Here is a 461,373-nt window from a genome sequence, read left to right as displayed (position 1 = left end):
CAGCAGGCCGTTATCCTTCTCGAACACCGGCAGCACCGCCTTGCGCGAGGCCGATGTCCAGCAGCCGAAGACCGCCGCCACGCGGTCGTTTTCCAGCAGCTTCTTGGCCTTTTCGGCGAAGGTCGGCCAGTCGCTGGCACCGTCTTCCTGGATGATCTTGATCTTGCGGCCGAGGATGCCGCCCATCGCATTGATCTGATCGATGGCCAGGCGCTCGGCCTGGATCGAACCGGTCTCGCTGATGGCCATGGTGCCGGTGGCCGAGTGCAGCTGGCCAACCGTCACTTCGGTATCGGTGATGGCCAGCTTGGTGGTGTTGACCTTGGCGGTCGGATACTGCTGGGCCGAGGCCATGCCCGGCAGGGCCGCTGCTGCTGCCCCGGCGGCCAGGCCCATCAGGATCTTGCGGCGCGGGAGCGAGGGAGGATTGGAAGACGAGGAATGCGACATGCGGTACTCCTTTCGGGCGTTGTTGTTGGACTCGGTCTGGGCCATCGTGGCGTCATGCAAGCAATAAAACGAAGACCGGACAACGCACTGCCCCGGCAGCGGCGCAGCCCGGGGAACCCCTTGCAACACACGGGTCCGGCGCTTCGTTCTGAGGCGCAGAATAGGGTTGCCGATGCAGCGCAACAATACGTTGTTTGACGTAAGCCCCCTGCTGGTGCGGCCCGGCGGCCTGCACAGCTTTTGACCATGGCTTGCCTGCTGTTGGTGCGCACTTTGCGTGCGTGGCGTCGGGATGCGGCGGCGGCATCCACGCAGCCTGCCATTTGTTGGTGAATTCTCATGGTGTGCAGACAGGCATCTACGTCATTTGACGTATGCCCTCCTACCCGGAATGGTTTGAAAATTGCTTGGACATAAACACGAGCGAACCTGATCGTGTGCGCTGCAACGAGCCTGACAAGACACTGACGACGACAACCCTCCGGATCCCTGACCTCACCAAGAGCCACCGTGACCCATCCCGCCACTCAACGCATCGTCAAGGTCCGGCGCGACTACAACACCTGGGTCGCCAACGAGACGCTGGAAGACTACGCGCTGCGCTACACGCCGCTGTCGTTTCGCCGCTGGTCGGAATTCCGCCTGGCCAATACGGCGCTGGGGGCCACCTCTTTCCTGGCGCTGGAAGCCATCAGCGGTGCCATCACCCTGAGCTATGGCTTCACCAATGCCTTCTGGGCCATCGTCTGCGTGATGGTGCTGTTCTTCGCCACCGGCCTGCCCATCAGCTATTACGCGGCACGCTACGGGGTGGACATGGACCTGCTCACGCGCGGTGCCGGCTTCGGCTACATCGGCTCGACCATCACCTCGCTGATCTATGCCAGCTTCACCTTCATCTTCTTCGCGCTGGAAGCGGCCATCATGGCGCAGGCCATCGAGATCTATTTCGGCCTGCCGCTGGTGTATGGCTACGTGCTCTGTTCGTTGATCATCATCCCCATGGTGGCCTACGGCATCACCCTCATCAACCGGCTGCAGATGTGGACCCAGCCACTGTGGCTGGTGCTGCTGGTGCTGCCCTATGCCTGCGTGCTGTACAAGGAGCCGGAAGCGCTGTCGAACCTGATGAGCTTCGCCGGCCGTGCAGAGGAAGGCAGTTCCTTCAACCTCACGCTCTTCGGGGCCGCTGCCACGGTGGCCTTCTCGCTCATTGCGCAGGTGGGCGAACAGGTGGACTTCCTGCGCTTCCTGCCGCAGAAAACCGCTGCCAATCGCGGTCGCTGGTGGAGCGCCCTGCTGCTGGCCGGTCCCGGCTGGATCCTGCTGGGCGGGGCCAAGATGCTGGGCGGCACGCTGCTGGCCTTCCTCGCCATCCAGCATGAAGTGCCCATGGCGCGCGCCGTGGAGCCGACCCAGATGTACCTGATCGGCTACCAGTACGTGTTCGGCAATCCGGCCTTTGCGCTGGGGGCGGTGGTGCTCTTCGTGGTGGTCTCGCAGATCAAGATCAACGTCACCAATGCCTATGCCGGTTCGCTGGCCTGGTCCAACTTCTTTGCGCGCCTCACGCACAGCCATCCGGGGCGCGTGGTGTGGCTGGTGTTCAATGTGCTGATCGCAGTCCTGCTCATGGAGCTGGGCGTGTTCAATGCACTGGAACACGTGCTGGCGCTCTACAGCCTGGTGGCCATCTCCTGGATCGGCGCCGTGGTGGCCGATCTCGTCATCAACAAGCCGCTGCGGCTGAGCCCGGCGCACATTGAATTCAAGCGCGCCCACCTGTATGACGTGAACCCGGTCGGCGTGGGTTCGATGGCCATTGCCACCCTGCTCTCCACGCTGGCCATGTCGGGCGTGATGGGCAAGACGATCGCCGCGATGGCTCCCTTCATCGCACTGGGCACGGCGCTGGTGACGGCGCCCCTGATCGCGCTGGCCACCGGCAGCCGCTACTACATCGCGCGGCGCGATACGCTGTCCGAACAGAACTATCGTCCGGTCTCGCCGGGCCAAGCGCATTCGGTGCTGGACTGCGTGATCTGTGGCAACGCGTTCGAGACGCCGGACATGGCGCACTGTCCTGCCTACCAGGGGGCCATCTGTTCGCTGTGCTGTTCACTGGATGCGCGCTGCAAGGATCGCTGCAAGACGCCCCGCGCGCGCCTGCCCAACCAGATCCTGCATACCCTGCACCAGTTGATCCCGGCGCGCTTTGCGCTCAAGCTCAATACGCGCATCGGGCATTACCTGAGCGTCTTCGGCCTGCTCGCCGGCGGGCTGGCCATCGTGCTGTGGATGCTGTATTTCCAGCAGATGGCCGATCTCTCCGGGCTCAGCTTGTCTGCACCGGATTCATTGCGGGGCGTCTTCATCAAGCTGTTCTGCCTGCTTCTGGTGGTGGTCGGTGTCGGCGCATGGTGGTTGGTGCTGACCAATGAAAGCCGCGCCGTGGCCCAGGAAGAATCGGAGCGCCAGACCAACCTGCTGCTGCAGGAAATCGAGGCCCACAAGCAGACCGATGCCGAACTGCAACGCGCCAAGGAAGCCGCCGAATCGGCCAACCTGGCCAAGAGCCGCTTCGTGGCCGGGATGAGCCACGAATTGCGCACGCCCTTGAACAGCATGCTCGGCTACGCACAAATCCTGCACGTCGATGCCACCATCCCGCCGGCCCGCAAGGAAGCCATCGCGATCATCCGCCGCAGTGGCGAACACCTGTTGAGTCTCATCGATGGCCTGCTCGACATCGCCAAGATCGAAGCCGGCAAGATGCGCCTGGCCTCGGACGAACTGGCACTGGAAGCCTTCCTGGAACAGATCGTGGGCATGTTCGCGCCACAGGCCGAGCAGAAGGGCCTGCACTTCCGCTTCGAGAAATCGGGCCGCCTGCCGCAGATCGTGCACGCCGACCAGAAACGGCTGCGCCAGATCCTGATCAACCTGCTGGGCAATGCCGTCAAATTCACCGACCACGGTGGCGTCACGCTCAAGCTGCGCTACGCCCGCGAGATCGCCTATTTCGATGTGATCGACACCGGTATCGGCATTGCCGACGAGGACCTGGAACGCATCTTCCTGCCCTTCGAGCGCAGCAGCGCCGCCAATCTGCGGGAAGACATCGGCACCGGCCTGGGGCTGGCCATCAGCCGCATGCTGGTGCACATCATGGGCGGTGAACTGAGCGTGCAGAGCCGGGTCGGCCAGGGCAGCAGTTTCCATCTCAAGATCTACCTGCCTGAAGTCCACGTGCCGCGCCCGCGCCTGAAGCTGGAAGACCAGATGTCGGGCTACGCCGGGCCTTCGCGCCATATCCTGGTGGTGGACGACCAGGCCTCGCAGCGCCGGCTGCTCAGGGACATGCTCATGCCCCTGGGATTCGTGGTGAGCGAAGCCGACAGCGGACTGGCCTGCATGGAACGATTGGGACGCGAAGTCCCGGACCTGATCCTGCTGGATATCGCCATGCCGCAGATGGATGGCTGGACGGTCGCCCGTGCCATCCGCGCACGCGGGCTGGCGCACTTGCCCATCCTGCTGGTCTCGGCCAATGCCTTCGAGAACCTGCACGAGCGCAACGAGCCACCGCTGGTCAATGACTTCGTGGTCAAGCCGGTCTCGTACAACGAATTGCTCGCCAAGATCCGGCAGCACCTGAAACTGGACTGGGTAGCCCAGGCGACACCGGAGGTACCGCCGTCGCTTGTGCCGGCGAATGCGCAAGCGACGGCGCAACCGCTGATGCTGGTGCCGCCGCATGACAAGCTGGCCACCCTGCTGGAACTGGGCAGCATCGGCTACGCCAAGGAAATCCTGCGCCAGCTCGACGCCATGGAGCGCCAGCAGTCGGCCTACCTGCCCTTCACCACCGAGTTGCGGCAGCTGGTCAAGCAATTCCGATTGAATGAATATGTCACCCGCATCAAGGAGCTGATCCGACATGATCTCAACGACGTTCGATAGACACGTGGTGCTGATCGTCGATGACATGCCCGACAACCTGGCCATGTTGTCCGACGCGCTCGATGAAAGCGGCCATATCGTGCTGGTCGCCACCGACGGCCTGGCGGCGCTGCAGCGGCTGGACCACATCACGCCGGACCTGATCCTGCTGGATGCGATGATGCCCGGCATCGACGGTTTCGAGACCTGCCGCCGCATCAAGCAGGTCAAGCGGGTGGCGCATGTGCCGGTGGTGTTCATGACCGGCTTGTCGGAGACCGAACACGTGGTGCGCGGCTTCGAGGTCGGCGGCATCGACTACGTGACCAAGCCGATCCGTCCTCAGGAAGTGGTGGCACGCATCGGTGCGCATATCCGCACCGCGCGCATGATGACGCAAACGCGCGGGATGCTGGAACATGCGGCGCATGCAGTGATCGTGCTGGGCGGCAATGGCTTGCCGATGTGGCAGACCAGCAAGGCCTCACAGTGGCTGGAAAAATACTATGGTCCGGCGGCACCGGCCAGCCACAAGCTGCCGGGGCCCTTGCAGGTCTGGCTCAACGAGCAGCTGGTACGGCAGCGCCAGGGCGAGGGCCTGGATCACGTGCCGCCGTTGATCGTGCGCCAGCAACAGGACGAACTGCACATCACGCTCTCCGGTCCGGGCCAGGGGCATGGCGTGAGCCTGGTGCTGGAGGAGAAGATCGCGGGCGCGTCACCTCGCGGCGAAGAAGCCATGACCCTGCCGGCCACCCTGGAAGGCGCGCGCCTGACGCCGCGCGAAAGCGACGTCCTGCTCTGGCTGGGCAAGGGCAAGACCAACCGCGACATCGCCGAAATCCTCGGCATGAGCCCGCGCACGGTCAACAAGCACCTGGAACATATCTTCGTGAAGCTGGGGGTGGAGACGCGTTCTGCGGCGGCGGTGCTGGCCAGCAGCCTGGCGGCGGCCAGCGTTGCCAGCAGCGGCAGCCAGTTGCTGCAATGAACCCTGCCCAATAAAAGCGCGCACGCATGGCCGGTTTGGCCTATCCTTGCACAGGGCACTCACGCCCATCATCACCGAAGCAAAGGAGTCAACATGCCCAAGAAAGAGAAACTGGACCCGGAAACCGAAGCCCTGATCCAATGGTGTACCGAAGTCGAGCAGTTCCTGGTCAAGGGCGGTGCCACGCTGGACCAGGCACAAGAGCACATCGAGGAACAGGTCGAATGGTTCACTGACCTCTACTACGATGGCCTCACCCCGGAAGAAGCCGCCAAGGAAGCCCTGGCCTGATTCCCATCCGCCACTCCCCCAACCGCATCCCGGCCCGCAAGGCCGGGATTTTCTTTGGTGTCACGCCGTATTACTTCGGCGCAAACCGCGTCGGCACCCGCTGCAAGGCCTCATACAAAGGCCGGCAGGATTGGGCCAGCCGCTCCAGGCTGGCCTCGCGCAGCGCATCCAGGTCCACCGGCTCCGTTCCCGCCAGTCCTGCCCAGGTCAGCAGCGCGCCAAAGGCTTGCGGCGTATCGAACATGCCGTGCAGGTAGCTGCCCAATATCTGCCCATCCTCAGATTGCGCTCCCTCGCCGCGCCCGTCGATGACGAACGCAGGACGCTCCAGTGCCGGGCCGGAGGAGACGCCCATATGGATTTCATAACCGCTCACCGTGGCAGCCACCTCACCGAAGGCGCATTGGCCGGCGACCTGCAGCAGTTTCTTCTCACGCGTCAATTCGGTACGCATCGGCAGCAAACCGAGGCCGACACTGCTGCCGGGCGCACCTTCCACGCCGTGCGGATCATCCACGCTCTCTCCCAGCATCTGGAAGCCGCCACAGATGCCGATGAGCTTGCCGCCATAGCGCAGGTGCCGCGCGATGGCCGTGTCCCAGCCATGTTCGCGCAGCCAGCGCAGGTCACCGCGCGTGTTCTTGCTGCCGGGCAGGATGATGAGATCGGCGGGTGGCACCGGTTGCCCTGGCCCGATGAAACGCAGGTCCACACCGGGATGGGCGCGCAGCGCATCGAAGTCGGTGTGGTTGCTGATGCGCGGGAAGACCGGCACCACGATGCGGAAATCGCCCTTGGTCTCCTGCGTGGCCGCCACCGCATCCTCGGCATCCAGATGCAAGCCATGCAGGTACGGCAGCACCGCCAGCACAGGCTTGCCGGTGCGCGCTTCGAGCCAATCAAGACCCCCCTGCAAGAGACTGATGTCGCCCCGAAACCGATTGATGACGAAGCCGATCACGCGTTCGCGCTCACTCTCCGAAAGACAGTCGAGGGTGCCGGTCAGATGGGCGAAGACGCCGCCGCGGTCGATGTCGGCCACGATGATGACCGGGCAATCGACCGCTTCCGCAAAGCCCATGTTGGCGATGTCGCGCGCACGCAGGTTGATCTCGGCCGGACTGCCCGCGCCCTCCACGATCACGCAGGCATACTGCGCACGCAGGCGCTCATAGGATTGCAGCACCGCCTGCATGGCCTCGGTCTTGTAGCGGTGGTAGTCGCGGGCGTTCATGTCGGCACGCACCTTGCCATGCACGATGACCTGGGCGCCGGTATCGCTGGAGGGTTTCAGCAGTACCGGGTTCATATCGGTGTGAGGCGCGATGCCTGCGGCCTGGGCCTGCAGGGCCTGGGCCCGGCCGATCTCGCCGCCATCGCTGGTGACGGCGCTGTTCAAGGCCATGTTCTGCGGCTTGAAGGGAGCGACACCGATGCCATCCTTCTTCAGCAGGCGGCACAGTGCAGCGGCCAGGGTGCTCTTGCCGGCATCCGACGTGGTGCCCTGGATCATCAATGTATGGAAGGGAAACTCAGCCACGTTGGCTCCATGTGTTCAAGGCCTCTTGCAGCCGCGACCAGCCCGCCTCATCCGGCGGCAGGCCCAGACGGATGCCTCCGGCGCCGCGCGTGAAGAGGCGCACCCAGATGCCGGCACGGGCCATCGCTGCATGAAACGCCTGCGCCTCGGGCTCGGGCCACCACTGGAACAGTGCCGTTCCGCTGGCACGAATGCCGTGCTGTGCCAGCAGCGCTTGCAGGCGCGCTCCTTCCGCCAGCAAGGTCTGCAGCGTGGCGGCCTGCCACGGACGATCACCCAGTGCGGCGCTGCCGATCTGTTGCGCCGGGCCACTGATGGACCAGGGACCGAGCCAGTCGGCCAGTGCATCCAGCACGGCGGGCGCTGCGCCCACGAAACCCAGCCGCAACCCGGCCAGCCCGAAAAACTTGCCGACCGAGCGCAGTACGATCAGGCCCGGCTGGTCGCAGTGGGCGGCCACGCTGTGGGCCTGCACGGTATCGCCAAAGGCTTCATCGACCACCAGCCAGCCACCGCGTCGCGCCAGCAGCGATGCCCAGCGCAATACATCCTCCGGTGCCACCATGGCACCGGTCGGGTTGTTGGGATTGCACAGGACCAGCACCTCGCAGTGCGATCCACGGACCGCCTCATCCAGGTCGTCATACGGCACTTCACGCAGGTCATGCCCGGCGCGCCGCCAGCAGTGGGCGTGTTCGGCATAGATGGGGGCCGCGACCACCACCTGTGACGGACGGCCTTGTTGTTGCAGGCGCAGTTGCGGCAATGCCTGTATCGCCGCCTGCGTCCCCGCCACGGCCAGCAGGCGCGGGGCGCCGTAATACGCGCAGGCCGCCTGTTGCAGCGCGTGCGAGGGCTCGGGCAGGCGATGCCATGCATCGGGCGAAGGCACGGGGGCCGGATAAGGACGCGGATTGATGCCGGTGGAGAGGTCCAGCCACTCACTGCGCGGGCGGCCGTAATGGCGCGCCGCCTCGTTGAGATTGCCGCCGTGTTCAAGCATGAGGCGCTCCCGCTCCGATGGCCAGGCCCAGCAGCGCCACCGCGCAGACGACCGCCAGCCACAGTGCCGTGCTCATCGCTACCAGGCGCCAGGCCCGCACGATGTCCGGCCCTTGCGCAGGCAGGCCACGGCCCAGCGGCGGGCGCTCTTCCACTTCACCGTCGTAGATGGCAGGGCCGCCCAAGGCCAGGCCCAATGCACCGGCGCCGGCAGCCATCACGGGGCCGGCGTTGGGACTGCTCCACGCGGGCGCCTGCGCCTTCCAGCAGTCCAGGGCTTGGCGGCGCTGGCCCAGCCACGCATAGGAATAGGCGGTCAGGCGGGCGGGCAACCAGTTGAGGACATCATCGATGCGGGCCGCAGACCAGCCGAAATACAGGAAACGCGCATTGCGATAGCCCCACATCGCATCCAGCGTATTGGCCAGCCGGAACAGCAAGGCCCCGGGACCACCGGCCACCAGGAACCAGAACAGGGTGCCGAAGACGGCATCGTTGCCATTCTCCAGCAGGGATTCAACACCCGCCTTGGCGAGCTCGCCCTCACTGGACTCACGGGTATCCCGGCTGACGATGTACGAGGTCAGCCGCCGCGCCAATGGCAGATCGCCTTGCGCCAGCGCCCGGGCAATCGGCAGGGTATGCTCGCGCAGGCTGCGCAGGCCGATGCAGAAATACAGCAATGCCGCGTGCACCAGCGCGCCCAGCCATCCAGGCAACAGCGCGATCAGCCAGGCGCAGGCCAGCACCGGCGGCACTACCGCCAGGCACCAGGCCAGCACCCCGCGCAGGCGTAGCGCAGCAGCGTGATTGAGTGCACCCTCGATACGCTTGGCCAGGTTGCCGAAGCCCACCAGCGGATGCCAGCGCCGCGCCTCGCCCAGCAGCAGGTCCAGGGCGATGCCCAGTGCCATCAGCACGGCCAGCGAGGGCCACGACAGTCCGCTCAACATGGGTTGTCCTTGAAGGTCAGCGGCAGGCCGGCCGCGACCCATTGCACGCGTTCGCACAGCGCCGCCACAGCCTGGTTCAGGCGCCCTGCCTCATCGACGAACCAGCGCGAGACCGCCCCTTGCGGCACGATGCCCATGCCCACTTCATTGGAGACCAGGATCACGGTGCCCTGCACTTCCTGCAAGGCCAGCAGGAAGTCCACGCGCTGCTGCGTGAAGGCCAGCGGCGGCGTGATCGGCCCCATCTCCGGATAATCCACGCCCTCGGCAAACAGCAGGTTGGCCAGCCAGACGGTGAGGCAATCGACCAGCACCACGGACCCGGGCCGGCACAGGCTGCGCAGCGCCTGTCCCAGTGCCAGCGGTTCTTCCACGGTGCTCCAGTGACCACCCAGCGCGCGGCGGCGCTGCTGGTGATGGGCAATGCGTTCCTGCATCTCGGCATCGTCGCGGCTGGCGGCGCGATTGGCGGTGGCCAGATAGACGATCTCGTGAGGACCGGACTGCGCTGCTGCCAGCGCCAGGCGTTCCGCGTGGGCGCTCTTGCCGCTGCGGGCGCCGCCGAAGATGAGGCTGCGATGCCGGGATGAGATTGGGGAAGTCATGCTTGTGATGCTCCTTGCGCGGGCCAGCGGTCTTCAAAGACCAGGTCTTGCAAACATTGGCGGGGCGCCCATTGCTCCTGCTCCAGCATGGGCTTGTCATAGAAAGCGGGCACGTGGCCCAGGCACAGTACGGCCACCGGTTCGGCGCCCTGCGGCAAGTGCAGCAATGGGGCCAGCGCGGCCGGATCGAACAGCGACACCCAGCCCATCCCCAGCCCTTCGGCACGGGCGGCCAGCCACATGTTCTGCAACGCGCAGGACAACGAGGCCAGGTCCATCTGCGGCAAGGTGCGGCGGCCGAAGACGTGGGCCTCGCGCCGGTCCATCAGGGCGGCCACCAGCAGCTCGCCACACTCGCGAATGCCTTCCACCTTCAGGCGCATGAATTCGTCCTCGCGCTGATCCAGTGCGCGAGCGGTGGCGATGCGCTCCTGTTCCACCAGGGCATGGATCTGCTGACGCAAGGCATCGCTGCGGATGCGAATGAAGCGCCAGGGTTGCATGAAGCCCACGCTGGGGCCTTGATGGGCCGCCTGCAGCAGGCGTTCCAGCAGTGCCGGCGCGACCGGGTCGGGCAGGAAATGGCGCATGTCGCGCCGCTCGCCAATGACGCGGTAGACCGCGTCGACCTGTTCCTGCGGATAACGATGAGGGGAAGAAGTACTCATGCCCTTGCCCCTCCGAAGAGCGCCGCCACCGTGCGCGGCGCCGAGCGGAAATACGCGTGCAGGTAACTGGCCGTGACCTGGCCACGGCGATAGACCACCTCCCCTTCGGACGAATCGAACAGACGCTCGCCACGCGCGATGAACTCCGCCCCGACCACCGCACGCGAATAGTGGAAGGTGTGGCAGCGCAGATGCTCGCCGACTGCGCCGGGCAGGTTCAGTTTCAGCGTCTGGTAACCCAATCCCTGCAGGCGCGGCTGCACCGTGGCCTGGCCGGGCAGGATGCCGCACAGCTGGCCGCTGCTGCCGTCGCCGGCAATCACCGTCTCCAGCAGGAACAGCATGCCGCCACATTCGGCATAGAGCGGCTTGCCCGCCTCGGCATGGGCACGCAGGCTGGACCGGGTTCGCTGCGCCGCTTGCAGCGCAGGCAGGTGCAACTCGGGATAGCCGCCGGGCAGCCAGACGGCATCGCACTCCGGCAAGGGCTCATCGGCCAGTGGCGAGAAGAAGGCGACGGCAGCCCCCATCTGCGCCAGCAGGTCGAGGTTGGCGGTGTAAATGAAGGAAAACGCCAGGTCCCGCGCCACGGCAATGGTCTTGCCTTCCAACAGGCGCGGGAACGCGCGTTCCGGCGGGGGCGTGCCGAAGTCCACCTGGGCCGGCAAATTGGCCAGTGAAGTCGATGACATTCTCTCGGCCACGGCATCCAGGCGCGCGTCCAGGTCGGCAATCTCGGGCGCGGCTACCAGGCCGAGATGGCGCTCCGGCAAGGCAAATTGCATGTCGCGTTGCAGGCCGGTCAGAAGCGGTACCGAGGGCCGCGCATTCTGCAAGCCCTGGCGCAGCATCTGCGCGTGACGCGGACTGGCCACGCCGTTGGCGAGCACACCGGCAAATTGCAGCTCGGGACGGTAGGCCAGCATGCCTTGCGCGAGCGCGCCGATGGTCTGCCCCATGCCGCGCGCATTGATGACGGCCACGATGGGAATGCCCAGCAACTGCGCCAGATCGGCGCTGCTGGGTTCCCCATCGAAGAGGCCCATCACGCCTTCGACCAGCAGCACGTCCGATTCGGCGGCCGCCAGCGCCACCTGGCGGCGGCAATGATCCTCGCCGCCCAGCCACAAGTCGAGGTTGACTACCGGCTGGCCGCTGGCCTGCTCCAGCACCATGGGATCGAGGAAATCGGGGCCGGTCTTGAACACGCGCACCCGCTTGCCCTGGCGCCGGTACAGGCGCGCCAGGGCCGCGGTAATGGTGGTCTTGCCGTGGCCGGAAGCAGGTGCCGAGATGAACAGGGCGGGACAGCGGTGATCCTGGGATGACATCAGAACTCCACGCCCTTCTGCGCCTTCACGCCCTGCTCCTTGTAGGGATGTTTCAGGGGCCGCATCTCGCTGACCAGGTCGGCCTGTTCGATCAAGGCCTCCGGCGCATGGCGGCCGGTGACGACGATGTGCAGCATCTCGCGGCGTGCCGCAAAGACCCGCAGCACTTCCTCCAGGTCGAGGTACTGGTATTTCAGGACGATGTTGAGTTCATCGAGGATCACCATGTCGTAGCTCGGATCCTCGATCATGCGCACGGCCTCTGCCCAGCCGCGTGCGGCGGTACGCATGTCGGCGTCACGGTCCTGGGTATCCCAGGTGTAGCCTGCGCCGACGACGTGGAAGTCGCAGTTGGCATGTCCGCCCAGGAAGTCCCGCTCGGCGCTGTAGAGCGCGCCCTTGATGAACTGCACCACCCCCAGCTTCATGCCGTGGCCGAGGATGCGCATGCCCATGCCGAAGGCGGCACTGGATTTGCCCTTGCCGGTACCGGTGTTGACGATCAAGAGTCCCTTTTCTTTCTGGGCGGCGGCCTTCTTCTTCTCGAAGCCCTCCTTGTGACGCTGGGTCATGCGCTTGTGCGATTCGGGATCGGTTTTCATGGTGAGGTAGTTTCCTGATACTGCAAAAAATCAAATCCAGTCGGTGCCGGTCAACGACGACAGCAACTGCGCCACACGCGCACGACTGGGGTGGTAGCCGATGAAGACCAGTTCCGACCGTCCTGCGCTCGTGCCGCCCTGCGCACCGGCCACGACGGCACGCGCACGCACGGCTTGCAGCAATTGCGTGCTGCCCTCGCCGGTGGCGATGAAACCCTTGGTCCGCAGGATCGGCTGGTCCAGCGCCACGGCCACGACGGCACGGCGCAGGGCCTCGGGCTCTTGCGCTGTCTGGCTGCGCAGCGTGAAGGATTGCCAGCCGGGGTCCTGCTCGTGGAAATGCTTGTGGGTGGACATGCCGTGGCTGTGCGCCCCCAGCCCGGAGTGCGCATGCCCATTGAAGCGCCACTGGTCCGCTGCCACGGTGGCGCGTTCGCCCGGCATGGCCACCGGCGTGTAATGGTGATGCACCGTGCTGCCCGCCTGGTGCAGGCGCAGGCCCAGTGCGAGGCGGATGTCCAGCCTCGCCCCATAGGCCAGCTCCAGGAAGCGCACATTGGGGGCCAGCGCGCGCACGGTTTCTTCGGCCTGCAGCAGCGGCGCTTCTTCCATGCCATCGATCTTGTTCAACACCACCACGTCGGCGCACTCGAGCTGCTGGCGGAACAGCTGTGCCGTCGCGTCGCGCACGGCGTCCCCGCTGGCGAAGGCTTCCTCCAGCAGCAGCGGCGTATCGACCACGGCCAGCGTGGCGTCCAATACGAAATGCGGGGCCAGTTCCGGCGATTGCAGTACTTCCATGACGGCGCTGGGCAAGGCCAGGCCTGAGGTCTCGATGAGCACATGATCGATCTGCGCCCGCCGCGCGGCCAGGGCCAGCATGGCCGGCACGAAATGTTCATCGTCACCGTAGGCGATGAGGCCATGGGCGAAATCCTGGATCTGCACGTGGCCCTGCGCATCCCCTTCGGCACGCAGCAGGTCGCCATCGATGGCGACCTCGCCGAATTCATTGATGAGCAAAGCCAGGCGGCGCGACTGGCGACGCTGGACCAGGCCGCGCAGCAAGGTCGTCTTGCCGGCACCGAGGAAACCGGTCACCACCGTGACCGGTATCGGCGGCAAGGGCGGCGGCAGGGAGGGTGCGACGCTGGCCATGCTCAGCCCCCGGCCAGTGCCGCCAGTTGCGCCTGCAGGGCCGGCACGTCATGGGCCACCTGCGGATAGGCCAGTACTGGCCGGCGCACCGTCAACAGCGGGATGCCCAGGGCGCGCGCCGCCTCTACCTTGGCCCGATAGCCACCCGCCTCGCCCGAATCCTTGGTGACCACGCAGTCGATGCCCCAATCCCGCCACAGCGCTTCGTTGAAGGCCTGCGAGAACGGTCCCTGCATGGCGCACAGGTGCGCGCGCGGCAAGCCCAGCTCCAGTGCGCGCTGGATGAAATCGGGATCAGCGGTGACGCGTGCGAACCATTGCCTGCCCCCTGCACCGGGTGCCTGCAGGAAGCTGCCCAGGTCCTTGGAGCCGGTGGCCAGGAAGATGCGGCGGCCCATGGCGATGGCGCGCGTGGCGGCGTCTTCCATGTCGGCGCAGGCGTGCGGATCATCGGCAGCCAGGTCGCTCGGACGTTCGTAGCGCAGATACGGAATCGCCAACTCTTTGGCCAGCATCATGAGCTGCTGCGACATCTGCACCGCAAACGGATGCGTGGCATCCACCAGCACGCGCGCCTGGCTCTCGCGCAGGGCCTGGCGACGCGCTTCCACGCCTTGGCGGCCGGACCAGACATGGGCACCCGGGCAATCCTGACTGGCCAGTTCGCCGCCATAGGCGGTCGCCGTGGAGATCACCACCTGCTCACCTTGCGTGGCCAGCTCACGTGCCACCCGATTGCCATCGCTGGTGCCGGCAAAGACCCACACTGCCTGTCGCGGCAGTTGCACCGCTTCGGCGGCTTGCGATTCCTCGCTCCAGTCGTTGTAGCCGCGCGGCGTAAAGATCCAGTCGCGCTTGCGCTGGGTAAACCGGTTGCCGATGACGATCGAGGTCAGCATGTCGAACTGCAGGCCCGGCAATTCGTCCAGGCGATGGATGGACACCTGCTGGCCCGGCCGATAGGCGTTGCGCACCACGCCGCACAGGGTGTGGGGAGCCTTGTGCTGCAGCATCAGCTGCAGGATGCGGTAGACGCCCTCCTGCCGGCCGGCGCTTTGCACGTTGTAGAGCACACAGGCCAGGTCGGCCTGGGCGATGTGGCTGGCGCGCTGCTCGATCCATGACCACGGGCACAGCAGGTTCGACAGCGACAGCGTGGCGAAGTCATGCGACAGCGGCGACCCCAACAGTGAAGCGCAGGCATTGGCCGAGGTCACGCCGGGAATGACGTTGACCTCATAGGTATCGTCCTCGCGCATGTCGTCGAAGGCCAGCGCGGCCATGGCGTAGATGCCGATGTCGCCGCTGGAGATGAGCGCCACACGGCGCCCGGCGCGGGCCTGCTCGATGGCCAGCAAGGCGCGCTCGCGTTCTTGCGTCAGCGGCGGCGTGTGGATTTCCTTGCCCTCGATGTGCGAGGCGATCCAGCGCAGGTACAACTCGTAGGCGACGATGACCTCGCTATCGCGCAAGGCCTCGATGGCGCGCGGGATGATCATTTCTTCGAAACCGGGTCCGACCGAGACCAGGTTCAATACGCCTTTTTTCTTGACGGCTTCCATCTGCATACTTTCCATGTTTTACTGCTTGTCTTTGAATATCCGCCAGGCATCGGCATCGTCCACCACGGCCACGGTCACCCCATCCAGTGCCGTCTTGCCCAGCAACAGCCGGCCACGCGGGCTGGCGATCAAGGCCGCCGGTTCGCAGACGCCATCCACGCCGACATTCTGGCGCACCCACGCCGAGGGCTTGCCGACCCAGGCACGCTGGGCGATCTGCTCGCGGGCAATCACGCGCAGCGGCAGATCGTGGGTGGCGCAAAACGCCAGCAGGCCCGGCTCTTGCGCCTTGATGTCGATGGTGGCTACTTCCCGCACCTTTGCCAGTGACGTGCCGGGGCACAGGTCCAGCGCCTGTGTCACCGCATGGGAGATCTGCTGCGCCGAGGCCAGCTTGCGGCATCCGATGCCCAGCACCAGCGGCTTGACCGCTTCAGTGGCGGTCGTCACCACCGGCTGCGCCCCGCTCACCTGCGCCACGCGATAGGCCAGGCCGTTGGCCCCGCCCTCATGACCGGCCAGCAAGGCGATGGCAAAGCGCGCCGCCTCATCGACCACCACCAGCGCCGGATCGCTGTGCTTGTCCTGCGGCAGGCCGTCCAGGAAGCGCACGGCGATGCCGGTGGCGCCGATCATGATCCATTGACGATGACGGCGATAGGCCAGCGCAAACTGCTGGCGCTGCGACAACCCGCCCTCGGCCTGCAGCCACGGCTGATACAGCTCGCCGCCCAGCTTGTCCTGCAGGTGCAGGGCCAGCGCCGCCGCCTCGGCGCGCACCGGCCACAGGCCAAGTTCAGCCGGGCCGACGGGCGGGTTCATGCGGCGTCCTTGTTCTTCTTGACCACGCGGAAGAGGTGCGTGAAGTCCTTGGAATAAAGACTGGACTCGGCGACCTGCTCCTTGTCCAGGGCGGCACCGACCAGCATCATGGTGGTCAGGTTCCACTCACCACGCTTGTTCTCTTCCAGCACCTTGTCGAGCGAGCCCTGGTAAATGCGCTGCTCCGGCCATGTGGCGCGGTAGACCAATGTCACGGGCGTGTCCGGCGGATAGTGCAGCAGCAGGTCGTTGACGATCTTCTTCAAGTGCGGGCCGGAGAGGAAGATGCACATGGTGGCGCGATGCGCCGCCAGCGAGGCGATCGATTCCGATTCCGGCACCGCCGACGCTCGTCCCGACACCCGCGTCAGGATCACGCTCTGCGACACTTCGGGCTTGGTCAGTTCGGCCGAGACTGCCGCTGCCGCAGCGGTGAAGGAGGATACGCCCGGCACCACTTCATAGGCAATGCCCAGTGCATCGAGCCGGCGCATCTGTTCGGCTGTCGCGCCGTAGATGGCCGGGTCGCCCGAATGCAGGCGCACCACGTCGATGCCCTGCTCCTGCGCACGGACGTAGCAGGCTTGCTGCTGCTCCAGATCGAGCGCCGCCGTATCGATGATCTCGGCCTCGGGGTGGCAATGTTCCAGCAAGGCGGTCGGCACCAGCGAGCCGGCATACAGCACCATGCGCACCTGGCCCAGCAGGCGCGCACCGCGCAGGGTGATGAGGTCGGCCGCACCGGGGCCGGCACCGACGAAATAAACTTTCATGCATTTCCTTTCGAATTCTCGTGGGGCGCGCGGTGGCGCTGCGCCTGGGCCGTCTTGCGGATCAGCAGCACGGCCAGGTAGCCACTGGCTCCTGCCGCATCCAATGCGGTCAGGTCACTGGCCAGCACTTCGCCTTCCAGCCCGATGCGGCGCGCAAAGCCGCAGTGCTGCGCAATGCCCATCTCCCGCAGCAAGGCCAGCACCCAGGGCAGGCGCGCGCCGACCTTCATCAATACGACGATGTCATGCCCTTCGATCTCGGCGCGCAGCGTGGCGGCGTCTTCGGGACAGGGCAGGATCAGCGTGCGCTCCTTGCCCACGCCCAGCGGCCATTCCAGGGCGGCGGCCGCAGCGGCGTAGCTGGTGATGCCGGGCAGCGTCACGCAGTCGCACTCGGGATACAGGTCACGCACGGCCGCCAGCACATAGCCGTAGGTCGAATAGGTCAGCGCATCACCGATGGTGAGATACACCACCTGCAGGCCTTCACGCAATTGCGCCGCCAACTGCTGGCCCAGTTGCGCGTAATGTTCCTGCAGGACCTGGCGGTCCGGGTCCATGTTGAACTCGATCTCGCACAGGCGGCTGCGATCGAACTCCACGCCCTCCAGGCATTGCAGGGCCACCGACAGCTCGGCGCCGCGCGCACGCGGAATGTAGATCACATCGGCCGAGCGCAGCGCAGCCAGCGCCGCCAGCGGCAGGTAGCCGGCCGGACCGGGGCCTACGCCGATGCCCGTGAGACGCCCGCTCATGCGCCCTCTCCCAGCTGCTGTCCGTCCAGGTCGAACAAGCGTACTGCAATGCGTTGGACCGCCGGCACGCGCGCATGGGTGAGCGCCGCAATGCGGGCTTCGATCTCGCACCAGAGGCGGCGCGACAACGCGGCATCCTGCTGGCGCACCAGTTCTATGATTGCTTCCACCGTATTGGCTTCCTTCATCTGCTGCAGCAGGGCGGCGTCAAACAAGACGCCCTGCCCTGTCGCGTTCATTTCTTCGGCCACGCGGGCCACGCCCTGCATGGCCATGTTGCTCTTGCTGGAGTGCGTATCCCACACCCCATCCAGCACCTTGGCCAGTTTGCCCGGATGCCCCGCCAGCCACAGCAGCGGCAGCGTGCGGGCTTCCTCGGCCAGTGCCTGTTGCGTGAAGTCCAGCGCATCCCCGAGGAAATTGGCGATCTGCACGCTGCGCTTGTCGGGCAGGCCTAGCGTCTGTGCCACGAACACGCGGCCGATCTTGCCCGGCAGGTAGGCCACCGCATCGCCCGGCGCACAGGCCGCCAGGGCCACGCGGATGTAGACCTCGATGGAGGCGATCCAGGACGCCATCGACATCGGCTCCACAATGCCCGAGGTCCCCAGGATGGAAATGCCGCCGACGATGCCCAGCTTGGGGTTGAAGGTCTTGGGCGCGATGGCGAGGCCTTCACGACAACCGATGGTGAGGTCGAATCCACCAGCGCTTGCCTCCGCCTGCACCTCCGCCAGCACCTCAGCCACGGCCGCCCGCATCATGGCGCGCGGCACCGGGTTGATGGCCGGCTCGCCAACCGCTACGCGCAGGCCCGGCATGGTGGCCGTACCGACGCCCTCGCCAGCGAAGAAGCGGATCTCGCCTGCTCCATTGCGCCGCACCTGCGCAAAGATCGTGGCGCCATGCGTGTTGTCGGGATCATCGCCGCCGTCCTTGAGCACTTCCGCCTGTGCGGTCTCGGCATCGATCATGCTCACCGACTGGATCGGCACGCTCAGGTAATGCAAGCCATCCGGCAGGCTCACTTCGGTCTGCTGCACCGTCATGCCCGCCAGCAAACGATACAAGGCCGCACGCACCGCAGCCGTGGCGCAACTGCCGGTACTGCGTCCGCGCCGCAGGCCATTGGGCGCAAGCACGGACAGGTCGTACTCGGCACGCCGCAGCTCGCCGCCGGTCTCCATCACGGCACGCCTTCGCTCTGCGCTTCCTGCGCGACCAGCCAGGCGATGGCATCGATCATCAGTGCATTGACCACGCTGGCCGCCCAGGGCGACCCGCCGCGCGTGCCGCTGTTGGTGATGCGCGGCACCTGCAGGCAGCGGCGCAGTTCGTCCTTGCTCTCGCGCGTACCGACAAAACCGACCGGCAAGCCGATCACCAACTGCGGCCGCCAGCCATGTTCGCGGATCAGGCGTACCGCCTCGGTGATGGCCGTTGGCGCATCACCGATGGCCAGCACCATGTCATTGCCGAACTTCTGCCAGGCGCGGCGGATACCGGCGGCCGAACGCGTCATGCCCAGGTTCTGCGCCATCAGGTGCGATTCGGGATCGTGCACGCCGCACCAGGTCTCCACACCCAGCTGTTCCAGAACCGCGCGCTTGAGGCCGGTCTGTACCATGGTCACATCCGTGACTACCCGCTTGGTACGCAGCAAGGCCTTCATGCCGGCCTGCACGGCACCGGCAGAAAAATAGATTTCATCGGCCACGGCGAAGTCGCCGCTGGTATGGACCAGGCGCTGCAGGACCGTCAGGTGTTCGGGCGGGAAGCTGCTCCAGTCGCGTCCGGCCTGGATGATCTCCATGCTTTCGGCTTCGATGGGATGGGGCACGTAAGGCGCCGTGCCTGCCGTGGCCGGCGCCAGCTGCTCGCGCGCGGAAAGATCGCGCACCTGCAGGTGGTGCGCACGCTGTGGCTCGCCGACCTGCTGTTCGAAACCGACGATCTGCACGCGGTACTTGCAGAGCGTGCAGTTCATGGCGGCACGGCCTTCAGCGGCATCGCGCGCGCGCTCCAGCATCACGTCGGCTACGTGCGCATGCACGCCCAGATAGGCGGCTTTCAGCACTTCCACGCCCGGCTCGCGCTGGGCCAGTTCATCGGCAGCGGCGTAGATGCGCTTGACCAGCACGCCATCGAAGAGGAAGAACGGCAACACCACCAGGCGCTGCCAGCCTTCGCCTGCGGCCTGGGACAAGCCGTCCCGCACCAGCGGCGTGGCCGTGCCCGAGAAGCACACCTTGACGCCGCCAAAGCCCATGCCCTCCTGCACCATGCGTGCCAGCTTGGCGATCTCGCCATTGGCGTCCGGGTCGGTGGTGCCACGGCCGACCAGCACCAGGCAGGCATCCTGGCGATGGATGATTTCTTCGGAGCCCGCCTCGGCTTCCACCACGCGCTGCTGCACCAGTTGCAGCAGCAGCGGGTGCAGGTCCATGGGCGCGCCGAAATGGAAATCGACCTGCGGATAATCGCGGGCCAGTGCCAGCAGTTCGGCCGGCATGTCGTTCTTGGCGTGGCGCGCGCCCAGCAGCACTCCGGGCACGACCGCCACTTCGGTGGCGCCATCGGCCACGCAGGCAGCGGCCGCTTCCGAAATCGTGGGCGCCGCGAATTCCAGGTAGCCATGGCGCACGATGCGGCCTTGGGCGCGTTCCCGCACCAGCGCGACCAGTGCCTCGAATTCCCGCAGGGCATCGGGATCGCGGCTGCCATGGCCGGCGATCACGACGGCCGATTGGCGCGTGGCGCTCATGCCGGGGCTCCCGCTGCCAGCTTCTCCGGCGGCGGTTCGATCTGGCTGTCCATGGGCGTCAAGGTGCGGATGAGCATGATGCTCATGTCGCTGAATTCCTTGTCGGCACAATCGGAGAGCTTGCCGTGCCACTCGGCTTCGCCCCGGGTCAGGTTTTCCCAGACTTCGGTGGGGTGGTCCGGATTGACGCCCTGCTGCAGCAGGTAAGTCGCAATGTGGCGGGGCATGAAGGAGCGCGCCGCATCCCACGGACAAGGGATGACGATGGCATTGCGCCCATCGTTCAACACGTTCACCAGGTGGCGCTTGAAAGGCTCCAGGTCGCCGCGCCGGTGGAAGGTGATGAAGGTAGTTTCATCAAAGCACACCCGCGCCTTGGACGCGAGGATCTGCGCCGAGGAAATGCCCGGCAGGGTTTCCACGCGATGGCCGCAGGCGCGCTCCACGCGCTCCAGGTACTGGAAGCCGCTGAAGTGGATATCGCCCATGAAGACCACCACGCAGCGCTTGCCTGCGTGATGCAGGGCGGCGACTTCGTCGAGCTTGGCGACCTGGTCGCGGTAACCCATCAGCACGACCTGGGCGCTGGCGGGGATGAGGTCCCTGACCACATCGACCACAGCGTTGAAGCCGGCCACGACGTCGGCATTGCGGATCAAGTCCGCGCCGCGCAGGGTCAGGTAGGAATGGTCGCCGGGTCCGGCACCGATGCAGATGATCATGTGTGTTCCTTGTTCAGCGCGCGCCCAGTTGCGCACGCACCGTCAACGCCAGGGCGTCGCCGGTCAGTTGTTCGAGGGTCAGGCAAGGCGCACCCAGCGCCTCGGCCAATTGGGCTGCACGGCCCAGCCGCAGGTAGCCGGCTTCGGTGTCCAGCACCAGGGCCGGCACGCCCTGTGCGGCCAGCGCCTGTGCGGCTTGCAGGGTTTCGCTCCAGGGGTCGCCGCTGCTGCCGGGCAGGCTGACGTTGGCCTTGCCGTCGGAGAGGATCACCAGCAGCGGCGGTGCTTGCTGCGCAGTGTGTTGCGCCGCCTGTTGCAGCACTTGCGCTGCCAGTTGCAGGGCGTGCGGCAAGGGCGTGCGGCCGCCGGTCGGCAGTTCGCGCAAGCCCTGCTCGGCCAGGTCGGCGCTGCGCGTGGGAGCCAGCAGCAATTGCGCCTGCTCGCCACGGAAGGCGATCACGGCCAGTTGATCACGGCGCTGATAAGCATCGGTCAGCAGCGCGAGCACCGCGCCCTTGACCGCTTCCATACGCCGTTGCGCGGCCATGGAGCCGGAGGCATCGACCACGAAGACGATCAGGTTGGCACCGCGCCCGCTGCGGACCTGGCGGTGCAGGTCATCGCGCGTAACCGTCAGTGGCCCGCCAGCCTCACCCGCAAGCGCGCCACGCACGGCGGCACTGCGCAGGGTGGCACCGATGGCCAAGCGGTCGGGATTCACGTCGGGGACGGCACGCACGGCGCTGCCCCGGTTGGCATCAGCGACTGCACTGCGGCGGCCGCTGGCGGTATTGGGCGCAGACTGCGGCGTGGCGGCCACGCTGATTGCGCGGGCCGTTCCTGATGCCGCAACGGCGAAGGTCTGTTGCCCGCCCTCACCTTCCTGTTCGTGCTCCTGCTCTTGCTCCTGCTGAGGCTCATCGGAAGCTGGCGACCCTGTGGCTTGCTCACCCGGGGCGTCGTCGTGCGCGTCTTGCGGCTGCGGCGGCTCTGGCTGGCGCGCCTGGTCAACCAGATCGTCCAGCTTGTCCTCGTCCATGCCGGCCTGCTCGAAGGGCTTGCGTCGGCGGCGGTGTGGCAGCACCAGCAAGGCCGCTTCGCGCACATCATCCGGCGTGACCTGCGTGCGCGCCTGCAAGGCGGCGATGGCGCGCGCGGTCTTGTGCATGACGATGTCGGCACGCAGGCTGGCTACCTCGAACTCGCAGCAGAGATGGCTGATCAGCTCCAGCATGGCATCGTCCAGCACCACCTCCGGCAGCAGGCGCTGGGCCTCGGCCACCTGCGCGCGCAAGGCATCCTGTTGCGGCTGCCAGCGCTGCCCGAAGGCGGCAGGATCGGTCTCGAAGGCGATACGGCGACGGACCACCTCGGCGCGCACGGTCTTGTCGGTTGGTGCGCTCACTTCCACCATGAGACCGAAGCGGTCCAGCAATTGCGGCCGCAGATCGCCCTCTTCCAGGTTCATGGTGCCGATCAGCGTGAAGCGCGCGGGATGGCTGATGGAGATGCCCTCGCGCTGGACCGAGTTCACGCCCATGGCGGCCACGTCCAGCAGCACATCGACCAGGTGGTCAGCCAGCAGGTTGACCTCATCGATGTAGAGGATGCCGCGATGCGCCGCTGCCAGCAGGCCCGGCTGGAACGCGCGCTGGCCGCCTTGCAGCGCCTGCTGCAGGTCGAGCGAACCGAGTACGCGATCTTCGGTAGCGCCCAGTGGCAAGGTCACGAAGGGGACGGTGTCCTGGCGCTGTACCGGATCTGTATTGCAAACTGTACAGGCAGTGGCCGGGTGGCCTGGGGCGCAATGGAAAGCGCAGCCCTCGCTCACGGCAATTGGCGGCAGTACCTGGGTCAGGCCACGGGCGGCGGTGCTCTTGGCCGTGCCCTTGTCGCCACGCACCAGCACGCCGCCGATGCCGGGATCGACTGCACACAGCAGCAGCGCCTGCTTCAGCAGCGGCTGGCCGACGATGGCCGCGAAGGGATAGGCATGGAGCGCCGTCATTGCATGTCCTTGGTATGTTCACTGCCGCGCACGGTTTCACCGCGCGCTTCCAGCAGGGCTTCACTGTGCAGGTACAGTGAGCGCAACTGTTCGATGGTCTGTACTGCAGGTGTCTGCCACATGCCCCGGCTGGCGGCTTCCAGCAGGCGCTCGGCGATGGCGTTCTGGGCCCAGGGGTTGGCCTGTTCCAGGAACTCGCGCATGGCCGGATCGAAACCGTAGGTTTCGGCCAATTGCTGGTACATCCAGTCTTCCATCACTTGCGCGGTGGCATCGTAGCCGAACAGGTAATCGACGGTGGCCGTCAGTTCCAGGCCGCCCTTGTAGCCGTGGCGGCGGATGCTGGCCAGCCACTTGGGATTGACCACGCGGGCGCGGAAGACGCGCAGGGTTTCTTCCTTCAGGTCGCGCACGGCGGCGCGCTGCGGGTCGTGGCTGTCGCCGAAATAATGGCGCGGCTGCTGGCCCGACAAGGCGCGAATGGTGGCGATCATGCCGCCGTGATACTGCAGGTAGTCATCGCTGTCGAAGATGTCGTGTTCGCGGTTGTCCTGGTTGTGCAAGGCCACCTGCACGCCCGAGAGACGCTGGCGGAAGGCCTCGCGCTGGTCCGCACCCTGCACCTTGCGGCCGTAGGCATAGCCGCCCCAGTTGATGTAGGCCTCGGCGAAGTCGGCCTGGTCCTGCCAGTTCTTTTCCTGGATCAGGGGCAGGATGCCTGCGCCATAGCTGCCCGGCTTGGCGCCGAAGACGCGATAAGACGCCTGTGCAGCCGCCTCGGCCTGGCCCAGTCCGCCCTGCATGGCCTGCTGCAGATCGCGCAGGTAGTGCTTGCGTACGAAGTTCAGGTGTTCGGGCTCATCCGCGGCGATGGCAAGCTGGACGGCATCGTCGATGAGTTCGATCAACTGCGGGAAGGCATCGCGGAAGAAGCCGCTGATGCGCGTGGTCACGTCGATGCGCGGACGCTGCAGCTGATCCAGCGGGATCAGCTCGACCCCGGCCACCTGCCGGTTGCCCTCGCGCCAGACCGGCTGCGCGCCCATCAATGACAGGATCTGCGCCACATCGTCGCCATGGGTACGCATGGCGCTGGTGCCCCAGATGCTGATCGCCACGCTCTCGGGATAGTCGCCGCTCTCGCGGTGATGGCGCTCCAGCACTTCGCGCGCCAGTTGCTGGCCCACGCGCCAGGCCGATTGCGAGGGTACGCTGCGCGGATCGACCGAGTAGAAATTGCGGCCCGTCGGCAGGATGTGGGCCATGCCGCGTGTGGGCGATCCGCTGGGTCCGGCCGGAATGTAGCCACCGCGCAGGCCGTTGAGCAGGTTGCTGATTTCCTCCTCGGTACGCTGCAGGCGCGGCACCAGCTGCTCGCAGGCGAAGGCCAGGATGCGGCGCACGGCGCTGGTGTCGGTGGCCTTGATGGCAGCAGCTGGTACTGCGCGCTTGAGCGGTGCGGCCGGTCGCGCCATGGCGCGCATGCCACCCAGAACGCTGCCTGCGCTTTTTTGCTGGGTCGGTTGCAGGCGCGGCTTTTCTTCGGCGGGGGTACTGAACAGCGGGGCGAACATGGCCTGGATGACTGGCTCGATGGCCTGCACCGCGAAGTCGTGCTGCTGCAGGGCCTGCAGCAGCGACAGGCACAGCGCATCGATGGCTTCCAGCGCATCGGCGCGGGTGACGATGGCGCGTCCGGCCGTGCGGGACAGCGCATCGTCGATGTTGAGGCGGCGGCCCTTGTGCTCCAGCAGCATGTCCAGCGACAGGCCGAAGAGCCGCGCCACTTCCTCCTGCAGGCCGGGCAGGTCCTGGTTGGGCAGGCGCGTCAGGGCCACCAGCATGTCCGGCAGCTGCTGCGCATCGGGCATGCGGCCGAGGATGTGCAGGCCATCGCGGATCTGGGCCGCGCCCAGTTCGCACAGGTAGCCGTCGAGATCCTCGATCAGGTGGGCCACACCGGCACCATCCAGTTCGCTCAGGGCGTGCGGCAGCGCGCCGTCGTCGTGCGCGTGGTCATGGTCGTGACCGTGATGATGATGGCCATGGTCATCGTGGTGATGTCCGTGATGATGGTGATGCGCGTGGTCGTGACCGTGACCGTGCCCATGGTCATGATCGTGGTCATGATGCAGCAGCTTGTATTGCAGGTCCGTATCCAGATTGGTCTGCCGCACCAGCTCCCAGATCTGCTGCTGCAACAGCGGCAGCTTGGCGGGATCGAGCACCTCGACCTGGTAATACTCGTCCACCAGTTGCGTCAGCTGGGCCAGCGCGCCGTAGCTGTCGGCGGTGGTCATGGGCGGCGTCAGGTGGTCCACCACCACGGCATGGGCGCGGCGCTTGGCCTGCGAGCCTTCGCCGGGATCGTTGATGATGAAGGGATAGAACAGCGGCACGTCGCCCAGCAAGGCATCCGGGAAGCATTCTTCAGACAGGCCCACGCCCTTGCCCGGCAGCCACTCCAGGGTGCCGTGCTTGCCGACGTGGACGATGGCATCCGCGCCCCATTCTTCATCCAGCCAGCGGTACAGCGCGTAGTAGTGATGCGTGGGCGGCAGGTCGGGCTGGTGGTAGATGGCGTCCGGGTCCATGCCGTAGCCGCGCGGCGGTTGCAGCGCCACGAAGGCGTTGCCCAGGTCGAGGCCGGCGATGACCAGGTGCTGGTCGTGCACGTAAGCCTCACCGGGTGCGGCGCCCCACTGGCGCTGCATCCTGGCCTGCAAGGCGGCGGGCAAGGCGTCGAACCATTGCGCATAGCGCGCCGCCGGGATGCGTGCGGCAGCACGGCGCAGCTGGTCTTCGGTGAGCAGGATGTCGTCGTAGGAGCAACGATCCACCAGCTCGTGGATCAGCGCCGTGCCGGTGTCGGGCAGGTCGCCGATGCCGTAGCCATAGGCCGCCAGCGCGCGCAGCACGGCCATGAGCGACTCGGGCGCATCCAGTCCCACGGCATTGCCGATCTGCGCGGCCTTGCTGCTGGAATTGGTGAAGATGAAGGCGATGCGCTTTTGCGCATTGGGCGTGCAGCGCAGGCGCACCAGGCGCTGCGCCAGCCCGGCGATGCGGCGCACACGGTCCGGCAGGGCCTGGTACTGCACCACGCCGGCTTGGCTGGTGTGCTTGAAGGATAGCGGCACACCGATGACGCGGCCGTCGAATTCGGGCAGGACCACGTTCATGGCCGCATCCAGCGGATTCATGCCGCGCGTGGAATGCTGCCACTGGTCCAGCGTCATGCCGCTGGTGATGGCCTGCAGCACCGGCCTGTCCAGCTGCTCCAGCACCGAGACCGACCAGCCTGCGGGCGTAACGCCGCCAGCCGTGATCTCGCCCATGGCGAAGCTGGTGGTGTTGATGATGAGATCGACCCGGCCCTCGGCGAAATACGCCAGCGCCGGGGGCAAGGCCGCGCCAGTACTGGCCGACACGCGCAGCGAGGACGTGAAGACCGGCAGCACATCCATGCCGCGCGCCTCCAGTGCCGCTACCAACGCATCGATGAAGGCGGTATTGCCCGAGAGCCAGTGCGCCCGGTAAAAGATGATGCCCACCGCCGGCTTGCCCGCCGGGGCTAGTGCACGCAGGGCCAGCCAGTCGTCGAGGCCGGCGTCCTGTTCCAGGTCGGGATGGTAGAGGCCGTGTTCGGGCAAGGCTTGCGCGGGCTCGTAGCCGTAGCCACTGAGCAGCAGGCGGTCGGACAGGCAGCGCAGCAGCTGCGCCAGGTTGACGCTGCCGCCGCCGTTGAAATACGCCAGCGCCTGCTGTTGCACATCCGGTGCGGCTGTGGAAGCGGCGGCCAGTTCGGCATCGGGCTCGCCGGTGCCGGAGAGCACGATCAGGTGGCGTCCTTCGGCGCGCGCGGCCCGCAGCAATTCAGGAAAACCGGCCACTGCCCCCAGCCGTCCGAGTACCCGCAGCACGATCACCTGCGCGCTGGCCAGCTCCGCGCGCAGCAGGGTCGCCAGCGTGCGCAGCGGCTGGCCCTGCTCATCGCTGCCCGATTGCAGGGCTTGCATGTCGTAGCCCGCCACGGTGGGAAAATCCGCCGGCAGTTGCGCGCGTGCCGCGGCCAGCAGCGCCAGGTCGGTCGGGGCGTGCGTCAGCAGGACGATACGGGCCATGGATTCATGCATCGGTGGCCTCCGCTTCCGGCAGTACGTCGCCGCTCCCCAGCCGATGGAAGACCAGGTCACTCACTTCGCGCCCGCCTTCCAGGTGCTCCACCACCACGCGCTCGATGGCGGCGGCATCCGCGCAGCGATACCACACGCCCTCGGGATAGACCACCACCACCGGCGCCTGCGCCTTGCAGGCCACCATGCAGTGGGTGCGGGTACGCTTGACGCGCAGCTCGGGACGGGCGTCGATCTGTTCGCCCAGCACGCCGAACATGGCTTCGGCCAGCACGCCGTTTTCGGTACAACGCGGACCCACGCACATGAGCACGTGACGATGATGAGTTCTCATGGCTTTGATGCTTTGCTTTCCCCGGCGCCGCAACGCCGGACAGGGGCCCGCCTGGGCCCGCCAGACCCGCCAATCAGGCGAAACGGCGATAGAAGAAACCGGTCAGCCCGCCCAGGGCCAGCCAGAACACGGCATTGGCTGCCGCCGTGGCGCGGATGAAGGCCTGTGCCAGCTCTTCCGGGGCCACGCTGCCGTGGACTTCCGGCTGGGGCGCGCCGATGAAGTGCGGCGCCACCAGCAGCAGTACGCCCACCAGCTTCCAGGGCCAACCACGGGTGAAGACGAACAAGCCCAGGCTGGCCGCCGTCGCTGCCGCCGTCATCACCCACCACAGCTGGCGCGCCTGCAGCGGCGCGGCCAAGGTACCCGGCACTTCCGGCGGCAGGCCCAGCGAGGGCGCGACGAAAAACACACCATAGCCGGCCAGGCCCCACAGCAGGCCGCTGCGCCAGGTGATGCGGCGTCCGCTCAGGGCAAAGGCCGCCACCAGCATCAGGGCGAAACCGACCGCCATGCTGACGTTGGCCAGCACGGTATAGCCGGTGCGCTCGGCGCCGTCAGCCGGCTCCCAGGCATTGGCGTCATGCGCGTGTTCGTGCTCATGCGCGTTGGCGTGGGTGTGCTCGTGTGCAGCCGCCGGCGCACCCGGCTCGTGGGCATGGTCATCGGCTGCCGGGGCCGCAGATTCGCCGGCCTTTTCATATTCCTCGGCCTTGAGGATGATCTTTTCGACCTGGAATTGCTGCACGCCCGACAGCAGCACGCCCGACAAGGCGCCTGCCACCACCACTGCCGACGCCATGCGCCGGAATACGGTCCAGTTCATCGTCCGCTCCTCAGTGGCAGGGGAAACCGGCGGAATGGCGGCCGTCATGGGCGGCATTGTGCAGCTCCACCTTGGAGGCGAAGCCGGCCCCGTAGATCAGCGCCACGCCCAGCGCGAAGGCCAGCAGCGAGGGCGCGATGCGGTCGCGCCAGACCTGGCTGCCGGTGTGGCTGGAAGAGGAAGAATCAGCGGTGTGACGGGCATTGAGGCCGGAGGGAGTGGACATGCGATTTCCTTGGACGGGTGGATGAAACGAAGGAAACCACACGGCGAGCGCCCAAGCACGATCCCGCCGTCGGCTGACGGCGCCGGTTCACACCAGCGGGAAATGATGGAAGCTTTCCGCATGATCGCCCTCCGCGATGCATTCAAGAACTTGCCTCGGGCCGGTCTCCGGGCTGGCGAGGGGAAGCCTGGGCTTCGGGACAGGCGCCTTCCCATGCGCGGGGCACAGTGGCGTAGTGCGTGTCCTTCCTCGCTTACCGTTGCGGGGGCAGCGCCGGCTTTGGCACGATGCTGTGGCACCGGCCGCACCGGCTTCCCGTTTCAATCCCGGGCGCGGCTGCGCACGGGATACCAGAAGCAATGCTAAGGGGCGAAGTATAAAGCTGGGGGCAGGCTTGGGCAACCTGCATTATCACGTATGAAAGGCAGTCAGCCTCAAGCGCCCTCAGCGTGGCAACGCGGCCGGCGCCGGCGAAGAGGACGAAGGGGATGGCAAAGCAGGCAGCTGCGGCGAGGCCGGCAAAGCCGCCAGCTTGTAGTAGAGGCTCATTTCCACGCCCATGCGCATGGGAATGCGGGCCACATAGGCCGAGCGTTTCCGGTTGCGGCTGCCCTGCCCGTGCATTTCCATCAGGCAGAGGTAGCGCTCGCCCAGGTAGCCCAGCATGGCAAAGGAGGCTTTTTGGGGGCGCTCCAGCCGGGCTGGGGCGTCCGGCGCCAGGCCGATGGCACGGTCGAGGTAGCCGCGGTGCGAGTTCACGAAGAGGTAATCACGGCCGGGCGGCTTGCCGCTGGCATAGCCGATACGCAGAGTGCGGTTGTCGCCATCTGGCAGATAGAGGCGGTAAGGTGAAGCGGGACCGCCTTCCATAACCTCCACCCGCCCCGCCACGGGATCAATGCTGACCGCACTCAGGGGAATCCGGTCAACCGCCAGGCAGCTGTCCAGCACCTCGTCCGGCGGCTCGGGTGAACCCGGCAGTGCCGCGAAGCAGACAAAGAGCAGCACCAGCGGCAGGCAGCGCAATGCGCTTGCTTTCCAGGCAGAGGCAACGGCAAGGAAGCGAATCATGGAGAGCTCCTTCTACGGACGACGGGTCAGGACGGCGGCGTGGCGACACACTTGTCAGACATGGTTGCAGAAGGAGCAGGCCGTGAATATCAGAAAACTCTCAATGCACGGCAGGAAGTCAGTTCTGCCCGGCAAGCAGATCCAGCGCGATGAAGTGCCATTGCGCCGATTCAGCGTCGTACAGCGCCAGCTGGTTGATCTGTTGCCCGGGGAGCGCCTTGCCCGGTATGCGCATCAGGGCGCGCTCGGCGTGGCGATGGCGTTCTTGCGGGGACAAGGCCAGCAGGCGGGCATGGGTCTCGCTATGGGCGAAGAGCCCGGCATCCTCCCAGAGCCGGGCATAGCCGGCCAGTTCGGCGTGGCTGATGGCCAACGGGATGGTGTCCGTCATTGCAGACACCTGGGCCACGCTGGCCGACGAAATCCGCACCGGACCGCCCTGCGCGCGTACCGCCAGGCAGCCGTCCTGCGCGCCCCAGGCCAGGTGCAGGCAGACCGGCAGGCGTCCGTGGTGGCGCCTCAGCAGGTCATCGGGCGTAAAGGCCGAGACCGGGAGAACCTGGTAGCGCTCCGGCGGCAAGTCCTGCCAGAGCGCGTCGATACTGGCTTCCAGGGGAGAAAAATAGAGCACCATGGCATCGGTGCCTGCGGCCTCCCCGCTGGTCACGGGTTCGCACAAGACCTGCTGCGGCCAGGCGCTGCCGGCCCCATGCCGCACCAGCACGAAAAGAGGCAGCGCCGCCTGCACCACAGGACGGCGCGCGGGCGGAAAACCGGAAGGCTGCGGGGGATAGGGGAACACGGCGCCACTCCTTGTTCGACCACAGCGGGATGGAGGCCCGGGCGGGACTGGCTCCATCGACCTACTGCGGCCAAAAAAACCGAATGGTTCCACAAATGCAAGCGGAGTTGAACCTGAAAAGTCTCAATCAGCAGAGGAGATTGGGGCGAGGTTTTCCGGCCGAACCCGCGCTGGAGAAGGCTGGTTTGATGCTGAAATGAAGGAAAAAGCTGGCAGCGCGGCGCTGGGCCACGAGAAATGCGGGCGGCAAGAAAAGGCAGTTTTTCAGAGATGAAGAAAATGGCTACACGCGCAGCATGGGCTGGGCATGTAGCCATCAGGCAAGGCAAGCCTGCGGGGCCGCAACCTCCTTACATCCGCAGCGGCTTGTCCGTCGGCACAGGATTGGCCGGCGGATCCTCCACCGGCACCGGTTCATCTTCGGGCAGCGTTGGCGGCGGCATGTTGGGTTCGTTGACGGGCGGTATTTCCTGCGGGGTATGCAAGGACTGGTTCAAACGGGCCTCCTGCGGGATGGCAATCGGGTTCAATGGAAAGCCGCGCGCCTCAGCGCTGGCCAGCCATCGGGTTCTGATGCGGGATGGGATCCTGCGGCGGGGTGGGATCCAGGGGCGGGACTTCTACCGGCGGGGTGTCCTGGGGCTTGTGCATGGCGTTCTCCTGAGGGGGTGAAGGTTGGGGTGCGGGCTGGCCCGGCTGGGGCAGCAGGCCGTCATCGGCATTGGCCAGGGGATCCTCGGTCCCATCCGGCTCCACCACATGGCCGGGGTCGGCCACGATGTGGTCGGGCGCGGGACTGGCTTGGGAGCCGCCGGGAATGCCGGGCGGACGCAGCAAGGCTGCCTGCGAAGCAGGCGGCGGCGGACGCCGAGACGATAGGGGATCCTGCTGAGACGGTTCCATGGCAGTCCTCCTGGCGAAATTGGATCGATGCACCATCTTAAGAAGCCCCTGCCCTGTCCTCAGCCAGACATCGGCCCATTCGCCTGTAGGAACTCACGAAAAAAACGCCGCCAACCCAAAGGGCGGCGGCGTTCTCCACGCAGAGGACAGAGGACAGCGGCGCTTCAGCTCGACTTCAGCGCACGCGTCACGATCTCTTGTGCCTCGGCGAAGATGCGCTCCAGATGCGCCTCATCGCGGAAGCTTTCACCGTAGATCTTGTAGATGCTCTCGGTGCCCGACGGGCGCGCGGCAAACCAGCCATTGTCGGTGACGATCTTCAGGCCACCAAAGGCCTTGCCATTGGCAGGCGCGGTGGTCATGACTTCGCGGATGGTTTCACCGGCCAGTTCGGTGGAACTCACGTCCTCAGGCGAGAGCTTGGACAGGCGCGCCTTCTGCTCCGGTGTGGCAGCCGCTTCCTTGCGGCCATTGACGGGTGCACCCAGTTGCCGGGTCAGGTCCTGGTAGATCTGGCCGGGGTCGCTGCCGGTGCGGGCAGTCATCTCGGCGGCCAGCAAGGCGGCGGTGATGCCGTCCTTGTCGGTGCTCCAGGGCTGGCCATCGAAACGCACGAAGGAAGCGCCGGCGCTTTCCTCGCAGCCGAAGGCCAGGCTGCCGTCATACAGGCCGTCGACGAACCACTTGAAGCCCACCGGCATTTCCAGCAGCTTGCGGCCCAGGTGGTTGGCCACGCGATTGATCATCTGGCTCGACACCAGGGTCTTGCCCACGGCCGCATCGGCGCGCCAGGCGGGGCGATGGCGGAACAGGTAATACACCGCCACCGACAGATAGTCATTGGCCGGCAGCAGCCCGGTGCTCTTGGCGACGATGCCATGGCGGTCATGGTCGGTATCGCAGGCCATGGCCACGTCGAAGCGGTCCTTCAGGGCGATCAGCTCGCTCATGGCATGAGGCGAGGAGGGATCCATGCGGATCTGCGCGTCCCAGTCCAGCGGCACAAAGCGGAAACTGGCATCCACATCGGTGTTGACCACTTCCAGGTTGAGCTTGTAGCGATCGGCGATCGCCGACCAGTAATGCAAGCCGGCACCGCCCAACGGGTCCACGCCGATCTTCACGTTGGCCGCCGAAATGGCGCCCAGGTCAATGATGTTGGGCAGGTCGCCAACGTAGTTGTCCAGATAGTCGTAGCGACGCGTGGTGTCGGCCTTGAGCGCCTTCTCGAAGCTGATGCGGCGCACGCCTTCGAGCTTGTGCTCCAGATAGCCATTGGCGCGCTTCTCGATCCAGCTGGTGACGTTGGAGTCCGACGGGCCGCCATTGGGCATGTTGTACTTGAAGCCGCCGTTGTCGGGCGGATTGTGCGAAGGCGTGACCACGATGCCGTCGGCCAGCTTGTCGCGGTGCACGCGATTGTGGGAAAGGATGGCATGCGAGACGGCCGGCGTGGGCGCATAAGGGCTGCCCTCGGCCAGCATGGTCACCACCTCGTTGGCCGCCAGTACCTCCAGCGCGCTGTGCCAGGCCGGTTCCGACAAGGCGTGGGTATCGATGCCCAGGAACAGCGGCCCCTTGAAGCCCTGCTCCTTGCGGTAATCGCAGATGGCCTGGGTGATGGCCAGCACATGCCATTCATTGAAACTGTGGGCATTGGCGTTGCCTCGATGGCCGGAAGTGCCGAAGGCCACCCGATGGCCCGCCTCGGCCACATCAGGACGCAGGCTGTAGTAGTTCGACAGCAGCACCGGCAGGTTCACCAGGGCGGAAGGCGCGGCACGCTTGCCGGCAAGGGGATTGACGCTACTCATGATGTTTTTTCTGGATGAAGGAATACCTGAGGAATCGAAGGCGCAGGCCAGGGGTGCGCCCCTTCGCAACTTAATCTTTTACTAACGTCACGACTATTGTAACGCGGGGATGGCGCGCTGCAACATCGATATGAACATTCTTGCAGGAGTCTTGCCGCAGATCACAATTTTTGCGCTTGGCGGGCCGAGATCCCGGCCATTTGCCGCTGCCGCATGAAGCATGATTGCGCAAAGCAAAACGCGCCCGGGCGCAGGCACGGACGCATTCATTGGAGCTTCACGCCGGCCGGGGTATCCCCGGCCGCGTGTGGGCCTGGTCAGGCACGCCGGAAGGCACGCACGATCACCAGCAAGACGATGGCGCCCAGGGTGGCCGTGACGATGGAGGCCAGGATGCCGCCACCCACGGCGATGCCCAACAGGCCCGCCAGCCAGCCGCCGATGACGGCACCGACGATACCGATCAAGATGTCCGCCAGCAAGCCGAAGCCGCCGCCCTTGACCAGCACACCGGCCAGCCAGCCGGCGACGGCACCAATGATCAGCCATGCGATGAGTCCGTGTTCCATGATGTTCCCTTTCAATCGTTCTGTCGTTCTTGGGTTGATGTCGGAATCCGCCGGGCGGCTTCCTCTTCTCTGCAAGCGCTCGGCGCAACAGATGAGGTGATCATAGAAAAACCAGTCCGGGAGAGGTATCGGACAGCGGCCCATTCCCCTGTAGGACAAGCCCGCCATGTACGGCTGTCGAGCCTGTACGGGGATGCGGTTACATCGTCGCGGGGGTCGGCGGGGTAGATGCAGACCAAGCTTCCTCTTTTCCTACACAGCAAAAGGCGGCATTCCTATAGAGAGGAAGCGAGAGTTTTTTTACTCTTGCTTCCCATAGGCGCAGTGCAGCATGCAATCGTTTGCGGCACCCAGCCCCAAGCCAATACCAATAAGCGCATTTGCCAGCCCGATATGTTGAGAGAGCCGCCGATCATGTCCGCCATTCAAACCAGTGCCCGCCCGTCGCCCGTTTTCGCCAATGCCTTCGCGCTCAATGCGTTCGCGCCTGCGCCGCAAGCCGCCGATGGGGCCGACCTGGCGGAACACTATGCGCGCTATGCCCGCGAATCGGCCGACATGCTGCACCAGATTGCAGTGAAGGCACCGCAACTGGCTTCGGTGCTGGAGCAGCTCAACGAAGGCAGCCTGCCGCAGCGTATCGAGCTGGTGGATGAACCGGCCCGGCCGGTGGCACAAGAACCGCGCCGCCAGCCGCGCACCTCGCTGCTGGAAACGGTTGCGCATGCGCTGAGCCACGCATTTCCCGGTGTGGCTCCCCTGTTCCAGGGGTGCCGCGCGTTTTTGCAGATGAAGATGATCAAGAACAAGAGACAGGCGTGAGGAGCGCGAGCGAGCCTGCATTGTGTGCATGAGGGTGTCACGCCCTTCACTCAACCAAACCTGGACTTACCATGAAAAAAATCACCAAAGCCGTTTTCCCCGTCGCTGGCCTCGGCAGCCGCTTCCTTCCCGCCACCAAGGCACAGCCCAAGGAAATGCTGCCCATCGTCGACAAGCCGCTGATCCAGTACGCTGTCGAAGAAGCCGTGGAAGCGGGCATCACCGAGATGATTTTCATCACCGGCCGCAACAAGCGCGCCATCGAAGACCACTTCGACAAAGCCTACGAACTGGAATCCGAACTGGAAGCCGCCGGCAAGGTAAAGCTGCTGGAAACCATTCGCAACGTCATTCCCAAGCACATCAACTGCGTCTACGTGCGCCAGGCCGAACCCCTGGGCCTGGGCCATGCCGTGCTGCTGGCCAAGCCGCTCGTGGGCGATGAGCCCTTCGCCGTCCTGCTGGCTGACGACTTCATGGATGCCGCACCCGGCCAGAAGAACGTGATGGCACAGATGACCGAACTCTACGAGCGCGAAGGCAAGAGCCTCCTGGCCGTGCAGGACGTACCACGTCCGGAAACCCGCCAGTACGGCATCGTCAGCGGCACCGCGCATGGCGAGCGTACCGAGCTGCTCAGCGGCATCGTCGAAAAGCCGTCCCCGGAAGAGGCGCCGTCGACCCTGGCGGTCGTGGGCCGCTATGTGCTGACACCGGCCATTTTTGAACGCCTGGAAAATATCGGTACCGGTGCCGGTGGCGAGATCCAGCTGACCGATGCCATCTCGGCCCTGCTGGAACAGGAACAGATCCTGGCCTATCGCTACGAAGGCCAGCGTTTCGACTGCGGCTCCAAGCTGGGCTACCTGAAGGCGGCCGTGGCCATGGGCTTCAAGCACAAGGAAGTCGGTACCGGCTTCGCCCAGTTCCTGCAGGAGTTCACCAGCCAGAACGATCTGGCGCAAGCCGCCCAGCCCAAGGGCCCGGCGACCGTCACCCCATTGAAGACCGCTGCCGGCAACCAGCCGGCCGGCACGCCGGTCGCCAGCGACAAATTGCCAGCAGTGGCCAACAGCATCATGTAAGTCCCCGGTAGAGAGCGTTGTTGATTGCAGTCCGTCCGCAAGGCCGGGCTGCTTTTTTTTTGGACGTGGCGCTTCGTATAAATTGTTTTGACCTTTGTCACAGAGTTTTAACCTGGACTTGCTAGCATCGCGGCCATGAATCTGGAGAAGTTCATTTCGCCCGGGACATGGTAATTCGCCGCAACCTGCGGCCACACGCGTATGCTGTGGTCACCGACCATCCCTGAAAACGTTTGCAGACACGAAAAGTGACGATGAAATCGTTGCCAGGCGGCAGGAATGTTGCGGCAAAGGCGCAAAAAATATATATTGTTTATATCAATTTTCAGAGGAGCGTTCATGGCCACCAGAGTTCAAGCCGCAGCAGCAACCGAAACGAAGAAACCTGTCGCCAAGGCGGCAGCCCCCAAGCCCGCCGCGGTGAAGAAACCTGCCGTCAAGCCTGCCACCCGTGCAGCCGCCAAGCCCGCCGCCGCACCGGCAGCCGACAAGAAGGTCGAGAAAGTCGCAAAGCCGGAGAAGACTGACAAGCCGGTCAAGGCCGAGAAGGTAGAAAAAGTCGAGAAAGCCCCCAAGGCCAAGAAGGTCAAGCAGGTGCGCGACAGCTTCACCATGCCCGAGAACGAATACGCCGTGCTGGCCCAGGTCAAGAAGACCTGCCTGAAGGCTGGCGTGGAAATCAAGAAGAGCGACCTGCTGCGTATCGGCGTGTCGCTGATCAAGAACCTGAAGATCACCGAATTGAAGGACATCCTCGGCAGCCTGACCCCGCTGAAGGTGGGCCGCCCCAAGAAGTAAGCACACTGCAGGCAAACCTGCCGTTGCCATTCGATGCCGCCCGGTTCACGCCGGGCGGCATTGTTTTTTGGGCGCCCTCAGTTCTTCTCGGAATGGCCCATGCTGCGGATGACGCGCCAGCGCCCCTGGCTGACCTGGTAGAGGGTGAAGACCGGATCACGCAGGTTGCCTTGCGCATCGAAGGCGATATTGCCGGAGATCCCCTTGTAGCGGATCCGGTGCAGGCTGGCCGTGACCTTGGCCGCATCCACGGAATCGGCCTCGCGCATGGCGGCGGCGATCACGCGCACGGCGTCGTAGGCAAAGGGGGCGTAGAGATAGATGTCCTCACGGTAGCGCGCTTTCCAGGCCTGCTCGAAATGGGTCCATTGCGGACCCTTGTAGGAAGGCAGGCCCGGCTCGACGACACTCACGCCCTCGCCTGCCGCACCGGCCAGCTTGAGAAAGGTCGGCCCGACCACACCGCCGATGCCCACCAGACGCGCCCGGACCTGCAGGCGCCGCATGTCCTGCACCAGTTGTGCGGCCTGGGCATCGAGTCCGGCGAAGAACACCACGTCCGGATCGTTGTCGCGAATCGCTCGCAGGATGCTGTTGAAGTCCGAGGTCTTGCTGCTGACCGTATAGCGTGCCCCCACCCTGCCCTGCAAGGCCTTGACCGACTTGACGAATTCATCGGCATAGGTGGTGCCGAACACGGTACTGTCATCGATGACCGCGATGTTGCCGGCCTTGAGGTCGCGCACCACGTAGTCGGCCGTCAGCAGCGCCCCCTCGCCATCGTGCGGCACGATACGAAAGGCGCTGGCATCACCCTGCTGCGTGTAGGCGGGTGCCGTGACGGCGGGCGCCACGTGGGGGATGCCGGCAGCGGCATAGATGCGCGCAGCAGGAATGCCCACTCCGCTGTTCCAGTGGCCGACCACGGCAGCCACACGGCTCTTGACGAAGTAGTCGGCGATCAGCTCGCCGGTGCGCGGGTCGGCGCGGTCGTCCTGGGCCAGCAACTTGAAGAGTACCGGCTCGCCGGCAATGACGGGCTTGCCGCTGTTGAGGTCATCCACCGCCAGCTGGGCCGCGCGCTCCAGGGCCACCCCGGTACTGCCGGAGAGCCCGCTCATGGGTGCGGCCAGGCCGATCAACACGGTGCGGGGCTCGGCACTGGCGCTCCCCATCATGAAACTCCCGACCGCGCCCAGCAGGGCCAGGGTCAACAGGAGCGGTCTACGTAATGCCTTGATCATCTTCTTCCTTGCCGCAGTACGAGTGGCGTGTGGCTTGATGTTGCATGGATGTCGCTTGACGGCGCCCTGGTGGACGCTCTCAGAAATTCAGTTCCCATTGGACCGGCTGCCCGGTCTCGATCACGCCGCCCTCGCCGCCGATGACGATGGCGTTCTGGCCGAAAGTGAGGCCGCCACCCACCCGGGCATTGGCGCGATAGGTGGCCAGGGTGTCCAGCGGTTCATCGGGCCACTGCGGATCGCGCTGGCCGGTGCGCTGGTCGACGCCGGGGATGGGGCACCTGGCACAAGGCTTCACCAGCTTCAACGCCACGGCATCCGCGCCGCTGCCCAGGCGCAGGGTATCGATGAAGTCTTCTTCATAGGCCTCCCAACCGGCGATCACCAGGTTAGGGCGGAAGCGATCCATGGGCAGGATCGGTGCGCCCTTGGCCGCAAGACGAGCGTTGAGTTCATCCAGCGAGGCCTGGCCGATCACCAGCAGCGGGTAGCCATCGGAGAACTGCGTCGTGGCGCGGTGGTCGCCCGTCCAGCGGGTACTGCAGGTGCGCGTCACGGCCGGGTTGAAACGGACCAGCCGGGCGTCTTCCTGCAGGTAATGCGAGAACCATGCCCGCGCCTGCTCACCCTGGTCCAGCGCTTCCAGGCGGCTGTCCCAGACCTGCACAGCGAGTGTGGCACCGTCCTGGCCGGCAGCGGCCAATTCCAGGGCAGGCATGCCCGGCGCGCGCACTACCAGCGCCTCGCCCTCGAAGGCGGGCGTGATGCAGGCCATCTGCGGATGGGTGCGCTGGCTCAGGAACTGGCCCTGGCGGTTGACCAGCATCCAGTGGCGGTCCAGGGCCAGGCCCAGCGGACCGATCTCGGCACGGGGCAAGGACAGTCCGCCGCAAGACTTGATGGGATACAGGTAAATGGCGCCGATGGTGGTACTGGAAGTGCTGGTGGTCCTGGTGCTGCTGGTGTTCGACATGGTGAAACCGTCCCCCCGGATGGCGGCGCAAGCAAGCGCCCGATGAATGGTGATGCTGGAGTTTCGGCAAGACATTACCACAAGCTGGCGTTTTAGCTCGGCAGACGATACGCCGTGTTCCCACTCATGCGACAATGCGGCGAAAGCTGAATATGAACTTTCCTGACGGGAGCGCCATGCTGTTTGCCAAATTCTTCCATCTGCTGGGCCTGACCCTCTGGGTCGGCGGCATGTTCTTCGCCCACATGGCCCTGCGGCCCGCCTTGGGGGTGCTGCATCCCGAGCAGCGGCTGACCCTGATGGCGGCCGTGCTGGCCAATTTCTTCATCTGGGTGTGGGTGGCCATCGCGCTGGTGCTGGGCAGCGGCCTGCACATGATGGCCGTGATGGGAGCCGGCGCTGCCAAGCTGCCGCCGTATGTCCACGCCATGACCGGCATCGGCGTGGTGATGATGCTGATCTTCGCCCATATCTTCTTTGCGCCCTTCCGCCGCCTCAAGCTCGCGGCCGCCCAGCAGGACTGGGACCGCGCCTCGCGCGCGCTGCGCCAGGTGCGCATGCTGGTGGGCATCAACCTGTGCCTGGGACTGCTGACCATCGCCATCGGCGCACTGGGTCCCTTGAGCGCCTGAACCAGATCATCTTTGTAGGGGGAAACCTTGGTGCTGACCGATACACAATGCCAGGAAGCGGCCGACCTGCTGTGGGACTGCTGGGCGCACAACCGCCGCATCGCGCAGTTGCCGCCGCAGCTGCAGCCGGCCGACCGCCGCCAGGCCTATGACATCCAGCGCCGCCTGGAAGCGCGCAGCTTCGCGCCGCTGGCCGGCTGGAAGATCGCCGCCACCGGCCCTGGCGGACAGCAGATGCTCAACGTCGATGCGCCGCTGGCAGGCCGCCTGCTGGCAGAACGCGTGCACCGCAGCGGCGCGCACATTACCCTGGGCGACAACCTGATGCGGGTGGCCGAGGTGGAGGTGGTCTTCCGCATGGGCAGCACGCTGGCCCCGCGCAGCACGCCCTACACGCAGGACGAGGTGCTGGCGGCCGTGGCGGCGATCCATCCTGGCATCGAGATTCCTGATACCCGTTACGACCTGTTCCGCCAGGTCGGCGCGGCGCAACTGATCGCCGACAACTGCTGTGCCGACCAGTTCGTGCTGGGCGCCCCGGCCAGCGTCGACTGGCTCAGCCTGGACCTGTCCACGCTGGCCACCTCGGGCCGCATCGAGGGGGGTGAAGAACGCGCCGGCAGTGGTGCCCAAGTGCTGGGAGACCCGCGCGTGGCCCTGACCTGGCTGGCCAATGAACTGCGCGAGCACGGGCTGACGCTGGCCGCCGGCCAACTGGTGGCCAGCGGCTCGACCATCGTCCCCATGCCGATACAGGCCGGACAGACCATGCATGCCAACCTGGGCGTGCTGGGATCGGTCGTGGTGACACTGGATTGATCGCCGGCCGGACCGACGTAAAAAAAGGGGGATGCGCCATCGCGCATCCCCCTTTTGCTTTGGGCAGTCCCGACGGCTGGCCTCAGCTGGCCTTGTCATTACCCGGCTTGACTTCCTCGTAGCGGCGCGCCAGTTCCTGGCGCAACGACTTGCGGATCACGGCGGCGTCGAAGCGGCGCTTTTCTTCCTGCGAGAAGGGACGCAGCGGCGGCACCGGGATCGGCTTGCGCTGGTCGTCCACGGCCACCATGGTGAAGAAGCAGCTGTTGACGTGGCGCGTTTCCTGGGTGCGGATATTCTCGGCGACCACCTTGATGCCGATTTCCATGGACGACTTGCCGGTATGGTTGACGCTGGCCAGGAAGGTCACCAGCTCGCCCACGTGGATGGGCTGGCGGAACATCACCTGGTCCACCGACAGGGTCACCACGTATTGGCCTGCATAGCGGCTGCCGCAGGCGTAGGCCACCTGGTCAAGCAGCTTCAAGATGGTGCCCCCGTGCACGTTGCCGGCGAAGTTGGCCATGTCCGGGGTCATCAGGACCGTCATGGTGAGTTGGTGAGATGGCAGATCCATGGTGCGTGGCTCTCTCTGTAGTGTGATGGCGATGGGTTGATCTTGGAATGAAATGAGACTGCGGCGCCGGCCGCCAGCACGCTCCCCCGAGCGCGCGCAGGCAACCGGCCGGGCGGCTTTCGTGGAGGAAAGCGCACCGGCCGCGGCCGACATTATCGGCCAGCCGGCCCGGCTATGGCAAAAAAACTCGCGTCAGCGGTCCCACGGCGGCCCGCTCAGGCCCGCACCACCGGCTCGGCTGCGGCGAAATGCTCCTCGCAATTGCGCAGGAACTGGCGCACGGAGGCACTGATGGCTTCCGGCGACCAGCCGGCGATGTGCGGCGTCAGTACCACATTGGGCAGACCGACCAGGGCCGCCGGCGGCTTGGGTTCACCCTCGTAGACATCCAGGCCGGCACCGGCCAGGCGTCCGGCCGACAAGGCCGCGGCCAGGGCTTCGGTATCGACGATGCTGCCGCGGCCGATGTTGACCAGATAACCCTTGGGACCGAGTTCTTCCAGCACGCGCGCATTGATGAGGTGATGGGTCTGCGCACCGCCCGGGGCTGCCACGATCAGGCAGTCGGCCCAGCCGGCCAGTTGGGCCACGTCGGGGAAGTAGTGGAAATCGACGTCGTCGCGCTTCTTGCGGTTGCAGTAGGCGATCTCGGCGTCGAAGGCGGCGGCGCGGCGGGCGATCTTCTTGCCGATATTGCCCATGCCGACGATGCCCACGCGCTTGCCGGCCAGCTGCGGTTGCAGGGGGATGGTCTCGCGCCAGCCGCCGTCGCGGGTGTAGCGGTCCAGCACCGGGATGTTGCGCAGGATGGCCAGCAGCAGGCCCAGGGTATGGTCGGCCACGCAATCCTCGTTGGTGCCGGCACCGGTGGCGATCTCGATGCCATGCGCCTTGGCATGGGCGGCGTCGATGTTTTCAAAGCCGGCGCCGAGGGCGCAGACCAGCTGCAGATGCGGCAAGGCACGCATTTCATCGGCGGTCAGCCCGGTGGAACCGTTGGTCAGTACCACGGCCACCTTCTTGGCCGGGCCGGCGATCATCGCGTCACGGCGCTGGCGATCCGGCGCGTAGAGGATGTCGTAGTGGGCGGCGATGGTGGCGGTGCTTTCTTCGGAAAGATGAATCAGGACGAGCAGAGGGGGTTTCATGAGGGGACCTGGCCAGACGAGGAAAAGGAAGAGGTGAACGAAAATGCAATCAACGCCATTCTATTGCGAAACTGCAGAATAGGCTGAGTGGACAGCCTGTCGCCTGAAAGCCGCTATCGTCTTCAGTATGCGAATTTCATGCCATGAGCGTCCAATGTGAAGAAGCCCGATGCGCCACCAGGCGGATCGGGCTTCTTCAGCGGAAAACGGCAGTCAGTGTCGCGCCGCCTGCTTCTCCAGCATGTCATGCGCGGCCTGCCGTGCGCCCTCCTCGGCCGCCTTTTCATCTGCAAAGGTCTGGTCGGGCAGCACGCGCTGCACCGGGAATACCGGGTTGCGGTGCATGGGATTGGTGGAATGGCCGAAGATGGCTACCTGGGCCACCCATTCGTCGCCGCCAATGAGGCGGACGCCCGCGTATTCCACTTCGTAATCGCCTACTTGTTCGGTGGGCATGATGGTCTCCTCTGCGGATGGGCAGGCGGTCTCAGGCCGCGCCGTCCCCGCTGCGTTGGTCCAGATGGGTGATGGCATAGCCTTTCTCGCCGATCTGCATGAAAGCATCCTCTGCCTCCAGCGTGAAATGCCGCTTGCCGTCGCGCTCGAAGTCCACATCCCGCTCGTGGAGCTGCCAGTCGGTATTGGTCACCTCTTCCGGCAGCGGCTTTTCATGGGGCAGGACGAGGTAGGAAAACAAACCTTCGCCGTCCGGGCGCTTGTACACATCGACTTTCATCTTGGGGCCTCCTGGTCGGGTTGAACATGGGCACTGCTTCAAGATGCGACTGAGGGATCGCTCATTGGTTCGCGCCTGCAGGCACAGGCATGCACAAAGCGGGTTGCACTGTCAGCCGGATCCGACAGGGGCGCGGGCGCTGGAAGAAGTCTTCATATCACGATAGCACCGGCATCGCGCAGATGCCAGCCGCGGGCGTACCGCCGCGCGATTCAGTCAGTTTGCCGCCCCAGCCACGCCAGCGCGCCCGAAATCGTGCGGAAGTCCGCCAGCGAACGGCAGGCGATCTGTGGATGCCGTTCGCGCAGCATGCGCGACAAGGCTGCCCCGGGGCCCAGTTCCAGCGCAACCGTCACGCCGCGTTCGGCCATGGCATCCATGCAGCCGGCCCACTGAATGGGCTCCACCAGCTGGCGCACCAGCAGCGCCTGCGCTTGCGCGGCATCGGTAATCGCCTGGCCGGTGACGCCCGCCAGCAAGGCCGGACCGGGTGAGCCCAGCTGGAGTGCGGCAAGCTCTGCCGCAAAGATGCCCGTCGCGGCCTGCATCAACGGGGTGTGCGAGGCCAGCCCGACGGGCAAGGCAGAAGTCCGCGCGCCAGCGGCGGCAAGCTCATCGGCAGCGGCTTGCAAGGCGGTCCCGGCCCCACCGGCGATGAGGGTATCTTCACCCGTGACGATGGCCACGTAGGCAGCGTGATTGACCAGGCATTGCTGCGCAACAGACAGCGGCAGTCCACCAATGGACATCAAGCCTTGTGCCGGTTGTACGCTGGCCGCCTCGGTCATGGCGGTGGCGCGCCGTGCGGCCAGCGCGACACTCTCCACAGGATCGATGACCCCGGCCACCGCATAGGCGGCCAGTTCGCCAACGCTGTAGCCCGCCACCACCAAAGGTGCGCCGGCCAAGTCTGCCAACGGCTCGCGCAACGCCTGCCAGGCGGCCAATTGCGCCGCGACGATCAGCGGTTGGGCATTGCGATTGGCAAACAGCTGGGCCGGATCGCTGAGAACCGTTTCCATCGGTGCTTGCAGATGCGACGACAGCCCGCTTTGGGTCAGGAAGGTGCTGGCCAGCGGATCATTGCGCAGCAGGTCGAACATGCCCGCATGCTGCGCGCCCTGCCCCGGACACAGGATAGCCAGGCGCAGACTCATAGGTAGACGGCCTCATGGACCAGGCAGGCCGCTGCCAGCAGATCGGCCGCACCGCCCGGCGACAGGCGACGCGCGACGAACTCGCGATGGCAGTCCAGCGCCTGGGCCTCCCAATCGGGCAACGCAGTGCCGCCGGCCGCCAGGAACGCGGCGCTGCGGCTGCGGACCAGGGCCGCGCCTTCGGCTCCGCCGCGATGATAGACGTTGGTATCGCTGAGATGCGCCATCAGCGCGAAGAGCGCATCGATACGGGCGTGATGGAGATCGCGTCCGGCCGCAAGCGTGGCCTGCAATTGCGGCAAGGCCACCTCGAACACCGCTGGAAAGCCCAGCGCGCCCTCTTCGCGCGCCCCGCCCACGGCATGTACGGCGGCCACGCGCTGGCCATGGCTGTGCTGGCCGCCGGGCAGCGCCGCAGCGCTATGGCGAGCCAGCGCATCGCCCCACTGGATCAGCAAGGTGGCACGGAGGGTGGCCGCTTGCAGTGGCATGTGACGGCCCCGCGCATATCCCATGGCCGCGCACAGCATGCCCAGCGCGAAGATGGCACCGCGATGCGTGTTGATACCGCCCGTTGCGCGCAGCATGCGCTGCTCGGCGCCAATCGCCAAGCTCTGCAGGGTGGGGAAGGAAGCTCCTTCCAGGCCTGCGACAGCAATCTGGAAAAAGTAATGGCGCAGCGCGAACAGGCTGCGCAGGAAAGTCTGTGCCGTCATGTCGGTGTGGCTGCCGTTGTCCACGCGCGAGACCAGGCCCGGCTTGGGGTAGAGCACCAGCTCCTGATACAGGCTGCGCACCGCCAGTCGCGCGAGCTGGCGGCAGAAGACCAGGTTCTCGCGGTCAGCGCGGCGCTTCTGCATCGGGTGCAGCGGCCGGTCCAGCGTATCGGGATGCTGCATCAGGCGTCGCACGTCTGCTCCTGCGGCAGGCTGGCGCGCAGCAAGCCCACACGTTCGAGCGCCACGCTGGCGGGCCGCTTGACCAGTACCTGGCCTTCGGGATGGCTGCCCAGCACGGCAACTTGTCGCCATTCCTTCCACGACACGGCAGCCCCGTCGGGAAACACGATTTCGCCATCCAGCGGCAGGAACATGGCCTGCCAGGCCAGCAGCCGCACGCCGGCTTCCAGCTGGGACTGGCTGCGTGGCTGGAACAGCAGGTCGATGTCGGAACTGCTGCGCAGATAGGCTTGCGCGGTCACTGCCTGCCAAGCCAGTGAACCGAACACCGAGAGCGCAATACCAGCGCGCGCCATATGTTCCTGCAACTCCGTGAGCCCCGTCTGCCAGGCGGCGGGCAGGCCGGACAGACGCGCCGCGACGATGTCCCGCAGCAGGAAAGGAGCACGGCTTGATGCCACGTCATCGGCCCTCACCCGCAATGCGATGCGCGGCTTGTTGCCTTGGGGATCGGGCGGCAAGGCAATGCCGACGCAGATCTCTTCGTCACTGGCCTCGACGTCGCGACGACGCACGATCAGGGGCCAGCGCATGCGCTGCCAATGCTGCAGGGTGGCCTGCTGGCGTGCATCGCCGCCACCGGCCAGCAGGCGCGCCCAACCCGCCTCGTTGAGCCACAGCAGGTGATGACGCGAGCCAGCAAGCGCGGGGGCGGACGACATGCTCATCCGTTCAAGGGCGTATCGTTGGCCACCGCATCGATGACGCGCTGCGCCCACTTGCGGCCGCCGCGTTCCAGACCCGTGGCCGCACGGGTGTCGGCACTGCGGTCCTGGGCGAGCGCCTCGGCCAACGACTTGGCCAGTTCACCATTCCAGATCCCGGCAACGCCGCCCATGCGTAAATAATTTTCAGGACCAGGCGCAAACACCGGATTGCTCTTGGCCAGCTCGGTGAGCCGCTCCTCGGGCACCTTGGTGATGCGTGCCATGGCGGGCAGGCCCATCACGCGAATGGTCGCCTCCGGCAAGGCATAGCAGGCATCGGCGATCAGTCCGCTGGTGATGAAGCCGCCCGAGAGCGCCTGGTCATAGACCAGGCCGACCACACGATGGCCCTGGCGGCGCGCCAGTTCCACGCACTTGCCCAGATGCGCCATGTAGCTGTTGATGCCCAGCATTTCATCGCGGTGGCGCAAGCGCTGGCCCTGGGTATCGACCAGGATCACGATGGGCCGGCCCGGATGTTCACGCACCGTCTGCAAGATCACGCTGGCCTGGGCCAAGGCGATCTCGATGCCGATGGGCGTATGCCCGGTGGTGCCGACCACGGTGACGGTACGGCCATCAACCTGCGCCGTGCCGGAGAGGAACTGATCCTGCTCGGTGATCGCATGGCCCTGCGGGAACAGGTCCTGCGCCAGTGCGCGCCAGTCGACCTGGGGTGGAGTAACAGTCTGGTTCATGAATTCCTCTCAGGCCTTGGGGACAATGCGCAGGGGCTCGGCCAGCGCAGTAAAGGCAGCGGCTTCCAGCATCGGCACCGTTTCCGGTCGGGCCACGCCCAGCTCGGCCCAGATGTCCATCGGGTCCTCGGCATGGCCGAAGGTAGCGATGCGACGGCGTAGCATCTCCTGCTCGGCTTCCAGGCCGGCCAGCGTGAGCTTCGCATCACTGACGGCGGACAAGGCGGCAATCGCTGCCGTGCGGAAGGCATCGATGTCGTCGCTCACCAGTTGCTGGCAATCGCCGATCAGGTAGCGATGCTTGCCACCGGTGGTACGCCAGACCAGGGCACGATCGCGCGAATCGAATTCCTCGACGCCGTTGGCAGTCTCGATCACTTCCGGACCGGACATGGCCAGCCGCCCTTCCTCGGACATGATGACGGTATTGGCACAGCGCGCCACGATGCCCATGCCGCCGAAACAGCCATTGGCACCACCGACCAGCACGATCACCGGGATGCCGGCGGCACGGGCTTCCAGCACCGCGCGCATCACTTCGGAGACGGCGATGAGCCCGGCATTGGCTTCATGCAGCCGCACGCCGCCCGTTTCCAGCAGCAGGATCACGCCAGCCGCTTGCCGTGCAATGGCGCGCTTGAGCAGGCCGACCAGCTTGGCACCATGCACCTCGCCCACGGCCCCGCCCATGAATCCGCCCTCCTGCGCGGCGGCCATCACGGCGCGTCCGCCCAGCAGGCCCTCGCCGATGATGACGCCATCATCGAAGGACACCGGCGCATCGAGCTGGCCCAGGTGCGGGCTGACCACGCGCTGCGCGGGGGGCAGCAGTTCCTTGAAGCTGCCGGCGTCGAGTACCGCCAGGATGCGCTCGCGCGCCGTGGCTTCCAGATAGCTCGCACTCATGCGCCCTCCTCCACCATGGCTTCCACGGCCTGGTCCAGGCGCAGGCTGACCACGGCAGGCGTGGCGCCCATGTCGTTGATGGAGATGCGGGTATCGGCCAGTTGCCAGCGTTGCTGGAAGTCGGTCATCACGGCTTCCCAGATGGTGCCGAAACCGCGCGCGGCAGTCTTGACCTCGATGGCGCAGGCGCCATTGAGCGGCGCGTTCTCGATCAGCACTTCCAGGTTGCCCGAGCTGACCACGCCAACCAGTTCAGGCGCGGCCTTGAGACGGCGCTGGCCGTGCTCGAAGCGAAAAGTCAAAGTTTCCATAGTGTCGCTTTCGTTGCAGAGCAATTACCAGTTGCGGAAGCGCTTGGGCGGGTTGTACAACCCGCCGGAGGCTCGCACCAGGTCTTTCATGTTCTTGGCCGCCAGCAGGTCGCGGGTGGCCATGCGCTTGTCGATGCCGAGGTCCTCTGCGCGGCGGATGATGCCACGGTCGCGCAGGTTTTCCACCATGCGCTTGTCGCGACCCATGCCCACGGCGGTATAACCGGCCACGCCGCGGATGGCCTGCTCGCGCTCCTCTTCGGTACGGCACAGCAGCAGGTTGGCAATGCCCTCTTCGGTGAGGATGTGGGTGACGTCTTCACCGTAGATCATCACGGGCGGAATCGGCATCTTGGCCTGCTCGGCCAGCTGCCAGGCATCCAGCTTGTCGACGAAAGCCGGCTGCATGTGCTCGCGGAAGGTTTCTACCGTCTGCACCACCAGCTTCTGTCCGCGCGGGATGGTATTGCGGCCGGCGCGCGCCTGCTGGCCAGCCTTGAGCCAGGCTTCGCTGGCATGGCGGCGGCCACGGGCGTCCGCCCCCATGTTGGGCGCGCCGCCGAAACCGGCAATGCGGCCCAGCGTGGCCGTGGAGGAATTGCCCTGCAAATCGATCTGCAGGGTCGAGCCGATGAACATGTCGCAGCCATAGTGCCCGGCCGTCTGCGAGAAAGCGCGGTTGCTGCGCATGGAGCCATCGGGGCCGACGAAGAAGACATCGGGACGCGCACGGATGTAGTCTTCCATGCCCAGCTCGGAGCCAAAGGAATGCACCGATTCCACAAACCCGGCCTCGATGGCAGGAATCAGGGCCGGGTGCGGATTGAGCGCCCAGTGCTTGCAGATCTTGCCGCGCAGGCCCAGTGATTCGGCATAGGTCGGCAGGATCAGCTCGATGGCCGCCGTATCGAAACCGATGCCGTGGTTCAGCCGCTGCACGCCATATTCGGCATAGATGCCCTTGATGGCCATCATCGCCATGAGCACCTGGATCTCGGAAATCTGCGCCGGGTCGCGCGTGAACAGCGGTTCGATGTAATGCGGCGTGGGCGCCTTGATGGCAAAGCTCACCCAGTCGGCCGGGATATCCACCCGCGGCAGCTCATCGACGATTTCGTTCACCTGAGCAATGACGATGCCGCTGGAGAAGGCCGTCGCTTCGGCAATGGCGGGCGTATCTTCAGTATTGGGCCCGGTATAGAGATTGCCGTGGCGATCGGCCGCCTGGGCCGCCACCAGCGCCACGCGCGGGGTCAGGTCGACGAAATAGCGGCCGAACAGCTCCAGGTAGGTATGGATGGCACCGATGTTGAGCTTGCCGGCCGAGGCCAGCTTGGCCAGGCGGCCGGCCTGCGGACCGGAGAAGGAAAAATCGAGCCGGTCGGCGATGCCCTTTTCGAACACGTCCAGATGTTCCGGCAAGGCCAGCACCGAAAACAACATGTGCAAGCCATTGACCCGGGCCGGGTCGAGCGCGGCCAGGCCCTTGGCCAGGAAGTCGGCCTGCTTCTGGTTGTTGCCCTCGACACAGACCCGGTCGCCGTTTTCCAGCACCGCATAGAGCAGGTCGGCCAGCTTCGCTGCAGGCGCGATCTTGCCCTGCAACTGGCTACCCAATGCGGCGGTGGCGCGCGCCAGCCGCTGTTCACGGTTCTTCTGGCGCGCATTCCACACGCGTTCGCTACTACTCATTTACTTGGCTCCCATCAACAGGTCAGGCAATACGGTCGCGATGCCCGGGAACATGCACAAGAGCAGGACCGCGAGAAACATCAGCGCCAGGAAAGGAATCGTACCCTTGATGACATCGCCCAGTGCGATATCGGGTGCAATGTTCTTGATCACGAACAGGTTCAGCCCCACCGGCGGGTGGATCAGCCCCATCTCCATGACCACCGTCATGACGATGCCGAACCAGATCAGGTCGAAACCGGCGGCCTTGAGCGGCGGCAGGATGATCGGGGCGGTCATGAGGATGATCGACACCGGCGGCAGGAAGAAGCCCAGCACGATCACCATGCCCAGGATCACGGCCAGCAGCAGCCACTTGGACAGGTGCAGGTCCACCACCCACTGCGCCGCCGACTGGCTGATATGCAGGTAGCTCATCACATAGGAATACAGCAGCGACATGCCGATGATGAGCAGCAGCATCCCCGATTCCTTGATGGTGGAACTGAGGAACGGCGCGATCTCTTTCGGTTTGTAGATGCGATAGACCACCGCGATCAGCACCAGCGCCAGCAGCGCGCCCAGGCCAGCGGTTTCCGAGGGCGTCGCCAAGCCGCCATAGAGCGCCACCATCACGCCGATCAGCAGGATCAGGAAAGGCAGCACGCGCGGCAGCATTTCCACCTTCTGGGCCAACGTGAAATGCTCGTCGTCCAGGTAGGCCGACTTGACACCACCAGACGTGTAGACCGCATGCGCCAGCTTGTATTCCTTGCGCGCCCGGAAGACGGCATAGCCAGCGAACAGGATCACCAGTAGCACGCCCGGCCCGATACCGGCCAGGAACAGGCGTCCCAAGGACTGCTCGGCCGCCACCGCATAGAGAATCATGGTGATGGACGGTGGCAGCAGGATGCCCAGCGTGCCACCGGCGGCGATGATGCCCGCAGCAAACCCGGGCGAGTACCCGCGACGGCGCATCTCGGGGATGCCCGCCGAACCGATGGCCGAGCAGGTCGCCGGCGACGAACCTGCCATGGCCGCAAACAGCGCGCAGGCAAACACGTTGGCAATGCCCAGGCCGCCCGGCACCTTGTTCAACCAGGCGTGGATGGCCGAATACAAGTCCTTGCCGGCAGGTGATTTGCCGATGGCCGCCCCCTTCAGGATGAAGAGCGGAATCGACAGCAGCGTGATGGAAGCGATTTCTTCATAAACGTTTTGCGTGATGGTATCCAGCGACGATTCCGGCATGAAGAAATACATGAAGCCGGTCGCCACCACACCCAGCGCAAAGGCGATCGGCATGCCCGAACACATCACGAGGATGGTGACCACGCCATAGAGCATACCCAAGGTCAGCGGACTCATTGCGCACCTCCCGACGACGCAGCGGGAACGGTACCGGTGATGCGGGTGAGCACCTGCACCAGCAATTGCAGCGTCAGCATGCTCATGCCCAACGCCATGAGCGAATACGGAATCCACAGCGGCGGCGCGAAGGTCGACGACGTGGTCTGCCCTTCCACCCAGGCTTCATGGAACAACGCCCACGACTTCCAGGTGAAGAAGGCGCAGAACAGGAAGGACACTACATCCACGATGAACATGCGCACCTTGTTGGCCAGCGGCGAGAGCAAGCCCGCCAGCGCCTCGATGCCGATATGCCCGCGCAGCGACTGCACGTAAGCCGAGCACAGGAAGATCACCCCAACCAGCATGAAGACCGATGCTTCATCCTGCCAGTCGGTGGGCTGATGGAAGAAGTAACGCACCAGCACCGAATAGGTAAGGATGCAGGAGGTGACCAGGAGCGCAATCATCCCCAGGAACACGGCCACGCGGTGGTAGCCCTGCAGGAAGGCCGCCAGCCAGGCCACCGGGGCGCTGGCCGGTACGGCCGGGCGCGTGGCCGCCGCGCCGGGCATCTCGAAGCCGTGGCTCATACGGTCTTCTCCGCCAGGGCCAGCAGCTTGGCGCAGTTGGCATTGCGGGCCGCGAAGTCCTTCCAGGCGGTATTGCGGGCGATGTCCTGCCACTTCTTGACGACCTCGGCGTTCAGGTCGACCACCTTGGCGCCGGCCTTCTGGTAGACCTGGGCTACGGCGATGTCGTCGGCCTGGGCGGCCTTGGTGGCGAATTGCTCCATCTCGGCACCCACGGCCATGATGACGGCCTGCTGGTCCTTGGGCAGGCGCTCGAAGACGGCCTTGGACATCATCAGCGGTTCGAACATGTACCAGTAGGCCTTGTCACGCCCGGTGGTGAGGGACTTGGCCACCTCCTCCAGGCGGAAGGACATGAAGGAAGTCGACGAAGTCATCGCCGCATCCATCGCGCCGGTCTGCATGGCGGCGTAGATTTCATTGGAAGGCAGGGTCACCACGGCGGCGCCAGCTTCTTTCAGGATCAGGTCCATCTCGCGTGAACCGCCGCGCACCTTCATGCCCTTGGCATCGGCCGGATCGACGATGGGCTTGCCGCGCGAGGCCACGCCCCCGGCCTGCCAGATCCAGCTGACGATGACCACGCCCTTCTCGCCCAGGATACGGGCCAGTTCCTTGCCCACTTCGGCATTCTTCCAGGCGGCGCCCTGCTGGTAGGAGGTCACCAGGCCGGGCATGAGGCCGATGTTGGTTTCCGGGACTTCGCCGCCCGCATAGTTCAGCGGCACCAGCGACATATCCAGCGCACCCTTGCGCAGGGCGGAGAACTGGGCGTTGGTCTTCATCAGCGAGGAGCCGGGATAGATCTCGAACTTCAAGGCCCCTTTGGTCTTTTCGTTCACCTGCTGGGCGAACATGCGCACCAGGCGGTCTCGGAAGTCGCCTTCGGTCAGCGTTCCGCCGGGAAACTGGTGGGAAATCTTCAGGCTGCCTGTTTGCGCCCAGGCGGCGGGCATGGCGGCGGCAAGCGGTGCAGCGGCTAGGCTGCCAAGGAAATGGCGACGGGTAAATGTGGTCATGCTGGTATCTCCTCCAGGAATTGATGGAACTACTGTGTTTTTATGCTCTCATCGTGTATACAATTTCAGGCGAAACGCATACATTGTCAAGCATTAATCCTGTGGAAGCCCTTCCCTTTACAATGCTTGTTTTAGAGGCAACACACCATGGACACGCCAAAGACCCGTTCTGAAACCCTGCGCGAATCGATTGAAGAGCTGATCGCCGTCGGCAAGCTGGCGCCGGGCCAGCATCTTGATGAAACCTCGCTGGCCGAGGAGTTCGGTGTCTCCCGCACGCCTATCCGTGAGGCGCTGATCCAGCTGGCTTCGATGGGCATTGTCGAGATGCGGCCGCGCCGGGGCGCCATCGTGGCCGAGATCGGCCCGCAGCAATTGATCGAGATGTTTGAAGTGATGGCCGAATTCGAGGCCATGTGCGGCCGCCTGGCTGCGCGCCGCATGACGCCGGCCGAGCATGCCGAGCTGCTGGCGGCACACCAGGCCTGCCAGGCGGCGCGCGATGCCTGCGATCCGGATGCCTACTTCTACCTCAACGAGGCCTTCCACGACCACATCTATGCCGGCAGCCACAATGGCTTCCTGGCCGAGCAGGCCAGGGCCCTGCACCGCCGCCTGCGGCCGTATCGCCGCCTGCAGTTGCGGGTGCGGGATCGCCTCAAGATGTCCTATGACGAACACCAGGCCGTGGTCGACGCCATCATCGCCGGCGACCCGGAACGCACCGTCGAAGTGCTGCGCCAGCACATCATGATCCAGGGACAGCGGTTTGCCGACCTGGTGGCTTCCCTGCATCAGCTCAAATCGGCCGCCTGAACTGGGTTAGCGCATTGGCTACAGGCTGCGCTGGCTGACGAAATGCCGCTCGCTGCCATCGAGCGGATCGATGAAGAACAGCGAACGGGCCAGCAGTTTGAGAGGCTTGTCCAGGTCATCGGCCACGCCCACGGGCACGGCGTGCGGATAGAACAGGTCGTTGAGGATGGGAATGCCCAGTGAAGCCATGTGCACCCGCAACTGGTGACGCCGCCCGGTGACCGGCTCCAGCTGGTAGAGGCCCAGTGACCCCCGCTGCTCCAGCAGGGAAATGTGGGTTTCCGAATTGGGCGCACCTTCAGCCTCGTACATCTTGAAGAACTGTTCAGGGATCTCTTCGACCCGGCTGCGGTGCACCCGTGGCAATGCCAGATCCGGCCGCAGCGGTGCAATCGCTTCATAGACCTTGAACATGGAGCGTTGCTGGAACATGGACTGATACTTGCCCCGGCTGGCCGGCTGATGCGAAAAGACGATCACCCCGGCCGTCTCCCGGTCCAGCCGGTGGATGGGGACCAGGTCCTGCAGGCCGGTGGCTTTCTTGAGCCGCACCAGCAGCGTCTCCTGCACGAAGCGGCCGGTCGGGATCACCGGCAGGAAATGCGGTTTGTCCGCCACCAGCAGGTGGTCGTCCAGGTGCAGGATCTTCTCTTCCACCGGGATGCGCGCTTCACCTTCGGGCAATTCACGATAGTAGAAAATGCAATCACCGCTGCGATAAGGCGACTCCGGGCGCAATGCTTCACCATGCTGGTTGCGTACTTCCCCGCGCAGCAGGCGCTCGCGCCAGATCGCTTCGGGCACGGCCGTAAAGCGCTCGACCAGGAAGGACAGCATGTCGCGCCACGGTCCCGGCTGCAGCCACAGGTAGCTGGGCGACAGGCCTGCGCGCATGGGCAAGGTTGGCGTAGGTCTCATGCGCCCTCCCCGCTGGCAGGCTTCCTGCGCGCAGCGCGGCGGCGCCAGGCGGCTACGCTGGCGTTGGCCTCCAGGTGCGCCAGCAGTTTGCCGCGCTGGGCGTCGGTGAAGGGGAGGCTCTCGATGAGCGACGGCCATTGCGTCATGGCGCGCTCGACCGTCTCCACCAGTACCGCCTGCAAACGCGGCTCCGGCAGGCGCCAGAGGTTGGCGAGCTGGCGCAGGATGGCGGGCGTGAGCAATTGCTTGCCCTTCTGCCCCGGCACGAAGGCCAGCGCATGGCCGTCACCGCCTACGTAAGCCGCATAGGCGACGATGTCATAGGCGGGCGACAGCGCGGCGGCTTCGGGCGTGTGATACAGCAGGCTGAAATTTTTCAGGTGCGCGTCGAAATTGCCGAGCAGCTCGTTGACCTTGATCCGCCGCAGCAACTCGTAGACGTCGTCGGCCCCGCGCGTACTGCGCTCAAGCAGCACCACGCCGATGGCCGCATAGGTGCCGACATACTTGGCCGAGGGTGCTGTGCCGGTGACCTGGGCGAAATCTTCCATGTGCAAGCGCCCGGTGGGGGTGGGTGCGTCGCGGTCGAAACGCTGCACCAGCAGGAAACGGCTGGCATCGTTGCGCAGGCCGAACGGCAGGTGATCGCCGATGGCCGACAGCGGCTCCAGGCTGAACCGGCAGGTCTGCACGCCAGCGGCAGCGGCCAGGGTCAGCGAGGCAAACTCCACCTGCGGCATGTTGGGGTAGTCGGTGGCCGGCAGCTTGGCGATGAAATGGCTGCCCTGGCTGTCCTTGGAACGCATGACGTAGCGCCCCCCGCTCTCCCGCACCAGCGCCAGCTTGGGCTGCACGCCCGAGAGCGATTCCCCGCCCGGCACCGGCAACTGGCCGGAGCTCATCTCGTAGCTGTCGTGGCCCTGGCCCAGCAGGCGGCCGAGACCGCGTTCATCCAGCTCTTCGGCCAGCGCCGAGACATCGCCCGGCAGATCGCGTCCGCAATAGGCCAGCAGACCAAATTCATCGTCCGGGGCCAGTCCGGCCCGCTGGATCAGGTGTTTGCGCAACTGGCCCTCGGGCAGGAGATTCTGGAAGAACGGAGGCAATCCGCCACGACCATCGCCCCGGTTGGCGGCCAGCGTGGGGTCCAGCAACTGGGCGCGGGTGCGCTCTTCGGTGGAGGCCAGGTAGAGCTGCGAAAGGACGGGGCGATCCTGCCCTTGCAAGGCATAGGCATCATCGAAACGGAAATAGCAGCGCCCGTCATCCAGGGCGAACAGCGAACCGACCTCGGTCTGGCCGAGGCGGATGCGCAGTGAACGCAGCATGCTCATGTGCCGCCGCCTTCGCCCATGAGCGCTTGCAGCCGCGCGCCCAGTTCGGTCTGGCTGCCAAGGCCTTGCGCCTCGGCCGCACGCAGCGGCGCAGCCTGGCGCGGCAACAGCAGCAGGTCCAGCTCCAGCTCCTCGCACAGGGCCAGCAGCTTGACCAGTTCGATGTTGCCGCGCCCGGTTTCCAGGGCCAGCAAGGTATTGCGGTGCATGCCGGCCAATGCGGCCAGCGCGACGGCCGTGATCCCCCGCGCCTTGCGGGCGGTGCGGATGCGATGGCCGATATCTTGCAGGTTGGTCATGGGAAGATCCAATTAAATGGTTCTTTGATCATATGACCATTTTATTGAACATTTTGTAGAAGACAAGACCAATATATTATTCTTTTTTAATGATGCATAATTTATTGTTCTTTTTTGATCAGCCAACTCAAGAAGGGAGCGGCGCTCGTGCAATGAAAATGGAATAAAAAAATCGCAGTCCGGGTGGACTGCGATTTCAAGGGGGCCAGCTTGTTCAGGCGGTGGTATTGACGTTGCGCCCGATGTTCGGGTTGGCCGGCAACGGCGGCAGCGCTTGCAGCAAGCCCACGGCAGCAGCAGCCTGGCTATTGAGCGCCTTCTTCAGCATCAGTACGTTGACCGAATCCGAAGTCTGCGCCGAAGCCATGCTGGTGGCCAACGATGCGATTTGATTGACATCCATGACGCTCTCCTTTTGGGGGATGCCGGATGACAGGATGCGTCAGCCGGTGCCTTGATTACGGCATTGGACGCTGTTTCTTTACATCAATCAAGAAAAATTTCGAGAAGGAAAAAACAGGCTTGCAACTTCCATCGCGGATATTCGAGATCATTGTGTTAAATGCAATCAGCCACAGGGCATTTACCTGAACAGGTATAGCCTGTTACGATGCTTACCAATGAGAAACCGCTTGAATGGATCGCCAGCAGCTACAAGGACTTGCTGGCCCTGCCCGCCGAGGTCCGCCAGCGCTTCGGCTTCGCGTTGTCACTGGCCCAACTGGGCGACCGCTACGAAAAGACCAGGATATTGAAAGGATTCGGCGGTGCCGGTGTGCTGGAGATCGTGGAAGACCATATTGGCGACACCTATCGCGCGGTCTATACGGTGAAGTTCGAAGAAGCCGTGTTCGTACTGCACTGCTTCCAGAAAAAAAGCAAAAGCGGAATTGCCACACCCCAGACGGACATGGAAATCATCCGGACCAGACTCAAGATCGCCACCGCCAGAGCAGAGGAGCTACGTCATGCAAAAAACAATCGTTGAGGGAACCGAGATCCTGCGCAGCAGCGGCAATGTCTTCGCCGATCTTGGCCTGCCAGACGCCGACAAATTGCGCATCAAGACCGGACTGGTCATCGAAATCCGCAAGGCCATGCGGGCACTGGGACTGAATCAGCAGGCGGCGGCGCAACGCATGGGAATTCCACAACCGAAAGTGTCGGGCATGATGCGTGGCGACTTCAGCAACCTGTCCGAGCGCAAGCTGATGGACTGCCTGACACGGCTGGGCTACGACATTGAGATCCAGGTGCGCCCCACAGCCGCCTCCCTCGGATGCCTGACCTTGACCGTAGCCTGAAACGACGTCCGCAACATCCCAGATCCCCAAAAAAATCGCACCCCGAAGGGTGCGATCAAGCGAACGCCAATCCAGCACGCCCTGGCCACCTAGACGATGGTATTGATGATGCGCCCAATATTCACATTGGAAGGCAGGCGCGCCACTGTCGTGGCCACGCCCACCACATCATCCACCGCCGCCTTGGCGACCTTGCCCAGATCGATGCCGACGGACTGCGCCGCCTTGTCGACCAGCCAGGCCGTTGCTGCACCGCTGGCGATAGTTGCTAGCTCCATATGAAACTCCTTGTCTGAAGTGCAACCGGACCATGTCGCCAGCCTGGTCGTCCATGTTTCCACATCCCCCCACCATGGTTGACCGGGCTTTACGTCATGGGTAAATGTGTTAGCGGCAGGCAGCCAGCGGTCTTGACGGGAGTTGCCCGGTCCTTACCCGGTTTTGCATGTGTAAACGGCAAGGCCACCGCCCTGCCTGCGCCTGGCTCAGCGCGCCGGTGCCGGCGAAAGCGGCGCCAGTTGCTCGTAGACCGAGCTGGCGATGCGGGAGAGTTCGCTGCGGGGAACGCCCCCGGAAAGCGCATACCCGAACTGGCCATCGATCCAGTAGAAGACGTTGACTTTCCCTTCCTGGGCGAAGCGGAAACCGGTCTCATGGTTCTGCACCTGGTCGTGCGAGACATAGAGCGTGAGCCGCTGTCCGGCCGCATCCTGGTACATGAACTGCGCCACCGGACCGCTCTGGCCCGGCAGCAGCCGTCCGCCGATCAGGTCGTATCCCAGCGGGGCCAGCTTGGGAGCGCGCACGTTCACACCCAGCCGGCGCGACAACCAGGTCACCAGCGCCTGCTCCTGGTCGGCCCCGACCTCCACCGGCCTGCGCAAGTCGGCACTGAAGACGGTATGGGCCACCGCCGCCTGGCGCGCCAGCACGGCCGGGCCTGCGGCCAGCGTACTGCGGGCGCGGCTGCCAACACTCAGGTCATGGGCCAGCCAGCCGCCCGCAGCACCGGCCAGCGTCAGCAGCAGCATGGCGGCGTAACGCCACCAGTGCGGCCCATTGGCGGGAGTCTGGTGTCCTTCGTCGCGCCGCCGGTGCGGCTCTGACGCACCCGCCAGCACGGCGGCGGCCAGGCGCGGCGGCAAGGGTTCTTCCAGTACAGGATCGTAGTGCGCGTGCAAGGCGCGGTTCTGTGCGCGCCAGGCGCGCACGCGCTGCAGGTCCTCGGCGTGGGCCGGGTCCTGTTCCAGCCAGGCGGCCATTTCACTGGCGCGCGCCGCCGGCAGTTGGCCGTCGGCGTAAGCGTGCAGGTCTTCTTCGGGGACTGCGGGGGTCTTCATTTCACCACCTTCAGGGTCGAACCGGCCTCACTGCGGCCGCCGGGCCCCTCCATCCATTGCCGCAACCGCTCGCGGGCGCGCGACAGGCGGGACATCACGGTCCCCGTCGGAATACCCAGCGTGGCGGCGACTTCTTCATAACGCATCTCTTCGAGCACCACCAGCAGCAAGACTTCGCGTTGTTCGGCCGGCAGCAGCTGCAGTGCCGCTTCCAGGTCCAGCGCCATCCCCTGCTCGGCCAGCGACGGCGGGGCTGCGGCGTGCGCCGCCTGCTCCAGCTCCACCGTGACCAGCGCCGGCTGGCGACGCTGGTCAGCGTGCAGGTTGTGCATGATGGCAAACAGCCAGGGCCGCATGTCGCTGCCCCGCTTCCAGCTGTCCAGCTTCTGCCAGGCGCGCTCCAGGGTGTCCTGTACCAGGTCGTCGGCACTCTCGCGTGCGCCGGTCAGGGCGCGGGCATAGCGCCGCAGGCGCGGCAGGCAGGCCAGCATGGCTTGCTCATCGGCCTGGCGTTCCCGTTGCTGTCGCTGCAGCCTGGCAGTCCGTCCGAACATGGAGCGCGCGCCTGGCTCAGGGCTTGACGACGTGCCAGACGTCCTTGAAGTTGTCGCCGGTACGGTCGCCGGCCTTCTTGTCGGCTTCGTACAGGTACAAGGGCTTGCCCTGGTAGGCCAGCTGCGCGCTGCCGTCGTCGCGGGTCACGGTGGAATAGGGTGCAGCCGGCATGCCCATCGGGGCGACCGGCGGCCACAGCTTGGCACAGGGGCCGTTGCAGACGCTCTTGCCGCTGTTGGCGGTGTCCTTGTCGAAGGTATAGACGGTCATGCCATTGGCGTCGACCAGGATGCCATCCATGGTCTTGACGCCGGCGCTCTGGGCCGAGGCGGTGAAAGAAACCGAGGCGCAGGCCAGCGCCAGCAGGGAAGTTGCGAGCAGTCTCATGGTATTTCCTTTCGTGGTCGGGTCAGGCGGGATGCCAACCCATGCCGACGTATACGGAAAGCGGCCCTGCTTTATTCCCGCCTCCGGAAAATATTTTTGCTAGCGGCTCACCGTCTCGCGCTGCATCGGGGCCAGCAAGGCCAGCAGACGGTTCTGCGTCCGCGAGGGGATGCCGTTCTTGTCCATGGCCAGCTGCAGGTCCTCGACCAGGGCATTGAAGTCGGCATTGCTCAGCTTGAGGCCCTGGTGCACTTCACGCATGGGATCGCCCGTGTAGACACAGCCGCCACCGCTCAACTGGCAGAACTGCTCCACCAGCTTGTCCTTGACGCGCTTGATGTTGGAATCCTTGAAGGTGTGGCGGATGCGCGTATCGTCCAGCATGTTGCGCATGAAATCGTCGACGACCTGCTGGATCACGGGCAGGCCGCCCAAGTCGCGAAACAGGCTCCCGTCGGGTGCCGCAGGCGACTGCGCATGGGCAGCACCGAGCACACAGGCCAAGGCCAGGGCGGTGGCGGCTTGTTTCATCCTGAAATTGATCATCGCTGCTCCTGCTCGCTCAGAAACCAGCCTGCAGCGACAGGTAGACGCCGCGCTGCCGCTTGGGGTTGTAGACGGTGATGTCGCCCAGCGCCACGTAGGCCAGGGTCATGGACAGGTTCTTGCTGGGGAACCACGCCAGGAAGGCATCGTAATAATCCTTCTCGTGGTCGGCGGCCAGGTTGCGCGGCTTCATGCGGTATTCAACGCCCAGCGCCAGCTTGCGGTTGATCATGTAGGCCGCGGAGAACTCGCCCATGGCCTGGTAGCGGTCGTTGAGGTCGCCACCGAAACCGAGCAGCCCCATCTGGTTGGCCTTGGTCAGCCGCAGCGTGCCGTTGAGCAGCAGGCTCTGCGCCAGCAGCAGCTTGGTGGCCGACAGGTAATAGTCGATGCCGGCATTGCTGGCCGCACCGAGCTGTTTGACGCTGGTCACCCTGCCCAGTCCGCCGATGCCGTTGTTGTGCTTGAACATGGCGCCCACGGCAAGCTGCGGCAGCCAGCGATCCTGGTCGTAGACGGCATCACCCGCCAGCTTGACCTTGATGCCGACGATGTCCTGGGTGATCTTGAGATCGGCCAGCGGAGCCAGGCTGCCATAGAACTCCTGCTTGGCCAGCGACAGCTCCACGCGGTCCATCAGGCCCACGGCCACGCCATAGGACTTGAGCGTGTAATCCTGCGTGGACAGATAGGTGTAATGGGCGTTGGCGCCATAGCTGTCGCGGGTGCCGTAGCCGGTGATGAGGGCCCAGGGGGTGAGGCCGCCGCCGCCGGCGCCCTCGACCTGGATCACGCCGCCGGTGGCGGTGAGCTTGCCCAGGTCGGGCATCCAGGCTGACTTGTCCTGCTCGATGGCAGGCGCCGGCGTCACTGCGGCGCTCCCGGCAGAAGCGCGCATGGCCTGGGCAGCCTTGCGTTGCTGGGCTTGTATCCAGGCCTCCTGCCCGGCCTCGCTGGTCTGCGCCATGGCCGGCGCGGCCAGCGTGGCCAGCAGCGCCAGCGCGCTGCTTCTGGTCAAATTCTTCATGCAGTCCCCCTGCCCCTTCTTGTTGGTTCCCTGCCGGCGCGGCCTCCCGCGCCGATGTTCATATCGCCATGTTTTCCGACTGATCCAGCATCTCCGGTGCCCGCCACTGCTGCAGCCATTCCAGGAAGCGCTCCACCGGCATCGGCTTGCCCATGAAATAGCCCTGCCCCTGGTCACAGCCCATCTGCCGCAACAGGAACCAGACTTCCTCGCTTTCCACGCCTTCGGCGACCACCCGCAGGCCCAGGTTGTGGCCCAGGTCCACGGTGGAGCGCACGATCTTGGCATCATCCTGGTCCTGCGCCATCTTCATGACGAAGGATTTGTCGATCTTCAGTTCATCCACCGGCAGCCGCTTCAGGTAGGCCAGCGACGAGTAGCCGGTCCCGAAATCATCGATGCTGAGGGCAAAGCCCATGGCGGCCAGCCGGTCCAGGGTAGCCTGGGCGCGTGCCGGGTCGTCCATGATGGCGCTCTCGGTGATCTCCAGGCAAAGCGCCGCCGGGGTCAGGCGATGGCGCTCCAGGATGGCGCCAAAGGCGGCAGGCAACTCCTGGTCCAGCAGGTCGCGGGTGGAGAGATTGACGGAAAACTTCAGCTGCAGCCCCTGCGCCTGCAACTGGGCCGAGAGGCGTGCCACCTTTTCCATCATCCAGGTGGTCAGCATGCGGATGAAACCGGTGGTCTCGGCAAAGGGAATGAAATTGTCCGGCCCGATGAAGCCCTTCTCCGGATGTACCCAGCGCACCAGCGCCTCGCCGCCGACCACTGCGCCGGTGGCCAGGTCCAGCTTGGGTTGCAGGTAGAGCATGAATTCGTCGCGCTCCAGCGCGCGGCGCAGTTCGGACAGCAGCGACAGGCTTTCCTGGCTGCTCTGGTCGATGGCCGGGTCATAGATCACCACGCCGCTGCCCTTGCGCTTGGCGGTATACATGGCCACCTCGACATGGCTGAGCAGCACCTCGCTGCTCTCGCCATGGGCCGGATAGCCGGCCACGCCGATGCCGGCACCCAGGTCCACGGTCTGCTCCTGCAGCGACAGCGGCTGCTCCAGCGAACGCAGGATGTGCGCCGCCTGGTCCAGCGCGCCGTCGAGACCGACACCCGGCAGCAGGATGGCAAATTCGTCGCCGCCCAGGCGCGCCACCTTGGCGCCCGGATACAGCAGCTGCCCCGCCAGGCGCACCGCCACCTGGCGCAGCAGGTCGTCGCCGAAGCTGTGGCCGAGCACGTCATTGACTTGCTGGAAGCGGTCCAGGTCCATCATGAGGATGTGGCAGCTGCTCCCGGGCTGGGCCTGGGCCTGGCCGATCGCTTCGCGCAGCAGGTCGGTGAACTGCACCCGGTTGGGCAACCCGGTCAACTGGTCCTGATAAGCCAGGCGGCTGATCTTGAGTTCGCGGCTGGCGATTTCGGAGCGCATGGTCTCAAAGGCGGCACCGAGGCGCCCGATTTCATCCTGGCGGCGGATGTAGAGGCCTTCGCTGTAATCGCCCTCCCCCAAGCGCTTGGCGACCGAGGCCAGGTCACGCAAGGGACTGGTGATGCGGCGCGCCATGACGGCGCTGGCCACGGCCGCACCCAGCACGCCCAGCACCGTGATGCTGAGCAGGATCAATTGCAGCCGTTGGTAAGGCGCCACCGCCTCGCTGACCGAACGCTGCAACACGGCCACCGCTTCCTGGCCATTGCTGGCGCGCGCCAGGGGCAGCACGCGGGCACGGTACTGGTTGCCGTCAATCTGCAGGTCGGTGGCACCGGCCTGGCCCATCTGCGGACTGCTGGCCTCCTTGGCCATCATCTGCGCTTGCGGCTTGGGCAGGGTCGATACATCGGCCGACCAGGCCGCACTGCCGCGCTGGCGCACCAGGATGGAGACCTGCAGTTGCGACAGGGCCCGCATGTCGTTGACCAGTTCGCGGTCCACCGGGAAGCCCATGACCACCCAGGCGATGGTCACCGGCGCCTTGATCGGCACGGCCACGATCTGGAACAGGTTGTCGCCGACCACGGCGCTCTCGGCGGCACCATTGCCATTGCCGGCGCGGCGCACCAGTTCCAGGCTGCTGCGCTGCAGGTCGGTATCGGGATATTCCAGCGTGGAGGCATGGATGTTGCCATCGGTCCCGACCAGCATGCCCATCGAAGCGCCGATACGGGCCCCGTGGTTGGCTAGCACCGAGGCGATGGTGTCGCGGTCATCGGTGCCGATGGCCTGGCGGAAGCCGAAGTCCGACGCCAGCAGGCGTGCACCCTGGGTCAGCTTCTGGGCGTTCTGGTCCAACAGGCGCGTGAAGACGCGCTCGCCAATGACCAGCTCCTCGCTGATGGCGCTGCGGGCATTGCGATCGATGGCGGTTCGGATCGCCACGAAACCGGCCAGTTGCACCACCACGATGAGGGTGATGAACAGCGCGACGATCTTGCTTTCCAGACGGTAAAGACGCACCCCTGCCCCGTTTTCTCTAGTGATGTTATCGGTATGTTGCGCTCACGGCGCCCTACAGCGGCACGGCCTTGACATTGAGCTTGATGCTGGCCCGGCCCTCGCCCTGCACTTCCAGCGGCTGCTCCACGGCGGCCTGGTTCGGCCCCATGGTGAAATACCAGGCCTTGAGCGCGTAGCGGCCGTTGGCGATGCCCTCCAGCCGCACTACCCCGCGGGCGTCGCTCACGCCGAAATGGGGCGTATTGACCACTTGTACATACGCCACCATTTCGTCATGAATATTACAGCCCAGCACCACGGTGCCGGCCTTGTCGAAGAGTACCGGGCTACCCGGTACGCCTGAATAAAGCTTCAGCTCGAAAGTCTTGGCCGGCGAAAACGAATAGACGTGATGCCGCACATTGTCGTGATTGGGGAAGATGATCGGCGTCCCGGTCTGGACCACGGTGACCAAGGGGATGAAGGTCTTGTTCTTCTGCTCGATCTCGACCTGCTTGGCTGCCTTGGCGGCCGATCCCCCGCCCGCCGGTTCGGCATACACCACGGCATTGGGTACGGGCTGGCCGGCGCTGTCGAGCACCTGCACCGACACGGCGGCCTGGGCAGTCCAGGCCCAACTCCCTGCCCACAACAGGAAGGGCAGCCAGAGGGGGGCATGGCGAATATTCTTTTTCTGCATATCGCTGTCACTGAAAAATAAAGGAAGGGAGAGCAACGGCGGCGGCCGTGGCGACCGCGCACGCAGCCGCATCCCTTTACCCCGCACTATACGGAAGCCTGGCGCCCTGCCTATCGGGGAGTTTCTGATTTGCCGAAAGGCAACATACCCGAGTCCGGCAGCGGTCCCTTCCGCGATCACCCGTCGCGGCAGCCGCCAGAAACTTCAGTTTGGCAATTATGCCCGTGAATTCGAACGGTGGATGCCCCCCCGCCGCCCATCTCATCAGACGGGCCTTGCCTGCTCTTCTTCTCCGCGCTCTGCGGTGAGGTAGCCGACCACGGCCGGCAGGATCTCGGTGCGTACGCTGGCCGGCGATACGCCGCCATAACCGGTCAGCACGACGGCCTTGATGAGTGCCTTCATCATGCGCTGCACCACGAAGGTGGCAACATCCAGGTCAGGCGGCGTGATGCTGGCGCGGTGCTTTTCCAGCACGCGGCGGATGGAATCGAAGAAGCCCTGGCGGATCTCCTGGGAGATCGGCAGGTTGTAGGCGGGGAACTCCTCTTCCAGGATGCGGTTCAGTTCCGGTTCCAGCAGGTGCGCCGCCACCAGCGCGTTGATGAGTTTCTCGAAGTCGCCAGCCAGGGTGCCGGAGGCATCGATATGCGCCACCACGTCTTCGAAAAGCGTGAGCATGCGCGTGCTGTGGCGCTCGCGCAGCGCAAAGATCAGGGCATCCTTATTGGGGAAATACTGGTACAGCGAACCGACGCTGATGCCGGCCGACTCGGCCACGAGATTGGTATTGGTCTTGGCATAGCCACGCTCGACGAGCACGCGCGACATGGCATCAAGGATGGTATCGACCATCGCCCGCGAGCGCGCTTGGCGAGGTTCTTTTCTGGGTTGCAGTTTCATTGGCAGCTTTGGTGAGGAATTCGCCCGCCCCCGACGCGAATTCACAACGTGAGTGATTGTTCGTATATCGAAGTATAATACGAAAAATGAGTTTTTACTCGCCCGACCTCCGGATGGTACTCGTAAATCAAGACAAGTGCTTGCCACCCCCTCCGGCCGGTCCCGCGAGTGTTCGCGGCTCAAGGCTGGAACATCGGTCCGGCGCACATCGCAAAACTCGAAAAAGAACTCGTATCGCCAAAAACCTCTTCGTGGAGAATTCTATGAAATGCATCAACTCGCCCGCCGCCCGGCCGCGGGCGAAGGCGGCCAACGCCGTGCTGGCGGCGCTGATCGCGGCCATCGGCCTGGCCGGCTGTGCCAGCTTCGAGGGCATCGGCACCGACAAGCAACCAGCCCAGGCAGGCGACTTCACCACCGCGCGCAGCCTGTCAGATCCCAATCCGGGTGCCCCCAACGGGCAATGGCCGGGCAGTGACTGGGTACGCCAGTTTGGTGACGCCCAGCTGACGGCCCTGATCGAGGAGGCCCTGGCCGCCAACCCGACCTTGCAACAGGCGCGCGCCCGCATCGGTGCGGCCGCCGCACTGGCCGAGTCGCGTGGCGCCCCGCTGCTGCCGACCGTGAATGCGGAAGCCTCGGTGATCCGCAACCAGTTTTCCAGTACCTCGATCTACCCGCCGCCTTACGGGGGCAACTGGTACAACGAGAAGAAAGCCGGCCTGAACGTCGGTTACGAGCTCGACCTCTGGAACAAGAACCAGGCCGCCCTGGAGCAAGCCATCTCCAGCCAGAAAGCCGCCCAGGCCAGCGAACAGGAAGCGCGCCTGGCGCTGACGGCGTCCATCGTCTCGGTCTACAGCCAGCTGGCCGCGCAATATGCGGTGCAGGACATCCTGCAGCGCACCGTTGAGCAGCGCAGCAGCCTGGAAACCATCACCGCCGACCGTGTCAGGACCGGCCTGGACAGCCAGATCGAACGCAACCAGTCGCGCACCAGCAGTGCTGACGCCCGCGCCCAGCTGGAACAAAGCGCCGGCCAGATCGTGCTGCTGCGCCAGCAGCTCGGTGCCTTGAGCGGCAAGGGGCCGGACCGCGGCCTGCAACTGGCCCCGCCTTCCATGCAGAACCTGGCCACGCCGGGCTTGCCAGCGGACCTGCCGCTGAACCTGCTGGGCCGCCGTCCTGACATCGTGGCCGCGCGCTGGCAGGTGGAAGCCGCCAGCCGTGGCATCGATGTGGCCAAGGCGCGTTTCTATCCGGACATCAACCTGAGCGCCATGATCGGCTTCGACAGCCTGGTCGATGCCAACCCCTTCACGGCCGCCAGCAAGAGCATCGCCTTCGGTCCGGCGATCACGCTGCCGATCTTCGAAGGCGGCGCCCTGCGGGCCGGGCTCAAGGGCGAAGTGGCCAGCTACGAGCTGGCCGTGGCCACTTACAACAAGACCTTGAACGATGCCTACGCCGACGTGGCGCGCCAGATCGCGGCGATCCACTCCCTCGAGCGCCAGTTGCCGATCCGCCGTGAAGCCCTGCAAGCGGCCGAGCGCGCCTACGACCTGGCGCGCGAGCGCTATCGCCTGGGCCTGGTATCGCAACTGACGCTGCTCTCGTCGGAAACCGCCGTACTGGCACAGCGCCAGTCGCTGGTGGCGCTGCAAGCCCAGCGCCGTGACCAGCAGGTCGCGCTCTACAAGGCCCTGGGCGGCGGTTTCGACGCCCAGCAGGCAGGCCTGGCGCAGGCCCCGGCGCCGTCGCGTTGAAGCACCTGCCTGAAGGCGGCATGAACATTTGAATTGAACCCGCCCGCCACCGGCTTCTCCACCCTGCGCCGGTGAGCGGGACGGCCCTGCCTTCACGGCAGGGCTGATCGACCGACTACAAAAAGATAGAACGGAGTCCTCCATGAGTGACAGCACCACCCCACAAAACCCGCCAGCCAACACCAACAGCAACGGAAACGGAAATGGCAACGGCAAGCGCAAGCGCCAGCTGATCCTGCTCACGCTGGTCCTGCTGGTGATCGGCATCGCCTGTTTCCTGTACTGGTTCCTGCACGCCCGCTTCTTTGAAGAAACCGATGACGCCTACGTCGGCGGCAACGTGGTCCAGATCTCCGCCCAGGTCGGCGGCACGGTCGTGGCCGTCAAGGCCGACGACACGCAAGTGGTCAAGGCCGGCCAGCCCCTGGTGGCCCTGGATGCGGCCGACACCAAGCTGGCGCTGGAGCAGGCCCAGGCCGCACTGGCGCAGGCCGTGCGCCAGACGCGCCAGCTGTTCCTGAACAACGACACGCTGGCCGCCAATGTGGCCGCCGCCGACAGCAACCTGGCCCGGGCCAGGGAAGACCTGCAGCGCCGCCAGGCCGGCCTGTCTTCCGGTGCGGTCTCGCAGGAAGATGTCTCGCACGCACGTGATGCGGTCAAGAGTGCTGTCGCTGCTCTCGACCAGGCCCGCGCCGCTGCTGCTGCCAACCGCGCCCTGACCGACCACACCAGCGTGACCGAGCACCCCAACGTGCTGCAGGCGGCCACCGCCGTGCGCAACGCCTACCTGAACTACGCTCGCGTGAACATCGTGGCACCGGTCGCAGGTTTCGTCTCCAAGCGTTCGGTGCAGGTCGGCCAGCGCATCGCCGCCGGCAGTCCGCTCATGGCCATCGTGCCGCTGGAACAGATCTGGATCGACGCCAACTTCAAGGAAAGCCAGTTGCAGCACATCCGTCTCGGCCAGCCGGTGGAAGTGATCGCTGACGTCTATGGTTCCAGCGTGAAGTACAAGGGCACCGTGATCGGCTTCTCGGCCGGGACCGGTGGTGCCTTCTCGCTGCTGCCGGCGCAGAATGCCACCGGCAACTGGATCAAGGTGGTGCAGCGCGTACCGGTGCGCATTGCGCTCGATCCGGAACAGGTGCGCGCGCATCCGCTGCGCATCGGCCTGTCCACCACGGCCACCGTGGACATCCATGGCGATGGCCGTGCGCTGGAAGCAGTGCCGACCAATTACCAGACCAATGTCTATGACGACCTCGGCAAGCAGGCCGATGCCATCGTCGAGCGCATCATCAGCGACAACGCCAGCGGCCTGCCGCAAGCGCGCAAGAGCAAGGCGGCCGCCGCACCGGTGGCGGTGCCGCACACCTGATGGAGTGCGGCTGTCCTTACCCGACATTGAATGGACTTTGATCAAGCCTTATGGCCACTACTCCCCCCAAACCCTACACGCCGCCACCGCCGCTGACGGGTGCCAACCTGGTGCTGGGCACCTTGTCGGTGTCGCTGGCGGTGTTCATGAACGTGCTGGATTCGTCCATCGCCAACGTCGCCATTCCGACCATCTCGGGCAACCTCGGTGTGTCGGTCGATGAAGGCACCTGGGTCATCACCTCCTTTGCTGCTGCCAACGCCATCTCGATCCCGCTGACCGGATGGCTGACGCAGCGCCTGGGCGCGGTGCGCCTGTTCGTGACCTCGGTGCTGCTGTTCGTGCTGGCCTCCTGGCTGTGCGGCCTGGCGCCCACGCTGCCCATCCTGCTGGCCGCGCGCGTGCTGCAAGGCCTGGTGGCCGGCCCCATGGTGCCGCTGTCGCAATCACTGCTGCTGGGGGCCTACCCCAAATCGAAATCCTCCTTCGCCCTGGCGCTATGGGGCATGACGGCGGTGGTGGCCCCCGTGGCCGGCCCCGCGCTGGGCGGGTGGATCACCGACAGCTACACCTGGCCCTGGATCTTCTACATCAACATCCCCGTGGGCCTGATTGCGGCCGGGATCACCCTGGCCATCTACCGCTCGCGCGAGACGCCCACCCACAAGCTGCCCATCGACAAGATCGGCCTGGCGCTGCTGGTGACCTGGGTAGCGGCCTTCCAGATCATGCTCGACAAGGGCAAGGACCTGGACTGGTTCTCCTCTCCCACCATCGTCACGCTGGGCATCATCGCGTTGATCGCCTTCGCCTACTTCGTGGTGTGGGAGTTGAACAATGACCATCCGGTGGTGGACCTGCGCCTGTTCGGCCGGCGCAACTTCGCCGGTGGCACCATCGCCATTTCCATCGGCTACGGGGTGTTCTTCGGCAACCTGGTGATCCTGCCGCAATGGCTGCAGCAATACCTGGGCTACCGGTCGATCGACTCGGGCCTGTCCACGGCGCCCATCGGCATCTTCGCGGTGATCCTGATGCCGCTCATCGGCCGCTTCCTGCCGCTGGTGGATGCACGCAAGGTGGCCACGGCCTCCTTCATCGGCTTTGCCATCGTGTTCTGGCTGCGTTCGCGCTACAACCTGCAGGTGGACCAGATGACGGTGATCCTGCCCACGCTGCTGCAGGGCATTCCCACGGCCATGTTCTTCGTGCCGCTAACGGTGCTGCTGCTCTCGGGCCTGCCACCGGAACGCATCCCGGCGGCGGCCGGCCTGTCGTCCTTCGTGCGCGTGTTCTGCGGTGCGGTCGGCACTTCCATTTCGACCACGGCCTGGAACAACCGCAGCATCATGCACCACGCCCAGCTGACCGAACACGCAACGCCCTACAGCCCGTGGCTGCAGGAGACCGTCAACAACCTCAGCAGCACCCTCGGCCTGAACGCCGAGCAGACGGCAGGCATGCTGGAACGGACCATCACCTTCCAGGCGGCGATGCTGGGCATCAATGACATCTTCTATGTCTCGGCGGTGATCTTCATCGTCATCATCCCGCTGATCTGGATCATCAAGCCCTCCAAGGGTGGCGCGGGCGCGGCCGAAGCCTCGGCGGCACACTGACCAGCCAGTTGTCGCGGCTATCGCAGCCGCGACAGGCCGTGCTGCACGCGGATGATGTCGATGAGCTTGCGCAAGGCCGGATGCGCGTGGCGCCGGCTGCTGTAGTACATGTGGAAAGGCTCGCTGGGGGCCGCCCATTCTTCCAGGATGGCTTCCAGCGAGCCCTCGTCGATTTCCTTGCTGATCCTTCCCTCCAACAGATAGGCGATACCGACCCCGGCCTTGGCCGCCGCGATGGTGGCGGCGGTATTGTTGATCGTCACCAGGCCCGGCACGCGGATGCGCTGGCGGTGCTTGCCACGGCCGAATTCCCACTGGTAGCTGGAGTTGTCGCCCAGCAGCAATTGCAGGCAGGTGTGCTGCTGCAGGTCCTCCAGGGTGAGCGGCCGTCCGTGCCGGTCCAGGTACGCCGGCGAGGCCGCGGCCACCCAGCGATGCGCGCGCGTCAGCGGCGCGGTCACCATGCCCTCCGGCACGTAGTGGCCGTAACGGATGCCGGCGTCATAGCCTTCGCTGACGATGTCGATGGGCTTGTCATCGACCACGATGGTGAGCTTGACCTTGGGGCAGAGGCGCACGAATTCGGGGATGGCCGGTTCGATCAGCAGATGCGCGGCATCGGCGAAGACGTTGATGCGCAATTCGCCCAGGCTGCCTTCGGCCGAGCTTTCCAGCTGGCCCAGCGCCTGTGCGATCTGCTCGAACCCTTCCTCCAGCCTGGCCGCCAGTTCACTGCCCGCCGCCGTGGGCGAGATGGCGCGGCTGGAGCGGTACAGCAACTGGGTCGAGAGCCGCTCTTCCAGCCGCTTCATGGCATGGCTGGTGGCCGAGGGCGTCAGGCCGAGCTGGATCGCGGCGGCCTTGAAGCTGCCGGTGCGCAGGATGGTGACGAAGATCCGCAGTTCGGAAAATTCGATATGGTCGAGGAGGGACATGGATGAATTGAAATCACTTCAGCAATGAATCCAGCTCATCTTAAACCAGACATCCTCGCGCGTGGTGCGCGGTATAACTACGGCTTTTGGAATGCTCACAAGGAGTTCTGCATGAAATCAAGACGCTTTGGCCGCACGGGTGCGGAAGTCTCGGAAATCGGATTTGGCGCCTGGGCCATTGGCGGCTCGTGGGGTGACGTCTCTTCGCAGGATGCCAAGGCCGCCCTGCACGCTGCCCTGGATGCAGGCGTAAGCTTCATCGATACGGCTGATGTGTACGGCGATGGGCGCTCCGAGCAGCTGATTGCACAGGTGCTCAAGGAACGCGGCGGGGCACGTCCCTTCGTGGCCACCAAGGCCGGTCGCCGCCTCTCCCCGCATGTGGCCAGCGGCTACAACAACAAGGACAATCTCACCGCCTTCGTCGACCGTTCGCTCAAGAACCTGGAGGTGGATTGCCTGGACCTGGTGCAACTGCACTGCCCGCCCACCGAGGTGTATTACCAGCAGGAAGTGTTCGCCCATATGGATGCGCTGGTGGCGGCCGGCAAGATTGCCCATTACGGCGTCTCGGTGGAGAAGGTGGAAGAAGCCCTCAAGGCCATCGAATATCCGAACGTGAAATCGGTGCAGATCATCTTCAACATCTTCCGCCAGCGCCCCATCGGCGTGTTCCTGCAGGAAGCGCAGCGCCGCGATATCGCCGTGATCGCCCGGGTGCCGCTGGCCTCGGGCCTGCTGACCGGCAAGATGAATGCGCAGACCACCTTTGCTGCCGACGACCATCGGCAATTCAACCGTCACGGCGAAGCCTTCGATGTCGGCGAGACCTTCTCGGGCGTGCCGTATGAGGTCGCGCTGGCGGCCGTGGAGAAGATCCGCGCGTTGCTGCCGCCGGGTGTTCCCATGGCGCAATTCGCGCTGCGCTGGATCCTGATGGAAAGCGGCATCAGCACCGTCATCCCCGGGGCCCGCAACGTCGCGCAGGCGCAGTCCAACAGTGCTGCCAGCGAATTGCCGCCGATCACGGATGAGGTGATGCAGGCATTGCGCGAACTCTACCTGCACGACATTGCACCGTACGTGCATCAACGCTGGTAATCTGTGGCCCCTCCCTTTCATGTCACCAATAACAAGCAAGGACACCATGACACCCATCCAGCTCGCCATCGCCGGCGTCGGCAAGATCGTTTATGACCAGCATGCCCCGGCCATTGCCGGCAATGCCGATTTCAAGCTGGTCGCCACCGCCAGCCGCAACCACCGCATCGAGGGCGTGACCGCCTACAAGAGCATGACCGAGATGCTGGGCTCGGGCACGGCCATCGAGGCCATCTCCCTGTGCATGCCGCCGCAGTACCGCTATGAAGCCGCACGTGAAGCGCTGGAGGCAGGCAAGCACGTCTTCCTGGAAAAACCGCCTGGCGCCACGCTTTCCGAAGTCGAGTCGCTGAAGCAGCTGGCGGCGAAAAAAGGCGTGACCCTGTTCGCCAGCTGGCACTCGCGCCATGCGCCGGCGGTGCAGGTGGTCAAGCGCCATCTGCAGGAACATGCGCCGCGCCAGGTCAAGGTGATCTGGCGTGAAGACGTGCGCCACTGGCATCCGGACCAGGAATGGATCTGGCAGCCGGGTGGCCTGGGCGTGTTCGATCCGGGCATCAATGCCTTGTCGATCGTCACCGAGATCCTGCCGCAGGCGATGTTCCTGAAGCAGGCCACGCTGGAAGTGCCATCCAACCGCCAGACCCCGATTGCCGCGCGCCTGGGCTTTACCGATGCGCTGGGCACGGATGTGCAAGCCGACTTCGACTGGCGCCAGACGGGCGAGCAGACCTGGGATATCGTCATCGAGACCGACAGTACCCGGGTCCACCTGAAAAAGGGCGGACATGAACTTTGGATCAACGATGCGCCGTGCGAGCTGCCGGTGGAGGGGGAGTATCCCTCGCTGTATGCACATTTCTGCAAACTGGTCCGCAGTGGATCGTCCGATGTGGATGTGGCGCCGCTGCGGCATGTGGCCGATGCGTTCATGCTGGGGGAGCATGTGGTCACTGACGCTTTTGTATAAAAAAAGACCACTACCGGGCAAGCACGGCTTGCAAGGTAGAGGTCTTTCAGAACGGGAGAACGGGAGAACGGGAGTTCAGTCCGACAGGTTGGCATGATGGAAGCGCAAATGATCTTCCATAAAACTCTCGATGAAGTAATACCCGTGGTCATACCCCGCATGCCGGCGCAAGGTCAGCGGCTGTGAGGCTTCCTTGCAGGCCGCTTCGAAACGTTCCGGCTGCAGCTGCTCGGTCAGGAATTTGTCGGCCAGCCCCTGGTCGATCAGGATGCCCTGCGGGAACGGCGCATAGAGCTTGCCCATCAGTTCGCTGGCGTCATGCGCCTGCCAGCTCTGCTGGTCATCACCCAGGTAGTGGCTGAACGCCTTTTGGCCCCACGGGCAATGCACCGGCGCAGCAATGGGTGCGAACGCCGATACCGAACGGTAGAGGTCACGATGGCGCAAGGCCAGCGTCAACGCCCCATGTCCGCCCATCGAATGCCCGAAGATCCCCATGCGCTGCGGGTCGGCCGGAAAACGGTCCAGCACGGCGCGGCGCAGGTCCTCCACCACGTAGCTTTCCATGCGGTAGTGCCGGCTCCAGGGCGCCTGCGTGGCATCCAAGTAAAAGCCGGCGCCGACGCCGAAGTCCCAGCTGTCGCTTTCACCAGCGATGCCCGCGCCGCGCGGACTGGTGTCGCAACTGACCAGGATCAGCCCCAGCTCGGCCGCGACCCGTTGCGCGCCGGCCTTGATCATGAAGGTTTCTTCGGTGCAGGTCAGCCCGGCCAGGTAAAACAGCACGGGCAGCTTGCTGCCGCCCTGCCCGGCCTGCGGCGGGACGAACACCGACAAACGCATGTCCAGCCCGATGGCGGGCGAGGCATGGCGATAAAAGCCCTGCACGCCGCCAAAACAGCCGTGCTCGGAGAGGGTCTCCAGCATCGCGCCCTCCTCAGAACTCGACCACGGAGCGGATCGACTCCCCGCTCTTCATCAGGTCGAAGCCCTCATTGATGCGCTCCAGCGGCAGCTTGTGCGTGATCAGGTCATCAATGTTGAGCTTGCCTTCCATGTACCAGTCGACGATCTTGGGCACATCGGTACGGCCCCGCGCGCCACCGAAGGCCGAGCCCTTCCAGACGCGGCCGGTCACCAGCTGGAACGGACGCGTCGATATCTCCTGGCCGGCTGCGGCCACGCCGATGATGATGGACTGGCCCCAGCCCTTGTGGCAGCACTCCAGCGACTGGCGCATGGTGGTGGTATTGCCGATGCACTCGAAACTGTAATCGGCGCCGCCATCGGTCATGCCGATGATGGCATCGACCACGTTGGGCACGTCCTTGGGATTGATGAAGTCGGTCATGCCGAACTTGCGCGCCATGGCTTCACGCGCCGGGTTCAGGTCCACGCCGATGATCTTGTTGGCGCCCACCATCTTGGCCGCCTGGATGACGTTCAAGCCAATACCGCCCAACCCGAACACCACCACATTGGCGCCCGCTTCCACCTTGGCGGTAAACAGCACCGCGCCCACGCCGGTGGTCACGCCACAGCCGATGTAGCAGACCTTGTCGAAGGGTGCATCCGAACGGATCTTGGCCAGGGCAATCTCCGGAACCACGATGTAGTTGGAGAAGGTCGAGGTGCCCATGTAGTGGAACAGCGGCTTGCCGTCCAGCGAGAAGCGGCTGGTGGCATCCGGCATCAGGCCGCGACCCTGGGTGGCGCGGATGGCCTGGCACAGGTTGGTCTTCTGGGAAAGGCAGAACTTGCACTCGCGGCATTCCGGCGTGTACAGGGGGATGACGTGGTCATCCTTCTTGAGCGACTTCACGCCCGGGCCAACGTCGACCACCACGCCCGCACCTTCATGGCCGAGGATGGCCGGGAAGATGCCTTCCGGGTCGGCGCCCGAGAGCGTGTAATAGTCGGTGTGGCAGATGCCGGTGGCCTTGATCTCGACCAGGACTTCGCCGGCCTTGGGGCCGCCGAGTTCGACTTCCTCGATGGTCAAGGGCTTGCCTGCCTGCCATGCTACCGCTGCTCTTGTCTTCATAGGGATGGGTCCTTTGCGTGATGATTGAAGTAAAACCTCCCGACCCCTGCACGGAGAACCGGCGCGGTCAGGAAAATTCAGTGAAACGATGATGCAGATGAAACTGCTGGCTGGGCAGTATTATCGCATTGCAAACGAAAATGCATGCGCACCCTTTACACACCTTCATGTTGATAACGGAACAAGTGAAAATTTCCTTCCGACATGAAAATCACGTTGTTGCGTTGCAGCGACGTTGCACCCGGGATGACAAAGCCTTGGGCTTGCGGTAAGGTTGCTACAAAACAAACGGCGAACGTGGCTGGCAGGATGGCCATCGATGAGCACACAAACAAGTACAACGGAAGCAAGGACAAGCGCCAACAAAGCGCAGCAGGACACGGGATGGCATACTGGCGTCTCGCGTATCAGCAAGTGGGGGCATCCACGTAATTTTGGCGTAAGCACTCACCGCACGTGGGCGCTGCGGCTTGCCGTCGCGCTGGCGGGGAGCGCGCCATGTGCGTGCGAGGGCTGTCGAAACGGTCGTCCGGTGTCTTTCCGGGCCAAGGGACGTGCAGCGATCCGCTGCCTAACGACAGGTGATGTGATATCGGTCACATGGGAAAACAGAAAAAATCGCCGGGACGCCCAGGCACTACCCTGAAGACCTTGCTGCTCTTTGTCGGCTTCGTCGGGTCGTTCATCGTGGTGCAGACCTGGTGGGAAATCCGCCAGGACCGCCAGCTGACCATCGACGCCGAACGCGCCAGCTCGATGGCGGCCGTGCGCAGCGTGCAGGAGCATGCCGAACGCATCTTCGGTGAGCTCGACCAGTTGCTCTGGTCGGGGGCTGAACACATCCATGGCGCCGGGCCCGACCTGCTCGACGATGACCAGGGCCTGTACCGCTTGCTGTCGGTCATGCAGCAGCGCCTGCCCACGGTGATGGTGCTGCGCTACATCGACCGCAATGGCAATACCCGCGCCAGCTCCCTGCGCGCCCTCGATACCACCAGCATCCCGGAAGACCACAAGCTGACCCATGTGGATGGCAATCCGGCCCGGCCTGGCCTGTTCGTCGGACAGCTCATGCGCAGCCGCTACAACCGGGAGCTGGTACTGCCGGTGGCGATGAACCTTTACGACAGCAGCAGCCGGCCCATCGGACTGCTGGTGGCCGAACTGAAGGCGGCGACCTTCTTTGACTTCTACAAGCGCATCACCAATTTCGAGGCCATCGTTTCACTGCGTACCGACAGCGGATCGATGATGTTGCGCTCGCCCTTCGAGGAGCGCTGGCTCAGTATCAGCCTGGCCGACGCCAAGAGCATGGCGCGCATCCGCGCCGGCGCCGAGGAAGGCGCGTTCGAGGAGATCTCGCACCTGACCGGCGAGCCGCTGCTGTTCTCCTACAAGCGGCTGGACAAATGGTCACTGGTGGCTGTCTATGCGCGGCGCATGGACGATGTGCTGGCGCCCTGGCGCAGCCGGACCGAAAACCGCATCCTCCTGGCCACCGGCATCTTGGGCTTCATCCTGATCGCGCTCATTGCCTTCCTGGTGTATTACCGCTACCAGCGCCGCCTGGACCATGCGCTCTCCTCCAGTGAATACCGCTACCGCAAGCTCTACGAAGAAGGCAGCGATCCCATCGTGCTCATTTCCTCCGAACTGCGCTACCTGGACTGCAATGCGGCGGCGCTGCGCTTTTTCGGGGTGCCGGACAAGGAGCGCATCATCGGCCGCAAGGTCGGGCTGTTCTCGCGCCAGAAAGCGCGCCAGTCTGAGCAGCCGGACATCGATGAACTGGTCGGGCGGGTCCTGGCAGGACAACCCCAGCAGTTCGAATGGGTCACGGTCCGCCGCAACAAGATCATCCACACCGACGTCACCTTGAACCGCGCCGAGTTCGAGCGCGGCTATGCGATCTTCGCCATCCTGCGCGACATCAGCGCCCGCAAACGCGCCGAGCTGCTGCAGAGCGAACAGAACCGTGTCCTGCACATGGTGATGGCCGATGACGACCTCGACGGCATCCTCAACGAGATCGTCGGTTTTGCCGATGCCCAGCTGCCCTATGGGGCCAGTTGCGTGATGCTGGTCAATGAACAGGCTTCGCACTTTACCTCGGTGCTGAGCCGCCGCTACCCGCCGCGCCTGCTGCGCGCCTTGCAGGGCATGCCGATTCGCCACGGCTGCGGCGTGGGCGCGGAAGCGGCCCTGCGGCGCGGCCCCTGCATCGTCACCGACATCGCGCGCGATCCGGTGACCGAGCATCTGCGGGTACTCATCGACGTGGAGGTCTACCCTTCCTGCGGCGCCTGGCCCATCATGGGCAAGGAGGGCCAGTTGCTGGGCGTGTTCGCCGCCCTGCTCAAGGAAAACCAGGCCCCCAGCAACGAATACCTGCAACTGGCCAATATCGCCGCCGACCTGGCCAGCGTGGCCATCGAGAGCCGCCGCGCCGACGAGCGCATCCGCCACCTGGCGCACTACGACGAGCTCACCGGACTGCCCAACCGCTTCCTGTGCACCCAGCACGTCTCCAACGCCATCACCCACGCCGAACACCGCAACGGCATGGTGGCGGTATTGCTGATGGACCTGGACCGCTTCAAGAACATCAACGATACCTTTGGCCACGAGGCCGGCGAAGCCGTGCTGCAGGAGATCGCCCAGCGCTTCCGCAATACCCTGCGTGAACTCGACATCCTGGCGCGCGTGGGCGGGGATGAATTCATCGTGCTGGTGGATGACTTCGACGATCCGCTGCAGCTGGGCGAGATCGCCCAGAAGCTGCTGACCGAGGCTCGCAAGCCCTTCATCATCGATGGCCAGGAAGCCATGCTCTCGGCCAGTATCGGCATCGCCACCTATCCGGGCGATGGCGACAATGCGCAAACCCTGATCAAGAACGCCGACATCGCCATGTACCGCGCCAAGCACCATGGCAAGGATGACTATCGCTTCTTCTCCGACGAGGTCAACACCAACACGGTGGAGCGCATCGCCATGGAAGCCGAACTGCGCCGTGCCATCGAGCGGGGCGAATTCGTGGTGCACTACCAGCCCAAGATCAACCTGGCCACCGGTGGCATCGTGGGTGCGGAAGCGCTGGTGCGCTGGCAGCATCCGGTGCGCGGCCTGGTGCCGCCGGGTGAATTCATTCCGCTGGCTGAAGAGACCCGGCTGATCGACCAGATCGGCCTGATCGTACTGGAAGAGGCGTGCCGGGACATCGGGCTGATGCTGGAACGCGACCTGGTGTGCGGTCGCATTTCCATCAACCTGACCGGCAGCCAGTTCGGCGACGAACACCTGCTGGACGACATCAAGAGCGTGGTCCAGCGCCACGCAACGCCGCCAGCCTGCCTGGAGTTCGAGATCACCGAGAGCATGGTGATGCACAACCGCGACCGCGCCATTGCGATCATGGATGGCATCCGCGCAGAGGGCTTCACCATTTCGATTGACGACTTCGGCACCGGCTATTCCTCGCTGGCTTACCTGAAGCGTTTCCCGGTCAATACGCTGAAGATCGACAAATCCTTCATCAATGACATTCCCGACGACGCCAACAGCAGCGCCATCGTGCAGGCCATCATCGCCATGAGCCATGCATTGAACCTGAAGGTGGTGACCGAAGGCGTGGAGACCGAGAAACAGCTGCGGGCCCTGCGCGAGTTCGGCTCGGATGAGTACCAGGGCTATTACTTCAGCAAGCCGGTTCCCTACGCGCAGTTCCTGCAGATGCTGTTGTTGCAGCAGGAGCTCACGCGCCAGCCCAGCCAGGCGCTGGTGACCGAGGGCGATCCGCCGTGAGCGCCTGGCCGCTTGCTGCCGGCTTCAAGACTGCCGCGCAGCCAGGCGGTCGACCTGGTAGAGCGAGGGGAACAGGCGCATCCACAGCAGCACGATCAGCAGCGTGCCGATACCACCGATGAGCACGGCCGGTACCGCGCCTAACCAGGCGGCGGTGAGCCCCGATTCGAATTCGCCGAGCTGATTGGACGTTCCGATGAAGACCGAATTGACGGCCGAGACCCGGCCGCGCATGGCATCGGGCGTTTCCAGCTGGACGAAGGAGGAGCGCACCACCACGCTGATCATGTCAGCCGCGCCCAGAACCGCCAACGCGGCCAGCGACAGCGGGAAGGAGCGCGACAGGCCGAAGACGATGGTGGCCAGCCCGAACACGGCCACGGCCATGAACATGGTGCGCCCTACCCGGCCACCCAGGGGAAAGCGCGCCAGCAGCAACGCCACGATCAAGGCCCCGGCCGCCGGTGCCGAGCGCAGCAGCCCCAAGCCGACCGCACCGGTATGCAGGATGTCGTTGGCAAAGACCGGCAGCAAGGCCGTGGCACCACCGAGCAGCACGGCAAACATGTCCAGCGAGATGGCACCGAAGATGGCGGGCTTGCTGCGGATGAAAGCCAGTCCTGCGAACACCGACGACAGACTGGCCCCGGTCGGCTTGGCCGGTGCAGTCTGGGCCGCCGCCACCTGGGCCGGACGCCGGATCAGCGACAACAGGACGCTGCAGGCGATGAACAGCGCGCAACTGCTGGCATACACCACGGCCGGCCCGGCCACGTAGAGAAAGCCGCCCAATGCCGGGCCGATGATGATGGCGAACTGTGTCGCCGAGGCCGAGCCCGCCACGGCGCCCGGCAAGGCCTTGGGCGACATCAGGCTGGGCAGCAGGGCCGACATGGTCGGCTTGGAAAAGGCCCGGCCCGCGCCAATGACGGCCACGATTGCGAAAATCATCTCGCGGCTGAGCCAGCCCTGCAGGCTGCCCACTGCCAGCGTGGCGGCAGCGGCGGCTTCCACCAGCGAACTGACGCGCGCGACGTTGCGGCGATCAAAGCGGTCTGCCACATGACCCACCACGAAGACCAGGATCAACGAAGGGATGAACTGCACCAGGCCCACGATGCCGAGATCGAAGGCACTGTGGGTGAGCTGGTAGACCTGCCAGCCGACCGCGACGATCTGCATCTGCAAGGCGATGGTGGAGGCCACGCTGGCGCACCAGAAAAGTTTGAAGGGGGTGTGATGACGCAGCGGCTCGGCGGCATCATCGGGGGTCGCGCTGGGGGAAGTGGATGACATGTCTCGTGTAGGGGAAGGCGGTGTTCTGGCGTAATGGAGTCCGGCACTGCAAGCAGCAACCGGGCTGGCGCGCGCGGTCTTGGCGCCGCTGCGGCCCTGCCCTGCAAGGCAGGACGGGCGCCGCTATACTACCCGATCCCGCGCCAGCCGGCAGGAGGCGCCCCGTCCCTGCCTGCGCATTACAAGGAGAATCCGCATGCAGTACCGCCAACTCGGCCGCACCGACCTCAAGGTCAGCCTCATCACCCTGGGGACCATGACCTGGGGCGAGCAGAACACCGAAGCCGACGCCCACTCGCAACTGGACTATGCCGTCGAACGCGGCATCAACCTGATCGACGCCGCCGAAATGTATCCGGTCCCGCCCAAGGCGGAAACGCAAGGACTCACCGAACGTTATCTCGGCACCTGGCTCAAGAAATCCGGCAAGCGTGACCAGTTGCTCATCGCTACCAAATGCACCGGCCCGGCCCGCAAGCCGCACAACCCCCGCCACATTCGCGGCGGCATCAATGACCTGGACCGCAAGGGCCTGACCGATGCACTGCATGGCAGCCTGGAGCGCCTGCAACTGGATCACGTGGACCTGTACCAGCTGCACTGGCCCGACCGCAGCGTGAACAGCTTCGGCCAGCTGGGCTACGAGCATGTGGAAGACGAAACCACCGTGCCCATCGAAGAGACGCTGACGGTGCTCTCCGAATTCGTGAAGGCCGGCAAGATCCGCACCATCGGCTTGTCCAACGAAACCGCCTGGGGCGTGGCGCAATTCCTGCGCGCGGCCGAGCAGCACGGACTGGAGCGCATCGTCACCATCCAGAATCCTTACAACCTGCTCAACCGCAGCTTCGAAGTGAACCTGGCTGAATTCGCCCATCGTGAGCAGGTCGGCCTGCTGGCCTACTCGCCGCTGGCTTTCGGCATGTTGAGCGGCAAATACCTGGACGGTGCGCGCCCGGCCGGTGGCCGCCTGACGCTGTTCGAACGCTTCGTGCGCTATAACAATCCGCAAGCGGAAAATGCCACCGCGCAATACGTGGCGCTGGCACGCCAGCACGGCCTGGATCCGGCCCAGATGGCGCTGGCCTATGTCAACAGCCGCCGCTTCCTGACCTCCAACATCATCGGCGCGACCACACTGGAACAGCTGCGCAGCAATATCGACAGCGCCCAGGTGCAACTGAGCGACGAGGTACTGGCCGGCATCGAAGCCATCCATCGCAAGCAGCCCAATCCGGCGCCCTGAGTCGAAAAAAAACGTGCGCCGCACAGGCAAAAAAATGACCGGCAAGCCGGTCATTTTTTTTGGTCGAGAAAGCGTCCTGCAGGATCAGTCACCGCCGCTTTCGGTGGCCACGGCCGCCTTCACCTGTTCATCACGTGCCCCATACCGCGCGGCCATGACGGCGCACACCATCAGCTGGATCTGGTGGAACAGCATCACCGGCAACAGCACCATGCCGATGGCACCGCTGGAGAACAGCACCTTGGCCATGGGCACGCCCGAGGCCAGGCTCTTCTTGGAGCCGCAGAAGACGATGGTGATTTCATCCTCCTTGTTGAAGCCCAGGCGGCGGCTGCCGAAGGTGGTCAGTCCCATGATGATGGCCAGCAGCACCGCATTGATGACCAGCAGCGCCACCAGCATCGACACCGGGACCTGGTGCCACAGGCCCTGCACCACCGCCTCGCTGAAGGCCACATAGACCACCAGCAGGATGGAGCTCTGGTCAACGAACTTGAGCCAGGACTTGTTGCGCTCGACCCAGCGGCCGATGAAGGGACGCGCGATCTGGCCGGCCACGAAGGGCAGCAACAATTGATAAACGATTTTCAGGATGGAATCGAGCGAGGAATGCCCGCCGCCATCATGGGCCACCACCAGCACGCCCACCAGCAGCGGCGTCAGGAAGATCCCCAGCAGGTTGGACGCCGAGGCCGCACAGATGGCCGCAGGCACATTGCCGCGCGCCACCGAGGTGAAGGCGATGGATGATTGCACCGTGGACGGCAGTACGCACAGGAACAGCAGCCCGAGATACAGCTCTGGCGTGATGAATTGCAGCAGCACCGGTTTGAGGGCCAGGCCGATGAGCGGGAACAGTGCAAAGGTGCACAGCAGTACGGTGACATGCAGCTTCCAGTGCGTGAACCCGGCCACCACGGCTTCCCGCGAGAGCTTGGCGCCGTGCATGAAGAACAGCAGGCCGATCATGAAGGTCGTCAGCCCATCGAAGGCTTCGGCCACCTGGCCGGTACAGGGAAGGAAGGATGCGGTCAGCACGACGGCCAGCAGCATCAGGGTCATGTTATCGGGCAGGAAGCGGGGACGGGCCATGGCGGTTTCGTTGTTGTCGTGATCGAAGGCCCGCAGGCTTATGTATACATAGGCTGCAGGCAAACCGCCATTCTACGTGAGAGCGGGCCGGTCTTGCAGGGCCCGCTCATGAGGCTGGCTAAGATCAGGCCTTGCGCACGAATTCAGTCTTCAGGCCCATGGAGCCGAAACCGTCGATCTTGCAGTCGATGTCGTGATCACCCTCGACCAGGCGGATATTCTTGACCTTGGTCCCCATCTTGACCACGCCCCCACCGCCCTTCAACTTCAGGTCCTTGATGACGGTGACGGTATCGCCATCCTGCAGCACGTTGCCCGAGGCATCGCGCCAGACGCGGGCCTGCTCGGCGGGAGCGGCCTGGGCGCTCCACTCGTGGCCACATTCGGGGCAGACGAACTGGCTGCCGTCCTCATAGGTGAATTCGGACTGGCATTGGGGACAGGCGGGCAAGGTGCTCATGTAAAAACTCCGGCAATTGGCTTGAAAAGGCAGCGATTGTACTGCTTCGGTCGCCAACTTCACATAGCCTGCGAGTCCCGAGATCAAATAAGGCGCAAATAAAAACGGCAGGCTCGCGAGCAAGCCTGCCGTTTTACTTCACATCGGTACTTCCAGGAAATGCTTACCAGCCCCAGAACATCAGCCACCAGGCAGTATTGACCAGCGCCAGGCCACCGATCAACGGCAGCATGGCCAGTATGTGCTGAACCCAATGGGTCGCATGGCGTGCCACCACTTTCCAGCACAGCCAGAGGCTCCACAGGGTCATGGCCGTGAGCAGTGCCGCGCGCACATCGTTGGCCCAGTACACCGGCCAGTGCTCGGCCCGCAGCAGGCTGATGGTGGTCGACGACAGGCCGATGAAGACACCGCAGCCGGCCAGCGGGATCAATGCCTGCACCAGGTGGTTGAAGCGGCTCCACTCCCACTTGCCCAGCAGGCGGGTGGCCAGCCCGAACATGACTGCGACGCCGGTACCCAGCACCAGGCCGGTGGTGAGGATGTAGCCCACGACCATGGCGCCATCGAGCCAGGTGAAGACATCGCTTTGCTGCGGATAATTGGTCAGCAGCCACCACGGCGCCTGGGTGCCGAAGGGCCACATGATGTCGCGGTCGATCAGCCAGGTGGCGATGTCCTGCTTGATGGCGATGAACCAGGGACTCACCGTCCAGTGGAAGGCACCGATGGCAATGCCCAGCAGGCCGTAGAGGACCAGGGCGCTTTCCCACAGGTTGTTCTGGGTCTTGCCGAAGTGCACCACCTCCACCGCAGGAGGACGGAAGCTCAGGGCAATCGCATCACGATGGCCACTGCAGCGGCCGCACATGTGGCAGTCGGAAGCCCCCTTCATATTGCGCAAGGGGACCAGCGGCGCGCAATTGATGGGAATGATCTTGTGCTCGGGGTGATAGGAGGCGCGCCATGCATCTTCATTCACCTTGTAGTGAACCGGGGCCAGTTTGGCCAGCAGGCCGAAGACGCCATTGACCGGGCACAGGTACTTGCACCAGACGCGCTTGTCGCGGCCATACAGGTAGCCGATGATCATGGCACCGACCGTGGAGCCGCCCAGCACCAGCAGCACCGCCTTGGGATACTGGTAGACGCTGACCATCTGGCCATAGACGGTGGTCAGAGCAAAGGCGACGAAGGGCCAGCCGCCCCAGCGCACCCATTTGGGAATGGCGCGTCCGCGACCATGGCGGCTGGCGAACTCGGTCAGCGCCCCTTCCGGACAGAGCACCCCGCACCACACCCGGCCCATCAGCACCATGCTGACCAGCACGAAGGGCCACCAGATGCCCCAGAAAGCGAACTGGGCGATCAGGGTGAGGTTGGACCAGAGATGCGCGGTCTCGTCGGGTAGCGGGAGGAACACCGGGACCAGGATCAGCAGCGCATAGACAGCCACCACGATCCATTGCAGGCCTCGGATGAATGCGCCATGGCGGCGCATCCAGTCTCCGGTACGCGTGAGCAGAGTCGGCGATTGCGTACAGGTTGTCATGAGGTTCAGACGGCTTCCTGCCTCTTGCTCTTGAGCTGAGGCTGGGGTTTTCGATAAAGGGCCGAACATACCACAACCCAGTAGAGCGCATAGACGATCACCGACAGCAGCGCCGGACGGGCGCGGTAGCCGGTCAGGGTCGAAACCAGGCTGCCCAGGGTGGTGGAATCATCCAGCAGCGCCGAGGTATCCCAGAGCTGGCCGGTCAGGGTCATGGTCCAGTTGGCCGAGGCCAGCATGTCCGAACTTTCGAGCAATACGTCGAACAGCTTTTCCACGCCGGTCACCAGCAAACCGGCGGCCAGCAGCAGCAGGATCACTTCGGTGACCTGGAAGAAACGGCGCCAGGAGAAGATCTTGCCGCCCAGTTGCAGCAGATAGAAGGTCAGGAAGGCCAGCCCGAAACCGATTGCGCCGGCCAGCACCAGCGAGGCCGTACTGGCATCCTGCTGGCCCAGGCCAATGCCGTAGAGGAAGACGGCGGTCTCGCTGCCTTCGCGGGCGATCGCCAGCATCACCAGCACGAACACGCCCCACCAGTTGCCGCTTTCATAGCTGGACTGCATGGAGCTTTCCATCTCCTTCTTCAAGGTGCGGCCGTGCTTGCGCATCCAGAACACCATCTGCACGATCAGCACTGCTGCAATGAGGACGATGGCGATCTGGAAGTAGGTCTGCGCATCACCCGAGAGCAGTTCCGAAAAGCCCAGCAGCGCTGCGCCCAGGGCACCCGCCAGGACCACGCCGGCCACCACGCCACCCCACAGATAGGGAATGCCGCGTCGCGCGCCGACATCGCCGTTCTTCAGCCAGGCATAGAGGATGCCGACCACCAGAAGCGCCTCGACGCTTTCGCGCCAGACGATGAACATGACCTGTCCCATCAAACTTTCCCTTCCTGAAAACCTGGACTTCCCTGCTCGCGCACAGCCTGCGCGCGTCCCCTCTTACTTGGCGACGATCACGCCGGGCGGCATGTTGAGGTGGAAGTCATCGAAGAACTTGTATTCGCCCGGACGCAAGGGGGCGATCACCACGAAGGACTGGGCACCCGGTGCCAGCACCTTTTCCTTGCGCAGTTCGACGCTTTCGAACTCGGCGGCCGACTTGCCGATGTTGTGCACTTCGATCTTGATACGCTGTCCGGCCGGCACTTCGATGCGCGGCGGAATGAGCTTGCCGTCCTGCATCTCCAGCTTGAAGGTCGGCAGGTCGGAAGCGCTGGCCTGCGCGGCGCTGCCCAGCATGGCCATCGCGGCCAGTGACAGGCAGATCAGTCGGACGATTCTTGCGATCATGAAAACTCCGGAACTCTCAAAACGGTGAAGCCGGTCCGCCATCACGGCGCGGACCGGCATCGCATCACTGCAAACGTGCGGTCTGGATCAAGATCCGCCGACCAGCTTAGTAGCCGCCCTTCTTGCCGATGCCGGCGAAGGTGAAGTCATAGCTCAGCTCGAAGGTCTTGAACCACGGGCCGACGCCGGTTTCCTTGTCGACGTGACGGCCGAAGTGCGCGTGTTCATTGGCTTGCGGCGAGGAGATGGTCAGCTTGAGCTTGTACTTGCCCGGGCCTTCCAGCTTGACGTTGTCGCCGTAGTGCGGACCGTCGTTGGCCACCATGGGCATCATGTCGCCCTTGATGGACTTGGTGGAACCGACCTTGGTCAGTTCGTACTTGATGACCAGGTAGGGCATCCAGTCGCCTTCGGCGAAACCGTTGGGGTTCTTGGCGACGGCGCGGATGTCGGCTTCGAGGTGGATGTCGGATTCTTCAGCCTTGCGCATCATGCCGTCCGGTTCCATCTTCACCGGCTGCAGGTAGACGGCGTTGACTTCAAAGCCGTTCTGGATCTGCGGTTTGCCGATGGGGTACTCGGCGGCCGAGGCGGCGCCGGCAAAGGACAGGCTCAGCGCTGCGGCCACAGCCAGTTTCTTGAAACCGATCATTGCGTATTCTCCAAGGTGGGTCAAATGATAATGATTAGTATTAAGTATATCACCCTTTGGGGAAGCCGGCTCCCGCCCTTTAGTTCAATCCTTCACAGCAATGCTGACCAGATAGGTAAAAACAGGCAAAGATGAAAAAACGCCCGGCACGGGCCGGGCGTTGCTTGAGGCAGGCAAAGCGGCTGGAGGCGGCATGACGCCGCCGCGCAGCCAGGTTCAGAACTCTTCCATCTCTGCCACCGGGCGTGCCGCCGACACCTGGGCACGGCCAGGGGCGGGAGCAACCTGCACCGTGCGCAAGCTTGCGGGCACGCGCCCTTCCAGTTTGAAGACCGCCACCACGCTTTCCAGCTTCTCGGCCTGGCCCTGCAGGGCCTGGGCCGCGGCAGCCGCCTCCTCCACCAGCGCGGCATTCTGCTGGGTGCCCTGGTCCATCTGCGAGATAGCCTGGTTGACCTGGGTGATGCCGGCGCTCTGCTCTTCGCTGGCGTCGGCGATGTTGCCCACGATCTGGGTCACGCGCTGGACGCTGTCGACGATGTCGCTCATGGTCACACCCGCCTGCTCCACCAGCTTGCTGCCGCTGCCGACCTTGTCCACGGAATCGTCGATCAATTCCTTGATTTCCTTGGCCGCGGCCGCCGAGCGCTGGGCCAGCGAACGCACTTCCGAGGCCACCACCGCAAAGCCGCGTCCCTGCTCACCGGCGCGGGCCGCTTCAACGGCGGCATTCAGGGCCAGGATGTTGGTCTGGAAGGCGATGCCATCGATGACCGCAATGATGTCGACGATCTTGCGCGAGGAAGCATTGATGGAGTTCATCGTATCGACCACCTGGCGCACTACATCCCCGCCCTGCGAGGCAATGTGCGAGGCCGATTGCGCCAGTTCGTTGGCCTGGCGCGCATTCTGGGTATTCTGCAATACCACCGAGGTCAGTTCTTCCAGGCTGGACGCGCTTTCCTCCAGGGCTGCAGCCTGCTGCTCGGTGCGCGCCGACAGGTCGGCATTGCCGGCAGCAATCTGGCGCGCCGCGACCGTCACCGAATCGGTGGAACTGCGGGTCGTGGCCACCACCTCGACGATACGGGCCAGCAGCTTGTTGAAGGCGGCAGCGGTACGGCCGATTTCATCCATGCGTTCCACCGGCACCGGGCGCGACAGGTCCAGGGTCTGGCTGACGTGCTCGAAGGTCTGCTGGATCTTGCCCAGGCTGCGCGTGACACTGCGCAGGGTGCGCAAGCCAAGCACCGCAGTCAGCAGCACCGCCACCACGATCACGGCGATCATCGCGCGCAGGGCGAAGGCGTAGGCGGCATCGCTTTCCTGCTTGACGGCATCGATCATCTGGCGGCCCACCAGGATATGGTCGTCAAAGCCCTTCTTGGCAGCGGCAGCCGACACGGCCAGGGGCGTGCCGGCCTGCAGCGTGGCGCGTACGCCATCCATGTCATTGGCGTAAGCGGCCGCGAAGAACGGCACGAGGGCCTTGCGGTAGGCCTCGATGTTGGCCTTGTCGGCCTTGATCAGGGCACGGTCCTTCTCATCGAAGATGAGATCGCGCTCGTAGTGGGCGAATTCGTCATCCAGCGCCTTGTTGGCGGCATCCACCGCCTTTTGCAAGGCAGTCTTGTCGGGCAGGTTGGCGAACACCGACAGGCGATAGCCTGCCAGGCGCGAATCAGCCAGGTAGCCCTTCAACAGGTTCAGGCTGTCCATGCCGGGAATGATGCGGTTCTGGATCAGTTCCAGCCGCTGCTGCGCACGCTGGAGTTGCCAGAGTCCGGCGGCACCGACGAACAGCAGCGCCAGCAGGGCTGTCGAGAGAGTGAGGATGAGGCGCTTGGTAATGGTCATGATGGAAAACTCACCGAAGGAAATGAAGCGCGCCGCAGCACGCGGGTTCAGCTACAGAACAAGAAAAATGGATGAAGCAATGGGTCCGCCGCCAACCAGCTCCGCTCAAGCAGCCAGCGGCGCATCCTGCGCTTGCGCCCCGAGCAGCTCGCCGTGCTGGCGGCAGAAATCCACCCCCGCGCGATAGCCCACCTGGAACAGCAACTGCATGTTGGAGGCCGACCAGTCCAGTACCTGCGGCCAATGGTCCTGCGGTACGCCGGCCATCAGGTCGACCTTGAGCACCTGCCGCAACGGCGCACCGGTGAGCGGATCACGGTTGTGCTCCAGCTCGAAGAGGCGTTGCTCGGTCTGCGAGATCTTGACCAGCGGTGTGATGATGGAACGTACCCACGCATCATAGAGATTGCGGGGCTTGCGGATCAGGCGATCCTCCCCGAGGATGTCCAGCACCACCAGGGTATCGACCTCGCTGGCGGGGGCTACGCCCGTTTCCGGATCGGTGATGAAGGGAGTGAAGTTGAGCGTATCCAGCGCCGCGCCCTCGATGTAGTGTTCGCCGTCGATCTCGGTGGGCGCATACAGGAAGGGGAAAGACAGTGAAGCCCGCACGTGCGCCGGGGTGATCTGGTCCTTGCTCCAGATCTGCATGCGATGGCGGTCGAGGTTGTAGGCGTTGATGTAGAACTCGGGAGCCATGCGCGGCACGGCCGAAAAATCGATGGACTGCTCCAGGAACGGGAGGTGGGCGCACAGCCCGAGGCTGCCCGAATGCAGGTCCGAGGGCGACAAGGCCGACATCATCAGGTGCATCCAGTCATTCCACTTGGCCGAGGCGTCGGCGAAATGCTGGCTGAACATCGCCGCGAAGGGGGAGGCAGCCAGGCCCGGCATCTGCTGGAACTGGTTCAGCATCGCATCGCGATAGCTCTCGGCCTGGGCACCTGGCTTCTTGAAGACCTTGTAGTTGACCGGGAAAAGCTTGTAGATGCTGTCGGCCACGCCGACTTCGGCCCATTGCATGAGCGCGGCCTGCGGCGAGGCATCGCGTGGCGCAGTGGCCAGCAAGCCCATGAGCACGCCTGCGCCGGAGGCCGAGATGACATCGAACTCCACCCCTTCCGCCAGGAAGGCAGCCAGTGCCCCGGCGATCAAGGTCGAATTGGGCGCCCCGCCCCCGATGACCAAGGCCTTCCTGTTTCGTCGTGGCGAAACCTTCATTGCACTCCCCTTGTTGAGCTGCATGTCCTTCAATTTTTTTGGATTTTTTGTGCGATGCACCGGAAGCATCGCTGTTGCGCCCTCGAGGATTTTCTCGAGGTAAATTTGCCCCAAAGACGACTCAGCTGTCAGGAATATAGCCGAGCAGCAACGCATTAATGTTGCAGTGCGAGATTTTATTCCCGTATATCTGGCATTCAGAAATTTAATGAATCAGTCCTGAGGCGCTCAAGCGCGGCGAATGGAGGATGTGGATAGCAATCAAGCTGGCTTTGTAATTCTCACGTAAGATCACTGCGGTAACCGCCGCTCGATGCGCCATCGCGCCACGGCGTAGACCAAGGCGCAGGCGGGCGTGTGCGTGAGTATTCAGGAATGGATTTCTGTATCCCGCTATGTCAAACTTGCCGACAACCAGAAATGCAACATTCAAAAAACAACGCCCAGTTCCGCACATAACGCATGTCCCGCCCCAGCATATTGATGGTCGATCCCAGCCCGGAGTCGGTGGAACTGGCGCGCTTCAGCCTTTGGCGCAGCAAGCTGGAGTGCGACTTCGGCTGGTTCGAGGATGCGGAACGGGCCATGGAATCGATCTTCAGCCCCCAGGCGCTGCAGCACCCCGACACCCTGCCCTGCCTGATCCTGCTGGAACCTCGCCTGCCGCGCATGGAAGGACTGGATCTGCTGCACATGCTGCGCAGCCAGCCCCATACGCGCGCACTGCCGGTCATCATGTTCGCCACCTCGTATGACGAAACCGACGCCGCCCGTTCGCGTGAAGCCGGAGCCAACGACTACCTGGTCAAACCGGTAGATGCGCGCGAGTTCATGCAGCTGGTCAATCAAACCGTGCAGCGCTGGCTCCCTGTCGCCTCCCCCCAAGACTGAACCCGGATACGTCGCATGACACCCAACGGCGCGCGCCGTTGCGAGCCAGGCGCACGGGACCGCCCGGAATGCGGCTACACATTCAAGGCGGCTCGAAAATGATGGCGCATCGTGAGAAGACGTTCTGAATCCGGCGGCCGCCCTTGCGGGGGCGATGCGGCGAAGGCTGGCGGGGGAGCGATCACTGAAGGCGGATGCCTGCGCCATGACGAAAAAGCTGCGCAGAAAAGACAAAAGGGCCCATCTTGCGATGGACCCTTTATATCTGGTGCGGCTGGCAGGAATCGAACCCACGACCCCTTGGTTCGTAGCCAAGTACTCTATCCAGCTGAGCTACAGCCGCGAAAAACAAAATTATAGCAGCAAGTTTTCCCGTTTGGGAAGCCCTTTCTTTCATTTTTTTGCCCGGCGGGAAAATCTGCATGCATCGCCTATTTTGAACCGTCGGTATTTCCCCCGGCTGGCCGCGCCGGGGGAACTCACGATGCTGCGGGGGTGACCCTGCGGTGCTGCAAGGCTATCATGAAGAATTATTCAGCATTCTTCATTCACATCGCCTGCATGTCTGCCCTTGCCGCCCCCGACCTCTCCCATGAACAACGCCTGCGTGAAGAAGAACGCGCGCGCATCGCTCGCGACCTGCACGACGACCTGGGCGCACAGCTGACCGGCATCGGCATGGCACTGGGCCTGCTGCGCGAGCAGCTGGCCCGCGAGCAGCATGCGGCCCTGCCGCAAGCCGACTATGCGCAGCAATTGCTGGACCAGGCGCGCGAGGGCATGGAACGGCTCATCGATGACCTGCACCCGCCTGTCGTCGAATTCGGCCTGGCCGACGCGCTGCGCTGGCAATGCCGTCATTTCAGCCGACAAACTGCACTGGAGTGCCACGTACAGTGCCCCGATACGCCATCCGTGCAAGAGCCTTTTGTGGTGGTGAGCCTGCTGCGCATCCTGCGCGAAGCACTCGCCAACGTGGCTCGGCATGCGCAGGCAGGCAAGGTGGAGGTCAGCCTTGCTGTGGGCGAAGAACTCATCCTGGAGGTAGCTGACGATGGCATCGGCTTGCCACCCCAGGACGCCGGGCTGGATCAACAGCGCCGCAGCGAAGGCCACGGCTTGGCCAACATGCGTATGCGCGCAGCAGCATTGGGCGGCAGCCTGATGCTGGAAGCTCGTCCTGGCGGCGGCAGCTTGCTGAGCGTGCACCTGCCTGTCGCACACTGAATGAACACTATAGAATACACCCTCGCCCGCCGCAGCCCGCAGCACGGTTTCACGAGGAGTTTTGCAGTCCGCCCATGAGCAAGAAAGCCACCGCCGCCATCAAGGTCCTCATCGCTGATGATCACGCCATCGTGCGCGAGGGCCTGCGCCAGATCTGCGCCGGCAGCAAGGACATCATCGTGGCCGGCAATGCCGCCAACGGGCTGGAGGCCATCAAGCTGGCCCGCGAAGGCAATGGCGATGTCATGTTGCTGGACATCGTGCTGCCCGACCGCAGCGGCATCGACATCCTCAAGCAGATCCGCAAGGAACAGCCGGAACTGCCGGTCCTGATCCTGTCCATCCACCGCGAAGACCAGTACGCGATCCGCTCGCTCAAGGCCGGTGCCGCCGGCTTCCTCAACAAGCAGGCCAGCCCGGGCGAACTGCTCGCGGCCATCCGCCAGGCCGCCGCCGGGCGCAAGTACGTGAGCCCCTCGCTGGCACAGGAACTGGCCAACCAGATCGGCTTCGACCACGACACCCCCCTGCATGAAACGCTATCGGACCGGGAATACCAGACCATGGTCATGATCGCCTCCGGCAAGACCGTCAGCGACATCGCTACCGAATTGCTGTTGTCGGTCAAGACCATCAGCATGTATCGCTCCCGCGTACTGGCCAAGATGAAGATGCGTCACAACGCCGAACTCACGCACTACGCGCTGAAGAACAACCTGGTGGAATGAGCGCAGCCCCGCTCCCGCCTGACGGGAAACACCGGCTTCCCAGTTGGAAAGGGGCTTTTCTCCTCCTATTAAATGCATCCACGGAACAAGCGCTGACGTACAATTAGTTGTCATTTTTGCCTCCCCCTGCCGGGGAGCGGCAACGGACTGTGGCCTAGGGGGGGAGACGAGGCTGCGTTTGTGCGATGACCGGGGTGGATGGCCGTGCTCAAGCAAAGCCTGCCTGCGCCGATACCGTAGGAAAATCCCCGCGCACACCGACAATCACACCAACAATACAGTCACCAGCCGGCATGTCCAAGAAACCGTCCACGCTCACGCCTGTCGAGATTGCCCGAGAAGCTTTCCAGCGGCTCGGAGCCCGGCGCATCTCGCCCACGCCGGATGCCTACCGCATCGCCTATGAGGAAATCCAGGGCGGCATGCCGGGCGTGACTGCCGAGTCGGTACTGAGCACCTTCGCCACCAAGCTCTCGCGCCAGCCGGGCGAAAACGGTCTGCTGGGCACGCGCCTGGTGCGCGCCCGCGAGAACGGCGACTGGACCGAGTTCGAGCGCCAGCTCATCGAGTTCGCCGACGCCAACTGGCAAAGCCGCCCCATCGTGCCGGCCAAGCCGGCCGTGCCTCATGGCGAGCTGGTCCCCATCGACCTGGAACGACAATTCATCCGCGACAGCATCAAGGAGAAGATGCTGCGCGAGATGCTGGCGCGCATCCTGGTCTTCAACCTGCCCTCGCTGCTCTCGACCGCACCGGAACTGGCCAATGAATCGCGCAACAGCGGCCAGGATCTCAAAATGGCGTTCTCCGAGCAGGCGATGAACGAGATCATCACCCGCGTCAAGCAGTTGAGCTTCCAGATCGAGCTCAAGACCGACGACATGGCCCAGCAGCAGGAATTGCTGATGCGCCTGTTCCAGCTGCTGCTGGAAAACATCAACGGGCTGCTGGAACAGGGATCCTGGCTGTCGAGCCAGATCGAGACGGTACAAAGCCTGATTGCCGGCCCGTTGAGCAACACCTCGCTGGCCGACGCCACCAAGAACCTGAAGGAAGTGATCTACAAGCAGGGCCTGCTGAAGAACACCTTGTCGGAAGAAAAAGTGGTGGTCAAGAACATGATGCTGACCTTCGTGGACCGGCTTTCGGCCATGGTCTCCACCACTGACAACTACCAGCGCACCATTCGCGGCTTCTCCCAGCAGATCAGCCAGGCCGGCAACATCGCCGATCTGAACAGCGTGCTCAGCGAAATCATGACCGAGACGCAGAAGGCCCAGGAAGAAGCCACCCGCTCGCGCGACGCCATGGTCGATGCGCGCCAGGAAGTGGAAAAGGCTGAAGAGCGCATCCAGGCGCTGGAACAGCAATTGCAGCAGATGGGTGAACTGGTGCGTGAAGACCAGTTGACGGGCAGCCTCAACCGGCGCGGCATGGATGAATCTCTCGATCGAGAGATCGCCAACGCCTTGCGGCGGGAGACGCCGCTGTGCGTGGCCTTGCTGGACCTGGATGATTTCAAGCGTATCAATGACACACATGGTCACGCCACCGGCGACGAAGTGCTGGTGCACCTGGTACAGGTGATCCGGGAAACCCTGCGCAAACTGGATGTGATTGCGCGTTTCGGCGGCGAGGAGTTCGTCATCCTCATGCCGGAGACCAGCCCGCAGGACGCGGTGCAGATCATCACGCGCGTGCAGCGCGAACTGACCAAGCGCATCTTCATGCATGAAAGCCAGCGCCTGCTCATCACCTTCAGTGCCGGTGTGGCCGTGTATCAGCCGGGCGAGAGCCAGGCCGATCTGCTCAAGCGCACCGATGTAGCACTGTACAAGGCCAAGAATGCCGGCAAGAACCGCATCGTCTTTGCCGATCCGCCAGCCGCGGAGTTACCGGGACTGCCGCCCTCGCCATAACTTTTCACACCGGCGTTTCAAATGCCTTTTCAGCCTGCCGCGCGGCGCCAGCTGCGCCAGCCGGCTGCGGCCATGAGCACGAACAGCGCATACAGGATGGCAGTCAGCGTGAGGTGCTTGTAGAGATACAGGCCCACGTAGAGCACGTCCACCGCAATCCAGACCAGCCAGTTTTCCAGCTTCTTGCGCGACAGCAGGAACTGTCCCACCAGGCTGCCCGCCGTGAGGAAGCCATCCATGTGCGGCACGTCGGTATCCGTATAGCGCTGCAGGAACCACGACAGCAGCAGCCACCCGGCCAACCAGCTCATGGCCATGGCGATCCAGCCGCGTGCGGCGAGCCTGGACACCTGCAGCGGGCGATGATCCTCGCCACCGCGCAGCCACTGGCTCCACCCCCAGACCGACACCGCCACGAAGACGAACTGCAAGCCGGCATCGCCATAGAGGCGCGCATCGGCAAAGACTGCCGCGTACAGCAGCGAGGAGAGGATGGAAAACAGCCACGCCCAATGATTCTGGCGGATGTTGAGCCAGACGGTCAGTACGGCCAGCGCAAAGGACACCAGCTCCAGCGGCGTAGTGGTGAGGCCCAGCCAGGTCAGCGGGGTATCAGGATGCATGTGAAGGAAAAGACGACAGCGATTCAGCGCGTGGCCACACGGCCAGCGGTAGACGGCGCATTGGCCGGCACGGAGACACTGTTGGGCTGCCCGGAACCGGGCATGTAGGGATTCGGATTGATGGCGGCCGCAGGCTTGCCGGAACTGCCATCGAGCAGCTGGATGAAGATTTCGTTCTGGCGGATCATGCCCAGTTCGAAACGTGCACGTTCCTCCACCGCCCCCTTGGACTGCTTCAGGTCGTCCACTTCGGAGGACAGCTTGGCGTTGCGCTCCTTGAGTTCGTCATTCTTCTTGTGCGCCAGTTGCACCTGGCGATCAAGCTCCCAGACCTTGAACCAGCCACCCTTGCCCAGCCAAAGCGGGTACTGGATGACGACCAGCAGGAAGGACAGGCAAAGGATGATCAGGCGCATAGCCGGGAGCTTTCAGTGCGGCGCCGGCCGAAAGGACGGCGCCGCCAGCTTCTTACTTCAGGTTGTAGAACGCAGCGCGGCCGGGGTAGCTGGCGATGTCGCCCAGGTCTTCCTCGATACGCAGCAGCTGGTTGTACTTGGCCATGCGGTCCGAACGCGACATCGAGCCGGTCTTGATCTGCAGGGCGTTCATGCCCACGGCGATATCGGCGATGGTCGAGTCTTCGGTTTCGCCCGAACGGTGCGAGATCACGGCGGTGTAGCCGGCACGCTTGGCCATTTCGATGGCGGCGAAGGTCTCGGTCAGGGTACCGATCTGGTTGATCTTGATCAGGATCGAGTTGGCGATGCCCTTGTCGATGCCTTCCTTCAGGATCTTGGTGTTGGTGACGAACAGGTCGTCGCCCACCAGCTGGACCTTCTTGCCCAGGGTCTCGGTCAGCAGCTTCCAGCCGGCCCAGTCGTTCTCGGCCATGCCGTCTTCGATGCTGATGATCGGGTACTTGTCGCACCAGGAGGCCAGCAGGCCGGTCTTTTGCGCCGGGGTCAGCACCATGTTTTCACCGGCCAGGTGATAGTTGCCGTCCTTGTAGTACTCGGAAGCGGCGCAGTCCAGGCCCAGGGCGATCTGGGTACCCGGCTCGTAGCCGGCCTTCTCGATGGCTTCGATGATGAGCTTGATGGCTTCTTCGTGGCTGGAGACGTTGGGGGCGAAGCCGCCTTCATCGCCAACCGACGTGGCCAGGCCACGGTCGTGCAGGATCTTCTTGAGGGTGTGGAACACCTCGGCACCGTAGCGCAGGGCTTCACGGAAGCTCGGTGCGCCGACCGGGATGATCATGAATTCCTGGATATCCAGGTTGTTGTCGGCGTGGGCACCGCCGTTGATGACGTTCATCATCGGCACCGGCATCTGCATGGAGCCGCTGCCGCCGAAGTAGCGGTACAGGGGCAGGCCCGATTCTTCGGCAGCGGCCTTGGCCACGGCCATCGAGACGGCCAGCATGGCATTGGCGCCCAGGCGGCTCTTGTTCTCGGTGCCGTCCAGGTCGATCAGGGTGCGGTCCAGGAAGGCTTGCTCATTGGCATCCAGGCCCATGATGGCTTCCGAGATCTCGGTGTTGATGTTTTCGCAGGCTTGCAGCACGCCCTTGCCGAAATAGCGGCTCTTGTCGCCGTCACGCAGTTCGATCGCTTCGCGCGAACCGGTGGATGCGCCCGAAGGAACAGCCGCGCGGCCCAGCACGCCGGATTCCAGCAGCACGTCGCATTCCACGGTCGGATTGCCACGCGAGTCGATCACTTCGCGGCCGATAATATCAACGATTGCACTCATTCCAGATCTCCATCGAGGTTTTAAAAATTGTTGGCGGGTGCAGGCCCGGTGGCCGGGACAGCCGCATCCTGTCAGCGTGCGCTGCGCCCATGATGAAACGGCCGCCTGGCGGCAGCCGTTTCATGCACACATCAGGAAAAATTGTTTTCCAGGAAGCCTGCCTTCTTCACGATGCAATCCAGATCGATCATCGTGCCCAGCAAATCCTTCATGCGTGCCAGCGGCACGGCATTGGGACCGTCCGACTTGGCCTCGGCCGGGTTCGGGTGGGTCTCCATGAAGACGCCCGAGATACCCACGGCAATGGCGGCGCGCGCCAGGACCGGCACGAACTCGCGCTGACCGCCCGACGACGTGCCCTGCCCGCCCGGCAACTGCACCGAGTGAGTGGCATCGAACACCACCGGAGCGCCGGTTTCGCGCATGATGGCCAGACTGCGCATGTCAGACACCAGGTTGTTGTAACCGAACGAGGCACCGCGTTCGCAGGCCATGAACTGGTCTGTCGGCAGGCCGGCTTCCTTGGCGGCAGCACGTGCCTTGTCGATGACGTTGACCATGTCGTGCGGCGCCAGGAACTGACCCTTCTTGATGTTGACCGGCTTGCCCGATTGCGCACAGGCGCGGATGAAGTCGGTCTGGCGGCACAGGAAGGCCGGCGTCTGCAGCACGTCCACCACAGCCGCCACGGGCTTGATCTCGTCGATCTCGTGGATGTCGGTGAGCACCGGCACGCCGATTTCCTTCTTCACCTTGGCCAAGATCTCCAGGCCCTTCTCCATGCCCAGACCGCGGAACGATGTACCGGAAGAACGGTTGGCCTTGTCAAAGGACGATTTGTAGATGAACGGGATGCCCAGTTCAGTGGTGATCTCCTTCAGGGTACCGGCGGTGTCGAGCGCCATCTGCTCGGACTCGATCACACAGGTGCCTGCAATCAGGAAGAACGGGTGTTCCAGACCGACATCAAAACCGCACAGTTTCATGCTTTGCCCTTTGCAGCGGCATCCTGTTGCACCTCGGCGTGATGCGCCAAGGCTGCACGGATGTAGGAAATGAACAGCGGATGCCCATCACGCGGAGTGGACTTGAACTCCGGGTGATACTGCACGCCGATGTAGAACGGGTGAGCGTTCTCGCCGGTGCGCGGCAGTTCCATGATTTCGCACAGGTCTTCGGTCGGGGTGCGGGCCGAGACGACCATGCCGGCTTCTTCCACGCGGGTCAGGTAGAAGTTGTTGGCTTCATAGCGATGGCGGTGACGTTCGGTCACGCTGTCGCCGTAGATCTCGGCAGCCAGGGTACCCGGCTTGACCGCACAGGTCTGCGCGCCCAGGCGCATGGTGCCGCCCAGGTCGGAATTGGCGTCGCGACGCTCGACCTTGCCGTCATGGTTCTGCCATTCGTCGATCAGGGCCACCACCGGTTGCTCGGTATCCGGGTCGAACTCGGTCGAGTTGGCCTTGGACAGGCCAGCCTTGTTGCGCGCATATTCCAGCAGGGCCACTTGCATGCCCAGGCAGATGCCCAGGTACGGGACCTTGTTTTCACGGGCATAGCGGGCCGCGGCAATCTTGCCTTCCACACCGCGCTTGCCGAAGCCGCCCGGCACCAGGATGGCATCGTACTTGTCCAGGCTGTCAGTGCCGTTGGCTTCGATTTCTTCCGAATCCAGGTACTCGATGTTGACGCGGCTGCCGGTATGGATGCCGGCGTGACGCAGCGCTTCGGTCAGCGACTTGTAGGACTCGGTCAGGTCGACATACTTGCCAACCATGCCGATGGTGACTTCGTGCGAAGGATTGTTCTGCGCATCGATCAGCTTGTCCCACATCGACAGGTCGGCCGGCTTGGGCGACAGGCCCAGCTTTTCGCAGATGATGGTATCCAAACCCTGGTCGTGCAGCATCTGCGGAATCTTATAGATGCTATCGGCATCCCACACCGAAATGACGGCGTCGGCGGCAACGTTGGAGAACAGCGAGATCTTGTCGCGTTCGTCATCCGGAATGCGGCGGTCGGCACGGCACAGCAGCGCGTCGGGCGAAATGCCGATCTCGCGCAGCTTCTGTACGCTGTGCTGGGTGGGCTTGGTCTTGAGTTCACCAGCCGAGGCCAGGAACGGCACCAGGGTCAGGTGGACGAAGGCGGTGGCGTTGCGGCCGGAGCGCAGGCTCAGTTGGCGCGCGGCTTCCAGGAAGGGCAGCGACTCGATGTCACCGACGGTGCCGCCGATTTCCACCAGCGCCACTTCGAAACCTTCGGCGCCGCGATGGATGAATTCCTGGATCTCGTTGGTGATGTGCGGGATCACCTGGACGGTCTTGCCCAGGTATTCGCCACGGCGTTCCTTGCGGATCACCGATTCATACACCTGGCCGGTGGTGAAATTGTTCACCTTCTTCATCTTGGCCGAGATGAAACGCTCATAGTGGCCCAGGTCGAGGTCGGTCTCGGCGCCGTCATCGGTGACGAACACTTCACCGTGCTGCAACGGGCTCATCGTGCCGGGGTCGACGTTGATGTAGGGATCGAGCTTCAGGAGGGTGACTTTGAGGCCGCGCGATTCGAGGATCGCAGCCAGGGACGCGGCGGCAATCCCTTTACCCAGGGAAGACACGACGCCGCCAGTGACAAATACAAACTTGGTCATTACAGATGAGTGCCGAACGGCACATGCGGGAAATTCAAATTATACCCCAAAACCGGCTCGTTTTTTAAGCCTGCGTGCGATTAGTGTCTCGTCATCGACAATCTTGCAGCAGGAAAACATGACCGGCCGCCGGGACTGGCTTCTTGACCATCATCCCGGCAGATTGGTTCATCTCCGCACTATTTAACCTGAAGCCCCCTGCCCTGCAACAACTGTCCGATCATGGTGTGCGTGGCCTGGGCCGCCTCCACCGGCGACTCCATCGGGAACAGGTGCCCTCCGGCGATCTGCAGGAAATTCGGACCGACCAGCCGGCGCGTGGCATCCAGTCCGGCCAAGCGGCACTCCACTGAATCGATACCTCCCACGAAGCCCACCGGCACCGGGTAAGTCTGGCGCGCCAGACGTCCGAGGTGATGCGGAATGGTGCGATAGACCGCCGTTTCGGTCTCCCGCGAGAAGCGCAGCCTGACGCCGCCGCCGGGCTGCGGCACCAGCCCGTGCTGCACATAGTCGCGCAGCACCTGCTGCGGCCAGGCGGCAAACAGGGACTTGGCCGCGTAGTGCTGGTAGGCCGCTTCCACGTCGGGCCAGTTGTCGCGGCGTCGCGCCGATGCCACCGAGGGCGAGTGGCGGCTTTCGTACTTCAGCAGCTTGGCCAGGCGCAGCAGGTGCGCACGCCAGCCAGCCACGATGGGCGAATCCAGCAGCACCACGCAGCGCACCAGCGCCGGTCGCTTGCGGGCGGCCATCAGCGCCAGGATGCCGCCCATGGAATGGCCCACCAGGATCACCGGCTCGGCATAGCTGCGGTCCAGCTCCTCGCGCAGCTCGCGGGCCAGGGTCCGCCAGCCGTCATCGACCGGGAAGCGCGGATTGTGGGCGTGGATAGGCAAGGCGCGCACATCGTAATGGGCGCGCAACTGTTCGAAGAACATGCCATAGGTCCCCGCCGGATAGCTGTTGGCGTGGGCGAAATGAAGAATCGGGAGGCTCATGGAAAGGCACTGGCTGGGCAATGGCCGCAGCATAGCAAAACGGCAAGCGCCGCGAGCGTGCTATTTTCCCGCATCGCGAAATGAAGAATTGCGCCACCGGGCCGGCAAGGCCACCCGCTGGCGTCACTGCTCGTACCAGTAGCGCGCGTGCTGCTTGCGATATTGCTCGACCTGCAACTGGTCGCCCAGGGTCATGGTCAGCGCGCCGGTTTCGTCAGTGCGCAGGCGGCGGATGCCCAGCTTGCCATAGCGTTCATACACTTCCGGCTTGGGGTGATTGAAACGATTGCGATAGCCGACCTGGAACACCGCCAACTCCGGCCGCACCGCCCGCATGAAGGGTTCGGTGGAGGAGGTTCCGCTGCCATGATGCGGCGCCAGCAAGACGGTGGAGGGCAAGCGGTCTGCCAGCGGACCGCTGACCAGTTCATCTTCCTGCACCGCTTCGATATCCCCGGCCAGCAAGACGGACTGGCGCCCGATCTGCACCTTCAGCACGCAACTGCGCGCATTGGGCCGCCATTTGTCGCTGTCGTAACTGGCGGCGTCCGGATGCAGCACGGTAAAGCCGATGCCATCCCAGTTCCAGGATTGCCCCGCCTGGCAGCGCGTATGCGCCGGAGCAGCCCGCAGGATGGGACTCTCCGTGGCCAGCGAGGAATAGACACTATCCACCGGCAGATTCTTGAAGAGCGACAAGGCACCCCCGGAATGATCGTTGTCGTTATGCGAAATCACTACCCGGTCCAGATGGTCGATCCCCCTTGCACGCAGGTAAGGCAGGATTACCCGCGTGGCACCGTCCGATTCAGCGGTGTAGTACGGGCCGGTGTCGTAGAGCAGGCGATGGCCCGGGGTTTCCACCAGCACCGCCATGCCCTGCCCCACATCGAAGGCGGTCACGCGCATGCTGCCTTCAGCCGGCGCCACCGGCGCGTTGAGCAGCAAGGGCAGCCAGCCGAACAGCCCCAGCCAGCGCACAGGCCAGCCACGCGGCGCCAGCACCAGCAGGGTGCCGCCCAGGGCCAGCGCAAACATCCACGCGCCAGGCAGCGGCGTTTGCCAGACCGCCCAGGGCATGGCGTTGAGCACTTGCAGGAAATCGGCCAGCCACACCAGCAGCTGGTGCGGTATCTGCAGCACGAATTGCGCAAGCACGGTGGGCAGGACGCTGCCCAGCAGGGCCAGCGGCGTAATGACCAGCGACACCAGGGGAATGGCCACCGCATTGGCAATCGGACTGACCAGGGAGTATTGGCCGAACAGCAGTACCGTCAGCGGCACCAGCCCGAGGGTGACGACATACTGCGCATAACCGGCCTCCTTGAGCCGTTGCAGCAAGGCCGGCCACCAGTGCTTGCGCGAAGCCGCCGCCGCCATGGCTTGCGGCGGCTGCATGCGACCGACCGAACCATACAGCAGCAAGGCCACGGCCCCGAAGGAAAGCCAGAAGCCGGGCCACAGCACCGCCCAGGGATCGAGCAGCAAGACCAGCGCCAGCGCCAGGCACTGCACCACCGAGACACGCACGATGCGGCCGCGCCAGAAAGCGATCCCGACCACGATGAGCATGTAGAGGGTGCGTTGCGCCGGCACGCCGAACCCGGCCAGCAGCACATACACGAAGGCCGCTGCCATCCCCACGATCACGGCCACCTTCTGGGCCGGCAGGCGCAGCGGCAATTGCGCCCCCGTAAAGAAGGAGCGCCGCCACAGCCAGCTTGCCAGGCCGCCGCACAAGGCGGCCAGCATGGTGATGTGCAGGCCGGAGATGGCCATCAGGTGGCCGATGCCGGTACGGTTGAACACCGTCCAGTCGGCCTGGTTGATGCCGCGCTGGTCGCCCATGACCAGGGCCGCGATCACGCCGGCATAGGGGGCCTCGGGCAGCGCCGCGTAGATGCGGTCGCGCAGCCAGCCGCGGGCGCTGTCGATCATATGGGAAGGCGTCCAGACGAAGTCATCGACACGCCGGTTCAGCGCGGTGAGCGCAGCCCCCGCCGCTGCCGGACGGCCCACGACATAGCCGGTCGCCCTCACATCATCCTGCAGCAGCCAGAGCTCGTAGTCGAAGCCATCCGGGTTGGCATTGCCATGCGGACGCTTGAGCCGCACCTGCAGGCGCCAGCGCTCACCCGGCCGCAGGTCAGGCACGGCCATCCGGGGCGGGGCGGCCTGTTCGCCATCCTCGGCGGGCTGCTGGTAGCGCTGGTTGCCGTACCAGGACAGCGTCAGGCGGGGCGGTACCGGCGGCTTCACGCCCCCCTGCACCACCACCTGCTCCACATCGAAACGGAAGCGTACGCCCTGCTCGGTATGCGCAGGCAGGTCCGCGACGGTGCCAATGACGGTGATGTCACGCCCTTCCCAGGCTTTGGGTAGCTCCTGGTCCAGGTAATAAAGTGCGAAGGAAGCCGCCCACAGGAAACCCAGCCAGGCACCGCAGGTCAGCAACAGCGGCACCCGCAGGAAAGGCTGCCAGAATTTCCAGGCCGTAAAACCCAGCAAGAGCGCCAGCACCAGCCCGACCGCATACCACTCGGCGCCGGGCAGTTGGCCCTGCACCTGCAGCAATCCCACGCCGATGGCAAACCCGATGATCAGCGCGCGCATCAGAGGGGCAACCCAGCATGCGCCAGGCGTGGCAGCGCGGCTTGTGCATTGGCGGTGGTGGCGGCGGCGATCTCCTGCAAGGGCAGCTGGCGCAGCTCGGCCAGGACTTCCCCGATGCGCGGGATCTGGTCCGGCGTATTGATGTCGGGATGGCGCCAGGCCGGGGAAATATCCGGCGCGTCGGTCTCCAGCACGATGGATGACAAGGGCAGTTCCTTTGCCAGGCGGCGAATCTGCAGCGAACGCGGGAAGGTCATGGCACCGCCGAATCCCAGGTGCAGCCCCAGTTCAACAAAGGTCCGGGCCTGCTGGTCACTGCCATTGAAGGCATGGGCGATGCCGCCCGGAACGCGGATACGGCGCAGGTATTTGAGGATGATGTCCTGCGAACGCCGCACATGCAGCAGGACCGGCAGGTCGAACTCGCGCGCCAGCTTGAGCTGCTCGGCAAAGAAGAATTCCTGCTTTTCGCGCAGCGGCGCTTCTTTCAGTGCGGGCACGAAGAAATCCAGCCCGATTTCGCCAATACCGACGAACAGCGGATCCTCCAGCGCCTCGGCGATGGCCGTGCGCAAGACGTCAAGATCGGATTCCTTGGCCGTGGGCACGTAGAGCGGATGAATGCCCAGCGCATAAACCGCATTGCCGACTTCGCGTGCCAGCCGCCCGACCTCCTTGAAGTTCACTTTGGCGATGGCGGGAATGACGATGGCGCGCACGCCGGCCTGCGCGGCCTCGGCGGCCACGGCAGCGGAACGGTCGCCGAATTCCCCGGCGTCGAGATGGCAGTGCGTATCGACCCACATGTGCTGGCTTGGCGAAAATCGGAAAGACCGGCCCACAGGGCAGCGGTTCCGGATAACGACACCCGCCACGGGGGCCGCGCAAGCATGATTCAGCCAGGCTGATGCGGCTCGCTTCCCCCGAAGCGTCTTGTTGTTTGAACAGCATAGCCGGTTTGAACCGGCTTCAACCTGCGCAGTTTACCGTCTAACGCCCTCTTGCAGTAATTAACAATGGTAAAGAAACACCGGATTATTCACGCGAAGGCATGAAAAAAGGACGCGATCGCTCGCGTCCTTCATCGCGCCCGCTACCGGGGCGCAGCGATCAGGCCTGATCAGGCCGGCTGCAGCGACTTGCCCAGCTTGCGCAGGAACTGCTCGCAGCGTTCCATCTGCGACAGCGTCACGAACTCGTTGGGCTTGTGGGCATTGCCGATGTCGCCAGGACCGCAGACGATGGTCGGGATACCGATCTGCTGGAACAGTCCAGCCTCGGTGCCATAAGCCACCTTGCGGGTTTCGCGGTCGCCCGTCAGGGCGCGCACCAGCTCGGTGATGGCCGCCTGTTCGACCGCCTCCAGCGCCGGGCTGCCGGCAAAGTTGTCGATCTCCACGCGGGCGTCCGGGAATTCGCTGCGCATCTTGGGCAGCAGCACCTCGGCGATGTACTTGTCGATCTGCGCCTGGATGTCGGCCACGCTCATGCCCGGCAGGTTGCGGAATTCGTAAGTAAATTCACACAGCTCGGGGATGGTGTTGACCGCGATGCCGCCACGGATCTGATTGGTGGTCATGGTGCTGAAGGGCACATCGAAGAACTGGTCATACGGGCCATTGGCCTTGTAGCCATCGGCGAAATCGCGGATGGCGCAGATCAGGCGCGCAGCGTGCTCGATGGCGTTGCAACCCTGCGGGGTCAGCGAAGAGTGCGCGGACTTGCCGTGCACCTTGCAGGCAAACACGTTGATGCCCTTGTGCGCCACCACCACGTTCATGCTGGTGGGCTCACCCACCACGCAGCCATCGACCTTGATGCCGCGCTTGACGATTTCTTCCAGCATCACGGGCGCGCCGATGCAGCCGATTTCTTCATCATAGGAGAACGCCAGGTGAATCGGCTTCACGCGCGGCATGGCCAGGAATTCCGGCACCAGGGCCAGCGACGTTGCGATGAAACCCTTCATGTCGCAGGTACCGCGACCGAACAGGCTGCCATCCTTCTCGGTCAGCTTGAAGGGATCGGTGTCCCATTTCTGGCCGTCCACCGGCACCACGTCGGTGTGGCCGGAGAGCACGATGCCGCCCTCGGTGCTGCCCGCGTTGGGGCCGGCGGTGGCGGGCAAGGTGGCAAACAGGTTGGCCTTGGTCTGCTCCTTGTTGTGCGCCAACCAGGAGGAGATGCCCTGCTTTTCCAGGCTGTCACGCACGGTGGTGATCAGTTCCAGGTTGGAATTGCGGCTGGTGGTATCGAAGGCGACCAGGGTCTCTAGCCATTGGCGGGTGTTCATTGTCTTGCTCCAGTTTCCGTCTGTACAGGTATTCGTGTCTTCAAAAGCACACCGCCGTCTTGCATGAAGACGGCGGCGTCAGGGGCATTAGCTTACCCGGAATGCATCAAGGCTGCTGGCCAGCCACTTTCAGGCCCTGGTCGGACAAGCGCAACACACGTGCGCAGCGGCCTGCCAGTTCGATGTCGTGGGTCACGATCACGAAGGCCGTGCCCAGCGTGCGCGAGAGTTCGATCATCAGTTCGAAGGTGCGGTCAGCCGTGCTGCGGTCCAGGTTGCCGGTCGGTTCATCGGCCAGCACGCAGGCCGGACGCGTCACCAGCGCGCGCGCCAGGGCCACGCGCTGGCGCTCGCCACCAGAAAGCTCGCCCGGCACGTGCGTGACACGCTGCGCCAGGCCGACCTTCTCCAGCATTTCGCGCGCCTGTTCCTGCGCTTCGGCCCGCTTGACGCGGCGAATCATCAGCGGCATGGCCACGTTGTCCAGCGCCGAGAATTCCGGCAGCAGATGGTGGAACTGGTAGACGAAGCCCAGCGACTGGTTGCGCAGCGTGCCGCGCTCGCGCTCGCCCAGGCTGGCAAAATCCTTGCCCAGCAGGCTGACGGTGCCGGTGCTGGGCGTATCGAGCCCGCCCAGCAGGTGCAGCAAGGTCGACTTGCCGGAGCCGGAGGCACCGACGATGGCGACTTGCTCACCGTGGTAGACGTCGATATCGACATTACCTAAAACCTTCACCGAATACTTGCCCTGGGTGAAGGTCTTGCCCAAGCCGCGCGAAGACAGCACGGCCTGGCGGTTCTTGATCGGATCGTTGTTATTGTTGTTATTCATAGCGCAGGGCCTCCGCCGGTTTGACACGGGCCGCTGCCCAGCTCGGATACAAGGTAGCCAGGAACGCCAGCACCACGGCCAGGCCGCCGATGGTGGTGACATCCGACCAGATCAGTTCGGACGGCAATTCAGAAATCACGTAGATGCTCTTGGGCAGGAACTGCACGTGGAACGCCCGCTCGATGGCCGGGACCAGCACATCGATATTGAGCGCCACCAAGACCCCCAGGCCGACGCCAATGGCCGTCCCCACCAGGCCCACCAAGGCGCCCTGGATCACGAAAATCTTCATGATGGAGGCGGGAGAAGCCCCCAGCGTACGCAGGATGGCGATGTCGGCCTGCTTGTCGGTGACCGTCATCACCAGCGTGGACACCAGGTTGAAGGCCGCCACCGCGATGATCAACGCCAGGATGATGAACATCATGCGCTTTTCCGTCTTGACGGCCGCGAACCAGTTGCTGTTCTGCTGCGACCAGTCGCGCAGGTACAGGTCGCCGGAGAGGGTACGCGCCAGCTGCTGGGTCACTTCCGGGGCCTGCAGCATGTCGCGGATGCGCAGGCGCACGCCGGTCGGGGCGTCCATCCGGAACAGGGTTTCCGCATCCTGCAGGTCGATGAAGGCCAGCGACGAATCGAATTCATAATGACCGGCCTCGAAGATCCCGGTCACCGTGAATTGTTTCAGGCGCGGCAAGACGCCCGCCGGGGTCACCTGCCCTTGGGGCACGATCACCGTGACCTTGTCGCCCAGGCCCACGCGCATGCCGCGCGCCAGCTCGCCGCCGATGACGATGTTGAATTCGCCGGGCTTGAGGGAATCGAAACTGCCCTGCTTGACCTGCTTGGCCACGTCCGAGACCTTGGGCTCTTCCTCGGGCAGCACGCCGCGCACCAGCACGCCGCGCAGGTTGTCATCGCGCGTCATCATGGCCTGGCCCGATACGTAAGGCGCAGCGCCCAGCACCTCGGGGTTCTGGAAGGTCTGCTTGGCCACGGCCTGCCAGTCCTTCATGGAACCGGAGGCATCGAAGACTTCGATGTGGGCCAGCACCGAAAGCATGCGGTCACGCACTTCCTTCTGGAAGCCGTTCATGACCGACAGCACCACGATGAGCGCAGCCACGCCCAGCGCGATGCCGGCCATGGAAATGAGGGAAATGAAGGAAATGAAACTGTTGCGGCCGCTGCGCTTGCCGGCCCGCGTGTAGCGGATACCGACCAGCCATTCGAACGGCAGGTTTTTAATCAGACTCAAAGTTGCTCCGGGAGAGGGCCTGCACAATGTGCCGCCAGTCGCCTCGCGCCCCGGTTCAGGGACGCAATCCTCTGGCTGCACGCCAACACGGGCGAAGACAAAGCGCGAAGTTTGCCACAGTTTGGAGCCATGGCCCATCCCTGGCCGCCTGCCCCGTCCTCGCGCCTGACCCGTCGGTCGCCCGCCGTGAAGCTTGTAGATTCACTTCCACGGCAGAGGTTCGCGGCAGGATGCTTCATAGGAAAGATGTGCATGATGTTGCATCAGGAACTGGTTATATATACAGTACCTCCTTGCACTCCGCTCGCCGATATGAATTTTTCCGCCCCATGCCATCCGAACTCGTCCAGGACACCACCGACACCAGCAGCCCGCCAAGCGGCGAGCGCGATCCGTTTGCGCGCCTGAACGCGCAGCAGCGCGAGGCGGTCGAGCATGGCAGCAAGCTTGCACCGGCACAGCAGCCGCCGCTGCTCATCGTCGCCGGTGCCGGTTCGGGCAAGACCAATACCCTGGCGCACCGGGTCGCCAGGCTGATCCTCGACGGCGCCGACCCGCAACGCATCCTGCTGCTGACCTTCTCGCGCCGGGCGGCCGCCGACATGGGCCGGCGCGTGGGCCAGGTGATCCGCCAGGTGCTGGGGCTCGCAGCCACCGACAGCCCGCCGCAACTGCCCTGGTCAGGCACCTTCCACGCCATCGGCGCGCGCTTGCTGCGCGAGTACGCGGCCGTCATCGGCCTGGAAGAAGACTTCACCATCCAGGATCGCGGTGATTCCGAAGACCTGATTGGCCTGCTGCGCCATGAGATGGGGCTGTCCTCCACCGACAAGCGTTTCCCGCTGAAGGGCACTTGCCTGTCCATTTATTCACGTGCGGTCAATACCCGGCAAGACCTGGGCACCGTGCTGCAGACCCAATTTCCCTGGTGCCGGGAATGGGAAAGGCAACTGGGCGAACTCTTCAGCCGCTATGTCGATGCCAAGGAAGCCCAGCACGTACTGGATTACGACGACCTGCTGCTGTTCTGGGCCGACATGCTCTCCGATCGCGAGATCGCGCAATCGGTGGGGGCGCGCTTCGACCATGTGCTGGTGGATGAATACCAGGACACCAACCGCCTGCAAGCCGAGATCCTGCAAAGGATGAAGCCCGACGGGGCCGGGGTGACCGCCGTGGGCGACGATGCCCAGTCCATCTATTCATTCCGGGGCGCCACGGTGCGCAACATCCTCGATTTTCCCGAGCTGTTCACCCAGCCGGCGCGGCTGTTGACGCTGGAACAGAACTACCGCTCCACGCAGCCCATCCTGCAGGCGTCCAATGCGGTCATCGCCGATGCCCCCGAACGGCACGTCAAGCAGCTCTGGAGCGACAAGCCGTCCTCACAGAAACCGCAGCTGGTGGTCATCCCGGATGAGGCCGAACAGGCGCGCTGGGTGGCCAACCGCATCTTGGCGCATCGTGAAGAAGGGCTCACCCTGAAATCCCAGGCGGTGCTGTTTCGTACCGCCACCCACAGCGCGGCGCTGGAACTGGAGCTGGTCCGGCGCAACATCCCTTTCGTGAAATTTGGCGGACTCAAGTTCCTGGAAAGCACCCACATCAAGGACCTGCTCTCGCTGCTGCGCCTGGCGCACAATCCCAGCGGGCGCATGGCGGGCTTCCGGGCGCTGCAACTGATTCCCGGCGTCGGTCCCGCGACCGCCAGGAAGGTGCTGGACCGGATGGCCGCCGCCAGCGATCCGGCCGATGCGCTGCTGAACTTCGGCGCGCCCGCCGCCATCGCCCTGCAATGGCAAGCCTTTGCCGACACCTATGCGCTGATGCGCCGCGCCAGTGCCAGCTGGCCCACGGACATCCAGGCCGCGCGTGACTGGTACCTGCCGCAACTGGAGCAGCGCTACGAAGACGCCGACGCCCGCGCCGCCGACATCGAGCAACTGGCCGCGCTGGCCAATGGCTATGCCTCGCGCGAGAAATTCCTGACCGAACTGACGCTGGATCCGCCCGAAGCCAGCAGCGACTTCTCCGCCCCGCCCTACCGCGATGAGGACTACCTGACGCTCTCCACCATCCACTCCGCCAAGGGCCAGGAATGGCGCTCGGTGCACGTGCTCAACGTGGTCGATGGCTGCATCCCCTCGGACCTGGCCACCGGCAGCGAGGCCGAGATTGCCGAAGAGCGGCGCCTGCTCTACGTGGCCATGACGCGCGCGAAGGAATATCTGCACCTGGTGGTGCCGCAGCGCTTCTACATCACCCAGCAAACCGCACAGGGCGACCGCCACGTCAACGGCATCCGCAGCCGCTTCATCACGCCGCGCATGCTGCCCTTCTTCGAAGACAGCCTGTGGTTCTCGGCCGAGACCAATGGCGCCCGCACGCCGATGCCAGAGAGCGTGCGCATGCTGGTGCGCCAGCGGGCCAAAAAGGCCTGGAACAGTGGCTGACCCCGCTTTGAAGTGAAGCCTTGTTCAGGCAACCGGGGCCAAGCGGCGCGCCAGCCGCTAAAATAGCGCCCCATGAATCAACTCGACATCCTCATTCCCTTTGCCCTGCCGCCGGCTGAACTGGCGCGCGACCTGCTGCGCCAGAGCCAGGCACCGGCCCTGGCCATGCTGCTGGGCCGTGGCAAGGCCGCGCCACGCCAGGCGCATGATCCGTTTTCGCGCGCCCTGCCCCATGAACACTGGCTGGCCCGCCGCTTCGGCCTGCCTCCTGCGCCCCAGGACTCCAGCCCCGCCGCTGCCAGCGCGCTGATGCAGCGCCTGGGCCATCCGCCTGCGGCCGGTCACTGGTTCGTCCTGCATCCGGCCCACATCCACGTGGCGCGGGACCATCTGGTGCTGACCGACATCGGCCAGTTGCAGCTGGAAGAGGATGAATCGCGCCGCCTGTTCGCCGCCGCCCTGCCCCTGTTTGCCGAGATCGGCCACGAGCTGGTCTATGGCGATGCCCGTACCTGGTTCATCCGGGCCGACGCCTGGGCCGGGCTGCGCACTTCCACGCCATCGGCCGCCAGCGGGCGCAACGTCGACATCTGGATGCCGGAAGGTCCGGGGGAGCTGGCCTGGCGCAAGCTGCAGAACGAAGTGCAGATGCAGTGGTTTGCCGAGTCGCTTAATGAACAGCGCGAAATGCGCGGCCAGAAGGCCATCAATTCGATCTGGATCTGGGGCGGTGCCGATGCTGGTGTGCGCGCTGACGACGCCTACGCCCAGCACTTCGGCCTGCGCGGCTGGCTGCGCGCCTTCGGCGAAGAGGGTGCCGACGGTGGCGCTGCCCAGGTTGCCCAGGGCAGCGGCTATCGCCTGCTGGTACTCGATGCACTGGCCGAAGCGGCGCTGGCCGAGGAATGGGGCCTGTGGCTGCAGCACCTGGAACACCTGGACCGCGACTGGCTGGCGCCCTTGCTGGTGTCGCTCAAGGCCGGCAGCCTGGAATCGCTGAACCTGATCCTGACCGGCGCTGACCGCAGCCAGGAAGTGGCGGTCACGCGGGGCGCGCTACGGCGTTTCTGGCGCAAAGCTTCACTTTCGGGGCTGGCGGCATGATTCGAGTCACCACCCGGTCCTATGACATTTCCCAAGCCGAGCAACTGATTGCCGAGGGCGTGCACCCGGTCCTGGCGCGCGTCTATGCGGCGCGCGGCCTGTCCACCGCACGCGAACTGGCCAGCGAGCTCAATGCCTTGATTGCCCCCTCCGGCCTGCTGCATATCGAGGCGGCCGCCAGCTACCTGGCCGACGCCATTGCCCAGCGCAAGAAGCTGGTCATCGTCGCCGACTATGACTGCGACGGCGCTACCGCCTGTGCCGTGGGCCTGCGTGGCCTGCGCCTGCTGGGCGCGCAGGTGGACTACATCGTGCCCAATCGCTTCGAATACGGTTATGGCCTCACGCCCGAGATCGTCGAACTGACCGTGCGCGAGAAGAATCCCGACATCATCGTCACCGTCGACAACGGCATCGCCAGCATCGACGGCGTGGCCGAAGCCAAGCGGCGCGGCATCGACGTCGTCGTGACCGACCACCACCTGCCGGGCGACGCCCTGCCGGACGCACGCGTGATCGTCAACCCCAACCAGCCGCAGTGCGGCTTCCCCAGCAAGAACCTGGCGGGCGTGGGGGTGATGTTCTACGTGCTGCTGGCCTTGCGCGCCGAGATGCGCAAGCGCGGCCTGTTCGATGCCCAGACCCAGCCGCGCCTGGACAGCCTGCTGGACCTGGTGGCCCTGGGCACGGTGGCCGACGTGGTCAAGCTCGATGCCAACAACCGCATCCTGGTGGCCCAAGGCTTGAAGCGCATGCGCAGCGGCAAGATGCATCCCGGCATCGCCGCCCTGTTCCGCGCCGCCGGCCGCGAAGCCCGTCGCGCCACCCCCTTCGACCTCGGCTTTGCCGTGGGCCCGCGCCTGAACGCCGCCGGCCGCCTGGCCGACATGTCGCTGGGCATCGAATGCCTGACCACCGACGACGAAGGCCGCGCCTGGGCCATCGCCCAGCAACTCGACGCCATCAACCGCGAACGGCGCGACATCGAGGCCGGCATGCAGGACACCGCCCTGCTGCTGCTGGACGACTTCAATCCGGCCGACCGCCGCACCATCGCCGTCTTCGATCCCTCCTGGCACCAGGGCGTGATCGGCATCGTGGCCTCGCGCCTGAAGGACAAGTTCTACCGCCCCACGATCACCTTCGCGCCCGGCGATGAAGGGTTCATCAAGGGCTCGGGCCGTTCGATTGCGGGCTTCCACCTGCGCGATGCGCTGGACCTGGTGTCCAAGCACGCGCCCTCGGTGATGACCAAGTTCGGTGGCCACGCCATGGCGGCCGGATTGACCATCCATGCAGACGCCTTTGATGCCTTCTCGCAGGCCTTCGAGGCCGTTGGCCGCGACTGGCTCACGCAAAACCAGCTGGAACGCGTCATCGAAACCGATGGTGAACTGGAGGACAGCTATTACTCGGTCGAATTCATCACCCTGATGGACCAGCAGGTCTGGGGCCAGGGCTTTGCACCGCCCGTGTTCTGCGACCATTTCCGCGTGCTCAGCCAGCGCATCCTGAAGGAAAAGCACCTCAAGCTGCAGTTGGAAAAAGGCGGCCGCAAGTACGACGCCATCTGGTTCGGCCATACCGATGCCCTGCCCGATCATGCCCAGGTCGCCTTCCGCCTCGATGCCAATGAGTACAACGGCAAGACCACGGTGCAGCTGATGGTCGAGCACGCTGAACCGGCCTGAGCTGGCACGCCCCCCCTTCGCGTCAGAAAACTGACGGATCATCACACCCTTGTCTGGCGCAATCCCGCGCCAGACAAGGATTGCGGCACGGCAACTAGCGTAAAAAAAGCCGACAAGCGCTTCGTTGCAGTGGCACAATATTGACTTGGAGCGACTTCCGGATCGATTTGAGGGAAGCGGACACCACGGGCGCTCCGAGGAATAACAACAACATCAAACCCTGAATGAAGATCAAGCGCATCCATTGCAGCCTGGTGACTCGTCTCGTCCTCTTCGGCCTCATGCTGATCGTGGTCAGCGCAATCATGCGCTACAACATCCTGATCGGCTTTCTCGAAAAGGAGCAGGCCCAGGTCGCCGCCGAGCAGCAAAGCACCATCGCCAGCTATCTGGCAGAAGACATCGGCTACCGCGTGCAGGAACGTGCACGTTACCTTGAACGCCTGGCGCAGCATCTTCCTCCGGCGATGCTGGCCGACCGCGCCGCCGTGCGCACCTGGCTGCAGGAACACCAGGAACTGCAGCCGCTGTTTGCCCAAGGCCTGTTCGTGGCCGACGCCAATGGCTTGATCGTGGTGGACTATCCGACCCTGAACGGCCGGCGCGCGCTGTCGCTGACCCAGTTTGCCGATTTCGAACGCGTACTGCAGGGCGCCACCGTGATCTGCCCGCCCCTGGCCAGCCCGGCCAGCGGCAAGCCCATCATCGCCATGCTGACCCCGCTGCGCAACGTCCAAGGCACTGTGGTGGGCGTACTGGGCGGCAGTACCGAACTCAATGCACCGGGCTTTCTCGACCACCTGCAGCGCGCCAGGCTGGGGCCGGCCGGCGGCTTCCAGCTGATTTCCCCGGGCCAGCGCATGGTCATCGCCTCCAGCGACGAGGCGCTGTTCTACAGCCAGCTGCCCCCGGTCGGAAAAGATGCGCTGATGGACCAGGCCGTGCAGGAGGGTTTCCGTGGCAATGGCGTGGGGCAAGCCGCCAATGGCATCAATGAAATCAAGGCGTTTGCCTCCGTACCCGGCACCAGCTGGATGGTGGCCGTGACGCTGCCGCTGGCCGCTGCCCTGCCCACCGTGGAACACACCCGTGCCCTGATCGGACGCGGTGGACTGATCCAGGGCGCAATGGTGATCGTGCTGGTGGTAATGGCTTATCTTTGGTTCTTCCGCCCCTTGCGCCGCGCCGCCGCGCTGGCCGACCGCATGACGCGCGGCGAATTGCCCCTGTCGCCGCTGCCGGTGGAACGGCGCGATGAAGTCGGGCACCTGACCATGGCCTTCAATGGCTTGCTGTCGCGCCTGAAGCTGCACCAGGCCGAACTGCAGCACCAGGCGCATCACGATGTGCTCACCGGCCTGCCCAACCGCATGATGCTGGCCGAACGCATGGAAGCCGCGCTCACCCACGCCTGTCGCGAACGCAATGGCGTGGCACTGCTGTTCCTCGACCTGGATGGATTCAAGCCGATCAACGACACCCTGGGCCACAAGGCCGGCGACCTGGTGCTGCAGGAAATCACGCGAAGGCTGCGCCAGGTGGCCCGCCATGGCGATACCTTGGCGCGGGTGGGCGGGGATGAATTCGTGTTGCTCATCACCGACCTCGGCCAGCCCTACGAAAACGGCGCACAGGTGCTGGCCGAAAAATGCATCCGGGTGGTCTCCGAACCGCTGCACCTGGCGCAAGGGGAATATCAGCTGGGGGTCTCGGTCGGCATCGCCGTGTGTGATGGTAGTTGCGACGCCGACAGCCTGCTGCAGGCGGCCGACAAGGCCATGTATGCGGCCAAGGGCAATGGGCGGGGTTGCTACGTGATTGCCCCGGCGCGCTCCGCCGTGGCCGATGAACTCAACGCACCGGCAGGAACTGCAGGAATGACCCGCCCAGCAGGTTCTGCACATAGCTGATGCCAGCACGGCGATAGCGCTCGGTCATGAATTCGGCCATCAGGTCGAGACGGCCGACGATCTTGCCGAATTCCCGTTCAAAACTCAGGTTGCGCGCCTCGCTGCCGATCTCGTCGGACAGCAGCAGTGGCGCACCGGCGGCATTCTTGCGGCTGGAGAGAATCCAGGCAGCGATTTCCACATTGCGCGCGGCGTTGTAGAGATGCTGGGCATCGAGCCCGTCGACCAGGAAGAATTCGATCTTGTTGCCATGCGCGACGATGATCATGTCGGCGGTGGCATCGATGAAGGCCGCGACCCTATCCCCCTTGAATTCCGGCGACAAGGCCAGCGTCATGGCCTGGATATCGCGCTTGCCCTGCAATTCAGGCCAGGCCTGGCGCTGCTCGATGGCTTGCTTGACCTTCTTCTCGGCCTCTTCGCGGCTGGCGGCGGTCTTCTTCCATTCAGCCGGGTTGCGCCGGTACAGCTTGGACATCAGCAGGTACAGGCTATCGAGATTGGCGCGCATGGCCAGGCTGGCCACGCGGTTGCTGTCGGATTGTCCCATCTCGCGTGAACTGGCCTCGGCGCCCTTGACTTCACCATGCGGGGCAGGCGTCGAGGCGCAGCCGGCCAACAGGGCGGCGCACAGCAAGGACAGCGGCAGAAGGGAGAACAGCTTTCTGGTCATCGGCGGGCGGGACGAAACGCTGATAGGACTGATCCTAGCAGAATGCGTTCCGTCCGCCCCCTTCAGACTGAAGCCTTTTGCTTCACCTCAGGCCTTGCCGGTCTGCGGCAAACCGGTCAGGTAGCCCACCGTGGCGCCGAAGCGGTCCTTGAAGTTGGCACGCACCAGCGGATCGAGGGTGTCCTTGACCTTGTCGTGCAGGCCTTTTTCCCAGTCGCCGGCGTGCTGGAAGTTGCTCATCACGTAGGTCCAGCCGTTGATCTCGTCCACCGCATGCAAGCCGGTCGATTCGGCCCCCGCCGGGCAGGACAGCACGCGGGTGAGCGCCTTGGTGTCGACGTTGTAGGCCCACAGGAAGTTGTTGACGTGCATGCCGCTGTCTTCGCCGATGAACAAGGTGCGCAGCTTTTCGGAGAACTTGATGTTGTCCGGATTGGCGATGTGCTCCTGGTCAGCCAGGTTGCCCAGGGCATCCGGGGTCTTCAGGTCCACGCCCACCAGCGCCGCCGGCGGGGCCATGTCGATGGCCACCCATTCGCTGTCGATGGCATTGCCGCCGGCATCGCGCTGGCCGCCGCGCAGGTTCAGGGCATACACCGCACCGGCCTTGGGACCTTCCACCTTGATGTGGCCGGAGCCGTTGAGCATCGACGTCTGCACATAGGACATGGCCGAATACGCGATCTTGTCGCGGGCGTTGACGGTGGTGCCTTCCATCTTGGTGAAGCCCAGGCTGCCACCGGCCAGTGCCGCGTAGCGGTGGGTTTCCAGGAAGGCAGCGGCCTTCTGCATGCCAGGCTTCACACGGACCCAGTTGAACTTGCCATTGAAGGGGATCTTGGAGAAGGAACCGTCCGCCGGATCGGTGGTGCGGATGTCCATGATGTCGGCGGCCTTGTAGCGGTCCGCCATGGCCTTGATTTCGGCGCTGGTGGCGCTGCCCAAACGTACCCAGGACAGCTTGCCGGCACCCGGACCGACACCCGAGACCTGCTCCCAACGTGCCACATAGAGGGTGCCCGAGGACAGGTCAGCCGCGCGGTCGGCGATGAACATGAACAGCCCGCCATTGGTGGCGTCGTCGCCCATGAGCACGGTACGCTGGTCCGGCATGACCTGCACCAGTTCGTGCGAGATGCGGCCCAGGCAATAGTGCTTCTTGATGGAACCGGTGCCGTCCGGGTTGACGGTCACTTCCGGCAGGTGGCCGTAGTGATAGGGATTGGCACGGTTCTCGTCGCCAAAGAGGTTCTTGCTGAAAGCCTTGAACTGCGGATTGGAGGCGATGGCCGAAGCATCCGGTTCATATTCTTCCGACGACAGGTGCGTATTCCAGGGCGACAGGCTGGCGCCGCAGGTGATCCACAGGCCATTGACCTGGGAGGTATCGACATTGTGGTATTGCACCAGCGACAGCTTGCCCGACGACGGGTCCTGGTCCAGGGTCAGCACGGCGATGGGCGATGGCAGCTGGCCGTACATGGCCGCCTGCTTCTGGTCGCGGGTGGTGTATTCGAATTGCACCACGGCAAATACCGCATTGCCCTTCACGCCGGGCACCTTGGCACCGGCCACGGTCAAGAGCGAAGAGCCGTCCGGGCAGTCGGAATAGAACTGGCGCTCCTTGCCCGGCACCGAACGGTCGATGATGGGCTGGTTGTTGATGTCCAGGTAGCCGCCGGCCAGGATGGTGCCGCCCTTTCCGTTGGGCACCATGTCGCCGGTCATGAAGAAGGGCTGGTAAGCCAATTTGTAGCTCTGCTTGCTGCCGTCCGCGAAAGTCACTTCCAGGGCAGAGCCCACGGTGGTGGTGGCCATGGCGGCCGGATTGTCCAGGGTCGGGGCCGGCATGCCGGTAAAACGCGCCGAGGCGAAGGGCTTGCCCGCACCCGGGGTGGCGCAGGCGGCCAGCAGGGCCGAGGCCGACAGGCCGCCGGCCAGCGGCAGCAGGGGCGCGGCGCCCAGGGCCTTGAGGAGGTTGCGGCGGCCGGCTTGCGGCTGGTCGGCGGCGGCGGGGGTGGCGGTGGGGGCAGGCTGTCTCATCGAGGATTCTCCGGAAGTGGCTAGCAGATGTCGGGCAGCGGCGGACGCACCCGTCAGTATTTTGTCAGTCAAACAAGCGCGCCGATGGTAGCGACGGAAAATGACAGGCGCGTGACGGAGGTGAAACTGCCCTCCTCCTCTTGTATAATTCGAGGTTTGATCGCAAAAGAAACCATCATGGAAGCAGAACGCCTCAATTCCCTCCAATCCTTGCTCGACGACCTGGCCACCCGTGCCACCGAGCTTCGGAGGTATCTTTGACTTCGATGTGAAGTCGGAGAAACTCGAACAAGTCAACGCCGAACTGGAAGACCCCAACGTCTGGAACGACCAGAAGCGGGCCCAGGACCTCGGCAAGGAAAAGAAATCGCTGGAAGCGATCGTCCATACCCTCATCAAGATCGACAGCGAGTTGTCGGATGCGCGCGATCTCTTCGAGATGGCCCGCGAGGAAAAGGATGAAGACACCATCGTGGCCATCGAAGCCGATGCCGAGACCTTGAAGAAGCTGGTGGAAGACATGGAATTCCGCCGCATGTTCAGCGGCCCCATGGACGCCAACAACTGCTTCATCGACATCCAGGCCGGTGCCGGCGGTACCGAAGCCCAGGACTGGGCTTCCATGCTGCTGCGCCAATACCTGCGCTACTGCGAGCGCAAGGGCTTCAAGGCCGAGATCCTGGAACAGTCCGACGGTGAAGTGGCCGGCATCAAGACCGCCACCATCAAGGTCGAGGGCGAATACGCCTATGGCTTCCTGCGTACCGAAACGGGCGTGCACCGCCTGGTGCGCAAGTCGCCGTTCGACTCGTCCAATGGCCGTCATACCTCGTTCTCCAGCCTCTTCGTCTACCCCGAAGTGGATGAATCCTTCGAGATCGAGATCAACCCGGCCGATGTGCGTGTCGATACCTACCGCGCCTCCGGTGCCGGTGGCCAGCACATCAACAAGACCGACTCCGCCGTGCGCCTGACGCACGCCCCGACGGGCATCGTCGTGCAGTGCCAGAATGACCGCAGCCAGCACCGCAACCGTGCCGAAGCCTGGGACATGCTGCGCGCCAAGCTGTTCGAACTGGAACTGCGCAAGCGCATGAGCGAGCAGCAGAAGCTGGAAGACTCCAAGACCGACGTCGGCTGGGGCCACCAGATCCGCTCCTACGTGCTGGACCAGTCCCGCATCAAGGACCTGCGCACCAACTTCGAAACCGGCAATACCAAGGCCGTCCTCGATGGCGACATCGACGACTTCATCGCGGCCTCGCTGAAACAGGGCGTCTGATCCCGGTGGCCGCGCGGCCTTGCTGCGCGGCCTGCTCTTGCTGATCCGACCGTTCAACCTTCAAGAATTCCAACCATGACCACGCAAAACACCCCCGCCGCCCAGCCGGCAGCCGACGAGAACAGCATCATCGCCGAGCGCCGCGCCAAGCTGGCCGCCATCCGCGAGCAGGGCGTCGCCTTCCCCAACGATTTCCGCCCGGCCAACAATGCCGCCGACCTGCATGCGAAATACGACGGCTTCGAGAACGAAGCCCTGGAAGCCGAGCCCGTCAGTGTGACCGTGGCTGGCCGCATGATGTTGAAGCGTGTCATGGGCAAGGCGGCCTTCGCCACCCTGCAGGACGCCTCGGGCGCGCGCGCCGATGGCCGCATCCAGCTGTACGTGACCCGCGACGTCACCGGCGAAGAAGCCATGGCCGCCTTCAAGCACTATGACCTGGGCGACATCCTCGGTGCCGAAGGGACGCTCTTCAAGACCAAGACCGGCGAACTGTCCATCAAGGTCACCAAGTTGAAGCTCATCACCAAGTCGCTGCGCCCGCTGCCGGACAAGTTCCACGGCCTGGCCGACCAGGAAATGAAGTACCGCCAGCGCTACGTCGACCTGATCATGAGCGAAGAGACCCGCCGCACCTTCAAGGCGCGTACCGCCGCGATGTCGTCGATCCGCCGCTTCATGGAAACCAACGGCTTCATGGAAGTGGAAACCCCGATGCTGCACCCGATCCCGGGCGGCGCGGCGGCCAAGCCCTTCATCACCCACCATAATGCCCTGGACATGCAGATGTTCATGCGCATCGCTCCCGAGCTGTACCTGAAGCGCCTGGTGGTGGGCGGTTTCGAGCGCGTCTTCGAGGTCAACCGCAACTTCCGCAACGAAGGTGTCTCGCCGCGCCACAACCCCGAATTCACGATGATGGAGTTCTACGCCGCCTACGTGGATTACCAGTGGCTGATGGGCTTCACCGAGCAGGTGATCCGCCAGGCCGCCATCGATGCCCACGGCACTGCGGTGCTGACCTACCAGGGCCGTGAGCTGGACCTGTCCAAGCCCTTCGACCGCCTGACCATCACCGGTGCGATCCTGAAGTACGCCCCGAACTACACTGAAGCGCAACTGGCCGACATCGACTTCCTGCGTACCGAACTGAAGAAGTTCGGCGTCAAGACCGACCAGGCGCCGCTGGCAGGTGCCGGCATCGGCGCGCTGCAACTGGCGCTGTTCGAAGAAACGGCCGAATCGCAGCTGTGGAACCCCACCTACATCATCGACTACCCGGTCGAAGTCTCGCCGCTGGCGCGCGCTTCCGACACGGTGGCCGGCATCACCGAGCGCTTCGAGCTGTTCATCACCGGCCGCGAGATCGCCAACGGCTTCTCCGAGTTGAATGATGCCGAAGACCAGGCCGCTCGCTTCCAGGCGCAAGTGGCCGCCAAGGACGCCGGCGACGAAGAAGCCATGTACTACGACGCCGACTACATCCGTGCCCTGGAATACGGCATGCCGCCGGCCGGTGGCTGCGGCATCGGTATCGACCGCCTCATGATGCTCATCACCGACTCGCCCAACATCCGTGACGTGATCCTGTTCCCGCACCTGCGCCGCGAAGACTGATCGACGCACACGCAAACGCGGGAGACGGCCCTGCGCCGCTCCCGCGTTTGCGTGCCCCGCCTCTACCTGCGCCTCCCGTCCGGGATGCGCAAGCCTGTCCCGCCTGCATCGCCCTCCCCGCCTGAACCACCTTTCGCTTGCTCCAGGGCAGCGTTGCCTTGCCGCAAAGCCTTGTCCAGCCCCACTGTTGCAGGATTACAAGTCCTTACAACTGACACAGAATCGGGATTTTTTTTGGCCCATGACCACTCCATAATCCAGTCATCCACTCATCAACGACAACAGAACAACTAGAGAGGTCATCATGGAAACCAATACCAATACCCCGCAAAACCTGAACGCCAGCAACAACGCCGTGAGCCAGCCTTCCGCACCCGCCTCGTCTGGCCGGATTCATCCGCTGGTCGCCGGTGCCTCGGTGGCCGTGATCCTGGTCAGCCTGATCGGCGTGGCCGCCATGACAGGCCTGTTGCCCAGCTCCAAGAGCGCCAATTCCCCGCAGCAGGTCGCGGCGATGGAACAGGCTGGCCAACCCGCCCAGAACCAGCAGCCGCTGGCGCAGCAGCAAGCCCCGCAATCGACTTCCTACCAGCCCCAGCCTGGCGCCTACCCGGCCCAGGCAGCAGCACCGGTGGCCCAGCGCGCCCCGGCCATCTGCAGCAGCTGCGGTGAAGTGATCGGTGTGCGCACCGTGCGCCACAGCGTCCCCACCAGCGGCGTGGGCATTGCCGGTGGCGCCGTGGTCGGCGGCCTGCTGGGCAACCAGATCGGCGGCGGTACCGGCCGCACCCTGGCCACCATCGCCGGTGCCGTCGGCGGCGGTTATGCCGGCAATGAAGTGGAAAAGAACGTGCGCTCCACCACCAGCTACGTCGTCGATGTGCGTATGGAAAACGGCAAGACCCGCAGCTTCCCGCAAACCAGCGAAAACTGGCGCGCGGGTGACCAGGTACGTGTGGTCAACGGCCGCCTGGAAGGTCGCGGCTGATCCTGGCAGAGCAGCAAACCGTCCCGGTCCTTCGCCGGGATCAGGGCAAGCCCTTCGAGCCGCTTCGAAGGGCTTTTTCGTTGGTGCCTCCCCTCCCGGAGGGTGCCGGCTATAAGTATTTGGTGCTGGATGTGAAGATTTGTGCACCGATTGCGTCTTTACAACGTTATCCTGTCGTCAGGTTGTCATATTCCTGCCGGATGGCACGCCACGCCACCCTCTTCCGGCGATCCTGGGAGTGCAATTGATAAACGCTGGCAACATTTTGCCGAGGCAGTTAGACTTTTGCCAAAAGTCATCCGCCAGGACGCAGCGGAGTTGGTAGCCGGGAAACAGAACGCTCAAGCGTCGGCCCGCTTACTCGTACTGAACGGGGGGCGAACGATTCGCCAGGGCGCGCCAGAGGGCGCAAAAGCGTTTGAAGATTTATGGACTCACAGTCATCCACACATAGCGCCGGCACTGCAAGCACAGCGGCCGGATCCGCCGACCAAAGGCACACCGAAGAACGACACGGCGGCCCTCCCAAGGACCATGCCGTCATCCTGCTGCACGGGCTGTGCGGTTCGCACCTGGAAATGGGCTCCATCCCCAAGCAGCTGAAGAAAGCCGGCTGTACCGTCATCCCCCTGAACATCGACAATTACTCGGCTTCGCTGACCAATCCGCGCGTCTCCCCCGATTGGGAAGCCTGGTGCGCCGTGGTTGAGAGCCGCGTGGCGCGCCTGAAGGAAGAATTCCGCACCGTCTCGCTGTGCGGCCTGTCCATGGGCGCCACGCTGGCGCTGGCGGTGGCGGCCCGCAGCAAGGAATTGCTGTCGGTGGTGCTGCTCTCGCCGGTGCTGCAATACGACGGCTGGTCGGTGCCGTGGTACTGGAAGCTGCTCACCGTGGTCTACGACATGGGCATACGCAACTGGTCCTACAAGGAAAGCGAACCCTACGGCATCAAGAATTATGAAATGCGGCGCCGCGTGGCCGCCGCCCTGGAAAAGGATGGCGTGGCCGCCGTCGGCGCCGCCTCCATCCCGGCGCGCCACCTGCGCGCGGCCCTGCGCATGATTGCCTTCGTGCGCCAATCGCTGCCGCTGGTGCGTACCGATACCCTGATCATCCACTCCATCGACGATGAGACGGCCTCCCCGCGCAATGCAGAATTGATCCAGCAGCAGATCAATGCGGAAGTGCGCAAGGTGGTCTGGCTGGGGGATTGTTATCACATCATCACGGTGGACAATGAACGCGAAATCGTCACCAACGAAACCGTGATGTTCATCAAGCGCAGCATCGAGATCCACGGCAATGAGATGAGCCGCAAATATCTCGGACATTCTTCGCCGCTCAAGGACCGACGCGGCTGAACTGACGCAACGAGACAACGGCGGTAAGCCTTTTGAAAGACAGCATTCTTAACATGAGCCCATTGCGCCGCAGTGCAATGTGAACCAAGATGGATACGACGCGCCCCCATTCCAGAACCATCATGAGCCTGATCCGACTCAAGAATGCCAAGAGCTGGCGCCCGCAAGGGTTCCGGCCGATCTACGTGAGTACCTTCGGCTTCGTGGCGGCGTTCGGGCTGCGCTATGCGCTGGCGCCGTTTGTCGAAGAATCGCTGTCGATGCTGTTTTTTGCCGTCAATTGCATCGTGATGAGCTATCTTTTCGGCTACCTGTATTCACTGGGGCTGCTGGCCATCAGCATTCCCACGGCCATGTTCTTCTTCCGCAAGCCCTATTACACGATGGATGGCCTGGACGACAAGGACATCTTCCTGATCCTGGTCTATACGGTCATCGTGGCCACCGCCTCCATCATCATTGAATGGCTGCAGCGCGAGCGCTATGCTGCGGTGCTGCAGCAGCGGGTGTCGGAAACCCGCTATCGCCTGCTCATCGAATCGGACCAGGCGCGCCGCGCCGAGTACGCCAGGCAGTTCGAGAGCCCTGCCAGCGACGGCGCCTGAACCGGCGGAACTGTCCCGCCTGCCTGCGCCGCCCGTGCGCAGGCACCACCCCATCAGGAAGCCCCTGATAGTCCTCCCGGCGCAGCTCTCCTAAGATGCTTCCATCCCAGCAAGGAGGCCGCCATGTCCCAGACCCATCACCTGCCCCGCATCCTCGTCATCGACGGCGATCTGGATGCCATCGAATCCGCCCGTTTTGCCCTCTGGCGCAGCCAGCTGCCCTGCCAGTTCGACTGGTCCGATGATGCCGAGCTGGCCAATGCCTCCCTGCTGACGCAGGCGCTGTGCCACAGCAAGGACTTGCCCGCGCTGATCCTGCTGGACCCGCGCAGCTGCTTCGGTACCGAAGGCTACGAATTGCTGCGCACCCTGTGCGTCTACCAGCAGCTGGCGCAGATTCCGCTGGTGCTCTTCACGGCGGCGCCCATGTCGGCCGATTTCGCCCAGGAGCAGGACAGCCGCATCTGGTACGCCGCCAAGCCCGTGCGCACGGCCGACTACATGGATGTGGTCACGCAGTGCGTACAGCAGCGCCTGCATCACCCGGCCACGCTCTGAGCCCGCAAGCTGCGCCGCACGATCACGGCCAGGCGCCGGATCAACGGACCGAACTGTTCGGCCGCGGTGTTGCCGTATCCGATCACCAGCCCGTTGTGGCCCCCCTGCGCCTGCCCCTCTGAAAACGAAGATACTGCCCCCACGTTCATGCCTGCCGCCCGTGCCGCCGTACTGACGGCGCCGTCCGGACAAGCCGGCGGCAGCTGCAGCGTCAGGTGCAGGCCGCTGTCGCCGCCTTGCACTGCCAGCTCCGGCAGGTGCGCCTGCAAGGCCGTGCGCAAGGCCTGCTGGCGCTCGCGATAGAGCCGCCGCATGCGACCCAGGTGGCGCGCAAACTGTCCCCCGGCCATGAACTCGGCCAGCGCCAATTGCTCCAGGCGATGTCCGCCGCGCAGCAATTCGGCCAGCGCCGGACCGGCCCCCTCCCCGGCTGACGCCGGCAAGACCAGGAAACCGATGCGCAAGCCCGGGAACAGCGTCTTGCTGAAGGTCCCCACATACAGCACCGGCGCATCCGGCACCAGTCCCTGCATGGCCGGGATCGGATGGCCGTGATGACGGAATTCACTGTCGTAATCGTCCTCGATGATCCAGCAGCCGTGTTCACGCGCGCGTGCAATGAGCGCCAGGCGGCGCGCCAAGGAGAGCACCGCGCCGGTCGGGTACTGGTGCGAAGGCGTCACATGGATCAGCCGTGGCGGCCAGCGCCAGGCGCGCGGGTCAATGACGACGCCCTCGTGGTCGACCGGCATGGAACGGATCTTCATATCGCCTGCATGGAAGGCGGCACGCACCCCGCCGTAGCCAGGATCTTCCAGCCAGGCGCGCTCGCCCGGGTTGGCGAAGAGCCGCACGCACAGCGACAGCGCACCTTGGGAACCCTCAGTCACCACCACCTGGGCGGCCTCGCAGCGCACCCCGCGCGCCACCCGCAGGTATTGCGCGATGGCTTCACGCAAGGCCGGCTCCCCCAGCGGATCGCCGTAGGCCAGCGCCATCGGCCCCGCTCGCTTGAGGGCACGCTCCTGGCAGCGCAGCCAGGCATTCAAGGGAAATCGATTGAGCGCCGGCATGCCGGGCGTGAGTGGCAAGCTGCGATCACCGGCATCCCGCGTGGGCTTCATGGTACTGACGCGGCGCGACTGGCGCTGGCTGCCGTTGCGCGGCACGGAGGCAGTGGCGTGGACGATGGCGGGCGCGGCCTGCAGCGTAGCCACCCGCGTGCCCTGGCGGTCGGCCTGGGCGTAGCCTTCGGCCACCAGTTGCTCGTAGACCGCCAGCACCGTATTGCGTGCCACCTGCAACTGCTCGCACAGGCTGCGGGTGGACGGCAGGCGGCTGCCGGGCGGCAATTGGCCGCCCAGGATGGCGCGCTTGAAGCGCCCCAGCAATTGCTGCTGGCGCGAGGCCGCACCGGGCCGGGCATCAAGCGGGGAGGACAGCAGGGCAAGCGGCATCGTCAATGGCTTTCGTGGCTCCATCAAATCATCGTCGTGTGGCACTTTTGATGATGCCACGAAAACGCTATCGTGCCAGCTCCGAACTCGCCTGAAAGTGACCATGACCGTTCTGCCGCCAACCCGCCTCAATGCATATCAGCAACCCGTGGGCCCCGCCCTGCCCGACTGGCAGCCTCGTGCGCGTCCTGCAGGCCAGACCCTGCAAGGCCGCAGCTGCCGGCTGGAGCGGCTCGACGCCGCCCGCCATGCCGCGCAGCTCCACGCCGCCTTTGCTACCGCGCCGGATGGCCGCGACTGGACCTACATGATGAGCGGCCCCTTCCCGGACGCCGCCAGCTATCGCCACCAGGCCGAGCAGATGCAGGCCACCCAGGACCCGCTGCACCATGCAGTGATCGACCTGGCCAGCGGCCAAGCGGTCGGCACCATGGCGCTCATGCGTATCGAGCCGGCCCACGGCGTGATCGAGGTTGGACACATCGCCCTGTCACCACTTCTCAAGCGCAGCCGCATGGCCACCGAGGCGCATTACCTCTTGATGCGCCATGTTTTCGAGGACCTCGGCTATCGCCGCTACGAATGGAAATGCGACAGCCTCAATGCACCGTCGCGCGCAGCGGCGCAGCGCCTGGGCTTTCGCTTCGAGGGCATCTTCCGCCAGGCCGTCGTCTACCGGGGACGCAGCCGCGATACCGCGTGGTTTTCCATCATCGACAGTGAATGGCCAGCGCTGCGGCAGGCATTCGAACAGTGGCTGGACGATGGAAATTTCGATGCCCAAGGACAGCAGCGCCAATCACTCTCCGCCCTCACGCGCGCCACGCTCACGAACGAACACGCGGTGTCTTCAGCTGCTTGAGTTCCCATAGCGCCTCCAGCACATGGCGCGTGGCCGGCTCCAGGTGGCTGGCACGGTGGGCGATGCCCAGCGGCCGCCACAGGGCGGGCCGCAACGGCCGCATGACGATGCGCGGGTCCAGCGGCACCGGTCCGCCCCGGGCGCTGGCCTCATGCGGCAACAGGGTGGCACCGTAACCGGCCGCCACCAGGCTCTTGATGGCGTCATTGAAATTGAGCTGGATGCGTGCAACAGCTTGCTCTCCGGCGCCCGCGAACCACTCACTGGTCAGGCGCGAGAGCCGCGTCTCGGGGGCATTGAGGATCAGCGGCTGCGCGGCCAGCCAACCCGGCGTGACCTGGCGGGGCGCGTGCCACGCTGCTGGCAGGAAGGCCATCACCGGATCACGCCGCCAGGGTTTCACGCTCAAGCCACCCACGGGCGATTGCGGCAGGGCCACCAGGCCGATGTCGAGCCGCCCCTCGCTCAGTTGCGACAGGGTTTCCTGCGAGGTCAGGATGTGGATCTGCACGTCGATATCAGGATGGCGCTGACCCAATCGCTCCAGTACCTGCGGCAGCAGCGTGGCAATGGCGCCGGTGGAAGCGCCCAGCCGCACCCGCCCGGCCAGTCCCTGCACCTGCCGCCCCACTTCCTCCAACGCCTGGTCGGCCGCTGCCAGCAGCTGTCGGGCGCGTGCAACCAGGGTGGCGCCGATGCCCGAAGGCCGCACCTGGCTGCGCTGGCGCAGCAGCAGCGGTGCGCCGATGCGCTCTTCCAGCTCACTGATGTGCAGGCTGACGGTAGGTGGCGCCAGGTGCAGCTCGCGCGCAGCAGCGGCAAAGGAACCGAGGTCGGCGATGGCGACCAGGGTACGCAGGCGGTCCAGGCTCAGTTCACGCATGGCAGGGCTCCTTCGGAAAAAAATCGATATTCAGGAAAACTGAACGATCTCTTTGTGATATTCAACTTTTCCAATTATACGTTTGCCTTCACCATGCAGGTCTTCGGCAAGCGCCGGCCGTTTTTCCTCGGCGCCCTTTCCTGCACTGGAGCAACCCGTGAGCACACTTCCCCTGATCTTCATCGATGGCGACCAAGGCACCACCGGCCTGCAGATCCACGAACGCCTGCGCGGTCGCGACGACCTGCGCGTGCTGACCCTGCCGGCCGCCGAGCGCAAGGATGCACGCCGCCGCGCCGAAGCCATCAACAGCGCCGACATCGCCCTGCTGTGCCTGCCGGACGCCGCCGCGCGCGAAGCCATCACCCTCATCGAGAATCCCAAGGTCCGCGTGATCGACGCCAGCTCGGCCCATCGCACCAGCCCTGGCTGGGTCTATGGCTTCCCCGAACTGTCGGCAGAACAGCCGCAGGCGATCGCCCAAGCACAACGCGTGACCAATCCAGGCTGCTACCCGACGGGTGCCATTGCCCTGCTTCGTCCGCTGGTCCAGGCCGGGTTGGTGCCGGCTGATTACCCGCTGGCCATTCATGCGGTCTCCGGTTATTCCGGCGGCGGACGCGCCCAGGTCGAGCAGTACGAGGGTCCCGAGGCCGCGCAAGCCGCACCTTTCGTGCTCTACGGGCTGGGCCTGGCGCACAAGCACCCGCCCGAGATGCAGTTGCACGCCGGCCTGTCGCAGCGCCCGGTCTTCGTGCCCAGCTATGGTGCCTTCCGCCAGGGCATCGTGCTGTCCATCGCCTTGCAGACGCGCCTGCTGCCGCAACACGCCACGCTGGAGACCCTCCGCGCCGCGCTGCAAGCGCATTACGCCGGGGCGCGTTACGTCACGGTGCTGGATGCGCAGCAAAGCGCGACCACGGCCCAACTCGACCCGACCCGCCACAATGACAGCAATGACATGACGCTGGGCGTCTTCGGCAATCCGGAACACGGCCACATCCTGCTGTGCGCCGTCTTCGACAACCTGGGCAAGGGTGCCTCCGGCGCCGCCGTGCAGAACCTGGACCTCATGCTGGGTGCGCAGTGACTCGCGTATTCGGAGCGAGCTCATCAGCACAGGTGCACTGACGCGCGGACGACAGCCACAAGGCTGCGCCCGCCGTCAAGCCAGGCACTCGTAAATAGTGGTAAAGGACTGCAGCAACGCACGGCAGGAAACGGCAGGCTGTGGCATGATGGCACCTCGATTTGCCACCCAACCTGCAGGTGGCGGCCCTCCCCCCCCAGCAGTGACCGCCGCCCCCGCTTCGAAGCAAGATGTCCACCACCTTAGGCGCTATCGCGTGCAAGTATCAAGACGCGACCATCAAACTGACTCCCGTATTGCGTACCGATGGCAAATGGACGGCGTTCGTCCATATCGACTTCCCGGATCGCAGCACGCATGAGTTCGGCGATTTCAAGCCAGGCAATTCCAAGATGGAGGCCCTGCAGAATGCCGTTACGGCCGCCGAGCAATACGTCCGCGAGCGCAAGAAAAAGTAAGTTTTTCCGTCGCGCCACGGCCCCATGAAGAAACGGCCTGCATCGCTGCAGGCCGTGCTTTCGGCTTTTCCGGGCGGCGTACTCAGTTCATCTTCACCCCTGCCGCCTCGCTTTCCTTATAGATCGCATCGATCAGGTCCTGCCCTACGCGCGAGGCCATGCTCTTGTGCACGGGCAGCAGCGCGCGCCGCCATTCGGCTTTCTCGTCCTCGCTCAGGGTATAGACCTTGGTCTTGCCACTGGCCTTGATGGCGGCCAGGGCATCGTCGTTTTCCTTCTGGGCGATGGTATTGGCATAGACCGTTGCTTCCTTCATGGCCGCTTCCAGCTGCGTGCGCACGTCCGCTGGCAGCGCCTCCCAGAACTTCTTGTTCACGATCACCGCATAGCCGATGTAGCCATGGTCCGAGACGGTCAGGTTGGACTGCACCTCATGCATCTTCTGGGTATAGACGTTGGAGGGCGTGTTCTCGCTGCCGTCGACCACGCCGGTCTGCATGGCCTGGTACACCTCGGAAAACGCCAGCACCTGCGGATTGGCCTTGAGCGCGCGGAACTGCTCATCGAGCACCTTGGAGGACTGGATGCGCATCTTCAATGCACGGAAGTCGGAGACCTTGTGCAGCGGGCGGTTGGCCGTCATCACCTTCATGCCGTTATCCCAGTAGGCCAGGCCCTTGATGCCACGGCTCTCCAGCTTCTGGAACAGGCCCTGCCCGACCGGTCCTTCGGTCACCCGTTTCAACACCGCCTTGTTGGGGAAGATGTAGGGCAGGTCGAAGACCTCGAACTCCTTGGCCCCCAGCGGCCCGAACTTGGCCAGCGAGGGCGCGAGCATCTGTACCGAACCCAGTTGCAGGGCTTCCAGCTCTTCCTTGTCCTTGTAGAGCGTGCTGTTGGGATAGACCTCGACCTTGACGCGGCCATTGGTCGCCTTCTCGGCCAGTTCCTTGAAGCGCTCGGCGCCCTTGCCCTTGGGCGTGTCATTGGCCACCACGTGGCTGAACTTGATGACGATGCTCTGCTGGGACAGCGCTGGCGTGGCCGACAGGCCCAGTGTGGCGAAGGCGCAGGCGGTCAGTGCCGCCCGCATTGTGATGATGGTCATGGATGTCTCCTCCGGGGGTGAAGCCGCAAGCCGATGACCTCGGCTTGCGGCGTTAGAACACAATGAGGTCGCGCAGGCCCTCCCCGCTGTGCAGGCGGTCGAAGCCGCGATTGATATCGGCCAGCGCCAGGCGCTCGCCCATGAGCTTGTCCACCGGCAGCTTGCCGGCCTGGTACAGGCCGATGTAGCGCGGAATGTCGCGCACCGGCACGCAGGAGCCGATATAGCTGCCCTTGACGGTGCGTTCCTCGGCCACCAGGCTGACCTGCTGCAGGGCCCAGTTCTGGTTCGGCGCCGGCAGGCCGGCGGTGACCGTCATGCCGCCGCGCCGGGTCATGCGATAGGCAGCCTCCATGGCCTGCACCGACCCGGCCATCTCGAAGGCGTAATCCACGCCACCCTTGGTGAGCGCCTTGACCTTCTCCACCGCATCCGGATCACGGGCATTGACGGTGGCCGTGGCGCCCAGTGCGCGCGCCACTTCCAGCTTGCTGTCATGGAGGTCCACCGCGATCACCTCGCGGGCACCGGAAGCCAGCGCACCCAGCATGGTGCACAGCCCCACGCCGCCCAGTCCCAGCACGGCGGCGGTGGTGCCGGCCTTGACCTCGGCCGTATTGACCGCCGCGCCCACTCCGGTGAGCACGGCGCAGCCGAAGAGGGCCGCCTGCACGGGATCGATGTCGGCGTCGATCTTCACGCAGGAGCGGCGCGACACCACGGCATGATCGGCAAAAGCCGACACCCCCATGTGATGGTGAACGTGCTGCGCCCGGTCACGCAGGCGCCGCTGACCGCTCAGCAATTGACCCACGGTATTGGTCGCCGCGCCCGGTTCGCACAGTGCCGGCCGTCCTTCCATGCAAGGCAGGCAGTGGCCGCAACTGGGCACGAAGACCAGTACTACCAGGTCCCCTGCGCGCAGGTCGGTCACGCCGCTGCCGACCTCGACCACTTCGGCTGAGGCTTCGTGGCCCAGCGCCATGGGCACCGGTCGCGGGCGCACGCCGGTGATGACCGAGAGGTCCGAGTGGCACAGGCCTGCAGCCTTCATCTTGACCAGCACTTCGCCGGGGCCGGGCGCATCGAGATCGAGTTCCTCGATCTTCAGTGGCTGGCTCACCGCGAACGGATGGGCCTCGGTCACTTCACGCAGTACAGCGGCTTGGATTTTCATGGTGTCGTCTCCCTCCTGTTGGAAAACGCCTAGATTACACGACCGCCGTCGACCGGCACTTCCATCCCGGTCAGGAAGTGCGAAGCATCGGTGGCCAGGAACACCGCCACGTTGGCCACATCGGTCGCTTCGCACATGCGGCCCAGCGGAATGGTGGAGATGAAGCGGGCGCGATTTTCCGGGGTATCCGGCATGCCCATGAATTGCTCCAGCAGCCCGGTGGCGCCCATGACCGGGCAAATGGCGTTGACGCGAATGCGGTCCGGGGCCAGTTCCACCGCCATCGACTTGGAGAGCATGTTGACTGCGCCCTTGGAGCTGTTGTACCAGGTCAGCCCCGGGCGAGGCCGGATGCCGGCCACCGAACCCACATTGAGGATCACTCCGCCGCGACCCGGCTCGCCCTGGTTGCGCTCACGCAAGAGCGGTACGACGGCATGGGTCATGTGGAAGATCGATTTGACGTTGATGGCGAAGACGCGATCGAAGGTCTGCTCATCCACCTGCAGCATGGGCTGGTTGCGATGGGTGGCACCGGCATTGTTGACCACGATGTCGGGAATGCCGAATCGCTCGACGCACAGGCGCACGGCGGCCTGGACGGCCGCCGCGCTGGTGACGTCACAGGTCGCTGCGGCGGCCTTGGGGCCGAGCTGCGCGGCCAGCGCCTGTGCGCCTTCGCCGTTGATATCGGCGATCAGGACGCTGGCACCCTCGCGCACGTAAGCGCGGGCGATTTCCGCGCCGAATCCGCCGGCCGCTCCGGTGACGATGGCGACCTTGCCTGCAAGTTGCGACATGCGATTCTCCTTACTTGAAATGATGGACGATGGTCTTGGTGGTGCTCATCTCTTCCAGCGCCAGCAAGCCCTTCTCGCGGCCATGGCCGCTCTTCTTGACGCCGCCGAAGGGCAGTTCCACGCCCCCGCCCGCCCCATAGCAATTGATGAAGACCTGCCCGGACAACACGCGCTGTGCCAGCCGCGCCTGGCGGCCGCCGTTCTCGGTCCAGATGCCCGCGGCCAGTCCGTATTCGGTAGCATTGGCCAAGGCAATCGCGTCGTCTTCGTCCGTGAATGACATGGCCGAGAGCACCGGCCCGAACACTTCGCGGCAGGCCAGCTTGTGATCGCGCGGTACGCGTCCGAACAAGGTGGGCCGCACGAAATAGCCTTCCCCGGGAATGCCCTCCCCCAGCACTCCCTGGGCCAGTACCGGCACGCCGGATGCGATGGCTTCATCGATGAAGCCCTGTACCCGGTCGCGCTGCTTGCGATTGACGATGGGGCCGCAATCCAGGTCCATCTCGGGCGTGCCGACCCGCACCTGCGCAAAGCGCTCGGCCACGCGCGCCACGAAGCGGTCGTAAATGTTTTCCTGGACCAGCAGGCGGCTGCCTGCCGAGCAGGTCTGGCCGGCATTCTGGGTGATGGCCTTGACGATGACCGGCACGGCCTTGTCCAGGTCGACGTCATCGAAGACGATCTGCGGCGATTTTCCGCCCAGTTCGAGCACGCAGGGAATGTGATTCCTGGCCGTGGCTTCCTGCACCATCACGCCCACTTCCGGCGAGCCGGTGAAGGTGGCGAAGTCGATGCCGGGATGCGCGGTCAACGCAGCACCGGCCTCATGGCCATAGCCCGTGACCAGGTTCAGCGCACCGGGCGGAAAGCCCGCCTCCATCGCCAGTTCAGCCAGCTTGATGCCGGACAGGCAGGCATCTTCCGAGGGCTTGAGCACGGTGGCATTGCCCATCGCCAATGCCGGCGCCAGCGAGCGTCCGAACATCTGCGCCGGATAGTTCCAGGGAATGATGTGTGCCGTCACGCCATGCGGTACGCGCACCAGGCTGACGTTGTAGCCGTCAAGGTAGGGAATGGTCTCGCCGTGGATCTTGTCGGCGGCACTGCCGTAGAACTCGAAGTAGCGCGCCACCACCTTGACATCATTGCGTGCCACGGTGATGGGCTTGCCGGTATCACGCGCTTCCAGTTGGGCGATCTCCTCGGCATGCGCAAGGATCAGCTCACCCAGGCGCATCAGCAGGCGTCCCCGCTCGGTGGCCGTCAGGCGGCCCCAGGGGCCGGAGAGCGCGCTTCTTGCAGCCGCGACCGCCAGGTCGATATCGGCCTTGCCGCCGCGTGAGATCTGGGTGAATACCTTGGCATGACTGGGATCGATCACATCGATGGCCTGGCCATCTTGAGCCGCATGCCAGCGGCCATCGATCAACAGGGTCTTGGGGGAACTCATGGCGTCTTCCTCAAATGGGTGGGCAGGCCGTGACCGGCATCCGGCCTGCGTTGCAGAAAAAATTCTTCAATGCGCCAGGGCCTGTTCGCCATTGGCAGCCAGTTCGCCGCGTTCGAGCATCAGGGTGGCATCAGGCAGGTCGCGCAACAGGCTGCGATTGGACTCGGTCACCACCACGCAGACCTGGCTGTCAATCTCGCGCAGGCGGCGCAGCGATTCACCGTATTGCGTCGCCAGTACCGGCGCCAGCCCCTGGAAAGGTTCATCCAGCAGCACCAGGCGGGTACCGGCCATGAGCGCGCGCCCCAGCGCAGCGATTTTGCCCTGCCCGCCGGAGAGCGCCGCGCCCGAACGCGGCAACATCTCCTTGAGCTGCGGCACCACTTCCACCGCCTTTTGCAGGCGGCGGTCGATCTCGGGCCGGGACAGCCCCAGCACATCGCAGGGCAGGCGCAGGTTTTCTTCCACGCTCAGGGTCGGGAACATCACCCGGTCTTCCGGTGCATAGCCGATGCCCAGCGCCGCCCGGCCATGGGCGGGAACGCTGGCCAGGTCTTGTCCGGCGAAGTGGATGCTGCCTTCCTGCAAGGGCAACAAGCCCATGATGGCGCGCAGCAAGGTGGTCTTGCCAGCGCCGTTGCGGCCGACCACGGCCAGCAGCGCGCCGGCCTCGAAGTCGGTCTCGATCCGGCGCAGCACGGTGATGCCGGCAATGCGTGCGCTGATGCGATTGATCTTCAGCATCTCATTCCCCTATGACGTTGCGACGGATCTCGGGATTGCCCAGCACCTCGGCCGGCTGGCCATCGGCGGCGATGCGTCCGGCGATCCAGGCGGCCACGCGAGTGGCATAGCGGGTCACGATATCCACATCATGCTCCACGAAGATGGAGGTGATCTTCTGCTCGTCCAGCACGCGCATGATGATGGCCATGAGCCCGTGCTTCTCTTCGGTGGAGACACCGCTGGTGGGTTCATCCATGATCAGCAGCTTGGGTTGCAGCACCAGGGCCATGGCGATATCGAGCAGCTTGCGCTGGCCTTCGGGCAGCAATGCGCAAAGGTCATCTGCACGCTCGCGCAGGCCGACCAGTTCCAGGATGCGGTCGATCTCGCCATCCGGCAGTACCCGCGCCAGCGGGGTCCACAGCCGCAAGAGGCCACTGCGGCCGGCGGCCGCCAGGCGGATGCAATCGCGCACCGTGTGTTCCAGGAACAGCTGCGGCAACTGGAAGGACCGCCCTATGCCACGCTGGACGATGGCACGCGGCGCCATCCGGGTGATGTCGCGGCCATCGAAGTGGACGCTACCGCCGGTGGGCCGGATGAAGCCGGTGCAGATGTTGATGAAGGTGGTCTTGCCGGCACCGTTCTGCCCGATCACGGCCAAGCGCTCGCCCTGCTGCAATTCGAAATCGATGCTGTCGGCCACCACCACGCCGCAGAAGGCCAGCTGCAGGCCACGGGTCTGCAATAACGCGCTCATGGACGCAGCTCCTTGATGACGGCGGGGCTGGCATCAGCCTTGTCCGCGGATACAGGCACCGGCCTGGCCTTGCGGAACAACAGGCCGGACAGCCCGCCGGGAATGAAGAACACCAGCCCGATCAACACCAGCCCCAGCACCATCTGCCAGGCCCCGGTGAAGAGCGCAGCCGAATACAGCTTGACGAACTCGAACACCACCGCCCCCAGGAAGGCGCCGACCGGATGCCCCACGCCCCCGAGGATGGAGATGAAGACGATCTCCCCCGAGCGCACCCAATAGCCCATCTCAGGCGTGACCAGGCCCTGCATCAGCGCAAACATCGCTCCGGACAATCCGCACAATGCCGCCGACAGCACATAGCCGATCCACAGTGCCCGGTTGGCCGAGAGGCCGATGTATTCGAGCCGGGTCTCATTGGTCTTGACGGCCGCCAGGGCCTGCCCCGCAATGGACTGCTGATAGCGCTGCACCAGCAGGGCCACGATGACCGACAGCAGCACCGAGACGATCAGCAGGCCCGTTTCGAATCCATCGCGATCCAGCTGCAGGCCGAAGAAGGTCGAGCGTGCCAGGCGGATACCGTCAGTACCGCCGGTCCAGTTGTAGAACTTGCCAAGGATGGAAAACAGCACCATCGACAACGCCAGGTTGAGCATGCCGAAAAAGATCGCACGGTAACGCACCACGAACAGCCCGATCAGCATGCCCATCAAAGCGCCACAGAGCGTGCCGGCCAGCAGCAGCACGGCACTGTCAAGCTGCGGTACGGCGCGGGCCAGGAAGGCCGCCACGTAGCCGGCCGCACACGAATACATGGCATGACCGAAGGACAGCTGGCCGGCCCGGATCAAAATCGATACCCCCAGTGCCGCCACCCCGAAGCTGGCCGCGATCACCACCGGCGTCTTCAGCCACGGCAAGGCCAGTGGTGCGGCCAGGGCCAGCAGCGCCAGCATCAAACCGGCAAGATTGGCTCGCGTCATCACACCCTCCTCGCCTGGGCCACGGAGAACAGTCCTTGCGGACGAAACAGCAGCACCAGCACCATGATCAGGTAAGGCACCAGCACCTCCAGTTCAGGTTGCAGGTACACCGAGAACGAACGTGCCAGGCCGATCAGCAGTGCGGTCACCAGCGTGCCTTCGATCTGCCCCAGCCCGGCGGTGGCTACCACGGCGAAGGACAGCACGATCATTTCAGCCCCTACGCCCGGTACCAGCGAGGTGGTCGGTGAGGCCAGCGCACCGCCCAGCGCACCCAGCATGGAGCCGGCCACGAAGGTCAGCAGGCAGATGCGCTTGGCATCGATACCCATGGCCGTGGCCACCTCACGGTGATGCGCCACCGCCACGATCTGGCGCCCGGTACGGCTGGAGCGCAAGAACCAGCGCAGCCCCACGAACACCACCAGCGCCACGCCCGGCAAGACCATCAACTGGTAGCGCGTATAAGTGATGCCGAGGATCTCGGCCACCCCCAGGTAGCTGACGATGTCCGAGACGAAGTAAGGCTGGGCGCCCCAGATCATGCGCTGCAGGTCCTCAAAGATCATGAAGGCGGCGAAGGTCACCAGCAGTTGCAGGATCTGCTCCTTCTCGTAGAGCCGGCGCAGCAGCAGCACTTCCATGACGCTGCCCAGCACAGCCCCGATCACCAGCGCCGCCACCACCAGCCACAGGAAGGACCAGGCCGGCGAGAGGCCGCGTGCAGCCGCCCACAGTCCCAGGGTGGCGGCGAAGTAGCCGCCGAAGGCATACAGGCTGCCATGCGCCATGTTGAGGATGCGCATGACGCCAAACACCAGCGTCATGCCCAGCGCCACCAGGAACAGCAGCGCAGCGTAGGAGATGCCGTCCAGCACCGCCAGCAGGAACAATTCCTGATTCATGATCGTCGCCCGTCCCGCTTCAGTTCACCGCAGGGAAGGTCTTGATGCGCGAGTCCTTCAGCAACTCGGGCTTGACCGTCTTGACCCAATCCACCGACTTCTGGCCGACTGGTGCAATGGCCATCTCGGCCGGATAGATTTCGATCTTGTCGAGGATGGGGAAGGGATAGCCCGCCACCTTTTTGGTCGTGCCCAGCAGCTGGTCTTCCAGGCCCTGGCCGTCCTCGCGGATGGTGACCTGGTCGGTCAGGCCACGGAAACTCAGGCCATGCATGGCTTCGGCCAGTTGCTCGGTACTCGGCCACTGTCCCTTGTTGGCCTTGATCGCCTTGTCGTAACCCGCCACCAGCCCGTCGAGCGCCTGGATCATGTGGTAGACCGAATAGATGGGGTAAGCACCGGTCCTGGCCTTGAACTTGTCAACGAAGCCCTTGAGCTTGGGATCATCCTTCAATACCGGATGCAGGAAATAGTGGTCGCCGCGGGCCCCGATGATGACGCCGTCCGGCAGGGTCGTGCCCAGGCGTTCCAGCGAGCTTTCCGCCAGCGGCAGCACGAACAGGGAAGACTTGATCAGGCCGCGCTGGGCCGACTGGCGCACGAAGGTATCGAGGTCGCCGCCCCAGGAGGTCGAGAGGATCACGTCGGGACGCAAGGCCTGCAGGCGGCTGATCTCGGTGGAGAAATCGGAGGCACCGAACTTGGGGAACAGCTCGGCCACCACCTTCACGTCCGGCTTGAGCACCTTCAGCGTCTGCGAGAACAACTCCCAGGAATCACGACCCCAGGCATAGTCCTGGTTGACGACGGCGATGGTCTTGAAATTGGGTTTCTGCCGCAGCAGGTACAGGACGCTGGCCACCATCTCGGTAGTGGCGTTGGCTTGCGTACGGACCACGTACTTGTAGCGGCGATCCTCCAGCACCTTTTCGGTACCGCAATCCCACAGGATGTTGAGCACCTTCAAATCCTCCGCCACCGGGGCCAGGATGTTGCAGTTGCCGCTGGAGATGGAGCCCAGCATCACCTTGACCTTTTCTTCCTGCACCACGCGGCGGTATTCGGAGAGCATCTTGTCGCCGCCCACGCCCTCATCGATGAAAGTCGGCACCACCTTCACGCCATTGATGCCGCCCTTGGCGTTGAGCTCTTCCAGGTACAGTTCAGCCGCCTGCTTGGCCGGCACGCCGAATACCGAAGCGGGTCCCGAGGTGAAGGTGGTGATGCCGATCTTCAGTTCGGACGGCTTGGCCTGGGCCGCTGCGCCCTGGGCGAATGCCAGCGCCGATGCGGCGGCCAGCAGGGTGCTGATGATTTTCTTGTTGAACATGTCTCTCCTCCTGTTGATGGAACCTGCCGCGCCCCGCTGCGGCCTGTGGGTACTGCCTGTCCGGCTGCTGTGATTGTTGTTGTGCGGTTACCCTGCCCTTCAATGGGGCAGGCGCCCGGCCTGATGCAGGAATTTCTCTGCCTGCAGGATCACCGGCTTGTCGATCATCTTGCCCTTGAGCGAAATGGCCCCGCCGTCGCTGGCGCGCACGGCCGCCATCACTTCCTCGGCCCATACCAGCTCCTGCTCGCTCGGCATGAAGCCGCGCCGCACTGCCTCGACCTGCCGCGGATGAATGCACAGCTTGGCGCCAAAGCCCATGCGCCGGGCCCGCTGCACCATGCGCGTGAGCAAGGCATCGTCATTGAAGTCGGTAGTCACGCCATCGATGGGCGGGGCGATACCGGCCAGGCGCGAAGCCATCACCATCTCGATACGGAAGTGCATCAGCTCTTCTTCCTCCGGCCCGCATTGCATGCCCAGGTCGACCTGGGCATCGATGGAACCAAAGGCCAGCCGCTGCACGCCCGGCACGGCGGCGATCTCGCGCATGGCGGCCAGCCCGGCGGCGCTCTCGATGAGCGCGATCAGGCCGCGACCCGGCCCCAGGCGACGTGCGATGGCAGACAGCGTCTTGGGATCTTCCGCCTTCGGCAGGACGATCCCCGCCATCGATAGTGCAGAAAACGTCAACAGGTCATCACCATGCCAGACGGTATCGGCAGCGTTGATACGCACCCACAGGCGCGGCTGCGGACCATTGCCGCGCAGCCAGCGCGCCAGGGTGGCGCGCGCCTCTTCCTTCTGGGGCAAGGCCACCGCATCTTCCAGGTCGACGATGACCGCATCGGCGCCGCTCTCCAGCGCCCGCTCGTAGCGCTCGGGACGATTGGCCGGGACGAACAGGTAGCTGCTGGCCGTGGTGATGTGCGGTGCCATTACACGGCCCCCCGTTCGCGCAGTGCCGTAATGGCAGCCGCGTCATAGCCCAGTGTGGCGAGGATGGTGTCGGTATGCTCTCCCAGGGCGGGGATGGCTTGCATGCGGTAGTCGTAGCTGTCGTTGGCGCCCGGTGGCAGCAGTGCGGCGACCTTGCCGACTGGCGTATCCACGTCAACCCAGCGTTCACGCGCAGCCAGTTGCGGGTGCTGCCACAGTTCCTGCATGGTGTTTACGCGTGCATTGGCGATCTGCGCCTGGTCCAGCCGCGCCACCACCTGCTCGGCACTCATGTCGGCGAACATGCCCAGGATCAGCTGGCGCAGCGCTTCCCGATGTTCATGACGGCGGGCATTGCTGGAAAAACGCTCATCGCTGGCCAGGGTTGCATCCTGCAGCACCACTTCACAAAAGACCTTCCATTCCCGTTCGTTCTGCAAACCCAGCATCACGGTCTTGCCATCGCCCGCCACGAACGGTCCGTACGGATAGATGGTGGCGTGCTCGGCACCCGAACGGCCGGGCGCACTGGCGCCCTGGTAGGCGTAATACAGGGGAAAACTCATCCACTCCGTCAATGCCTCCAACATCGAGAGATCGATATGGCTGCCGCGTCCGTCGCGCCCGCGCTTGATGAGGGCGGCCAGGATATTGGAATACGCGTACATGCCGGCGGCGATGTCGGCAATCGAGCAGCCGGCCTTGACCACTTCATCCGGCGTACCGGTCACCGAAAGGAAACCGGCCTCGCTCTGGATCAGCAGGTCATAGGCCTTCTTGTCGCGATAGGGACCATCCTCGCCATAGCCGGAGATGTCACAGACGATCAGGCCCGGGTGCTTCGCATGCAGCACCTTGGCCGACAGGCCGAGACCGGCAGCAGCGCCCGGCGCCAGGTTCTGCACCAGGACATCGGCCTCACCCAGGAGCTGGTCGATGATGCGCTTGCCCTCTTCGTCCTTGAGGTTGAGGGTCAGGCTTTCCTTGGAGCGGTTGGTCCAGACGAAGTGCGAGGACAGTCCGTTGACGCGCGTGTCATAGCCGCGCGCGAAGTCACCCACACCGGGTCGCTCGATCTTGATGACACGGGCACCGAGGTCGGCCAGCTGGCGCGTGCAGAACGGCGCGGCGATGGCGTGCTCCAGGCTGATGACGGTGATGCCCTCCAGCGGGCGGTTGGATTGCGACATGGCGTGTTCTCCTGGCGTTCGTTGCGCGTCGGGATGATGGAATGCGGTTCGGCTTCAGAACAGCTGCTGCAGGTCGGGCGTCTCATGCAGGCGCCAGGCGCGTGCGATGATCTCGCCGATCTCAGGCTCGCTGGCCGCCCGCGAAAAGCGGATCAGGCGTGCCGCCTTCTGCTCCAGCTCGGGCCGCGACAAGCTGTTGTCGGGATCGCCCTTGGGCACGTCGACGGCGGCCTCGAACTGGCGCCCATCGGTGGTCCGCACTTCCACCCGGCCCAGCCAGCGCGCCGGGTAGGCCTGGTCGACTTCGGCATCCAGGCGCATCTGCACCTTCTGGCGGAACTGCGCGACACGCGGGTCGCTCAAGGCCTGCTGTTCGAATTCTGCAAGACCGGCCTGCTGATGCACGGCGATCAGGCCCAGTACCGTGCCCATGGAAAACTTGGCCTGGTGTACCGTCTGCGGATCCACCACCGGCCCCAGTACATCGATGGCGCCCTGGTGCACGCGCGTGGTCACCGAGGCGACCTGGTCGTGCTGCAGTCCCTCACGCTGCATCAGCAATTGCAGGGCATCGGCGGCCGGATGGGTATGACGGCAGGAGGCGTGGAACTTGAAGGACGTTTCCGCCGTGGCCCAGCGGGTACCCAGGCCATCGGTGAGGCGGGCAGGATTGGCGTCGCTCGACATCCCGGCAGCCATGCCCTGCGCCCCCTCCAGGATGCGCTGCGCGCCGGTGAAGCCGTCCTTGGCCAGATAGGCCGCCAGCAATCCATCTGCCGCCGCCTTGCCGGTATGCAGCTGTTTGGAATCGGCCGCATCGCGCAGGAACTCCCACAAACCCGCCGCCTGCGTCCCCGCCGAGCCCATGGCATGCAGGAACTGCTGCGCATCGAAATCCATCAGCTTGCCCACCGCCACCGCAGCCGCCAGCGTGCCCACGGTGCCGGTGGTATGGAAGACCCGATAGTGCGAGCGCCCCATGAATTCCCCGATGCGGATACCGGCCTCATAGCCGGCCACCGCCGCCACCAGCAGGTCGGCCCCCGACTTGCCCAGCGCCTGCGCAGCGGCCAGCGCGGCCGGAAACACCACGGCCGCCGGATGGAATACCGAGCCATTGTGAACGTCATCCTGCTCCACCACATGGGAGGCCGCGCCATTGACCAGCGCGGCAAAGTAAGGCGTGGTCCCGCGACGGCTGGTGAGGATGGTCGACGGCCCATGCTGCGGCCCCATCTGCGCCGCATAGCGTTCGATGATGCCGACCTGGCGCGCGGTCTTGCCGGCCAGCGCCGAGGCGAACCAGTCGAGGTAGAGATCTTCGGCGCGGGCAATCACCGCCGACGGAATATCCTCGTAGCGCAGCCCGGCCAGGAAGGCCGCCAGCAGGCGCGAGGGGTGGTCACCGGGGCTGACGTTTTCTGCACCATGGGTGGACATCATTGCACGGGCTTGCATGGCGGGCCTCAGAAGGAACGGGGCAGACCGAGGATATGCTCGGCCACGTAGGAAAAAATCAGGTTGGTCGAAATCGGCGCCACCTGGTACAGCCGCGTCTCGCGGAACTTGCGCTCGACGTCGTATTCGCAGGCAAAACCGAAACCGCCATGGGTCTGCAGGCAGACATTGGCCGCCTCCCATGAAGCCTTGGCCGCCAGGTACTTGGCCATGTTGGCCTGGGCCCCGCAGTTCCGGTGCGCATCGAAGAGCGCGCAAGCCTGGTAGCGCATGAGGTTGGCGGCTTCGATCTCGATGTAGGCATCGGCAATCGGGAACTGCACGCCCTGGTTCATGCCGATGGGTCGATCAAAGACCACGCGCTCGTTGGCATAGGCAGTCGCCTTGTCGATGAACCAGTAGCCGTCCCCGATGCACTCGGCGGCGATCAGGGTGCGCTCGGCGTTGAGGCCGTCGAGGATGTATTTGAAGCCGCGCCCCTCTTCGCCGATCAGGTTCTCGACCGGGATTTCCAGGTTGTCGAAGAACAGTTCATTGGTCTCGTGGTTGACCATGTTGAGGATGGGCCGCACCTCCAGGCCCCGGCCGATGGCGGCTTTCAGGTCCACCAGGAAGATCGACATGCCCTCGGACTTTTTCTTCACTTGATCCAGCGGCGTGGTCCTGGCGAGCAGGATCATCAGGTCCGAATGCTGGACCCGCGAGATCCAGACCTTCTGGCCATTGACCACGTAGCGATCCCCCTTCTTCACTGCCACCGTCTTGATGCGCGTGGTGTCGGTACCGGTGGTGGGCTCGGTCACGCCCATCGACTGCAGGCGCAGTTCGCCGCTGGCGATCTTGGGCAGGTACTGCTGTTTCTGCCGTTCCGAGCCATGGCGCAGCAGCGTACCCATGTTGTACATCTGGCCGTGGCAGGCACCGGAATTGCCGCCGGTACGATTGATCTCTTCCATGATGACCGACGCCTCGGTCAAGCCCAGTCCCGAACCGCCATATTCCTGCGGGATCAAGGCCGCCATCCAGCCGGCCTTGGTGAGGGCATCGACGAACTGCTCGGGATAGCCGCGTGCTTCGTCCACCTTGCGCCAGTACTCCGCAGGGAAGGTCTGGCACAGGTCGCGTACGGCGTCACGCAGGTCGGTATGGGTATCGGGATCGGCTTGAAACGGCATGAGGGGCTCCGGCTATCAATTCTCTAAATGATTTTCCTGGTATCAGTCCAGCGAGGCGTCGGCCTGCATCGCCAGTTCGCCCCGTTCGTTCTGCGCCCACAGCGCTACGCTCTTGCCATCGGCAGCGGGCTTGCCGCAGAGCGTGAAGGGCTCGGTATCAAACAGCGTACCCACCGAGCGGAAGTTGAACTCGCGCATCACCGCCTGCGGCATTTCGCGCGCCACCAGGTCAGCCAGCAAGGTGGCGATGAGCGGACCGTGGACGATGAGGCCGGGATAGCCCTCCACCCCGGTGACATAGCTGCGGTCGTAATGGATGCGATGGCCGTTGAAGGTCAGCGCTGAATAGCGAAACAGCAGCACCGGATCAGGCTCCACGCGGCGCGACCAGCGCGCATCGCCGGGCGCGCTCTTGGGCAGCACCACCGGTGCGCCCGGCTGCGGCAGGTCGCGATAGACGATGTCATGCTCTTCGGTCAGGCAAAGCTGGCCTTGGTGACGGACGGTGTGCTGCACGGTGACGAAGGCGAGCGCACCGGTGCGTCCCTGCTTGACGTCCACACTGGCGATGCGCGAGACCTTCTCGGCCGCAGCGCCAATGGGCAGCGACGCCGCAAACCGCAGCCGTCCCCCGGCCCACATGCGGCGCGGCAAGGGCACCGGTGGCAGGAAACCGCCGCGCTGCGGATGGCCATCCGCGCCGACTTCGGACTGGCGGCACACGCTCCAGAAATAGATCCAGTGCCACAGCGGCGGCAACGCATCACCGGCCAGCGGTTGGCGTGGACCGTCCAGCGTCGCCGCCAGCGCTGCCGCCAGGGCCGGGCTGATCTGGTCGTGGCGCGTTTCGGTCTTGTCCAGCCACTGCCGCAGCAGGGTGAGATCGAGGTCGGGGTGCGACATGTCTCCTCGCATCGTTGTTGTTGATTGGGCGCCAGTCTGTGGCGTCCCCACGCCGAGGACAATCTGTATTTTTGGAAGGGGGGCTTACGCAGAAGTGAAGTCATGCGCAGCAAAAGGATGCGGCATCGCATCACAAGTCGGCAGCATTTCAGGCCATGCAGCGACGCAAATCGGCGTACCATGGGCAGCCAACGAGAGCACGCGCGCACCATTGGTGACAGCGTGCCGCAACATGGGATGGACAAGCCTGCCGCAGCGCAGCTGCCCTCCTCACCGATTCTTTCCGGGAGACATCATGCTTTTCGACCTGACCGACCTGCGCCTGTTCATCCTGATTGCCGAACTCAACAGCTTGACCCGCAGCGCCGAGCGCATGAATCTCTCGCTGGCCGCCACCAGCAATCGCATCAAGGAACTGGAAACGCGCTTTGGCACCCGCCTGCTCTATCGCGAGAGCAAGGGCGTACAGCTCACGCCAGCCGGGCACACCCTGCTGCATCATGCGCAGCTCTTCATGCAGCAGGTAGAGCACTTGAAGAGCGACATGCAGCAGTACAACAACGGCATCAAGGGCTACATCCGCATCTTCGCCAACACCACGGCGGTGACCGAATTCATGCCCGAGATCCTGGGCAAGTTCCTGGCCAGGCATCCGCAGGTCAACGTCGCGCTCGAGGAGCGGCTGAACCACGATATCCTGCGCGGCATCCAGGAAGGCACGGCCGATATCGGCATCGTGGCCGGCCCGGTGCAGGGGGATGGGCTGCAAGTGCTCAACTTTTCCACTGACCGCCTGGTGCTGGCCACCGCGCTGGAACATCCGCTGGCGGGTGCGGGCAGCCTTCCCTTCCTCGACACGCTGGAGTACGAACACATCGGCCTGCACGAGGGCAGCACGCTGCATCACTTCCTCAACAAGATCGTTTCCGGGCATGGACAGCGGCTCAAGCTGCGCATCCAGGTACGCAGCTTTGAAGCCATGTGCCGCATGATCGAAACCAATGTCGGCATCGGCATCATGCCGCGCTCGGCGGCGCAGCGGCATCAGCAGACCATGCAGTTGTCGGTGGTGGAACTGAACGATCCGTGGAGCGTGCGCGAGCGCAGCATGGTGTTCCAGGCCATGGAGACCCTCTCGCCCCACGCGCGCAACCTGGTCGACTTCATCCGCGAGCAGATGAGCCAGCAGTCCAATGAGGTCGAACCCGCCGTCCTTGAGAAAAAATTCGCCTGAGTCGCTCCGGCGAAGACGACCTCAGCCGGCGATCAGCATCCACACCGACAGCAGCAACAGCGCCGCGCAGAAGAGGATGCGCAGACGCCGTTCCGGCAGGTGGTGCGCCAGCGCCACGCCCCAGGAAATGCTGAGCACGCCGCCCAGCGCCATGGGAATGCCCACCGACCAGTCCACATGGCCGGCCTGCGCATAGGTCCACAGGGCCACCAGGGTGCCGGGCGTGACCATGGCCAGCCCCAGGCCTTGCGCTGCGGTCTGGGTGACGCCGAACAAGGCCGTCAGCAAGGGCACTGCAACGATGGCGCCGCCCACACTGAAGAAACCGGCCGACGCCCCGGCGGACATCCCGACCAGCGGGATATAGCGGCGCGACAGGATCACCGACGACTCCACGCTGCGCTTGTTGCGCAACAGCGTCCACAGGTAATACAGCGCCAGCAGCCCCATGAAGGCGGCGAAGCAGACATGCAGGCTGCGCGCGGCCATGGAGGTGGCGATGCGAGCCGAGACGTAAGTGGTGAAGACGGCCGGCACGCACATCATGGCAGCGGTACTCCATTGGATGTGATTGCGCTGCTTGTAGCGCCAGAAGGCGATGACGACGTTGGGCACGATCATCACCAGTGCCGTGCCCTGGGCCAGTTGCTGGTCCATGCCGTAGAGGTAGCCCAGCACGGGGATGGCGATGAGACCGCCACCTATCCCGAAGAGACCACCCATGGCGCCCAGCAGGCCGCCGAGCAGGAAGTTGACTACGCCGGAGAAAAACAAGGAAGCCGTCATCGGTGTACAGTGATGCCTCTGCTGGCCGGCTGCAGGATGCAGCGGCCGCATCGAAGGATAAAAAAGGAGACTGACATGAGCGGCGTCATCGTGTTTGCGCTGGAGATGGGCGTGGTTGCCCTCATTGCGCTGGCCATCTACATGGTACTGAAGAAGTAGCGCCGCCCGTCAGGCCCGACAGTGTAGCGCAGCCGGCCAAGGCTGTCCCGGCGGTCTGCGCAGCCATACAATCCCCCTCAGCAAAGGAAGACAGAATGGATCTCGGCATCAAAGGTAAAACCGCCCTCGTCTGCGCATCGAGCAAGGGCCTCGGCCGCGCCTGCGCGCTCTCGCTGGCGCGCGAAGGCGTACACGTCACGCTGCTGGCACGCGGAGCGGAGGCACTGGAAGCGACGGCCCAGGCCATTCGCACGGAGACTGCCGCCACCGGTGCCATCATCACCACCGTGGCGTGCGACATCACCACCCCGGAAGGACGGGCCCTGGCGCTGGCCGCCTGCCCTGCCCCGGACATCCTCGTGACCAATGCCGGCGGCCCCAAGCCGGGCGATTTCCGTGAGTGGACGCGGGACGACTGGATTGCGGCGGTAGACGCCAACATGCTCACGCCCATCGAGCTGATCAAGGCGACGGTCGATGGCATGATCGCGCGCGGCTTCGGGCGCATCGTCAATATCACTTCCAGCGCGGTGCGGGCACCGATCGATATCCTGGGGCTCTCCAATGGCGCGCGCTCTGGGCTGACGGGTTTTGTGGCGGGGCTGGCGCGCAAGACGGTGGCGCATAACGTGACCATCAACAATCTGCTGCCGGGGCCATTCGAGACCGATCGCTTGCGTTCCACCGCAAGCGGTGCGGCCAAGGAAAGCGGGCGCACGGTCGATGAGGTGCTGGCCGATCGCCGCAAGCTCAATCCTGCGGGTCGCTTTGGCGATCCGGCCGAGTTCGGGGATGCATGCGCTTACCTGTGCAGCGCGCAGGCGGGCTTCATCACGGGGCAGAACCTGTTGATGGATGGCGGGGCTTATCCTGGGACATTCTGAGGCGCGCCTGGCTTGGCCGGGCATTGCTTGCCGCAAGGGGTGGATGCAAAGCAAGTGATGTGATGTATAATGCGGCCCTCGTGCGACGGGCGCCATGCCCGGCTGCCACGCAAGGAGGTTTGGGTGAGTGGTTTAAACCAGCAGTCTTGAAAACTGCCGACGGGGTGACCCGTCCGTGAGTTCGAATCTCACAGCCTCCGCCAGGACATGATGAAAACGGGCCCGAACGGGCCCGTTTTTCGTTTGATCCCACCTGAGGAAAATGTCGTTTGCACGTCAAGTGCTGGGCTGATTCACTTGAAGCGTGTACATGCATGCTGATGCTCCACAACTTCAAGCCGCCTGAAACAGCACCTTTTTTAGACTCCCCGCCAAGGCGGCACCAGTTCACTGGATGAGCTTCGCCGCAATCTGCGGACTGATCGCCACGCTGGTTCCATATGGCGGCAAGGCCGACACGGCAGCATCATCTTCCATCTCGGCGACCTGAAGCATCGTCCGCTGCGCTCGTGCGTCCTGCAGCCGGAATATGCCCACCAACTCCCGCAGCCGCTGCGACTGGTCCTGCAAGGACTTGGCCGCGGCGGCGGCCTGCTCCACCAGCGCTGCATTCTGCTGGGTGGTTTCATCCATGTGGGTGATGGCGTGATTGACCTGTTCAATACCGGCGCGCTGTTCCTGCGTCGCCATGCTGATCTCACCGACGATATGCGACACCCGTCGCACGCTGTCCACCACCTCGCCCATGGTCGCACCGGCCTGTACCACCAGGCGTCCACCGGCATCGACCTGCGCCACCGAATCATCGATCAGTACCTTGATCTCCTTGGCCGCCGTGGCCGAGCGCTGCGCCAGCGAACGCACTTCCGATGCCACCACCGCAAAGCCCCTGCCCTGCTCGCCAGCACGCGCCGCTTCCACTGCCGCGTTGAGCGCCAAGATATTGGTCTGGAATGCGATGCCGTCGATCACGCCGATGATGTCGACGATGCGGCGCGAGGCCTCGCTGATGCCCTGCATGGTGCTCACCACCTGCTGCACCACTTCGCCGCTGCGCGCCGCCACGCCGGAGGCATCCGAGGCCAGCTGGTTGGCCTGCTGCGCGTTCTCGGCATTCTGGCGCACGGTGGAAGTCAGTTCCTCCATGGCCGCCGCCGTTTCTTCCAGTGCGCCGGCCTGCTGCTCGGTGCGCGCCGACAGGTCCAGGTTGCCATCGGCGATCTCGGCCGAAGCGGTGGCGATGGTTTCAGCCCCTCCGCGTACATCGGCCACGATGCGCGTGAGACTGCCGTTCATCTGGCGCAGCGCCTCCAGCAACTGGCCGATCTCGTCCCGCGCGCCGGTCCGGATCTCGCTGCACAGGTTGCCGTCAGCCACGTGCTGCGCCACCTCTACCGCATGACGTACAGGGCGCGTGATGGAACGCGTGGTCCACCAGGCAAAGCCGCCACCCAGCAACACCGCCAACGCAGCGATGGCCAGCATGACCAGGGTCTTGCCGTGGTACTGGTCGGCGGCCTCCTGGCCGCTGCGCTCCATCATCATGGTGCCCACGGAAATATAGCTTTTGAGGCGGGCAATGTACTTGTCCTGGTCCTGGCGCAGGCTGGTCATCAGCAGCTCGGTAGCATCCATGGTGGCACCGGTGGAGGCCAGCTGCAGGAAGCGTTGCTGGCCCTGCCGATAGTTGGTGCGCAGGGCGAGTATCTCGGCGAAGGACTTGCGCCCCTGCTCGCTGGACAGGCGCGCCTGCAATTTGCCGAGGTCGTCGCCGATGGCGACTTCGCCCTTGTCGATGCGGGCGATTTCCTCGACCAGCTTCTGGTGGTCGTCCAGCAGCAGCAGGTTGCGCATGGCGCTGGCGTTCTCGCTGATGCGCAAGAGCACGTCATTGGCCAGCAAGACCTGCGGGTAGCGGTCTTCGACGATCTGGCGCGTGCCGTGGTGCAGCGTGGACAGGCTGGCGATGGCCAGCCAGGTGATGCCGACCAACAGCGCCAGTACCAGTCCGAAACCCAGTCCAAGACGGGCGCCCAGTTTGAGATTTGCAATCATGAGGCTTTCTCCGCAACGCAAGAATGCCGGGGGAAGATGCCCTGATGCCCACCGGCAATGAATTCGGTTTGGATAAAAAAATGGCGGAGAAAGAGGACTTCCTCCGCCCAAGGCACTACGAAGCACCACCCCGCTCCAGGGGCGGCGCACGCAAGACAAGACTATTCACAGAAGGTCATGCCAGCCATCCGGAGATGGCCTTAGAACGAGTGGTGCATGCCGAGGGTAGTGACCAGCTGGCCCCGGCCGCCGGAGACCCCGGTGGCACCGCCTGCACCCGTGCCGTTCATGACGGCAAAGCGCGCATCGCCGCCGGCACGCTGGTAGGCGGCCTGCACGTACCACTGGGTGCGCTTGGAGAACTCGTGCACGTGCGACAGGCTGAAGGTGTTCCAGCGCGCGCCTTCCAGTTTGGACAGGCCATAACCGAAGTTGATGGTGTCCAGCGTGGCATAGCGCCAGGCTGCGCCCAGGTCCAGGTTCTTCTGCTTGGGCGTGGCGCCGCTGGGCATGGACAGCTTGACCTGGGTGTAAGCGGTGTTCAGGCGCACGCTGCCGATGGTGTAACCCAGTCCGCCGGCGGTGGTGGTCAGGCTGTTGAAGACCGTACCGGCATTGCCCAGGCCGACGCTGGTGAGGAAAGCCCCGGCATAGCCGGCAGCACGGTTGTTCAGCTTGGAATACGCCAGCGCTGCACGGAACGGGCCATTGGTATAGGTACCACCGGCACTGACGTTGCGACCGTTGCTGCTGTCTCCTGCCACTTCGCCGAAGCCGTACATCAGGCTGCCCTGGAAGCCGCCTGCGGTGGGCGAGGTATAGCGCACCGCATTGTCGAACTGGTAGGTGTTGGCCAGGCTGTCCAGGTTACCCGGGTGGAACAGGTACCAGTTGGTCAGCTGGAAACCGTTGGACAGCTTGCCCACGTAGTCGAACACGACGTCGGGCATGTGACCCAGGGTCACCGCGCCGAAGTCACCGGACAGGCCGATGGTGCTGTAGCGGTTGAACAGCTTGGAGGAATTGGGCGTGGCGCCGGTGTCGGTGTAGAAGCCGGCTTCCAGCTGGAAGATCGCCTTCAGATTGCCGCCCAGGTCCTCGACACCACGAAAGCCGATACGATCCGGCTGCATCGTGCCCTGATCCAGGCGCGACACCGATCCGCCATTGAGGTTGTTGATATAGGCCACGCCAGCATCGAGGCTGCCGTAGATGGTGACGCTGCTCTGCGCAAAAGCGCCTGCCGACAGGCAGGATGCCGCTGCGGCAATCATTAACTTCTTCATCAAACTCCCCTTCAACGAATAAAGTCCAAACACGCGGCCAGGCCGCATTCACTCACTGCTCTCCGGCGCCCCGTGCGCAGGAAAGGTGACTTCCGCAGGCAAGCGCTGCGCCCTGTGCCACATGGCTGGCAGGGGCCGCTCGCCCAGTGCAGCGTGATCCGGCGCTTTTGTTCCACCTATGGATCAACGTTCCACTAAATTCATCAGGCTCAAAAAAATGCCCGGTGCCTAAGCACGGGCATGTGGCCGGGCGAACCTTGCCCGGGCCGCGTTGCCTTCAGGTCCTGCTACAGGTCCAGCACCAGGCGTTGTCCTTTGCAGCCGGACACGCACACCATCATGGTCTTGCCGGAAGCGCGCTCGGCCTTGCTGAGCACGCCGTCGCGATGTTCCAGCTCACCCTCCAGCACCCTGGTCTCGCAGGCGCCGCAAACCCCTTCGCGGCAGCTGTGGTCGACGGTGATGCCGGCATCGAGCAAAGCGTCCAGCAACGACTTTCCGGCCGGGACGGTGATGCTGGCGTTGCTGCGCGCCAGCTCGGCCACGTAGCTGCCGGTCTGGACCGCCTCTACCTTTTCGGCGGCAAAGCGTTCGATGTGGACGTTGGGCAGACCCAGTTCTTCGCACAGGCTTTCGAAGGCGTTGAGCATGGGCGTCGGGCCGCAGCAATAGAAATGTGCGTCCTTCGGATGCGCAGCGAGGAAAGCCCGCAGGTCAGGTGGAGCGCCAGCCTCGTCATCGAAGTGGCTGGACACACCGGGCTGACCCAGCAGCTCTGCGGTGAATGCCGCTTCCTTGCGGGAGCGGGCGCAGTAGTGCAACACCGCTTCGCGACCCTGGGCGCGCAGGTGGTGATACATGCAGGAGATCGGCGTGATGCCGATGCCACCGGCGATCAGTACAGACAATGGTGCTGCTGCTTCCAGCGGAAAATTGTTGCGCGGCGCCGAGATGGTGAGGCTGGCACCTACCCGCAGTTGTTCATGCACATAGCGCGAGCCACCACGACTGCCACGGTCGTTGAGCACACCGACCACATAGCGATGCCGTTCGGCCGGCGAGTTTGCCAGCGAATAGCTGCGTACCAGGCCATTGCCCAGATGCAGGTCGATATGCGCACCCGCCTCGAAGGCCGGCAGCTCGCCGCCTTCGGGCAGGCGCAGTTCGACGCTGACCACACCTTGCGCTTCAAAGCGCATGGCCTGCACGCGCACGGAAATAAGAGGACTGCTCATGAATGCACCACCATCACATCAGATTGTTCAAACCGCGTCATGCCACTTGCAGCCGCTTGTATCAACCAGCCACTGCTTGCCGCAGGTCGGCACCCAGCCGCGCAAAGGCATCGATCTCGACGGTCAGCTCCGGAAACACCAGCGCGCTCACCGCTACCAGCGTCGAGCACGGATAAGGCGTGCCGAAGAAGTCGCGCCGGGCACGTCCCACCTCGTCCTTGTGCGCGATGTCGGTGACGTAGATCACCAGCTTGGTGATACTGCCGACGCTGCCGCCAGCGGCCTCCACCAGATCGCGGATCTTGCCCAGCACCACCAGCGTCTGCTGGTAAGGGTCCAGCGTCTGCTGGCGTGAGGCCGGATGTGCGGTCATGCCGGACATCACGACCTCGTCGCCCACCACCAGGCAGTTGGACCAGGTGGCCGCGGCCAGTTCGGGGACCTTGTCGGTCTTCACATGGCGCACGGTGACCGGGCTGGCGGCCTGGGGCAGGCGCTGGCTCATGCCGCCTTCACCGGCGCCTTGGCCGCGGCCAGCTGTTCCTCCCGCGCCAGCTGGGCCTTGGCCAGGCTGCGCAGGTGACGACGCAGGCGCACGATGCCCATGTCGTGCTGGTACAGCATCTCGCGCTGGTTGGCGTCGGGCTCCATCAGTTCCAGTACCACACGGTCCTGCTCCAGCACGTTCCAGTGGCGCGCTTCCAGGCGATTGCGGTAAAGGAAGCGCCAGGTGTCGCGCTGCCAGCCGGACAGCTTGCGGCAGCGCCAATGGAATACCGCAGCGATGTTGTCCACGATGGGGGTGTAGCTGCCGATGATGACGAAGCTGCCACCCGGGCCACCGGTCTTGGGATACGGAATGGCCAGCCGCATCCAGTGCAGGTCGGTGTCGCCCCACTCGGTCCAGTCGAAGTTGACGTCGCGTTGGCCTTCCTTTTCGAAGACAAAGCCGATGTCGGTCTCGCGGATGCCGAAACTGGCGGTGTTGTCGCCTTCGGCCATGGAGTGCGACTGCTTGTGCAGGAACGTGCCGTGCATCGGGTCCATCACGTTGTCCAGTACATAGCGGTAATCACCCTTCCATTCGGTGTAGCACAGGAAGTTGGAATACTCGGGGCTGGTCAACTCTTCCGGCAGGCGCAGCGGCGGCGGGGTGTCGACGTCTTCCAGGCTGTTGTAGAGGAAGATGGCACCGGCCGCTTCGGTCACATGGAAGCGACGCGTGGCCTTGGCCCCTTCCAGCTTGCAGCCGGGGCTGCCGGGTACGCTGGTGACCACGCCGTCGAAGCGCACCTGCACGCCGTGGTAGCCACAGGCGATGCGGTCCCCCATGGGGATGCCCATGGACAGCGGCGCGCCACGGTGCGGGCAGTGGTCTTCCAGGGCATGCAGCTTGCCCGATGGCTCGCGCCAGAACACGAACTTCTTGCCCAGGCGGCGCAGCGAGACCGGCTTCTCGGCCACGAACTCGGACGGGCAGATCGGGTACCACAGGTCTTTCAGGCCGACGGCGAGGACGGCATCGACGGGATCATTGGCGGTGGTTCTCATTTGGATACTCTCCTGTAAGCTGGCTTGGCGTCGGGACGGATCAGGCGGCCAGGCGGGCAATCTCTTCCTGGAAGTTGGCGGCGGTCCACACGCCCTGGTTGTAGGGGCAGCTCGGGCCGGTACGGTTCAGGTGTGCCACCAGCGCATCCAGTTCGTGGATGCCAGCGGCATAGGCGCGCTCGATGGAATCGCCCAGCAGGTCTTCGAACTGGGTCGGCGCACGGCGACGTGCCTGGTGCGGATTGAGATAGACATCGGTAACAGTTGCAACCATCATTGGCCTCCATTTCTGACGCGCTCGCGGATACGCTCGCGCACGGGAACAAAATCGTAAGTGGGGTAGCACTCGGTACGGAACACGCCCCAGGCCGAGCGCTCCAGCTCGACATTGACTTGCGGCAGCAGCGCCGGCGGCAGCGCCAGGGTGACGATCTGGCCCAGGCCCATGGCCACGGTCCAGGACACCACGCGACAGCCTTCCACCGGGAAGCGCTCCCACCAGTCCATCTGCTTCATGTGCGCCTGGATCTGCTCCAGGTTCTTCGACTGGTCATGCCTGAGCAAGATGGTCAGGAGCATGTGGTCGCAGCGGGTCTCTGCACTCATCGCGTGCTCACGCAGGGACGGCGGCGGATTCGGGCCGGGCATCCAGCGGCGTGCTCCAGGCGTCATAGCCATAGACCCAGTCGGCGTTGCCGCCCTCGCGAAGCCAGTTGTTGCCGCGTGAACCGACCTGGATCTTCGAGGCACGCTCCATGCGCAACTGCTCATAGGCATGCAAGGATCCTGCCACCTGCTCCAGCGTGGTGACCTTGGCCAGGCAGCGCGCCAGCACCACTGCATCCTCGATAGCCATGCCGGCGCCCTGCGCCATGAAGGGCATCATCGGATGGCAGGCATCGCCCAGCAGCGCCATGTTGCCGCGTGCCCAGGCCGGCAACGGATCGCGTTCATACAGCGCGGTCTTGAGCACTTCGTCGCAGGCGTCCAGCAAGGCCGTGGCATCGGGATGGAAACCGGCGTAGCTGTCGCGCAGTTCCTGCACGTTGCCCGGGGTGGTCCAGGATTCCAGGTGCCAGCTTTCCTGCGCGGTGGTAGCGAAGATGAAGATGTCTTGACCGCGATTGAGCGGGAAGGTCACGATCTGGCTTTCCGGGTTCGGCCCCCACCACTTGGTGAAGGCCTGCAGGTTCGGCACGCCGGCCACCCGGGAGGCCGGCACCACGGCACGAAAGGCCACCACCCCGGTGAAACGCGGGCTCTCGGCGCCGAACATGGCCGTACGCACGGCGGAGTGGATGCCATCGCCACCGATGAGTACATCCACGCGGTCGGTGCTGCCATCGGCAAAGTGCAGGTGGATGCCATCGCCCTCTTCGCTGATCTTCTCGGCGCGACGGGCAAAGCGCACTTGCTCCAGCGGGAATACTTCGGCCAGCGCTGCCAGCAGGTCGGCACGGTGGATGGTCAGTTGCGGTGCGCCGTATTTTTCTTCGGCGGTGTCGCCCATGGCCAGGCGCGAGGTTTCCTCGCCACTGTCCCAGGTGCGGCTGATGCGGTGGGTAGGACGGGCAGCGGTGCGGCGCACGGCCTCGCCAATGCCCAGGCCGTCCAGGGCCCGTACCGCGTTGGGAGTGAGGTTGATATCCGCGCCCACGCGCAGGAATTGTTTGGACTGTTCATACACCACCACCTCGTGGCCAGCGCGCTGCAAGGCGATGGCGGCGGTCAGGCCACCGATGCCGGCGCCCAGGATTCCAATCTTGAAGGACATCTGGATTTCCTTTCTACAAATGAAGGATGGCCGTCTTACTTGCCGGCCGGTGCACGGTCGGTCAGGAACTTGCCGCTGGGGCCTTGCGCATTCTTCTGGCGGCGGGTGTTGCCGTCGATGCCGCCATCGATGGCCCATTCGGCGAACACGGTCGGACCGGGTTCGAAGTCACGCGGCTCCCAATGGGCATCGAGCTGGTCTTCGTCGGCGTAGTATTCGATCAGGCCGCCGGCCGGATTCTTGAAGTACCAGAAGTAGGCCGAGGAAATCGGATGACGGCCCGGTCCCAGCTGCGTCTCCCAGCCCAGGCGCGACATGTGCATGCCACCGCCGAAGACCTCATGGATGTCGCGCACGGTGAAGGCCACGTGGTTCAAGCCCGCACGTGCCTCCGGTGGTTGCAGCAGGAAGATATCGTGATGGCCACCGACATCGGCGCAGCGCAGGAAGGCGCCGCGTTCCGGATAGCGGTCCGAGGGCACGAAGCCGAAGTTGTCGCAATAGAAGCGTTCGCAGGCCTTGACGTCCTTGACGAAGAACACCACGTGACCCACCTCGATGGGTGCAGCACGTTCATAGATCGGGCTGCGCTGGTTGATGCGGTTCTTTTCGTTCCAGGTGTTCATGCGGGCGCATTCGACCTCGACATCGCGCTTGACCGACACCTGGAAGCGTACTGCCAGGCCATTCGGATCGGTGCAGCCGACGCGCTTGCCGTCATTGACATAGCCCGGCAGAGCCGCGATGCGGCTGGCGAACTTGTCCAGCACGGCGGCCGAGGACACGCCCCACACCACCTCGCGCAGGGTCGGTCCGGCTTCGATGGCCGGCGGCAGCCCCGGGTCGGCACTGTCACGCACGATGACGCGGCAGCCGTTCTGCGATTCGAAGACCAGTTCGGCCGCGCTTTCCAGCGCCAGTTGCATACCCCAGTCGAGGAAGAACTGGCGGCAGGTCGGCAGGTCGTCCGCGCCGTAGATGATTTCGTCGATACCCAATACGTCCATGTGATTCTCCAATACGTGTTCAGCGGGCGGCGCTTCAACCGGCCCAGGGCAAGGGCTGTTCGTTCATGCCCCAGTACATGGCCTTCTGCTCCATGTACTGCAGGATGCCCAGCCTGCCCTTTTCGCGGCCCAGGCCGCTGTCACGCCAGCCTCCGAAGGGGGTCGAGATCGAGAATTGCTTGTAGGTGTTGATCCAGACATTGCCGGCCTGTACTGCGCGGCCGATGCGCCAGGCGCGCTTGTAGTCGCGCGTCCAGATACCGGCAGCCAGCGCGTAGACGCTGTCATTGGCTTGCCGGATCAGGTCGTCCTCGTCATCGAAGGGCATGGCCACCAGCACCGGTCCGAAGATCTCTTCCTGGCAGATGCGTTGATCATTGCTGAGGCCTTCGATGATGGTCGGCGTGTAGTAGTAACCGCGTTCGAACTTCTCGCCCTTGGGACGCACGCCGCCGGTGCGGATACGGCCACCATCGGTCACGCCGATGTCGACGTAGCGTTCGATGCCTTCGCGATGGCGTGCGGTGATCAGCGGTCCCATCTGGGTGCGCTCGTCGGCCGGGTCGCCCACGCGCAATGCGGCGGCACCGGCGGCCAGGCGTTCCATGAAACCGTCGTACAGCGCGCGCGCCACGAACAGGCGCGAGCCGGCGATGCAGGATTCACCGGAACTGCTGAAGATGCCATACAGCACGCCGGCCACGGCGTGGTCGAGATCGGCATCCTCAAACACCATGGTGGGCGACTTGCCGCCCAGTTCCAGCGAGACCGGCATCATCTTGTCGGCGGCGATGTGGGCGATGTGCTTGCCGGTGGTAGTGCCACCAGTGAAGGACACGCGCTTGACCAGCGGATGCAGGGTGATGGCGTCGCCGATCACCGAGCCCTTGCCCGGCAGCACGCTGATCATGCCAGCCGGTACGCCGGCTTCGATACAGATACGTGCCAGTTCCAGGGCTGCCAGCGGCGTCACTTCGGCCGGCTTGACTACCACTGCATTGCCGGCAGCCAGGGCCGGAGCCATCTTCTGCGCCTCGCTGGCAATCGGTGAATTCCACGGCGTGATGGCGGCCACCACACCCATGGGTTCATACACGCTCATGGTGAGGTTGTCGCCACGCATGGGCGTGAGGGTTTCTTCCAGGGTTTCGCAGGCGGCCGCGAAGAACTGGAAGGTACCGGCAGCGCTGGCCACCAGGTTGCGCGTCTCGCTGATAGGCTTGCCATTGTCCAGGCGCTGCATCTGCGCCAGCGCTTCGCCCCGTTCGCGGATCAGTTGGGCCACGCGGTACAGGACGGCGGCGCGCTCGTGCGGATTCTTCTGCGCCCAGCCGCTGGTCCGGAAGGCGTGGTCGGCACCGGCGATGGCCTCTTCCACATCGGCCACGCTGGCCGCATGGAGGTAGGCCACCGGCTCACCCGTGGCCGGATAGAGCGTCGCATAACGCTCCCCGCCACCCAGCCGCCATTGGCCGGCGATGCAGATCGGCAGCGTTTCGTTCAGATTCATCATCATGGTTCGCATGTCCTTGCAACGCTCAGATCGACAGCGCATGGGCGCGATTGCCCAGGGCGCGTACGACGCTGTAGACAGTCAGCGCCGAGGTCTTGGGATTGGCCGCCAGCGGCTTGCCGCGCATGGTCAGCTCGAAGCCGCCAAAGGCGCCGCGCGCTTCCACGTAGTGCACGTTCTCGCTCACGCCCGGATCGGCGTACAGGCGCACCCGGGTCTGGTCCAGGCCCAGGCCGGCCAGTGACAGCGTGGCGGCGACGTTGGCGTTCTTGGGATACAGCCGCGCCGCCTCGCGTGCGCTGCCTTCGAAGATGATGGTCGGCTCCTTGAGCGCATCCAGATCGAAGGCAGCCTCGGCCGGCGTATCCTTCCAGGCCTGCGGCGGCTTGCGGCCGGTGTAGACCACCGATTCCAACCCACCGACCTTGGCTGCGGCCAGGGCGTCGATGGCGCCGATGGCACCTGAGAGCAACTGCACCTGGGTCTTGCCGGCACGGGCGGCGGCTTCCAGCTGGTCCACCAGGCCGGGTTCGGACAAGGCACCGATGGACACCACCATGCAGGGGATGCCGCGCTCCAGCGCCGGGATGATGTGTTCTGCGATGGCCTGGTGGCCGGCGCATTCGATCAGCAGGTCAGGACGTTCCTCTCCCAGCCGCGACACCACCCGGGCCGTCGGCGCCAGCGTAGAGACCGTGCTGCGGGCACGCTCCATGTGCGCCTCCGGCACCACCACCATGTCGAAAGCGACTTCGGGATCACTCTTGAGTATTTCCATGACGCCCACGCCGATGGCGCCGCATCCGATCATTGATACGTGCAGCATGCTCTGCTCCTCAGGCGGTGGCAGCGGTGGCGACAGCGGCAACCACTGCAGCGGCAGCGGCGGCCTTGGCCGTCTCATTGACCGGCGGGCCGGCGAAAACGGTCTTGAAGCTGCCGATGGCCAGCATGTCGATCTCCAGCAGGAACGGGCCCTTCTGCGACAGCGCCTCGTCCAGCACGCCGGCCACCTCGGCCAGGTTGCCTACGCGCTGGTGACGCAGCTTCAGCGCCGAGGACAGTTCGGCATAATCGGGGGTGTGCAGGTCCACGTAATGGCGGCGGCCGCCGTATTGCGCGTCCTGGATATTCTTGATGACGCCGTAGCCCTTGTCGTTCATCAGCACGATCACCATGTCGGCCTGTTCCTGCACGGCTGTGGCCAGCTCACCCAGGTTGAGGATGAAGCCGCCGTCACCGGCCAAGGTGAAGGTCTTCTTGCCGGACTGCGTGACCGCTGCACCGATGGCCGCACCGATGCCCATGGCCAGGCCCTGGCCGATGCCGCCACCCAGCGCATGCACGCCGGCACGCGGGTCGAAGATGCGCAGGTAGCGGTTGCCCCAGGTGCTGTTGGAAACGGTGACGTCGCGCACCCAGTTGAACTCGCGCCCGGCAGCCTGCTGCAACTGTTCCACCAGGGCGCTATAGGGGCCAAGGCCATCGACCAGTCCATGCACGGCGGTATCGCGTGCCTTCTGCAGGTCGGCCATGAAGCCTGGATCGACCTTCATTGCAGCCAGGCGATCGGCCAGGCCGGACAGTACCAGCGCCGAATCACCGCAGACGAAATAGTCGCTGGTATAGCAGCGGCCTTCGGCAGCCGGGTCGGCATCCACGCGATACAGCGGGCGCGGCAGTTTCAGCTCGTACTTCAGGGTCTCGTTGCCGCGCAGGCGCGAGCCGACCACCAGCATGGCGTCACAGCTCTGATAGAAATTTTCGACCGGCTTGTGCAGGTTGAAGGCACCCAGCGAGCGCGGATCATCCTCGGCCACGATGCCGCGACCCTGGGTACTGGTCACCACGCCGAAGCCCAGGTCCATCAGGCGCTTTACCTGCGCGCCGGCATGACGCGCCCCGCCGCCCAACCACAGCAGCGGACGCTTGGCCTTCATCAGGCGATCAGCCAGTTCATCCAGCGCGCGCGCCGACGGCACGCTTTGCGGTATGGCCAGCGGCTGCAGGTTGCTGGGCATGGGGATCAGCGCCGCCTGGATATCGATGGGAATTTCCACCGAGACCGGCCCCATCGGCGGGGTCAGCGCGGTCTGCACGGCCAGCTTGATGGTGCTGATGGCGGTCTCCACGCTGCGGATGCGGAAGGCCGCCTTGGAGATGGCCTTGAGCATGCTCAACTGGTCCGGCGCTTCGTGGATGTAGGCCAGGCTCTGGTCCAGGTAAGGCGTCTCGATCTGACCGGTCAGGTGCAGCAGCGGCGTACCGGCGGTCAAGGCTTCCACCATGGCACCGGCGGCATTGCCGGCGGCGGTGCCGGTGGAGGTCAGGCAAACGCCCAGGCCACCGGTGGTTCGCGCATAGGCGTCGGCCATGTTGGCCCCGCCGGCTTCGCCGCGGGCCGGGATGAAGCGGATATTGCCACGCTCGCCGAAGGCGTCGAGGATGGGCATGTTGTGGATCGAGATCACGCCGAAGGCAGCCTTCACGCCGCATTGTTCGAGGAAAGCGGCGATGGCGCAGCCGACGGTCACTTGCTGGTTGGTATTAGACATGGCGGGAAAGTCCTCCGGAAACATCGATATGGCTGCCTGTGGTGTACGAGGAAAGCGGCGTGGCGAGGAACACGATCGCCTGCGCGGCTTCCCGGGGAAGGCCGAGACGGCCGAGTTGAATCTGTTTCTTTGCGGCCAGCGCGGCGGTCCATTGGGCCCAGCTCTGGTCCTGCAGTTCGGCGCCACGCGCGGCATAGCGGCGGCGCCATTGGCCCGATTCCACCAGGCCGATCAAGATGCCATTGACGCGCACGCGGGCGGCTTCGCCAGTGGCCAATTCGGTGGCCAGCGAGCGCACCAGGTTGTGCACGCCGGCGCGGGCGGCGGAAGTGGCTACCATGTGCGGCTCGGGCTGCGTGGCCAGCAGCGAATTGACACAGACGATGGCAGCATCCCCGTGCTGCGCGCTCATGGCCTGCAGTTGCGGCAGGAAGGCGCGGGTCGGGTAGATCACGGAAAAGAATTTCAGGCGCAGCTCTTCGCTCCAGGCCTCGTCGGCGGTATCGGCAAAGGTCGAGACGCGGCCCTGGCCGGCGTTGTTGACCAGCATGGACACCGCGCCCAGGGTGTTTTCCACCGAGGCGGCAAACGCCTGCACCTGCTCCTGCGAGAGCACATCGCAAGGGGCGCTGTACAGGCGGGCCTGCGGGTAGCGCTCGCGCAACGCGGCTTCAGCGTCCTTGAGCCGGGCGCCATCACGGCCGCAGAAGGCCACGGCTGCGCCCGCTTCCAGCAGCAGTTCCACGGTCGCCAGACCGATGCCGGAAGAGCCGCCGGTGACCACTGCCACCTTGCCTTGGAGGGAAGTCATCGCCATCTCAGCCCCGCCACATGTTGACGACCTTGGCGCCGCCTTGCGGAGCGTGGTCCAGCAGGCGGGACAGTTCGGCTGCGGTCTCGCGCACGCGGGCCACGATGATGTCGAGCTGGCTGGCATCGATGTGCGGCGAAGGGATCGTGGCGCCCATGGCGGCCACCACGTTGCCGGAGTGATCGCGTACCGGTGCGGCGACGGTGGAGATGCTGGTTTCGAAGAAACCTTCCTGCAGGACGAAGCCGCGTTCCTTGTCGGCCTGCACCATGTCGAACAACTCGACCACGGTCTTGGGGGTGTTGCTGGAAAAGACTTCCAGGTGCTCTTCCGGATACAGGGCGCGCAGTTGCGGCAGGCTCAGGTCTTCCAGCAGCACCCTGCCCAGCACGGTGGCATGCGCCGGCAGACGGGTGCCGACGTTGACGTGGCTGGTGAATGCGGTCTGGGTGACCGACTTGGCGACATAGACAATGGAGCGGCCATCGCGCACGACCAGGTTGCAGGAGTAGCCGATCTCGTCGCGCAGGCGGTCCAGCAGCGGGCGGCCGATCTCGGTCAGTTCCAGCGAGGCCAGGTATTCGAAGCCCAGGCGCAGCACCGACATGCCCAGGCGGTAGTCGCGCCCGCCATCGGCGCGCTCGACAAAGCCCATGCGTTCCAGCGTGGCCAGCAGGCGAAACACCGTGGAGCGCGGGATGTCCAGACGACGCGCCAGTTCGGGCGCGGACAGGGTCTTGTCCTGGCGGCTGAATTCGCATAGCAGGCGCAGGCCGCGTTCCAGGCCCGGGACGGAATACTTGTCTTGCGACTCTTCTTCTGGCATCACTGGTTTGTTCATGATGATTTTCTGTTTTATTTAATTGGTTGAGGTGAGTTGCGCGCTGACCAGCGCAGCAAATTGCGACGGCTGCTCGATATAGCAGGCATGGCCGGCCGCGTCCACCAGCTTGAAGGGAAGTCCGAACTGCCTGGCCAGCCCTTCACTGGCCTGCGGGGTGGTGACGATGTCCTCGGTTCCGCACGCCACCGACAACCCCCGTCGTGGTGCAGCCTGCAGGTAAGGCGCGATATCGTCACCGCACAACAATTGCACCGCCTGGGTGTAGCCCGATGCGTCCAGCCGCTGCATGTTCCAGCGCACCCAGGCGTGGTCCTGCGCGCTGGCGTGGGCCGACAGCAGGCGTGTCGGCTTCTGCGCCATGCCGGCGATGCCCAGTGTGTACAAGGCAGCCAGGCGCTCTTGCCGCACCTGCTGCGCGCGCTCTTGCTTGTCGGCAGCACCGTAGCCCAGCGCCGGATCGGCCAGCAGCGTACGGCGTGCGCGGCCATCGCCATGGGCCAGGTAGGCTGCGGCCATCAGCGCGCCCAAGGAATGGCCGACCAGCACGCACTGCTCGACCTCCAGCGCCTGCAACATGTCCTGCAGGCGCGTTGCATAATCGACCGCCTTGGGCTGGCTCATCGTCAGCGGTGTCGAACGGCCGTAACCGGGCGCGTTCCAGGCGATCACGCGCGCCTGCGACGCCAGCTTGAGCGCGCACTGCAACCACGAGGGCGCGCCCGAGCTGATGCCATGCAACAGCACCACCACCGGACCGCTACCGCAGCTGCGGTAGCTGACACGGCCACCCGGCACCTCGACGCTGCCCTCGGTGAAGCGGCTATCGAGCAGTGCCAGCGGTTCGCGCAGCGCCTCGTCGCAGCTGGCTGCGGTGACGGGGGCGATGGAGGTGTCAGGATGCATGGTGTCGTTCTCTGCAATCAGCGCTTGACGGAGGTCAGCGGATGATCCGGCGGATAAGTCGGGGTGATGGGTTTCTTGGCACCCAGCATCACGCACATCAGCGCGTCTTCGTCGCCGATGTTGATCTCTTCGCGATACACGCCCGGCGGCACCGAGACCACGTCACGGTCGGTGAGAATGGTCTCGAAGCGCTCGCCATCCTTTTCCAGCACCAGCTTGAGCTTGCCGCGCAGGACGAAGAACACTTCTTCCACGTCCACGTGCAGGTGCGACGGGCCTTCGTGGCCGGCCGGGATGATCATGGTCGAGAAGGTGAAATGCTCGGAGGGAATGACGTTGGCGTCATGGGCCACACCCGTGCCGCCGGTGCCGATGTAGCGCATCTGGGCGCGACGGTACTTGGGGTCGTAGTCGGCCTGGAACTTCAGTGCGTTCCAGTCATACTTGCGGGTGGACAGGCGCGCCACGCGCGATTCCATCCAGTCAGCGAAGCTGGCGCCGGCGGGGCGATCCCAGCTGCGGCCCATGTTTTCCTGTTCGGACATATCGGTCATGCTTTTCTCCTTGAATGGGTCCGGAATGATCCGGGTTGATCTGGCAAGAGGTAAGACTTCAATGCATCACGAAACCACCGTTGACCGCCATCACCTGACCGGTGAAGAAGCGCGCCATGTCCGACAGCGCGAACACCACCGCGCCGCAGACATCCTCGGGCAGCTGGTCGCGCCGGATGGCTCGGCCGTCGAGGTAGTGCTGGTGCCGCGCCTGCGGTACGTACTGGGTGGCTTCCACCAGCGTCAGGCCCGGTGCCACGGCATTGACGGTGATGTTGTCTGCGCCCAGCTCGCGTGCCAGTGAACGGGTCATGCCGATCACCGCACTCTTGCTGGCCACGTAGGCCAGCAGGTTGGGCGCGCCCCACAAGGGAGTATCGGACGACAGGTTCACTACCGCACCGCGCCCCGAGGCACGCAGCGACGGCAGGCAGGCATTGGTCATCAGCCAGGTGCCGCGTACGTTGACATCCATGACGCGGTCCCACATGTCTACCTCCAGCTGCTCGCTGCTCTTGCCGCCTGAGTTGGTGATGGCGGCGTTGTTGACCAGGCCGTCGAGTCCGCCCAGCCATTTGGTGGCGGCCGCTGCGCAGGCCTTCACCGAGGCCGCATCGGCCAGGTCCAGTGCGAAACCTTCGACCTGCAGGCCGCGCTGTTTCAGGGCGGCCACGGAGGCTGCCAGTTCTTCCTGGAGGATGTCGGCCATGGCCACCTTGGCCCCGGCGGCGGCGATGGCGTCCACGAACGCCAGGCCGAGGCCGCGTGCCGCGCCAGTGACCAGAATGCGTCGTCCCGCCAAAAGTGTCGCCGTGCTTGCTGCTGACATGTGCTTGCTCCTGTTGCGCTGGTTGAGTGGTTCGATTCAGACGGTGCTGGTATTGGCCTTGGGCAGGTAGTGCAGGACCTTGCGTTCGGCCCAGACCACCACACCGTAGGTGACCACACCGATGAGGGTCAGTGCGACGATGGAGACGAAGACGGCAGCAGTATTGCCCTGCCCTTCCCCATCGACCAGCAGATAACCCAGCCCCTGGTTGCCACCCACCAGTTCACCTACGGTCACGCCGATGACCGACAGCGTGGAGGCGATGCGCAGGCCCGAGAACAGCGCCGGCAGTGCCGAACGGAACTCGACCAGGTGGAAGATCTGCCAGCGGCCGGCATTGAGCGTACGCACCAGGTTGACCATGTCGGGATCGACGGTACGGATGGCCGAGAGCACGTTGATCATGATCGGGAAGAACACGATCAGCACCGCCACGATGATCTTGGGGTAGATGGTGTAGCCCAGCCACATCACGAACAGTGGTGCAAAGGCCACCTTGGGCGCGATCTGCAGCGCCAGGATATAGGGCGAGAGCATGGCCTCGGCACGCGGCGAGAGGCCCAGCGCAACGCCGACGGCCAGGCCCAGCAAGGCACCGAAGAGGAAGCCGAACACCACTTCCATGGCGGTGATGCCGAAGTGCTGCAGCAATTGCGCGTTGTTCCACATCACCACCGCTTCACGCACCACCTGCATGAAGTTGGGCAGGATGTATTCGGGCATGCCCAGCATGCCGGGCCCCCACTGCCAGGCGGCGATGAACACCACCAGCAGCGCCAGGCTGCCGCACACCGTGCGGGCCTTGTCGTTCATCAGCGGACGACGCCCCGTCGGCTTGATCAGATCGGGCGAGGACGTTGGCTCGGGACTGGACATGGTCAGGTCTTTGGCTGTGGTGGTATTCATGATTACTTGGCGACTCCGACGAACTGGTTGGTGAAGAGCTCGTTGACCGGCGTGGCCTTGGTGACGATGCCTTCGCTGACGTAGAACTTCTGGACCGCTTCCATGCGCGCCTGGTCGATCTGGCCCAGGGTCTTCTGGTTGGCATAGACGTACTTGTTGTACATCTCGAAGGTGGCCTGGATGCTGGCTTCCTTGCCCTTGTAAGTGGGCAGTGCGGCGACGTAGTCATCGGCCGCGGCCTTGGGGTCCTTCATGATGTCCTGCATGCCGCGCAGGGTGGCGCGCACCAGGCGTTTCAACAGTTCCGGGTTCTTCTTGATGGTGTCGTCGGAGGCCAGGATGGCCTGCGCCATGCTCTTGAAGCCACCGTTGTCCAGCAGTTCGACCTTGGCGCCGGCATCGGTAGCGTTGACCACCCAGTCGGGCACACCGGCGAAGGCCTGCGACTTGCCCGAGGTGTACAGCTGCCAGACGCCGGAAGGACCGGCGGCCTGGATCTGCACGTCGGTCTTGGACAGGCCGGCGGTCTTCAGGCTGCCCAGGAAGGCGTAGTAGGTGGTATCGGTATAGGACATCACGGTGACGGTCTTGCCCTTGAGGTCCTTGAGGCCCTTGATGCCATCGGCCGGGTTGGCAGCGACCATGGTCACCGAACCGGCACCCAGCACGGCGATGGCCTTGACCGGAATGCCGTTGGCGCGAACCACGATGGGGGTGTCGCCAATGGCACCACCGATGACGGCATTGCCGGCGCCGATCTGCTTGGCCACGTCCACGCCGCCCTTGGCGACGATAAAGCTGACCTTCAGGTTTTCATCGGCGTAATAGCCCTTGTGCTGGGCCAGCACCCAAGGAGCGAAGGCCGGCGAATTGGGTGGCGCGGGCAGCAGGTAGGTCACTTCTTCCGGAGCGGCATGCGCGGCCATGGGCAGGACGGCGGCGCCCATGGCCGCGACCAGGGCGAATGCACTACAGGCGGATGCGAACAGGTTCTTCATGTTTCTGGCTCTCCCTTGGGGTCTCTCTGTTGACGGGTGAAGATGCAGCGTGAAATCAGTGCAGCTCGGCGGTCTCTTTGCCCACCTTGAGCAGTTCCATCAGGCGCCCTTGCAAGGGGCCGATCTCGGGCAGCTTGCGGCGCTCCAGCGGGTTGTCGCGGAACGGCAGGTCCACCACGATTTCCTCGACGATGGTGCCGGGACGCTCGCTCATGACCAGCAGGCGGTCCGACAGGGCGATGGCTTCCACCAGGTCGTGGGTAATGAAGAGCGCGGTCTTCTTCTTTTCGTAGAGCATCTTGGCCAGATCCTGCTGCAGCACCATCTTGGTCTGGGCATCCAGGGCCGAGAAGGGTTCGTCCAGCAGCAGCACCTGCGGGTCCACCGCCAGCGTGCGGGCCAGCGCGGCGCGCTGGCGCATGCCGCCGGAGAGCTGGTATGGGTAATGCTCTTCAAAGCCCTTGAGGTGGCACTTGGCCAGCAGCTCGTCGGCGATGCGCCGGCGCTCGGCCTCGCGGATGCCGTCGATTTCCAGCCCCAGAGTGACGTTGGCGCGGATATTGCGCCAGGGCATGAGCAGGTCCTTCTGCAGCATGAAGGCGACCTTGCGGACCGGCTTGGTCACGCGCTCACCGCCGACGAAGACTTCGCCTTCGGTGGGCAGGTACAGCCCTGCTCCCATGTTGAGCAGGGTGCTCTTGCCACAGCCGGAGGGACCGATGATGGAGACCACCTCGCCGCTCTTGATGGACAGGTTGACGTTGGTGACAGCGGCGCGCGCTTGCGCCGTCTGGCGATCGACAAAACTTTTGCCGACCTTGCGGAATTCGATTTCGATCATGTTGCCTCTGCTGATTGCCATAGCGCGCTGCTGCGCCCCAGCTATTCTTCCCGGCTGCCGTCTCTGCGGACGGGTGCCTCCTGCCGGGCACCGAAACGTTCCATATATGAAACAGCAATTTATATATGGGAGATATTCGTAGCCAATATAGCAGATATCTCGAAACAAAATGACTTATTTTGTTTCATATATGAACTGATGGTTTATATAAAAATCGTTTTCTGCGTAAAAGCAAACAGCGTGCCAGGCTGGAACAGCAGATTTCATCGCTTTTCCCGGCTGGGAACTCACCAAAGACAGGCATGCAGCGCCGCCCTGGTGAGCGATTTGCACCGTATCAGCACCTGTCGCGAAGCCGATACAGCATGGTGCGCGGGAAATGGAGACGCTGGCCTGAATACTCTGCTGGATGAAACAGGTAGGGGATCGACGGGGGAAGCTGCCTCATACGGGGAGCAGCATGAAGAAACGATGGACCGAAGAGCAGGTCATTGGATTGCGCAAAGAAACCTGAGCCGGTCTGAAATTGGCCGAGCCGTGCCGGATGCATGGCAACAGCGACGCGAGGTAACAGGGATTCAACGCGCGGCGGGAACTGTGCAACAGTTCATTGGGGTACGTTCATGGAGGCATTGCCTACGCAACTGCGCCGGCCAGTTTGCCTGCCTGGCGCTTGAACTCTTCAGGAAACAGCCGATCCGGTCACCACCACCAACGCCAGCCGGCCGTCACCCCGCAGGAACGACTGGCCGCACCGAAATGGAATTGCGCTTGGCTGAACAGGTTGGAGGTATCGGAGAGCGGGTAGGTCGCACCCACGCCGAGTCGCAGCAGATTGCGCGCGGTGCCGCCACTGATCACGGAAAAACTCTCTCCGCTGGCATTGGCGAAAGCAACATTGACAGCGTCCGCATCCGAGTTGAAGCGGTGGCGTCCGCACCGCCGGAGGCGGACTGGCCGAGCTCACTGAGAAACCATCAGGCCATCGAATGCACAGGTGTGCTTGAAGAAGCGACGCGCAAGGCGATGAGTTCGGCAATGGTCCCGTTGTCCATTGCGGGAGAAGCTGCCCGTCGACGCATTTACGGTTTCAGTTTGCAAACGGGAAGGACAGCGCGCGGCCCAATGCTGCCGCCACCTCCAGAATGTATGGACACAATCAGCTCATGTTTCCATACAAATCAAGATAAAGCCGACGCACACCGTCCGCACCGCTTTTACATCAAAAGCCACCGCGCCAGGAAAATATTCCCGGGTAGCGGCATACTTGCGGGTTCGTCGGCCCCTGCTTCACCTCTTCAAGCCCCATGGAAACCATCATCGTCTACGCCATCCCCGTATTCCTCCTGCTCATCGCAGTGGAATTCGGCTACGGCTACCTGCGCCAACGCAATACCTATCAACTGGCCGACTCCCTGGCCAGCCTGTCGCTGGGCGTCATCAGCCAGCTGGTGGCGCTGGTCACCCAGATCTTCCAGGTCGGCCTGTATTTCCTGGCCTACCGCGTCTTCGCCATATTCCCGGCGGCGCGATTCTGGCACGGGGCGCTGGGATGGATCACGGCCATCCTCCTGTTCGACTTTTTCGATTACTGGCTGCACCGCTTCGGCCATGAAAATGCGCTGGGCTGGGCGGCCCACTCCGTGCACCACCAGAGCCAGCACTTCAATCTCTCCACCGCTCTGCGCCAGGAAAGCACCGTCATGCTGCTGGGATGGATCTTCTATCTGCCCATGGCCATCCTCGGCGTGGAGCCAGAGCAGTTCGGGATCGCGGGACTGGTCGTGCTCATCTACCAGTTCTGGATCCATACCGAGCACGTGGGCAAGCTGGGCTGGTTCGATCGCGTGTTTTCGTCGCCGTCCAACCATCGCGTACACCACGCCGTGAACGACCAATACCTCGACAAGAACTACGGCGGCATGCTGGTGATCTGGGACCGCATGTTCGGTACCTTCGCCGAGGAAAAAGAGCCGGTGGTCTATGGCACCCGCACACCGTTGAACAGTTGGGATCCGCTATGGTCGATTTTTTCCGGCTACCAGCAATTGCTGCAGAACGCTGCCCAAATGCCACGCTGGCAGGACAAGCTGAAAATTTTCATCAAGCCGCCCGGATGGCGTCCCGCCGGAATGGCGGCACCTGCCCCGTTCGACCTCGACGCCGCGCGCCGGCGTTACGAGACCGAGCTGCCGACGCTGGCACGATGGGCCTCGGCATTGCAGTTCCTCTTGCTGCTGGGCGCAGCCGCGGCGGTGCTCTGGCTGGCCGATGGTCAATCTTATGGTTGGCTGCTTGCCACCAGCGTGGCCCTGCTGGCCGGGTTCTGGGCGCTTGGCGCGTTCATGGAGCGTCGTCTTGGCGCCGCGCTGATGCTGGCAATCGACGTCGCTGCGGCGGGCGTGCTGGTCTTTGCGCTCATGGCGGCATGACTGGCTGGCCCCGGGTACCAGCGTCAGGCTCTCGCCGCATCCAGGCCACCAGCGCCTGCGCCTCCATCGGCCGCGCGAACAGATAGCCCTGCACGAACTCGCAGCCCATGGCGCGCAACAGTTCGGCCTGCTCTTCGGTTTCCACACCCTCGGCCACGCAGTGCATCTGCTGCGACCGTGCGATGCCGATGATGGCGGGCAGCAAGGAGGAAGCCCGCCCTTCTTCGGTCACGCGCAGGATGAAGGAGCGATCCAGCTTCACGCAATCGAAATCATAATTGTGCAGCGTCGACAGCGAGGAATAGCCGGTACCGAAGTCATCCAGGCACAGTCCAAACCCGTAGGCACTCAATTGCCGGAACTGCGCCTGCAGGTGATGGGCATCATCGATCAGCAGGCTCTCGGTCAGCTCCAGGGTAATACGCGGCGGCGCCACGCCAGCACTCAAGGCAATGTCGCGGACCTGCTCGAAGAAGTGTACGTTCATGGCCTGCCGCACCGAAACGTTCACGTGCGCCGTGAAATCCTCCGGCAAGAGCCCCTGCGCCTGCCACTGCGCAACGTCAGCTGCGACCTTGCGGAAAGCCAATGCACCCAGTTGCGAGATACGCTCGCTGCGCTCAGCCAGCGGAATGAATTCCGCTGGCGAGACCGGGCCGAAGGCTGGCGAATGCCAGCGCATCAATGCCTCCACACCGTGCAAGGCGCCGCTGCGCAGATCGCAGATGGGCTGGTAGACCATGCTGAACTCGGCCTCCAGCGTGGCCGCATCCATGGCCGCCAGCAGTGCCTGCACCCGTTCTTCGCGTGCCAGCATGGATGGCTGGAACACGCAGTACCCGCCGCCACCCGGCTGCTGCGCCTGGCGCAGTGCGACGGCAGCATTGGCCAGGCTTTTTTCCATGGCGGCCTTGTTACGCTGTGCGCAAACGCTCACGCCAATACTGAGGAACACGCGCACCTCTTCTGCCCCGCCGGTGGCCAGCACCAGTTCGGACTTGCTGCGCAGGCGCAGCAGCATGTCTTCATGTTCAGCAGGCGCGCCAAGCATCACCACCGCGACGCGGCTTTCGCTGTAGCGGCAACGGACCAGCCGCTGGGCGGCAAAGTCGCCCCATACGGGAGCCACCTGCTGGCACAGGCTCTGCCACAGGTGACGCAGGGCAACCTTGTTGAGGGTATCGGCCAGCACCATGTAGTTGTTGATCTCCACCATGCAGACCGTGGCCTGCTCCCACGCGCTCTGCTCCAGCCGGTCGGCTGCCCCGATGAGGCTCAAGAGTCCGCTTTCCTGGTCGCGATCGACCTGGTCGCGCAGTTCGCGATACAGCTTGTAGAGATTACCGGCCATGCGTTCCACCGCGTCCTGCACCGAGACGATCTCTTCGATGGCCCAGCCCTTGGGATAGAGCAGATCGAAGCGATGCGTACCACTGGCCTCGCGGAAAGCCACCTGCTCGGCCTGGTGGCGCAAGCGCATCAACGGTGAGGTGATGCTTCCGCGATACAGGCGAATCAGGACCAGGCCGCCCGCGAGCATGACCGCCAGTGCCACCCAGCTGATCCAGAAGATGCCATCGAAGACCGAGAGCAATTCCGAGCGGGACGAAATCACCAGCACCCGGTAACCGGCCAGCTCGGCAGGCGCACCGTCGATCTTGGAGAGGGGCTGCTGGTAGATCAGGAACTTGCCGTTGGCATCGGTCTTGAGGTTGACCATGCGCGAGCGGTCGGCCAGGCGCGCGATGGCCAGCTCGGTGAAGCGCGCGCGGCTGCCGGGCGGCTGGTCAATCAGGAAGCGCTTGTCGGCGGCACTGAGCCGGTCCGATTGCAGCAGTACGCGTTCGTTGTCATCGACGATGAAGATCCCGGCCACCAGCGACTGCTGGACCGCCGCATCCAGCAGATGCTGCAGGCGCGCCTGTGACAGATCGACCGCAATCACGCCCTGGTCCTCCGGGGAGCGATTGACGGGGCAGGTCATGGAGGCATTCCACTGCGCATCGGCCCCCATGCTGAAGTAGATCGCGGAGACCTGCGGGCATTCGGCAGTGGCATTGACGTACCACGGCCGCTGGCGGGCATCGTAATCGGGTGTGACCGAGAGTGGAGTGAGGTGCTCGCCATCCGGGCGCTGGTCGAAATGTTGCAGGCCGGGATGTGCGTCATCCTGCAGGTAGTAGTCCAGGCTGCCATGGCCCTTGAGATTGACGGCAATCAGCTGGCCCCGGTTGTTGCCGAACTGGATGTAGGAAAAGCGGGGTTCCTCGGCATTCTCGCGGCGCGCCAGCGCTTCGATGAAGCGGGCCAACGGACGCAGGTCTCCATGCAGGGAGATCGAGGATTCCAGCATCAGGCCCTGCATCTGCTTGATGAAGACGCCGCCAGCCAGGTATTCGGAGCGGAAGCCCTCGAGCACGCGATTGAGTTCACGTTCAAGCAGCGGCTGCACGATCTTCTCTTCCAGGTCGTGCTGCAACCAGAAGAAGCCGGCCGCGCCAAACGCGGCCAGGCACGCAATAAAACAGATCAGGGCGCCGACGATGAGCTGCCCGATCTTCCATTGATGATCTTTGTTGAGAAATCGCATTCCTGCTTCCCCGCCCCTGGTCCGTACCCGTTCAATCGGCCAGTTCGCCGCACCGGCATTCATCGTCGCTCGTGAGCTTCTTCGAGCTTGCCCGGCGTTCCGGCGCCGCGCCCTCCAAGCGCTACGTTAGCAGCGTTGCCGTAGCCGAATCTATCAGGAAAAACATGATTCCGTATCTTTCCCTACAATCATGCCTTTGTGACCTTGATGCCTGCCTGCAAGTGCGCACGTCCTGCGACGTCGCCAGGCTCATGCCGCTTTTCTTATTTTTCTCCCGGCCAGTCCGGTACCGCGATCTCGTCCATGAATGCCCTTGCCGCCCTGCTCCTGCTGACCGCCATCCAGATCGCCACCTCCTTCGCCGCCACCGCAGTCCTGACCGTCTCGCCCCTGCTGGCAGACACACTGGGCATTTCCGCCCGCTGGGTCGGGGTCTATACGGCCGTGCTCTACGCGGCGGCGGCCTGCTCGTCGATCTGGTTTGGCAACCGCGTCCACCGCCTCGGCGCGTTCCAGGCCAGCCGCTGGCGCCTGGCACTCTGCGCCTCGGGCATGCTGCTCATCGCCAGCAGCCATGTGGCCGGCGTGCTGGCCGGCAGCGTGCTCATGGGCCTGGGCTACGGCGGCATCACGCCGGCCAGTTCGTACTTCCTGAGCCAAGGCGCGCCGCTGAAACATTGCAGCCTGCTGTTCTCCATCCGGCAAAGCGGCGTGCCGGCCGGTGCCGCACTGGCCGCCGTGCTGGTGCCGGCCATGGTGCAGCACCTGGGATTGCCTTGGGCTTTCCTGGCTCCAGGCATCATGGGCCTGCTGGCCGCAGTCGCCTTCACCGCCCGTTCTGCGCAGGAGCTCCGCCAGACGGCGCAGTCTGGCAGCGCGGCCAGCACACAGGCCAGTGTCTGGTCGCTGCTGGCGACCCATCCGCCGCTGCGCATGCTGGTGCTGGTGGCCTTTGTTTTTTCCGGGCTGCAGGTCACTACCCTGGCCATGCTGGTGCCTTTCCTGCATGGTTTCCAGCAGATGTCCATTGAGCAGGCCGGACTGCTGCTCACGCTCCTGAACCTGGTCGGCGTGGTCTTTCGGCTGCTCTGGGGCCGCTGTGTCGACCGGGGCATGCCGGCGCTGCGCATGCTCGCCCTCTCCGGCCTGCTTGGCGCGCTGGGCTTCGCCATCCTGGCGTGCGCGGCCTTCAGCGTGGTGGCGCCGTTCATGCTGTTCGTGGCAGCGGCAGCCTTGGGTGTGGCGGTGGTGGCGTGGAATGGCGTGCTGTTTTCCGAAATCGCCATCCTGGTGCCGCGTGAGGAGGTCGGCCGGGCCACCGGACTGTGCGTCTTCGCCGGCTTTGTGGGCGTCGTGGTGATGCCGACCGCACTGACCCTGGCCATCGAGCAACGCGTGGCCAGCGGCCTGGTCTTCGTCCTGGGCGCCATGCTGTCCCTGCATGTCGGCTGGCTGACCTGGCGCCGTGCGCCGCGCAAGGGTGCCTAGGGCCTGGCGGGGGGCTTCAGTGGTGCACTGCTGGTAGCGAAACTGCTGCGCCCCATTTCACCTGCATTGGCCAGCAGCCGCAGTCGCGCCGAGCGCCAGTCCGACAGGCAGCGGATGCGTTCAAGTTCAGCCTCGCTGAGCACGGATTGCGCATTGAGCATTTCAACGATGTCGGCGGCGCCCGCATCGTATTTGCGCCGTACCGACTCTACCGCCCGTTGCGCCGCTTCCAGCAGGCTGCGCGAAGAGGCCATGCTGCGCAAGGCCGTGGTCGCTTCGGCATAGGTAGTGGCGATGTCGCCCAGCACCTGCGCCTGGACATCGCGCAACTCGGCTTCGCGCAGCTCGACCTGGGCTTGCGCGCCATCGATCTTGTAGTTGCGTGCAAAGCCCTCGAACACCGGAATGTTGAGGTTCAGGCCCACCACCGTTTCACGGTCGCCGCGACTGCCACCCGCCTGGTTGGGCCGGCCATTGATGAAGCGGCTGGCGCTCAGGTCCAGCGTCGGCAATCCCTCCGAACGCGCCACCTTGACCTTCTCGCGCGCCGCTTCCAACTGGGCGCGGGCCGCCAGGATCGCGGGGTGGTATTGCCGTGCCGATTGCAGCCAGCCGGGCAGGTTCTGCTCCAACCCGAGCGGATCTTCCTCGACCTCGGAAGACAGCGTCAGCACCGGCACATCGCCCGCCTGGTCCAGCAAGCCCAGCCCCACCGCCAAGGCCACCAGGCTGCGCTTGTGCTGACCAACGGCGCGTGCCAGTTCCAGTTCAGCCTTGGCCACGAAGCTGCGTGCCTGCAGGGTCTCGGGCAAGCTGCCCACGCCACGCTGTTCCCGCTTGATGGCTGTGGCCAGCACCTGGTGCGCGAGCTGCAACGCACGCTCACGCGCCTGCTCGGCCGCCCGCGCACTGTGCGCCTCATAGTACAGGCCGACTGCAGCGGCCATGGCCTTCTGCAAGGTCGCATCCTGGCTGGCCGAGGCGGCCTGCAACAACACATCGGCAGCGCGCTGGTTGGCGCTGCGTCCGCCGAAATCAAGCAGACGCCAGGTCAGCGTGGCATAGAGCGTGCCGACCGAGCGGGTGCTGCTGCCCTGCTCCGCGCTGATACCGTCACGGTAGCGGCTGGCACCCGCATTGAGCGTAGGCAGGTAGGCAGCGCGCGCCTCGCCCAGTTGCGCCGCCTGCAGTTTGATGCTGGCCCAGGTGGCCTGCACCTGGGGCTGGTGGCAAAGCGCCAGATCCACCGCATCGGCCAGGGTCAGTACCTTGCCGGGACCAAAGCTGCTGCTGGTGCAGACCATGCCCTGCTCATCACCCGGCAGCAGCTTGCCGCGGTCCAGTTCAGGCGGCCGCGCCAGCAGGGGATCGAATGGCGCAGGCTCGCCGTTGCAGGCAGGCATCGCCGCCAGCAACGCGGCCACCATGCCCATGGCGGCCAGCCAGCGCGGGTACCGGGGCGCAAGATCAGCGCTCATGCAAGGCCTCCTTCTGGTGACGCATCAGCGGCGAGAGCGCATATTCGATCACCCGGCGACTGCCCGTGCGAATGCCCACGTTGACCGCCAACCCCGCCGACAGCGGCAGCCGGCGGCCCTCCACGTCCAGGCTGTTGCGCTCCAGGGCGATGCGGGCGGAGTAGACCAGGCCCTTCTTCTCATCCTGGATGGCGTCGCGCGAGACAAAGACCACCCGCGCCGGGACGGTGCCGTACTTGGTGTAATCGAAGGCATCGACCTTCACCTCGACCTGCTGGCCGACCTCCACGAAACCCACGTCCTTGTTCTCGATCTGGGCCTCGATCTCGATGTCGCCGCCTTCCGGCACGATCTGCATGAGCGGCTGCGTCGCCGCGACCACACCGCCGACGGTGTGCACCGCAAGCTGCTGCACGGTGCCCGTGACCGGCGCGGTCAGGCGCAGCAGATTGCTGTGTTCCCCGGCACGGCGCTGGTCCTGGCGGGCGCTCTCGATGATCTTCTCGGCTTCGATCCGGCTATCGTGCGCCTCCTTCCGGGTCTGGGCCAGCAAGGCCGCACGCTGGTTGCGGGCGTCGGCCAGCTGCCCTTGGAGATCGATGCGTGCCTGTTCCTTCTCCAGCCAGGCGTGACGCGACACGCTGTGGTCGGCGCTCAGGTCCCGGTAGTCGCTGGCACGCCGCGTGGCCAGGCGCAGTGCGGCATCGTAGCGGACGACCTCATCGTCCAGCCGGGCCAGACGAGCGCGAAAGTCCTGGTACTGCCCCTGCAACTGGCGCTGCACCGAATCCCATTGCGTTGGCGTCACCTCTGCCACCGTCTCCAGCTGCGGTGCGCGCAGCTGCTGCACCGCGTCCATCATGGCCGCCGCGCGCGCCACCTGCAGGCGCGCCTGGGCCAGCATGTCGGCCGCCTTGTCGCGCTCGCTGTCGCTGCTGGTGGCGTCCAGTTCGATGAGCACCTGCCCGGCCTGCACATGCTGTCCCTCGCGCACCAGCAGTGCGCGCACGCTGGCCACCTCGACCGCCGCGATGGTCTTGCTGCGCCCGGCCGGAATGACCTTGCCATTGGCGCTGACCACGATGTCGATATGACCGATCAATGACCACGCCAGTGCCAGCACCACCATCGCCACCAGCAGGCGTGCCGTCCAGCGCAGGCTGGCGGAATCGGGGGCCTCCTGCAGCGACAGGGCCGCCGGCAGGAACTCCGCCTCATCTTCGTTGAACAGCCCGGCGGGGTGCTGGTGACGCCCGCGCCAGGCTTGCAGGAAGCGGCGGCCGTAGCGCTGCCACAGGGCCATCCAGGCCTGCGAACGATAATGCATGCTCATGCCGATTCCTCCCTGGACGACTTGCCGGCCTGCAGTGCATGCAGATGGGCATAGATGCCGTTGGCCAGGTCCACCAGTTCTTCATGGCGACCGCTTTCGACCACATTGCCGCGCTCCATGACCAGGATGCGGTCGGCCTCGAGCACCGCCGAGAGGCGATGGGCGATGATGAGCACGGTGCGACCGGCGCAGATCTGGCGCATGTTGTCCTGGATGATCTTTTCGGATTCATAGTCCAGCGCGCTGGTGGCTTCGTCGAAAATCAGGATGCCGGGGTTGCTGATCAAGGCGCGCGCGATGGCGATGCGCTGGCGCTGGCCGCCGGAGAGGCCCGTCCCCTGCTCGCCGACCTGGGTGTCGTAGCCATCAGGCAGTTCGCAGATGAAGTCATGCGCACCTGCCAGCCGCGCGGCGGCAATCACTTCCTCGATGGAGGCAGAAGGATCGACCAGGGCGATGTTGTCGCGGATGGAGCGCGAGAACAGCGTGTTCTCCTGCAGCACCACCCCGATCTGCTGGCGCAGCGATGCGGTGTCGATGATGGCGATGTCCTGCCCGTCCACGCTGATGCGCCCGCTCTCGCAGACATAGAGCCGCTGTACCAGCTTGGCCAGCGTGCTCTTGCCGGAACCGGAGCGACCGACGATGCCGATCACCTCCCCCGGCCGGACCTGCAAGGACAACCCGCGGATGACCTCCGGCGTCTCGGGACGATAGCGGAAGCTCACCCGCTCGAAGGCAATCGCCCCGCTCACGCGCGGCAAGCGGGTACGATGGCCGGCGACCTCGCTGCGGGCATCGAGCACGTCAGCCAGCCGGCTCATGGAGATGCCAACCTGCTGGAAGTCGTTCCACAATTGCGCGAGCCGCAGGATGGGCGCGGCTACCTGACCGGCCAGCATGTTGAAGGCCACCAGCTCCCCGACCGACAGCTTGTTGTCGACCACCTGCAATGCCCCCAGCCACATGATGCCCACGCCAACCAGCTTGCTGACCAGACTCACCCCGCCACTGGCCAGCAGACTGATGTTGGTGGTGCCCAGGCCGGCGGCCACATAAGCGGCCAGCTGCTGGTCCCACTTGCGTTGCCAGTGCGGTTCGACGGCCATGGCCTTGACGGTATCCATGCCGGTCAGGGTCTCCACCAGGAAGGACTGGTTCTCGGCGCTCTTGTTGAACTTGTCGTTCAAGCGGGCGCGCAGGACCGGTGTGAAGATCAATGACAGCAACAGGTAGACCGGGATGGAAGCCAGCACGATGAGGCTCAGCGGCACGCTGTACCAGAGCATCACCGCCAGGAAGATGAAGGAAAACACCAGGTCCAGCACCAGCGTCATGGCATTGCCGGTGAGGAAGCTGCGGATGTTTTCCAGCTCGCGTACCCGGGCGATCGAATCGCCCGCGCGGCGTACCTGGAAGTAGGCCAGCGGCAGGCTCAGGAGATGGGCAAACAGGCGCGCCCCCAGTTCCACGTCGATCTTGCTGCTGGCCCTGGCGAAGATGGCGGTACGGATTCCAGTGAGCAGTGCCTCGAAAATGGTGGCCGCGATCAGCCCGACGGCAATCACGTTCAGGGTCATCATGGCATGATTGACCAGCACCTTGTCCATCACCACCTGGAAGAACAAGGGCGTGACCAAGCCGATGACCTGCAGCACCAGCGAGATCAGCAAGACCTCGCCCAGCACCTTGCGGTACTTCACCACGGCCGGGATGAACCAGGTGAAATCGAAGCGCGAGGCTTCGCCGGCATAGGTCGCCTTGCTGGCCATGAGGATGATCTTGCCGCTCCAGAAGGCCACGAACTCCGCCCGCGACATCACCTGCGGCGTCTGGCCCGCCTGCTGGACCAGCACGCGCACGGCCGGGCCCGCCTGGCCGGGCTCCGACTCGATCTTGGCCAGCACGAAGAAGCGGCCCTCGTGATCGACGCCGATGGCCGGCAAGGGCGTGCGTTCCAGGCGCGAGGGATGCTGGCGGATGCAGCGCGCCTTCATGCCCAGCATGCGTGCGGCCAGCAGGATGTTCTGCTCACCGAAGGGCTGCCGGCCGAAGCGGTGCCTCAATTGCTGCGCATCAGCGGCAATGCCGTGCAGCTTGGCCAGCATGATCAGGCACAGCAAGCCGCTGTCCATGACCGCCTGGCCGGGATCGTTATCGCTCTCGTTCATAGGATTCCCGAAGAGGGGTAGATGACTGTCGTCGTGCCCGATGAGCACCCGGCGCGCAGCGGCCGCCCAGCCTGGGGCAGGCGCCGCGCCGATGATCCTGCCGCTCAGTGATTGACCGTCAGCAGCACCTTGCCGCTTGCGCTGGCCTGGCCGTTGCTCCACTCGGTCTGCAAGGACGCAGGTGGCGCGAAGCTGGCCATGGCCTGCACCAGCTGGGCCACATCGGTGTCGTGGAGCGTGTTGCCATCGGCGGTACGGATGCGCTCGACGTGATGGTCGGTGCCGCTGCTGCCACCTGCGAACCAGTCGCTGATGGTGAGGCGGTCGCTGCTGCCCATCACGTCGATCTGCAGGTCCTGGCCGACCTGGCTGAACCAGAGGTTGGTCTGCTTGATGTCCTTGAACTGCAGCACATCCTGGTTGCCACGCGTGGCATCGTTGTCGTTGATCTGGTCGCGGCCATCGCCACGGGCAAAGACATAGGTATCGTTGCCGGCGCCGCCGATGAGGAGATCATCGCCAGTTCCGCCGGTGAGGGTGTTGTTGCCGCGATTGCCTCTAAGGACGTTGTCGAGCGTATTGCCGGTGGCATCCGTGTTCTCGTTGCGCACCTTGATGGGATCGCGCGTATAGACCATGTTGGCGCCGTAGGCATCGGCCATATTTCGCATGTCCTCGGCCGTCAGGTAGCGGCTGGCATCGGCGGCCTGGCCGCGTCCGGAATCGGCGATATAGAAGCCGAGCACGCTGCCGCTGCCAGCATCGCAGGCGACACCGGTGACCGTCACCACGTGGTTGAGAACCCCGCCCTGGATGTAGTCAGGATCGCCCCACAGCTTGCCGGCGTTGACGGCGATCAGGACGCCACGGCCATCCTTGAGCAGGCTGGCCAGCCTGGCCTGGTCATAGCCATTGCTGAAATCGGCCTCCAGGCCGAAGCTCTTGAGCAGGTTCACCTGATCGTACTGATTGCAGCCCCCGCGCGTTGCGTCGCTGCTGCCTTGCGTACGGCACCAGCCATTGGCGATGGCGCGCTTGACCACATCGGCCTCGGTCTCCTGCAGGCCGGACATGATGCAAATGTTGGCCACGCTGGTCTCGCCGCAGGTTCCCTTGTAGCCGGGCACTTCGTCGCCCTGCGAATAATCCAGGTCATAGTTGTGCGGGAAGCCGTACACCAGCGCCGCCTTGCCGTTGATGGTCTCGGCCTGTGCGCTGGTGCTGTCCATCAGCGTCAGGTTTTCCAGGTTGTCGCCCAGGGTATGACTGATCTTGGAGAAGACCGTATCGATGCCTTCATTCGCCAGTTCCACCACCTTGTCGCCGACGTTATCGACCACATAGAGATCGTTGCCCTTGCCACCGATCATGGTATCGGCGCCCTGGCCGCCGTCGAGCAGGTTGTCCTGGCTGTTGCCGGTGACCAGGTTGTCAAGGGTGTTGCCAGTACCATTGAAGTTGCCGCCTTCGGCCAGGTGCAGATCTTCCACATCGGGTGTGAGCGTATAGCTGCAAGAGGCGATGACGGTGTCATGGCCTTCGTTGGGGTTCTCGACCACGGTGTCGCCGCTGCAATCGACGACATAGATATCGTCACCCTGGCCGCCTTCCATGTAGTCGTTGCCGGTGCCGCCGTCAAGCAGGTCGTTGCCCACGCCACCATACAAGGAATCGTTGCCGGCGCCCCCGTAGAGCAGGTCATCGCCACCAATGTCATTGGTGGCGGCGCCGTAGGCATGCATGTAGTCACCGTAGAGCACATCATTGCCGTCGCCACCTTGCAGGACATCGTTGCCAGCGCCGCCATAAAGATGGTCGTTGCCTTCGTCGCCATAGAGCTTGTCATCGCCATCGTCGCCATAGAGGTTGTCATCACCCGTGCCGCCCCATAGCTGGTCATTGCCGAAGCCGCCCGAGATGCTGTCGTTACCTGCACCGCCCACGATCTGGTCATCATCGGTCTGGCCGGCTTGCAGGCCCTTGACGCCCTTGAGGATCAGGTCATTGCCATACAGCTGGTCATCGCCGTCGCCACCCCAGATGCGGTCATTGCCCATGCCTGCAAAAATGCGGTCGTTGCCGGCACCGCCCGAGAGCAGGTCGTTGCCATCATCGCCCACCAGCTGGTCATCGCCGTTCTCGCCATAGAGCTGGTCGTCGCCTTCCTTGCCCCACAAGAGATCCTTGCCATCACCACCCCAGAGGATGTCATCGCCCTTGCTGCCATTGATGAGGTCGTCACCGCCACCTCCGGCCAGCTGCCGGAAGGGTCCGGACTGGACGTTGACGTTGTAGTTGGAGGTACCCAGGTTGGGATCGAGAAGGTCATTGCCATCGGTGCCGACCAGACAGCCAGGGCAGTTGTTGAGCGCCTTGACCTGCCCCGGTCCGAAATTGACCGTGCGGCCATCATCGAGCTTGAAGGTGTTGCCATGGTCGCGCAGCGCGCGGAAATTGCTGTCGGGGACCGGCGGCTCTGCCGGTGCGGCGACATAGACCGCGGCCGGCGGTGCCACATAAGCCGTCGGTGCGGGGGCGATCGCCGGTGCAGCCGACGGCGCGGGGGCCGACGCTGAAGGCGCGGGTACAACCGGCGCGGCCACCACTGCGGGAGCGACCGCAGGTAGCGCCGGTACGACGCGGGGCGCGGGGGCAGGCACTGGCACCGGCGTGCAGATCGGCGGTGTGACCGGCGCAGGAATGAGCGAGGACACCGGCACCGGAACGCAATCGGAGATGAGGATCACATCAGGAGGAAATGCGTCCGCCAAGGGAACCAGATCGGTCGTCCAGTACGTGGGGCGGCCCGGCGTCTTGCCGGGATTGGCCTGCGGCGGCGCGGTCTGCACGACCGGACAAGCCACGGGGTCTGCACCGGTACCTGAAGAGACCGATGCCGGCATCACCGCCACGGGCATGGCTGGACAGGCCTGCGGCGGTACAGCTGCCGGTGCCGATGGTGCAGCATCCGCTGCGGACCAGGCCGGCTCGGCCTCCTGCGGCTTGATTGGCAGCAGCCCGGCCGGCGGCGGCGCGAAGTGCACCTTGACCAGATCGGCCTGCGCCACCTCGGAGGAGCCCGCCTCGCTCCAGGCAGGCAAGCCGGTTCTCGGCATTCCCGGCGTGCTCAACGCAGGCAGAGCCTGCGCCTCCTCCGTCTTGGCGCGCACGGCCTGTTCGCGCCGTCTGGCGCGGACCGTCTGCGCCGCCGGCGCCGACGCGGCCAAGGAATTGGGCGCGGCGGCCTGGTCCATCCCGAAAGCCGAAATGGGCGTGATGCCCTCCTCGGCCACGAGCGCCGTGCGGGCAAAGCTGGCGGTACTGGTGATGGCAGCCGGGGCCGGCTTGCGCACACGCGAAGACGGGGCCAGTGGTGCAGAGGCGAAGGCCGAGAGGCGATTGGGGGCAATGGTGATGGTCATGGTGTTTTCCCTGAGCGATGTCAATCGAAGGCAATGACACGCATCGAGCTTGTTGTCGGGACACGGTCGCACTCTGTGGACGGCATCACTGTCGTCCCGGCGCCTTTGGCCTCATCTCGAATTTGTTCGTATCAAAGCTCGTAATTTTTCTTCCCGCGCTCATTCAACCCCGAGCTCGCCGTGGCCGGCAATCGCACCATGGTGCTGCGAAAGGGGCAGCCGCGTATCGCCCTTGCGGCGCCGCCTCTTGCCCATGTGAAAGCTTCTTCAGCATCGTCTTGCATCACCAGGCCGGACGGAAACGATTTATATGAATAAATCTGCGCCAACCTGGCACCCGTAAATCAGCTCTGCCCTGGCGAAAGGAAAAACGGCCTAGCATATTTATCCGGCTGACCGCAATCCTCCTGATTCCCAATGTGACCAATCCGCCCTTGTGGTTTATTGTTTGATTCAGTAGATTGACGAAAAAAAGCAAAGTCCGAGAGACACCCTCGAAGGTGCTCCGAGACAACGGAGACGGAGAACCATCCTGCCTGCCCCTTACCGCCTGCGTACCTGGTCTGCGGCGTCGGTGCGCGTACGGCTTGCCGTTTCCGGCTGTTTGACCGGCTGGTGCGGAATTTGCATTGGCTGACCCAAAACAACAGGAGCCCGCGCCATGCATTCCGATCATTTTTCCGTCCATGCCGAACAGTTTTCGGACGTGGATGAACAAGCCAGCACGCTCGCCGGATGGGAGCAGGAGTACCAGCAACTGGGCAGTGGCCGCTTCGTCGGCGCGCTGGCCATCGTGGAAACCGACGAGTTCTGCTTCATCCGCGAAAGTACCAACACGGCCCTGCACGAACGCATCGTGCCGCCGCCCGAGCAGATGGTCATCGGCATCTGCAACACCCAGGCGCAGGGCCACCTGCTCAACGGCCGGCCGCTCACGCAAGACCAGCTGATCGTGCTCGATGGCAGCCGGCCGCATCACATCCGCACCACCGGACCCATCGAATTGCTGGGCATCTCGGTGCCGCGCGAGCTGTTCCTGTCGCAGCTGCACGAGCAGGATGAAGCCAGCGTGCGCAAATGGCTGGACCTGTCGGTGCTGCAGCTCGATGCGGCCACGGCGGGCATGCTGCGGCACTACTTCTCGGTCGCCTTCGATCTGCTCAACACGCCGGCGGGCGCGGCCGCGCGCCCGATCAGCCCGCGTGCGCTGGCCTCCACCGCCATCAGCAACGTGGCACTGGCGCTGTCGCTGAACCAGGGCAGCCACGAACTGGAATCGACGCTGCCCTCGCGCCAGCGCCGCGAGCGCATCGTGCAAAACGCCATCGACTACATGCGTGCGCATGCGGGTGAAGAGATCGGCATCCTCGATGTCTGCCGCGCCACCCACGTGAGCCGCCGCACGCTCCAATACTGCTTCGAGGAAAGGCTAGACATCTCGCCGCTGCAATACCTCAAGGCACTGCGGCTCAACGCCGCCCACCGCGAGATCAAGCGCCGGGGCAGCGAGGATCGCGCCCAGGATCGCCATGACACCATCGGCAACCTGGCCGCGCTGTGCGGCTTCAACCATCCCAGCCGCTTTGCCTCGGAATACAAGAAGATGTTCGGCGTCCTGCCTTCCGAAACAGCGTTGAAAACTGCCGCGCAATCCTGAGTTTCACCATGCTGGCCGCATTGGTAACGTCCGTTACCATTTGCGGCCCGCAACCATCACTGGGCAATTTTGGGGCAAAGGCATAGCCGTTTTTGGCAAAGCTGCCCTGTCTTGGTCCGCCATCTCATTCGTCCTCCCTCCCCTGCACCCCTGGCGCGCATGGCAATGTGCGCGCTTACCAAAAACGCCTCGTGCCAAATACGAGCTTTTCTCCTAACAAAGCCGACCAATCGGTTGATTTATCTCGTTTACGGCAATAATCCCTTTATTGTCACAGGTCAATCTCACAAGAGGGGAACAATCCCTGCATTCCTTCTACAGCGCATGACCCTGCCCGTCCAAACCAGCACCGCCGGCCAGAAAGTCCTTTTCTGATTGGCGTTCAGCGGATCCGCTTCATTTTGGACCATCCCTTTCTGGCCGCGAGCCAGAAAATTGCTAAAAGCGGCTAACAGTTGCATGGGCGCCCCTTCTACATTCTCCCTCGTCCACTGCTCCCTAAAAAAACCCTGTCCAGGACAACGCCATAAGCGAGTCAAATCCCCGTTCCGTCAGTGATTTGTCAGGAACGGCCCTGCGCCCGACCGGGTTGCGGCGACAGGAAAGGCCTCCACGCCTCGGGAACGGTCACCCATCCGGAACGCGCGGCAGCGCGTCCGGCCAATGCACATCAGCATCACCACAAGGGAGAAGAGCAATGAAGGTCATCCACATGAGCGCCATCGCCCTGGCGCTGGCCGCCACCTTCGCGCAGGCCGCCACGCCCGCCGACCTCGGCGGCAGCCTCACGCCGCTGGGCGGCGAGAAAGCCGGCGGCAACGGCGTACCGGACTGGAAGGAAGACAACGTGGTCCTGCCCGGCTGGTCCTACGGCAAGCTGCGCCGCGATTTCTTCAAGTACAAGGACGAGAAGAAGACCGACACCATCGATGCCGCCAACGTCGACAAGTACGCCAGCAAGCTCACTGCCGGCCAGGTCGCCCTGATCAAGCAGATCAAGGGTTACAAGATGGATGTCTATCCCAGCCATCGTTACTGCAGCGCTCCCGATTTCGTGGTGGAGAACACCAAAAAGAACACCAGCGCCAAGCTCGGTGCCGACGGCTGGAGCCTGGCCGAGGCGGTAGTGCCGGGCATTCCCTTCCCGGTGCCCAAGACCGGGGAAGAGGTCATGTACAACAGCAAGATGCGCTATCGCGGCGTGGCCCTGGAATGGAAATCCACCATCACCGCCGTCTCGCCGCGCAAGGGCAGCAGCGAATGGATCAAGGCCGGTTCGCAGCAGACCATGTTCTTCCCCTGGGCTGCCAAGGGCAGCGTGAACCTGTCGACCCTGCCGCCGGTGGAGTACTACACCTATTTCGCCTACAACTCGCCCACGGCGCTGGCCGGCCAGGCGCTGTCGCTGACCACCTTCCTCAACCAGGCCGGTGGCGAAACCTTCTACTACTTCCCCGGCCAGCGCCGCGTGCGCCGCATGCCCTCCTATGCCTACGACTCCCCGCAGATCGGCATGGAAAACCAGTACACCCTGGATGAGCCCATGGTCTTCAACGGCACCATCGACCGCTTCGACTGGAAGCTGGTGGGCAAGAAGGAAATCTACGTTCCCTACGGCAGTTTCGGCGCCACCGACTTCAAGGCCAAGTTCGAGGACGTGGCCGGTGACGACTACATCGCCGAGAACGCCCGCCGCTATGAGCTGCACCGCGTGTGGGTGGTGGAAGCCACCGTCAAGGCCGGCGTGCGCCACCTCGCGCCCAAGCGCACTTTCTATGTCGACGAAGACAGCTGGAACCTGGTCGCCGCCGATGACTACGACGCCCAGGGCAAGCTGTGGAAGCATCGCGAAGCCTACGTGATCCCGGTCTACGAGACCGGCAGCTGCGACCAGGCCGGCTTCGCGCAATACAACCTGGCCGAGGGCCGCTACGTGTTCGACCTGCACTCGGCCGGCACCGGCCGCGACATGGCCTGGGAAGTCGATGGCAAGGGCAATCCACGTACCAAGGCCAGCTTCTACAGCGCCGACAACCTGCGTGCCATCAGTGATCGCTGAGCGGTCCTGACACCGCATCAGCAACGGGAGAGGAACAATAATGAAACATCATCTGCAAACCAGGGTCATCGCACTGGCCGCCGCCACGCTGTGCAGCGGGGCCGCACAGGCCATCACCTTCGAGGGCGAGACGGTCTCCGGCAACTTCGATTCGACGGTCTCGCTGGGTGTGGGCGTGCGCGCCGGCAAGCAGGCCTGCGGGCTGGTCATCGGCAGCAGCGGCGGCAATGCAGCCGCTGCCACTGGCCCAAGTGCACCGGCTGGCTGTACCGATGCGCTGTCCTCGCTCAATGACCAGGGCGACCTGAACTACAACCGGGGCGACCGCTTCACCACCTACCTCAAAGGGACCCATGAGCTATTGCTCAACATGCCCGAAGACGTGAAATTCCTGGGGCGGGTAAGCTGGCTACGCGATTTCTCATCGACCCGCACCACCGGCAACATCAGCGGCGCCAACACGACTGGCAACGCGCTGTCCAACGACGCCAGCAACGAGCTGCACACCAAGATCCGCCTGCTGGACCTGTGGGTCAGCAAGTCCTTCGACCTGGGTGAAGAACGCGCCCGCATCCGCGTCGGCAACCAGGTGGTGAACTGGGGCGAGAGCCTGTTCATCGCCGGGGGCATCAACCAGACCAACGCCATCGACATCATGCGCCTGTCCAATCCGGGCACGCAGTTGAAGGAAGCCATCCTGCCCGCGCCCATGGTCAACTTCGCCACCGGCCTGGGCCGTGGCTTCTCGTTGGAGACCTACGTGCAGCAAGGCTGGGAGAGCAACTATTTCCCGCCGGTGGGCAGCTACTGGTCCACCGCCACGGTGGGCATCGGCGCCGATGCACTGGGCGTGCCGACTACCAACCGCCCGCGCTCCACCGGTCAGTACGGCGTGGCGCTGCGTTATACGCCACCAGGGAAGGACGTGAACTTTGGCCTGTACGTGATGAACTACCACGACAAGTCGCCCGTGCTGTCGACGGCCAACACCACCAGCGGGCTGGGCTATTCCTACCTGGAAGACCGCAAGATGGTCGGCCTGTCGGCCAACTTCCCGCTGGGCAACTGGGCCATCGGCACCGAGCTGTCGTACCGGCCCAAGGATGCGGTCTCGCTCAACGGCTCGGTACAGAACGCCAATGGCGGACTGTGCCAGACCAATGGCAAGTGCTACATCGAGACCGAGAAATACCAGTTGGCCGTCACCGGCATGCTCAGCCTCACCCCCAGCGAGCACGGTGCCGTCCTCAAGACCCTGGGTGCCGATACCGCCACGCTGATGGTGGAAGCGGTGGCCATCAAGTATCCCAACCTGAAGAATGCCTATGGCGGCATCCCCGTGGCTGCAGGGCTGTGGGGCTGGGGCTATGACACCACGGCCAATGCCAGCAATACGCTGGCCAATGGCGGCAATACCGCCGGCGTGGGCAGCGCTACTTCGTATGGCTACAACTTCGACTTCAGCTGGGTCTACGATGGTTCGGTGATCCCGGGCTGGCAGGTCATCCCCGAGGTCTACTTCTTCCATGCAGTGAAGGGCCGCACGCCAAATGCCACAGCAACCTTCATGCAAGGCGCCAAGATGGCCAACTTCACCGTGACCTTCACGCAGAACCCGGCCAAATGGCAGGTGGCGCTGAACCTGGCCAAATTCTGGGGCGGGGCCAGCGTGCTGGATCAACCGCTGCGTGACCGCAGCTTCTATGGCATGACCATCAGCCGCAACTTCTGAGGCAGCGCGCCCGCGGCCTCCACGCTCCGGGCGCGTCGTCCTGTTGCCGCGCATTTCCTTGTGCCGCCTGCGGGCGGCCAGCGTTTTTGAACTCCGACCCGAGACCACCGCACCATGGCCAACGCCCCTTCCCTGTTCAGCCTGGATAGACTCGAAGCCAGCCTGTTCCGCCTGCGCATCCCCATCCTGGCCCTGCTGCTGGCTTTTACCGCCGTGCTGTCGTATTTCGCGCTGCAATTGCGCATGGACGCCGGCTTTGAAAAACAGATGCCGACGCATCACGAATACATCGACACCTTCAAGCAGTACCGCGATGACGTGCTCGGCGCCAATCGCCTCAACATCGTGCTGCGTGCACGCAAGGGCAGCATCTGGACCCAGGAGGGACTGACCCGCCTGTCCGAGATGACGCAGGCCGTCATGTTCCTGCCCAACATCAGCCGGCTCGGCGTGCAATCGCTGTGGACGCCCAACACCTTCGTCAATGAGATCACCGAGGAAGGCTTCCGCGCCGACCCGGTCATCCCCGGCACCGTGATCCCCTCGGCGCTCACGCCGGAGACCATCGCGCAGATCCGCAATACGGCCGTCAATGGCGGCTTCGTCGGCACCCTCATCTCGCGCAACCAGGACAGCGCCATGATCGTGGCCGAGATCAACGAGTTCGATGCCAAGGGCGACAAGGTCGACTACCTGGCCTACAACAAGCTGCTCAACGACCTGCGCGCAAAATACGAGAATGCCGACTTCGAAGTGCAGATCATCGGCTTTGCCAAGCAGATCGGCGACGTGGCCGATGGGGCCGAAGGCGTGCTCAAATTCTGCGCCATGGCCCTGCTGCTGACCACCATCGCGGTCTACTGGTATTGCCGCTCGCTGCCGTTCACACTGCTGCCGGTGGCCTGTTCGCTGGTGTCGCTGGTGTGGCAGTTCGGCACCCTGCGCCTGCTCGGTTACGGGCTCGATCCGCTGGCGGTGCTGGTGCCCTTCCTGGTGTTTGCCATTGGCGTCTCGCACGGCGTGCAGCAGATCAATACCATCGTGCGCGGCATCGCCAGCGGCCAGTCCTGCGAAGCGGCGGCCCGCGCCAGTTTCAAGGGCCTGCTCATTCCGGGCGTCCTGGCGCTGGTGACGGCGCTGGTGTCCTTCGTCACCCTGGTGATGATCCCCATTCCCATGGTGCGCGAGCTGGCCATCACGGCCTCCATCGGCGTGGGCTACAAGATCATCACCAACCTGGTCATGCTGCCGCTGGCGGCCTCGCTGCTGAAGGTCGGCAAAACCTACGCCGACAGCGCCATGCGCGCCCAGCAGGCCAGGGGCCGCTGGCTGGCCGTGCTGTCGCGCTCGGCGCAACCGCGCGTGGCCCGCAGCATCGTGGTCGTCACGCTGCTGGTGCTGGCCGGATCGGCCTGGTACAGCCATGACCGCCTGGTCGGCACCTTGCAGCCGGGCGCGCCCGAACTGCATGCCGACGCACGCTACAACCGCGATGCCCGCTGGATCGCGGACAACTACGGCAACGGGCTGGACTGGCTCACGGTGATCCTCTCGACGCCCTCCAATTCTTGCGACAACGTCAGCTTCGGACGTTACCAGGACCAGTTCGATACGGTCATGCGGCATGTACCGGGCGTACTGTCCGTCAGCTCCTTCGCCGACCAGATGAAGATCTACAACGAAGGCTACAACGAGGGCAATCCGGCCATGTTCACGGTGCCGCTGGATGCCGCCAACTACGCCGCGCTGGCAGTCGAGATCGGGCGTGTACGCGGTTTCCTCTCCAAGGATTGCAACATGCTGGCCAGCCACCTGTTCCTGGCTGATCACAAGGCTGCCACCATCAATGGCGTGATCCAGGCGGTGAAGTCCTATCGCGACCAGCACAAGCTGGCCGGGCTGGAAATCCGGCTGGCCGCCGGCAACGCGGGCGTGATCGCGGCGGTCAACGATGAAGTGGAAAAATCCGAGCTGCCCATGATGCTCTACGTCTATGGGGCCATCGTGCTGCTGGTGTTTGTGGTCTATCGCGACTGGCGCGCCATCATCGCCTGCTGCCTGCCGCTGACGGTGGCCACCTTCATCGGCTATGCCTTCATGAAGCAACTGCAGATCGGCCTGACGGTGGCCACCTTGCCGGTGATGGTGCTGGCCGTGGGGATCGGCGTGGACTATGCCTTCTACATCTACAACCGCCTGCAACTGCATCTGGCCGCTGGCCTGCCCATTGAACAGGCACTGCACAATGCGATCCAGGAAGTGGGCATCGCCACCATCTTCACCGCCATCACGCTGGCCATCGGCGTGGCAACGTGGTCCTTCTCCGACCTCAAGTTCCAGGCCGACATGGGCAAGCTGCTGGCCTTCATGTTCCTGGTCAACCTGGTCATGGCGATGACTGCCCTGCCCGCATTCGCGGTGGTGTTGGAGAAGATGTTCCCGCGCAAGTCGCCCATCAAGCTCAACAGCGCACTGGCGCACTGATTACCGATCGCAAGGACGAGTCATGATTTCTTTCCGCAAACATTCCTTGGCGCTCGCGCTGACCCTGTTCGCCGGCAGCGTCTCCCATGGCGCATTCGCGCAGGCCGGCGCGCCAGTCACCCTGTCACCGGCGCGCGCCGATGCGCATGCCCTGCACAACATGATGCTGGGCGCTGCGCGTGCTGGCAGCCGCATCGTGGCCGTGGGCGCCTATGGCTACATCATCCTCTCCGACGATGGCGGTGGCAGCTATCGCCAGGCTGACAAGGTACCGGTCGATACCACGCTGACCTCGGTCAGCTTCGCCGGCGCTGAGCAAGGCTGGGCCGCCGGACACGGTGGCGTGATTCTGCATACCGCCGATGGCGGCAAGACCTGGGCCCTGCAACGCAGTGATACCAGCGTCGACCAGCCGCTGTTCTCGGTCTGGTTTGCCAATGCCAATGAAGGCTGGGCAGCGGGCCTGTGGTCGCTGCTGCTGCATACGCGCGATGGCGGCAAGAGCTGGCAGCAGGTCAAGCTGCCCACCGCACCCGGCCAGCAGCGCGGCGACCTGAACCTGCTGCACATCTTCCCCGGCCGTGATGGCGCGCTGTTCGTCTCGGCCGAGCAAGGCGTGCTGTATCGCTCGCTCGATGGCGGCCAGCACTGGGAAGCGCTGGCCACGGGCAGCAAAGCATCGCTGTGGAGCGGCGTGGTGACGGCCTCCGGGGCCATCGTGGTCGGTGGCCTGGGCGGCAAGCTGCTGCGCAGCGAGGATGGCGGGCAGCATTGGCAATCCTTGGCCTCCCCTACCAGCGGCTCCATCACGGCCCTGCGCAGCGAAGGCAACCAGGTCATGGCAAGCTCGCTCTCCGGTGCCCTGCTGGTGAGCGAGGACGACGGGCGGCAATGGCGCGTCAAGGCGGTGGCTCGCGATGCACTGACCACGCTGGAATTGCAGGATGGGCGTGCCGAGCGGCCTCTCGCTTATGGCAAGGGCGGACAGGCGAAGCTGGAGGTCAACGCTGTTCGATAGAGACACCAGAGCAGATGAGCCCAATACCAAAGAGCTGATCGACAGGCTTGCCCCGAAACAGTGACGAACCCGTGTCTTCAGACGTGGGGTCTCTTTTTTTCTTGAACGGCATAGCCCGCGTCAGCTCGAAACACCAGACAGGCAGTCATTGCCATATCCTGGCTGGTATAGAATGCGGGCTCGACTGGGGAAAGGTGCAAGATGGATATTCAGGATAGTCCTTTGCTGAAAGAAGCGCTGCTTCTGCTGGCGGCAAAAAGAACCATGTTATGGCGGGAGGCCGGCAACATCGACACCGTGGTGGTCGGCAGTTCGCACGGCGAGTTTGGCTTCCATCCGGGTCATTTTCCCGGATCGTTCAATTTATGTTTTCGCTCCCAGGACCTGAAACATTCGTTTCATCTCTACCGACACATGACGTTGCATTACCCCAAGGTAAGGCATCTGATCATTTACTACTCCTTGTTTTCTCCAGGCAGCGTTCTGGAAAAGTCGCCTTCTGAAAAGGATATCAGTCCCGCTCTGAACGAGCTGTTCCATCTTGAACTCAACTATGAGGATGAACGACTCATCCAATTGGCCTCTGCCATCAGGGGAAGGCTCGACCATTTGACGGTCGAACTGGAAGGGGTGGGCGGATTCATTTATGGGCACGGCGTCAATCCTCCCGCCATCAGCGCTTCCAAGAGAGCCAGCGATCACCTCAGGCTCAACAAACCCTCCGATGCTCACCTCTATCTGGTGCGGATGCTGTTGCTGGCCAAGCATCTCGGCCATTCGGTCAGCGTGGTGATCCCTCCGGCACGGTCCGATTACAGGGCCGCCGTAGGGCTCAGTTCGGACGTCTTGTTCAAGGGCCTTTATGAAATTCTTTACGATTTTCATCTGGGCATTCCGGTCAACGTGGTCAATTGCTATGGCCGGGAAGAATTCCAGGATGTCCATTTCGGCGACTACGATCATCTGGCCCATTTGGGTGAGGGCACCGCGCTGCTGACAAAGTTCCTCTTCTTGCAGCGATTGGAAGCGATGACCCGACAATAAAGGAGTCGGGCCTTCTCCCGATACATGCGCCAAGGGTGGAAAAACGGGGAATCACTCACTGCAGAAAAATCATACCGGCCTGCTGCCGCCTCTTCATCGACATCTGTGTCTATGTCAGTGCGGGCCCGACAGTACAAAGCCTTGGTTTTACCCAAGGCTTTGTCACCAGTCCGAGCCTGTCTGCACGTACGCTATTTGCTCCCGTCCTTGGCGAAACGGCTTACTTCTTCACGCTGATCACCTGCGGCTGCGTCACGCCCTTCAATCCCTCCTGCCCGAACTCCAGCCCCCAACCCGAGCGCTTGTTGCCGCCGAAAGGCACCATCGGATGAACCATCCCATGCTGGTTCACCCATACCGTCCCGGCCTGCAGGCGCATGGCGACTTCAGCTGCACGCTGCGTGTCATTGCTCCACACCGACGCACCCAGGCCCACATCAAGCCGGTTGGCATTGGCGATGGCCTGTTCCAGATCGCTGTAGCGGATGATGGGCAGCACCGGGCCGAACTGCTCCTCGTCCACCAGGCGCGCCCCATCGCGGATATCGGTCACCAGCGTGAGCGGATAAAAATTGCCCGGGCCGTCCGGCAGCTCGCCGCCACAGACGATGGTGGCCCCCTCTGCACGGGCACTGTCCACCAGCGCCGCCACCTTCTTCAATTGCATGGGATTCTGCACCGGCCCCATGGCGATGCCGGGCTGCAAGCCGTCGCCCATCGGGGTGGCCGCAATGATGGCCTTGAGCTCGGCCACGATCTGGTCATGCAGCGCATCGGGCACGTAGAGCCGCTTCGCACAGGCGCAGGTCTGCCCCATGTTGAGGAAAGCGCCCCAGAACAGGCCCGGTGCAATCGCCTTGGGATCCGCATCCTCCAGCACGATGGCCGCATCATTGCCGCCCAGTTCCATGGTGGTCGGCGTGAGGTTGCGCGCGGCCGCCGCGACGATGCGTGCTCCGGTCGCACCGGAGCCGGTGAACATGATCTTGTTGACGTCGGCATCCTCCACCAGCAGGGCACCCACGCTGCCATCGCCGCTGACGGTATTGAGCACACCGGGCGGCAGTGCTTCGGCAATCACGCGCGCCAGTTCCAGGCCGCAGACGCTGGTGTATTCGGAGGGCTTGAGCACGACCGTATTGCCGGTGTAGAGCGCCGGGATGATCTGCCAGATGGAAATCATCAGCGGCCAATTCCACGGTGCGATGGCGGCGATGACGCCATAGGGCTTGCGATGCAGTTCGTCGCGCCGGGTCTCGTCCTCGAACACCACTTCCGGGGCCAGTTCAAGGCTCGCAGTGGCACGCGTCCAGGCTTCGCAGCCCCACAGCTCGAAGCGCGAGCCCGGCACCTGGCCAGGGCCGATGCCACCCAATGGACGGCCTTGTTCCTGTGTCACCAGCGTGGCCAGCCGTTCGGCATGGGCGGCGATGGCATCAGCCACGCGCTGCAGGTGCTCGCGCCGCTGCGCCAGTGACAATGCGGCCCACCCGGGCTGCGCCTGGCGCGCGGCGGCCACCGCCGCGGCCACCTCGATGGCATCGGATTGCGGGAAGCGGCCCATGACCTGGCCGTTGGCGGGATTGTACGAATCGAGCAGGCGGCTGCCCGGGCGCAGTTGGCCGCCGATGATGTTCGATGCAATATGCATGGAGTCTCCTTGTGAAAAAAGACCGTCGGCCCGAAGCAGACGGTCAAGCTTTGCCGGCTTGGGGAAGCCTTATTTCTTCTTGTTCAGGCCGAGGGTGGGCGTCTCGTCGAAGAAGTTCCAGGGCTTCAACAGGACGTGCACCCATTCGGTGGGCATGATGGGCCACTCTTCGGCACGCGCCACGTGGGTGGTGCCGGTGGTCAGCCAGACCACATCGTCCTGGTTGACGATGGACTGGTTGTCCTTGATGAAGGCGCCCAGGCCGGTATCTTCATGGGAGCGGTTCGGATACTTGCCTTCCGGGAAGCGCTGCTGCGGGTCATAGCGGGTCACCCACAGTTGGCGGTCCATGAAACTCAGGCGCTTGTTGAGCCATTCATCCGGCGAGAAGTTGGCGCCCTTGGCAATGGGGTGCGTACCGCCCGCGTAGGGGATCAGTTGGTAAGACACGGGATTGCCGACCTTGTTGAACTTGTTCGGGTTGCTCAGCAGGCGGATGGTCGAGGCATCGAATTTCTGCGCCGCCTGCTGCTCGGTATCGGCCGTGCGCTGTACGGTCTGCATGGTGCTGCTGCGCGGGCCGCTGCGGGTGTTGGGCAAGACTACCGGATCGACTTCGGTCAGCGAATTGCTTTCCCCATCGATATCCAGGTCGAGACGGAAGTTGTAGATATGCTGGTGCGTGGTGCCGACGATGTTGTGATCGATCAGCGTGCCGTAGCGGGTATCCTCGGCCGCGCTGGCGTCACGCATGGTCGAGGACTTCACGCCCTTGACCGCCTCGATGCCGGTGGCGCCGGCATTGATGCCGATGGTGCCATTCTCGGCAAAGACCCAGTCGAAGATGTAGTCATAGTTGCCGACCGTGCTGATCCAGCGGATCACCAGCTCGCGCCGCTCCACCGACAGATTGGGCTGGCCGTATTCCTGGTGCTTGAATTCCGGACCGGCATAGCGTTCGAAGACGCCGATGGCGCGCGGGATGGTACACGGCTTGCCACTGGTGTCGGCCAGGGTGGCATCGAGCAGCACCACGTTGTCGGGTGCATCCTTGCCGCGCTCGATGGGCGAAGTCAGGGTGCCCATGCCGTATTCGCCCGAATCCAGGTAGGCCTTGAAATACCAGCCCACGTCCGGATCACCATAGGGCACGATCATGCCGCCCAGCGAACCCTCGTACATGATCTGGCGCTTCTTGCCGTGGTCGTTGTAGGTGACGGTCGAGAACATCAGGCCCACGCGCGAATCCAGCTTGAAATGCATCTCCCAGTTGCGCCAGCGCAGGGTATTGCCGGTGATGGTGTAGTTCTTGCCCTCGGGCTCGCTGATGTCCAGCGGCTTGGGCGGCGGGACCAGTGCGCGGCCGCTGCCGTCGTAGCCGGTCGGCTTCATCGGCACCGGGATGACGCCGTTGTCTTCGATCTTGATGACCTTCTTCTGCACCAGGTCGACCACCGCCACCAGGTTCTCGATAGGGTGCGCCCAGTAATTGCCGTCGCCCACATCCAGGTAGCTGACCACCTTGAGCAGGCGGGCATCTTCCTGCAGGGCATCCTTGCCGCCGAAGTAGCCCACGGTCAGCGGAGTGGCTACCACCTTCTTGATATCGGTGATGCCGCGCTTGGCCAGCGCCTGGGCGTAGTCGGTGCTGGTCTCCATGGCATTCTGGACGGTGGCGAAATCATCCACCAGCACCATGCCGTGCACCCCGGCCTTGGGCTCCCAGCGGGTCACGCTGCGCTGGCCCAGGTCCACCGTGCCTTCGATGACCTGGCTGCCATCGAGCAAGGTGAAATCGGCGCGCCGCGCAAAGGCCAGGCCGCGTTCGCCGAGGGCGAATTTCCAGACCTGCTCCTTGGGCGCTTCGGCCACCGTGATTTCGGTAAAGCGATAGGACGGCTGCCAGCGGCCGCTGGCCTTCAAGACGTCCAGCGTGGCATTGATCTCATCGGCGCTGAGCGGATTGAGCGGATGCGGTACCGATTCGATCTGGAAAGTCTTGTCCAGGCTGGGCGCAAAGACGGTGTTGATGAATTCATCCGAGACATAGGGCTGCCCGTTCTTCATCACCAGCGGCACCGGCAGTTTGACCGGCTGGCCGTTGACCAGCGCGGTCGCGGCACGCGGCTTGACGCGCACGGTCACGCTGTTGCGCTGGATGGTCCACAGGCCTGCATAGGCATCCCAGCGCACGGTAGCGCCGAAATCCTCCAGGGTCTTCTTGAGCGGCAGCATGTGCGCGGCCGCACCATGGGCGGCCGCCGGCAACGGCGCCAGCAAGGCAGTGGCCAGGCCGGCTGCGGAGAGCGTGGTCAGGAGCGCCTGGTGCAGCAGGCGCAAACGGAAACGAGTGGAGGTCATGGTCGGGACGTGTCGGTGTGGAACGGGTGTGATGGATTATTGCGTTCCCGTTGCGCACCGGTGTAGCCCGATTTGGCAAACCTGCGCGCTGCACGACGCGCTGGCGCTCGCGCAGCCTGCGTTCTCCTCCCGAATACGCCGTTTCCGCGCCCGTGATGGGCCCGGACCGCAGCGCTCAAAAGCAAAACAGCCCCCGCACTGCGGAGGCTGTTTTGCCATTTTCGGCTATGTTTTTCGGCGCGCTCAGAACTTGTGCCGCAGCCCGATGCGCAAGACGTTCTGGCTGCTGTCGTCGGCCGGTGCCGACGAATAGGCCGCGCTGATGACGCCGGGATTGAGCACGTCGCTGGCCGACTGGCGGCTGGCCATGGCATAGAGGTCGGTGCGCTTGCTGAAGAAGTAATCGACGCCGACATTGAACTGCGTGGTGTGCCCGCGCGTAGCGCCGCCGTTGGCGCGGGACAGGTCGGCGCGGTCATGGATGACGCTGCCCAGCAGGTGCAGCTTGGCATCGAGCGCATAGTCGACACCGACATCGAAGACATTGGCGCGCGTGGCGGTGGTGATGGCCACCAGGCCGCTGGCAGCCAATGGCTGCTGGGTCGGACGACGCACCTGCGACCAGGCGGCGAACAGTTTGGCCGGCCCGGCCTGGTAGCTGGCGCCCAGGGTGAAGGTCTTCAGGTCGGTATCACCGGCATTGGAGGGCGGCGTATCGGCCGCCAGCTTGCTCTGGTAATAGGCGGCACCGATACCGGCGTTGCCGTTCTTGTAGTTGGCCCCGACCCCGAAGGCTTGTCCTGCCGACGTCTTGCCGGCGACCTCGCCGAAACCATAGAAGAGGCTACCGGTGAATCCGCCCATGTCCGCCGTATCGAAGCGCAGGGAATTGCTGGTACGCGCCCCGGTCAGGCGATCAAGGCTGTTGAAGTGGCCGGCGCGCACCCCGCCACCACCGAAGATCTGGAAGGAGCTGTATTGCAGGCCGATTTCTTCCAGGTAATCGGTCTGGCGGCCGATGGTCAGCGTACCGAGATGGCCGCTCAGGCCGACGACCGACTTGCGGTCGAACAAGGTGCCGGGCGTGGCCATGGCGCCGTCGTCGGCGGAAAAGCCGTTTTCGAGCTGGAAGATGGCAGCCAGTCCGCCGCCCAGCTCCTCCCGGCCGCGAAAGCCGATGCGCGATGCCATGGCATCGCCCGAATCGACACTGACGCGGCTGTTGTTGCCGGCACCGACCTTGCTGGTATAGACCAGGCTCATGTCGATGACGCCATAGACGGTGACACTGGAAGCCTGGGCCTGGGCAGATTGACTGGCGTTGAGCAGTCCCAGGGCGGAAAGGGTAAAGATGAGTTTTTTCATGAGAAGCGCGCCGCACGCGGCATGGTGCAGAAAACGTCAAACCAGCCCCGGTGCTTTCTGCCGGTGGAGGGAGGAGGATGGCACTGGCCGGGTCCAGGGAGAGCACATGGTAGGAGCCGCTCCGCCCAGCGGCAATTACCTCTTGGGATAGTGCCCGCGCGGGTCATAGCGGCTGGCGCGAAGCCTGTGCCCATGCCATACTTGCCGCGGCCCGCTGACGCTTTTTGCGCAGTGGTGCGCAAGTTCGGTACACTGCCCTCTTCCAACCTTGCCCTTGCCGGCCTGACCTGATTTGAACAACGCCGCCACCTTCCGCCTCGAACCGTCCAGCCCGCCTGTGCTGCACGTGGAGGGCGACTGGACCTTGCGCAACTACCGCGCGCTGTCGCGCCAGATCGCGCAGCAGCGGCCGACGGCAGGCGATGAACTGGTGCTGACGTTTTCTGCACTGACCGCCTTCGATACCGTGGGGGCCAAGCTGCTGGTGGACTTGCTGGGCGTACCGGCGGCCTTGCGCCAGACCGGCGAAAGCAGCGACCTGCCGCACGCCTGGCGGGGCCTGCTGGCCGCCGTCGCCGAGGCCAAGGCCATCGCCATGCCCAAGGCCGCCCCGCCGCCGCAGGCCTGGATCACCGACATGCTCGAACGGGCCGGCGTGGCCACGCTCAACCTGCGCGCCTGTTCGCGCGGGCTGCTGGGTTTTGCCGGCTTGTGCCTGCAGACCCTGGCGGCGTCGTTCTGGCGCCCCTCGCGCTGGCGCTTTACGGGCGTGGTGGCCCAGGTCGAGCAGACCGGGCTGGATGCGGTACCCATCGTCTCCCTGCTCACTTTCATGGTGGGCGCCGTGGTCGCCTTCCTCGGCGCCACCGTGCTGGCCGACTTCGGGGCCAGCCTCTATACGGTGGACCTGGTGGCCTTCTCCTTCCTGCGCGAGTTCGCCGTCCTGCTGACGGCCATCCTGATGGCGGGGCGTACCGCCAGTTCATTTACGGCGCAGATCGGCTCAATGAAGGCCAACGAGGAAATCGATGCCATCCGCGCGCTCGGGCTGGACCCGATCAACCTGCTGGTCCTGCCGCGCATCATCGCGCTGCTGATCTCCATGCCCATTCTCACCTTCATCGCCATGATGTCGGGCCTTTTCGGCGGTGCCATGGTGTGTGCGCTGTCACTGGACATCAGCCCGACCATGTTCCTCTCGCTGCTGCAACAGGATGTGGGCATCCGCCACTTCGTGCTGGGCATGGTCAAGGCCCCGCTGTTTGCCTTCGTGATCGCCATCATCGGCTGCAATGAAGGCTTCAAGGTCAGCGGCAGCGCCCAGTCGGTGGGCCAGCACACCACCTCCAGCGTGGTGCAGTCGATCTTCGTGGTGATCCTGCTGGATGCACTGGCGGCCCTGTTCTTCATGGAGATGGGATGGTGACCCCGGTGCGCGAAGACCGCGCCACGGAGGCGATCATCGACGTGCGCGGCCTGCGCAACCAGTTCGGCCCCCAGGTGGTGCACGACCAGCTGGACCTGCAGGTTCGGCGCGGTGAGATCCTGGGCGTGGTGGGTGGTTCCGGGACCGGCAAGTCGGTCCTGCTGCGCAGCATCGTCGGATTGCAACGTCCTGCGGCCGGACAGGTGAAGGTGTTCGGACAGGATCTGTCGGCGTTGTCGACCGACGCACGGTCGCAGTACGAGCGGCGTTTCGGCGTACTGTTCCAGCAGGGCGCGCTGTTCTCTTCACTGACCGTGCTGGAAAACATCGCCCTGCCCCTCACCGAATACGGCGGGCTCGATGCCGATGAGGCGCGCGGCGTCTCGGCCATGAAGCTGGCGCTGGCGGGCCTGCCCATTGCCGCCGGCGACAAATATCCGGCAGAACTCTCGGGCGGCATGATCAAGCGCGCCGCACTGGCCCGCGCGCTGGCGCTGGATCCGGACATCCTGTTCCTGGACGAACCGACTGCCGGCCTCGACCCCATCAGCGCGGCCGCCTTCGACCGCCTGATCCTGACCCTGCGCGATGCGCTGGGCCTGACCGTGTTCCTGGTCACCCATGACCTGGACACCCTCTATGCCATCTGCGACCGTGTCGCCGTGCTCTCGGCCAAGCGCGTTCTGGTGGCCGACCGCATCGAGGCCGTGGCGGCCTTCGATGATCCGTGGATACAGCAATACTTCCAGGGCCCGCGCGGACGGGCCGCCAGCCAGGCCGCACTGCGCGCCTCGGCCACCCCAACGCATCAAGGAAACGCCTAATGGAAACGCGTGCCCATCACGTCCTCATCGGACTCTTCACGATCCTGGTCGCCCTGGCGGCGCTGGTGTTCTGCCTGTGGCTGACCAAGGTCGGGCAGGACCGCGACGTCGACTACTACACGGTCATCTTCAACGAGGCGGTCAGCGGACTCTCGCGCGGTAGCCCCGTGCAGTACAGCGGCATCAAGGTGGGCGACGTGGTCGGCCTGAGCCTGGACCCGGCCGACCCGCGCAAGGTGCGCGCGCGCATCCGCGTGACCGGCAAGGCGCCCATCAAGGAAGACACCGGCGCCAAGCTGGCCCTGGCCGGTATCACCGGTACCGCGCTGATCCAGCTGACCAATGGCTCGCCGCAGAGCCCGCGACTGGAATCCAAGGACGGCAATGATCCCATCATCATCGCCTCGCCCTCGCCGCTGAGCTCCTTGCTCTCCAACGGTGAAGACCTGCTCTCCAACGTCAACGAGGTGCTGCTCAATGCCAAGCAGTTCCTCGCCCCCGAGAACGCCCGGCGCCTGAACCAGACCGTGGCGCACCTGGAACAGCTGACCGACACCTTGGCCAACCAGCGCGGCAATGTCGGCACGGCCATGCAGGAACTGGCGGCCGCTGCGCGCCAGGCCAACCTGGCCATGCAGTCGGCCAACCAGCTGCTGGCCACGCGCGGCAATGACGCCATGGGCAACCTGCAGCAGGCCATGCGTTCGCTGGCAGCCAGCAGCCAGCAGATCGAGAAGCTGATCCAGCAGAACCAGGCGGCGCTCAACAACGGCGCCCAGGGGGTGGCCGAGATCGGCCCGGCCATTACCGAGCTGCGCAGCACCCTGGCCTCGGTGCGGGCCATCAGCCGCAAGCTGGAAAGCAATCCCGGCGGTTACCTGCTGGGCCAAGACAATCTCCAGGAATTCAACCCATGATGACCCCGCTCCTGCGCTCCGCCCTGGTGGCCGCCAGCCTGGCCCTGACGGCGTGTTCCATCCTGCCCAAGGCTGATCCGCTGGCGGTCTATCGGCTGCCGCCGCTGGCTTCCGCCGCCGCCCCTGTCTCCGCCAGCCCTTACCGTGCACTGCGCATCGCCACGCCGACGGCCAGCCGCAGCATCGACAGCGAACGCATCCTGGTGCTGCCCGAAGGCGACGTGGTCAAGTCCTATGCCGGCGTGCGCTGGAGCGACCCGGCGCCGCAACTGCTGCGCGACCGCTTGCTGGACGCCTTCCAGGCCGATGGACGCTTCCCGCGCCTGTCCGGCGACAACGCCAACATCGCCGCCGAGGTGGAACTCAATGGAGCGCTGCTGGCCTTCCAGACTGAATATCGCAACGGCCAGCCCAAGGTGGTGATCGTCTACGAGGCCCGCCTGGTCGACACCTCCACCCGCCAGCAACTGGCCGCGCGCCGCTTTGCGGTGGTCGAACCGGTGGCCGGCAGCAAGGTACCGGAAGTGGTCAGCGCCTTTGGCAGCGCCTCGGCGCGCTTGGCGGGCGACGTCGTGGCGTGGGCCGCCACGGTGCGATGAACGAATTTCCCCGGCGCGCCATTATCCGAACGTAGCATGGGCAAGCGCGCGCACCTGTGGCAGTCTGCACGGTATTTTTCTTGCAAATCGGAAGGCAGCCATGGACAAGTTGCAAGCGATGGAAACCTTTGTCGCCGTCGTCGAAAGCGGCAGCTTCGTGGCTGCCGTGGATGTGACCGGCCAGTCCAAGCCGGCGGTCTCGCGGCAGGTATCGGAGCTGGAACAGTTCTTGGGCATCCGCCTGCTCCACCGCACCACGCGGCGGCTCTCGCTGACCGATGAAGGGCGCGTCTACTTCACGCGCTGCAAGGAATTGCTGGAATCGATCCAGGATGTGGAGAGCGAAGTCGGGCTCAATTCCGACCAGGCCTGCGGCCGGCTGCGCATCGGCGCACCGCAGGATTTCGGCGTCGAGCAACTGGCCCCGCTGTGGGGCAAGTTCACCGAACAGAATCCGCTGATCACGCTCAACATCACCCTGTCGGATCGCACCATCGACCTGCTTGAAGAAGGATTCGACATGGCCATCCGCATCAGCACCCTGGGTGACAGCCGCATGGTGGCGCGTCCCCTGGCGCCGGTGCGCATGATCGCCTGCGCTTCGCCGGCCTTCCTGGAGCGGCACGGCACGCCGGTGAGTCCGGCGGAGCTGCGCGATTTTCCCTTCATTTCCTACAGCTACCGCAACGGCGGCGACGAGTGGCATTTCAAGCACGTGCACGGCGACACCTGCCAGGTACGCGTGCGCTCCACCGTCTACGTCAACAACGGTGCCACCTGCCGCGCCATGGCCATTGCCGGCCAGGGTATCGCGATCCAGCCGGACTTCATCGTCAATGCCGCGATCCAGTCCGGTGAACTGGTGGAATTGTTCGAGGGCTGGAGCACCGGGGAACAACTGGTGGTGCACACCCTCTACCCGACCCGCACCCACCTGCCGCCCAAGGTGCAACGCATGCGTGATTTCCTGGTGGAGCAGTTCAAGGTACCGCCATGGTGCCCCAAGCCCGCCGTATAAATCATTTAGTCCTTTTTCAGTGCCCGGTCCAACGCAGCAACAGCGGCATCAGGACCGGCACCAGCACGGCCGTGAAGACGCCATTGAGGCCCATGCCCAGTCCGGCGAAAGCGCCCATCTCGGCGCTGACCTGCAGCGCCCGCGCCGTACCGATGCCATGCGAGGCCACGCCCAGCGCGAAGCCGCGCACGGGATGGCTGTCGATGCGCAGGAAGTTCAGGACGTAGCGCGCCAGCACCGCGCCCAGGATGCCGGTGCAGATCACCAGCACGGCGGTCAGCGAGGGCAGGCCGCCGAAGCGTTCCGCGATGGCCATCGCAATGGGAGTGGTGGCGGACTTGGGCGCCATGGAGATGAGGATGTCGCGCGAGGCCCCCATCGCATAGGCGATGCCGACGGCCGAGACCACCGCCGTCACCGACCCGGCGGCCAGCCCCAGCATCAGCGGCAGCACGGCGCGGCGGAAGTTGTGCCATTGCTTGTAGAGCGGCATGGCCAGGGCGACCGTGGCGGGGCCGAGCATGAAGTGGACGAATTGCGCGCCCTCGAAATAGGTCTTGTAGGGGGTATGCGTAATGGCGAGGATGCTGACCACGATGGCGATGGCGATCAGGACCGGGTTGGCCAAGGGGTTGTAACCCAGGCGGCGATACACCCACAACGCGAAAAGATAGGCCACCAGCGTGGTCGTCAACCCCAGCAGCGGCGAGGCGGCGAGGTAGACCCAGACATCGGAGAGGCGTGCCAGGCCGTGCATCAGCGCGACTCCTCATCGTCAGGCGCCTGCCGTGCGCCGGTAAAGCGCTTCATCGCCGCGTTGGTCACCAGCGCGCCGACGGCGATGGCCAGCACCGTGCTGACCACCAGCGCCACCACGATGGCAGGAAGATCGCCTTTGAGCTGACCGGCGGCGGCGATCACGCCCACGCCCGCGGGCACGAACAGCAGCGACAGGTGCTGCAGGATGCCCCAGGAGGTCGGCTCCATCATCTGCGCCAGACGGGGTGAAGAGAGAAAGGCGATCAGCAGCAGCAGCGTGCCGATCACCGGACCGGGAATGGGCAGGCCCAGCAATTGCGCGGCGCCTTCGCCCAGGCATTGGAAGACCAGCAGGATGGCTAGGGGGGTGAGGTTCATGGGAACTCGCTCAGAATAGGGAAGCGCGATCATTATAAAAGCTTGACTGCCTCCGCCATCCCGGTCAGTAGGCGCCAACCAGAGAGGCGGCTGGCGAAAGCGCTGTGCAGTCTCGTGGCTGAGCCTGGTGCACCGGAACATATGGCGCTCGCTGAAGCTGACAGCGGCGCAACGGGACGCTGCGCCTCCGTTACATCCCGTTACGTTTGTGAATCATCTTCCCATGGTGCATGCAGGCCGGGCCGACCATCATCCTGCCTTTGCCGCACCAGGCGCGAGTTTGCGGCCGCGCCCCTGCTCTTCCATGGACATCGTCTACCTGCACAGCCCCATCACCTATTCCATCGCCCGGCAACTGCAGCGCGAGGGAGAACTGCGCGCGCCGCTGGTGGTATGCGGACGCGGCATGCAATGGGAGGGAGCCTTTGCCAGCGTCATCGACGACGGCATCTGGGATCTGGCCCGCACGGTAGCGTTCCTGGATGCAATGGTGGCGGCCTTGCCTGCCACCTTCACGCCCCTGCGCCTCTTCGTGCCGCACACCGGCTACCTGCTGGGCAAGCTACTCAAGCTGGCGGCGGCGGTGCAGAGCGTGTGCTACCTGGAAGAAGGCAATACCTCCTGCAATCCCCTGCTGGCGGCGCCGGCACAGAGTGCCACCGTCGATGCCACCGCGCTGCTGCACATGCTGCAAGCCAGACCCGTGCTGATGCAGCGCCTGGGACTGACGCCGCAAGCCATCCTGCAAATCAATGCGGTGCCCGCCATCTGGTTCGACGCGCACCATCCGAAATATGGCGGCGCTTACCGCGTCTCACCGCAAGCCTTTCCGGGCCTGCCAAAGGTGCGCACGGTCAGCCTGGCACCGCAGGGGGCCCTGGGGCAAGAGCAGCGCCACTGGCTGTGCTTCCTGCCCAACATCATCAACATGGTGGCGCGCTGCGGCCAGCACAGCGAAGAGGCCCAGCGCAACCTCCATGGCCTGATGAGTTCGCTGCGCACCATGCAGGCGCTGGTGGCCAGCCAGCATGCACGGCTGGTGATGAAATTCCACCCGGTCGATGAGGCCAATCTCAATCCGCAGTTCAAGCAGCAGTTCTACGGTTTCGGCCTCAGCTACCCCAGCTTCGCCGCACAGCAAGCCATTGACGCGCAGCTGGAACCGGCGCTGTTCGATTTCACCCGCTTCATCGTCATCAATGAATCGGCCGCCAGCCGTTATGTCGAACTGTTCCAGGGACTGGACTTGCTGATTTCGCTGAACCTGTTCTGACAGCGCCACCCGCAAGCCGGTTTGCGCCTTGACGCTTTCTGCACCGAGGCTGACGTTTTCTGCACCATGCGCCGGATATGCGTCTTCTACCATGGGCGCTCCTCAACCTTGACCGGAGCGCATGCATGTCTTCTTCCCGCCTTTCCGTGGCCGCACTGGCCCTGACGTTTTCTGCACTGTCGGCACAGGCCGCCGACTTCACCGTCAGCAGCCGCGACATCCAGGACGGCCAGGCCCTCTCCAACGCGGAAGTCTTCAATGGCTTCGGCTGCAGCGGCCTGAACCGCTCGCCGCAGCTGTCCTGGTCCAACGCGCCGGCTGGCACCAAGAGCTTCGCCGTGACCGTCTATGACCCCGATGCGCCCACCGGCAGCGGCTGGTGGCACTGGACCGTGTTCAACCTGCCGGCCTCCACCACCAGCCTGCCGACCGGCATCAATGCGCAAGGCCATGGCCTGCCCGCAGGTGCGGTGCAAGGCCGCACCGATTTCGGCGGCAGCAGTTTCGGTGGCGCCTGTCCGCCGGCAGGGGACAAGCCGCACCGCTATCAATTCGTCATTTGGGCACTGAATACCGAAAAATTGCCACTGGATGCGCAAGCCAGCGGTGCTATGCTCGGCTTCTTCCTCAATGCCTCGGCCCTTGGCCAGGCCAGGCTGACCGCCACCTACGGACGTTGATTCCCGCATGCAAAGTGACATCGCCATCCTGCCCTTCGCCCATGGCACGGGCCCCACGCTGACCCGCATCCGCGCCCGCCACGAACAGCAGCTGCGCCAGGTCTTCATCGGCCTGGCCAGCATCTGCCACGTGCGCCAGGGCAAGAAGCGCCTGCAATGGGGCCATCGCCAGCTGCTGTGCGGACAGGATGTGCTGGTGCTCTTGGCCGCTGGCACCCAGGTCAATGTGGCCAACCTGCCCAAGGGGGGCGAATACGCGGCCGACATGGTGTCGCTGCCGCCGGCGCTGGTGGAGCGTTTCCGCCTGCACTACCCCGGCCAGGGCGTGCAGGCGCGCGAGGCCAGTGCGGTCAGCAGCGTGAAGCAGGAGGCCGACACCCTGCGCGCCTGGCGGCACCTGCAGGACTGCATCCGCGAAGAAGCAGCGGTCGAACTGCAATGCCAGGCCGCAGAAGGCCTGTTGCTGGCGCTGAGCCTGCGCGGTGCCATCGGCGGCCTGCTGCGCGAACGCGGCGACGCCATCAGCCATCACATCGAACAGCACCTGCTGATGCTGGCGCCCGAAGAACGCAGCCTGGAGCGCGTAGCCGAAGCGTTTCATTGCAGCGTCTCGACCCTGCGCCGGCGCCTGGCGCGCGAGCAGACCGGCTTTCGGGAGCTGCTCGACAAGGTGCAGCTGGGACTGGCACTGGACCAGCTGCAGGCCTCCTCCTTGCCCATCGCCGACATCGCCTCGGCCTGCGGCTATGACTCGCCCTCGCGTTTTGCGATGCGCTTTCGCCAGCATTACGGGATCAGTCCCAGCGAACTGCGGCAGACCCTGGCTTGAGGGCATGCACGCCGGCCGCCGCGTGATCAAAACGGCGTGATGGACTGCGTGGCTCAACAACAAGCACCGTCATCCGGGTACGAAAGCACCGACACGCGATTGAAACTGCGTCCGACTGCCCGTCTTCGGTGCAGGACCTAGTATGTCTCCAACGGCTCGCGATGGCGGGACGCCCCCACAACAACCCAAGGAGATCTCCATGTCCAAACCGACTTTGAAATTGCTCGGCACCGCCCTCGTGGTCGCCGCCTTCAGCACCGGCGCCTTCGCGCAGAATTCGGGTGCCAGCGGTGGTGCAGCAGGTGCGGGTGCCGCCGGCTCGGGCGCAACGGGCGCTACCGGCGGGCAGATGGCGCCCAACAACAGCGCCACCGACACCGGCAGCTCTTCCTCCGGCAAGAGCATGCGCAACCACAACAAGTCGGACAAGAGCAGCAGCCAGAAGTCCCGCTCCGGCAACAACCCCAATTCCACTGACATGAAGGGCGGCCCGCTGGGCACCTCCCCGGGCGGCAATGGCGGCCCTGGCGGCGGCTCCGGTGGCACTGGTGGCACCGGTACGGGTGCGGGCGGTGCAGCCGGCGGCAGCGGCACCGGTGGTGCCGGCGGCGCTGGCGGCTCGGGTTCCTGATCCATTGCGGCACACCGATGGGCGCATCGCTCTTTCCAGGCAGTTGATGTCTCCGCAGTACCTGTTTTTCCTGTTGTCTCCGTTGTTTGCTGTTGTTTGATGCTTGAGCGCAGCATGGCGCAGCGCAAGCCTCCCGCCATGCCTGATTTGCCCCGTCGAAGTTGACGGGGCTTTTTTATGCGTGTGACGCAGGACCGGACGGAGGATGAAAAAGCGGTGGACCGCAAGGTTACAATGTCGCCCTCGATCACTGCATCCGCCTCCCATGACCGACCATCTGGAAATCTTTTACCGCCTGCTCTTCGCCATGCTCATCGGCTGCGTCATCGGCATCGACCGCAACCTGCGCGGCAAACCGACCGGCATGAAGACCCTGGGCCTGGTGGCGCTGGGGGCGGCGCTGGTCACCATGGCCGCCATGGATTTCTCGATGGAGTCCGACGTGCATAGCCGCGACGCGGTCAGCCGCGCCATCCAGGGCGTGATCACCGGCATCGGCTTCCTCGGTGCCGGGGTGATCATCCATGAACAGCGCAGCGAAAAAGTCCGCGGCCTGACCACGGCGGCCTCGATCTGGGTCACCGCTGCAGTGGGCATCGTTTGCGGAGCTGGCTGGTGGCGCGTGGCGCTCATTGCGACGGGATTGATCCTGCTGCTGTTCGTGGTAGGCCGGCCGCTGGAGCACTTCCTGCATCGCCAGTGGCTGCGCAAGACCGACGACGAGCGGGCCGACATCAGCGCTCGCGAAGAAGACTGACGAACGCACCGATGAAAACGGTTTTCCTCTATCTCTGCACGGCCTTGGCCGAAATCGTCGGCTGCTATCTCCCTTATCTCTGGCTCAAGCAGGACCGCAGCGCCTGGCTGCTGCTACCGGCCGCCGCCAGCCTGGCCCTGTTCGCCTGGCTGCTGACGCTGCATGAGGCCGCTTCCGGGCGCGTCTATGCAGCCTATGGCGGGGTCTACATCGCCGTGGCCATGCTGTGGCTGTGGGCCGTGGACGGCGTGCGGCCCTCGGGTTGGGATTGCGCCGGGGTGGCCGTGGCGCTGGCGGGCATGGCGCTCATTGCCTTCCAGCCGCGATAAGCGTTGCTCGTCCCTGCCCTGTGCACACGGGATATCCCTGCGGCAACAGATACCTCAGCGTCTTCACTTGCCCCGGCCTGCACACCCACGCACTGTTACGATGCGCCGCACCACGAACGCGCAGCACGCACCGGGATACATCATGCAATGATATATATCGGTGATCCGGCACAGCGCCGAGGTTGCGCCTGATGTCCGCTCACTCCCTGCAAAGCCGCTCCCCGCCTGCCACTGCACCAAAAACCTCCGCCTGGCACGGCCTTTGCTCAATGTCCATCAGGATCAAGGACGATCCACCACTTTGATGCCGATCTAACGATGGATCTGCAATGCATACGGACAATGGCGTCCGCTTGAAACGAGGCAAGGCCTCGGATTCGAGCGGACGCCTTTTTGTTTTTACGGGACCCCGACATGAGCAAATCCAATCGTATCGCGCTGTTCTCCCTGGGCACGCCCCAGATGCGCGCCTTCCACCTGACCTGGATGGCCTTCTTCGTCTGCTTCTTCGCCTGGTTCGCCTGCGCGCCGCTGATGCCGGTCATCAAGGGTGAATTCCACCTTACCCCCGGCCAGATCGCCAATATCAACATCGCCGCCGTGGCCGTGACCATCCTGGTGCGCCTCATCATCGGCCCCATGTGCGACCGCTTCGGCCCGCGCAAGGCCTATACCGGCCTGCTCCTGGCCGGTGCCGTACCGGTGATCGGCGTGGCCTTCGCGCAGACCTACGAGAGCTTCCTGTTCTTCCGCCTGCTCATCGGTGCCGTCGGTGCCAGCTTCGTCATCACCCAGTACCACACCTCGGTCATGTTCGCCCCCAACGTGGTCGGCACGGCCAATGCGGCCACGGCTGGCTGGGGCAATGCGGGCGGCGGCGTGGCACAGGGCGTGATGCCCCTGCTGATGGCCGCCATGCTGATGCTGGGCGTCTCGCAAGGCTGGGGCTGGCGCGCCGCGCTGCTGGTGCCGGGCGTACTGATGCTGGTGATGGCCGCGCTCTACTGGCGCTTTACCCAGGACTGCCCGGAAGGCAACTATGACGAACTGCGCGCCGCCGGCGTGACCATCGAAAGCGGCAAGCGCGGCGGCTGGGCCAGCTTCCGTGCAGCGGCCGCCAACTATCGCGTGTGGATGCTCTTCATTACCTACGGTGCCTGCTTCGGCGTGGAGATCTTCATCCACAACATCGCCGCCATCTACTACGTGGATCACTTCCAGCTTTCGCTGGAGTCGGCCGGTATCGCTGCTGCCAGCTTCGGCCTGCTGGCGCTGTTTGCCCGCGCCCTGGGCGGCTACATCTCGGACAAGGTGGCCCTGCGTGGCGGCCTGAACCGCCGCGCCACCCTGCTCTTCGTGATGATGCTGGGCGAAGGCCTGGGCCTGCTGTGGTTCGCCCATGCCGGCAGCGTGGTGGCCGCCGTCATCGCCATGCTGTGCTTCGGCCTGTTCACCCACATGGCCTGCGGCGCGACCTATGCGCTGGTGCCCTTCATCGACCGCAAGGCACTCGGCGGCGTGGCCGGCATCATCGGTGCCGGTGGCAACGTCGGTGCAGTGGCCGCGGGCTTCCTGATGAAGGGCCTGGGCAACACCCAGCAGACGCTGTCGATGCTGGGCGTGCTGGTGACCATTTCGGCACTGTGCGCAGTGGCCATCCGTTTCACCGCGTCGGACAAGAGCGGCGATGCCGCCCTGGCCGACAGCAAAGTTGCAGCCTGAGGAGAGCACCCATGAACATCATCGTCATCGGCCACGGCATGGTCGGCCACAAATTCCTGGAATGCCTGGCGGAAAGCGGCGCAGGCGACCTCAAGGTCACCATCCTGTGCGAAGAACCGCGCCCGGCCTACGACCGCGTGCACCTCTCCGAATTCTTTGCCGGCAAGAGCGCGCAAGACCTGTCGCTGGTGGCGCCCGGTTTCTTCGACGCCGGCCGCAGCCCGGTGCAGTTCGATCTCAAGCTCAACGCCAAGGCCCAGCACATCGACCTGGAACGCAAGCAGGTGGTGGTCAATGTGGCCGGTGCGGAAGAGACCCTGTCCTATGACAAACTGGTACTGGCCACCGGCTCCTATCCCTTCGTGCCGACGGTGGCGGGCAACCAGCGCAAGGATTGCTTCGTCTATCGCACCATCGAAGACCTGGAGGCGATGCTGGAATGCGGCAGCCGTTCCAAGAGCGGCGTGGTCATCGGCGGTGGCCTGCTAGGCCTGGAATGCGCCAAGGCCCTACGTGACCTGAAGCTGGAAACCCACGTGGTCGAATTCGCGCCGCGCCTCATGGCGGTGCAGGTCGATGAAAGCGGTGGCCGCATCCTGCGCCAGAAGATCGAGGAACTGGGCGTGACCGCCCATACGCAAAAGAACACGGTCGAGATCGTCGATGGCAAGCAGCACACTCATCGCATGAATTTCGAAGATGGCTCGCACCTGGAAACCGACATGATCGTCTTCTCCGCCGGCATCCGCCCGCGTGACGAACTGGCGCGCCAGGCGGGCCTGAAGGTGGGCGACCGGGGCGGCATCGTCATCGACAACAGCTGCCTCACGTCCGACGCGGCCGTGTATGCCATCGGCGAATGCGCGCTGTGGAACGGCAAGATCTTCGGCCTGGTCGCCCCGGGTTACGACATGGCCCGCACTGCCGCCAAGCACCTGCTCTCGCACCGCGATGAAGCCATCGAAGTACCGGCCTTCAACGGTGCCGACATGAGCACCAAGCTCAAGCTCATGGGCGTGGACGTGGCCAGCATCGGCGATGCGCACGGCAAGGAAGCCGGCAGCCGCTCCTACCAGTTCACCGACGAGCGCAAGCAGATCTACAAGAAGATCGTGGTCTCCGAATCGGGCAAGCACCTGCTGGGCGCGGTCATGGTGGGCGATGCCGCTGAATACGGCACGCTGCTGCAGATGATGCTCAACAAGATCGAGCTGCCGGAGTCGCCGGAATTCCTGATCCTGCCGCAATCCGACGGCAAGGCAAAACCGGGCCTGGGCGTGGACGCCCTGCCGGAATCGGCGCAGATCTGCTCCTGCAACAACGTCTCCAAGGGCCAGCTGTGTGCGGCGGTGGCCTCGGGCGTCACCAATATCGGCGACCTGAAGGCTTGCACCAAGGCCGGCACCGCCTGCGGCGGCTGCGTGCCGCTGGTCACCCAGGTGATGAAGGCCGAGATGAAGAAACAGGGCCTGGCCGTCAACAACCATGTCTGCGAACACTTCCCCTACTCGCGCCAGGAAATCCACCACTTGGTGCGCGTGGGCCAGATCAAGAGTTTCGATGAACTGCTGGCCAAGCACGGCAAGGGTCTGGGCTGCGATGTCTGCAAGCCGATGGTGGCCAATGTGCTGGCTTCGCTGTGGAACGACTTCGTGCTCAAGAAGGAACACGCCGGCCTGCAGGATTCCAACGACTACTTCCTCGGCAACATCCAGAAGGATGGCACCTACTCGGTGGTGCCGCGCATGGCCGGCGGCGAAGTCACGCCCGATGGCCTGATCGCGGTCGGCCAGATCGCCAAGAAATACGGCCTCTACACCAAGATCACCGGCGGCCAGCGCGTGGACCTCTTCGGTGCCCGCGTGGACCAGCTGCCTGACATCTGGGAAGAACTGATCGCCGCCGGTTTCGAGACCGGCCACGCCTACGGCAAGTCGCTGCGCACCGTCAAATCCTGCGTCGGCTCGACCTGGTGCCGTTACGGCGTGGGCGACAGCGTGGGCTTCGCCGTGCGCCTGGAAAACCGCTACAAGGGCCTGCGCTCGCCGCACAAGATCAAGTTCGGCGTCTCAGGCTGCACCCGCGAATGCGCCGAAGCGCAGGGCAAGGACGTGGGCATCATCGCCACCGACAAGGGCTGGAACCTGTACGTCTGCGGCAATGGCGGCATGAAGCCGCGCCATGCGGAACTGATCGCTTCCGACCTGGATGAAGAAACCTTGACCCGTTACGTGGACCGCTTCCTGATGTTCTACGTGCGCACGGCAGACCGCCTGCAACGTACCAGCACCTGGCGCGAGAACCTCGAAGGCGGGCTGGACTACCTCAAGAGCGTGGTCATCGACGACAAGCTGGGCATCGCCGCCGAGCTGGAGACCGAGATGCAGCGCGTGGTCGACACCTACCAGTGCGAATGGAAGAAGGCCGTCACCGATCCCGAAACGCGCAAGCGCTTCCGCCACTTCGTCAACAGCAAGGCGGCCGACGGCAACATCAAGTTCGTCGAGGAACGCGGGCAGATCCGACCGGCCACGGTGGCCGAGAAGAAGCTGCTCGATATTCCCGTCGTCGTCGAGACCGTCTGAACATCAGGAAACATCAGGAGCCCGGCATGCACAGCGACCAACAAATCAAGCACTGGACCCCCGTCTGCGAACTGGCCGAGATCGTCCCCAACACGGGCGTGGCCGCGCTGATCGGCGACCAGCAGGTAGCCATCTTCCACGTCATCGACCACAGCCAGGGCGCGCCGCAGCCGCGCGTCTTCGCCATCGGCAACTATGATCCCAATGCCCAGGCCGCCGTGCTCTCGCGCGGGCTGGTGGGCAACCTGGGCGAACGCATCGTGGTGGCCTCGCCGATCTACAAGCATCACTTCGATCTCACCACCGGGCAGTGCCTGGAGGAACCTGCCAACTCGGTACCCGCCTGGCCGGCGCGCATCGACGAAGGCAAAGTCTGGATCGGTGGCTGAGATGACGACCGCCAAGCCCTCGCTGGTCGTGGTCGGCAATGGCATGGCCGGCATGCGCACGGTGGAGGAGCTGCTCAAGCTTGCACCGGATCTCTACGACATCACCGTTTTCGGTGCCGAGCCGCATGGCAACTACAACCGCATCATGCTCTCGCCGGTACTGGCCGGCGACAAGAGCATCGATGACATCATGCTCAACCCGCGCGCCTGGTATGACGAACACGGCATCACCCTGCATGCGGGCGACCCGGTGGTGCAGATCGACCGCCGCCAGCGCACCGTCCACGCGCAATCCGGTCTGGCCGTGAAATACGACCGCCTGCTGCTGGCCACCGGCTCCACGCCTTTCATCATCCCGGTGCCGGGCCATCAACTGCCGGGCGTGATCGCCTTCCGCGACATCCAGGACGTGGACACCATGCTGCAAGCCGCGCGCACCCATCGCCATGCGGTGGTGATCGGCGGCGGCCTGCTCGGGCTGGAAGCGGCCAATGGCCTGATGCGCCAGGGCATGGAGGTGACCGTGGTGCACGTCACGGACGCGCTGATGAACCAGCAACTGGACAAGCCCGCTGCCGCCCTGCTGAAAAAGGCGCTGGAAGACAAGGGCCTGCGCTTCCTGCTCAATGCCCATACGGAAGAAATCATCGGCCCGGATCGCGTCACCGCCGTGCGCTTCAAGGATGGCAGCAGTGTTCCGGCTGACCTGGTGGTGATGACGGCGGGCGTGCGCCCCAACATTGCGCTGGCCAAGTCGGCAGGCTTGCATTGTGAACGCGCCATCATCGTGGACGACACCTTGCAGACCTACGACCCGCGCATCTATGCCGTGGGCGAATGCGTGCAGCACCGCAAGGCCACCTTCGGACTGGTGGCCCCGATCTGGGACCAGGCTCGCGTCTGCGGTGCGCACCTGGCCGGTGCCGGTCATCGCCGTTACGTGCAGCAGGCCACGGCGACCAAACTCAAGGTGACCGGCGTGGACCTGTATTCGGCCGGCGATTTCATCGGCGGTGAAGATACCGAAGACCTGGTGGTACGCGACCCGCGCCGCGGCATCTACAAGCGCCTGGTATTGCGTGGCTCGCGCCTGGTCGGCGCAGTGCTGTATGGTGATGTCAAAGATGGACCGTGGTACTTCGACCTGATCCAGAGCGGCCGCGACATCAGTGCCTTCCGGCGCGAACTGCCGTTCGGACAGGCCATGTGCCAGCATGCTGCCTAGCCTTCACGGCGAACACGGCAATTAGTAACAGAGGATACCAATGAACCTTGCACAGACCCCGCTGGCCCTGGCCGTGGCCACCACCTCGACCACCTGCCCCTACTGCGGCGTGGGCTGCGGCGTGACGGCTTCGCTGAAGGACGATGGCCGCATCAGCGTGCAGGGCGACGCGCAGCATCCGGCCAACTTCGGCCGCCTGTGCGTGAAAGGATCGGCCCTCGCGGAGACGGTGGACCTGGATGGCCGCCTGCTGCATCCGCAAGTACGCGATGCGCAAGGCGCATTGCAGCAGGTCTCCTGGGACCAGGCGCTGGAGCAGGTGGCGAGCAAGTTCTCGGCCGTCATTGCCGAACATGGTCCGGATGCGGTCGCACTCTATGTCTCGGGACAATTGCTGACCGAGGACTACTACATCGCCAACAAGCTCATGAAGGGCTACATCGGCAGCGCCAACATCGATACCAATTCACGGCTGTGCATGTCCTCGGCCGTAGCCGGCCACAAGCGCGCCTTCGGTGAAGACCTGGTGCCGGTCTGCTACGAAGACCTGGAACTGGCCGACCTGATCGTGCTGGTCGGCTCCAATGCCGCGTGGTGCCATCCCATCCTCTTCCAGCGCATCGCCAAGCTCAAAGAAACCCGCCCTGCCCTGCGCCTGGTCGTGATCGACCCGCGCCGCACCGCGACCTGCGAACTGGCGGACCTGCACCTGCCCGTCAAGGCGGGCACGGATGTGTGGCTCTTCAATGGTTTGATGAGCTACCTCGCCCATCGCGGCCTGCGCGACAACGCCTTCATCGCCGCGCACACCAAGGGCTTCGAGGAAGCGCTGGCGGTGGCCGATGCCGAGTGCGCCGATCCGGCCACGGTAGCGCGCATCTGCAAGGTGGATCTGCAAGACCTGCTGGCCTTTTACGAAGCCTTTGCCGAGACGGAGAAGGTGGTCACTGGCTTCTCCATGGGCGTGAACCAATCCTCGGTCGGCACTGACAAGGTCAACAGCATCATCAACTGCCACCTGGCCACGGGCCGCATCGGCAGGCCCGGCATGGGCCCCTTCTCCATCACCGGCCAGCCCAATGCCATGGGCGGGCGCGAGGTCGGCGGCCTGGCCAACATGCTGGCCGCACACATGGACCTGGACCAGCCCTTGCATCGAGAGATCGTGCAAGGCTTCTGGCAATCCCCGCGCATCGCCGACAAGCCGGGCTTGAAGGCCGTGGACATGTTCCGCTCCATCGAGGAGGGCCGCATCAAGGCGGTGTGGATCATGGCCACCAATCCGCTGGTGAGCCTGCCCGATGCCGACCTGGTGCAGCGAGCGCTGCAGAAGTGCGAGCTGGTGGTGTCTTCCGACGTCATCACGCAGACCGATACCAATGCGCTGGCCCACGTGCTGCTACCGGCGCTGGCCTGGGGCGAGAAGGACGGGACGGTCACCAATTCCGAGCGCCGCATTTCGCGGCAGCGGGCTTTCCTCACGGCACCGGGCGAGGCGCGCGGTGACTGGCAGATCATCTGCGAGGTCGCGCGGCGCATGGGCTTTGCAGGATTTGATTTCGATGGCCCGCAGGCGATCTTTGATGAACATGCACGGCTTTCCGCGTATCGCAATGGCGAAGCCGATGCCGGGGGTGCACAGCGCGCACGCCGCGTCTTCAATCTCTCCGGCCTGACGGGGATGGACAAGGCTGCCTATGACGCGATGGCGCCGATCCAGTGGCCGGTGCAGCGCTTGTCCGATGGCAGCATCAGCGGCACGGCACGGGTACTGGAAGATCATCGTTTCACCCACGCTGATGGCTGCGCGCGTTTTGTGCCGACCGCACCGCGCACGCCGGGCCACGCCGTTTGCGAGGATTACCCGCTGATCCTCAACACCGGCCGCGTGCGCGACCACTGGCACACCATGACGCGCACCGGCAAGTCAGCCACGCTGGCCAGCCATATACCTGAATCCTTCATCGACCTGCACCCGCAGGATGCGCTGCTCTATGGCGTGCGCGAAGGCGGCCTGGCGCGCATCAGCAGCCGCTGGGGTGCGATGGTGGCGCGCGTGCAGCATGGTGGCGGCATCCCGCGTGGCAATGTATTCGTGCCGATCCACTGGAACGGTCAGTCCGCCTCCGATGCGCGCGTGGGAGCGGTGGTCAATCCGGTGGTCGATCCGGTCTCGGGCGAACCGGAGTTCAAGCACACGCCGGTAGCCATCGAAGAATTCCGCGTGGGCTGGCATGGTTTCATCCTCACGCGCCATGCGCTGGACCTGGATGACATTACCCATTGGACGCGCGTGCAAGGCCGCGACTTCGTGCGTTATGAACTGGCCGGCCGCAATCACATCAGCGACCACACCGCTTGGGCAAGGGCGCTCCTGGGCGTGCAGGCCGACGATGCGGACTGGCTGGAGTATGAAGACCTGAGCGACGGCAGTTATCGTGCGGTGCACGTGGTCGATGATCGCATCGACATGTGCCTGTTCATGTCGGCGCGCCCTGACCTGCCCTCGCGCTCGTGGCTGGCGGGACTGTTTGCCAAGGACAAGCTGGAAGAAGCCGACCGCGTGGGCCTGCTCGTGGGTCAGCCCATCGAGAAAGGTGCTGACGCCGGGCCGACGGTGTGTTCGTGTTTTGGTGTGGGGCGCAACACCATCTGCAACGCGATCCGTGCGCAGGGATTGACGGAGGTCAGCCAGGTGACGGCGTGTGTGAAAGCGGGCGGCAATTGCGGCTCGTGCGTGCCGGAGATCAAGAAGCTGATGGTGGAGATCCGGGTGCAGGGCGAGGCCGAAGCACGGGAGCGGGAGACGGCGGCTTAGGGTCTTGTTTGAAGAATTTGCATTCTTTGTTGACCATTTGAAAGGGATGCTGCTATTATCTCGCTTCTCGGAGTGTAGCGCAGCCCGGTAGCGCACCTGGTTTGGGACCAGGGGGTCCAAGGTTCGAATCCTTGTACTCCGACCACTCATCAAAAACGGGCTGTCTGTGACAGCCCGTTTTCTTTTTCTGGATCGTTGGCGGTAGCGCATCGGCGCAGCATCACCGCCAGCCACGCCGAACTGCCCTTAGCTCAACTGGATAGAGCAATGGCCTTCTAAGCCATAGGTCGGGGGTTCGAGTCCCTCAGGGCAGGCCAGTCTTGCTTCTATTTCCTGACTCCTTCAAAACAGACTTGATGATGCGTTGAATTGGCGGCACTCGCATCTTCAGCCGCTCCCTGCTTTTCTTTCTTTTGAATTCGTCCGAATAAACTTTCTTTGATCCAGCGCAGCACGGCAGGAACACCTCAGTCATTTCCCAACCGTGAATACCAGTAACACGGGATTTGAACGCTCTTTTCCTGCAAATGCGCCTGGTCTCACTCGCTTACCATCCGGTAGACGTCAATTGCTCGAGATGGCCGATCAGGCAACCATCACTGCCCTAACGTTCTGCGTACCCGTCGCGCTGCAGGTCAGATTGATGCAGTATTTCCTGCTCTCGCAACCGGCTCATCATTCCGCGAAACGACAGGAACAACTGGGACAGATGCCCGGCTCACCGCGAATCACCTGTACAGATCAACAATAATGGGGGAAATATGAAAACAATCCTTTCCGCATCAGCCTTGGCACTCATCCTCACCGCCTGCGCCTCGACCCCGTCGAGCAAACCCGCTCCCGACCTGCCCTTTGAGGGCCCCGGCAACGGCATGGTGTGCAAATCAACCACAGGCAAAGAAATCGCCAGCCTCTTCGACCGCTGGAATGCCTCACTGCAAACGCTCGATCCCGAAGCCGTCGCCGAAAACTACGCACCGCGCTCCCTGCTCTTGCCCACCGTGTCCAACAAGCCGCGGTTCACCAACGAAGAGCGCATCGATTATTTCGAGCACTTCCTCCACAACAAGCCCGTCGGCAAGATCGACCAGCGCTGGCTCTGGATAGGATGCAACACCGCCATCGATGCCGGCCTCTACAGCTTCACCTTCGGCACCACCGGCCAGGTCGTGCATGCCCGTTACAGCTTTACCTATGAATGGAATGGCAGGGAATGGCTGATTACCAGCCATCACTCGTCAGGCATGCCGGAGAAGTGAGAACGCTGCGATTCAGGACGGTATTACCGTCGCATTGAAGAAAAATGAAAAAAGAGGGACGCCACCAAGCGCCCCTCTTGCCCTCAAGCCTGCGCGCGTGCTCCCACCAGCAGCAAGTCGGCAGCCCGCTCCGGGATGGCCTCCCCGGACACCAGGTCAATGGCCAGCTCCCGTTCACGATCCAGCTTGAACACCTGCACCGCACCTGCGAGCTGCACCGCCTGCTCCTGCAGCGATTGCGAGGCCGCAGCCGCCTGCTCCACCAGCGCCGCATTCTGTTGCGTGACTTCATCCATGGCGCCGATGGCCTGGTTGATCTGCTCCAGGCCCTGGCTCTGTTCACTGCTGGCCTCACTGATTTCGCTCACGATGTCGGTGACCCGCCCCACACTCTGCACCACTTGCGCCATCGTACTGCCCGCCTCGGTCACCAGGCGGCCACCGGCACCGATCTTGTCGACCGAATCCTGGATCAATTCCTTGATCTCCTTGGCGGCCGTGGCCGAACGCTGGGCCAGCGAACGGACCTCGGAAGCCACCACCGCAAAGCCGCGTCCCTGCTCACCTGCACGTGCCGCTTCAACCGCTGCATTCAAGGCGAGGATATTGGTCTGGAAAGCGATGCCGTCGATCACGCTGATGATGTCCACGATCTTCAGCGACGAGGCATTGATGGCCTCCATGGTCAGCACCACTTCATCGACCACCTTGCCACCCTGGGCCGCCACGGCCGAGGCCGAGCGCGCCAGTTCGCTGGCCTGGCGCGCGTTCTCCGCGTTCTGGCGAACGGTGGCGGTCAGTTGCTCCATGGCGGTGGCCGTTTCTTCGAGGGAGCCCGCCTGCGATTCGGTGCGGGAAGACAGGTCCAGATTGCCGGTGGCGATTTCACGCGCGGCCACCTGGATCGTGCCAGTGCTGTCGCCCACACCGCCCATGATCTTGCGCAGGCTGTCGTTCATGCGCCCCAGCGCCTGCATCAGATGGCCGATTTCATCACGCGCGGCGTGATCGATCTTGCTGGTGAGGTCGTAGCGGGAGATGGCCTCAGCCACATGCGTGGCGTGTCGCAGGGACGTGACGATCAGGCGCACCAGCAGCAGGCTCAAACCCACCACCACCGCACCGATCAGCAGGCTCACGCCGACGATGATGACGGTGGACGACTCCAGGATAGAAGCGGCGTTCTCCATCCCCTGGCGGCCAAGCTGTTCGTTGTACTGCTTGTGCTCAATGAGGGCTTTTATCAATCGGTTGCCGGCCGGCACCAGCAGCTCTTCCCTCGCGCGCGACAGTTCGGACGGCTGCCCGGTCTCAACCAGGGCCAAGGTCTGGTGCCGTGCTTTCTCGTAATCGGCAAAGGCGGCACGGTCCTGCTCCAGCATCTTTGCGTCTTTCGGGTCGGAGATGCAATCCTTCTCGTATTTGAGGAAGGCGGCCTGTACCTTTTCATGCAGCGACTCGAGGACAGGGAAAATCTTTTCACGGGTCGCGGGCTCGATGAAGTAGCGCGCCACGTTCAGCCGTATCGCGTAAACCGATTCGATCGCCTGATCCAGCGCGAGGATGCTGGGGACGGTATTCTGGGTCGAATAGCCGGCTGATTCCGAGACCCGGTGGCTCTGGTAGATGCTCAGCGCCGCCAGGGCGCACAGGCCCAGGATGACGGCGATGATGAGAAGGTACAACTTCTTGGCAATGGTCATGTTCGGCTCTCCTTGGCGCATGAGTAGGTCACTGCAGAATGCTTGCCCACATCGGGCTGCAGGAACCTTAGCCCAACTGAGGATCACCAACGCTCACATCTCATGACTACTGCTGACCATCCGCAAGCTGACGCGGCCTCCAAAAAAACCGGCGTCAAAAACACACGCTTGCGCCAACCACCACGGGCGCAAGCACCTGCATCAGGCAGGCAAGGCCAGCACGTCGCGTCCTGCCAAGGTGCCTGCAGCCGTCGCGTGTGGAGCTGCTTCACCCTGCATCTGCAGCTCATGCGCCAGCTTGAAGACCGCCACGGCCTCGGACAATCCCGCTGCCTGCTCCCGCATCGACTGCGATGCCGCAGCCGCCTGCTCCACCAGCGCCGCATTCTGCTGCGTGGCCTGATCCATCAAACCGATGGCCTGGTTGACCTGGACGATGCCATCACTCTGCTCGGCGCTGGCAGCGGTGATGTCGGCGACGATGTCGGTCACGCGGCGCACGCTGTCGACCACCTGCTGCATCGTATCGCCCGCTTGCGCCACCAGGCGGCTGCCGCTCTCCACCTTGCCGACCGAGTCATCGATCAGTTGCTTGATCTCCCGCGCCGCCGCAGCCGAACGCTGGGCCAGTGAACGCACTTCAGAGGCCACTACCGCAAAGCCGCGCCCCTGCTCGCCGGCACGCGCGGCTTCAACGGCCGCATTCAGGGCCAGGATGTTGGTCTGGAACGCGATACCGTCGATCACGCTGATGATGTCGACGATTTTCAGCGAGGACGCATTGATCTCTTCCATCGTCCGCACCACCTGCTGCACCGCCTGCCCACCCTCGGTAGCGATGCTGGAGGCGGAGCTGGCCAGCACATTGGCCTGCTGGGCGTTGTCCGCATTCTGGCGCACGGTGGCCGTCAGCTGCTCCATGGCGGAGGCGGTCTCTTCGATGGAGCCAGCCTGGGATTCGGTACGGGCCGACAGGTCAAGGTTGCCGGCGGCGATTTCTCCCGTGGCCGTGGCGATGGCGCTGGCACTGCTGCGCACATTGCTCACGATGCGGACCAGGCTGTCGGTCATCTGCTGGATGGCAAGCATCAACTGGCCCACTTCATCATCGGCGCGGCGACGGATACGGGTGCTGAGGTCGCCCGTGGCAATGGCGCGGGCCGTCATGATGGCCTCGCCCAGCGAGGTGGAAATGGTGCGCGAAATCAGCAGGCTGACCACCGCCACCACCGCACACACGGCCAGGCTCATCAACACCGCCTGGTAGACGGCCGAACGCAGGCTGCCCTGGGCCGCCTGCACACCTTGCTGGCCCAGCTGCGCGTTGTACTGCCGATGCGCAGCCAGAGCGCCGATGAGCTTGTCGCCCGGCGGCACGACCTGGTGCTCGACGGCGTGCAGGGCTTCCTCGATCTTGCCTGCGGCCCCCAGGGCAATGACCACCTGGCGGCTTTTTTCATAGTCGGCGAAGGCGTCGCGATCGGCTTGCAGCAACTGGCGATCGGTCGCGTCGGAAAGGGCTTCCTTCTCGTAACGGTCGAAGGCGGCGATGACCTTGTCGCGGTTCGTGCCCATGGATTTCTCCAGCTTGGCACGCACGGCAGGATCGGTCGCAGCCGCATAGCGCCAGATGCCCACGCGGATGCGGAAGATGGCTTCCCCCGCCTCGCCCAGCAGCAGCAGGCTGGGCACGGTGTTGACCGCAGAATAGCTGGCAGCATCGGCAATTCGATTGCTGTGATAGATGCTCAGGCCGGTGAGGCTGGCCAGGCCGAGGACGACGGCAAGCAGAAGCAGACGGAGTTTGTTGGCAATGGTCATGGTCAGGAGTCGTGCGCTCGCGAGGTGATGTGACGCGGCGAGGCGGCGGACTGAAATGAAGAGGTGCCAAAATTATAAGTCTGCGAAAAATGATCAAAATTCACATCTGGCCGCTTCTTGATGCGGATCATCTTTGCGTCACTGCGACAGGAACTGGATCAAGTCTTCATCAAAACTAAGTTGCCAGCATCGGATATGGCCGTCCCAGGAGGGGCCCGTAAGAAAAATGCTTAGGAAGGAAGACGGGAGGAGGAATCCGGAGGGGGTCTGGAATCGCACACAGCGGGAATCCGCATGCGTTTTCCGGTAGAAGGCCAAGGAAGCAAAAGCGCGGGAAAACTAAGTTTACTGATCACGCCGGTCAGGTCGCATCAGGAAAACCAGCGGAGGCATGCCTGCACTCCGCTGATCCGGCGCAGGAAGATTTACTGCGCCGCGGCCTGCTTGTAGATATCCGGGCGCGAGATATGCCAGACGAAGTCACCGCGATTGATGGCCTCGAAACCACAGCTGGCATACAGCCACGGCGCGGTAGAAGTGGTCAGCATGACGCGGCGCAGTTTCTGCAGCGTGGGATGCTGGTTGACCGATTCGATCATCCAGCGGCCCAGGCCCTGGCCGCGCAGGTCGCCGACCACGAAGACATCGCACAGGTAGCCGAAGGTGGCGTGATCGGTCACCACGCGGGCGAAGCCGATCTGCTGCTTGCCGCGATAGAGGCCGAAGCAGAGGCTGTTGGCCAGCGCCGTGCGCACGGTGTTGAGGTCGATGCCGGGCGACCAGCTCGAATGGGTCAGTACGTCGTGGATGAGGGGGATGTCCAGCCGGTCGGGATCGGTGTCGATGAGGAAATCATCGCGCCGCCAGATCAGGTGATGGCTCATGGTCGTTCCTTGCTTGATGGCTTGTTGTCGTAAAAAGTTTGCCTTGGTACTTGCTGCATGCCCGGCCCTGCTGCGAAAACAGTTTAGAACGTTTCTCCTCCCCCGTCGCAACGCGTGGCAACCCATCGTGGCGGGCCGCTGCGATGCCGGTGAAGCTCATGAATGACTGATCTGCACGATAGATGAGTATCATGCGATTCATCGGTTTCCTTGATGAGATTCGTGCCGTGGCCATTCATGATGCCACAGCAGCCCCCGCCTTGCGCAAGGCTTTCCACTGGGCAAGTGGTGCGATCACTGCCGCCCCGGGCTGAAACATTGCTTGCACTTCCGTTACACCTTGCGCACTCAAGTTGGCAGAGCATGGCTCCATCCTGTGCCCCGGAAGCATGCACCGCCTGTTGCCTCCTTCCGCCGCACGCAATCCGGCAAGGAGAACGACATGAACAAGACATCCCTGGCCTGGGCCACCTGCCTGGTCTTTTCGCTGGTCTCTGGCCTGCCCGTGCAGGCGCAGACAACCTACGCACCGCCACCCCCGCCCGCCTATACCCAGCAACAGCTGGACCAGATGCTGGCCCCGGTGGCGCTGTATCCTGATTCGCTGCTGGCCCAGGTGCTGATGGCCTCGACCTATCCGCTGGAAGTGGTGCAGGCCCAGCGCTTTGTCGAAGCCCGGCCGGGCCTGCAGGGCGACGGCCTGGCGCGGGCGGTAGCCCCCATGCCGTGGGACCCGAGCGTGAAGGCGCTGGTGCAATTCCCCTCGGTATTGGCCATGCTCAATGATCGCCTGGACTGGACCCAGCAACTGGGACAGGCCTTCCTCGCCCAGCAGACCTCGGTCATGGATACGGTGCAGAACCTGCGCGAACGCGCCCGCATCGCCGGCACGCTCGAATCCAGCCCGCAGCAGCGCGTGGTGGTGCAGGATGAAGTGATCGAGATCGTGCCGGTCAATCCGCAGGTGGTGTATGTGCCGTATTACAACCCGACCGTGGTGTATGGCAACTGGTGGTGGCCGTCGGCTCCACCGGTGGTGTGGGCGCCGCCGCCGCGCTATCGCCCGCCCAGCTATGAGCCGGGGTTCTCGGCCAGCATCAGCTTCGGGGTGGGCATTGGCGTCATGAGTGCGGTCTTTGGTGATGCGCGCCCGGACTGGCGGCAGCGCCAGGTGATGGTCACGCAGACGCGCATCAACAACGTCACCAATGTGACCAATGTGAACAACGTCAACAACACCAGCGTCATCAACAACCGCTACGTCAACAACAACATCAACGTGAACCGCAACGTGACGATGAACCAGCGTCCGGTGGTCTGGCATCACGACCCGCGTTACGCCGGCGGCCGCACTGCGCAGCTGCCAGCCCCTGCACTGGCCCCGCCGCCGGGACAACGTCCGCTGGCAGGCCCCCAGGCACAGAACCTGGTACAGGCCCAGCACGCGCCGCTGTGGCATGGACATGGTCCGCAAGCGCAAGCGGGACAGCCCTTCCCGGCCAATGCGGCGCGCCCGCTGCCGGTGGCCGACAACGTCCAGCAGCGGGTGGCCCAGCAGGATCAGCTGCGCCAGCGCCAGGCCATCGACCAGCAGCGCCAGCGTGAGCAGCAGGCCAATGAACAGCAACGCCAGCACGAACAGATGATCCGTGGCCAGCAGCTGCAACGCGACCAGCAAGCCCAGGAGCAGCGCCAGCAGCAGCAGGCCCAGGAACGCCAGTGGCAGCAGCGCCAGCAACAGGTGGAGCAGCAGCAACAACGCCAGCAGCAGATGCAGCAACAGCAATTGCAGCAGCAACAGCGTGAGCAGCAGATGCGCCAGCATCAACAGCAGGAGCAGCAACGCCAGCAGCAGATGATGAACCAGCAGCGCGAGCAGCAGCATCGCCAGATGGAGCAGGCCCGCCAGAAACAGCAGCAGCACCAGGCGGCCCAGCATGAACAGCAGGCGCGCCAGCAGCAGGCCCAGCAGCGCGAAGCCCATCAGCGCCGCGAGGATCGGCGCGACGAACGCTCCTGATCCTGCCGCGCCCTACCTGTGCGTCATCGCCTGGACGGCCCGCCGCCCGCACGTTGCCGTCCGGCAAACATGCGGGCAAGCGGGCCGCTTCAGTTATAATCTCGGGTTTTCCAGAGCTGTCGGAACAGGGCGTGCGGCGCCTCCTTGCCAAAGGAACAGTGCGCGCAGCCCGAGGCCATGCGGGTTGGATCGTCCAGCCGCGCCGGGGGCCGTGTTCCGCCCGGCTCCCACCCCGACCGATCCGCCATGCAAGAACCCAGCAACGAACTCCCCGACGTCGCCGCCACCGCTCCCCAGGCCGCTGACGCAGATAACGCCAGCGCGCCTGGCGCCACCACCAAGGTCTCTTCCGACCTGATCGCGCGCGAAGTCAAGCGCCGCCGCACCTTCGGCATCATCTCCCACCCCGACGCCGGCAAAACCACGCTGACCGAAAAGCTGCTGCTGTTCTCGGGCGCGATCCAGCTGGCCGGTACCGTGAAGGCCCGCAAGAGCGGCCGCCACGCGACCTCGGACTGGATGGAAATCGAAAAGCAGCGCGGCATTTCCGTGGCCAGCTCGGTGATGCAGTTCGAGTACCGCGATCACGTCGTCAACCTGCTCGACACCCCGGGCCACCAGGACTTCTCGGAAGATACCTACCGCGTGCTGACCGCCGTGGACTCGGCGCTGATGGTGATCGATGCCGCCAAGGGCGTGGAAGAACAGACCATCAAGCTGTTGAACGTCTGCCGCATGCGCAATACGCCCATCATCACCTTCATGAACAAGCTGGACCGCGAGACCCGCGATTCGCTGGAGCTGTTGGATGAGCTGGAGTCGGTACTGAAGATCCAGTGCGCACCGGTGACCTGGCCGATCGGCATGGGCAAGAATTTCCGTGGCGTGTATCACCTGCTGCGTGACGAGATCATGCTCTTCAAGGCCGGTGAAGAACGCGCCAACGGCAACGTGGAAATCATCAAGGGCATCGACAATCCCAAGCTGGCCGAGATGTTCCCGCTGGAAATCGAACAGCTCAAGATGGAAGTGGAACTGGTGCATGGCGCCTCCCACCCCTTCAACCTGGAAGATTTCCTGGCCGGTGTGCAGACGCCGGTCTTCTTCGGCTCGGCCATCAACAACTTCGGCGTGCGCGAGATCCTCGATGCGCTGCTGGACTGGGCACCGGGTCCGGGCGGACGCGACGCCACCGTGCGTGATGTCAAGCCGACCGAAGAGCCCTTCTCCGGTTTCGTCTTCAAGATCCAGGCCAACATGGACCCGGCGCACCGCGACCGCATCGCCTTCCTGCGCGTGTGCTCGGGGCGCTTCGAGCGCGGCATGAAGTTGAAGCACCTGCGCCTGAACCGCGACATCAAGGTGTCCTCGGTGGTGACCTTCATGGCCTCCAGCCGCGAACAGGTGGAAGAAGCCTATGCCGGCGACATCATCGGCCTGCCCAACCACGGCAACATGCAGATCGGCGACAGCTTCTCCGAAGGCGAGATGCTGCAGTTCACCGGCATTCCCTACTTCGCGCCGGATTTCTTCCGCGTGGCGCGCATCCGCAATCCGCTCAAGATCAAGCAGTTGCACAAGGGCTTGCAGCAGCTGGGTGAAGAAGGTGCGGTGCAGGTCTTCAAGCCCGTCACCGGCAGCGACCTGATCCTGGGCGCGGTGGGCGTGCTGCAGTTCGAAGTGGTGGCCAGCCGCCTGCTGAATGAATATGGCGTGGACGCGGTGTTTGAAGGCACCAGCATCAGCAGCGCCCGCTGGATCAGCTGCGATGACAAGAAGAAACTGGCCGACTTCGAGAAGTCCTCGGCCGGCGCCAACCTGGCCATCGATGCGGCCGGCAACATGGCCTACCTGGCCAGCTCGGGCGTGAACCTGCGCCTGACCCAGGAACGCTGGCCGGAGATCACTTTCCACGCCACCCGCGAACACGCGGCCAAGCTGGACTGACCCGGCGTTGAGCGCATCGGCCGGCCCCCGCCGGTCATGAAATGAAAATCGCCCGACAGGCGCAAACCTGTCGGGCGATTTTTTATGCCTTGCTGATGGGGAATTACTTGGCGTTCTTGAACGCTTCCACACCGGCCAGGATTTCAGCACGGGCGGCGTCCGGGCCTTCCCAGCCTTCGACCTTGACCCACTTGCCCTTTTCGAGGTCCTTGTAGTGTTCGAAGAAGTGCTTGATCTGGTTCAGGCGCAGTTCGTTGAGGTCTTCCGGCTTTTGCCAGTGGGTGTAGATCGGCAGGATCTTGTCGACCGGCACAGCCAGCAGCTTGGCATCGATGCCCGATTCATCGGCCATCTTCAGCACGCCGATGGGACGGCAGCGCACCACCACGCCCGGGATCAGCGGGAACGGGGTGATCACCAGCACGTCGACCGGGTCGCCGTCTTGCGACAGGGTCTGGGGAATGTAGCCGTAGTTGCACGGATAGTGCATGGCAGTGCCCATGAAACGGTCGACGAAGATGGCGCCGGTGTCCTTGTCCACTTCGTACTTGATCGGGTCGGCGTTCATCGGGATTTCGATGATCACGTTGAAGTCATTGGGCAGGTCGCGGCCAGCGGGGACGTTGTTCAGGCTCATGGGATTCTCACTAGGGAAAGAAACGAAAAGCGGTTTTCGGGTCGGCAGCGCCAAGGCATCCATGCTTAATGCTCGATGCCATGAGCATTAAACGGCGCTTAATGCTCAATTCAGGCATGCCAAACACCGGAAAGCCGCAATTATAGCGGCATTCAGGCTCAGACCGGCATCTTGGCCGGTGCAACTTACGCCAACATGACAGTGCCCGGCAGCGCACATGAAAAAGGCGGAAGGGCTTGCGCCGCTTCCGCCTTGGTCATTGACCGGCGCAACAAGTTCAGCGGATGGCCGTGGCCAGGGCGCATTGCTTGTAGTGGCCGGCGGCCTGGTCGGGCTGGTCCAGGGCCTCGTGCAGCTGGGCCAGGGCCAGGTGCGATTCGCGCACGGTGCGCGGTTCGATGGCATCCGACAGGGCTTGCTCCAGATGGCGCTGGGCCTTGCCCCACAGCTTCTGGCGCAGGCAGAACATGCCCAGGGTCAGGGCCAGTTCGGCATCGGTCGGGTTCTTGGACAACCAGGATTCGCAATGCTCGATCTGCGACAGCAGGGCCGGCGAGCCGGCTTCGGCGGTCGATTCACGATAGGCACGCAAGAGGCGGATATCCCAGTCGGCCGCCAGCGCGCGTTCCAGCAGGCTGCGCGCTTCATCATGCAGGCCACGGCTGGAGAAGGCGTGGGCGGCACGTGCGGCGATATAGGGCTTCAACTTGTCGACACCAGGCACGCCATTCCACAAGAGGCGAATCGATTCGGCATCGTGCGAGCGGTCCGACAGCAAGGCATCGTAGGACATCTCGCGCAGGCGATTCGACAGGGCCGGATGCAGGGCGTTGCGCTTGTCCAGGGTCTGCACCAGGCGCAGCACTTCAGGCCAGTTCTTGGCTTGCTGGTTGGCCTTCAACGCCCATTGCAGGGCCTGGATGTGGCGGGTGCCGTTGGCGTTCAACTCTTCCACGGTTTCCAGCGCCTGCTTGAAGTGGTGTTCGTCCACTTGCAGTTCCAGCGCCGTCATCAGGCGCGCAGCCTTGAGCGTGGGATCGACTTCGGTGCTGGCCAGCCAGATGTCGCGGCGGTCGCCCTGGCGCATGCGGTGCGCGGCACGGGCCGCAATGAGGGCGGCCACGCCGGCATTGTCGGGCAGGTCGGAGGCGCGCGTGGCGGACTTCTCGGCCTGGCCGAAGCGGCCTTCGAAATATGCCTTCAGGGCGTCGCGCAGGGCCTTGTTGCTTTCATTCTCGCGCTTGGCACGGCGATAGGCGATCACGCGGCCGGGCAGCTTTTGCGTCAGGCGGATGGCGCGGATGACCACGTAGATGGTCAGGAACACCGCCAGCACGGCGAAGATGAAGAAGTTCAGGGACAGGTCGATGCGGTACGGCGGATAGAACAGCACCACATTGCCGGGATTGAAGCGCGCCAGCACGGCCAGGCCGATGGCGGAGGCAAACAGGGTCAGAAGCCAGAGCAGTATTTTCATATCAGGTTCCCGTCAGCGGCTCACGGACGGGCCTTGTAGTTGCGCACCGCGTTCAGGCTTTCAGCCAGCGTGGGCAACTGGATGGAGACATTGCTGCCCTGCACCTGCTTCAACAGCGCCTGTGTGGTCTGGACCTGCTTGGCGCGGGTATCGAAATACTTGGCGATGGTGTCCTGCGCCGAGGACAGGTCATTGCGGAAGGCGAACTCGTTGCGCGAGAGCAGCGCCAGGCGTGCATTCAAGAGGCGCAGCTTGAGGTTCTCACGCACGAAATACGCCTGGCCCGGCGAGAGCAGGATCGCTTCGGGGGTCTGCACTTCGCGGATGCGCACCAGCTGGCGCAGCTCGGACCACATCTCGGTGCTCATGCTCTGCCAGGTTTCGCGGGCACCGGCCAGCCATTGCGACCAGGCCGACGCTTCGGCAGGTGCGGCTTCGGCCTTGGTCTTGGCACGGCCAGCCTCGCCCTTGGCGGCGGGCTTCTCGGCGGCAGCGGTCTTCACCTGCTGTTGCTTGGGTTCGCTGGCGGACTCCACCGGACGCTCATCGACCAGCAGCGGCAGGTTGTCGACCTGGCCGATGGCGCTGTCCAGGCGCACGGCGATGCCGGCGATGTCCACCGTGGGCAGGGCCTTCAGGCGTTCGATGTCACGCGCGATGGCGCGGCGAATGGCGATGAACTGCGCCTTGTCCGAGCGCGACAGGCTCTTGTCGGCATTCTGCAGCGCGATCAGCGCGCCTTGCACGTTGCCGGCCAGCTCCAGCTGCTGGTCAGCGGTGGAAAGGACTTCCTCGATTTCGGAGAGGGCCCAGTCGTCGCGGTTCTTGTTCAGGTCCTGGTACATCTGTTCCAGCGCCAGTTGCTGGCTCTGGGACTCGGCCTGCTTGCTGTCGAGCACGCTGACCTTGGATTGCAGTTCCTTGGTGCTCTCCTGCACGGCCTTGAGCACGCCCTTCAGTTCATTGCTGCTGTTGTCGCCATTCTGCAGGCGCTGCGCGACTTCGCTGCGCAGGTCGCGCAGTTCGGTATGCGAGACCCACCACTGCGCGCCCAGGCCGGCGATGACCAGCAGCAGCACGATGGTCTGCGCACGCTGGCGGCGGCGCAGCACGGCCGTGCCATCCGGCGGGGTGAAGGTATAGGAAGCCTGCGGGGCCGCAGCACCAGCGCCGTGGCTGGCTTGCGGTTGAGGCTCCGGCAATTGGGGAGTGGGTTGCTGTTCGTTCATGGGCTGGATTGTAACGCGGCAAATTACGCGGCCACTCAGGGAGCGGATGGAACAAGGGCGGCAAGCAGGCGTTCATCTCCCGAGCCGGTCAGGACCACCTGCACGAAACCCTGCTCCCGCGCGGTCTCGGCGATCCTGTGGTGAGAGACGACGATGCGTTGTCGTTGCAGTTTTACCACACGTTCCTCGCCCCCGGCTAGTCTTGCCAAGTGAAGCAAATTGCGCAAGGCCTCGGAACTGGTGATGACCCAGTCGGCGCCACCGTCGAGCAAATCCAGCAGTTGCAGGCGGTTTTGCGCGTCCAGTTCGGGGGCCAGGCGGCGATAGGCAGTGAGCAATTCGACCTCCACGCCCTGTTGTTGCAAAGCTTCACTCAGGAATTCGCGGCCGGCCTGGCCGCGCACGATCAGAGCGCGCCTGCCGCGCAATTGTTCCAGCGGGAGGGATTTGAACAATTCCTCGGAATCCATCTTGTCGGCGCGTTGGGGGCCGTAGATGGTGGCGTTGCCCGTATCGACGCCATGGCCGCGCAAGGCCACCCTGCTGCCCTCCCCCACGATGCCGATGGGCACATCGCGCGGCCATTGCTGCAGGTGGGCAAAGGCGGCATCGATGGCATTGGGGCTGACGAAGACCACCAGCGCAAAGTCGTGCAGGCGCGCCAGCGTGGCCTTGAGTTCGCTGTCATCGTCCACCGGTCCGATGGCCAGCAGCGGGAACACCACGGCACGCCGTCCCAGTTGCTGCACGCGCCCGGCAAAGGCGCCGGCCTGCTGCAGTGGCCGGGTCACGACCACCGGCAAGGATGAAACGGGCTCAGGCCGAAGCGGCATCAGCCTGGGCCTTGCAGGCCGCCAGAATGGCATCGGCGCCGCGCGACTTGAGCAGCTCGGCCACTTGCGCACCGAGCGCCTCGGGCGCATCCGGCGAGCCTTCGGCCTCAGCGGCAGCGGCTTGCGCGCCGTCGGGGGTGGCGATCATGGCGCGCAGGTGCAGGCGTTCGCCCTCCAGCGTGGCGTAGGCCGCCAGCGGGATCTGGCAGCTGGCACCGAAGATGCGCGAGACCGAACGCTCGGCCGCCGACACGACGGCCGCCGGCACATCATGCAGGGGCGCCAGCAGGCGCTTGATGTCGTCACGGCCTTCGGGGATCTCGATGGCCAGCGTGCCCTGGCCGGGCGAGGGCAGGCTCTGTTCGGGATCGAGGAAGGAGCGGATGCGCGCCTTCAGGCCCAGGCGGTTCAGGCCGGCCACGGCCAGGATGATGGCGGCATAATCGCCGCGATCCAGCTTGGCCAGGCGGGTATCGAGATTGCCGCGCAGCGGCTTGACCACCAGTTGCGGATAACGCGCGGCGATCATGGCCTGGCGGCGCAGGCTGCTGGTGCCGACGATGGCGCCGTCGGGCAGCGCATCAAGCGAGTCGTAGTCGTTGGAGACGAAGGCGTCGCGCGGGTCTTCGCGTTCCAGGATGGCGGCCAGCTCGAAGCCTTCGGGCAGGTCCATCGGCATGTCCTTCAAGCAGTGCACGGCGAGGTCGGCGCGGCCTTCGGCCATGGCCACTTCCAGTTCCTTGACGAACAGGCCCTTGCCACCCACCTTGGAAAGCGCGCGATCAAGAATCTGGTCGCCACGGGTAGTGGTTCCGAGGATATTGATGCTGCACTGCGGATATAATGCCGCCAGACGGTCCCGCACGTACTCGGCCTGCCACATGGCGAGGCGGCTTTCACGCGAGACGATGACGATGTTGGAAGGAGGAAATTCTTTCAAGACGGGCTTTCCGATTCAGTCGTGGCACCCGCGGCCGAGGAGACAGGGAAAGCAGGAGACCGGCGCATCCAGACTGAACAATACGATTAAAAAAAGCGATCGGGGGCAAGCAGCAACGCACATCGATCACAGCGACCAGAAGCGAGACGCACACCAAAAACGAGGCAAATTCTAGCACGCACACCTACGGCAATCCGATCCACAAGCACGACTTTCTCCTCCGAAAACCGCAGCAACCGTTGATCATGGCGACTAAAAATCCAACACCACGCAGTGCCCGTTCCACTCCCTCCACGCCACGCGCCACCACTGCCGCCAAGCGCAGCCCGGCCAGCAAGACCGTCACCAAACCCGCCCGCAGCACCGACAAGGATGCGCCCCTGAAGGAACACATCCGCCTGCTCGGACGTCTCCTGGGCGAAGTCGTGCGGGAACAGGAAGGCGATGAAGTCTTCGAGGTGGTGGAAACCATTCGCCAGACCGCCGTGCGTTTTCGCCGCGAATCCGATGCCAAGGCCGGCGCCGAGCTGGACAAGCTGTTGAAGAAACTGACCCGCGACCAGACCAATTCGGTGGTGCGCGCGTTTTCCTATTTCTCGCACCTGGCCAACATCGCCGAAGACCAGCACCACAACCGCCGCCGCCGCGCGCACCTGCTGGCGGGCTCAGAGGCCAAGCCGGGCAGCGTGGCCTATGCGCTCTCGCGCCTGGACGATGCCGGGGTCTCGGGCGCGCAAGTGCGCAGCTTCCTGAAGGAAGCGCTGGTCTCGCCGGTGCTGACCGCCCACCCGACCGAAGTGCAGCGCAAGTCCATCCTGGACGCCGAGCGCGAGATTGCACGCCTGGTGGCCGAACGCGACCTGCCGCTGACCCCGCGCGAACTGCGCCACAACACCGAACTGCTGCGCGCGCGCATCGCCACGCTGTGGCAGACGCGCATGCTGCGCTATACCAAGCTGACGGTGGCCGACGAGATCGAGAACGCCCTCTCCTACTACCGCATCACCTTCCTGCGCGAACTGCCGGCCCTGTATGACGACATCGAGGCCGAGATCGACAGCCAGTTCCCCTCGCGCGCCAAGACCCGCGCCGTGGAGCTGCCGCCCTACCTGCAGATGGGCAGCTGGATCGGCGGCGACCGCGACGGCAATCCCAACGTCAATGCCGCCACCATGCAGCATGCGTTGAAGCGCCAGTCCACCACCATCTTCGATTACTACCTCGACGAAGTGCACACGCTGGGCGCCGAGATGTCCATCTCCACCCTGATGGTCGCGGCCAGCCCGGAACTGCTGGCTCTGGCCGATGCCTCGCCGGACCACTCCGAGCACCGCGCCGACGAACCCTACCGCCGCGCCCTCATCGGCATCTACGCGCGCCTGGCCGCCACCGCCCGTTCGCTGGGCGTGGTCAACATCCTGCGCCAGGAAATCGGTGCTGCCGCGCCCTACGCCAGCCCGGCCGAATGCGTGGCTGAACTGGAGGTGCTGGTAGCCTCGCTGCAGGCCAACCACGGTGCCGCGCTGGTCAAGCCGCGCCTGGCCGGATTGAAGCGTGCCGTGGAAATCTTCGGCTTCCACCTGGCCACGCTGGACATGCGCCAAAGCTCCGACGTCCACGAGCGTGTGCTGGCCGAGCTCTTTGCCAAGGCCCAGGTCGAGGCCGACTACGCGGGCCTGACTGAAGAGCGCAAGATCGCCCTGCTGCTGGGCGAACTGTCCAGGCCGCGCCTGCTGTATTCGCCCTACCTGCAGTACGCCGATGAGACCAATTCCGAGCTGACCATCCTGCGTGCAGCGCGTGAAATCCGCCGCCGCTACGGCGAACGCGCCATCCGCAACTACATCATCTCGCACACCGAAACCCTCTCCGACCTGCTGGAAGTCTTGCTGCTGCAGAAGGAAACGGGCCTGCTGCACATCGAAGGCAACCAGCTGCACGAGCTGGAACTGATGGTCATCCCGCTCTTCGAGACCATCCCCGACTTGCGCTGTGCGGCCGAGATCATGCGCGGCTGGCTGACCCTGCCGCAGGTCAAGGGCTTGATCGCCAAGCACGGCAAGCTGCAGGAAGTGATGCTGGGCTATTCGGATTCCAACAAGGATGGCGGCTTCCTGACCTCCAACTGGGAGCTCTACAAGGCCGAGAACCAGCTGGTGGAACTGTTCAATGAAGCCGGCGTGAAGCTGCGCCTCTTCCATGGCCGTGGCGGCACCGTCGGCCGTGGCGGCGGCCCCAGCTACCAGGCCATCCTGGCGCAGCCGCCCGGTACGGTCAACGGCCAGATCCGCCTGACCGAGCAGGGTGAAATCATCGCCTCCAAGTTCTCCAATCCGGAAATCGGCCGCCGCAACCTGGAGCTGCTGGTCGCCGCCACCTTGGAGGCGAGCCTGATGCCTGCCGCCACCGATGGCAAGGAAGCCAAGAAGCTGGCCGAGTTCGAGCGCGTCATGGAAGAACTGTCGGAGCGCGCCTATCGCGCCTACCGCAACCTGGTCTACGAGACCCCGGGCTTCACCGATTACTTCTTCGCCGCCACGCCCATTGCCGAGATCGCGCAACTGAACATCGGTTCGCGCCCGGCCTCGCGCAAGGCGACCCAGCGCATCGAGGATCTGCGCGCAATTCCCTGGGGCTTCTCGTGGGGCCAGTGCCGCCTGCTCTTCCCGGGCTGGTATGGCTTCGGCAGCGCGGTCTCGGGCTGGCTGGAAGAAGCCGGCAACGCCAAGGAGAGCGCAAAGCGCCTGGCCACCCTGCGCGCCATGTGCAAGGAATGGCCGTTCTTCGCGGCCCTGCTGTCGAACATGGACATGGTGCTCTCCAAGACCGACCTGGCCGTGGCCTCGCGCTACGCCGGGTTGGTGGCCGACCGCAAGCTGCGCACCACGATCTTCGGCCGCATCACCGGCGAGCATGAACGTACCAGCGCCATGCTCTCGGCCATTACCGGCACCAAGGAGCGACTGTCGGGCAATCCGCTGCTGGCGCGCTCGATCAAGAACCGCTTCGCCTATCTCGATCCGTTGAACCACCTGCAGGTCGAACTGATCAAGCGCCACCGCGCCACGGCCGCCGCCAAGCGCACGCCGGAAGAACGCGTGCAGCGCGGCATCCACCTCACCATCAATGGGGTGGCCGCCGGCTTGCGCAATACCGGCTGAGCGAGGCTGTTGCCCTGCCAGCAAGAGGGCTGCCCGCCGATGCGGGCGGCCCTTTTTTTGTTTGGATTGGAACCAGGAGACGCCCCGTCTCAAGTTCAGCGTTTGCATGCCGATAACAGATGGCTCATCTGACATTTGACGAAGCGACAAGCTGTTGCGGGCGGCGCACAGGTGCAGGCGCGCTCTTGTGATGAATCAGGTTTTTGCACCGCAAAAACGAATCTTCCCTGCCGCCAGACGCTTCGCTTTTGTAAAATACAAGCTGAAGAATTCAAATACACAGTGCCGTTGCAATCCTTGAAGCTTATTGCTTCAGCGACCATTTTCCCCATAGGCGGGAATGGTCAGGACGCAGCGGCCAGGCATCGAAACGGGGAAACGAACATCATGCGACATTGGGGAAAACCGCTGGCAGCGTTCTGCATTGCAGCATCGCTCGCCGTGATCCATTCCTGGGCGCAGGCCGCGCCGGCTCCGGCATCGTCGGCACCGCTGGAAGCACGCCGCGTGTCGCTCACCAGCGTCGACAGCAAGGGTGGCAAGGCCACCGCGCTCTATGGCGTGTGGATCAAGGCGCGCAAGTCGCTCACCACCAAGGGACCGGCACCGACCGTGATCGCCCTGCATGGCTGCGGCGGCTTGTACAGCATGGTCAAGGATGGCAAGGGTGAATTCACGCCGCGCCACCTGGCGATGGCGCGCGTACTCAGTGACGCCGGCTACAACGTGCTGTTCCCGGACAGCTTCACCCCGCGTGGCCGCCGCTCCACCTGCCAGGACACCGTGGCCCAGCGCGAAATCAGCGCCATGAACCGCCGCTTCGACGTGCAGGCTGCCCTGCACTGGGTGACCTCGCAGCCGGACGTGGATGTGAAGCGCATCGCCCTGCTGGGCTGGTCGCATGGCGCCTCCACCCTGCTGGCCGCGATGAACCTGGCCGAGACCGATGTGGCCGTGCGCAAGATCCAGCCGCGTGCTGCCGTGGCCTTCTATCCGGATTGCCGTCCCTATGCCAAGACCACCGAGCCCTTCAAACCGGCCGCACCGCTCTTGATCCTGATGGGCGAGAACGATGACTGGACCCCGCCCCAGGCCTGCGAAGCCATCGAGCAGAAGATGAAGGGCAGCGACACCGAGATCGCCCTGCGCCTCTATCCCGATACCTATCACGACTTCGACGCGCCCGGCCTGCCGGTGCACGTGCGCATGGATGTGGCCGGTGTAGGCAAGCGCGGCGAAGGCGTCACCAGCGGCGGCAACCCGGATGCGCGCAGCCAGGCGTATCGGTCCATGCTCAATTTCCTGGACGCCAAACTCAATTACTGAGCGGGCACGGGAGATCCGGGTGGCGCAGGTGCCTCCCGGATTTTGCAAGCCGCTTCACCAAACGACAATGCCGGCCCCTTGCGGGAGCCGGCATTGTCGTTTTTTGCGTCCTTTTCCTTCACACCGGCCGGAGCCGCCCTACTTCGGCGCTCTCCGGCCTGCCCTTCCATGGATGATCTGGCCGATCAGGAGATCAGCTCCTGCATGCCCTCACCCAGTTCCGCCAGTGGTGGCATGTCCTCGGTGAAGGTGGCCAGGCTCAATCCCAGCTTGGCGGCCACTTCAGTCGGGAAGGTCGATTCCAGTTCGTCGGCCGAATACTTGTTTTCCTCCGCGCGGGCACGCCAGGCGGCCAGGTGGACAACGGCGGCGAAGGGATCGAACTCGCCCTTGAGCGGCTGCGGGAAAGCCTTGATGACCTTGGCGAACTCATCCGGGAAGCGCCAGCGGCGTGCCAGCTCGGCACCGACATCGGCAAAGTCGTAGCCGAAGGACTGGCGCTCCACATCCAGGCGGCGCGCATCCAGGGGACCGGCGACCTTGTCCACCTCCAGCGCCTGCTCGGGCATGCCGGCATGCATCACCAGCTGGCCGATGGCGTGCATCAGGCCCACCGTGAAGGCGAAATCGGAATTGAGCTTGACCTGCTTCTGCTTGGCCAGCCACTTGGCGACGATGGCCGTATCGAGGCTGTAACGCCAGAACAGCTTCAGGTCCACGCCGGGCAACTTCTTGAAACTGCCGGCCATGCCGGTGCTCACCACCAGCGTGCGCACTGTCATGAAACCCAGCATCAGCACCGCATCATCGACGGTGCCGATGGTGCGCGAGACGTGGTAATAGGATGAATTGGCCAGGCGCAGGATCTTGGCACTCAAGACCTGGTCGGCGGCCAGCTTCTTGGCGATCTCTTCAATCGAGACCGAATCATTGTTGAAACTTTCGATGACTTCCTGCACCACCTTGGGAATGCTCGGCAAGGCAGTTTGCTGCTGAAACAGTGCTTCCAAATTCATGCTTCTCTCCTGTAAGACGACCCCCAACCATCTCTCTTGAGCGCTTGACAGGACCACCCCCGTGGCATGTGCAGCCGGACGATACCCCCACGACACCGACGGGTGCCGGCATCATCCTGGCTGCGCCGTGGCTGGCAGCCCTGTTCTTCTCCGGAAACCTGCAGAACTTCACCCGGATCAGTCATCGCACCTTGAGTATAGCGTCAGCAAATGTCAGGAGCCCATGGCTTTTTGCCGCCGCAGGAGAGCTTGCGCAAAAACAACAAGCAAAAATGATGCCACATGGAAACTTTGGCTGGTTTGACGGCGTAAAAAGCTTTCCATCACCACCCGCTGGGAACGGATGAAAAAAGCGTGCGACTGGCCGGTGATGAAATGCGAAAAATCCGCGTGCCGCAGCATTTCCGGCTGCATGGCCGTGGCTTGGCGCAGTTGTGCTTGCTATAATCGCCCATTCTCCGGAATTCCCAATATGACAGACCAATTTGCTAAAAAGGGCGAAGCCTGGTCGGCTCGCTTTTCTGAACCCGTCTCCGATCTCGTCAAGCGCTATACCGCATCGGTGTTCTTCGACAACCGCATGGCCCAGGTCGACATCCAGGGCTCGCTGGCGCATGCCGAGATGCTGGCCCACCAGGGCATCATCAGCGCGGCCGATTACGCCGAGATCCAGCGTGGCATGGCCCAGATCAAGGGTGAAATCGAGTCCGGCCAGTTCGAATGGCTGCTGGACCTGGAAGACGTCCACCTGAACATCGAAAAGCGCCTGACCGAACTGGTCGGCGACGCCGGCAAGCGCCTGCATACCGGCCGTTCGCGCAACGACCAGGTGGCCACCGACATCCGCCTCTACATGCGCGGCGCGGTGGACGACATCATCGGCCTGCTGCGCGAGTTGCGCCTGGCCCTGCTGGACCTGGCCGAGCAGCACGCCGACACCATCCTGCCGGGCTTCACCCACATGCAGGTGGCGCAGCCGATCACCTTCGGCCACCACGTGCTGGCCTATGTCGAGATGTTCGGCCGCGATGCCGAACGCATGATCGACGCCCGCAAACGCATCAACCGCCTGCCGCTGGGCGCAGCCGCCCTGGCCGGCACCACCTTCCCGATCGACCGCCTGCGCGTGGCCAAGACCCTGGGCTTCGACGACGTCTGCCGCAACTCGCTGGACGCCGTCTCGGACCGTGACTTCGCCATCGAATTCTGCGCCGCCGCTGCATTGGTGATGACGCACATCTCGCGCATGTCCGAAGAGCTGGTGATCTGGATGAGCCCGCGCGTGGGCTTCATCGACATCGCCGATCGCTTCTGCACCGGCTCGTCCATCATGCCGCAAAAGAAGAACCCGGACGTACCCGAACTGGCGCGCGGCAAGACCGGCCGCGTCAACGGCCACCTGATCGCCCTGCTGACCCTGATGAAGGGCCAGCCCCTGGCCTACAACAAGGACAACCAGGAAGACAAGGAACCGCTGTTCGACACCGTCGACACGCTCACCGATACCCTGCGCATCTTCGCCGACATGGCGCGCGGCATCAGCGTCAAGCCCGAAGCCATGCGCGCGGCCGCCCTGCAAGGCTACGCCACGGCGACCGACCTGGCCGACTACCTGGTCAAGAAGGGCCTGCCCTTCCGCGACGCCCACGAAGCCGTGGCGCACGCCGTGCGTACCTGCGTGGACAAGGGCTGCGACCTGGCCGACCTGTCGCTGGCCGACCTGCGCGCCTTCTCCGAGCTGATCGGGGAAGACGTGTTTGCCGTGCTGACGCTGGAAGGCTCGGTAGCCGCGCGTGACCACATCGGCGGCACCGCACCCAACCAGGTACGTGCAGCCATTGCGCAACTGCGCAAGGAACTGAACTAAGCACTATCTCGCACCACCCTCGTCCGCTGGCCGGACGAACTTCGCATGCCACTGTGGCGCGCCCTACCCGGGTGCGTTGCAGCGGGTTGTAATTGCTGGCGCAGCCTGCCTTTTCGGGTATGCTGTGGCGGCTGTATCGAAAGAGACCACACAACGGTCTTCAGAGGATGGAGCACAAGTCCCGGCCATCCCGGGCGTCTTTTGCATCATCCTCGATGAAGGAATCGCCACATGACGTCGCGCCGCGCTGTTGCGCACGGTGCTCCGTGATGCGGACGATTTCTACAATATCTAACTGAGGAGAGAACTCGATGCAATTCAATACCATGCTCAAGACCATTCCGGCCCTGCTGATCGGTGCCACCCTGTCCTCGGCCGCACTGGCCGCCGACATCAAGCTGGGCGTGGCCGAAGCCCTGACCGGCCCGGCCGCCAAATATGGCGTGGCCATCAAGAACGGCTTCACGCTGGCTTCCGAAGAAATCAATGCCAAGGGCGGCGTCAACGGCGACAAGCTGGCCCTGGTGATCGAAGACGAACAAGGCAAGAAGGAAGAAGCCATCAACGTCTTCAAGAAGCTGATCTTCCAGGACAAGGTACTGGCTGTCTTCGGCCCCACCCTGTCGAATTCGGCCTTCGCTGCCGACCCGATCGCCAACGCCGCCAAGGTGGTGGTGTTCGGCACCAGCAATACCGCTGACGGCATCACTGCCATGGGTCCCTTCACCTTCCGCAATTCCGTGATGGAAGCCGACGTGCTGCCCGTCACCGTCAAGGCGGCCGTGAAGCACTTCGGCATCAAGAAGGTTGCCGTGATCTACGGTAACGACGACGCCTTCACCAAGTCCGGCTATGACGTCTTCAAGGCCACCCTGGAACAGCAGAAGATCCCCGTCACCACCACCGAGGCCTATGCCAAGGGCGACGTCGACTTCAAGGCCCAGCTGACCAAGATCAAGGCCGGCAACCCGGACGCCATCGTCTGCTCCTGCCTGGCTGAAGAAGCCGCCAACATCATCCTGCAGACCCGCGCGCTGGGCATGAAGCAGCCCTTCATCGGCGGCAACGGCCTGAACTCGCCCAAGCTGTTCGAGATCGCCAAGGATGCCGGCGACAACACCCTGATGGGCAGCCCCTGGTCGGCCGAGAACCAGACCCCGGCCAACAAGGCGTTCATTGCCGCCTACAAGGCCAAGTTCGGTTCCGACCCTGACCAGTTCGCCGCGCAAGCCTATGACGCCATGTACATCATGGCCGATGCGATCAAGAGCGTGAAGCTCTCCGGCAACCTGGCCAAGGACCGTGACGCCCTGCGCGCCGCGCTGCCGGCAGTCAAGATCGACGGCGCCACCGGCAAGTTCGCCTTCCGTGCAGCACCGGCGGTGGCAGGCAAGCAGGTCGGCTTCGATGCGGACCAGGAAGCCATCGTCAACATCGCCAAGGGCGGCAAGTTCGTCCTGCTGAAGTAAGCAGCCCAAGGCTGTAAAGACGGTCGCTGCCGGTCCACCGGCGGCGACCGTTCGCAAGTCATCGGGCGCCACGCGGCGCCCGGCGTCCCCTCACCTATTGCAGGTTCCCATGTTAGAACAACAGCTCATCAATGCCCTCTCGCTGGGCAGCGTGTACGCGCTCTTCGCGCTCGGATTCACGCTGGTCTTTGGCGTCCTGGGCGTGATCAATCTTTCGCACGGCGCCATCTTCATGCTGGGCAGCTATGCCGCCCTGCTGCTGGTGGAGCAGATGGCCCTCCCCCTGTGGGTCGCCCTGCTGCTGGCCATGGTGGCCACCGGTACCCTCGGCCTCATCATCGACGTGCTGGTCCTGAAACCACTGCGCCGCCGCAATGCACCCCACCTGATCCCGATGATCGCCACCATTGGCGTGGCCATCATGATCACCAACATCTCGCAGGGCATCTTCGGTGCCGAGAACAAGCGCTTCCCCCAGGGCACCATCCCTGAAGACAGCGTGAGCCTGGGCAACCTGCACATCACCGCCGTGCAGGTGGCGATTATCGTGATCGCCTTCGTGCTGATGGTGGTGCTGCTGGGCGTGATGCGCAAGACCCAGCTCGGCCGCGCGCTGCGCGCCATCGCCGAGTCGCCCAAGGCGGCTTACCTGCTGGGCATCAACGTCGAAGGCCTGTTCCTGCTGACCTCCTTTGCCGCTGCGGCCCTGGGTGGCGCGGCCGGCGTGCTGGTGGGCGTGTCCTTCAATGCGATCTCGCCCTTCATGGGACAGCCGATGCTGCACAAGGGCATCGCCGTCATCATCCTGGGCGGCATGGGCGATATCCGTGGCGCCATGATCGGTGGCCTCTTCCTCGGCTTTGCCGAGGTGCTGACGGTGGCCTATATCTCCAGCGACTTCCGCGATGCGGTGGCGTTTGGCCTCCTGTTCCTGATCCTGCTGGTAAAACCCTCCGGCATGTTCGGCAAAGTGCTGGAAAGGAAGGCATAAGATGGGCTTCATGGAATGGTGGGATGGCTTCTGGGCCACCTACAACACGGTCATTTTCAGCATCGGCGTCAACGCCATGCTGGCACTCTCGATCTACGTCACGCTGTCCTGCGGCCTGCTGTCGCTGGCCAATGCGGCCTTCATGGGCATCGGTGCTTACACCGCGTCGCTGTTGACGATGCAGTTCGACATGCCCTTCCCTATCGCCCTGGCAGCGGGCGGCGTGCTGCCCTCGCTGGTGGCGCTGGTGATCGGCATCCCGACGCTGCGTCTCTCCGGCGTCTACCTGGCCATGGCAACATTGGGCTTTGGCGAAGTGGTCCGCGTCATCGTCCTCAACCTGGAGATCACCGGTGGCCCGATGGGCCTGAACGGTGTGCCGCCCATCACCGAGTGGTGGCACATCGTGCTGCTCCTGGGCGTGACGATCTATGCGCTGGCCCGCCTGCGCCGCTCCAAGACCGGCCGCGCCTTCGAGGCCATCAAGGAAGATGAAGTCGCAGCGCGCCTGATGGGCGTGAACGTGGCCGGCTACAAGCTGCTGGCCTTCGTCATCGGTGCCGCCATTGCAGGTGTCGCTGGTGGCCTCAACGCGCACTTCACCTTCACCATCGGCCCCAACAACTATGGTTTCGAGAACGCGGTCGACATCCTGACCATGGCGGTCTTCGGTGGCACCAGCAACCTGATCGGACCGATGATCGGCTCGACCATTCTCTCGCTGCTGCCGGAAGTGCTGCGTCATTTCAAGGACTTCCGCCTGGCCATCAATGGCCTGATCCTGATCCTGGTGGTGCTGTACCTGCCCAAGGGCATCTGGGACCCGCGCCGCATCCGCGCCTTCCTGGGCCGCAACGCTGAGAAGAAGGTGAAGTAATGCTTTTACAACTGAACGACATCAGCAAGAACTTCGGCGGCCTGCAAGTGCTGCAGGGTGTGAACTTCAACGTCAAGGAAGGCGAGATCTTCGGCCTGATCGGCCCCAACGGTGCCGGCAAGACCACGGTCTTCAACCTCATCACGGGCCTGCTGCGCGCCTCCTCCGGCAGCATCCGCTTCAATGACGACGACATCGGCGCCGTCGCCCCGCACAAGATCACCGAGCGCGGCATTGCCCGCACCTTCCAGAACATCCGCGTGTTCAAGGAAATGACGCTGCTGGAGAACGTGGTGGTCGGCATGCACGAGCACCTGAACTATGGCGTGGCCAGCATGCTCTTCAACCTCGGCGGCTTCCGCGAGGCCGAGAAGCAAGCGCGCGAACGCGCACTGGAACTGCTGTCCTGGGTGCGCCTGGATCACAAGGCGCACATGCTGGCCGACAGCCTCTCCTATGGCGAGCAGCGCAAGCTGGAGTTCGCCCGTGCGCTGGCGACCAAGCCCAAGCTGCTGTTGCTGGACGAGCCGGTGGCCGGCATGAACCCGGCCGAGAAGACCGAGCTGATGAGCGAGATCGTCAACATCAAGGCGCGCGGTTTCACCATCTTCATGATCGAGCATGACATGCGTTTCGTCATGGGACTGTGCGAGCGCATTGCGGTGCTGAACTTCGGCAAGATCATCGCCGAGGGTACCCCGGACCAGATCAAGAACAACCAGGAAGTGATCGAGGCCTATCTCGGCAAGGAAGAAGCATGAGCGCCAGCGGCAACAAGCAACCCATTTTGCAGGTCGAGGACCTGGCGGTGGCCTATGGCCACATTGAAGCGGTCAAGGGCATCAGCCTGTCCCTGAACGAAGGCGAGATCACGGCCCTGGTCGGTGCCAATGGCGCCGGCAAGAGCACGTCGCTGCTGGCCATTTCCGGCCTGGTGAAGGCGCAGCGCGGCCGTGTGCTGCTCAACGGGCAGGACCTGCTGCAGATGTCGCCGCACCGCATCGTCGAATCCGGCGTGGTGCAGGTGGCGGAAGGCCGCGCCACGCTGACCACGCTGACCGTGGAAGAGAACCTGGCCTTGGGCGCTTATACGCGCAAGGACAAGGACGGCGTGGCACGTGACCTGGAGTGGGTGTATTCCCTCTTTCCGGTCTTGAAGAACCGTGCGGCCGGACTGGCGGGCAATCTCTCGGGTGGTGAGCAGCAAATGCTGGCCATTGGCCGTGCGCTGATGGCCAAGCCCAAGGTTCTGTTGCTGGATGAACCGTCGATGGGGCTGGCCCCGCTGATCATCCAGGAAATCTTCCGCATCGTGCAGGAGATCAACAAGACCGGCATGACGGTGCTGCTGGTGGAACAGAACGTGCGCCAGGCGCTGCGCATTGCGCAACGCGGCTATGTGCTGGAGACGGGCAAGATTGTGCTGGAGGATAGTGGTGCGAATCTGCTGGGCAATCCGAAGGTGGTGGAGGCTTATCTGGGGGGCTGATGCGCTTGATCTGTTGCATGTGACGGGGCTGGAGAAAAAATAATAAAAAATTTCTCAATTAGGTGTTGACCATCAGCCTGATAGGCCTTAATATGCAGCCTCTTTCAAGCACAGCAAGTCACCGCTGATTGCAGAAGGCCCACGTGGCGGAATTGGTAGACGCGCATGGTTCAGGTCCATGTGCCGCGAGGTGTGGGGGTTCGAGTCCCTCCGTGGGCACCAGACATAAAAGGCTGGTCGATGAAAATCGACCAGCCTTTTGCGTTTCTTCGGTCAGAAAATAGTTTAATTTTTTGGTGGTTTTCTTCGAAAGTCACTTCTTCAATTTGTTAGGATTCAGGGGTCTTCTTCTCTCTTGAGCGTCGATTTTTTTATTAGTTTTTTTGGAATAAAAAACTTTAAAAAATAGGTGACAACTTAAAAGTTGTCGCTTAGAATGCAGCCTCTTTCAAGCAATGCAGTTTGAACGCATTTGCAGAAGGCCCACGTGGCGGAATTGGTAGACGCGCATGGTTCAGGTCCATGTGCCGCGAGGTGTGGGGGTTCGAGTCCCTCCGTGGGCACCAAAATAGAAAAGGCCGATTGACGAAAGTCAGTCGGCCTTTTGTGTTTTGGGGACCACGAGCAAGGCGCCTGCGCGCCTTGCGGGAGGGACGAGAAAGTCCGGCCTTGCAAGGCCGGACGGGGTCGCGGGACGTGACCGAGGTCCTCCGTGCGCAGCAAAACATAAAAGTCCGGTTGATGAAAATCAACCGGACTTTTGCGTTTGGGGCGAACGCCCTGGCTCCCTCAAATCTCAGTCAAATGCCAGGGATACTACGAGCCCGGCCTGCACCAGTTACTCGACGGCTAACTCCATCTCATCTTGTGTCTCGCGGCAGGATCAAGCTCAAAGCGAGTGCAAATTATCAATCTCCAAATCAATATGGCCTGCACCGCGGTCGATTAACGTGCATTCCAACGAGAGGTCTGACCGGCCCTCCTCAGCCGTCCAAAGATCAAAGCGAACAGACCAGGTTGGGCTAACGGCATTCCTGACTTCAATCGCATCGATACCGGCGAATGCAGTGTCGGGCGGAATAACCAACGTCCGACCGTATCTCAAGACAGCATCACGCATCAGGTCGGCGGAAAGGCGAATACCGCGTGAACGGCGCTGGGCCGCTTCGTAATCACCCGCGACTAGCCATGAAATGAGCTGACGAATCAGAGTGATAAGTCGTTGATCAAACGTGTTCATGTGTTCGCATTCCTAGAAATCCGGGTGGCTGTATCTGCACGATGCTAGCCGGGCAATATTCCGTTTCAGCTACATTTTCTGCGCCTGAGGAACGTCTTCTCAAGATCTGCTCCCGAGGGAGCTTTTAATTCCACCACGGAAAACACGCGTCATGCCGCTTTTTCGAATCAAAGCCATGTCGCTGCCAATCGAGCAGCACAGCCTATTTCCTTACGCTCGCAAAATTCGACGCATTCTCTCTTTGTAATTTAAGGATCGTCTGTGCTGCCATTCGATATCGGGATTAACACATGCATATTTCAGCTCACCTTTTTTCAGGGCCTCTTTCGCCTGAGCGATTTCACCATTGCGCATGGACAAAATAGCCGAATAGATAAATGGATCAGCCGATCTCGGCTTTCCCCCCTGCATTATGTTAGCCGGATATTCATCAATATTTTCGAGGGCATTCGCCAATGGATCAGGCCTCGATAGCGAAGAAATGAATGGAATTCCGAATGTATCCAGGTCTTCAAAAAATCTCATGCATCCAGATTCAAATGATTTCCGATAGTCATCGCGGTAGTTTTGCATCAAGTCCGGGTTGTTGTTCCAACGCAGCCATAGCAGCTCCACGGACAATACGCCAATCGAATTCCCTTCCAAACCTGGCATCTCATCAAGCCACAAATCTTTTTCACGAAATTCTTCAGCCACATCTCGTGAGCATAAAATTATTGCACTTCGAAAGGTGCTCTCATCCCATTGCGAAAGCGTTATTTTTGGAAAAATTTTTAACCTGATCTCCGGATAGAAAACACAATGATTTTCATCATCGGATGCACATAATCTATAGCCGCGATCATGCATCCCTGAAATCAGGGATGACTTATTTTTGATCCAATTGGTAAATTCCATCTTTATATCGCTGCCGGTTAAGCACACTCTATTCAGCGGCCATCAGACTTCTGCCTCTGAGATCGCTTTACCATGTCACCCCATCCCCATTTTTACGCGTCCAGAAGTGACAACCAAGCTGTCCCGATACTGACACTCATCAAGCGCCTTGGATTGCCAAAGACTGCGCCGGTCTCCGACCACGTCACACTGCGGTTGTCACCCGTATAGCTGTCCATCAGTTGAGTAAGGATGCCGCCGTTAGGAGCACTGTTTGGCGACAACTGCCCCAATCGCTATGCTATTTCAAGTAAATCCCTGGCCTGTTTAAAGATCAAGGCGCCAACAAAGAGCTTAGCTTCCGCGTGTTGTCGCAACCCCTCCAAGGTCAGTGAAAGCCGACAGAAGGGTACTAACCGCTCTCTCAAAATAGTCAGAAGTTCGTCAATATCTGATTGTTCGGCGAGCTCCAAGCTACATGCCTTATCAATCAACGAGACATGTTCGGCAAATAGACTGCCAAGCCGCACTTGAATTTGGCAATGATTCTCTTGGGGGAATTCAGATTCTCCTAGAGCTCTTAACCAGATACCGATATTCACATAAAATTTCTCAGCAAAATCGGACTTCTGGAGGTTAACAACCACGATGGCGTCTTTACCAGGCAACAACCACCTCTGGCCCTTTTTCGCAAAGCCAGACCCGGAAAATACCTCACCGAATATTTTCTTGAATTTTGTTTTTTCAATCATCTTCTATGGGTATCCAAAACTTTATTCCAAAGTTGCCCGGTCAACTCTTCCAGCTCTTTGGCATAATTTTCAAGCTGCCTCCATCCCTGCCTCATTGCATCAGGATTATCGGGCTTTAACTCACGAACCGTATTATTTGTGTAGTTCAAAGCATCAGGTCTACTTCCGCCTGGCAAGGCTTTATTGAACTCATAGCCATCATCACCAAGCGCATTCTTATAGTTCTTATGGGCTTCCCTACCACGCGCGCAGCCGGATTCTCGCCACCTTTCAATCTTGATTGATTGTGGACTAAGACACCCTGCTGGCCCACGAATTAGTTGTGTAACTCCTGTACTTCAAAGTTGAAGGTATCAGCTCGCTCGCCGCTATCGACGACAGCAATTACATGCCATCCCTCTTGATCAATGCCCTGTAGTGCATCACCGTTCCGCAACTGATGCGCAGGAATCCAGCCCTTTCCAATTACCCAAAACGGATGCTCCGGCGTAACGCCAAAGACCTGCGAGCGGCGATCCCGATCAGATATCGTCACGCGAATGATCGGCCGATCGGAATTATGGAATACTCGGACAAGAGGCTTCTGCGTCAGCTGGTTCGTTCCTGGCTGTGCGGAGTAAACAGCATCTCCTACTTGGATATCCTCGATATTCCTGATACCAGCCGGGGTCTGAATCGAAGTCCCTGCAACGAAGCACATGCCGAACATTGCTTCGCCTTCGGCCACTCCGGCTGACGCCCTTCGCCCAGTGGTGCCGGCACCCGCCAATTTCAAAGGTATTAGCAACTCAAGGGTTTCCCCAAACACTGGCGTGTCATAGTCCAATCGAGCGCCGTTGGCAAATGCGTAGTAATCTGGGCCGCCAGGTAAGACACCACTCAGAAGGTTCACACTGCCTTCAACAACGTTGACCCCGGTATTCCAAACTGCCTTCCCAGTATCCAAGAACGCGCTCGACGCTCCCTGTGGATCAAGCCCACTTACTGAGTTGTTTGCCGAATCTAATCCTCGCTAAATGGGAGTGGGCCAGACTTGGAATTTGTAAAGTATCTGGTCGCACAATCCCTAGCAGGCTCCATTCCACCGTACACATCGCCCGTCGAAAACGAGCTTGCGATGCCCAATGCATACTGATGCAAAGCTTGCATTATCTCCGTTGATTTTCCCCCATCATCGATGTCGAAGCTAATCTCCAGATCAATGATGTTGTCATACTTGATCGCTCTCATCAGCACAAGATCAATAATCGCAGCACTTGTGTTGAAGCGTCGTACACGAATCATCGCCGTCAAGTCCGGCCCGGTCGATAGCTTGTCAGCCAGCTCATCTGGGGTAAACGCACGACTATCTCCCCCTGCGTTTTCCTCGGAAAATTCGATACATTCAGTCTCGCCCGCATGAGATAGAAGCTCGCTAACAAGCTCACCAATCTTCTGTGGTGGCACCTTTTCAAACACGACTTCGAAAGAATTGTTTATATATTTACTCAATCAATGAAGCCTTTAAAGGTCGAATCCATATTTAGTTGAACACCTCGGCCGTCTTCAAATGCTTTCGCTTCCGGGTATCAAGGACCTGCCATTGCACGGCGCGCACACCTGTTTGCACAAAACTATTGCTCAGCTCGATACGCACTCAACTTCTCTCGCGTCACCAGCAAAAAACTTTTCGACGACGTCACTCACAGAACTGATCAATCATCTTTCCCTTGCGTCTGTATTCCATAAAGATGAAATCACCGAAGGTGACTGGCGGCACCCCCAACGTACAGCTTACCGATGCAACTAAAGCAGGAGTCCCGCCTATAAAAAGCTCGCACACCGACAAGTCGAGCGCCCATCTAATTCCTGAGGTAATTGAAAAGGTATCCGCAGTCTACTTAGCCAACGCCTCAAAGAATTCTTTGGTCGTTTTCGAAGACACCACTATTCCCTCAAAGAAATCTGGATCAGCACCCAAATTCGAATTTTTTATAGTGTTCGAAACTTCCCTGACAACATCAGAAAAAGTTAGATCTCCCATCTTCAAAAAACTTAAATCAACAATCATCTGACGAGCCGTCATCAGGCGAAAACCAAAAAAAGGTTTAGCAAACCCTTTCTTCTCGACAGAAGAAACTCGGAACTGCGCTCCTGAAGTATCGATAAAATTCGACTTCTGATATACAGAATTCTCAAAAGCAGTACTCGAGCAAGTAGTCAAAGCGTCAGCATCTTTGAATATTGACATGTACCCTTGGCCGGACATTAAAACTGGATACTCCAGGTCAGTGTGACTAAACAAATTATTTTTTTCGACATTAGTCATTACCAACTCCGCTAGCCGCTTTACCGCCAATGTTGATTTGAAGATTCTTTGCCCAATCAGGCTTGCCATACCACCACCGACCTAAGGCATTATATGGATTAAGCCCATGTCCATGAACTGCAATATGAATTTGGTGACTAGTCATTTCCTCTCTCGCCATGAGCGGATACGCAATTCCAGGTCAGCACCGCCCTCCTCTTCTAATATCCCCGGCTCCGATCAACCTCATGCAACGCAGCCTCTCCACGGCGCAGCCGCTGCAAGTTATCCAGAATCTGCCCGACGATGACCGAAGGCTGCGCACTCGACGCCATATGCGGCGTAACCACCACGCGCGGGTGCGACCACAGCGCGTTTGATGCGGGCAACGGCTCCTGCGCAAAGACATCCAGCACGGCCCCGCGCAAATGCTGCCGGTCCAATGCCATCAACAGGTCCTCCTCCACCAGGTGCTCTCCCCGGCCGCAATGCACCAGCGCTGCGCCCGGCTTCATCGCCGCAAATACGTCGCGCCCCAGCAGCTTGCGGGTGGCATCGGTCAGCGGCAAGAGGCAGACCACGATATCGGGTGCCTGCAGGAAGGCATGAAGCGCATCGTCCCCGGCATAAGTCCTCACGCCCTCGATGTGATGTGCCGAACGCGACCAGCCACTGACCGTGAAACCCTGACCGCGCAACACGCCGGCCAGATGGCTACCGAGCGCACCCAGCCCCATCAGGCCAACATGCGTCTGATGCGCCGGCTTTTGCGACGGAATCTTCCACACACGCTGCACTTGCTGCTGCAACGCCTGGTCCAGCGCACGGTGGTAATACAACACGGCCCACAGCACGTATTCAGCCATGCCTGCGGCCAGTGCGGGATCGACGATACGGCACAGCGGCACGTCAGGGTGAGCCCGCGCGGCATCGAGCACATGATCGACTCCGGCCGCAATCGAAGAAATCAGGCGCAGATTGGACAAGCGCTCGATAACCCCGGCCGGCGGATACCAGCCGGCAACCGCCTCCACATCGTCCGGATCAGGCAGGTCCGGCCACAGCCGCACCTGCAGCGCCGGCATGCGGCGCGCAGCCTCTTCACGAAACACCACGTGCAGGTCGCTGAGGTCATCGGTCGCGCTGCAAATCAACAGGGTCGGCATGGGTGTGGCCCTCAGTCGCGGTAGGAAGGATCGATCCGGTCCAGGCGACGCAACCAGGCTTGCCACAGGATCTGGCGCTCATGCTCGACGCTTTGCAGCTGCTCGCAGGCGTGCTGGCTCAGGTGCGCCGGGATCTCGGTGACCGGCCCAGCCACCGAGGCCATTTGTGCCGCAGCCATCTGGATCTCGCACGCGCGATTGAGGTAAAACATGATCGCGAACGCATCGGCCACCGTGGCCCCCACTGACAAGAGGCCGTGATGGCGCAACAGCAAGGCGATGTTGTTGCCCAGCGATTGTTGAATGCGCGTGCGTTCATCCAGATCGAAGGCCACGCCCTCATAGGCATGCACGCCGACCCGCTGGTAGAACTCGGTGCTGATCTGGTTGAGCTGCAGCAGCCCCTGCTCGCAGGCTGCCACCGCCATGCCGGGCAGCGTGTGGGTGTGCAGGACGCAATGCGCATCCTCACGGGCCATGTGTACTGCGCTGTGGATGGTGAAGCCGGCGACGTTGTAATCGGCACTGCCGGAGACCACGCGCCCCTGCAGGTCGACCACCAGCAAATCGCTGGCGCGCACTTCGTCGAACATCATCCCGAAGGGATTGATCAGGAAACGATCATCCTCCGGCGACGCATTGGCCGCGCGCGGCAACCGTACCGAGAAATGCGTGTAGAGCGTGTCATCCCAGCCGAACAGCGCGGCCAGCCGATATGCGGCGGCGAGGTCGCGGCGCAGGCTGGGTTCGTCATTAGTCATCGTCATTTCAAGTGTCCAATCCCATGAAGCGGCGCACGCGCAGCGTCGCGGCGTCGGTGGTCGTTGCCTGGCGGATGTGCCGGGGCGAGGCATCCAGCTGGACCAGGCCGTTTTCCATGAAGAGCACCCGGTCCGAGATGGTCAGCGCAAAGTCCATCTCATGCGTGACGATCACCATCGTCATGCCCTCCTGGGCCAGATCCTGGATCACCTTCAAGACCTCGCCGACCAGCTCGGGGTCCAGTGCCGAGGTGGGTTCGTCAAAGAGCATCACCTCAGGCGACATGGCCAAGGCGCGGGCGATGGCCACCCGCTGCTGCTGCCCACCGGAGAGCTGGTGCGGGTATTTGTGCTGGTGCGCCAGCAGGCCCACCTTGTCCAGCAGTTGCAGCGCTTGGGTCTGGCGCAGCGCCGGATCGCCCGGCTCATGATGGTAACGCGGTGCCAGCAACACGTTCTCCAGCACGCTCAGGTGGGGGAACAGGTTGAAGCCCTGGAACACCATGCCGATGCGGCTGATGCCATTGCGCACCAGCCTGCTGTCGAGCGAGGCATTGGCGCTGATATAGCCTTCGCCGAAGAGAATGATCTCGCCCTGGTCGATCTTTTCCAGCGCATTGATGGTGCGGATCAGCGAGGTCTTGCCGGAACCCGAGGGTCCGATGATGGAAATCACCTCGCCCTTGCCCACGCTCAGGTTCACGCCTTTGAGAACCTGATGCGGGCCATAGGCTTTGTGGATGTTGACCAGCTCCAATGCGCTAGGCTGGCCTGGCGCCTGGCTCGCCGCTGGTGCGACCCGCAAGTTGCCGAGCTGCTTGCGCAAGGCCGCGCAGTCGGCCTCGCCGAGGGTTGCGGGACGGCGCTTCTGCAGATCCAGCCGGCGCTCGAACCAACCCAGCAGCGTGCTGAAGAGCGTCACCAGCAAGACGTAATACACGGCCACGCCAAGCAGGGTTTCCATCACCAGGAAATTCTGCGAATACAGGCGCAGGCCCGTCATCAGCAACTCAGGCAAGGAGATCACCGATACCAGCGAAGTCAGCTTGATGATGGTGACGTATTCGTTGATGAGGGTGGGCAAGGCGATCCGGAACGCTTGCGGGATGACGATCAGCCGCATCGTGCCGAACAGGCCCAGCGCCAGGGCGCGTGCGGCCTCGCGCTGACCGCGGGCGACCGACTGCAGGCCGCCGCGGTGGATCTCGGCCATGTAGGCGGCCTCGGTGAGCACCATGGCCACCAGCCCGGCAAAGAAGGGATCACCCACAACGGCGCGGGTCAGCGGGAAAATCTGCGGCAGGTTGAAGACCACCACCACCACGACCAGCAGCGGCAGGCTGCGGAAGAGCCAGATATACAGGCCGGCGGCCCAGTTGATCCAGCGCGTCTCGGAGGTGCGGGCGCAGGCCAGCAAGAAGCCCAGCGCCATGCCCAGCACCCATACCAGCGAACCCAGCTCGACCACCGTGAGACACGCGCGCCAGAAGATCCCCATCGAAAAGAGGGACCAGAAATACGACCAATCCAATGCCATGCGAGGGCTCCCGGTGAGTCAAGGTCGACGTTACTTGGCTACCGCCACGGGCTCAAGATCGTATTTCTTGATGAGCGCCGCATAGTCGCCGCTGGCCTGGCCTGCCGCCAGCGCTTTCTGCAAGGCCTGGTACAGGGCGGTATTGCCCTTCTTGACGTAGATGCCCAGCGTCTGCGGATACACCAGGGCTTGCGAGCTGATGACGATGCGCCCCTTGCTGCGCTCTGCCAGCATCTTGGCGGCACCAGCGATTTCCATCTGAGCCTGGATGTTCCTCGACAGCAGGGCCTGCGAGGCTTCCGGCGCGGTCGGGAATTCGCTCACGACTACCGCCGGCTTGCCCTGCGGCACACAGTATTCGGCCGAGAGTTTCTTCAAGGCGTTGACCCAGCTGGTCCCCGCTTGCAGGCCGACCTTGAGGCCGCACAGGTCGTTTTCAGTCCTGGGCATCACGCCCCCATCCTTGGCCACCATGATGGCCGCACCGGTCTTGCCGTAGGCAATGGCATCGGCCTGGGCAGTGCGCTCGGGCGTGATGTACATGCCGGAGATGACGGCATCGAACTGGCCGCCGCCCAGGCCAAGGATCAGGCCGGGAAACTTGGTATCGACAAAGGACGGCTTGAGCTTCAATTCCCGGCCCAGCATCTCGGCCATGTCCGGATCGAAACCGACGACCTTGTCGCCCTGCCAGGATTCGAAAGGAGGATAAGTGATTTCCATGCCGACCTTGAGCTGGCCGGGGACCATGGTCTGCGCGAACGCTGCCACCGGCAGCACGGCCGAGAGGACCAGCGTGAACAGGTTGCGCTTGAACGAAATACTGCGGAGGGGATGGGTCATGGCGCTGGACTCCTTCTGTGAGCGGCTGGAGAAAAGAAAAAGAGCGAAAGAAAAAAGGACGATGGGTCAAGGACCAGCCGGCGTCCTGGGCCGGGTATAACCAAAACTGCCAGGCTTGAGTGCATCGGCAGACATCGCCAACTCGCCCGCTTCCACCTTGCGCTTGAGGTAGGTATAAGTCTGCTGGGCCTGCGAATACATATGCTCGCCGATGGAGAGTTCGCCATAGCTGCCGGCGTCCCCGGATCCGTTGGCAAATTGCGGCAAGGGGCGGATGCGCGTGTGATAGTCGCAGGCGAAGAACAGCGGGAAGGAATAGCGTTCCTGCTGCACCTTGCGCACGCGGTGGGACGTGGCCGGGAATGCGCCTGCGGTCATCACTTCGAGCATGTCGCCGATATTGATGACGAAGGCTTCCTCACCTGCCACCGAACAAGGCGGCGCGTCGATCCAGGCGCCCTCGTCGTTCATCACTTCCAGGCCGGGCTGGTCGGCCAGCAGCAGGGTGAAGCATTCGTAATCCGTGTGGGCACCGATACCGGGCGCATCGACCGCTTCCAGGTCGACCGGATAATGGATCAGGCGCAGCTTCGAGGGCGGACAGGTCACCAGGGACTCGAAGGCATCCTCGGGCTGCCCCAGCGCCAGCGCGAAGCCACGGAACAAGGTACGGCCAAGCGCGAATACCGCCTCGTAATAGCGGGACACGGCCGCCTTGAAACCTGGCAGCTCGGGCCACTTGTTGTTGCCGATCAGGGGCGTGCCGGCCAGCACCAGCGGATGGTCATCCGGTACCTCGAAACCGATGTCGAACGCTTCCTTGTGATCGGGCCGGCCTTTGGAGTAGACCTCTTCGCCCTCGGGCACGTAGCCCTTGTGGCCCCAGGCATCGCCGATGTAATAGCGCATCTTCCAGGGCATCGGCTGCGCAAACAGCGCGCGGCTGGCCTCGCGCAGGCCGGCGATGAGTTGCGGATCGATCCCGTGCCCGGTGATGTAGAAAAACCCGACCTCGCGCGCCGCCGCACCCAGCTGGTCGGCAACCGCCTGGCGCTGTGACGGCTCGTCGCGATAGAGGCCGCTGATATCGATCACGGGCAAGGCCGTGAAATTGCGCTGTCCGGTAGGCATGTTCAAACTCCTGCGGTAGAAGACGACTGCGTTGATGACGAAGAGCCGATGGCGTGCTGCTGCGACCAGCGTGCGAAATGGGCGCGCTCCTGCTGCGCCATCCAGCGATTGAGCTGCCACAGGTCGGCCACGGGACTACGGGTATAGGGCAGCAGGTGCAGGTAGCCGTCCGGACCGAATTCCGGGGTGAGCGTGCTGGTGGCATGGCCGCTGGCGTGCTGGAAGGACCAGACCGTCTCCCAGATGCGCTGGTGGAATGCCAGCTCGGGCGCGTATTCGGGGGCTGCGGGATCGGGCACCTGTGGCCCCTGCGCATAGCCCACGCGCGCCTGCACATGGTGTACGCGCTCAAGGAAGGGCGTGAGGTCATCCAGCGGATCATCCAGCAAACGCTCGCACACCACGACCCAGTGGCTGATGTCGGCGGTATAGCGCAGCCGCGGCAGCTGGCGCACGATGTCCAGCGTGACCCAGGGACTGTAGAGCGAACTGGCGCGATGGGTCTCGAAGCTGCAGGGCACGCCCGCATCATCAGCCAGGGCCTGCGCCCGTCCCAGGAAATCGACTTGTTCCGACAAGGGCCAGCGGTCGTTGCCGGCCAGCAGGTTCACGAAACGCGGCTGCAGTTCGGCTGCGGCGTCAAAGGCGCGCGCCAGGTGCTGCAAATGGATTTCCGGCCGGTCAGCCTGGCGTGGAACGACGTCCACACCACTGAAGACGATGGCGATGTAATCCAGCGCCTCGGCGCGCAAGCGATCGCGCAATGCATGCCGCTCCTGCACCGTCATGGGCAGGCGCGCTTCCAGGCCGCTGCAGCCAGCCTCGCGCAGTTCGGTCACGCAGCGGCTCCAGGGTTCTTGCATGCCCCAGCCGCTGCGAAATATCTTCAGCTCCATGGCGGGCCGCTCAGCGGTAGGTCACACCGGGCAGCACGCACAGCATCTCGTAGAGCAGGTTCGCGCCCAGCTGCGAGGTATTGCCGCTCAAGTCATAGGGCGGCGAGACCTCCACCAGATCACAGCCCACGAGATTCATGCCACGGCAGCCGCGCACGATTTCCAGGGCTTGGATGGAAGTCAGTCCGCCCACTTCGGGGGTGCCGGTGCCGGGCGCCCAGGCGGGGTCGATGCCGTCGATGTCGAAGCTCAGGTAGACCGGCCCGGCGCCGATCTGGGCGCGTACTTCTTCCATCAGCGGTGTCAGCGAGCGATGCCAGCATTGCTCGGCCTGCACCAGGCGGAAACCCTGGTCCACGCCCCACTGGAAATCACCGCTGGCGTAGCCTTGCGCGCGCTGGCCGATCTGCACCACCCGCTTGCAATCGAGCAAGCCCTCTTCCACGGCGCGGCGGAAGGTGGTGCCATGGGCGATCTTCTCGCCGAACATGTCGTCATTGGTATCGGTATGGGCATCGACATGCACCAGGCCCACCGGGCCATGCTTGCGTGCAATGGCGCGCAGGATCGGCAAGGTGATGGTGTGGTCGCCGCCCAGCGTGAGCGGAATGACCGGATGCGCCATCAGCTCGTCATACGCTGCTTCGATGACGCGCACCGATTCGAGCAGGTTGTAGGTATTGATGGCAACGTCGCCGATGTCGGCCACCGACAGGGAATCGAAAGGCGCGGCACCGGTGGCCATGTTGTAGGGGCGGATCATCACCGATTCCGCACGGATCTGGCGCGGGCCGAAGCGCGTGCCCGCGCGCAGGGAGGTGCCGATATCCAGCGGCACGCCGATGAAGGCCGCATCCAGGCCCGCGGCACTGTCCATCGCAGGCAGGCGCATCATGGTCGAACGGCCGGCAAAGCGCGGCATGTCGTTACCGCTTTGGGGCTGGTGGAAGACTTTGGACATTGCGTATCACCCTTGTTCTGGCAGCAACTTCAGGCTGCGACGAAGCGAATATACAATGGCCGATAGTTCTCAAAAGATAGCTGTATTCAAATAATAAGTTGTTAAAATTCGAAACTGATTCCGGGCAGCCCTTGTGCGCCCCGCTCCCCCTCCAACGATGATTTCTCCATGACCCCAGGCATCGATTTCAAGTTGCTGCGCATATTTGCCGCAGTGGTCCGCCACCAGGGATTTGCCCGTGCCCAGCAGGAGCTCAACCTGACGACCTCGGCCATCAGCACCTACATGGCCCAGCTGGAAAGCGATGTCGGCTTCACCGTCTGCCGGCGTGGACGGGGTGGTTTCGCGCTCACCGACAAGGGTGAACTGCTGCTCTCGGAAACGCTGCGCGTGCTGGGCGAGGTGGACAGTTTCGAACGCTATACCCAGTCGCTCAAGGGCGAACTGGGCGGCACGCTGAAGATAGGGGTGCTGGATACGACGGTGACCGATCCCTCCCTGCCGATGGCGGAGGCCATCGGGGTCTTTTCCAGCAGGTTTCCGGGCATGCACCTGAACCTGCTCATCCGCAGCCCCTACGAACTGCAAAAGGGCTTGCTGGACAATGACCTCGACATCGCGGTGGGCTTCTTCCCCGCCAAGGCCAACGGCCTGGTCTACCAGCCGCTCTACCGCGAGCAGCAGTGGCTGTATTGCAGCGACCGGCATCCCTGCTTCCAGCAGCGCAACCTGCGCGCCTCGGCGGTCTCGGAAATGAGCGTGGTCAGCCGCAGTTACTGGAGCCAGACAGAATTGAGCCGACACGGTTTCAAACGCAGCGTGGCCACGGTGGAAAGCATGGAAGCGCAGTTGATCCTGATCCTCTCGGGCCGCTACATCGGCTACCTGCCGGAGCACTATGCGCAGTCATGGGTGGAGCAAGGACGATTGAAAGTCTTGCTGCCTTCCGAGTTTGGCTACCAGTCGCAGTTTTCCCTGGTGCTGCGCCGGGGCCGCAGCCGCGAACTGCCCTTGCAGGCCATGCGCGAACTGCTGCAGACCGGCAAGCGCGGCAGCAAGCGCTAGGGCCATCAGCGATCTGCGCAAGGTTGCGCCGCGCGCTTCATTTGCGCGCTGTTGCGCCTGCCTTGGGTTCATTGCGCACGACCGCGCCCCTGACTTCGAAGCGCACGCTATCGAGCGGCTTGCCCTGCTTGTCCTGCAGCACCAGCACATGCTTGCCGGGCCAGGGCATCCAGTCGAAGTCCAGCGCCTCTTCCCCGGCGGGGGTGGCGCTGGCCGCCACCTTCTGCGCCTGGACCCTGCCCGATTGCATGACCTCCTGCGGCATCATCTTCCCATCCAGCACCCAGCGGCTGCCTGCAGGCGCGCCCTGGGCGCGGAAGCGGATGCGCTGCCGCGCCGCCGGGATATCAGGGTCCAGCGCAGCGAGCATGCCTGTCGTGGGATAAGTGATGGCCGGACGAATATCGCGTGCATGTGCCAGGCGGATCTCGGCCTGGGCGGTGCCCGGTAAAAAGTATTCGGTGCGCGCCGCTTCCACATCCTGCTCGTAACGAATCGTCTGCGCCTGCACGCCGGCAGGTTTTGCGGGTGGTCCATTGCCCGCATCGCGTGCACCGTTGCGGCCTCGTTCATGGAGATATTGCATGACTTCCTGCCACACCGGCGCCGCACCGGTCACACCGGACACGTCCCACATGGGCGCGCCGGAGGCGTTTCCGACCCATACCCCTACGGTATAACGCGAGGAATAGCCGACACACCAGTTGTCGCGCATGTCCTTGGAGGTGCCGGTCTTGACTGCCGTCCAGATCCGCGTCGACAGCGCATTCTCCAGGCCGAAGGTACGCGCGCGCGCACTGCGGTCGGAGAGGATGTCACCGACGATCCAGGCCGCATCGGCATCCATCACCTGCGTGGCGCGCGCTGGCGTGCGTGCTTCGTCCAAGCGCGTGCGCAAAGGCGTGTAGCGGCCCTGGTTGGCCAGCACGCGATAGGCATTGGCCAGGTTGGCCAGCGTGACGTCGGCGCTGCCCAGCGCCAGGCTGTAGCCGTAATAATCGCCGCTCTCGCGCAGGTTGAAACCCAGCGCCTGCAAGCGGCGGAAGAAACGCTCGGGCGTGACCATCACCAGGGTGCGCACGGCAGGGATATTGAGCGAGGAACCCAGCGACGTGCGCAGGCTCACCAGTCCCTTGTATTGCTTGTCGTAGTTCTGCGGAATGTAGAGCCCGGCCGAGGTGGCCAGGTTGACCGGGGAATCATCCAGCAGGGACGCGGCCGTCAGCCACTTCCTTTCGATGGCCAGTTCGTAGAGGAAGGGCTTGAGCGTCGAGCCCGCCTGCCGTTGCGCCACTACCCCATCCACATTGGCGGCGGCCGACAGCGGGCCGCTGGAACCGACCCAGGCCAGTACCTCGCCGGTGGCGTTGTCGATGACGATGACGGCGCCATCCTCGATGTTGCGCTCGGCCAGTCCGGCCAGTTGATGACGCAGGGCTTGCGTGGCAAAGCGCTGCAAGGGCGCATCCAGCGTGGAGCGCAATTGCTGTCCCGGTGCCTTCAACAGCTTGCGGGCCAGATGCGGCGCCAGCTGCGGTGAATCGCTCGTCCCCGGCAAATCCCGCTTGGCCGACACGCGCGCCAACGCCAGCTCGGTGCGCCCGTCCATGCCGCTGCACTGCTCGCCCGCACCCTCTTCCTTGAGGATGGCGCAGGCGCGTTCGGCCACGCGGCGCGGTGTCGCATTGGGCGCACGGATCAGGGCCACTGCGATGGCGGCCTCGCCCTGGTCGAGTCCGCTCGGATGCTTGCCGAACATCACGCGCGACAGGGCGTGCACGCCCACCAGCTCGCCCCGGAAAGCGACCAGGTTCAAATAGGCTTCCAGGATCTGGTCCTTGCGCCAGTTGCGCTCCAGCGATTGGGCAATCCATGCCTGCGATACCTTTTGCGTGAGCGAACGCGCACCGGACTTGCGGCGCAGGTCGTCATAGATCAAACCCGCCAGTTGCATCGTGATGGTGGAGGCGCCGCGTGTCTTCGTATTCCACAGGTTGCCCCAGGCCGAGGCAGCCACGGCGCTCCAGTCGATGCCGCTGTGCTGGTAGAAACGCCGGTCTTCGGAGGCGACCAGGGCATGCCGCAGCGCCGGGGAGACGTCCTCCACGTTGACCCAGGACAACTTGCGCTCATCCATGTTCACGCGCATGCGATGCAACAGCTCGCCATTGCGGTCCAGCAGGCTGGCCTCCGACGGCAGGAAGTCGCGCTGCACTTCGCTGAAGGAGGGGACGGCACTGGCCGCAGTCGGCATCAACAAGGCCAGCACCAGCGCGCTCATCGAAACCAGCGCGCCGGGCCGAACACTGCATGCGGTCATGCGCATCACTGCGCCGCCTTCACGACCAGCTTGCCGTTGGGGATTTCACCGAACATCTCGGGTGCATACATCGCTTCCACCCGCGTGGGCGGCAGGTTGAATTCACCCGCATTGTTCAGGCGCACCGTGTAGCTGATGCTGGTGCGGCCCTTGGGCATGGCCTCGTAATACGCGCGATAGGCTTCGAAGCTGCGCTCTTCATAGGCCAGCCAGCCCATGCCGCGATCACGCGGAGCCTCCTGCTTGCCCTGCGCGATGGCGGAGTCACGGCCCAGGCCGGAACCCAGCAGGGTCGCACCGCCCGGCACCGGATCGCTCACCACGACCCAGGTCATCTCGGCTTGCGCGTCGATGTCCAGCGTCACCCGCAGCACATCGCCGCGTGTATATACACCGGCCTGCTTCTGCTCGATGGCCTCGACCTTGCGGGTGATGCGATAGCCGGCCGCAAACGGCTGCTTCAAGGGGACCGCCGCCAGGCTCTGCAAGGTCACCCATGGCTTGCCGTTACCGTCTTGCGCCAGGCGCACGCTGCCACCCTGCGCATTGCCTTCCGGCCAGGGCAGCTGCAGCTTGCCGCCATTGGCGGCGCCGCTCCAGGCCAGGCTCTGGGTGGCCGTGCTGGCACCGTTCTGCTCCAGCCTGGCGCGGGTGGTGCCGGTGACGGGTTCGGATTCGAACTTGCGCGCGAATTTCTCCAGTGCCAGGCTGCCCCAGACGTTGGCCGTGGTGGTGCTCCAGTGCCCGCGCTGCTGGCGGCCGATGGCACCTGCGATCAGACGCGGCAGGTCCTCGCGCCAGGCCGGGTTGTTCAACTCCAGCAGGATCAGGCGGTTGGCGTTGGCATCGGCGCTGCTCATGAGCCACCACCAGTAATCGCCCTCTTCATTGGAGAAGCCCATGCGCTTGCCCTGGAAGTTCAGGCGGGCGCGCAGGATCTGGTCGGCTTGCTCCAGCTTCTTGTCGCGCTCGGGGATGGCGGAGACGCGCTGCAGGATGCCGATCCAGTCCAGCAGGCCGGAAGTGGGCCAGGCGTTGAGGTTGACCTGGATCGAGCCCAGCATCGCCGGCTGCACACGGTTGTAGCGCGACAGCGCTTCCAGGGCGGCCAGCTTGCGCACGTCCAGGTCCTTCTGCGGCGACCAGAAATCGCGCATCACCTTGCCCTCCACGAAGGCCGCGAGTCCATCGAGCATCTTGTCGCGGCTGGCTTGCGGAATGGCATAGCCGGCTTCGTTGGTAGCGGCCAGCAGATAGGCCGTCAGCGTATCGCTGCCACGGCGCGCGCCACTGTCGGCGGGCGGGAAGTAATACGCCAGGCCATCGCCATCCAGATAGGTCGGCAGGTCCGCCACGATCTTCTGCCATGCGGCCTCATCGCGCAGGCCAATGGCCTTGGAGGTCTTCTGCTCCAGGCAGGCGAAGGGATAGTTGACGAAGTAACGCGTGAGCGCATCGCTGCCACCGGCCAGGCTGGGCTTGAGCGAGAGCGCAAGGCCGCCGCGTCCCGGCAGGCTGTCGGCAGGTCGCGCCACATTGATGGCGGCACTCTTGTCCAGCTGGAACAGCGTGGCCTGCTGCACCGTCACCGGTACGGCCGGAACCACGCGCTGGGTGAACTTCATCGCATCGCGTGCTTTCTGGCCGCCCTGCTCCTGGGCGCTGATTTCCCAGGCCAACTGGCTGATGCCCTCCGGCGTCTGCACCGGCCACATGACTTCGGCCGACTGTCCGGCAGCAATCTTCACCTCGCGTTCAGGCAGCGCCAGCGTGCTCGCCGGGGTACTGCCTTGCGCACGGGCGGCGACCTTGATCGTCATATCGTGCGTGGTGGTGTTGCGCACGGTGACGCTGCCGTTGAAGCTGTCGCCCTCGCGTACCAACGGTGGAAGACCGGAGATCACTTGCACATCCTGCGTGGAGCGGATACTGATGCTGCCGGTGCCGAAATCGCTGATGCCATTCTCGGCGATGGCGACGATGCGGAAGGAGGTCAGCGCATCATTGAGCGGTACATCCAGTTGCGCCCTGCCCTCGGCATCCAGGGTGACATTGGGCTTCCATACCAGCAAGGTATCGAACAGTTCGCGCGTGGGCGCACGGCCACCGCCGCCACCGGCAGGCGTGGCCTTCTTGCCGTAGTGACGCTTGCCGACTACCTGCATCTGTGCGGTCGAGGTTTCGACGCCATAGCTGCGCCGTTGCAGCATGGCGCGCAGCACGTCCCAGCTGCCATTGGGTTGCAACTCCAGCAGTGCCTCGTCGACGGCGGCCAGGGCGAATTCGCCACCGGCGGCGGGCTTGCCGTTGGGCAGTTTCACCTGCACCTGCACCTTGGCCGTGGCACGGATGGGATAAGCCGGCTTGTCAGTGCTGACGGCCACTTGCAGACGATGGCCCGCATCACCGACGTTGACTTCGGCGATGCCGAATTTCCAGGCCGGTTTGGAGAGATCGACGATGGGGCCCGGACCCTGGTACTCGCGGAATTCATGCCACCAGTTGATCGGTTCCTTCCAGCCCCAGATGAAGAAGGAATACCACGGCACCTCGCGCATGCGACCACGCACGGCCAGTACCGACACATACACGTTGGGGCCATACTCGGCCTTCATCGGTACGCTGATGGTGGGGTCCTGGCCGGACAGCTGCACCACCCGCGTGTCGATGACGCCCTCACGCTCCACCGCGACCAGGGCGGTCGCGTAGCGGAACGGCATGCGGACCTGGAAGTTGGCGGTCTCGCCGGGCTGGTAGTTCTTTTTCTCGGGGAGGATGTCGATGCGGTCCTGGTTCTCGCCATCGAACCAGACTTCGCCGCGTCCGGTGACCCACACCGAGGAACGGGCGGCGGACGCATTGCCATTGCCATCCTTGGCGCTGGCGATCAATTCCACATTGCCCGCTTCGGACAATTCGGTATCGCAGGTGAACATGCCGTGCTGATCGCTCTTGCCGGAGCAGAGCTTGCCCAGGTCTTGCTTGCTCTCATCGTTTTCATAAGCGTAGAAACCGCCGACCATGCGCTTGCGGTGCGAATTGGTCTTGCGCGCCAGGCCACGGATTTCTACCGGCACGCCAGCTTGCGGCTGGCCTGCGGTGTTGAGGGTGACGGCGGTCAGCGTGAGCTTTTTCTTGACCGAGACCCAGTTGCCGGTGCGCAGGCCCACCACCACCGCCGACGGCCACAGCGGCGTGACGTTGGAGATGGTCTGTACTTCGCCATTGGGGTCGCTGTAGGTCATCTCGGTGAGCAGTTCCTGCGGACGCTGCAGCGCGGGCAGCTTGCCGATGACGGCGCGGCCGGCACCGTTCTTGTCGAGCGTGACGGCAAGCTTGTCGGCGACGATCTTCTGGTCGTCGGCATTGCTGTCGTCATCGTTGCGGGGGGCATCGAAGGAGAAGCCGTCATAACCGGTAATGTTGACCGAACGTGACCGCAGCAAGGACGACACCTGTACAGCCTGGTTGGCGGCGGCACCGCCATTGATGTAGTTCAGTTGCAGATCCAGCGGCATTTCCTTGATGGCCACTTGCGCGCCCTTGGGTGGCGTGATGCGTCCCTGCATCAAGGGCAGGCGGAATTCCTCCACACGGAAGCTGCCGGTGACATAGGTGCCACGGCCGTAGCCGGATTCATTGTCGCCGTCATCGGATGGGCCATTGGCATTGCTGCTGGCAGCGGTGTCCACGGTGCCCTGGTCGAGCACGACCTCATAGCTGCCCAGCTTGGCTTCCTTGGGCAGGGTGAAGCTGGTCTCGGCGCTCTTGTTGCCGCGCCAGCTCAGCGGGAACTGGTATTGCTGGCCGCTGCCGAGATGGCTGATGCGCACGCGCGTGGGCAGGTCTTCCTTGCGCATGAGGCCGAAGCCCTGCATGGTCTCGGTGCGGATCACGTGCTTCATCGAGACGGTCTCGCCGGCGCGGAACAGGGTGCGGTCAAAGATGGTGGTAGCGCGCGTGGTCGCCGACTTGTCCATGTCGGTGGGCACATTGAACCGCCAGGATTCGATCCCCTCGTTCCACGAGGTCAGCGCAAAGGCCATGTCCTGGCGCCCCTTCTCGTCGGTCTTGCGCGCGCTCACGAAGAGGCCGCTGATCTTGTCGGCATTCTCCGCGCTGTAGCCGCGGTTGACGCAGGCATCTTCCAGCACCGGCATCATGGCCACCCCGCTGGCGTTGGTCTTGCCCTGCCAGAGCTGGGTGCCGTCGCAGTTGGAGACGCGGATCTCGGCATCGGCGACCGGCTTGGCATCATCCAGCCGGGTCACCCAGACTGCGCCATTGGCGCGGCCCAGCTTGACGTGCACCGACAGGTTGGTCACCAGCGCGCTGGTGCGCACATACATCGGTTGCGGCTTGCCCAGCAGCGACGCGCCCAGCTTCTGGGATTCCAGTTCGACCACGTAGAAACCGGGGTCCTTCAGGGAAATGCCGATCACTTCAAAGGGCCATTCGCCCTCCTTGGCATCCTTCTGTGCGGGCAGATCGAGTTTCTTGGCACCTGGTTCCTTGGCGAGCAGGCTGACGCTGCGCGTGTCGACCTTCTTGGGATCGCCCCACTTCTCGTGAAACTTGTTCAGGCGCGTGAGCCAGGCGATGACGGCCTTGTCTCCATCGACCTTCAGGTCGGCGACCTGGCCGGGCATGGCGCGGCCATCCTTGCCACGCACGAGCAGCCCGGCTTCCACGCGGCGCAGCGTGACTGGCAGCGTGGGATCGGCGTTGAGTTCGATGATGCCGAAGGGCGCGGCCGGGAATTTGGCCAGCGGCGGGAAATCGGCCAGCGCCGATTTCAGCGGGAAGGCGCCCGCATTGGCCAGGGCGCGTCCATCTTCATCCTTGAAGCCGGAAGGCAGGCTGATGGTGAAGTCGGATTTCTCGGGGAACGGCGGCTTGAAGCGCAGTTCACGCACCGCTTCGTCCTTGTCGCCTTCCAGGGTCGGCTTGATCTTGCCGGTGGTAGCGTTCATCACCACCTGTTCGGCCAGCTTGCGCGGCACCGGGGCCGAGAACGACAAGGTGACCGGCAGGATGGGCGAGCAGGCGGCGTTGGCGTTCTCGCGCTGGCACGACAGGCTGGCGGCGAATTCGCTGCGCACCTGGAAATTGAAGACCTGCGGCTTGGAGGTGACGATGGAAGGCGCATTGGCGGCGGCGATGCCGCGATCCCAGACCAGTTTCACGTGCGCCTCGTTGGGCAGGCGCTGCTGGCACTGCACGATGGTCACCGACGCCGGGTCCACGCCTTTGGCGAACTGCTGCAGCAAGGCCTTGCGATCCGCGTCGCCGACGGCCTTGGTGGGGATGCGCTCATTGATGCCTTCGGCTTCGCAATACAGGTGTTCGCGCACCGTGGCCTCGGCGGCCGGCCCGTTCTGGAACAGGATGAAGGCCTGGTCTTCCGCGATCACTGCGCTGCTGTACGGTTCGACGCGGCTCACCGCCGGGCCGCCGGTACTGAACTGGAAGCGGGTCTTGCCGCCGACCGTATTGCCGGCGACGGAACGCGCATCCGCGCGCAGGTTGAAGCTGCAGCGGGTGCCTGGTGGTAAATCGCGCTCGAAGTCGTAGACCCAGTTCTTGTCATCGGCCCAGCGTGCCGTTCCGCTGATGGCGCAATCGGCGTCGAAGGGCGAGGCCGCCTTGGGGTCGCCGAACTTGACCATGGATTCCGAGAAACGCGCCCGCACCTGGCGGATGCGCTGCACTTCGCCCTGCGGTGAAAAGGACAGCACGCTGGCATTGGCCGCATACGCAGCCGGTGCGGTGAGCGCCGTGGCCGTGCCCAGGCCGAGCAAGGCCGCGCCGGCCAGCAACAGCCCCCGCAGCGGTGCGCGGCACATGGCCGCAATCGATGGACGGCGCGTGGCCATGCCGTTTTCCGTTTGCTTCATCTTGTTCTCTCCGGATCAATCTTGTCTTGTTGTCTTGATGACAGCCACAGGATCCTTCCCCCTGACGGCAGTTGGCGCTCAGACTGGAATAACGGCAAAACGTTTCCGATTTACAGCTTGCATTGCAAAAAATCGAGGAAACAGCTGATACGCCGGGACAGTTGGGTGTTGTGGTAATACACGGCCGAAATCTTCTGGCGGAAGCCGCTATCGTAATGATCCAGCACCCGCACCAGCCGCCCCGCTGCGAGGTCGGCTTCGGTCATGAAGTCGGACAGGCAGGCGATGCCCTGCCCCTGCAAGGCCAGGTGGCGGAGGGTTTCGCCGCTGGAGGCGCGGATGGCCGGACGAACCTGGTAGCGGTCTCCAGCGGTGTGGCGCAGCGGCCAGTAATTGAGGAGGTCGGGTTGGGAAAAACCGATCAGCTGGTGCTGTTCCAGCGCTTCCACCGACTCCGGCGCGCCGTGGCGAGCCAGGTAATCGGGACTGGCCACGATGTTCAGGCGCGCCGAACTCAGGGGCCGTGCATGCAGGGTGGAATCCTGCAGTTCACCGATGCGGATGGCAATGTCGGCGCGCTGCTCCACCAGGTCGATGAAGCGGTCATTGGTGGTCAGCTCCAGTTCGATGTCCGGATAGGCTGCGCGGAAAGCCCCTACATGCGGAACAATACAATGCAGCATGAAAGGCACGGCCGCATCCACACGCAGCTTGCCAACCGGCTTGCGGGTGCGCATGCGCACCGTGTCTTCGGCTTGCTCCATGGCGGCCAGGATGGCGCGCGCCTGCTCCAGGAAGGCTTCGCCCTCTTCGGTCAGTTCCATGCGGCGCGTGGTGCGGGTCAAGAGGCTCGCACCCAGCTTCTCTTCCAGCCGCGACAACGCCCGGCTCACCCCTGAGGTGGTCTGCTCCAGCACTTCGGCGGCCGCCGAGAGCGTGCCCGCCTCCACCACGGCGACGAAGGTGCGCAATTCCTCGGATTGAATGCTCATTGTTGACTCCGGATCAAATATTCTTTGATTGTAACGGCATTTTTCTCAACAAAGACTGCGCGCACAATCCTTCATATCGCTGGCAATCCATTCCGGATCGGCCGGCCTGAACCCCTCACCTATCAAGGATTGCCATGCCAATTGCACTTTGGGCGCTGACCATCAGCGCATTCGCCATCGGGACTACCGAGTTCGTCATCATGGGTCTGCTGCCGGAGGTAGCGACCAACCTGGGCGTGAGCCTCTCCTCGGCCGGCCTGCTGGTGACCGGTTATGCGCTGGGCGTGTTCGTGGGCGCCCCGCTGGTCACGGCCACCACCGGACGCCTGCCGCGCAAGACCTTGCTGATCGCCTTGATGGTGGTCTTCGTCATCGGCAACCTGGCCTGCGCCATCGCGCCGGGTTATGCCACGCTGATGATCGGGCGCGTGGTGGCCTCCTTCGCCCATGGCGCCTTCTTTGGTGTCGGCTCGGTGGTGGCCACCAGCCTGGTTCCCAAGGAAAAGCAGGCCTCGGCCATCGCCCTGATGTTTACCGGCCTGACGGTGGCCAACGTGTTGGGCGTACCCTTCGGCACCTGGCTGGGCCAGATCTATGGCTGGCGCGCCACGTTCTGGGCCGTCACCGTCATCGGCGTGATCGCGCTGGCTGCGACCGCCGTGCTGGTACCGCGCTCGCAAGGCGGTGAAGACGCCAACTTCGGCAAGGAAGTGCGCGTGCTGATGCGCCCGCAGGTCATGCTGGGACTGTTGATGACGGTGCTGGGCTTTGGCGGCGTGTTCGCGGCCTTTACCTACATCGCCCCGATCCTGACCGACATCAGCGGCTTCCCGGCGTCGGCGGTCTCGCCCATCCTGCTGCTGTTCGGCCTGGGACTGGTAATCGGCAACCTGGCCGGCGGCAAGCTGGCCGACCGCAAGCTCATGGCCACCCTGCTGGGCAGCCTGGTGCTGCTGGCGGTGGTGCTGGTGCTGTTCGGACTGACCAATGAAAACAAGATCGCCGCCATCATCGGCGTGGGCCTGATGGGCATGGCAGCGTTCGCCACCGTGCCGCCCCTGCAAATGCGCGTGCTGGAAAAGGCGACCGGTGCGCCCAACCTGGCCTCCTCGGCCAATATCGCCGCCTTCAACCTGGGCAATGCTGCAGGTGCCTGGCTGGGTGGCGTGACCATCGATCATGGTCCGGGCCTGCATGCCGTGCCTTACGTCGCGGCGCTGCTGCCGCTGGCGGGGATCGCCGTAGCGCTGGTGAGCTGGAAGATGGACGCCCGTCCGGCAGTCCTGGTCCGCACCGAACGCTCCACACCCCTCTGATCACTGACGGAGCCTGCCATGACCCAGTCCCCAAACGCCTCACAAACGCAGCGCCAGACTGCCCTGGTAGTGGGCGCCCACGGCGTGATCGGCAGCCAGCTGATCGCGCACCTGTTGTCCCTGCCGCAGTGGGAGGTGATCGGCCTGTCGCGCCGGGGTGGCGAGCACCGCAAAGAGCAGCGGCTGCGCCACGTCTCCGTGGATCTGCTCGATGCCGGCGATGCGAAACGCCAACTGGCCCCGCTGGAACAGGTCACCCACGTGTTCTATGCGGCCTATCAGCATCGCCCCAGCTGGAGCGAACTGGTGGCCCCCAACCTGGCCATGCTGCAGAACACGGTGCAGACGGTAGAGGCTTATGCCCCCGGCTTGCGCCATATCAGCCTGATGCAGGGCTACAAGGTCTATGGCGGCCAAGCTGGTCGAAATGACCGATGCCAGCCTGCTGGCCAAAGGCACCGTGTGGGCGGCCACCACCGAGGCGGCGGCCAACCAGGCCTTCAACATTGGTAATGGCGACCTGTTCCGCTGGAGCGAGATGTGGCCCAGGATCGCCCGTTATTTCGGCATGGAAGTGGGCACGCCGCTGCCACTGAAACTGGCCGAGGTGATGGCGGACAAGGCGCCCCTGTGGGAAAGGATCGTCACGGCACACGGCTTGAAGCAGCATCCTTATGCTTCACTGTCGGCCTGGGAATTTGCCGATTTCGTGTTCTCCTGGGACTACGACATGTTCGGCGACGGCAGCAAGGCCCGGCGCCTGGGCTTTCATGAGTATGTGGAGACGGAGCAGATGTTCTATCAGCTCTTCGATACCTTCAAGGAACGCAAGGTCATTCCGTGGTCCTGACGGGCTGACACTGCCATCAATGGACGAAAAAAAGAGCTTGCCGCGGCAAGCTCTTTTCACGTCTGACGTCAGCTTCAATCAATCCAAAGCGAACGATCAGGCACCCTTCTTGATCCAGGCGGCCAGCTGATGCGGACCCAGGCCGTCATATTCTTCGAACGGCTGGTGAATCCACGGGTTGGTCGGCAGGTAGTCGATGTGGAAATCGGGTTCCACGACCGAGCAGGCCTTCCACCACAACACGGCACTCTTGATCTCGGTGACGGACGGGTAATGTTCCTTCAGGTGGACCATCACCTTCTGCAGGGTGACGCCGGAATCGACCAGGTCGTCCACCAGCAGGATGCGGCCACCCAGGGTTCCCTTGGTGATGGTGATGTACTTGGCGATGTCCAGGGAGCTGCGGATGGTGCCGGCAGCTTCACGGTAGGAGCTGGTCGAGAGAATGGCCAGCGGGACATCGAAAATGCGCGACATCACGTCACCCGGGCGCAGGCCGCCGCGCGCCAGGCACAGCACCTGGTCGAACTGGTAGCCGGATTCGTAGACCTTCAATGCCAGTCGTTCGATCAGGCGGTTGTAGTCGTCCCAGGAGACCCAGAGGTCTTTGTCGTCAGAGATCTTCATATTGTTGATTGCTTCGTAGTGCCTTGTGCCCTAGCGGGCGATTGCGTGGTGAATTACTTGAACGGATGGCGCAGGACGATGGTCTCTTCGCGGTCCGGGCCAGTGGAGATCATGTCGATGGGCACGCCCACCAGTTCCTCGATGCGCTTGATGTAAGCGCGGGCGTTGGCCGGCAGAGCGTCCAGCGTCTTGGCGCCGACGGTGGTCTCGGACCAGCCGGGCATTTCTTCGTAGATCGGCTCGCAGGCAGCGGCTTCTTCAGCGCCGACCGGGAAGATGTCGACGGTCTTGCCGTTGAGCTTGTAGCCGGTGCACAGCTTCAGCGACTCCAGGCCATCAAGCACGTCCAGCTTGGTCAGGCACATGCCGGAGACACCGTTGATCTGCACCGAGCGCTTCAGCAGGGCGGCATCGAACCAGCCGCAGCGGCGCGCACGGCCGGTGACGGTACCGAATTCATGGCCGACCGACGCCAGGTGCTTGCCGGTGCCGGCATCCGTCGGCAGTTCGGCCGGGAACGGGCCCGAACCGACGCGGGTGGTGTAGGCCTTGGTGATGCCCATGATGTAGTGCAGCATGCCCGGACCCACGCCCGCACCGGCGGCGGCATTGCCGGCCACGCAGTTGCTGGAGGTGACGAACGGGTAGGTGCCATGGTCCACGTCCAGCAGGCTGCCTTGCGCGCCTTCGAACAGGATCTTGCCGCCGGCCTTGTGGATGGCGTACAGGTCGCTGGAGACGTCGGTAACCATGGGCTTGATGCGCGGCACGTTGGCCAGGGCATCGTCCAGTGTCTTCTGGTAGTCCACCGGCTGGGTCTTCAGGTAGTGGGTCAGGACGAAGTTGTGGTAGTCCAGGTTGGCCAGCAGCTTTTCGGCAAAGCGCTTTTCATTCAACAGGTCAGCCACGCGGATGGCACGACGGGCCACCTTGTCTTCGTAGGCCGGGCCGATGCCCTTGCCGGTGGTACCGATCTTGTCCACGCCTCGGGCAGCCTCACGTGCCACGTCCAGGGCCACGTGATACGGCAGGATCAGCGGACAGGCGTCCGACACCTTCAGGCGCGAGCAGACTTCCACGCCGGCGGCTTCGAGCTTGTCGATCTCGCGCAGCAGGTCGGGCACCGACAGCACCACGCCGTTGCCGATGTAGCAAGCCACGCCTTCGCGCATGATGCCCGAGGGAATCAGTTGCAGCGCAGTCTTCTTGCCGCCGATGACCAGCGTGTGGCCGGCATTGTGGCCGCCCTGGAAACGCACCACGCCTTGGGCGTGATCGGTCAGCCAATCGACGATCTTGCCCTTACCTTCGTCGCCCCATTGCGTACCGATGACGACGACATTCTTTGCATTGCTGTTCTGTAACATGACTCAACCCAAGTTTTTGATAATCCAGTTTCCATTGCTGAAATCGAGTGCGCGATCGCAATCGAATTCGTCCTGATCGTTTTCGTGGCCGGGAAGGCTTTGGATCACGATCTCTCCCGCTTGCCGCAATTGCGCTATTATCTCACGCAGACCGGCGTCCCTGCCCCAAGGGGCGAGGATGGCGCGTTTTCGTTCTGCGCCCGGCATCAGTCGTGCCAGTTCACGCAGGTCCAGGGAAAAGCCGGTGGCCGGCCGCGCACGACCGAAAGCTTCACCCACATGGTCGTAGCGGCCGCCGCGCACCACCGCATTGGGCAGGCCCGGCACATAGGCGGAGAACATCACGCCGCTGTGGTAATGATAGCCGCGCAGGTCGGCCAGATCGATGGTGACAGCCGCGCCTTCATGGCCGGCCGCCAGTTCCACCAGGGCCTGCAGCTCGTCGAGCGCCTGGCCGATGCCGGGCAGTGCCGGCAAGGTGATGCGCGCACGGGCGATGACGGAAATATCGCCGTACAGGTTGGGCAGTGCCAGCAAGGCGGCGCGGGTACCTTCCTGATAAGAGGCGGTGATTTCCTTCAAGCCGGGGACGTCCTTGGCCTGCAGCAGCCCGAAGAGCTGGGCTTCGTCACGCTTGGCATCGGTGTCGTTTGCGATGATGGAGCGCAGCACGCCGACGTGGCACAGGTCCAGGCGGATGGTGCGCATGCCGGCCAGGGCCAGCGAATTCAAGGCCAGTTCCTGGATCTCGGCATCGGCTTCGATGCCGGCATGGCCATAGATCTCGGCACCGATCTGTATCGGTTCGCGGGTGGCGTGCAAGCCCGTCGGGCGCGTATGCAGGACGCTACCCGCATAGCACAGGCGGGTGACCGAAGCGCGATTGAGCAGGTGGGCGTCGATGCGCGCCACTTGCGTGGTCATGTCGGCGCGCACGCCCAGGGTGCGTCCGGAGAGCTGGTCGACCAGCTTGAAGGTGCGCAGGTCGGTGTCCTGGCCGGCGCCGGTGAGCAGCGATTCGAGGTACTCCAGCAGCGGCGGCATGACCATTTCGTAGCCATAGAGGCGGAAATTGTCGAGCAGGCGCCGGCGCAGTTCCTCGATCTTGCGCGCTTCGGAGGGCAAGACATCGGCGATGTTTTCGGGAAGAAGCCAGTTAGGCATAAACAAAAGTCAAAGCAGAAAAAAACGGTTTGCGTACTTGCGTGATGCGGACAGCCAAAAGACAAGCGGCCGTCCAGACGAACAATCGGGGCGGTCCGGGAATGCCTGCCGCCCCTCTTCTTGCGTTCCGGGAAAATTGCATCCCGGCACATTGTGTCCGACCAAAAAAGGAAAGATGCCCTTTACCAGCGGCATCCATCCGGTTTGTCCTGCCCGCCGGACCTGCTCGGCGGCGCATAACTGTTCACATTATCGCCTGATAAGCGGATTTTTACTTCTTCGCAGCGCTGGCAGTGCCGCCGCCCACTCCCTTGAAGTACTTGAAGAACTCCGAGCTGGGATCCACCACCATGACATCGTGACGGTTCTTGAAGCTGGCGCGGTAGGCTTCGAGGCTGCGATAGAACTTGTAGAAGTCCGGGTTCTGGCCGAAGGCCTGGGCGTAAATCTGGGACGCCTTGGCATCGCCGGCACCACGGATCTTTTCGGATTCGCGATAGGCTTCGGCCAGGATCACCACGCGCTGGCGGTCAGCGTCGGCGCGGATCTTTTCGGATTCAGCAGCACCGGTGGAACGCAGCTCATTGGCCACCCGCACACGCTCGGACTTCATGCGCTCGAACACCGAGTTGTTGATCTGGTCCACGTAGTCCACACGGCGCAGGCGCACGTCGATGACTTCCACGCCGATCTGCTTGGCTTCGTTGGCCACGCGGGCCTGGATGGCATCCATGACGTTGTTGCGCTGGCTGGAGATGACTTCACGCACGGTGCGCTTGGTGATCTCATCGTTCAGCGCCGCCTTGACGATCTGCGACAGGCGGTCCTGGGTGCGGCGCTCGTCAGCCCCGAAGCTGACGAAGTACAGGCGCGGATCGACGATGCGCCACTTGACGTAGGCATCGACCAGCACGTTCATCTTTTCAGCGGTGATGAAGCGGTCGGCGTCCGGCGTATCCAGGGTCTGGATGCGCTTGTCCAGGTACATCACGTTCTGGAACGGCGGCGGCAGCTTGAAGTGCAGGCCGGGTTCGCTGATGACCTGCTTGACTTCACCCAGGGCAAAGACGATGGCCGAGGAACGCTGGTCGACCACGAAGATGGTGGACGAAGCCAGCCAGATCGCCACGACGGCGACGATGACGGAAGTGACGAGGCGGCCCATCAGCGCACCTCCCTATCACGCGCATCACGGGGATCGCGGTTTCTCGAATCTCGCATCAGCTCGGAAGAATACACAGTGTCATTTCCTGCAGTCGAAGTGGTGGACGCCGTGCCTGCCGAGGGCTGCACGGCCGACGATGCCGGCGCCTTGCCGCTGGTCGGGGCCGCGTCGGAGGCGCTTTGCTGGATCAGCTTGTCCAGCGGCAGGTACAGCAGGTTGCTGCCATTCTTGGCATCGACCATGACCTTGGTGGTATTGGCGAAGATCTGCTGCATGGTTTCCAGGTACATGCGGTCGCGGGTGACGGCCGGAGCCTTGGCATAGGCTTCCTGGACCTGGGTGAAGCGAGAGGCATCACCTTCGGCGTTGGCGGTCACGCGGGAGCGGTAGGCTTCAGCTTCTTCCAGCAGGCGCGAGGCGGCACCGGAGGCGCGCGGGATCACGTCGTTGGCATAGGCCTGGCCTTCGTTCTTGAGGCGTTCACGGTCCTGGCCCGCCTTGACGGCATCATCGAAGGCGGCTTGCACCTGTTCAGGCGGCTGCACGCCCTGCATGGTGACGTTGGTGATCTGTACGCCCGACTTGTAGCGATCCAGGATCTGCTGCATGCGCTGGCTCACGTCGAGCGCGACCTTTTCACGGCCTTCGTAGAGAACGAAGTCCATCTTGCTGCGGCCGACGATTTCGCGGATCGCCGTCTCGGCCACCTGGCGCACGGAATCATCCGGATCACGGTTGTTGAACAGCCATTCAGCGGCATTCTTGAGCTTGTACTGGACGGCAAACTGGATGTCGATGATGTTTTCATCATCGGTCAGCATGAGGGATTCCTTCAACTGCTTGTTGCGCACATTGCCGCGATAACCGATCTCGGCGGTACGCACCTGCGACATGTTGACGATCTCGTGGCCCTGGATGGGATACGGCCAGCGCCAGTTGAAGCCCGGCAGCGTGGTGTGGCTGTAGCGGCCGAAGGTAGTGACCACGGCGGTCTGGCCTTCCTGCACGATGAAGAAGCCGCTGGCCAGCCAGAGGAAGGCCACGATCACGGCGATGACGCCCACGCCGATGCCGGCACCCTTGACGTCGCCCCGATTGAAGCCGCCGCCACTGTTGCCGCCGTCGGAACCACCACCGCCCTTGCGGCCCAGGAGGCCGGCGATGCGCTGGTTGAAGTCGCGCCAGAGCTGGTCGAGGTCAGGCGGACCGTCGTTGTTGCCGGACGGTTTTTCGGGCCGTTTGTCGCCGTTACTTCCGTTATTCTGATTCTCGCGGTTGTCGTTCTGCGAACCACGTCCCCATTGGGGGTCGTTCAACGAAAACTTGACACCGATTTTCCTGAATAAAGACACAAGCATGCGTTTGCGTTCCGGCTGAAGTGATGGATTAAGAGAATCTGGGAGGAATGCGCGCCAGGAACGTGCAACGAGCCGTCCCCTCGAACGGCTCAAGCGTGCATGTCTTCGGAATCGACTGGCTGGGAACGGCTGCGACCCCTGGCCTCCAAGGCGGCCTTGAGCGAAGCGGCGATCGCTTCGCGCAGCAGATCCAGGCCAGCACCAGACTTGGCACTGACGAAAACCCGCTGGATTTTACCATACTCGTCATACTCGACCGTCGGTTCCAGACCGGCGGCGTCGATCTTGTTCCAGACCAGGATCTGCGGCACGTGGTCGGCACCGATTTCCTTCAAGACCAAGTTGACCTGCTCGATCTGCTCCATGCGTACCGGACTGGCGGCATCCACCACATGCAGCAGCAAGTCGGCGTGGATGGTCTCTTCCAGGGTCGCCCGAAACGCCTCCACCAACTGGTGAGGCAATTCGCGGATGAAACCCACGGTGTCCGAAATCACCACGTGCCCGACCTCGCCCAGGTAGACGCGACGGGAAGTCGTATCCAGCGTGGCGAAGAGCTGGTTGGCGGCATACACGCCGGCTTTGGCCAGCGAGTTGAAGATGGTCGACTTGCCGGCGTTGGTATAGCCCACCAGCGAGACGGAGAACGTTTCACTGCGCCCGCGCGCACGACGCTGCGTGGCATGCTGCCGGCGCAGCTTGGCCAGCACTGCGCGCAGCGCCTTGACGCGCTCGCCCAGCAGGCGGCGGTCGGTTTCCAGCTGCGTTTCACCAGGACCGCGCAGGCCGATACCGCCCTTCTGGCGCTCCAGGTGAGTCCAGCCGCGGATGAGGCGAGTGGACAGGTGCTGCAACTGGGCCAGTTCGACTTGCACCTTGCCTTCGTGGCTCTTGGCGCGTTGCGCGAAGATATCGAGGATCAGGCTGGTACGGTCGAGCACGCGCACCTTCAGGACCCGCTCCAAGTTGCGTTGCTGGGCCGGTGAAAGGGCGTGATTGAAAATGACCAGTTCGAGCTGGAGATCAGCGACGGCGTCCGCAACTTCTTGCGCCTTGCCGGTACCAACGAAGAGAGCGGCATCCGGACTGGCACGGCGGCCGGTGATGGTAATCACCGGTTCCGCACCAGCCGATTTTGCCAGGAGGAAGAGCTCATCCAGACTAGCGGCGAAATCGTTCTTGCCGAAGTCCAGGCCGACTAACGCGGCACGCATGTCAAAATGCCCACGGCGTCAAGCCGGCCAGGTAGACCATTATTCGTCGGACGAGGATTCGAGACTGAGGTTGACCGCACGTGCAGGCACGACGGTAGAGATGGCGTGTTTGTAAACCATTTGCGTAACGGTGTTACGCAGCAGGACCACGTATTGATCAAAAGACTCCACATGGCCTTGCAGCTTGATGCCGTTGACCAGGTAGATAGAGACGGGAACGTGCTCTTTTCTCAATGCGTTCAGGAATGGGTCTTGTAACAATTGCCCTTTGTTGCTCATGGCAGCTCCACGGTGTTGTTGTGATTAGGACTTGGAGGCACTTCAAGGAATATCAAGTGCTTGACCAACTTTATGCTATTCAATTTAAACGATTTTCGCTCCAACGCCAAAAACATTGATCGAATAGCAGGATTTACGATTATTTTTCCTGCCGGATGAAAGGATTCTTGCCCGACTTGAACTCGATACGCAGTGGAGTGCCCACCAGGGAGAAAGTTTCCCGGAAGTGCTTTTCCAGATAACGTTTGTAGTTGTCGTCGATGGCTTCCAGGGCATTGCCGTGGATCACCACCACCGGTGGATTCTGGCCACCCTGGTGCGCATAGCGCAGCTTGGGGCGGATCGACCCCTTGCGGCGCGGCTGCTGGTGCTCCAGCGCCTCTTCCAGCGCGCGCGTGAGGCGCGGTGTGCTCAGCTTGGCCATGGCGGCCGCGTAGGCCGAATCGATCGACTTCATCAGCGGACCGATACCGGTCGACTTCAGGGCCGAGATGAAGTGGAACTTGGCGAAGGAAAGGAAATTCAGTTTGCGCTCCAGATCCATCTTGATCTGGTTGCGCTGGTCGCTTTCCATCCCATCCCATTTGTTCACACCCACCACCAGCGCCCTGCCCGACTCCAGCACGAAACCGGCGATGTGGGCATCCTGTTCGGAAATATCCTGCTGCGCATCCAGCAGCAGCAGGACGACGTTGGCGTCCGAAATCGATTTCAGGGTCTTGACTACGGAGAACTTCTCGATAGCCTCGAAGACCTTGCCGCGGCGGCGGATGCCGGCGGTATCGATCAGGGTGTAATGACGGCCTTCGCGCTCGAAGGGAATCTCGATGGAGTCGCGCGTAGTCCCCGGCATGTCGAAGGCGATCACGCGCTCTTCGCCCAGCAGGGTGTTGACCAGGGTCGACTTGCCCACGTTGGGGCGGCCAACGATGGCGATCTTGGTGCCGCGCACGGCCGGCTCTTCGACTTCCGGCTCCTGGGCGCGCTGGGCTTCGACCTGATCCAGCGCTTCCTGCACCAGGTCAGCCACGCCGTCACCGTGGGCGGCGGAGATCACGTAAGGATCACCCATGCCCAGCTCGTAGAAATCGGCGGTGACCGAGGTGTACTTCATGCCCTCGGACTTGTTGACCACCAGCAGCACGGAACGGCCGCACTTGCGCAGGAAGTCGGTGATGGTCTTGTCGTGCGGCGTCAATCCCTGGCGGCCGTCGACGATGAACACCACGATGTCGGCCTCGACCACTGCCTGCTTGGTCTGCTTGGCCATCTCATACATGATCCCGTCCTTGGCGACGGGTTCGAAGCCACCGGTATCGATCACCAGGAACGGACGTTCGCCGACCCGGCCTTCGCCGTAGTGACGATCGCGCGTCAGGCCGGGCAGGTCCGCCACCAGCGCATCGCGGCTGCGGGTGAGCCTGTTGAACAACGTCGATTTGCCGACGTTGGGACGGCCTACAAGTGCAATTACCGGTTTCATTTCTTTTCTTGGGGGTCGTGCGTCACTGCCAGTTACTCGGCAGCGACGGAGACCACGGTTCCTGATTTGGTTTGGAAAACGACAGACGAACCGGTCGAAACCGGAGGCGCCTGGACAGCACTGCCGTCGGTAGCCAGACGGGCCACGAAGGCACCATCTTCCCGCGACAGGAAGTGAATATAACCCTGGAAGTCAGCCACCGCCACCGCACGGCCCACTGCGATCGGGCTGGACAGCTGGCGATTCTTCAGGCGGTCGTTGCGCCAGATGACGGCACCGGTATCGCGCGCGAATTCGGTGACGGCTCCGCCGACATCGGCCGCATAGACATAGGCGTCATCCAGATTGACGCCGACATCGCTGGAAAACTCCTTGATCCAGCGCACATTGCCGTTGAGCAAATCGAAGCAGCCGATACGGCCCTGGTACGACACTGCGCAAATATCACGCGAACCCAGCGCAGGCACGCCCGACACGTCGGAGATGCGCTCCAGCTCGGTGGTACCGCGCGGATCACCCACTGCCACTTCCCAGCGCGGACCGCCGTTGTTCAGTGCCAGGGCCGACAAGCGGCCACCCGGCAGGGCTACGAAGGCGGTCTGCGAACCGATCACGATGCCCGGCGCATTGCGCAGGGTCAGCGACGGCACGTTGCGCTGGACCATCCAGCGCTGGCTGCCATTGTCGGCATCATACGCGGTCACGCGGTTGTCGATGCTGCGAATGACTACCAAGCCCTCCCCGACAGCAGGGGCCGACAGCACTTCGCTGGGGGCCTGGGCACTCCAGGTGGCCTTGCCGGAGGCAGCGTCGAAGGCCTGGATACGGCCCTTCTCGCCCACCACCACCACGGTGCTGCCATCGCTGCCGACACCGGCCGTCAGGTTGCCTTCGGCACGGCTGCGCCACAAGGTCTGGCCATTCTGGGCGTTGATGCGCACCACGGTGCCATCATTGGCGGCGGCAAAGACGCTGCCAGAAGCGAAAGCCGGGCTGAACTGATAGCTGCCGGCCTTGCCGACCGATACCGTCCAGGCCGCCTGGGCACGCATCTTCTGGGTGAATTCGACCAGCGGGGCCGGCGGATTCGGATCTTTCTTGCTGGAGAACAGCGAGCAGCCGGACAAGGCCACCACGGCCGCCATGGCGGCCACATTCAGCGCCAGCTTGCCGGCGCTACGGGATCGAGCAAAGGATGTTGCCTTGGCAGCAGTGGCTGTCACACTACGCATATTCTGTTTCCTCTAAGCGATGGATGGATTCGCGATCGGATTGCGATTCAGTTCCCGGGTTGCACCCGCAACCCGGCGGGCCGCCGGTGCGCCATAGCGAACCGGGTCCCGGAGCATTGAGTCAATGGCGCCAGCGCAGGCCTCAGGCCTTGGGCGCTTCGCCGCCGATGGCGTCGAGCTTGATCTGGATCAGCTGACGGCCCGGATCCTTGGCGTCGCTCTTTTCCAGCGCCAGCTTGTAGGCGCTACGGGCTTCGTCGCGCTTGCCTTGGGCTGCCAGCACATCACCCTTGCGGTCGGCGATGGCGCCGGCGAACTGGGCGGGATAGTCACCCGACAAGACCTTCAACGCTTCGTCATACGACTTGGCATCGAGCAGCACGCCAGCCAGGCGCACGGCGGCGATGGCCTTGTATTCCTTGCCACGGCCGTGGTCGATTACCCATTGCAGCTGCTTCTTGGCCGCTTCCAGGTCATTGGCGTCGAACGCCGACTTGGCTGCCACCAGGGCGCTCATCTCGGCGTAGGCGGTGCCGCTGAACTTGTCCTGGATGTCGGCGGCGGCGCGTTGCACCTTGGCATTGTCCTTGGCGGCCAGCGACTTCTGCTGTTCTTCGTAGAGCACCGAGGCTTGCGCCGACTGGCGGCCCTGCCAGGTGTTCCAGCCGGTCCAGCCGGCGTAGGCGGCCAGCGCGATGATCAGCGCCCAGGTCACCAGGTTGCCGTACTTCGCCCACCAGGCCTTGATGGAATCAAGCTGTTCTTGTTCTTCGAGATCGTATGCCATGTAACTCTGCGTTTAGATAAGTTGACGGTCGAGGTGGACGGGTCTTCAGGGGTGATAGTGCACGTGGTCGTGATCATGGTCGTGATCGCCCACGATCTGTTCCACGATGTAGTCGACCACGCCGTCGAAAGCCATGTTGCTCTGGTTGGCGCGGCCTTCCTCGGCATTGCCTTCGCGCATGTGCTTGACAGTGGCGGACCCGGCCTTGAGCTCGTCTTCACCAATGATCACGGCAAAGGCAGCACCGCTGGCGTCGGCACGCTTCATCTGCGCCTTGAACGATCCACCACCATTGGACGATGCGCAATGTAGCACAACATCGAGCCCGGCAGTCCGCAAACGTTCAGCCAGGACAAAAGATTGCAACTGTGCATCCTCGCCCTGATGGACCAGGTAGACGTCGCACTGGTTCGGCGCGTACTGCTCGCCATTGGCCTTCATCAGCTCCAGCAGGCGTTCCACGCCCATGGCGAAGCCGCAGGCCGGGGTCGGCTTGCCGCCGAACATTTCGATCAGCGGATCATAGCGACCACCGCCACAGACCGTGCCTTGCGAGCCCAGCTGGTCGGTGACCCACTCGAACACGGTACGGTTGTAGTAGTCCATGCCGCGCACCAGGCGCGGGTTGATGGTGAAAGGAATATTGTTGTGGCGCAGGATCTTCTGCACGCCCTCGAAGTGCGCGCGCGATTCTTCACCCAGGTAATCCAGCAGCTTGGGAGCGGCGTTCACCATCTCCTGCATGGCAGGATTCTTCGTATCCAGGATGCGCAGCGGGTTGGCGTGCAGGCGGCGCTGGGCGTCGGTGTCCAGCAGGTCCTTGTGCTGTTCGAAGTAGGCGATCAGGTCGGCGCGGTGCTTGTTGCGCTCTTCGGCGTTGCCGATGGAGTTCAGTTCCAGGCGGATGTCGGACAGGCCCAGGTCATCCCACAGGCGCTGGCACATCATGATCAGTTCGGCATCGATATCCGGGCCGCTGAAGCCCACGGCTTCGGCGCCGACCTGGTGGAACTGGCGATAACGGCCGCGCTGCGGACGCTCGTGGCGGAACATCGGACCGACGTACCACAGACGCTTGGGACCGTCGTAGGTCAGGTTGTGTTCGAGGGCTGCGCGCACCACGCCGGCGGTGTTTTCCGGACGCAGGGTCAGGTTGTCGCCGTTCATGGAATCGGTGAAGGAGTACATCTCCTTCTCGACGATGTCGGTCACCTCGCCCAGGCCGCGCGCGAACAGTGCGGTCGGCTCGACGATGGGGGTGCGGATCTGCTGGAAACCGTAGCTCTTGAGCACCGATTGCACGGTGTTCTCGAACAGTTCCCACAGCGGTGCGTCGGCCGGCAGGATGTCATTCATGCCTTTGACGCCAACGATTTTTTCGACTTTCTTTTGTTCTGACATACCGAAACCCGGAGTTTTTGCTTTTTACTTCATTTCTGGAAGCTGGAATCTGACGCATCTTTCGTGCGACGCACCAGCGCAAGTGTACTGCATGGCCCGCAACGCCCGACGGCGGCGGGCTCCACGGTGATCAGGAATGGCTACCCTGACCGTAATGCGATTCGACGTATTGCAGCACCACGTTCTGGAATTCCTCGGCGATGCGTTCGCCGCGCAGGGTCATCTTCTTCTCGCCGTCGATGAACACCGGTGCCGCCGGCGACTCGCCGGTACCCGGCAGGCTGATGCCGATGTTGGCGTGCTTGGATTCACCGGGGCCATTGACGATGCAGCCCATGACGGCCACGTTCATGGCTTCCACGCCGGGATACTTGCCCTTCCAGACCGGCATCTGCTCGCGCAGGAAGGTCTGGATCTTGTCGGCCAGGTCCTGGAATACGGTCGAGGTGGTGCGGCCGCAACCCGGGCAGGCGATCACCATCGGGGTGAACTTGCGCAGGCCCATGGTCTGCAGGATTTCCTGGCCGACCACCACTTCCTTGGTCCGGTCGCCGCCCGGCTCGGGGGTCAGCGAGATGCGGATGGTGTCGCCGATGCCTTCCTGCAGCAGCACCGACAGCGCCGCCGTGGAGGCCACGATGCCCTTGCTGCCCATGCCGGCCTCGGTCAGGCCCAGGTGCAAGGGATAGTCGCAGCGGCGCGCCAGCTCGCGATAGACCGCGATCAGGTCCTGCACACCGGAGACCTTGCAGGAGAGGATGATCTTGTCACCCGACATGCCCAGCTCCTCGGCACGCTGGGCGTTTTCGATGGCCGAGGTGACCAAGGCTTCATACATCACCGCCTGGGCCGACCACGGCTCGGCGCGACCGGCGTTTTCGTCCATGATGCGTGCCAGCAGCGCCTGGTCCAGGCTGCCCCAGTTCACGCCGATGCGCACCGGCTTGTCGTACTTGCAAGCCACTTCGATCATCTGGGCAAACTGGGTATCGCGCTTGGCACCCTTGCCTACGTTGCCGGGATTGATACGGTATTTGGAGAGCGCCTGGGCGCACTCCGGATAATCGGTCAGCAGGGTGTGGCCGTTGTAGTGGAAATCGCCCACCAGCGGCACATCCACGCCCATGCGGTCGAGCTGCTCGCGAATGGCCGGCACGGCAGCGGCGGCCTCGGGCGTATTGACGGTCAGGCGCACGATCTCGGAGCCGGCGCGGGCCAGCTCCTTGATCTGGATTGCGGTCCCGATGGCATCCGCGGTGTCGGTGTTGGTCATGGATTGCACCATGACCGGGGCACCGCCACCCACGATGATCTCGCGCGCCCCATGGCTGATGACCACGCGGCGACTGTTGCGGCGGGCCAGGGGCCCGGAGGCGATCGGGGAGGAAGACATGATAGGCAGTCGACTCAGTTCAGGTTCAGGCGTGCAACATTGCTGCCGCCCGGGGTTTTCAGGTCCAGCGGCTGGCCGCGCAGGCTGGCGTCGACACCGGCGGCGTTGCCGATGATCAGGATCGTCGCATCCGAGACATCGAAGGTCTCGGTGGTGCCGGCCTTGAGCAGGCGCGAAATCACGGTGCTCTTGTCAGCACGACGGATTTCCACCCAGGAATCCTCGCGGAAAGTCAGGCGCAGCAGATCCTTGCTGTTGACGATGTTCAGGCCGCTCGGGACAGTGGTCGAGGCCATCTGGCCGGGCGCCGCCGATGCGGCAGGCGCAGGCGCGGAAGCAGCAGCCGGGGCCGGCGTGGAAGCCGGCTGGTTGGCCGCTGGCGTGGCGGGCTGCACTGGTTCCGGCTTGCTTGCCACCGGCGCCTGGGCTACCGGCGCGGGCGTTTCAGCCACGGGAGCGGCCGGCTTGGCGGACTCCTCGGCAGCTGCGGGCGTGATCGTTTCAACGCGGGCATTGACCGGCGTTTCGGTGGAAGCAGTCTCGGCCGTCTGTGCATTCTGCGCATCCGGAGCATTACCCGGCGCCGCTGCCGCGTCGTCGTGATGCGACTTGAGGAAGGCCAGCTGCGGCACATTGGCACCGAGATCGGTCCAGCGCACGGCGGCTGCGCCCGCCAGCAGGGCGACCACCACCACACCGGCGACGATGGGCAAGGCCGAGCTGTTGCCGCGCGTGCTCATCATCATGGCCGGCAGCGGACCTTCCGAGAACGGCGTGGAGAGCTGATGCTGCGGCACGATGTGGTCGCGCTGCTGCACGGCCGATTCCTGTGGCAAGGCGGCCGTCACGGCATTCACATCCAGCCCCAGCACCTTGGCATAGCTGCGCACGAAGCCGCGCGCCACGGCCAGGCCCGGCAAGGCGGCGTAGTTGTCCGCCTCGATCGCCTGGATCTGGCGCGGGGCCAACTTCACCAGGCTGGCAACCTGCTCGATGGTCCAGCCCTTCTTTTGACGCGCCGCCGCCAGCGCGGCACCGGGCGAGACCTGGGTCGGGGACGATGGACCAGGATCTTGCGGTTGCTGCGACGACATTTCGTTCATTTGTTGATCACTCATCAAATGCTCCACATGGAAAAGCTTTTTTTAGCCGGCCCTGGCCGGATTCTTCTGGAGCGTCCCTGCGCGGCACCTGCCGCGTCCCTCCGGGGAAATTCGACAACTTCAGCCCATCCTGAACGATAAAGGCAGAACGGACGATCATTTCAGCAAAAACACAAAAAGGACGTGCGATGCCTGCGCCCCAGCGCAACATCGACGCCCCCGTTACCCATTCTGTAAAAAGCGGCAACTGATCCCTCGCCGCGGCGGCGAAGGCTGGTACCGCAGGACCAGCAAGGACATGGGACCACCCTGCCGTCACCCGGAGATCTCCACGATGCGGCCGAAGTCCTTGCCGAACTTGGCCTGGTATTCGGCCATTTTCTGCATGCGTTCCTGTACCCGCGTACGATCCTTCACTTCGCCAGCCAGCTGGCCGCAGGCGGCATCGATATCGTCGCCACGGGTCTTGCGGATGGTGGTCACGATGCCGGCATCCATCAGGATCTGCGCGAACGCCTTGATGCGCGGATTGTGCGAGCGCTTCAAGCCCGACTCGGGGAAGGGGTTGAAGGGAATCAGGTTGAACTTGCAAGGGATGGCAGTCTCGCCTTCCTTCACCAGCGCGACCAGTTCGCGGGCATGGGTGTCGGTGTCGTTGACGCCATCGAGCATGCAGTACTCGAAGGTGATGAAGTCGCGCGGCGCAAATTCCAGATAGCGCTTGCAGGCCAGCATCAGCTCGCGCAGCGGGTGCTTGCGGTTGAGCGGAATGAGCGAGTCGCGCAGCGCATCGTTGGACGCGTGCAGCGAGACGGCCAGCGCCACCGGACATTCTTGCGACAGCTTGTCGATCATCGGCACCACGCCGCTGGTGGACAGCGTAACGCGGCGGCGCGACAGGCCGTAAGCATTGTCGTCCAGCATCAGGCGCAAGGCGGTGACGGTCGGCTCGAAGTTGAGCAGCGGCTCGCCCATGCCCATCATCACCACGTTGGTGATCTGGCGCTCACCCTTGGGGCCGCCTTCGATACCCTTGGTCTTGCGCAATTCGAATTCCGCCATCCACAGCTGGCCAATGATTTCGGCCACGGTGAGATTGCGGTTGAAGCCCTGCTTGCCGGTCGAGCAGAAACGGCAATTCACGGCACAGCCCGCCTGCGTCGATACGCACAGCGTGCCGCGGTTTTCTTCAGGAATGAACACGGTTTCCACCGCATTGCCCTGGCCCACGTCGACCAGCCACTTGCGTGTGCCGTCGGTGGAAGTATGGTCGCTGATGATGGCCGGTGCACGGACTTCGGCACGGGTCTTCAGCTTGTCGCGCAGCGATTTGGCCAGGTCGGTCATCTGATCGAAATCAGACACGCCGAACTGGTGTATCCAACGCTGCAACTGCTTTGCACGAAACGGCTTCTCACCCAACTCGCCGCAGTAGGCGACGAGTTGCGCGGGATCCATATCCAGCAGATTGGTGAGAGCTGTAGTCATGATGCTTGCGGTCGGGACCAAGGCAGAAAGACGCCGCAGGGATTGCGGTGCCGGTTTCCGCCCCAGCCCGGAAGACCTATGGAAAACAGGAACAGATTAACGCGAATAAACGTTCAGCGCCGGGAAGAAGTAGGCGATTTCGCCCTTGGCGGTTTCTTCAGCGTCCGAACCGTGCACGGCGTTGGCGTCGATGGAGTCAGCGAAGTCGGCGCGGATGGTGCCCTTTTCAGCCTTCTTCGGATCGGTAGCGCCCATCAGGTCGCGGTTCTTCAGGATGGCGCCTTCGCCTTCCAGCACCTGAATCATCACCGGGCCGGAGATCATGAAGTCCACCAGGTCCTTGAAGAAGGGACGCTCGCGGTGCACAGCGTAGAAACCTTCAGCTTCAGCGCGGGACAGTTGGGCCATGCGAGCAGCGACGACCTTCAGGCCGGCGTTTTCGAAACGGCTGTAGATCTGGCCGATCACGTTCTTGGCGACAGCGTCGGGCTTGATAATCGACAGGGTGCGTTCAATTGCCATGAGAAAAACTCCAATAAAAATAATGGCTTAAAGCCAAGAATTGATAATTCAATGAACCTTGTATTTTAGCATGAAACCATCAGATATCATGTCAATTCACCTTGTTTGACACCGCATGCGGGCACTTGCCCACTGAAACCAGCCAGGCTGTGCAGGAGGCGGGCTTCATATAAAGTGCCCGCATCTCGAACCAGAGCGAGGGAAGACTTGTCTTAGCAGTGAGCCGTCGTGCTATTCTCTGGCTCGCATTCAACGCTTCGGAGGACATATGAATCAACTGGACACGACCTTCGGCCACTCGACCACGAGCCTGGCCACCCGCAACCGCGTTCTGCGCAACACCTACTGGCTGCTGGCGCTGTCGATGATCCCGACCGTGCTGGGCGCCTGGCTGGGCGTGCAGATGCACTTCAGCCTGTTCGCCGCCAGCCCGATGATCGGCTTCGTGCTGTTCCTGGCAATCGCCTTCGGCTTCTTCTATGCCATCGAGAAGACCAAGAATACCGGCTGGGGCGTAGCCTTCCTGCTGGGCTTCACCTTCTTCATGGGCCTGATGCTGTCGCGCCTGATCGAGTACACGCTGGGCTTCTCCAACGGCGCTGGACTGATCATGACGGCCTTTGGCGGCACCGCCATCATCTTCTGCGGCATGGCCACCATCGCCACCGTCTCCAAGCGCGACTTCTCGGGCATGGGCAAGTGGCTCTTCGCAGGCGTGCTGGTGATCCTGGTGGCTTCGCTGGCCAACATCTTCCTGCACCTGCCGGCACTGCAACTGACCATCTCGGTGGTGGCCATCGCCATCTTCTCGGCCTACATCCTGTATGACGTGCAACAAGTGGTCAACGGCGGCGAAACCAACTACATCTCGGCCACGCTGGCGATCTACCTCGACGTCTACAACGTCTTTGCCAACCTGCTGTCTATCCTGGGCATCGTCGGCGGCAATCGCGACTGACATCGAAAAACATTGCATCAGCAGCAACAAAAATGCCGGCGCGAGCCGGCATTTTTTTCGTCCGCCATCCGCCGTCCGCAGTCTCACTCAGGCAAATCGAAGACGGCGATGGATTCCACGTGGGCCGTATGCGGGAACATGTTCACCACGCCAGCATACTTGAGCGCATAACCACCCAGATGCACCAGCATGCCGGCGTCACGCGCCAGCGTAGCGGGATTGCAGGAGACATAGACGATGCGCTTGGGCTTGAGGTGCTGCTGCTCCGGCGGCAATTCCACCAGGGCCTTGCAGACCTCCATGGCGCCTTCGCGCGGCGGGTCGATCAGCATGCGGTCGAACTTGCCCAGCGCGACGAAATCTTCCGGCTTGGCTTCGAACAGGTTGCGGCAATAGAAGCTGGTCTTGGCATCGACGCCATTGACCTTGGCATTGTCCAGCGCGCGCTCGGTCAGGGCCGTGCTGCCTTCGATCCCGACCACTTCGCGTGCCAGGGTGGCGATGGGCAGCGTGAAGTTGCCAAGTCCACAGAACAGGTCGGCCACGCGATCCTGGGGCTGCACATCCAGCAGGCGCAGTGCACGAGCCACCAGAACACGGTTGATCTGGTGATTCACCTGGGTGAAATCGGTGGGCTTGAACGGCATGCGGATGCCGAATTCAGGCAAGGTGTACTGCAAGCGCGATTGTGCCGGATAGTAAGGTGCCGCCGTATCCGGCCCCTTGGTCTGCAACCACCATTCGATCTTGTGCTCGTCGGCAAAGGTCTTGAGCAGGGTTTCATCGGCCGGGCTCAGCGCCTCCATGATGCGCAACACTAGCACGGTGACCTTGTTGCCATGATCACCCTCACCCACGGCCAGCTCGATCTGCGGCATGCGGTCACGAATCGACAGCGCCGCCACCAGTTCACGCAGTGGCACCAGCATGGCCGAGACATTGGGCGGCAGGATTTCACAAGTCTTCATATCAGCGATGAAAGACGAGCGCTTTTCGTGGAAACCCACCAGCACCCCACCCTTCTTGGCCACGTGGCGCACCGAGATACGGGCGCGATAGCGATACCCCCAGGTCGGCCCGTAAATCGGACGCAGCATGACCTCAGCCTTGGTCTTGCCCAGGTGCCAGAGGTTGTCCTCCAGCACGCGCTGCTTCATGGCGACCTGGGCCGATGGCTCCAGATGCTGCATGGCGCAGCCGCCGCAGGTGCCGAAATAGTCACACTTGGGCTTCACCCGCAGCGAGGATTCGCTATGCAGCGTAGTCATCACGCCCGCTTCCCACTTGGGTTTCTTGCGATAGGACTGGAAACTGACCCGTTCGCCCGGCAATGCGCCTTCGACGAAGATGACCTTGCCTTGCGTACCATCCTCGTTTTCGAGGTGACCAACGCCGCGCCCGTCCATGTCGAGCGACTTGATTTCAATGATGATGTCTTGTTGCATGAGGGAAACCACAGGGTGGGACCGAAGCCCGCTGCCGAAAACAAAAGCGGTATTGTCCGCGATCCGGGACCGCGAGGGAAGCAGCAAGCGCATCCGGCCCCTGCCCGCAGGCAGAAAACCACTGCATTGAACCGGATGCGCCCTAGAACAGAGCGTCGCGGCTCACGCCGCGCGAGGTCAGCAGGCGCTTGAGCTTGACCAGGGCCTCCTGCTGCACCTGGCGCACGCGTTCACGGGTAATGCCCATCTCGCCGGCCAGCTGCTCCAGCGTCGAGGGATCGTCGTTATCCAGCCCAAAGCGCCGCGCTACCACGACGCGTTGTTTTTCAGACAAGCTCTTGAGCCACTCGCGGATCAGCAAGGCCATTTCCTGGCTCTCGGCGCGGGTATCGGGATGCTCTTCGACGGCGCTGGGCAGAAGATCCATCAGGCTGGCCTGAGGGTCGTTATCCAGCGGGGTATCCAGCGAGGCTGCATGTTCGGACAGGGCCAGCACATCCTGCACCTCTTCCACCGGGCGATCGACCAGGTGCGCGATGTCTTCGGCGCTGGCGTCTCTTCCGTCACGTTGCTGGGCTTCGAGGTGATACTTTGCACGCAGGATCTGGTTCAGCTCGCGCACCATGTGTACGGGAAGCCGCACGGTACGGGCCTGATTCATGATGGCGCGCTCGATGCTCTGGCGGATCCACCAGGTGGCGTAGGTAGAGAAGCGGAAACCGCGCTCCGGCTCGAACTTGTCGATGGCGCGCATGAGACCAAGGTTGCCCTCTTCGATCAGGTCCAGCAGGGCCACACCGCGGTTGATGTAGTGCTTGGCAATCGACACCACCAGCCGCAGGTTGTGCTCGATCATCTTCTGGCGCGCCACGAATTCGCCGGCCTTGGCCTGGGTAGCGAAATGCAGCTCTTCTGCCGCCGTCAGGAGCGGCTTGGCACCGATCTTGTTGAGGTAATGCTGGGTGGTGTCGGTAGAGAGTTCGGCAGCAAGCACCTTCTTGAGCTCGTCCACACCTTCTGCCGGGGCCGCTTCCTGGGGCTGGTCAGCGGCATCGCCGTCGATCACTTCCGGTTCATCGATCTCCTCGATGGGATCGTCCATATCCTCTTCACGAGGGTCCTGGTCTGGCAAGTGATCGCGGCGATTGCTTGTCATACGCTAGCGTGGCGGTAAGTATTTTGAAGGATCAACAGGTTTACCCTGCTGGCGGATCTCGAAATGCAGTTTGACGCTGTCGCTGTCGGATTTGCCCATTTCAGCGATCTTCTGTCCCTTGGTCACCGCCTGGCCTTCCTTGACCAGGATCGTCTTGTTGTGGGCATAGGCCGACAACAGGTTGTTGGTGTGCTTGATGATCACCAGGTTGCCATAACCACGGATGCCGCTGCCGGCATACATGACCTTGCCACCTGCTGCTGCCAGGACGGCCTGGCCATCCTTGCCCGCAATATCTACGCCCTTCTTGCCACCTTCGAAGGTACCGACCACCTTGCCATCGGCCGGCCACATCCAGCTCACGCCTTCATCGTCGCCAGCGGCCGCTGGCTGGCTCGCCGCAGCCGGCTTGTCAGCTGCATGCGGGGCTTCCGGTTTGGCCGCTGCGGCGGGTGCCGCAGCAGGTGCCGCTGCCGGCGGGGCATCGGGCTTTTCCAGTTCAGCCAGGGCGCTGTCCGAATAGGCGCGCTTGTCGCCGCGCGGACCGGTCTTGTTGCTGCCCGAGGCCATCGGTGCTGCGGCCGGCGCAGCCGCACCCGGTGCGCCCAGCGGCTTCACATCCAGGGCTGCACCCGGTGCGGCAGCCACGGTCGCGGTCTGGGCCGATCCGGCACGGTCAGGCGGGGCCACGCGCAGCACCTGGTCAACCTTGATGTCGTTCGGGTTGGTCAGGTTGTTCCAGGCGACGATGTCGCGCCAGTTCTGCCCGACGTCCAAGGCGATGCGATACAGCGTATCGCCCTTCTTGACCGTGTAATAGCCACGTCCCGAGGGAACCGGCGCAGCCGGCGCGGCCACAGCGTCGGCCGGCTTGACGGTGCTGGTGGTGCGGTCGACGACGGGCGCCGGCTGCTGATTCGGTGTCGAGCCGCAGGCGGCCAGCAAACTGACGACACTGCCCAATACAGCCAAACGAATTTTCTTCATGCTCTTACGTTAGATTTTGTACGACGCTAGTTGACACGCAGCCAGCGCCAGAAGTTCATCAGGGAAATGCGGCCCCCTCGCCTGCCCATCCGCTCTTTTCATCGACCCGCGGCTTGGATGCTTGTGCTTGTTGCCGCCCGCTCCCTGTTCGATGATGCGTGGCGGACCTGATATCCGCCGTTTCTGCTCTTTGCGCCCCGCTCATGCCGGGCTTTGCCGGCCTACGCCGTTCCCGGCCGCAGCGGCACGAAATGGCACTGTTCCAGGGTGGTACGGCGCCAGTCGCGCTGGCCGACACGTTCAATCAGTTCCAGCACCTGCTGGCGCTCGCCCACCGGTGCTACCAGCCTGCCGCCGATGGCCAGCTGCTCCAGCAGGGCCTGCGGCACTTCGAGCCCTGCCGCCGCGAGGATGATGCCATCAAACGGCGCAACCTGCGGCAGGCCAAGCATACCATCTCCGTAATGCAAGCGGATGTTCGCCACGCGCAAGGGACGCAGATTGGTCTTGGCCAGTTCATGCAAGGGCTTGATGCGCTCGATGGAATACACCTCGCCCGCCACCCGGGACAGCACGGCGGCCTGGTAGCCGCAGCCGGTACCGATCTCCAGAACGCGGTCCAGGCGGCCGCCGTTGCGGTTCTGGCGCATCAGTTCGATCATGCGCGCCACGATATAGGGCTGTGAAATGGTCTGGTGATGCCCGATCGGCAGCGACGCATCAATATAGGCCTGGCTGGCCAAGCCGGGCTCCACGAACATGTGGCGCGGCACCGCCTCCAGCGCGGCCAGCACCTTGGCATCGGCCACGCCCTGCTTGGCCACGCGCGCCACCATGGCCTTGCGCACCGCTTCCGAGGCCAAGGGCGAGGCATGATGAGAAGCATTGGTCTGGGTCACCGTCATCACGTTCCTGACAGCCGTGCGCGGCACCGGGGCGGCGCTCAGCAGCGGCTGGGCCGGCGCCACCGGAGCGCGGGGCGGTGCCGGCGGCGGGCGCAGCGCCTGGGCCAGGCCCTGCTGCACCGGCTTCAAGGCCGCACGCTGCGAGGACTGGGCGGCGTTCTTGGCCGCGGTCTGGGTCGTGGCCTGGGGGCGGCCAGCCGCATCCCGTCCGGCATTGGCGGTCTTTTTCTTGTCGACCACCGAGGACAGGCTCAGCGGGAAGCGGCTGGGCTTGTCGCTCATGCAAGCGCTTTCTTGAGATTGTCCAGTTGTGCGGTGTGCGTCAGGTCGATCTGCAGCGGCGTGATGGAGACGTAGCCATTGGCCGTCGCGTGGAAATCGGTGCCCTCGCCGCCATCCTTGGCGGCCCCGGCCGGGCCGATCCAGTACAGGTCTCGGCCATGCGGGTCGGTCAGCTTGTGCACCGGCTCGGACATGTGGCGCTTGCCCAGGCGGGTGGCCATGCTGCCCTTGATCTGCGCATACGGCAGATTGGGGATGTTGACGTTGAGCAGGTAAGGCTTGGGCAGGCTGTCGAAGCGGCGCTCAACGATCTCGCGGGCGATGCGCGCGGCCGACGCCAGCTCGCCCCAGCCCTTGTGCAGTTGCGAAAACGCAATGGAAGGAATGCCGAACAGGAAACCTTCGGTGGCGGCCGCGACCGTGCCGGAATAGAGCGTATCGTCGCCCATGTTCTGGCCCTGGTTGATGCCAGAGACGATCAGGTCCGGACGCTCCTTGAGCAAGCCGGTCAGCGCCACGTGGACGCAGTCCGACGGCGTGCCATTGAGGTAATAGAAGCCGTTGGCGGCCTGCTCCACCCACAGCGGGCGATCCAGCGTCAGGGAGTTGGAGCTGCCCGAGCGATTGCTGTCGGGAGCCACCACGGTGATGTCGGCGATCGGTGCGAGGGCTTCTGCCAAGGCATTGATGCCGGGCGCGAGGTAGCCGTCGTCGTTGCTGATGAGGATTTTCATGGGCTGAATTTTAACCGAAGCAGAGCTTTGGACAGCCCCTCCTCCTGACATTCTCCTGCCCTGTTGCACCGGCTATTCCTGCAGCGTCAGTTCCTGGTAGACATAGGCCGACAGCACCAGCCTGTCGCGCACCGTCAGTTGGGCAAATCCCACCCCGTACTGATGGAAATCGGCCTCCCCCAAAGACTCCACCGCCCGCAGGACCACCGGCAGTTCCAGCGGCAACTGCTGGTCCGCCACCGAGGCCACGAAACGCAGCTTGCCTGTGACACCCTTCTTCGCTGCCACCTTGCCGGACAGCGAGGTCGCCACCACTGAAGCACCGGCCAGGCTCAGGTCGATCACGCTGGCCGCCAGCGGCTGGCTGCCATCCACCGCCAGATAGCCTTCTGCGCCCACGGCCACGCGGGTGGCCTGGCGGATGACGGTGGAACGTACCTCTTTAGGCAGCGAGATATGAAGATAAACGAAGGGCGTCTGTTGGTATTTCAGCAGTTGCGCCGCAAAAGCATAGGCACGGCGACCAGTCAGGGCACGCACCACGAAGGCCTGGCCCTCGCGCACGAAGAGCTGCTTGCCGTCCTTTTGTGGCGCCGTGACGAGGATGCTGCGGTTGGGCAGGCAGCCCACCAGTGACACCGCATAGCGCTGCGCGGCATCGTCGGCAAATTGCAGCCACAAGGTATCGCCAATCTGCCAGCGCACCTCGTCCAGCGTGATGACGGTTTCCTGGCCGCGCACTGCCGCAGAGGGCTTCAGGGGCTTCTTGCCGCCCTGTTTCTTGCGCAAGACATCGCGCGCCTGCGGCAGCGGCACGGATTCGGTATCCGGCTCGGCAATCCAGTGGGCATTGCGGTAAAGACCATTCTCGATCAGCCCGGCCAACTGGTCCGGCGTATCGATCAGGGTACCGCGGGCCAGCAGGAGTTTGCCGGCGTCGTTGTAGATCGGCCAGGGCGCGGGGCGGCCCAGGGCGAGTTCGGAGGCGCGCACGGGCACCAGCGAGGTGTGATCGGCCATCTCAGCTCTCCGCAGCAGCGTCCTCGCCGGCAGCGGCAGCGGCGCGGCGTGCATCCTGCTCCCGGAAGAAGGCCTGTACCACCTCCAGCTCGCGCGTGCGCTTGAAAGGCGGCAGGCTCTGCCAGATGCGGCGGCCATAATTCTTGGTGATGATGCGCGGATCACAGATCATCAGCACGCCACGGTCACCCTCGTCACGGATCAGGCGCCCGGCGCCCTGTTTGAGGTTGATGATGGCCGCCGGCAGCTGATGGTGCACGAAGCCGTTCAGGCCCTGTTTTTCCATCTCGCTGATACGGGCCGCCAGCACCGGATCGTCCGGCGGCGAGAACGGCAGCTTGTCGATGATGACCAGCGACAGTGCATCGCCGCGCACATCCACGCCTTCCCAGAAACTCTGGCTGCCGATCAGCACGCCATTGCCAGCGGCGCGGAAACGATCCAGCAACTCCGTACGCCCCGCTTCGCCCTGTACGAACAGCGGGAAGTCATGGCCGCGCGCCTCGAATTCGGAACGCAGCCGCTCGGCTGCGCGATTGACTGCACGCAGCGTAGTGCACAGGAAGAAGCAGCGGCCACCGGCAGCCTCGATGGTCGGCAAGGCGGCGTCGATGACGGCATCAGTGTATTCGAACGAATTGGGCTGAGGCAGGTTCTGCGGCACGTACAGCAAGCCCTGCTCGGCATAATTGAAAGGGCTCGGCCAGGATTGCGCCGGCGCATTCCACAGGCCCATCTGGGCTGCGTAGTGATTGAAATCTTTCTTCACTGCCAGCGTCGCCGAAGTGAAGATCCATGAACGTGGCGTACCCTCGCGCTGCTTGTTGAAGATGGGCGCGATCGACAGCGGCGTGCGGTGCAGCTGCAGCGAGGACTGAAAGGCTTCCACCCACAGCACGTAGAACGGTTTCTGGGCCGGCGGCTCTTCCTGCTCCTCGCCGGCTGCCTCCCGCTTGTTGTCGGCGGGCTTGGCCGCTGCCTTGGCGGCGGCTTCGGCCTGGATCTTGGCCAGCTCGTCAGGCGTGCCCCAGTTTTCCAGCTGGCGCAGCAATTCATTGGCGCGGTCGCGGCACTGCTCGATGGTCTCGGCACGTTCGGCCTGTTTTTCAAGCACGGCGATCATGTCGTCCATGCAATCCTTCAGGGTATCCAGCGCCGGGAAGAAGGCGCTGGACGGCGCAATCTGGTTCAGGGCCAGGCGCACCGATTCCTCTGGAAAAGCCAGCCGCAGATCGCGTGCCGCCCGCTCCACCGGCGCCACCAGGCGCGCCCAGTCGGCACCATCGCGGGCGTGCGACAGGCCTTCGGCCAGTACGTCGCGGCACAGTTCGAGAATCTGCGAGGTGGAAATGGTCTCACCGAAAAACAGGGTGGCCGTATCCGGCAACTGGTGCGCTTCGTCGAAGATGACCGTATTGGCCGAGGGCAGCAGTTCGGCAATGCCGGTGTCCTTCAGGGCTACATCAGCGAAGAACAGGTGATGGTTGACCACCACTACATCAGCCTGCTGCGCTTCCTTGCGCGCCTTCATGACGAAGCAATCCTGGTAGTACTGGCACTCAGCCCCGAAACAGGTATCGCGGGTCGAGGTCACCAGATTCCATACCGACGCCGTCTCCGGCACCTTGGTCAGCTCGGCCTTGTCGCCGGAGGAGGTGGATTTGACGAAGCGCGAGATCTCGCGCAGGTAGCCCACATCCTCGCGTGCGGTCAGGCGGCCGTTCTGGAGGGTACGCTCGAGGTGGAAGTGGCAGACGTAATTGCTGCGCCCCTTGAGCAGCGCCACCGAAACGGGCGCATGCAGAGCCTTGCGCACGGTGGGGATGTCGCGATTGAAGAGCTGGTCCTGCAGGGTCTTGGTGCCGGTAGAGACGATGGTCTTGCCACCCCACAGCAATGCCGGGACCAGGTAGGCAAAGGTCTTGCCGGTACCGGTGCCGGCCTCGGCGATCAGCGTACCCTGGTTGGCGATGGCGTCAGCAATGGCCTTGGCCATCTCGGTCTGGGCATGGCGTGGACGATAGCTGCCGACGGCACCGCCCAGCGGACCGCCTTCACCGAACAGGCGCTCGACCTCGGCATCATGGAGACCATGTTCTTCGGGCGCGGCGCCCTCCGTCTCGGCGGAAACGGTGCGACTGTCGACGTTGTGGGCGGGGGCTTCGGGAGCTGTCACTGCGGCAAACCTGTAGGAAAACACGTGCGGCGCGGGCATCGGCGATACCGGCGCGGCTTGCACGTCATTGGGAACAAGGCGCTATTTTACGCGGAGTCGGCGGCATACCCCCGACTCGCATGAAAGACGCAGGCCAGCAGGCCCGGAATGTCGAGAAGCGCACCCGCCACGGCAGGCGCGCAACGGGGTTCAGGCGGGAATATCGGGGACCAGCTGCATCTTCAGCAGTGCGATGTGGTCCTTCAGTTGCAGCTTGCGCTTCTTGAGGCGGCGTAGTTGCAGGTCTTCGGAACGGGCATCGCGGATGAGCATGTCGATCACGCTATCGAGATCACGGTGCTCGACTTCGAGTTCGATGATGCGGCGCTGGATGTCTTCGCGATGCGTACTGGTCATGATGGCGGCTGGTTGCTGATGTGCTTGCTAGTGTAATGCACCCGCAGGCCCACGCCAAATCGGCGTAGGCCTGCGGACGAAGGGGCCAGCGACAGGATGGCTTACTTGGCGGCGGGCTGCTGCGATTGCTGCTGTTGCTGTTGCTGTTGCTGTTGCTGTTGCTGCTGCTGTTGCTGTTGCTGATCCTGTTGTTGCTTCTGCTTGCGTTCGGCGCGTTCACGTTCGTTCTCGGCCTTCTTGCGCTCCACCTCCAGGCGGTGCTCCTCGGCCTCCTGGATGCGGCGCTGGCGTTCGGCGGCATTGGCTGCGCGCGACGGCGCACGCGCGGCTTCCTCGGCCTGCTTGCGCTGGACTTCAGCTTCATGCTGGCGCACACGATAATCGGCCGGCACGTTCTTGTTCTGGTCGATACGCTGCTGGACTTCGCTGTTCTTGGCACGACTTTCCTGTACCTTGCGGGCGGAATCGGCTTCCTTCTGCTTCTGGTCGGCCAGGCGGCGGGCGGAATCTTCCTCGTCCTTGGCCCGCTGCTCGGCCAGGGAGCGATCGCGGTCGTCCACGGTGGCCTGGCGCTGGAATACCTTGGCCTCGTATTCCACGGCCTTGATCCCCTTGTCGGTCATGCGCTTGCGGTCGCGCGCGGCCTCCAGGCAGTCCGCCACCAGGAACTTGGGATAGCAGGCTCGCTGGTCGAGGATGTAACGCAGTTCGGCGACCTGGCGGTCTTCTGCGGCTTCGTCCAGTGCTTTCTGCGCAGTTTCGTCGGACTTGATGGAGCCGGCGGGGAAACGTTGGCCGATCGGTTGACGGGCTTCCAGTTCATCGAAGCGCTCACGGCTCATGGAAGGCACCGGCGAGGCGGGCGCCGCCTGCGGGGCCGGGCTGACCTGCGGCTGGCCGCTGGCTTGCCCCTGCGCCTGCGCCTGTGCGGGCTGCGCGCCCGAGGCGGCGGTGGCCGACGCCTGCCCCTGCGCCGCGCTGGCACCGGCAGCCAGGGCCAGCATCAGGCCGCACAGGGAAGAGGTGACGCCCTTGGCGTCGGCAAAAAGACCTTGCATGGATTTCTTGTTCATCAGGTGGTTCTTCAGGAGAGGCTGTCGGCAATCGAGCGGCGATCCGCATCCAGGTATTCCTTCGACTGCATCTCAATGATACGTGAAACGGTGCGGTGGAATTCGTTGGAAAGGGTACCGACGGTGTAAAGCTCGTCCGGTTCCACCGCAGCCGACATGATGAGCTTGACCTTGTGGTCATAGAAGACGTCGATCAGCCAGGTGAAGCGGCGCGCTTCCGAGGACATGGCCGCGGACATGCGCGGAATGCCCGACAGGATCACCGTCTGGAACCGGCTGGCCAGTTCCAGGTAATCGTTCTGCGAACGCGGTCCGCCGCACAGCGTGGCGAAGTCGAACCAGATCGCACTGCCCGCGCGGCGCAGGGCGCGGATCTCGCGCGCCTCGATGTGGACGCGCGGATCTTCATCGGCCGCCTCGGCCACTGAGGCGAAGGCAGCGCGCAATTCTTCATCGGTCTTGGCGTTGAGCGGCGTGTGGTACACCTTCACCTGCTCCAGCACGCGCTTGCGGTAGTCGATGCCGGCATCGATGTTCATGACGTCCAGCTTTTCCTTCAGCAGCGCAATGGTCGGCAGCATGCGGTCGCGGTGCAGGCCATCCGGATAGAGCGTGCTCGGCTCATAGTTGGATGTCATCACGAAGGACACGCCGTGATCGAACAAGCCCTTCAGCAGGTTGTAGAGGATCATCGCATCGGCGATATCGGAGACGTGGAACTCGTCGAAACAGATCAGGCGGTACTTCTTGGCGATGCGCTTGGCGACTTCATCGAGGGGGTCGGAGATCCCTTTCAATTCATCGAGCTGGCGATGCACATCGCGCATGAACTCGTGGAAGTGCAGGCGCGTCTTGCGCACCACCGGCACCACGGAATAGAAGCTGTCCATCAGGAAGGACTTGCCGCGCCCTACCCCGCCCCACATGTAGACGCCACGCGGCACGGCCGGGCGGCTGATCAGGCGCTTGAAGGTGGAGGCGCGCTGGGCCTTGTAGGCGACCCATTCCTCATAGGCGCGCTGCAGGCGCTCGATGGCGCGCAGCTGCGCTTCATCAGGTTGATAACCGCGCTGGGACAGCGACTGTTCGTAGAATTGACGGACATCCATGGTGTGGTCTTGTAAAACGACAATGGGCGAGCCAGGCTCGCCCATTGGGTTGGCATCTCAATGCGCACTATGCGGGCAACTCGGACGCGACCAGCCCCAGGGGCTGGCCAGGCGTCGGCGACCCGTATTGTCGCACTGATCGCGCATCAGAAGTTCAATGCGCGCTTGTCCACGGCCAGGGCCGCTTCCTTGGTGGCTTCCGACAGCGACGGGTGAGCGTGGCAGATACGTGCGATGTCTTCGGACGACGCACGGAATTCCATCGCCACGACGGCTTCGGAGATCAGCTCGGAGGCCATCGGGCCGACGATGTGCACGCCCAGGATCTCATCGGTCTTGGCATCGGCCAGGAACTTCACCATGCCCGAGGTATCGCCCAGCGCACGGGCGCGGCCGTTGGCCAGGAACGGGAAGGTACCGGCCTTGTACTGCACGCCGTCGGCCTTGAGCTGCTGCTCGGTCTTGCCGACCCAGGCGATTTCCGGCGAGGTATAGATGACCCAGGGAATGGTGTTGAAGTTGACGTGACCATGCTGGCCAGCGATACGCTCGGCCACGGCAACGCCTTCTTCTTCGGCCTTGTGGGCCAGCATCGGGCCGCGCACCACGTCACCCACTGCCCAGACGTTGGGCAGGTTGGTCTTGCAGTCACCGTCCACGGCGATGAAGCCGCGCTCGTCCAGCTTCAGGCCCACGCCTTCGGCGTTGAGGCCAATGGTGTTGGGAGTACGGCCAATCGAGATGATCAGCTTGTCGAATTCGCCGGTGTGAGCTTCGCCCTTGGCATCGGTGTATTCCACGGAGACGCTGTTCTTGCCGGTCTTGATGGCGCCGATCTTCACACCCAGGTTCACGGCCAGGCCCTGCTTGGTCAGCAGCTTGTGGGCTTCCTTGGCGATCTGTTCATCGACGGACCCCAGGAAAGTCGGCAGCGCTTCCAGCACGGTCACTTCCGCGCCCAGGCGACGCCAGACAGAACCCATTTCCAGGCCGATCACGCCGGCACCGATCACGCCCAGCTTCTTCGGCACTTCAGAAATGGACAGTGCGCCGGTATTGGAGAGGATCAGCTTTTCGTCGAATTCGGCGCCCGGCAGTGCACGGGCGTTCGAACCGGTTGCCACGATCACGTGCTTGGCAGTGATGGTTTCTTCGGCAGCGCCGGCGACCTTGATCTCGTAGCCATTGGCATCGCCCTTGACGAAGGAGCCACGGCCGTGGAAGAAGGCGACCTTGTTCTTCTTGAACAGGTACAGGATGCCGTCGTTGTTCTGCTTGACCACGGTGTTCTTGCGGCCCAGCATCTTTTCCAGGTTCAGGCCCAGGCCCTTGACTTCGATGCCGTGCTCGGCGAAGCCGTGGCTGGCGTGCTCATAGTGTTCCGAGGATTGCAGCAGCGCCTTGGACGGGATGCAACCGACGTTGGTGCAGGTGCCGCCGGGTGCGGGACCGCCCTTTTCATTCTTCCATTCGTCGATGCAGGCGGTGTTGAAGCCCAGTTGCGCTGCGCGGATGGCGGCGATGTAACCGCCGGGGCCGCCACCGATGACGACTACGTCAAAATTCTTGCTCATGTGTGTATTCCTGATTCGTTGTGCGCATCCGCTTTGGTCTCTTGGTCCAAAGCGGATGCAAAAAGGCGCTGAATGCCTGGGGGCCGTTCAGCGCCTCGCTCACGCCGTGATGGCCGGTTGCTTACAGATCCAGCAGCAGGCGTGCGGGATCTTCCAGAGCTTCCTTGATCGCGACCAGCGACAGGACGGCTTCGCGGCCGTCGATGATGCGGTGGTCATAGGACAGCGCGAAGTAGTTGATCGGACGGACCACGACCTGGCCGTTTTCAACCACAGCGCGTTCCTTGGTGGCGTGGATGCCCAGGATCGCCGATTGCGGCGGGTTGATGATCGGGGTCGACAGCATGGAACCGAAGGTGCCGCCGTTGGAGACGGTGAAGGTACCGCCCGACAGTTCTTCGATGGACAGCTTGCCGTCCTTGGCCTTCTGGCCGAATTCACCGATCTTCTTCTCGATGTCAGCGATGGACATCTGGTCCGCATCACGCAGGATGGGCACCACCAGGCCGCGCGGCGAACCGACGGCCACGCCGATGTCGAAGTAGCCGTGGTAGACGATGTCATTGCCATCGACCGACGCGTTGACGATCGGGTACTTCTTCAGGGCGTGCACGACTGCCTTGACGAAGAAGGACATGAAGCCCAGCTTGACGCCGTGTTCCTTCTCGAACTTGTCCTTGTACTTGTTGCGCAGGTCGATGACCGGCTGCATGTTGATTTCGTTGAAGGTGGTCAGGATGGCGTTGGTCGATTGCGATTGCACCAGACGCTCGGCCACGCGGGCACGCAGGCGGCTCATCGGCACGCGCTGTTCCGGACGGCTTTCCAGGCCAGCCTTGACCGGTGCGGCCACTTGCGCCAGGGCCGGCTTGGCAGCGGCAGCAGGTGCGGCGGCGGGAGCCGACAGGGCACCCAGCACGTCGCCCTTGGTCACGCGGCCATCCTTGCCGGTGCCGGTGACTTGCGAGGTCGACAGGTTGTTGTCGGCCAGCAGCTTGGCAGCGGCGGGCATGGCGACGTCGCCCTTGGAGGCCAGCTCGGGAGCGGCAACCGGGGTCGGTTCGTTGGTCGATTGCGGTGCCGGGGCAGCCTTGACTTCGGTCGGGGCCACTTGTGCGGAAGCGTCGGTGTCCAGGATGGCGATCACTTCACCGGCCACGACGGTGGCGCCGTCGGCCTTGATGATCTGGGTGATGACGCCGGCGTCCGGCGAGGGCAGTTCCAGCACGACCTTGTCGGTCTCGATGTCGATCAGGTTTTCGTCACGGGCAACCGGTTCGCCAACCTTCTTGTGCCATTGCAGCAGGGTTGCTTCGGCAACGGATTCCGACAACTGCGGGACTTTTACTTCGATTTGAGCCATTTTCAGGATTCTCCGATTTTCGGGTGATTTCGTTCTTATGGAAACAGGGACGCACTGCCCTCGCAGCGCGTCCCGTTTGCATCGATGATTACTTGGTCAGCACAAAGCCCTTGAGCTTGGCGAAGGCGGTTTCGATCAGTGCCTTTTGCTGTGCGTAGTGCTTGTCGTAGTAACCGACTGCCGGCGAGGCGCTGGCCGGGCGGCCTGCATAGGCCAGCTTCTGACCTTCGGAGAGATTCTCGAAGATGTTGTGCTGGATCTGCAGCCATGCGCCCTGGTTCTGCGGCTCGTCCTGTGCCCACACCAGTTCGTTGAAGTTCGGGAACTGCTTGAGGGCAGCGGCGAACGCCTTGTGCGGGAACGGATACAGCTGCTCGACGCGGATGATGGCCGTATCGGTCTGGCCACGTTCCTTGCGGGCGTTGACCAGGTCGTAGTACACCTTGCCCGAGCAGGCGACGATGCGCTTGACCTTCTTGGCGTCGATGGTTTCATCGACTTCCGGGATCACGGTCTGGAACGAACCCTTGGCCAGGTCGGACAGAGGGGAACCGGCATCCTTGTTACGCAGCAGCGACTTCGGGGTCATGATGATCAGCGGCTTGCGGAACAGGCGGATCATCTGGCGACGCAGCAGGTGGAAGATCTGCGCAGCGGTAGTGGGCTGCACGACCTGCATGTTGTTGTCGGCGCACAGCTGGAGGTAACGCTCGATACGTGCCGACGAGTGTTCCGGACCCTGGCCTTCGTAGCCGTGGGGCAGCATCTGCACCAGGCCCGAGGCACGGCCCCACTTCACTTCGCCGGAGCTGATGAACTGGTCCATCACGACCTGGGCACCGTTGGCGAAGTCGCCGAACTGGGCTTCCCAGATGGTCAGGGTGTTCGGTTCAGCAGTCGAGTAGCCGTATTCGAAGGCCAGCACGGCTTCTTCGGACAGCACCGAGTCGATCACGGTGAAGGTGGACTGGTTCTCGGCCACGTTCTGCAGCGGGATGAAGGTACCGGCATCCCAACGCTCGCGGTTCTGGTCGTGCAGCACGGCGTGACGGTGGGTGAAGGTGCCACGGCCGGCATCCTGGCCGGTCAGGCGCACGGCATAGCCGGAGGACACCAGGCTGGCGTAGGCCAGGTGTTCGCCCATGCCCCAGTCCAGGTTCATTTCGCCACGGCCCATGGCAGCGCGGTCGTTCAAGACCTTCTCGACCAGCGAGTGCACCTTGAAGCCTTCCGGCACGGAGGTGATCTTGGTGGCCAGGCGCTTCAGTTCAGCCAGCGGGACGGCGGTTTCGGCCGCGTCGGTCCACTTGCGGTTCAGGAACGGCAGCCAGTCGACGGCGTACTTGCTCTTGAAGTTGGTCAGCACCGGATCGATGGCGTGCTTGCCGGCGTCCATCGCGGCGCGGTAAGCCTTGACCAGTTCTTCGCCGCCATCGGCGGGGATGGTCTGCTGGGTCACCAGCTTGTCGGCGTACAGCTTGCGCGTGCCGGGGTGCTGGGCGATCTTCTTGTACATCAGCGGCTGGGTCAGAGCAGGGGTATCTTGCTCGTTGTGGCCCAGCTTGCGGAAGCAGATGATGTCGACCACGATGTCCTTCTTGAACTTCATGCGGTAGTCGACAGCGATCTGGGTGGCGAACACGACGGCTTCCGGATCATCGCCGTTGACGTGCAGCACCGGGGCTTCGATCATCTTGACCACGTCCGAGCAGTACAGGGTCGAACGGGAGTCGCGCGGGTCGGAAGTGGTGAAGCCGATCTGGTTGTTGATGACGATGTGAACCGTGCCGCCGGTGCCGTAGCCACGGGTCTGTGCCAGGTTCAGGGTTTCCATCACCACGCCTTGGCCGGCGAAGGCGGCGTCGCCGTGCACCAGGATCGGCAGCACTTGCGAACCATCCTTGTCGCCGCGGCGATCCATACGGGCCTTGACCGAACCCTCGACCACCGGGTTGACGATTTCCAGGTGGGACGGGTTGAAGGCCAGCGACAGGTGGACCGGGCCGCCAGGGGTGGAGACGTCGGAGGAGAAACCTTGGTGGTACTTGACGTCACCGGCCGGCAGGTCGTCAGCGTGACGGCCTTCGAATTCGGAGAACAGTTCCTGCGGGGTCTTGCCCAGGATGTTGACCAGCACGTTCAGGCGGCCGCGGTGGGCCATGCCGATCACGATTTCCTGCACGCCCTTTTCACCGGCGCGCTGGATGGTTTCATCCAGGGAGGCGATGAAGGACTCGCCGCCTTCCAGCGAGAAGCGCTTCTGGCCGACGTACTTGGTGTGGAGGTAGCGCTCCAGGCCTTCTGCAGCGGTCAGGCGCTCCAGGATGTGCTTCTTCTTCTCGGAGGAGAAGCTGGGCACGGCACGGGTCGGCTCCAGGCGCTCTTCCAGCCAGCGCACTTCCGACATGTCGGAAATGTAGGTGAACTCGGCACCGATGGAGCGCGTGTAGGTGTCGCGCAGCATCTGCAGCAGGTCGCGCAGGGATGCGGTTTCCGGGCCGAAGTAGGTATTGTTGATGTTGAACACGATGTCCATGTCGGCATCGGTGAAGCCGTAGAAGGAGGGATCGAGTTCGGGGATGTTGGGGCGTTCCTGGCGTTGCAGCGGGTCCAGGTTGGCGAAACGGGAACCGAGGTCACGGTAGCCGGCGATCAGCTGGGTGACAGCGACGCGCTTGCGGCCCATGTCGGAGTCGGCGGAAGCGATGACGGTGCGGATCGGGCCTTGCTTGGCACGTTCGGCGAAGGAAGCGATCACCGGAGCGTGGGCCACATCGGGACGGGTGGAGCCGTCGGTGGCGGGGACGTGTTGCACGGCGTCGAAGTATGCACGCCAGTTGTCAGGGACGGAGCCGGGGTTGTTCAGGTAGGCTTCGTACAGTTCTTCGATGTACGGAGCATTCCCACCGAACAGGTAGGAGTTGATGTTGTATTGCTCGTAGAGCTTTGTCATTTGCTCACCTTTCTTCGCGCTTCGCGAGATTAGCGGGTTTCTACACCTTCCGCGACACGGCCTGACCGGTTAGCGGATTGCATCAAGTTGTGGGGGAAGGACCTTGTCTACCTGAACTTCTGTGTGTCATCCAGTCAGCGCATCGGAATTATATCTCCTAATATCAAATAAAAAAGCGAATCCTAAAGGATTCGCTTTTTTATTTGAAACATGAAGCAACAGGCGTTTCCACCCACCAACGCCCGCCCGCAAAGCCTTGCTGCGCGGGCCTCGCTGCCCTCCTCCGATCACTCCCGGAAGACGGGAAACGTGGCGTTGGCGACGCGTTTGTTGTCCGCCCGACAAGGCAGGCGGACAACATCCGGCAATCAGCGCTTGTCGATCGGGGGAACGTCGCGGCGCGGCGAGCCCACGAACAGCTGGCGCGGACGACCGATCTTCTGTTCCGGATCCGAGATCATTTCGTTCCACTGGGCGATCCAGCCGATGGTACGGGCCATGGCGAAGATGCAGGTGAACATCGAGGTCGGGATGCCCAGGGCGCGCTGCACGATGCCGGAGTAGAAGTCGACGTTCGGGTACAGCTTGCGGGAGACGAAGTAGTCGTCTTCCAGGGCGATCTTTTCCAGCTCCATGGCCAGCTTGAACAGCGGGTCGTCGTGCAGGCCCAGTTCGTTCAGCACTTCGTAGCAGGTTTCGCGCATCAGCTTGGCACGCGGGTCGTAGTTCTTGTAGACGCGGTGACCGAAGCCCATCAGCTTCACGCCCGAGTTCTTGTCCTTCACTTGCTTGATGAACTCGGGGATCTTGTCCACGGAACCGATCTGTTCCAGCATGTTCAGTGCAGCTTCGTTGGCACCGCCGTGGGCAGGGCCCCACAGGCAGGCGATACCGGCGGCGATACATGCGAACGGGTTGGCACCGGAGGAGCCGGCCAGACGCACGGTCGAGGTCGAGGCATTCTGCTCGTGGTCGGCGTGCAGGATCAGGATGCGGTCCAGTGCGCGCACCAGGACTTCGTTGACCTGATACTCTTCGCACGGATTGGCGAACATCATGCGCATGAAGTTGGCCGTGTAGGACAGGTCATTGCGCGGGTACACGAAGGGCTGGCCGATGCTGTACTTGTAGGCCATCGCCACCAGGGTCGGCAGCTTGGCGATCATGCGGATGGCCGAGACTTCGCGGTGGTTGGCGTTGGAGATGTCCAGCGAGTCGTGGTAGAAGGCCGACAGCGCGCCCACCGAGCCGGTCAGGACGGCCATCGGGTGCGCATCGCGGCGGAAGCCACGGAAGAAGAAGTTCATCTGCTCGTGCACCATGGTGTGCTGGGTCACGGTCTTGACGAATTCTTCCTTCTGGGTGGTATTGGGCAGTTCACCGTGCAGCAGCAGGTAGCAGGATTCCAGGAAGTCGCAGTTCACTGCCAGCTGTTCGATCGGATAGCCGCGGTACAGCAGTTCGCCCTTGTCGCCATCGATGTAGGTGATGGACGAGTTGCAGGAAGCGGTGGACATGAAGCCCGGGTCATAGGTGAACTTGCCGGTGGCGCCGTAGAGCTTGCGGATATCGATCACATCAGGGCCGATACTGCCCTTGTAGATAGGAAAATCTACGGACGGGGAGCCGTCGGAGAACGACAGGGTAGCTTTGATATCGGTATTGGACATAGCTTTTCCTTTTGCTGGGATGGTGAAACCGTTAATCAAACGCCGCGACCGCAAGCCGGGCGTCATCGTGGTTCAGATGCGCCGGGTGGCGAGTGGGAACAGGCCGCGATCGGGCAAAATCGGTCTGGCTTGTGGCCAGGCGCAATATTCGTGCAACAGTCAGGCAGTACGCAGTTTCTTCAGCAACGCATGCACTTGGGGCAGGTCAACCGCCGCTTCGGGCTCCTTGCGGGCCAGCAGCAAGTCCATCAAGTCGTTGTCGGTCAGGTCCATCAGGCGCGAGAAGGCATCCACCTCGTCGTCGCTCATCTGCGCCTCGTTGGCGTCGAGATAGCGGGTGAGGATCAGATCGTTCTCCAGCAGCCCGCGGCGCGCACGCCAGCGCAGTCGCGCCCGCTTGGCCGGATCATCCTGGTGACGCTGTTCAGTCATGAACTCGCTCATTTCTAGTCTTTCCATTCACTTCAACCGGGCCAAAACTGAAGGAACCGGTCGGGGAAGCCGCTTGCAGCCCTGCTCCCCCTTGCTGCCGCCCGCCATGCACGGCGGGTCTGGCAGGCAACACGCCGATCCGGCTTACACCGAACGGCGCACCATCAGTTCCTTGATCTTGCCGATGGCCTTGTTGGGGTTCAGACCCTTGGGGCAGACATCGACGCAGTTCATGATGGAACGGCAACGGAACAGGCGATACGGGTCTTCCAGGTTGTCCAGGCGCGCGCCGGTGGCTTCGTCGCGGCTGTCGGCGATGAAGCGGTAGGCTTGCAGCAGGCCAGCGGGGCCGACGAACTTGTCCGGGTTCCACCAGAACGACGGGCAGGAAGTCGAGCAGCAGGCGCACAGGATGCACTCGTAGACACCATCGAGCTCTTCACGCTGTTCGGGCGACTGCAGGCGCTCCTTTTCGGGAGGAATGCTGTCGTTGATCAGGTAGGGCTTGATCGAATCGTATTGCTTGAAGAAGTTGGTCATGTCCACGATCAGGTCGCGGATCACCGGCAGGCCAGGCAGCGGCTTCAGAACGATGGGTTCGGTCAGCTCGTTCAGGTTGGTGATGCAGGCCAGGCCGTTCTTGCCGTTGATGTTCATGGCGTCGGAACCGCACACGCCTTCGCGGCAGGAGCGGCGCAGCGCCAGGGAATCGTCGACGTCGGACTTGATGCGTTGCAGGGCATCGAGCAGCATCTTGTCGGTGGGCTTCAGCTCCACCGTCAGGTCTTGCATGTACGGCTTGTCGTCCTTGTCCGGATCGTAACGATAGATCTTGAATTTCAGGGTGCGAGTCATGTTGCGACCTCTTAGAAAGTACGTGCTTTAGGTTTGAAAGTCTCGACGGTCAGCGGCTGCATGTTGACCGGCTTGTAGTCGAGACGATTCCCCTCGGAGAACCACAGCGTATGCTTGAGCCAGTTCACGTCGTCGCGCTGCTCGTGGTCGCTTTGCGCGTGGGCGCCGCGCGATTCCTTGCGGGCTTCGGCCGAGGTGATGGTGGCCTTGGCGGTTTCGATCAGGTTGTCCAGTTCCAGCGCTTCCACGCGGGCGGTGTTGAAGACCTTGGACTTGTCCTTGAAGGAGACGTGCTTGCGACGCTCGTCCAGTTCCATGATCTTTTGAACGCCTTCCTTCAACAGGGCATCGGTACGGAACACGCCGCAGTACTTCTGCATGGTGGCGCGGATGTCGTTGGCCACGTCCTGCACACGTTCGGAACCGGTGCTGCTTTCCAGGTGAGCGATGCGTTCCAGCGAGCGGTCCAGGGCGCCGGCCGGGATCGGCTTGTGGCTCTGGTCCTGCAGGCGGCTGCCGACGATGTGGTTGCCGGCTGCGCGGCCGAAGACCACCAGGTCCAGCAGCGAGTTGGTACCCAGGCGGTTGGCGCCGTGCACCGACACGCAGGCGCATTCGCCGATGGCGTACATGCCCTGCACCACTTCTTTCATCGAACCACCCTTGGGCGCGACCACCTGGCCGTGGATGTTGGTGGGGATGCCACCCATCTGGTAGTGGATGGTCGGCACGACGGGGATCGGTTCCTTGGTCGCGTCGACGTTGGCGAACTTGTGGGCGATTTCCAGGATCGAGGGCAGGCGCTTCTTGATGGTGTCTGCACCGATGTGGCGCAGATCCAGCAGCACGTGATCCTTGTGGGGACCGACGCCGCGGCCTTCCTTGATTTCCTGGTCCATCGAACGCGAGACGAAGTCACGCGGGGCCAGGTCCTTCAGGGTCGGCGCATAGCGCTCCATGAAGCGTTCGCCGTTGCTGTTGATCAGGATGCCGCCTTCGCCGCGCACGCCTTCAGTGATCAGCACGCCCGCGCCGGCCACGCCGGTCGGGTGGAACTGCCAGAATTCCATGTCCTGCAGCGGCAGGCCGGCACGTGCCGCCATGCCCATGCCGTCACCGGTGTTGATGAAGGCATTGGTCGATGCCGCCCAGATACGGCCTGCACCGCCGGTGGCGAACAGGGTGGTCTTGGCGTGCAGCATCATGATTTCGCCGGTTTCCATTTCCAGCGCCACCACGCCGAGGACATCGCCCTCTTCGTTGCGGATCACGTCCAGCGCCATCCACTCCACGAAGAAGTGGGTCTTGGCGCGCACGTTGCGCTGGTACAGGGTGTGCAGCAGCGCGTGACCGGTACGGTCTGCGGCCGCACAGGCGCGCTGCACCGGCTTTTCGCCCAGGTTGGCGGTGTGGCCGCCGAAGGGACGCTGGTAGATGGTGCCGTCCGGGTTGCGGTCGAAGGGCATGCCGAAGTGTTCCAGCTCGTAGACAGCCTTCGGAGCTTCGCGGCACATGAACTCGATGGCGTCCTGGTCGCCCAGGTAATCCGAGCCCTTGACGGTGTCGAACATGTGCCAGTACCAGTTGTCTTCGGACATGTTGCCCAGCGAAGCGCCGATGCCGCCTTGGGCAGCCACGGTGTGCGAGCGGGTCGGGAAGACCTTGGACAGGACAGCGACATTCAGGCCGGCTTCGGCCAGTTGCAGCGAGGCGCGCATGCCGGAGCCACCGGCGCCGACGATGACCGCGTCAAAGCGGCGGGTAGTGATGGCGGATTTGATAGCAGCCACGATTAGTTTCTCCAGAGAATCTGCGCAGCGTAGCCAGCGCAACCGATCAGCCACACGATAGTGGCAACTTGCAGGACCAGGCGGGTACCAACGGGCTTGACGTAGTCCATCAGGGCGTCACGCACGCCGATCCAGGCGTGGAAGAACAGCGCCATGAACACGGCAAAGGTGGCCACCTTGAACCATTGATGCGAGAACAGCGCCGCCCAGCCCTGGTAGCTGAAGTTGGTCGAGGTGAAGAAGCACACCAGCAGGATGACGGTGTAGACAGCCATCACGACGGCAGTCGCGCGTTGCGCCAGCCAGTCACGCAGGCCATAGTGGGCGCCGACGACCAGGCGCTTGGGTCCGATGTTGTTATCAGCCATTTTCAGAACACTCCGAACAGTTTCAATGCGACCAGGATCATCAGCGCGATGCTGACCACCAGGACAGTTGCCGAGGACTTGCGTGCGCTGTCCTTGTCCAGGCCAACGTGGTTGTCCATGATCAGGTGGCGGATGCCGGCGCAGAAGTGATGCAGGTAGGCCCAGGACAGTGCCAGGATGACGAGCTTGACGAACCAGCCCGAGACGAAGCCCTTGAGATAGGCGAAAGTACCTTCCGAGAGCAGGCTGCTGTCCAACAGGAACAGGATGAAAGGCAGCATCAGGAACAGGAACAGACCGCTGATGCGGTGCATGATCGAGACCAGAGCGGCCAAGGGCATGCGATAGCCGGCAATTTGGGTTAGGTGTATGTTACGAAATTGCGGCCGTTGTGGTTTAGCGGCTTCAGACATACAAGGTTCTCCTCAGTTTAAAACAATCATGCAATTTTCGCCGATTTTCGAAATCACCATCAACTTTTATTGCGCTTCGCAGCATGCCGAAAAGGCTTGACACCAGCCCTTCTGCGCTGGACAGGCAAGGCCCGTCCACCCCCCGGCGATGACCGGTTTCGGTTTGCTCAGCTCAACTCGCTTTGGTAATGATGATTCGTCGTCAGGTACAGACCGCGCCGCATTTCCACCGGCTTGTCGCCATAGGTAAATGAAGCCCGCTCCACACTCAGCAACGGCGTTTGGGGCGTCACGCCCAGAAACTCTGCGGCATCCGGATCCGCCCCGACGGCACGGATGCGTTCTTCGGCACGGATCATGCGCGTACCGAACTCGGACTCGAACAGGCCATACAGGGGCCCGCGGTATTCCATGAGGCGCTCGGCCGTCAGCCCCTTGAAGATGGCGCCAGGCAGCCAGATGTCTTCGAGGATGATGGGAGTGCCGTTGAAGGATTTTACCCGGCGAATGAAAATGACGGAGTCGCCCGACTTCATGTCGAGCTGACGCGCCACTTCGGCCGAGGCGCGTACGCGCTTGACTTCGATGATCTTGTTTTCGGGACGCTGCGGCTCGTCGCTGTCGGCCATCAACCGCAGGAAACGGAACTGCGCCTGGGTCTCGTGATGGGTGGCCACGAAGGTCCCTTTGCCCTGGCGGCGCACCACCAGGTTTTCGGCCGCCAGTTCGTCGATGGCCTTGCGCACCGTGCCCTGGCTGACCTTGAATCGGCTACCCAGTTCGACTTCACTGGGGATGAGCTCACCGGGTTTCCATTCCCCTGCTTCGAGGCGCTGCATGATGAGCGCCTTGATCTGCTGGTACAACGGACTGAAGGTGGGCGCCGGACTGGCAGCACCCGCCCCCGCGGCGTGCGCGTCGACGTTGTTCGAATTGGGCAGGATCGAGCTCATAACCTCGAATTTCACCACAAAACTCCTTCCGGCGTCCAGCAAAAACTAGGCAATAATATGTCTTATATAAGACATAAGATATTGATTGACAGCAGTCTTTCGCAAGCCTACACTCGCGAGCAACCTGAAGAGCCGCAAGGCAGGCAGGGAGCGATCTACCGGTCAGTAGACGATAACGAGAATCGCTCTCATCAAGACCATTCCGGCGCGGCTGTTTTCTGCAGGCAGAACACAAGTTTGACAGGTTTTTGATTTGTCGGCAGAGCCCGGTCCGAAAGCAACTGACTCGCTGCGTTTTCGACGGTATCATGGCGGCCTAACAAGAATTCGAGGAAAACCGCGCATTTCTCATGCGCACCCCTGAAGCAACCGCTACACGGCCCTGCCGCGCCTTGCGCGACGTGACCGCAAGCTGCGCTTCGCTGCAGTCTGAATGCTTTTTTTCATCACCTCTTTTGGAGATTCAACATGGCTAAAGCCCCCATGCGTGTTGCCGTCACCGGCGCCGCCGGTCAGATCGGTTACTCCCTGCTGTTCCGCATCGCCAACGGCGACCTGCTGGGCAAAGACCAGCCGGTCATCCTGCAACTGCTGGAAATCCCCGATGAGAAGGCTCAGAAGGCGCTCAAGGGCGTCATCATGGAAATCGACGACTGTGCCTTCCCCCTGCTGGCTGGCGTGACCGCCCACAGCGATCCGATGACCGCCTTCAAGGATGCCGACATCGCCCTGCTGGTCGGTGCCCGTCCCCGTGGCCCCGGCATGGAGCGCAAGGACCTGCTGGAAGCCAACGCCCAGATCTTCACCGTGCAGGGCAAGGCACTGGACGCCGTCGCATCGCGCAACGTCAAGGTGCTGGTGGTCGGCAACCCGGCCAACACCAACGCCTACATCGCCATGAAGTCGGCCCCCAACCTGCCGGCCAAGAACTTCACCGCCATGCTGCGCCTGGACCACAACCGCGCGCTGTCGCAAGTGGCTGCCAAGATCGGCAAGCCGGTCTCGGCCATCGAAAAGCTGTGCGTGTGGGGCAACCACTCGCCGACCATGTACGCCGACTACCGCTTCGCGACCGCCGATGGCGCCTCCGTCAAGGACACCATCAACGACCAGGAATGGAACAAGAACGTGTTCCTGCCCACCGTCGGCAAGCGCGGCGCCGCCATCATCGAAGCCCGTGGCCTGTCCTCGGCCGCTTCGGCTGCCAACGCCGCCATCGACCACGTGCGTGACTGGGTGCTGGGCACCAACGGCAAGTGGACCACCATGGGTATCCCCTCCGACGGTTCCTACGGCATCCCCGAAGGCACCATGTTCGGCTTCCCGGTGACCACCGAAAACGGTGAGTACAAGATCGTCCAGGGCCTGGAGATCGATGAGTTCTCGCAAGAGCGCATCAACATCACCCTGAAGGAACTGCTGGAAGAGCGCGAAGGCGTCAAGCACCTGGTCGGCTAATTGACCACGGCGCGGCGGCCCTGTAGGGGTGCCGCGCCGATCGTTTTGCAGTTTTGCAGTACGTGACATCAACCGTTCCGACAACCTTACCCCGCTCTCAATCGCAGCAATGCATCCTTCCCAGGTCTTGTTCCCAGGTGCCCAGCAACCGGTTTCGCTTCCGGTGTGCGATCACTACGCCGGCTCCGAAAAGCTGATGCGCAAGTCGATGGCCCTGCAGCAGGAGCTCGGTCCCTTGTTCGACATCACCTTCGACTGCGAAGATGGCGCTGCCGCCGGCAATGAAACCGCGCACGCCGAACTGGTCGCCTCGCTCATCGCCGGCCCCGGCAATGTCCACCGCCGCATCGGCGCGCGCCTGCACGACGTGGGCCATGCGCATTTCGAGCAGGACGTGGCCATCATCTGCGGCGCGGCTGCGCGCGAACTGGCTTACGTGATGTTGCCCAAGCCCGAAGGGATCGACGACGTCCTGCGCGCCCTGGAGAGCATCAATCGGGCCGCCAATGCGGCCGGCCGTGCGCAGCTGCCGGTGCAGGTCTTGATCGAGACCCATGGCGCGCTGGCGGATGCCGGCAAGATCGCCGCCCTGCCCCAGGTGCAGTCGCTGTCGTTCGGGGTGATGGATTTCGTCTCGGCCCATTACGGGGCCATTCCCGGCAGCGCCATGCGCTCGCCCGGACAGTTTGACCATCCGCTGGTGCGCCGCGCCAAGCTGGAGATTGCCGCCGCTTGCCATGCGCACGGCAAGGTGCCGTCGCACAACGTGACCACCGACATCAAGAATCCCGCCGCCGTGGCTGACGATGCGCGCCGCGCGGCACAAGAGTTTGGCTATACCCGGATGTGGAGCATCCATCCGGACCAGATCGGCCCGATCGTGCAAGCCATGTCCCCGGCCACCGAAGAGGCCGAGCTGGCGGCACAGATCTTGCTCAAGGCGCAGGCGGTGCAGTGGGGCCCGATCCAGCATCAGGGCAACCTGCACGACCGCGCCAGTTATCGCTATTACTGGAGTATCCTGCAACGCGCGCACGCCACCGGCATCGCGCTGCCGCCGGAGACTGCACCCTGGTTCGCCCGCGGCGACTCCCCCTCAACCACGCAGTAAACTTGTTTCGACCGACGTCCATGAAAAAGCACCTGACTCTCATCGCCCTGCTGGGCGCACTCTTCGCCACCGCCGGCATCACTGCGGCGCACGCCGAAACCGATACCAAACCGGCCGCCAAGAAAAAGGTCGTCAAGAAGGCGCCCGCCAAGAAGGCCGCTGCCGCTGCAGCCGCCGCAGCACCGGCAGCCAAGATGCCGTTCTCTTCCGAGGCCGAAGATGACGACAGCGAACCCGACCTGGGCGGCACCCTGTCGGCCGACTTCCAGTGCGAAATGGGCCACAAGCTGACCATCTGGAAGAACGAAGCCGACGACAAGCACATCGCCATCCGCTGGGACAAGCGCATCCACCGCCTGACCCGCGTGGAAACCACCACCGGCGCCAACCGCTTCGAAAACCGCAAGATGGGCTTGGTCTGGATCGGCATCCCGGCCAAGGGCCTGTTGCTGGACTCCAAGAAGGGCCAGCAGCTGGCCAACGAATGCAAGAACGCCGAGCAGATCAAGGCCGCCGAAGCAGCACCGGCAACCACCGTCGCTGCGGCACCCCAGAAGAACTGAGCTGGCAGGCAACCGTCAGCTCATCGCGTATCAAGCAACACAGAATCACAGAATCAGGCAGCACCCCGCAGTTCACCATTGCAGCGCAAACCGGATTCGACTAGCTAGCATCACTAAATTGCCAAATTAAGGAGAAGAGGCCATGTCTCGCAACACATTGAACACCCTGAAGGAATTCCCGATTTCCGGTTCCAAGAAGGGCAAGTTCTACTCCCTGCCCGCCCTGCAAAAGTCGCTGGGCGTGAATATCTCGCGCCTGCCGGTGTCGATCCGCATCGTGCTGGAATCGGTGCTGCGCAACTGCGATGGCCAGAAGGTCACCGAAGAACACGTCAAGCAACTGGCCAACTGGGGCGCCAAGGCTGCCCGCGTGGACGAGATCCCCTTCGTGGTGGCCCGCGTGGTGCTGCAGGACTTCACCGGCGTGCCGCTGCTGGCCGACCTGGCCGCCATGCGCAACGTCGCCAGCAAGCTGGGCAAGAACCCCAAGAACATTGAACCGCTGGTCCCCGTGGACCTGGTGGTGGACCACTCGGTGCAGATCGACCACTTCCGCGAGAAGAAGGCACTGGACCTGAACATGAAGCTGGAATTCTCGCGCAACAACGAGCGCTACCAGTTCATGAAGTGGGGCATGCAAGCCTTCGACACCTTCGGCGTGGTGCCCCCGGGCTTCGGCATCGTGCACCAGGTCAACCTGGAATACCTGGCACGCGGCGTGCACAACAAGACCGGCGTCTACTACCCTGACACCCTGGTCGGCACCGACTCCCACACCACCATGATCAACGGCATCGGCGTGGTCGGCTGGGGCGTGGGCGGCATCGAAGCCGAAGCCGGCATGCTGGGCCAGCCGGTCTACTTCCTGACCCCGGACGTGGTCGGCGTGAACCTGACCGGCGCCCTGCGCGAAGGCGTTACCGCCACCGACCTGGTGCTGACCATCACCGAACTGCTGCGCCAGACCAAGGTCGTGGGCAAGTTCGTCGAATTCTTCGGCGAAGGTACCGAATCGCTGTCGCTGACCGACCGCGCCACCATCGCCAACATGGCACCGGAATACGGCGCCACCATGGGCTTCTTCCCGGTCGACGACGCTACCATCGACTACTTCAAGGGCACCGGCCGCACCAAGGCTGAAATCGACGCCTTCGAAGCCTATTTCAAGGCACAAGGCCTGTACGGCGTGCCCAAGGCCGGCCAGATCGACTACACCCAGGAAGTCTCCCTGGACCTGGGCACCGTCGCCCCGTCGCTGGCGGGTCCGAAGCGTCCGCAAGACCGCATCGAGATCGGCAACGTCAAGTCCACCTTCTCGGACCTGTTCACCAAGCCGACCGCTGAAAACGGCTTCAACAAGAAGGCCGAAGACCTGACCGCGTCCTACAAGAACGCCGATGGCGTGGATGTGCACAACGGTGACGTGCTGATCGCCGCCATCACCTCCTGCACCAACACCTCCAACCCGAGCGTGCTGCTGGCCGCTGGCCTGCTGGCCAAGAAGGCCGTGGAAGCCGGCCTGAAGGTGGCCCCGCACATCAAGACCTCGCTGGCCCCTGGCTCGCGCGTGGTGACCAAGTACCTGGAAGCGGCAGGCCTCTTGCCGTACCTGGAAAAGCTGGGCTTTGGCGTGACCGCCTACGGTTGCACCACTTGCATCGGCAACGCCGGCGACCTGACCCCGGCCATGAACGAAGCCATCGTCAAGAACGACGTGGTGGCCGCCGCCGTGCTGTCGGGCAACCGCAACTTCGAAGCCCGTATCCACCCGAACATCCGCGCCAACTTCCTGGCCTCGCCTCCGCTGGTCGTGGCTTACGCCATCGCCGGCAATGTCACCCGTGACCTGATGACCGAACCGGTCGGCAAGGGCAAGGGCGGCAAGAACGTCTACCTGGGCGACATCTGGCCGACCTCGCAAGAGATCGAAAAGCTGCTGAAGTTCGCCATGAACGCCAAGACCTTCAAGGAAAACTACGCCGATGTGAAGGGTGCGCCGGGCAAGCTGTGGGAAGCCATCAAGGGCGTCGCCAAGGGCGAAGTCTACAACTGGCCGAGCTCGACCTACATCGCCGAGCCGCCGTTCTTCGAGAACTTCAGCGAAGAACCCAAGGCTGCCGCCACCGGCATTAGCGGCGCGCGTGCCCTGGGCGTGTTCGGCGACTCGATCACCACCGACCACATCTCCCCGGCCGGTTCCATCAAGGAATCCAGCCCGGCCGGCAAGTGGCTGCAAGCCAATGGCGTGCTGAAGGCTGACTTCAACTCCTACGGCTCGCGCCGCGGCAACCACGAGATCATGATGCGCGGCACCTTCGCCAACGTGCGTATCAAGAACCTCATGATCCCGGCCAAGGAAGACGGCTCGCGCGTCGAAGGCGGCATCACCATTCACCAGCCTTCCGGTGAAGAAATGTCGATCTACGACGCCGCCATGAAGTACGTGGCTGAAGGTACCCCGACCATGGTCTTCGGTGGCGAAGAGTACGGTACCGGCTCCTCCCGTGACTGGGCTGCCAAGGGCACCCAGCTGCTGGGCGTGAAGGCCGTGATCGCACGTTCCTTCGAGCGTATCCACCGTTCCAACCTGGTCGGCATGGGCGTGCTGCCGCTGCAGTTCCTGGGCAACGACAGCGTGCAGTCGCTGGGCATCACCGGTGAAGAAAGCTTCGACCTGAAGGGCCTTGAAGGCGAGATCAAGCCGCAACAGGAAGCCACCCTGGTGATCCACCGCAAGAACGGCCAGACCCAGGAAGTCAAGCTGCTGCTGCGTATCGACACCCCGATCGAAGTGGACTACTACAAGCATGGCGGCATCCTGCCGTTCGTGCTGCGTCAACTGCTGGCAGCCTAAGCAGCGCACGTCCTACCCTGCAGCAAGGAAAACGCCGGATTCGTCCGGCGTTTTTTATTGCCCCTTGGCGCTGCGCAAGGCCGCGGCGGCTGACAGGGCTGACAAATCATCTACAATAGGCGGTTTCGTTTCCACACCTACAGATAGCCTACATGCGTCGTCCCGCCAAACGTTCCTCCTCCAAGCTTTCTGCCGACAGCCAGCATCTGGTGACTTTTGCGCAAGCCATCGCGCAAGCCTCCAGCCGGCTCGAAGAGCGCGCCTGGCTCAAGCCGCTGGACGCCCTGCTCAACAAGCTGCTGCGGGCCGGCCAGCAAGGCCTCATCGATGCTGCCCTGGATCATCTCTTCAAGGCCGACCTGGATGCCTATGACATCCTGATCGAAGCCGTCGAGGCCGGCAGCGAGGCCACCTCGCTGGAACACGAGGGCCAGGACTACGACGTGCAGCTGCTGGTGCTGCCGGTACTGGCCTGGACCCGCTTCGCCATCGCCTCCGGCCCCATCGGCAGCGAGCTGCTCACCGCCATCGGCGCGCACCTCCATGCCCACGTCCTGGCCAAGGATGCCCGCATGGCGCTGGCCCCGAGCCTGTTCTCGATCGAGCAGCTGCCGCGCGTACACGCCGACGTTTTTGCCCTGACCCGCCAGATGGGCCAGACCGCCCTGAAAACCGGCCCGGTGCAGCTGCGCGGCGAACAACCGCCGACCGCCGCGTTCCTGGCCGACACCCGCTACGTGATCGCCGCCGTCGTGGTGCCGGCCGGCGCAGCGCTGTTCCACTGGCAGGAAAGTGAACAGCAGAGCCACTTCTCGGCCAGGAAAGAGGCCGCCTTCGAGGCCTGGACCCAGCAGGCCACGCCGCTCTTCACGCGTCTTCTGCCTGGCTGCAGCGTCGAGCTGCTGCTGCCGCAAGCCTATTTCTTCGGCTGCCGCGAGGCCGACAAGCGCATCCGCCCGGCGTCCATCCGCGCTGCCGATTACTTCCTGACGCAGACCCTGGACATTTCCTCCTCCGAGCTGCACGCCAGCATCGGCGGCTTTTCCGAGGACATCAATGGCCAGATCGATGAATACCGCATCGGTTTTTCCATCGGCGGCGATCCCACCGTCGTCTATGGCACGGTCTGGCCGCTGTATGAGCAGGAGAGTGGCGAAGACTTGCCCATGATGATCCCGACCGGTGCGGGTCTGCTGGAGGGCATGCCAACCAGCCCGCTGCAGCAGATCCTGACGGTGCTGCGCGAATGCGGCATCGTGCACATCAAGCATCATGCAGAACGCTTCACCATGGAGTTTTGCGACGACTGTGGCGCACCGCTCTTCCCTGACCGTGAAGGTGAACTGGTGCATGCGGAAATGCCGGAAGATACGCCTCCTCCGGTCGAGCATTTCCACTGAGAGATGAAGCAAAGTCCTGCCGGGAGGCAGGACGCGCGGTCCCGGGCAAAGCCGGCGCGCACAAAACTTCACAGGCGCTGGAAAGCGCCCATAAAAAAGGCATCCACCACACGGCGGATGCCTTTTTCTCTTCTGTATCGGGCTATGATGCCCGCTTTTCCTGCGGTACCGAATGACGACGTGCGCCAGATCCGGACTGCGTCTCCTCCGGATCCCGTACTGCCAGGCTGCAGAGCCTCAATGAATCAGGCAGCCAGCTTTTCGATCAGGCCCATTTCGGCGCTGGACATGAGCTTGTCGATGTCCACCAGGATCAGCATGCGCTGTTCCAGGGTGCCCAGGCCGATCAGGTAGTCGGAGTCGAAGGTGGTGCCCATCTCCGGTGCCGGCTTGATCTGTTCCTGGGTCAGGGTGATGACGTCGGACACGCTGTCGACCACCATGCCCACGACGCGGCCGCCGATGTTGAGGATGATGACGACGGTGAACTGGTCATAGGTCGGCTCGCCCAGCTGGAACTTGATGCGCATGTCCACGATGGGGACGATGATGCCGCGCAGGTTCACGACGCCCTTGATGAAGTCGGGCGAATTGGCGATGCGGGTCACGGCTTCGTAGCCGCGGATTTCCTGAACCTTCAGAATATCGATGCCGTATTCTTCCTTGCCCAGGGTAAAGGCGAGAAATTCGTTTCCGTTGCTGTCGGTCTTTTCGCCGAAGCCGGAAAGATTCTTGGTTGCAGTGTCAGACATGTTGAGGCCCTTTAAAAATCAGGAAAATACAGATTCGTCATTCAGTTGGCGGCTGGATCGCAGCAAGGCTGCCACATCGACAATCAGGGCGACGCCGCCGTCGCCCAGAATGGTAGCACCGGAAATGCCAGCGACCTTTCGATAGTTGGATTCCAGGTTCTTCACAACGATTTGCTGTTGTCCGATCAGGTCATCCACGAAAAGTGCCGCCTTTTTCCCATCTGACTCCAAAATGACCACCAATCCTTGCGAGGGATCGGTAAATGAAGGCTCGATGTTGAAAATCTGATAAAGCGGGATCAGCGGCAGGTATTCGCCGCGCACGCGCAGCACCTGGCCCTGACCGGAAATCTCTTTGATATCTTGCGGCAAAGGCTGCAAAGATTCAACCACATATCCTAGCGGCAATATGTAAACTTCTTCACCGATGCGAATCGACATCCCGTCCAGGATCGCCAGCGTCAACGGCAGCGAGATCGAAATCGTGGTGCCGAAGCCCTTGCTGGAGCGGATATCGACCGCGCCGCCCATGGCCAGGATGTTGCGCTTGACCACATCCATGCCCACGCCACGGCCGGAAACGTCGGTGACCTGCTCGGCGGTGGAGAAGCCGGGCTCGAAGATCAGTTGCCAGACCTCGGCATCGGTGAGGCTGTCGGTGACCGGCATGCCCTGCTGCTTGGCCTTGGCCAGGATCTTGTCGCGGTTCAGGCCGCCACCGTCGTCGGTGACTTCAATGATGATGTTGCCGCCCTGGTGCTCGGCAGACAGTGCCAGCACGCCCGCTTCGCCCTTGCCGGCGGCGCGGCGCGCCTCGGGCAGTTCGATGCCGTGGTCGATGCTGTTGCGCACCAGGTGGGTGAGCGGATCGACGATGCGTTCGATCAGGCCCTTGTCCAGCTCGGTGGCTGCGCCGTGGGTGACGAACTCGACCTGCTTGCCCAGCTTGTGCGCGAGGTCGCGCACCATGCGCGGGAAGCGCGAGAAGACGTAATCCATCGGCATCATGCGGATCGACATCACCGATTCCTGCAGATCCCGGGTATTGCGGCTCAACTGGCTGACGCTGTTGAGCAGGTGTTCGTGATGCATGGGATCGAGCTTGCCAACGCGCTGCTCGATCATGGCCTGGGTGATCACCAGTTCGCCCACCAGGTTGATGAGCTGGTCAACCTTTTCGATGCTGACACGGATCGACGAGGATTCCTGGCCGGTGCCGCCCTTGGCCGCCTTCTTCTCGCCGCCATGGTCACCATGCAGGTGGCCGTCGTCGTGATGGCCGTTGCCATTGCCGCCATTGCCGCCATGACCGTTGCCACCGGCGGGGGCAGCCGCCTCGCCATCGTTCTTTTTGGCGCTGATGTCCAGCGGCACGAAGGGAGCAAAGAAACCGTAGCCCTGCTCGCGCTCCTTGTCTTCGATGGCGGTCTGGTTATCGAAGAAACCATAACCCTGGGCGCGCTCGCGCTCTTCCTGGGTGACGAAATTGTCGAAGAAACCATAGCCGCGCTCTTCGTCGCTGCTCTTGGCGGCTTCAACGGCTTGCGAAATCTTCAGGTCGGCCACGTTCACGATGAAGGCGCAGATGGCGACCACGTCATCGATCGGTTCGGCCGTGTCGAGGATGAAAATCCAGTTCCCCTCGGGCGACTTGGATTTTTCCAGCTTGCCGAGCATGGACAGCTCGTCGGCCAGAGCCTCGGCATCCTTGTCGGCGATCACCGGCATGTCCAGCCGGTAGCGGTGCACGCCACCGGGACCGACCACGGCCGCTTCGGCCGCCGCAGCGGCGCTGGAACTCTTGCCCTGCGACAGCGCCTCCAACAGCATGCGCACGTCGCCCACGGCATCCTGGTCGACCGTGGCGCCGTGCTTGTGCCCGTCCAGCATGGACTTGAGCACATCCTTGGCGGCCAGGAAGGCATCTACGTGTTCCGAAGTCAGCTTCATCTGGCCCTGGCGGATGCGATCCAGCAGCGACTCCAGGACGTGCGTGACTTCAGCGATGTCGGTCAGGCCGAAGGTGGACGAACCACCCTTGATCGAATGGGCGGCACGAAACACCGCGTTGAGGTCTTCCGGATCGGGAGACGCCACATTGACGGCCAACAACAGCTTTTCCATTTCCGCGAGCCCTTCCTCGGCCTCGTCGAAAAAGACCTGGAAAAACTGGCTCATATCAATGCTCATGCCTGGGCTCCATGCTGGATGCAGTACGTATCTTCTTCTTGTCCCGGCAACAGATCAGCCGATCACCTTGCGCACCACCTCGGTCAGGCGCTGCGGGTCGAAGGGCTTGACCAGCCAGCCATTGGCGCCGGCGGCCTTGCCCTTGGCCTTCATCTCGTCACTGAACTCGGTGGTCAGCATCAGGATGGGCACGCGCGCGTAACTGGTCAGCTCGCGCAGGGAGCGGATCAGGGTCAGGCCGTCCATGCGCGGCATGTTCTGGTCGGTCAGGACCAGGTCGAAGGTATGCGTCTTGGCCTTTTCCAGCGCGTCCACCCCGTCGACCGCCTCGGTCACGTTGTAACCCGCAGCTTTCAGACTGAATACCACCATCTGACGCAGTGACCCGGAATCATCTACTGCGAGAATCGTTTTGGACATCGTTACTCCCTGTTTCTTCAATAAGGCTCATGCGCGTATGCATTATGCCGCACCCTTGGCCACCGACCTATCGCCCAGCCAAGGCCGGAATGACCTAGTTCAATCTTGTACCACTCAGCCAGCCACCGCTCAGAACAGCTCGATGTCGCCACTTTCCATGCGGGTCTGGCGCACTGCCTTCCACAGCCCGGTGTCGAGCATGTTGAGGCGCTCTTCGATGGCCTGCACCGTGCTGGCCAGCAATTCCCTGACCTCTTCGTCGGACTGGCCCTGCTCCGGGACGATCTCGAAACTGTTCGCACTCAGGACCCCCAGCGCCTCACGCAGGCCGATCACGCGGCGTACGATACGCTCCAGCAACTGGCTGGTCATGTCCTGGAACTGCAGGCCGGTCACGGCCGCGTTGACATAGTGGCTGACTTCGCCCTGGGTCACCTTGAGCTGATCGATGCTGTCGCTGTCGAACTGGCCGCTGCCATTCATCAGGCCTTCCAGGATGGTCTGCTGTGCCTGGACCGCGCGGTGCAGCTCCATGAAACTGTTGCCCAGCTTGCCGATGGCTTCGCCCAGCAGGATGTTGGTCTGGACCAGGTCCGACTCCACTTCCGTCAATTGGCGGCTGCCGCCGCTGGCAGTATCGAGCAACAAGCGCTTGAGCTCCTGCAGCATGGTCTTGGTCGGCATATCCGGCTCTCTTCCCCTGTTCAATTGGAACACTTCTGCTTCATTGGCAAACCCTGCGCAAGCCACCCCGTCCCGGTGCCTGCCGTCAGTTCTTTGGCGGCGCACTCAGTCCCTGCTGCACGTCGTCATCGGTGGCGTCGGTGGGCACGTTCAAGGAGCCACTATCCTTTTCCACCAGCTCTTCGGCCTTCTTGTTCATCACGATGATGCTGATGCGGCGGTTGATCGGGTTGAACGGATCTTCCTTGTCCAGCAGCACCGCCGAGGACAGGCCCACCACCCGCAGCACCTTCGATTCATCCATGCCGCCGGTAATGAGTTCGCGGCGCGAGGCATTGGCACGGTCAGCCGACAATTCCCAGTTGCTGTACCCCTTCTCGCCGCGCGAATAAGGCGTCGCATCGGTGTGGCCGGACAGGCTGATCTTGTTGGGCACATCGTTCAGGGTGCGGCCGATCTCGTGCAGGATTTCCTTGGTGTAGGGCTGCAACTGCGCACTGGCCAGGGCAAACATGGGACGGTTCTTTTCGTCCACGATCTGGATGCGCAGGCCTTCCGAAGTGATGTCGATCAACAGCTGGTTCTTGAACTGCTTCAAGGTCGGGTTGGAGTCGATGGCCTTTTCCAGGCGCGACTTCAATTCCTCCAGGCGCGTGCGCTCGGCGCGCTCCAGTTCCTGCTGTGCCTGTTTCAGGTTCTGCTTGCGCGAGACCACATCGTTCTCGCCCTTGCGCAGCTGGCCGTCCTGGCGGGTCAAGTCCTTGCCGCCGCCGGGCAGCACCGTGTTGGCGTCACCACTGCCGGAACCACCGGCCATGGCCACCTTCAGCGGCGTCTTGAAGTATTCGGCGATACCATTCAGGTCGCCCTTGGCGGTCGAACCCAGCAGCCACATCAGCAGGAAGAAGGCCATCATCGCGGTCACGAAGTCGGCATAGGCAATCTTCCAGGCGCCACCGTGGTGACCCCCGCCGCCTTTCTTGATCCGCTTGACGATAATGGGACGTAGACCTTCGTCGGCCATGCCTGTGCTCCTGCTTCAATACTGATGTCTGAGTGAATCGCCCTGCCTGCCGGCCTCCCCGGGCCGGCCTGCCGACCGCTTACTTGCCCTTGGCCTGCTTGACGTGCTCTTCCAGTTCGAGGAAGGTCGGACGTTCGGTCGAGAACAGGACCTTGCGGCCGAATTCGATCGACAGTGCCGGGGCATAGCCATTGAGGCTGGCCAGCAGCGTCACCTTCACGCACTGGTAGATCTTGGTCGATTCGTGCAGCTTCTGTTCCAGCAAGCTCGAGAGCGGGCCCACGAAACCGTAGGCCAGCAGGATACCGAGGAAGGTACCGACCAGCGCGTGCGCGATCAGCATACCCAGCTCGGAGGGCGGGATGCCCACCGATTCCATGGTGTGCACCACGCCCATCACCGCTGCCACGATACCGAAAGCCGGCATGCCGTCGCCCAGCTTGGCGATGCAGTGCACCGGAATCTCGCCCTCGTGGTGATGGGTCTCGATTTCGTTGTCCATCAGGTTTTCGATCTGGAACGCATCCATGTTGCCCGAGACCATCAGGCGCAGGTAGTCGGTCATGAATTCGATCAGGTGATGGTCCGCCAGCACGCCCGGATACTTGCTGAAGATGGGGCTGCTTTCCGGCTCTTCGATGTCGCCTTCGATCGACATCAAACCCTCTTTACGGGATTTGGTGAGGATCTCGAAGAGCAGTGCCATCAGCTCCATGTACAGCGCCTTGGTGTAGGTGCTGCCCTTGAAGACCGTAGGCAAGGCCTTCATGGTGGCCTTGATCGCCTTGTTGTTGTTACCGACCAGGAAAGCGCCCAGCGCGGCGCCGCCGATCATGAGCAGTTCGAGTGGCTGGAACAGTGCCCCCAGGTGGCCGCCCGACAGGGCAAAGCCGCCGAAGACGGACCCCATGACCACGATATATCCAATGATGACTAGCAAGTGCCTACTCCCGTCCCTGTGGCGTTGAGTGTATTTTCACGTTCGTCAGATTACAGGTATTCCAGTCAAGCAAATGGGGGAATACATATCCGAAAAACGCCCTTCCTTTTCGATTTACGGCTGAATTGGCGCAAACTTGATACGTCGCGTCTCGCAGCCCCTGTAAAGGCTCTCCTTGCTTGCGCACCCTCACATGCGCCACCCATGCAGCACCCTGCCCCCGTCCTCCGGCTCCACCACCACATCCGGGGTGGTCCCGGGGATATGAAATTCGTAGCTCAGAAGCAGCGTTCCCGGCTTCATCTCGGCGCGCGCCTTGTGCCACAGCGCCTCCATCGCCGCTGGCGACAGGTAGGCAAACACCACGTCATAGTTGCCGAAATCGAGCAGCAGGTAGTCGCCGCGTACAAAGCGGCAGCGATTGCCCGCCAGCGCCGCCCTGACCCGGCTTACCAGCCATGGCAGGGGTGCAATCTCGATACCGGTGAATTCACTGTCGGGCCGGCGGCGCGACAGGTCCAGCACGGCACCGCCCAGGCCGCTGCCGATATCCATGAAGCGGATCGGCCGCCCCTCTGGCAGCAGTCCGGCCACCGCATCCCAGGCAGTCTGCCCGGAAGGATAGAACGGCACCTGGCTGCGAAAGGTCGACCAGAACAGCACCAGCATGAACAGGAACACCGCCAGGAACACCCACGACGGCAGGTGCAGCTGGCCCGCGCCCAATGCAGCCACCGGGAATACCAGCAGGATCAGCCACCACCACGCCGCCATGCGGCGCAGGCGCGCCAGCAGGGCGGCCAAGACACCATGCAGCAAGGAAGTCTGGAGGGGGGAAAGAGGCGCCAGGCCCGCGCGCTGGAGCAGCACATCGGCCACATTGGCACCGACCAGGCCCAGCACGAACAGCAACAGGGCCTGGATGGCCGGCGCCCGCCACAGGGGCCTGCGCCCGGCGCCGGGGTGATTCTCAGGTTCGGACATCGAGGCAATCGGCCTTATTCTTTTTTGGTTGAACACCCTGGCCCATTACCGCCCTGCTGCTCGCACGCAGCAAGGCACTGGTGCATCCCTGCTGGCTCAGGCCACCGCGGCCAGCACCGGTTCGGCAGCCAGGGGAGCGGAAGCGGCGACCGGCAGCGCGCCTTCGACCAGACCCATGATGACCGCATCCTTGGCCTTCTTGGTCTTGCCGGCACGCGAGGGCATGTGGCACAGCCCGCACAGGTAGTCCTGGTGCAAGTCCAGGCGATGCACCACGAAGTGGCCATGGCACTTGCAGCAAGGCGTGGTCATGAGCATCTTGCTTTCGAAGAAGCGCACCAGCGTCCAGGCACGGGTCAGCGAGAGCACGGGCTCACCGGCATCGTTGTAGCCGACTTGCTCCAGATAGAGCTTGTAGGCCTTCATCACTGCCTCGATGCCACTGATGCGGGCATGCTCCACCAGATAGCGGTGGATGTTGATGAACAGCGACGAATGGATATTGGGCTGCCAGGTGATGAACCAGTCCGTCGAGAACGGCAGCATGCCCTTGGGCGGCGAGACGCCCTTCAATTCCTTGTACAGCTTCAGCAGGCGCTCACGCGACAGCGAAGTTTCCGATTCCAGCAACTGGAGGCGCGCCCCCAGGTTGATCAGTTCAATGGCCAGCTGAATTTCCTGCGCCTCTGTGACAACGCTCTTCTTAGCCATGGTGCTACCCCCCGGTGATTTCGTAATAAAACTGCCTGACCCCAATTCGCCGACCTTGGGCGGGCGAACTTTCAGGCATGAATGCAAGACTCAAACTGAATAACTGTGTAGAACGTCTTCCCCTCCGGCGCGTTGACTGTCCCTGGCCACGCCGGCCATGCTTTTTGTCTTGTTGTTTTACGAAATTTGTTCGCCGGGCTGACACGCCATCAGGATGGCCGCGTGTGACTGCGCCAGGCTCTTGTCCTTGTTGTAGTTGGTCAGCATGCCGAGGATGGCGCCGTCGTCGAAACGGAAACGGGTCAACATCATGTTGGTCGCCGCCAGTTTCATGATCTGCACGTTGGACAGGCCTTCGATCAGATCGGCGATTTCGGCGCTGATGCCCAGACGGAAGATTGCGGTCGGTTTGTCCGAACGGATCATTTGCTGCGCCAACATGAGATAGCTCAGGTTGGCATCGCGGATCTCCGCCATCATGTCGTTGGTATTCATTTGCACCCCACCTCGGTAAGAACTTCCTACGGCTCACCCGGCGCAATGCTGCGTCGAGCTGCTTACAATCGCTTACATTTACTTGACTGCAAGCCAATTCTGAGGGGGGGCGGACAGGCGGGAAATTAGACTTGGTCGGTATTTTTCGACAGAACCGGACCGGAGCATCTTGTAGGAGTCTGTCCTACAGAGAAGGAGGATATTGATGAACTTTCATGTGCTGCGCGAGGAAGACTGAGCAGGCTCGCGAGTTTCAGCGACAATCAGGAATTTCCCGATCAAAAGCTTTCTTGGTTGAAATGACAAAACAAAGTTGTCACACAAGAAACAAAATAAATTGTAAATCTTCGAGGTTTTCTCTTCGAATGTTGCTGGGGGACGACTAGCTCATCCAGATTTTTCATGGGACTGCTGAGTTCAACTGTAGTTTCCGTCAGCAGGTCGATGAAGAAAACTTGCAAGGATTTACGCAAGCTGATGACTTTTGCGCAACGTCCTCACACCGGACCTGAAGATGGGCGATCCCGTATCGAGAATTACTACCATTTTATGACGCGCCTGGAGGTCTCAAATCGATAAACAGATGCGACATTTACCTTTATTCAATTTCTTGCGTGCAAACTGAGCAATGGGATGCGCAGCCCCCCCCCCCGCCTGCTGCGCGCTGACGTGGCACCAGGCGGGAGAGCGGCTTACAGCTTGCCCAGCGCCTGCTCGATATCGGCAATGAGGTCGGCGGGCGCTTCCAGCCCGATGTTGAAGCGCACCAGCACGCCTTCACGCTGCCACTGGCGGCGCATGCCACGCATGCGGTAGGGCACGCAGAGGCTATGCGCCCCGCCCCAGCTGTAGCCGATCTTGAAGAGCTGCAGGCTGTCGACGAAGCGGTCGGTCTGCTCTTCGCTGTAACGGGAATCGAAAATGACCGAGAACAAACCGCCCGCGCCCGTGAAGTCACGCTTCCAGTGGGCGTGTCCAGGGCAATCCTCAAAGGCCGGGTGCAGCACCGCCACGATTTCCGGGCGTTGCTTGAGCCAGGCCGCGACCTTGCGCGCGGCCGCGTCGTGGGCCTCGAAACGCAGGCGCATCGAGGACAGGCTGCGCAAGACCATGTAGACGTCATCCATGCCCACGCCGAAGCCCAGGCGCATGTGGGCCAGTTCCAGCTTCTCGTTGAGCGCCTGGTCGCGCACGATGACCGCGCCCATGAGCACATCCGAGCCGCCGGACTGGTACTTGGTGACCGCTTGCATGACGATGTCGACGCCGTGCTCGAAGGCCTTGAAGGCGATGCCGGCGGCCCAGGTATTGTCGATGGCCACCAGCACGCCCTTCTCATGGGCGGCGCGGCACAGGGCCGGGATATCGGGCACTTCCATGGACACCGAGCCCGGCGCCTCGGTCCACACCAGGCGGGTATTGGGCTGGATCAGGTCGGCCAGGCCGGCACCGATCATCGGATCATAGAAGCGTGCGGTGATCTGGAAATCGCGCTCCAGCCACTGGCCCAGGTCTTTGCTGGGGCCATACACGTTATCCGGCAGCAGCACATCGTCGCCGCTTTTCAAGAAGGCGAAGTTGACCATGGCGATGGCGGCCAGGCCACTGGGCGTGACCCGGCAATAGGTGCCGCCCTCGATCTCGGCCAGCCGCGCTTCCAGCACGAAGCTGGTCGGGGTGCCGTGCAAACCGTAGGTGTAGCCCAGCTTTTCGCGCCAGTCGCGCGAACGCATGGCGGCCACGTTGGGAAACAGCACGGTAGAGGCATGATGGATGCCGACCGGGAAGGCTTCAAACCCCTCCGGGGCGCGGTAGCTGCTGTGGACCAGTGCGGTCTGGGGGTCGAGCGGGAGAGAGGATGCGGGGGACGTTGCTTTGGAATCGGACACGGATCTGCCTCTGGAAACGATGGCGCCCCAGGGACGGGGCGCAAAGGCCTCACTATACGCGCAGCTTGTTCACATCGAAAGCAACAGAAGCGGCCGGAAGGCCCGTGAAATGGCGACGATGGCGTAACAGCATGAAGCCTGTTTCATATCGCCTGTACAGCGCCGTCGTTTGGCCTTCGCGGCCTGCCGGTGCTCAGGGCAACTGCAAGGCAAAGGGCTTGCTGATGCTGCCATCGGCGCTGGACCAGGTCCCGGTGATGGACTGGCCCTGGCGGTGCCCTTCCCATTGACCCGACACATCCTTGCCGTTGACCGATTCTTCCATGAGCAGGTCATCGCCCTCGACCTCGCCGGCCACCAGGATTTCGGGTGAGCCGCCGAAGAAGAAGTAGCGCCCTTCGAGACCGTCCTCATTCTTCTTGGGCTGCAACGAGAGCTGGATGTCGCGCCCGTCGATCTGGCCGCGCAGCACCAGGGCGTGCGTCATCAGGGTCTTCTGCAGGGAACCTTCAGGCGCATTGGCAGCGGGGCCGGCGGTGGCTGCCCGCGCCGGCGTGAGCACGCTGGCACAGCACAGCACCAGCACCGTCAGGAGCGAGCGCATCACTCAGCTGCGCCCCACAGGTCGTGGGCATCGGCGGCGGTGATGCGCACGTCGACGAACTGGCCCACTTCCAGCTTGCGATGGGGTTCGAACGGCGGCTTGACGTAGACCACGCCATCGATCTCCGGTGCATCCGAATAGGTGCGGCCGGTGCCGCCATTGCGGTCCACTTCATCGATGAGCACGCGCAGGGTCTTGCCGACCTTGGCTTGCAGGCGCTTCTTGGAAATTTCTTCCTGCAATTGCATGACGCGGCCACGGCGTTCTTCGCGCACTTCTTCCGGCACCGGATTGGCGATCTCGTTGGCGGTGGCACCTTCCACCGGGGAATAGGCGAAGCAGCCCAGGCGGTCGATCTCGGCTTCCTTCAGGAAGTCCAGCAGGTACTCGAATTCAGCCTCGGTCTCGCCGGGGAAGCCGGCGATGAAGGTGGAGCGGATCGTGATGTCCGGGCACAGGGCGCGCCAGGCCTGGATGCGCTCGATGTTCTTCTCGCCATTGGCGGGGCGTTTCATGCGCTTGAGCACGTCCGGATGGGCATGCTGCAGTGGCACGTCCAGGTAGGGCAGGATCTTGCCTTCGGCCATCAGCGGAATGATCTGGTCCACGTGCGGGTACGGATACACATAGTGCAGGCGCACCCAGGCGCCATACTGCTGGGCCAGTTCACCCAGGGCACCGACCAGCTGGGTCATGTGGGTCTTGATCGGCTTGCCGTTCCAGAAACCGGTACGTAACTTCACATCCACGCCATAGGCGCTGGTGTCCTGGGAGATCACCAGCAATTCCTTGACGCCGGCCTTGAAGAGGTTTTCGGCCTCCAGCATGACGTCGGCGATGGGACGCGAGACCAGGTCGCCGCGCATGGAGGGGATGATGCAGAAGCTGCAGCGATGGTTGCAGCCTTCAGAAATCTTCAGGTAGGCGAAATGCTTGGGGGTCAGCTTGACACCCTGCGGCGGCACCAGGTCGATGAAAGGGGCATGCGGCTTGGGCAGGTGCTTGTGCACGGCCTGCATGACTTCGCCCACGGCGTGGGGGCCGGTCACTTCAAGGACCTTGGGGTGGATTTTCTGGATGATGTCGTCGCCATCGGCATCCTTCTTGGCGCCCAGGCAACCGGTGACGATGACCTTGCCGTTTTCGTTCAGGGCTTCACCGATGGCGTCCAGCGACTCCTGCACGGCGGCATCGATGAAGCCGCAGGTATTGACGATCACCAGGTCGGCGCCGTCGTAGGACTTGGCGGTATCGTAGCCTTCGGCGCGCAGCTGGGTCAGGATCTGTTCGGAATCGACCAGTGCCTTGGGGCAGCCGAGGGAGACGAAGCCGACCTTGGGCAAGGCCGGGGTGGCGGGAGAAGACGGGTTGGACATGGCAGAAGGCTCAGTGAGACGGGCCGCAAACGGCCGAAAATACGGGAAAAAGCGAAAAATGCTTTAAAAATCAGGGCGCTATTGTACATCGTCCGCCCGGCTGTGCCCGATTTTGGCTTACCTGCACGTGCGGCCAAGCCACAAAAGCAAAACGGCCCACACGGGGCCGTTTTGCTATTGCAGCCGGACGGCCGCTTACTTCTTCTGGTCCGGCGGCGTGCCGGGAGCACCGAAGGGGAAGGTGCCGAACATGTTCTTGGTCTGGCTCTGCATCTGCTCCTGCATCTGGATGAACAGGTTCTTGCTCTGTTCGATGTAGTTGCTCATCATGCCTTGCATCATCGGACCTTGCACATTCATGAACTGCGTCCACATCTCGGGGCTGAAGGGCTTGCCTTCATAGAAGCCCTTGGAATTTTCAGCCAGCTTGTTCTGGATGTCGATGAAAGTCTGGATGTTCTTTTCCAGGTAGTTGCCCATCATGCCCTGCATGGCATGGCCATAGTAGCGGATGATCTGCGACAGCGCGCCGCTGGAGAACATCGGCACGCCGTGCGACTCTTCTTCCAGGATGATCTGCAGCAGGATGCTGCGGGTCAGGTCGTCGCCGCTCTTGGCATCGACCACGGTGAATTCTTCATTGTCCAGCACCAGTTGCTTCACGTCGGTGAGCGTAATGTAGGAACTGGTCTGGGTATCGTAAAGTCGGCGGTTGGGGTATTTCTTGATCAAGCGATCTGCCGAATTTTTTGCAGTAGTCATCTGAAGTCCAGTCTCTCTCTCATTGCAGCCGTCTTGCCGGCCTTGGTTTGCAGCGGTGGCGGGTGGCTTCGATGCAGTCCTCACCCGCAGGCGTCCGGGACATTGCGCTGTCCTCTCCTTGCTTCTTCTCTCTCCTGCTGTCTGCCGCCTGCTTTTTGCAGGGCAGCAACGCAAGCCATTATAGGGGTGAAGAGCGGCAAAAGGGGAGCCCTGACGTGCCAGACTGACAAAATCCCAGCCTGCGGCACACGTAAAAACGGCCACGCTTGCGGCACTGCCGCGTGCGTGGCCGTCGACGACGTCATCAGCCCATGTACAGGCCGCCGTTGAGCGAGAAGTCCGAGCCGGTGGCATAGCCGCCTTCAGCCGAGGCGATCCAGGCGACGATGGAGGCGATTTCCTCCGGCTCGCCCAGGCGCTTGACGGGAATGCCGGAGACGATCTTCTCCAGCACTTCCGGACGGATCGCGCGCACCATGTCGGTACCGATGTAGCCAGGCGAGACGGTATTGACGGTCACGCCCTTGGTCGCCACTTCCTGTGCCAGCGCCATGGTGAAGCCGTGGATGCCGGCCTTGGCGGTAGAGTAGTTGGTCTGGCCAAACTGGCCCTTCTGGCCGTTGACCGAGGAGATGTTGATGATGCGGCCAAAACCACGCTCGCACATGCCCTCGATGACCTGCTTGGTAACGTTGAAGAGCGAATTCAGGTTGGTATCGATGACGGCGTCCCAGTCTGCCTTGCTCATCTTGCGGAACTGGCCATCACGGGTAATGCCGGCATTGTTGACCAGCACGTCCACTTCGCCGATCTCGGCGCGCACCTTTTCGAAGGCGGCCTTGGTGGATTCCCAGTCCGAGACGTTGCCCTCGGATGCATGGATGTCGTAGCCGTGGGCGCGCATGGCCGCCAGCCAGGTGTCCTTGCGGGTGGAATTGGGGCCGCAGCCGGCCACCACGGTGTAGCCGTCCTTGCACAGACGGGTGCAGATGGCGGTTCCGATGCCGCCCATGCCACCGGTCACATATGCGATACGCTTGCTCATTGTGCTGCCTCCTATTGGGATGATGATTTATCGGGGAAAGCCCTGCTCCCCTCTTTCGCGTCTGCTGTGCGCCGCATTGGTGGAAGCCCCTCGCCTGAAGAACTTTCCTTTGTCTTGTCAGGCCCTGCTGCGCCGCGGAAGCGCTGCCAGCCGTCTCTCTCTGTCGGCGGGCCCGCATGGGTCACCGCCCTCTTTTCATCAATGCCGCCGGCTTCTGTCGGTTGTAGTGGCCGGCTGGCTGATTCGTCTCAAGCCACCAGCTGGTCGGCCTTCACCTTGACGTAGCGCCCCGGTGCCGGTTCGATGGGCTTGTAGCGCGTCGAACCGGGGTTCTTGGGTGCGGCCACCTTGCGTCCACCGTGCTTGCCCAGGAATGCCGCCCATTCGCCCCACCAGCTGCCCGGGTGTTCGGTGGCACCAGCCATCCAGGCATCGGCATCGCTGCCGGCCTTGGCCTTGTCGTTGACCCAGTAATTGCGCTTGTTCTTGGAAGCCGGATTGATCACGCCGGCAATGTGGCCCGAGGCCCCCAGCACGAAGCGGTTGTTGCTGCGCTTGCCGGCATTGATCAGGTCCAGCGAGGCGTAGGCCGATTTCCAGGGCACGATGTGGTCATCGCGCGAGGCGTAGATGAAGGCCGGCGCAGTGATCTTGCGCAGGTCGATCTTCTCGCCGCCCACCGTCAGCCGGCCCGGCTCCTTGAGTGCGTTCTCCAGGTACATGTGCCGCAGGTAATAGCAGAACATCGGACCCGGCAGATTGGTGCTGTCGGCATTCCAGTACAGCAGGTCGAAGGCGCTGGGCTTTTCGCCCTTCAGGTAATTTGATTCGACGTAATTCCACAGCAGGTCGTTGGGACGCAGGCTGGAGAAGGCACTGGCAAAATCGCGCCCGGCCATCAGGCCACGCTGGCCGATCATCTGCTCGCGCAGGGCCAGCTGCATCTCGTCGATGTAGACGTCGATGGCACCGGTGTCGGAGAAATCGAGGAAGGTCGTCAAGAGCGTCAGGCTGGCCACCGGATCTTCACCCCGCGCAGCCAGCAGCGCCAGCGCGCAGGAGAGGATGGTGCCGCCGACACAGAAGCCGAGGGCGTTGATCTGCGGCTGCTTGCTGATCTCCTGGACGATATGGATGGAACGCACCACGGCGTCGTCCACGTAGTTTTCCCAGGTGGCGGTCTCGACGGCCGCATCGGCGTTGCGCCAGGAAATCAGGAACACCGTGTGTCCCTGCTCTACCGTATAGCGCACCAGCGAATTCTGCGGCTGCAGGTCGAGGATGTAGAACTTGTTGATGCAGGGCGGCACGATCAACAGCGGCACCGAATGCACGGTCTTGGTCAGCGGCGCGTACTGGATCAGCTGGAACAGCTCGTTCTCGAAGATCACTGAACCGGCACTGGCGCCCACATCGCGGCCGACCTCGAACGCCGTTTCATCGGTCTGGGAGATGTGCCCCTTCTGCAGGTCGGCCAGCAGCTGGGCGATGCCTTGCGTGAGACTCTCGCCGCGCGTCTCCAGGATCTTCTGCTGTGCCACCGGATTGGTCGCCAGGAAGTTCGCAGGAGACATCGCATCGATCATCTGCTGCACCGCAAAACGCAGTTTGTGGCGCACCTTCTCGGTGCCCTTGACCGCATCGGCCAGCGCCAGCAGGAAGCGGGAATTCAACTGGTAGGCGGCAGCCTGGAACGCGAAGTAAGGATGTTCCTGCCAGGCCGGCGCCGACAGGCGGCGGTCGGTGATGGCCGGCGTCTTGGCCGCCAGCATCGACTGCCACAGCTCACCAAATTCGCGGGTGTAGTCCTGCTGCAGGCGGACCAGCTCGGCGGGATCGAGGCTTGCCCCCAGGTCGCCGAGTTGCTTGAGCAGGACCGTTGGGTCGATCTGCCCGGCACCGGGCGGCATCGCGCCACCAGGGAAACCCTGGAAGCCCGGCATCTGCGGTATGCCCGGCATCGCGGGCATGGGCGGCAAATGCGACTTGAATTGCTCGAACTGGGATTGGAATTGGGACTGCAGCGAGGTCCAGAACTTCGGATCGGACATCTGTGCCAGCCACGCGGATACATCGGGAGAGGGTTGCTGCGGATTCTGCTTGTTCATGCTCGGATCTGCAATTTTCGCGTATCGTTACGGTTTGTCTCGACGCGCATTTCACCATGGTCATCGTCGCTATCGCATGGCTCTACGTCGTCTTCATGATGTCGATCACCGAACAGTCGGCGGTCGCTGGCGTCGCCACTTTCCTGCTGTACGGGATAATTCCCCTGACCATCGTTTTATACCTGATGGGTACGCCGCAACGCAAGCGGAATCGTCAAAAGATGAAGAAATTGGCAGCCGAGCGCAAGGAAGAAATCAAAGATGACCGTTCCGTTAAACGCGAGTCCGATCCCAACTTGGATACGCCGCATGATCCGCACGCGTGAATGCAGGGGCCGGCAAGGCCGGCGTTGAAAACTTAGAAAAAGGGATCAGCGCGCACCATCATCGTGAGCTTGAGACGCCCGAACCGCGCCGGTTTGCGCACTGCATCATGCGTCGGGTGCGAGCAGCAAAACTCTGCAAAAGAATAGGATGCGGTTCAGCGCCGCGCCACCCGCCGCAAGGCAATCTGGCGATAGCGGGGTTTCAGTACGGCAAGCATGTCGCGCAAAACGGCTGATCCACGCCAGGGCGGCGAGACATAGGCCATACGTAACTTCAACCTTCCACTGTCACGTAACTCACAATCAAGCATGGCGATCATGCTGCCATCGAGCCAGGCGTAGACGTGGACTTCATTGGCCTGCCGCTCTGTGGGACCTTCGATCTGCCAGCCGCAGGGCTGCATGGAAACCGGCCTCATCGTCCCGCCTCCAGCAGGTCGGGCAGGTGCCAGGCCAGGTGCAAGCCCAGCAGCAGCAAGCCGATGAAGAAGCAGCGCCGGAAGGTGGCAGCCCGCACCCGCCCCCGCACGCGGGTGCCCAGCGCCATGCCCAACAAGGCTGGCACCAGCACGATCAGCGAAACCCAGCCTACGCCTGCGCTGAAGGCTCCGCCCTGCCCCAGGTTCACCGCCAGGGCCACGGTAGACACCGTAAAGGACAGTCCCAGCGCCTGGATCAGTTGATCGCGCGGCAAGCCCAGCGCCTGCAAGTATGGCACCACCGGAATGACGAATACGCCCGTGGCGGCCGTCACCAGTCCGGTCATCAGGCCGATGACGGGTGACCACCAGCGCTCGTGGCGAGGCTGCACCGTCGGCGTCCAGGCCGCCAAGCCGGCCAGCGCATACAGCATCAGCGCCACGCCCAGCACCACGATGGCATGGCGCCCCCCATCGGCACGCATGAACCCGGCACCGGCCAGGGTGCCGACCACCACGCCCGCAAGCAGCGCCCACAGGCGCTTGGCCAGCATCAGGAAGGCACCGCCGGTGGCCAGCTGCCAGCCATTGGTGACCATCGACGGCACGATCAGCAGCGCCGCTGCCTGCACCGGCGGCATCACCAGGCTCAGCAATCCGACCGCCACCGTCGGCAAACCCAGTCCGATGACGCCCTTGACGAAGCCGGCCAACAGGAACACGGCCAGGCTCACGGCAAGCACGGTGGCATTCATGTCGACGAGGGAAAGCAGGCTGGGCATGGCAGGAATGGAACCGGGATGACAAGGCAGCGGGGGTAGCAAGGTTTCCCAGTCTGCCAGTCCTCGCCCGCGCTGGAAATGTGGAATACACTTAGCCAGCCTTCGGCCTGGCCGAAGGCACAACGTCGAGATGCCCCCTTCTTCCCTTCAACCAGTACGCCGATGAGCCATCGCTTCGAATTGTCCGACCTGCGTCTTTTCCTGCACATCGTGGAAAGCGGCAGCATCACCGGCGGGGCCGAACGCGCCCACATGGCGCTGGCCTCGGCCAGTGCGCGCATCCGCAACATGGAAGATGCGCTGGGGACGGCCTTGCTGGAGCGCGGCCGGCGCGGCGTACAGACCACCGATGCCGGCCGCGCCCTGGCCCATCACGCACGCATGATGGCGCAGCAGATGGAACAACTGCGCGATGAACTTGGCCAGTATGCGCAGGGCCTCAAAGGTCACATCCGACTCTTGTGCAATACCTCGGCCATGACCGAGTTCCTGCCGGAGGCGCTGGCGCGCTTCCTGGCGCGGCATCCGCACACCGATATCGAACTGGAAGAAAAACTGAGCTATGAAGTGGTGCAGGCGGTCGTCGACGGGGTGGCCGATGTCGGCATCATCGCCGACTCCACCGACAGTGGACCGCTGCAGACCTACCCCTTCCGCCAGGACCACCTGGTGGCAGTGCTGTCAAAGAAGCATCCGCTGGCACGGCGCAAGTCCCTGGCCTTCAGCGAATTGCTGGGGGAGGATTTCGTCGGATTGTCCGGCGACAGCGCGCTGCAGCAGCACCTCTCCGGCCATGCCACCCGCGCGGGCCGGCGCCTGCAATACCGCGTGCGGCTCCGCAGTTTCGATGGCATCTGCCGCATGGTGGAGCATCAGGTCGGCGTGGCCGTGATGCCGGCGACGGCGGCCCAGGACTGCGCGGCGCACATGGACATTCGCGCCATCCCGCTCACCGACGGCTGGAGCCGGCGCCAGCTGCTCATCTGCGTGCGCGGACTGGAAGGCTTGCCAGGGCATACGCGCGAGCTGATCCTGGCCTTGCAGCGCCACGCCTGAAGCATCACGAATCAAGAAAAATGGCGGTTCCGCAGAGCCGCCATCATCACTTGAGCCAGATCAGCGAGCCCATGCGCCCGGTGGTCTTGTCGCGCCGATATGAATAGAAACGCGGATCGGTGACGGTACACAGTCCACCACCGGTGACCTCATGCACATCCACGCCGGCCAGCCGCTGGCGGGCCAGCGTATAGATGTCGGCCAGGTACTTGCCGGGACGGCCGGGATAAGCGCGGAAGGCCTGTTGCGCCGTGGACTGCTGCGCCAGGAAGGCCTCGCGCACTTCGGCCCCGACCTCGAACTGTTCCGGCCCGATGGCCGGCCCTAGCCAGGCGATGATGTCCTGCGCACCACGCGCGCGCATGGCAGCCACGGTGGCTTCGAGCACACCGGCGGCCAGTCCGCGCCAACCTGCATGGGCCGCACCGACCACCGTGCCGGCACGGTCAGAGAACAGCACCGGCAGGCAATCGGCTGTCATCATCACGCATACCGCGCCACGGGTGCTGCTGATGCAGGCATCGGCCGTGGGCTGGTCGGGCAATGCGGCTGCATCAAGCACGGCCACGCCATGCACCTGCGTCAACCAGGCCGGCTCAGACGGCAGCAAGCGCTGCAGCAGCGCACGATTGCGCGCCACCAGGGCGGGGTCATCGTCGACATGCGTTCCCAGGTTCAGGCCGCCCCCACCCTGGCCGTCGCCATAGGGGGCGGCACTGAAACCACCTTCACGCAGGGTGGTGAGGGCAGCGACGTTGCCGGGTGCGGCCCAGTCGGGGATCAGCAGTTGCATGGGCGGGCTCGCTCAATAGTCGTCATCGTCTTCGTCATAGTCGCCCAGGACCGGGTCGGCCTCCTCGCTCATCTCCGGGATGACCGCCAGGGCCGGGTCGATGTTGGCGCTCTTGAGCAGGGCTTCGATATCCGCCGGCAAGGGTGCGGCCCACTGCCGGAACTTGCCGGAGGTCGGATGCACCAGGCCCAGGCGGCCGGCCAGCAAGGCCTGGCGCGGGAAGACCGAAGCCAGGTGCTGCTTGCCGTACAGCGCATCGCCCACCAGCGCGAAGCCCAGCGACTGCAGGTGCACGCGGATCTGGTGGGTACGGCCGGTTTCCAGGCGGCAATGCACCAGGCTGACCGGCTTGCGGTCGATCTCGCCAGTGGCCAGGCGACGGTAATGGGTCACGGCCGGCTTGGCGCGCATGCTTTGCGACACCGCCATCTTGATGCGGTCGCGCGGGTGGCGCGCCATCGGCGCATTGATGGTGCCGGAGAGCTGCGGCAGGCCCCAGACCAGGGCCAGGTACTGGCGTTTCATGCTGCGCGCCTGCAACTGGCGCACCAGGTCGGTCTGGGCGGCCAGGGTCTTGGCCACCACCATGAGGCCGCTGGTTTCCTTGTCCAGCCGGTGCACGATGCCGGCGCGCGGCACGTTGGCCAGGCCCGGGCAATGATGCAGCAGGCCGTTCAACAGCGTGCCGCTCCAGTTGCCGGCGGCAGGATGCACCACCAGGCCGGCGGGCTTGTTCAAGATGATGATGGACTTGTCCTCGTGCAGGATGTCCAGCGCCATGGCTTCCGGGGCATAAGGCTGGTCGGCCGGCACCGATTGCGGCGCCACCTCCACCAGCTCGTCGCCCAGCATGGTCATCTTGCCCTTGGCGGGCGCACCGTCCACGGTGACGTGGCCGTCTTCGATCCATTGCTGGATGCGGCTGCGCGAAAATTCGGGCATCAGGCCAGAGAGGACCTTGTCCAGCCGCTGGCCGATCACCTCATCGTCGAGGCGGAAACTCAGGGGCTCCAGGCCGGAGACGCTTTCGTTGCCGGCTTGCTCGCCGTCATCGAAATCGTCCTCCAGCGGGAGGTCGGTCTTTACAGGCTCATCGCCATTTGTAATCGGAAGGGGTTTCTTACGTGACATCAGCTATAATCGCCGGATCGGGTTGATTGTATTTCGGGTATCGATGCAGCCGGCTCGGGTAGGCGCACAGCGCCATGCACAACTGATAGTCCCAGACAAGCACACAAGAGTCATGCACAAAATCTTATTGAAGTTCTTCATCATCGGTTTTGCCCTCTCGCTCACCGCCTGCGGCCTCTTGCCGGAACAAAAAGACGAGACGGTCGGCTGGTCTGCCTCGAAATTATACTCGGAAGCCAAGGATGAACTGAATGCCGGCGGCTACGACAAGGCCATCAAGTACTTCGAGAAGCTGGAATCGCGCTACCCCTTCGGCACCTACGCCCAGCAGGCGCAGATGGACATCGCCTACGCCTATTACCGCCAGAACGAGCAGGCGCAAGGCCTGGCAGCGGTGGACCGCTTCATCAAGCTGCACCCGAACCACCCCAATGTCGACTACATGTATTACCTGCGTGGCCTGATCAACTTCAATGATCGCACCAGCATCTTCGACACCTTCACCGACCAGGACAACACTGAGCGCGATCCCAAGGCCATGCGTGACGCCTTCGATTCGTTCAAGCTGCTGGCTGAACGTTTCCCGGACAGCAAGTACACCCCGGACGCCATTGCCCGCATGAAATACCTGGTCAATGCGATGTCCCAGTACGACGTCCACGTAGCCAACTACTACTTCCGCCGTGGCGCCTACGTGTCGGCCGCCAACCGTGCGCAGGCTGCCATCAAGCAATATCCGGACTCCCCGGCCAATGAAGAGGCGCTGTTCATCCTGATGCGCTCCTACGAAGCCCTGGACCAGACCAAGCTGAAGGAAGACACCGAACGCATCATCCAGGCAACCTATCCCAACAGCCCCTGGTACACCGGTGGCCCCAAGCAGAAGGCCAAGCCCTGGTGGAAGATCTGGTAAGACCGGCACACCGGCAACGCCCGATAAAAAACCCTCGCCATGCAGATGGCGAGGGTTTTTTGTTGTCCGGCCCGGGCAAGCGGCCTGAGCCGGTATGCGTGCGCCGTCAGGCTTCCAGTTTGCGTCGGAACACCCAGCTGCTCTCGGTGGAGGCGTCCGGCGCGAAGGCATAGCCGTCCACGTCGAAGGCCTTGAGCTTTTCCGGCTGGCTGATGTTCTTCTGGGCCGCATAACGCGCCATCAAACCGCGCGCGCGCTTGGCGTAGAAGGAAATGATCTTGTACTTGCCGCCCTTCCAGTCTTCGAACACCGGCGAGATCACCTGTGCCTTGAGCAGCTTGGGCTTGACCACCTTGAAGTATTCCTCCGACGCCAGGTTGACCAGTACCGGGGCCTTCTGCGACGCCAGTTCGCCATTGAGCGCATCGGTGATCTCGTTGCCCCAGAAGGCATACAGATCCTTGCCGCCCGGATTGGCCAGCTTGGTGCCCATCTCCAGGCGATACGGCTGCATCAGGTCCAGCGGGCGCAGCATGCCGTAAAGGCCCGAGAGAATGCGCACGTGATTCTGCAGGTAGTCCAGTTGCTTGGCATTGAGCGAGCCCGCGTCCAGCCCTTCGTAGACATCGCCGTTGAAGGCCAGCACGGCTTGCTTGGCATTCTTGGTGGTGAACTTGCGCGACCAGCTGGCATAGCGGTTCACGTTCAGCACCGACAGCTGGTCGGAGATACCCATGAGGCTGCCGATCTCGGCCGGCGACTTGGTCTTGAGCACTTCGATGAGCTGCGCCGAACGCGGCACGAAAGCCGGCGTGGTGTGCAGGTCGGTGGTGGGCGGCGTGTCGTAGTCCAGCGATTTGGCGGGAGACAAAACAATCAGCATGAGGGGTTCATCCATTGATCAGGTTGGGACAAGGTGGCCGCCATGATACCCAAAGCGCGGCGCTTCCGTGCGGTGATGCCAGCTTCGGGACCGATATGAAAATTTGGGCAGCAAAAACCCGGCTGTTGGGCCTTTGCCCCCTGCCCCGCCGCCCCTACACTGAAACATTGGACGTCAATGGCCATGCCCCCCTGCATGACCGCCATGGTCCAAGCTCCCGCCTGCATTGCCGCGCCGCATCCCAACCGATCCAACACCAAGGACACGCCATGAACTGGTTCTACGACCTGCGCATCGCCCGCAAACTGCTGCTGACCTTCACCGCCATCCTGCTGCTGACTGCCCTCCTGGGCGGCTTTTCCATCGTGCAACTGTCGCGCGTGAACGATGCGTCCACCGAGATCGCCACCAACTCCCTGCCCAGCGTGCGCCATCCGCTGGAGGCCAAGGTCGCCCTGGCGAGGATACGTACGGTGCAGCTGCAGCACCTGCTGCCGGGCAACGAAGCGAACGTGGAGGCCAACGAAAAGGTCATCGCCGACATGCTGGCCGGGCTCAACAAGGCGCTCGACAAGTACGAGCCGCTGGTCAACATGGCCGACGAACGCACCTACTTCACGGCCATCAAGACCGACCTTGCGGTCTTCATCAAGCAGCACCAGGAAATGGCCAAGCTGGTGCGCGGCCAGAAGACCGACGAAGCGCGCGAGCTGCTCTTGAAGCAGGTCACGCCGGTCTACCTGCGCCTGTTCGAGAACCTGGACAAGGCGGTGGCCATCAACATCGACGCCAGCGAAAAAACCGACCAGGACGCCCAGCAGCGCTACGAGAGCTCGCGCCTGATGATCTGCATCCTGCTGGCGGCGTGCATCGGCCTGGGCCTGCTGCTGGCGACCTGGGTGGCACGGATCGTCTCGCGTCCGCTGCAGGATGCCATGCATGTGGCCGAACGGGTGGCCGAAGGCGACCTGACGGTGCATATCCATCCCGCAGGACGTGACGAAACCGGCCGCCTGATGAGTTCACTCAAGGCCATGAACGACAGCCTGCTGCGTATCGTCACCCAGGTGCGTGAAGGCACCGACACCATCAACACGGCCTCGCGCGAAATCGCCAGCGGCAACCTCGACCTCTCCAGCCGCACCGAGCAGCAGGCCAGCTCCCTGGAAGAGACCGCCTCGGCCATGGAAGAGATCACCTCCACCGTCAAGCAGAATGCCGACAATGCCCGCCAGGCCAACCAGCTGGCGCACTCGGCCTCCGATGTGGCCACCCAGGGCGGCAGCGTGGTGTCGCAGGTGGTCGAGACCATGGGCGCCATCAATGCCTCTTCGCGCAAGATCGTCGACATCATCAGCGTCATCGACGGCATTGCCTTCCAGACCAACATCCTGGCCTTGAATGCCGCGGTCGAAGCAGCCCGTGCCGGCGAACAGGGGCGTGGCTTCGCCGTGGTCGCCTCCGAGGTGCGCACCCTGGCGCAGCGTTCGGCTGCCGCCGCAAAAGAGATCAAGAGCCTCATTGATGATTCGGTGGCCAAGGTCGACGCCGGCAGCCGCCTGGTGGAAGAGGCCGGCAGCACCATGACCGAAGTGGTGGCCAGCGTGCGCCGGGTCACCGACATCGTCGGCGAGATCACCGCCGCCAGCTCCGAGCAAAGCAATGGCATCGAACAGGTCAACCTGGCCATCACGCAAATGGATGAGGTGACCCAGCAGAATGCCGCGCTGGTGGAGCAAGCCGCCGCAGCAGCAGGCTCGCTGCAGGACCAGGCGGGCAAGCTGTCGGAACTGGTGAGCGTGTTCAAGCTGGAACGCGCCCATGTCGCCTCTGCCGCCGCACCGGCGCCTGCGCGGCCCGCCGCCCTCTCGCCCAACGCGCAGGCACGGCCCCAGCCCAAGCCGGTGGCACGCACCGTCGCCACGGTATCGGCACCGGCACTGCCCGCAGCGCCTGCAGCCAAGCCCGTCAAAGCAGGCAAGACCCCATCGGCCGATGAGGGCGACTGGGAGCAATTCTGAGCCGGCACACCCGGCCGGTGCAGGCGCTGGGCGAATGTTCAAGTTCGGCAGCAAACTTGCCGTTCATCAACTAGACTGACAGCAAGCAAATGGCAGGAGCACACTGCAGCAGTCATTACGTGCTACTGCCTGGGCAGACTGTCGGCACTTTGGCGGCATTTCGTTGTCCATGGTGAACGAGCAGGACGAATTGGACAGGCTGCCCGCCTGATCCCGCCGGCCATCGGCAAAGGAGGACATCATGAAACGCGACAAAGCCCTCATGGGCGAAATCCTGAAGCAACTGGCATCCTTCGGCACCCTCTACGGCGACGTGGAAAAGATCCAGAGCGCCCTGCCCGGCCAGGTAGCGCCGGAGGTGATCCTGCATCACCTGCGCCTGCTCTATGACCGCGGACTGGCGGCGGTGGACATGCACAATTTCTGGCGCGTCACCGATCAGGGGTATGATGCGCTCGAAACCGGTGGCGAACTCTTCGGCAAGCACGAAACGCCGCCGCCCGGTCAACGTGGCATCGACAACTAGTTTTCAGATCAATGAGCATCCAGGCAACTCCACTCCCCTCCCCTGTAACTTCCCTTCCTTCCGGCACGCCCGCTGACGCCAACCTAAGGCGCCAGCGCGTGGTGCTGGACACCAACGTCTGCCTGGACCTGTTCGTCTTCCGCGATCCGCGCTGGGCGGCGCTGCAGGCGGCGCTGGAACAAGGCACCGTGGAGGCCTACACCCGTGAGGATTGCCGCAGCGAGTGGCTGGCGGTGCTGGATTATCCGCATCTGCCGGTCACCCCCGAGACCAAACCGGCGATCTGCGCCGAATTCGACCGCCTGCTGCAATGCCTGCCGCTGGCCCAGGTCAATACCTTCGGCCTGCCCGTCTGCACCGATCGCGACGACCAGAAATTCCTAGAACTGGCGCTGCAATGCCAGGCCCACGTGCTGGTGAGCAAGGACAAGGCCGTCCTCAAGCTGGGCAAGCGCACCGTCAAGCGCGGGATGTTTGCCATCGTGCCGCCCCAGCTCTGGCGTGCCGATGCCTTCCTTGATGCGGCCACCTGAAGGCTCCCTCGAATGCGGCTAGAATAGCGGGCTTGCGATCATCACAAGAACGAGTCCGCTGCAATGAGCACCCCCAACATCGTCACCAAGCTGCCCAAGGTGGGCACTACCATCTTCACCGTCATGTCTGCATTGGCCAGCGAAAAAGGCGCGGTCAACCTGGGACAGGGCTTCCCCGATTTCCATTGCGACCCGGCCCTGGTGGATGCGGTCACCCGCGCCATGCAGGACGGCCTGAACCAGTACCCGCCCATGGCCGGCGTGCTGCCGCTGCGCGAAGCCATCGCCGACAAGGTGGAACGGCTCTACGGCCATCGCTATGATCCTGTCTCCGAGATCACGGTGACGGCCGGCGCCACCCAGGGCATCCTGACCTCGGTGCTGTGCGCGGTGCATCCGGGTGACGAAGTGATCGTGATCGAGCCGGTCTATGACTGCTACGTGCCGGCCATCGAGCTGGCCGGTGGCATACCGGTGTTCGTGCAGATGGAAGTGGGCGCGGCCGGTTACAGCATCCCCTGGGACAAGGTGCGTGCAGCGGTCACGCCCAAGACCCGCATGATCATGGTCAACACTCCGCACAACCCGACCGGCAGCGTCATGCGCGCGGCTGACGTGGCGGCGCTGGCCGACATCGTGCGCGGCACCGATATCCTGATCCTCTCCGACGAAGTCTATGAACACATGGTCTTCGACGGCCAGCCGCATGAATCGCTGGCGCGCCATCCGGAACTGGCCGAACGCAGCTTCATCAATTCCAGCTTCGGCAAGACCTATCACGTCACCGGATGGAAAGTCGGCTACGTGGCGGCCCCCGCTGCACTGACCGCCGAATTCCGCAAGGTGCACCAGTTCAATGTCTTTACCGTCAATACGCCCGTGCAGTATGGCTTGGCCGAGTATATGAAGAACCCGGCACCGTATCTGGATCTGCCGGCGTTTTACCAGAAGAAGCGTGATCTTTTCCGCGCCGGACTGGCCAACACCCGTTTCGAGCTGCTGCCCTCGCAGGGCACGTATTTCCAGTGCGTGAAGTATGACGCCATCTCGGACCAGTCCGAAGCCGACTTCTGCAAGTGGCTCACCAGTGAAATCGGCGTGGCCGCCATTCCGGTCTCGGCCTTCTACAACACGCCCAAGGAATCGGGCATCGTGCGCTTCTGCTTCGCCAAGAAGGATGAGACGCTGCAACTGGCGCTGGACCGGCTGGCCAAGCTGTAACACGGCTGGTGCGCAAATCGTTTAGATATTTTCCGTAACGTGACTTCCCCCCTCAACACGACACGCAAAAAAGGAACGCCATGATCGACGTCTACAGCTGGGCTACGCCCAACGGCCACAAGGTTCACATCATGCTGGAGGAGTGCGGCCTGCCCTACACCGCGCATGCCATCGATATCGGTGCCGGTGACCAGTTCACGCCCGAATTCCTGAAGATTTCGCCCAACAACAAGATCCCCGCCATCGTCGATCCCGATGGTCCGGATGGTGCCCCGATCTCGCTGTTCGAATCCGGCGCCATCCTGATCTACCTGGCCGGCAAGACCGGACGCTTCCTGGGCGAGACCGTGCGCGAGAAGTATGAAGTGCTGCAATGGGTGATGTTCCAGATGGGCGGTCTCGGGCCGATGCTGGGCCAGGCGCATCACTTCCGCCTGTACGCGCCGGAGCAGATCGAATACGCCGTGAACCGCTACAGCAACGAAGCGCGCCGCCTGTACCAGGTGATGGACAAGCAACTGGGCCAGCACGCCTACCTGGCCGGCGAGAACTACACCATTGCCGACATCGCCTGCTTCCCCTGGACCCGTTCGCACAAGAACCAGGGCATCGATCTGGCGGACTTCCCCAACGTCAAGCGCTGGTTCGATGCCATCAGCGCACGCCCGGCCGTGCAGCGCGGCGTGACCGTGCTGGCCGACAAGCGCAAGCCGCTGCAGGATGACAAGGCCAAGGAATTGTTGTTCGGCAAGAGCCAGTACCAGAAACGCTGATCCTACATCACCGGGGGCGGCGCTCAGGCCCGTCCCCGGCACCCCGGATCAGGGACAGGCAAAGGGCGCAAACTCGAAACGGTTGCGCCCTTTTTCCTTGGCACGATACAGGGCATCGTCGCTGGCGCGCAGGACGTGCTCCTGGCCCGGACAATCGGCCTGCATCAGGGCGATGCCGATCGACAGCGTCACCTCCACTTCACGTCCCTCGTGCCGCAACGGTTGGCTGGCGAAGCTGGTCTGCAGGCGCGTCGCGAATTCGGCGGCCGCCTGCAGGTTGGCCCCGGAGAGGATGACCGCAAACTCCTCGCCCCCCAGCCGTCCGGACGCATCCGACTTGCGCAGCTGGCGCTGCAGGACCTGGGCAAAATGTTTCAGGACCTGGTCACCCACGGCATGACCCAGGCTGTCGTTGATGCGCTTGAAGTGATCCAGGTCGCACATCAGCACCGCAGCAGTATCACTCACCCCGCGCTGGATACGGCTGTGCTCTTCCTGCAGGCGCTGCATGAAGCAGCGGCGGTTGGGCAGTTGCGTGAGGTAGTCGGTGAGGGCGAACTCCTGCAGTTCCAGTTCGATGGCCTTGCTTTGGCTGATGTCGCTGATGTAGCCGTGCCAGAGCGTGGTGCCATCGTCCAGCCGGCGCGGGCGTGCCTGGCCGCGCAGCCAGCGCACGCGCTGGCCGGGTGCGATCACCCGAAACTCCAGCATCCAGTGCGAGGCGCCGGCCAGGGCCGCCATGCGCGAGGCGCGGTACAGCGACAGGTCTTCCGGATGGAGGACGGTATCGATGACATCCGGCGAGTCCAGCAGCTGCTGGGGGGTCAGGCCATAGGTCTCGCGCGCGCCCTCGCTGACATAGGTGAAATAGCCGCGCTCGCCGGGCGGTACCCGGAACTGGTACACCATGCCGGGGATCTCGCTGGTCAGGTAATCCAGCATGCGGCTGCTCTTGGCCAGTTTGTCGGTGAGCCGCCTGAGTTCGGTGATGTCGGTCGTGGTGCCGATCATGCGCAACGCATTGCCCTGGGCGTCGCGCGCCACGACCTTGCCGCGGCTGCTGATCCACTTGTAGCTGCCGTCGCGGCAGCGGATGCGGTGCTCCACCTGGTAGCTGTCGGAGCGCGAGGCGAAATGCTGGCGGATGGTTTCCTGTACGTAAGGCAGGTCATCCGGATGGATGCGCTGGTAGGCATCTTCCAGGTGACTGGAGAGTTCCCAGTCCTCATACCCGAGGATGGCCTTCCAGCCGCGCGAATAATACATCTCGCCGGTGACGGCATTGCGGTCCCAGATGCCGGTACCGCTGCCTTCAATGGCCAGCGCCATGCGCTCATCCGCCTCGCCGGGTGGCTCGCTGCTGACCCGTGCATGCACCGGCACCAGCGAGCGCTCGATGGCCAGCATGGCCATCGAGACGGCCGCGCCGACGGCATCCCGATAGGCCTGTTGCCGGTGCGATACGTCGCCTTCGGCATCGGTGGCCGTACAAATGGTCAGCACGCCGGCCACTTCGCCGGCAAAGGAGCGCAGTGGCAGCACTTCCAGCAGCTTGCGGGCGTGACGCGCACTGAGGGCGGTCAGGCCGTTCCAGAACGGTGCCGAATCCGGGTCTTGCACGTCCAATTGGCCCAGTTCGTCCAGGAAGGCCGCAGACAGGCGCGGTGCCGCGCCCACCGTCATGCGGCGGGACTGGGGATCAAACAGGAAGATGGCCAGGCAGCGTTGCGGATAGCTGGCCGAGAAAGCGCTGGCGATACGGCCCAGCAATTGCTCCAGCGGCGCACCGCGGGCAATGTAGGACAGCGTCTGCTGGAGAAAGGCGAGCTCCTTCCGGGGGCAATCCGGATCGGCGTCAACCTGATGGAGGGGTCGTTCTGACATCATGAGCGGCGGGTTCAGCAAGGACGCGGCGGCAGCGCCACAAGGGAGCGGCCGAATGATTGCACATTAGCACTGAAAGACAAGTTCGGGCGACGGCCCTGGTGAAAATCCACGCAGGCAACCGCCAGCGATGCGCTCAGGCCACACAATGCATGAGCTTCTGCGAGAAAGCGAGCGGCCCCTTTCGGGGGGGGGGGCGGCCCGGATGCTCAGTAGCGGCGTACCAGGAATTCGGCCACGCACACCGGCTTGTCCGATCCTTCACACTCGACCGTGATGAGCCAGGCCAACTGGATGCCGCCGGGAATGTCCTCGGTGGACTCCAGCCGGATCACGCCGCGCACCCGCCGGCCGACCGGCAAGGGGGCCGGGAAACGAACGCGGTTGAGCCCGTAGTTGAGCAGCATGCGCACATCCGGACCCAGGCTGATGGACTCCGACAGCATGCGCGGCAGCAAGGCCAGGGTCAGGAAACCATGCGCTACCGTGCCACCGTAAGGCAGCTCGCGCGCGGCGCGTTCGGGGTCAACGTGGATCCATTGATGGTCGCCGGTCGCATCGGCGAAACGATCCACCTGTTCCTGCGTGACGGCAATCCATTCGCTGCAGGCCACTTCCTGGCCCGCCAGCGATTTCAGTTCTTCCAGGCTGGCGATGGTACGCATTCCGGTTTCCTTCCGTGTCTTCATCGATGGGCCGGCGCAGCGCTGCTGCATCCGGCCTGCTTGTTCTTTTCGTGTTCAGCCGTCCTGCCAGACCACGCGATTGCGCCCCTGCTGTTTGGCCAGATACAGGCGGCGGTCGGCCATCTCGATGAGTTCGCTGATCTCCTGGTGCTCGGTGGGGACCATGCAGGCCGCCCCGATGCTCACCGTCAGCCACTGGCTGATGCCGGAACGGGCATGCGGCACCTGGTTGGACTCGATCAGCTGGCACAGTTTCTGGCCCAGGGCTTGCGCCCCCTCCAGCGGCGTGCGCGGCAGGATCATGGCAAATTCTTCGCCGCCGAAGCGCGCCGACAGGTCGGCCGGACGCTGGATGCTGTTGTCCAGGGTCTGTGCCACCTGCCGCAGCACGGCGTCACCGGCCACGTGGCCGTAGTTGTCGTTGTAGAGCTTGAAGAAATCCACATCGATCAGCAGCAGCGCCAGGTGCAATCCGTCACGCCGCGCACGGCGCCATTCCGCGCCCAGGTAGTCATCGAAATAGCGGCGGTTGGCAATGCCGGTCAAGCCGTCGGTATTGGTGAGGCGCTGCAGTTCGAAATTGGTTTTCTGCAACTGCTGCTGGCTCTCGCGCAGGGCGCGATAGGCGGCGTCGCGCTGCAGCAGGTTGATGTAGGAGCGGGAGTGATAGCGCAGCCGCGCCACCAGTTCGATCACGTCCGGCAGCTTGACCATGTAGTCGTTGGCGCCCCCGGCAAAGGCATCACGTTTGATCTCGGCATCGTCGCGGGAGGACAGCACGATGATCGGCACATTGGCCAGCACCGGGCTGGCACGATACTGACGCACCAGGGTCATGCCATCCACGCCGGGCATGACCAGGTCCTGCAGGATCACCGTGGGGCGGGTCTTCTCGGCCACGGCCAGGGCTTCATCAGCGCGGGTGCAGAAGTGGAAATCGATATTGTCTTCCTTGGCCAGGGCGCGGCGGATCGCCTCACCAACCATGGCCTGGTCATCCACCAGTAATACCATGATCTTGTAGTCGTCCGCGGGCAACGCCGGGGCGCTGGCCGTGGTGTCGGTTGCTTGCACCGAACTCATCATGCTTTCCTTCATTTCAATGGGGTCAGGCTGCAGCCAGCAGCGCCTGCAGCCGTGCCGCCATGGCACTGACCGGCAGGACCTCGACGGCGGCGTTGAGCGCCACGGCCGCCTTGGGCATGCCATAGACGGCGCAGCTTTTCTGGTCCTGCGCCAGGGTGTGATAGCCGTTCTCACGCAGGGCTTTCAAGCCCGCTGCACCATCGCGGCCCATGCCGGTGAGCAGTACGCCGGTAGCCTTGCCTTCCCAGTGCCGCACGATGCTGTGGAAGAAGGCGTCGACCGAGGGCCGGTAGACGTCGGTGGGCGCGCCGTCGACGTAACCCAGGCGGCTGCCTTCCTTGAACACGAGATGATGGTTGCTGCCCGCCAGCAGGACTTCTCCCCGGCGCGGCAGGTCACCTTCGACCGCCAGGCGCACGCGCAAGGCCGACTGCTGCTGCAGCCATTGGGCCATGCCGGGCGCAAAGGCAGCATCGATGTGTTGCACGATCACGATGCTGCCCGCAAATTCGCTTGGCACCTGCTTGAGCAGCGTCGAGAGCGCCGCCGGACCGCCAGCCGATGCGCCGATGGCCACCAGCGGGGGCAGGTCGCCATGGGCGGCCGGGGCCAGCGGGCGTACCGGGCGGCGCACCGGCGCGGCCATGTCGTCGGGACTCAAACGCCCGAGGTTGTCGATCTTCTCGATCAGTGCCGCCGCATCGCGCTTGCCGGCCGCACCGATGAGCGCCGGGGTCTGGGTGGCGTCGAGGGCTCCATGACCCATGGCTTCATAGATCTTGGCGGCGCTGGTATCCATGTCGGAGGTCACCACCAGGATGGGGCAAGGGGTGTCCTGCATGATGCGGCGCGTGGCTTCCACGCCATCCATCTTGGGCATGAGCAGATCCATCAGCACCACGTCCGGCAATTGCCAGGCGCACATCTGCACGGCCTGCTCACCGTCGCGGGCGATCCAGATCAGTTCATGGCGGGCGGATTCGGCAATCACCCGGCGCAGCACTTCCACCATCATGGGGGTGTCGTTGACGATGCCGATCTTCACGTTGTGGCCTCTCCAATCAAATCCGTGACGGCCTGCAACAGGCTTTCGTCATGGAAACTGCTCTTGGTGAAATAATGATCGGCGCCGGCCGCCAGGCCACGCTGCCGATCTTCTTCACGATCCTTGTAGGACACGATCATCACCGGCAACGCCTGCAATTGCGGCGCGCCGCGTATGAGGGTGACCAGCTCGATGCCATCCATGCGCGGCATGTCGATATCAGTGATGACCAGGTCGAAATGCTCGGCACGCACGGCGTTCCAGCCATCCATGCCATCGACGGCCACCGTGACCTGGTAGCCCCGGTTGGCCAGCAACTTGCGTTCCAGCTCGCGCACGGTCAGCGAATCGTCGACCACCAGCACTTTCTTGCGCACGGTCACGGCGGCCTGGTCGGCGCTGTCCTGGCCGACCGTCTGCAGGCGCCCGGAAGCGGTCAGCTTTTCCACGGTGCGCAGCAGATCGGCCACGTCCAGGATCAGCAAGGGCGCGCCATCTTCCATCAGCGCCCCGGCCAGGATGTCGGGGATCTTGCCCAGGCGCGCATCCAGCGGTTGCACCACCAGCATGCGCTCGCCCAGGAAAGCATCGACCGCGATACCGTAGCTGTGTTCCTCTTCGCCAATGACCACCACGCACACGCTGCCATCCCGCGCGCGCCACTGGCCGCGCTGCAGCACCTGGTGTGCGCTGACCAGGCCAACCTGGCGGCCTGCGTGGCTGAAGTGCTGATAGCCCTCCAGGGTCTGCAAGTCCTCGGCCGGCAAACGCAAGGTCCGATTCACGTAGGCCAGCGGAAACGCATAAGGTTCACCGGCGATCTCCACCAACAGGCTGCGGATCACCGACAGCGTCAGCGGCAACTGCAGCAGGAAGCGGCTGCCCTGCCCTTTGCGCGTGGTGATACGGATCGTGCCGCGCACTTGCTTGAGCATGTCCGCCACCACGTCCAGGCCGACGCCGCGCCCGGAAATCTCGGTGACGGTGTCGCGCAGGCTGAAGCTGGGCAATAGCAGGAAGTCCAGCAATTCGGCGTCGGACAGGCGCGCGGCCATGTCTTCGGTAGACAAGCCGCGCTCGACGACGGTGCGGCGTAACCGGTCCAGGTCGATGCCGCCACCGTCATCGGCGACCTCGATCATCAGCATGCCCGCACTGTGGCGCGCCTCCAGTCGCACCACGCCCTGCTCCGGCTTTCCTGCGGCACGGCGCGCAGCGGCGTCCTCGATGCCATGGTCGACCGCATTGCGCAGCAGGTGGCCCAGCGGTGCTTCCAGTTTCTCCAGGATGTCGCGATCGATCTGCGTGGTGTTGCCGCTGATCTCCAGCCGCACCGACTTGCCCAGCGCATGGCCGACGTCGCGCACCATGCGCGCAAAGCCGCCAGTGCCGTCGGCAAAGGGCCGCATCCGGCAGGCCAGGGCCTCGTCATAGAGCTGTTGCGAGAGATTGACCGAACGCCGGTCGAAGGCGTCGAGTGCAATCAATTGCTCACCCAGCAGTTGCTGGTTGGTTTGCATCAGTGCACGCAGTTCGGCCAGCGTGGTCTGGGCAAATTCATCGAGCTGGCTGGACGACAATTTCTGTTGCAGCAGGTCCAGCGCCTGCACGGCTTCGCGCTGCACGCGCTTCATGCGCAACATGCTGGCAGAGAAGGGTTTCAGGCGGCGCGACTCTACCAGCGATTCACCGGTCAGGCTCAAGAGGCGGTCCAGGCTGTCCGCACTCACGCGCACGGCGCGCGCGGCGGCAGCCTGGCTGACGCTGGGTGCCGTTGCGACAGGCTGCGCCGGCTCCGTGGCTGCGGCCGACGGCGCAGGCGGTGCCGGCTGCGGGGCCGCCTCGGCGGCGCGGGCCTCCTGCATTGCGGCCGTCGGCACAGGCCAGGGGGGAGCGTCTGCACCACTCATGACCGCCGGCAAGGCTTGCAGGAAAGCCTGCACCTCGGCACTGCCGGCGTGGTCGGCCCAAGCCTCGTCGCCGTCCGGTGGCGAGGCGATCCGTCCCAGCAGGTCGGCCCCGTGCAGCAGCACATCGATATGTTTCTTCTCCAGCAGCAGCTTGCCCTGCTGCGCCAGCACGAAGCAGTCCTCCAGCACGTGGGCCACCTTGACCGCGGCTTCCAGGCCGACGATGCGCGCTGCGCCCTTGAGCGAGTGGCCGGCCCTCATGCAGGCTTCCAGGTGTTCGGCGGCCGTCGGCTGCTGCTCCAGGGCCAACAGGCTGGTATTGAGCTGGGAGATCTGGCTTTCCGCCTCGAAGCGGAACAGGTCCAGCATGGACATCTGGCTGAGATCGGGCGTACTCATGTCATGCTCCGGTTGAGTACGTAGAACAACAATTCATGGTCAAGCAAGCCGATGGGACGGCCGCGCCACTCCACCATGCCGCGTGTGTACTGGATGGCCGCCTGCGCCAGCGTGGTCGGTACCGGGGCCAGGCTGTCATGCCGGTAGCGGTGCACACCGGCCACCTCTTCCACCGGGAACACCAGCACCTGCCCTTCATGGGCCGCCACCAGCAGATGCCGAGCCGATGTCTGTGCCGGCAGCTGGAACAGCTGCGCCAGCGACACACAGATGCGCAATGCACCGCGAATATTGAGCACGCCGGCGATGGCGCTGTTGCGCTGGTGCGGCAGGCTGTGCAGCGGCCGCGCCCCGGTCACTTCCTGCACCACCGACGTGGCAATGGCCAGCCATTCGCCGGCGATGCGCACCACCAGCGCCGAGGCCAGTGTCGCCTGATCTTCTTGCACCTCTTCCATCGCCATCCCCGCGTGCAGCCATCGCTGCGCCACTTCATCGGAGGCCTCCACGCGATCAAGCTGAAGCAATGCGGCGCGGGCAAAGGTCGGGCAGTTCAGGCAGCGGATGTGATGAGCCAGCTCGGGGCAGCTGCCATCGCCCTTGGTACCGATGCGGCTCCAGCAGGCCTCCAGCGTCGTGCCGGATGATGTCACGCTCAGTTCAGCCATGATGCGGCTCCTCGCTCGCCGTCACACGGCCAGCACGCTGGCGCAGGCGATCGGCACCCGCCGCGTCGCCCTGGGCCTGCAGCAAGGCGGCCAGTTGCAGCAAGGCGGCCTGGTGACGCGGTGCCAAATAAAGCACCTTGCGATAGCAGCGCTGGGCCTGTTCGATGTCTCCCCCGGCATCGTGGATCAGGCCTTGCAGGTAAAAGGCTTCGGCACTGGGTCCCTGCTCGGCCATGGCTTGCTCGCACAAGCCGGCAGCCTGCGCGAGCTGCCCCTCATCGGCCAGTACTCGGGCACGCTCCAGCAAGGGCTGGCGGCTTGCGCAAAGCGGCGCCGCCGCAGGGGCTGCGAAGGGCTGCACGCCTGCCGTCGCGAAAGCCGGCGGCGTGAGCGGACGCGGCGCGCCCGGCACACCGGGCTGCGCCAAGGGTGGCAGCGGCGCCGCCCCCATCGCACGATGCCAGGCTGGCCGCTCGGCCGCCTCCCGCTTGCGAAAGCCAAAGGCCAGGGCAATGCCGGCCGACTCCAGACGTGGACTGAGCAGGATGCCGCCTTCGGCCGGACCGACGAAGATCACGCTGCCGGCCTGCATGAGGCGCTCCAGCAGGGTCACGACCTGGCGCTGCACATCGCGTTCGAAGTAGATCAGCACATTGCGGCAGAAAATGAAATCGTAGGGTGCTGCCTGCCGCAAGAAATCCGGGGCCAGCAGATTGCCGGGGGCAAAGCGCACTTGCTGGCGGATCGCTTCACTCAATTGCCAGCCTTGCTCCACGGGCAGGAAATGGCGAGCCCTGAATCCAAGGTCCTGGCCCCGGAAGGAATTGCGGCCGTAGACCCCGGCGGCAGCGATCTCCAGAGAGCGGGTACGGATGTCGTAGGCTTCGATGACGAACTGTGACGGCATCACGCCCGCCTCCAGCAGGGCCATGGCCAGCGAATACGGCTCTTCACCGGTAGAGCACGGCACGCTCAGGATGCGCACCGGGTGGCCTGGCTGCGATGCCAGCCGTTCGCGCGCCAGGCGGGCTGTGGCCAGGATGGCTTCGCGGTCACGGAAGAACCAGGTCTCCGGCACCACGGCCAGTTCGATCAGGGCCTGCAGCTCCTCCGCCGACGCTTGCAGGCGTGCCAGATAGAGGCCATCGTCGTCGATGGCCAGCGCGGCCATGCGCTCGCGCACCACGCGCTCGATGAGGCTGCTGCCAACAGTGGCGATGTCCAGTCCCATGGCGGCCTTGAGCTTGTCAGCGATCAGCGGCAGGGTCTTCATGCCAGCACCTCGGGATAGAGCAAGGCGCATGCGGCCGGATCGAGCAGTTCCCCCACTTCCACCCGCTGCAGCAGGCCGCCCTGGTAGGGCAGGACCGGCCCGAGGTAAGGTGCGCCGTCATTGCGGATGGCCGCAGGTGCGAAGTCGGCCGGGTCGATGCGCAGGGTATCGGTCGCCTGCTCCAGGATCAGGCCCAGCAACACCGGTGCCGCCAGGCTGCCCTGGTAATGCACCAGCACCAGGCGGGTGCTCGCCCGGGCGGGGGCGGGCCGCCCCAATGCCAGCATGGACAGGTCGATCACGGGAACGTGGCTGCGGCCGTGCGGCAGCAGGCCAGCCACCCATGCGGGTGCCCCGGGCAGCGATTTGCAGGGCGTCAGCGGCAGCACCATCGCCACCGCAGTGGTGGGCAAGGCGTAGCGCTCTTCCCCGAGGGAGAACAGCAGATGCAGGGACTGGCTCATGAGCACGCTGGGCTGGACCGGTCCGGTGCTCAGTCCGTCACCTTGAAGCGCGAAACACCATTGCGCAATTCATTGGAGACCACATTGAGTTCGTCGATGGCCTGGCTCGATTGCTGCAGCGACTCCACCGTCTGCTGGGCCGCCTCGGAGAGCTGCACCAGCGCCTGGTTGATCTGCTCGGCGCTGCTGGCCTGGGCCTGCATGCCTTCGTTGACGATCTGGAAGCGCGGTGCCAGCGCCTGCACCTGCGCAATGATCTGCGAGAGCTGGCTGCCGGCAGTCTGTACATCCTGCATGCCGCGCCGGACCTGGTCGGAGAACTTGTCCATGCCCATCACGCCGGCCGCCACGGCCGACTGGATTTCCTTGACCATGACTTCGATGTCGTAGGTGGCCACGGCAGTCTGGTCGGCCAGCCGGCGGATCTCGGTGGCCACTACCGAGAAGCCACGACCATGCTCGCCGGCCTTCTCGGCCTCGATGGCGGCGTTCAGCGACAGCAGGTTGGTCTGGTCAGCCACCTTGGTAATGGTGGTGACGACCTGGTTGATGTTGCCCGCCTTCTCGTTGAGGATGGCCAGTTTGGCGCTGACCGAACCGGCCGCGTCCATCACGTTCTGCATGGTGTCGCCCATGCGGGTCAAGCCCGCCTGGCCGCTGCCGGCCAGCGCCGAAGTCTGTTCGGAGACCACCGACACTTCATTCATGGTGCGCACCAGGTCACGCGAGGTCGCATGGATCTCGCGCGAGGTGGCGCCGATCTCGGTGGTGGTGGCGGCCGTTTCGGCGGCGGTGGCCTGTTGCTGGCGGGCGGTGGCGGCGATCTCGGTGACCGAGGTGGCCACGCGCGCCGAGGACTTCTGAGCCTGCGAGACCAGCGCGGTCAGTTCATCGGTCATGCGGTCAAAACCATTGCCTAGGATGCCGAATTCATCGTTGCGGTCCAGCGCCACGCGGCGCGAGAAGTCGCCCGAACGCATGATGTCGAGCAGGCCCATGAGCTTCTGCAGCGGTTCGTTGATGGCGCGCATCAGGAAGAAACCACACACCAGCGCCACCAGCAGCGCGGCCATGAGCGCCGTCATCAGGGTGAACTGGGCCGAGTTGACGGCGTCGCCGATACGCTGGGCGGCGTCGTCGGCAATGGCCTTGTTGGTGTCGACCATGCGCTGTGTCAACTGGTAGCCGGTGCGCCATTGCGGACGGATCTGGTCATTGACGATCTTGTCGATGGGGGCGCGCTGGCTGAACTCCATCTTCAAGACTTCGCTGACGATGGCGCGATACTTCTGCCGCGTTTCCTTGAATTGCTCGAAGAGCTTGCGGTCGCCATCGCTGAAGATGGTCTTGTCGTAATCTTCCTGGAGGCGGTCCAGGCGCTCGGCGTTGCGGCGCAGCAGGGCCAGGTCGGCCTGGCGCTCGGCCTCGCTGGTATCGATCTGGATGATCTGCTGGGTCATCAGCAGGTTTTCATACCAGGCGGCGTTGATCTGGGTACTGTAGTAAAGGCCTGGGGTGGAGTCCTCGCGCAAGGCCGTCGCACTCTTCTCTATGCGCCCCAGGTTGACCGCTGAAATCCCGGCCATGACGGCCATGAGCAGCAGGATGAGCCCGAAGCTCCCGAGGATGCGTTGCTTGATCGTCCAGTTCTTCATGCGCAGGTTTCCCCCTTTGGAGTGAGCGTCCCCGCCCCGGCGCTCGCAGAGGGGCGCGCGTGAACGAAAGTTCGCTGGGTTCTAGCTCTAATGCTATCTAGTAATACTTCGAGATTATCATTGAAATCTTTCAATATCACTATTATCCCTTGCGCAAGCTTTCTTTGCCCGAAGGAAACAAAAACGGCACCCGAAGGTGCCGTTGAGCGCAGGAAGCGGCCAAGTGCCGCATCAGACCGGCATGGGCTTGTTGTCCTGCAGGTCGAGGAAGCCCTTGATGAGCCGGTAGGCTTTCCAGATCCAGGCCAGCGAGAATACCAGGATCGCCACGGGAATGCCGATCACCGTCGCCCACAGCACGCCGCCGGCGAACAGCCAGAACAGGTACCACCAGAAGGAACGGATCTGCCAGCGATGGTGCGTGTAGAGGAAGGTCTCGCGCACGTCGCCGCGCTTGAGGTAATTGACGATCAGGGGCAGCCAGGACAACATGCCCAGCGAAAATACCAGGCAGGCGGCATGCGCCAGATAGAGCCACCAGACCAGGTCTCGGCCGGTCTGGGTCTGCGGATCGAATACCAGTTCCTGGTTCATCGTGTCTCCTGAAGTGAGGGAAAACCGGCCCCGAGGTCAGGCCAGCAGATTCAAGATGCCGTCCAGTCCCACGAAATTCAAGCCCACACTGGCCTGGGCACGCACCACCGGCTTGGCGCGGAAGGCCACCGACAGGCCCGCGATGCCCATCATGCGCAGGTCATTCGCACCATCGCCCATGACGATGGCCTGGCCCGGTTCGGCACCAATCTCGCGGCAGATACGCTCCACCGTCGAACGCTTCTCATCGGCATTGACGATGCCGCCGACCACCTTGCCGGTGAGCTTGCCGTCGGCCACTTCCAGGGTGTTGGCGTGGGTGTAGTCCAGGTTCAGGCGTGCCTTCATGCGGTCGGTGAAGAAAGTGAAGCCGCCCGAGACCAGCAGCGTCTTCAGGCCTGCGGCCTGCACTGCCTTGAGCATGTTTTCCGCGCCCAAGGACAACTGCAGGCGTTCATCGTAGACCCGCTGCAGCGCACCCGCATCCAGGCCCCTGAGCAATGCCACGCGGCGGGTCAGGCTTTCGTTGAACTCGATCTCGCCGCGCATGGCGGCTTCGGTGATCTCGGCCACCTGCGGCTTCAACCCCTGCATGTCGGCGATCTCGTCGATGCATTCGATGGTGATGAGGGTGGAATCCATGTCCATCGCCACCAGGCGGAAATCGGACAGCTTGCGACCCTCTTCGATGAAGGCATAGTCCAGGCGCGCCTGCAGGCAAGCCGCATCGATGCTGGCCTTGAGTGCATCGCTCTGGCTTACGCCAGCCACGCGCCAGGCGTCGGCCTCCGGTACGCGGCTATCGCTGATGCGTTCGGCGCGGCCACCGGCCAACTCCGCAATGGTCTCGATGGCCGAAGAAGAAACAGCGTGGTGCTTGGGGGCTTGCAGGATCAGGTTCATGTTGTTCTGTTGATTCATGGATGCGGTGGGATTCGGTAATGCGCGGCCGGGAAGCGGTTCAGCCGGTAAGCGCCTTCATGGTCGCCTTGACCTGCTGCACGCGGGCATTGAGGTCCGGCATGCTGGCCGTGATGCGCAGCTTGTCCGGGCCATTGAGCTTGACCTGGCGGTTCTTCTGAACCAGCTCGATGATGCGCATGGCGTCGATCGGCGGATTGGGAACGAACTGCAACAGCGCCGCTTCCGAATGCGCATCGATCTTGATGATGCCCAGCGGCTTGGCGGCAATGCGCAGGCGGTGCGTTTCGATCAAGGCCTTGGCGGCATCAGGCAGCTTGCCGAAGCGGTCGATCAGTTCTTCCTGCAAGGCATCGATGGCATCGGCCTTCTCGCAGTTGGCGAAGCGCTTGTAGAGCGAGAGGCGTTCATGCACATCGCCGCAGAAGTCATTGGGCAGCAAGGCGGGGGCATGCAGGTTGATCTCGGTGGTGGTCGAGAGCGGCGCCGCCAGGTCCGGTTCGCGTCCATCCTTCAGGGCGCGCACGGCCTCGTTCAACATGTCCGAATACATCTGGAAACCGATCTCGTGGATCTCGCCCGACTGGTGATCGCCCAGCACCTCGCCGGCACCACGGATTTCCAGGTCGTGCATGGCGAGATAGAAGCCGCTGCCCAGCTCCTCCATCTGCTGGATGGCTTCCAGCCGGCGCTGCGCCTGCTTGGACAAGCCCTGCACATCCTGCACCAGCAGGTAGGCATAGGCCTGGTGGTGCGAACGGCCGACCCGGCCACGCAACTGGTGCAGCTGCGCCAGGCCGAACTTGTCGGCGCGATGCATGATGATGGTGTTGGCGGTCGGCACGTCGATGCCGGTCTCGATGATGGTGGTACAGAGCAGGATGTTGAAGCGCTGCGCCACGAAGTCGCGCATCACCTTTTCCAGGTCGCGCTCGTGCATCTGGCCGTGCGCCACACCGATGCGGGCTTCCGGCAACAGCTGCTCCAGCGCGGCCTTGCGGTTGGCAATGGTTTCCACTTCGTTGTGCAGGAAGTAGACCTGGCCGCCGCGTTTCAACTCGCGCAGGCAGGCTTCGCGGATGGTCGATTCCTGCTCGGCGCGCACGAAGGTCTTGATGGCCAGGCGCTTCTGCGGCGCGGTGGCGATCACCGAGAAATCGCGCAGGCCTTCCAGCGCCATGCCCAGGGTCCGCGGGATCGGCGTGGCGGTCAGCGTCAAGACATCCACCTCGGCGCGCAGCGACTTCAGGGCTTCCTTCTGGCGCACACCGAAACGATGTTCTTCATCGATGATGACCAGGCCCAGGCGCGAGAACTTCACCTCATCGGAGAGCAGCTTGTGGGTACCGATGACGATATCGATGGTGCCATCACCCAGGCCCTTGATGGCTTGCGTGACTTCCTTGCCGGTGCGGAAGCGCGACAGTTCGGCAATCTTGACCGGCCAGTTGGCGAAGCGGTCCGCGAAGGTGGCGGCATGCTGTTCGGCCAGCAGCGTAGTCGGAGCGAGAATGGCGACCTGCTTGCCGCCCATCACCGCCACGAAGGCGGCACGCAAGGCCACTTCGGTCTTGCCGAAGCCGACGTCGCCGCAGATGAGGCGGTCCATGGGCTTGCCACCGGTCATGTCCTTGATGACGGCATTGATGGCGGCGGCCTGGTCGGCCGTTTCCTCGAAACCGAAACTGTCGGCGAAAGCTTCATAGTCATGCGCCGAATACTGGAAGGCATGGCCCTGGCGCAGCGCTCGGCGGGCGTACAGGTTCAGCAGTTCGGCGGCGGTATCCCGCACCTGCTGGGCGGCCTTGCGTTTGGCCTTTTCCCACTGGCCCGAGCCCAACGCATGCAGCGGCGCATCTTCCGGCGAGGCGCCGGAGTAACGCGAGATCACGTGCAGTTGCGACACCGGCACGTAGAGCTTGGTCTCCTTGGCATATTCCAGGTGCAGGAACTCGGTCTCGCCCTCCCCCAGGTCCATGCTGACCAGGCCCATGTAGCGGCCGATGCCGTGGCTGCTGTGGACCACCGGGTCACCGATCTTCAGTTCCGACAGGTCGCGCACCATGTATTCCACATCGGTGGCGGCCTGCTGCTTGCGGCTGCCGGCGCGGCGGCCGCTGCCGGCGTACAGCTCGGTCTCGGTGATCAGCGCCAGGCCAGCGGCGGTGACGAAACCTGCGTGCAGCGGGGCCACGCCCAGCATCAGCGGCTCAGTGCTGGAAAGGAAACCGTTCCAGTCGTCGCACAGCGCCGGATGCAAGTCGTATTCCGCAAAATATTGCTGCAGGGTTTCACGCCGGCCATTGCTCTCGGCACAGATCAGCACGCGCTCGGCGCCCTTGAGCAGGAAGCTGCGCAGGTTGACCAGCGGATCTTCCGCACGGCGGTTGACGGCGATGTTGGGTAGCGGAGCCGAGATGGCCGAAGGCGCATCATCGGTCTTGAGCACCCAGCGGGCGTGGGGTTTCAGCAGGGTGAAGAAATCTTCATCGTCCAGGTAGATGGCGCGCGGCTCCAGCACCGGGCGCTCGCGGTCGGCATGAAGGAAGGTCCAACGCGAGCGGGTATCGCTCCAGAAGCGTTTGATGGCCTGTTCGATGTCGCCGACGGTGGCGAACATGGCATTGGCCGGCAGGTACTGGAAGAGCGTAGCCGTCTCTTCGAAGAACAGCGGCAGGTAGTATTCGATGCCCGCCGAGGCGATGCCGTTGCCGATGTCCTTGTAGATGGCCGAGCGCGAGGGATCGCCCTCGAACACTTCGCGCCAGCGATTGCGGAAGGCCAGGCGCGAGGCCTCATCCATGGGGAATTCGCGGCCCGGCAGCAGGCGGACTTCGGGCACCGGATAGAGCGAGCGCTGGGTATCGGCGTCGAAAGTGCGGATGGTCTCGATGGTGTCGCCGAACAGGTCCAGCCGGTACGGCAGCACCGAGCCCATGGGGAAGATGTCGATCAGGCCGCCGCGCACCGAATATTCGCCCGGCGACATCACCTGGCCCACGTGGGTGTAACCGGCCAGGGTGAGCTGGGACTTCAGCTTGCCCTCGTCGAGTTTTTCACCCTGCTTGAAGAAGAAGGTATAAGCCGCCAGGAACTGCGGCGGTGCCATGCGCAACAAGGCCGTGGTGGCCGGCACGATCAGCAGGTCGCACTGGCCGGACTGCACTTCATAGAGCGTGGCCAGGCGTTCGGAGACCAGGTCCTGGTGCGGCGAGAAGGCGTCGTAGGGCAGTGTTTCCCAGTCCGGGAGCAGGTGGCAGCGCAGGCGCTCGCCGTCCTTGGGCTGGAACCAGGGGATTTCAGCCAGCAGGCGCTGGGCATCGGTGGCCCCGGCCACCACCACGGCCAGCATGCGGCCTTCGGCCTTCAGGGCCAGCGCGGCCTGGGCCAGCAGATAGGCATCGGCGGAACCGTGCACGGCGGGAGGCTGGAAACGCACACCTGCCTTGGGCAGGCTTTTTTTCGGGTCAAAAGACATCAGGATCGGGAGGATCGGCTTGGTTTGGACTTGATTCGAGTAGAGCAACGGCGCAGGCCCGGTGGCGGCGGCCGTGCTGGCAGCGCCGCAAAATGCCGGTCGCTTGCAAGGGATTGGCATTAGAATTCAGCCTCCCATTATAAACGAAGGCCCCATCGCAAGCCGCCGCCAGGCGGGCGCCGGGCCAGGTGCATGGCATGAACCCTTCGCAGTCCGCCTCTTCCCCGTCCCGCCACGTTGCGCTCATCCCCGCCGCAGGCGTGGGCGCGCGCATGGGCGGCCAGATCCCCAAGCAATACATGCCGCTGGCAGGCCGCCCCATGCTGCTGCATGCGCTGCAGACCTTCGCGGCCCATGCACGCATTGCGCATACCTATGTAGTGGTCAGTGCCGAAGATGGCTGGATTGACTCCCTGATGACGCAGGATTTGTTGCAACGCGTGAGCATCCTGCGGGTCGGCGGACCAACGCGCCAGGACAGCGTCTTCAATGGCCTCAACGCCATCCGTGACCAGGTCGCCGACGCTGACCGGGTGCTGGTCCATGACGCTGCCCGTCCCGGGTTGGATGCGGCGCTGCTGGACCGTCTTCTCGATGCGCTGGCAGGCGACGAAGTCGGTGGCCTGTTGGCCGTGCCGGTTGTCGACACCTTGAAGCGCGGCGATGGCGGCACCCCTGCCCGCTCGCAGGAGACCGTCCCGCGCGCGGGCCTCTGGGCGGCGCAGACCCCGCAGATGTTTCCCTATGCCCTGCTGCAGCGCGCCTTGCAGCAGGCACAAGCCCAAGGCCGCCTGGGCGAGATCACCGACGACGCCAGTGCCATCGAGATGCTGGGCTTGCGTCCCCGCCTGGTAGAGGGCAGCCCCCGCAATCTGAAGGTCACGCTGGCGCAGGACGCCGCGCTGGCCGAATTCTTCCTGAAAGGTCCGCACGCATGAACGCTTCTTCACCCTTCCCCTTCCGTATCGGCCAGGGCTATGACTGCCACGCCCTGGTGGAAGGCCGCCCGCTGATCCTGGGTGGCGTCACCATCCCGCACAAAAAGGGCCTGCTGGGTCATTCGGATGCCGATGCGCTGCTGCACGCCATCACCGACGCGCTCTTCGGCGCTGCCGCGCTGGGCGACATCGGCCGCCATTTCCCCGATACCGACCCGCAATTCAAGGGCGCCGACTCGCGCGTGCTGCTGCGCGAAGCCGCCAAGCGGCTGGCTGCCGCCGGCTACGCCGTGGGCAACGTGGATGCCACCATCATCGCGCAGGCGCCCAAGATGGCGCCGCATATCCCGGTCATGGTCGCCAACGTTGCGGCCGACCTCGGGATTACCGAGGGGCAAGTCAACATCAAGGCGAAAACCAACGAAAAAATGGGATTTTTGGGCCGTGAAGAAGGGATTGCCACCGAAGCGGTTGTGCTGATCCACCGCCAAAACGGCTGAAACGGCCTGTCAGAAACTGACGGACAGGACCTCGTAGGACATCGCCTGACACGCCGAAAGCCGCACCAGACAAGGGATTGCGGGCGACGGATTGCACCATTTCCCGGCATGCATGGAAATCTAAAGCACCGAAAAAAACCATTAAAACTTTTAATTGAACTTTCGTGCCGAAAATGGCTTGCATTCTCGATTTAATGAGTATAATCGTCGCGTCGTTAGGATTCGAGCTGGTAGTGCGGTTCTTCGCTGTCATTCCTCCCGAGTAACGATAAAGAGCCGGGCGCAAGCCCCAATCAATTAAATTTAGGAGTCCGTAATGGCAACTGGTACCGTCAAGTGGTTCAACGATGCAAAGGGTTTTGGTTTCATCACTCCCGATGAAGGTGGCGAAGATCTGTTCGCTCACTTCTCGGCTATTCAATCGAATGGCTTCAAGTCCCTGAAGGAAAACCAACGCGTTTCCTTCGAAGTGACCACCGGCCCGAAGGGCAAGCAAGCTTCGAACATCGTTCCGGCTGCTTAAGCTTTTCAAGCTGATAAAAAATCCCCGACTCGTCGGGGATTTTTTTCGTCCTTCACTTTCTTGCTTTCGTACTTTCCTACTTTCCTACTTTCGTACTTTCGCAACGTGAAGCGATGGGCACAAAAAAATCCCCGCCCTCTTGTGAGTGGCGGGGATTTTCATTTCAACTGAAGCGGATCTGAATCAGATTTCTTCGTACAGCGGCAGCGTCAGGAACTCGGCGAAGGTCTCGGAAGTGGACATTTCTTCAAAGATCTTGGCGGCGCGGTCATAGGTCGGGCCATCGCCTGCCACTTGCTTCACCTTGGCCAGCTCTTCCGGGATCATCGCGCGCACCATGTCAGCGGTGACCTTGCGGCCGTCTTCCAGGTTGCCCTTGGCGCTGCGGATCCACTGCCACACCTGCGCACGGCTGATTTCGGCGGTGGCCGCATCTTCCATCAGGTTGTGGATGGGCACGCAGCCGTTGCCGGCCAGCCAGGCACCCAGGTAGTGGATGCCGACGTTGATGTTGTAGCGCAGGCCGGCTTCGGTGATCGGGGTTTCCGGCTGGAAGTTCAGCAGGTCAGCCGCCTTCACTTCGACGTCCGGACGCTGCTTCTCGAACTGGTTGGGCTTGTCGCCCAGCACGGCCACGAATTCCTTCATGGAGGCTTCGACCAGGCCCGGGTGGGCCACCCAGCCGCCGTCGTAACCGTCGGTCGCATCGCGGCGCTTGTCGTTGATGATGCCCTGCATGGCGATGGCGTTCTTTTCCGGATCGTTCTTGATCGGGATCAGCGCACTCATGCCGCCGATGGCCGGCGCGCCGCGCTTGTGGCAGGTCTTCAGCAGCAGCAGCGCGTAAGCGCGCATGAAGGGCGAGGTCATGGTGACCTTGGCGCGATCGGCCAGGCAGAAGTCCTTGTCGTTCTTGAACTTCTTGATGCAGGAGAAGATGTAATCCCAGCGGCCGGCATTCAGGCCAGCGCTGTGCTCGCGCAGTTCGTAGAGGATTTCTTCCATCTCGAAGGCGGCGGTGATGGTCTCGATCAGCACGGTGGCCTTGATGGTGCCTTGCGGCAGGCCGATTTCGTTCTGGGCCATCACGAAGATGTCGTTCCACAGGCGGGCTTCGAGGTGCGATTCCATCTTGGGCAGATAGAAGTACGGACCGGCGCCGCGCGCCAGCTGTTCCTTGGCATTGTGGAACAGGAACAGGGCGAAGTCGAAGATGCCGCCGGAGATGCGCTTGCCGTCGATGGTGACGTGCTTTTCATCCAGGTGCCAGCCGCGCGGACGCACCACCAGGGTGGCGATCTTGTCGTTGAGCTTGTAGCTCTTGCCGTTCGATTCCAGCGAGATGGTGCGGCGGATGGCGTCATACAGGTTGATCTGGCCACTGATCTGGTTGTCCCAGACCGGGGAGTTGGAATCCTCGAAGTCGGTCATGTAGCTGTCGGCGCCCGAGTTGAAGGCGTTGATGACCATCTTGCGCTCGACCGGGCCGGTGATTTCCACGCGGCGGCACTTCAGCGCCTCGGGAATGGGGGCGATCTTCCAGTCGCCGGTGCGGATGGATTCGGTTTCCTTCAGGAAGTCGGGGCGCTCGCCGGCGTCCAGGCGCTTGACGCGCTCGGCACGGGCGGCCAGCAGTTCCTGGCGGCGGCTTTCGAAGGCGCGCGAGAGCTTGGCGACCAGCGACAGGGCTTCAAAGGTCAGGACGTTCTCGTAACCCGGCTTGATCTCGCCGGAGATTTCCATGCCGGTGGGCAGCTTCAGTTGCGTCATGCTGGACTCCTCAAAAAGAAAAATGGACTGGGTGATCTTGTTTTCATGATTGTGCCTGAGAGCGTGCAGCTTTTTGCATCGCATCAGACACTTTATGTACGCAGTATATTTAAACCAAATCGATATGAGTGAAAGCTTTTATCAATTTATCTTTGCGTTTTAGTCACAAGTGAGCCAATAATGGCCGCATCGCGCCGCGCCAGTTGCGGCGCGGCTTTGCCGCCAATAGAAAGGCGTTGGGAGGGTGACAGCATGGATCAGTTCAAGCAGATTTCAACCTTTGCCGAGGTAGCCGCCCGTGGCAGCCTGTCGGCGGCCGCCCGTGCGGAAGGCATCGCCCCGGCCATGATAGGCCGGCGCCTCGATGCGCTGGAGGAGCGCCTGGGTGTCAAACTGCTGCAGCGAACCACGCGCAAGATCGTGCTCACCAACGAGGGCGCGGCCTTCCTGGAGGACTGCCAGCGCATCCTGGCCGACCTGGAAGATGCCGAATCGGCGGTGTCCGAACGCAGCGCCCGTGCCAGCGGGCAATTGCTGATCTCGGCCCCGGCCGGCTTTGGCCGCCAGCACGTGGCACCACTGGTGCCTTCCTTCCTGGCCGAGCACCGCGATGTCACGCTCACCCTGAACCTGAATGATCGTATTGCCGACGTCATCGGTGAAGGCATCGACGTGGCCATCCGCATCGCCACCCTGACGGACTCCAACCTGGTGAGCGTGAAGCTGGCCGAGAACCATCGCGTGATCGTGGCCGCCCCGTCCTACCTGCGCCGTCATGGCACGCCGGCCAGTCCTGATGAACTGGTGCGCCACAATTGCCTGGCCATGAGCAGCGAAGGCAGCCAGCGTGGCTGGACGCTCAAGCAATCCGGCAAGGTGAGCGTCTACAAGGTCGGGGGCAACATGGTCTGCAATGACGGGGAGGTGCTGCACAACTGGGCGCTGGCCGGGCGCGGCCTGGCCTGGCGCTCGATGTGGGAAGTGGGCGCGGCCATCGAGGCGGGCGAACTGGTGACGGTACTGGACAAATTCGCCGCCCCGGCACCTTCCATCTACGCGGTGTTTGCACAGCGGCGGCACCTGCCGCTGCGCATTCGCGCCTTCGTGGATTTCCTGCGGCATGCCTATGCGCAGCCGGACTACTGGAAGCAGACCGGCGCGGGCCTGCGCTGAAGCAGGCTCAGTGCGGCAGCGTCGGGCTGGCCGGGGTCACATCGATCTCCCGGCGCACCACGGCTTCCCCTTCACTGACCCGGAACACGCTGACCATCTGCGCCAGCCGTCCCGCCTGGTTCTGCATGGAAGCGGCAGCCGCAGCCGCCTGCTCCACCAGCGCTGCATTCTGCTGGGTCACCTGATCCATCTGGGTGATGGCCAGGTTGATCTGCTCGATGCCGCTGGTCTGCTCGGCACTGGCCGCGCTGATCTCGGCGACGATGTCGGTAACGCGGCGCACGCTGCTGACTACTTCCTGCATGGTGGCGCCGGCCTGCTCGACCAGGCGGCTGCCGTCGCCGACTTTTTCCACCGAGTCATTGATCAGTTCCTTGATCTCCTTGGCGGCAGACGCCGAACGCTGGGCCAGCGAACGCACTTCCGAAGCGACCACCGCAAAACCGCGTCCCTGTTCACCGGCACGCGCGGCTTCCACCGCGGCGTTGAGCGCCAGGATGTTGGTCTGGAAGGCGATGCCATCGATCACGCTGATGATGTCCACGATCTTGCGCGAGGACGCATTGATGGCGCCCATGGTATCGACCACCTGGTTGACCACGCCACCGCCCTGCTCGGCCACGCTGGAGGCCGATTGCGCCAGCTGCGCCGCCTGGCGGGCATTGTCGGCATTCTGGCGCACGGTGGAAATCAGTTCTTCCATGGCCGACGCGGTCTCTTCCAGCGAACTGGCCTGCTGCTCGGTGCGGCTGGAGAGGTCCAGGTTGCCGGCGGCGATCTCGGCCGAGGCCGTGCTGATGGTGTCGGTACCCGAGCGCACATTGGTGACGATGCCGCGCAGGCTGTCATTCATGTCCTTCAGGGATTGCAGCAACTGCCCGGTCTCGTCGCTTGACTTGACCTGTACCTCGGTGGCCAGGTCGCCTTCGGCCACCTTGCGCGACACCACCACCGCCGTCTGCAGGGGCTTGGTGATGCCCAGCGTCAAGGCGCGCGCCAGCACGATGCCCAGCAACAGGATCAGGCCCTCCAGCACCAGGATCAGGATGCGGCTCTGTGCGGCGATGTTGTCGATTTCCTTGGCGGTATCATCGATGGCCTTGCGCTGGATGTCGACCAATTCGCGCATGAGCTTCTGGTAGGTCGCAGCCGCCGGCACGAACACCGTATCAAGCAGGCGCATGGCCTCTTCCACGTTGCCTGCCGCCTTCAGTTTGACGATCTGGTCACGCGAGGACAGGTAGACCTTGCGCTGCTCGCCGATCTTCTGGAACAGCGCCTTCTCTTCGGGGGTGACCAGCAAGCCTTCAACCTGCTTCTGGTACTCCGATGAACTCTTGGTGGAGGCTGCTGCCTCCTCGGCGAAGTACGCTGCCAGTGACGGATCACTGCTCTTGGCGATGGCCAGGGTGCGGCGGATACCGGCAGTCAGGTTGGTGTACCAATCACCCATGAGGCGCTCGGTCTTGAGGGGGTCATTCATCATCTCGCGCGTGGCCGTGGAGACCTGCTCCAGCCGCCACAGGCTGATGCCTGCCACCACCGCTGAAAACGCCAGGATGACGGCAAAGCCCAAGGTCAGGCGTTTGCCGATGTTCATGTTGCCAAGGATATTCATGTGTTTTCCGTCCCTAGCGCAGGCTACGGGGCGGCGCCTGCGCATTGTCATCTTGATTATTGTTGTCACGACGGCAGTCCCCACTGCCATCGATGAGCACTATGGCACGCACAGGCAAGCGGGACAAGGCAACTAAACCCCGAACAGACGTGCAATGGCGGCTCTCTTCCGGCGGGCACGGAAATGCACCGCAAAACGCCCCAGCATGCGGGAATTCAGGCTTGTCGATCCAGCAAGCCGGCCATCGCGGCGGCAAATCGCGGATCCGACAGCAGGCCGACGTTGAAGCGCGACCAGGGCACTGCCTGCTCAGGCTCGACATGAAAGATGCTGCCCGGCGCCAACACCACATGATGCGCCAGCAAGGCCTGCGCCAATGGCTTGGCGTCGGCAAAGCCGGGAAACCTCGCCCACAGGTACATCGATTGCTGGGGTGCGCAGAACAGCTCCGCGCCCAGCTGCTGCAACTGCCGGCAGGCGGCGTCGGTCGCCTGCTGCAGGCGATCGCGCAGTCGCGCCGTGTGGCGGCTGAAATGGCCATCGGAGAGGATCACATCGAGCGTGCGCTCGCAGTATTCGGAACTGCTCATGTGCACCAGCATCTTGATGTCGGCCAGGTCGCTGGCCAGGTCCCGGTGACAGGCGATGAAACCGACCCGCAGCGCCGCCGAGACCGACTTGGAAAAACTGCCGATGTAGAGCGTGCGGCGCAACTGGTCGAGGGTGGCGATGCGCGGCGCGGTGGCGGGCTTGAAGTCGGCGAAGGCATCGTTTTCCACGATGAGGGCATCGTAGCGGTCGGCCAGCTGCAGGATCTGGTGGGCCTTGTGGGGCGCGGTGTCGGACGCCGTGGGATTGTGCGCCAGCGACTGGGTGAAGAACAGGGGCGCCTTGCCCGGGCGCTTCAACTCGCGCTCCAGTACCTCCAGGTCGGGCCCGTCGGCGTGGCGGGGAATGCCGATGATGCGCGCCCCCGACAGCTTCAACTTGCCATACAACATGTAGTAGCCCGGCTCATCGACCAGCACGCGGTCGCCGGGGCGGATGAAGTTGCGGATCACGATGTCCAGCGCCTGGTTGGCGCCATGGGTCAGCACGATCTGGCTGGTAGCAGCCTCGATGCCATGCTGGGCCAGCTTCTGCACCAGGTGCTGGCGCAGCGGCAGGTAGCCAAAGCGGCTGCCGTAGCCGAACAGTGCACCCATGCCGGTGCGCACCACCTTCTGGTGGAACTTGTCCAGCCGCACGTCGTGCAGCCACTCCACCGGCGGGAAGCCATCGCCCAGGCGCAGGTGGCCGGGGTCGTGCTTCAACTGTTCACGCATGAGCCAGACCACGTCCATGGCGCGGCTCAGGCTGCCCTCCTCTTCCTCCTTGGGACGCGGCGGCGTGGCACAAACGAAGAAGCCGGAGCCGCGCCGGGGCTCCACCACGCCCTGCGCCGTCAATTCCTCGAAGACGTTGACGATGGTGTTCTTGGCGCAGCCATGCTGGTCCGCCAGCGCGCGAATGGACGGCAGGCGGCTGCCCGGGGCATAGGCGCCCTCGGTGATCTGGCGGCGGATCAGTTCCACCAGTGTCCGGGTCAGGGTGAGGGTCGGGGCTGGGGCCATGGGTGATCGAATCTTGCTGCAATGCAAAGGGATTGTCTTGGGTACAGTTGCAGCGCTGTTGGCACCAACTGTACCCATGCGTAATGGTACACCCTTGTTATTCTGCCAGCGCTGGAGAGGGCCGCTGCAAGCGCTGCCCTTTCACAAGCTTTCATATCACGACCAAAAGAGAGACAAGCGCATGCACAGTGACACCCACTCCGCCAGCGATTCGCGACTGCCCGGATTCCGCACCCTGACCCCGCCGCAGCGCCTGGCGGAAATCGCCCGCCTGGCCGGACTGGGAGGAGGCGAGCAAGCCTTGCTGGGGCAACCTGGCGGCCTGCCGCTGGCCACGGCCGATGGCATGATCGAGAACGTGGTCGGCACCTTCCAGCTGCCGCTGGGCGTGGCAGGCTACTTCCAGCTCAACGGCCGCGACGTGCTGGTGCCGATGGCCGTCGAAGAACCCTCGGTGGTGGCCGCCGCCTCCTTCATGGCCAAGCTGGTGCGGGCCTGCGGCGGCTTCCAGACCTCCAGCAGCACGCCGCTCATGCGCGCCCAGATCCAGCTGCTCGGGGTGACCGATCCGCATGGAGCCCGGCTGGCCATCCTCAAGGACCGCCAGGCCATCATCGACATCGCCAACAGCCGCGACAAGCTGCTCAACGACTTGGGCGGCGGCTGCCGGGACATTGAGGTGCACGTCTTCCCGGACACCCGGCGCGGCGCCATGGTGGTGACCCACCTGATCGTGGATGTGCGCGATGCCATGGGCGCCAATACCGTCAACACCATGGCCGAGGCAGTGGCCGGCCATATCGAGGAAATCACCGGCGGCAAGGTGCGGCTGCGCATCCTCTCCAACCTGGCCGACCTGCGGCTGGCAAGGGCCAGGGTGAAGGTTTCTGCAGAGGTGCTGGCCACCAACGCGTACAGTGGCGAGGAAGTCATCGATGGCATCGTCGATGCCTATGAATTTGCTGCCGTCGACCCCTACCGCGCAGCGACCCACAACAAGGGCATCATGAACGGCATCGATCCGGTCATCGTCGCCACCGGCAATGACTGGCGCGCCGTGGAAGCCGGTGCCCATGCCTACGCCTGCCGCCATGGCCGCTACACCTCGTTGACGCACTGGGAAATCGCTGCCGATGGCGACCTGGTGGGCACGCTGGAGATTCCCATGCCGGTGGGCCTGGTGGGCGGTGCCACCAAGACCCATCCGGCGGCACGCGCGGCGCTCAAGATCCTGGGCGTGCAATCGGCGCAGGAGTTGGCCGAAGTGGCAGTGGCCGTGGGCCTGGCGCAGAACATGGCGGCCCTGCGCGCGCTGGCCACCGAAGGCATACAGCGCGGCCACATGGCCCTGCATGCGCGCAATATTGCGCTGGCCGCCGGTGCCGAGCCGCACGAGATGGAATGGCTGGTGCAGCAGATGGTGGCACGCCACGATGTGCGCGTGGATTACGCCAGGTCGCTGCTGGCCGAGCGACGCGGCTGAAGTACCGATCACGGAGAATGACCCTGAGCCGCTTCCGGCGGCCAATAACAACGAGGAGACAAGCGCATGAACCCATCGACTACGCTGCGCAAGCTGGCAGCCGCCTGCGCCATCGCAGGCATTTTTGCCGGGCCGGCCATGGCCCAGGTGTCCAACGACGCGGTCCGCATCGGCTTCATCACCGACATGTCCGGCCCCTATGCCGACACCGATGGCCTGGGCGGGCTCGAAGCCATCCGCATGGCAGTGGCCGACTACGGCGGCAAAGTGCTGGGCAAACCCATCGAGGTGCTCTCGGCGGACCACCAGAACAAGGCCGACATCGCCGCCACCCGCGCCCGTGAATGGGCTGACGAACGCGGCCTGGACATGCTCATCGGCGGCGTCAATTCGGCCACGGCCTTGTCGATGAACAAGGTGATGGCCGAAAAGAAGCGCGTCTACATCAACATCGGGGCCGGTACCGCGCGCCTGACCAACGAGGAATGCACGCCCTACACCGTGCACTACGAGTACGACACCGTGGCCCTGGCCAAGGGCACGGCCAGCGCCGTGATCAAGCAGGGCGGCAAGTCCTGGTTCTTCCTGGTGGCCGACTACGCCTTCGGCCATTCGCTGGCCAATGACACCAGTGCCGTGGTCAAGGCCAGTGGCGGCACGGTGGTGGGCTCGATCAAGCATCCGCCGCAGTCCTCGGACCTGTCCTCCTTCCTGCTGCAGGCGCAGGCCTCCAAGGCACAGATCCTGGGGCTGGCCAATGCTGGGGAGGACACGGTCAATTCCATCAAGGCGGCCAAGGAATTCGGCGTGACCAAGACCATGAAGCTGGTGGGGCTGCTGATGGTCATCAACGACATCCATGCGCTGGGGCTGGCCAATGCCGAAGGCCTGATGATGACCGACAGCTGGTACTGGGACAAGGACGAGCCTTCGCGCAAGTTCGCCGAGCGCTTCTTCCAGAAGATGAAGAAAATGCCCAGCACGCACCAGGCAGCGGCGTATTCGGCCACGATGACTTACTTGAAGGCGGTGGAAGCCATTGGTACCGATGACGCCACCAAGGTCATGGCGCAGTTGAAGAAGACCCGCATCGACGACTTCTACAACAAGGGCTACATCCGCGCGGATGGACGCAATATCCACGACATGTACCTGTACCAGGTGAAGTCGCCTGCCGAGTCGAAGAAGCCGTGGGATTACCTGAAGTTGCTGGAAACCATCCCGGGTGAACAAGCCTTCACCACGGTGGCGGATTCCAAATGCAGCCTGCTCAAGCAGTGATGGGGAAGTGAAGTTTCACCGCAGCAGGGCAGAACCTGCGGTTTGGGGGCGGGGCCTGGGGGTCTCGCCCTTCGTCATTCATGTGCCTGATGGCAAGTCCACCGTGGCTTGACCATCCGTGCGCTCTTTACATCAACGACTTGCCTTGGCTGGAGCTTGCGCCTACTCTTGCAACCGCCCTGCCCGGTCTGGCGCGTTGATCCTGATGCACCATGTCTTGCGGGCGGCACAATATCGCGCGCGGCCAGCCGTCAGCGCAGACACAGCGCCCTGATTCCCCCACCCGGACCAGGGCGCGAAGACAGCGCCGGCCTCAAGGCCGGCCTCCCCTACGCCAAGGAGCCCCTTTGAGTCAGCACCCGCCCAGCCCATCCAGCCATACCGCCGCCCCGGCCGGCTTCACCCGCTACCAGAAGACCGTGGTCGGCCTGCTGGCCTTCCTGCAATTTGCGGTCATTCTTGATTTCATGCTGATGTCGCCGCTGGGCGCAGTGATCATGCCGGCCATGCAGATCACGCCGCAGCAGTTCGGGCTGGTGGTGTCGGCCTATGCCTTCAGCGCCGGCGCCTCCGGCCTGCTCACGGCGGGCTTTGCCGACCGCTTCGATCGCAAGCGCCTGTTGCTGTTCTTCTATGGCGGCTTCGTGCTGGGGACCGTCTGGTGCGGCCTGGCGCAAAGTTTCGAAAGCCTGCTGGTGGCGCGCATCGTCACGGGCCTGTTCGGCGGCGTGATCGGCTCCATCACCCTGGCCATCGCCGCCGACCTGTTCGCGCCGCACCTGCGCGGACGCGTCATGGGGATCATCCAGACCGCCTTTGCCGCCAGCCAGGTGCTGGGCATTCCGATCGGGCTCTACCTCTCCAACGCGTGGAACTGGCATGTCCCCTTCCTGGCCATGGCTGCGCTGGGCGCGCTGGGTGGTGTGGTGGTCAGCTTCAAGATGCAACCGGTGGATGGCCACCTCAAGCTCAAGCAGGAACACACCGCATGGATGCACCTTTATCACACCATCACGGAACCGCGTTACCTGACCGCCTTTGCCACCACGGCGCTGCTGATGACCGGCGGCTTCATGCTCATGCCCTTCAGCAGCGCCTACCTGGTGGGCAACCTGGGCATCGACCTGCATCACCTGCCCACGGTCTACCTGGTGACCGGCCTGTGCACCATCGCCTTCGGTCCCCTGATCGGACGCGCTGCCGACAAGGTGGGCAAGTTCCGCGTCTTCGTCTTCGGTGCGGTGCTGTCCATCATCATGGTGCTGATCTACACCCATCTGGGGCCGGTGACGGTGCCGATGATCGTGCTGGTGAACGCAGTGCTGTTCCTGGGCATCTTCTCGCGCATGATCCCGTTCCAGGCACTGGTCTCATCGGTGCCGGCAACCACCCAGCGCGGCTCCTTCAATGCGATCAGTTCGTCGATCCAGCAGCTCTCGGGTGGCGTGGCCTCGATCGTGGCGGGACATATCGTTAGCCTGGGGCCCAATGGCCAACTGCAGCATTTCGATGTGGTCGGTTACGTCATTGTCGGCACGACGCTGCTGGCCTCGGTGCTGGTGTGGCGCCTGAACCGCGACGTCAAGGCAAGCGCAGCCACCATGGCAGCCGCCACGCAGGCATCCTCCGCCAATGCGGCGGGAAGATGATCGGGCGGCGCCCTGCCCCGCCTGCATCAAGAGGAAGAGGTGTGCGGAGGCGCCCTTTCAGGTACCAGTGCGGCCGGCATAGCTGGCCAGGCTGCGGATGATCTCGCGGCCTTGCACATCGGTGCGGCAGTAATGGTCGATCAGCTGCCGCACGTCGGCATCGCTTTCCTGCGGCAGGACTTCCGGCTCGCTGCCGGTGAGCAGCCAGTTGAGGTCGACTGCAAATTCCCGGTACAGCTGCAACAGCAATTCGCCACCGGGCATGGCCTTGCCGGCCTCCAGCCAGCTGATGTGGCCGGTGGAGGTACTGAGGCGCTGACCCAGCTCACGCTGGCTGAGGCCGTGGGCGAGCCGGATCTCCTTGATCCGGACGCCGATTTCTTCACTGAACATATCCTCTCCTCTGTACGGACGCACCCGCTCGCGCCGCCCGTACCCCTGTTGCCCACGGTGCTGCTGACGCTATCCTGACCCGTGCCGCCGGAAGGCAAGCACGGCAATGGCCAATGCGGCGATATTCAGCCGCGCCTGGCGACCAGGAAGCTCGCTACCGCCATCACCAGCGCCTTGCCGCGTTCTGTCGCGCGGATGTAATCACCGATGAGTACCTTGACATGGAAGCCATGGCGTGGCGGCAGTTCCTGTTCCAAACCGGTCAGCAACCAGTTGATGTTGACGTCGAACTCCCTGTGCAGCGATCGCAGGAAACGCCCACCCGGCATGCTGTGCCCCAATTCCACACAGCTGATGTAGGCGCCGGAAGTTCCCAGGCGACTGGCAAAGTCGCGCTGGTTCAGGCCGCTCATATGGCGCGTCGCCTTGAGGCGCTCGCCGATGGCTTGTTTGCTGCCGCCGACGGCATATCCCGGCGCGTTGTCATTGTCATTGTCAATGGGCGCATCCATGTTCAACCTCCGAACGGATAAGGCGAAGCGGGCACCCACTCCGGCCAGTGCCGGCCGCCGGCATCGGCCACAGGGTGGTCGTGTCCGAGGCTGGAACCGGATTGATTGAGGAAATCGAACTGCTCGCTCTGCATGAAAATCTGCTGCAACGTCAGTACGCCATCACTGAACTCCAGGCGCCGCTCAGGGTTCACCAGCGCATCCAGCGCGCCTTCGCGCAGCAGGATCTGGCCGCCGCTGCGCAACACCAGCAACAGGTCGATGCCGAGGCTGCGCACGTCCCGGATGGTTTCGATGGGAATCTTGCGCAGCGCGGTCCCGGCCTGGGTCACGTCCAGCGTATAAGTGGTCTTGCCGACCAGGGCTTCCTCGATGGAACTTGCGGCGTCAGACATCAGGCGTCCTCATTCGCTTTTCTGGATACGGATTTCCAGGCCTTCCGTGCCACTCTGGCGGGCAGCCGGGACCGGTTCGATGCGCTGGCGGATGCGGGCCGCCGGCACACCGATGGACAGCAGGTGGTTACGCACCGCCACCACGCGATAGAAGGCCATGCGGTTGGACTCCGACAAGCCCTCGACGGCCGCCGAGGAAATGGTGAAGTTCTGTTCCACGCCGGGGTTCCATTCGAAGTGCTTGACGAAGGTCTCATTCATGCGCCTGGCTTCGTCCGGATTCAGGTCCACGGTACCTGGACGGAAGCGCACGATCAGCACGCTGGGCCGCAAGGCAAACTGCTCCACGCCGGTGGGCAGCGCCCCGGCCGTGCCGCTGGCGTTGAGTACGCGCTCGGAGGCGCCTTCCTTGGCCAGGTCGGCTTCGGGCGTGGACTTCATGTTGTTGCCGCGCTCCTTCTGATTGGGCTTCTCGATCTTGGCCAGGCCGGACGCCTTGAAGCGCTGGTCGCTCTCGCGCAGCTTTTCCTTCAGCTCGGCCACGTCGGCCTTGTAGCGGACCTCGTTGTTGTTGAGCGTCTGGCGCATCTGCTCGATCTGGGCATGCAGTTCCTCAGCACTGGGACTGACCGGTGCCAGCGCATTGGGGCCGGGCAGCGCCTTGGGGAAAGGTTTGCCTGGCGCCTCCATTTCGGTGGCCTTGGCATCCTTGGCCTCGTCTCGGGCACGTATGGAAAAGTACATCACGGCCATGGCCAGGATGGCGATCAACAGCAACAGCAACAGGTACATGACCATGTTGACCATGGAATCGACATAGCCGGGCCAAAAGTTTTGTTCATCGGTATCTGCGGATGGGGCTGCCATTTTTTCTCCTTCTACTGGTTTGAAAAACACCGGACATGGCTGTTTGCCATGTCCTTCTGTCGAGGCGCAGGCATCGGCCCTTGGAGGAGCCGATGCGCTTGCGGGTCTACGATCTCGGTTCAGGTCAGCGCCATCACACACCGAAGATCGTATGGGTATTGCCGGGGTTGTAGGCCACGTTCTGCAGGTACAAGGTGTAACTCGTGCCCCCCGCTCCGGCACCGTCCAGATCCACCACCAGCTTGGTGGAACTGGTGTTGTAGGCGGAGGCCGTGACGAAGGTATTGAGGTTGTCCTTGGTGATGGTTTGTCCGAAGACCTTCACTTTGTCCTGTCCCAAGGTGAAATCAGAGACAGTGGCCACCAGCCTGGTGGAGTCGTTGGTCCCGAATCCGCCCAACGTCAGCGTGTCCTTGCCCTGGCCGGTCTGTATCACGGTATTGATGCCACCGGTAGTGACTGCGAGCTGGATCTGGTCGTCACCGGCACCACCGGTCAGACTGTCGAGCTTCTGCGGCACCCAGTACCAGCCCAGTGTCTGGTTCTGGACGATGGCGGTCTGACCGTTGTTGACGCCGTTGCTGATATTGGTCGCCGTGATGGTCAGGTCGTGATACATGCCCGGAGCCAGGATGTTGGCCGGGGTGGTCAGCGAGAAGTCACCTGCCTTCACCTCGTTGAAGAGGATCACCTTGCCGCCCATGCTCACCGAGATAAGGTAGCTGTCATCGGCACCTGCCCCCCCGACCGTGCCGGAGAAGGTCAGGTTCTGGTCCAGGCCGGACAGGGTCACCGGACTGGTGGGCGTTTCCGCGATCATGGCGTACTTCGTCGCCGAGCCATTGATGGGCTGGGTGTCGGGCGTCTCGCCATTGACGCGCAGATTGCTCAGTACCGGCGCCACCGCATCGCCCGTGATCGCAAGCCGGATGTCATTGCCAACCACCACGTTACCCGCCGGATCGCTGAACCTGGGGGTGATCACGTGGTTGCCGGCAGCCAGGCTGCTGGCAACCGTCACATCCAGGGTCGCTGAAGTACTGCCGACATCGGTCGTACCGAGGATGCGGCTGCCCAGCAGTTTGTCGCCCTCGTACAGGGAGATCACATCCCCTGCACTGGCTTTGGTGCCGTCGTAGCTGACATTGATGGTCGGCAGCGAATTGGGGTTGTCCGTAGTGACCTGGTACAGCAGGCGGACATTGCCGATGTCATAGCTCTGTACCATGTTCCCGGCCTTGAAAGCATACACATCCGTATTGAGGATGTAGAAGCCATCCACAGCGTTGAGCAACAACTTCGTGCCATCGGGGGAGCTGAACTTGAAGTTCTCGCCCTTGACTGCACCTCCCCCCTGGTGCACCAGGCTGAACGGGGTATCCATGCCGAATCCTGCCGGGAAGGAGAACACGGTGGTGTACTTGTTCATGGTGGTATTGGGGTTGCTGGTGATGGTCACGCCGCCCCATTCGGTATACAAACCCTTGAGCGAAGAGAGGAAGCTGGTCGGCGTCATCCCGGCCGGCAACAGGCTGGTGAGATCGGCGCTCTCTCCTGTGTGCAGGTTGTGCGTATTGGCGCTGCCCATGATGTCCGGAATGCTCAGCATCTTGTAGCTGATCTGCTTGTTGATCACCAGCGTGCCGGTGAGGCTGGCCGGTGCTGTTATATCCACCGACCAGGTCGCGCCGGTATTGCTGCTGTTGCCGGCCACATCGGTGAGCGTGATGGTGGCACTGCGGTCGCCTGCGCTCGGCGTGGCGTTCTGGTACTGGATGGCCTTCACGATGGCACGCGCATCCAGTCCGCTCATGGCCGCGCCCGAGCTCTTGCTGATGGTCAGCACATGGGTGCTGGCGTCATAGCCATAGCTCAAGCCGTTGACGCCGCCGATGCTCTTGCCGCTGACCGTAGCCAGGCTGGCGTTGAGCGACAGCGGCACGTCCAGGACCAGCTTGTCCTTCTGCAGGTCCAGCTGCGGGCCATCGAGCCGGATACCGATGCTGCTGATGTCATTGGTTGGCCAGACTGCAATGTCGTGCGCGAACAGCCCGTCGCCGGCCACGGCCTTGGCCTCGATGTTGGCCGCCGACAGATCCTGGCCAATGCGGCCAGCCGCCAGCGTGGTCAGCGGGTTGACGGTGACTTGCTGGTCGGAGGTGACGTTGCCGATGATCGCCACCATGTCGGTCGACCCCAGGGTCAGCGGGCCGGCGACTTCATCGCGATGGTCAGCGCTGCTGCCGGTATCGCGGATGACCACGCGCACCATGTCCTGCGCGGTGACCTGTGTCTTGTCGACCTTCAAGCTCATGCGGCCAAAGCGGTCCACCGTGGTGGTGCTGGTGATGTCCTGCCACTGGCCGCCGACCCATTTCTGGGCGATGGCGCGCACCGAGGCGCCTGCCATGAAGCTGCCAGCCGCAGGGGTGACGGTCAGATTCCAGGTGTTGCTGGGGACGGCCGGGGTACTTCCCGCATCGGCCGCGTCATTGGTTACGCCATTGCCCGCACTGCCGCCACCGCCACGGGAGGCCAGGCCCAGCAAGGCCAAGGCGCCGCCACCGATGGCCAGTGGCAACTTCCAGTCCTTGCCGAACATGCTCTCGAACCAGTCGGCGCCGGATTTCTCGCGCGCGCCGGGCAAGGGTGCGGCCTGGCGCAGCAGTTCTTCGCCGACGCTCACCGGAGCATCGGCGCCGGACTGGCCGGCTGCGGCCTGGCCTCCGGAAGAAGAGCTGCCTGCCTGGGCCAGCAGCAAGCGCGCGTCGTCCTGCTGTGTACTGCGCGCGAGATCCTGCGCGGCTTCATCCTCCTCTTCACTCGCCTCGCCCCGGCGCACCGACATGGCAGCATCGGCGCTTTCCTGCGCACGCGCAGCGGCCTCGGCTTCGGTCAGCTGGTTCATGTCATTCATGGCCGAGAGGTCGGAGACCGGCTCGTCTTGCGCAGCCTCCGGCCGGTCCTTGTCGCGCTGGCCAGCCTTGGCCGATTTGCCAGACTTGCCGGTGACGGCGACGGTGCTGCGCCGGGCTACCGGCATGATCAACGGGAGCGGGGCAGAGCCCAATTGCTTGTTGCTGATCGGGTTGGTTGCATCCTTGTTTTGATCATTGGACATACGAAGCGTGCTTTCTCTTTGGTCTATGAAAGGAGTAATGAATGAAATAAGTGACGAAACCGGCGCGCCAGACAGGCAAGGGCCAACTTCGCGTTGGCCCCTGCTGCTACTGCGGCTCAGGAATGGCTGTCGGGATCGTCACCGGAAAGTCGCTGCAGCTCTTGCTGCGGCGCAGGCTGCGCATGCGGTTCGGGCTTGCTGGCCAGGCCCTTGGCCTCGGCGATGGCCCACTGTGCGGTACTGGCGAGGTTGATATCGAGCTTGTCGATACGGGCGATCACATCGATCAGCTGTGGCTGCAGCTGCTGGCCTTGCTGCAGCAGTTGCGCACCGACCGTTTCTACCGCCACCTGGGCGCCACTGGCACTGCTCTGGATGCCACCGAGAACCACCCCTTGTTCGCGTTGCTCGCGCAGCGTTGCGTCGATCAGCTCGCTGACCTGGCGCAGATCCTGGCCCAAGCCGTTGCGCAAGCTGTCGGCGTGCTCGCGCATGGCCTGGCGTGACAGTTCGGCATCCTGGGTGGCGGCGGCGATCAGGTCGCTCAGCTTGCGGGAAATGCTGCGCTGGTCGTCGTTCACTTCGCTCTGACCGACGGCCAGGCTGGCCAGATGGACTTCCATGGCGCGCACGCTGGCCAGCAAGCCCTGATGCGCCTGCTGCGTGTCTTCGAACTTGTGCACCATGGCCGCCAGGCGCTGCTCCATGGTGGCGGCGATCTGCTCCAGTTGCGGGCGATCCTGGGCCTGGGCGGCGGTGCGCATTTCCAGTGCCTCCAGGCACTTGACCAGCGGCTCGCTGGCCTGGCGCATGCGGGATGAGGCCAGCAGGATGGCTTCGGTCTGCTGATGCATTTCGGCGCGGATGGCACGAATTTCCTGCAGCTGGACCTTGCCGTCATTGAAATCGGCCTGGGAAGGCTGCGCCCCTGCCTCTCCTTGGGCGGGAACGCAGACCGCATCGGCTACGCTCATGTAAGCGGCTTCGGCACGGCTGCACAGCACACGTTGCAGCTTGCGGGTAGCCAGCAGCTGCACGTTGTTGACGATGGAACCGCCCAGGCCCAGCAGCGAGGCGACGAAGGCGTCGCCCATGCCGGCCAGGGGGCCGCTCATCTTCTGGAAGAACTGCGCCATCATGTCGCTGCCTTCGGTGCCGGCCACGCCGAACAGGCCAATGAGGGCAGCCACTTCCTTGAGGGTCACGATCAGGCCCAGGAAGGTGCCGAACAGGCCAAGGCCGATCAGGGTGTTGGCGATGTACTGGACCAGGGTGGTACGGCGCTGGATGCTTTGGGCGAAGTTGTCGGCCTGGTGCTGCAGGCGCGCCGGATCATGGACCAGCGCCTCGCCATCCTTGCGCAGCAGATTCTGGAACAGTGCACGCACGTCCTGGCCGGCAGGAATGCTGTTGAGGCTGTCGTCCAGATTGACCAGCCTGGTCTTGCGGTCCTGGTTTTCCGACGACCTCAGGCGCCGGGTCAGAAGATCAAGGGAGCGTGCCTCTCCCAGAAAGCGCCAGGTCTGCCAGATGGTCATCAACTGGCCGCAAACGGTGACGGCGACCAGCAGCATGACGAAGAAGGGGTTGGCCACGTGCTGGATCAGCTGCATCACGCGCTCGTAGAGCCAGATGTTGACCAGCACGTACATGGCGAAGACCGCCAGCGTGCCCGCCCAGGGCAGCAGATAGGCCGGATCGGGAGCGGGTTGCTTGGGCAGGGTGATGGGTTTCATTGGATTTTCCTTGTAGTAGGTAGAGGTGGGGCAATCGCGGGTTGGCTGCTTAGCGCTCGCCCATCGATTCCTGAAGTGTCTTGGCGATAGGCTTGACCAAGAAGGACAGGACGGTACGGGTGTTGGCCTTGATTTCGACGGTGGCGGTCATGCCGGGCTTGACATGGATGGCACTGGCTTTCTGGCCCTTGAAGACGGCGTCCTCCAGCGCGATGTGCACGCGGTAGTACGGCACGGCGCCCTGGCGCGTTTCGTCCAGCAAGGTATCGGGACTGACGTAGACCTGGCCATTGAGGGTGCCGTAGATCGAATAGTCATAGGCATCAAGCTTCACGTTGGCCTGCTGGCCGGTCTTGACGTAGGCGGAGTCGGCGGTAGAAACCTTCACCTCGACGATGAGGTTGTCCACCGGCAGGATCTCCATGACCACGTCGCCCGGACGGACCACGCCGCCGATGGTGGTGAGCTTGATGTTCTTGACCACGCCATCGGCCGGCGCCCGCAGCTCGGTATGCTCCAGGACCTGGCTGCGGTCTTCGAGCTGCTCGCGCTGGGTGTTGAGGTCTTCCTGGACCTTGGTCATGTCGACCAGGGCTTCCTGGAAATACTTGTTGCGCTTGTTGTTGATCTGGGCGCGGATGTCGGCCACGTTGCGCTGCAGGCGCAGCACGTCAGCGCGGCCGACGTCGCCGGTCTTCTCCAGGTTGCGGTTCATCTCCAGCTCGTGCGAGGCCAGTCCGAGCATGTCATGCAAGGCTTGCAGATCCTGGTCGATCAGGGCCTTGCGCTTGACGTAGAGGTCTTTCTGGTTGGCGATGTATTCCTTGTAGTCCAGCAGGTCCGGCTCGAACACCAACGGCTGTCCGTAGACTTCGGCCCGCAGGCGTGCCAGGCTGATGCGCAATGCGGCCACCTTGGCGCGGCTGTCGTTGAGCGAGGTCTGGATACGGTCCTGCTCCAGCACCATCAGCAGCTGCCCCTGCTTGACGGCCTCGCCCTCCTTGACCAGGATCTGCTTGACCGGTCCGCCGTCAGGTGCCTGCACCGACTGCGTACGGGAAACGGCGATCACCTGGCCTTGCGCCCGGGTGACTTGGTCGATGGGGCTCACGGCCGCCCAGACCAGCAGCAAGACGACACTGAGCATGGACAGGCGCAGCATCCAGCGCGCCGACACCAGGGGGTGGCGGGAATCAGGTTTATTCATTTTCAAGGTCATGGTCATGGCGGGCCTCAGCTGACGACGGCATTGCCCGCATCGGCGGTATCACCGCGCAGACGGGCCAGGACGGCATCGCGCGGGCCGTCGAGCACGATGCGGTTGCCCACCACCACGATCACGCGTTCGACCATGGGCAGGAAGGCAGGCTTGTGGGTCACTACCACCAGGGTGCGGCCACCGCTGATTTCTTCATTGAGCACGCCCAGGCAGTGACGCTCCAGTTCTTCATCCATGGATGCGGTGGGCTCGTCGAGCAGGAAGATGTCAGGACGGCACAGCAGCAGGCGGGTGAACGCCACCAGCTGGCGCTGGCCGCCGGAGAGGCCGCGTCCGCCCTCCTGGATCGGCAGGTCCAGTCCCTTGGGATGGGCCGAGACCAGGCGCAACAGGCCGGTCCGCTCCATCACCTGGCGCAGGACTTCGTCACCCGGATCGGGCAGGCCGATCAGGAGGTTCTCGCGCAAGCTGCCCACGAAGAGGCGGTGGTCTTGCTGGAGATAGCCGATGTGCTGGTTCAGCGTCAGGCGGTTGATGTTGGCCATGTCCAGGCCATCGATCAGGATGCGGCCTTGCTGCGGCCGGTAAAGACCGGACAGCAGGCGCAGGATGGTGGACTTGCCGGCGCCGATCGGTCCCAGGATGGCGACCCGCTCGCCGGCCTTGATGCTGAGCTGGTCGATGCTCATGGCATTGAGCAGGCTGCCGGCATAGGTGAACTTGACCTCTTCGACGCGGAATTCGCCGCGCAAGGTATCTGGCGTCAACTGGCGTTCATTGCCCTGGTCAGTCTGCAGCGCGTAGATCTTTTCCAGTCCGGCCAGGGTGGCCTTGGTATGCGCACGCTGCACCATCAGGCCGGGAATCATGGCCACCGGGGCCAAAATGCGGCCGCCCAGGATGGAGCAGGCGATCAGCGCCCCCATGGTGATCTGGCCGTTGATGACCAGGAAGGAACCGACGATGACGGTGGTGGAATAGCTCAGTTGCTGCAACATGGCAGCGATGTAGCCGGCATGGTCGCCAATGGCGCGCATGGCCATGTCGCTGCGGATGGATTCGGCGCTCACGTCGATCCAGCGCGAGAGGAACTTCCAGCCGCCGGAACCGGACTTGATGGTCTCCACCCCCTCCACCGTCTCCACCAGCAGGCCGGTCTTGAGGTTGGAGGCGGCCGCGCTCTTGTCGGCCAGGCGCACCACCTTGCGATTGGAGAGGTAGCCGATGCCGATGGCGGCCAGCCCGAATACGGTCGGCACCATCGCCATCCAGGGGCTGGCGATGAAGGCGATCACCAGCACGAACAGCAGGCCCAGCGGCAAGTCGACCAGGGTGAAGAGCGTTTGTGAAGTATAGAAGGAGCGGATTTGTTCATATCCGCGCAACTGCCCGGCCAGGCTGCCGACCGAACCTGGCAACTGGTCCACGCGAACCGACAGCAAGCGTTCGAAGAGCGCCTGCGACAGCTTGGCATCGAGGCCGGAGACCACGTTGTCCATGATGTGGGAGCGCGCGAACTTCATGCCCAGCTCGAAAATGATGGCCAGCGAGACGCCGATGGCCAGCACGATCAGCGTGGCCACACCGTGCGTCGGAATGACGCGGTCATAGACCTGCATGGAAAAGATCGATGCGCCCAGCGCAATGACGCTCATCACCACCGAGGCGATGACCACTTCCAGGAGAATGGGCCGGTACTCGGCGAGTGCTTCCTTGAAGACGCGTTCAAAGCCGTGCTGGTCCGGCTTGTTGCCGAGGGCAGAGAAATCGAGCTTGTAAGCGCCCTCCCCCAGTTCGCTGTCGCTGACCAGGGCATGGCCCTCTTCACTGATGAAGATCCAGCGTCCATCCGGACGCTGGTCGACGATCACGCCCCAGCCACGTTCGCCCACCACCCCCAGCATGGGCAGCTGCGCGCGGTCCGGCTTGGCCAGATGCTGCGACTTGGGCAGGCCCAGGGCAGCACAGAGGCTGTTGATGTCCATCGCCGCCACGCCATTCTTGACCATCGCTTGCGTGATGGCGGCATTGAGCCGGACGCTGTCGATCACCACGCCGTGGCGCCGTGCTGCGGTCGTCACGGCCCATGAGAGGGAAGAAGCCAGTTCACTCATTGCAAGCCTCCTGCCAGGCGGAATAGGCAGCTGGCCTGCAGGGTGGCGACACCAGCCACGACCTCGATAGCGGCAAGAGGCGGAGAACTGGAACGGGGAGGAAGATTCATTCTCATGGCGATTCGTTTGGTTTGATATCAGTAGCGACGATCGGCCTTCCTTCTCGGGAAGGACTGTCGATGGCGCGTCTTCGGACGTACTCGGCTTGACCGACAGTGAGAGCGAAAAGCGGGAGGAAACCCCTGGGACGATGCGTGACGCGATATCGGAAACGACCAGAATCACGTCAACGTTGGTGCTTCGCCATGCGGCAGAAACGGGCAAAACCGAGGGAGATCAAGTCCGGATTCAGGCGCTGCGGCAGATCGTCAATGAGGCACATGATCTTTGAAAATATAGAAATTTTTAATTGTCCTTTAGTTCATTTTGGAAATATTTCATCGCACCAGAAAACTAAGTAAATGACGAATCTTTCTGAACCACGATGAAATCTGAGAGGAAGGAAATGACGCGCGGACTTCTTGTCGTTGAAGAGAAATGAAGACCTCTTCTTTCCCACAGATCAAAGGAAGGCACCAATCAATAAAATTCTTTTAAAACCAATGCTTTAAAAATAAAACTCCCCTCGAACAAAATTGCATTCGAGGGGAGCTTGTTGCCATTCGCCACCTGATTATCCGACAGGCAGTCAGCACTGGTGACAGCGTCTCTGCTAGACCATGAACAGCGACGCGGGAACCACTTTATCTAACAAATTGAAGATTAAATATTGTCCGATGGTGGGGGAATCGGATGACATCTACAGCATTAGTTTCCAGCGCGTTTCGGAAACACGTAAGCAACGCAAAAGGAAGACTCATCCGCAAGAAGAAACCGGCTCGCACCGCCGCCTGACCGCACCGCCCAGGCCGCCGACATCAGTCTGCTGAGACAGGGGCCGCCAACGGGTCCAGCGCCAGGACCGACAGCGGCCCACCCTGCACCGCCGGCGCCGCAGGAGCTGAAGACAGCAAAGCGTGGATCCCGCAATGACGGGCAAATTCGGCTGCCAGCATGGGCCGCGCGTAGTGCCATCCCTGGGCGTAGTCGACGGCTTGCTTTTCCAGATAGCGCGCCTGCGCCGCCGTTTCCACTCCTTCTGCCACGATCTTCAGCTTGAGCTTGCGCGCCAGGTCGATGATGCAGCCGAGCACCGGATGCGGTGGCAGTTCGGTACCGATGCTGGTCACAAAGGAACGATCCAGCTTGAGGACGTCGCAGGGCAATTCGTGCAGGTAGCGCAGGGAGGAATATCCCGTGCCGAAATCATCCAGGGCGAGCAGATGTCCGTTGCGCCGCAACTGTTCCATGACGCTTCTGCAGGCGGCGGTCTCCATGCTGCTGCCCTCGGTGATTTCCAGCCAGAGCTGGCGCGGCGCGACGCTGGCCCCGGCCAGGTGGTGCTCGATCACCTTCAGGATGCGTCCGCTGTTGATGTCCTGCGCCGGGATATTCACCGCCACATGCAGCCCAGGATGGCTGCGCAGGATCGGCGCCATGTCGGCGAGGGTCTGCGCCAGCACCAGGTCGGTGATGGCCGCCAGGTAGCCATGACGCTGGGCATCCGGCAAGAAACGGTCCGGCCCCAGCAGCGCACCATCTTCGCGCTGCCAGCGGACCAGCACCTCGGCCCCCGTGCAGCTGCCATCGGCCAGCGCCACGATGGGCTGATAGACGACGATGAATTCATTGCGCTGGATGGCGCGCTTGAAATGCGCTTTTTTGTTCATGTTCATTCTCGCCACAGCGACATGAGGGCGCCCGCGGTGGCACCCTTCCCCCTGGTCAGGATCGCCTCAGCGCACCTGGTCCAGCCCGTAAGCCCATAGTTGCAGCTTGCGGCCGTCGGCGATGATCATGGCGGTGACGTCGGCCTTCTGCAGTTCGGTCTGCACCACTTCGCGCACGGCATTCATGACGTCCAGCCAGGAGCGCCGGCCGGAGAGATACTGGCGCGTATAAGACGCCAGCACCTCGTCGGCCGACAGGCTGACCTCTTCCAGGTTGCGCGAACGCGCCTCGGCCTGCTGGTATTCGGTGTAGGTCGCAGCGATCTGCGAGATCAGCTCCAGCCGCGCGGCATCCACCGCCAGCAAGGCTGCTTGATAGCGTCCCTTGGCAGCGGAGACCTCGGAACCCAGCGAAAGCCCGGCGCCCAGCTGCATCTGCATGCCGATGAAGGCGCGGTTGGCGTTGGGTGTGTGGGGCACGCTGAAATTGCCGCGCTGGTGCTCCAGGCGGGCATAGACTTCCGGCCAGTAGGAGGCGCTGCGGATCTGGATGGCTGCCTCCTGCACCTTGGCATCGGCCCGCAGGCGCTTGAGCAACGGGCTGCTCTGAAGCATGCTGTCGGTCAGCGCGGGGAGGTCGTCATTGACTTTCATCCGGTTCACATCGGCGCGCAGTTCTTCATCACTCAGGGGCAGGCCCACCAGCTGTTCCAGCTGCAGTCGCGCCGACTGGCGGCTGGCCTTGGAGGCCAGCAGATCGGTCTGGGCCTGGTCGCGGCGGCCCCGCACCAGGGTCACGTCGACCCGCGCCGCAGCGCCCTCCTTCTCGCGGCGCTGGCTCTGTGCGAGGAAGTCTTCCAGCGCCTTCAGGTTCTTCTGGTTGGCTTCCGTGGCCAGGTCCGAACGTACCCACAGGCTGTATTGCGAAATGACCTGCTCGGCCAGGCGGAAGCGCTGTTCACGCAGGGCTTCCTCGGCAGACTCGTGGTTGAACCCGGCCTGTTCCAGCTGGGCCGTCAGCCGGCCGCCTGACCACAGGGTCTGCTGCAAGCGCAGGGTGAGCACGGTGTCGTCGCCGCTGTAAGAAATGTCGCGCGAACTGGTCACGCCCGCGCGTTCGACCGACATCGATGGCGTGGGGAAGAATTGCCACCGGGCCGACGAGATGCCCTCGGCGGCGGCGTCGACGGCGCGTTGACGTGCAACCGCAGAAGGGTTGTTGAAGGCGGCCTGCTTGACCAGCTCGCCCAGGGTCACGGCACCGGCCGGCAGGCTCAGCACCCCCAGGGAAGCCGCCATCACCGCAAGCAGCCGGCTACGCCAGCGCTGATACGGCAGGATCGGGGAAGACAGCGGGACGCGCGCGCGGCCGGGGGAAGGAATGTGGTTCATCTGCGCTCATTTCAGGTTGGATCTCGCCCAGGGGGAAGGTCTCGCGGCAGGCGGGAAGACGGCGCCGGGCGCCGGGCTTCACACAACTGCACACTGGCCGGACAGCAGCCGCAAAGGCGGCAGCACAGCGGGCCAGCTGCGATGACGGGAGACGAGAATTGGCTTGGATGATCGCGGAAAGGACACCAGGGAATTAATTGTCCCTTGGTGCGGAAATCTTCATATACCCTCGAAGAAATTCGAGAATTGCTACAAAGATTAATAAAGAACAGCTGCAGACCCTGCCAAGAACGTCTGCAGCCGGCAGGGCGGCGGCGGGTGCGCTGCCCCTCAGGAAGAAAACGCCGCTACCACCAGGGCGGCGCGCAGGGTGGTGATGACCTCGCCCCAGTCGCCCGCCCGCTGCTGGCGGAACAGCCGTGCAGTCGGATACCAGGGCGAGTCGTGGCGCTGCAGGAACCAGCGCCAGTCCGGCGCATGGGGCAAGGCGATCCAGACGGGCAGGCCGAGCGCGCCGGCCAGGTGGGCCGCCGCCGTATCGACGCTGATGACCAGGTCCATGCAGGACAGCGCTGCGGCCGTATCGGCGAAATCGCCAATGCCCTCCCCGACGGCATGCCACTGCGGTCCGGCCTGCTGCAGCCATTGCGCATCGGCCGGGCGCAGATCGGGCTGGATGATGAAGAAGGACACCTCCTCACGCGCCTTCGCCAGTTCAGCAAAGCGCTCCAGCGCGATGGACCGGCGCGCATCGTTGACGTTTCCGGGGTTGCCGGAGCAGATGATGCCCACGCGCACCTGCGCCGCCGCGCGCGGTGCAATCGCATCGAGGCGCCGCTCCCACTGCCGCTTCAGGTCGGTATGAACGTTCAGGTAGGGTACCGGTGCCGGGATCTTGTCCATCGCCGTATTGCACACCAGCGGCAGGCTCATCAGCGGCAGTTGATAGTCGACTTCGGGCAAGACCGCCCCGGTGGCCACCAGTTGAATGCGCCCGGCCACTGGCAAGCCCTGCATCAAGGTGAACAAACTTTCCGGAACCTCGAACACCACCTCGGCCCCCGCCTCCACCATCTGCAGCACATAGCGACTGAACTGGATGGTATCGCCCTGCCCCTGTTCGGCCCACAGCAGGATGCGTTTGCCGGACAGCGAGCTGCCGCCGTTCCAGGGCGGGATGGCGGCATGGCGATAAGGATCGGCACCGCGTCCTTCCCAGCGCCATTCGTAGAGCGGCCAGGCTTCTTCCAGCTGGCCGAGCGCCAGCAGTGACAGCGCCAGGTTGACGTGGGCATCGGCGTCGCCGGCGTCCATGCGCAGGGCGCGGCGGAAGCTGTCGATGGCTTCCTCGTGGTCGCGCAGGCGCGCCAGCGTAGTGCCGCGGCTGACGTGGGCATCCACCAGGTCGGGATCGAGGATGAGGGCGCGGTCGTAGTAGCGCAGCGCTTCCTCGTATTCCCCCATGGCATGTTCGATCAGCCCAGCATCCAGCCAGTATTGCGCCCGCTGGTCGAAGCGCAGCAGCACCTGGCGCAGGCATTCGCGGGCGGCTTCCCACTGGCCGGCGCGCTCATGCAGCCGAGCCTTGCGGTGCCAGGTATCGGGAACATCGGGATTGCGCCGCAGTGCCTCCTCCAGCAAGGCCAGCGCCTGCCCATCGTTCTTCCCGGAAGGCGACAGGCCCTGCAAGGCGGCAGCGGCAGCGACGAAGAATTCGGGGCGCTCATGCCCTGCTTCGATCAGGTCGCGATAGAGCAGGAAGCTGTCTTCATGTCGCCCCTGCTCGTAGAAGGCGCGGCCCAAGCGATAGCGCAGGGCCAGGGCTTCGTCGCTGTGGGGGTCGACCAGTGGCAAGGCCTGCTGCCAGGCCAGGGCTGCTTCCTCGAAACGTCCTTGCGCGGCCGCCACGCTGCCCAGCAGCTGCAGCGCATCCTTGTGGCGCGGATGGGTCTCCAGCAGGCCGAAGAGCAATTGCTCGGCGGCGGCGTAGTCATCCTGATGGAAATGGTCGAGCGCGAGGCGCAGGGTGTCAGTGGCGTTCATGGCGGGCGGGATGAGACAAACCCGCCTATTGTCTCATCCCTGCCGGGGCACTGCGTCAGCGCTTGAACACCAGCACCGGATCGGCGCGATAGATGGCCGGGTACATCTTCTGCAGGTTGCTGATCTTGGGCAGGTCGTTGTAGGCGATGTAGGGCTGGTTCGGATGCAGGGTAGCGTAGTCCTGATGGTAATCCTCGGCCCGGTAGAAGCCTTGCAGCGGCGTCACCTGGGTCACGATGGGGGCGCTGAAGACCTTGGCGGCATTGATCTGGGCGATGTAGGCCCGGGTGGCCTGGGCCTGTTCGTCGCTGGCGGTGAAGATGGCCGAACGGTATTGCGTGCCATGGTCCGGGCCCTGGCGATTGAGCTGGGTCGGGTCATGCGCCACCGAAAAATAGATCTGCAGGATCTGGCCGTACGAGATCTTGCGCGGATCGTAGGTCACCTGCACCGCTTCAGCGTGGCCGGTGGTCCCGGAACTGACCATGGAATAGGTAGCCGAATCGGCCTTGCCGCCGGCATAGCCGGAGACCGCCTGCAACACGCCCTGGGTATGCTGGAACACCCCCTGCACACCCCAGAAGCAGCCACCGGCGAGGACCACGGTGGCCATGTTGGCAGTGGAGGCCAGCACCGCCTTGCCGCTCGGCGCGGGCACGGCGACCGCCGCTTCGGCAGCGAAGGTGGATGCACAGGCCAGCGCCAGGCAAAGGCTGGCCGCTGAGGCCAGGACGGCAGGTTTGAACAGGGACATGGCAGGCTCCGACAAGGCAGGAAAAAATCAGAAAATCGGTGAGAACGATCAGTTCAAACGTACAGGATGTGAAGCATTCAGCGTCGCACGGGCTTTCCCGCCGTGCTCGATGCGCCGCTGCGCCGCCACAGCAGGCGCACAGCGAGCATCACCCCGACCAGCACGGCAAACAGCAGGGGCTGGGCGATCAGGTTCTTGCCGGCCTTGTCCCACCAGTAGTGCAGCACGCCCAGCGGCACGATCACATAGACCAGCCGGTGCAGCGCCTGCCAGCGCTTGCCGCCCAGGCGACGCACCATGCCGTTGGTACTGGTGATGGCCAGCGGGATCGACAGCAGCAGCGCCAGCACGCCCACGGTGATGAAGGGCCGCTTGACGATGTCCTTCCAGATCTCGCCCAGGTCGAAGAAGTGATCGAACCAGACGAAGGTCGTGAAGTGCAGGCACAGATAGAGAAAGGCCATCAGCCCCAGCATGCGGCGCATGCGCACCAGCCAGTTCAGCCCGGTGATCTTGCGCAGGGGCGTGACCGCCAGGGTGATGCAGAACAGGTACAAGGTCCAGTCGCCGGTGCTGTGGGTGATGAACTCCAGCGGATTGGCTCCCAGCCCGCCGGTAAAGCCCAGCACCACCAGCCGCACCAGCGGAACGAAGGCCAGGACCAGGAACAGCCACCACAGCCCCGTCACGGAGCGTGGCTTGAGATTGCGCAAGGCGGCCGGAGCGAGCTGCATGCCTGATCCGATCTTCAGAAGAACTTGCGCAGGTCCATGCCGGTATAGAGGCTGGCCACGTCGTTGTATCCGTTGAACATCAGCGTCTTGCGCTTGGGCGCGAAGAAGCCGTCCTCACCGATGCGGCGCTCGGTGGCCTGCGACCAGCGCGGGTGGTCCACGTTGGGGTTGACGTTGGAGTAGAAGCCGTATTCCTGCGGGGCGTAGAGATTCCAGGCGGTCTTGGGCTCGTCCTTGACGAAACGGATCTTGACGATGGACTTGGCCGACTTGAAACCATACTTCCAGGGCACGATGATGCGCACCGGCGCACCGTTCTGGTTGGGCAGCACCTCACCGTACATGCCCAGGGTCAGCAGGGTGAGCGGGTGATTGGCTTCGTCCATGCGCAAACCTTCACGATACGGCCAGTTCAGGATGGGGGTGGACAGGCCCGGCATCTGCTTCTTGTCGGCCAGGGTGACGAATTCGACATACTTGGCGTTGCCGGTGGGTTCGGCCTTCTTGATCAGGGCCGACAGCGAATAGCCAATCCAGGGGATCACCATCGACCAGCCTTCCACACAGCGCATGCGGTAGATGCGCTCTTCCAGCGGGGCCAGCTTGGTCAGGGCATCCAGGTCCAGGGTCATGGGCTTCTTGACCTCGCCTTCGATGTCGATGGTCCAGGGGCTGGTTTTCAGGGTGCCGGCATTCTTGGCCGGATCGGCCTTGTCGGTACCGAATTCGTAGTAGTTGTTGTAGCTGGTGGCGTCCTTGTAGGCGGTCTGCTTGTCCATGACCGCGAAGGCGTTATTGAGCTGGGCCGGCAACTTCCTGCCCTGCTGGGCGAAGGCTTGCGGCAGCGCGCCCATGCCGCCGGCCAGCGCGGCACCGGCCGCCACGCGCGCCATGAAGCTGCGGCGCGACAGGTAGAGATCACGCGGGGTGATCTCGGAGGCGGTCGGGATATCAATCTGGTCGGGACGAATCTTGATCAGCATGGTGCGCTCCGGCAAAAAAGGAAATGGATGCAAAGCGGAGGCAAGGCCTGGACCTCGCCGATGAGATGCCATGGTAAAAGCGGCGCGGTGACGCCCGGGTGGCATTTTGATGACAATTTTGTCATGAAGAAAAATCCCTCCATTGCTAGAATCGAGTGCATTTTCCGGATCATTCTCTCCGATCCGTGCCGCCTTTGCAGCGGCACTTCACGTCAATTCCACCTCACACGGTTCCCCACAGCATGGCCATCCTGGTAATCGAAGACGACCCCAAGACCGGTGACTACCTGCGCAAAGGCTTGCGCGAATCCGGCTATGCCGTCGACCTTGCCCGTACCGGCAGTGACGGCCTGCACATGGCACTGGAACAGGATTACGACCTGGTGGTGCTGGACGTGATGCTGCCCGGCCTGGACGGCTGGCAAGTCATGAGCGCGCTGCGCAGCAAGCGCGACCTGCCGGTGCTCTTCCTGACCGCCAAGGACCAGGTGGAAGACCGTATCCGCGGCCTGCAGCTGGGGGCGGATGACTACCTGGTCAAACCCTTTTCCTTCACTGAACTGGTGCTGCGCATCCGCACCCTGCTGCGCCGGGGCGTCACGCGCGAGGCTGAGGTCTATGAGATCGCCGACCTGCAGCTGGACCACGTGCGCCACAAGGTCACGCGCCAGGGCATCCATATCGCCCTGACCAACAAGGAATTCATGCTGCTGCACCTGCTCATCAAGCGCCAGGGCGAAGCGCTGTCGCGCACCGTGATCGCCTCGCAGATCTGGGATATGAACTTTGACAGCGACACCAACGTGGTCGACGTCGCCATCAAGCGCCTGCGCGCCAAGATCGATGCGCCCTTCGAGAAAAAACTGATCCACACCGTACGCAGCGTCGGCTACATGTTCTCGGAAAACCCATGAACACCGTTGCCACACCCGTGCGCGGCTGGACCCTGACTTCCCGCGTCACCGCCCTGTTCGCGCTGATGACTGCGCTGGTGGTCACCGGCCTGGGCTTCTACCTGGATCGGGCGGCCGGGGTCGCCCTCTCGCAGCGCGCCGACCAGGCCCTGATCGGGCGCGTGGAACACTTCCGCAACCTGATGCACGACCTCTACAACGTCGAGCAGATGGAGCAGCGTCCGGCCCTCTTCGAAAGCATGATGGGCAATGAACAGGATGTGCGCATCTTTCGCCGTCAGGGTGAAGCTCCCTTCATCCAGAGCAATCCCGACCACCTGCAGCCACCTGACATGACTCCGCTGCCGGTAGGCCGCCCGGTCAGCTCGGCCAGCCTGCAGACCAGTGTTCGCCCGGATGGCGTGAAGGTGCGCTGGGTCTCGGCGCTGGCTGATGTGGGCAAGGGTGGCGCAGGCGGCGACCGCGTGGAGATCGTGGCCGCCTATGTGATGGTGCAGGAAAGCCGCATGATGCACAGCTATCGCTGGCGCATCGCCGGTGCGGCCGGTGCGGCCATCCTGCTCACTTCGGTCCTGGGATTCCTGCTGCTGCGGCGCGGGCTGCAGCCGCTGGAAGCGATGAGCCAGCGCGCCGCCCAGATCACGCCAGACCGCCTCTCCACCCGCCTGGAGCAGGACGGCATGCCCTCCGAACTGCGCCGCGTGGCGCTCTCCTTCAATGCCATGCTGGACCGGCTGGAAGCCGGCTACGACCACCTGGCACAATTCTCCGGCGACCTGGCCCACGAGATCCGCACGCCCATCAACGTGCTGATGGGCCAGAGCCAGGTCGCCCTGGGGCAGCGCCGCAGCCTGGAAGAATATGAACAATTGCTCGAATCAAATGTAGAGGAATTGCAGCGGCTCTCGCGCATCGTCGAGAACATCCTGTTCCTGGCGCAAGCGGACCATGCCACGCTGGCCGTGGAATGCAGCGCGCTGGACCTGCATGAAGAATTGGGCAAGGTGACCGATTACTTCGAAGGCATCGCCGACGAACGCGGCCTGCGCTTCGAACTCCAGGCCCAAGGCATTTGCCACGCCAACCGCGACATGTGGCGCCGGGCGGTGAACAACCTGGTCATCAATGCCGTGCGCTATGGCGAGGCTGACGGCGTCATCCGCATCCAGGCCGAGAGCGACGCCAGCGGCAGCCGCATCCTGGTGGACAACCGCTGCGAGGGCGTCACGCCCCATGCGATGGCGCGCATGTTCGACCGTTTCTATCGCGGCGACCGTTCGCGCAGCGCCTTCACCGAATCCAACGGCCTGGGGCTGGCCATCGTCAAGGCCATCATGGCCTTGCATCGCGGCACGGCGGCGGTCGAATGTCCGCAGCCGGGCTGGATCCGTTTCAGCCTGTTCTTCCCGTCGGCGGCAACGCTGCCGGTGCAGGGACCGGCGCTTGCGCCGCACTGACGGCCTCCTGCGCAGCCTGGGCCGCCAGTTCTGCCTCGCGGGCTTCGGCCGCACGTCTTGCCTTCTGGGCTGCCGAGGCGCGCGTGAAGATGATCTTCAAGGCGGCCATCACCGGTACCGACAGGAAGATGCCCGCCACCCCGCCCAGCTGGTCGCCAGCCAGCAGGCCCAGGATCACCATCAGCGGGCTCACTTCCACGCCCTCGCTCATCAGGTAAGGATTCAGTACGTAATCCTGGAACACCCGATAGGCCACGATGAAGCCCACCAGCCACAGCAGGTGGTCATAGCCGCTGAAACCGGCCACCACCAAGGCGGCCGCGCTGGCGGCCAGCGGACCGGCAAAGGGAATGAATTCCAGCACCGCCGCCAGGCCCGCCAGCAGCATGGCGTAGGGCACGCCCATGAGCGAGAAGGCGATGCTGTAGGCGACGAAGGTGGCAATGGAGAGGAACAGCAGCGCGCGCACATAGCGCGAGAGCAGCACGTCGAGATCCTTGATGATGCCATCCCACAGCTTGCGGTTGGAACGGTTCATCCAGGAGAGGATTTCATCGCGCATGGCCGGCGCTTCCTTGATGAGCAGGAAACTGATCACCGGCACCAGCACCAGGTAGATGAGGTTGCTGGCCGCATGCATCACCCCCACGCCGAACTGCTTGGCCAGCGGCATGGCCTGGTCAGTGCCGTTGGCGAGCTGGTCGCGGATGAAGCCCAGGATACGGGCGCGCAGCGGTTCGGCGAAGCCCGGCAGCGGAATCTTGGAAACCGCATCATTGGAGCGCAGCAGCGCCGGCAGTTGCTCGGACAGGCGCACGGCTTCCTCCTGGATGCGCGCGCCGAAGATGGTCGCCACCGCTGCCACGATGCCGATGGCCAGCACGAACACCACCGCAATGGAGACCGCCCGCGGCACCTTGGCCGGGCGCACGCGCTCGACCTGCTCCACCAGCGGATAGACCAGGTAACTGAAGAAGACGGCAAACACCAGCACCAGCACGGTGGCCGAAATGGTATAGGTGACATAGAGCAGCAAGGCCACCAGGAAGACGGTCCAGACGATCCTGGCCACGCGGAAATCGAAACCCAGCATAAACATTCACCCTTGGAAAAAGAGGACGCCGTGCGCGCGCGCCACGGGCAACCCCTGCCCGCCAGCCCCTCGCTACCGGGATGAAGGAACCGGCAGACGCTTGCACCCAGCACTTCATCAGCAGAGTGGCAAAAATGTCGTTTTCGGCACTTTGTCGCGCTACGGCTGAGCTGCAACTGCACCTTATTTGATCCGCATCAGGTTTTCTATCAGCCAAATCCTTCTGGCTTTGTAGGAAAGCGTGAAAATACATTCATGCAGCGCAACACGATGCTGAACAGGGCTGCGTCCTTGTGGAACCGGGAAGTCCACAAGACGCGATGTCGTCATGAAGAGACGTTAATAAGCGCCTTCACCCCTGCCAGCCCCTGAGCCTGCCGACGGCCCTCGCCCGCGCATCCGCGCCGGGCGCGCGTCATTCTCATCCGTGATAACTGTTATCAGCAAATACACAGGTGCGTGACATTGCGATGGGTCAAGCAATTGTTTTAAATTTCAGTAATTACTGAAATTTCGAAAGTCTTCGACATGGAAAACAACGTACTCAGCCCGCTCATGCAGCGTTTCATCAGCCATTTCGGCGAGATGGGCAGCCGCTGGGGCATCAATCGCACCGTGGGCCAGATCTATGCGCTGCTCTATATCTGCGGGCGCGCGCTCAATGCCGACGAGATTGCCGAGTACCTCAGTTTTTCGCGCTCCAACGTGAGCATGGGCCTCAAGGAATTGCAGTCCTGGCGTCTGGTGAAGCTGCTGCACAAACCGGGTGATCGTCGTGAATATTTCGAACCGCCCGGCGACATCTGGGACATCTTCAAGGTACTGCTGGAAGAACGCCGCCGACGCGAGATCGAGCCGACCCTCTCCATGCTGCGCGACGCCCTGCTGGAAGCACCTGGCAGCAAGGACGACAAGGAAGTGCAAAAGCGCATGCGCGAGATGTATGAACTGATCGAACTTTCCAGTTCCTGGTTCGACGATGTGCAGCGTCTTTCACCGGAGACGCTGGTGTCGCTGATGAAGATGGGTTCCAAGGTCAAGAAGCTGCTGGACGTGCGCGACAAGTTCCGCGTCGGCGGCAGCAGCAACGAAAAGGAGTAATCCGCATGCAAGCCGCATCATTCCTGCGCAAACGCCCGTGGCGCTGGCCACGCCTGACCCAGCTGCCGCTGGGGGTGGAAATCACCCTGCTGCTGGTGGTCAAGATCGCCCTCATCACGGTACTGGCCAAGACCTTCTTCGCCCATCCCGAAGCCAAGCACATGCAGATGCCGGTACAGCGGGTGGAGCAGCGCATGCTGTCCTCCGCCACACCTCCGGCGGCCACCGCACAACAGCCATATCAACACCAAGACCTGTCCGCCACACAACAAACGGAGTAACACAACATGGTTCCCATCGATGAAGTCGTCTCGCTGTCACGGCTGCAGTTTGCCGTCACGGCGCTCTATCACTTCCTGTTCGTCCCCCTCACGCTAGGCCTGTCCTGGATCCTGGTCATCATGGAGTCGGTCTATGTCATGACCGGCAACCAGATCTACAAGGACATGACCCGCTTCTGGGGCAAGCTCTTCGGCATCAACTTCGCCATGGGCGTGGCCACCGGCATCACCTTGGAATTCCAGTTCGGTACCAACTGGTCCTATTACTCGCACTACGTGGGCGACATCTTCGGTACGCCCCTGGCCATCGAAGGGCTGATGGCCTTCTTCATGGAATCGACCTTCGTCGGCCTGTTCTTCTTCGGCTGGGACAAGCTCTCGCGCAAGCAGCACCTGGTGGTCACCGTGCTGGTGGCGCTGGGCTCGAACCTGTCGGCGCTGTGGATCCTGATTGCCAATGGCTGGATGAACAATCCGGTGGGCGCCGAATTCAACTTCGAGACCATGCGCATGGAACTGGTCAGCATGACCGACGTGATCTTCAATCCGGTGGCGCAAGTCAAGTTCGTGCACACCGTGGCGGCAGGTTACGTGACGGCCTCCATGTTCGTGCTGGGCGTCTCCGCCTGGTACCTGCTGAAGGCACGTGATACCGCCTTCGCGCTGCGCTCCTTCGCGGTGGCGGCCGGTTTCGGCCTGGCCGCGACCTTGTCGGTGATCGTGCTGGGCGACGAATCGGGCTATACCGCCGGTGAAGTCAACAAGGTCAAGCTGGCCGCCATCGAAGCCGAGTGGGACACCCACCCTGCCCCGGCCGGCCTGACCCTGTTCGGCCTGCCCAATGACAAGGAAGAGCGCACCGACTACGCGGTCAAGATTCCCTATGTGCTGGGCCTGATCGCCACCCGTTCGGCCGACACCCAGGTGCTGGGCATCAAGGACCTGAAGAAGGAGCATGAAGTCCGCATCCGCAACGGCATGCTGGCTTATGCCGCGCTGACCCGGCTGAAGTCCGGCGACAAGTCGCCCGAAGCGCGCGCCGAGTTCGACAAGCTCAAGAAGGACCTGGGCTACGGTCTGCTATTGAAGAAGTACACCAACAACGTGGTCGATGCGACGCCCGAGCAGATCAGCCTGGCTGTGAACGACACCATCCCCAAGGTCGCACCGCTGTTCTGGTCCTTCCGTGGCATGGTGGCGCTGGGCTTCCTGTTCCTGTTCATCTTCTCGGCATCGTTCTGGTTCCTCGCCAAGAAGCAGCTGGCCCCGCAACGCTGGCTGCTGCGCCTGGCCGTGATCTCGATCCCGCTGCCGTGGATCGCCGCCGAACTCGGCTGGATCGTGGCCGAATACGGCCGCCAGCCCTGGACCATTGCCGGCATCCTGCCGACCCACCTGTCGGCCTCCTCGCTGCAGCCGGGCAGCCTCTACTTCAGCCTGGCCGGGTTCATCCTGTTCTATACCTTCCTGCTGGTGGTGGAGATGATCCTGATGGTCAAGTACGCCCGCCTGGGGCCCAGCAGCCTGCATACCGGCCAGTACTACTGGGAAACCAAGGGCAAGGACAACGGTCCCGGCGATGTCCTGCCGCCACCCCTGAATCCGTCGGCCAATGCAGGCAGCCACTAAGCCACCAGAAGAAATGAGGAAAGCAGAATGATCTTCGATTACGAAACACTCAAGCTGATCTGGTGGGCCTTCGTGGGCGTACTCATCATCGGCTTTGCGCTCACCGACGGCTTCGACTTCGGCGTGGGCATGATGCTGCCCTTCGCCGGCAAGAACGACACCGAGCGCCGCATCCTGATCAACTCCATCGGCCCCACCTGGGAAGGCAACCAGACCTGGTTCATCACCGCCGGCGGCGCCACCTTCGCGGCCTGGCCGCTGGTGTATGCCACCGCCTTCTCGGGCTTCTACATTGCCCTGATGGTGTTGCTGTTCTCGCTGTTCTTCCGTCCGGTGGGCTTCGACTACCGCAGCAAGGTGGCCGATCCACGCTGGCGCAATGCCTGGGACTGGGGTCTGTTCATCGGTGGTTTCGTGCCGCCCCTGATCTGCGGCGTGGCCTTCGGCAACCTGCTCTTGGGCGTGCCCTTCCACTATGACGACACCATGCGCGTGGAATACACCGGCAGCTTCTTTGCGCTGTTGAATCCCTTCGGCCTGCTGGCCGGCCTGCTGTCGGTGGCCATGCTGCTGATGCACGGTGCCGCCTTCGCCTTCGTCAAGACCGACGCTGCCGTGGCGGAACGTTCGCGCAAGACCATCATCGGCGCTGCCCTGGTGACGGTGCTGCTGTTCGTCGCCGGCGGCTTCTGGGTGGCCCAGATGCCGGGTTATCGCATCACCTCCATGCCGGATGCCAACAGCGCCTTCACCCCCCTGGCCAAGACCGTGGAAGTGGTCGCGGGCGCCTGGTTCGACAACTACGCCAAGTGGCCCGTGACCAAGCTGTTCCCGGCATTGGGCGTGGCCGGTGCGGTGCTGGCGGCCTTGCTGGCGCTGGTGCGCAGTGCACGCCTGGCCTTCATCGCCAGCGGGCTGTCGGTGACGGGCATCATCCTCACCGCCGGCATGTCGCTCTTCCCCTTCGTCATGCCCTCTTCGCTGGACGCCAAGAGCAGCCTGACCCTGTGGGATTCGGTCTCCAGCCACAAGACCCTGGGCCTGATGTTCTGGATGGTGCTGATCTTCCTGCCGCTCATCATCGTCTATACCGGCTGGGTCTATCGCGTGGTCAAGGGCAAGGTGACCGCCCGCGACATCCACGAGAACGAACACACGGCGTATTGATTACGCGCAATCGCAAACTGCAACGAGGAGAACATCATGTGGTATTTCGCTTGGATACTCGGCATCGGACTGGCCCTGGCCTTCGGCATCATCAACGTCATGTGGCTGGAAGCCAACTATGCCTTCGGCCGTCGCAAGGCCGAGGAAACCCATGAGCGCTTTGCCAGCGCCCGTGCGGCGGAAAAACAGCGGCGCAACGGCAGGTGAGCTCAAGGGATCGCGTGATCGCGTGACCGCGTGAGCAAGGCCGGCAGCGCTGCTGCCGGCTTTTTTTTTCAACTTGTCTGGAGACCATCATGCCTGCCTCGCTTGTCTCGCACACCGAAGAAGTCGCGCCCGCGCCGCGCCACTGGGCCTTGCTGCCGGGAGCCGGTTTCGCCGACAGTTACCGCATCCGCCTCACACCGCAACTGGCCAAACTGAATACCACCGAGATCGCGGCCCGCATGATGGCAACCCAGCCGGCCTGGGTCAGTGCGTTGATCCGTTTGCGCGATCGCCTGATGGCACCGCTGGGCCTCAAGCAGGCCGGCGACCATGGCGGCGGGCCGGCCGGGTTTCCCCTACTGCTGGCCGAGCCGGCCAGGGTCGTGATGGGAATGGATGACCGTCACCTAGATTTCCGGCTGTGCGTCGAAAAGTCGCCGGCCGCCACCGGCCAGTCGGCAGACGACGACCAGTGGCTCACCGTGACTACCGTGGTGCGCACCAAACGCCTGCTGGGCAAGGCCTACCTGGCGGCGATCATGCCCTTCCATCGCTGCGTCGCCCGTACCTTGCTGCAACAGGTGGTGAGACAGCCGGCTGGGCAGGCCTGAGTCAGTCCCCGCCTGGCTGTCGCGCCCGTCGCGGTCGCGCTCGCGCTGCCGCGGGCCCTCCTTTGTCAATGCGGCGGTCGGATTGTCAAATGGCAATTCATGATGTACGATGTCTTACCACAAGAACGGACTATCGCACTGACAGGTCCGCGCCAGGGAAGATGTCCACCAGCGCCAGCAGCCCGCCCCGGGCGACGCTGTCTTCCTCGATTCCCCGCCATTAGGCTTTCTGGATCGCCCTCGTCGCGTTGACGTGGAACGACCATCCCTGACCATGGAGACTTCGATGTCGCAGCACAACAAGAACACTTCAGCCAATTTTAGCCCAACTCGTCGTACAACCTTGATGGCCGGGCTTGGCTTGGCAGCCACCGCCATCAGCGCCCGCGCCCAGAATGGCGAGTTCATTCCCAGCCAGCGCTATCCGGATCCCAGCGTGGAGGTACTCGACAAGAGCTTCCTCAAGTACCGCCTGTTCAGTTCCAGTGTGGAACGGCTGGCCACCGGTTTTCGCTGGGTCGAGGGGCCGGTCTGGTTTGGCGACGGACGCTACCTGCTCTTTTCCGACATTCCCAACAACCGCATCATGCGATGGGATGAAACCACTGGCACGACCTCGGTATTCCGACAGCCGTCCAACAACAGCAACGGCCTGGCGCGTGACCGCCAGGGGCGCCTGCTGGCCTGCGAACACCTCACCCGTCGCGTGACCCGCACTGAATACGACGGCAGCATCACGGTGTTGGCCGACAACTACAATGGCAAGCGTTTCAACTCGCCCAACGACATCATCTGCAAATCCGATGGCTCGATTTGGTTCAGCGATCCGCCCTTCGGCATCGCCGGGGAATGGGAGGGCGACAAGCAGGTATCCGAATTGCCGCACTCGGTCTATCGCATCGACGGCCGCAGTGGCAAGGTCTCGCTGATCACGGACCAGCTCGCCGGCCCCAACGGCCTGGCGTTTTCTCCGGATGAAAAGATCCTCTACATCAACGAATCGCGCGCCACGCCCAGCCGCGTCATCTGGGCCTACGACATGAGCAGTGACGGCACCCGCATCGGCAACCGCCGCCTGGTGATCGATGCCAACGGCCCTGGCGGGATCGATGGTTTCAAGATCGACGTGGATGGCAACCTGTGGTGCGGTTGGGGCAGCAACGGCGCACTGGACGCCAAGGCTGAAGAACTCGACGGTGTGCGCGTATTCAACCCGCAAGGCAAAGCCATCGCCCACATCCATCTTCCAGAGCGCTGCCCCAACCTGGTCTTTGGCGGCACCAAGAAAAATCGTCTGTTCATGGCGAGCAGCCACTCTCTCTATGCGCTGTATGTAGAGACACGCGGCGCGGTCTGATCTTTCCTGATCGCCCATGAAAATCGCCGCTGGGACAGAAGTCGCAGCGGCGATTTTTTACGCCTTCCCGCCCGGATCAGGCAGGAAGCCGAACCCAGCCATTACACCAGGTTCAGGGTGACGTTGATGTTGTCACGGGTGGCGTTGGAGTACGGGCACACTTGGTGAGCCTTGTTCACCAGATCTTGCGCCACGGCCTGGTCGATGCCCGGCAGCGAGATGTTCAGTTCGGCTTCGATGCCGAAACCGCCCGGAATCTGGCCGATACCGACCTTGCCGGTGATGCTGGCATCCGCAGGCAGGGCCACCTTGGCCTGGCCGGCGACGAACTTCAGCGCGCCCAGGAAGCAAGCCGAGTAACCGGCGGCGAACAGCTGTTCCGGGTTGGTGCCGTTACCACCGGCGCCGCCCAGTTCCTTGGGGGTCGACAGCTTGACGTCCAGCACGCCGTCGGAGGACTTGGCCGAACCTTCACGGCCGCCAGTGGCGGTAGCGGTAGCGGTGTACAGGGCTTTTTCAATCTTGTTCGAAGGCATGGTATTTCCTTTCAAAGTTCAGGTTGTCGTCACCCTTGCGGGCTACGTTTGAGGGGTGTGATGCCGAAAGATTCGCTTTCGGTCAGCACTGGCTTCCAATCTCTTGCTGCTTCACTTGCGGTCTTGCTGATGTTGCCGATGTTGCTGATGTTGCTGATGTTGCTGACGTTTCCGGTGTTGCAATCTTCGGTCAGGCTGCGCCAACGATATAGCGATATAAATAATTAACTATATTATTGCGCACAACATAAAACACAAAGCTTGTTACATTTTCATTCATCTTCGGCGTCGACCAGGCCCTTGCGAACCTGTTTCAACTCCATCACCAGCGCCTTGATCTGGTCCAGCGTGGGCAGCATGCAGCTCATCTGCTGCGGTACCGCTTTGGCCTTCTCACGCAACGCGCGGCCGCCATCGCTCAGGCTCACGACCACCCGGCGCTCATCGCCAGCATCCCGGTTGCGGTGAAGCAAACCCATGCTTTCCATGCGCTTGAGCAGCGGGGTCAGCGTACCAGAATCCAGGAACAGGCGTGCGCCCAGTTCCGAGACCGTGACGCCATCCTTCTCCCACAGCACAAGCATCACCAGATATTGCGGATAGGTGATCTCCAGCGGAGCCAGGATCTTCTTGTAAGCCTTGGTCATGGCCAGCGACGCCGAATACATCGCAAAACACAGCTGGTTGTCGAGAAGCAGGGCTTCGTCGATCAGTGCGTCCGGGAGATTCGTGGTGTGCGTCTTGTCCATGTGCTGCATATTAAACTGTTCAAAATTGAATTGCAAGCGATTTAATTTGAAAAAATTTGTCCATGTTGTTCATTTCCCTTCGTCGGACCCTGCGCCAAGCCGGTATCATGCGGCCTGCCTCCGCATTTTCCTGCATATCGATGAATTCCCGCCCCAATCCCCTGCGCTCCCTGGACCTGTTCTGCAAGGTCGTCGACAACTATGGCGATATCGGCATCTGCTGGCGCCTGGCGCGGCAGCTGGCGCATGAGCACGGGCTGGCGGTGCGGCTGTGGGTAGATGACCTGGTGAGCTTCCGGCGCATCTGGCCGACGGTGGACACGCTGGCCGATACACAAGAGCTCAGCGGCGTGAGGGTCCAGCACTGGCGCGGCCAGGACGGTCTGTTCACGGCCGATGACGTGGCCGATATCGTCATCGAATTCTTCGGCTGCGAGATCCCGCCCGGTTATGTGGAAGCCATGGCACAGCGCTCGCCCAAGCCCGTCTGGTTCAACCTGGAAGGCTTGTCGGCCGAACCCTGGGTCGAAGGCTGCCACACCCTGCCCTCCCCGCATCGCACGCTGAAGCTGACCAAGTATTTCTTCTTCCCGGGCTTCAATGAACGAACCGGCGGACTCACCTTTGAAGCCGATCTGCAAGCCCGACGGCAGGTCTTCCTGGCCGCGAACGAAGGACCTGCCTTCCTGGCCCGGCTGGGCGTGACAGCGTCCGAAGCGCAGGCCTGCAAGGTCTCGCTGTTCTGCTACGACTACGCCCCGATTCCCGAATTGTTTGCGGCCTGGCAGGCGTCGCCCTCCCCTGTCACCTGCCTGGTGCCGGAAGGCGTGGGCCGCCCTGCGGTCGAGGCCTTCCTTGGCGTACCGATGCGCGCCGGGGTGGCGGCGACCCAAGGGGCATTGACGGTGCGCGTGCTGCCCTTCGTGGCGCAGACCGATTACGACCGCTTGCTGTGGAGCTGCGACCTCAATTTCGTGCGAGGTGAAGATTCCTTCGCCCGCGCCCAGTGGGCCGGGCGCCCCTTCGTCTGGAACATCTATCACCAGGACAAGAACCTGCACCACACCAAGCTCAACGCCTTCCTGAAGATTTATGACCCGGCCACGCCCGCCGTCATCGACCTCAACCGGGCCTGGAACGGCGCTTATCCAGGCAACCTTGACTGGCAGGCAAGCTGGCAGACGCTGCAGGCCGAACTGCCGGCATTGTCGGGCCAAGCTGAACAATGGGCGCAGAAGCTGTTGGCAAATGGCGACTGGATGGACAATTTGCTCGGCTTCGCCCGCCGGCTCGCCCTCGAAGAGTGGAAGAGCAACGAAAATGGGTTAAAATAGCGGGCTACCGTTTTAACGCAGTTTGGAATTCAATCGTACGTGGGCTTGCGGTGAAGTTTTAGAAGTTTTACCAGTGGGCTACTGACAGTTTGAAAAAACCTACTTTTCACGACACATCGCTATGAAATTTGCAAAAGAAATCCGCGTCGGCAACATCATTATGGTCGACAGCAAGCCCATGATCGTCCTGCGCTCGGACGTCAACGGTTCTTCCCGTACCGGCTTCACCTACAAGTGGAAGATGAAGAACCTGCTGACCAACAGCCCGCAAGAAAGCGTCTTCCGTGGCGACGACAAGTTCGACGTCGTGGTGCTGGACAAGAAGCCGGTGACCTATTCGTACTTCGCTGACCCGCTGTTCGTCTTCATGGACGAAGAGTACAACCAGTACGAAATCGAAGGCGAGAACATGGGCGACGCCATCGGTTACCTGAAGGACGGCATGCAGTGCGAAGCTGTCTTCTACGACGGCAAGGCCATCTCGGTCGAAATGCCGACCACCATCGTGCGCAAGGTTGCCTACTCGGAACCGGCCGTTAAGGGCAACACCTCGGGCAACGTCCTGAAGGAAGCCAAGATCGAAAACGCCATCGAAGCCAACCAGATCACCGTGATGGTGCCGCTGTTCGTGAGCCAGGATGACGACATCGAAATCGACACCCGCACCAACGAGTACAAGAAGGTCGTGCGCGGCTGATCGTTAGCCGATGCCAATAAAAAACGCTGCCTGGTGCAGCGTTTTTTTATGCCTGTATTAAGGCAAATAGATGAAGCCCGAAGCTCATCCACCCTCCCTCACCCGCGCCAAATCCCGCGCCGCCGCCTGCCCTTCCGCGCTTGCCCAGAAAGCCCTGTCGGCCGCCTGCAGGCGCTGGGCCGACTGCTCCATGTGGCGCAAGGCCGCTGCCCGCGCAGCCTCGGCGTTGCCATCGTTGATCGCTTGCGCCAGCGCCGCATGTTCGGCGCGCACCTGCTGCACGAACTCGTTGCTGCGCGCTTCGTTCATGCGCGCCACGCGGATGGCGGCATGCAGGAACTGGCTCAGGAACTGCACCAGCGAGGTGTAGAGCGGATTGTGCGAAGCATTGGAAATGGCGGCATGGAAGGCGAAATCCTCCTGCACGCCATCGCGCCCGGCCGCAGCTGCCGCATCGATGGCTTGCAAGGCCTGCTGGATCGCCAGGTTCTGCGCGCGCGTGCGGCGCTGCGCCGCCAGGGCCGCCATCTCCCCTTCCACCCCGCGCCGCAGCTCGATCACCCGCAGCACCGCCTGGATGGAGTCACGGCCATCATCCACGTTCAGGTCCAGCCGGAAGGGCGTGGCCTGCGTCACCGGCAAGACCACCGTGCCACTGCCCCGGCGCGAGCCGACCAGTCCCTCGGACTTCAACCGCGAAATCGCTTCGCGGATCACCGTGCGGCTCACCGAAAAACGTTCAGTCAACTCCATCTCCGATGGCAAGCGCACATCCGGGGCGAATTCACCGCTGCGGATCTGCTGTGCCAGTACGCTGGTGACATGGTCGGCCAGCGTGGTCTTGCCGCGTGCGGCGGCGGCCATGGATGCAAGCGCCGACACCTGCGGCTTGGAGGAGGAGGAAGTCTTCATGGCGCGCATGATACCGCGCAGGCATGGGCTTTTGTGACTTCCGCTTCATATTCCCAAAGTTGTATTACAACTTCCGCTATAATGCGCTGCACGGGTTTCGCTCAAGCGTTCATATCCCCCTATTCCGACGACAGATCACGAGGAGAACACATGCATATCGTCATCACCGGCGGCGCCGGTTTCCTGGGCAGCCGACTGGCGCGCCAGCTGCTGCAGCGCGGCACCCTGACCGGCCGCGACGGCCAGGCGCAAGAGATCAAGCGCATCACCCTGCTGGACGTGGTACCGGCCCAGGGATTCAATGATCCGCGCATTGAAGCCGTCACCGGCGACATCGCCGACGCTGCCGTGATCGAGCGCGTCATTACACCCGAGACGCAGTCCATCTTCCACCTGGCCGCCATCGTCAGTGGCCATGCCGAGGCCGATTTCGACCTGGGCATGAAGATCAACTTCGACGCCACCCGCGTCATCCTGGAACGCGCCCGCGCCCTGGGCACCAAGCCGCGCGTGGTCTTCACCAGCTCGGTGGCGGTGTTCGGCGGCGAACTGCCGGCCGTGGTCCCCGACAACACCCTGCTGATGCCGCAAAGCTCCTACGGTGCGCAAAAGGTCATGGGTGAGCTGCTGGTGCAGGATTATTCACGCAAGGGCTTCATCGACGGCCGTGCGCTGCGCATGCCGACCATTTCGGTGCGTCCGGGCGCACCCAACAAGGCCGCGTCCAGCTTCGCCTCGGGTATCATCCGCGAGCCGCTCAATGGCCAGCCCTCGGTCTGCCCGGTCACGCCGGACACCCGCATGTGGCTGATGTCGCCGCGCCAGGCCATCGCCAACCTGATCCACGGCCATGAAATCAATGGCGCCGACCTGGGCCTGGCCCGCTTCCTCTCCATCGACGGCCTGTGCGTGACCGTCAAGGACATGGTCGAGGCCCTGGAACAGGTGGCTGGCAAGGAAGTGGTGCAGCTGATCGAATGGAAGGAAGACGAAGCCATCAAACGCATCGTCAACTCCTGGCCCGGCGCCTTCGAAGCCAAGCGCGCCAAGGCGCTGGGCTTTACGGCCGATGCCAATTTCGCCGACATCATCCGCGCCCACATCGAGGATGAAGTGAAGAAATAAGCTGCACATCAGCACCCAGAAAAACGAAGGGACAGCCCCGCAAGAGGCTGTCCCTTTTTGCTGCACTCCCCAACCGCTGTTACTTCGCCTTGCCCAGCATGTTGAAGATGCTGGAGAAGTCCAGCTTGCCTGCCCCGTTCATGCTGTGGATGTCGTACAGATTGCGCGCCGTCGATCCCAGCGGAATGGCGCAGTTGGTGGCCAGCGCATTTTCCACCGCCAGCCCCAGGTCCTTGAGCATCAGGTCCACGCCAAACCCACCTGCATAGCCCTTGGAAGCCGGAGCAGTGTCCATCACGCCGGGGCAAGGGTTGTAGACTTCCAGCGTCCAGTTGCGGCCCGAGCTCTTGGACATGATTTCCGAAAGTACCTTGGGATCCATGCCATTGGCCATGCCCAGGCGAATCGCTTCGGACGTCCCGATCATGAGGATGCCCAGCAGCATGTTGTTGCAGACCTTGACGGTCTGGCCGCTGCCGCTGTCCCCGGCGTGATAGATCGCACGGCCCATCTTCTGCAGATAGGGCTGGGCGGCCTCGAAGGCCTCCTTGCTGCCGCCCACCATGAAGGTCAAGGTGCCCGCCGTCGCCCCGTTGGTGCCCCCGGAGACGGGTGCATCGAGCATCTCGAAGCCGCGCGCCTTGGCCGCTGCCGCGACCTTGCGCGCCGCTTCCGGAGCGATGGTGGAGCAGTCGATCAAGAGGGCCCCCGGCTTGGCCGAGGCCAGCACCCCGGCCTCGCCCAGGTAGAGGGACTCCACGTGACGGCTGGCCGGCAGCATGGTGATGACCACGTCGGCCTTGGCCACGGCCGCCATGGAATCGGCCTCGGTCTTGCCGCCGGCCTCCACCAGCTTGTCCACGCTGGCCTTGACCAGGTCATGCCCGCTGACCGGAAAGCCGGCCTTGACCAGGTTTTGCGCCATGGGCAAACCCATATTGCCCAGGCCGATGAAGACGATGTTGGCGCTCATGCTGCTCTCCTTACTTCAGGGTGATGGTGGTGTTGACCTGGCCGGCTTCTTCATCGGGTGCGTACCAGCGTGCAGTGACGGTCTTGGTCTGGGTCCAGAAGGTGACGGCCTGCTTGCCATTGGGACCGAGGTCGCCCAGCTTGGAAGCCCGCGAACCGGTGAAGCTGAAGTAGGCCACCGGCACGGGAATGGGCACGTTGATGCCGACCTGGCCGACGTCAATCTCGTTCTGGAACTTGCGCGCCGCATAGCCCGAGCTGGTGAAGATGGAAGTACCGTTGCCGTTCGGGTTGGCGTTGATGAAGGCAATGGCTTCATCGAGCGTCTCCAGTTCGACGATGCACATGGCCGGGCCGAAAATTTCCTGGGTGTAGATGTCCATCTCGGGCTTCACGCCGGTGAAGACGGTCGGTCCCACGAAGTTGCCGTTCTCGCTGCCGGCCACCTTGCAGTTGCGGCCATCGAGCAGCAGCTTGGCGCCCTGCTCCACGCCGCTGGCGATGAGGCGTTCGACGCGTTCCTTGGCCGCCTTGGAGACCAGCGGACCAACATCGGCCTTGCGGTCGGTGCCGGGGCCGACCTTCATGGCCTTGGAGCGTTCGACGATCTCGGGAATCCATTCGCGCGTCTGTCCCACCAGCACCACCACCGAATTGGCCATGCAGCGCTGGCCGGCTGCACCGAAGGCCGCGCCCAGCAGGTTGTTGATGGCCTGGTCCTTGGGGGCATCGGGCAAGACGATGCAGTGGTTCTTGGCACCCATCATGCACTGGGCGCGCTTGCCGGCTTCGCTGGCGCGGCGATAGATGTGGGTACCGACATGGGTGGAACCGATGAAGGAGACCGCCTTGATATCGGGATGGTCACAGATCATGTTGGCCACATCCGGGCCGCCATGCACCACGTTCAACACGCCTGGCGGCAGGCCGGCCTGGTTGGCCAGCTCGACCAGGAACAGCGAGGAAGTCGGATCCTGCTCGGAGGGCTTCAACACGAAGGTATTGCCGCAGGCCACCGCGATGGGGAACATGAAGCAAGGCAGCATCACCGGGAAGTTGAAGGCGGTGATGCCGGCCCCCACGCCCAGCGGCTGGTAGAGCGTGTAGACGTCCACGCCGCCGGCCACGTTCTCGGCCAGCTCGCCCAGCTGCAGCGAGGTGATCGAGCAGGCGTGCTCCACCACTTCCAGGCCGCGCATGACTTCGCCTTCGGCGTCCGGCAAGGTCTTGCCGTGTTCGCGGGTGATCAGTTCAGCCAGCGGGGCGATGTTCTCGCGCAGCAGTTGCTGGAACTTCAGCATGATGCGCATGCGCTGCGCCAGTGAGGTATTGCGCCAGGTCTTGAAGGTTTCCTTGGCGTTGGCCACGGCCCGGTCGACTTCTTCCTTGGTGGCGAAGGGCACGCGGGCCACGACTTCCTGGGTGGCCGGGTTCAATACGTCGCGCCACTCCTTGGAAGTGGACTGCACCTTTTCACCGTTGAGGTACAGGGGAACGTTGGGGATGTTGGCTTGGCTCATTGCAATTTCCATTGTGAAGAGGTGAACAGGATGGGGAGAGCAAGGCCGGGAGCGGCTCCCGGCCACAGGCATTACTGCTTGACCAGCGGGCAGGCCGCGTCCATCGGACGGAAGGCCTGCTGGGCCGGGATCACCGACAGCAGCTTCAGGTAATCCCACGGGGCCTTGGATTCGGCCCGGGTCTTGACCTGGTACAGGTACATGTCGTGGATCACGCGGCCATCCGGGCGGATGGAGGCGTTGCGCATGACGGCGTCGGAGATCGGGATTTCACGCATCTTCTGGGCCACGACCTTCCAGTCCGAGGTCTTGGCTGCCGCACGCGCCTTCAGGAACTGGTAGACGCTGGAATAGACACCGGCCTGCACCATGGTCGGCTTGATGTTCTTGAACTGCGCTTCGAAGCGCTTGGAGAAGGCACGCGTCTGCTCGTCGTAATCCCAGTAGAAGCCATCGGTATAGACCAGGCCTTGCGCCGCCTCCAGCCCCAGCGCATGCACATCCGACAGGAACACCAGCAGCGCCACCAGGCGCTGGTCCTTGCCGCCGACGGCAAAGGAACGCGCCTGCTTGATGGCATTGACCACATCGGTGCCGCCATTGGCCAGCCCGATCACCTGGGCCTTGGAGGCCTGCGCCTGCAGCAGGAAGGAGGAGAAGTCCGACGCATTGAGCGGGTGACGCACCGACCCCACCACCGTGCCGCCATTGGCCTTGACCACATCGGAGGCATCCTTCTCCAGCGAATGGCCGAAGGCATAGTCCACCGTCACGAAGTACCAGGACTTGTTGCCCAGCTTGGTCAGCGCCGCTGCCGCACCGGCGGCTTGCGAGTAGGTGTCGAACATCCAGTGGAAGCCGTTGGTGGCGCATTCGGCGGTGGTCAGGGCACCGGTGGCCGGGCCGCTGTACATGGCGATGCCGCCCTTCTCCTTGATCAGCTTCTGCACCGCCAGCGCCACCGAGGAATTGGTGAGGTCGGCGATGGCCTCGACCTTGTCGCGGTCCAGCCATTCGCGGGCACGCGTCACGCCGACGTCGGGCTTGTTCTGGTTGTCGGCCGAGAGGATCTCGATCTTCATGCCTTTGCACTCATTCTTGAGGCAGTCTTCCACCGCCATCTTGGCCGCCACTACCGATCCCTGGCCGCCCATGGCCGAGTAGGGGCCGGACATGTCGGTGAGCACGCCGATCTTGACGGTGTTGGCATCCTGGGCAAGGGCCGGCATGGCCGTGGTGGCCAGCGAAACCGTGCAGGCGACGGCCGCCGCCGTGAGGGAACGGCTGAAAGCGTTCTTGGACATCTTGTCTCCTTGATCTTGTGATTGTTGTCGGACCTGCCCGCGTTCATGGACGCCGGGTCTTGCCGCTGTCTCCTGCCGCCTGTCGCCTCTGTCTTCCCGGGCGGCATCACGGCCCCGCTATTCTGCATGTGCGTATTTATCGATACAATAACCACAAAGACAAAACGCTTTTGCATTGATGCACAACGCTGGTGATGCACTCATGGAGACCACATGCTGGACTGGGACAATCTCAGGATCTTTCTCGAACTCACCCGCAGCCAGGGCCTGGTGGATGCGGCCAAGAAACTGGGCATCGACCACTCGACCGTCTCGCGCCGCATGAAGCGCTTCGAGGAGCAGGTCGGCAGCCAGCTCTTCGATCGCAACAACCACGGCTACAAGCTCACCGCCGACGGCTACCGCCTGGTGGAATATGCCGAACAGGTAGAAAGCACCCTGTACGCCGCCACCGAAGAACTGGGCGGACACAACAGCAAGCTCTCCGGCCAGGTGCGGCTGGGCGCCACGGAAGGCTTCGGTACCTTCGTGCTGGCACCGCACCTTGCGCATTTCTGCGCCCGCAATCCGCACATTACGGTGGACATGCTGCCGATGCCGCGTTTCGTGAACCTGTCCAAGCATGAGGCCGACATCAGCGTGTCGATCGAACGTCCGCTGTCGGGTAATTACGTGGTCACAAAACTGTCCGACTATGTCCTGAAGCTTTATGCTTCACGTGACTACCTGTCCAGGCACGCGCCGATTCACACCATGGATGACCTGGCGCAACACAACTTCATTGGCTATATCGATGACCTGGTCTTCAGTGAAGAATTGCGCTACAAGGATACGGTGGCGCCTGACGCTTTCCGGGCCTTCCGCAGCACCAGCGTGGTGGCGCAATATACGGCGGCCTATGCCGGCCGGGCGCTGGCGATCCTGCCCTGCTTCCTGGCGCAGCAGTCCGACGAGCTGGTGCCGGTGCTGCCCGAACAGATCGCCATCACCCGCACCTTCTGGCTGGTGGCTTCCAGCGAGCAGCGCCACGTGGCGCGAGTGTCGGCCCTGTGGAGCTACCTGCGCGACTGCGTGGAGCTCAACCGCGACTTCCTGATGGGACAGTCGCGCCGGATGCGCTGGCTGGAGTAGATCCTGCCCGAGCCAGCCCGCAACAACATGTGTTTCAACCCGGCCGCCCGGTCCCTCCCCGCGCCGGCGGCCTTTTCCCAAGGAGATGACGATGGCTGCAAAGAAGATCCTGCTCTTGACCGGTGACTTCGCCGAGGATTACGAAACCATGGTGCCCTTCCAGGCCCTGCAGATGGTCGGCCACACGGTCCATGCGGTCTGCCCCGGCAAGAAAGCCGGCGACAAGGTCAAGACCGCCATCCACGACTTCGAAGGCGACCAGACCTATACCGAAAAGCCTGGCCACCAGTTCGCCCTCAACGCCAGCTTCGACGATGTCAGCGCGGCTGGCTATGACGCGCTGGTGGTGGCCGGTGGCCGCGCCCCGGAATACCTGCGCCTGAACCCCAAGGTGATCGAACTGGTGCAAGCCTTCGCCAAGGCCGACAAACCCATCGCCGCGGTTTGCCATGGTCCGCAGGTGCTGGCCGCGGCTGGCGTACTGGAGGGCAAGAACGTGTCGGCCTATCCCGCTTGCGCGCCGGAAGTGAAGCTGGCCGGCGGACACTTCGCCGATATCGCCGTGGATGCCGCCATCACCGACGGCAAACTGGTCACGGCCCCGGCCTGGCCGGCCCATCCGGCGTGGCTGGCGCAGTTCCTGCAGGTGCTGGGCACGCGCATCGAACTGTAAGGGCTGGAGCCTCAGGCGGGGAGCGGCCTCCAGGGCCATCGCTCCCCGCGCAAATGCGCTGGTTTTGCTTGTTTCTTCATTTCCCCTTCGCAGTTTCCCCCCTTTTTTTCCTGCCGGTCCACAATATGCCCTGAGAACAGCCGTCTTCAGGGCATGCAGCCCATTTCCACCCTCTCCCCGATGAGCGACCAGGACCGCGAGATCACCGCCACCGTCATGCGCGAACGCAGCCGGCTGGGCGGCTTCATCCGCCGCCGGGTGGCTGACGCCGGCGAGGCCGAAGACATCCTGCAGGAAGTGTTTTACGAGTTCGTCCAGGCCTACCGCCTGCCGGAGCCGATCGAGCAGGTCAGCGCCTGGTTGTTCCGGGTAGCGCGCAACCGCATCATCGACCGCTTCCGCAAGAAGAAGGAAGAGCCCTTGCCCGAGACGCACGACATCGAGCAAGTCGAGGGTGGCGAAGACAGCTGGCGGCTGGACCTGGTCCTGCCGGCCAGCGACGGGGGGCCGGAAGCCGCCTACGCCCGTGCGGCGCTGATCGAGGCCTTGCAGGCAGCCCTGGACGAATTGCCGCCAGCGCAGCGCGAGGTCTTCATCGCCCACGAACTCGATGGCCTCAGCTTCAAGGAAATGGCCGCTGCCAGTGGTACCGGCTTGAATACCCTGCTGGCGCGCAAGCGCTATGCAGTCCTGCATCTGCGCGAGCGCTTGCAGGCGGTTTATGACGAATTGGAGATGTAATGGATCAGAACGAGATGCCTCAAAATCCCCCTGCCCCGGCACGCCGCGATCGGGGCTTCCGTGGCGGGCGTGACCCGCGCCGCTGGGGCGTGAAGCTGCTGCTGTGCCTGCTGTGCGTGCCGGTGCTGGGCGTGGTGGTGATGCTGCTGTGGAACTGGGTAATGCCACCGATCTTCCCGGGTGTGGCCGAGATCGGCTTCTGGCGGGCGCTGGGATTGCTGGTGCTGTGCCGGGTACTGTTCGGGGGCTTTCGCGGGCGGCATGGCGGCTGGCATGAGAAGCGCCGCTTCATGCGCGCTCGCTGGGAAGCGATGACGCCCGAGGAACGCGAACGTTGCCAGCTGCGCAGCCGCATGTTCTGCCGTGAAGAGCGCAAATGAAGAAAAACGTCTGCTCGGGCTGAGCGCGATCAGCCTGGGACCGAGGGTTGGGGTGCGGCGTTCCAGTCGTGTTCCTTCAAGCCAATCGAGGTGAAGGGATCGACCAGGGTACCGGCCACCATCCGTGCCAGCAGTTGCGGTGCCGGTGGCACCATCGACAGGCGTGCCGCCAGCTGGTCGCGCATCCACGGCAACCACGCCGAATCGGACTGGTAGAAGGGCGTGAACATCGCCGACATCGCCTGGAAGGTCCGCACGTGGCGGCGTCGCGAGGCGGCATAGCGCGGCAGCGCCTGCTCCGGCGTATCGGACTGCTGCAGGGCGTGGATCAGCGCCCGTGCATCGAGCAGGGCCATGTTGGCCCCCTGCCCCAGCTGCGGGCTGGTGGAGTGGGCGGCATCGCCGATGATGGCCAGCCGCTGTCCATAGGGCGCAGGCAAGGTGTGATGCCCGTAACGCGCCAGCGTCATTTGCTCGAAACCATCGATCTGGGCCAGATAGGGTTCACATTCCGGCCACAGTGCATGAATTCCCTCCTTCCATGCCTCCAGCCCCCGCTGCTTGAGCTGCTCCGCCTGGTCCGGCTTGGTACTCCAGAAGAAGGCCACCATGGGATCATCCTGCTGTCTGGGGCGACCGATGGGCAGCACGCCGATCATGGTGCTGGCGCGGCGATAGCGCTGTACCAGTGAATTGATACCGAACGACAGGCCGGGCCGGGCCCGCAAGGAAATCCAGAAGGCGCCATAGGGCAGCCGCTTGGGCTCGCAGGTATTGAGCGCGTAGCGGCGCAGCAGAGAACGGGCACCGCTGGCATCAATGACCAGATCGAAGGGGCCGATGCGGCGGCCGTCCGCTGTCGTCAGGCTGGCACCGGCGCTGCCCTGCTCCAGGCCGTTGATCTCATGGCCGGTTTCGGCTTCGATCCCTTCCCGCTGCGCGGCCTCCTGCAGGACGCCGAACAGGGCCGCACGATGGACGGCAATGCCATAGCGTCCACCGCGCACGGCGTCATATCGCACATCCAGCACCGTCCTGCCGCTGCGGGCGTCGGCCCCGTAGAGGCGGTCGATACGCTGGCCCAGTGCGGCGATGCGCGAGAACAGGCCCAGGTCTTCCAGCACCGTCAGTCCGGTGGGCTGCAGGATCAGGCCGGAACCCACTGGCGCGGCCGTGACGAAGCGCTCCAGCAAGGTGACGCGATGGCCGGCGCGCTTGAGATAGAGCGCCATGGCCAAGCCGGCCGGGCCGGCACCGGCGATGGCTACATGCAAAGACTTCATGTTTATCCTGCTGAAGATGAAGCGCGCGTCCAGGCGGGCGTCTCTTTTTCGAGGAAGGCGCGCAGGCCTTCGCGTCCCTCCGGGGAGGCACGCAGGTCGGCGATGACGCCGGCCGTATATTCCGCCAGTTCGGACGTGACCTGCAGCGGGTTGGCAACCTGGACCAGTTGCTTGGCAGCGCGCATCGCCTGTGGCCCGTTGGCCAGCAAGGTGTCGATCACTTGCAGGACCTTGGCATCCAGTTCCTGGGCCAGCACCACCTCATGCACCAGCCCGATGGCGGCGGCACGGATGGCCGAGAAGCGCTCGCCCGAGACGAAGAAGCGGCGTGCCTGTGACACGCCCATCTTGGCGATCACGTAGGGGCTGATGGCTGCCGGGGCCAGGCCCAGCTTGACTTCGGAGAGCGCAAAGAAGGCCGCCTCGGAGGCGATCACGATGTCGCAGCAGGAGACCAGGCCAACACCGCCGCCCATCACCGCTCCCTGTACTTTGGCCACCGTCGGTGCCGGGAAGCTGTTGAGGGTTTCCATCAGCAGTGCCAGCTTGCGGGCATCGTGCAGATTGTCCTCGCGCGAGGCATCGGCCATGCGGCGCATCCAGGCCAGGTCGGCGCCGGCGGAGAAGGACTTGCCGGTGGAGGCCAGCAGCAGGACGCGAGTGCGTTTGTCGTCACGCGCCTCGTGGATGAGGTCGATCAGGTGGGCGATCAGCTGATCATCGAAAGCATTGTGGACGTCGGGACGATTGAGGGTCAGCGTGGCCAGGCCACGAGGGTCGATGTCGAGATGGGCGGCTGCGGTCATGAGGGCTCCTGCGGTGAGGTTTGCCGGGAGGATAGCGCAAAATGCCGGGGGAAAATGTTACTGGGGAGACAAATGGACTTGGGGGCGCCAAACAAAAAAGCCCGCTTGCGCGGGCTTTCTGTTGGCTGGGTTGGCTTGGATTGCGCTCGGTGCGCGCTCAATCGTAGGCTAACGCTCGCTGCGCGAGCGAGGGATTCGCCCACGTGCCGCGGGCCCGGTTTCGCTTGCAAGCGAAACCTTTCGAATCCCCCCCGCGATGTGCTCAAGCACATCGCTAGGTGCCGCCAAACAAAAAAGCCCGCTTGCGCGGGCTTTTTTATTTGGCGTCCCCTGGGGGATTCGAACCCCCGTACTCACCGTGAAAGGGTGATGTCCTAGGCCTCTAGACGAAGGGGACAAAACGGTCACAACTACTACATTCCTCGAATCAGCTCTTCCGCCAATTCACCCCACACTTTCATGCGGGTCGCTGGTGGAGGTAAGCGGGATCGAACCGCTGACCTCTTGCATGCCATGCAAGCGCTCTCCCAGCTGAGCTATACCCCCTGCGAAAGGAAAAGTCCCAAACTCCGGACTATCCAACCTCAAGGTAGCCTGATCAATCAGACTACTTCAACTTTCAAACAACCCGGCGGCAACCGGACTGCCTTAAACCTGGCGTCCCCTGGGGGATTCGAACCCCCGTACTCACCGTGAAAGGGTGATGTCCTAGGCCTCTAGACGAAGGGGACACTGTACCGCTACATACCTGCGCTGCCTGCTGGGTGACAGCGCAGATATCGAAATCTGGCGTCCCCTGGGGGATTCGAACCCCCGTACTCACCGTGAAAGGGTGATGTCCTAGGCCTCTAGACGAAGGGGACAAGCAGGTACTTCACATTACTTCTTTTTTCTACACTTCAAGCTTCGCCTGAAATATCACCGCCAAACATCTGCGGGTCGCTGGTGGAGGTAAGCGGGATCGAACCGCTGACCTCTTGCATGCCATGCAAGCGCTCTCCCAGCTGAGCTATACCCCCGTTGCGAAGAAGCGAGATTATGCAATACCTCTTTTCAAAAGACAACAGCTTTTTGAAAAATAATTTCTTTTTTTCAAAGATATGCTGCCAAGCGTGCCTGTACAGCCTCACGGCCAAACAATTGCAGCACGGCGTCAATGGCCGGCGTCTGCAATTGCCCCGCCACGATCAGGCGCAACGGCATGGCCAGCTGCGGCATCTTGATGCCGTGCGCCGCCAGCACTTCCTTGATCATGGGCGCAATCGCTTCCTTGCTCCACTCCACCGTCGCCACGCGCTGGGCAAAGTCAGCCAGCGCCGGTTTGATCGCCTCGGTAATGTGCTGCGCCACCAGGGCCGCATCCGGGGCCGGCTGGCGATAGAACATCAGCGCGGCTGCCGCAATCTCGTTGACGGTATTGGCGCGATCCTTCAGCAGAGCGATCACGGCCGCCAGATCAGGCGCACCCTCGAATACCGCACCCTGTACCTGCAGCAACGGACGGACCAGGTCAGCCAGACGGGCGTTGTCAGCCAGCTTGATGTAGTGGTTGTTGAGCCAGTTCAGCTTCTCCGGATTGAATTGCGCCGGAGCCTTGGTCAGGTGATCAAGATCGAACCATTCGCAGAACTGCTGCATCGAGAAAATCTCGTCGTCACCATGGCTCCAACCCAGGCGCGCCAGGTAGTTCAGCATGGCCTCAGGCAGATAACCCTGGGCAGGATAATCCATCACGCTGACCGCACCGTGGCGCTTGGACAGCTTCTCGCCATCCGCACCCAGGATCATCGGCACGTGGCCATACTCGGGCAACGTGCCGCCCAGGGCCTTCAGGATATTGATCTGGCGCGGCGTATTGTTCACATGGTCGTCGCCACGGATGACGTGGGTGATCTTCATGTCCCAATCATCGACCACCACACAGAAGTTGTAGGTCGGCGTGCCGTCCGGACGGGCGATCACCAAGTCGTCCAGCTCACGGTTGGAGATGGTGATGGGGCCCTTGACCACGTCATTCCAGCTCACCTCACCGTCCTGCGGATTCTTGAAACGCACCACCGGCTTGCGCCCTTCCGGGATAACCGGCAGGGTCTTGCCCGGTTCCGGACGCCAGGTGCCGTCGTAGCGCGGCTTCTCGCCGGCCGCACGCTGGCGCTCGCGCATGGCTTCCACTTCTTCCGGGGTGCAGTAGCAGTAGTAGGCGGTGCCCTGCTCCAGCATCTGGCCGATCACTTCGCGATAGCGATCCATGCGCTTCATCTGGTAGAACGGACCTTCGTCATGCTCCAGACCCAGCCACTGCATGCCCTCGATGATGGCCTGCACCGCTTCCGGGGTGGAACGCTCGACGTCGGTATCTTCGATGCGCAACACGAAGGTGCCGCCGAAGCGACGGGCGTAGGCCCAGGAGAACAGCGCCGTGCGGGCGCCGCCCAGGTGCAGGTAGCCGGTAGGGCTGGGAGCGAAACGGGTACGAACTTGAGTGGCAGTCATGATAGCGAGTAAAAATCAGGCCGGTCCTGGAATGCCAGGGCCGGCCATCGGTCAAGCAAAGGAATTCGGAAAGGCGTCATTTTAACGCCTTTGCAGGGCGGCACGCCATGCCGGCAGCCCGCCCCGAGGCCCGCATCAGTCGTTCTGCACCACGATGCTGGGGAACTTGCTGGTCATGTCGCGCGCCTTCTCGGCCACCTTCACGGCGACCTTGCGGGCGATGGCCTTGTAGATCTCGGCCACCTTGCCATCCGGATCAGCCACCACGGTGGGCTTGCCGGAATCGGTCTGCTGGCGGATCTCCATGGTCAGCGGCAAGGCGCCCAGGAAATCCACGCCAAAGTCGGCACACATCTTCTCGCCACCGCCCACGCCAAAGATGGGCTCGGCATGGCCGCAGTTGGAACAGACGTGCATGCTCATGTTTTCCACGATGCCCAGGATGGGGATGCCGACCTTCTCGAACATGCGCAACCCCTTGCGCGCATCCAGCAGCGCAATATCCTGCGGGGTGGTCACGATGACCGCACCGGTGACCGGCACCTTCTGCGACAAGGTCAGCTGCACATCGCCGGTGCCCGGCGGCATGTCGACGATCAGGTAATCCAGGTCGCGCCAGTTGGTCTGGTCCAGCAATTGCTGCAGGGCTTGCGTGACGATGGGGCCGCGCCAGACCATGGGTTCGTCCGGATCGATCATGAAACCGATGGAAGACACCTGCAGGCCGTGGTTCTCCAGCGGCTCCATGGTCTTGCCATCCTTGGTCTCGGGCTGGCCCGAGATGCCCATCATCACGGGCTGGGAAGGTCCATAGATATCGGCATCCAGGATGCCCACGCGCGCGCCCTCGGCCGACAGCGCCAGGGCCAGGTTCACGGCGGTGGTGGACTTGCCCACCCCGCCCTTGCCCGAGGCCACGGCGATGATGTTCTTGACGTTGCTCTTGAGCTTGATGCCGCGCTGCACCGCATGCGCCACGATCTTGAAATAGACGTTGGCCTCGACGCCGGTCACGCCGGGCAGCTTGCCCAGCGCCTCCTCGACCAGCTGGCGGATCGGCGCGATCTGGCTGGCTGCCGGGTAGCCCAACTCCACGTCCAGCAGCACGCGGCCACCCTCGACGCGGATGTTGCGGGCTTCCTTGCCCCGGATCAGATCCTTGCCGGTATTGGGGTCGATCACCTGCAACAGGGCCGCCTTGATCTCTTCCACGGTAATGCTCATTGGTTCTCCTTGCTCAGAACCCGCAAGTCTAAACCAATCGCGCCAGCGCCGCCCCGTGCGCCGCTCAAACCACCCTTGCAAAAGGCTTCACTTTGATTGCAATGGAGCAACTACTGCGCCCAAGGCCCTGTGGCTGATAGAATGCCCCTCTTTCAAGGCAGTTTTCTTGCAGCTTTCTTGCTATTTCGGCGCGCACGCGCCTTAACCTACTTGCATCGTCCGTATCGCCAATGAGCACTTCCGCACCTCGCCAACTCTTCGTCACGACCGCACTCCCCTACGCCAACGGCGCTTTCCACATCGGCCACATCATGGAATACATCCAGGCCGATATCTGGGTCCGGTTCCAGCGAATGCAGGGCAATGAGGTGCATTTCGTCGGTGCCGACGACGCCCACGGCGCGCCCATCATGATCGCCGCCGAAAAGGCCGGCATCACGCCGCAGCAGTTCGTGGCCAACATCGCTGCCGGCCGCAAGCAGTACCTGGATGGCTTCCACATCGCCTTCGACAACTGGAGCTCCACCGACAGCCCGGAGAACCACGAACTGTCGCAGGAAATCTACCGCGCCCTGCGCGACGAGGCCAAGCTGATCTCCACCAAGACCATCGACCAGTTCTATGATCCGGTGAAGAACATGTTCCTGCCGGATCGCTACATCAAGGGTGAATGCCCCAAGTGCGGCACCAAGGACCAGTACGGTGACTCCTGCGAGAACTGCAGCGCCGTCTATTCGCCGACCGACCTGAAGAATCCTTACTCGACGCTGTCGGGCGCCACGCCGGTGATGAAGTCGTCTGAGCATTTCTTCTTCAAGCTCTCGGATCCGAAGTGCGTCGCCTTCCTGCGCGAATGGGCACTGGACAGCAACCGCCTGCAGCCGGAAGTGGCCAACAAGGCGCGCGAATGGCTGGACGGCGAAGGCGGCCTGGGCGACTGGGACATCAGCCGCGACGCGCCCTATTTCGGCATCGAGATCCCCGACGCACCGGGCAAGTACTTCTACGTCTGGCTGGACGCGCCGATCGGCTACCTGGCCTCGCTGAAAAATTACTTCGTCAAGACCGGCCGCGATTTCGACGCCTTCATGGCCGATGACAAGACCGAGCAGTACCACTTCATCGGCAAGGACATCACCTACTTCCACACCCTGTTCTGGCCCGCCATGCTCAAGTTCGCCGGCCGCAAGACGCCCAACAACGTCTTCGCCCACGGCTTCATCACGGTCAGCGGCGAGAAGATGTCCAAGTCGCGCGGCACCGGCATCTCGCCGCTGCGCTACCTGGACATCGGCATGAACCCGGAATGGCTGCGTTACTACATCGCCGCCAAGTTGAATGCCAAGGTGGAAGATGTGGACTTCAACCCGGACGACTTCGTCGCCCGTGTCAATGCCGACCTGATCGGCAAGTACGTCAACATCGCCAGCCGCGCTGCCGGCTTCATCGCCAAGCGCTTCGAAGGCCGCGTCTCGACCCAGTGGGCCACTGCCGATGACGCCTTCCTGGCCAAGCTGCGCGGCGTGGCTGAAGAGATCCGCAGCCTCTACGAGCAACGCGAATACGGCAAGGCCCTGCGCCTGGTGATGGAGCAAGCCGACGCCATCAACGCCTATGTAGACGCCAACAAGCCCTGGGAACTGGCCAAGGACAGCAGCAAGGATGCGCAACTGCACGAAGTCTGCAGCCGCCTGCTGGAAGCCTTCCGTATCCTGACCATCTACCTCAAGCCGGTGCTGCCGCAACTGGCCGCCCAGGTGGAAGCCTTCCTGCAGGTCCAGCCCTTCCAGTGGAACGATGTGGCCGCGCCGCTGGCCGACGGCCACGTCATCAATGCCTATTCGCACCTGATGCAACGCGTCGATCCCAAGATGCTGGATGCCCTGTTCGAAGCGCCCGAAGCGCCTGCCGCCGCCCCCGCAGCGGCAGAAAGCGCCATCGAAGAACTGGCGCCGGAAATCTCCATCGATGACTTTGCCAAGATCGACCTGCGCATCGCCAAGATCGTCAACTGCGAAGCCGTGGAAGGCTCCACCAAGCTGCTGCGCCTGACCCTGGATGCCGGCGAAGGCCGCACCCGCAATGTCTTCTCGGGCATCGCCTCGGCCTACAAGCCGGAAGACCTGGTCGGCAAGCTGACCGTGATGGTCGCCAACCTGGCACCGCGCAAGATGAAGTTCGGCGTCTCCGAGGGCATGGTGCTGGCCGCATCCGCCAAGGATGAGAAGACCAATCCGGGCATCTACGTGCTCAACCCCTGGCCGGGTGCCGAGCCGGGCATGCGCGTGCGCTAAGGCATGCGCCGCCGATAGCCTGTGCAGGAGGAAAGATCGTCATGAACCTGGTGATACGTGAAGCCACCTCGGAAGATGCCAGCCTGATCGCCGAACTGACCCGTCACAGCTGGGCCAACAAGGTGGCGCCCAGTTCCTCGGGCCACCGCGAAGCACCCGACCATGTGCAGGAAGACTTGCAGCATGGCGGCGCCTTCATCCTGCTCAGCGGCGAGACGCCAGCCGGCTCGGTGCGCTGGCTTCCCCTGGACACCGAAAGCGACGTCTGGGAAATCCGCCGCATGGGCATCGCTCCGGCGTTCCGGGGTGAACGCCTGTCCCAGCACTTGATGGAAGCCCTGATCCATCGCGCCCAGTCGGCTGATGTGCGCGAATTGCGGCTGGCGGTACGGACCGATCAAGCGCAGTTGGTAGACCTGTATGCGGCCTTCGGCTTCGAGATCGCGCCGGAGCTGGAATACACCCGTGCCAATCCGCAGGAAGCCCCGCCCATCGTGATGCGGCGGGTAATGCGGCACTGATGTTTCTGCTCATGTGATCCCTCCCTGAAAGCGACGCCTGGTGCGTCGCTTTTCTTTTGACCCGCCGCCTCTGCGGCAAATTGGAACGTTTGTTCATCAAGCGGTAACAATCGCTCGCTACCATCGTGAAAACGTTGTCAGGAGGCCCAGCCCGCCTGGCCTGCCGGGGGGCAGTCCGAGGGCATGCGCCACAAGTTCACATTCACTGGTAAGCACAATAACAATGGCCCAAGGGGATAGACAGGAAACTGCCTACATGGCGGTACGCGTAGCGCGGCTCTACTACTTCCAGAACATGACCACCGCCGCGATTGCCGATGAAATCGGTACCTCGCGCGCAACCGTCTCGCGCCTGCTGTCCTTCGCCCTGGATCGTGGCCTGGTGGAAATCCGCGTCCACGATCCGCAGCAAGTCTCCGGCAGCCTGGAAGCAGCCATTGCCCATCACTATCGCCTGCGCTCGATCCAGGTGGTGCCCGTGGCTGCGGCCGCGACCGACAAGGAAACCCTGCAGCGGGTGACCTGCCACGCTGCCGCCTACGTCAACTCGCTGGTCACCCCCGGCACCATCATCGGCCTCGCCTGGGGGACCACCGTGGCGCAGATCGCCGACCAGCTGCTGCCGCGCCATGTGCACGATGTCGATGTGGTGGCGCTCAATGGTTCCGGCAGCGGTGCCAGCTTCATCAACAGCTTCAGCGAATCCATCGTCTCGCGCTTTGCCCAGAACTACGGTGCGCGCGCCCATCACCTGCCGGTGCCGGCCTTCTTCGACTATCCCGAAACGCGCACGGCGCTGTGGCGCGAAAAAAGCATCAAGGCCATCCGCGACCTGCAGGAGCGCGCCTCCATCCTGCTGTTCTCCATCGGTGCCGAGGCCACTGGCAGCTACATCCATACCGCCGGCTATCTGGGTGAAGAAGAACGCCAGATCCTGCGGGATGAAGGCCTGGTCGGCGACATCGCCACCGTCTTCTTCCGCGCCGATGGCAGCTGGCGCGATGTGGCCTTCAATGCCCGCAACAGTGGTCCGGACATGGAGTGCTTTACGCGTGCCGCGCATGCGCTGTGCGTGGTTTCCGGCACCGGCAAGCTGCCGGGCCTCAAGGCCGCGCTGCGCGGCGGCTTCATCAACGAACTGATCATCGACGAACCGAGCGCGCGCCTGCTGGTAGAGCAGATCCGCAGCGGCGCGGCGGCGTGATCGCATCTCCACGAGGACACCATCATGGCAGCCATCTCCTTGCAGGGCGTCTGCAAGCACTGGGGTCAAGCCCAGGCGGTGAGCAACATCGATTTCGAGGTCAAGTCGGGGCAGTTCACCGTCCTGCTGGGACCTTCGGGCTGCGGCAAGTCGACCACCCTGCGCCTGATCGCGGGGCTGGACAAACCCAGCTCCGGCAGCATCCACATCGGCGGACGCGACGTCACGCAACTGCCCCCGGCCCAGCGCAAGATTTCCATGGTGTTCCAGTCGTATGCGCTGTTCCCGCACCTGAGCGTGCGCGAGAACATCCTCTTCGGTGTGCGCGTGCGCAAGGAGCCGCGTGCCGGCTACGCAGCACGCCTGAAGCGCGTGGCCGACATCCTCGGCCTGTCGCACCTGCTGGAACGTCGCCCGGGGCAGCTCTCCGGCGGCCAGCAGCAGCGCGTGGCGCTGGGCCGCGCCATCATCGCCGATGCGCCGGTGTGCCTGATGGATGAGCCGCTCTCCAACCTCGACGCGCAGCTGCGCCAGGAAATGCGCCGCGAAATCCGTGCCCTGCAGCAGCAGCTGAACATGACCATGGTCTACGTCACCCACGACCAGACCGAAGCCATGAGCATGGCCGACCAGGTGATCCTGCTGCGCGAAGGCCGTATCGAACAGGACGCTGCGCCCGCCGATCTCTACGCCCAGCCGGCCACGGCCTTTGCGGCCCGCTTCATCGGTACGCCGCCGATGAACCTGCTGCCCCTGCAATCCCATGTAGAAGGCCTGGCCATCGCCGGCAGCAATGTGGTGCTGCGCGAGCTCGGCCAGACACCGCGGCAACTCGGGCTGCGCCCTGAACATATCCGCCTGGCCGGTGCCAGCGAGGCCACCGCGCCCGCCTTGGTGGAGACGGTCGAATACTTCGGTGCCGACACCATCATCGGCGCCCGCATCGGCAGCGCCTCGCTGCTGGTGCGCGCGCCAGGGCAACACCGGTTCGACTCAGGCGCAGCGATCCACCTGGCCTGGGATGCCCGCGACCAGTATTTCTTCGATCAGGAAAGCGGCCTGCGCCGCGCCTGATCCCTCCCCCCGACGATTTCCGCAGCAAGCCAACCCATCCACCTCATGGAGATGCATCATGCGTAGAACCTTCCTCAAGTCCCTGGCCGCCCTGGCCGTCTCGGCCGCCTTCTGTGCGCCGGTACTGGCCGCCAATCCGGTCGAGATCAGCTTCTATTACCCGGTCGCCGTGGGCGGCGCGGTCACCAAGACCATCGACAGCATGGTGGCCGATTTCGAGAAGGCCAATCCCGACATCAAGGTCAAGGCCATCTATGCCGGCACCTACCAGGAAAGCATCGTCAAGGCGCTGACCGCCTTCAAGGGCGGCACCCCGCCTACCCTGGCCGTGCTGCTCTCGACCGACCTCTTCACCCTGATCGACGAGAACGCCATCGTCCCCATCGACAGCCTGGCCAGCAGCGCCGAGGACAAGAAGTGGATCGACGGCTTCTACAAGGGCTTCATGGAAAACAGCCAGACCGACGGCAAGACCTGGGGCATTCCCTTCCAGCGCTCGACCATCGTGATGTACTACAACAAGACCCTGTTCAAGGAAGCCGGCCTGAACCCGGAGAAAGCCCCGGCCAACTGGAACGAGATGGTGGAAGCCGCCAAGAAGCTGACCAAGCGCGATGCCGCCGGCAACGTCAGCCAGTGGGGTGTGAAGATTCCTTCCACCGGCTTCGGCTACTGGATGTTCCAGGCCATGACCGCTTCCAATGACACGATCCTCATGAACAGCGCCGGCACCAAGACCTACTTCGACAAGCCGGGCGCCGTGCAGGCCCTGCAGCACTGGGTCGACCTGACCACCAAAGACAAGGTGATGCCGGCCGGCTCCATCGAGTGGGGCACCACACCCAAGGACTTCCTGGAGCAGAAGGCTGCCATGGTCTGGACCACCACCGGCAACCTGACCAACATCCGCACCAACGCCAGCTTCCCCTTCGGCGTGGCCATGCTGCCGGGCATCAAGCATCCTGGCAGCCCCACCGGCGGCGGCAACTTCTACGTCTTCAACAAGACCTCGCCGGCCGAGCAGCAGGCCGCCATGAAGTTCATCCGCTTCGCCACCGAACCGGCGCGCGCGGCGCAGTGGTCCATTGCCACCGGATATGTGGCCCCGCGCCAGGATGCCTGGGATACCCCGGAAATGAAGAAATATTTGCAGGAAGTGCCGGCCGCCGACGTGGCGCGCGAGCAGATGAAGTACGGCGTGGCTGAACTGTCCACCCATGACAACCAGCGCGTGACCAAGGCCCTGAACGACAACCTGCAGGCTGCACTCTCCGGCACCAAGACAGCGGAGGCCGCCCTCAAAGATGCCCAGCGCGAAGCCGAGCGCATCCTGCGCGCCTACGGCCGCTAAGCGCGCTCCGTTGCACAAGGCCTGCCGATGAAACGCCTGCCCTCCTCCGTGCTGCCCTGGCTGCTGCTGTCACCAGCCATGGTGCTGCTGATCGCCTTCACGCATTACCCGGCGCTGGCCACGCTCTGGCACAGCGTCTTCTCCACGCCCAAGGGAGCCCGCCCGGCGGTCTTCGTCGGGCTGGAGAATTACCGGCTGATGGCGGAGGATCCGGTGTTCTGGCAGGCCCTGTGCAACAACCTCTGGTTCGCCCTCGGCACCATTCCGCTGGCCATTGCCCTGGCCATCCTGATGGCGCTGTGGGTCAACGAGAAACTGGCCGGGCGCAGCGTACTGCGCCTGGCCTATTTCACGCCGACCGTGCTGCCCATGATCGCGGTGGCCAATATCTGGCTGTTCTTCTACACCCCGCAATACGGCTTGCTGGAGCAGATCACCGGTGCGCTGGGCCTGCCCTCGCACAACTGGCTGGGCAATCCGCAGACCGTGCTGGGGGCGCTGATGGTGGTGGCGGTGTGGAAGGAAGCCGGTTTCTTCATGATCTTCTACCTGGCCGCCCTGCAGCAGATCTCGCCGGTGCTGGCCGAAGCGGCCGCCCTCGAAGGGGCGTCGCGCTGGCAATACTTCTGGCGCGTACAGTTCCCGCTGCTCATGCCCACCACGCTCTTCGTGCTCATCAATGCGCTCATCAACGCCTTCCGCCTGGTCGACCACATCGTGGTGATGACCAAGGGCGGACCGGACAATGCCAGTTCCCTGCTGCTGTATTACATCTATGAAGTTGGCTTCGCCTTCTGGGATTCTTCCTACGCCGCAGCCCTGACGGTAGTGCTGCTGGCCCTCTTGGGACTGATTGCACTGGTGAAGTTTCGTGTACTTGATCGCAGGACCCACTACCAATGATCGCGCCCACCTCGCCTTTTGCCGAACGCCATCGCGCGCTGGAGACCGTCTCCGCCTGGGTGCTGGCACTGCTGTGGCTGCTGCCGCTGCTGTATGCGCTGTGGACGGCCTTCCATCCGGCCGCCTACGCCACCCGCTTCGTGCCGGATGCACCGCTGACGCTGCAGAACTTTGCCAACGCCTGGCACGCTGCACCTTTTCCACGCTACTTCCTCAACACCTTCCTGCTGGTGACGATGATCCTGGCAGCCCAACTGGTACTGGCCACCCTGGCCGCGTATGCATTTGCCCGCTTCACTTTTCGGGGCAGCAATGTGATGTTCATGCTGGTACTGCTGCAACTGATGGTGATGCCCGACATCCTGATCGTGGAGAACTACCAGACCATGAACCTGCTGGGCCTGCGCGACACCATCCTCTCGATCGGCCTGCCCTACTTCGCCTCGGCCTTCGGCATCTTCCTGCTGCGCCAGACCTTCAAAACGGTGCCGCGCGAGCTGGATGAAGCCGCCACCGTCGAAGGAGCATCAGCCTGGCAGATCCTGATGCAGGTGTATGTGCCGCTGGCCAGGCCGATCTATATCGCTTTCGGGCTGGTCTCGGTGAGCACCCACTGGAACAACTTCCTGTGGCCGCTGATCGTGACCAATTCGGTGGAATCGCGCCCGCTGACGGTGGGGCTGCAGGTATTCTCCTCCACCGACCAGGGGGTGGACTGGTCCATCATCACGGCGGCTACGCTGATGACTTCTGCGCCTTTGCTGCTCGCGTTCCTGCTATTCCAGCGGCAGTTCGTGCAGTCGTTCATGCGGGCGGGGATACGCTGAAGGGATCAGCTTCAAATCAGCGGCTCGTACGAGCAAGTTGGACTGCAACCTGCGCCAACAGATGATCGATCTCTGAAATTGCGATGGTGACCTTGGCATCATGGACAGCGAACCGCGCTGCCGTCAATTGCGTGGCCGAGATGGCTTGAGCTACGAATCGCTGTTGAGCAATGCGTAACTGGGTATTGGCCAACGCCAACTGTTCATTTGCCAACCTGATGGCCTCTACGGCTTCCGCCTGCCTCGACAGCGCTTCTTGCCACTCCATTTCGCCATCACGCCGGAGCTTCTCCAATCGGATACGGGCCTGATTGTAGACCGCCACAGCTTGCACGACGCGCTGGTCCTTCTGCCCGCCATCAAAGATATTCCAGCGCAACTGAATTGCGAGACTGGCCTTATCCCGACCGAACCCGTCATAGGCTCCGCCCAAGCCAGTATCCGCACGACCGAGTCCAGCGTAGCGGGCCACCAAATCCACGGAAGGACGATAATCGGATTTGGCATATTCAACGCGCGCTTTGGCAGCCTCCATCTCGGACAGTATCGTCCTGCTTTGACTATCCTGAACCAAGTCAAGGGCTTCAAAGAGAGACTGCACGCTCAGCAAGCCAGCCTGTTCAGATACAGGTGGCATCCTGGCTTGCAAGGATCTTCCTGGCACCAGCCCCAGTGAAAGAACATATCGAGACCGGGCATCATGCAAATTGTGTGAGGCATTACGTTGCTCGACTTCAGCTTTCTGCACAGCCAAGAGCTTGAGTTCCCGATCAACGGGAGCAACCAGGCGCTTCTGCAAGCGCATCGTAAATTCGTCGGATTCCGCACGAGCAAGTACTAGCTTCTGATCGGCCCGTTCCAACGCCAATTGCGCTTTCTGCATCCCCCAATAAGCTGATGACACTTCCTGCGCAACCTTCTTTCGCGCGACACCCTGATGCGCCCTCGCGTTTGACATCTCTGCCTCGGCCTCATCCACTCGTGCCGTACGCGCCCCGCCCGAATAAATTCTATAGCTCAACTCAAGTGCCGATCCTAGTTGGTAAGCTGGCGTCGTACTCTTCACCTGAATTGGAATATTCGTATTGTTCAGTTTTCCATTGACTTCCAGTCCAGAGAATTCATCGTAAGAGCGCACTCGTTGCATCTGAGAAGAATAATCAAGAGAGGGGGAAAAAGCCCCCTTGGCCTCAGCAACGCGAGCTCTGGAACGCACGACATTGAGATCCTCGATCGCCACCTCATCGCGCGAGGACAACGCAAAGCGAAGCGCCTCTTCAAACGAAGAGGGAAGCGGCTGTTCCACCGGATCAGCTGATGCGGAGGCGACAGTGAGAACGATGCATCCGCCCACTAGAGAGTTGATCAGTTTTCTATTCATAACGTAATGCCAATACTGGACGCAATCGCGCTGCGCGCTTGGCCGGAATGAATCCGGACAACAATCCGACCACGATGGATACCATGAGCCCTAACAGCGCCATCTGCCACGACGGCGTCAATGGAAACGCCGTCAGCCACGCGAGTCCGACACCAATGAGCGTACCTGCCAGCAAACCTAGCAGACCACCGAGCGTGCTGATCAGGACCGATTCCATCAGGAACTGGAACAAGATATGTTGCTCGGTGGCACCTACGGCCTTGCGCAGACCGATTTCGCGAGTACGCTCCAAGACCGAGGTGCTAACCACATTCATGATGCCCAATCCCCCGACCAGCAAGCACAGGGAGGCGGCCACCAATCCAATGATCGACACACCGTCCAATATCCTTTCTGCCGTGGCGATGTACCTGGCCATCGTGTCGGACTTGTAGGCATAACGATGCTGGTGCCTGCGCTCGAAGAAAGAAGTCAACTCCAAGGCTGCAGCATCAGCGCGATCCAAGGTGATGGACTCGGCGTGAATGAAGTGGATGAGCTTGTTTCCCAGCTGTTGCTGCAAGGAAGTGTAGGGAATCAAGACTTGATTGTTGCTGTCTTGCCCGCCGATCGAACCAATACTGGAGAGAAAGTCACGGCTCTTTTTTTCGGTCACGCCGACAACCGTGTATTTCCGGTCACCTATGCGCAGCACATGGCCTACCGGATCACGGGCCGACCCAAACAGATCCGCTGCGACGGCAGGACCGATCACTGCAAGGTTACGTCGCTTGGCGATATCGTCCGGAGAGAAGAACCGCCCGCTCGCGAGTCGATCGTTATTGATATCCAGGTAGTGATGATTGACACCGATGATCTGCGCGTTGCTGTACATGCTGACAACACGGATAAGGAATTGACGGTCTTTGAGTTGAAGGACAGGGGAAAACCGTCTCACGGAGGCGCAACAAGACGTCTCCATGAGATCCATGTCGACGTTGTCGAATCCTGTTCCGTAGCGGCGGGTGCTGTCTGGCTTCTTGTCCTCGTTGACGCGAAACACCCAGACCGAACGCAAGCCGAACGTCTCCAATTCTTCAAAGATGAGGCGACGGCCACCTTGGCTGATTGTCCCCACCGCCATCACGGCGGCAACGCCGACAGCCACCCCCAGAACACTTAAGCAGCTACGCAGCCGATTGTCCGCCAGGGCGATGGCGGCTTGCTCAAGTCCATCCCTCAAGAATCGCCAAGAGAGAAAGAAGCGGCTCATCGCGCAAGTTCCTCTCGTTCCAGACGACCATCCCGCAACCGAACGATACGGCTTGCCAAGCTGGCGACCTCTTGCTCGTGCGTCACCATGACGATGGTGATACCTTGGCGATTCAGGCTCAAGAACAGCTCCATGACGCCGGCGCTGGCGGCCGAATCCAAACTGCCGGTAGGTTCATCTGCGATCAGGATACCAGGACCGTTGACCAAGGCCCGGGCAATGGCCACCCGCTGTTGTTGCCCACCCGAGAGCTTGGAGGGGGAATGCTGAGCACGATCGCTCAGGCCCACCCGTTCCAGCATCTGACCAGCCATCTCGGCACGACGCCTGGCATCAATGCCAGCGTAAATCAATGGAAGCTCCACGTTCCTGATCGCGGGAATGCGCGGGACGAGATTGAACAATTGAAAAATGAAGCCCAATCGCTCATTGCGTATCCTGGCCAGCTGTGGCTCGCTCGCGCCGGCAAGCTCCATGCCGTCCAATTGGTAACTGCCGCTAGCCAATCTTTCCATCACAGCGATCGCGCGCTTTGGCTTGAGCCAATCCAGAGAGCCCTAAACCTGGGTCGCGAAACTTAAAACTCGGCGCTGCACATGCGCTAGCGAGACCGCAGGACAACACCAGAATTGAAAAACGACTTGAATTTCGACCATATGGCAATGACATATATATCCTTTAGGCACCGCTATCAAACTGAAACAGAAGGTAGCCCTGGGCGTGATGATCGATTCCTGAATAGACTTGATCACATGCAATGACTCCAGTGCGCCGGATGCACCCAGAAGATGTCCTGTCAATTGCTTGGTCGGTGTGAGGAAGATTTCATCCAGTGCTTGCTGAAACACGATACGAAGAGCACGCAGTTCCGCTTCGTCATTGAGCCTTGTACCGGTACCATGGGGATTGATCAGATCCACCTCGTGCGGCTGGATATTTGCATCCTCCAAGGCCTTGCGCATCGCCATCACCAAGTCCGAGCCATCCGGCAAAGGGGCGACTTGGTGATATGCGCCGCCAGAGGCCCCATAGCCCATCAATTCCGCATAAATCCTCGCACCACGTGAAAGAGCGCACGACGCTTCTTCCAGCAAAAACATGGCTGCGCCCTCTCCCATTACAAACCCGTCACGATCGTCTGAGAATGGTCGACAGGCAGTATCGGGCATGGCGTTTCTCGTTGACATCGCCCGTAACCGGTCAAATCCGGAATAGATCAATGGCGACATCGTTGCCTCTACGCCACCAGTCAACACGGCATCGCAACGACCACTCCTGATCATGTCCATTGCTGTACCAATGGCATGGGCGCTGGAAGAACACGCGGTTGAAACGGTCAGTTGCGGCCCCTTCAATCCCCACATCGCCGCCACCCGGCTGACAATGGCATTGGGATCGACGTATGGCACGGTCAACGGACTAACACCACGAGGACCTGTTCGCTGAAGGGCAGCAAGTGCCTCTTCGCTGACGTACATTCCACCAAGGCCACTACCCAGGCAAATCCCTATCGCTGATCGCGGCCAATCGTGATCCCAATGCTGTGCATGGATCAGTTCCGCTGCTGCCGCCACAGAAAACTGCGCGTTACGCGACAAATGCACGACCTCGTGTTCAAGGGGAAGTAACAACATTTGTTCTTCACTGATCTCTGCAGCGACCTTGGTACGGAACTCCGTAACATCGAATCGAGTAATTGGCGCGATCGCCGAGTGCCCCTGTCTCAACGCTGACCAGGTCCGCTCGATACCGTATCCGAAAGCATTCAGACAGCCCATGGCAGTGACAACAACTCGCCGCCTCCTTTTGCTTGATGCCATTGCGCACTTGTCCTCGAAGATTTGAATAGCAGCTTTCTATGATCACCACGATTACCGTGCCGGCATTCCGCGACGTCATCGTTACTACCCTGACTGGATGCCTTGAGCGGGCCACTTTAACTTCGACAACCATTGAAGCAAGTACTTGACTCAAACCGAGCATCAATTAACGAAGGAGTTCGAGATGATGTTTTACTGCACGTTATTTCTTCTTTGATTGCGTACCTCAATTGGGAATAGGCAGGACAGCTCACAGAAGGATGTGCGAGCCTCAAAAAGGCAGAAGAGGAACTGCTGACGCTGACATTGGAATTGGAAAATGACGAGCGCTAACCTGCATTCAACCGAATCTGTTAGATGGGCTGACTTTCAGGCCATGAGGAGGCGGGGTATTCGAGGGAGAAGAGCAGCAAGCCGGTACGAATGAGCAATGGCATCTCTGCCCGGCACTACTGTTTTTAGCGGCGAAGGGAACAGGCCCTAGTGGCCCGAGATTTCCGAAATCGAGGTACGCACGACTTGCTTGGTCGTGATGTCGAAATGCACGTTGAAGAGCCGGTCCTCGTGCACGTAGTGATACTTCCAGTCCCACACTTCCTCGTTCTTGCGGGCGAACTGCACTACGCTGCGCGGCCGGCCAAATTCGCGGCGGATCTGCTCGGTAGTCATGCCTGGACGGATAGTGTCGAAATGCTCCTGGGTCAGCACCTGCGTGTAATCGATCAAGGTGCCGGAAGCCCCGATGCGGAACATCCAGGTCCGGATGCCTTCCGGCCCCTTGGGATATTCCAGGGTCCTGGCGCCGCCACCGTCTTCCCAGACGGTATCGGGCTGGCCCATCACGCCGCGCACGTCGGCTTCGCTGGAAACACCCTTTTGCAGCTTGTCCAATCCGAACTCCTCGATGGGATTGCCGTTGCGGTCGCAGCCAAACAGGGCCAAAGCAGCAAGCAAAGCGCCGAAATGACCGGCGTGGCGACGCAGGCGGGTGAAGATGGGTTCACGCATAGGTAATTGATTATCCCTGATGAAGACAAGGTAAAATACGGCTTCTGTGTAACATTTGGCCTGAAAATATCATGCTCTTCGGAAAAAAGACCACCTACGTATCTGAAATCACCCAGTTCATCGACGAACTGAAGACGAAGAACCCGAAGCTGGAAGAGTCCCAACGCGCCGGCCGCGCCCTGCTGTGGGACAAGGAACCGCTGGACCTGGACAAGTCCGCCCGTGACAAGGCTTCGCGCGTGGCCCAGCAGCCCTACGTCTACCAGAGCCACTAAGCTGTTCGCATGACGGTTCAAGCAGGTGGCGCCGACCCCGCCGGCCAGCCCGGCGCGGAACCCAGCGCCGACGCCATCGACATCACCCCCGCAGGCCAGCAGGACACCACGCCCGACGTGATTGACGGCGTGGCGTTGGCGCGCCTGTACGGCGAACCGCTGTTCCAGCTGCCCAATGACCTCTACATCCCGCCGGATGCGCTGGAGGTCTTCCTGGAAGCCTTCCAGGGTCCGCTGGACCTGCTGCTCTACCTGATCCGCAAGCAGAACTTCAACATCCTCGACATCCCGCTGGCGCAGGTCACCGCGCAATACCTGGAGTACGTCGAGCAGATCCGCAAGCAGAACCTGGAACTGGCCGCCGAGTACCTGCTGATGGCCGCCATGCTCATCGAAATCAAGTCGCGCATGCTGCTGCCGGCCAAGAAGGCCGAGCCCGGCGAGGAGCCGGAAGATCCGCGCGCCGAGCTGGTACGCCGCCTGCTGGAATATGAACAGATCAAGCTGGCCGCCCAGGAGCTGGACCAGTTGCCGCAGGTCGGCCGCGACTACGTGCGCACCCAGGTCCACATCGAGCAGACCGTGGTCACGCGCTGGCCCGAGGTCGACATCGATGACCTCAAGGCGGTCTGGGCCGATATCTTGAAGCGCGCCAAGCTGACCCAGCATCACCACATCAGCCGCGAAGAATTGTCCGTGCGCGAGCATATGACGGGCATCTTGCGGCGCCTGCAGTCGGCGCGTTTCGTCGAGTTCTCGGACCTCTTCGATCCCTCGCGCGGGGTACCGGTGGTGGTGGTCAACTTCATCGCCCTGCTTGAACTGGCCAAGGAAACGCTCATCGAAATGACCCAGGCCGAAGCCTTCGCGCCCATCTATGTCAGACTGTCGTACTCGCCCAGCTGAGCGGGCGCAGCCGACCGGCAACCGGGGCCGGGCCGCGCAGGCTTGAGCGACAAGCCACGCGACGGTCCGCCCGCAACCAGAGAATCCGCATGAAAATCATTTCCTCCATCGAAGAACTCCGCGACCACCTGCGCGGCCAGTTGCGCACCGCCTTCGTGGCCACCATGGGCAACCTGCACGAGGGCCATCTGTCCCTGATGCGCCTGGCGCGTACCCATGGCGACCCGGTGGTCGCCTCGATCTTCGTGAACCGCTTGCAGTTCGGCCCCAACGAGGACTTCGACAAGTATCCCCGTACCTTCCAGGCCGACGTCGAGAAGCTGGAAAAGGAAGGCGTCTACGTGCTCTTCGCCCCGACCGAAAAGGACATGTACCCGGAACCGCAGGAATACCGCGTGCAGCCGCCCAATGACCTGGGCAACATCCTGGAGGGCGAATTCCGCCCGGGCTTCTTCACCGGCGTCTCCACCGTGGTGATGAAATTGTTTTCCTGCGTGCAACCGCGCGTGGCCGTGTTCGGCAAGAAGGATTACCAGCAGCTCATGATCGTGCGCAACATGGCGCGCCAGTTCGCCCTGCCTACTGAAATCGTCGGCGCCGAAACCTACCGCGCCGAAGACGGCCTGGCGCTATCTTCGCGCAACGGCTACCTGTCGGCGGAAGAACGCGCCGAAGCGCCGCTGCTCTACAAGGTGCTCAACGACGTCGCCAACGAAGTGCGCGGCGGCCAGCACAACGTCGCCCTGGTCGAGCAACTGGCCATGGAACGCCTGGCCGGCCGTGGCTGGCAGCCGGACTACGTGGCCGTGCGCAAGCGTATCGACCTGCAGCCGCCGTCGGCTGCGGACATGGAGCAAGGCGCACCGCTGGTGGTGCTGTCGGCCGCCAAGCTGGGCGCCACGCGCCTGATCGACAACCTGGAAATCTGATCCATGCCTGCGCTGGCGGCCAGGCTGCTGTTCTTCACCGGACTGCTGGCCGCCGGCGCGGCCCAGGCGAGCATCACCGTCCAGGATGACCTGGGCCAGAACGTCACCCTGCCCCAGCCCGCGCGCCGCATCGTCAGCCTGGCGCCGCATGTCACCGAACTGCTGTACGCGGCCGGCGCGGGCGAACAGATCGTCGGCGCCAGCAATCACAGCGACTATCCCCCACAAGCTGCACGGCTGCCCAACCTGGGCGGCTACAACGCGCTCGACCTGGAGCGCATCGCCAGCCTCAAGCCCGATCTCATCGTGGCCTGGCACAGCGGCAACAAACCCCTGCAACTGGCGCGCCTGCGCAGCCTGGGCATTCCCGTCTTCGAGAGCCAGCCGGCCGATTTCGGCATGATCGCTTCTTCGCTGGAACGTCTCGGCCAGCTGGCCGGTACCGAAGCCACTGCGCAAGGAGCGGCGAGCGCCTTCCGTGCGCGTTGGCAGCAGCTGGAAACGCAATATCGCGGCCGTACGCCGGTGAGCGTGTTCTATCAGATCTGGAGCCAACCGCTGATGACGCTCAACGGCCAGCACATGGTCTCCTCCGTACTGCGCCTGTGCGGCGGCCGCAACATCTTCGCCGACCTGCCGCAACTGGCGCCCACGGTCAGTGTGGAAGCGGTCGTGGCAGCGGATCCCCAAGTGATCCTCACGGCGGGCGACGCGCGCGACCAGCCGCTGGAGCGCTGGAAAGCCTTTCCACGCCTGCGTGCCGTGCGCGACGGGCAGCTTCATACCGTCAATGCGGATTGGCTGAACCGCGCCGGGCCACGGGTACTGGAGGCGGCCCAGGAAGTGTGCGGGAAGTTGGACCAGGCGCGGCAAGCAATACGCGCACAATGAAAACATCCCTCACCAGGAGGGATGCGCGGCGCCGGAATGAAGGACTTAGAAGCGATATTTCAGGCCCAAGCTGAACAGATTGACGTCAGCTTTGGAATTGCCGCCCAGGCTCTGGTAGCGAGTATAACCGCCGTTGAGGCTGACGCTTTTGGTCACGTCATACTCATAGCCCAATGGGAAAAGCCTGCCCGACCTGCAACGGGAAAACAGATCGTCATCAAATTGCACGGGCAAAAAAAATCCCTCCACAAGGGAGGGATTTCAAGACCCGCAAAACTGCAGGTCAATCTTAGAACTTGTACTTCACGCCAGCCGAGTACAGATTCATCTTGTTTTCGCTTTCGCCACCCAGCTTTTCGAAGCGGGTGTAGCCGACGTTGATACCGACGTTCTGCGCCACGGCGAACTCATAGCCCAGGCCGAACAGGTAACCGGTACCGGTCACGGAACCGCTGCTGTTGCCGGCCGGCTGGTTCAGGCTCACGGAAACCTTGGAATGGGTAGCACCCGCCTTCAAGTACAGGCCCGGCACGAATTCGGTGAACTTGTAGATCACGGACAGATCGGCGCCCTTGACATCAGCCTTCAGGTTGTAACGCACGGTACGAGCACGGTCGGTACCGTCTTGCTTGAAATCGTCGGTCGCGAAGTAGCCCAGTTCGACCGCGAAGTTCTTGTTGATCTGATAACCGACCAGTGCACGCAGGGCAGCGGCTTCGTTGGTCTCGGAGGTCTTCACGCCATTGGTCGGGGTAGCGATGGCGCTGATGGAGGCGATGCCGCCTTCCAGGCCGATGTACACACCGCTGTCGACGGTCTGGGCAGCCACCGAACCGGCGGCCATCATTGCTGCGATTGCTGCTGCGATATTCTTTTTCATTCCTGATTTCCCTTGATAATTGTCAGAACTTCTTCAGGGTTTTCCCCGGCGGCAATTATATCGGGAGATGAGAATACGTAAATATCAGTAAAGAGATTGACGTTGAATTTTCGAGGCATTTTGTACAAATACAACATATCGCCCGGTGAGAACATGAAGTAAATGACAAATGCTGCGGCGTTGCGGCGCGCCCTACCTCGCCACGAAGACCACCCCGTGCTGGCTGTCGATCTGCTCAAACCGACAGCCGAAGGCCGCGGCGAGGAGAGCCGGCTGCATGACGGTTTCGACATTGCCGGCGTTAGCGCTCGTGCCATCAAGCAGCAAGATATGAGAGGCAAAGCGCCGCGCCAGGTTGATGTCATGACAACTGGTCACCACCGCCTTGCCCTGCTGCGCCAGGCCTTGCAGCAATTGCATGACTTGCAACTGCGCGGCGATGTCCTGATGGGAGGTCGGTTCGTCCAGCAGGTACAGCGCCGGCGATTGCACCAGCAAGGTTGCCAGCGCCACGCGTTGACGCTCCCCGCCTGAGAGGCGCAGGACATCCTGGGTGCCAAGATGGCCCAGGCCGACCTGCTCCAGCGCTTCCCGCGCCAGGCCGAGGTGGGCGCCGGGGCCACCCCAACCGTCGCCATGGGCAAAGCGGCCTGCCATGACGGCCTCCAGCACTGGCAGGGAAAACGCATCCTGCTGGTGCTGCAGCACCAGCCCGCGCCGCAGCGCCAGTTGCAGAGGTGAGAAGGCCGACAAGGCTTGCCCCTGCAGCAGCACTTCCCCCTCAAACGGATGCAAGCCGGCCACTGCGTGCAACAGGGTGCTCTTGCCGATGCCGTTGCGCCCGAGCACGCACCAGAATTCCCCGGCCTGCACACGCCAGTCCAAGCCTTGCAGAAGCGCCCGCGACCCGGCGCGCAAGGTCAGCTGGCGCGCCTGCAAGAGCACAGGAGGAGTTGGCATCACAGGCGGCTCCTCGCCAGCAGCCACAGGAAAAGAGGTACCCCCACCAGCGCCGTGATCACGCCCACCGGCAGCTGGATGGGCGCCACCACCGTGCGCGCCAGCAGGTCCGCCAGGCTCAGCATCGCCCCGCCTGCCAGCACGCACGCCGGCAACAGCAGGCGCTGGTCATTGCCCAGCAGCAGCCGCAGACCATGCGGCACTACCAGCCCGACAAAGCCGATGGTCCCGGCCATGGCCACTGCACAGGCGGTACAGGCTGCCGCTACGCACAGCAGCATCACCCGCAGCCGCCGCACCGGCACACCCAGCAATTGCGCGAAAGCGTCGCCGCGCGCGAGCAGGTTCAACGAAGCTGCATGGCGCCAGCTCCACAGCAGCGCCAGCAGCAGCACCAGCGCCGCCAAGGGCAGCAGCCGTGCATCATCGAGGTCGCCAATGAGCCAGAACACCATGCCGCGCAACTGCGCATCCGGTGCGATGGACAAGGCCAGGGAAATGACGGCGCCAAACCCTGCAGCCAGCATCACGCCGGTCAACAACAGGCGCTGGCTGGAGAGCAAGGGCGACATCGCCAGATGCCGCAGCGAGGAACGCACCAGTCCGAACAGCAGGAGCATGGCCAGCGCGGCGCCCAGCAGAGCGCCCGGCGCCGTCACCGCCTGCAAGGGCCATCCCAGCCGCAGTGCCGCCAGCATGGCCAGCAAGGCGCCGGCGGCCGATCCCCCGGACAGCCCCAGCACATAAGGATCGGCCAACGGATTGCGCAACAGCACCTGCATCAGCGCCCCCGACAAGGCCAGCGCGCCGCCCACCGCAAAGGCAGTCAGCGCGCGCGGCACGCGCAGCGACAGCAGCAGCGCCACGTTGTCGGCCGAGGCCGAGACACGCAAACAGCCCGTGCTGCCGCACAGCACCGCCGCCGACAAGGCCAGCAGGGACAGCAGCAGCAAGGTGCACAGCACGGGCAGGTAACGTCGCATCGGTGGCAGGGTCAGGTGAGGATCAGAAGTCGTAGCGGGCGGTGAATTTTACTGCCCGTCCGTCTTCCGGGTAGATGCCGGAGACCGAACCGCCGCTGCAGTCATAGGCCTGCGAGTAATACTTGCGGTCGGCCAGATTGGTGCCGGTCACGGCAAATTCCCAGGCGCTCACCCGCACCGCATAGCGGGCATCGAAGGTCGTGAAGGACGGCATGCGCGCGCAGGTGTTGGCAAAGTCGTTGCCCATGCGCTGGCGGTCCACCCAGCGTGCGCCCACGTCGGCACTCTGCGGGCCCGACTTCCAGTTCAGGCGCGTCGACAGCGTATTGGCCGGCACCAGCGCAAGCTGCTTGCCGCTGTTGTCGCCCTGGTCGAAACGGGCGTCGATGTGCTGGTAGGTGGCATTCCAGCCGAGCGTCCCGGTCAGCTGCACGCGCGCTTCCAGCTCCACGCCCTGGTGACGGGTCGGGGCCAGGTTGCTGTTGGCCCCGAAGCCGCCATTGGCGGTCGGGTCGTAATACAGTTCGTCGCGCACGCGATGGCGGAACCAGCGCAGCGTCACCTGGCGCGCCGTATTGCCCAAGGTCGCGCCCAGTTCCAGGTCATGCGAACGCTGCGGTTTGAGGACCGCGCCGCTGGGCAAGGCGGTAAAGCCGTTCTCGTCGGCGGTCGCCAGGCGGAAACTCTGGCCGGTCTTGACGAAACCGCGCAGCAGCGGCAACGGCGCATAGCTGGCCTGCAGGTCCCAGGCGTTGACCGCGCTGTTGCGGCCATAGGCGCCGGAAACGCTCTGCTGGGTGAACTGCTCGCGGCGCACGCCACCCGCGAGGCGGGCGTTGCGGTCAAACTCGATTTCATCGCGCAGGTACAGCGCCTTCGAATGCTGGGAGGCATCGCTGTTGCCATAGCTGGCATTGGTGGCCGAACTCCATTCGGCCAGGTCCACCCCGGCAATGGCCTCGTTCTTCCACGCGCCGCTGTCGATCACATGGCGCAGGCGCGGCGAAAACTGGGTGGTCCGGATATTGGCTTGCGCCGTGGAGCCGCTGCTCACATAGGTGGAGCGCGAAATCTTCTCGCGATGCGACAGCTCGGCCGCCACGTCGAAGCTGCCGAAGCGGCGCTCCAGGAAGGCAGTGATGCTGTCATTGTCATAGGAGCCATGGTCCAGCGGCTTGCTGGTCTGGCGCGCATTGGCCTCGTATTGGGCTTGCGTGAGGCTGCCGGGCAGGCCGAAATCAGAGCGCGCGAGGTTGGCGCGCAGGCCGAAGCGCCAGTCGCTGGCGAACCATTGCACGGTGGTGCTGAGGTTTTCCTGATTGGACTTGCTGTTGTCGCGCCAGTTGTCGGCATGCGACTTGGCATAGCTGGCGTCGATGGACATGTTGTCCCAGCCGCGCGATACCGCTGCCCGGCCGGCGCGCTGGCCATTGCTGCCGACTTCGCCGACGAAGGTGCCGCGCACCGCATTGGCCTGCGGGCGCCGCGTGATGATCTGGATGGTGCCGCCGGTGGCGCCGCTGCCATAAAGCACGCTGCTGCCGCCGCGCACGATCTCGATGCGCTCGATGGTCTCGATGGGAATGGCCGACAACAGGGGCGTACTCAATTCGTTTTCGGAAATGCGCACGCCATCGACCAGTACCACCATGTTCTGGTCGCCATTGGGCCCGAAGCCGCGCAGGTCCAGCGGGAAGTCGCGCGGGCCGGACAGGCTCTGGCGCCCATAGACGCCGCCCAGCTTGCGGATGGCTTCGTTGGCGTTGTCGATACCCGCATCGCGGATCTGCTCGGCGGTGATGACAGTGGCCGCCACCGGGGGAAACGCCGGGTCGTTGGGAAAGCGCGAGGCTGACACCACCACGGCCGACAGGGGCACATCGGCATCGGCAGCCTGGCTGGCGGCGGCGACGACCGAGAGGACCAGCGCGCCGGTGGTACGCAGGGCAAAACGGGGGCGAGGACCGCGGCAGCGGGCCTGGAAATAAGCGATATGCATGAAAATGTAAGCAATAGATAGGTGCAGCCTGCCTCCCCGCAGGCTGCAATCAACGGAAAACCGCACCAGCGTTGACTGTGCAGCCTCCTCCTGTTCTGGCCGGTCTCCGGACTGCAGGCATGACTCTCGGCCTTCCCATGTGGCGAAGTGAAGGTTCGCGCAAAAACACAGTGGCGTGGAAGAGCGTCTTGCCGGCGAGACGCAGCGCATCGTCGCCGGCACCTGGTTACCGTTGCGGGGGCAGTACACCTTGGCCGGACCTGCTGCTTTACACAGGGGACAGGCGCGTGTTTCCCGTTTAACTGCCGGCGCGGACACGCCGGCGGGCACCAAAAACGCGCCATTGTAGGCGTGCAGCGTAGCGGCCACAAGCCGAACGCCCCGGATGATGTAAATCAGCACAAGCGGGATAGCCGCAATTGCTTTCAGGAAAAAGACGGATAGAATTCATCCTCAGTGCTTTTATATAGAACAAATTCGATTTTTTTATCGAAAAACATTTGAACCGTGGTTTCCATCCTGTGCCGGGGCGGAAAAATGGAAACAAATGGGGGATTTCACTCGCTGTTTGGCCGATGAGATAGCGGCAAGCGGTCCTATACTCGGCGCCATGGCATCGTCGACCGGGGGACCCTTGCGTGGTCGGCCGGCCTCACCTGTCATCCTGAACGTTGTCGTGGTCTGCGGGCCTTCAGAGACTGCCTCTGGCTGCCGATATCAGTCTGATATCGGGGAAGTGGTGGTGGCTGTGCCTCCCGGAACGACGCATTAGATCCGCCTACGGGCAACTTTGCACAGCAGTGCGCCGACGAGCGCACACCTTTGTTGGGAGAATCAGTAATCATGAGCGACGACGTTGATCTGGAAGCATTGTTTGACGAAATTTCCTCGCAGACGCTACCGGGCATGACCGCCGAGCCGGCTGCTGCGGCCACCGCCGCCGGCACCGACGAAGCGGCTGCGGGCGAGCAGGAGGACCAGAGCGACAAGCCCATGTATGAACGCCTGGGCGGTATCGTGCGCCTGCTGCACGACTCCATGCGCGAGCTGGGCTACGATCGTTCGCTCACCGACGTGGCCGAACAGATCGGGGACGCCCAGAGCCGCCTGGAACACATCGCCACCCTCACCGAGCAGGCCGCCAACAAGGTGCTCAATGCCCTGGATTCGGGCATGCCTGCCCAGGACCGCCTGCAGGAACAAGCCAAGGACATCAACGCCCGCTGGACCAAGCTCTATGCCGGCCAGATGAGCATCGACGAATTCAAGGCGCTGGCCGGCGACTCGCAGCAGTTTTCCAACGCGGTGCTGGAATCGACCGAAGCCGAAAAGGCACGCATGCTGGAAATCATGATGGCCCAGGATTTCCAGGACATCACCGGCCAGCTGATCAAGAAGATCGTGGCCATTACCGCCAGTGCCGAGCGTGAACTGGCGCAGTTGCTGCGCGACAATGCACCGCCGGAAGTCAAGGCACAGATCGATGCCGACAAACCGGTCACCCTGATGAATGGCCCTTCCGTCGGCGGCACGGCCATGGGTCAGGACGATGTGGACGACTTACTCGATAGCCTGGGGTTCTAATGGATGACGAAATGCTCAAGGATTTTGTCGTTGAAGCGTTGGAGCTCGCCACCAACGTGGAAGAGCACTTGCTGACGCTGGAACGACATCCTGATGACCTTGAAATCCTCAACGCGGTCTTCCGCGCATTCCACACCATCAAGGGTGGCGCCGGGTTCGTGAACCTGCCGGCCATGGTGTCGGCCTGCCACCTGACCGAAAACCTGTTCGATGCGCTGCGCACCGGCAAGGCCCCGGTCACGCCGCTGGCCATCGAAGCTGCGCTGCAGGCCAGCGGCTTCGTGGCCGACCAGTTGAACGAATTGTCCAACGGCGCCGCGCCCGACAGCCTGGCCTCGATGCCGGCGGAACTGAAAGACATCCTGACCCAGGCCATCGAAGGCAAGAGCGAAGCGCCGGCACCCGCCGCGGCTGCACCTGCCCCGGCGGCAGCGGCACCCGCGGCCGAGCCGGTGGCAGCAGCCCCCGCTGCGGCAGCCAGCGTCGATGGCAGTGCCAGCGTGATGAAGAATGGCGAACTGGACTGGCCCGCGCTGTATCAGGCGCTGGTGCCCGGTGCTGCCGTGGCTGCACCGGCTGCCGCCGAGAGCAGCGCCAGCGCTGCCCCGGCCGCGCCTGCGGCGGCGCCCGCTGCCGCTCCTGCCGCTGCCGCCGATGGCGAGCCCAAGGCCGCCGCCCCGGTCCAGCAGAATCGCCGCGCCACCGACTCCCCTGGCGGGGCCAAGGAAGAAAGCATCCGTATCGATGCCGTCAAGCTGGACGCCCTGCTGGAAGTGGCCGGCGAATCGGTGCAGGCCGCCAACCAGGCTGCCGTGCTGCTGGAAAAGCTGCAGCAGTTCAAGTTCGAAGGGACTGCGGCAGCACTGATGTCGACCCTGGCCGAAACCCTGGGCCGCGCCTCGCGCTACTCCAGCGAACTGCAACGCGCCACGCTGTCCACGCGCATGCAGCCGGTGGGCCGCCTGTTCCAGAAATTCCCCCGACTGGTCCGTGAACTGGCCAAGGACCTGGGCAAGGACGTGGACCTGGTCATCACCGGTGCCGAAACCGAAGTCGACCGCGTGGTGGTGGACAGCCTCTACGACCCGCTGGTGCACATGCTGCGCAACTCGCTGGACCACGGCATCGAAGTGGACCGCGCCGCCGCCGGCAAGCCCAACAAGGCCACCATCTCGCTCAACGCCTGGCAGGCCGGCAGCAGCGTGATGATCGAAGTCTTCGATGACGGCAAGGGCATGGACCCTGACATGCTGCGCAGCAAGGCGCTGGCCAAGGGCCTGATCAACGAGCACCAGGCGCTGACCGCGGATGAAGCCTTGCAGCTGGTGTTCCTGCCCGGATTCTCGACCAAGGAAGTGGCTTCCAGCGTCTCCGGGCGCGGCGTGGGCATGGACGTGGTCAAGACGGCGGTGGAAAAGCATCGCGGCACCATCCGCATCGAATCCACGATTGGCAAGGGGACCAAGTTCTCGATCCGCCTGCCCATCGAACTGTCGATCATCCCGACCATGCTGGTGCGCTGTGCCGGTGCCCCGTTGGCCCTGCCCATGGCGGTGGTGGAGCGCGTGGTCGAACTGCCCGAGACCTTCGACGAAGTCGGCGGCGCCCCGGTGCTGCGCGACCAGGGCCGGCCACTGCCGGTCAATTCGCTGGCCGGCGTGCTGGGCTACGAGCCGGGCAATGAGCGCGTGGGTATCGTCATGGCGGTTCCGCACCCCTACATCCTGGGCGTGGAATCGGTGGAAGGCACGGCCGACCTGGTGATCAAGCCGCTGACCGCCATCCACACCGCCGGCATCACCGGCACGGCCCGTTCGGCCGAAGGTGAACTGGTGCTGGTGGTGGGCTTGTCCTTCCTGCTCGATGGCTGCCGCGACCTGGAGCGCACGGCAGTGGCATAAGGCTCGCGCCAACAGCTGCAAATGCAAACGGCCGGATCTGCAAGGATCCGGCCGTTTTGCTTCAGGCCTGGCGCGCTGCCCGGCGCCGGGACTTAAAGTTCATACATGTCCTTCTCGCCTTCCATGACCTGCGCAATGAGCTTGCGATTGAGGGTCGGGGCCAGCAATTCGATGAAGGTATAGACATATCCTCGCAAATAAGCGCCTTGCTTCAAGGCCACGCGCGAGACATTGGTGCCGAACAGGTGGCCGGCCGGAATGGCGCGCAGGCCACGGTCACGCTCGGCATCGAAGGCGATGCCGGCAATGATGCCCACGCCCATGCCCAACTCCACATAGGTCTTGATGACGTCGGCATCGATGGCTTCGAGCACCACGTCCGGCTTCAGGTGGCGCAGCGAGAAGGCATGATCGATCTTGCTGCGGCCGCTGAAGGCGGAGTCATAGGTAATGAGCGGATTGCCGGCGATCTCTTCGAGCGTGAGGCTCTTGGACTGCAGCAAGGGGTGATCCGGCGGCACCACCACCACGTGCTCCCACTGGTAGCAAGGCAGCGAGACCAGGCCCTCGCCTGAGGCCAGTGCCTCGGTGGCAATGGCAATGTCCGCCTGGTCGTTGCGCACCATCTCGGTGATCTGCTTGGGGTTGCCCTGGAGTAAAGAAAGATGCACTTTCGGATACTTTTGGGTGAAGGCCTGCACCACCTTGGGCAGCGCATAGCGCGCCTGGGTGTGGGTGGTGGCGATGGTGAAACTGCCGCTGTCGTGGGCAGCGAATTCCTTGCCGATGCGCTTCAGGCCATCCACTTCCTGCATGATCAGTTCCACCGAGCGCAGTACCGCCCGGCCCGGCTCGGTCAGGCCGCGAATCCGCTTGCCGTGGCGGGTGAAGATGTCCACGCCCAGTTCTTCCTCCAGCTCGATGATGGCCTTGGAAACGCCTGGCTGCGAGGTGTACAGGGCCTTGGCGGCCTCCGTGAGGTTGAAGTTCTGCCGTACCGCTTCACGAACGAAACGGAATTGATGAAGATTCATGTGGGAATTCCTTCGCTTCTACATGGTACGGCGGCGTCCCGCGCCTGCCTTGCCGGCCTCACTGGCCTTACCTGCCTCGTTTGGCGCATTTCCATATGCCAAAGGCGTATATAAGCAAATAAATACTATGTAGTTTGGTTTGAAACATAAGTTTATTACGATTCGCAGACTAATGGGCGAGGTGTTATGACTGTTTCTTATGTAGTAAGCGGATTTGCCGTAGGACTGCTGGTCGGACTGACCGGGGTCGGTGGCGGCTCGCTCATGACACCGCTGTTGACCTTGCTGTTCGGCATTCATCCCTCGGTGGCCGTGGGCACCGACCTGGCGTTCGCCTCTGCCACCAAGACCGCCGGCACCCTGGCCCATCGCTTCAAGGGCACGGTACGCTGGGACGTGGTGCGCCGCCTGTCTTACGGCGCCCTGCCCGCTGCACTCGTGACCACGCTGCTGCTCAAGCATTTCGGTGCCGTCAGCGACGGCATTGCCCTGACCATCCGCTATTCGATTGCGATCTCGGTGTTCCTGACCGTGATAGCCCTGCTGTTTCGCGCGCGCATGCAAGCCTGGCTCAATGCCCATCCGCAGCGCCAGCTGCAAGGTGCCACGCTGTCCAACGCCACCATCGCCGCAGGTGCCCTGCTGGGCACGCTGGTGACCATTTCTTCCATCGGTGCCGGTGCCGTGGGCGCCACCCTGCTCGTGTTGCTGTATCCTCGCCTGTCTCCGGCGGAAATTGCAGGCACCGACATCGCCTATGCCGTACCGCTGACGGCCATTGCAGCACTGGGCCACTGGTGGCTGGGTTCGATCAACTGGGAACTGCTGGCGACCTTGTTGCTGGGTTCGGTCCCGGGCATCACCATCGGATCGCTCGCAGCGCGAGCGGTGCCGGAGAAATTCTTGCGCGGCCTGCTGGCCATTACGCTGACGAGCGTTGCAGTCAAGCTGATTTGGTAGGCTCATTTTCAATCGGGCGCACCCTGATCCGGGCGCCCATAAGACGTTAACAGGGAAGACAAGATGTACCGCTATGACCAATACGATCACCTGATCGTCAAAGAGCGAGTCGCACAATACCGGGACCAGGTGCGTCGGCGCCTGTCGGATGAACTGGCCGAAGACGAATTCCGTATCCTGCGCCTGCAGAACGGGCTCTACCTGCAACGCCATGCCTACATGCTGCGCATCGCCATTCCCTACGGCATGCTGGCCTCCAATCAACTGCGCAAGTTCGCCGAGATCGCCGTCAAGTATGACCGCGGCTACGGTCACTTCACCACCCGCCAGAACATCCAGTTCAACTGGATCAAGCTGGAAGAATCGCCCGAAATCCTGGAACAGCTGGCCAGAGTGGAAATGCACGCCATCCAGACCTCCGGCAACTGCATCCGCAATACCACCTCGGACGAACTGGCCGGCGTGGCCGCCGATGAAATCGTCGATCCGCGTCCCTATGCCGAACTGATCCGCGAGTGGAGCACCTTCCACCCCGAGTTCGCCTACCTGCCACGCAAGTTCAAGATCGCCATCAGCGGCGCTGCCGAAGACCGTGCCGCCACTGCCGTGCACGACATCGGCCTGCATGTCATCAAGAACGAGGCTGGCGAAGTCGGCTTCCGTGTGCTGGTCGGTGGCGGCATGGGCCGCACCCCGATCCTGGGCAGCGTGATCCGTGACTTCCTGCCCTGGAAGCACGCCATGTCCTACCTGGAAGCGATCCTGCGTGTGTACAACCAGCACGGCCGCCGCGACAACATGTACAAGGCGCGCATCAAGATCCTGGTCAAGGCCATCGGCCCCGAGGAGTTCGCGCGCCAGGTCGAAGCCGAATGGGCCGACATCAAGGATGGCCCCTCCACCCTGACCGAAGAAGAACTGCAGCGCGTGGCCAAGTTCTTCACCGATCCGGCCTACGAAACCCTGCCGGCCGTGGATGCGGAATATGAACGCCTGAAGGCTGAAGACCGTGGTTTCGCCAACTGGATCAAGCGCAACGTCAAGGCGCACAAGAAGGCCGGCTATGCAGCCGTGCTGTTGTCGCTGAAGAAGCCGGGCGTGCCGCCGGGCGACATCACCGCCGACCAGATGAACTTCGTGGCCGACCTGGCCGACCAGTACAGCTTCGGCGAACTGCGCGTGACCCACGAACAGAACCTGGTGCTGGCCGACGTCAAGCAATCCGAACTGTATGCGCTGTGGAAGGCTGCCAAGTCGCATGGCCTGGCTACGCCCAACATTGGCCTCTTGACCGACATCATCTGCTGCCCCGGCGGTGACTTCTGCTCGCTGGCCAATGCCAAGTCGATCCCGATCGCCCAGGCCATCGCCGAGAAGTTCGAGAACATCGACTTCCAGCATGACATCGGCGACATCGAACTGAACATCTCCGGTTGCATCAACGCCTGCGGCCACCATCACGTGGGCAACATCGGCATCCTGGGCGTGGACAAGGATGGTTCCGAGTGGTACCAGGTGTCGCTGGGCGGCGCCCAAGGTAACGAGTCTTCGATCGGCAAGATCATCGGCCCCTCGTTCTCGGCCACCCAGATGCCCACCGTGATCGACCGCCTGCTGCAGGTGTATGTCAAGCAGCGCACCGAGGAAGAACGCTTCATCGACACCGTGCGCCGCATCGGTGTGACCCCGTTCAAGGAATTCGTTTACGCAACGCCGATCCGTTCGGCCGAGTATGTCGCAGGAGAAGACGCAAATGCCTGAAATCATCAAGAACAAGACCGTCGTGAGCGACGACTGGACCGTCCTGCGCCTGGCTGAAGGCGAGACCGCAGAGACCGTGAGCGTGCCGCAAGGCCGCGTGATCGTGCCGCTGAAGGTGTGGCAGGCACAGGGCGAGGCCCTGAAGTCGCGCGCCGAGATCGGCGTGTGGCTGGCCAGCGATGAACGTCCGGAAGAACTGAAGGGCCAGTTGGACAGCTTCAAGGTCGTCGCCGTGGACTTCCCCAAGTTCGCCGATGGCCGTGGCTATTCCATCGCCTACAACCTGCGTGCCCGCCTGGGCTATACCGGTGAGCTGCGCGCCATCGGCGACGTGCTGCGCGACCAGCTGTTCTACATGCAGCGCGTGGGCTTTGACGCCTTCGCCGTGCGTGCCGACAAGAACATCCACGATGCCGTCAAGGGCCTGACCGACTTCTCCGAGAAGTACCAGACCTCCTGGGATGAGAAGAACCCGCTGTTCCGCCGCGTCAAGCGCGACACCGTGCAGGCCGCTGACTGAACGGCCATTGTGAAGAAGGAAGGACAGCCCATGGCCAACCCAGGCTTGCAAGAACTCATCGCCAAGACCCAGGCCACCCTGGAACGCATCGCCGCCGAGTACGCCCCGGCGGCGCTGGCCTCCAGCCTGGCCGCGGAGGACATGGTGCTGACCGACCTGATCCTGCGCGGCAAGCTGCAGGATCGCATCAGCATCTTCACACTGGAAACCGGTCGCCTGCACAAGGAAACCGTCGGCATGATCGACCGCATCCGCGAGACCTACGATTACGACGTCGCTCCCTACCGTCCCCAGCCTGAGGCGGTCGAGGCTTACGTGCAGAAGAATGGCGCCAACGCCTTCTACGACAGCGTGGAACTGCGCAAGGAGTGCTGCCACATCCGCAAGATGGAGCCGCTCAATCGCGCCCTGCAGGGCAAGGCCTCGTGGGTGACCGGCCAGCGCCGCGCACAATCGGTCACGCGGGCCGAGCTGCACGTGCAGGAACGTGACGAAGCCCACGGCATGGAGAAGTTCAACCCCCTGGCCGACTGGTCCGAACAGGACGTCTGGGACTACATTCGCGCCAATGACGTGCCCTACAACCCGCTGCACGACCAGGGTTACCCGTCCATCGGCTGCGAGCCCTGTACCCGGGCCATCCAGCCAGGTGAAGACATCCGCGCCGGCCGCTGGTGGTGGGAGAACCCCGACTCCAAGGAATGCGGCCTGCACGTGGTCGACGGCAAGCTGGTGCGCATCAAGGCGCATGCGGCGAGCTGAACCAGAATTCAATCAAGGCAACAACAAGCAAAGCATCGGAAGGTCCGGCATGAACACTGCGGTAGACACCCTCTTTTTGGACAACGCCAGCAACCGTCACCTCGACTGGCTGGAATCGGAAGCCATCCACATCATGCGCGAGGTCGCTGCCGAGTGCAGCAACCCGGCGCTGCTGTTCTCCGGCGGCAAGGACTCGGTGGTGCTGCTGCGCATCGCCGAGAAGGCCTTCCGCCCCGGCAAGTTCCCCTTCCCGCTGGTGCACATCGACACCGGCCACAACTTCCCGGAAGTCATCGAATTCCGTGATCGCCGCGCCGCCGAACTGGGCGAGCGCCTGGTGGTGCGTTCGGTGGAAGATTCGATCAAGCGTGGCACCGTGCGCCTGCGCAATCCGCAAACCGATTCGCGCAATGCCGCGCAAGCCGTGACGCTGCTGGAAACCATCGAGGAATTCAAGTTCGACGCCTGTATCGGCGGCGCGCGCCGCGACGAAGAAAAGGCCCGCGCCAAGGAACGCATCTTCTCCTTCCGCGACGAGTTCGGCCAATGGAATCCCAAGGCCCAGCGCCCCGAGCTGTGGGACCTGTATAACACCCGCGTGCATCCGGGCGAGAACATGCGCGTCTTCCCCATCTCGAACTGGACCGAACTGGATGTGTGGCAGTACATCGCCCGCGAAAAGCTGGCCCTGCCCTCGATCTACTTCGCCCATGAGCGCGAGGTGATCCCGCGCAATGGCCTCCTGGTGCCGCTGACCGACCTCACCCCGGCCCGCGAAGGCGAGACCGTGGAAAAGCAGGTCGTCCGCTTCCGTACCGTGGGCGACATTTCCTGCACCTGCCCGGTGTCTTCCGATGCCGCTTCCGTGGAAGCCATCATCGCCGAGACCGCAGTGACCCAGATTACCGAGCGCGGCGCGACCCGCATGGACGACCAGACGTCCGAAGCCTCGATGGAAAAACGCAAGAAGGAAGGATATTTCTGATGAACGCCGCCGCAACCCAAGCACAACTGGCCCAGGCCTCCGCACAATCGCACGAACGCGGCCTGCTGCGCTTCATCACCGCCGGTTCCGTGGACGATGGCAAGAGCACCCTGATCGGCCGCCTGCTGTTCGACAGCAAGGGCATCTTCGCCGACCAGCTCGACGCCATCTCGCGCGCCAAGCACAAGCGCACCGTGGGCGATACCGTGGACCTGTCGCTGCTCACCGATGGCCTGGAAGCCGAGCGCGAGCAAGGCATCACCATCGACGTGGCCTATCGCTACTTCGCCACGCCCAAGCGCAAGTTCATCATCGCCGACACCCCGGGCCATGAGCAGTACACCCGCAACATGGTCACCGGTGCCTCGACTGCTGACGCCGTCATCATCCTGGTGGACGTGTCCAAGGTGAAATTGGGCGACGATGGCAGCGTGGAACTGCTGACCCAGACCAAGCGCCACTCCACCATCGCCCACCTGCTGCAGATCCAGCACGTGATCGTGGCCGTCAACAAGATGGACCTGGTGGATTATGACCAGACCGTCTACGACCGCATCGTCGGGGCTTACCAGCAGTTCGCGCAGCAACTGGGCCTGAAGGACGTGCACGCCATCCCGCTGTCGGCCCTGGCCGGCGACAATGTGGTGGAAGCCAGCGCGCGCATGCCCTGGTACCAGGGTCCGACGCTGATCACGCTGCTCGAATCGCTGTCGGTGTATGAAGATGCGCACGAGGAGGCCTTCCGTTTCCCGGTGCAGCTGGTGGCACGCCACAACGGTCATGAAGCCAATGACTTCCGTGGCTACATGGGCCGCATCGAGGCCGGCAAGGTGGCCAAGGGTGACAAGCTGGTGGTGCTGCCCAGCGGCCAGAGCGCTACCGTCAAGGATATCCAGACCCTGGATGGTTCGCTGGAATCGGCCACGGCCGGCCAGTCGGTGACCCTCCTGCTGGACGAATACCTGGACATCTCGCGCGGCGACCTGCTGGCAGCCGAGGCACAGCCCTCCACCATCCTGAAGACCGTCAACGCCGATGTGTGCTGGCTCTCCGAAGAACCGCTGGACCTGCGCCGCAAGTACTGGCTCAAGCACACCACCAAGCAGGTGGCAGCGCGCGTGGCCAAGGTCGATACGCTCCTGGACATCAACACCCAGGAACGCCGTCCCGCCGACACGCTCAAGCTCAACGACATCGCCCGCATCAGCGTGAACGTGCAGCAGCCCATCGCGGCCGATGCCTACCAGGACATCCGCGCCACCGGCGCCTTCATCCTGATCGACGAAGTGAGCCACCAGACGGTGGCCGCTGGTATGATTCGGATCGACTGAATTTCCTTCGATCCGCAATCGTCTCTTCGACCAGGCCATGGCCACCCAACAGGCAGCGACTTCCCCTTCTTCCGATTCACCCGCCCCCAGCCCGGAAACCCCGGGCATGGTGTGGCTGATCGGCTCCGGCCCCGGGGCCGCTGACCTGTTGACGGTACGCGCCGCACGCCTGCTGGCGCAAGCCGACATCGTGCTGCACGACGCCCTGGTTACCGAAGAGATCCTGGCCCTGTGCCCGCAAGCCGTGCAGGTGTCGGTCGGCAAGCGCAGCGGCCAGCGCTCCACGGCCCAGCCGGTCATCAACCAGAAGCTGGTCGAGGCCGCGCAGCAGTATCGCCGCGTGGTGCGCTTGAAAGGCGGCGACCCCATGCTCTTCGGCCGTGCCGATGAAGAGATGCGGGCACTCGAAGCCAACCATATCCCTTACGAAATCGTCCCCGGCATTACGGCCGCGCTGGCTGCCGCCTCGGCCGCCAAACGGCCGCTCACGCGCCGGGGGATTGCGCGCAGCGTCTCGCTCTTCACCTCCAGCACGGGCGTGGATGAGCCGGATGAAGTCCGTATGCCCAATGGCGATACGCTGGTCCAGTACATGGGCGGACGCGAAGCCACGGCCACCGCACAGCGCTTGCTGGCGCTAGGCCATGCGCCTGATACGCCGGTGGTGGTGGTGGAGAACTGCAGCCGTCCTGACCAGCACATCTACCATCTGCAACTGGCAGGATTGGAAGCCGGGCTGCAGGCCTGCAGCGGGCCGGTGCTGGTGATGATCGGGCCGGCGCTGGCGGATCGGGACTGACGCCCATGCACCTGCTCCACGACCCTGCGGCCCCTGCGGCCGATCCCATCGATTTCGAGGCCTTCCTCAAGGTCGATATCCGCATCGGCACCATCATCGCCGCCGATGCCTTCCCTGAAGCCCGCAAGCCTGCGTTCAAACTGAAGATCGATTTCGGTCCGGGCATCGGTGTGCGCCAGAGCAGCGCCCAGATCACCACCCACTACACGCTGGAGCAGCTGGTCGGTCGCCAGGTGGCGGCGGTCGTGAATTTTCCGCCGCGCCAGATCGGCAAGTTCATGTCGGAAGTGCTCACGCTGGGCTTTCCGGATGCCCAGGGCGAGGTAGTGCTATTCAAGCCGGACCAGGCCGTACCCAACGGCGCCCGCCTGTTCTGAAGGGCTCAAGCCCTCCCCCAAAAAAGCAGATGGCCCGTTTTTCGGGCCATCGTCGTATCCAGTAGTGCCGATGGCAGGATCAGCTATTGACCGTCCCCACGCAATAAGCGGCAATCGCCTGCAACACCGCCTCATCCTCGCCCACCGCAGCGACGGTGCGCACTTCCACACCCGGATGCGCCTGGCGCAGTTGCTCCAGCAATTCCGGCAGGTCACGGCGCACGTGCCCGCCCTGCCCCAGGAACACCGGAATGACGGTCACGCGCCGGCTGCCGGCGGCAATCTGCCGCGCCGCCACGCTCGGCAGGTCCGGCTGCATCAGCTCCAGGAAGGCCAGCTCCACGCTGGTCCCCGGCATGGCCGCCTGCGTGAGGGCGCGCAGGCGCTCGAAAGGCGCCGCCCAGGCGGGGTCGCGAGCGCCGTGGGCGAACAGGATCAGGCTTTGGGAGGTGGCTTGGCTCATGATGTGCAGCAGTCTTTCAGGCTAAGTATTCGAGATCACGGGACGGACTCAGGTCCGCTCCACCCACCACAGCGCGCCGATGGCCAGCGCCATGAACAGCAGGCTGGGCAAGGCCGCCGTCATGAAGGCCGGCCAGGTATTGAGCAGGCCCAGGTGGGAGAACAGGCTATTGATGAGCTGGAAGCACACGCCGATCATGATGCCGGTGAAAATCTTGAGGCTCACACCCCCGGCGCGGAAATGCAGGTAGGCAAACGGCAAGGCCAGCGCCAGCATCACGAAGATCGACAGCGGATAGACGATCTTCTTCCAGAACGCGATCTCGTAGCGGTCGGTGCGCTGGTTGTTGGCCTCCAGGTGCTTGGTATAGGCCAGCAGGTCATAGGCCGACATGCGGTCCGGGTCGGCGAAGAGCACCGACAGGATTTCCGGTGTCACCTCCGAGACCAGCTTCATCTGGGGGATCTTGACGGTCTTGACCGGTTCGGTGATCTTGCGGTTGCCGCCACCGGTAAAGTCCGACTGCACCACCTCGTTGAGCACCCACTGGTGGTTGCCCTCGTACATGCCATCCTTGGCCGTGACCATGCGCGCCATGTGGAAGTCGGTATCGAGCTCATAGAGCTTGACACCTTCGATGCGGCCATCCGGCTGCACGGTCTGGATGTTGATGAAACGGCTGCCGGTGACATTGCCTTCCAGCCCCTTGTCCTTGATCACGTCCTTGGCCCACATGCCCGAGCGGAACTGCGAGGACATCGACGCCCCCTGCGCCTGCAGCTTGAGCTTTTCCGCCCATTCCGAAGCCTTGGGCGCGATCAGTTCGCCAAACACGATGGTGAGCACCGCAAAGCCCACACCGATGCGCAAGAGCACCTTGGCCGCCATGCCGGTAGACATGCTGGAGACGCGCATGATGGTGAATTCCGAGCGTGCCGCCAGCTGCGATAGCGTGTAGATGGTGCCGATCAGCACCGCCGTGGGCATGAGTTCATAGACATTGCCGGGCAAACCCATGAGCACATAGAACACCGCCTGCTGCAGCTTGTAGCCATTGCGGCCGACCTGTTCCAGCTGGCCCATCATTTCGAAGAAGGCGAACAGCGCCAGGAAGGCCGCCAGCGCAAAGAGCACCGAGCGGGTGATCTCGGAGGTGAAGTAACGTTGGATGACTCTCATCTCAGGCCTCGCGCTGGAACGTCATGGCGCGGCGCACGCGGCTCCACAACCGGGATGGGTGGTAGGGATGGTTGATGTTCAGGCGCAGGGCGAACATGCCCACCACCAGCAGCGCCACGATCACGTGCACCGGCCACCAGGCCATCATGAAGCTCATGCGCTGCTGCGCTACCGAGGCCTGGAACACGCTGACCGTATTGCTGTACACCACGAACAGCAGCAAGGCCACCAGCAGCCCCAGCGAGCGGCCCGCGCGCGGGTTCACGAAGGACAGCGGAATGGCCAGCAGCATGAGCGCCAGCGACATGAGCGGCAGCGCGATGCGCCAGAGCAGTTCGCCGCGGGCAAAGCCGTCCTGCTTGGCCAGCAGTTCGACCATCTGCAGCGCGCGCGCCGAACGCTCACCGGCTGCGGTCTGCGACTGGTTGCCGATGAGCAGGCCATAGCGCTCGAAATCGACGATCTGGAAATCGGGCAGGCTGGGCGAGCCATCGTAACGGCGGCCCTTGTTCATGACCACGAATTTCTCGCCATCGGCATCGACCGTGGTTTCACCTTCCTTGGCGACCACCACGCTGTTCTTGCCGTCGGAATTGATGGTGTTGACGAAGATGTTGCGTACCTTGGAGGCATCGCCGGAAATACCCTCGACGAAAAAGATCCGGTTGGCCGCCGCCGACTCCTGGAACTTGCCCGGGGAGACGCGGGCAATGTCCTCGCGCTGCTCGAAACGGCTGCGGTATTCGCTGCTCTGTTCATTGGCCCAGGGCGTAACCACGAAGGACAGCACGCCCACCAGGGCCACGATGGGCCAGCCGAAGCGCAGTACCGGGGCGATCCAGCGGGTGAGCGACATGCCGCAGGCGAACCAGACCACGATTTCGGAATCCTGGTAGCTGCGTGTCATCACCAGCAGCACCGAAATGAAGCCGGTGAGGATCAGGATGATGGGCATGTAGTTCAGCGACTGGAAGCCGATCAGGGCCAGCACGTCTTGCGACGCCACCTGGCCGCCCGCGGCCTGGCCGAGGATCTTGATGAGCATCACCGTCAGCGTGATAGTGAACAGGGTAGTGAAGACCCCACCTGCGGTGCTGGTCAGTTCGCGTCTGAGGGCGCGTTGGAAAATCATGGGAAGGCTGGCTTGGTTTCTGGTGTCGGGGTCATTAACGGATGGCCTGCGCGGATGTCCGGCGCCCGGCATCGTGTCCGAAGCTGGCTTACCTGGGAGAACTCATGCGCGCGTCGCGACGAAATGGGCTCTATAATCGCCAAGTAATTCATATAAAGGACGAACGATGGACTTTAGCACAAAAACATTGGACGCAAAAAACGCCTTGACGGGCGTAAAGACCGGCGCACTGGTCGTTGGCATCTATGAAAACCGCAAGCTGTCCAAGGCCGCCGGTGCCCTCGACAAGCTGGGCGCCATCAGCGCCGCGCTGAAGTCGGGCGACATTTCCGGCAAGCCTGGCTCGACCCTGCTGCTGCGCGGCGTCACCGGCATCGCCGCCGAACGCATCGTGCTGCTGGGCCTGGGCAACGAAGACGAGGCCGCTGACAAGAACTTTGCCGCCGCCAGCGGCGGCCTGGTGCGCGCACTGGCCACCCTGGGCTGTGACGACGCCGCCCTGGCCCTGCCCTTCGATGGCATCAAGGGTCGTGGCCTGGACTGGGCCATCCGCACCGTGGTGCTGGCCGGCCGTGACGCCGCCTATCGTTCCGACACGATGAAGAGCAAGAAAGACCCGGCCCCCACCGGCGTCAAAAAGATCACCCTGCTGGTGGCCGCCGAACAAGGCGCCGCCGCCAAGGCCGCCCTGGGCGAAGCCGTGGCGCTGGCCAACGGCATGGCCCTGACCAAGGAACTGGGCAACCTGCCGGGCAACGTCTGCACCCCGACCTACCTGGCCACTACCGCCAAGAAACTGGCCAAGGAATTCAAGCTGGGCGTGGAAGCGCTGGAACGCAAGCAGCTCGAAGCGCTCAAGATGGGCAGCTTCCTGTCGGTCACCAATGGCAGCGACCAGCCGCCCAAGTTCATCGTCTTGAAGCACCTGGGCGGCAAGGCCAAGGATGCGCCGGTGGTGCTGGTGGGCAAGGGCATCACCTTCGACACCGGCGGCATCTCGCTCAAGCCGGGCCTGAACATGGACGAGATGAAGTACGACATGTGCGGCGCCGCCTCGGTGCTGGGCACCTTCCGTACCATCGCCGAACTGGGCCTGAAGTTGAACGTCATCGGCGTCATCCCGACCTGCGAAAACATGCCTTCGGGCCGTGCCACCAAGCCGGGCGACATCGTCACCTCGATGTCCGGCCAGACCATCGAAGTCCTCAATACCGACGCCGAAGGCCGCCTGATCCTGTGCGACGCGCTGACCTACGTGGAGCGCTTCAAGCCGGCCGCCGTGGTCGATATCGCCACCCTGACCGGCGCCTGCGTGGTGGCCCTGGGCCACCACAACACGGGCCTGTTCACCCGCGAGGATGACACCCACGACCAGCTGGCCAACGCCCTGCTGGCGGCCGGCAAGGAAAGCGGCGACACCGCCTGGCGCATGCCGATCCAGGACGCCTACCAGGAGCAGCTGAAGTCCAACTTCGCCGACATCGCCAACATCGGCGGCCAGCCCGGCGGCAGCGTGACGGCAGCCTGCTTCCTGGAACGCTTCACCCGCAAGTACACCTGGGCCCACCTGGACATCGCCGGCACCGCCTGGAAGAGCGGCGCGGCCAAGGGTGCCACCGGCCGCCCGGTGCCGCTGCTGACCACCTGGCTGCTCAACCAGGCGCGCGCCAAGGCGGCACGCGGCTGATGGGCTTGCGGCTCGGGGACGCAACAGGCCATGCCATGACCGCCCTCCTGCCGCAGACCTGGCTGAACGCAGGAAGACCACCGCAGCACCTCGTGCTGCGGTGGTTTTTTTTCATCTTTTTACGGGTGCTGGGCGGGGCCGCACTGATCCTGCCGGACGCGGCCATGGCGCAAGACGCGCCGATGCCGCCCGCACAGACCGTGCGTTTTCCTTCATCTGACGGCAAAACCACCCTGACCGGCTATCTCTACGATCCCTTCGGCGCCGGGCCGCATCCGGCCATCATCCTGCTGCACGGCCGCGCCGGGCTCTACTCTGCGCGCATCAATGGCACCTGCACGCAGGTCGGCCCGGCCATTCCCTCCCCCTGCGATGCCGGTACGCTCTCCGCACGCCATCTGGACTGGACGCGCTACTGGCTGGCACGCGGCTACGTGGTCCTGCTGGTGGACAGCTTCGGCCCGCGCGGCGTGGCCCATGGCTTTGGCCGCCACACGCACGGCTCACCCGAGCGTGCGGCCACCAATGAACTGACCGTGCGTCCGCTTGATGCCGAGGGCGCACTGCAATGGCTGGCCACGCGCAGCGAGGTCGATGTCCGCCGCATCATGCTGCAAGGCTGGTCCAATGGCGCCAGCACTGCACTGAACGTGATGCAGCGCCAGGCGGCAAGGCCATCAGGCGATTCACCCTCTTTCGCGGCCGCGCTGGTGTTCTATCCGGGCTGCGGCAAGCAGGCACTGCTGTCTTCCCACCCTGAGCTGGACAAACCCGTACAGGTCCTGCTGGGCAGCGCCGACGAGGAAGTTTCGCCGGCAACCTGCCAGCGCGTGTTGCGCCAGGCAATTCCCGTACGCCAGGCGCCACCGCCGATGGTCACCGTCTATACCGGCGCCACGCATGACTTCGACGATCCGGGCCGCGTGCGCCAGTCGATCCAGGCCAACCGCGCTGCGCGCGAGGAGGCCAGGTCTCGCGTGGGACCTTGGCTGGACCGGATCACACCCTGAGCATTGCTGCCCGGCAAGACCACCTCGACCGCCTGCCGCGTCGTACGTTCCCGAATAGACTAGGGATCTTTTTCCGGAACACGGCCGCACCCGCCGTGGTCGGTAGCAAGGTCGACGCAGTTCATTCCAATCAATGCCAACAAGAAAGGATCAGCATGACCAACGCCAATGCGCACCTTCACAGTGACCTCTTCAAGCCCGTGCAACTGGGGGCAGTGCAATTGCAGAATCGCATCGTCATGGCGCCGCTCACCCGCAGCCGCGCCAAGGCGGGCGATGTGCCTACCGAACTGGCGGCCGAATACTATGCCCAACGAGCCGGGGCCGGCCTGATCATCGCCGAGGCGACCCAGATCTCGCCGCAGGGCAAGGGCTATGCCTGGACCCCGGGCATCTACAACGAATCGCACGTGGCCGGCTGGAAAAAGATCACCGACGCCGTGCATGCCAAGGGCGGCCGCATCTTCCTGCAACTGTGGCACGTGGGCCGCATCTCGCACCCTGACCTGCAGCCTGGCAACGCACTGCCGGTAGCGCCCTCAGCCATCAAGCCGGACGGCAATGCCTTCACCGAGAGCGGCTTCAAGCCCTTTGTCGAGCCACGTGCACTGGAGGCTTCGGAACTGCCCGCCATCGTGGAGCAATACAAGATCGCCGCGCAGCTCTCGCTGCAGGCAGGATTCGATGGCGTGGAAATCCACGCCGCCAACGGCTACCTGCTGGACCAGTTCCTGCGCGACAAGACCAACCAGCGCACCGACAACTACGGCGGCAGCATCGAGAACCGTGCCCGCCTGCTGCTGGAAGTGGTGGAAGCGGTGACCTCGGTGATCCCCAGCGAGCGCGTGGGTATCCGCCTCTCGCCCATCAGCCCGGCCAACGACATCGCCGACAGCAATCCCAAGGCCCTCTTCAGCTACGTGGTGGAGCAGCTCAACCGCTACAAGCTGGTCTACCTGCACGTGGTGGAGGGTGCCACCGGCGGCCCGCGCGAAGTCGACGGCGGCTTTGACCTGCAGGTATTGCGTGACCTCTTCAAGGGCATCTACATCGCCAACAATGGCTACGACCTGGAGATGGCCGTCAAGGCACGCGATCGCAACCTGGCCGACCTGGTGGCCTTCGGCCGTCCGTGGATCGCCAACCCCGACCTGGTGGAACGCTTCAAGGCCGGCGCAGCGCTGGCCGAGTTCAACCAGGCCACGCTCTATGGCGGCGGCGCCGAAGGCTATACCGACTACCCGCCGATGCAGCAGTCCTGATGCACTGTGCCGTGCCGGCCGCATGGCGCCCGGCACGCACAGCCCATGACCGCCATGGCCTGCCTTCCCGGCAGGCCATTTTCGTGGGCGGCGCTTGCAGCCGCCCGGCGGGCCGCTACAATGCCGCTTGCCTTCCCACTCCACTGCCCATCATGAAAACAATATTCGCCACGCTCACCCTGGCCTGCTGCGCCCTTCCGGCCCTGGCCCAGCAAACCGCTCCCACCACTGGCACGAACGATCCCCTGCAACTGCAGGACCGCCTCACCGGGGACCTCGGTGCAGGCGTCTACCGCGTCGACAGCAACGGGCCCGATGCGCATCGCCACAACCAGGTGCTGCCCTATGCCTACGCCGACTACGGCCGCTTCTTTGCGCGCCTGGACACCTTTGGCGTCAAGACCGCGCGCATGGGTTACGGCTACCTGGAACTGGCCGGCCGTGTGAGCCTGGACGGCTTCGATGCAAAGCGCGGCGTACAGCGCCGCTCGGACCCGATTCCGCTGGGTATCGGCACCTACCAGGAAACGCCCATCGGCGGCTTCTTCCTCAACGTTTTCCGGGACTTCAACAAATCGCACGGCACCCTGGCCGAAGCCATCTATGCGGCCCAGATCGATGTGGGCCCGGTGAGCTTCTATCCGCAGGTCGGCGTGGAATATCGCAGCGGCAGCTACAACGATTACTTCGTCGGCGTCTCCGCCAGTGAAGCCGCTGCCAGCGGCCTGCGGCAATACAGCGCCGGTGCGTCCACCAGCCCCACCCTCGGCCTGGCCGCCGATGTCCCCTTGACCGGTGACTGGCACCTCAACCTGCACCTGCGCCGCAAGTGGCTGGACAACGCGGTGGGCGACAGCCCGCTGGTACGCCGGCACACCGATGACACTGCCATCGTGGCAGTGAGCTATCGTTTCAAGTAGCGCCCCTTCCCTGCCCGCCTGAGGCTGGTCGCCTGGCCTGCCCCAGGGCGGCCAGCGCCCGCATTTCCCTCCTTCGGTTCCTCCTGCCTTTGCTCCTGAGTTGCCTGCTGCTGCGAGCCACGCCTGGCCGCGGAGAGCACCCCGGCGTTGAAGCTGACGCATACGCCTCATCCCTTTCCTCACCCACTGCTGATGAGCTTGCTCTGCTTGCGAATTTTTTTCTTGTAGAGCTGGGCGCTACTGCCGAGCTTCCAATCCGTAAATAGTTCCTGAATATTTTCATGCGTCACTTTTTCTGACGCAAATTTTGTCCTGTTTTTCACCCGCTGAGAGAGAGACCGTGTTGCCGTAAAAACTTAGTTTCCACATCCAAACAAATTGCCGCACGAGAACCCAGATATCGTCGGAAACCCTTTACCAGAGCGACTTCCTGAATTCCTACATCGCAACAGGAGTTACAGGAAAAACGTAATAATTTATTGCAAACGTTAGTATTTTTCCATTATTCTCACTCCGTCTCCTTGAACAAAAATCACAAAGAGAGACGCGATTCCGGCCTTGCCAACATCAACAATAAAACCTGTCGGAATGCTTTTCCCCCTTGCAGTGCTTTCGCAATCAGATACCAATCGAAGTACCCATCGAATACCAACCAATCAATCGAACTGGAAAGAGGTGTGTTATGAAAAAACTGTTGAGCAGTTTCCTTGTCGCGTCCGCATTCGTCGCCATGGCTTCCTCGGCCAGCGCAGCCGATATCGAAAGCACCCGTGCCCTGGTCTGGACTGACGCCACGTCGACCTTCAACGCCCGCTTCGGCGATGGCACGACCGGCCAGACCTTCCTGGAGAACTTCACCTTCAACATCGGCGGCGCCGGTGGCTCGGTGTCCTCGGCACTGGTGTCGATCGCCCTGGACGGCCTTTCGCGCGTGGGCATCAACAGCTTCACCCTGAGCGGCAATGGCCGGACCTACACCGGCTCCCAAATGAGCAGCGGTGACCTGCAAACCTTCGCACTGCGCACCAACGGCCTGACCTCTGGTCTGTACACCCTGTCGGTCGCCGGTACCGTGCTGGGTTCGGCCGGCGGCAGCTTCGCTGGCAACATCAGCATCGCACCGGTGCCGGAAGCTTCGACCACCGCCATGATGATCGGCGGCCTGGGCCTGATCGGCTTTGCGGCCTATCGTCGTCGCAAGGCGGGTGACAAGGGTGACAAGGCGCAGATGAATGCGCAGATGATGCCGGCGTAATGGCTGGAACCTGATTGCTCCGCCCGGATTGCGGGCCGGCAATGATGGAGGAAGGGGAACACCTGCAAAGGCGTTCCCCTTTTCTTTTGGAAAGGGCATGGGCAGGAGGTGGCATCGTCCGGCCTGCCGCAGGCATGAATGCGGTAAGATGACGCCCGTCGCCCGAGGCGCATCGCTGCGATGTGCCGGGCCCGCCCCCGATTCACCACCGCATTGTCCCCATGAAAATCGCCACCTGCGATTTAAATTAGCGTCTCACTACGGCGCGGCACGTATCTACAACTCCTCGAAACCCCGCTACAGGCTTGAGTTTGCGTCTCACTGCATGTCACTATGCTGGCCTACATCGCAATGAAAGTGGGTAGCTAGGTGGGTAGCTAGATTAGCTGCTGGAAGCTGGCTACCCAGAGGACAGCCAATGCCGAAAATTTCTCACCTGCTCAACGACATCAAGCTCCGCAACTGGATCAACAAAGGCGACGCAATCGCCAAATCTGATGGCGATGGGCTGACCTTTACCCTCTCAGCCGCAGGCACCGCGACATGGATCCTGCGCTATCGAATCGGGCAAGGGAAACGCCGGGAGATCACGCTGGGAAACTACCCGGACCTGTCATTATCTGCGGCTCGGGAAAAGGCGCGATCTATCCGGGTGGCGGTCGATGAAGGCCGAGATCCGGCTATCGAAAAACAGGAAGAAAAGGCTCGTGCGCAAGCGGCTTGGAGTGTGAAAGATCTATTGGCAGACTTTCGCGAGAAGTGCCTACTGCCGGCCTCCTATGCAGCCAACACAATCAAATATCGCAACTACGATTACGACCAGGTCGTGCTTCCACACTTGGGGAATCGGCAGGTTGTTCGGGTAGCGCCGCAAGACATCGTCGGGATGCTCACCGAGTGCAATCGCACATGGACCATTACCAAGCGCATCCTCACTTCGAGCTCTAAGTTATTCGACCATGCTTGCGGCCTGCGGATCATTGCGGCAAACCCCTGCACAGGAATTCGACTTTCAGCTCTCAAGGGGAAGCGGCCACCTGTGCGCAAGCGGGTAATGCTCACTGAAGAGGAACTGCGTGCCCTGTTACCAGGTGTCGAATTCATCGGCGAGGAAAATGCTATGGCATTCAGGATCCTACTGGCCACCTGTGTGCGAGGTGTTGAGCTGGCGAAGGCACGCAAGGAACACATCTTCCTTGATCGAGGACTTTGGTGGGTGCCAGATGAAAACGTCAAAACTAGGTCCGGTTTCATGGTGCCGCTCGTCCCGGTGGTGGTGGAATGGTTTCGTGCGCTTATCGAGTGGTCTGGAGAGTCGGAGTATCTGCTCCCAGCGCGCCAAGAAAGGCGTCGCCGCAACCTCGGCGGCGACACTCACGTCGGTCCAACTACGCTATGGGCGGCCATCACCCGAGCCTTCGAACGCGGCGATATCTCAATCACCCGGTTCACACCTCATGACACGCGCAGCACAGCGAAGGGACACATGCGAAACATGGGGATTTCCAATGCGATATCAGAAATCGCACTGAACCATAAACTCAGGGGCATGGAAGGTATCTACGACGTACGCGAAGAAATACCGGAGCGCCGAGAGGCGCTTTCGCGGTGGGCAGAGTTTCTAGTGGCCTGCGAAAGCGGAGCCCCCATTCCTCGCTCAAAAAACGTGATCGAACTGAGGTCAGTGGCATAAAAGAGCTAAATGGACAGTCTAGTCGAGACATCAAAACGGAGGCCCTGGCTCTACTTTGCCAAAAGCGACTTGCCAGGTCTGCCAGTATGAGACTTGCGGGCCATCGATCCCGCCGAGCCGTTCGATCCCATAGATCAACATCCCCCGTTCATCGAGCCAAAATATCTCTGGATTGAGTAGGCACATCAGCCTGGCAGGAAAATAGCGAAGATGCGCATCCAATTCCTCATTAAAACTCACGATTTCAGCGATAGAGTGAAATTCAGCGCGGTCATGGACACGGGAAATCTTCAGCTCGCCTACAGTGGGGTTGATCTTTCGCCTTTCCGATGGGGTTAGATTTACACCTCGGCTTTTCAGGCAGCGGACAGTCACCAGCACGCCCCTTCGTGGAGGCTTGCACATCTGCGCGCCATGCCCAGGCCCTATCCCCGGAGGGATATCCAAATCGTCGGCCTTCGGATGAGGCTCCATTTGTTCCTGCGATAAGCTCACACTAGCCCCGCGATAGTCGGGTAGCAAAGACACGTCGCCGTGCCTCCGCCCCCTAAGAACCGTACGTGCCAGTTTCCCGGCATACGGCTCAAGCCTCTCAAAGGCCC

The 461,373-nt window shown here is 63.4% G+C and carries 408 protein-coding genes, 11 tRNA genes, 1 pseudogene and 2 riboswitches (1 of these 422 only partly in view); of the genes and pseudogenes, 147 read left to right on the top strand and 273 right to left on the bottom strand.

Features of this window, described 5'->3' with window-relative positions; translation table 11 throughout:
• On the bottom strand, positions 1–450 hold the beginning of the coding sequence (gene urtA / locus CEJ45_RS02070) for an urea ABC transporter substrate-binding protein (protein WP_039788032.1). 807 nt of this gene lie to the left of the window's left edge; the window shows 450 of its 1,257 coding nt (coding positions 1–450); the start codon lies at positions 448–450; its stop codon lies off the left edge, out of view.
• Positions 451–960: 510 nt separating this feature from the next.
• On the opposite strand from urtA, the gene CEJ45_RS02065 reads away from it, so the two are divergent.
• The 3 genes from CEJ45_RS02065 (at position 961) to CEJ45_RS02055 (ending at position 5,674) form a co-directional block, all read left to right on the top strand.
• Positions 961–4,413: an ATP-binding protein gene (locus CEJ45_RS02065; protein WP_088753575.1), complete on the top strand. Its 3,453-nt coding sequence runs from the start codon at positions 961–963 to the stop codon at positions 4,411–4,413.
• The gene (locus CEJ45_RS02060; protein WP_088753574.1) at positions 4,391–5,383 is read left to right on the top strand and encodes a response regulator transcription factor; all 993 of its coding nucleotides are present in this window, start codon (positions 4,391–4,393) and stop codon (positions 5,381–5,383) included. Before CEJ45_RS02065 ends, CEJ45_RS02060 begins: the two co-directional genes overlap by 23 nt.
• Positions 5,384–5,476: 93 nt before the next feature.
• Complete coding sequence (locus tag CEJ45_RS02055; protein ID WP_008329502.1) at positions 5,477–5,674, top strand: hypothetical protein; 198 nt, start codon at positions 5,477–5,479, stop codon at positions 5,672–5,674.
• Positions 5,675–5,744: 70 nt separating this feature from the next.
• Here the strand turns inward: CEJ45_RS02055 and CEJ45_RS02050 are convergent, their stop codons facing one another.
• From CEJ45_RS02050 to CEJ45_RS01930, 26 genes are all read right to left on the bottom strand, one after another.
• Complete coding sequence (locus CEJ45_RS02050; protein WP_088753573.1) at positions 5,745–7,214, bottom strand: cobyric acid synthase; 1,470 nt, start codon at positions 7,212–7,214, stop codon at positions 5,745–5,747.
• Positions 7,207–8,217: a threonine-phosphate decarboxylase CobD gene (gene cobD / locus CEJ45_RS02045; RefSeq protein ID WP_088753572.1), complete on the bottom strand. Its 1,011-nt coding sequence runs from the start codon at positions 8,215–8,217 to the stop codon at positions 7,207–7,209. The genes CEJ45_RS02050 and cobD overlap by 8 nt, the downstream gene beginning before the upstream one ends.
• Positions 8,210–9,169, bottom strand: coding sequence for an adenosylcobinamide-phosphate synthase CbiB (gene cbiB, locus CEJ45_RS02040; RefSeq protein ID WP_088753571.1), 960 nt, complete (start codon positions 9,167–9,169; stop codon positions 8,210–8,212). The genes cobD and cbiB overlap by 8 nt, the downstream gene beginning before the upstream one ends.
• Positions 9,163–9,774, bottom strand: a complete 612-nt coding sequence (gene cobU, locus CEJ45_RS02035; protein ID WP_088753570.1) for a bifunctional adenosylcobinamide kinase/adenosylcobinamide-phosphate guanylyltransferase — start codon at positions 9,772–9,774, stop codon at positions 9,163–9,165. Before cobU ends, cbiB begins: the two co-directional genes overlap by 7 nt.
• Positions 9,771–10,442 carry a 5,6-dimethylbenzimidazole synthase gene (gene bluB, locus CEJ45_RS02030; RefSeq protein ID WP_088753569.1) on the bottom strand — a complete coding sequence of 224 codons (672 nt, stop codon included), beginning with the start codon at positions 10,440–10,442 and terminating at the stop codon, positions 9,771–9,773. Before bluB ends, cobU begins: the two co-directional genes overlap by 4 nt.
• Positions 10,439–11,773 carry a cobyrinic acid a,c-diamide synthase CobB gene (locus tag CEJ45_RS02025; RefSeq protein ID WP_088753568.1) on the bottom strand — a complete coding sequence of 445 codons (1,335 nt, stop codon included), beginning with the start codon at positions 11,771–11,773 and terminating at the stop codon, positions 10,439–10,441. The genes bluB and CEJ45_RS02025 overlap by 4 nt, the downstream gene beginning before the upstream one ends.
• Complete coding sequence (cobO, locus tag CEJ45_RS02020; RefSeq protein ID WP_088753567.1) at positions 11,773–12,375, bottom strand: cob(I)yrinic acid a,c-diamide adenosyltransferase; 603 nt, start codon at positions 12,373–12,375, stop codon at positions 11,773–11,775. Before cobO ends, CEJ45_RS02025 begins: the two co-directional genes overlap by 1 nt.
• 30 nt (positions 12,376–12,405) lie before the next feature.
• Positions 12,406–13,533, bottom strand: a complete 1,128-nt coding sequence (locus CEJ45_RS02015) for a CobW family GTP-binding protein (protein WP_088753566.1) — start codon at positions 13,531–13,533, stop codon at positions 12,406–12,408.
• Positions 13,534–13,535: 2 nt separating this feature from the next.
• Positions 13,536–15,095 carry a precorrin-3B C(17)-methyltransferase gene (gene cobJ, locus CEJ45_RS02010; protein ID WP_088753632.1) on the bottom strand — a complete coding sequence of 520 codons (1,560 nt, stop codon included), beginning with the start codon at positions 15,093–15,095 and terminating at the stop codon, positions 13,536–13,538.
• An 18-nt stretch (positions 15,096–15,113) separates the two neighbouring features.
• Positions 15,114–15,917, bottom strand: coding sequence for a cobalamin biosynthesis protein (locus tag CEJ45_RS02005; RefSeq protein ID WP_088753565.1), 804 nt, complete (start codon positions 15,915–15,917; stop codon positions 15,114–15,116).
• Complete coding sequence (gene cobM / locus CEJ45_RS02000) at positions 15,914–16,690, bottom strand: precorrin-4 C(11)-methyltransferase (RefSeq protein ID WP_088753564.1); 777 nt, start codon at positions 16,688–16,690, stop codon at positions 15,914–15,916. Before cobM ends, CEJ45_RS02005 begins: the two co-directional genes overlap by 4 nt.
• The gene (gene cobI, locus CEJ45_RS01995) at positions 16,687–17,445 is read right to left on the bottom strand and encodes a precorrin-2 C(20)-methyltransferase (RefSeq protein WP_088753563.1); all 759 of its coding nucleotides are present in this window, start codon (positions 17,443–17,445) and stop codon (positions 16,687–16,689) included. The genes cobM and cobI overlap by 4 nt, the downstream gene beginning before the upstream one ends.
• Complete coding sequence (gene cbiD, locus CEJ45_RS01990) at positions 17,442–18,632, bottom strand: cobalt-precorrin-5B (C(1))-methyltransferase CbiD (RefSeq protein WP_088753562.1); 1,191 nt, start codon at positions 18,630–18,632, stop codon at positions 17,442–17,444. Before cbiD ends, cobI begins: the two co-directional genes overlap by 4 nt.
• Positions 18,632–20,209, bottom strand: coding sequence for a precorrin-8X methylmutase (locus CEJ45_RS01985; RefSeq protein ID WP_088753561.1), 1,578 nt, complete (start codon positions 20,207–20,209; stop codon positions 18,632–18,634). The genes cbiD and CEJ45_RS01985 overlap by 1 nt, the downstream gene beginning before the upstream one ends.
• Complete coding sequence (locus tag CEJ45_RS01980; RefSeq protein ID WP_088753560.1) at positions 20,206–20,931, bottom strand: cobalt-precorrin-7 (C(5))-methyltransferase; 726 nt, start codon at positions 20,929–20,931, stop codon at positions 20,206–20,208. The genes CEJ45_RS01985 and CEJ45_RS01980 overlap by 4 nt, the downstream gene beginning before the upstream one ends.
• Before the next feature lie 13 nt (positions 20,932–20,944).
• Positions 20,945–22,939: a putative cobaltochelatase gene (locus CEJ45_RS01975; protein ID WP_088753559.1), complete on the bottom strand. Its 1,995-nt coding sequence runs from the start codon at positions 22,937–22,939 to the stop codon at positions 20,945–20,947.
• The gene (locus CEJ45_RS01970; RefSeq protein ID WP_420913278.1) at positions 22,936–27,063 is read right to left on the bottom strand and encodes a cobaltochelatase subunit CobN; all 4,128 of its coding nucleotides are present in this window, start codon (positions 27,061–27,063) and stop codon (positions 22,936–22,938) included. Before CEJ45_RS01970 ends, CEJ45_RS01975 begins: the two co-directional genes overlap by 4 nt.
• A 4-nt stretch (positions 27,064–27,067) precedes the next feature.
• Positions 27,068–27,409 carry a (2Fe-2S) ferredoxin domain-containing protein gene (locus CEJ45_RS01965; protein ID WP_167386279.1) on the bottom strand — a complete coding sequence of 114 codons (342 nt, stop codon included), beginning with the start codon at positions 27,407–27,409 and terminating at the stop codon, positions 27,068–27,070.
• A gap of 73 nt (positions 27,410–27,482) precedes the next feature.
• Positions 27,483–28,235, bottom strand: a complete 753-nt coding sequence (locus CEJ45_RS01960; protein ID WP_088753556.1) for a CbtA family protein — start codon at positions 28,233–28,235, stop codon at positions 27,483–27,485.
• 10 nt (positions 28,236–28,245) lie between these two features.
• On the bottom strand, positions 28,246–28,461 hold the full coding sequence (locus CEJ45_RS01955; protein ID WP_088753555.1) for a CbtB domain-containing protein: 216 nt from the start codon (positions 28,459–28,461) through the stop codon (positions 28,246–28,248).
• 141 nt (positions 28,462–28,602) lie between these two features.
• A riboswitch (cobalamin riboswitch) is annotated at positions 28,603–28,831 on the bottom strand.
• A 74-nt stretch (positions 28,832–28,905) separates the two neighbouring features.
• Positions 28,906–29,532: a hypothetical protein gene (locus CEJ45_RS01950; RefSeq protein WP_088753554.1), complete on the bottom strand. Its 627-nt coding sequence runs from the start codon at positions 29,530–29,532 to the stop codon at positions 28,906–28,908.
• A gap of 118 nt (positions 29,533–29,650) precedes the next feature.
• Positions 29,651–30,334 (bottom strand): hypothetical protein, encoded by a 684-nt coding sequence (locus CEJ45_RS01945; protein WP_088753553.1) that lies wholly within the window; start codon positions 30,332–30,334, stop codon positions 29,651–29,653.
• Positions 30,335–30,684: 350 nt separating this feature from the next.
• The gene (locus CEJ45_RS24895; protein ID WP_167386278.1) at positions 30,685–30,831 is read right to left on the bottom strand and encodes a hypothetical protein; all 147 of its coding nucleotides are present in this window, start codon (positions 30,829–30,831) and stop codon (positions 30,685–30,687) included.
• A 49-nt stretch (positions 30,832–30,880) separates the two neighbouring features.
• A complete protein-coding gene (locus tag CEJ45_RS01940) occupies positions 30,881–31,237 on the bottom strand; it encodes a hypothetical protein (protein WP_088753552.1) in 357 nt (118 codons plus the stop codon).
• A gap of 164 nt (positions 31,238–31,401) precedes the next feature.
• Positions 31,402–33,051: a phosphoglucomutase (alpha-D-glucose-1,6-bisphosphate-dependent) gene (gene pgm / locus CEJ45_RS01935; protein WP_088753551.1), complete on the bottom strand. Its 1,650-nt coding sequence runs from the start codon at positions 33,049–33,051 to the stop codon at positions 31,402–31,404.
• Positions 33,052–33,368: 317 nt separating this feature from the next.
• Positions 33,369–33,620, bottom strand: a complete 252-nt coding sequence (locus CEJ45_RS01930; RefSeq protein WP_017450312.1) for a GlsB/YeaQ/YmgE family stress response membrane protein — start codon at positions 33,618–33,620, stop codon at positions 33,369–33,371.
• Positions 33,621–34,034: 414 nt separating this feature from the next.
• Between CEJ45_RS01930 and CEJ45_RS01925 the strand changes: the two genes are divergently transcribed.
• The 3 genes from CEJ45_RS01925 (at position 34,035) to CEJ45_RS01915 (ending at position 36,325) form a co-directional block, all read left to right on the top strand.
• The gene (locus CEJ45_RS01925; protein ID WP_088753550.1) at positions 34,035–34,442 is read left to right on the top strand and encodes a hypothetical protein; all 408 of its coding nucleotides are present in this window, start codon (positions 34,035–34,037) and stop codon (positions 34,440–34,442) included.
• A gap of 71 nt (positions 34,443–34,513) precedes the next feature.
• Entirely contained in the window at positions 34,514–35,527 is a 1,014-nt protein-coding gene (galU, locus tag CEJ45_RS01920) for a UTP--glucose-1-phosphate uridylyltransferase GalU (RefSeq protein WP_088753549.1), read from the top strand.
• 339 nt (positions 35,528–35,866) lie between these two features.
• Entirely contained in the window at positions 35,867–36,325 is a 459-nt protein-coding gene (locus tag CEJ45_RS01915; protein WP_088753548.1) for a hypothetical protein, read from the top strand.
• 77 nt (positions 36,326–36,402) lie between these two features.
• Here CEJ45_RS01915 and CEJ45_RS01910 read toward each other — a convergent pair whose 3' ends face one another.
• Positions 36,403–37,569, bottom strand: coding sequence for a branched-chain amino acid ABC transporter substrate-binding protein (locus tag CEJ45_RS01910; RefSeq protein ID WP_088753547.1), 1,167 nt, complete (start codon positions 37,567–37,569; stop codon positions 36,403–36,405).
• A gap of 79 nt (positions 37,570–37,648) precedes the next feature.
• The gene (locus CEJ45_RS01905; protein WP_088753546.1) at positions 37,649–38,542 is read right to left on the bottom strand and encodes an MOSC domain-containing protein; all 894 of its coding nucleotides are present in this window, start codon (positions 38,540–38,542) and stop codon (positions 37,649–37,651) included.
• 176 nt (positions 38,543–38,718) lie between these two features.
• On the opposite strand from CEJ45_RS01905, the gene CEJ45_RS01900 reads away from it, so the two are divergent.
• On the top strand, positions 38,719–39,174 hold the full coding sequence (locus tag CEJ45_RS01900) for a CopD family protein (RefSeq protein ID WP_088753631.1): 456 nt from the start codon (positions 38,719–38,721) through the stop codon (positions 39,172–39,174).
• A gap of 30 nt (positions 39,175–39,204) precedes the next feature.
• Positions 39,205–39,993 carry a 2-keto-4-pentenoate hydratase gene (locus tag CEJ45_RS01895; RefSeq protein WP_088753630.1) on the top strand — a complete coding sequence of 263 codons (789 nt, stop codon included), beginning with the start codon at positions 39,205–39,207 and terminating at the stop codon, positions 39,991–39,993.
• Between the two features lie 82 nt (positions 39,994–40,075).
• On the opposite strand, the gene CEJ45_RS01890 is transcribed toward CEJ45_RS01895, so the two are convergent.
• The 14 genes from CEJ45_RS01890 to dctP form a co-directional block, all read right to left on the bottom strand.
• On the bottom strand, positions 40,076–40,570 hold the full coding sequence (locus tag CEJ45_RS01890) for an acyl-CoA thioesterase (protein ID WP_088753545.1): 495 nt from the start codon (positions 40,568–40,570) through the stop codon (positions 40,076–40,078).
• A gap of 215 nt (positions 40,571–40,785) precedes the next feature.
• Positions 40,786–41,718, bottom strand: a complete 933-nt coding sequence (locus CEJ45_RS01885; RefSeq protein WP_088753544.1) for a 2-hydroxyacid dehydrogenase — start codon at positions 41,716–41,718, stop codon at positions 40,786–40,788.
• Between the two features lie 213 nt (positions 41,719–41,931).
• Entirely contained in the window at positions 41,932–42,174 is a 243-nt protein-coding gene (locus CEJ45_RS01880; RefSeq protein ID WP_088753543.1) for a hypothetical protein, read from the bottom strand.
• Between the two features lie 31 nt (positions 42,175–42,205).
• Entirely contained in the window at positions 42,206–42,454 is a 249-nt protein-coding gene (locus tag CEJ45_RS01875; RefSeq protein ID WP_088753542.1) for a DUF6139 family protein, read from the bottom strand.
• Between the two features lie 212 nt (positions 42,455–42,666).
• A complete protein-coding gene (locus CEJ45_RS01870; protein WP_088753541.1) occupies positions 42,667–43,611 on the bottom strand; it encodes an ACP S-malonyltransferase in 945 nt (314 codons plus the stop codon).
• Positions 43,608–44,522: a triphosphoribosyl-dephospho-CoA synthase MdcB gene (gene mdcB, locus CEJ45_RS01865; RefSeq protein WP_088753540.1), complete on the bottom strand. Its 915-nt coding sequence runs from the start codon at positions 44,520–44,522 to the stop codon at positions 43,608–43,610. The genes CEJ45_RS01870 and mdcB overlap by 4 nt, the downstream gene beginning before the upstream one ends.
• Positions 44,510–45,232, bottom strand: coding sequence for a malonate decarboxylase holo-[acyl-carrier-protein] synthase (gene mdcG, locus CEJ45_RS01860; protein WP_241517262.1), 723 nt, complete (start codon positions 45,230–45,232; stop codon positions 44,510–44,512). The genes mdcB and mdcG overlap by 13 nt, the downstream gene beginning before the upstream one ends.
• Positions 45,233–45,234: 2 nt before the next feature.
• On the bottom strand, positions 45,235–45,975 hold the full coding sequence (gene mdcE / locus CEJ45_RS01855) for a biotin-independent malonate decarboxylase subunit gamma (RefSeq protein ID WP_088753538.1): 741 nt from the start codon (positions 45,973–45,975) through the stop codon (positions 45,235–45,237).
• A 9-nt stretch (positions 45,976–45,984) separates the two neighbouring features.
• Positions 45,985–46,881 (bottom strand): biotin-independent malonate decarboxylase subunit beta, encoded by an 897-nt coding sequence (locus tag CEJ45_RS01850; protein WP_088753537.1) that lies wholly within the window; start codon positions 46,879–46,881, stop codon positions 45,985–45,987.
• A complete protein-coding gene (mdcC, locus tag CEJ45_RS01845) occupies positions 46,878–47,192 on the bottom strand; it encodes a malonate decarboxylase acyl carrier protein (RefSeq protein ID WP_008329571.1) in 315 nt (104 codons plus the stop codon). Before mdcC ends, CEJ45_RS01850 begins: the two co-directional genes overlap by 4 nt.
• Before the next feature lie 24 nt (positions 47,193–47,216).
• A complete protein-coding gene (gene mdcA, locus CEJ45_RS01840) occupies positions 47,217–48,884 on the bottom strand; it encodes a malonate decarboxylase subunit alpha (protein ID WP_088753536.1) in 1,668 nt (555 codons plus the stop codon).
• Complete coding sequence (locus CEJ45_RS01835) at positions 48,885–50,234, bottom strand: TRAP transporter large permease (protein ID WP_088753535.1); 1,350 nt, start codon at positions 50,232–50,234, stop codon at positions 48,885–48,887.
• Positions 50,231–50,809 (bottom strand): TRAP transporter small permease, encoded by a 579-nt coding sequence (locus CEJ45_RS01830; RefSeq protein WP_088753534.1) that lies wholly within the window; start codon positions 50,807–50,809, stop codon positions 50,231–50,233. The genes CEJ45_RS01835 and CEJ45_RS01830 overlap by 4 nt, the downstream gene beginning before the upstream one ends.
• The gene (dctP, locus tag CEJ45_RS01825) at positions 50,806–51,828 is read right to left on the bottom strand and encodes a TRAP transporter substrate-binding protein DctP (RefSeq protein ID WP_088753533.1); all 1,023 of its coding nucleotides are present in this window, start codon (positions 51,826–51,828) and stop codon (positions 50,806–50,808) included. Before dctP ends, CEJ45_RS01830 begins: the two co-directional genes overlap by 4 nt.
• Positions 51,829–51,975: 147 nt before the next feature.
• Here dctP and CEJ45_RS01820 point away from each other — a divergent pair, with 147 nt between their 5' ends.
• Complete coding sequence (locus CEJ45_RS01820; RefSeq protein WP_088753532.1) at positions 51,976–52,644, top strand: GntR family transcriptional regulator; 669 nt, start codon at positions 51,976–51,978, stop codon at positions 52,642–52,644.
• An 18-nt stretch (positions 52,645–52,662) separates the two neighbouring features.
• Here CEJ45_RS01820 and CEJ45_RS01815 read toward each other — a convergent pair whose 3' ends face one another.
• The 4 genes from CEJ45_RS01815 to CEJ45_RS01800 all read right to left on the bottom strand — a co-directional run bounded on the left by CEJ45_RS01815 (position 52,663) and on the right by CEJ45_RS01800 (position 55,598).
• Complete coding sequence (locus CEJ45_RS01815; protein WP_088753531.1) at positions 52,663–53,562, bottom strand: pseudouridine synthase; 900 nt, start codon at positions 53,560–53,562, stop codon at positions 52,663–52,665.
• A complete protein-coding gene (locus CEJ45_RS01810; RefSeq protein WP_088753530.1) occupies positions 53,559–54,896 on the bottom strand; it encodes a type II toxin-antitoxin system HipA family toxin in 1,338 nt (445 codons plus the stop codon). The genes CEJ45_RS01815 and CEJ45_RS01810 overlap by 4 nt, the downstream gene beginning before the upstream one ends.
• Entirely contained in the window at positions 54,893–55,195 is a 303-nt protein-coding gene (locus CEJ45_RS01805; protein WP_088753529.1) for a helix-turn-helix domain-containing protein, read from the bottom strand. The genes CEJ45_RS01810 and CEJ45_RS01805 overlap by 4 nt, the downstream gene beginning before the upstream one ends.
• Positions 55,196–55,409: 214 nt before the next feature.
• Positions 55,410–55,598, bottom strand: a complete 189-nt coding sequence (locus CEJ45_RS01800) for a YjfB family protein (protein ID WP_088753528.1) — start codon at positions 55,596–55,598, stop codon at positions 55,410–55,412.
• 207 nt (positions 55,599–55,805) lie between these two features.
• On the opposite strand from CEJ45_RS01800, the gene CEJ45_RS01795 reads away from it, so the two are divergent.
• Positions 55,806–56,183 (top strand): type II toxin-antitoxin system RelE/ParE family toxin, encoded by a 378-nt coding sequence (locus CEJ45_RS01795; protein ID WP_088753527.1) that lies wholly within the window; start codon positions 55,806–55,808, stop codon positions 56,181–56,183.
• Entirely contained in the window at positions 56,164–56,499 is a 336-nt protein-coding gene (locus CEJ45_RS01790) for a helix-turn-helix domain-containing protein (RefSeq protein ID WP_088753526.1), read from the top strand. Before CEJ45_RS01795 ends, CEJ45_RS01790 begins: the two co-directional genes overlap by 20 nt.
• An 89-nt stretch (positions 56,500–56,588) precedes the next feature.
• Here the strand turns inward: CEJ45_RS01790 and CEJ45_RS01785 are convergent, their stop codons facing one another.
• The 9 genes from CEJ45_RS01785 to CEJ45_RS01745 form a co-directional block, all read right to left on the bottom strand.
• Positions 56,589–56,777: a hypothetical protein gene (locus CEJ45_RS01785; protein WP_088753525.1), complete on the bottom strand. Its 189-nt coding sequence runs from the start codon at positions 56,775–56,777 to the stop codon at positions 56,589–56,591.
• Between the two features lie 207 nt (positions 56,778–56,984).
• Positions 56,985–57,839 (bottom strand): anti-sigma factor family protein, encoded by an 855-nt coding sequence (locus CEJ45_RS01780; RefSeq protein ID WP_088753524.1) that lies wholly within the window; start codon positions 57,837–57,839, stop codon positions 56,985–56,987.
• A complete protein-coding gene (locus CEJ45_RS01775; RefSeq protein WP_088753523.1) occupies positions 57,836–58,393 on the bottom strand; it encodes an RNA polymerase sigma factor in 558 nt (185 codons plus the stop codon). Before CEJ45_RS01775 ends, CEJ45_RS01780 begins: the two co-directional genes overlap by 4 nt.
• A 16-nt stretch (positions 58,394–58,409) precedes the next feature.
• Positions 58,410–58,781, bottom strand: coding sequence for a COG4315 family predicted lipoprotein (locus CEJ45_RS01770; RefSeq protein WP_088753522.1), 372 nt, complete (start codon positions 58,779–58,781; stop codon positions 58,410–58,412).
• A 99-nt stretch (positions 58,782–58,880) separates the two neighbouring features.
• Complete coding sequence (locus CEJ45_RS01765; RefSeq protein WP_088753521.1) at positions 58,881–59,327, bottom strand: group I truncated hemoglobin; 447 nt, start codon at positions 59,325–59,327, stop codon at positions 58,881–58,883.
• Between the two features lie 16 nt (positions 59,328–59,343).
• Positions 59,344–60,354, bottom strand: a complete 1,011-nt coding sequence (locus tag CEJ45_RS01760; RefSeq protein WP_088753520.1) for a DUF3034 family protein — start codon at positions 60,352–60,354, stop codon at positions 59,344–59,346.
• Between the two features lie 58 nt (positions 60,355–60,412).
• Entirely contained in the window at positions 60,413–62,803 is a 2,391-nt protein-coding gene (locus tag CEJ45_RS01755; protein WP_088753519.1) for a putative bifunctional diguanylate cyclase/phosphodiesterase, read from the bottom strand.
• Between the two features lie 52 nt (positions 62,804–62,855).
• Positions 62,856–63,482 carry a methylamine utilization protein gene (locus CEJ45_RS01750; protein ID WP_088753518.1) on the bottom strand — a complete coding sequence of 209 codons (627 nt, stop codon included), beginning with the start codon at positions 63,480–63,482 and terminating at the stop codon, positions 62,856–62,858.
• A gap of 264 nt (positions 63,483–63,746) precedes the next feature.
• The gene (locus CEJ45_RS01745; RefSeq protein WP_088753517.1) at positions 63,747–64,385 is read right to left on the bottom strand and encodes a TetR/AcrR family transcriptional regulator; all 639 of its coding nucleotides are present in this window, start codon (positions 64,383–64,385) and stop codon (positions 63,747–63,749) included.
• Positions 64,386–64,648: 263 nt separating this feature from the next.
• Here CEJ45_RS01745 and CEJ45_RS01740 point away from each other — a divergent pair, with 263 nt between their 5' ends.
• The 3 genes from CEJ45_RS01740 (at position 64,649) to CEJ45_RS01730 (ending at position 69,151) form a co-directional block, all read left to right on the top strand.
• Positions 64,649–66,151, top strand: a complete 1,503-nt coding sequence (locus CEJ45_RS01740) for an efflux transporter outer membrane subunit (RefSeq protein WP_088753516.1) — start codon at positions 64,649–64,651, stop codon at positions 66,149–66,151.
• 142 nt (positions 66,152–66,293) lie between these two features.
• Positions 66,294–67,532 (top strand): HlyD/EmrA/EmrK family protein, encoded by a 1,239-nt coding sequence (locus CEJ45_RS01735; protein WP_088753515.1) that lies wholly within the window; start codon positions 66,294–66,296, stop codon positions 67,530–67,532.
• A 50-nt stretch (positions 67,533–67,582) separates the two neighbouring features.
• Positions 67,583–69,151, top strand: a complete 1,569-nt coding sequence (locus CEJ45_RS01730; RefSeq protein WP_088753514.1) for a DHA2 family efflux MFS transporter permease subunit — start codon at positions 67,583–67,585, stop codon at positions 69,149–69,151.
• A gap of 17 nt (positions 69,152–69,168) precedes the next feature.
• Here CEJ45_RS01730 and CEJ45_RS01725 read toward each other — a convergent pair whose 3' ends face one another.
• Positions 69,169–70,086, bottom strand: coding sequence for a LysR family transcriptional regulator (locus CEJ45_RS01725; RefSeq protein ID WP_088753513.1), 918 nt, complete (start codon positions 70,084–70,086; stop codon positions 69,169–69,171).
• 111 nt (positions 70,087–70,197) lie between these two features.
• Between CEJ45_RS01725 and CEJ45_RS01720 the strand changes: the two genes are divergently transcribed.
• Together CEJ45_RS01720 and CEJ45_RS01715 are read left to right on the top strand one after the other, a co-directional pair.
• Positions 70,198–71,187: an aldo/keto reductase gene (locus CEJ45_RS01720; protein ID WP_088753512.1), complete on the top strand. Its 990-nt coding sequence runs from the start codon at positions 70,198–70,200 to the stop codon at positions 71,185–71,187.
• 46 nt (positions 71,188–71,233) lie between these two features.
• Complete coding sequence (locus tag CEJ45_RS01715; protein ID WP_088753511.1) at positions 71,234–72,157, top strand: Gfo/Idh/MocA family protein; 924 nt, start codon at positions 71,234–71,236, stop codon at positions 72,155–72,157.
• 75 nt (positions 72,158–72,232) lie between these two features.
• Here CEJ45_RS01715 and fghA read toward each other — a convergent pair whose 3' ends face one another.
• On the bottom strand, positions 72,233–73,084 hold the full coding sequence (gene fghA, locus CEJ45_RS01710; protein ID WP_088753510.1) for an S-formylglutathione hydrolase: 852 nt from the start codon (positions 73,082–73,084) through the stop codon (positions 72,233–72,235).
• A 10-nt stretch (positions 73,085–73,094) separates the two neighbouring features.
• Positions 73,095–74,201, bottom strand: coding sequence for an S-(hydroxymethyl)glutathione dehydrogenase/class III alcohol dehydrogenase (locus tag CEJ45_RS01705; protein ID WP_013234687.1), 1,107 nt, complete (start codon positions 74,199–74,201; stop codon positions 73,095–73,097).
• A gap of 600 nt (positions 74,202–74,801) precedes the next feature.
• Between CEJ45_RS01705 and CEJ45_RS01695 the strand changes: the two genes are divergently transcribed.
• Positions 74,802–78,005, top strand: a complete 3,204-nt coding sequence (locus CEJ45_RS01695; protein WP_088753508.1) for an EAL domain-containing protein — start codon at positions 74,802–74,804, stop codon at positions 78,003–78,005.
• Positions 78,006–78,029: 24 nt separating this feature from the next.
• Here CEJ45_RS01695 and CEJ45_RS01690 read toward each other — a convergent pair whose 3' ends face one another.
• Positions 78,030–79,301, bottom strand: coding sequence for an MFS transporter (locus tag CEJ45_RS01690; RefSeq protein ID WP_088753507.1), 1,272 nt, complete (start codon positions 79,299–79,301; stop codon positions 78,030–78,032).
• Between the two features lie 196 nt (positions 79,302–79,497).
• On the opposite strand from CEJ45_RS01690, the gene CEJ45_RS01685 reads away from it, so the two are divergent.
• Positions 79,498–80,547: an NADP(H)-dependent aldo-keto reductase gene (locus CEJ45_RS01685; RefSeq protein ID WP_088753506.1), complete on the top strand. Its 1,050-nt coding sequence runs from the start codon at positions 79,498–79,500 to the stop codon at positions 80,545–80,547.
• An 84-nt stretch (positions 80,548–80,631) separates the two neighbouring features.
• Here CEJ45_RS01685 and CEJ45_RS01680 read toward each other — a convergent pair whose 3' ends face one another.
• From CEJ45_RS01680 to CEJ45_RS01645, 8 genes are all read right to left on the bottom strand, one after another.
• Complete coding sequence (locus CEJ45_RS01680) at positions 80,632–81,639, bottom strand: bile acid:sodium symporter family protein (protein ID WP_088753629.1); 1,008 nt, start codon at positions 81,637–81,639, stop codon at positions 80,632–80,634.
• A 124-nt stretch (positions 81,640–81,763) separates the two neighbouring features.
• Entirely contained in the window at positions 81,764–82,099 is a 336-nt protein-coding gene (locus tag CEJ45_RS01675; RefSeq protein WP_034330597.1) for a zinc ribbon domain-containing protein YjdM, read from the bottom strand.
• Positions 82,100–82,262: 163 nt separating this feature from the next.
• Positions 82,263–83,600, bottom strand: coding sequence for a 4Fe-4S binding protein (locus CEJ45_RS01670; protein WP_088753505.1), 1,338 nt, complete (start codon positions 83,598–83,600; stop codon positions 82,263–82,265).
• Between the two features lie 56 nt (positions 83,601–83,656).
• Positions 83,657–84,535: an FTR1 family iron permease gene (locus CEJ45_RS01665; protein WP_088753504.1), complete on the bottom strand. Its 879-nt coding sequence runs from the start codon at positions 84,533–84,535 to the stop codon at positions 83,657–83,659.
• A 63-nt stretch (positions 84,536–84,598) separates the two neighbouring features.
• A complete protein-coding gene (locus CEJ45_RS01660) occupies positions 84,599–84,949 on the bottom strand; it encodes a cupredoxin domain-containing protein (RefSeq protein ID WP_034330602.1) in 351 nt (116 codons plus the stop codon).
• 106 nt (positions 84,950–85,055) lie between these two features.
• Positions 85,056–85,601, bottom strand: coding sequence for an iron transporter (locus CEJ45_RS01655; protein WP_088753503.1), 546 nt, complete (start codon positions 85,599–85,601; stop codon positions 85,056–85,058).
• A gap of 216 nt (positions 85,602–85,817) precedes the next feature.
• On the bottom strand, positions 85,818–87,458 hold the full coding sequence (locus CEJ45_RS01650) for a methyl-accepting chemotaxis protein (protein WP_088753502.1): 1,641 nt from the start codon (positions 87,456–87,458) through the stop codon (positions 85,818–85,820).
• 105 nt (positions 87,459–87,563) lie between these two features.
• A complete protein-coding gene (locus CEJ45_RS01645) occupies positions 87,564–88,679 on the bottom strand; it encodes a patatin-like phospholipase family protein (protein ID WP_088753501.1) in 1,116 nt (371 codons plus the stop codon).
• A 462-nt stretch (positions 88,680–89,141) separates the two neighbouring features.
• On the opposite strand from CEJ45_RS01645, the gene CEJ45_RS01640 reads away from it, so the two are divergent.
• Positions 89,142–89,570 (top strand): response regulator, encoded by a 429-nt coding sequence (locus CEJ45_RS01640; protein ID WP_088753500.1) that lies wholly within the window; start codon positions 89,142–89,144, stop codon positions 89,568–89,570.
• Positions 89,571–89,836: 266 nt separating this feature from the next.
• Here the strand turns inward: CEJ45_RS01640 and CEJ45_RS01635 are convergent.
• Positions 89,837–89,913: transfer RNA gene (locus CEJ45_RS01635), tRNA-Arg, on the bottom strand.
• A gap of 218 nt (positions 89,914–90,131) precedes the next feature.
• Here CEJ45_RS01635 and CEJ45_RS01630 point away from each other — a divergent pair.
• From CEJ45_RS01630 to CEJ45_RS01620, 3 genes are all read left to right on the top strand, one after another.
• Entirely contained in the window at positions 90,132–90,797 is a 666-nt protein-coding gene (locus CEJ45_RS01630; protein WP_088753628.1) for a sensor histidine kinase, read from the top strand.
• Between the two features lie 74 nt (positions 90,798–90,871).
• Positions 90,872–91,525, top strand: coding sequence for a response regulator (locus CEJ45_RS01625; protein ID WP_088753499.1), 654 nt, complete (start codon positions 90,872–90,874; stop codon positions 91,523–91,525).
• Positions 91,526–91,818: 293 nt separating this feature from the next.
• Positions 91,819–93,444, top strand: coding sequence for a GGDEF domain-containing protein (locus CEJ45_RS01620; protein WP_088753498.1), 1,626 nt, complete (start codon positions 91,819–91,821; stop codon positions 93,442–93,444).
• A gap of 29 nt (positions 93,445–93,473) precedes the next feature.
• On the opposite strand, the gene pnuC is transcribed toward CEJ45_RS01620, so the two are convergent.
• From pnuC to CEJ45_RS01565, 11 genes are all read right to left on the bottom strand, one after another.
• Positions 93,474–94,067, bottom strand: a complete 594-nt coding sequence (gene pnuC, locus CEJ45_RS01615) for a nicotinamide riboside transporter PnuC (RefSeq protein ID WP_088753497.1) — start codon at positions 94,065–94,067, stop codon at positions 93,474–93,476.
• A 23-nt stretch (positions 94,068–94,090) separates the two neighbouring features.
• Positions 94,091–94,483: a cell division protein FtsB gene (gene ftsB / locus CEJ45_RS01610; protein ID WP_088753496.1), complete on the bottom strand. Its 393-nt coding sequence runs from the start codon at positions 94,481–94,483 to the stop codon at positions 94,091–94,093.
• Positions 94,484–94,535: 52 nt separating this feature from the next.
• Positions 94,536–95,819, bottom strand: a complete 1,284-nt coding sequence (gene eno, locus CEJ45_RS01605; RefSeq protein WP_013234743.1) for a phosphopyruvate hydratase — start codon at positions 95,817–95,819, stop codon at positions 94,536–94,538.
• Between the two features lie 131 nt (positions 95,820–95,950).
• The gene (kdsA, locus tag CEJ45_RS01600) at positions 95,951–96,805 is read right to left on the bottom strand and encodes a 3-deoxy-8-phosphooctulonate synthase (RefSeq protein WP_088753495.1); all 855 of its coding nucleotides are present in this window, start codon (positions 96,803–96,805) and stop codon (positions 95,951–95,953) included.
• Complete coding sequence (locus tag CEJ45_RS01595; protein WP_088753494.1) at positions 96,802–98,472, bottom strand: CTP synthase; 1,671 nt, start codon at positions 98,470–98,472, stop codon at positions 96,802–96,804. The genes kdsA and CEJ45_RS01595 overlap by 4 nt, the downstream gene beginning before the upstream one ends.
• A 179-nt stretch (positions 98,473–98,651) precedes the next feature.
• On the bottom strand, positions 98,652–99,470 hold the full coding sequence (locus CEJ45_RS01590) for an alpha/beta fold hydrolase (RefSeq protein WP_187697616.1): 819 nt from the start codon (positions 99,468–99,470) through the stop codon (positions 98,652–98,654).
• A 123-nt stretch (positions 99,471–99,593) separates the two neighbouring features.
• The gene (locus CEJ45_RS01585; protein ID WP_088753492.1) at positions 99,594–102,083 is read right to left on the bottom strand and encodes a DNA internalization-related competence protein ComEC/Rec2; all 2,490 of its coding nucleotides are present in this window, start codon (positions 102,081–102,083) and stop codon (positions 99,594–99,596) included.
• A complete protein-coding gene (locus CEJ45_RS01580; protein ID WP_088753491.1) occupies positions 102,083–102,889 on the bottom strand; it encodes a TatD family hydrolase in 807 nt (268 codons plus the stop codon). Before CEJ45_RS01580 ends, CEJ45_RS01585 begins: the two co-directional genes overlap by 1 nt.
• 314 nt (positions 102,890–103,203) lie before the next feature.
• Entirely contained in the window at positions 103,204–104,376 is a 1,173-nt protein-coding gene (gene argE, locus CEJ45_RS01575) for an acetylornithine deacetylase (RefSeq protein ID WP_034341259.1), read from the bottom strand.
• Positions 104,377–104,482: 106 nt separating this feature from the next.
• Positions 104,483–105,208, bottom strand: coding sequence for a lipoprotein-releasing ABC transporter ATP-binding protein LolD (gene lolD, locus CEJ45_RS01570; protein ID WP_088753490.1), 726 nt, complete (start codon positions 105,206–105,208; stop codon positions 104,483–104,485).
• Positions 105,201–106,466, bottom strand: a complete 1,266-nt coding sequence (locus CEJ45_RS01565; RefSeq protein ID WP_088753489.1) for a lipoprotein-releasing ABC transporter permease subunit — start codon at positions 106,464–106,466, stop codon at positions 105,201–105,203. The genes lolD and CEJ45_RS01565 overlap by 8 nt, the downstream gene beginning before the upstream one ends.
• A gap of 329 nt (positions 106,467–106,795) precedes the next feature.
• On the opposite strand from CEJ45_RS01565, the gene CEJ45_RS01560 reads away from it, so the two are divergent.
• The 4 genes from CEJ45_RS01560 (at position 106,796) to CEJ45_RS01545 (ending at position 113,624) form a co-directional block, all read left to right on the top strand.
• Positions 106,796–108,919, top strand: a complete 2,124-nt coding sequence (locus CEJ45_RS01560) for an ATP-dependent helicase (protein WP_088753488.1) — start codon at positions 106,796–106,798, stop codon at positions 108,917–108,919.
• A 72-nt stretch (positions 108,920–108,991) separates the two neighbouring features.
• Entirely contained in the window at positions 108,992–110,023 is a 1,032-nt protein-coding gene (locus tag CEJ45_RS01555; protein WP_088753487.1) for a hypothetical protein, read from the top strand.
• On the top strand, positions 110,020–111,714 hold the full coding sequence (gene recJ, locus CEJ45_RS01550; RefSeq protein WP_088753486.1) for a single-stranded-DNA-specific exonuclease RecJ: 1,695 nt from the start codon (positions 110,020–110,022) through the stop codon (positions 111,712–111,714). Before CEJ45_RS01555 ends, recJ begins: the two co-directional genes overlap by 4 nt.
• 224 nt (positions 111,715–111,938) lie before the next feature.
• Positions 111,939–113,624 (top strand): bifunctional diguanylate cyclase/phosphodiesterase, encoded by a 1,686-nt coding sequence (locus CEJ45_RS01545; RefSeq protein ID WP_088753485.1) that lies wholly within the window; start codon positions 111,939–111,941, stop codon positions 113,622–113,624.
• Here CEJ45_RS01545 and CEJ45_RS01540 read toward each other — a convergent pair.
• Both CEJ45_RS01540 and CEJ45_RS01535 read right to left on the bottom strand, forming a co-directional pair.
• The gene (locus tag CEJ45_RS01540; protein WP_088753484.1) at positions 113,566–114,297 is read right to left on the bottom strand and encodes a hypothetical protein; all 732 of its coding nucleotides are present in this window, start codon (positions 114,295–114,297) and stop codon (positions 113,566–113,568) included. The genes CEJ45_RS01545 and CEJ45_RS01540 overlap by 59 nt on opposite strands.
• Positions 114,298–114,384: 87 nt before the next feature.
• On the bottom strand, positions 114,385–116,340 hold the full coding sequence (locus tag CEJ45_RS01535) for a PhoX family protein (protein WP_088753483.1): 1,956 nt from the start codon (positions 116,338–116,340) through the stop codon (positions 114,385–114,387).
• 177 nt (positions 116,341–116,517) lie between these two features.
• Here CEJ45_RS01535 and prfB point away from each other — a divergent pair.
• The 6 genes from prfB (at position 116,518) to CEJ45_RS01505 (ending at position 122,751) form a co-directional block, all read left to right on the top strand.
• Positions 116,518–117,622 (top strand): peptide chain release factor 2 gene (gene prfB / locus CEJ45_RS01530; protein ID WP_134222691.1). Its coding sequence is split into 2 segments (ribosomal slippage): positions 116,518–116,598 and positions 116,600–117,622, totalling 1,104 coding nucleotides; the frame shifts between segments, so codons are not numbered across the junction.
• A 75-nt stretch (positions 117,623–117,697) separates the two neighbouring features.
• Positions 117,698–119,239, top strand: coding sequence for a lysine--tRNA ligase (gene lysS, locus CEJ45_RS01525; protein WP_088753482.1), 1,542 nt, complete (start codon positions 117,698–117,700; stop codon positions 119,237–119,239).
• Between the two features lie 304 nt (positions 119,240–119,543).
• Positions 119,544–120,227, top strand: a complete 684-nt coding sequence (locus tag CEJ45_RS01520) for a glycine zipper 2TM domain-containing protein (RefSeq protein WP_088753481.1) — start codon at positions 119,544–119,546, stop codon at positions 120,225–120,227.
• 428 nt (positions 120,228–120,655) lie between these two features.
• On the top strand, positions 120,656–121,588 hold the full coding sequence (locus CEJ45_RS01515; protein ID WP_088753480.1) for an alpha/beta hydrolase: 933 nt from the start codon (positions 120,656–120,658) through the stop codon (positions 121,586–121,588).
• Positions 121,589–121,710: 122 nt separating this feature from the next.
• On the top strand, positions 121,711–122,193 hold the full coding sequence (locus CEJ45_RS01510; RefSeq protein ID WP_229297070.1) for a DUF4118 domain-containing protein: 483 nt from the start codon (positions 121,711–121,713) through the stop codon (positions 122,191–122,193).
• A gap of 123 nt (positions 122,194–122,316) precedes the next feature.
• Entirely contained in the window at positions 122,317–122,751 is a 435-nt protein-coding gene (locus tag CEJ45_RS01505; RefSeq protein ID WP_088753478.1) for a response regulator, read from the top strand.
• On the opposite strand, the gene pdxR is transcribed toward CEJ45_RS01505, so the two are convergent.
• Entirely contained in the window at positions 122,733–124,208 is a 1,476-nt protein-coding gene (pdxR, locus tag CEJ45_RS01500) for a MocR-like pyridoxine biosynthesis transcription factor PdxR (protein WP_088753477.1), read from the bottom strand. The genes CEJ45_RS01505 and pdxR overlap by 19 nt on opposite strands.
• Positions 124,209–124,311: 103 nt before the next feature.
• Here pdxR and CEJ45_RS01495 point away from each other — a divergent pair, with 103 nt between their 5' ends.
• Positions 124,312–125,070 carry a GNAT family N-acetyltransferase gene (locus tag CEJ45_RS01495; RefSeq protein WP_088753476.1) on the top strand — a complete coding sequence of 253 codons (759 nt, stop codon included), beginning with the start codon at positions 124,312–124,314 and terminating at the stop codon, positions 125,068–125,070.
• Here the strand turns inward: CEJ45_RS01495 and CEJ45_RS01490 are convergent.
• Positions 125,036–125,953 carry a LysR family transcriptional regulator gene (locus CEJ45_RS01490; protein WP_088753475.1) on the bottom strand — a complete coding sequence of 306 codons (918 nt, stop codon included), beginning with the start codon at positions 125,951–125,953 and terminating at the stop codon, positions 125,036–125,038. The genes CEJ45_RS01495 and CEJ45_RS01490 overlap by 35 nt on opposite strands.
• 157 nt (positions 125,954–126,110) lie before the next feature.
• Between CEJ45_RS01490 and argC the strand changes: the two genes are divergently transcribed.
• Together argC and CEJ45_RS01480 are read left to right on the top strand one after the other, a co-directional pair.
• Positions 126,111–127,043 carry an N-acetyl-gamma-glutamyl-phosphate reductase gene (gene argC, locus CEJ45_RS01485; protein ID WP_088753474.1) on the top strand — a complete coding sequence of 311 codons (933 nt, stop codon included), beginning with the start codon at positions 126,111–126,113 and terminating at the stop codon, positions 127,041–127,043.
• A 230-nt stretch (positions 127,044–127,273) separates the two neighbouring features.
• Positions 127,274–127,501, top strand: a complete 228-nt coding sequence (locus CEJ45_RS01480) for a hypothetical protein (protein ID WP_088753473.1) — start codon at positions 127,274–127,276, stop codon at positions 127,499–127,501.
• 82 nt (positions 127,502–127,583) lie between these two features.
• Here the strand turns inward: CEJ45_RS01480 and CEJ45_RS01475 are convergent, their stop codons facing one another.
• The 14 genes from CEJ45_RS01475 to CEJ45_RS01410 all read right to left on the bottom strand — a co-directional run bounded on the left by CEJ45_RS01475 (position 127,584) and on the right by CEJ45_RS01410 (position 142,411).
• The gene (locus CEJ45_RS01475) at positions 127,584–128,609 is read right to left on the bottom strand and encodes a TRAP transporter substrate-binding protein (protein WP_088753472.1); all 1,026 of its coding nucleotides are present in this window, start codon (positions 128,607–128,609) and stop codon (positions 127,584–127,586) included.
• A gap of 52 nt (positions 128,610–128,661) precedes the next feature.
• Positions 128,662–129,786 carry a zinc-dependent alcohol dehydrogenase family protein gene (locus CEJ45_RS01470; protein WP_088753471.1) on the bottom strand — a complete coding sequence of 375 codons (1,125 nt, stop codon included), beginning with the start codon at positions 129,784–129,786 and terminating at the stop codon, positions 128,662–128,664.
• Positions 129,787–129,815: 29 nt separating this feature from the next.
• Positions 129,816–130,586, bottom strand: coding sequence for an SDR family oxidoreductase (locus CEJ45_RS01465; protein ID WP_088753470.1), 771 nt, complete (start codon positions 130,584–130,586; stop codon positions 129,816–129,818).
• 10 nt (positions 130,587–130,596) lie between these two features.
• Positions 130,597–132,039: an aldehyde dehydrogenase family protein gene (locus CEJ45_RS01460; protein WP_088753469.1), complete on the bottom strand. Its 1,443-nt coding sequence runs from the start codon at positions 132,037–132,039 to the stop codon at positions 130,597–130,599.
• 66 nt (positions 132,040–132,105) lie between these two features.
• On the bottom strand, positions 132,106–132,783 hold the full coding sequence (locus CEJ45_RS01455; RefSeq protein ID WP_088753468.1) for an ABC transporter ATP-binding protein: 678 nt from the start codon (positions 132,781–132,783) through the stop codon (positions 132,106–132,108).
• 1 nt (position 132,784) lies between these two features.
• Positions 132,785–133,525, bottom strand: coding sequence for an ABC transporter ATP-binding protein (locus CEJ45_RS01450; RefSeq protein WP_088753467.1), 741 nt, complete (start codon positions 133,523–133,525; stop codon positions 132,785–132,787).
• Positions 133,522–134,511 carry a branched-chain amino acid ABC transporter permease gene (locus CEJ45_RS01445; protein WP_088753466.1) on the bottom strand — a complete coding sequence of 330 codons (990 nt, stop codon included), beginning with the start codon at positions 134,509–134,511 and terminating at the stop codon, positions 133,522–133,524. The genes CEJ45_RS01450 and CEJ45_RS01445 overlap by 4 nt, the downstream gene beginning before the upstream one ends.
• A complete protein-coding gene (locus CEJ45_RS01440; RefSeq protein ID WP_088753465.1) occupies positions 134,511–135,416 on the bottom strand; it encodes a branched-chain amino acid ABC transporter permease in 906 nt (301 codons plus the stop codon). Before CEJ45_RS01440 ends, CEJ45_RS01445 begins: the two co-directional genes overlap by 1 nt.
• Before the next feature lie 19 nt (positions 135,417–135,435).
• A complete protein-coding gene (locus CEJ45_RS01435) occupies positions 135,436–136,746 on the bottom strand; it encodes an ABC transporter substrate-binding protein (protein WP_088753464.1) in 1,311 nt (436 codons plus the stop codon).
• A 99-nt stretch (positions 136,747–136,845) separates the two neighbouring features.
• Positions 136,846–137,685 carry an HpcH/HpaI aldolase/citrate lyase family protein gene (locus tag CEJ45_RS01430; RefSeq protein ID WP_088753463.1) on the bottom strand — a complete coding sequence of 280 codons (840 nt, stop codon included), beginning with the start codon at positions 137,683–137,685 and terminating at the stop codon, positions 136,846–136,848.
• Entirely contained in the window at positions 137,685–138,875 is a 1,191-nt protein-coding gene (locus CEJ45_RS01425; RefSeq protein WP_088753462.1) for a CaiB/BaiF CoA transferase family protein, read from the bottom strand. Before CEJ45_RS01425 ends, CEJ45_RS01430 begins: the two co-directional genes overlap by 1 nt.
• Before the next feature lie 54 nt (positions 138,876–138,929).
• Positions 138,930–140,333, bottom strand: coding sequence for an MmgE/PrpD family protein (locus tag CEJ45_RS01420; protein ID WP_206601732.1), 1,404 nt, complete (start codon positions 140,331–140,333; stop codon positions 138,930–138,932).
• An 8-nt stretch (positions 140,334–140,341) separates the two neighbouring features.
• On the bottom strand, positions 140,342–141,508 hold the full coding sequence (locus CEJ45_RS01415) for an acyl-CoA dehydrogenase family protein (RefSeq protein WP_088753461.1): 1,167 nt from the start codon (positions 141,506–141,508) through the stop codon (positions 140,342–140,344).
• 42 nt (positions 141,509–141,550) lie between these two features.
• Positions 141,551–142,411 carry an HTD2 family dehydratase gene (locus CEJ45_RS01410; protein WP_088753460.1) on the bottom strand — a complete coding sequence of 287 codons (861 nt, stop codon included), beginning with the start codon at positions 142,409–142,411 and terminating at the stop codon, positions 141,551–141,553.
• A 295-nt stretch (positions 142,412–142,706) separates the two neighbouring features.
• On the opposite strand from CEJ45_RS01410, the gene CEJ45_RS01405 reads away from it, so the two are divergent.
• Positions 142,707–143,645, top strand: coding sequence for a LysR family transcriptional regulator (locus tag CEJ45_RS01405; protein WP_088753459.1), 939 nt, complete (start codon positions 142,707–142,709; stop codon positions 143,643–143,645).
• Between the two features lie 21 nt (positions 143,646–143,666).
• Here CEJ45_RS01405 and CEJ45_RS01400 read toward each other — a convergent pair whose 3' ends face one another.
• A complete protein-coding gene (locus CEJ45_RS01400; protein ID WP_088753458.1) occupies positions 143,667–144,431 on the bottom strand; it encodes a sulfite exporter TauE/SafE family protein in 765 nt (254 codons plus the stop codon).
• A gap of 12 nt (positions 144,432–144,443) precedes the next feature.
• On the opposite strand from CEJ45_RS01400, the gene CEJ45_RS24775 reads away from it, so the two are divergent.
• From CEJ45_RS24775 to CEJ45_RS01390, 3 genes are all read left to right on the top strand, one after another.
• Complete coding sequence (locus tag CEJ45_RS24775) at positions 144,444–144,590, top strand: hypothetical protein (protein ID WP_154133695.1); 147 nt, start codon at positions 144,444–144,446, stop codon at positions 144,588–144,590.
• A 95-nt stretch (positions 144,591–144,685) separates the two neighbouring features.
• On the top strand, positions 144,686–145,474 hold the full coding sequence (locus CEJ45_RS01395) for an SDR family oxidoreductase (protein WP_088753457.1): 789 nt from the start codon (positions 144,686–144,688) through the stop codon (positions 145,472–145,474).
• A gap of 113 nt (positions 145,475–145,587) precedes the next feature.
• A tRNA-Ser gene (locus CEJ45_RS01390) sits at positions 145,588–145,677 on the top strand.
• Between the two features lie 184 nt (positions 145,678–145,861).
• On the opposite strand, the gene CEJ45_RS01385 is transcribed toward CEJ45_RS01390, so the two are convergent.
• From CEJ45_RS01385 to CEJ45_RS25415, 21 genes and pseudogenes are all read right to left on the bottom strand, one after another.
• Complete coding sequence (locus CEJ45_RS01385; RefSeq protein WP_088753456.1) at positions 145,862–147,529, bottom strand: methyl-accepting chemotaxis protein; 1,668 nt, start codon at positions 147,527–147,529, stop codon at positions 145,862–145,864.
• A gap of 200 nt (positions 147,530–147,729) precedes the next feature.
• Positions 147,730–148,815, bottom strand: a complete 1,086-nt coding sequence (locus CEJ45_RS01380; protein ID WP_229296949.1) for a porin — start codon at positions 148,813–148,815, stop codon at positions 147,730–147,732.
• Positions 148,816–149,102: 287 nt separating this feature from the next.
• Positions 149,103–150,050 (bottom strand): PDR/VanB family oxidoreductase, encoded by a 948-nt coding sequence (locus CEJ45_RS01375; RefSeq protein WP_088753454.1) that lies wholly within the window; start codon positions 150,048–150,050, stop codon positions 149,103–149,105.
• Positions 150,051–150,111: 61 nt separating this feature from the next.
• Positions 150,112–150,555: a RidA family protein gene (locus tag CEJ45_RS01370; RefSeq protein ID WP_088753453.1), complete on the bottom strand. Its 444-nt coding sequence runs from the start codon at positions 150,553–150,555 to the stop codon at positions 150,112–150,114.
• Positions 150,552–151,601, bottom strand: coding sequence for an aromatic ring-hydroxylating oxygenase subunit alpha (locus CEJ45_RS01365; protein ID WP_088753452.1), 1,050 nt, complete (start codon positions 151,599–151,601; stop codon positions 150,552–150,554). Before CEJ45_RS01365 ends, CEJ45_RS01370 begins: the two co-directional genes overlap by 4 nt.
• Before the next feature lie 40 nt (positions 151,602–151,641).
• The gene (locus CEJ45_RS01360) at positions 151,642–151,875 is read right to left on the bottom strand and encodes a recombinase-like helix-turn-helix domain-containing protein (RefSeq protein WP_006462358.1); all 234 of its coding nucleotides are present in this window, start codon (positions 151,873–151,875) and stop codon (positions 151,642–151,644) included.
• Entirely contained in the window at positions 151,875–152,207 is a 333-nt protein-coding gene (locus CEJ45_RS01355; RefSeq protein WP_088753626.1) for a hypothetical protein, read from the bottom strand. Before CEJ45_RS01355 ends, CEJ45_RS01360 begins: the two co-directional genes overlap by 1 nt.
• A 7-nt stretch (positions 152,208–152,214) precedes the next feature.
• Entirely contained in the window at positions 152,215–153,375 is a 1,161-nt protein-coding gene (locus tag CEJ45_RS01350; protein WP_088753451.1) for an FAD-dependent monooxygenase, read from the bottom strand.
• A 35-nt stretch (positions 153,376–153,410) separates the two neighbouring features.
• Positions 153,411–154,382 (bottom strand): VOC family protein, encoded by a 972-nt coding sequence (locus CEJ45_RS01345; RefSeq protein ID WP_088753450.1) that lies wholly within the window; start codon positions 154,380–154,382, stop codon positions 153,411–153,413.
• Between the two features lie 34 nt (positions 154,383–154,416).
• A complete protein-coding gene (locus tag CEJ45_RS01340) occupies positions 154,417–155,892 on the bottom strand; it encodes an aldehyde dehydrogenase (RefSeq protein ID WP_187697618.1) in 1,476 nt (491 codons plus the stop codon).
• A gap of 28 nt (positions 155,893–155,920) precedes the next feature.
• The gene (locus tag CEJ45_RS01335; protein ID WP_088753624.1) at positions 155,921–156,721 is read right to left on the bottom strand and encodes an aspartate dehydrogenase; all 801 of its coding nucleotides are present in this window, start codon (positions 156,719–156,721) and stop codon (positions 155,921–155,923) included.
• Between the two features lie 10 nt (positions 156,722–156,731).
• Entirely contained in the window at positions 156,732–158,450 is a 1,719-nt protein-coding gene (locus CEJ45_RS01330; RefSeq protein WP_088753623.1) for a thiamine pyrophosphate-binding protein, read from the bottom strand.
• Positions 158,443–159,267: an SDR family oxidoreductase gene (locus tag CEJ45_RS01325; protein WP_167386277.1), complete on the bottom strand. Its 825-nt coding sequence runs from the start codon at positions 159,265–159,267 to the stop codon at positions 158,443–158,445. The genes CEJ45_RS01330 and CEJ45_RS01325 overlap by 8 nt, the downstream gene beginning before the upstream one ends.
• Position 159,268: 1 nt before the next feature.
• Positions 159,269–160,102: an IclR family transcriptional regulator gene (locus CEJ45_RS01320; protein ID WP_167386276.1), complete on the bottom strand. Its 834-nt coding sequence runs from the start codon at positions 160,100–160,102 to the stop codon at positions 159,269–159,271.
• Between the two features lie 18 nt (positions 160,103–160,120).
• The gene (locus CEJ45_RS01315) at positions 160,121–161,008 is read right to left on the bottom strand and encodes an alpha/beta fold hydrolase (protein ID WP_088753448.1); all 888 of its coding nucleotides are present in this window, start codon (positions 161,006–161,008) and stop codon (positions 160,121–160,123) included.
• 17 nt (positions 161,009–161,025) lie between these two features.
• On the bottom strand, positions 161,026–161,562 hold the full coding sequence (locus tag CEJ45_RS01310) for a cupin domain-containing protein (RefSeq protein ID WP_039874638.1): 537 nt from the start codon (positions 161,560–161,562) through the stop codon (positions 161,026–161,028).
• Between the two features lie 58 nt (positions 161,563–161,620).
• Positions 161,621–162,391 carry an SDR family oxidoreductase gene (locus CEJ45_RS01305; protein ID WP_088753447.1) on the bottom strand — a complete coding sequence of 257 codons (771 nt, stop codon included), beginning with the start codon at positions 162,389–162,391 and terminating at the stop codon, positions 161,621–161,623.
• 36 nt (positions 162,392–162,427) lie between these two features.
• On the bottom strand, positions 162,428–163,297 hold the full coding sequence (locus CEJ45_RS01300; RefSeq protein ID WP_206601731.1) for an ABC transporter permease: 870 nt from the start codon (positions 163,295–163,297) through the stop codon (positions 162,428–162,430).
• 2 nt (positions 163,298–163,299) lie between these two features.
• Positions 163,300–164,295, bottom strand: a complete 996-nt coding sequence (locus CEJ45_RS01295) for an ABC transporter substrate-binding protein (RefSeq protein ID WP_088753446.1) — start codon at positions 164,293–164,295, stop codon at positions 163,300–163,302.
• A 55-nt stretch (positions 164,296–164,350) separates the two neighbouring features.
• Positions 164,351–165,136, bottom strand: a complete 786-nt coding sequence (locus CEJ45_RS01290; protein WP_088753445.1) for an ABC transporter ATP-binding protein — start codon at positions 165,134–165,136, stop codon at positions 164,351–164,353.
• Positions 165,137–165,838: 702 nt separating this feature from the next.
• Positions 165,839–166,057 (bottom strand): annotated as a pseudogene (locus CEJ45_RS25415) (hypothetical protein); the annotation flags it as partial.
• A gap of 386 nt (positions 166,058–166,443) precedes the next feature.
• Here CEJ45_RS25415 and CEJ45_RS01285 point away from each other — a divergent pair.
• Positions 166,444–167,568 carry a sterol desaturase family protein gene (locus CEJ45_RS01285; RefSeq protein ID WP_088753444.1) on the top strand — a complete coding sequence of 375 codons (1,125 nt, stop codon included), beginning with the start codon at positions 166,444–166,446 and terminating at the stop codon, positions 167,566–167,568.
• Here the strand turns inward: CEJ45_RS01285 and CEJ45_RS01280 are convergent.
• The gene (locus tag CEJ45_RS01280; RefSeq protein ID WP_158214884.1) at positions 167,555–170,158 is read right to left on the bottom strand and encodes an EAL domain-containing protein; all 2,604 of its coding nucleotides are present in this window, start codon (positions 170,156–170,158) and stop codon (positions 167,555–167,557) included. The two genes, CEJ45_RS01285 and CEJ45_RS01280, sit on opposite strands and share 14 nt — an antisense overlap.
• A gap of 303 nt (positions 170,159–170,461) precedes the next feature.
• On the opposite strand from CEJ45_RS01280, the gene CEJ45_RS01275 reads away from it, so the two are divergent.
• Positions 170,462–171,646, top strand: coding sequence for an MFS transporter (locus CEJ45_RS01275; RefSeq protein ID WP_158214883.1), 1,185 nt, complete (start codon positions 170,462–170,464; stop codon positions 171,644–171,646).
• Here CEJ45_RS01275 and CEJ45_RS01270 read toward each other — a convergent pair.
• The 4 genes from CEJ45_RS01270 to CEJ45_RS25265 form a co-directional block, all read right to left on the bottom strand.
• Positions 171,643–173,124 carry a TolC family protein gene (locus tag CEJ45_RS01270; protein WP_088753441.1) on the bottom strand — a complete coding sequence of 494 codons (1,482 nt, stop codon included), beginning with the start codon at positions 173,122–173,124 and terminating at the stop codon, positions 171,643–171,645. The genes CEJ45_RS01275 and CEJ45_RS01270 overlap by 4 nt on opposite strands.
• Positions 173,114–174,457 (bottom strand): HlyD family type I secretion periplasmic adaptor subunit, encoded by a 1,344-nt coding sequence (locus CEJ45_RS01265; protein WP_088753440.1) that lies wholly within the window; start codon positions 174,455–174,457, stop codon positions 173,114–173,116. The genes CEJ45_RS01270 and CEJ45_RS01265 overlap by 11 nt, the downstream gene beginning before the upstream one ends.
• Entirely contained in the window at positions 174,454–176,628 is a 2,175-nt protein-coding gene (locus tag CEJ45_RS01260) for a type I secretion system permease/ATPase (RefSeq protein WP_088753439.1), read from the bottom strand. The genes CEJ45_RS01265 and CEJ45_RS01260 overlap by 4 nt, the downstream gene beginning before the upstream one ends.
• A 104-nt stretch (positions 176,629–176,732) precedes the next feature.
• Complete coding sequence (locus tag CEJ45_RS25265) at positions 176,733–180,050, bottom strand: calcium-binding protein (protein WP_277622401.1); 3,318 nt, start codon at positions 180,048–180,050, stop codon at positions 176,733–176,735.
• Positions 180,051–180,711: 661 nt separating this feature from the next.
• Between CEJ45_RS25265 and CEJ45_RS01250 the strand changes: the two genes are divergently transcribed.
• Entirely contained in the window at positions 180,712–181,707 is a 996-nt protein-coding gene (locus CEJ45_RS01250; RefSeq protein ID WP_088753438.1) for a helix-turn-helix domain-containing protein, read from the top strand.
• A gap of 284 nt (positions 181,708–181,991) precedes the next feature.
• On the opposite strand, the gene CEJ45_RS24765 is transcribed toward CEJ45_RS01250, so the two are convergent.
• A complete protein-coding gene (locus tag CEJ45_RS24765) occupies positions 181,992–182,168 on the bottom strand; it encodes a hypothetical protein (protein WP_158214882.1) in 177 nt (58 codons plus the stop codon).
• Between the two features lie 236 nt (positions 182,169–182,404).
• Here CEJ45_RS24765 and CEJ45_RS01245 point away from each other — a divergent pair, with 236 nt between their 5' ends.
• The 5 genes from CEJ45_RS01245 to CEJ45_RS01225 all read left to right on the top strand — a co-directional run bounded on the left by CEJ45_RS01245 (position 182,405) and on the right by CEJ45_RS01225 (position 190,044).
• Complete coding sequence (locus CEJ45_RS01245) at positions 182,405–183,766, top strand: DUF1329 domain-containing protein (RefSeq protein WP_088753437.1); 1,362 nt, start codon at positions 182,405–182,407, stop codon at positions 183,764–183,766.
• Between the two features lie 40 nt (positions 183,767–183,806).
• Positions 183,807–185,498 (top strand): DUF1302 domain-containing protein, encoded by a 1,692-nt coding sequence (locus CEJ45_RS01240; RefSeq protein ID WP_088753436.1) that lies wholly within the window; start codon positions 183,807–183,809, stop codon positions 185,496–185,498.
• Positions 185,499–185,612: 114 nt separating this feature from the next.
• Positions 185,613–187,982, top strand: coding sequence for an efflux RND transporter permease subunit (locus CEJ45_RS01235; protein WP_088753435.1), 2,370 nt, complete (start codon positions 185,613–185,615; stop codon positions 187,980–187,982).
• Between the two features lie 22 nt (positions 187,983–188,004).
• Positions 188,005–189,000: a WD40/YVTN/BNR-like repeat-containing protein gene (locus CEJ45_RS01230; protein WP_088753434.1), complete on the top strand. Its 996-nt coding sequence runs from the start codon at positions 188,005–188,007 to the stop codon at positions 188,998–189,000.
• A 201-nt stretch (positions 189,001–189,201) separates the two neighbouring features.
• Entirely contained in the window at positions 189,202–190,044 is an 843-nt protein-coding gene (locus tag CEJ45_RS01225; protein ID WP_088753433.1) for a hypothetical protein, read from the top strand.
• Between the two features lie 220 nt (positions 190,045–190,264).
• Here CEJ45_RS01225 and CEJ45_RS01220 read toward each other — a convergent pair whose 3' ends face one another.
• The 3 genes from CEJ45_RS01220 to CEJ45_RS01210 form a co-directional block, all read right to left on the bottom strand.
• The gene (locus tag CEJ45_RS01220) at positions 190,265–191,695 is read right to left on the bottom strand and encodes an aldehyde dehydrogenase family protein (RefSeq protein ID WP_088753432.1); all 1,431 of its coding nucleotides are present in this window, start codon (positions 191,693–191,695) and stop codon (positions 190,265–190,267) included.
• Between the two features lie 69 nt (positions 191,696–191,764).
• Positions 191,765–194,056 carry a primary-amine oxidase gene (gene tynA, locus CEJ45_RS01215; RefSeq protein ID WP_088753431.1) on the bottom strand — a complete coding sequence of 764 codons (2,292 nt, stop codon included), beginning with the start codon at positions 194,054–194,056 and terminating at the stop codon, positions 191,765–191,767.
• 243 nt (positions 194,057–194,299) lie between these two features.
• Entirely contained in the window at positions 194,300–195,421 is a 1,122-nt protein-coding gene (locus tag CEJ45_RS01210) for a porin (protein ID WP_088753430.1), read from the bottom strand.
• A gap of 292 nt (positions 195,422–195,713) precedes the next feature.
• Here CEJ45_RS01210 and CEJ45_RS01205 point away from each other — a divergent pair, with 292 nt between their 5' ends.
• The 5 genes from CEJ45_RS01205 to CEJ45_RS01185 all read left to right on the top strand — a co-directional run bounded on the left by CEJ45_RS01205 (position 195,714) and on the right by CEJ45_RS01185 (position 200,205).
• Positions 195,714–196,847, top strand: coding sequence for an MlaE family ABC transporter permease (locus CEJ45_RS01205; RefSeq protein ID WP_088753429.1), 1,134 nt, complete (start codon positions 195,714–195,716; stop codon positions 196,845–196,847).
• The gene (locus CEJ45_RS01200; RefSeq protein ID WP_088753428.1) at positions 196,841–197,671 is read left to right on the top strand and encodes an ABC transporter ATP-binding protein; all 831 of its coding nucleotides are present in this window, start codon (positions 196,841–196,843) and stop codon (positions 197,669–197,671) included. Before CEJ45_RS01205 ends, CEJ45_RS01200 begins: the two co-directional genes overlap by 7 nt.
• Positions 197,671–198,588, top strand: a complete 918-nt coding sequence (locus CEJ45_RS01195; protein WP_088753427.1) for an MlaD family protein — start codon at positions 197,671–197,673, stop codon at positions 198,586–198,588. Before CEJ45_RS01200 ends, CEJ45_RS01195 begins: the two co-directional genes overlap by 1 nt.
• Positions 198,585–199,187, top strand: coding sequence for an ABC-type transport auxiliary lipoprotein family protein (locus CEJ45_RS01190; protein WP_088753426.1), 603 nt, complete (start codon positions 198,585–198,587; stop codon positions 199,185–199,187). Before CEJ45_RS01195 ends, CEJ45_RS01190 begins: the two co-directional genes overlap by 4 nt.
• A 100-nt stretch (positions 199,188–199,287) precedes the next feature.
• Positions 199,288–200,205: a LysR family transcriptional regulator gene (locus CEJ45_RS01185; protein ID WP_088753425.1), complete on the top strand. Its 918-nt coding sequence runs from the start codon at positions 199,288–199,290 to the stop codon at positions 200,203–200,205.
• 16 nt (positions 200,206–200,221) lie between these two features.
• Here CEJ45_RS01185 and CEJ45_RS01180 read toward each other — a convergent pair whose 3' ends face one another.
• Together CEJ45_RS01180 and CEJ45_RS01175 are read right to left on the bottom strand one after the other, a co-directional pair.
• Positions 200,222–200,962 carry an LrgB family protein gene (locus CEJ45_RS01180; RefSeq protein WP_088753424.1) on the bottom strand — a complete coding sequence of 247 codons (741 nt, stop codon included), beginning with the start codon at positions 200,960–200,962 and terminating at the stop codon, positions 200,222–200,224.
• Positions 200,962–201,342 (bottom strand): CidA/LrgA family protein, encoded by a 381-nt coding sequence (locus CEJ45_RS01175; protein WP_088753423.1) that lies wholly within the window; start codon positions 201,340–201,342, stop codon positions 200,962–200,964. The genes CEJ45_RS01180 and CEJ45_RS01175 overlap by 1 nt, the downstream gene beginning before the upstream one ends.
• A gap of 304 nt (positions 201,343–201,646) precedes the next feature.
• On the opposite strand from CEJ45_RS01175, the gene CEJ45_RS01170 reads away from it, so the two are divergent.
• From CEJ45_RS01170 to CEJ45_RS01105, 14 genes are all read left to right on the top strand, one after another.
• Complete coding sequence (locus tag CEJ45_RS01170; RefSeq protein ID WP_088753422.1) at positions 201,647–202,615, top strand: hypothetical protein; 969 nt, start codon at positions 201,647–201,649, stop codon at positions 202,613–202,615.
• 125 nt (positions 202,616–202,740) lie between these two features.
• Positions 202,741–203,295 (top strand): YbhB/YbcL family Raf kinase inhibitor-like protein, encoded by a 555-nt coding sequence (locus CEJ45_RS01165; protein WP_088753421.1) that lies wholly within the window; start codon positions 202,741–202,743, stop codon positions 203,293–203,295.
• A gap of 7 nt (positions 203,296–203,302) precedes the next feature.
• Entirely contained in the window at positions 203,303–204,124 is an 822-nt protein-coding gene (locus CEJ45_RS01160; protein WP_088753420.1) for a helix-turn-helix transcriptional regulator, read from the top strand.
• A 199-nt stretch (positions 204,125–204,323) separates the two neighbouring features.
• Complete coding sequence (locus tag CEJ45_RS01155; protein ID WP_088753419.1) at positions 204,324–204,755, top strand: hypothetical protein; 432 nt, start codon at positions 204,324–204,326, stop codon at positions 204,753–204,755.
• A 265-nt stretch (positions 204,756–205,020) separates the two neighbouring features.
• Positions 205,021–205,512: an MgtC/SapB family protein gene (locus CEJ45_RS01150; RefSeq protein ID WP_088753418.1), complete on the top strand. Its 492-nt coding sequence runs from the start codon at positions 205,021–205,023 to the stop codon at positions 205,510–205,512.
• Between the two features lie 11 nt (positions 205,513–205,523).
• Positions 205,524–205,841 (top strand): YnfA family protein, encoded by a 318-nt coding sequence (locus CEJ45_RS01145; protein ID WP_088753417.1) that lies wholly within the window; start codon positions 205,524–205,526, stop codon positions 205,839–205,841.
• Between the two features lie 414 nt (positions 205,842–206,255).
• Complete coding sequence (locus CEJ45_RS01140) at positions 206,256–207,563, top strand: MFS transporter (protein WP_088753416.1); 1,308 nt, start codon at positions 206,256–206,258, stop codon at positions 207,561–207,563.
• 11 nt (positions 207,564–207,574) lie between these two features.
• Positions 207,575–210,148, top strand: a complete 2,574-nt coding sequence (gene nirB, locus CEJ45_RS01135; protein ID WP_088753415.1) for a nitrite reductase large subunit NirB — start codon at positions 207,575–207,577, stop codon at positions 210,146–210,148.
• A gap of 26 nt (positions 210,149–210,174) precedes the next feature.
• On the top strand, positions 210,175–210,537 hold the full coding sequence (gene nirD / locus CEJ45_RS01130) for a nitrite reductase small subunit NirD (RefSeq protein WP_088753414.1): 363 nt from the start codon (positions 210,175–210,177) through the stop codon (positions 210,535–210,537).
• A gap of 1 nt (position 210,538) precedes the next feature.
• On the top strand, positions 210,539–211,762 hold the full coding sequence (locus tag CEJ45_RS01125; RefSeq protein WP_088753413.1) for an NAD(P)/FAD-dependent oxidoreductase: 1,224 nt from the start codon (positions 210,539–210,541) through the stop codon (positions 211,760–211,762).
• A gap of 40 nt (positions 211,763–211,802) precedes the next feature.
• Positions 211,803–214,580: a nitrate reductase gene (locus CEJ45_RS01120; RefSeq protein WP_088753412.1), complete on the top strand. Its 2,778-nt coding sequence runs from the start codon at positions 211,803–211,805 to the stop codon at positions 214,578–214,580.
• Between the two features lie 68 nt (positions 214,581–214,648).
• Positions 214,649–214,725, top strand: a tRNA-Pro gene (locus CEJ45_RS01115).
• A gap of 95 nt (positions 214,726–214,820) precedes the next feature.
• Positions 214,821–214,897, top strand: a tRNA-Arg gene (locus CEJ45_RS01110).
• Positions 214,898–215,341: 444 nt separating this feature from the next.
• Positions 215,342–215,839: a DUF4440 domain-containing protein gene (locus tag CEJ45_RS01105; protein ID WP_088753411.1), complete on the top strand. Its 498-nt coding sequence runs from the start codon at positions 215,342–215,344 to the stop codon at positions 215,837–215,839.
• An 83-nt stretch (positions 215,840–215,922) separates the two neighbouring features.
• Here CEJ45_RS01105 and CEJ45_RS01100 read toward each other — a convergent pair whose 3' ends face one another.
• From CEJ45_RS01100 to CEJ45_RS24445, 4 genes are all read right to left on the bottom strand, one after another.
• Positions 215,923–217,542 (bottom strand): methyl-accepting chemotaxis protein, encoded by a 1,620-nt coding sequence (locus CEJ45_RS01100; RefSeq protein ID WP_088753410.1) that lies wholly within the window; start codon positions 217,540–217,542, stop codon positions 215,923–215,925.
• Between the two features lie 201 nt (positions 217,543–217,743).
• Positions 217,744–219,363: a methyl-accepting chemotaxis protein gene (locus CEJ45_RS01095; protein WP_141106951.1), complete on the bottom strand. Its 1,620-nt coding sequence runs from the start codon at positions 219,361–219,363 to the stop codon at positions 217,744–217,746.
• A 425-nt stretch (positions 219,364–219,788) separates the two neighbouring features.
• A complete protein-coding gene (locus tag CEJ45_RS01090) occupies positions 219,789–220,247 on the bottom strand; it encodes a GNAT family N-acetyltransferase (RefSeq protein ID WP_088753409.1) in 459 nt (152 codons plus the stop codon).
• Positions 220,216–220,440 carry a hypothetical protein gene (locus tag CEJ45_RS24445; protein WP_158214881.1) on the bottom strand — a complete coding sequence of 75 codons (225 nt, stop codon included), beginning with the start codon at positions 220,438–220,440 and terminating at the stop codon, positions 220,216–220,218. The genes CEJ45_RS01090 and CEJ45_RS24445 overlap by 32 nt, the downstream gene beginning before the upstream one ends.
• 249 nt (positions 220,441–220,689) lie before the next feature.
• Between CEJ45_RS24445 and CEJ45_RS01085 the strand changes: the two genes are divergently transcribed.
• Positions 220,690–222,267 carry a DUF3300 domain-containing protein gene (locus tag CEJ45_RS01085; protein ID WP_088753408.1) on the top strand — a complete coding sequence of 526 codons (1,578 nt, stop codon included), beginning with the start codon at positions 220,690–220,692 and terminating at the stop codon, positions 222,265–222,267.
• A gap of 246 nt (positions 222,268–222,513) precedes the next feature.
• Complete coding sequence (locus CEJ45_RS01080) at positions 222,514–224,214, top strand: peptide chain release factor 3 (RefSeq protein WP_088753407.1); 1,701 nt, start codon at positions 222,514–222,516, stop codon at positions 224,212–224,214.
• Positions 224,215–224,317: 103 nt separating this feature from the next.
• On the opposite strand, the gene ppa is transcribed toward CEJ45_RS01080, so the two are convergent.
• The 5 genes from ppa to hemC form a co-directional block, all read right to left on the bottom strand.
• Positions 224,318–224,851: an inorganic diphosphatase gene (gene ppa / locus CEJ45_RS01075; protein WP_006463345.1), complete on the bottom strand. Its 534-nt coding sequence runs from the start codon at positions 224,849–224,851 to the stop codon at positions 224,318–224,320.
• 277 nt (positions 224,852–225,128) lie between these two features.
• The gene (locus CEJ45_RS01070; RefSeq protein ID WP_088753406.1) at positions 225,129–226,328 is read right to left on the bottom strand and encodes a heme biosynthesis protein HemY; all 1,200 of its coding nucleotides are present in this window, start codon (positions 226,326–226,328) and stop codon (positions 225,129–225,131) included.
• A 20-nt stretch (positions 226,329–226,348) separates the two neighbouring features.
• The gene (locus CEJ45_RS01065) at positions 226,349–227,557 is read right to left on the bottom strand and encodes a uroporphyrinogen-III C-methyltransferase (protein WP_088753405.1); all 1,209 of its coding nucleotides are present in this window, start codon (positions 227,555–227,557) and stop codon (positions 226,349–226,351) included.
• Positions 227,558–227,592: 35 nt separating this feature from the next.
• On the bottom strand, positions 227,593–228,390 hold the full coding sequence (locus CEJ45_RS01060) for a uroporphyrinogen-III synthase (protein WP_088753404.1): 798 nt from the start codon (positions 228,388–228,390) through the stop codon (positions 227,593–227,595).
• A complete protein-coding gene (gene hemC, locus CEJ45_RS01055; RefSeq protein ID WP_088753403.1) occupies positions 228,374–229,330 on the bottom strand; it encodes a hydroxymethylbilane synthase in 957 nt (318 codons plus the stop codon). The genes CEJ45_RS01060 and hemC overlap by 17 nt, the downstream gene beginning before the upstream one ends.
• Before the next feature lie 245 nt (positions 229,331–229,575).
• Between hemC and ppc the strand changes: the two genes are divergently transcribed.
• The gene (gene ppc / locus CEJ45_RS01050; protein WP_088753402.1) at positions 229,576–232,491 is read left to right on the top strand and encodes a phosphoenolpyruvate carboxylase; all 2,916 of its coding nucleotides are present in this window, start codon (positions 229,576–229,578) and stop codon (positions 232,489–232,491) included.
• Between the two features lie 387 nt (positions 232,492–232,878).
• Complete coding sequence (locus CEJ45_RS01045) at positions 232,879–233,817, top strand: dienelactone hydrolase family protein (protein WP_088753401.1); 939 nt, start codon at positions 232,879–232,881, stop codon at positions 233,815–233,817.
• A gap of 185 nt (positions 233,818–234,002) precedes the next feature.
• Here CEJ45_RS01045 and CEJ45_RS01040 read toward each other — a convergent pair whose 3' ends face one another.
• Positions 234,003–234,833, bottom strand: a complete 831-nt coding sequence (locus CEJ45_RS01040; protein WP_088753400.1) for an HDOD domain-containing protein — start codon at positions 234,831–234,833, stop codon at positions 234,003–234,005.
• A 213-nt stretch (positions 234,834–235,046) separates the two neighbouring features.
• The gene (locus tag CEJ45_RS01035) at positions 235,047–235,247 is read right to left on the bottom strand and encodes a hypothetical protein (protein WP_088753399.1); all 201 of its coding nucleotides are present in this window, start codon (positions 235,245–235,247) and stop codon (positions 235,047–235,049) included.
• A 58-nt stretch (positions 235,248–235,305) separates the two neighbouring features.
• Between CEJ45_RS01035 and argH the strand changes: the two genes are divergently transcribed.
• The 8 genes from argH to CEJ45_RS00995 all read left to right on the top strand — a co-directional run bounded on the left by argH (position 235,306) and on the right by CEJ45_RS00995 (position 242,092).
• Positions 235,306–236,700 carry an argininosuccinate lyase gene (gene argH / locus CEJ45_RS01030; protein ID WP_088753398.1) on the top strand — a complete coding sequence of 465 codons (1,395 nt, stop codon included), beginning with the start codon at positions 235,306–235,308 and terminating at the stop codon, positions 236,698–236,700.
• Between the two features lie 311 nt (positions 236,701–237,011).
• Positions 237,012–238,169, top strand: a complete 1,158-nt coding sequence (locus tag CEJ45_RS01025; RefSeq protein WP_088753397.1) for an ABC transporter substrate-binding protein — start codon at positions 237,012–237,014, stop codon at positions 238,167–238,169.
• A 109-nt stretch (positions 238,170–238,278) separates the two neighbouring features.
• Positions 238,279–239,160 (top strand): branched-chain amino acid ABC transporter permease, encoded by an 882-nt coding sequence (locus tag CEJ45_RS01020; protein WP_088753396.1) that lies wholly within the window; start codon positions 238,279–238,281, stop codon positions 239,158–239,160.
• Between the two features lies 1 nt (position 239,161).
• Entirely contained in the window at positions 239,162–240,037 is an 876-nt protein-coding gene (locus CEJ45_RS01015; protein ID WP_034335500.1) for a branched-chain amino acid ABC transporter permease, read from the top strand.
• Positions 240,037–240,798, top strand: a complete 762-nt coding sequence (locus CEJ45_RS01010) for an ABC transporter ATP-binding protein (RefSeq protein ID WP_088753395.1) — start codon at positions 240,037–240,039, stop codon at positions 240,796–240,798. The genes CEJ45_RS01015 and CEJ45_RS01010 overlap by 1 nt, the downstream gene beginning before the upstream one ends.
• Positions 240,795–241,526 (top strand): ABC transporter ATP-binding protein, encoded by a 732-nt coding sequence (locus CEJ45_RS01005; RefSeq protein ID WP_088753394.1) that lies wholly within the window; start codon positions 240,795–240,797, stop codon positions 241,524–241,526. The genes CEJ45_RS01010 and CEJ45_RS01005 overlap by 4 nt, the downstream gene beginning before the upstream one ends.
• Before the next feature lie 137 nt (positions 241,527–241,663).
• A tRNA-Leu gene (locus tag CEJ45_RS01000) sits at positions 241,664–241,748 on the top strand.
• Positions 241,749–242,007: 259 nt separating this feature from the next.
• Positions 242,008–242,092: transfer RNA gene (locus tag CEJ45_RS00995), tRNA-Leu, on the top strand.
• Between the two features lie 323 nt (positions 242,093–242,415).
• On the opposite strand, the gene CEJ45_RS00990 is transcribed toward CEJ45_RS00995, so the two are convergent.
• The 14 genes from CEJ45_RS00990 to speB form a co-directional block, all read right to left on the bottom strand.
• Positions 242,416–242,766, bottom strand: a complete 351-nt coding sequence (locus tag CEJ45_RS00990; protein WP_088753393.1) for a DUF7668 domain-containing protein — start codon at positions 242,764–242,766, stop codon at positions 242,416–242,418.
• A 210-nt stretch (positions 242,767–242,976) separates the two neighbouring features.
• The gene (locus CEJ45_RS24440) at positions 242,977–243,663 is read right to left on the bottom strand and encodes a hypothetical protein (RefSeq protein ID WP_141106949.1); all 687 of its coding nucleotides are present in this window, start codon (positions 243,661–243,663) and stop codon (positions 242,977–242,979) included.
• 275 nt (positions 243,664–243,938) lie between these two features.
• Positions 243,939–244,394, bottom strand: coding sequence for a DUF4304 domain-containing protein (locus tag CEJ45_RS00985; RefSeq protein ID WP_088753392.1), 456 nt, complete (start codon positions 244,392–244,394; stop codon positions 243,939–243,941).
• The gene (locus CEJ45_RS25350) at positions 244,391–244,669 is read right to left on the bottom strand and encodes a hypothetical protein (RefSeq protein ID WP_420913279.1); all 279 of its coding nucleotides are present in this window, start codon (positions 244,667–244,669) and stop codon (positions 244,391–244,393) included. The genes CEJ45_RS00985 and CEJ45_RS25350 overlap by 4 nt, the downstream gene beginning before the upstream one ends.
• A gap of 41 nt (positions 244,670–244,710) precedes the next feature.
• Positions 244,711–245,340, bottom strand: coding sequence for a polymorphic toxin-type HINT domain-containing protein (locus tag CEJ45_RS24435; protein ID WP_141106948.1), 630 nt, complete (start codon positions 245,338–245,340; stop codon positions 244,711–244,713).
• Between the two features lie 56 nt (positions 245,341–245,396).
• The gene (locus CEJ45_RS00970; protein ID WP_141106947.1) at positions 245,397–245,885 is read right to left on the bottom strand and encodes a hypothetical protein; all 489 of its coding nucleotides are present in this window, start codon (positions 245,883–245,885) and stop codon (positions 245,397–245,399) included.
• Positions 245,886–246,270: 385 nt separating this feature from the next.
• Positions 246,271–246,771, bottom strand: a complete 501-nt coding sequence (locus tag CEJ45_RS24430; protein WP_141106946.1) for a hypothetical protein — start codon at positions 246,769–246,771, stop codon at positions 246,271–246,273.
• A gap of 131 nt (positions 246,772–246,902) precedes the next feature.
• Positions 246,903–247,847, bottom strand: a complete 945-nt coding sequence (locus CEJ45_RS00965; RefSeq protein ID WP_088753388.1) for a 2-hydroxyacid dehydrogenase — start codon at positions 247,845–247,847, stop codon at positions 246,903–246,905.
• Positions 247,848–247,858: 11 nt separating this feature from the next.
• Positions 247,859–248,608, bottom strand: a complete 750-nt coding sequence (locus CEJ45_RS00960; RefSeq protein WP_088753387.1) for a class II aldolase/adducin family protein — start codon at positions 248,606–248,608, stop codon at positions 247,859–247,861.
• A 7-nt stretch (positions 248,609–248,615) separates the two neighbouring features.
• On the bottom strand, positions 248,616–250,145 hold the full coding sequence (locus CEJ45_RS25260; protein ID WP_088753386.1) for an amino acid ABC transporter permease/ATP-binding protein: 1,530 nt from the start codon (positions 250,143–250,145) through the stop codon (positions 248,616–248,618).
• A 30-nt stretch (positions 250,146–250,175) separates the two neighbouring features.
• Positions 250,176–250,988, bottom strand: coding sequence for a transporter substrate-binding domain-containing protein (locus CEJ45_RS00950; protein ID WP_088753385.1), 813 nt, complete (start codon positions 250,986–250,988; stop codon positions 250,176–250,178).
• Between the two features lie 66 nt (positions 250,989–251,054).
• The gene (locus tag CEJ45_RS00945; protein WP_088753384.1) at positions 251,055–252,119 is read right to left on the bottom strand and encodes an isopenicillin N synthase family dioxygenase; all 1,065 of its coding nucleotides are present in this window, start codon (positions 252,117–252,119) and stop codon (positions 251,055–251,057) included.
• A gap of 2 nt (positions 252,120–252,121) precedes the next feature.
• Positions 252,122–253,015, bottom strand: a complete 894-nt coding sequence (locus tag CEJ45_RS00940; protein ID WP_088753383.1) for a sugar phosphate isomerase/epimerase family protein — start codon at positions 253,013–253,015, stop codon at positions 252,122–252,124.
• A gap of 10 nt (positions 253,016–253,025) precedes the next feature.
• A complete protein-coding gene (speB, locus tag CEJ45_RS00935; RefSeq protein ID WP_088753382.1) occupies positions 253,026–253,976 on the bottom strand; it encodes an agmatinase in 951 nt (316 codons plus the stop codon).
• Between the two features lie 168 nt (positions 253,977–254,144).
• On the opposite strand from speB, the gene CEJ45_RS00930 reads away from it, so the two are divergent.
• Complete coding sequence (locus tag CEJ45_RS00930; protein WP_088753381.1) at positions 254,145–255,041, top strand: LysR family transcriptional regulator; 897 nt, start codon at positions 254,145–254,147, stop codon at positions 255,039–255,041.
• 37 nt (positions 255,042–255,078) lie between these two features.
• Here the strand turns inward: CEJ45_RS00930 and pbpC are convergent, their stop codons facing one another.
• The 3 genes from pbpC to CEJ45_RS00915 all read right to left on the bottom strand — a co-directional run bounded on the left by pbpC (position 255,079) and on the right by CEJ45_RS00915 (position 264,250).
• Positions 255,079–257,367 (bottom strand): penicillin-binding protein 1C, encoded by a 2,289-nt coding sequence (pbpC, locus tag CEJ45_RS00925; protein WP_088753380.1) that lies wholly within the window; start codon positions 257,365–257,367, stop codon positions 255,079–255,081.
• The gene (locus CEJ45_RS00920) at positions 257,367–263,258 is read right to left on the bottom strand and encodes an alpha-2-macroglobulin family protein (RefSeq protein ID WP_088753379.1); all 5,892 of its coding nucleotides are present in this window, start codon (positions 263,256–263,258) and stop codon (positions 257,367–257,369) included. The genes pbpC and CEJ45_RS00920 overlap by 1 nt, the downstream gene beginning before the upstream one ends.
• Positions 263,259–263,368: 110 nt before the next feature.
• Complete coding sequence (locus tag CEJ45_RS00915) at positions 263,369–264,250, bottom strand: LysR substrate-binding domain-containing protein (RefSeq protein ID WP_088753378.1); 882 nt, start codon at positions 264,248–264,250, stop codon at positions 263,369–263,371.
• 134 nt (positions 264,251–264,384) lie between these two features.
• Here CEJ45_RS00915 and CEJ45_RS00910 point away from each other — a divergent pair, with 134 nt between their 5' ends.
• The 3 genes from CEJ45_RS00910 to CEJ45_RS25040 are packed head-to-tail and all read left to right on the top strand — an operon-like array spanning position 264,385 to position 266,416.
• On the top strand, positions 264,385–265,566 hold the full coding sequence (locus tag CEJ45_RS00910) for an MFS transporter (protein WP_088753377.1): 1,182 nt from the start codon (positions 264,385–264,387) through the stop codon (positions 265,564–265,566).
• An 18-nt stretch (positions 265,567–265,584) separates the two neighbouring features.
• Positions 265,585–266,079 (top strand): NAD-dependent epimerase/dehydratase family protein, encoded by a 495-nt coding sequence (locus CEJ45_RS25045; protein WP_241517259.1) that lies wholly within the window; start codon positions 265,585–265,587, stop codon positions 266,077–266,079.
• Positions 265,994–266,416 (top strand): Rossmann-fold NAD(P)-binding domain-containing protein, encoded by a 423-nt coding sequence (locus CEJ45_RS25040; protein ID WP_241517258.1) that lies wholly within the window; start codon positions 265,994–265,996, stop codon positions 266,414–266,416. Before CEJ45_RS25045 ends, CEJ45_RS25040 begins: the two co-directional genes overlap by 86 nt.
• A gap of 96 nt (positions 266,417–266,512) precedes the next feature.
• On the opposite strand, the gene CEJ45_RS00900 is transcribed toward CEJ45_RS25040, so the two are convergent.
• The 15 genes from CEJ45_RS00900 to ndk form a co-directional block, all read right to left on the bottom strand.
• Entirely contained in the window at positions 266,513–267,043 is a 531-nt protein-coding gene (locus CEJ45_RS00900; RefSeq protein WP_034332511.1) for a phosphoribosyltransferase, read from the bottom strand.
• A 53-nt stretch (positions 267,044–267,096) separates the two neighbouring features.
• Complete coding sequence (locus CEJ45_RS00895) at positions 267,097–268,410, bottom strand: adenylosuccinate synthase (protein ID WP_088753376.1); 1,314 nt, start codon at positions 268,408–268,410, stop codon at positions 267,097–267,099.
• A gap of 3 nt (positions 268,411–268,413) precedes the next feature.
• Positions 268,414–269,574 carry an ATP phosphoribosyltransferase regulatory subunit gene (locus tag CEJ45_RS00890; protein WP_088753375.1) on the bottom strand — a complete coding sequence of 387 codons (1,161 nt, stop codon included), beginning with the start codon at positions 269,572–269,574 and terminating at the stop codon, positions 268,414–268,416.
• A 271-nt stretch (positions 269,575–269,845) separates the two neighbouring features.
• Positions 269,846–270,739 (bottom strand): protease modulator HflC, encoded by an 894-nt coding sequence (gene hflC / locus CEJ45_RS00885; RefSeq protein WP_088753374.1) that lies wholly within the window; start codon positions 270,737–270,739, stop codon positions 269,846–269,848.
• The gene (gene hflK, locus CEJ45_RS00880) at positions 270,739–272,097 is read right to left on the bottom strand and encodes an FtsH protease activity modulator HflK (protein WP_088753373.1); all 1,359 of its coding nucleotides are present in this window, start codon (positions 272,095–272,097) and stop codon (positions 270,739–270,741) included. Before hflK ends, hflC begins: the two co-directional genes overlap by 1 nt.
• A gap of 89 nt (positions 272,098–272,186) precedes the next feature.
• A complete protein-coding gene (hflX, locus tag CEJ45_RS00875) occupies positions 272,187–273,311 on the bottom strand; it encodes a GTPase HflX (protein ID WP_088753372.1) in 1,125 nt (374 codons plus the stop codon).
• Positions 273,312–273,350: 39 nt separating this feature from the next.
• On the bottom strand, positions 273,351–273,590 hold the full coding sequence (hfq, locus tag CEJ45_RS00870) for an RNA chaperone Hfq (RefSeq protein ID WP_006463311.1): 240 nt from the start codon (positions 273,588–273,590) through the stop codon (positions 273,351–273,353).
• 139 nt (positions 273,591–273,729) lie between these two features.
• Complete coding sequence (der, locus tag CEJ45_RS00865) at positions 273,730–275,073, bottom strand: ribosome biogenesis GTPase Der (protein WP_088753371.1); 1,344 nt, start codon at positions 275,071–275,073, stop codon at positions 273,730–273,732.
• A gap of 32 nt (positions 275,074–275,105) precedes the next feature.
• Positions 275,106–276,305 (bottom strand): outer membrane protein assembly factor BamB, encoded by a 1,200-nt coding sequence (gene bamB, locus CEJ45_RS00860; protein ID WP_088753370.1) that lies wholly within the window; start codon positions 276,303–276,305, stop codon positions 275,106–275,108.
• A 142-nt stretch (positions 276,306–276,447) separates the two neighbouring features.
• On the bottom strand, positions 276,448–277,092 hold the full coding sequence (locus CEJ45_RS00855) for a YfgM family protein (protein WP_088753369.1): 645 nt from the start codon (positions 277,090–277,092) through the stop codon (positions 276,448–276,450).
• Positions 277,093–277,137: 45 nt separating this feature from the next.
• Positions 277,138–278,493 (bottom strand): histidine--tRNA ligase, encoded by a 1,356-nt coding sequence (gene hisS, locus CEJ45_RS00850; protein WP_088753368.1) that lies wholly within the window; start codon positions 278,491–278,493, stop codon positions 277,138–277,140.
• Between the two features lie 130 nt (positions 278,494–278,623).
• Positions 278,624–279,886: a flavodoxin-dependent (E)-4-hydroxy-3-methylbut-2-enyl-diphosphate synthase gene (gene ispG / locus CEJ45_RS00845; protein ID WP_088753367.1), complete on the bottom strand. Its 1,263-nt coding sequence runs from the start codon at positions 279,884–279,886 to the stop codon at positions 278,624–278,626.
• Between the two features lie 14 nt (positions 279,887–279,900).
• The gene (locus CEJ45_RS00840) at positions 279,901–281,004 is read right to left on the bottom strand and encodes a helix-turn-helix domain-containing protein (protein ID WP_088753366.1); all 1,104 of its coding nucleotides are present in this window, start codon (positions 281,002–281,004) and stop codon (positions 279,901–279,903) included.
• A 300-nt stretch (positions 281,005–281,304) separates the two neighbouring features.
• Positions 281,305–282,477 carry a dual-specificity RNA methyltransferase RlmN gene (gene rlmN / locus CEJ45_RS00835; RefSeq protein WP_034333976.1) on the bottom strand — a complete coding sequence of 391 codons (1,173 nt, stop codon included), beginning with the start codon at positions 282,475–282,477 and terminating at the stop codon, positions 281,305–281,307.
• 96 nt (positions 282,478–282,573) lie between these two features.
• Positions 282,574–282,999 carry a nucleoside-diphosphate kinase gene (ndk, locus tag CEJ45_RS00830; RefSeq protein ID WP_034333977.1) on the bottom strand — a complete coding sequence of 142 codons (426 nt, stop codon included), beginning with the start codon at positions 282,997–282,999 and terminating at the stop codon, positions 282,574–282,576.
• Between the two features lie 268 nt (positions 283,000–283,267).
• Here ndk and CEJ45_RS00825 point away from each other — a divergent pair, with 268 nt between their 5' ends.
• Positions 283,268–283,957 carry a Bax inhibitor-1/YccA family protein gene (locus CEJ45_RS00825; RefSeq protein ID WP_039785351.1) on the top strand — a complete coding sequence of 230 codons (690 nt, stop codon included), beginning with the start codon at positions 283,268–283,270 and terminating at the stop codon, positions 283,955–283,957.
• Between the two features lie 83 nt (positions 283,958–284,040).
• On the opposite strand, the gene rlmD is transcribed toward CEJ45_RS00825, so the two are convergent.
• The 20 genes from rlmD to CEJ45_RS00725 all read right to left on the bottom strand — a co-directional run bounded on the left by rlmD (position 284,041) and on the right by CEJ45_RS00725 (position 307,611).
• On the bottom strand, positions 284,041–285,402 hold the full coding sequence (rlmD, locus tag CEJ45_RS00820; protein WP_088753365.1) for a 23S rRNA (uracil(1939)-C(5))-methyltransferase RlmD: 1,362 nt from the start codon (positions 285,400–285,402) through the stop codon (positions 284,041–284,043).
• A 142-nt stretch (positions 285,403–285,544) separates the two neighbouring features.
• Complete coding sequence (rpoS, locus tag CEJ45_RS00815; RefSeq protein WP_088753364.1) at positions 285,545–286,558, bottom strand: RNA polymerase sigma factor RpoS; 1,014 nt, start codon at positions 286,556–286,558, stop codon at positions 285,545–285,547.
• A 3-nt stretch (positions 286,559–286,561) separates the two neighbouring features.
• A complete protein-coding gene (locus CEJ45_RS00810; protein ID WP_088753363.1) occupies positions 286,562–287,545 on the bottom strand; it encodes a peptidoglycan DD-metalloendopeptidase family protein in 984 nt (327 codons plus the stop codon).
• Between the two features lie 221 nt (positions 287,546–287,766).
• Positions 287,767–288,732 (bottom strand): protein-L-isoaspartate(D-aspartate) O-methyltransferase, encoded by a 966-nt coding sequence (locus tag CEJ45_RS00805; protein ID WP_088753362.1) that lies wholly within the window; start codon positions 288,730–288,732, stop codon positions 287,767–287,769.
• Positions 288,729–289,466, bottom strand: a complete 738-nt coding sequence (gene surE / locus CEJ45_RS00800; RefSeq protein ID WP_088753361.1) for a 5'/3'-nucleotidase SurE — start codon at positions 289,464–289,466, stop codon at positions 288,729–288,731. Before surE ends, CEJ45_RS00805 begins: the two co-directional genes overlap by 4 nt.
• Before the next feature lie 72 nt (positions 289,467–289,538).
• On the bottom strand, positions 289,539–290,486 hold the full coding sequence (locus CEJ45_RS00795; RefSeq protein ID WP_088753360.1) for a flagellar brake protein: 948 nt from the start codon (positions 290,484–290,486) through the stop codon (positions 289,539–289,541).
• Between the two features lies 1 nt (position 290,487).
• On the bottom strand, positions 290,488–292,701 hold the full coding sequence (locus CEJ45_RS00790) for a DNA repair helicase YoaA (protein ID WP_241517257.1): 2,214 nt from the start codon (positions 292,699–292,701) through the stop codon (positions 290,488–290,490).
• Between the two features lie 150 nt (positions 292,702–292,851).
• Entirely contained in the window at positions 292,852–293,058 is a 207-nt protein-coding gene (locus CEJ45_RS00785; protein WP_006463294.1) for a YdcH family protein, read from the bottom strand.
• Positions 293,059–293,159: 101 nt separating this feature from the next.
• Positions 293,160–294,131: a hypothetical protein gene (locus CEJ45_RS00780; RefSeq protein WP_088753359.1), complete on the bottom strand. Its 972-nt coding sequence runs from the start codon at positions 294,129–294,131 to the stop codon at positions 293,160–293,162.
• An 11-nt stretch (positions 294,132–294,142) separates the two neighbouring features.
• A complete protein-coding gene (zapE, locus tag CEJ45_RS00775) occupies positions 294,143–295,240 on the bottom strand; it encodes a cell division protein ZapE (protein WP_088753358.1) in 1,098 nt (365 codons plus the stop codon).
• 146 nt (positions 295,241–295,386) lie between these two features.
• Positions 295,387–296,814 (bottom strand): dihydrolipoyl dehydrogenase, encoded by a 1,428-nt coding sequence (gene lpdA / locus CEJ45_RS00770; RefSeq protein ID WP_088753357.1) that lies wholly within the window; start codon positions 296,812–296,814, stop codon positions 295,387–295,389.
• 121 nt (positions 296,815–296,935) lie between these two features.
• Complete coding sequence (gene odhB / locus CEJ45_RS00765) at positions 296,936–298,177, bottom strand: 2-oxoglutarate dehydrogenase complex dihydrolipoyllysine-residue succinyltransferase (RefSeq protein ID WP_088753356.1); 1,242 nt, start codon at positions 298,175–298,177, stop codon at positions 296,936–296,938.
• 88 nt (positions 298,178–298,265) lie between these two features.
• On the bottom strand, positions 298,266–301,130 hold the full coding sequence (locus tag CEJ45_RS00760; protein WP_058896045.1) for a 2-oxoglutarate dehydrogenase E1 component: 2,865 nt from the start codon (positions 301,128–301,130) through the stop codon (positions 298,266–298,268).
• Positions 301,131–301,498: 368 nt separating this feature from the next.
• On the bottom strand, positions 301,499–302,800 hold the full coding sequence (gltA, locus tag CEJ45_RS00755) for a citrate synthase (protein WP_088753355.1): 1,302 nt from the start codon (positions 302,798–302,800) through the stop codon (positions 301,499–301,501).
• A gap of 159 nt (positions 302,801–302,959) precedes the next feature.
• Entirely contained in the window at positions 302,960–303,244 is a 285-nt protein-coding gene (locus CEJ45_RS00750) for an FAD assembly factor SdhE (RefSeq protein WP_008329929.1), read from the bottom strand.
• A 132-nt stretch (positions 303,245–303,376) separates the two neighbouring features.
• The gene (locus CEJ45_RS00745; RefSeq protein ID WP_006463281.1) at positions 303,377–304,087 is read right to left on the bottom strand and encodes a succinate dehydrogenase iron-sulfur subunit; all 711 of its coding nucleotides are present in this window, start codon (positions 304,085–304,087) and stop codon (positions 303,377–303,379) included.
• A gap of 11 nt (positions 304,088–304,098) precedes the next feature.
• Entirely contained in the window at positions 304,099–305,877 is a 1,779-nt protein-coding gene (gene sdhA, locus CEJ45_RS00740; RefSeq protein WP_034333989.1) for a succinate dehydrogenase flavoprotein subunit, read from the bottom strand.
• 2 nt (positions 305,878–305,879) lie between these two features.
• A complete protein-coding gene (sdhD, locus tag CEJ45_RS00735; protein ID WP_088753354.1) occupies positions 305,880–306,245 on the bottom strand; it encodes a succinate dehydrogenase, hydrophobic membrane anchor protein in 366 nt (121 codons plus the stop codon).
• A gap of 2 nt (positions 306,246–306,247) precedes the next feature.
• Positions 306,248–306,658, bottom strand: coding sequence for a succinate dehydrogenase, cytochrome b556 subunit (gene sdhC / locus CEJ45_RS00730; RefSeq protein WP_034333991.1), 411 nt, complete (start codon positions 306,656–306,658; stop codon positions 306,248–306,250).
• Between the two features lie 167 nt (positions 306,659–306,825).
• Entirely contained in the window at positions 306,826–307,611 is a 786-nt protein-coding gene (locus CEJ45_RS00725; protein WP_088753353.1) for a GntR family transcriptional regulator, read from the bottom strand.
• Between the two features lie 468 nt (positions 307,612–308,079).
• Here CEJ45_RS00725 and CEJ45_RS00720 point away from each other — a divergent pair, with 468 nt between their 5' ends.
• The 5 genes from CEJ45_RS00720 (at position 308,080) to CEJ45_RS00700 (ending at position 314,997) form a co-directional block, all read left to right on the top strand.
• Positions 308,080–309,069 carry a malate dehydrogenase gene (locus tag CEJ45_RS00720; RefSeq protein WP_034350453.1) on the top strand — a complete coding sequence of 330 codons (990 nt, stop codon included), beginning with the start codon at positions 308,080–308,082 and terminating at the stop codon, positions 309,067–309,069.
• Between the two features lie 109 nt (positions 309,070–309,178).
• Entirely contained in the window at positions 309,179–310,180 is a 1,002-nt protein-coding gene (locus CEJ45_RS00715; RefSeq protein WP_088753352.1) for an HpcH/HpaI aldolase/citrate lyase family protein, read from the top strand.
• 20 nt (positions 310,181–310,200) lie between these two features.
• Positions 310,201–310,743, top strand: coding sequence for a hypothetical protein (locus tag CEJ45_RS00710; protein ID WP_088753351.1), 543 nt, complete (start codon positions 310,201–310,203; stop codon positions 310,741–310,743).
• 142 nt (positions 310,744–310,885) lie between these two features.
• Positions 310,886–313,597: an aconitate hydratase AcnA gene (gene acnA / locus CEJ45_RS00705; protein ID WP_088753350.1), complete on the top strand. Its 2,712-nt coding sequence runs from the start codon at positions 310,886–310,888 to the stop codon at positions 313,595–313,597.
• A gap of 152 nt (positions 313,598–313,749) precedes the next feature.
• Positions 313,750–314,997, top strand: a complete 1,248-nt coding sequence (locus tag CEJ45_RS00700; protein WP_088753349.1) for a DUF2863 family protein — start codon at positions 313,750–313,752, stop codon at positions 314,995–314,997.
• A gap of 245 nt (positions 314,998–315,242) precedes the next feature.
• Here CEJ45_RS00700 and CEJ45_RS00695 read toward each other — a convergent pair whose 3' ends face one another.
• The 15 genes from CEJ45_RS00695 to phaC all read right to left on the bottom strand — a co-directional run bounded on the left by CEJ45_RS00695 (position 315,243) and on the right by phaC (position 330,981).
• Entirely contained in the window at positions 315,243–315,749 is a 507-nt protein-coding gene (locus CEJ45_RS00695; protein ID WP_006463271.1) for a chemotaxis protein CheW, read from the bottom strand.
• Between the two features lie 18 nt (positions 315,750–315,767).
• Positions 315,768–317,939, bottom strand: a complete 2,172-nt coding sequence (gene cheA / locus CEJ45_RS00690) for a chemotaxis protein CheA (RefSeq protein WP_088753348.1) — start codon at positions 317,937–317,939, stop codon at positions 315,768–315,770.
• A 54-nt stretch (positions 317,940–317,993) separates the two neighbouring features.
• Complete coding sequence (locus CEJ45_RS00685) at positions 317,994–318,359, bottom strand: response regulator (RefSeq protein WP_006463269.1); 366 nt, start codon at positions 318,357–318,359, stop codon at positions 317,994–317,996.
• A gap of 129 nt (positions 318,360–318,488) precedes the next feature.
• Complete coding sequence (locus CEJ45_RS00680) at positions 318,489–319,043, bottom strand: chemotaxis protein (RefSeq protein WP_088753347.1); 555 nt, start codon at positions 319,041–319,043, stop codon at positions 318,489–318,491.
• A gap of 85 nt (positions 319,044–319,128) precedes the next feature.
• Positions 319,129–320,067, bottom strand: a complete 939-nt coding sequence (motB, locus tag CEJ45_RS00675) for a flagellar motor protein MotB (protein WP_088753346.1) — start codon at positions 320,065–320,067, stop codon at positions 319,129–319,131.
• Positions 320,068–320,146: 79 nt separating this feature from the next.
• Positions 320,147–321,007: a flagellar motor stator protein MotA gene (motA, locus tag CEJ45_RS00670; protein ID WP_088753345.1), complete on the bottom strand. Its 861-nt coding sequence runs from the start codon at positions 321,005–321,007 to the stop codon at positions 320,147–320,149.
• 189 nt (positions 321,008–321,196) lie between these two features.
• Entirely contained in the window at positions 321,197–321,991 is a 795-nt protein-coding gene (locus CEJ45_RS00665; protein WP_088753344.1) for a class I SAM-dependent methyltransferase, read from the bottom strand.
• Between the two features lie 96 nt (positions 321,992–322,087).
• Positions 322,088–322,702: a flagellar transcriptional regulator FlhC gene (gene flhC / locus CEJ45_RS00660; protein ID WP_088753343.1), complete on the bottom strand. Its 615-nt coding sequence runs from the start codon at positions 322,700–322,702 to the stop codon at positions 322,088–322,090.
• Between the two features lie 177 nt (positions 322,703–322,879).
• Positions 322,880–323,197, bottom strand: a complete 318-nt coding sequence (gene flhD / locus CEJ45_RS00655; RefSeq protein WP_034334003.1) for a flagellar transcriptional regulator FlhD — start codon at positions 323,195–323,197, stop codon at positions 322,880–322,882.
• A gap of 692 nt (positions 323,198–323,889) precedes the next feature.
• A complete protein-coding gene (locus CEJ45_RS00650; protein ID WP_088753342.1) occupies positions 323,890–325,086 on the bottom strand; it encodes a cystathionine beta-lyase in 1,197 nt (398 codons plus the stop codon).
• Positions 325,087–325,279: 193 nt separating this feature from the next.
• A complete protein-coding gene (locus CEJ45_RS00645; protein ID WP_088753341.1) occupies positions 325,280–325,690 on the bottom strand; it encodes a hypothetical protein in 411 nt (136 codons plus the stop codon).
• Positions 325,690–327,066, bottom strand: coding sequence for a 30S ribosomal protein S12 methylthiotransferase RimO (gene rimO, locus CEJ45_RS00640; protein WP_088753340.1), 1,377 nt, complete (start codon positions 327,064–327,066; stop codon positions 325,690–325,692). Before rimO ends, CEJ45_RS00645 begins: the two co-directional genes overlap by 1 nt.
• A 195-nt stretch (positions 327,067–327,261) precedes the next feature.
• Positions 327,262–327,828 carry a polyhydroxyalkanoate synthesis repressor PhaR gene (gene phaR, locus CEJ45_RS00635; protein ID WP_008329998.1) on the bottom strand — a complete coding sequence of 189 codons (567 nt, stop codon included), beginning with the start codon at positions 327,826–327,828 and terminating at the stop codon, positions 327,262–327,264.
• A gap of 304 nt (positions 327,829–328,132) precedes the next feature.
• Entirely contained in the window at positions 328,133–328,873 is a 741-nt protein-coding gene (locus tag CEJ45_RS00630) for a 3-ketoacyl-ACP reductase (RefSeq protein ID WP_058896064.1), read from the bottom strand.
• Positions 328,874–329,121: 248 nt separating this feature from the next.
• The gene (phaC, locus tag CEJ45_RS00625) at positions 329,122–330,981 is read right to left on the bottom strand and encodes a class I poly(R)-hydroxyalkanoic acid synthase (RefSeq protein WP_088753339.1); all 1,860 of its coding nucleotides are present in this window, start codon (positions 330,979–330,981) and stop codon (positions 329,122–329,124) included.
• A 56-nt stretch (positions 330,982–331,037) separates the two neighbouring features.
• On the opposite strand from phaC, the gene CEJ45_RS00620 reads away from it, so the two are divergent.
• Positions 331,038–331,307, top strand: a complete 270-nt coding sequence (locus CEJ45_RS00620; RefSeq protein WP_088753338.1) for a hypothetical protein — start codon at positions 331,038–331,040, stop codon at positions 331,305–331,307.
• Positions 331,308–331,462: 155 nt separating this feature from the next.
• Here CEJ45_RS00620 and CEJ45_RS00615 read toward each other — a convergent pair whose 3' ends face one another.
• Positions 331,463–331,726, bottom strand: coding sequence for a hypothetical protein (locus CEJ45_RS00615; RefSeq protein ID WP_088753337.1), 264 nt, complete (start codon positions 331,724–331,726; stop codon positions 331,463–331,465).
• Positions 331,723–332,508: a sulfite exporter TauE/SafE family protein gene (locus tag CEJ45_RS00610; protein WP_088753336.1), complete on the bottom strand. Its 786-nt coding sequence runs from the start codon at positions 332,506–332,508 to the stop codon at positions 331,723–331,725. Before CEJ45_RS00610 ends, CEJ45_RS00615 begins: the two co-directional genes overlap by 4 nt.
• A gap of 162 nt (positions 332,509–332,670) precedes the next feature.
• Between CEJ45_RS00610 and CEJ45_RS00605 the strand changes: the two genes are divergently transcribed.
• On the top strand, positions 332,671–333,564 hold the full coding sequence (locus CEJ45_RS00605) for a LysR substrate-binding domain-containing protein (RefSeq protein ID WP_088753335.1): 894 nt from the start codon (positions 332,671–332,673) through the stop codon (positions 333,562–333,564).
• Positions 333,565–333,610: 46 nt separating this feature from the next.
• Here CEJ45_RS00605 and pgeF read toward each other — a convergent pair whose 3' ends face one another.
• Positions 333,611–334,357, bottom strand: a complete 747-nt coding sequence (pgeF, locus tag CEJ45_RS00600; RefSeq protein WP_088753334.1) for a peptidoglycan editing factor PgeF — start codon at positions 334,355–334,357, stop codon at positions 333,611–333,613.
• 12 nt (positions 334,358–334,369) lie between these two features.
• The gene (locus CEJ45_RS00595; RefSeq protein WP_088753333.1) at positions 334,370–335,488 is read right to left on the bottom strand and encodes an RluA family pseudouridine synthase; all 1,119 of its coding nucleotides are present in this window, start codon (positions 335,486–335,488) and stop codon (positions 334,370–334,372) included.
• Between the two features lie 112 nt (positions 335,489–335,600).
• Between CEJ45_RS00595 and CEJ45_RS00590 the strand changes: the two genes are divergently transcribed.
• Complete coding sequence (locus tag CEJ45_RS00590; protein WP_088753332.1) at positions 335,601–336,401, top strand: outer membrane protein assembly factor BamD; 801 nt, start codon at positions 335,601–335,603, stop codon at positions 336,399–336,401.
• 106 nt (positions 336,402–336,507) lie between these two features.
• Here CEJ45_RS00590 and yaaA read toward each other — a convergent pair whose 3' ends face one another.
• A complete protein-coding gene (gene yaaA, locus CEJ45_RS00585; RefSeq protein ID WP_088753331.1) occupies positions 336,508–337,284 on the bottom strand; it encodes a peroxide stress protein YaaA in 777 nt (258 codons plus the stop codon).
• A 269-nt stretch (positions 337,285–337,553) separates the two neighbouring features.
• Between yaaA and CEJ45_RS00575 the strand changes: the two genes are divergently transcribed.
• The 5 genes from CEJ45_RS00575 (at position 337,554) to CEJ45_RS00555 (ending at position 342,358) form a co-directional block, all read left to right on the top strand.
• The gene (locus tag CEJ45_RS00575) at positions 337,554–339,305 is read left to right on the top strand and encodes a methyl-accepting chemotaxis protein (protein WP_088753329.1); all 1,752 of its coding nucleotides are present in this window, start codon (positions 337,554–337,556) and stop codon (positions 339,303–339,305) included.
• A gap of 241 nt (positions 339,306–339,546) precedes the next feature.
• Positions 339,547–339,831 carry a hypothetical protein gene (locus tag CEJ45_RS00570; RefSeq protein WP_088753328.1) on the top strand — a complete coding sequence of 95 codons (285 nt, stop codon included), beginning with the start codon at positions 339,547–339,549 and terminating at the stop codon, positions 339,829–339,831.
• 11 nt (positions 339,832–339,842) lie between these two features.
• The gene (locus tag CEJ45_RS00565) at positions 339,843–340,364 is read left to right on the top strand and encodes a putative toxin-antitoxin system toxin component, PIN family (protein ID WP_088753327.1); all 522 of its coding nucleotides are present in this window, start codon (positions 339,843–339,845) and stop codon (positions 340,362–340,364) included.
• Positions 340,365–340,427: 63 nt separating this feature from the next.
• Positions 340,428–341,585 carry a pyridoxal phosphate-dependent aminotransferase gene (locus CEJ45_RS00560; RefSeq protein WP_088753326.1) on the top strand — a complete coding sequence of 386 codons (1,158 nt, stop codon included), beginning with the start codon at positions 340,428–340,430 and terminating at the stop codon, positions 341,583–341,585.
• 80 nt (positions 341,586–341,665) lie between these two features.
• Positions 341,666–342,358, top strand: a complete 693-nt coding sequence (locus CEJ45_RS00555) for a glutathione binding-like protein (protein ID WP_088753325.1) — start codon at positions 341,666–341,668, stop codon at positions 342,356–342,358.
• Positions 342,359–342,406: 48 nt separating this feature from the next.
• Here CEJ45_RS00555 and CEJ45_RS00550 read toward each other — a convergent pair whose 3' ends face one another.
• The 12 genes from CEJ45_RS00550 to mfd all read right to left on the bottom strand — a co-directional run bounded on the left by CEJ45_RS00550 (position 342,407) and on the right by mfd (position 358,421).
• A complete protein-coding gene (locus CEJ45_RS00550; protein ID WP_241517256.1) occupies positions 342,407–344,242 on the bottom strand; it encodes a sensor domain-containing diguanylate cyclase in 1,836 nt (611 codons plus the stop codon).
• A 209-nt stretch (positions 344,243–344,451) separates the two neighbouring features.
• Positions 344,452–344,907, bottom strand: a complete 456-nt coding sequence (locus CEJ45_RS00545) for a MaoC family dehydratase (RefSeq protein ID WP_088753324.1) — start codon at positions 344,905–344,907, stop codon at positions 344,452–344,454.
• A gap of 75 nt (positions 344,908–344,982) precedes the next feature.
• Entirely contained in the window at positions 344,983–346,011 is a 1,029-nt protein-coding gene (locus CEJ45_RS00540; RefSeq protein ID WP_088753618.1) for a diguanylate cyclase domain-containing protein, read from the bottom strand.
• A 25-nt stretch (positions 346,012–346,036) separates the two neighbouring features.
• A complete protein-coding gene (gene cheB / locus CEJ45_RS00535) occupies positions 346,037–347,059 on the bottom strand; it encodes a chemotaxis response regulator protein-glutamate methylesterase (RefSeq protein ID WP_088753323.1) in 1,023 nt (340 codons plus the stop codon).
• Positions 347,056–349,368, bottom strand: coding sequence for a hybrid sensor histidine kinase/response regulator (locus CEJ45_RS00530; protein ID WP_088753322.1), 2,313 nt, complete (start codon positions 349,366–349,368; stop codon positions 347,056–347,058). The genes cheB and CEJ45_RS00530 overlap by 4 nt, the downstream gene beginning before the upstream one ends.
• Complete coding sequence (locus tag CEJ45_RS00525; protein WP_088753321.1) at positions 349,365–350,036, bottom strand: chemotaxis protein CheW; 672 nt, start codon at positions 350,034–350,036, stop codon at positions 349,365–349,367. Before CEJ45_RS00525 ends, CEJ45_RS00530 begins: the two co-directional genes overlap by 4 nt.
• The gene (locus tag CEJ45_RS00520; RefSeq protein ID WP_088753320.1) at positions 350,029–351,309 is read right to left on the bottom strand and encodes a CheR family methyltransferase; all 1,281 of its coding nucleotides are present in this window, start codon (positions 351,307–351,309) and stop codon (positions 350,029–350,031) included. Before CEJ45_RS00520 ends, CEJ45_RS00525 begins: the two co-directional genes overlap by 8 nt.
• Positions 351,306–351,773 (bottom strand): chemotaxis protein CheW, encoded by a 468-nt coding sequence (locus CEJ45_RS00515; protein ID WP_088753319.1) that lies wholly within the window; start codon positions 351,771–351,773, stop codon positions 351,306–351,308. Before CEJ45_RS00515 ends, CEJ45_RS00520 begins: the two co-directional genes overlap by 4 nt.
• Before the next feature lie 29 nt (positions 351,774–351,802).
• Entirely contained in the window at positions 351,803–353,428 is a 1,626-nt protein-coding gene (locus tag CEJ45_RS00510; protein WP_088753318.1) for a methyl-accepting chemotaxis protein, read from the bottom strand.
• A 231-nt stretch (positions 353,429–353,659) separates the two neighbouring features.
• A complete protein-coding gene (locus CEJ45_RS00505) occupies positions 353,660–354,022 on the bottom strand; it encodes a DUF4870 family protein (protein WP_088753317.1) in 363 nt (120 codons plus the stop codon).
• Between the two features lie 36 nt (positions 354,023–354,058).
• A complete protein-coding gene (gene serB, locus CEJ45_RS00500; protein WP_088753316.1) occupies positions 354,059–354,943 on the bottom strand; it encodes a phosphoserine phosphatase SerB in 885 nt (294 codons plus the stop codon).
• Between the two features lie 40 nt (positions 354,944–354,983).
• Positions 354,984–358,421: a transcription-repair coupling factor gene (gene mfd / locus CEJ45_RS00495; RefSeq protein ID WP_088753315.1), complete on the bottom strand. Its 3,438-nt coding sequence runs from the start codon at positions 358,419–358,421 to the stop codon at positions 354,984–354,986.
• Between the two features lie 197 nt (positions 358,422–358,618).
• On the opposite strand from mfd, the gene ispD reads away from it, so the two are divergent.
• The 3 genes from ispD to CEJ45_RS00480 all read left to right on the top strand — a co-directional run bounded on the left by ispD (position 358,619) and on the right by CEJ45_RS00480 (position 360,382).
• On the top strand, positions 358,619–359,359 hold the full coding sequence (gene ispD / locus CEJ45_RS00490; RefSeq protein ID WP_088753314.1) for a 2-C-methyl-D-erythritol 4-phosphate cytidylyltransferase: 741 nt from the start codon (positions 358,619–358,621) through the stop codon (positions 359,357–359,359).
• Positions 359,356–359,859, top strand: a complete 504-nt coding sequence (gene ispF / locus CEJ45_RS00485; RefSeq protein ID WP_088753313.1) for a 2-C-methyl-D-erythritol 2,4-cyclodiphosphate synthase — start codon at positions 359,356–359,358, stop codon at positions 359,857–359,859. The genes ispD and ispF overlap by 4 nt, the downstream gene beginning before the upstream one ends.
• A 316-nt stretch (positions 359,860–360,175) precedes the next feature.
• Positions 360,176–360,382 carry a cold-shock protein gene (locus CEJ45_RS00480; RefSeq protein WP_006464465.1) on the top strand — a complete coding sequence of 69 codons (207 nt, stop codon included), beginning with the start codon at positions 360,176–360,178 and terminating at the stop codon, positions 360,380–360,382.
• Positions 360,383–360,565: 183 nt separating this feature from the next.
• Here CEJ45_RS00480 and aceB read toward each other — a convergent pair whose 3' ends face one another.
• Complete coding sequence (gene aceB, locus CEJ45_RS00475; RefSeq protein ID WP_088753312.1) at positions 360,566–362,152, bottom strand: malate synthase A; 1,587 nt, start codon at positions 362,150–362,152, stop codon at positions 360,566–360,568.
• Positions 362,153–362,404: 252 nt separating this feature from the next.
• On the opposite strand from aceB, the gene CEJ45_RS00470 reads away from it, so the two are divergent.
• The gene (locus CEJ45_RS00470; protein ID WP_088753311.1) at positions 362,405–363,325 is read left to right on the top strand and encodes a LysR family transcriptional regulator; all 921 of its coding nucleotides are present in this window, start codon (positions 362,405–362,407) and stop codon (positions 363,323–363,325) included.
• Between the two features lie 7 nt (positions 363,326–363,332).
• Here the strand turns inward: CEJ45_RS00470 and CEJ45_RS00465 are convergent, their stop codons facing one another.
• Positions 363,333–364,943 carry a methyl-accepting chemotaxis protein gene (locus tag CEJ45_RS00465; RefSeq protein ID WP_088753310.1) on the bottom strand — a complete coding sequence of 537 codons (1,611 nt, stop codon included), beginning with the start codon at positions 364,941–364,943 and terminating at the stop codon, positions 363,333–363,335.
• A 215-nt stretch (positions 364,944–365,158) separates the two neighbouring features.
• Complete coding sequence (locus CEJ45_RS00460) at positions 365,159–366,556, bottom strand: aminotransferase-like domain-containing protein (protein ID WP_088753309.1); 1,398 nt, start codon at positions 366,554–366,556, stop codon at positions 365,159–365,161.
• 181 nt (positions 366,557–366,737) lie between these two features.
• On the opposite strand from CEJ45_RS00460, the gene CEJ45_RS00455 reads away from it, so the two are divergent.
• The 3 genes from CEJ45_RS00455 to CEJ45_RS00445 all read left to right on the top strand — a co-directional run bounded on the left by CEJ45_RS00455 (position 366,738) and on the right by CEJ45_RS00445 (position 370,969).
• Positions 366,738–368,039 (top strand): hydroxymethylglutaryl-CoA reductase, degradative, encoded by a 1,302-nt coding sequence (locus CEJ45_RS00455; protein ID WP_088753308.1) that lies wholly within the window; start codon positions 366,738–366,740, stop codon positions 368,037–368,039.
• Between the two features lie 66 nt (positions 368,040–368,105).
• Positions 368,106–369,320: an ABC transporter substrate-binding protein gene (locus tag CEJ45_RS00450; protein WP_088753307.1), complete on the top strand. Its 1,215-nt coding sequence runs from the start codon at positions 368,106–368,108 to the stop codon at positions 369,318–369,320.
• Positions 369,321–369,667: 347 nt separating this feature from the next.
• Positions 369,668–370,969: an MFS transporter gene (locus CEJ45_RS00445; RefSeq protein WP_088753306.1), complete on the top strand. Its 1,302-nt coding sequence runs from the start codon at positions 369,668–369,670 to the stop codon at positions 370,967–370,969.
• 57 nt (positions 370,970–371,026) lie between these two features.
• Here CEJ45_RS00445 and CEJ45_RS00440 read toward each other — a convergent pair whose 3' ends face one another.
• From CEJ45_RS00440 to msrP, 14 genes are all read right to left on the bottom strand, one after another.
• Positions 371,027–371,362, bottom strand: coding sequence for a helix-turn-helix domain-containing protein (locus tag CEJ45_RS00440; protein WP_088753305.1), 336 nt, complete (start codon positions 371,360–371,362; stop codon positions 371,027–371,029).
• Positions 371,363–371,487: 125 nt separating this feature from the next.
• Positions 371,488–371,874, bottom strand: coding sequence for a helix-turn-helix domain-containing protein (locus CEJ45_RS00435; protein ID WP_088753304.1), 387 nt, complete (start codon positions 371,872–371,874; stop codon positions 371,488–371,490).
• A 2-nt stretch (positions 371,875–371,876) separates the two neighbouring features.
• On the bottom strand, positions 371,877–372,269 hold the full coding sequence (locus tag CEJ45_RS00430) for a hypothetical protein (RefSeq protein ID WP_088753303.1): 393 nt from the start codon (positions 372,267–372,269) through the stop codon (positions 371,877–371,879).
• A 9-nt stretch (positions 372,270–372,278) separates the two neighbouring features.
• A complete protein-coding gene (locus CEJ45_RS00425; RefSeq protein ID WP_088753302.1) occupies positions 372,279–373,136 on the bottom strand; it encodes a vesicle formation protein in 858 nt (285 codons plus the stop codon).
• Between the two features lie 133 nt (positions 373,137–373,269).
• Complete coding sequence (locus CEJ45_RS24980) at positions 373,270–376,257, bottom strand: hypothetical protein (RefSeq protein ID WP_187697615.1); 2,988 nt, start codon at positions 376,255–376,257, stop codon at positions 373,270–373,272.
• Between the two features lie 116 nt (positions 376,258–376,373).
• On the bottom strand, positions 376,374–377,993 hold the full coding sequence (locus CEJ45_RS00415; RefSeq protein WP_187697614.1) for a centriolin protein: 1,620 nt from the start codon (positions 377,991–377,993) through the stop codon (positions 376,374–376,376).
• A gap of 49 nt (positions 377,994–378,042) precedes the next feature.
• A complete protein-coding gene (locus CEJ45_RS00410; protein WP_088753617.1) occupies positions 378,043–379,200 on the bottom strand; it encodes a beta-barrel domain-containing protein in 1,158 nt (385 codons plus the stop codon).
• Positions 379,201–379,226: 26 nt separating this feature from the next.
• Entirely contained in the window at positions 379,227–381,326 is a 2,100-nt protein-coding gene (locus CEJ45_RS00405) for an ATP-binding cassette domain-containing protein (protein WP_088753301.1), read from the bottom strand.
• Positions 381,327–382,243: 917 nt separating this feature from the next.
• Complete coding sequence (locus CEJ45_RS00400; protein WP_088753300.1) at positions 382,244–383,095, bottom strand: EAL domain-containing protein; 852 nt, start codon at positions 383,093–383,095, stop codon at positions 382,244–382,246.
• A gap of 66 nt (positions 383,096–383,161) precedes the next feature.
• Positions 383,162–384,487 (bottom strand): TolC family protein, encoded by a 1,326-nt coding sequence (locus CEJ45_RS00395; RefSeq protein WP_154133592.1) that lies wholly within the window; start codon positions 384,485–384,487, stop codon positions 383,162–383,164.
• Positions 384,488–384,817: 330 nt separating this feature from the next.
• Positions 384,818–386,530 (bottom strand): tetratricopeptide repeat protein, encoded by a 1,713-nt coding sequence (locus tag CEJ45_RS00390; RefSeq protein ID WP_088753299.1) that lies wholly within the window; start codon positions 386,528–386,530, stop codon positions 384,818–384,820.
• Between the two features lie 55 nt (positions 386,531–386,585).
• The gene (gene msrA / locus CEJ45_RS00385; RefSeq protein WP_088753298.1) at positions 386,586–387,284 is read right to left on the bottom strand and encodes a peptide-methionine (S)-S-oxide reductase MsrA; all 699 of its coding nucleotides are present in this window, start codon (positions 387,282–387,284) and stop codon (positions 386,586–386,588) included.
• A gap of 77 nt (positions 387,285–387,361) precedes the next feature.
• A complete protein-coding gene (locus CEJ45_RS00380) occupies positions 387,362–388,018 on the bottom strand; it encodes a protein-methionine-sulfoxide reductase heme-binding subunit MsrQ (RefSeq protein ID WP_187697613.1) in 657 nt (218 codons plus the stop codon).
• A 14-nt stretch (positions 388,019–388,032) separates the two neighbouring features.
• A complete protein-coding gene (gene msrP, locus CEJ45_RS00375) occupies positions 388,033–389,001 on the bottom strand; it encodes a protein-methionine-sulfoxide reductase catalytic subunit MsrP (RefSeq protein WP_088753296.1) in 969 nt (322 codons plus the stop codon).
• A 242-nt stretch (positions 389,002–389,243) separates the two neighbouring features.
• Between msrP and CEJ45_RS00370 the strand changes: the two genes are divergently transcribed.
• Both CEJ45_RS00370 and CEJ45_RS00365 read left to right on the top strand, forming a co-directional pair.
• Entirely contained in the window at positions 389,244–389,915 is a 672-nt protein-coding gene (locus CEJ45_RS00370; RefSeq protein ID WP_034334018.1) for a heavy metal response regulator transcription factor, read from the top strand.
• Entirely contained in the window at positions 389,912–391,372 is a 1,461-nt protein-coding gene (locus tag CEJ45_RS00365) for a heavy metal sensor histidine kinase (protein ID WP_088753295.1), read from the top strand. Before CEJ45_RS00370 ends, CEJ45_RS00365 begins: the two co-directional genes overlap by 4 nt.
• Here the strand turns inward: CEJ45_RS00365 and CEJ45_RS00360 are convergent.
• Positions 391,308–392,465: an AI-2E family transporter gene (locus CEJ45_RS00360; RefSeq protein WP_088753294.1), complete on the bottom strand. Its 1,158-nt coding sequence runs from the start codon at positions 392,463–392,465 to the stop codon at positions 391,308–391,310. The genes CEJ45_RS00365 and CEJ45_RS00360 overlap by 65 nt on opposite strands.
• Positions 392,466–392,993: 528 nt before the next feature.
• Here CEJ45_RS00360 and CEJ45_RS00355 point away from each other — a divergent pair.
• The 7 genes from CEJ45_RS00355 (at position 392,994) to CEJ45_RS00325 (ending at position 398,818) form a co-directional block, all read left to right on the top strand.
• A complete protein-coding gene (locus CEJ45_RS00355) occupies positions 392,994–393,566 on the top strand; it encodes a GbsR/MarR family transcriptional regulator (protein ID WP_088753293.1) in 573 nt (190 codons plus the stop codon).
• 5 nt (positions 393,567–393,571) lie between these two features.
• Complete coding sequence (cydP, locus tag CEJ45_RS00350) at positions 393,572–393,847, top strand: cytochrome oxidase putative small subunit CydP (protein WP_088753292.1); 276 nt, start codon at positions 393,572–393,574, stop codon at positions 393,845–393,847.
• 6 nt (positions 393,848–393,853) lie between these two features.
• Positions 393,854–395,476, top strand: coding sequence for a cytochrome ubiquinol oxidase subunit I (locus CEJ45_RS00345; RefSeq protein WP_088753291.1), 1,623 nt, complete (start codon positions 393,854–393,856; stop codon positions 395,474–395,476).
• 27 nt (positions 395,477–395,503) lie between these two features.
• Complete coding sequence (gene cydB, locus CEJ45_RS00340) at positions 395,504–396,643, top strand: cytochrome d ubiquinol oxidase subunit II (RefSeq protein WP_088753290.1); 1,140 nt, start codon at positions 395,504–395,506, stop codon at positions 396,641–396,643.
• Positions 396,644–396,679: 36 nt separating this feature from the next.
• Positions 396,680–396,850 (top strand): cytochrome bd-I oxidase subunit CydX, encoded by a 171-nt coding sequence (cydX, locus tag CEJ45_RS00335; RefSeq protein WP_008330178.1) that lies wholly within the window; start codon positions 396,680–396,682, stop codon positions 396,848–396,850.
• Between the two features lie 89 nt (positions 396,851–396,939).
• On the top strand, positions 396,940–397,461 hold the full coding sequence (locus CEJ45_RS00330) for a DUF2867 domain-containing protein (protein ID WP_088753289.1): 522 nt from the start codon (positions 396,940–396,942) through the stop codon (positions 397,459–397,461).
• Positions 397,462–397,807: 346 nt separating this feature from the next.
• Positions 397,808–398,818, top strand: a complete 1,011-nt coding sequence (locus tag CEJ45_RS00325; protein ID WP_241517255.1) for an SMP-30/gluconolactonase/LRE family protein — start codon at positions 397,808–397,810, stop codon at positions 398,816–398,818.
• Between the two features lie 101 nt (positions 398,819–398,919).
• Here the strand turns inward: CEJ45_RS00325 and CEJ45_RS00320 are convergent, their stop codons facing one another.
• Complete coding sequence (locus CEJ45_RS00320) at positions 398,920–399,354, bottom strand: organic hydroperoxide resistance protein (RefSeq protein ID WP_039785041.1); 435 nt, start codon at positions 399,352–399,354, stop codon at positions 398,920–398,922.
• Between the two features lie 60 nt (positions 399,355–399,414).
• Here CEJ45_RS00320 and CEJ45_RS24760 point away from each other — a divergent pair, with 60 nt between their 5' ends.
• The gene (locus tag CEJ45_RS24760) at positions 399,415–399,582 is read left to right on the top strand and encodes a hypothetical protein (protein WP_158214880.1); all 168 of its coding nucleotides are present in this window, start codon (positions 399,415–399,417) and stop codon (positions 399,580–399,582) included.
• 44 nt (positions 399,583–399,626) lie between these two features.
• On the opposite strand, the gene CEJ45_RS00315 is transcribed toward CEJ45_RS24760, so the two are convergent.
• A complete protein-coding gene (locus CEJ45_RS00315) occupies positions 399,627–400,112 on the bottom strand; it encodes a MarR family winged helix-turn-helix transcriptional regulator (protein WP_088753615.1) in 486 nt (161 codons plus the stop codon).
• Positions 400,113–400,243: 131 nt separating this feature from the next.
• On the opposite strand from CEJ45_RS00315, the gene earP reads away from it, so the two are divergent.
• The gene (earP, locus tag CEJ45_RS00310) at positions 400,244–401,437 is read left to right on the top strand and encodes an elongation factor P maturation arginine rhamnosyltransferase EarP (protein ID WP_088753287.1); all 1,194 of its coding nucleotides are present in this window, start codon (positions 400,244–400,246) and stop codon (positions 401,435–401,437) included.
• 121 nt (positions 401,438–401,558) lie between these two features.
• Entirely contained in the window at positions 401,559–402,134 is a 576-nt protein-coding gene (locus CEJ45_RS00305) for an elongation factor P (protein ID WP_017451702.1), read from the top strand.
• Between the two features lie 84 nt (positions 402,135–402,218).
• On the opposite strand, the gene CEJ45_RS00300 is transcribed toward CEJ45_RS00305, so the two are convergent.
• Positions 402,219–403,055, bottom strand: a complete 837-nt coding sequence (locus CEJ45_RS00300; protein WP_088753286.1) for a FadR/GntR family transcriptional regulator — start codon at positions 403,053–403,055, stop codon at positions 402,219–402,221.
• Positions 403,056–403,196: 141 nt separating this feature from the next.
• On the opposite strand from CEJ45_RS00300, the gene denD reads away from it, so the two are divergent.
• Positions 403,197–404,171: a D-erythronate dehydrogenase gene (gene denD / locus CEJ45_RS00295; protein WP_088753285.1), complete on the top strand. Its 975-nt coding sequence runs from the start codon at positions 403,197–403,199 to the stop codon at positions 404,169–404,171.
• A gap of 79 nt (positions 404,172–404,250) precedes the next feature.
• Here the strand turns inward: denD and mmsB are convergent, their stop codons facing one another.
• The 3 genes from mmsB to CEJ45_RS00280 all read right to left on the bottom strand — a co-directional run bounded on the left by mmsB (position 404,251) and on the right by CEJ45_RS00280 (position 407,967).
• Positions 404,251–405,144, bottom strand: a complete 894-nt coding sequence (mmsB, locus tag CEJ45_RS00290) for a 3-hydroxyisobutyrate dehydrogenase (protein ID WP_088753284.1) — start codon at positions 405,142–405,144, stop codon at positions 404,251–404,253.
• Positions 405,145–405,154: 10 nt separating this feature from the next.
• Positions 405,155–406,663, bottom strand: a complete 1,509-nt coding sequence (locus tag CEJ45_RS00285; RefSeq protein WP_008330193.1) for a CoA-acylating methylmalonate-semialdehyde dehydrogenase — start codon at positions 406,661–406,663, stop codon at positions 405,155–405,157.
• A 71-nt stretch (positions 406,664–406,734) separates the two neighbouring features.
• Complete coding sequence (locus CEJ45_RS00280; protein WP_088753283.1) at positions 406,735–407,967, bottom strand: ABC transporter substrate-binding protein; 1,233 nt, start codon at positions 407,965–407,967, stop codon at positions 406,735–406,737.
• A gap of 213 nt (positions 407,968–408,180) precedes the next feature.
• Between CEJ45_RS00280 and CEJ45_RS00275 the strand changes: the two genes are divergently transcribed.
• From CEJ45_RS00275 to CEJ45_RS00260, 4 genes are all read left to right on the top strand, one after another.
• Positions 408,181–409,098, top strand: coding sequence for a LysR family transcriptional regulator (locus CEJ45_RS00275; protein ID WP_088753282.1), 918 nt, complete (start codon positions 408,181–408,183; stop codon positions 409,096–409,098).
• 91 nt (positions 409,099–409,189) lie between these two features.
• On the top strand, positions 409,190–409,771 hold the full coding sequence (locus CEJ45_RS00270) for a DJ-1/PfpI family protein (RefSeq protein WP_088753281.1): 582 nt from the start codon (positions 409,190–409,192) through the stop codon (positions 409,769–409,771).
• 153 nt (positions 409,772–409,924) lie between these two features.
• Positions 409,925–410,512 (top strand): RNA polymerase sigma factor, encoded by a 588-nt coding sequence (locus tag CEJ45_RS00265; RefSeq protein ID WP_088753280.1) that lies wholly within the window; start codon positions 409,925–409,927, stop codon positions 410,510–410,512.
• The gene (locus CEJ45_RS00260) at positions 410,512–410,892 is read left to right on the top strand and encodes a hypothetical protein (RefSeq protein ID WP_088753279.1); all 381 of its coding nucleotides are present in this window, start codon (positions 410,512–410,514) and stop codon (positions 410,890–410,892) included. The genes CEJ45_RS00265 and CEJ45_RS00260 overlap by 1 nt, the downstream gene beginning before the upstream one ends.
• A 29-nt stretch (positions 410,893–410,921) precedes the next feature.
• Here the strand turns inward: CEJ45_RS00260 and CEJ45_RS00255 are convergent, their stop codons facing one another.
• The 9 genes from CEJ45_RS00255 to apbC form a co-directional block, all read right to left on the bottom strand.
• Positions 410,922–412,175, bottom strand: coding sequence for an FAD-dependent oxidoreductase (locus CEJ45_RS00255; protein ID WP_088753278.1), 1,254 nt, complete (start codon positions 412,173–412,175; stop codon positions 410,922–410,924).
• A gap of 2 nt (positions 412,176–412,177) precedes the next feature.
• Positions 412,178–412,981: an enoyl-CoA hydratase-related protein gene (locus tag CEJ45_RS00250; RefSeq protein WP_088753277.1), complete on the bottom strand. Its 804-nt coding sequence runs from the start codon at positions 412,979–412,981 to the stop codon at positions 412,178–412,180.
• A 321-nt stretch (positions 412,982–413,302) separates the two neighbouring features.
• Positions 413,303–413,378, bottom strand: a tRNA-Glu gene (locus CEJ45_RS00245).
• A gap of 73 nt (positions 413,379–413,451) precedes the next feature.
• A tRNA-Ala gene (locus tag CEJ45_RS00240) sits at positions 413,452–413,527 on the bottom strand.
• 109 nt (positions 413,528–413,636) lie between these two features.
• Positions 413,637–413,712, bottom strand: a tRNA-Glu gene (locus CEJ45_RS00235).
• A gap of 56 nt (positions 413,713–413,768) precedes the next feature.
• A tRNA-Glu gene (locus CEJ45_RS00230) sits at positions 413,769–413,844 on the bottom strand.
• An 80-nt stretch (positions 413,845–413,924) separates the two neighbouring features.
• A tRNA-Ala gene (locus CEJ45_RS00225) sits at positions 413,925–414,000 on the bottom strand.
• Positions 414,001–414,073: 73 nt separating this feature from the next.
• Positions 414,074–415,474, bottom strand: coding sequence for a glutamate--tRNA ligase (gene gltX, locus CEJ45_RS00220; protein ID WP_088753276.1), 1,401 nt, complete (start codon positions 415,472–415,474; stop codon positions 414,074–414,076).
• Between the two features lie 135 nt (positions 415,475–415,609).
• Positions 415,610–416,698: an iron-sulfur cluster carrier protein ApbC gene (gene apbC / locus CEJ45_RS00215; protein ID WP_088753275.1), complete on the bottom strand. Its 1,089-nt coding sequence runs from the start codon at positions 416,696–416,698 to the stop codon at positions 415,610–415,612.
• A 230-nt stretch (positions 416,699–416,928) separates the two neighbouring features.
• Here apbC and metG point away from each other — a divergent pair, with 230 nt between their 5' ends.
• From metG to CEJ45_RS00180, 7 genes are all read left to right on the top strand, one after another.
• On the top strand, positions 416,929–418,992 hold the full coding sequence (gene metG / locus CEJ45_RS00210; RefSeq protein ID WP_088753274.1) for a methionine--tRNA ligase: 2,064 nt from the start codon (positions 416,929–416,931) through the stop codon (positions 418,990–418,992).
• Positions 418,993–419,033: 41 nt separating this feature from the next.
• Positions 419,034–419,513 carry a GNAT family N-acetyltransferase gene (locus CEJ45_RS00205; protein WP_013235036.1) on the top strand — a complete coding sequence of 160 codons (480 nt, stop codon included), beginning with the start codon at positions 419,034–419,036 and terminating at the stop codon, positions 419,511–419,513.
• 223 nt (positions 419,514–419,736) lie between these two features.
• Entirely contained in the window at positions 419,737–420,717 is a 981-nt protein-coding gene (locus CEJ45_RS00200) for a sugar-binding transcriptional regulator (protein WP_088753273.1), read from the top strand.
• Between the two features lie 24 nt (positions 420,718–420,741).
• A complete protein-coding gene (locus CEJ45_RS00195) occupies positions 420,742–421,791 on the top strand; it encodes an ABC transporter ATP-binding protein (protein WP_088753272.1) in 1,050 nt (349 codons plus the stop codon).
• A gap of 58 nt (positions 421,792–421,849) precedes the next feature.
• Positions 421,850–423,142: an ABC transporter substrate-binding protein gene (locus tag CEJ45_RS00190; protein ID WP_088753271.1), complete on the top strand. Its 1,293-nt coding sequence runs from the start codon at positions 421,850–421,852 to the stop codon at positions 423,140–423,142.
• 27 nt (positions 423,143–423,169) lie between these two features.
• Positions 423,170–424,045, top strand: coding sequence for a carbohydrate ABC transporter permease (locus CEJ45_RS00185; RefSeq protein ID WP_088753270.1), 876 nt, complete (start codon positions 423,170–423,172; stop codon positions 424,043–424,045).
• Positions 424,042–424,872 (top strand): carbohydrate ABC transporter permease, encoded by an 831-nt coding sequence (locus CEJ45_RS00180; RefSeq protein WP_088753269.1) that lies wholly within the window; start codon positions 424,042–424,044, stop codon positions 424,870–424,872. The genes CEJ45_RS00185 and CEJ45_RS00180 overlap by 4 nt, the downstream gene beginning before the upstream one ends.
• 16 nt (positions 424,873–424,888) lie before the next feature.
• On the opposite strand, the gene CEJ45_RS00175 is transcribed toward CEJ45_RS00180, so the two are convergent.
• From CEJ45_RS00175 to bamE, 5 genes are all read right to left on the bottom strand, one after another.
• Positions 424,889–426,253, bottom strand: coding sequence for a TolC family protein (locus CEJ45_RS00175; protein WP_088753268.1), 1,365 nt, complete (start codon positions 426,251–426,253; stop codon positions 424,889–424,891).
• On the bottom strand, positions 426,246–427,505 hold the full coding sequence (locus tag CEJ45_RS00170; RefSeq protein WP_088753267.1) for an ABC transporter permease: 1,260 nt from the start codon (positions 427,503–427,505) through the stop codon (positions 426,246–426,248). Before CEJ45_RS00170 ends, CEJ45_RS00175 begins: the two co-directional genes overlap by 8 nt.
• Positions 427,502–428,020 carry an ABC transporter ATP-binding protein gene (locus CEJ45_RS00165; RefSeq protein ID WP_088753266.1) on the bottom strand — a complete coding sequence of 173 codons (519 nt, stop codon included), beginning with the start codon at positions 428,018–428,020 and terminating at the stop codon, positions 427,502–427,504. The genes CEJ45_RS00170 and CEJ45_RS00165 overlap by 4 nt, the downstream gene beginning before the upstream one ends.
• Positions 428,021–428,062: 42 nt before the next feature.
• Positions 428,063–429,325, bottom strand: coding sequence for a beta-ketoacyl-[acyl-carrier-protein] synthase family protein (locus CEJ45_RS00160; protein ID WP_088753265.1), 1,263 nt, complete (start codon positions 429,323–429,325; stop codon positions 428,063–428,065).
• Positions 429,326–429,805: 480 nt separating this feature from the next.
• Positions 429,806–430,333, bottom strand: a complete 528-nt coding sequence (bamE, locus tag CEJ45_RS00155) for an outer membrane protein assembly factor BamE domain-containing protein (RefSeq protein ID WP_088753264.1) — start codon at positions 430,331–430,333, stop codon at positions 429,806–429,808.
• Between the two features lie 71 nt (positions 430,334–430,404).
• Between bamE and CEJ45_RS00150 the strand changes: the two genes are divergently transcribed.
• From CEJ45_RS00150 to CEJ45_RS00135, 4 genes are all read left to right on the top strand, one after another.
• A complete protein-coding gene (locus CEJ45_RS00150; RefSeq protein ID WP_034337181.1) occupies positions 430,405–430,608 on the top strand; it encodes a DUF3460 family protein in 204 nt (67 codons plus the stop codon).
• 9 nt (positions 430,609–430,617) lie between these two features.
• Positions 430,618–431,514 (top strand): segregation and condensation protein A, encoded by an 897-nt coding sequence (locus CEJ45_RS00145; RefSeq protein ID WP_088753263.1) that lies wholly within the window; start codon positions 430,618–430,620, stop codon positions 431,512–431,514.
• Positions 431,515–431,603: 89 nt separating this feature from the next.
• On the top strand, positions 431,604–432,443 hold the full coding sequence (panC, locus tag CEJ45_RS00140) for a pantoate--beta-alanine ligase (RefSeq protein ID WP_088753262.1): 840 nt from the start codon (positions 431,604–431,606) through the stop codon (positions 432,441–432,443).
• A gap of 3 nt (positions 432,444–432,446) precedes the next feature.
• The gene (locus CEJ45_RS00135; RefSeq protein WP_088753261.1) at positions 432,447–433,334 is read left to right on the top strand and encodes a cobalamin-binding protein; all 888 of its coding nucleotides are present in this window, start codon (positions 432,447–432,449) and stop codon (positions 433,332–433,334) included.
• Between the two features lie 289 nt (positions 433,335–433,623).
• Here CEJ45_RS00135 and CEJ45_RS00130 read toward each other — a convergent pair whose 3' ends face one another.
• The 4 genes from CEJ45_RS00130 to CEJ45_RS00115 form a co-directional block, all read right to left on the bottom strand.
• Positions 433,624–434,214 carry an outer membrane beta-barrel protein gene (locus CEJ45_RS00130; RefSeq protein WP_088753260.1) on the bottom strand — a complete coding sequence of 197 codons (591 nt, stop codon included), beginning with the start codon at positions 434,212–434,214 and terminating at the stop codon, positions 433,624–433,626.
• 192 nt (positions 434,215–434,406) lie between these two features.
• On the bottom strand, positions 434,407–435,174 hold the full coding sequence (locus CEJ45_RS00125) for an ABC transporter ATP-binding protein (RefSeq protein WP_088753259.1): 768 nt from the start codon (positions 435,172–435,174) through the stop codon (positions 434,407–434,409).
• Positions 435,174–436,157, bottom strand: coding sequence for a FecCD family ABC transporter permease (locus CEJ45_RS00120; RefSeq protein WP_154134968.1), 984 nt, complete (start codon positions 436,155–436,157; stop codon positions 435,174–435,176). Before CEJ45_RS00120 ends, CEJ45_RS00125 begins: the two co-directional genes overlap by 1 nt.
• A gap of 22 nt (positions 436,158–436,179) precedes the next feature.
• The gene (locus CEJ45_RS00115; protein ID WP_088753258.1) at positions 436,180–438,156 is read right to left on the bottom strand and encodes a TonB-dependent receptor; all 1,977 of its coding nucleotides are present in this window, start codon (positions 438,154–438,156) and stop codon (positions 436,180–436,182) included.
• Positions 438,157–438,236: 80 nt separating this feature from the next.
• A riboswitch (cobalamin riboswitch) is annotated at positions 438,237–438,505 on the bottom strand.
• A gap of 494 nt (positions 438,506–438,999) precedes the next feature.
• Between CEJ45_RS00115 and CEJ45_RS00110 the strand changes: the two genes are divergently transcribed.
• Positions 439,000–439,740 carry a protein phosphatase CheZ gene (locus CEJ45_RS00110; RefSeq protein ID WP_088753257.1) on the top strand — a complete coding sequence of 247 codons (741 nt, stop codon included), beginning with the start codon at positions 439,000–439,002 and terminating at the stop codon, positions 439,738–439,740.
• Positions 439,740–441,641 (top strand): chemotaxis protein CheA, encoded by a 1,902-nt coding sequence (locus CEJ45_RS00105; RefSeq protein ID WP_088753256.1) that lies wholly within the window; start codon positions 439,740–439,742, stop codon positions 441,639–441,641. The genes CEJ45_RS00110 and CEJ45_RS00105 overlap by 1 nt, the downstream gene beginning before the upstream one ends.
• A 92-nt stretch (positions 441,642–441,733) precedes the next feature.
• On the opposite strand, the gene CEJ45_RS00100 is transcribed toward CEJ45_RS00105, so the two are convergent.
• Positions 441,734–442,675, bottom strand: a complete 942-nt coding sequence (locus tag CEJ45_RS00100; protein WP_088753255.1) for a CysB family HTH-type transcriptional regulator — start codon at positions 442,673–442,675, stop codon at positions 441,734–441,736.
• 186 nt (positions 442,676–442,861) lie between these two features.
• Between CEJ45_RS00100 and CEJ45_RS00095 the strand changes: the two genes are divergently transcribed.
• From CEJ45_RS00095 to CEJ45_RS00060, 8 genes are all read left to right on the top strand, one after another.
• A complete protein-coding gene (locus CEJ45_RS00095; protein WP_088753254.1) occupies positions 442,862–443,635 on the top strand; it encodes a sulfite exporter TauE/SafE family protein in 774 nt (257 codons plus the stop codon).
• A gap of 63 nt (positions 443,636–443,698) precedes the next feature.
• Complete coding sequence (locus CEJ45_RS00090) at positions 443,699–445,396, top strand: nitrite/sulfite reductase (RefSeq protein ID WP_088753253.1); 1,698 nt, start codon at positions 443,699–443,701, stop codon at positions 445,394–445,396.
• The gene (locus CEJ45_RS00085; protein ID WP_088753613.1) at positions 445,389–445,916 is read left to right on the top strand and encodes a DUF934 domain-containing protein; all 528 of its coding nucleotides are present in this window, start codon (positions 445,389–445,391) and stop codon (positions 445,914–445,916) included. The genes CEJ45_RS00090 and CEJ45_RS00085 overlap by 8 nt, the downstream gene beginning before the upstream one ends.
• A gap of 30 nt (positions 445,917–445,946) precedes the next feature.
• A complete protein-coding gene (locus tag CEJ45_RS00080; protein WP_088753252.1) occupies positions 445,947–446,678 on the top strand; it encodes a phosphoadenylyl-sulfate reductase in 732 nt (243 codons plus the stop codon).
• Between the two features lie 49 nt (positions 446,679–446,727).
• The gene (gene cysD, locus CEJ45_RS00075; protein ID WP_034335061.1) at positions 446,728–447,663 is read left to right on the top strand and encodes a sulfate adenylyltransferase subunit CysD; all 936 of its coding nucleotides are present in this window, start codon (positions 446,728–446,730) and stop codon (positions 447,661–447,663) included.
• A complete protein-coding gene (locus tag CEJ45_RS00070) occupies positions 447,663–448,994 on the top strand; it encodes a sulfate adenylyltransferase subunit 1 (RefSeq protein WP_088753251.1) in 1,332 nt (443 codons plus the stop codon). Before cysD ends, CEJ45_RS00070 begins: the two co-directional genes overlap by 1 nt.
• A 37-nt stretch (positions 448,995–449,031) precedes the next feature.
• Positions 449,032–449,793 carry a uroporphyrinogen-III C-methyltransferase gene (cobA, locus tag CEJ45_RS00065; RefSeq protein WP_088753250.1) on the top strand — a complete coding sequence of 254 codons (762 nt, stop codon included), beginning with the start codon at positions 449,032–449,034 and terminating at the stop codon, positions 449,791–449,793.
• 5 nt (positions 449,794–449,798) lie between these two features.
• Positions 449,799–450,170, top strand: a complete 372-nt coding sequence (locus CEJ45_RS00060) for a tRNA-binding protein (RefSeq protein WP_088753249.1) — start codon at positions 449,799–449,801, stop codon at positions 450,168–450,170.
• Between the two features lie 79 nt (positions 450,171–450,249).
• Here the strand turns inward: CEJ45_RS00060 and CEJ45_RS00055 are convergent, their stop codons facing one another.
• Genes CEJ45_RS00055 through lptF form a run of 3 tightly spaced genes read right to left on the bottom strand, consistent with a single transcriptional unit; the run spans position 450,250 to position 452,944 of the window.
• A complete protein-coding gene (locus tag CEJ45_RS00055) occupies positions 450,250–450,633 on the bottom strand; it encodes a sirohydrochlorin chelatase (RefSeq protein WP_167386274.1) in 384 nt (127 codons plus the stop codon).
• A 48-nt stretch (positions 450,634–450,681) separates the two neighbouring features.
• Positions 450,682–451,812 (bottom strand): LPS export ABC transporter permease LptG, encoded by a 1,131-nt coding sequence (gene lptG / locus CEJ45_RS00050; protein WP_088753247.1) that lies wholly within the window; start codon positions 451,810–451,812, stop codon positions 450,682–450,684.
• A gap of 1 nt (position 451,813) precedes the next feature.
• Positions 451,814–452,944, bottom strand: coding sequence for an LPS export ABC transporter permease LptF (gene lptF, locus CEJ45_RS00045; RefSeq protein ID WP_088753246.1), 1,131 nt, complete (start codon positions 452,942–452,944; stop codon positions 451,814–451,816).
• A 166-nt stretch (positions 452,945–453,110) separates the two neighbouring features.
• On the opposite strand from lptF, the gene CEJ45_RS00040 reads away from it, so the two are divergent.
• The 6 genes from CEJ45_RS00040 (at position 453,111) to CEJ45_RS00015 (ending at position 460,771) form a co-directional block, all read left to right on the top strand.
• Positions 453,111–454,631, top strand: a complete 1,521-nt coding sequence (locus CEJ45_RS00040) for a leucyl aminopeptidase (protein WP_088753245.1) — start codon at positions 453,111–453,113, stop codon at positions 454,629–454,631.
• A 35-nt stretch (positions 454,632–454,666) separates the two neighbouring features.
• Positions 454,667–455,641, top strand: coding sequence for a dienelactone hydrolase family protein (locus CEJ45_RS00035; RefSeq protein ID WP_187697612.1), 975 nt, complete (start codon positions 454,667–454,669; stop codon positions 455,639–455,641).
• 155 nt (positions 455,642–455,796) lie between these two features.
• Positions 455,797–456,903, top strand: coding sequence for an alkene reductase (locus tag CEJ45_RS00030; RefSeq protein WP_088753244.1), 1,107 nt, complete (start codon positions 455,797–455,799; stop codon positions 456,901–456,903).
• Between the two features lie 152 nt (positions 456,904–457,055).
• Positions 457,056–457,823, top strand: a complete 768-nt coding sequence (locus tag CEJ45_RS00025; protein WP_088753611.1) for a MipA/OmpV family protein — start codon at positions 457,056–457,058, stop codon at positions 457,821–457,823.
• A 682-nt stretch (positions 457,824–458,505) separates the two neighbouring features.
• Positions 458,506–459,078 carry an FxDxF family PEP-CTERM protein gene (locus CEJ45_RS00020; RefSeq protein WP_088753243.1) on the top strand — a complete coding sequence of 191 codons (573 nt, stop codon included), beginning with the start codon at positions 458,506–458,508 and terminating at the stop codon, positions 459,076–459,078.
• A gap of 418 nt (positions 459,079–459,496) precedes the next feature.
• Positions 459,497–460,771: a tyrosine-type recombinase/integrase gene (locus CEJ45_RS00015; protein WP_088753242.1), complete on the top strand. Its 1,275-nt coding sequence runs from the start codon at positions 459,497–459,499 to the stop codon at positions 460,769–460,771.
• Between the two features lie 30 nt (positions 460,772–460,801).
• On the opposite strand, the gene CEJ45_RS25015 is transcribed toward CEJ45_RS00015, so the two are convergent.
• The coding region (locus CEJ45_RS25015) for a hypothetical protein (protein ID WP_206601729.1) at positions 460,802–461,373 on the bottom strand (572 nt) is incomplete at its 5' end.

The organism is Herbaspirillum aquaticum, from assembly GCF_002213425.1.
GTDB classification, from domain to species: Bacteria; Pseudomonadota; Gammaproteobacteria; order Burkholderiales; family Burkholderiaceae_D; genus Herbaspirillum; species Herbaspirillum aquaticum.
This window is presented reverse-complemented; position numbering and strand designations above follow the sequence as displayed.

Bases quoted from the DNA above. Each gene is read 5' to 3' on its own strand.
- CEJ45_RS02060 (WP_088753574.1), top strand. From the start codon at position 4,391: ATGATCTCAACGACGTTCGATAGACACGTGGTGCTGATCGTCGATGAC.
- CEJ45_RS02055 (WP_008329502.1), top strand. From the start codon at position 5,477: ATGCCCAAGAAAGAGAAACTGGACCCGGAAACCGAAGCCCTGATCCAA.
- cobD (WP_088753572.1), bottom strand. From the start codon at position 8,217: ATGCTTGAACACGGCGGCAATCTCAACGAGGCGGCGCGCCATTACGGC.
- cbiB (WP_088753571.1), bottom strand. From the start codon at position 9,169: ATGTTGAGCGGACTGTCGTGGCCCTCGCTGGCCGTGCTGATGGCACTG.
- cobU (WP_088753570.1), bottom strand. From the start codon at position 9,774: ATGACTTCCCCAATCTCATCCCGGCATCGCAGCCTCATCTTCGGCGGC.
- bluB (WP_088753569.1), bottom strand. From the start codon at position 10,442: ATGAGTACTTCTTCCCCTCATCGTTATCCGCAGGAACAGGTCGACGCG.
- CEJ45_RS02025 (WP_088753568.1), bottom strand. From the start codon at position 11,773: ATGTCATCCCAGGATCACCGCTGTCCCGCCCTGTTCATCTCGGCACCT.
- cobO (WP_088753567.1), bottom strand. From the start codon at position 12,375: ATGAAAACCGATCCCGAATCGCACAAGCGCATGACCCAGCGTCACAAG.
- CEJ45_RS02015 (WP_088753566.1), bottom strand. From the start codon at position 13,533: ATGGCCAGCGTCGCACCCTCCCTGCCGCCGCCCTTGCCGCCGATACCG.
- cobJ (WP_088753632.1), bottom strand. From the start codon at position 15,095: ATGGAAGCCGTCAAGAAAAAAGGCGTATTGAACCTGGTCTCGGTCGGA.
- CEJ45_RS02005 (WP_088753565.1), bottom strand. From the start codon at position 15,917: ATGAACCCGCCCGTCGGCCCGGCTGAACTTGGCCTGTGGCCGGTGCGC.
- cobM (WP_088753564.1), bottom strand. From the start codon at position 16,690: ATGAAAGTTTATTTCGTCGGTGCCGGCCCCGGTGCGGCCGACCTCATC.
- cobI (WP_088753563.1), bottom strand. From the start codon at position 17,445: ATGAGCGGGCGTCTCACGGGCATCGGCGTAGGCCCCGGTCCGGCCGGC.
- cbiD (WP_088753562.1), bottom strand. From the start codon at position 18,632: ATGGAGACCGGCGGCGAGCTGCGGCGTGCCGAGTACGACCTGTCCGTG.
- CEJ45_RS01985 (WP_088753561.1), bottom strand. From the start codon at position 20,209: ATGAGCGCCACGCGCCAATCGGCCGTCGTGATCGCCGGCCATGGCAGC.
- CEJ45_RS01980 (WP_088753560.1), bottom strand. From the start codon at position 20,931: ATGATCATCTGCATCGGTGCCGGACCCGGCGACCATTCCTACCTGACC.
- CEJ45_RS01975 (WP_088753559.1), bottom strand. From the start codon at position 22,939: ATGACGGCGCTCCATGCCTATCCCTTCGCGGCCATCGTCGGCCAGCCG.
- CEJ45_RS01970 (WP_420913278.1), bottom strand. From the start codon at position 27,063: ATGGCCCGTATCGTCCTGCTGACGCACGCCCCGACCGACCTGGCGCTG.
- CEJ45_RS01965 (WP_167386279.1), bottom strand. From the start codon at position 27,409: ATGAGAACTCATCATCGTCACGTGCTCATGTGCGTGGGTCCGCGTTGT.
- CEJ45_RS01960 (WP_088753556.1), bottom strand. From the start codon at position 28,235: ATGAACTGGACCGTATTCCGGCGCATGGCGTCGGCAGTGGTGGTGGCA.
- CEJ45_RS01955 (WP_088753555.1), bottom strand. From the start codon at position 28,461: ATGTCCACTCCCTCCGGCCTCAATGCCCGTCACACCGCTGATTCTTCC.
- CEJ45_RS01950 (WP_088753554.1), bottom strand. From the start codon at position 29,532: ATGATTCGCTTCCTTGCCGTTGCCTCTGCCTGGAAAGCAAGCGCATTG.
- CEJ45_RS01940 (WP_088753552.1), bottom strand. From the start codon at position 31,237: ATGGAACCGTCTCAGCAGGATCCCCTATCGTCTCGGCGTCCGCCGCCG.
- pgm (WP_088753551.1), bottom strand. From the start codon at position 33,051: ATGAGTAGCGTCAATCCCCTTGCCGGCAAGCGTGCCGCGCCTTCCGCC.
- CEJ45_RS01930 (WP_017450312.1), bottom strand. From the start codon at position 33,620: ATGGAACACGGACTCATCGCATGGCTGATCATTGGTGCCGTCGCCGGC.
- CEJ45_RS01925 (WP_088753550.1), top strand. From the start codon at position 34,035: ATGTCCGCCATTCAAACCAGTGCCCGCCCGTCGCCCGTTTTCGCCAAT.
- galU (WP_088753549.1), top strand. From the start codon at position 34,514: ATGAAAAAAATCACCAAAGCCGTTTTCCCCGTCGCTGGCCTCGGCAGC.
- CEJ45_RS01915 (WP_088753548.1), top strand. From the start codon at position 35,867: ATGGCCACCAGAGTTCAAGCCGCAGCAGCAACCGAAACGAAGAAACCT.
- CEJ45_RS01910 (WP_088753547.1), bottom strand. From the start codon at position 37,569: ATGATCAAGGCATTACGTAGACCGCTCCTGTTGACCCTGGCCCTGCTG.
- CEJ45_RS01905 (WP_088753546.1), bottom strand. From the start codon at position 38,542: ATGTCGAACACCAGCAGCACCAGGACCACCAGCACTTCCAGTACCACC.
- CEJ45_RS01900 (WP_088753631.1), top strand. From the start codon at position 38,719: ATGCTGTTTGCCAAATTCTTCCATCTGCTGGGCCTGACCCTCTGGGTC.
- CEJ45_RS01890 (WP_088753545.1), bottom strand. From the start codon at position 40,570: ATGGATCTGCCATCTCACCAACTCACCATGACGGTCCTGATGACCCCG.
- CEJ45_RS01885 (WP_088753544.1), bottom strand. From the start codon at position 41,718: ATGAAACCCCCTCTGCTCGTCCTGATTCATCTTTCCGAAGAAAGCACC.
- CEJ45_RS01880 (WP_088753543.1), bottom strand. From the start codon at position 42,174: ATGCCCACCGAACAAGTAGGCGATTACGAAGTGGAATACGCGGGCGTC.
- CEJ45_RS01875 (WP_088753542.1), bottom strand. From the start codon at position 42,454: ATGAAAGTCGATGTGTACAAGCGCCCGGACGGCGAAGGTTTGTTTTCC.
- CEJ45_RS01870 (WP_088753541.1), bottom strand. From the start codon at position 43,611: ATGAGTCTGCGCCTGGCTATCCTGTGTCCGGGGCAGGGCGCGCAGCAT.
- mdcG (WP_241517262.1), bottom strand. From the start codon at position 45,232: ATGTCGTCCGCCCCCGCGCTTGCTGGCTCGCGTCATCACCTGCTGTGG.
- mdcE (WP_088753538.1), bottom strand. From the start codon at position 45,975: ATGAACCAGACTGTTACTCCACCCCAGGTCGACTGGCGCGCACTGGCG.
- CEJ45_RS01850 (WP_088753537.1), bottom strand. From the start codon at position 46,881: ATGAGTGCGAGCTATCTGGAAGCCACGGCGCGCGAGCGCATCCTGGCG.
- mdcC (WP_008329571.1), bottom strand. From the start codon at position 47,192: ATGGAAACTTTGACTTTTCGCTTCGAGCACGGCCAGCGCCGTCTCAAG.
- mdcA (WP_088753536.1), bottom strand. From the start codon at position 48,884: ATGAGTAGTAGCGAACGCGTGTGGAATGCGCGCCAGAAGAACCGTGAA.
- CEJ45_RS01835 (WP_088753535.1), bottom strand. From the start codon at position 50,234: ATGAGTCCGCTGACCTTGGGTATGCTCTATGGCGTGGTCACCATCCTC.
- CEJ45_RS01830 (WP_088753534.1), bottom strand. From the start codon at position 50,809: ATGAGCCACGGCTTCGAGATGCCCGGCGCGGCGGCCACGCGCCCGGCC.
- dctP (WP_088753533.1), bottom strand. From the start codon at position 51,828: ATGACCACATTTACCCGTCGCCATTTCCTTGGCAGCCTAGCCGCTGCA.
- CEJ45_RS01820 (WP_088753532.1), top strand. From the start codon at position 51,976: ATGGACACGCCAAAGACCCGTTCTGAAACCCTGCGCGAATCGATTGAA.
- CEJ45_RS01815 (WP_088753531.1), bottom strand. From the start codon at position 53,562: ATGAGACCTACGCCAACCTTGCCCATGCGCGCAGGCCTGTCGCCCAGC.
- CEJ45_RS01810 (WP_088753530.1), bottom strand. From the start codon at position 54,896: ATGAGCATGCTGCGTTCACTGCGCATCCGCCTCGGCCAGACCGAGGTC.
- CEJ45_RS01805 (WP_088753529.1), bottom strand. From the start codon at position 55,195: ATGACCAACCTGCAAGATATCGGCCATCGCATCCGCACCGCCCGCAAG.
- CEJ45_RS01800 (WP_088753528.1), bottom strand. From the start codon at position 55,598: ATGGATGTCAATCAAATCGCATCGTTGGCCACCAGCATGGCTTCGGCG.
- CEJ45_RS01795 (WP_088753527.1), top strand. From the start codon at position 55,806: ATGCTTACCAATGAGAAACCGCTTGAATGGATCGCCAGCAGCTACAAG.
- CEJ45_RS01790 (WP_088753526.1), top strand. From the start codon at position 56,164: ATGCAAAAAACAATCGTTGAGGGAACCGAGATCCTGCGCAGCAGCGGC.
- CEJ45_RS01785 (WP_088753525.1), bottom strand. From the start codon at position 56,777: ATGGAGCTAGCAACTATCGCCAGCGGTGCAGCAACGGCCTGGCTGGTC.
- CEJ45_RS01780 (WP_088753524.1), bottom strand. From the start codon at position 57,839: ATGAAGACCCCCGCAGTCCCCGAAGAAGACCTGCACGCTTACGCCGAC.
- CEJ45_RS01775 (WP_088753523.1), bottom strand. From the start codon at position 58,393: ATGTTCGGACGGACTGCCAGGCTGCAGCGACAGCAACGGGAACGCCAG.
- CEJ45_RS01770 (WP_088753522.1), bottom strand. From the start codon at position 58,781: ATGAGACTGCTCGCAACTTCCCTGCTGGCGCTGGCCTGCGCCTCGGTT.
- CEJ45_RS01765 (WP_088753521.1), bottom strand. From the start codon at position 59,327: ATGATCAATTTCAGGATGAAACAAGCCGCCACCGCCCTGGCCTTGGCC.
- CEJ45_RS01760 (WP_088753520.1), bottom strand. From the start codon at position 60,354: ATGAAGAATTTGACCAGAAGCAGCGCGCTGGCGCTGCTGGCCACGCTG.
- CEJ45_RS01750 (WP_088753518.1), bottom strand. From the start codon at position 63,482: ATGCAGAAAAAGAATATTCGCCATGCCCCCCTCTGGCTGCCCTTCCTG.
- CEJ45_RS01745 (WP_088753517.1), bottom strand. From the start codon at position 64,385: ATGAAACTGCAACCCAGAAAAGAACCTCGCCAAGCGCGCTCGCGGGCG.
- CEJ45_RS01740 (WP_088753516.1), top strand. From the start codon at position 64,649: ATGAAATGCATCAACTCGCCCGCCGCCCGGCCGCGGGCGAAGGCGGCC.
- CEJ45_RS01735 (WP_088753515.1), top strand. From the start codon at position 66,294: ATGAGTGACAGCACCACCCCACAAAACCCGCCAGCCAACACCAACAGC.
- CEJ45_RS01730 (WP_088753514.1), top strand. From the start codon at position 67,583: ATGGCCACTACTCCCCCCAAACCCTACACGCCGCCACCGCCGCTGACG.
- CEJ45_RS01725 (WP_088753513.1), bottom strand. From the start codon at position 70,086: ATGTCCCTCCTCGACCATATCGAATTTTCCGAACTGCGGATCTTCGTC.
- CEJ45_RS01720 (WP_088753512.1), top strand. From the start codon at position 70,198: ATGAAATCAAGACGCTTTGGCCGCACGGGTGCGGAAGTCTCGGAAATC.
- CEJ45_RS01715 (WP_088753511.1), top strand. From the start codon at position 71,234: ATGACACCCATCCAGCTCGCCATCGCCGGCGTCGGCAAGATCGTTTAT.
- fghA (WP_088753510.1), bottom strand. From the start codon at position 73,084: ATGCTGGAGACCCTCTCCGAGCACGGCTGTTTTGGCGGCGTGCAGGGC.
- CEJ45_RS01705 (WP_013234687.1), bottom strand. From the start codon at position 74,201: ATGAAGACAAGAGCAGCGGTAGCATGGCAGGCAGGCAAGCCCTTGACC.
- CEJ45_RS01695 (WP_088753508.1), top strand. From the start codon at position 74,802: ATGGGAAAACAGAAAAAATCGCCGGGACGCCCAGGCACTACCCTGAAG.
- CEJ45_RS01690 (WP_088753507.1), bottom strand. From the start codon at position 79,301: ATGTCATCCACTTCCCCCAGCGCGACCCCCGATGATGCCGCCGAGCCG.
- CEJ45_RS01685 (WP_088753506.1), top strand. From the start codon at position 79,498: ATGCAGTACCGCCAACTCGGCCGCACCGACCTCAAGGTCAGCCTCATC.
- CEJ45_RS01680 (WP_088753629.1), bottom strand. From the start codon at position 81,639: ATGGCCCGTCCCCGCTTCCTGCCCGATAACATGACCCTGATGCTGCTG.
- CEJ45_RS01675 (WP_034330597.1), bottom strand. From the start codon at position 82,099: ATGAGCACCTTGCCCGCCTGTCCCCAATGCCAGTCCGAATTCACCTAT.
- CEJ45_RS01670 (WP_088753505.1), bottom strand. From the start codon at position 83,600: ATGCGCCGCCATGGCGCATTCATCCGAGGCCTGCAATGGATCGTGGTG.
- CEJ45_RS01665 (WP_088753504.1), bottom strand. From the start codon at position 84,535: ATGGGACAGGTCATGTTCATCGTCTGGCGCGAAAGCGTCGAGGCGCTT.
- CEJ45_RS01660 (WP_034330602.1), bottom strand. From the start codon at position 84,949: ATGATCGCAAGAATCGTCCGACTGATCTGCCTGTCACTGGCCGCGATG.
- CEJ45_RS01655 (WP_088753503.1), bottom strand. From the start codon at position 85,601: ATGATCGGTTTCAAGAAACTGGCTGTGGCCGCAGCGCTGAGCCTGTCC.
- CEJ45_RS01650 (WP_088753502.1), bottom strand. From the start codon at position 87,458: ATGACCATTACCAAGCGCCTCATCCTCACTCTCTCGACAGCCCTGCTG.
- CEJ45_RS01645 (WP_088753501.1), bottom strand. From the start codon at position 88,679: ATGAAGGTTTCGCCACGACGAAACAGGAAGGCCTTGGTCATCGGGGGC.
- CEJ45_RS01640 (WP_088753500.1), top strand. From the start codon at position 89,142: ATGTCCCGCCCCAGCATATTGATGGTCGATCCCAGCCCGGAGTCGGTG.
- CEJ45_RS01630 (WP_088753628.1), top strand. From the start codon at position 90,132: ATGTCTGCCCTTGCCGCCCCCGACCTCTCCCATGAACAACGCCTGCGT.
- CEJ45_RS01625 (WP_088753499.1), top strand. From the start codon at position 90,872: ATGAGCAAGAAAGCCACCGCCGCCATCAAGGTCCTCATCGCTGATGAT.
- CEJ45_RS01620 (WP_088753498.1), top strand. From the start codon at position 91,819: ATGTCCAAGAAACCGTCCACGCTCACGCCTGTCGAGATTGCCCGAGAA.
- pnuC (WP_088753497.1), bottom strand. From the start codon at position 94,067: ATGCATCCTGATACCCCGCTGACCTGGCTGGGCCTCACCACTACGCCG.
- ftsB (WP_088753496.1), bottom strand. From the start codon at position 94,483: ATGCGCCTGATCATCCTTTGCCTGTCCTTCCTGCTGGTCGTCATCCAG.
- eno (WP_013234743.1), bottom strand. From the start codon at position 95,819: ATGAGTGCAATCGTTGATATTATCGGCCGCGAAGTGATCGACTCGCGT.
- kdsA (WP_088753495.1), bottom strand. From the start codon at position 96,805: ATGAAACTGTGCGGTTTTGATGTCGGTCTGGAACACCCGTTCTTCCTG.
- CEJ45_RS01595 (WP_088753494.1), bottom strand. From the start codon at position 98,472: ATGACCAAGTTTGTATTTGTCACTGGCGGCGTCGTGTCTTCCCTGGGT.
- CEJ45_RS01590 (WP_187697616.1), bottom strand. From the start codon at position 99,470: ATGAGCCTCCCGATTCTTCATTTCGCCCACGCCAACAGCTATCCGGCG.
- CEJ45_RS01585 (WP_088753492.1), bottom strand. From the start codon at position 102,083: ATGCGCGCGCTGATCATCGGGTTTGCCATCGGCGTGGGATTGCTGCAG.
- CEJ45_RS01580 (WP_088753491.1), bottom strand. From the start codon at position 102,889: ATGTGGGTCGATACGCACTGCCATCTCGACGCCGGGGAATTCGGCGAC.
- argE (WP_034341259.1), bottom strand. From the start codon at position 104,376: ATGAACACCCGCCAATGGCTAGAGACCCTGGTCGCCTTCGATACCACC.
- lolD (WP_088753490.1), bottom strand. From the start codon at position 105,208: ATGAATAACAACAATAACAACGATCCGATCAAGAACCGCCAGGCCGTG.
- CEJ45_RS01560 (WP_088753488.1), top strand. From the start codon at position 106,796: ATGCCATCCGAACTCGTCCAGGACACCACCGACACCAGCAGCCCGCCA.
- CEJ45_RS01555 (WP_088753487.1), top strand. From the start codon at position 108,992: ATGAATCAACTCGACATCCTCATTCCCTTTGCCCTGCCGCCGGCTGAA.
- recJ (WP_088753486.1), top strand. From the start codon at position 110,020: ATGATTCGAGTCACCACCCGGTCCTATGACATTTCCCAAGCCGAGCAA.
- CEJ45_RS01545 (WP_088753485.1), top strand. From the start codon at position 111,939: ATGAAGATCAAGCGCATCCATTGCAGCCTGGTGACTCGTCTCGTCCTC.
- CEJ45_RS01540 (WP_088753484.1), bottom strand. From the start codon at position 114,297: ATGACCAGAAAGCTGTTCTCCCTTCTGCCGCTGTCCTTGCTGTGCGCC.
- CEJ45_RS01535 (WP_088753483.1), bottom strand. From the start codon at position 116,340: ATGAGACAGCCTGCCCCCACCGCCACCCCCGCCGCCGCCGACCAGCCG.
- lysS (WP_088753482.1), top strand. From the start codon at position 117,698: ATGACCACGCAAAACACCCCCGCCGCCCAGCCGGCAGCCGACGAGAAC.
- CEJ45_RS01520 (WP_088753481.1), top strand. From the start codon at position 119,544: ATGGAAACCAATACCAATACCCCGCAAAACCTGAACGCCAGCAACAAC.
- CEJ45_RS01515 (WP_088753480.1), top strand. From the start codon at position 120,656: ATGGACTCACAGTCATCCACACATAGCGCCGGCACTGCAAGCACAGCG.
- CEJ45_RS01510 (WP_229297070.1), top strand. From the start codon at position 121,711: ATGAGCCTGATCCGACTCAAGAATGCCAAGAGCTGGCGCCCGCAAGGG.
- CEJ45_RS01505 (WP_088753478.1), top strand. From the start codon at position 122,317: ATGTCCCAGACCCATCACCTGCCCCGCATCCTCGTCATCGACGGCGAT.
- pdxR (WP_088753477.1), bottom strand. From the start codon at position 124,208: ATGCCGCTTGCCCTGCTGTCCTCCCCGCTTGATGCCCGGCCCGGTGCG.
- CEJ45_RS01495 (WP_088753476.1), top strand. From the start codon at position 124,312: ATGACCGTTCTGCCGCCAACCCGCCTCAATGCATATCAGCAACCCGTG.
- CEJ45_RS01490 (WP_088753475.1), bottom strand. From the start codon at position 125,953: ATGCGTGAACTGAGCCTGGACCGCCTGCGTACCCTGGTCGCCATCGCC.
- CEJ45_RS01480 (WP_088753473.1), top strand. From the start codon at position 127,274: ATGTCCACCACCTTAGGCGCTATCGCGTGCAAGTATCAAGACGCGACC.
- CEJ45_RS01475 (WP_088753472.1), bottom strand. From the start codon at position 128,609: ATGACCATCATCACAATGCGGGCGGCACTGACCGCCTGCGCCTTCGCC.
- CEJ45_RS01470 (WP_088753471.1), bottom strand. From the start codon at position 129,786: ATGAAAATCCAAGCCGCTGTACTGCGTGAAGTGACCGAGGCCCATCCG.
- CEJ45_RS01465 (WP_088753470.1), bottom strand. From the start codon at position 130,586: ATGTCGCAACTTGCAGGCAAGGTCGCCATCGTCACCGGAGCGGCCGGC.
- CEJ45_RS01460 (WP_088753469.1), bottom strand. From the start codon at position 132,039: ATGAGTTCCCCCAAGACCCTGTTGATCGATGGCCGCTGGCATGCGGCT.
- CEJ45_RS01455 (WP_088753468.1), bottom strand. From the start codon at position 132,783: ATGCTGAAGATCAATCGCATCAGCGCACGCATTGCCGGCATCACCGTG.
- CEJ45_RS01450 (WP_088753467.1), bottom strand. From the start codon at position 133,525: ATGAGCGCGTTATTGCAGACCCGTGGCCTGCAGCTGGCCTTCTGCGGC.
- CEJ45_RS01445 (WP_088753466.1), bottom strand. From the start codon at position 134,511: ATGACGCGAGCCAATCTTGCCGGTTTGATGCTGGCGCTGCTGGCCCTG.
- CEJ45_RS01440 (WP_088753465.1), bottom strand. From the start codon at position 135,416: ATGAATCAGGAATTGTTCCTGCTGGCGGTGCTGGACGGCATCTCCTAC.
- CEJ45_RS01435 (WP_088753464.1), bottom strand. From the start codon at position 136,746: ATGTTCAACAAGAAAATCATCAGCACCCTGCTGGCCGCCGCATCGGCG.
- CEJ45_RS01430 (WP_088753463.1), bottom strand. From the start codon at position 137,685: ATGGCACCGCACATCACCACGGCCAGCAGCTACCTGTTCGTCCCGGCC.
- CEJ45_RS01425 (WP_088753462.1), bottom strand. From the start codon at position 138,875: ATGTCGCAATCCAACCGCCCGCTGGAGGGCATCACCGTCATCAGCCTG.
- CEJ45_RS01420 (WP_206601732.1), bottom strand. From the start codon at position 140,333: ATGCAAGCCCGTGCAATGATGTCCACCCATGGTGCAGAAAACGTCAGC.
- CEJ45_RS01415 (WP_088753461.1), bottom strand. From the start codon at position 141,508: ATGCCGTTTCAAGCCGATCCCGATACCCATACCGACCTGCGTGACGCC.
- CEJ45_RS01410 (WP_088753460.1), bottom strand. From the start codon at position 142,411: ATGTCGCACCCCGACCTCGATCTCACCCTGCTGCGGCAGTGGCTGGAC.
- CEJ45_RS01405 (WP_088753459.1), top strand. From the start codon at position 142,707: ATGCTTTTCGACCTGACCGACCTGCGCCTGTTCATCCTGATTGCCGAA.
- CEJ45_RS01400 (WP_088753458.1), bottom strand. From the start codon at position 144,431: ATGACGGCTTCCTTGTTTTTCTCCGGCGTAGTCAACTTCCTGCTCGGC.
- CEJ45_RS24775 (WP_154133695.1), top strand. From the start codon at position 144,444: ATGCCTCTGCTGGCCGGCTGCAGGATGCAGCGGCCGCATCGAAGGATA.
- CEJ45_RS01395 (WP_088753457.1), top strand. From the start codon at position 144,686: ATGGATCTCGGCATCAAAGGTAAAACCGCCCTCGTCTGCGCATCGAGC.
- CEJ45_RS01385 (WP_088753456.1), bottom strand. From the start codon at position 147,529: ATGATTGCAAATCTCAAACTGGGCGCCCGTCTTGGACTGGGTTTCGGA.
- CEJ45_RS01380 (WP_229296949.1), bottom strand. From the start codon at position 148,815: ATGAAGAAGTTAATGATTGCCGCAGCGGCATCCTGCCTGTCGGCAGGC.
- CEJ45_RS01375 (WP_088753454.1), bottom strand. From the start codon at position 150,050: ATGAGCAGTCCTCTTATTTCCGTGCGCGTGCAGGCCATGCGCTTTGAA.
- CEJ45_RS01370 (WP_088753453.1), bottom strand. From the start codon at position 150,555: ATGAGCCAGCGCCTGCCCCAGGCCGCCAGCCCGGTCACCGTGCGCCAT.
- CEJ45_RS01365 (WP_088753452.1), bottom strand. From the start codon at position 151,601: ATGAGAACCACCGCCAATGATCCCGTCGATGCCGTCCTCGCCGTCGGC.
- CEJ45_RS01360 (WP_006462358.1), bottom strand. From the start codon at position 151,875: ATGGTTGCAACTGTTACCGATGTCTATCTCAATCCGCACCAGGCACGT.
- CEJ45_RS01355 (WP_088753626.1), bottom strand. From the start codon at position 152,207: ATGAGTGCAGAGACCCGCTGCGACCACATGCTCCTGACCATCTTGCTC.
- CEJ45_RS01350 (WP_088753451.1), bottom strand. From the start codon at position 153,375: ATGTCCTTCAAGATTGGAATCCTGGGCGCCGGCATCGGTGGCCTGACC.
- CEJ45_RS01345 (WP_088753450.1), bottom strand. From the start codon at position 154,382: ATGGACGTATTGGGTATCGACGAAATCATCTACGGCGCGGACGACCTG.
- CEJ45_RS01340 (WP_187697618.1), bottom strand. From the start codon at position 155,892: ATGAATCTGAACGAAACGCTGCCGATCTGCATCGCCGGCCAATGGCGG.
- CEJ45_RS01335 (WP_088753624.1), bottom strand. From the start codon at position 156,721: ATGCTGCACGTATCAATGATCGGATGCGGCGCCATCGGCGTGGGCGTC.
- CEJ45_RS01330 (WP_088753623.1), bottom strand. From the start codon at position 158,450: ATGTCTAATACCAACCAGCAAGTGACCGTCGGCTGCGCCATCGCCGCT.
- CEJ45_RS01325 (WP_167386277.1), bottom strand. From the start codon at position 159,267: ATGGCGATGACTTCCCTCCAAGGCAAGGTGGCAGTGGTCACCGGCGGC.
- CEJ45_RS01320 (WP_167386276.1), bottom strand. From the start codon at position 160,102: ATGAACAAACCAGTGATGCCAGAAGAAGAGTCGCAAGACAAGTATTCC.
- CEJ45_RS01315 (WP_088753448.1), bottom strand. From the start codon at position 161,008: ATGCATCCTGACACCTCCATCGCCCCCGTCACCGCAGCCAGCTGCGAC.
- CEJ45_RS01310 (WP_039874638.1), bottom strand. From the start codon at position 161,562: ATGACCGATATGTCCGAACAGGAAAACATGGGCCGCAGCTGGGATCGC.
- CEJ45_RS01305 (WP_088753447.1), bottom strand. From the start codon at position 162,391: ATGTCAGCAGCAAGCACGGCGACACTTTTGGCGGGACGACGCATTCTG.
- CEJ45_RS01300 (WP_206601731.1), bottom strand. From the start codon at position 163,297: ATGAATACCACCACAGCCAAAGACCTGACCATGTCCAGTCCCGAGCCA.
- CEJ45_RS01295 (WP_088753446.1), bottom strand. From the start codon at position 164,295: ATGAAGAACCTGTTCGCATCCGCCTGTAGTGCATTCGCCCTGGTCGCG.
- CEJ45_RS01290 (WP_088753445.1), bottom strand. From the start codon at position 165,136: ATGATCGAAATCGAATTCCGCAAGGTCGGCAAAAGTTTTGTCGATCGC.
- CEJ45_RS01285 (WP_088753444.1), top strand. From the start codon at position 166,444: ATGGAAACCATCATCGTCTACGCCATCCCCGTATTCCTCCTGCTCATC.
- CEJ45_RS01280 (WP_158214884.1), bottom strand. From the start codon at position 170,158: ATGCGATTTCTCAACAAAGATCATCAATGGAAGATCGGGCAGCTCATC.
- CEJ45_RS01275 (WP_158214883.1), top strand. From the start codon at position 170,462: ATGAATGCCCTTGCCGCCCTGCTCCTGCTGACCGCCATCCAGATCGCC.
- CEJ45_RS01270 (WP_088753441.1), bottom strand. From the start codon at position 173,124: ATGAGCGCTGATCTTGCGCCCCGGTACCCGCGCTGGCTGGCCGCCATG.
- CEJ45_RS01265 (WP_088753440.1), bottom strand. From the start codon at position 174,457: ATGAGCATGCATTATCGTTCGCAGGCCTGGATGGCCCTGTGGCAGCGC.
- CEJ45_RS01260 (WP_088753439.1), bottom strand. From the start codon at position 176,628: ATGAACGAGAGCGATAACGATCCCGGCCAGGCGGTCATGGACAGCGGC.
- CEJ45_RS25265 (WP_277622401.1), bottom strand. From the start codon at position 180,050: ATGACCATCACCATTGCCCCCAATCGCCTCTCGGCCTTCGCCTCTGCA.
- CEJ45_RS01250 (WP_088753438.1), top strand. From the start codon at position 180,712: ATGCATTCCGATCATTTTTCCGTCCATGCCGAACAGTTTTCGGACGTG.
- CEJ45_RS24765 (WP_158214882.1), bottom strand. From the start codon at position 182,168: ATGCAACTGTTAGCCGCTTTTAGCAATTTTCTGGCTCGCGGCCAGAAA.
- CEJ45_RS01245 (WP_088753437.1), top strand. From the start codon at position 182,405: ATGAAGGTCATCCACATGAGCGCCATCGCCCTGGCGCTGGCCGCCACC.
- CEJ45_RS01240 (WP_088753436.1), top strand. From the start codon at position 183,807: ATGAAACATCATCTGCAAACCAGGGTCATCGCACTGGCCGCCGCCACG.
- CEJ45_RS01235 (WP_088753435.1), top strand. From the start codon at position 185,613: ATGGCCAACGCCCCTTCCCTGTTCAGCCTGGATAGACTCGAAGCCAGC.
- CEJ45_RS01230 (WP_088753434.1), top strand. From the start codon at position 188,005: ATGATTTCTTTCCGCAAACATTCCTTGGCGCTCGCGCTGACCCTGTTC.
- CEJ45_RS01225 (WP_088753433.1), top strand. From the start codon at position 189,202: ATGGATATTCAGGATAGTCCTTTGCTGAAAGAAGCGCTGCTTCTGCTG.
- CEJ45_RS01220 (WP_088753432.1), bottom strand. From the start codon at position 191,695: ATGCATATTGCATCGAACATCATCGGCGGCCAACTGCGCCCGGGCAGC.
- tynA (WP_088753431.1), bottom strand. From the start codon at position 194,056: ATGACCTCCACTCGTTTCCGTTTGCGCCTGCTGCACCAGGCGCTCCTG.
- CEJ45_RS01210 (WP_088753430.1), bottom strand. From the start codon at position 195,421: ATGAAAAAACTCATCTTTACCCTTTCCGCCCTGGGACTGCTCAACGCC.
- CEJ45_RS01200 (WP_088753428.1), top strand. From the start codon at position 196,841: ATGGTGACCCCGGTGCGCGAAGACCGCGCCACGGAGGCGATCATCGAC.
- CEJ45_RS01195 (WP_088753427.1), top strand. From the start codon at position 197,671: ATGGAAACGCGTGCCCATCACGTCCTCATCGGACTCTTCACGATCCTG.
- CEJ45_RS01190 (WP_088753426.1), top strand. From the start codon at position 198,585: ATGATGACCCCGCTCCTGCGCTCCGCCCTGGTGGCCGCCAGCCTGGCC.
- CEJ45_RS01185 (WP_088753425.1), top strand. From the start codon at position 199,288: ATGGACAAGTTGCAAGCGATGGAAACCTTTGTCGCCGTCGTCGAAAGC.
- CEJ45_RS01180 (WP_088753424.1), bottom strand. From the start codon at position 200,962: ATGCACGGCCTGGCACGCCTCTCCGATGTCTGGGTCTACCTCGCCGCC.
- CEJ45_RS01175 (WP_088753423.1), bottom strand. From the start codon at position 201,342: ATGAACCTCACCCCCCTAGCCATCCTGCTGGTCTTCCAATGCCTGGGC.
- CEJ45_RS01170 (WP_088753422.1), top strand. From the start codon at position 201,647: ATGGACATCGTCTACCTGCACAGCCCCATCACCTATTCCATCGCCCGG.
- CEJ45_RS01165 (WP_088753421.1), top strand. From the start codon at position 202,741: ATGTCTTCTTCCCGCCTTTCCGTGGCCGCACTGGCCCTGACGTTTTCT.
- CEJ45_RS01160 (WP_088753420.1), top strand. From the start codon at position 203,303: ATGCAAAGTGACATCGCCATCCTGCCCTTCGCCCATGGCACGGGCCCC.
- CEJ45_RS01155 (WP_088753419.1), top strand. From the start codon at position 204,324: ATGTCCAAACCGACTTTGAAATTGCTCGGCACCGCCCTCGTGGTCGCC.
- CEJ45_RS01150 (WP_088753418.1), top strand. From the start codon at position 205,021: ATGACCGACCATCTGGAAATCTTTTACCGCCTGCTCTTCGCCATGCTC.
- CEJ45_RS01145 (WP_088753417.1), top strand. From the start codon at position 205,524: ATGAAAACGGTTTTCCTCTATCTCTGCACGGCCTTGGCCGAAATCGTC.
- CEJ45_RS01140 (WP_088753416.1), top strand. From the start codon at position 206,256: ATGAGCAAATCCAATCGTATCGCGCTGTTCTCCCTGGGCACGCCCCAG.
- nirB (WP_088753415.1), top strand. From the start codon at position 207,575: ATGAACATCATCGTCATCGGCCACGGCATGGTCGGCCACAAATTCCTG.
- nirD (WP_088753414.1), top strand. From the start codon at position 210,175: ATGCACAGCGACCAACAAATCAAGCACTGGACCCCCGTCTGCGAACTG.
- CEJ45_RS01125 (WP_088753413.1), top strand. From the start codon at position 210,539: ATGACGACCGCCAAGCCCTCGCTGGTCGTGGTCGGCAATGGCATGGCC.
- CEJ45_RS01120 (WP_088753412.1), top strand. From the start codon at position 211,803: ATGAACCTTGCACAGACCCCGCTGGCCCTGGCCGTGGCCACCACCTCG.
- CEJ45_RS01105 (WP_088753411.1), top strand. From the start codon at position 215,342: ATGAAAACAATCCTTTCCGCATCAGCCTTGGCACTCATCCTCACCGCC.
- CEJ45_RS01100 (WP_088753410.1), bottom strand. From the start codon at position 217,542: ATGACCATTGCCAAGAAGTTGTACCTTCTCATCATCGCCGTCATCCTG.
- CEJ45_RS01095 (WP_141106951.1), bottom strand. From the start codon at position 219,363: ATGACCATTGCCAACAAACTCCGTCTGCTTCTGCTTGCCGTCGTCCTC.
- CEJ45_RS01090 (WP_088753409.1), bottom strand. From the start codon at position 220,247: ATGAGCCATCACCTGATCTGGCGGCGCGATGATTTCCTCATCGACACC.
- CEJ45_RS24445 (WP_158214881.1), bottom strand. From the start codon at position 220,440: ATGATACTCATCTATCGTGCAGATCAGTCATTCATGAGCTTCACCGGC.
- CEJ45_RS01085 (WP_088753408.1), top strand. From the start codon at position 220,690: ATGAACAAGACATCCCTGGCCTGGGCCACCTGCCTGGTCTTTTCGCTG.
- CEJ45_RS01080 (WP_088753407.1), top strand. From the start codon at position 222,514: ATGCAAGAACCCAGCAACGAACTCCCCGACGTCGCCGCCACCGCTCCC.
- ppa (WP_006463345.1), bottom strand. From the start codon at position 224,851: ATGAGCCTGAACAACGTCCCCGCTGGCCGCGACCTGCCCAATGACTTC.
- CEJ45_RS01070 (WP_088753406.1), bottom strand. From the start codon at position 226,328: ATGAAAATACTGCTCTGGCTTCTGACCCTGTTTGCCTCCGCCATCGGC.
- CEJ45_RS01065 (WP_088753405.1), bottom strand. From the start codon at position 227,557: ATGAACGAACAGCAACCCACTCCCCAATTGCCGGAGCCTCAACCGCAA.
- CEJ45_RS01060 (WP_088753404.1), bottom strand. From the start codon at position 228,390: ATGCCGCTTCGGCCTGAGCCCGTTTCATCCTTGCCGGTGGTCGTGACC.
- ppc (WP_088753402.1), top strand. From the start codon at position 229,576: ATGGCGACTAAAAATCCAACACCACGCAGTGCCCGTTCCACTCCCTCC.
- CEJ45_RS01045 (WP_088753401.1), top strand. From the start codon at position 232,879: ATGCGACATTGGGGAAAACCGCTGGCAGCGTTCTGCATTGCAGCATCG.
- CEJ45_RS01040 (WP_088753400.1), bottom strand. From the start codon at position 234,833: ATGAATTTGGAAGCACTGTTTCAGCAGCAAACTGCCTTGCCGAGCATT.
- CEJ45_RS01035 (WP_088753399.1), bottom strand. From the start codon at position 235,247: ATGCAGCCGGAAATGCTGCGGCACGCGGATTTTTCGCATTTCATCACC.
- argH (WP_088753398.1), top strand. From the start codon at position 235,306: ATGACAGACCAATTTGCTAAAAAGGGCGAAGCCTGGTCGGCTCGCTTT.
- CEJ45_RS01025 (WP_088753397.1), top strand. From the start codon at position 237,012: ATGCAATTCAATACCATGCTCAAGACCATTCCGGCCCTGCTGATCGGT.
- CEJ45_RS01020 (WP_088753396.1), top strand. From the start codon at position 238,279: ATGTTAGAACAACAGCTCATCAATGCCCTCTCGCTGGGCAGCGTGTAC.
- CEJ45_RS01015 (WP_034335500.1), top strand. From the start codon at position 239,162: ATGGGCTTCATGGAATGGTGGGATGGCTTCTGGGCCACCTACAACACG.
- CEJ45_RS01010 (WP_088753395.1), top strand. From the start codon at position 240,037: ATGCTTTTACAACTGAACGACATCAGCAAGAACTTCGGCGGCCTGCAA.
- CEJ45_RS01005 (WP_088753394.1), top strand. From the start codon at position 240,795: ATGAGCGCCAGCGGCAACAAGCAACCCATTTTGCAGGTCGAGGACCTG.
- CEJ45_RS00990 (WP_088753393.1), bottom strand. From the start codon at position 242,766: ATGAACACGTTTGATCAACGACTTATCACTCTGATTCGTCAGCTCATT.
- CEJ45_RS24440 (WP_141106949.1), bottom strand. From the start codon at position 243,663: ATGGAATTTACCAATTGGATCAAAAATAAGTCATCCCTGATTTCAGGG.
- CEJ45_RS00985 (WP_088753392.1), bottom strand. From the start codon at position 244,394: ATGATTGAAAAAACAAAATTCAAGAAAATATTCGGTGAGGTATTTTCC.
- CEJ45_RS24430 (WP_141106946.1), bottom strand. From the start codon at position 246,771: ATGGCAAGCCTGATTGGGCAAAGAATCTTCAAATCAACATTGGCGGTA.
- CEJ45_RS00965 (WP_088753388.1), bottom strand. From the start codon at position 247,847: ATGCCGACCCTGTTGATTTGCAGCGCGACCGATGACCTCAGCGACCTG.
- CEJ45_RS00960 (WP_088753387.1), bottom strand. From the start codon at position 248,608: ATGACTAATGACGAACCCAGCCTGCGCCGCGACCTCGCCGCCGCATAT.
- CEJ45_RS25260 (WP_088753386.1), bottom strand. From the start codon at position 250,145: ATGGCATTGGATTGGTCGTATTTCTGGTCCCTCTTTTCGATGGGGATC.
- CEJ45_RS00950 (WP_088753385.1), bottom strand. From the start codon at position 250,988: ATGACCCATCCCCTCCGCAGTATTTCGTTCAAGCGCAACCTGTTCACG.
- CEJ45_RS00945 (WP_088753384.1), bottom strand. From the start codon at position 252,119: ATGCCTACCGGACAGCGCAATTTCACGGCCTTGCCCGTGATCGATATC.
- CEJ45_RS00940 (WP_088753383.1), bottom strand. From the start codon at position 253,015: ATGGAGCTGAAGATATTTCGCAGCGGCTGGGGCATGCAAGAACCCTGG.
- speB (WP_088753382.1), bottom strand. From the start codon at position 253,976: ATGTCCAAAGTCTTCCACCAGCCCCAAAGCGGTAACGACATGCCGCGC.
- CEJ45_RS00930 (WP_088753381.1), top strand. From the start codon at position 254,145: ATGACCCCAGGCATCGATTTCAAGTTGCTGCGCATATTTGCCGCAGTG.
- pbpC (WP_088753380.1), bottom strand. From the start codon at position 257,367: ATGCGCATGACCGCATGCAGTGTTCGGCCCGGCGCGCTGGTTTCGATG.
- CEJ45_RS00920 (WP_088753379.1), bottom strand. From the start codon at position 263,258: ATGAAGCAAACGGAAAACGGCATGGCCACGCGCCGTCCATCGATTGCG.
- CEJ45_RS00915 (WP_088753378.1), bottom strand. From the start codon at position 264,250: ATGAGCATTCAATCCGAGGAATTGCGCACCTTCGTCGCCGTGGTGGAG.
- CEJ45_RS00910 (WP_088753377.1), top strand. From the start codon at position 264,385: ATGCCAATTGCACTTTGGGCGCTGACCATCAGCGCATTCGCCATCGGG.
- CEJ45_RS25045 (WP_241517259.1), top strand. From the start codon at position 265,585: ATGACCCAGTCCCCAAACGCCTCACAAACGCAGCGCCAGACTGCCCTG.
- CEJ45_RS25040 (WP_241517258.1), top strand. From the start codon at position 265,994: ATGACCGATGCCAGCCTGCTGGCCAAAGGCACCGTGTGGGCGGCCACC.
- CEJ45_RS00900 (WP_034332511.1), bottom strand. From the start codon at position 267,043: ATGAAGATCTCTGACGACAAAGACCTCTGGGTCTCCTGGGACGACTAC.
- CEJ45_RS00895 (WP_088753376.1), bottom strand. From the start codon at position 268,410: ATGTTACAGAACAGCAATGCAAAGAATGTCGTCGTCATCGGTACGCAA.
- CEJ45_RS00890 (WP_088753375.1), bottom strand. From the start codon at position 269,574: ATGCCTAACTGGCTTCTTCCCGAAAACATCGCCGATGTCTTGCCCTCC.
- hflC (WP_088753374.1), bottom strand. From the start codon at position 270,739: ATGGGCCGCCTCGTCACTTCCGTCATCGTCGCCGTCGTGGCGATCTGG.
- hflK (WP_088753373.1), bottom strand. From the start codon at position 272,097: ATGCTTGTGTCTTTATTCAGGAAAATCGGTGTCAAGTTTTCGTTGAAC.
- hflX (WP_088753372.1), bottom strand. From the start codon at position 273,311: ATGCGTGCCGCGTTAGTCGGCCTGGACTTCGGCAAGAACGATTTCGCC.
- hfq (WP_006463311.1), bottom strand. From the start codon at position 273,590: ATGAGCAACAAAGGGCAATTGTTACAAGACCCATTCCTGAACGCATTG.
- der (WP_088753371.1), bottom strand. From the start codon at position 275,073: ATGAAACCGGTAATTGCACTTGTAGGCCGTCCCAACGTCGGCAAATCG.
- bamB (WP_088753370.1), bottom strand. From the start codon at position 276,305: ATGCGTAGTGTGACAGCCACTGCTGCCAAGGCAACATCCTTTGCTCGA.
- CEJ45_RS00855 (WP_088753369.1), bottom strand. From the start codon at position 277,092: ATGGCATACGATCTCGAAGAACAAGAACAGCTTGATTCCATCAAGGCC.
- hisS (WP_088753368.1), bottom strand. From the start codon at position 278,493: ATGTCAGAACAAAAGAAAGTCGAAAAAATCGTTGGCGTCAAAGGCATG.
- ispG (WP_088753367.1), bottom strand. From the start codon at position 279,886: ATGTCTTCCTCCCCGATCGCCTCCGGGCCCCTGGCCCGCCGCAACAGT.
- CEJ45_RS00840 (WP_088753366.1), bottom strand. From the start codon at position 281,004: ATGAGTGATCAACAAATGAACGAAATGTCGTCGCAGCAACCGCAAGAT.
- rlmN (WP_034333976.1), bottom strand. From the start codon at position 282,477: ATGACTACAGCTCTCACCAATCTGCTGGATATGGATCCCGCGCAACTC.
- ndk (WP_034333977.1), bottom strand. From the start codon at position 282,999: ATGGCAATTGAACGCACCCTGTCGATTATCAAGCCCGACGCTGTCGCC.
- CEJ45_RS00825 (WP_039785351.1), top strand. From the start codon at position 283,268: ATGAATCAACTGGACACGACCTTCGGCCACTCGACCACGAGCCTGGCC.
- rlmD (WP_088753365.1), bottom strand. From the start codon at position 285,402: ATGCAACAAGACATCATCATTGAAATCAAGTCGCTCGACATGGACGGG.
- rpoS (WP_088753364.1), bottom strand. From the start codon at position 286,558: ATGACAAGCAATCGCCGCGATCACTTGCCAGACCAGGACCCTCGTGAA.
- CEJ45_RS00810 (WP_088753363.1), bottom strand. From the start codon at position 287,545: ATGAAGAAAATTCGTTTGGCTGTATTGGGCAGTGTCGTCAGTTTGCTG.
- CEJ45_RS00805 (WP_088753362.1), bottom strand. From the start codon at position 288,732: ATGAGCGACAAGCCCAGCCGCTTCCCGCTGAGCCTGTCCTCGGTGGTC.
- surE (WP_088753361.1), bottom strand. From the start codon at position 289,466: ATGAAAATCCTCATCAGCAACGACGACGGCTACCTCGCGCCCGGCATC.
- CEJ45_RS00795 (WP_088753360.1), bottom strand. From the start codon at position 290,486: ATGGCCGATCACACCTCGCTGGTGCCCGTGCGCGCCTCCGAACTCGCC.
- CEJ45_RS00790 (WP_241517257.1), bottom strand. From the start codon at position 292,701: ATGCCCGCGCCGCACGTGTTTTCCTACAGGTTTGCCGCAGTGACAGCT.
- CEJ45_RS00785 (WP_006463294.1), bottom strand. From the start codon at position 293,058: ATGACCAGTACGCATCGCGAAGACATCCAGCGCCGCATCATCGAACTC.
- CEJ45_RS00780 (WP_088753359.1), bottom strand. From the start codon at position 294,131: ATGAACAAGAAATCCATGCAAGGTCTTTTTGCCGACGCCAAGGGCGTC.
- zapE (WP_088753358.1), bottom strand. From the start codon at position 295,240: ATGGATGTCCGTCAATTCTACGAACAGTCGCTGTCCCAGCGCGGTTAT.
- lpdA (WP_088753357.1), bottom strand. From the start codon at position 296,814: ATGAGCAAGAATTTTGACGTAGTCGTCATCGGTGGCGGCCCCGGCGGT.
- odhB (WP_088753356.1), bottom strand. From the start codon at position 298,177: ATGGCTCAAATCGAAGTAAAAGTCCCGCAGTTGTCGGAATCCGTTGCC.
- CEJ45_RS00760 (WP_058896045.1), bottom strand. From the start codon at position 301,130: ATGACAAAGCTCTACGAGCAATACAACATCAACTCCTACCTGTTCGGT.
- gltA (WP_088753355.1), bottom strand. From the start codon at position 302,800: ATGTCCAATACCGATATCAAAGCTACCCTGTCGTTCTCCGACGGCTCC.
- CEJ45_RS00750 (WP_008329929.1), bottom strand. From the start codon at position 303,244: ATGAGCGAGTTCATGACTGAACAGCGTCACCAGGATGATCCGGCCAAG.
- CEJ45_RS00745 (WP_006463281.1), bottom strand. From the start codon at position 304,087: ATGACTCGCACCCTGAAATTCAAGATCTATCGTTACGATCCGGACAAG.
- sdhD (WP_088753354.1), bottom strand. From the start codon at position 306,245: ATGGCTGATAACAACATCGGACCCAAGCGCCTGGTCGTCGGCGCCCAC.
- sdhC (WP_034333991.1), bottom strand. From the start codon at position 306,658: ATGTCTGAAGCCGCTAAACCACAACGGCCGCAATTTCGTAACATACAC.
- CEJ45_RS00725 (WP_088753353.1), bottom strand. From the start codon at position 307,611: ATGAGCTCGATCCTGCCCAATTCGAACAACGTCGACGCGCACGCCGCG.
- CEJ45_RS00720 (WP_034350453.1), top strand. From the start codon at position 308,080: ATGGCTAAAGCCCCCATGCGTGTTGCCGTCACCGGCGCCGCCGGTCAG.
- CEJ45_RS00715 (WP_088753352.1), top strand. From the start codon at position 309,179: ATGCATCCTTCCCAGGTCTTGTTCCCAGGTGCCCAGCAACCGGTTTCG.
- CEJ45_RS00710 (WP_088753351.1), top strand. From the start codon at position 310,201: ATGAAAAAGCACCTGACTCTCATCGCCCTGCTGGGCGCACTCTTCGCC.
- acnA (WP_088753350.1), top strand. From the start codon at position 310,886: ATGTCTCGCAACACATTGAACACCCTGAAGGAATTCCCGATTTCCGGT.
- CEJ45_RS00700 (WP_088753349.1), top strand. From the start codon at position 313,750: ATGCGTCGTCCCGCCAAACGTTCCTCCTCCAAGCTTTCTGCCGACAGC.
- CEJ45_RS00695 (WP_006463271.1), bottom strand. From the start codon at position 315,749: ATGTCTGACACTGCAACCAAGAATCTTTCCGGCTTCGGCGAAAAGACC.
- cheA (WP_088753348.1), bottom strand. From the start codon at position 317,939: ATGAGCATTGATATGAGCCAGTTTTTCCAGGTCTTTTTCGACGAGGCC.
- CEJ45_RS00685 (WP_006463269.1), bottom strand. From the start codon at position 318,359: ATGTCCAAAACGATTCTCGCAGTAGATGATTCCGGGTCACTGCGTCAG.
- CEJ45_RS00680 (WP_088753347.1), bottom strand. From the start codon at position 319,043: ATGCCGACCAAGACCATGCTGCAGGAGCTCAAGCGCTTGTTGCTCGAT.
- motB (WP_088753346.1), bottom strand. From the start codon at position 320,067: ATGGCCGACGAAGGTCTACGTCCCATTATCGTCAAGCGGATCAAGAAA.
- CEJ45_RS00665 (WP_088753344.1), bottom strand. From the start codon at position 321,991: ATGTCCGAACCTGAGAATCACCCCGGCGCCGGGCGCAGGCCCCTGTGG.
- flhC (WP_088753343.1), bottom strand. From the start codon at position 322,702: ATGGCTAAGAAGAGCGTTGTCACAGAGGCGCAGGAAATTCAGCTGGCC.
- flhD (WP_034334003.1), bottom strand. From the start codon at position 323,197: ATGAATACCAACGACATGATGGCGGAGATCCGCGATGCCAACCTGAGC.
- CEJ45_RS00645 (WP_088753341.1), bottom strand. From the start codon at position 325,690: ATGCGCTCGCTCCTGACGGTGCTGGTGCTGTGCTGTGCCAGCGTGCTC.
- rimO (WP_088753340.1), bottom strand. From the start codon at position 327,066: ATGTCCAACCCGTCTTCTCCCGCCACCCCGGCCTTGCCCAAGGTCGGC.
- phaR (WP_008329998.1), bottom strand. From the start codon at position 327,828: ATGACTACTGCAAAAAATTCGGCAGATCGCTTGATCAAGAAATACCCC.
- CEJ45_RS00630 (WP_058896064.1), bottom strand. From the start codon at position 328,873: ATGAGCAAGCGTATCGCATATGTGACCGGTGGCATGGGCGGCATCGGA.
- phaC (WP_088753339.1), bottom strand. From the start codon at position 330,981: ATGAACAAGCAGAATCCGCAGCAACCCTCTCCCGATGTATCCGCGTGG.
- CEJ45_RS00620 (WP_088753338.1), top strand. From the start codon at position 331,038: ATGGTCATCGTCGCTATCGCATGGCTCTACGTCGTCTTCATGATGTCG.
- CEJ45_RS00615 (WP_088753337.1), bottom strand. From the start codon at position 331,726: ATGAGGCCGGTTTCCATGCAGCCCTGCGGCTGGCAGATCGAAGGTCCC.
- CEJ45_RS00610 (WP_088753336.1), bottom strand. From the start codon at position 332,508: ATGCCCAGCCTGCTTTCCCTCGTCGACATGAATGCCACCGTGCTTGCC.
- CEJ45_RS00605 (WP_088753335.1), top strand. From the start codon at position 332,671: ATGAGCCATCGCTTCGAATTGTCCGACCTGCGTCTTTTCCTGCACATC.
- pgeF (WP_088753334.1), bottom strand. From the start codon at position 334,357: ATGCAACTGCTGATCCCCGACTGGGCCGCACCCGGCAACGTCGCTGCC.
- CEJ45_RS00595 (WP_088753333.1), bottom strand. From the start codon at position 335,488: ATGTCACGTAAGAAACCCCTTCCGATTACAAATGGCGATGAGCCTGTA.
- CEJ45_RS00590 (WP_088753332.1), top strand. From the start codon at position 335,601: ATGCACAAAATCTTATTGAAGTTCTTCATCATCGGTTTTGCCCTCTCG.
- yaaA (WP_088753331.1), bottom strand. From the start codon at position 337,284: ATGCTGATTGTTTTGTCTCCCGCCAAATCGCTGGACTACGACACGCCG.
- CEJ45_RS00575 (WP_088753329.1), top strand. From the start codon at position 337,554: ATGAACTGGTTCTACGACCTGCGCATCGCCCGCAAACTGCTGCTGACC.
- CEJ45_RS00570 (WP_088753328.1), top strand. From the start codon at position 339,547: ATGAAACGCGACAAAGCCCTCATGGGCGAAATCCTGAAGCAACTGGCA.
- CEJ45_RS00565 (WP_088753327.1), top strand. From the start codon at position 339,843: ATGAGCATCCAGGCAACTCCACTCCCCTCCCCTGTAACTTCCCTTCCT.
- CEJ45_RS00560 (WP_088753326.1), top strand. From the start codon at position 340,428: ATGAGCACCCCCAACATCGTCACCAAGCTGCCCAAGGTGGGCACTACC.
- CEJ45_RS00555 (WP_088753325.1), top strand. From the start codon at position 341,666: ATGATCGACGTCTACAGCTGGGCTACGCCCAACGGCCACAAGGTTCAC.
- CEJ45_RS00550 (WP_241517256.1), bottom strand. From the start codon at position 344,242: ATGTCAGAACGACCCCTCCATCAGGTTGACGCCGATCCGGATTGCCCC.
- CEJ45_RS00545 (WP_088753324.1), bottom strand. From the start codon at position 344,907: ATGCGTACCATCGCCAGCCTGGAAGAACTGAAATCGCTGGCGGGCCAG.
- CEJ45_RS00540 (WP_088753618.1), bottom strand. From the start codon at position 346,011: ATGAGTTCGGTGCAAGCAACCGACACCACGGCCAGCGCCCCGGCGTTG.
- CEJ45_RS00530 (WP_088753322.1), bottom strand. From the start codon at position 349,368: ATGAGTACGCCCGATCTCAGCCAGATGTCCATGCTGGACCTGTTCCGC.
- CEJ45_RS00525 (WP_088753321.1), bottom strand. From the start codon at position 350,036: ATGGCTGAACTGAGCGTGACATCATCCGGCACGACGCTGGAGGCCTGC.
- CEJ45_RS00520 (WP_088753320.1), bottom strand. From the start codon at position 351,309: ATGAAGACCCTGCCGCTGATCGCTGACAAGCTCAAGGCCGCCATGGGA.
- CEJ45_RS00515 (WP_088753319.1), bottom strand. From the start codon at position 351,773: ATGAGCCAGTCCCTGCATCTGCTGTTCTCCCTCGGGGAAGAGCGCTAC.
- CEJ45_RS00510 (WP_088753318.1), bottom strand. From the start codon at position 353,428: ATGAAGAACTGGACGATCAAGCAACGCATCCTCGGGAGCTTCGGGCTC.
- CEJ45_RS00505 (WP_088753317.1), bottom strand. From the start codon at position 354,022: ATGAACCAGGAACTGGTATTCGATCCGCAGACCCAGACCGGCCGAGAC.
- serB (WP_088753316.1), bottom strand. From the start codon at position 354,943: ATGAATCAACAGAACAACATGAACCTGATCCTGCAAGCCCCCAAGCAC.
- mfd (WP_088753315.1), bottom strand. From the start codon at position 358,421: ATGTCTTTTGACCCGAAAAAAAGCCTGCCCAAGGCAGGTGTGCGTTTC.
- ispD (WP_088753314.1), top strand. From the start codon at position 358,619: ATGAACCCTTCGCAGTCCGCCTCTTCCCCGTCCCGCCACGTTGCGCTC.
- ispF (WP_088753313.1), top strand. From the start codon at position 359,356: ATGAACGCTTCTTCACCCTTCCCCTTCCGTATCGGCCAGGGCTATGAC.
- CEJ45_RS00480 (WP_006464465.1), top strand. From the start codon at position 360,176: ATGGCAACTGGTACCGTCAAGTGGTTCAACGATGCAAAGGGTTTTGGT.
- aceB (WP_088753312.1), bottom strand. From the start codon at position 362,152: ATGACGCAACTGAAGCTGCCCACCGGCATGGAAATCTCCGGCGAGATC.
- CEJ45_RS00470 (WP_088753311.1), top strand. From the start codon at position 362,405: ATGGATCAGTTCAAGCAGATTTCAACCTTTGCCGAGGTAGCCGCCCGT.
- CEJ45_RS00465 (WP_088753310.1), bottom strand. From the start codon at position 364,943: ATGAATATCCTTGGCAACATGAACATCGGCAAACGCCTGACCTTGGGC.
- CEJ45_RS00460 (WP_088753309.1), bottom strand. From the start codon at position 366,556: ATGGCCCCAGCCCCGACCCTCACCCTGACCCGGACACTGGTGGAACTG.
- CEJ45_RS00455 (WP_088753308.1), top strand. From the start codon at position 366,738: ATGCACAGTGACACCCACTCCGCCAGCGATTCGCGACTGCCCGGATTC.
- CEJ45_RS00450 (WP_088753307.1), top strand. From the start codon at position 368,106: ATGAACCCATCGACTACGCTGCGCAAGCTGGCAGCCGCCTGCGCCATC.
- CEJ45_RS00440 (WP_088753305.1), bottom strand. From the start codon at position 371,362: ATGTTCAGTGAAGAAATCGGCGTCCGGATCAAGGAGATCCGGCTCGCC.
- CEJ45_RS00435 (WP_088753304.1), bottom strand. From the start codon at position 371,874: ATGGATGCGCCCATTGACAATGACAATGACAACGCGCCGGGATATGCC.
- CEJ45_RS00430 (WP_088753303.1), bottom strand. From the start codon at position 372,269: ATGTCTGACGCCGCAAGTTCCATCGAGGAAGCCCTGGTCGGCAAGACC.
- CEJ45_RS00425 (WP_088753302.1), bottom strand. From the start codon at position 373,136: ATGGCAGCCCCATCCGCAGATACCGATGAACAAAACTTTTGGCCCGGC.
- CEJ45_RS24980 (WP_187697615.1), bottom strand. From the start codon at position 376,257: ATGTCCAATGATCAAAACAAGGATGCAACCAACCCGATCAGCAACAAG.
- CEJ45_RS00415 (WP_187697614.1), bottom strand. From the start codon at position 377,993: ATGAAACCCATCACCCTGCCCAAGCAACCCGCTCCCGATCCGGCCTAT.
- CEJ45_RS00410 (WP_088753617.1), bottom strand. From the start codon at position 379,200: ATGAATAAACCTGATTCCCGCCACCCCCTGGTGTCGGCGCGCTGGATG.
- CEJ45_RS00405 (WP_088753301.1), bottom strand. From the start codon at position 381,326: ATGAGTGAACTGGCTTCTTCCCTCTCATGGGCCGTGACGACCGCAGCA.
- CEJ45_RS00400 (WP_088753300.1), bottom strand. From the start codon at position 383,095: ATGAACAAAAAAGCGCATTTCAAGCGCGCCATCCAGCGCAATGAATTC.
- CEJ45_RS00395 (WP_154133592.1), bottom strand. From the start codon at position 384,487: ATGAACCACATTCCTTCCCCCGGCCGCGCGCGCGTCCCGCTGTCTTCC.
- CEJ45_RS00390 (WP_088753299.1), bottom strand. From the start codon at position 386,530: ATGAACGCCACTGACACCCTGCGCCTCGCGCTCGACCATTTCCATCAG.
- msrA (WP_088753298.1), bottom strand. From the start codon at position 387,284: ATGTCCCTGTTCAAACCTGCCGTCCTGGCCTCAGCGGCCAGCCTTTGC.
- CEJ45_RS00380 (WP_187697613.1), bottom strand. From the start codon at position 388,018: ATGCAGCTCGCTCCGGCCGCCTTGCGCAATCTCAAGCCACGCTCCGTG.
- msrP (WP_088753296.1), bottom strand. From the start codon at position 389,001: ATGCTGATCAAGATTCGTCCCGACCAGATTGATATCCCGACCGCCTCC.
- CEJ45_RS00370 (WP_034334018.1), top strand. From the start codon at position 389,244: ATGGCCATCCTGGTAATCGAAGACGACCCCAAGACCGGTGACTACCTG.
- CEJ45_RS00365 (WP_088753295.1), top strand. From the start codon at position 389,912: ATGAACACCGTTGCCACACCCGTGCGCGGCTGGACCCTGACTTCCCGC.
- CEJ45_RS00360 (WP_088753294.1), bottom strand. From the start codon at position 392,465: ATGCTGGGTTTCGATTTCCGCGTGGCCAGGATCGTCTGGACCGTCTTC.
- CEJ45_RS00355 (WP_088753293.1), top strand. From the start codon at position 392,994: ATGGAAAACAACGTACTCAGCCCGCTCATGCAGCGTTTCATCAGCCAT.
- cydP (WP_088753292.1), top strand. From the start codon at position 393,572: ATGCAAGCCGCATCATTCCTGCGCAAACGCCCGTGGCGCTGGCCACGC.
- CEJ45_RS00345 (WP_088753291.1), top strand. From the start codon at position 393,854: ATGGTTCCCATCGATGAAGTCGTCTCGCTGTCACGGCTGCAGTTTGCC.
- cydB (WP_088753290.1), top strand. From the start codon at position 395,504: ATGATCTTCGATTACGAAACACTCAAGCTGATCTGGTGGGCCTTCGTG.
- cydX (WP_008330178.1), top strand. From the start codon at position 396,680: ATGTGGTATTTCGCTTGGATACTCGGCATCGGACTGGCCCTGGCCTTC.
- CEJ45_RS00330 (WP_088753289.1), top strand. From the start codon at position 396,940: ATGCCTGCCTCGCTTGTCTCGCACACCGAAGAAGTCGCGCCCGCGCCG.
- CEJ45_RS00325 (WP_241517255.1), top strand. From the start codon at position 397,808: ATGGCCGGGCTTGGCTTGGCAGCCACCGCCATCAGCGCCCGCGCCCAG.
- CEJ45_RS00320 (WP_039785041.1), bottom strand. From the start codon at position 399,354: ATGCCTTCGAACAAGATTGAAAAAGCCCTGTACACCGCTACCGCTACC.
- CEJ45_RS24760 (WP_158214880.1), top strand. From the start codon at position 399,415: ATGCCGAAAGATTCGCTTTCGGTCAGCACTGGCTTCCAATCTCTTGCT.
- CEJ45_RS00315 (WP_088753615.1), bottom strand. From the start codon at position 400,112: ATGCAGCACATGGACAAGACGCACACCACGAATCTCCCGGACGCACTG.
- earP (WP_088753287.1), top strand. From the start codon at position 400,244: ATGAATTCCCGCCCCAATCCCCTGCGCTCCCTGGACCTGTTCTGCAAG.
- CEJ45_RS00305 (WP_017451702.1), top strand. From the start codon at position 401,559: ATGAAATTTGCAAAAGAAATCCGCGTCGGCAACATCATTATGGTCGAC.
- CEJ45_RS00300 (WP_088753286.1), bottom strand. From the start codon at position 403,055: ATGCGCGCCATGAAGACTTCCTCCTCCTCCAAGCCGCAGGTGTCGGCG.
- denD (WP_088753285.1), top strand. From the start codon at position 403,197: ATGCATATCGTCATCACCGGCGGCGCCGGTTTCCTGGGCAGCCGACTG.
- mmsB (WP_088753284.1), bottom strand. From the start codon at position 405,144: ATGAGCGCCAACATCGTCTTCATCGGCCTGGGCAATATGGGTTTGCCC.
- CEJ45_RS00285 (WP_008330193.1), bottom strand. From the start codon at position 406,663: ATGAGCCAAGCCAACATCCCCAACGTTCCCCTGTACCTCAACGGTGAA.
- CEJ45_RS00280 (WP_088753283.1), bottom strand. From the start codon at position 407,967: ATGTCCAAGAACGCTTTCAGCCGTTCCCTCACGGCGGCGGCCGTCGCC.
- CEJ45_RS00275 (WP_088753282.1), top strand. From the start codon at position 408,181: ATGCTGGACTGGGACAATCTCAGGATCTTTCTCGAACTCACCCGCAGC.
- CEJ45_RS00270 (WP_088753281.1), top strand. From the start codon at position 409,190: ATGGCTGCAAAGAAGATCCTGCTCTTGACCGGTGACTTCGCCGAGGAT.
- CEJ45_RS00265 (WP_088753280.1), top strand. From the start codon at position 409,925: ATGCAGCCCATTTCCACCCTCTCCCCGATGAGCGACCAGGACCGCGAG.
- CEJ45_RS00260 (WP_088753279.1), top strand. From the start codon at position 410,512: ATGGATCAGAACGAGATGCCTCAAAATCCCCCTGCCCCGGCACGCCGC.
- CEJ45_RS00255 (WP_088753278.1), bottom strand. From the start codon at position 412,175: ATGAAGTCTTTGCATGTAGCCATCGCCGGTGCCGGCCCGGCCGGCTTG.
- CEJ45_RS00250 (WP_088753277.1), bottom strand. From the start codon at position 412,981: ATGACCGCAGCCGCCCATCTCGACATCGACCCTCGTGGCCTGGCCACG.
- gltX (WP_088753276.1), bottom strand. From the start codon at position 415,474: ATGACTGCCACTCAAGTTCGTACCCGTTTCGCTCCCAGCCCTACCGGC.
- apbC (WP_088753275.1), bottom strand. From the start codon at position 416,698: ATGAGCATTACCGTGGAAGAGATCAAGGCGGCCCTGTTGCAGGTGATC.
- metG (WP_088753274.1), top strand. From the start codon at position 416,929: ATGAGCACTTCCGCACCTCGCCAACTCTTCGTCACGACCGCACTCCCC.
- CEJ45_RS00205 (WP_013235036.1), top strand. From the start codon at position 419,034: ATGAACCTGGTGATACGTGAAGCCACCTCGGAAGATGCCAGCCTGATC.
- CEJ45_RS00200 (WP_088753273.1), top strand. From the start codon at position 419,737: ATGGCCCAAGGGGATAGACAGGAAACTGCCTACATGGCGGTACGCGTA.
- CEJ45_RS00195 (WP_088753272.1), top strand. From the start codon at position 420,742: ATGGCAGCCATCTCCTTGCAGGGCGTCTGCAAGCACTGGGGTCAAGCC.
- CEJ45_RS00190 (WP_088753271.1), top strand. From the start codon at position 421,850: ATGCGTAGAACCTTCCTCAAGTCCCTGGCCGCCCTGGCCGTCTCGGCC.
- CEJ45_RS00185 (WP_088753270.1), top strand. From the start codon at position 423,170: ATGAAACGCCTGCCCTCCTCCGTGCTGCCCTGGCTGCTGCTGTCACCA.
- CEJ45_RS00180 (WP_088753269.1), top strand. From the start codon at position 424,042: ATGATCGCGCCCACCTCGCCTTTTGCCGAACGCCATCGCGCGCTGGAG.
- CEJ45_RS00175 (WP_088753268.1), bottom strand. From the start codon at position 426,253: ATGAATAGAAAACTGATCAACTCTCTAGTGGGCGGATGCATCGTTCTC.
- CEJ45_RS00170 (WP_088753267.1), bottom strand. From the start codon at position 427,505: ATGAGCCGCTTCTTTCTCTCTTGGCGATTCTTGAGGGATGGACTTGAG.
- CEJ45_RS00165 (WP_088753266.1), bottom strand. From the start codon at position 428,020: ATGGAAAGATTGGCTAGCGGCAGTTACCAATTGGACGGCATGGAGCTT.
- CEJ45_RS00160 (WP_088753265.1), bottom strand. From the start codon at position 429,325: ATGGCATCAAGCAAAAGGAGGCGGCGAGTTGTTGTCACTGCCATGGGC.
- bamE (WP_088753264.1), bottom strand. From the start codon at position 430,333: ATGCGTGAACCCATCTTCACCCGCCTGCGTCGCCACGCCGGTCATTTC.
- CEJ45_RS00150 (WP_034337181.1), top strand. From the start codon at position 430,405: ATGCTCTTCGGAAAAAAGACCACCTACGTATCTGAAATCACCCAGTTC.
- CEJ45_RS00145 (WP_088753263.1), top strand. From the start codon at position 430,618: ATGACGGTTCAAGCAGGTGGCGCCGACCCCGCCGGCCAGCCCGGCGCG.
- panC (WP_088753262.1), top strand. From the start codon at position 431,604: ATGAAAATCATTTCCTCCATCGAAGAACTCCGCGACCACCTGCGCGGC.
- CEJ45_RS00135 (WP_088753261.1), top strand. From the start codon at position 432,447: ATGCCTGCGCTGGCGGCCAGGCTGCTGTTCTTCACCGGACTGCTGGCC.
- CEJ45_RS00130 (WP_088753260.1), bottom strand. From the start codon at position 434,214: ATGAAAAAGAATATCGCAGCAGCAATCGCAGCAATGATGGCCGCCGGT.
- CEJ45_RS00125 (WP_088753259.1), bottom strand. From the start codon at position 435,174: ATGCCAACTCCTCCTGTGCTCTTGCAGGCGCGCCAGCTGACCTTGCGC.
- CEJ45_RS00120 (WP_154134968.1), bottom strand. From the start codon at position 436,157: ATGCGACGTTACCTGCCCGTGCTGTGCACCTTGCTGCTGCTGTCCCTG.
- CEJ45_RS00115 (WP_088753258.1), bottom strand. From the start codon at position 438,156: ATGCATATCGCTTATTTCCAGGCCCGCTGCCGCGGTCCTCGCCCCCGT.
- CEJ45_RS00110 (WP_088753257.1), top strand. From the start codon at position 439,000: ATGAGCGACGACGTTGATCTGGAAGCATTGTTTGACGAAATTTCCTCG.
- CEJ45_RS00105 (WP_088753256.1), top strand. From the start codon at position 439,740: ATGGATGACGAAATGCTCAAGGATTTTGTCGTTGAAGCGTTGGAGCTC.
- CEJ45_RS00100 (WP_088753255.1), bottom strand. From the start codon at position 442,675: ATGAATCTTCATCAATTCCGTTTCGTTCGTGAAGCGGTACGGCAGAAC.
- CEJ45_RS00095 (WP_088753254.1), top strand. From the start codon at position 442,862: ATGACTGTTTCTTATGTAGTAAGCGGATTTGCCGTAGGACTGCTGGTC.
- CEJ45_RS00090 (WP_088753253.1), top strand. From the start codon at position 443,699: ATGTACCGCTATGACCAATACGATCACCTGATCGTCAAAGAGCGAGTC.
- CEJ45_RS00085 (WP_088753613.1), top strand. From the start codon at position 445,389: ATGCCTGAAATCATCAAGAACAAGACCGTCGTGAGCGACGACTGGACC.
- CEJ45_RS00080 (WP_088753252.1), top strand. From the start codon at position 445,947: ATGGCCAACCCAGGCTTGCAAGAACTCATCGCCAAGACCCAGGCCACC.
- cysD (WP_034335061.1), top strand. From the start codon at position 446,728: ATGAACACTGCGGTAGACACCCTCTTTTTGGACAACGCCAGCAACCGT.
- CEJ45_RS00070 (WP_088753251.1), top strand. From the start codon at position 447,663: ATGAACGCCGCCGCAACCCAAGCACAACTGGCCCAGGCCTCCGCACAA.
- cobA (WP_088753250.1), top strand. From the start codon at position 449,032: ATGGCCACCCAACAGGCAGCGACTTCCCCTTCTTCCGATTCACCCGCC.
- CEJ45_RS00060 (WP_088753249.1), top strand. From the start codon at position 449,799: ATGCACCTGCTCCACGACCCTGCGGCCCCTGCGGCCGATCCCATCGAT.
- CEJ45_RS00055 (WP_167386274.1), bottom strand. From the start codon at position 450,633: ATGAGCCAAGCCACCTCCCAAAGCCTGATCCTGTTCGCCCACGGCGCT.
- lptG (WP_088753247.1), bottom strand. From the start codon at position 451,812: ATGAGAGTCATCCAACGTTACTTCACCTCCGAGATCACCCGCTCGGTG.
- lptF (WP_088753246.1), bottom strand. From the start codon at position 452,944: ATGATTTTCCAACGCGCCCTCAGACGCGAACTGACCAGCACCGCAGGT.
- CEJ45_RS00040 (WP_088753245.1), top strand. From the start codon at position 453,111: ATGGACTTTAGCACAAAAACATTGGACGCAAAAAACGCCTTGACGGGC.
- CEJ45_RS00035 (WP_187697612.1), top strand. From the start codon at position 454,667: ATGACCGCCCTCCTGCCGCAGACCTGGCTGAACGCAGGAAGACCACCG.
- CEJ45_RS00030 (WP_088753244.1), top strand. From the start codon at position 455,797: ATGACCAACGCCAATGCGCACCTTCACAGTGACCTCTTCAAGCCCGTG.
- CEJ45_RS00025 (WP_088753611.1), top strand. From the start codon at position 457,056: ATGAAAACAATATTCGCCACGCTCACCCTGGCCTGCTGCGCCCTTCCG.
- CEJ45_RS00020 (WP_088753243.1), top strand. From the start codon at position 458,506: ATGAAAAAACTGTTGAGCAGTTTCCTTGTCGCGTCCGCATTCGTCGCC.
- CEJ45_RS00015 (WP_088753242.1), top strand. From the start codon at position 459,497: ATGCCGAAAATTTCTCACCTGCTCAACGACATCAAGCTCCGCAACTGG.